This window comes from Mycolicibacterium sp. HS_4_1 (assembly GCF_054515875.1).
This window is the reverse complement of the sequence record NZ_CM137261.1, coordinates 2055583-2515314: the sequence shown is the minus strand read 5'-3', so window position 1 is coordinate 2515314 and position 459732 is coordinate 2055583. Positions and strand designations below refer to the sequence as shown.

435 protein-coding genes, 3 tRNA genes and 7 pseudogenes (2 of these 445 cut by a window edge) are annotated in these 459732 nt (G+C 66.8%); 165 read left to right on the top strand and 280 right to left on the bottom strand.

Translation table 11 applies throughout. The annotated features are described in order from the left end of the window. Both ACX12F_RS11980 and ACX12F_RS11975 read left to right on the top strand, forming a co-directional pair. Window positions 1-310, top strand: partial view of a sigma-70 family RNA polymerase sigma factor gene (locus ACX12F_RS11980; RefSeq protein WP_459369762.1) — the end only. The gene continues 650 nt to the left of window position 1, outside the view; 310 of the gene's 960 nt are visible here — the last part of the coding sequence; the start codon falls outside the window, past its left edge; it ends in the stop codon at window positions 308-310. Window positions 311-494: 184 nt separating this feature from the next. Beyond that, entirely contained in the window at window positions 495-1184 is a 690-nt protein-coding gene (locus ACX12F_RS11975) for an iron-dependent transcriptional repressor DtxR (RefSeq protein ID WP_459369761.1), read from the top strand. A gap of 31 nt (window positions 1185-1215) precedes the next feature. Here the strand turns inward: ACX12F_RS11975 and ACX12F_RS11970 are convergent, their stop codons facing one another. Continuing rightward, window positions 1216-2280, bottom strand: coding sequence for a DUF4192 domain-containing protein (locus ACX12F_RS11970; protein WP_459369760.1), 1065 nt, complete (start codon window positions 2278-2280; stop codon window positions 1216-1218). A 178-nt stretch (window positions 2281-2458) separates the two neighbouring features. Here ACX12F_RS11970 and sthA point away from each other — a divergent pair, with 178 nt between their 5' ends. Beyond that, on the top strand, window positions 2459-3865 hold the full coding sequence (sthA, locus tag ACX12F_RS11965; RefSeq protein WP_459370324.1) for a Si-specific NAD(P)(+) transhydrogenase: 1407 nt from the start codon (window positions 2459-2461) through the stop codon (window positions 3863-3865). Here the strand turns inward: sthA and ACX12F_RS11960 are convergent. Next, a complete protein-coding gene (locus tag ACX12F_RS11960) occupies window positions 3862-4701 on the bottom strand; it encodes a trypsin-like serine peptidase (RefSeq protein ID WP_459369759.1) in 840 nt (279 codons plus the stop codon). The two genes, sthA and ACX12F_RS11960, sit on opposite strands and share 4 nt — an antisense overlap. A 209-nt stretch (window positions 4702-4910) precedes the next feature. On the opposite strand from ACX12F_RS11960, the gene ACX12F_RS11955 reads away from it, so the two are divergent. Together ACX12F_RS11955 and ACX12F_RS11950 are read left to right on the top strand one after the other, a co-directional pair. Next, complete coding sequence (locus ACX12F_RS11955) at window positions 4911-5852, top strand: proteasome assembly chaperone family protein (RefSeq protein WP_459370323.1); 942 nt, start codon at window positions 4911-4913, stop codon at window positions 5850-5852. Between the two features lie 45 nt (window positions 5853-5897). After that, window positions 5898-6920: an alpha/beta fold hydrolase gene (locus ACX12F_RS11950; RefSeq protein WP_459369758.1), complete on the top strand. Its 1023-nt coding sequence runs from the start codon at window positions 5898-5900 to the stop codon at window positions 6918-6920. Window positions 6921-6926: 6 nt separating this feature from the next. Here ACX12F_RS11950 and nrdR read toward each other — a convergent pair whose 3' ends face one another. Both nrdR and ACX12F_RS11940 read right to left on the bottom strand, forming a co-directional pair. Continuing rightward, a complete protein-coding gene (nrdR, locus tag ACX12F_RS11945; protein ID WP_043393836.1) occupies window positions 6927-7391 on the bottom strand; it encodes a transcriptional regulator NrdR in 465 nt (154 codons plus the stop codon). A 111-nt stretch (window positions 7392-7502) separates the two neighbouring features. Further along, window positions 7503-7976: a LysM peptidoglycan-binding domain-containing protein gene (locus tag ACX12F_RS11940; protein ID WP_459369757.1), complete on the bottom strand. Its 474-nt coding sequence runs from the start codon at window positions 7974-7976 to the stop codon at window positions 7503-7505. Between the two features lie 252 nt (window positions 7977-8228). Between ACX12F_RS11940 and lexA the strand changes: the two genes are divergently transcribed. Next, a complete protein-coding gene (gene lexA / locus ACX12F_RS11935) occupies window positions 8229-8939 on the top strand; it encodes a transcriptional repressor LexA (protein WP_459369756.1) in 711 nt (236 codons plus the stop codon). A 66-nt stretch (window positions 8940-9005) separates the two neighbouring features. On the opposite strand, the gene ACX12F_RS11930 is transcribed toward lexA, so the two are convergent. From ACX12F_RS11930 to ACX12F_RS11920, 3 genes are all read right to left on the bottom strand, one after another. After that, window positions 9006-11240 (bottom strand): LGFP repeat-containing protein, encoded by a 2235-nt coding sequence (locus ACX12F_RS11930; RefSeq protein ID WP_459369755.1) that lies wholly within the window; start codon window positions 11238-11240, stop codon window positions 9006-9008. A 175-nt stretch (window positions 11241-11415) separates the two neighbouring features. After that, the gene (locus ACX12F_RS11925; RefSeq protein ID WP_459369754.1) at window positions 11416-12573 is read right to left on the bottom strand and encodes an acyl-CoA dehydrogenase family protein; all 1158 of its coding nucleotides are present in this window, start codon (window positions 12571-12573) and stop codon (window positions 11416-11418) included. Between the two features lie 96 nt (window positions 12574-12669). Beyond that, window positions 12670-14013, bottom strand: a complete 1344-nt coding sequence (locus ACX12F_RS11920) for a DEAD/DEAH box helicase (protein WP_459369753.1) — start codon at window positions 14011-14013, stop codon at window positions 12670-12672. Window positions 14014-14425: 412 nt separating this feature from the next. Between ACX12F_RS11920 and ACX12F_RS11915 the strand changes: the two genes are divergently transcribed. Next, window positions 14426-16147, top strand: a complete 1722-nt coding sequence (locus tag ACX12F_RS11915) for a PE-PPE domain-containing protein (protein ID WP_459369752.1) — start codon at window positions 14426-14428, stop codon at window positions 16145-16147. A 1-nt stretch (window position 16148) separates the two neighbouring features. On the opposite strand, the gene hflX is transcribed toward ACX12F_RS11915, so the two are convergent. From hflX to ACX12F_RS11895, 4 genes are read right to left on the bottom strand one after another with little or no spacing between them, the layout of a single operon-like run. Beyond that, window positions 16149-17561, bottom strand: coding sequence for a GTPase HflX (gene hflX / locus ACX12F_RS11910; RefSeq protein WP_459369751.1), 1413 nt, complete (start codon window positions 17559-17561; stop codon window positions 16149-16151). A gap of 27 nt (window positions 17562-17588) precedes the next feature. Further along, window positions 17589-18479 (bottom strand): diaminopimelate epimerase, encoded by an 891-nt coding sequence (gene dapF, locus ACX12F_RS11905; protein WP_459369750.1) that lies wholly within the window; start codon window positions 18477-18479, stop codon window positions 17589-17591. A 4-nt stretch (window positions 18480-18483) separates the two neighbouring features. Then, on the bottom strand, window positions 18484-19398 hold the full coding sequence (gene miaA, locus ACX12F_RS11900; RefSeq protein ID WP_459369749.1) for a tRNA (adenosine(37)-N6)-dimethylallyltransferase MiaA: 915 nt from the start codon (window positions 19396-19398) through the stop codon (window positions 18484-18486). Further along, complete coding sequence (locus ACX12F_RS11895) at window positions 19395-20087, bottom strand: class III extradiol ring-cleavage dioxygenase family protein (RefSeq protein ID WP_459369748.1); 693 nt, start codon at window positions 20085-20087, stop codon at window positions 19395-19397. The genes miaA and ACX12F_RS11895 overlap by 4 nt, the downstream gene beginning before the upstream one ends. Before the next feature lie 141 nt (window positions 20088-20228). On the opposite strand from ACX12F_RS11895, the gene ACX12F_RS11890 reads away from it, so the two are divergent. Beyond that, a complete protein-coding gene (locus ACX12F_RS11890; protein WP_459369747.1) occupies window positions 20229-21554 on the top strand; it encodes a DUF349 domain-containing protein in 1326 nt (441 codons plus the stop codon). A gap of 15 nt (window positions 21555-21569) precedes the next feature. Here the strand turns inward: ACX12F_RS11890 and ACX12F_RS11885 are convergent, their stop codons facing one another. Together ACX12F_RS11885 and miaB are read right to left on the bottom strand one after the other, a co-directional pair. Beyond that, on the bottom strand, window positions 21570-22175 hold the full coding sequence (locus ACX12F_RS11885; protein ID WP_459369746.1) for an Rv2732c family membrane protein: 606 nt from the start codon (window positions 22173-22175) through the stop codon (window positions 21570-21572). Next, a complete protein-coding gene (miaB, locus tag ACX12F_RS11880; protein WP_459370322.1) occupies window positions 22163-23758 on the bottom strand; it encodes a tRNA (N6-isopentenyl adenosine(37)-C2)-methylthiotransferase MiaB in 1596 nt (531 codons plus the stop codon). Before miaB ends, ACX12F_RS11885 begins: the two co-directional genes overlap by 13 nt. A 163-nt stretch (window positions 23759-23921) precedes the next feature. On the opposite strand from miaB, the gene ACX12F_RS11875 reads away from it, so the two are divergent. From ACX12F_RS11875 to ACX12F_RS11860, 4 genes and pseudogenes are all read left to right on the top strand, one after another. Further along, a complete protein-coding gene (locus tag ACX12F_RS11875; protein ID WP_459370321.1) occupies window positions 23922-24650 on the top strand; it encodes an amino acid ABC transporter ATP-binding protein in 729 nt (242 codons plus the stop codon). A gap of 119 nt (window positions 24651-24769) precedes the next feature. Further along, window positions 24770-25528, top strand: a pseudogene (locus ACX12F_RS11870) (glutamate ABC transporter substrate-binding protein); the annotation flags it as partial. Window positions 25529-25567: 39 nt separating this feature from the next. Continuing rightward, window positions 25568-26242 carry an amino acid ABC transporter permease gene (locus ACX12F_RS11865; RefSeq protein ID WP_459370320.1) on the top strand — a complete coding sequence of 225 codons (675 nt, stop codon included), beginning with the start codon at window positions 25568-25570 and terminating at the stop codon, window positions 26240-26242. A gap of 91 nt (window positions 26243-26333) precedes the next feature. Beyond that, window positions 26334-27215 carry an amino acid ABC transporter permease gene (locus ACX12F_RS11860; RefSeq protein ID WP_459369745.1) on the top strand — a complete coding sequence of 294 codons (882 nt, stop codon included), beginning with the start codon at window positions 26334-26336 and terminating at the stop codon, window positions 27213-27215. Here the strand turns inward: ACX12F_RS11860 and ACX12F_RS11855 are convergent. Beyond that, entirely contained in the window at window positions 27182-27802 is a 621-nt protein-coding gene (locus ACX12F_RS11855) for a TetR/AcrR family transcriptional regulator (protein WP_459369744.1), read from the bottom strand. The two genes, ACX12F_RS11860 and ACX12F_RS11855, sit on opposite strands and share 34 nt — an antisense overlap. Window positions 27803-27921: 119 nt before the next feature. Between ACX12F_RS11855 and ACX12F_RS11850 the strand changes: the two genes are divergently transcribed. Both ACX12F_RS11850 and ACX12F_RS11845 read left to right on the top strand, forming a co-directional pair. Then, entirely contained in the window at window positions 27922-28677 is a 756-nt protein-coding gene (locus ACX12F_RS11850) for a 3-oxoacyl-ACP reductase family protein (RefSeq protein WP_459369743.1), read from the top strand. Between the two features lie 105 nt (window positions 28678-28782). Then, window positions 28783-29673, top strand: a complete 891-nt coding sequence (locus tag ACX12F_RS11845; protein WP_459369742.1) for a hypothetical protein — start codon at window positions 28783-28785, stop codon at window positions 29671-29673. On the opposite strand, the gene recX is transcribed toward ACX12F_RS11845, so the two are convergent. From recX to ACX12F_RS11820, 5 genes are all read right to left on the bottom strand, one after another. After that, a complete protein-coding gene (recX, locus tag ACX12F_RS11840) occupies window positions 29670-30203 on the bottom strand; it encodes a recombination regulator RecX (RefSeq protein ID WP_459369741.1) in 534 nt (177 codons plus the stop codon). The genes ACX12F_RS11845 and recX overlap by 4 nt on opposite strands. Then, on the bottom strand, window positions 30172-31224 hold the full coding sequence (recA, locus tag ACX12F_RS11835; protein ID WP_455983569.1) for a recombinase RecA: 1053 nt from the start codon (window positions 31222-31224) through the stop codon (window positions 30172-30174). Before recA ends, recX begins: the two co-directional genes overlap by 32 nt. Window positions 31225-31477: 253 nt before the next feature. After that, window positions 31478-32272 (bottom strand): SDR family NAD(P)-dependent oxidoreductase, encoded by a 795-nt coding sequence (locus tag ACX12F_RS11830; protein WP_459369740.1) that lies wholly within the window; start codon window positions 32270-32272, stop codon window positions 31478-31480. A gap of 142 nt (window positions 32273-32414) precedes the next feature. Continuing rightward, window positions 32415-32609 (bottom strand): DUF3046 domain-containing protein, encoded by a 195-nt coding sequence (locus ACX12F_RS11825; RefSeq protein WP_459369739.1) that lies wholly within the window; start codon window positions 32607-32609, stop codon window positions 32415-32417. A gap of 9 nt (window positions 32610-32618) precedes the next feature. Continuing rightward, complete coding sequence (locus ACX12F_RS11820) at window positions 32619-33794, bottom strand: glycosyltransferase (RefSeq protein ID WP_459369738.1); 1176 nt, start codon at window positions 33792-33794, stop codon at window positions 32619-32621. A 60-nt stretch (window positions 33795-33854) separates the two neighbouring features. Here ACX12F_RS11820 and ACX12F_RS11815 point away from each other — a divergent pair, with 60 nt between their 5' ends. Together ACX12F_RS11815 and ACX12F_RS11810 are read left to right on the top strand one after the other, a co-directional pair. Further along, complete coding sequence (locus ACX12F_RS11815; protein WP_459369737.1) at window positions 33855-34292, top strand: limonene-1,2-epoxide hydrolase family protein; 438 nt, start codon at window positions 33855-33857, stop codon at window positions 34290-34292. Between the two features lie 21 nt (window positions 34293-34313). Continuing rightward, a complete protein-coding gene (locus ACX12F_RS11810) occupies window positions 34314-34754 on the top strand; it encodes a DUF5313 domain-containing protein (protein ID WP_459369736.1) in 441 nt (146 codons plus the stop codon). A gap of 7 nt (window positions 34755-34761) precedes the next feature. Here ACX12F_RS11810 and pspM read toward each other — a convergent pair whose 3' ends face one another. The 4 genes from pspM to pgsA all read right to left on the bottom strand — a co-directional run bounded on the left by pspM (window position 34762) and on the right by pgsA (window position 37660). Beyond that, the gene (pspM, locus tag ACX12F_RS11805; RefSeq protein WP_459369735.1) at window positions 34762-35586 is read right to left on the bottom strand and encodes a phage shock envelope stress response protein PspM; all 825 of its coding nucleotides are present in this window, start codon (window positions 35584-35586) and stop codon (window positions 34762-34764) included. Window positions 35587-35611: 25 nt separating this feature from the next. Beyond that, window positions 35612-36421: a phage shock protein PspA gene (gene pspA, locus ACX12F_RS11800; RefSeq protein ID WP_406803915.1), complete on the bottom strand. Its 810-nt coding sequence runs from the start codon at window positions 36419-36421 to the stop codon at window positions 35612-35614. Window positions 36422-36602: 181 nt separating this feature from the next. Continuing rightward, a complete protein-coding gene (gene clgR / locus ACX12F_RS11795) occupies window positions 36603-36956 on the bottom strand; it encodes a transcriptional regulator ClgR (RefSeq protein WP_459369734.1) in 354 nt (117 codons plus the stop codon). 119 nt (window positions 36957-37075) lie between these two features. Beyond that, window positions 37076-37660, bottom strand: coding sequence for a CDP-diacylglycerol--glycerol-3-phosphate 3-phosphatidyltransferase (gene pgsA / locus ACX12F_RS11790; RefSeq protein WP_459369733.1), 585 nt, complete (start codon window positions 37658-37660; stop codon window positions 37076-37078). A 55-nt stretch (window positions 37661-37715) separates the two neighbouring features. Between pgsA and ACX12F_RS11785 the strand changes: the two genes are divergently transcribed. Further along, window positions 37716-38237: an amino-acid N-acetyltransferase gene (locus tag ACX12F_RS11785; protein ID WP_459369732.1), complete on the top strand. Its 522-nt coding sequence runs from the start codon at window positions 37716-37718 to the stop codon at window positions 38235-38237. On the opposite strand, the gene ACX12F_RS11780 is transcribed toward ACX12F_RS11785, so the two are convergent. Together ACX12F_RS11780 and ACX12F_RS11775 are read right to left on the bottom strand one after the other, a co-directional pair. Next, window positions 38238-38744 carry a DUF4282 domain-containing protein gene (locus tag ACX12F_RS11780; protein WP_459369731.1) on the bottom strand — a complete coding sequence of 169 codons (507 nt, stop codon included), beginning with the start codon at window positions 38742-38744 and terminating at the stop codon, window positions 38238-38240. 109 nt (window positions 38745-38853) lie between these two features. Beyond that, entirely contained in the window at window positions 38854-41544 is a 2691-nt protein-coding gene (locus ACX12F_RS11775; protein ID WP_459369730.1) for an FtsK/SpoIIIE family DNA translocase, read from the bottom strand. A 181-nt stretch (window positions 41545-41725) separates the two neighbouring features. Here ACX12F_RS11775 and ACX12F_RS11770 point away from each other — a divergent pair, with 181 nt between their 5' ends. From ACX12F_RS11770 to ACX12F_RS11760, 3 genes are read left to right on the top strand one after another with little or no spacing between them, the layout of a single operon-like run. Next, window positions 41726-42046, top strand: coding sequence for a putative quinol monooxygenase (locus ACX12F_RS11770; RefSeq protein ID WP_459369729.1), 321 nt, complete (start codon window positions 41726-41728; stop codon window positions 42044-42046). Between the two features lie 34 nt (window positions 42047-42080). Next, window positions 42081-42908 (top strand): mycofactocin-coupled SDR family oxidoreductase, encoded by an 828-nt coding sequence (locus ACX12F_RS11765; protein WP_459369728.1) that lies wholly within the window; start codon window positions 42081-42083, stop codon window positions 42906-42908. Between the two features lie 31 nt (window positions 42909-42939). Beyond that, a complete protein-coding gene (locus ACX12F_RS11760; protein WP_459369727.1) occupies window positions 42940-43812 on the top strand; it encodes an SAM-dependent methyltransferase in 873 nt (290 codons plus the stop codon). Here the strand turns inward: ACX12F_RS11760 and ACX12F_RS11755 are convergent. The 3 genes from ACX12F_RS11755 to ACX12F_RS11745 form a co-directional block, all read right to left on the bottom strand. Continuing rightward, complete coding sequence (locus ACX12F_RS11755) at window positions 43809-45488, bottom strand: ribonuclease J (protein ID WP_459369726.1); 1680 nt, start codon at window positions 45486-45488, stop codon at window positions 43809-43811. The genes ACX12F_RS11760 and ACX12F_RS11755 overlap by 4 nt on opposite strands. Then, window positions 45485-46393 carry a 4-hydroxy-tetrahydrodipicolinate synthase gene (gene dapA / locus ACX12F_RS11750; protein ID WP_459369725.1) on the bottom strand — a complete coding sequence of 303 codons (909 nt, stop codon included), beginning with the start codon at window positions 46391-46393 and terminating at the stop codon, window positions 45485-45487. The genes ACX12F_RS11755 and dapA overlap by 4 nt, the downstream gene beginning before the upstream one ends. A 74-nt stretch (window positions 46394-46467) precedes the next feature. Further along, entirely contained in the window at window positions 46468-47235 is a 768-nt protein-coding gene (locus ACX12F_RS11745) for a FadR/GntR family transcriptional regulator (protein ID WP_459369724.1), read from the bottom strand. A 100-nt stretch (window positions 47236-47335) separates the two neighbouring features. Here ACX12F_RS11745 and ACX12F_RS11740 point away from each other — a divergent pair, with 100 nt between their 5' ends. From ACX12F_RS11740 to ACX12F_RS11725, 4 genes are all read left to right on the top strand, one after another. Continuing rightward, window positions 47336-48253: a proline iminopeptidase-family hydrolase gene (locus ACX12F_RS11740; RefSeq protein WP_459369723.1), complete on the top strand. Its 918-nt coding sequence runs from the start codon at window positions 47336-47338 to the stop codon at window positions 48251-48253. A 29-nt stretch (window positions 48254-48282) separates the two neighbouring features. After that, window positions 48283-49686: an APC family permease gene (locus tag ACX12F_RS11735; RefSeq protein ID WP_459369722.1), complete on the top strand. Its 1404-nt coding sequence runs from the start codon at window positions 48283-48285 to the stop codon at window positions 49684-49686. A gap of 22 nt (window positions 49687-49708) precedes the next feature. Then, complete coding sequence (locus ACX12F_RS11730; protein WP_459369721.1) at window positions 49709-50107, top strand: VOC family protein; 399 nt, start codon at window positions 49709-49711, stop codon at window positions 50105-50107. A gap of 202 nt (window positions 50108-50309) precedes the next feature. Then, window positions 50310-50711 carry a histone-like nucleoid-structuring protein Lsr2 gene (locus ACX12F_RS11725; RefSeq protein WP_459369720.1) on the top strand — a complete coding sequence of 134 codons (402 nt, stop codon included), beginning with the start codon at window positions 50310-50312 and terminating at the stop codon, window positions 50709-50711. 3 nt (window positions 50712-50714) lie between these two features. Here the strand turns inward: ACX12F_RS11725 and ACX12F_RS11720 are convergent, their stop codons facing one another. Beyond that, on the bottom strand, window positions 50715-51950 hold the full coding sequence (locus ACX12F_RS11720; RefSeq protein ID WP_459369719.1) for a winged helix-turn-helix domain-containing protein: 1236 nt from the start codon (window positions 51948-51950) through the stop codon (window positions 50715-50717). A gap of 101 nt (window positions 51951-52051) precedes the next feature. Between ACX12F_RS11720 and ACX12F_RS11715 the strand changes: the two genes are divergently transcribed. Together ACX12F_RS11715 and ACX12F_RS11710 are read left to right on the top strand one after the other, a co-directional pair. After that, window positions 52052-54094, top strand: a complete 2043-nt coding sequence (locus tag ACX12F_RS11715) for a toprim domain-containing protein (protein ID WP_459369718.1) — start codon at window positions 52052-52054, stop codon at window positions 54092-54094. A 12-nt stretch (window positions 54095-54106) separates the two neighbouring features. Then, window positions 54107-56254, top strand: a complete 2148-nt coding sequence (locus ACX12F_RS11710; protein ID WP_459369717.1) for a DNA gyrase subunit A — start codon at window positions 54107-54109, stop codon at window positions 56252-56254. 72 nt (window positions 56255-56326) lie between these two features. On the opposite strand, the gene ACX12F_RS11705 is transcribed toward ACX12F_RS11710, so the two are convergent. The 3 genes from ACX12F_RS11705 to ACX12F_RS11695 all read right to left on the bottom strand — a co-directional run bounded on the left by ACX12F_RS11705 (window position 56327) and on the right by ACX12F_RS11695 (window position 58640). Next, window positions 56327-57130: a transglutaminase-like domain-containing protein gene (locus tag ACX12F_RS11705; protein ID WP_459369716.1), complete on the bottom strand. Its 804-nt coding sequence runs from the start codon at window positions 57128-57130 to the stop codon at window positions 56327-56329. A 97-nt stretch (window positions 57131-57227) separates the two neighbouring features. After that, entirely contained in the window at window positions 57228-57692 is a 465-nt protein-coding gene (locus tag ACX12F_RS11700; protein ID WP_459370319.1) for a dihydrofolate reductase, read from the bottom strand. A 147-nt stretch (window positions 57693-57839) separates the two neighbouring features. Beyond that, a complete protein-coding gene (locus tag ACX12F_RS11695) occupies window positions 57840-58640 on the bottom strand; it encodes a thymidylate synthase (RefSeq protein ID WP_459369715.1) in 801 nt (266 codons plus the stop codon). A 42-nt stretch (window positions 58641-58682) separates the two neighbouring features. Between ACX12F_RS11695 and ACX12F_RS11690 the strand changes: the two genes are divergently transcribed. Both ACX12F_RS11690 and ACX12F_RS11685 read left to right on the top strand, forming a co-directional pair. Then, the gene (locus ACX12F_RS11690; RefSeq protein WP_459369714.1) at window positions 58683-59423 is read left to right on the top strand and encodes a dienelactone hydrolase family protein; all 741 of its coding nucleotides are present in this window, start codon (window positions 58683-58685) and stop codon (window positions 59421-59423) included. Window positions 59424-59466: 43 nt separating this feature from the next. Beyond that, on the top strand, window positions 59467-60384 hold the full coding sequence (locus ACX12F_RS11685; protein ID WP_459369713.1) for an HpcH/HpaI aldolase/citrate lyase family protein: 918 nt from the start codon (window positions 59467-59469) through the stop codon (window positions 60382-60384). Here the strand turns inward: ACX12F_RS11685 and ACX12F_RS11680 are convergent. From ACX12F_RS11680 to dapB, 4 genes are all read right to left on the bottom strand, one after another. Then, window positions 60378-60857, bottom strand: coding sequence for a hypothetical protein (locus ACX12F_RS11680; protein WP_459369712.1), 480 nt, complete (start codon window positions 60855-60857; stop codon window positions 60378-60380). The two genes, ACX12F_RS11685 and ACX12F_RS11680, sit on opposite strands and share 7 nt — an antisense overlap. A gap of 286 nt (window positions 60858-61143) precedes the next feature. Next, on the bottom strand, window positions 61144-61545 hold the full coding sequence (locus ACX12F_RS11675) for a flavodoxin family protein (RefSeq protein WP_459370318.1): 402 nt from the start codon (window positions 61543-61545) through the stop codon (window positions 61144-61146). Between the two features lie 44 nt (window positions 61546-61589). Further along, a complete protein-coding gene (locus ACX12F_RS11670; RefSeq protein ID WP_459369711.1) occupies window positions 61590-62060 on the bottom strand; it encodes a tetratricopeptide repeat protein in 471 nt (156 codons plus the stop codon). Window positions 62061-62070: 10 nt separating this feature from the next. Next, window positions 62071-62805, bottom strand: a complete 735-nt coding sequence (gene dapB / locus ACX12F_RS11665; RefSeq protein ID WP_459369710.1) for a 4-hydroxy-tetrahydrodipicolinate reductase — start codon at window positions 62803-62805, stop codon at window positions 62071-62073. A 67-nt stretch (window positions 62806-62872) separates the two neighbouring features. Between dapB and ACX12F_RS11660 the strand changes: the two genes are divergently transcribed. Continuing rightward, window positions 62873-63775 carry an NAD-dependent epimerase/dehydratase family protein gene (locus ACX12F_RS11660; protein WP_459369709.1) on the top strand — a complete coding sequence of 301 codons (903 nt, stop codon included), beginning with the start codon at window positions 62873-62875 and terminating at the stop codon, window positions 63773-63775. 13 nt (window positions 63776-63788) lie between these two features. On the opposite strand, the gene ACX12F_RS11655 is transcribed toward ACX12F_RS11660, so the two are convergent. Next, complete coding sequence (locus ACX12F_RS11655) at window positions 63789-64697, bottom strand: SDR family oxidoreductase (protein ID WP_459369708.1); 909 nt, start codon at window positions 64695-64697, stop codon at window positions 63789-63791. 111 nt (window positions 64698-64808) lie between these two features. On the opposite strand from ACX12F_RS11655, the gene ACX12F_RS11650 reads away from it, so the two are divergent. Then, window positions 64809-65369: a TetR family transcriptional regulator gene (locus ACX12F_RS11650; RefSeq protein WP_459369707.1), complete on the top strand. Its 561-nt coding sequence runs from the start codon at window positions 64809-64811 to the stop codon at window positions 65367-65369. A 14-nt stretch (window positions 65370-65383) separates the two neighbouring features. On the opposite strand, the gene aldR is transcribed toward ACX12F_RS11650, so the two are convergent. Beyond that, window positions 65384-65908 (bottom strand): HTH-type transcriptional regulator AldR, encoded by a 525-nt coding sequence (aldR, locus tag ACX12F_RS11645; RefSeq protein WP_459369706.1) that lies wholly within the window; start codon window positions 65906-65908, stop codon window positions 65384-65386. An 88-nt stretch (window positions 65909-65996) separates the two neighbouring features. On the opposite strand from aldR, the gene ald reads away from it, so the two are divergent. Both ald and ACX12F_RS11635 read left to right on the top strand, forming a co-directional pair. After that, complete coding sequence (ald, locus tag ACX12F_RS11640) at window positions 65997-67103, top strand: alanine dehydrogenase (protein WP_459369705.1); 1107 nt, start codon at window positions 65997-65999, stop codon at window positions 67101-67103. A 162-nt stretch (window positions 67104-67265) separates the two neighbouring features. Further along, window positions 67266-67823 carry a DUF4334 domain-containing protein gene (locus tag ACX12F_RS11635; protein WP_459369704.1) on the top strand — a complete coding sequence of 186 codons (558 nt, stop codon included), beginning with the start codon at window positions 67266-67268 and terminating at the stop codon, window positions 67821-67823. Between the two features lie 50 nt (window positions 67824-67873). Here ACX12F_RS11635 and ACX12F_RS11630 read toward each other — a convergent pair whose 3' ends face one another. The 4 genes from ACX12F_RS11630 to ACX12F_RS11615 all read right to left on the bottom strand — a co-directional run bounded on the left by ACX12F_RS11630 (window position 67874) and on the right by ACX12F_RS11615 (window position 73177). Then, entirely contained in the window at window positions 67874-69235 is a 1362-nt protein-coding gene (locus ACX12F_RS11630; protein ID WP_459369703.1) for a M16 family metallopeptidase, read from the bottom strand. After that, complete coding sequence (locus ACX12F_RS11625; RefSeq protein ID WP_459369702.1) at window positions 69213-71510, bottom strand: polyribonucleotide nucleotidyltransferase; 2298 nt, start codon at window positions 71508-71510, stop codon at window positions 69213-69215. The genes ACX12F_RS11630 and ACX12F_RS11625 overlap by 23 nt, the downstream gene beginning before the upstream one ends. A 332-nt stretch (window positions 71511-71842) precedes the next feature. Then, complete coding sequence (rpsO, locus tag ACX12F_RS11620; RefSeq protein WP_459369701.1) at window positions 71843-72112, bottom strand: 30S ribosomal protein S15; 270 nt, start codon at window positions 72110-72112, stop codon at window positions 71843-71845. Between the two features lie 93 nt (window positions 72113-72205). Next, the gene (locus ACX12F_RS11615; protein ID WP_459369700.1) at window positions 72206-73177 is read right to left on the bottom strand and encodes a bifunctional riboflavin kinase/FAD synthetase; all 972 of its coding nucleotides are present in this window, start codon (window positions 73175-73177) and stop codon (window positions 72206-72208) included. A gap of 80 nt (window positions 73178-73257) precedes the next feature. Here ACX12F_RS11615 and mntR point away from each other — a divergent pair, with 80 nt between their 5' ends. Next, window positions 73258-73977, top strand: a complete 720-nt coding sequence (mntR, locus tag ACX12F_RS11610; protein ID WP_459369699.1) for a manganese-binding transcriptional regulator MntR — start codon at window positions 73258-73260, stop codon at window positions 73975-73977. Between the two features lie 4 nt (window positions 73978-73981). On the opposite strand, the gene ACX12F_RS11605 is transcribed toward mntR, so the two are convergent. Continuing rightward, window positions 73982-74533 (bottom strand): TetR/AcrR family transcriptional regulator, encoded by a 552-nt coding sequence (locus tag ACX12F_RS11605; RefSeq protein ID WP_260972572.1) that lies wholly within the window; start codon window positions 74531-74533, stop codon window positions 73982-73984. Between the two features lie 93 nt (window positions 74534-74626). Here ACX12F_RS11605 and ACX12F_RS11600 point away from each other — a divergent pair, with 93 nt between their 5' ends. Further along, a complete protein-coding gene (locus tag ACX12F_RS11600; protein ID WP_459369698.1) occupies window positions 74627-75559 on the top strand; it encodes an aldo/keto reductase in 933 nt (310 codons plus the stop codon). Window positions 75560-75562: 3 nt separating this feature from the next. Here ACX12F_RS11600 and truB read toward each other — a convergent pair whose 3' ends face one another. From truB to ACX12F_RS11585, 3 genes are read right to left on the bottom strand one after another with little or no spacing between them, the layout of a single operon-like run. Then, window positions 75563-76402 (bottom strand): tRNA pseudouridine(55) synthase TruB, encoded by an 840-nt coding sequence (truB, locus tag ACX12F_RS11595; protein ID WP_459370317.1) that lies wholly within the window; start codon window positions 76400-76402, stop codon window positions 75563-75565. A 59-nt stretch (window positions 76403-76461) separates the two neighbouring features. Beyond that, entirely contained in the window at window positions 76462-77127 is a 666-nt protein-coding gene (pptT, locus tag ACX12F_RS11590) for a 4'-phosphopantetheinyl transferase PptT (RefSeq protein ID WP_459369697.1), read from the bottom strand. After that, complete coding sequence (locus tag ACX12F_RS11585; protein WP_459369696.1) at window positions 77127-78068, bottom strand: ACP phosphodiesterase PptH; 942 nt, start codon at window positions 78066-78068, stop codon at window positions 77127-77129. The genes pptT and ACX12F_RS11585 overlap by 1 nt, the downstream gene beginning before the upstream one ends. A 162-nt stretch (window positions 78069-78230) precedes the next feature. Between ACX12F_RS11585 and ACX12F_RS11580 the strand changes: the two genes are divergently transcribed. After that, on the top strand, window positions 78231-78812 hold the full coding sequence (locus ACX12F_RS11580; RefSeq protein ID WP_459369695.1) for a DUF3558 domain-containing protein: 582 nt from the start codon (window positions 78231-78233) through the stop codon (window positions 78810-78812). A 62-nt stretch (window positions 78813-78874) separates the two neighbouring features. Continuing rightward, window positions 78875-80518, top strand: a complete 1644-nt coding sequence (locus tag ACX12F_RS11575) for a CocE/NonD family hydrolase (protein ID WP_459369694.1) — start codon at window positions 78875-78877, stop codon at window positions 80516-80518. On the opposite strand, the gene ACX12F_RS11570 is transcribed toward ACX12F_RS11575, so the two are convergent. Together ACX12F_RS11570 and ACX12F_RS11565 are read right to left on the bottom strand one after the other, a co-directional pair. Then, complete coding sequence (locus ACX12F_RS11570) at window positions 80507-81055, bottom strand: DUF1802 family protein (RefSeq protein ID WP_459369693.1); 549 nt, start codon at window positions 81053-81055, stop codon at window positions 80507-80509. The genes ACX12F_RS11575 and ACX12F_RS11570 overlap by 12 nt on opposite strands. Further along, window positions 81052-81318 (bottom strand): DUF2277 domain-containing protein, encoded by a 267-nt coding sequence (locus ACX12F_RS11565; protein ID WP_459369692.1) that lies wholly within the window; start codon window positions 81316-81318, stop codon window positions 81052-81054. Before ACX12F_RS11565 ends, ACX12F_RS11570 begins: the two co-directional genes overlap by 4 nt. 71 nt (window positions 81319-81389) lie before the next feature. On the opposite strand from ACX12F_RS11565, the gene ACX12F_RS11560 reads away from it, so the two are divergent. Then, window positions 81390-82139, top strand: a complete 750-nt coding sequence (locus tag ACX12F_RS11560; protein WP_459369691.1) for an enoyl-CoA hydratase — start codon at window positions 81390-81392, stop codon at window positions 82137-82139. A gap of 185 nt (window positions 82140-82324) precedes the next feature. Here ACX12F_RS11560 and ACX12F_RS11555 read toward each other — a convergent pair whose 3' ends face one another. The 7 genes from ACX12F_RS11555 to rimP all read right to left on the bottom strand — a co-directional run bounded on the left by ACX12F_RS11555 (window position 82325) and on the right by rimP (window position 90171). Next, entirely contained in the window at window positions 82325-83623 is a 1299-nt protein-coding gene (locus ACX12F_RS11555) for an MATE family efflux transporter (RefSeq protein ID WP_459369690.1), read from the bottom strand. A gap of 103 nt (window positions 83624-83726) precedes the next feature. After that, the gene (locus ACX12F_RS11550) at window positions 83727-84734 is read right to left on the bottom strand and encodes a DHH family phosphoesterase (RefSeq protein WP_459369689.1); all 1008 of its coding nucleotides are present in this window, start codon (window positions 84732-84734) and stop codon (window positions 83727-83729) included. Continuing rightward, on the bottom strand, window positions 84703-85179 hold the full coding sequence (gene rbfA / locus ACX12F_RS11545) for a 30S ribosome-binding factor RbfA (RefSeq protein WP_459369688.1): 477 nt from the start codon (window positions 85177-85179) through the stop codon (window positions 84703-84705). The genes ACX12F_RS11550 and rbfA overlap by 32 nt, the downstream gene beginning before the upstream one ends. Continuing rightward, window positions 85180-88050, bottom strand: a complete 2871-nt coding sequence (gene infB / locus ACX12F_RS11540) for a translation initiation factor IF-2 (protein WP_459369687.1) — start codon at window positions 88048-88050, stop codon at window positions 85180-85182. 99 nt (window positions 88051-88149) lie between these two features. Beyond that, on the bottom strand, window positions 88150-88578 hold the full coding sequence (locus ACX12F_RS11535; RefSeq protein WP_459369686.1) for a YlxR family protein: 429 nt from the start codon (window positions 88576-88578) through the stop codon (window positions 88150-88152). Further along, the gene (gene nusA / locus ACX12F_RS11530) at window positions 88556-89620 is read right to left on the bottom strand and encodes a transcription termination factor NusA (RefSeq protein WP_459369685.1); all 1065 of its coding nucleotides are present in this window, start codon (window positions 89618-89620) and stop codon (window positions 88556-88558) included. Before nusA ends, ACX12F_RS11535 begins: the two co-directional genes overlap by 23 nt. Beyond that, window positions 89617-90171, bottom strand: a complete 555-nt coding sequence (gene rimP / locus ACX12F_RS11525) for a ribosome maturation factor RimP (protein WP_459369684.1) — start codon at window positions 90169-90171, stop codon at window positions 89617-89619. The genes nusA and rimP overlap by 4 nt, the downstream gene beginning before the upstream one ends. A 168-nt stretch (window positions 90172-90339) precedes the next feature. Here rimP and ACX12F_RS11520 point away from each other — a divergent pair, with 168 nt between their 5' ends. The 3 genes from ACX12F_RS11520 to ACX12F_RS11510 all read left to right on the top strand — a co-directional run bounded on the left by ACX12F_RS11520 (window position 90340) and on the right by ACX12F_RS11510 (window position 92424). After that, the gene (locus ACX12F_RS11520; RefSeq protein ID WP_459369683.1) at window positions 90340-90876 is read left to right on the top strand and encodes a hypothetical protein; all 537 of its coding nucleotides are present in this window, start codon (window positions 90340-90342) and stop codon (window positions 90874-90876) included. Further along, entirely contained in the window at window positions 90873-91340 is a 468-nt protein-coding gene (locus ACX12F_RS11515) for a ferritin-like domain-containing protein (RefSeq protein ID WP_459369682.1), read from the top strand. The genes ACX12F_RS11520 and ACX12F_RS11515 overlap by 4 nt, the downstream gene beginning before the upstream one ends. A gap of 151 nt (window positions 91341-91491) precedes the next feature. Then, window positions 91492-92424, top strand: coding sequence for a type IV toxin-antitoxin system AbiEi family antitoxin domain-containing protein (locus ACX12F_RS11510; protein ID WP_459369681.1), 933 nt, complete (start codon window positions 91492-91494; stop codon window positions 92422-92424). 114 nt (window positions 92425-92538) lie between these two features. Here the strand turns inward: ACX12F_RS11510 and ACX12F_RS11505 are convergent, their stop codons facing one another. From ACX12F_RS11505 to mqo, 10 genes are all read right to left on the bottom strand, one after another. After that, window positions 92539-94284, bottom strand: a complete 1746-nt coding sequence (locus tag ACX12F_RS11505) for a proline--tRNA ligase (protein WP_459369680.1) — start codon at window positions 94282-94284, stop codon at window positions 92539-92541. A 79-nt stretch (window positions 94285-94363) separates the two neighbouring features. After that, window positions 94364-94780, bottom strand: a complete 417-nt coding sequence (locus tag ACX12F_RS11500) for a hypothetical protein (RefSeq protein WP_459369679.1) — start codon at window positions 94778-94780, stop codon at window positions 94364-94366. A 58-nt stretch (window positions 94781-94838) separates the two neighbouring features. Beyond that, window positions 94839-96263, bottom strand: coding sequence for an alpha/beta hydrolase (locus tag ACX12F_RS11495; protein WP_459369678.1), 1425 nt, complete (start codon window positions 96261-96263; stop codon window positions 94839-94841). A gap of 62 nt (window positions 96264-96325) precedes the next feature. Next, a complete protein-coding gene (locus tag ACX12F_RS11490; RefSeq protein ID WP_459370316.1) occupies window positions 96326-97861 on the bottom strand; it encodes an MFS transporter in 1536 nt (511 codons plus the stop codon). Window positions 97862-97916: 55 nt separating this feature from the next. Beyond that, window positions 97917-99146 carry a uroporphyrinogen-III C-methyltransferase gene (gene cobA, locus ACX12F_RS11485; RefSeq protein ID WP_459369677.1) on the bottom strand — a complete coding sequence of 410 codons (1230 nt, stop codon included), beginning with the start codon at window positions 99144-99146 and terminating at the stop codon, window positions 97917-97919. A gap of 22 nt (window positions 99147-99168) precedes the next feature. Continuing rightward, complete coding sequence (locus ACX12F_RS11480) at window positions 99169-100575, bottom strand: cobyrinic acid a,c-diamide synthase CobB (protein WP_459369676.1); 1407 nt, start codon at window positions 100573-100575, stop codon at window positions 99169-99171. A gap of 7 nt (window positions 100576-100582) precedes the next feature. Next, window positions 100583-101197: a cob(I)yrinic acid a,c-diamide adenosyltransferase gene (gene cobO / locus ACX12F_RS11475; protein WP_459369675.1), complete on the bottom strand. Its 615-nt coding sequence runs from the start codon at window positions 101195-101197 to the stop codon at window positions 100583-100585. A gap of 11 nt (window positions 101198-101208) precedes the next feature. After that, a complete protein-coding gene (locus ACX12F_RS11470; protein ID WP_459369674.1) occupies window positions 101209-103068 on the bottom strand; it encodes a magnesium chelatase subunit D family protein in 1860 nt (619 codons plus the stop codon). Then, window positions 103068-103535, bottom strand: coding sequence for a GNAT family N-acetyltransferase (locus ACX12F_RS11465; protein ID WP_459369673.1), 468 nt, complete (start codon window positions 103533-103535; stop codon window positions 103068-103070). Before ACX12F_RS11465 ends, ACX12F_RS11470 begins: the two co-directional genes overlap by 1 nt. 18 nt (window positions 103536-103553) lie before the next feature. Next, window positions 103554-105050 carry a malate dehydrogenase (quinone) gene (gene mqo, locus ACX12F_RS11460; protein ID WP_459369672.1) on the bottom strand — a complete coding sequence of 499 codons (1497 nt, stop codon included), beginning with the start codon at window positions 105048-105050 and terminating at the stop codon, window positions 103554-103556. Window positions 105051-105191: 141 nt separating this feature from the next. Here mqo and ACX12F_RS11455 point away from each other — a divergent pair, with 141 nt between their 5' ends. Next, a complete protein-coding gene (locus tag ACX12F_RS11455) occupies window positions 105192-106223 on the top strand; it encodes an alpha/beta hydrolase (RefSeq protein ID WP_459369671.1) in 1032 nt (343 codons plus the stop codon). Window positions 106224-106227: 4 nt separating this feature from the next. Further along, window positions 106228-107604: a mycothione reductase gene (gene mtr, locus ACX12F_RS11450; protein ID WP_459369670.1), complete on the top strand. Its 1377-nt coding sequence runs from the start codon at window positions 106228-106230 to the stop codon at window positions 107602-107604. On the opposite strand, the gene nicT is transcribed toward mtr, so the two are convergent. From nicT to ACX12F_RS11430, 4 genes are all read right to left on the bottom strand, one after another. Next, window positions 107601-108704 (bottom strand): Nickel transporter NicT, encoded by a 1104-nt coding sequence (nicT, locus tag ACX12F_RS11445; RefSeq protein WP_459369669.1) that lies wholly within the window; start codon window positions 108702-108704, stop codon window positions 107601-107603. The genes mtr and nicT overlap by 4 nt on opposite strands. Window positions 108705-108719: 15 nt before the next feature. Next, a complete protein-coding gene (locus tag ACX12F_RS11440) occupies window positions 108720-109019 on the bottom strand; it encodes a helicase-related protein (RefSeq protein ID WP_459369668.1) in 300 nt (99 codons plus the stop codon). Further along, entirely contained in the window at window positions 109001-111955 is a 2955-nt protein-coding gene (locus ACX12F_RS11435; RefSeq protein WP_459369667.1) for a DEAD/DEAH box helicase, read from the bottom strand. The genes ACX12F_RS11440 and ACX12F_RS11435 overlap by 19 nt, the downstream gene beginning before the upstream one ends. A 66-nt stretch (window positions 111956-112021) precedes the next feature. Further along, the gene (locus ACX12F_RS11430) at window positions 112022-112558 is read right to left on the bottom strand and encodes an alpha/beta hydrolase (RefSeq protein ID WP_459369666.1); all 537 of its coding nucleotides are present in this window, start codon (window positions 112556-112558) and stop codon (window positions 112022-112024) included. A gap of 136 nt (window positions 112559-112694) precedes the next feature. Between ACX12F_RS11430 and ACX12F_RS11425 the strand changes: the two genes are divergently transcribed. Beyond that, window positions 112695-114275, top strand: coding sequence for an amino acid permease (locus ACX12F_RS11425; protein WP_459369665.1), 1581 nt, complete (start codon window positions 112695-112697; stop codon window positions 114273-114275). On the opposite strand, the gene ACX12F_RS11420 is transcribed toward ACX12F_RS11425, so the two are convergent. From ACX12F_RS11420 to dxr, 8 genes are all read right to left on the bottom strand, one after another. Further along, window positions 114276-115766 (bottom strand): cobyric acid synthase, encoded by a 1491-nt coding sequence (locus tag ACX12F_RS11420; RefSeq protein WP_459369664.1) that lies wholly within the window; start codon window positions 115764-115766, stop codon window positions 114276-114278. A 1-nt stretch (window position 115767) separates the two neighbouring features. Continuing rightward, window positions 115768-116625 carry a type I methionyl aminopeptidase gene (map, locus tag ACX12F_RS11415; protein ID WP_459369663.1) on the bottom strand — a complete coding sequence of 286 codons (858 nt, stop codon included), beginning with the start codon at window positions 116623-116625 and terminating at the stop codon, window positions 115768-115770. 22 nt (window positions 116626-116647) lie between these two features. Continuing rightward, window positions 116648-117232 (bottom strand): DUF1707 SHOCT-like domain-containing protein, encoded by a 585-nt coding sequence (locus tag ACX12F_RS11410; protein WP_459369662.1) that lies wholly within the window; start codon window positions 117230-117232, stop codon window positions 116648-116650. 13 nt (window positions 117233-117245) lie between these two features. Beyond that, the gene (locus ACX12F_RS11405; protein WP_459369661.1) at window positions 117246-119060 is read right to left on the bottom strand and encodes a penicillin-binding transpeptidase domain-containing protein; all 1815 of its coding nucleotides are present in this window, start codon (window positions 119058-119060) and stop codon (window positions 117246-117248) included. 124 nt (window positions 119061-119184) lie between these two features. Continuing rightward, the gene (locus tag ACX12F_RS11400; RefSeq protein ID WP_459369660.1) at window positions 119185-120039 is read right to left on the bottom strand and encodes a GNAT family N-acetyltransferase; all 855 of its coding nucleotides are present in this window, start codon (window positions 120037-120039) and stop codon (window positions 119185-119187) included. 77 nt (window positions 120040-120116) lie between these two features. Next, a complete protein-coding gene (gene ispG / locus ACX12F_RS11395) occupies window positions 120117-121283 on the bottom strand; it encodes a flavodoxin-dependent (E)-4-hydroxy-3-methylbut-2-enyl-diphosphate synthase (RefSeq protein WP_459369659.1) in 1167 nt (388 codons plus the stop codon). Window positions 121284-121292: 9 nt separating this feature from the next. Next, window positions 121293-122528: a M50 family metallopeptidase gene (locus ACX12F_RS11390; protein ID WP_459369658.1), complete on the bottom strand. Its 1236-nt coding sequence runs from the start codon at window positions 122526-122528 to the stop codon at window positions 121293-121295. Then, window positions 122525-123685, bottom strand: coding sequence for a 1-deoxy-D-xylulose-5-phosphate reductoisomerase (dxr, locus tag ACX12F_RS11385; protein WP_459369657.1), 1161 nt, complete (start codon window positions 123683-123685; stop codon window positions 122525-122527). The genes ACX12F_RS11390 and dxr overlap by 4 nt, the downstream gene beginning before the upstream one ends. A 145-nt stretch (window positions 123686-123830) precedes the next feature. Between dxr and ACX12F_RS11380 the strand changes: the two genes are divergently transcribed. After that, window positions 123831-124085: a DUF2631 domain-containing protein gene (locus ACX12F_RS11380; RefSeq protein WP_043393662.1), complete on the top strand. Its 255-nt coding sequence runs from the start codon at window positions 123831-123833 to the stop codon at window positions 124083-124085. A 63-nt stretch (window positions 124086-124148) separates the two neighbouring features. Here ACX12F_RS11380 and ACX12F_RS11375 read toward each other — a convergent pair whose 3' ends face one another. The 4 genes from ACX12F_RS11375 to ACX12F_RS11360 are packed head-to-tail and all read right to left on the bottom strand — an operon-like array spanning window position 124149 to window position 127408. Further along, entirely contained in the window at window positions 124149-124889 is a 741-nt protein-coding gene (locus ACX12F_RS11375; RefSeq protein WP_459369656.1) for a YoaK family protein, read from the bottom strand. A 51-nt stretch (window positions 124890-124940) separates the two neighbouring features. After that, window positions 124941-125369 (bottom strand): FHA domain-containing protein, encoded by a 429-nt coding sequence (locus ACX12F_RS11370; RefSeq protein ID WP_459369655.1) that lies wholly within the window; start codon window positions 125367-125369, stop codon window positions 124941-124943. Window positions 125370-125396: 27 nt separating this feature from the next. Further along, complete coding sequence (locus tag ACX12F_RS11365; RefSeq protein ID WP_459369654.1) at window positions 125397-127034, bottom strand: SulP family inorganic anion transporter; 1638 nt, start codon at window positions 127032-127034, stop codon at window positions 125397-125399. Then, window positions 127031-127408: an ArsR/SmtB family transcription factor gene (locus ACX12F_RS11360; protein ID WP_459369653.1), complete on the bottom strand. Its 378-nt coding sequence runs from the start codon at window positions 127406-127408 to the stop codon at window positions 127031-127033. Before ACX12F_RS11360 ends, ACX12F_RS11365 begins: the two co-directional genes overlap by 4 nt. 147 nt (window positions 127409-127555) lie before the next feature. On the opposite strand from ACX12F_RS11360, the gene ACX12F_RS11355 reads away from it, so the two are divergent. Both ACX12F_RS11355 and ACX12F_RS11350 read left to right on the top strand, forming a co-directional pair. After that, the gene (locus tag ACX12F_RS11355; protein ID WP_459369652.1) at window positions 127556-128896 is read left to right on the top strand and encodes a wax ester/triacylglycerol synthase domain-containing protein; all 1341 of its coding nucleotides are present in this window, start codon (window positions 127556-127558) and stop codon (window positions 128894-128896) included. Between the two features lie 25 nt (window positions 128897-128921). Beyond that, entirely contained in the window at window positions 128922-129461 is a 540-nt protein-coding gene (locus ACX12F_RS11350) for a TetR/AcrR family transcriptional regulator (protein WP_459369651.1), read from the top strand. Between the two features lie 6 nt (window positions 129462-129467). On the opposite strand, the gene rlmN is transcribed toward ACX12F_RS11350, so the two are convergent. After that, window positions 129468-130565, bottom strand: coding sequence for a dual-specificity RNA methyltransferase RlmN (gene rlmN, locus ACX12F_RS11345; RefSeq protein ID WP_459369650.1), 1098 nt, complete (start codon window positions 130563-130565; stop codon window positions 129468-129470). Between the two features lie 94 nt (window positions 130566-130659). Here rlmN and ACX12F_RS11340 point away from each other — a divergent pair, with 94 nt between their 5' ends. Continuing rightward, window positions 130660-131625, top strand: coding sequence for a DMT family transporter (locus tag ACX12F_RS11340; RefSeq protein WP_459369649.1), 966 nt, complete (start codon window positions 130660-130662; stop codon window positions 131623-131625). Here ACX12F_RS11340 and ACX12F_RS11335 read toward each other — a convergent pair. From ACX12F_RS11335 to ACX12F_RS11320, 4 genes are all read right to left on the bottom strand, one after another. Further along, complete coding sequence (locus ACX12F_RS11335; protein ID WP_459370315.1) at window positions 131516-132388, bottom strand: phosphatidate cytidylyltransferase; 873 nt, start codon at window positions 132386-132388, stop codon at window positions 131516-131518. The genes ACX12F_RS11340 and ACX12F_RS11335 overlap by 110 nt on opposite strands. Before the next feature lie 21 nt (window positions 132389-132409). Beyond that, window positions 132410-132967: a ribosome recycling factor gene (gene frr / locus ACX12F_RS11330; protein WP_459369648.1), complete on the bottom strand. Its 558-nt coding sequence runs from the start codon at window positions 132965-132967 to the stop codon at window positions 132410-132412. Beyond that, window positions 132964-133764 (bottom strand): UMP kinase, encoded by an 801-nt coding sequence (gene pyrH / locus ACX12F_RS11325; RefSeq protein WP_459369647.1) that lies wholly within the window; start codon window positions 133762-133764, stop codon window positions 132964-132966. The genes frr and pyrH overlap by 4 nt, the downstream gene beginning before the upstream one ends. Before the next feature lie 128 nt (window positions 133765-133892). Continuing rightward, a complete protein-coding gene (locus tag ACX12F_RS11320) occupies window positions 133893-134582 on the bottom strand; it encodes a class I SAM-dependent methyltransferase (protein WP_459369646.1) in 690 nt (229 codons plus the stop codon). A gap of 45 nt (window positions 134583-134627) precedes the next feature. On the opposite strand from ACX12F_RS11320, the gene ACX12F_RS11315 reads away from it, so the two are divergent. After that, window positions 134628-135056 (top strand): MarR family winged helix-turn-helix transcriptional regulator, encoded by a 429-nt coding sequence (locus ACX12F_RS11315; RefSeq protein ID WP_459369645.1) that lies wholly within the window; start codon window positions 134628-134630, stop codon window positions 135054-135056. Between the two features lie 4 nt (window positions 135057-135060). Here the strand turns inward: ACX12F_RS11315 and ACX12F_RS11310 are convergent, their stop codons facing one another. The 4 genes from ACX12F_RS11310 to ACX12F_RS11295 all read right to left on the bottom strand — a co-directional run bounded on the left by ACX12F_RS11310 (window position 135061) and on the right by ACX12F_RS11295 (window position 138914). Further along, window positions 135061-135510, bottom strand: a complete 450-nt coding sequence (locus ACX12F_RS11310) for a DUF350 domain-containing protein (protein ID WP_459369644.1) — start codon at window positions 135508-135510, stop codon at window positions 135061-135063. Window positions 135511-135529: 19 nt separating this feature from the next. Continuing rightward, complete coding sequence (locus ACX12F_RS11305; protein WP_459369643.1) at window positions 135530-136693, bottom strand: glutathionylspermidine synthase family protein; 1164 nt, start codon at window positions 136691-136693, stop codon at window positions 135530-135532. Next, entirely contained in the window at window positions 136693-137262 is a 570-nt protein-coding gene (locus ACX12F_RS11300) for a hypothetical protein (protein ID WP_459370314.1), read from the bottom strand. The genes ACX12F_RS11305 and ACX12F_RS11300 overlap by 1 nt, the downstream gene beginning before the upstream one ends. A gap of 245 nt (window positions 137263-137507) precedes the next feature. Then, the gene (locus ACX12F_RS11295) at window positions 137508-138914 is read right to left on the bottom strand and encodes an amidase (protein ID WP_459369642.1); all 1407 of its coding nucleotides are present in this window, start codon (window positions 138912-138914) and stop codon (window positions 137508-137510) included. 302 nt (window positions 138915-139216) lie between these two features. Here ACX12F_RS11295 and ACX12F_RS11290 point away from each other — a divergent pair, with 302 nt between their 5' ends. Next, window positions 139217-140950 (top strand): purine-cytosine permease family protein, encoded by a 1734-nt coding sequence (locus ACX12F_RS11290; RefSeq protein ID WP_459369641.1) that lies wholly within the window; start codon window positions 139217-139219, stop codon window positions 140948-140950. 52 nt (window positions 140951-141002) lie between these two features. On the opposite strand, the gene ACX12F_RS11285 is transcribed toward ACX12F_RS11290, so the two are convergent. Then, on the bottom strand, window positions 141003-142097 hold the full coding sequence (locus ACX12F_RS11285) for a substrate-binding domain-containing protein (RefSeq protein WP_459369640.1): 1095 nt from the start codon (window positions 142095-142097) through the stop codon (window positions 141003-141005). Between the two features lie 157 nt (window positions 142098-142254). Between ACX12F_RS11285 and ACX12F_RS11280 the strand changes: the two genes are divergently transcribed. Beyond that, window positions 142255-142713 (top strand): MarR family winged helix-turn-helix transcriptional regulator, encoded by a 459-nt coding sequence (locus tag ACX12F_RS11280; protein ID WP_459369639.1) that lies wholly within the window; start codon window positions 142255-142257, stop codon window positions 142711-142713. Between the two features lie 64 nt (window positions 142714-142777). On the opposite strand, the gene fmdA is transcribed toward ACX12F_RS11280, so the two are convergent. Further along, window positions 142778-144031, bottom strand: coding sequence for a formamidase (gene fmdA / locus ACX12F_RS11275; RefSeq protein WP_459369638.1), 1254 nt, complete (start codon window positions 144029-144031; stop codon window positions 142778-142780). Window positions 144032-144158: 127 nt separating this feature from the next. Here fmdA and ACX12F_RS11270 point away from each other — a divergent pair, with 127 nt between their 5' ends. Beyond that, window positions 144159-144443, top strand: a complete 285-nt coding sequence (locus ACX12F_RS11270) for an FmdB family zinc ribbon protein (protein ID WP_459369637.1) — start codon at window positions 144159-144161, stop codon at window positions 144441-144443. Window positions 144444-144532: 89 nt separating this feature from the next. Here the strand turns inward: ACX12F_RS11270 and tsf are convergent, their stop codons facing one another. Further along, window positions 144533-145348, bottom strand: a complete 816-nt coding sequence (gene tsf / locus ACX12F_RS11265) for a translation elongation factor Ts (RefSeq protein WP_459369636.1) — start codon at window positions 145346-145348, stop codon at window positions 144533-144535. 1 nt (window position 145349) lies between these two features. Next, a complete protein-coding gene (gene rpsB, locus ACX12F_RS11260) occupies window positions 145350-146183 on the bottom strand; it encodes a 30S ribosomal protein S2 (protein WP_459369635.1) in 834 nt (277 codons plus the stop codon). A gap of 289 nt (window positions 146184-146472) precedes the next feature. Between rpsB and ACX12F_RS11255 the strand changes: the two genes are divergently transcribed. Beyond that, window positions 146473-146964 carry a M23 family metallopeptidase gene (locus tag ACX12F_RS11255; RefSeq protein WP_459369634.1) on the top strand — a complete coding sequence of 164 codons (492 nt, stop codon included), beginning with the start codon at window positions 146473-146475 and terminating at the stop codon, window positions 146962-146964. A gap of 137 nt (window positions 146965-147101) precedes the next feature. Here the strand turns inward: ACX12F_RS11255 and ACX12F_RS11250 are convergent, their stop codons facing one another. The 6 genes from ACX12F_RS11250 to ACX12F_RS11225 all read right to left on the bottom strand — a co-directional run bounded on the left by ACX12F_RS11250 (window position 147102) and on the right by ACX12F_RS11225 (window position 152456). Continuing rightward, window positions 147102-147998 (bottom strand): tyrosine recombinase XerC, encoded by an 897-nt coding sequence (locus tag ACX12F_RS11250; protein WP_459369633.1) that lies wholly within the window; start codon window positions 147996-147998, stop codon window positions 147102-147104. A gap of 68 nt (window positions 147999-148066) precedes the next feature. Further along, complete coding sequence (locus ACX12F_RS11245) at window positions 148067-148267, bottom strand: hypothetical protein (protein ID WP_459369632.1); 201 nt, start codon at window positions 148265-148267, stop codon at window positions 148067-148069. 248 nt (window positions 148268-148515) lie between these two features. Continuing rightward, window positions 148516-149682: a lactate 2-monooxygenase gene (locus ACX12F_RS11240; protein WP_459369631.1), complete on the bottom strand. Its 1167-nt coding sequence runs from the start codon at window positions 149680-149682 to the stop codon at window positions 148516-148518. Between the two features lie 73 nt (window positions 149683-149755). Next, a complete protein-coding gene (locus ACX12F_RS11235; protein ID WP_459369630.1) occupies window positions 149756-150601 on the bottom strand; it encodes a siderophore-interacting protein in 846 nt (281 codons plus the stop codon). A 37-nt stretch (window positions 150602-150638) separates the two neighbouring features. After that, window positions 150639-151697 (bottom strand): glycoside hydrolase 5 family protein, encoded by a 1059-nt coding sequence (locus tag ACX12F_RS11230; RefSeq protein ID WP_459369629.1) that lies wholly within the window; start codon window positions 151695-151697, stop codon window positions 150639-150641. 105 nt (window positions 151698-151802) lie between these two features. Then, window positions 151803-152456: a TetR/AcrR family transcriptional regulator gene (locus ACX12F_RS11225; protein WP_459369628.1), complete on the bottom strand. Its 654-nt coding sequence runs from the start codon at window positions 152454-152456 to the stop codon at window positions 151803-151805. Between the two features lie 105 nt (window positions 152457-152561). Here ACX12F_RS11225 and ACX12F_RS11220 point away from each other — a divergent pair, with 105 nt between their 5' ends. The 3 genes from ACX12F_RS11220 to mhpA all read left to right on the top strand — a co-directional run bounded on the left by ACX12F_RS11220 (window position 152562) and on the right by mhpA (window position 156324). After that, window positions 152562-153692, top strand: coding sequence for a VOC family protein (locus ACX12F_RS11220; RefSeq protein WP_459369627.1), 1131 nt, complete (start codon window positions 152562-152564; stop codon window positions 153690-153692). Then, window positions 153689-154627 carry a fumarylacetoacetate hydrolase family protein gene (locus ACX12F_RS11215; RefSeq protein ID WP_459369626.1) on the top strand — a complete coding sequence of 313 codons (939 nt, stop codon included), beginning with the start codon at window positions 153689-153691 and terminating at the stop codon, window positions 154625-154627. Before ACX12F_RS11220 ends, ACX12F_RS11215 begins: the two co-directional genes overlap by 4 nt. A 122-nt stretch (window positions 154628-154749) precedes the next feature. Then, window positions 154750-156324, top strand: coding sequence for a bifunctional 3-(3-hydroxy-phenyl)propionate/3-hydroxycinnamic acid hydroxylase MhpA (mhpA, locus tag ACX12F_RS11210; protein WP_459369625.1), 1575 nt, complete (start codon window positions 154750-154752; stop codon window positions 156322-156324). On the opposite strand, the gene dprA is transcribed toward mhpA, so the two are convergent. The 3 genes from dprA to ACX12F_RS11195 are packed head-to-tail and all read right to left on the bottom strand — an operon-like array spanning window position 156308 to window position 159302. Continuing rightward, window positions 156308-157441 carry a DNA-processing protein DprA gene (gene dprA, locus ACX12F_RS11205; RefSeq protein WP_459369624.1) on the bottom strand — a complete coding sequence of 378 codons (1134 nt, stop codon included), beginning with the start codon at window positions 157439-157441 and terminating at the stop codon, window positions 156308-156310. The two genes, mhpA and dprA, sit on opposite strands and share 17 nt — an antisense overlap. After that, window positions 157438-158946, bottom strand: a complete 1509-nt coding sequence (locus tag ACX12F_RS11200; RefSeq protein ID WP_459369623.1) for a YifB family Mg chelatase-like AAA ATPase — start codon at window positions 158944-158946, stop codon at window positions 157438-157440. Before ACX12F_RS11200 ends, dprA begins: the two co-directional genes overlap by 4 nt. After that, window positions 158946-159302: a YraN family protein gene (locus tag ACX12F_RS11195; protein WP_459370313.1), complete on the bottom strand. Its 357-nt coding sequence runs from the start codon at window positions 159300-159302 to the stop codon at window positions 158946-158948. The genes ACX12F_RS11200 and ACX12F_RS11195 overlap by 1 nt, the downstream gene beginning before the upstream one ends. Window positions 159303-159540: 238 nt before the next feature. On the opposite strand from ACX12F_RS11195, the gene ACX12F_RS11190 reads away from it, so the two are divergent. Together ACX12F_RS11190 and ACX12F_RS11185 are read left to right on the top strand one after the other, a co-directional pair. After that, entirely contained in the window at window positions 159541-159708 is a 168-nt protein-coding gene (locus ACX12F_RS11190) for a hypothetical protein (protein ID WP_459369622.1), read from the top strand. 78 nt (window positions 159709-159786) lie between these two features. Further along, a pseudogene (locus ACX12F_RS11185) lies at window positions 159787-159981 on the top strand (maleylpyruvate isomerase N-terminal domain-containing protein); the annotation flags it as partial. Window positions 159982-160063: 82 nt separating this feature from the next. Here the strand turns inward: ACX12F_RS11185 and ACX12F_RS11180 are convergent. Genes ACX12F_RS11180 through ACX12F_RS11170 form a run of 3 tightly spaced genes read right to left on the bottom strand, consistent with a single transcriptional unit; the run spans window position 160064 to window position 163687 of the window. Next, a complete protein-coding gene (locus ACX12F_RS11180; protein WP_459369621.1) occupies window positions 160064-161638 on the bottom strand; it encodes an acetolactate synthase large subunit in 1575 nt (524 codons plus the stop codon). A 43-nt stretch (window positions 161639-161681) separates the two neighbouring features. Then, the gene (locus tag ACX12F_RS11175; protein WP_459369620.1) at window positions 161682-162482 is read right to left on the bottom strand and encodes an acyl-CoA thioesterase; all 801 of its coding nucleotides are present in this window, start codon (window positions 162480-162482) and stop codon (window positions 161682-161684) included. Beyond that, window positions 162479-163687 (bottom strand): CoA transferase, encoded by a 1209-nt coding sequence (locus ACX12F_RS11170; RefSeq protein WP_459369619.1) that lies wholly within the window; start codon window positions 163685-163687, stop codon window positions 162479-162481. Before ACX12F_RS11170 ends, ACX12F_RS11175 begins: the two co-directional genes overlap by 4 nt. 113 nt (window positions 163688-163800) lie before the next feature. On the opposite strand from ACX12F_RS11170, the gene ACX12F_RS11165 reads away from it, so the two are divergent. Beyond that, complete coding sequence (locus ACX12F_RS11165) at window positions 163801-164640, top strand: alpha/beta fold hydrolase (RefSeq protein WP_459369618.1); 840 nt, start codon at window positions 163801-163803, stop codon at window positions 164638-164640. Window positions 164641-164916: 276 nt separating this feature from the next. Beyond that, window positions 164917-166314 (top strand): WS/DGAT/MGAT family O-acyltransferase, encoded by a 1398-nt coding sequence (locus tag ACX12F_RS11160; protein WP_459369617.1) that lies wholly within the window; start codon window positions 164917-164919, stop codon window positions 166312-166314. An 8-nt stretch (window positions 166315-166322) separates the two neighbouring features. On the opposite strand, the gene ACX12F_RS11155 is transcribed toward ACX12F_RS11160, so the two are convergent. The 3 genes from ACX12F_RS11155 to ACX12F_RS11145 form a co-directional block, all read right to left on the bottom strand. Beyond that, window positions 166323-167123 (bottom strand): mycofactocin-coupled SDR family oxidoreductase, encoded by an 801-nt coding sequence (locus ACX12F_RS11155; protein WP_459369616.1) that lies wholly within the window; start codon window positions 167121-167123, stop codon window positions 166323-166325. Beyond that, the gene (locus tag ACX12F_RS11150; protein ID WP_459369615.1) at window positions 167123-168730 is read right to left on the bottom strand and encodes a flavin-containing monooxygenase; all 1608 of its coding nucleotides are present in this window, start codon (window positions 168728-168730) and stop codon (window positions 167123-167125) included. The genes ACX12F_RS11155 and ACX12F_RS11150 overlap by 1 nt, the downstream gene beginning before the upstream one ends. Window positions 168731-168838: 108 nt before the next feature. Further along, window positions 168839-169156 carry a hypothetical protein gene (locus ACX12F_RS11145; protein ID WP_459369614.1) on the bottom strand — a complete coding sequence of 106 codons (318 nt, stop codon included), beginning with the start codon at window positions 169154-169156 and terminating at the stop codon, window positions 168839-168841. A 368-nt stretch (window positions 169157-169524) separates the two neighbouring features. Here ACX12F_RS11145 and ACX12F_RS11140 point away from each other — a divergent pair, with 368 nt between their 5' ends. The 7 genes from ACX12F_RS11140 (at window position 169525) to ACX12F_RS11110 (ending at window position 177409) form a co-directional block, all read left to right on the top strand. Next, complete coding sequence (locus ACX12F_RS11140; RefSeq protein ID WP_459369613.1) at window positions 169525-170706, top strand: acyl-CoA dehydrogenase family protein; 1182 nt, start codon at window positions 169525-169527, stop codon at window positions 170704-170706. Between the two features lies 1 nt (window position 170707). Continuing rightward, window positions 170708-171616, top strand: a complete 909-nt coding sequence (gene bphC / locus ACX12F_RS11135; RefSeq protein WP_459369612.1) for a biphenyl-2,3-diol 1,2-dioxygenase — start codon at window positions 170708-170710, stop codon at window positions 171614-171616. Continuing rightward, window positions 171613-173076, top strand: a complete 1464-nt coding sequence (locus ACX12F_RS11130) for an FAD-dependent oxidoreductase (protein ID WP_459369611.1) — start codon at window positions 171613-171615, stop codon at window positions 173074-173076. Before bphC ends, ACX12F_RS11130 begins: the two co-directional genes overlap by 4 nt. 178 nt (window positions 173077-173254) lie before the next feature. After that, the gene (locus tag ACX12F_RS11125; RefSeq protein WP_459369610.1) at window positions 173255-174055 is read left to right on the top strand and encodes an IclR family transcriptional regulator; all 801 of its coding nucleotides are present in this window, start codon (window positions 173255-173257) and stop codon (window positions 174053-174055) included. Then, the gene (locus ACX12F_RS11120; protein ID WP_459369609.1) at window positions 174052-174969 is read left to right on the top strand and encodes a LipP1 family hormone-sensitive lipase; all 918 of its coding nucleotides are present in this window, start codon (window positions 174052-174054) and stop codon (window positions 174967-174969) included. Before ACX12F_RS11125 ends, ACX12F_RS11120 begins: the two co-directional genes overlap by 4 nt. Window positions 174970-175000: 31 nt before the next feature. Beyond that, on the top strand, window positions 175001-175855 hold the full coding sequence (locus tag ACX12F_RS11115) for an SDR family oxidoreductase (RefSeq protein WP_459370312.1): 855 nt from the start codon (window positions 175001-175003) through the stop codon (window positions 175853-175855). 126 nt (window positions 175856-175981) lie between these two features. Beyond that, window positions 175982-177409, top strand: a complete 1428-nt coding sequence (locus ACX12F_RS11110) for an amino acid permease (protein ID WP_459369608.1) — start codon at window positions 175982-175984, stop codon at window positions 177407-177409. 20 nt (window positions 177410-177429) lie between these two features. Here ACX12F_RS11110 and ACX12F_RS11105 read toward each other — a convergent pair whose 3' ends face one another. The 3 genes from ACX12F_RS11105 to ACX12F_RS11095 are packed head-to-tail and all read right to left on the bottom strand — an operon-like array spanning window position 177430 to window position 179652. Then, the gene (locus ACX12F_RS11105; protein ID WP_459369607.1) at window positions 177430-178230 is read right to left on the bottom strand and encodes an SDR family NAD(P)-dependent oxidoreductase; all 801 of its coding nucleotides are present in this window, start codon (window positions 178228-178230) and stop codon (window positions 177430-177432) included. Window positions 178231-178234: 4 nt separating this feature from the next. Beyond that, window positions 178235-178522, bottom strand: coding sequence for a ferredoxin (locus tag ACX12F_RS11100; protein ID WP_459369606.1), 288 nt, complete (start codon window positions 178520-178522; stop codon window positions 178235-178237). Further along, entirely contained in the window at window positions 178519-179652 is a 1134-nt protein-coding gene (locus tag ACX12F_RS11095; RefSeq protein ID WP_459369605.1) for a 3-ketosteroid-9-alpha-monooxygenase, oxygenase component, read from the bottom strand. Before ACX12F_RS11095 ends, ACX12F_RS11100 begins: the two co-directional genes overlap by 4 nt. Window positions 179653-179797: 145 nt before the next feature. Here ACX12F_RS11095 and ACX12F_RS11090 point away from each other — a divergent pair, with 145 nt between their 5' ends. After that, window positions 179798-181504: a 3-ketosteroid-delta-1-dehydrogenase gene (locus ACX12F_RS11090; RefSeq protein WP_459369604.1), complete on the top strand. Its 1707-nt coding sequence runs from the start codon at window positions 179798-179800 to the stop codon at window positions 181502-181504. Between the two features lie 70 nt (window positions 181505-181574). Here ACX12F_RS11090 and ACX12F_RS11085 read toward each other — a convergent pair whose 3' ends face one another. The 3 genes from ACX12F_RS11085 to ACX12F_RS11075 all read right to left on the bottom strand — a co-directional run bounded on the left by ACX12F_RS11085 (window position 181575) and on the right by ACX12F_RS11075 (window position 183422). Then, window positions 181575-181961 carry a DUF2237 family protein gene (locus ACX12F_RS11085; RefSeq protein WP_459369603.1) on the bottom strand — a complete coding sequence of 129 codons (387 nt, stop codon included), beginning with the start codon at window positions 181959-181961 and terminating at the stop codon, window positions 181575-181577. Between the two features lie 201 nt (window positions 181962-182162). Beyond that, window positions 182163-182828 (bottom strand): PadR family transcriptional regulator, encoded by a 666-nt coding sequence (locus tag ACX12F_RS11080; protein WP_459369602.1) that lies wholly within the window; start codon window positions 182826-182828, stop codon window positions 182163-182165. A 60-nt stretch (window positions 182829-182888) separates the two neighbouring features. Then, window positions 182889-183422, bottom strand: coding sequence for a TetR/AcrR family transcriptional regulator (locus ACX12F_RS11075; RefSeq protein ID WP_459369601.1), 534 nt, complete (start codon window positions 183420-183422; stop codon window positions 182889-182891). A gap of 114 nt (window positions 183423-183536) precedes the next feature. Between ACX12F_RS11075 and ACX12F_RS11070 the strand changes: the two genes are divergently transcribed. Then, on the top strand, window positions 183537-184763 hold the full coding sequence (locus tag ACX12F_RS11070) for a cytochrome P450 (RefSeq protein WP_459369600.1): 1227 nt from the start codon (window positions 183537-183539) through the stop codon (window positions 184761-184763). Here ACX12F_RS11070 and ACX12F_RS11065 read toward each other — a convergent pair. The 5 genes from ACX12F_RS11065 to rplS form a co-directional block, all read right to left on the bottom strand. Beyond that, window positions 184754-185482, bottom strand: a complete 729-nt coding sequence (locus ACX12F_RS11065) for a trimeric intracellular cation channel family protein (RefSeq protein ID WP_459369599.1) — start codon at window positions 185480-185482, stop codon at window positions 184754-184756. The two genes, ACX12F_RS11070 and ACX12F_RS11065, sit on opposite strands and share 10 nt — an antisense overlap. Window positions 185483-185485: 3 nt before the next feature. After that, the gene (locus tag ACX12F_RS11060) at window positions 185486-185791 is read right to left on the bottom strand and encodes a DUF2469 domain-containing protein (RefSeq protein WP_003893809.1); all 306 of its coding nucleotides are present in this window, start codon (window positions 185789-185791) and stop codon (window positions 185486-185488) included. Between the two features lie 83 nt (window positions 185792-185874). Further along, the gene (locus ACX12F_RS11055; protein WP_459369598.1) at window positions 185875-186558 is read right to left on the bottom strand and encodes a ribonuclease HII; all 684 of its coding nucleotides are present in this window, start codon (window positions 186556-186558) and stop codon (window positions 185875-185877) included. 8 nt (window positions 186559-186566) lie between these two features. Then, entirely contained in the window at window positions 186567-187418 is an 852-nt protein-coding gene (lepB, locus tag ACX12F_RS11050; RefSeq protein ID WP_459369597.1) for a signal peptidase I, read from the bottom strand. A gap of 43 nt (window positions 187419-187461) precedes the next feature. Continuing rightward, on the bottom strand, window positions 187462-187803 hold the full coding sequence (gene rplS / locus ACX12F_RS11045) for a 50S ribosomal protein L19 (RefSeq protein ID WP_020103768.1): 342 nt from the start codon (window positions 187801-187803) through the stop codon (window positions 187462-187464). 334 nt (window positions 187804-188137) lie between these two features. Here rplS and ACX12F_RS11040 point away from each other — a divergent pair, with 334 nt between their 5' ends. Beyond that, entirely contained in the window at window positions 188138-189061 is a 924-nt protein-coding gene (locus ACX12F_RS11040; RefSeq protein WP_459369596.1) for a serine hydrolase, read from the top strand. Here the strand turns inward: ACX12F_RS11040 and trmD are convergent. The 5 genes from trmD to ACX12F_RS11015 all read right to left on the bottom strand — a co-directional run bounded on the left by trmD (window position 189058) and on the right by ACX12F_RS11015 (window position 191608). After that, entirely contained in the window at window positions 189058-189762 is a 705-nt protein-coding gene (trmD, locus tag ACX12F_RS11035; protein WP_459369595.1) for a tRNA (guanosine(37)-N1)-methyltransferase TrmD, read from the bottom strand. The two genes, ACX12F_RS11040 and trmD, sit on opposite strands and share 4 nt — an antisense overlap. Window positions 189763-189767: 5 nt before the next feature. Continuing rightward, window positions 189768-190298: a ribosome maturation factor RimM gene (gene rimM, locus ACX12F_RS11030; protein WP_459369594.1), complete on the bottom strand. Its 531-nt coding sequence runs from the start codon at window positions 190296-190298 to the stop codon at window positions 189768-189770. Window positions 190299-190300: 2 nt separating this feature from the next. Further along, window positions 190301-190543, bottom strand: coding sequence for an RNA-binding protein (locus tag ACX12F_RS11025; protein WP_003881089.1), 243 nt, complete (start codon window positions 190541-190543; stop codon window positions 190301-190303). Then, window positions 190540-191010 (bottom strand): 30S ribosomal protein S16, encoded by a 471-nt coding sequence (gene rpsP, locus ACX12F_RS11020; RefSeq protein ID WP_029105754.1) that lies wholly within the window; start codon window positions 191008-191010, stop codon window positions 190540-190542. Before rpsP ends, ACX12F_RS11025 begins: the two co-directional genes overlap by 4 nt. Window positions 191011-191185: 175 nt before the next feature. Next, the gene (locus ACX12F_RS11015) at window positions 191186-191608 is read right to left on the bottom strand and encodes a nuclear transport factor 2 family protein (RefSeq protein ID WP_459369593.1); all 423 of its coding nucleotides are present in this window, start codon (window positions 191606-191608) and stop codon (window positions 191186-191188) included. A 72-nt stretch (window positions 191609-191680) separates the two neighbouring features. On the opposite strand from ACX12F_RS11015, the gene ACX12F_RS11010 reads away from it, so the two are divergent. Beyond that, window positions 191681-192559, top strand: a complete 879-nt coding sequence (locus ACX12F_RS11010; protein WP_459369592.1) for a D-alanyl-D-alanine carboxypeptidase family protein — start codon at window positions 191681-191683, stop codon at window positions 192557-192559. 64 nt (window positions 192560-192623) lie between these two features. Further along, window positions 192624-193481: a D-alanyl-D-alanine carboxypeptidase family protein gene (locus ACX12F_RS11005; protein WP_459369591.1), complete on the top strand. Its 858-nt coding sequence runs from the start codon at window positions 192624-192626 to the stop codon at window positions 193479-193481. On the opposite strand, the gene ACX12F_RS11000 is transcribed toward ACX12F_RS11005, so the two are convergent. Further along, window positions 193475-194539, bottom strand: coding sequence for an amidohydrolase family protein (locus tag ACX12F_RS11000; protein ID WP_459369590.1), 1065 nt, complete (start codon window positions 194537-194539; stop codon window positions 193475-193477). The two genes, ACX12F_RS11005 and ACX12F_RS11000, sit on opposite strands and share 7 nt — an antisense overlap. 4 nt (window positions 194540-194543) lie before the next feature. Continuing rightward, entirely contained in the window at window positions 194544-196118 is a 1575-nt protein-coding gene (gene ffh / locus ACX12F_RS10995; protein ID WP_459369589.1) for a signal recognition particle protein, read from the bottom strand. A 107-nt stretch (window positions 196119-196225) separates the two neighbouring features. Here ffh and ACX12F_RS10990 point away from each other — a divergent pair, with 107 nt between their 5' ends. Then, entirely contained in the window at window positions 196226-198400 is a 2175-nt protein-coding gene (locus tag ACX12F_RS10990; protein WP_459370311.1) for a molybdopterin-dependent oxidoreductase, read from the top strand. A gap of 7 nt (window positions 198401-198407) precedes the next feature. Here the strand turns inward: ACX12F_RS10990 and ACX12F_RS10985 are convergent, their stop codons facing one another. The 8 genes from ACX12F_RS10985 to ACX12F_RS10950 form a co-directional block, all read right to left on the bottom strand. Further along, a complete protein-coding gene (locus ACX12F_RS10985; RefSeq protein ID WP_459369588.1) occupies window positions 198408-200897 on the bottom strand; it encodes a [protein-PII] uridylyltransferase in 2490 nt (829 codons plus the stop codon). Window positions 200898-200914: 17 nt separating this feature from the next. Further along, window positions 200915-201253, bottom strand: coding sequence for a P-II family nitrogen regulator (locus ACX12F_RS10980; protein WP_043393419.1), 339 nt, complete (start codon window positions 201251-201253; stop codon window positions 200915-200917). 51 nt (window positions 201254-201304) lie between these two features. Beyond that, window positions 201305-202624, bottom strand: coding sequence for an ammonium transporter (locus tag ACX12F_RS10975; protein WP_459369587.1), 1320 nt, complete (start codon window positions 202622-202624; stop codon window positions 201305-201307). Between the two features lie 217 nt (window positions 202625-202841). Continuing rightward, window positions 202842-204230, bottom strand: a complete 1389-nt coding sequence (gene ftsY / locus ACX12F_RS10970) for a signal recognition particle-docking protein FtsY (protein ID WP_459369586.1) — start codon at window positions 204228-204230, stop codon at window positions 202842-202844. A gap of 113 nt (window positions 204231-204343) precedes the next feature. Then, on the bottom strand, window positions 204344-206116 hold the full coding sequence (locus tag ACX12F_RS10965; RefSeq protein ID WP_459369585.1) for an HNH endonuclease signature motif containing protein: 1773 nt from the start codon (window positions 206114-206116) through the stop codon (window positions 204344-204346). 123 nt (window positions 206117-206239) lie between these two features. After that, a complete protein-coding gene (smc, locus tag ACX12F_RS10960; protein WP_459369584.1) occupies window positions 206240-209827 on the bottom strand; it encodes a chromosome segregation protein SMC in 3588 nt (1195 codons plus the stop codon). Between the two features lie 51 nt (window positions 209828-209878). Then, the gene (locus ACX12F_RS10955; RefSeq protein WP_459369583.1) at window positions 209879-210184 is read right to left on the bottom strand and encodes an acylphosphatase; all 306 of its coding nucleotides are present in this window, start codon (window positions 210182-210184) and stop codon (window positions 209879-209881) included. Beyond that, complete coding sequence (locus ACX12F_RS10950; RefSeq protein ID WP_459369582.1) at window positions 210181-210588, bottom strand: OsmC family protein; 408 nt, start codon at window positions 210586-210588, stop codon at window positions 210181-210183. The genes ACX12F_RS10955 and ACX12F_RS10950 overlap by 4 nt, the downstream gene beginning before the upstream one ends. Here ACX12F_RS10950 and ACX12F_RS10945 point away from each other — a divergent pair. The 3 genes from ACX12F_RS10945 (at window position 210587) to ACX12F_RS10935 (ending at window position 212350) form a co-directional block, all read left to right on the top strand. Further along, window positions 210587-210718, top strand: a complete 132-nt coding sequence (locus ACX12F_RS10945) for a hypothetical protein (protein ID WP_459369581.1) — start codon at window positions 210587-210589, stop codon at window positions 210716-210718. The genes ACX12F_RS10950 and ACX12F_RS10945 overlap by 2 nt on opposite strands. A gap of 55 nt (window positions 210719-210773) precedes the next feature. Continuing rightward, entirely contained in the window at window positions 210774-211472 is a 699-nt protein-coding gene (locus ACX12F_RS10940) for an Rv0361 family membrane protein (protein ID WP_459369580.1), read from the top strand. 95 nt (window positions 211473-211567) lie between these two features. Continuing rightward, window positions 211568-212350, top strand: coding sequence for an Rv0361 family membrane protein (locus ACX12F_RS10935; protein ID WP_459369579.1), 783 nt, complete (start codon window positions 211568-211570; stop codon window positions 212348-212350). Between the two features lie 9 nt (window positions 212351-212359). Here the strand turns inward: ACX12F_RS10935 and mutM are convergent, their stop codons facing one another. From mutM to ACX12F_RS10885, 10 genes are all read right to left on the bottom strand, one after another. Beyond that, the gene (gene mutM, locus ACX12F_RS10930; protein ID WP_459369578.1) at window positions 212360-213220 is read right to left on the bottom strand and encodes a bifunctional DNA-formamidopyrimidine glycosylase/DNA-(apurinic or apyrimidinic site) lyase; all 861 of its coding nucleotides are present in this window, start codon (window positions 213218-213220) and stop codon (window positions 212360-212362) included. Next, on the bottom strand, window positions 213213-213944 hold the full coding sequence (gene rnc, locus ACX12F_RS10925; RefSeq protein ID WP_459369577.1) for a ribonuclease III: 732 nt from the start codon (window positions 213942-213944) through the stop codon (window positions 213213-213215). Before rnc ends, mutM begins: the two co-directional genes overlap by 8 nt. Continuing rightward, window positions 213941-214513, bottom strand: coding sequence for a YceD family protein (locus ACX12F_RS10920; RefSeq protein ID WP_459369576.1), 573 nt, complete (start codon window positions 214511-214513; stop codon window positions 213941-213943). The genes rnc and ACX12F_RS10920 overlap by 4 nt, the downstream gene beginning before the upstream one ends. A gap of 56 nt (window positions 214514-214569) precedes the next feature. Further along, entirely contained in the window at window positions 214570-215307 is a 738-nt protein-coding gene (gene sepIVA / locus ACX12F_RS10915; protein WP_459369575.1) for a cell division protein SepIVA, read from the bottom strand. Between the two features lie 89 nt (window positions 215308-215396). Next, window positions 215397-215873: a pantetheine-phosphate adenylyltransferase gene (coaD, locus tag ACX12F_RS10910; RefSeq protein ID WP_459369574.1), complete on the bottom strand. Its 477-nt coding sequence runs from the start codon at window positions 215871-215873 to the stop codon at window positions 215397-215399. 37 nt (window positions 215874-215910) lie between these two features. Further along, window positions 215911-216468, bottom strand: coding sequence for a 16S rRNA (guanine(966)-N(2))-methyltransferase RsmD (gene rsmD, locus ACX12F_RS10905; protein ID WP_459370310.1), 558 nt, complete (start codon window positions 216466-216468; stop codon window positions 215911-215913). Beyond that, on the bottom strand, window positions 216465-219848 hold the full coding sequence (locus tag ACX12F_RS10900; protein ID WP_459369573.1) for a pyruvate carboxylase: 3384 nt from the start codon (window positions 219846-219848) through the stop codon (window positions 216465-216467). The genes rsmD and ACX12F_RS10900 overlap by 4 nt, the downstream gene beginning before the upstream one ends. 34 nt (window positions 219849-219882) lie before the next feature. After that, a complete protein-coding gene (locus ACX12F_RS10895) occupies window positions 219883-220488 on the bottom strand; it encodes a vitamin K epoxide reductase family protein (protein ID WP_459369572.1) in 606 nt (201 codons plus the stop codon). Beyond that, window positions 220485-221318: a DsbA family protein gene (locus tag ACX12F_RS10890; protein WP_459369571.1), complete on the bottom strand. Its 834-nt coding sequence runs from the start codon at window positions 221316-221318 to the stop codon at window positions 220485-220487. Before ACX12F_RS10890 ends, ACX12F_RS10895 begins: the two co-directional genes overlap by 4 nt. A gap of 49 nt (window positions 221319-221367) precedes the next feature. Further along, the gene (locus tag ACX12F_RS10885) at window positions 221368-222519 is read right to left on the bottom strand and encodes an alpha/beta hydrolase (RefSeq protein WP_459369570.1); all 1152 of its coding nucleotides are present in this window, start codon (window positions 222517-222519) and stop codon (window positions 221368-221370) included. Here ACX12F_RS10885 and ACX12F_RS10880 point away from each other — a divergent pair. From ACX12F_RS10880 to ACX12F_RS10870, 3 genes are all read left to right on the top strand, one after another. Then, window positions 222512-223366, top strand: a complete 855-nt coding sequence (locus tag ACX12F_RS10880; RefSeq protein ID WP_459370309.1) for an aldo/keto reductase — start codon at window positions 222512-222514, stop codon at window positions 223364-223366. The two genes, ACX12F_RS10885 and ACX12F_RS10880, sit on opposite strands and share 8 nt — an antisense overlap. A 5-nt stretch (window positions 223367-223371) precedes the next feature. Then, the gene (locus ACX12F_RS10875; RefSeq protein WP_459369569.1) at window positions 223372-224208 is read left to right on the top strand and encodes an aldo/keto reductase; all 837 of its coding nucleotides are present in this window, start codon (window positions 223372-223374) and stop codon (window positions 224206-224208) included. 364 nt (window positions 224209-224572) lie between these two features. Continuing rightward, window positions 224573-225079, top strand: a complete 507-nt coding sequence (locus ACX12F_RS10870; protein WP_459369568.1) for a hypothetical protein — start codon at window positions 224573-224575, stop codon at window positions 225077-225079. A gap of 450 nt (window positions 225080-225529) precedes the next feature. Here the strand turns inward: ACX12F_RS10870 and ACX12F_RS10865 are convergent, their stop codons facing one another. From ACX12F_RS10865 to ACX12F_RS10855, 3 genes are read right to left on the bottom strand one after another with little or no spacing between them, the layout of a single operon-like run. Next, window positions 225530-226237, bottom strand: coding sequence for an HNH endonuclease family protein (locus tag ACX12F_RS10865; RefSeq protein ID WP_459369567.1), 708 nt, complete (start codon window positions 226235-226237; stop codon window positions 225530-225532). Window positions 226238-226265: 28 nt separating this feature from the next. Beyond that, window positions 226266-228485, bottom strand: coding sequence for an ATP-dependent DNA helicase RecG (gene recG, locus ACX12F_RS10860; protein ID WP_459369566.1), 2220 nt, complete (start codon window positions 228483-228485; stop codon window positions 226266-226268). Between the two features lie 2 nt (window positions 228486-228487). Beyond that, window positions 228488-230161, bottom strand: a complete 1674-nt coding sequence (locus tag ACX12F_RS10855; RefSeq protein WP_459369565.1) for a fatty acid kinase ATP-binding subunit FakA — start codon at window positions 230159-230161, stop codon at window positions 228488-228490. 250 nt (window positions 230162-230411) lie between these two features. On the opposite strand from ACX12F_RS10855, the gene rpmB reads away from it, so the two are divergent. Next, complete coding sequence (gene rpmB / locus ACX12F_RS10850) at window positions 230412-230606, top strand: 50S ribosomal protein L28 (RefSeq protein WP_459369564.1); 195 nt, start codon at window positions 230412-230414, stop codon at window positions 230604-230606. Window positions 230607-230746: 140 nt separating this feature from the next. Here the strand turns inward: rpmB and ACX12F_RS10845 are convergent, their stop codons facing one another. From ACX12F_RS10845 to ACX12F_RS10835, 3 genes are read right to left on the bottom strand one after another with little or no spacing between them, the layout of a single operon-like run. Then, window positions 230747-231430: a uracil-DNA glycosylase gene (locus tag ACX12F_RS10845; protein WP_459369563.1), complete on the bottom strand. Its 684-nt coding sequence runs from the start codon at window positions 231428-231430 to the stop codon at window positions 230747-230749. Between the two features lie 31 nt (window positions 231431-231461). Next, window positions 231462-232424, bottom strand: coding sequence for a thiamine-phosphate kinase (locus ACX12F_RS10840; protein ID WP_459369562.1), 963 nt, complete (start codon window positions 232422-232424; stop codon window positions 231462-231464). A gap of 11 nt (window positions 232425-232435) precedes the next feature. Beyond that, complete coding sequence (locus ACX12F_RS10835; protein WP_459367750.1) at window positions 232436-233407, bottom strand: IS481 family transposase; 972 nt, start codon at window positions 233405-233407, stop codon at window positions 232436-232438. Window positions 233408-233631: 224 nt separating this feature from the next. Here ACX12F_RS10835 and ACX12F_RS10830 point away from each other — a divergent pair, with 224 nt between their 5' ends. Next, on the top strand, window positions 233632-234210 hold the full coding sequence (locus ACX12F_RS10830; RefSeq protein ID WP_459369561.1) for a DUF3515 domain-containing protein: 579 nt from the start codon (window positions 233632-233634) through the stop codon (window positions 234208-234210). Here ACX12F_RS10830 and ACX12F_RS10825 read toward each other — a convergent pair. From ACX12F_RS10825 to ACX12F_RS10815, 3 genes are read right to left on the bottom strand one after another with little or no spacing between them, the layout of a single operon-like run. After that, window positions 234207-235316, bottom strand: coding sequence for a D-alanine--D-alanine ligase family protein (locus ACX12F_RS10825; protein WP_459369560.1), 1110 nt, complete (start codon window positions 235314-235316; stop codon window positions 234207-234209). The genes ACX12F_RS10830 and ACX12F_RS10825 overlap by 4 nt on opposite strands. 20 nt (window positions 235317-235336) lie before the next feature. Then, window positions 235337-236449, bottom strand: coding sequence for a cystathionine gamma-lyase (locus ACX12F_RS10820; protein ID WP_459369559.1), 1113 nt, complete (start codon window positions 236447-236449; stop codon window positions 235337-235339). Window positions 236450-236452: 3 nt separating this feature from the next. Continuing rightward, complete coding sequence (locus ACX12F_RS10815; RefSeq protein ID WP_459369558.1) at window positions 236453-237451, bottom strand: NAD(P)H-dependent glycerol-3-phosphate dehydrogenase; 999 nt, start codon at window positions 237449-237451, stop codon at window positions 236453-236455. 35 nt (window positions 237452-237486) lie between these two features. Here ACX12F_RS10815 and cofC point away from each other — a divergent pair, with 35 nt between their 5' ends. The 3 genes from cofC (at window position 237487) to mutT1 (ending at window position 241426) form a co-directional block, all read left to right on the top strand. Beyond that, window positions 237487-238161, top strand: coding sequence for a 2-phospho-L-lactate guanylyltransferase (gene cofC / locus ACX12F_RS10810; RefSeq protein ID WP_459369557.1), 675 nt, complete (start codon window positions 237487-237489; stop codon window positions 238159-238161). A gap of 78 nt (window positions 238162-238239) precedes the next feature. Beyond that, the gene (locus tag ACX12F_RS10805) at window positions 238240-240432 is read left to right on the top strand and encodes an RNA degradosome polyphosphate kinase (protein WP_459369556.1); all 2193 of its coding nucleotides are present in this window, start codon (window positions 238240-238242) and stop codon (window positions 240430-240432) included. 64 nt (window positions 240433-240496) lie between these two features. Beyond that, window positions 240497-241426 (top strand): 8-oxo-(d)GTP phosphatase MutT1, encoded by a 930-nt coding sequence (gene mutT1 / locus ACX12F_RS10800; protein ID WP_459369555.1) that lies wholly within the window; start codon window positions 240497-240499, stop codon window positions 241424-241426. Between the two features lie 92 nt (window positions 241427-241518). Here the strand turns inward: mutT1 and ACX12F_RS10795 are convergent, their stop codons facing one another. The 3 genes from ACX12F_RS10795 to leuC form a co-directional block, all read right to left on the bottom strand. Next, window positions 241519-242196 carry an HU family DNA-binding protein gene (locus tag ACX12F_RS10795; protein WP_459369554.1) on the bottom strand — a complete coding sequence of 226 codons (678 nt, stop codon included), beginning with the start codon at window positions 242194-242196 and terminating at the stop codon, window positions 241519-241521. A 248-nt stretch (window positions 242197-242444) separates the two neighbouring features. Beyond that, window positions 242445-243038 carry a 3-isopropylmalate dehydratase small subunit gene (gene leuD / locus ACX12F_RS10790; protein ID WP_459369553.1) on the bottom strand — a complete coding sequence of 198 codons (594 nt, stop codon included), beginning with the start codon at window positions 243036-243038 and terminating at the stop codon, window positions 242445-242447. Between the two features lie 12 nt (window positions 243039-243050). After that, complete coding sequence (gene leuC / locus ACX12F_RS10785; RefSeq protein WP_459369552.1) at window positions 243051-244487, bottom strand: 3-isopropylmalate dehydratase large subunit; 1437 nt, start codon at window positions 244485-244487, stop codon at window positions 243051-243053. 74 nt (window positions 244488-244561) lie between these two features. Between leuC and ACX12F_RS10780 the strand changes: the two genes are divergently transcribed. The 3 genes from ACX12F_RS10780 to ACX12F_RS10770 all read left to right on the top strand — a co-directional run bounded on the left by ACX12F_RS10780 (window position 244562) and on the right by ACX12F_RS10770 (window position 247928). Then, window positions 244562-245263 (top strand): IclR family transcriptional regulator, encoded by a 702-nt coding sequence (locus tag ACX12F_RS10780; RefSeq protein ID WP_459369551.1) that lies wholly within the window; start codon window positions 244562-244564, stop codon window positions 245261-245263. A gap of 115 nt (window positions 245264-245378) precedes the next feature. Beyond that, a complete protein-coding gene (locus ACX12F_RS10775; RefSeq protein WP_459370308.1) occupies window positions 245379-246695 on the top strand; it encodes a DUF1800 domain-containing protein in 1317 nt (438 codons plus the stop codon). Between the two features lie 18 nt (window positions 246696-246713). Beyond that, entirely contained in the window at window positions 246714-247928 is a 1215-nt protein-coding gene (locus tag ACX12F_RS10770) for a DUF1501 domain-containing protein (protein WP_459369550.1), read from the top strand. Window positions 247929-247981: 53 nt separating this feature from the next. Here the strand turns inward: ACX12F_RS10770 and ACX12F_RS10765 are convergent. The 5 genes from ACX12F_RS10765 to ACX12F_RS10745 all read right to left on the bottom strand — a co-directional run bounded on the left by ACX12F_RS10765 (window position 247982) and on the right by ACX12F_RS10745 (window position 251790). Next, window positions 247982-248054 (bottom strand) — tRNA-Glu (locus tag ACX12F_RS10765). 60 nt (window positions 248055-248114) lie between these two features. Beyond that, window positions 248115-248186, bottom strand: a tRNA-Gln gene (locus ACX12F_RS10760). Window positions 248187-248313: 127 nt separating this feature from the next. Next, window positions 248314-249783, bottom strand: a complete 1470-nt coding sequence (gltX, locus tag ACX12F_RS10755; protein ID WP_459369549.1) for a glutamate--tRNA ligase — start codon at window positions 249781-249783, stop codon at window positions 248314-248316. Between the two features lies 1 nt (window position 249784). Continuing rightward, on the bottom strand, window positions 249785-250567 hold the full coding sequence (locus tag ACX12F_RS10750; protein WP_459369548.1) for a fumarylacetoacetate hydrolase family protein: 783 nt from the start codon (window positions 250565-250567) through the stop codon (window positions 249785-249787). Between the two features lie 26 nt (window positions 250568-250593). Beyond that, window positions 250594-251790, bottom strand: coding sequence for an alpha/beta hydrolase family protein (locus tag ACX12F_RS10745; RefSeq protein ID WP_459369547.1), 1197 nt, complete (start codon window positions 251788-251790; stop codon window positions 250594-250596). A 74-nt stretch (window positions 251791-251864) separates the two neighbouring features. Here ACX12F_RS10745 and ACX12F_RS10740 point away from each other — a divergent pair, with 74 nt between their 5' ends. Continuing rightward, window positions 251865-253085: an MFS transporter gene (locus ACX12F_RS10740; RefSeq protein WP_459369546.1), complete on the top strand. Its 1221-nt coding sequence runs from the start codon at window positions 251865-251867 to the stop codon at window positions 253083-253085. A gap of 28 nt (window positions 253086-253113) precedes the next feature. Here ACX12F_RS10740 and ACX12F_RS10735 read toward each other — a convergent pair whose 3' ends face one another. The 8 genes from ACX12F_RS10735 to serA form a co-directional block, all read right to left on the bottom strand. Continuing rightward, window positions 253114-255186: a hypothetical protein gene (locus tag ACX12F_RS10735; protein ID WP_459369545.1), complete on the bottom strand. Its 2073-nt coding sequence runs from the start codon at window positions 255184-255186 to the stop codon at window positions 253114-253116. Between the two features lie 267 nt (window positions 255187-255453). Next, window positions 255454-255738 carry a hypothetical protein gene (locus ACX12F_RS10730; protein ID WP_459369544.1) on the bottom strand — a complete coding sequence of 95 codons (285 nt, stop codon included), beginning with the start codon at window positions 255736-255738 and terminating at the stop codon, window positions 255454-255456. Between the two features lie 224 nt (window positions 255739-255962). Continuing rightward, a complete protein-coding gene (locus ACX12F_RS10725; protein WP_459370307.1) occupies window positions 255963-256589 on the bottom strand; it encodes a dihydrofolate reductase family protein in 627 nt (208 codons plus the stop codon). Window positions 256590-256668: 79 nt separating this feature from the next. Next, window positions 256669-257943 (bottom strand): DUF7373 family lipoprotein, encoded by a 1275-nt coding sequence (locus tag ACX12F_RS10720; protein ID WP_459369543.1) that lies wholly within the window; start codon window positions 257941-257943, stop codon window positions 256669-256671. A gap of 9 nt (window positions 257944-257952) precedes the next feature. Beyond that, window positions 257953-258834 (bottom strand): class A beta-lactamase, encoded by an 882-nt coding sequence (bla, locus tag ACX12F_RS10715; RefSeq protein ID WP_459369542.1) that lies wholly within the window; start codon window positions 258832-258834, stop codon window positions 257953-257955. Window positions 258835-258847: 13 nt separating this feature from the next. Next, window positions 258848-259450, bottom strand: a complete 603-nt coding sequence (locus tag ACX12F_RS10710; RefSeq protein WP_459369541.1) for a hypothetical protein — start codon at window positions 259448-259450, stop codon at window positions 258848-258850. Between the two features lie 4 nt (window positions 259451-259454). After that, complete coding sequence (locus tag ACX12F_RS10705; RefSeq protein ID WP_459369540.1) at window positions 259455-260468, bottom strand: 3-isopropylmalate dehydrogenase; 1014 nt, start codon at window positions 260466-260468, stop codon at window positions 259455-259457. Then, entirely contained in the window at window positions 260465-262051 is a 1587-nt protein-coding gene (gene serA / locus ACX12F_RS10700; protein ID WP_459369539.1) for a phosphoglycerate dehydrogenase, read from the bottom strand. The genes ACX12F_RS10705 and serA overlap by 4 nt, the downstream gene beginning before the upstream one ends. 87 nt (window positions 262052-262138) lie before the next feature. Here serA and ACX12F_RS10695 point away from each other — a divergent pair, with 87 nt between their 5' ends. Both ACX12F_RS10695 and wrbA read left to right on the top strand, forming a co-directional pair. Further along, window positions 262139-263599, top strand: a complete 1461-nt coding sequence (locus ACX12F_RS10695; RefSeq protein WP_459369538.1) for a phytoene desaturase family protein — start codon at window positions 262139-262141, stop codon at window positions 263597-263599. 14 nt (window positions 263600-263613) lie between these two features. Continuing rightward, on the top strand, window positions 263614-264213 hold the full coding sequence (gene wrbA / locus ACX12F_RS10690; protein ID WP_459369537.1) for an NAD(P)H:quinone oxidoreductase: 600 nt from the start codon (window positions 263614-263616) through the stop codon (window positions 264211-264213). A 96-nt stretch (window positions 264214-264309) separates the two neighbouring features. Here the strand turns inward: wrbA and ilvC are convergent, their stop codons facing one another. From ilvC to ACX12F_RS10675, 3 genes are all read right to left on the bottom strand, one after another. Then, on the bottom strand, window positions 264310-265311 hold the full coding sequence (ilvC, locus tag ACX12F_RS10685) for a ketol-acid reductoisomerase (RefSeq protein WP_171024507.1): 1002 nt from the start codon (window positions 265309-265311) through the stop codon (window positions 264310-264312). A gap of 83 nt (window positions 265312-265394) precedes the next feature. Then, complete coding sequence (ilvN, locus tag ACX12F_RS10680) at window positions 265395-265898, bottom strand: acetolactate synthase small subunit (RefSeq protein WP_459369536.1); 504 nt, start codon at window positions 265896-265898, stop codon at window positions 265395-265397. A gap of 6 nt (window positions 265899-265904) precedes the next feature. Continuing rightward, window positions 265905-267755: an acetolactate synthase large subunit gene (locus ACX12F_RS10675; RefSeq protein WP_459369535.1), complete on the bottom strand. Its 1851-nt coding sequence runs from the start codon at window positions 267753-267755 to the stop codon at window positions 265905-265907. Between the two features lie 260 nt (window positions 267756-268015). On the opposite strand from ACX12F_RS10675, the gene ACX12F_RS10670 reads away from it, so the two are divergent. After that, on the top strand, window positions 268016-268426 hold the full coding sequence (locus tag ACX12F_RS10670; RefSeq protein ID WP_459369534.1) for a PH domain-containing protein: 411 nt from the start codon (window positions 268016-268018) through the stop codon (window positions 268424-268426). Between the two features lie 35 nt (window positions 268427-268461). On the opposite strand, the gene ACX12F_RS10665 is transcribed toward ACX12F_RS10670, so the two are convergent. Then, window positions 268462-269370 (bottom strand): DoxX family protein, encoded by a 909-nt coding sequence (locus ACX12F_RS10665; RefSeq protein WP_459369533.1) that lies wholly within the window; start codon window positions 269368-269370, stop codon window positions 268462-268464. A 139-nt stretch (window positions 269371-269509) separates the two neighbouring features. Between ACX12F_RS10665 and ACX12F_RS10660 the strand changes: the two genes are divergently transcribed. Together ACX12F_RS10660 and ACX12F_RS10655 are read left to right on the top strand one after the other, a co-directional pair. Continuing rightward, window positions 269510-270685, top strand: coding sequence for a PQQ-dependent sugar dehydrogenase (locus ACX12F_RS10660; RefSeq protein ID WP_459369532.1), 1176 nt, complete (start codon window positions 269510-269512; stop codon window positions 270683-270685). 29 nt (window positions 270686-270714) lie between these two features. Further along, complete coding sequence (locus ACX12F_RS10655) at window positions 270715-271824, top strand: hypothetical protein (RefSeq protein WP_459369531.1); 1110 nt, start codon at window positions 270715-270717, stop codon at window positions 271822-271824. Here the strand turns inward: ACX12F_RS10655 and gatB are convergent. Beyond that, window positions 271821-273317 (bottom strand): Asp-tRNA(Asn)/Glu-tRNA(Gln) amidotransferase subunit GatB, encoded by a 1497-nt coding sequence (gene gatB, locus ACX12F_RS10650; RefSeq protein ID WP_459369530.1) that lies wholly within the window; start codon window positions 273315-273317, stop codon window positions 271821-271823. The two genes, ACX12F_RS10655 and gatB, sit on opposite strands and share 4 nt — an antisense overlap. Before the next feature lie 58 nt (window positions 273318-273375). Here gatB and ACX12F_RS10645 point away from each other — a divergent pair, with 58 nt between their 5' ends. Beyond that, a complete protein-coding gene (locus tag ACX12F_RS10645; RefSeq protein ID WP_459369529.1) occupies window positions 273376-274377 on the top strand; it encodes a glycerophosphodiester phosphodiesterase family protein in 1002 nt (333 codons plus the stop codon). On the opposite strand, the gene ACX12F_RS10640 is transcribed toward ACX12F_RS10645, so the two are convergent. From ACX12F_RS10640 to gatC, 3 genes are all read right to left on the bottom strand, one after another. Next, window positions 274374-275405: an ATP-dependent 6-phosphofructokinase gene (locus tag ACX12F_RS10640; RefSeq protein ID WP_459369528.1), complete on the bottom strand. Its 1032-nt coding sequence runs from the start codon at window positions 275403-275405 to the stop codon at window positions 274374-274376. The genes ACX12F_RS10645 and ACX12F_RS10640 overlap by 4 nt on opposite strands. 97 nt (window positions 275406-275502) lie before the next feature. Further along, window positions 275503-276987 carry an Asp-tRNA(Asn)/Glu-tRNA(Gln) amidotransferase subunit GatA gene (gene gatA / locus ACX12F_RS10635; protein ID WP_459369527.1) on the bottom strand — a complete coding sequence of 495 codons (1485 nt, stop codon included), beginning with the start codon at window positions 276985-276987 and terminating at the stop codon, window positions 275503-275505. Beyond that, entirely contained in the window at window positions 276984-277283 is a 300-nt protein-coding gene (gene gatC, locus ACX12F_RS10630) for an Asp-tRNA(Asn)/Glu-tRNA(Gln) amidotransferase subunit GatC (protein ID WP_459369526.1), read from the bottom strand. The genes gatA and gatC overlap by 4 nt, the downstream gene beginning before the upstream one ends. A 174-nt stretch (window positions 277284-277457) precedes the next feature. On the opposite strand from gatC, the gene ACX12F_RS10625 reads away from it, so the two are divergent. The 5 genes from ACX12F_RS10625 (at window position 277458) to ACX12F_RS10605 (ending at window position 281323) form a co-directional block, all read left to right on the top strand. Then, window positions 277458-278123 (top strand): ACT domain-containing protein, encoded by a 666-nt coding sequence (locus tag ACX12F_RS10625; protein ID WP_459369525.1) that lies wholly within the window; start codon window positions 277458-277460, stop codon window positions 278121-278123. A 90-nt stretch (window positions 278124-278213) separates the two neighbouring features. Further along, window positions 278214-278825 carry a DUF4178 domain-containing protein gene (locus tag ACX12F_RS10620; protein WP_459369524.1) on the top strand — a complete coding sequence of 204 codons (612 nt, stop codon included), beginning with the start codon at window positions 278214-278216 and terminating at the stop codon, window positions 278823-278825. Window positions 278826-278830: 5 nt separating this feature from the next. Next, a complete protein-coding gene (locus tag ACX12F_RS10615) occupies window positions 278831-279247 on the top strand; it encodes a DUF4247 domain-containing protein (RefSeq protein WP_459369523.1) in 417 nt (138 codons plus the stop codon). 37 nt (window positions 279248-279284) lie between these two features. Further along, window positions 279285-279743, top strand: a complete 459-nt coding sequence (locus ACX12F_RS10610; protein WP_459370306.1) for a DUF350 domain-containing protein — start codon at window positions 279285-279287, stop codon at window positions 279741-279743. Then, the gene (locus ACX12F_RS10605) at window positions 279743-281323 is read left to right on the top strand and encodes a polyamine aminopropyltransferase (RefSeq protein ID WP_459369522.1); all 1581 of its coding nucleotides are present in this window, start codon (window positions 279743-279745) and stop codon (window positions 281321-281323) included. The genes ACX12F_RS10610 and ACX12F_RS10605 overlap by 1 nt, the downstream gene beginning before the upstream one ends. 69 nt (window positions 281324-281392) lie before the next feature. On the opposite strand, the gene ligA is transcribed toward ACX12F_RS10605, so the two are convergent. Beyond that, the gene (gene ligA, locus ACX12F_RS10600; RefSeq protein ID WP_459369521.1) at window positions 281393-283450 is read right to left on the bottom strand and encodes an NAD-dependent DNA ligase LigA; all 2058 of its coding nucleotides are present in this window, start codon (window positions 283448-283450) and stop codon (window positions 281393-281395) included. 56 nt (window positions 283451-283506) lie between these two features. Here ligA and ACX12F_RS10595 point away from each other — a divergent pair, with 56 nt between their 5' ends. Beyond that, complete coding sequence (locus tag ACX12F_RS10595; protein WP_459369520.1) at window positions 283507-283902, top strand: MmcQ/YjbR family DNA-binding protein; 396 nt, start codon at window positions 283507-283509, stop codon at window positions 283900-283902. Between the two features lie 125 nt (window positions 283903-284027). Here the strand turns inward: ACX12F_RS10595 and ACX12F_RS10590 are convergent, their stop codons facing one another. The 3 genes from ACX12F_RS10590 to ACX12F_RS10580 all read right to left on the bottom strand — a co-directional run bounded on the left by ACX12F_RS10590 (window position 284028) and on the right by ACX12F_RS10580 (window position 286665). Next, window positions 284028-285434: an HNH endonuclease signature motif containing protein gene (locus ACX12F_RS10590; protein WP_459369519.1), complete on the bottom strand. Its 1407-nt coding sequence runs from the start codon at window positions 285432-285434 to the stop codon at window positions 284028-284030. 115 nt (window positions 285435-285549) lie between these two features. Then, window positions 285550-286197 carry a class I SAM-dependent methyltransferase gene (locus ACX12F_RS10585; protein ID WP_459369518.1) on the bottom strand — a complete coding sequence of 216 codons (648 nt, stop codon included), beginning with the start codon at window positions 286195-286197 and terminating at the stop codon, window positions 285550-285552. Between the two features lie 45 nt (window positions 286198-286242). Beyond that, window positions 286243-286665, bottom strand: a complete 423-nt coding sequence (locus ACX12F_RS10580; protein ID WP_459369517.1) for a hypothetical protein — start codon at window positions 286663-286665, stop codon at window positions 286243-286245. A 97-nt stretch (window positions 286666-286762) separates the two neighbouring features. Between ACX12F_RS10580 and ACX12F_RS10575 the strand changes: the two genes are divergently transcribed. The 4 genes from ACX12F_RS10575 to ACX12F_RS10560 all read left to right on the top strand — a co-directional run bounded on the left by ACX12F_RS10575 (window position 286763) and on the right by ACX12F_RS10560 (window position 289846). After that, a complete protein-coding gene (locus ACX12F_RS10575; RefSeq protein WP_459369516.1) occupies window positions 286763-287593 on the top strand; it encodes an SDR family NAD(P)-dependent oxidoreductase in 831 nt (276 codons plus the stop codon). A gap of 116 nt (window positions 287594-287709) precedes the next feature. Next, window positions 287710-288252: a VOC family protein gene (locus ACX12F_RS10570; RefSeq protein WP_459369515.1), complete on the top strand. Its 543-nt coding sequence runs from the start codon at window positions 287710-287712 to the stop codon at window positions 288250-288252. Window positions 288253-288260: 8 nt separating this feature from the next. Next, window positions 288261-289181 carry a fumarylacetoacetate hydrolase family protein gene (locus ACX12F_RS10565; RefSeq protein WP_459369514.1) on the top strand — a complete coding sequence of 307 codons (921 nt, stop codon included), beginning with the start codon at window positions 288261-288263 and terminating at the stop codon, window positions 289179-289181. Beyond that, window positions 289181-289846: a TetR/AcrR family transcriptional regulator gene (locus ACX12F_RS10560; protein WP_459369513.1), complete on the top strand. Its 666-nt coding sequence runs from the start codon at window positions 289181-289183 to the stop codon at window positions 289844-289846. Before ACX12F_RS10565 ends, ACX12F_RS10560 begins: the two co-directional genes overlap by 1 nt. A 34-nt stretch (window positions 289847-289880) precedes the next feature. Here ACX12F_RS10560 and ACX12F_RS10555 read toward each other — a convergent pair whose 3' ends face one another. After that, window positions 289881-291206, bottom strand: coding sequence for an ABC1 kinase family protein (locus ACX12F_RS10555; protein WP_459369512.1), 1326 nt, complete (start codon window positions 291204-291206; stop codon window positions 289881-289883). 53 nt (window positions 291207-291259) lie between these two features. Further along, the gene (locus ACX12F_RS10550) at window positions 291260-292384 is read right to left on the bottom strand and encodes a M24 family metallopeptidase (protein ID WP_459369511.1); all 1125 of its coding nucleotides are present in this window, start codon (window positions 292382-292384) and stop codon (window positions 291260-291262) included. A gap of 67 nt (window positions 292385-292451) precedes the next feature. Here ACX12F_RS10550 and ACX12F_RS10545 point away from each other — a divergent pair, with 67 nt between their 5' ends. After that, window positions 292452-293402 carry a 5'-3' exonuclease gene (locus ACX12F_RS10545; RefSeq protein WP_459369510.1) on the top strand — a complete coding sequence of 317 codons (951 nt, stop codon included), beginning with the start codon at window positions 292452-292454 and terminating at the stop codon, window positions 293400-293402. Between the two features lie 68 nt (window positions 293403-293470). Here ACX12F_RS10545 and ACX12F_RS10540 read toward each other — a convergent pair whose 3' ends face one another. After that, a complete protein-coding gene (locus ACX12F_RS10540; RefSeq protein ID WP_459369509.1) occupies window positions 293471-294193 on the bottom strand; it encodes a DUF4333 domain-containing protein in 723 nt (240 codons plus the stop codon). A 141-nt stretch (window positions 294194-294334) separates the two neighbouring features. Between ACX12F_RS10540 and ACX12F_RS10535 the strand changes: the two genes are divergently transcribed. Continuing rightward, complete coding sequence (locus tag ACX12F_RS10535; RefSeq protein WP_459369508.1) at window positions 294335-295213, top strand: MBL fold metallo-hydrolase; 879 nt, start codon at window positions 294335-294337, stop codon at window positions 295211-295213. Between the two features lie 29 nt (window positions 295214-295242). Here ACX12F_RS10535 and ACX12F_RS10530 read toward each other — a convergent pair whose 3' ends face one another. The 7 genes from ACX12F_RS10530 to ACX12F_RS10500 form a co-directional block, all read right to left on the bottom strand. Beyond that, window positions 295243-298113, bottom strand: coding sequence for a DEAD/DEAH box helicase (locus tag ACX12F_RS10530; protein ID WP_459369507.1), 2871 nt, complete (start codon window positions 298111-298113; stop codon window positions 295243-295245). Beyond that, entirely contained in the window at window positions 298097-299044 is a 948-nt protein-coding gene (tatC, locus tag ACX12F_RS10525) for a twin-arginine translocase subunit TatC (RefSeq protein WP_459369506.1), read from the bottom strand. The genes ACX12F_RS10530 and tatC overlap by 17 nt, the downstream gene beginning before the upstream one ends. A gap of 60 nt (window positions 299045-299104) precedes the next feature. After that, on the bottom strand, window positions 299105-299380 hold the full coding sequence (tatA, locus tag ACX12F_RS10520) for a Sec-independent protein translocase subunit TatA (RefSeq protein ID WP_459369505.1): 276 nt from the start codon (window positions 299378-299380) through the stop codon (window positions 299105-299107). 31 nt (window positions 299381-299411) lie between these two features. Next, window positions 299412-300392 carry a helix-turn-helix transcriptional regulator gene (locus tag ACX12F_RS10515; protein WP_459369504.1) on the bottom strand — a complete coding sequence of 327 codons (981 nt, stop codon included), beginning with the start codon at window positions 300390-300392 and terminating at the stop codon, window positions 299412-299414. Continuing rightward, the gene (locus ACX12F_RS10510) at window positions 300389-301384 is read right to left on the bottom strand and encodes a helix-turn-helix transcriptional regulator (RefSeq protein ID WP_459369503.1); all 996 of its coding nucleotides are present in this window, start codon (window positions 301382-301384) and stop codon (window positions 300389-300391) included. Before ACX12F_RS10510 ends, ACX12F_RS10515 begins: the two co-directional genes overlap by 4 nt. 69 nt (window positions 301385-301453) lie before the next feature. Then, window positions 301454-302812, bottom strand: coding sequence for a Pup--protein ligase (gene pafA / locus ACX12F_RS10505; RefSeq protein ID WP_459369502.1), 1359 nt, complete (start codon window positions 302810-302812; stop codon window positions 301454-301456). Between the two features lie 53 nt (window positions 302813-302865). After that, window positions 302866-303432 (bottom strand): TetR/AcrR family transcriptional regulator, encoded by a 567-nt coding sequence (locus ACX12F_RS10500; protein WP_459369501.1) that lies wholly within the window; start codon window positions 303430-303432, stop codon window positions 302866-302868. Window positions 303433-303547: 115 nt separating this feature from the next. Between ACX12F_RS10500 and ACX12F_RS10495 the strand changes: the two genes are divergently transcribed. Further along, a complete protein-coding gene (locus ACX12F_RS10495) occupies window positions 303548-304390 on the top strand; it encodes an alpha/beta hydrolase (RefSeq protein ID WP_459369500.1) in 843 nt (280 codons plus the stop codon). Between the two features lie 64 nt (window positions 304391-304454). Here ACX12F_RS10495 and ACX12F_RS10490 read toward each other — a convergent pair whose 3' ends face one another. After that, window positions 304455-304661: a hypothetical protein gene (locus tag ACX12F_RS10490; protein ID WP_459369499.1), complete on the bottom strand. Its 207-nt coding sequence runs from the start codon at window positions 304659-304661 to the stop codon at window positions 304455-304457. Between the two features lie 172 nt (window positions 304662-304833). Between ACX12F_RS10490 and ACX12F_RS10485 the strand changes: the two genes are divergently transcribed. Beyond that, window positions 304834-305523 carry a cupin domain-containing protein gene (locus ACX12F_RS10485; protein ID WP_459369498.1) on the top strand — a complete coding sequence of 230 codons (690 nt, stop codon included), beginning with the start codon at window positions 304834-304836 and terminating at the stop codon, window positions 305521-305523. Between the two features lie 6 nt (window positions 305524-305529). Here ACX12F_RS10485 and ACX12F_RS10480 read toward each other — a convergent pair whose 3' ends face one another. Both ACX12F_RS10480 and ACX12F_RS10475 read right to left on the bottom strand, forming a co-directional pair. Then, entirely contained in the window at window positions 305530-305799 is a 270-nt protein-coding gene (locus tag ACX12F_RS10480) for a metal-sensitive transcriptional regulator (RefSeq protein ID WP_459369497.1), read from the bottom strand. Window positions 305800-305905: 106 nt separating this feature from the next. After that, complete coding sequence (locus ACX12F_RS10475) at window positions 305906-306061, bottom strand: DUF8730 family Cys-rich protein (protein WP_459369496.1); 156 nt, start codon at window positions 306059-306061, stop codon at window positions 305906-305908. A 235-nt stretch (window positions 306062-306296) separates the two neighbouring features. On the opposite strand from ACX12F_RS10475, the gene ACX12F_RS10470 reads away from it, so the two are divergent. After that, window positions 306297-306728: an MmpS family transport accessory protein gene (locus ACX12F_RS10470; RefSeq protein ID WP_459369495.1), complete on the top strand. Its 432-nt coding sequence runs from the start codon at window positions 306297-306299 to the stop codon at window positions 306726-306728. Then, window positions 306725-309565 (top strand): MMPL/RND family transporter, encoded by a 2841-nt coding sequence (locus ACX12F_RS10465; RefSeq protein ID WP_459369494.1) that lies wholly within the window; start codon window positions 306725-306727, stop codon window positions 309563-309565. The genes ACX12F_RS10470 and ACX12F_RS10465 overlap by 4 nt, the downstream gene beginning before the upstream one ends. Window positions 309566-309580: 15 nt before the next feature. Here the strand turns inward: ACX12F_RS10465 and ACX12F_RS10460 are convergent, their stop codons facing one another. Further along, window positions 309581-311116 carry a PucR family transcriptional regulator gene (locus ACX12F_RS10460; protein WP_459370305.1) on the bottom strand — a complete coding sequence of 512 codons (1536 nt, stop codon included), beginning with the start codon at window positions 311114-311116 and terminating at the stop codon, window positions 309581-309583. Between the two features lie 147 nt (window positions 311117-311263). On the opposite strand from ACX12F_RS10460, the gene ACX12F_RS10455 reads away from it, so the two are divergent. From ACX12F_RS10455 to ACX12F_RS10440, 4 genes are read left to right on the top strand one after another with little or no spacing between them, the layout of a single operon-like run. Continuing rightward, window positions 311264-312694, top strand: coding sequence for an aminobutyraldehyde dehydrogenase (locus ACX12F_RS10455; protein ID WP_459369493.1), 1431 nt, complete (start codon window positions 311264-311266; stop codon window positions 312692-312694). Between the two features lie 60 nt (window positions 312695-312754). Then, window positions 312755-314698, top strand: coding sequence for a primary-amine oxidase (locus ACX12F_RS10450; protein ID WP_459369492.1), 1944 nt, complete (start codon window positions 312755-312757; stop codon window positions 314696-314698). 3 nt (window positions 314699-314701) lie between these two features. Beyond that, window positions 314702-315553, top strand: coding sequence for a universal stress protein (locus ACX12F_RS10445; protein ID WP_459369491.1), 852 nt, complete (start codon window positions 314702-314704; stop codon window positions 315551-315553). Next, window positions 315546-317087 carry an APC family permease gene (locus ACX12F_RS10440; RefSeq protein ID WP_459369490.1) on the top strand — a complete coding sequence of 514 codons (1542 nt, stop codon included), beginning with the start codon at window positions 315546-315548 and terminating at the stop codon, window positions 317085-317087. Before ACX12F_RS10445 ends, ACX12F_RS10440 begins: the two co-directional genes overlap by 8 nt. A 320-nt stretch (window positions 317088-317407) precedes the next feature. Here ACX12F_RS10440 and ACX12F_RS10435 read toward each other — a convergent pair whose 3' ends face one another. Beyond that, the gene (locus ACX12F_RS10435) at window positions 317408-319429 is read right to left on the bottom strand and encodes a fatty acid desaturase (protein WP_459369489.1); all 2022 of its coding nucleotides are present in this window, start codon (window positions 319427-319429) and stop codon (window positions 317408-317410) included. Window positions 319430-319549: 120 nt separating this feature from the next. On the opposite strand from ACX12F_RS10435, the gene ACX12F_RS10430 reads away from it, so the two are divergent. The 4 genes from ACX12F_RS10430 to ACX12F_RS10415 all read left to right on the top strand — a co-directional run bounded on the left by ACX12F_RS10430 (window position 319550) and on the right by ACX12F_RS10415 (window position 326139). Next, window positions 319550-320563 (top strand): helix-turn-helix transcriptional regulator, encoded by a 1014-nt coding sequence (locus ACX12F_RS10430; protein ID WP_459370304.1) that lies wholly within the window; start codon window positions 319550-319552, stop codon window positions 320561-320563. 140 nt (window positions 320564-320703) lie between these two features. Next, the gene (gabT, locus tag ACX12F_RS10425) at window positions 320704-322044 is read left to right on the top strand and encodes a 4-aminobutyrate--2-oxoglutarate transaminase (RefSeq protein WP_459369488.1); all 1341 of its coding nucleotides are present in this window, start codon (window positions 320704-320706) and stop codon (window positions 322042-322044) included. Beyond that, a complete protein-coding gene (locus ACX12F_RS10420; RefSeq protein ID WP_459369487.1) occupies window positions 322041-323495 on the top strand; it encodes an NAD-dependent succinate-semialdehyde dehydrogenase in 1455 nt (484 codons plus the stop codon). The genes gabT and ACX12F_RS10420 overlap by 4 nt, the downstream gene beginning before the upstream one ends. A 76-nt stretch (window positions 323496-323571) precedes the next feature. Next, a complete protein-coding gene (locus ACX12F_RS10415) occupies window positions 323572-326139 on the top strand; it encodes an NAD-glutamate dehydrogenase domain-containing protein (RefSeq protein WP_459369486.1) in 2568 nt (855 codons plus the stop codon). Here the strand turns inward: ACX12F_RS10415 and ACX12F_RS10410 are convergent. The 3 genes and pseudogenes from ACX12F_RS10410 to ACX12F_RS10400 all read right to left on the bottom strand — a co-directional run. Continuing rightward, window positions 326126-326248: pseudogene (locus ACX12F_RS10410) on the bottom strand (VOC family protein); the annotation flags it as partial. The gene ACX12F_RS10415 and the pseudogene ACX12F_RS10410 overlap by 14 nt on opposite strands. 75 nt (window positions 326249-326323) lie before the next feature. Then, entirely contained in the window at window positions 326324-327337 is a 1014-nt protein-coding gene (locus tag ACX12F_RS10405) for an agmatine deiminase family protein (RefSeq protein WP_459370303.1), read from the bottom strand. Window positions 327338-327348: 11 nt separating this feature from the next. Continuing rightward, window positions 327349-328329 carry a nitrilase-related carbon-nitrogen hydrolase gene (locus tag ACX12F_RS10400; RefSeq protein WP_459369485.1) on the bottom strand — a complete coding sequence of 327 codons (981 nt, stop codon included), beginning with the start codon at window positions 328327-328329 and terminating at the stop codon, window positions 327349-327351. A gap of 83 nt (window positions 328330-328412) precedes the next feature. Between ACX12F_RS10400 and ACX12F_RS10395 the strand changes: the two genes are divergently transcribed. Further along, window positions 328413-329027 (top strand): TetR/AcrR family transcriptional regulator C-terminal domain-containing protein, encoded by a 615-nt coding sequence (locus ACX12F_RS10395; protein WP_459369484.1) that lies wholly within the window; start codon window positions 328413-328415, stop codon window positions 329025-329027. On the opposite strand, the gene prcA is transcribed toward ACX12F_RS10395, so the two are convergent. From prcA to dop, 4 genes are all read right to left on the bottom strand, one after another. Next, entirely contained in the window at window positions 329028-329807 is a 780-nt protein-coding gene (gene prcA / locus ACX12F_RS10390) for a proteasome subunit alpha (protein ID WP_459369483.1), read from the bottom strand. Next, window positions 329807-330673 (bottom strand): proteasome subunit beta, encoded by an 867-nt coding sequence (gene prcB, locus ACX12F_RS10385; RefSeq protein WP_459369482.1) that lies wholly within the window; start codon window positions 330671-330673, stop codon window positions 329807-329809. Before prcB ends, prcA begins: the two co-directional genes overlap by 1 nt. Next, window positions 330670-330864 (bottom strand): ubiquitin-like protein Pup, encoded by a 195-nt coding sequence (locus ACX12F_RS10380; protein WP_064986355.1) that lies wholly within the window; start codon window positions 330862-330864, stop codon window positions 330670-330672. The genes prcB and ACX12F_RS10380 overlap by 4 nt, the downstream gene beginning before the upstream one ends. 74 nt (window positions 330865-330938) lie before the next feature. Further along, window positions 330939-332447, bottom strand: a complete 1509-nt coding sequence (gene dop, locus ACX12F_RS10375; protein WP_459369481.1) for a depupylase/deamidase Dop — start codon at window positions 332445-332447, stop codon at window positions 330939-330941. A 113-nt stretch (window positions 332448-332560) separates the two neighbouring features. Here dop and ACX12F_RS10370 point away from each other — a divergent pair, with 113 nt between their 5' ends. Further along, window positions 332561-333745, top strand: a complete 1185-nt coding sequence (locus tag ACX12F_RS10370) for a hypothetical protein (RefSeq protein ID WP_459369480.1) — start codon at window positions 332561-332563, stop codon at window positions 333743-333745. A gap of 55 nt (window positions 333746-333800) precedes the next feature. On the opposite strand, the gene arc is transcribed toward ACX12F_RS10370, so the two are convergent. Beyond that, window positions 333801-335648, bottom strand: a complete 1848-nt coding sequence (gene arc, locus ACX12F_RS10365; RefSeq protein ID WP_459369479.1) for a proteasome ATPase — start codon at window positions 335646-335648, stop codon at window positions 333801-333803. Between the two features lie 158 nt (window positions 335649-335806). Between arc and ACX12F_RS10360 the strand changes: the two genes are divergently transcribed. Genes ACX12F_RS10360 through ACX12F_RS10350 form a run of 3 tightly spaced genes read left to right on the top strand, consistent with a single transcriptional unit; the run spans window position 335807 to window position 337161 of the window. Next, window positions 335807-336313: an MTB12 family secreted protein gene (locus ACX12F_RS10360; protein WP_459369478.1), complete on the top strand. Its 507-nt coding sequence runs from the start codon at window positions 335807-335809 to the stop codon at window positions 336311-336313. A 19-nt stretch (window positions 336314-336332) separates the two neighbouring features. Next, complete coding sequence (locus tag ACX12F_RS10355) at window positions 336333-336860, top strand: lipoprotein LppK (protein ID WP_459369477.1); 528 nt, start codon at window positions 336333-336335, stop codon at window positions 336858-336860. 7 nt (window positions 336861-336867) lie between these two features. Next, window positions 336868-337161 carry a DUF503 domain-containing protein gene (locus tag ACX12F_RS10350; protein ID WP_459369476.1) on the top strand — a complete coding sequence of 98 codons (294 nt, stop codon included), beginning with the start codon at window positions 336868-336870 and terminating at the stop codon, window positions 337159-337161. On the opposite strand, the gene ACX12F_RS10345 is transcribed toward ACX12F_RS10350, so the two are convergent. Continuing rightward, window positions 337158-337985: a tRNA (adenine-N1)-methyltransferase gene (locus ACX12F_RS10345; protein WP_459370302.1), complete on the bottom strand. Its 828-nt coding sequence runs from the start codon at window positions 337983-337985 to the stop codon at window positions 337158-337160. The two genes, ACX12F_RS10350 and ACX12F_RS10345, sit on opposite strands and share 4 nt — an antisense overlap. A gap of 145 nt (window positions 337986-338130) precedes the next feature. Here ACX12F_RS10345 and ACX12F_RS10340 point away from each other — a divergent pair, with 145 nt between their 5' ends. Together ACX12F_RS10340 and ACX12F_RS10335 are read left to right on the top strand one after the other, a co-directional pair. Beyond that, a complete protein-coding gene (locus ACX12F_RS10340; RefSeq protein ID WP_459369475.1) occupies window positions 338131-338964 on the top strand; it encodes a RecB family exonuclease in 834 nt (277 codons plus the stop codon). Continuing rightward, window positions 338961-339752 carry a thioesterase family protein gene (locus tag ACX12F_RS10335; protein WP_459369474.1) on the top strand — a complete coding sequence of 264 codons (792 nt, stop codon included), beginning with the start codon at window positions 338961-338963 and terminating at the stop codon, window positions 339750-339752. The genes ACX12F_RS10340 and ACX12F_RS10335 overlap by 4 nt, the downstream gene beginning before the upstream one ends. A gap of 379 nt (window positions 339753-340131) precedes the next feature. On the opposite strand, the gene ACX12F_RS10330 is transcribed toward ACX12F_RS10335, so the two are convergent. Further along, window positions 340132-340356, bottom strand: coding sequence for a hypothetical protein (locus ACX12F_RS10330; RefSeq protein ID WP_459369473.1), 225 nt, complete (start codon window positions 340354-340356; stop codon window positions 340132-340134). A 425-nt stretch (window positions 340357-340781) separates the two neighbouring features. On the opposite strand from ACX12F_RS10330, the gene ACX12F_RS10325 reads away from it, so the two are divergent. From ACX12F_RS10325 to ACX12F_RS10310, 4 genes are all read left to right on the top strand, one after another. Next, window positions 340782-341531 (top strand): hypothetical protein, encoded by a 750-nt coding sequence (locus ACX12F_RS10325; RefSeq protein WP_459369472.1) that lies wholly within the window; start codon window positions 340782-340784, stop codon window positions 341529-341531. Window positions 341532-342145: 614 nt separating this feature from the next. Continuing rightward, entirely contained in the window at window positions 342146-342580 is a 435-nt protein-coding gene (locus ACX12F_RS10320; RefSeq protein ID WP_459369471.1) for a CBS domain-containing protein, read from the top strand. A 25-nt stretch (window positions 342581-342605) separates the two neighbouring features. Then, complete coding sequence (locus tag ACX12F_RS10315; protein ID WP_459369470.1) at window positions 342606-343070, top strand: DUF5709 domain-containing protein; 465 nt, start codon at window positions 342606-342608, stop codon at window positions 343068-343070. Between the two features lie 8 nt (window positions 343071-343078). Further along, window positions 343079-345169, top strand: coding sequence for an adenosylcobalamin-dependent ribonucleoside-diphosphate reductase (locus tag ACX12F_RS10310; RefSeq protein WP_459370301.1), 2091 nt, complete (start codon window positions 343079-343081; stop codon window positions 345167-345169). Between the two features lie 82 nt (window positions 345170-345251). Here the strand turns inward: ACX12F_RS10310 and ACX12F_RS10305 are convergent, their stop codons facing one another. Then, window positions 345252-346607 carry an NRAMP family divalent metal transporter gene (locus ACX12F_RS10305; RefSeq protein ID WP_459369469.1) on the bottom strand — a complete coding sequence of 452 codons (1356 nt, stop codon included), beginning with the start codon at window positions 346605-346607 and terminating at the stop codon, window positions 345252-345254. A gap of 76 nt (window positions 346608-346683) precedes the next feature. Further along, window positions 346684-347154, bottom strand: coding sequence for a hypothetical protein (locus ACX12F_RS10300; RefSeq protein WP_459369468.1), 471 nt, complete (start codon window positions 347152-347154; stop codon window positions 346684-346686). Between the two features lie 399 nt (window positions 347155-347553). Between ACX12F_RS10300 and ACX12F_RS10295 the strand changes: the two genes are divergently transcribed. The 4 genes from ACX12F_RS10295 to ACX12F_RS10280 all read left to right on the top strand — a co-directional run bounded on the left by ACX12F_RS10295 (window position 347554) and on the right by ACX12F_RS10280 (window position 352455). Next, window positions 347554-348768: an acyl-CoA dehydrogenase family protein gene (locus tag ACX12F_RS10295; RefSeq protein WP_459369467.1), complete on the top strand. Its 1215-nt coding sequence runs from the start codon at window positions 347554-347556 to the stop codon at window positions 348766-348768. Window positions 348769-348772: 4 nt separating this feature from the next. Continuing rightward, window positions 348773-349906: an LLM class flavin-dependent oxidoreductase gene (locus tag ACX12F_RS10290; protein ID WP_459369466.1), complete on the top strand. Its 1134-nt coding sequence runs from the start codon at window positions 348773-348775 to the stop codon at window positions 349904-349906. A 2-nt stretch (window positions 349907-349908) separates the two neighbouring features. Next, window positions 349909-351108, top strand: a complete 1200-nt coding sequence (locus ACX12F_RS10285) for an acyl-CoA dehydrogenase family protein (protein ID WP_459369465.1) — start codon at window positions 349909-349911, stop codon at window positions 351106-351108. A gap of 66 nt (window positions 351109-351174) precedes the next feature. After that, window positions 351175-352455, top strand: a complete 1281-nt coding sequence (locus ACX12F_RS10280; protein WP_459369464.1) for an MFS transporter — start codon at window positions 351175-351177, stop codon at window positions 352453-352455. A 65-nt stretch (window positions 352456-352520) separates the two neighbouring features. On the opposite strand, the gene ACX12F_RS10275 is transcribed toward ACX12F_RS10280, so the two are convergent. Then, on the bottom strand, window positions 352521-353315 hold the full coding sequence (locus tag ACX12F_RS10275) for an LLM class flavin-dependent oxidoreductase (RefSeq protein ID WP_459369463.1): 795 nt from the start codon (window positions 353313-353315) through the stop codon (window positions 352521-352523). A 336-nt stretch (window positions 353316-353651) separates the two neighbouring features. Between ACX12F_RS10275 and ACX12F_RS10270 the strand changes: the two genes are divergently transcribed. Continuing rightward, on the top strand, window positions 353652-353933 hold the full coding sequence (locus ACX12F_RS10270; RefSeq protein ID WP_459369462.1) for a hypothetical protein: 282 nt from the start codon (window positions 353652-353654) through the stop codon (window positions 353931-353933). A 157-nt stretch (window positions 353934-354090) separates the two neighbouring features. Here the strand turns inward: ACX12F_RS10270 and ACX12F_RS10265 are convergent, their stop codons facing one another. The 5 genes from ACX12F_RS10265 to ACX12F_RS10245 all read right to left on the bottom strand — a co-directional run bounded on the left by ACX12F_RS10265 (window position 354091) and on the right by ACX12F_RS10245 (window position 357507). Then, entirely contained in the window at window positions 354091-354384 is a 294-nt protein-coding gene (locus ACX12F_RS10265; protein ID WP_459369461.1) for a hypothetical protein, read from the bottom strand. Window positions 354385-354675: 291 nt separating this feature from the next. After that, window positions 354676-355188: a hypothetical protein gene (locus ACX12F_RS10260; RefSeq protein WP_459369460.1), complete on the bottom strand. Its 513-nt coding sequence runs from the start codon at window positions 355186-355188 to the stop codon at window positions 354676-354678. A gap of 86 nt (window positions 355189-355274) precedes the next feature. Next, window positions 355275-355982 carry a DUF4241 domain-containing protein gene (locus ACX12F_RS10255; RefSeq protein ID WP_459369459.1) on the bottom strand — a complete coding sequence of 236 codons (708 nt, stop codon included), beginning with the start codon at window positions 355980-355982 and terminating at the stop codon, window positions 355275-355277. 568 nt (window positions 355983-356550) lie between these two features. Further along, entirely contained in the window at window positions 356551-356901 is a 351-nt protein-coding gene (locus ACX12F_RS10250) for a PLD nuclease N-terminal domain-containing protein (RefSeq protein WP_459369458.1), read from the bottom strand. Between the two features lie 63 nt (window positions 356902-356964). Beyond that, window positions 356965-357507, bottom strand: coding sequence for a hypothetical protein (locus tag ACX12F_RS10245; RefSeq protein WP_459369457.1), 543 nt, complete (start codon window positions 357505-357507; stop codon window positions 356965-356967). A 667-nt stretch (window positions 357508-358174) separates the two neighbouring features. On the opposite strand from ACX12F_RS10245, the gene ACX12F_RS10240 reads away from it, so the two are divergent. Then, entirely contained in the window at window positions 358175-358762 is a 588-nt protein-coding gene (locus ACX12F_RS10240) for a helix-turn-helix domain-containing protein (protein WP_459369456.1), read from the top strand. Between the two features lie 504 nt (window positions 358763-359266). On the opposite strand, the gene ACX12F_RS10235 is transcribed toward ACX12F_RS10240, so the two are convergent. Continuing rightward, complete coding sequence (locus ACX12F_RS10235) at window positions 359267-359953, bottom strand: Crp/Fnr family transcriptional regulator (protein WP_459370300.1); 687 nt, start codon at window positions 359951-359953, stop codon at window positions 359267-359269. Between the two features lie 727 nt (window positions 359954-360680). On the opposite strand from ACX12F_RS10235, the gene ACX12F_RS10230 reads away from it, so the two are divergent. The 5 genes from ACX12F_RS10230 (at window position 360681) to ACX12F_RS10210 (ending at window position 365301) form a co-directional block, all read left to right on the top strand. Further along, window positions 360681-361352: a Crp/Fnr family transcriptional regulator gene (locus ACX12F_RS10230; RefSeq protein ID WP_459369455.1), complete on the top strand. Its 672-nt coding sequence runs from the start codon at window positions 360681-360683 to the stop codon at window positions 361350-361352. Window positions 361353-361612: 260 nt separating this feature from the next. Then, complete coding sequence (locus ACX12F_RS10225) at window positions 361613-361954, top strand: TetR family transcriptional regulator (protein WP_459369454.1); 342 nt, start codon at window positions 361613-361615, stop codon at window positions 361952-361954. Continuing rightward, complete coding sequence (locus ACX12F_RS10220; protein ID WP_459369453.1) at window positions 361951-362304, top strand: VOC family protein; 354 nt, start codon at window positions 361951-361953, stop codon at window positions 362302-362304. Before ACX12F_RS10225 ends, ACX12F_RS10220 begins: the two co-directional genes overlap by 4 nt. A gap of 387 nt (window positions 362305-362691) precedes the next feature. Further along, on the top strand, window positions 362692-363708 hold the full coding sequence (locus ACX12F_RS10215) for an AurF N-oxygenase family protein (RefSeq protein WP_459369452.1): 1017 nt from the start codon (window positions 362692-362694) through the stop codon (window positions 363706-363708). A 105-nt stretch (window positions 363709-363813) separates the two neighbouring features. Further along, window positions 363814-365301, top strand: coding sequence for a flavin-containing monooxygenase (locus ACX12F_RS10210; RefSeq protein WP_459369451.1), 1488 nt, complete (start codon window positions 363814-363816; stop codon window positions 365299-365301). Window positions 365302-365445: 144 nt separating this feature from the next. On the opposite strand, the gene ACX12F_RS10205 is transcribed toward ACX12F_RS10210, so the two are convergent. Beyond that, window positions 365446-365652, bottom strand: coding sequence for a hypothetical protein (locus ACX12F_RS10205; RefSeq protein ID WP_459369450.1), 207 nt, complete (start codon window positions 365650-365652; stop codon window positions 365446-365448). 838 nt (window positions 365653-366490) lie between these two features. Continuing rightward, window positions 366491-368206 carry an aa3-type cytochrome oxidase subunit I gene (gene ctaD / locus ACX12F_RS10200; RefSeq protein ID WP_459369449.1) on the bottom strand — a complete coding sequence of 572 codons (1716 nt, stop codon included), beginning with the start codon at window positions 368204-368206 and terminating at the stop codon, window positions 366491-366493. Window positions 368207-368956: 750 nt separating this feature from the next. Here ctaD and ACX12F_RS10195 point away from each other — a divergent pair. Then, a complete protein-coding gene (locus tag ACX12F_RS10195; RefSeq protein WP_459369448.1) occupies window positions 368957-369376 on the top strand; it encodes a sigma 54 modulation/S30EA ribosomal C-terminal domain-containing protein in 420 nt (139 codons plus the stop codon). Then, window positions 369363-369818, top strand: a complete 456-nt coding sequence (locus ACX12F_RS10190; RefSeq protein WP_459369447.1) for a pyridoxamine 5'-phosphate oxidase family protein — start codon at window positions 369363-369365, stop codon at window positions 369816-369818. The genes ACX12F_RS10195 and ACX12F_RS10190 overlap by 14 nt, the downstream gene beginning before the upstream one ends. Window positions 369819-369916: 98 nt before the next feature. On the opposite strand, the gene ACX12F_RS10185 is transcribed toward ACX12F_RS10190, so the two are convergent. The 3 genes from ACX12F_RS10185 to ACX12F_RS10175 form a co-directional block, all read right to left on the bottom strand. Further along, on the bottom strand, window positions 369917-370195 hold the full coding sequence (locus tag ACX12F_RS10185; protein ID WP_459369446.1) for a WhiB family transcriptional regulator: 279 nt from the start codon (window positions 370193-370195) through the stop codon (window positions 369917-369919). Between the two features lie 96 nt (window positions 370196-370291). After that, window positions 370292-371269 carry an acyl-ACP desaturase gene (locus ACX12F_RS10180; protein ID WP_459369445.1) on the bottom strand — a complete coding sequence of 326 codons (978 nt, stop codon included), beginning with the start codon at window positions 371267-371269 and terminating at the stop codon, window positions 370292-370294. Between the two features lie 229 nt (window positions 371270-371498). Next, window positions 371499-372116 (bottom strand): vitamin K epoxide reductase family protein, encoded by a 618-nt coding sequence (locus tag ACX12F_RS10175; protein WP_459369444.1) that lies wholly within the window; start codon window positions 372114-372116, stop codon window positions 371499-371501. 274 nt (window positions 372117-372390) lie between these two features. Between ACX12F_RS10175 and ACX12F_RS10170 the strand changes: the two genes are divergently transcribed. After that, the gene (locus ACX12F_RS10170; RefSeq protein ID WP_459366463.1) at window positions 372391-373632 is read left to right on the top strand and encodes an IS256 family transposase; all 1242 of its coding nucleotides are present in this window, start codon (window positions 372391-372393) and stop codon (window positions 373630-373632) included. Between the two features lie 107 nt (window positions 373633-373739). Here the strand turns inward: ACX12F_RS10170 and istB are convergent, their stop codons facing one another. Then, window positions 373740-374552: an IS21-like element ISMyma9 family helper ATPase IstB gene (gene istB / locus ACX12F_RS10165; RefSeq protein ID WP_459366461.1), complete on the bottom strand. Its 813-nt coding sequence runs from the start codon at window positions 374550-374552 to the stop codon at window positions 373740-373742. Next, window positions 374552-375769 (bottom strand): IS21 family transposase, encoded by a 1218-nt coding sequence (gene istA / locus ACX12F_RS10160; RefSeq protein ID WP_459370284.1) that lies wholly within the window; start codon window positions 375767-375769, stop codon window positions 374552-374554. Before istA ends, istB begins: the two co-directional genes overlap by 1 nt. A 594-nt stretch (window positions 375770-376363) precedes the next feature. On the opposite strand from istA, the gene ACX12F_RS10155 reads away from it, so the two are divergent. Genes ACX12F_RS10155 through ACX12F_RS10145 form a run of 3 tightly spaced genes read left to right on the top strand, consistent with a single transcriptional unit; the run spans window position 376364 to window position 377849 of the window. Then, window positions 376364-376690, top strand: coding sequence for an ArsR/SmtB family transcription factor (locus ACX12F_RS10155; protein ID WP_459369443.1), 327 nt, complete (start codon window positions 376364-376366; stop codon window positions 376688-376690). Continuing rightward, window positions 376677-377204 (top strand): SRPBCC family protein, encoded by a 528-nt coding sequence (locus ACX12F_RS10150; protein WP_459369442.1) that lies wholly within the window; start codon window positions 376677-376679, stop codon window positions 377202-377204. Before ACX12F_RS10155 ends, ACX12F_RS10150 begins: the two co-directional genes overlap by 14 nt. Before the next feature lie 9 nt (window positions 377205-377213). Next, window positions 377214-377849, top strand: coding sequence for a flavodoxin family protein (locus ACX12F_RS10145; protein ID WP_459369441.1), 636 nt, complete (start codon window positions 377214-377216; stop codon window positions 377847-377849). On the opposite strand, the gene ACX12F_RS10140 is transcribed toward ACX12F_RS10145, so the two are convergent. The 4 genes from ACX12F_RS10140 to ACX12F_RS10125 form a co-directional block, all read right to left on the bottom strand. Beyond that, entirely contained in the window at window positions 377833-379206 is a 1374-nt protein-coding gene (locus ACX12F_RS10140; protein ID WP_459369440.1) for an FAD-containing oxidoreductase, read from the bottom strand. The two genes, ACX12F_RS10145 and ACX12F_RS10140, sit on opposite strands and share 17 nt — an antisense overlap. Beyond that, a complete protein-coding gene (locus ACX12F_RS10135) occupies window positions 379196-379696 on the bottom strand; it encodes a DUF4126 family protein (RefSeq protein ID WP_459369439.1) in 501 nt (166 codons plus the stop codon). Before ACX12F_RS10135 ends, ACX12F_RS10140 begins: the two co-directional genes overlap by 11 nt. Window positions 379697-379758: 62 nt before the next feature. Then, entirely contained in the window at window positions 379759-380604 is an 846-nt protein-coding gene (gene hisG / locus ACX12F_RS10130; protein WP_459370299.1) for an ATP phosphoribosyltransferase, read from the bottom strand. A 20-nt stretch (window positions 380605-380624) separates the two neighbouring features. After that, on the bottom strand, window positions 380625-380906 hold the full coding sequence (locus ACX12F_RS10125) for a phosphoribosyl-ATP diphosphatase (RefSeq protein WP_043401046.1): 282 nt from the start codon (window positions 380904-380906) through the stop codon (window positions 380625-380627). A 162-nt stretch (window positions 380907-381068) separates the two neighbouring features. Here ACX12F_RS10125 and ACX12F_RS10120 point away from each other — a divergent pair. After that, window positions 381069-382474, top strand: a pseudogene (locus ACX12F_RS10120) (HNH endonuclease signature motif containing protein). Between the two features lie 161 nt (window positions 382475-382635). Here the strand turns inward: ACX12F_RS10120 and ACX12F_RS10115 are convergent. The 3 genes from ACX12F_RS10115 to metH all read right to left on the bottom strand — a co-directional run bounded on the left by ACX12F_RS10115 (window position 382636) and on the right by metH (window position 388620). Next, window positions 382636-384090, bottom strand: a complete 1455-nt coding sequence (locus tag ACX12F_RS10115) for a sugar porter family MFS transporter (protein ID WP_459369438.1) — start codon at window positions 384088-384090, stop codon at window positions 382636-382638. A gap of 78 nt (window positions 384091-384168) precedes the next feature. After that, window positions 384169-384831, bottom strand: a complete 663-nt coding sequence (locus tag ACX12F_RS10110) for an HAD family hydrolase (RefSeq protein WP_459369437.1) — start codon at window positions 384829-384831, stop codon at window positions 384169-384171. 6 nt (window positions 384832-384837) lie between these two features. Then, entirely contained in the window at window positions 384838-388620 is a 3783-nt protein-coding gene (gene metH, locus ACX12F_RS10105) for a methionine synthase (protein WP_459369436.1), read from the bottom strand. Window positions 388621-388878: 258 nt separating this feature from the next. Between metH and ACX12F_RS10100 the strand changes: the two genes are divergently transcribed. Beyond that, window positions 388879-389757: a PAC2 family protein gene (locus ACX12F_RS10100; protein WP_459369435.1), complete on the top strand. Its 879-nt coding sequence runs from the start codon at window positions 388879-388881 to the stop codon at window positions 389755-389757. 139 nt (window positions 389758-389896) lie between these two features. Here ACX12F_RS10100 and ACX12F_RS10095 read toward each other — a convergent pair whose 3' ends face one another. Genes ACX12F_RS10095 through ACX12F_RS10080 form a run of 4 tightly spaced genes read right to left on the bottom strand, consistent with a single transcriptional unit; the run spans window position 389897 to window position 394124 of the window. Continuing rightward, window positions 389897-391318 carry a DUF1254 domain-containing protein gene (locus tag ACX12F_RS10095; protein ID WP_459369434.1) on the bottom strand — a complete coding sequence of 474 codons (1422 nt, stop codon included), beginning with the start codon at window positions 391316-391318 and terminating at the stop codon, window positions 389897-389899. A 2-nt stretch (window positions 391319-391320) separates the two neighbouring features. Continuing rightward, window positions 391321-392196: an SDR family oxidoreductase gene (locus tag ACX12F_RS10090; RefSeq protein ID WP_459369433.1), complete on the bottom strand. Its 876-nt coding sequence runs from the start codon at window positions 392194-392196 to the stop codon at window positions 391321-391323. A 31-nt stretch (window positions 392197-392227) separates the two neighbouring features. Then, window positions 392228-393487, bottom strand: coding sequence for a cysteine--1-D-myo-inosityl 2-amino-2-deoxy-alpha-D-glucopyranoside ligase (gene mshC, locus ACX12F_RS10085; RefSeq protein WP_459369432.1), 1260 nt, complete (start codon window positions 393485-393487; stop codon window positions 392228-392230). Window positions 393488-393545: 58 nt separating this feature from the next. Further along, the gene (locus ACX12F_RS10080) at window positions 393546-394124 is read right to left on the bottom strand and encodes a tRNA-specific adenosine deaminase (protein ID WP_459369431.1); all 579 of its coding nucleotides are present in this window, start codon (window positions 394122-394124) and stop codon (window positions 393546-393548) included. Between the two features lie 136 nt (window positions 394125-394260). Here ACX12F_RS10080 and ACX12F_RS10075 point away from each other — a divergent pair, with 136 nt between their 5' ends. Further along, a complete protein-coding gene (locus ACX12F_RS10075; protein WP_459370298.1) occupies window positions 394261-394743 on the top strand; it encodes a nucleotidyltransferase family protein in 483 nt (160 codons plus the stop codon). Here ACX12F_RS10075 and ACX12F_RS10070 read toward each other — a convergent pair. The 6 genes from ACX12F_RS10070 to pucL are packed head-to-tail and all read right to left on the bottom strand — an operon-like array spanning window position 394686 to window position 402772. Next, window positions 394686-395831, bottom strand: a complete 1146-nt coding sequence (locus ACX12F_RS10070; RefSeq protein WP_459369430.1) for an XdhC family protein — start codon at window positions 395829-395831, stop codon at window positions 394686-394688. The genes ACX12F_RS10075 and ACX12F_RS10070 overlap by 58 nt on opposite strands. Window positions 395832-395833: 2 nt before the next feature. Beyond that, on the bottom strand, window positions 395834-396316 hold the full coding sequence (locus ACX12F_RS10065) for a nucleoside deaminase (protein ID WP_459369429.1): 483 nt from the start codon (window positions 396314-396316) through the stop codon (window positions 395834-395836). Then, a complete protein-coding gene (locus ACX12F_RS10060) occupies window positions 396313-399051 on the bottom strand; it encodes a molybdopterin-dependent oxidoreductase (protein WP_459369428.1) in 2739 nt (912 codons plus the stop codon). Before ACX12F_RS10060 ends, ACX12F_RS10065 begins: the two co-directional genes overlap by 4 nt. Window positions 399052-399087: 36 nt before the next feature. Beyond that, window positions 399088-401013 carry a 2-oxo-4-hydroxy-4-carboxy-5-ureidoimidazoline decarboxylase gene (gene uraD / locus ACX12F_RS10055; RefSeq protein ID WP_459369427.1) on the bottom strand — a complete coding sequence of 642 codons (1926 nt, stop codon included), beginning with the start codon at window positions 401011-401013 and terminating at the stop codon, window positions 399088-399090. Beyond that, a complete protein-coding gene (locus tag ACX12F_RS10050; RefSeq protein WP_459369426.1) occupies window positions 401003-401830 on the bottom strand; it encodes an FAD binding domain-containing protein in 828 nt (275 codons plus the stop codon). The genes uraD (ACX12F_RS10055) and ACX12F_RS10050 overlap by 11 nt, the downstream gene beginning before the upstream one ends. Window positions 401831-401869: 39 nt before the next feature. Beyond that, window positions 401870-402772 (bottom strand): factor-independent urate hydroxylase, encoded by a 903-nt coding sequence (gene pucL, locus ACX12F_RS10045; protein WP_459369425.1) that lies wholly within the window; start codon window positions 402770-402772, stop codon window positions 401870-401872. 196 nt (window positions 402773-402968) lie between these two features. On the opposite strand from pucL, the gene uraD (ACX12F_RS10040) reads away from it, so the two are divergent. The 3 genes from uraD (ACX12F_RS10040) to ACX12F_RS10030 are packed head-to-tail and all read left to right on the top strand — an operon-like array spanning window position 402969 to window position 404628. After that, entirely contained in the window at window positions 402969-403457 is a 489-nt protein-coding gene (gene uraD, locus ACX12F_RS10040) for a 2-oxo-4-hydroxy-4-carboxy-5-ureidoimidazoline decarboxylase (RefSeq protein ID WP_459369424.1), read from the top strand. Next, a complete protein-coding gene (gene uraH, locus ACX12F_RS10035; RefSeq protein WP_459369423.1) occupies window positions 403454-403765 on the top strand; it encodes a hydroxyisourate hydrolase in 312 nt (103 codons plus the stop codon). Before uraD (ACX12F_RS10040) ends, uraH begins: the two co-directional genes overlap by 4 nt. After that, complete coding sequence (locus ACX12F_RS10030; RefSeq protein WP_418002517.1) at window positions 403765-404628, top strand: MurR/RpiR family transcriptional regulator; 864 nt, start codon at window positions 403765-403767, stop codon at window positions 404626-404628. Before uraH ends, ACX12F_RS10030 begins: the two co-directional genes overlap by 1 nt. On the opposite strand, the gene ACX12F_RS10025 is transcribed toward ACX12F_RS10030, so the two are convergent. Beyond that, window positions 404558-405328, bottom strand: a complete 771-nt coding sequence (locus tag ACX12F_RS10025; RefSeq protein ID WP_459369422.1) for a 3'(2'),5'-bisphosphate nucleotidase CysQ — start codon at window positions 405326-405328, stop codon at window positions 404558-404560. The two genes, ACX12F_RS10030 and ACX12F_RS10025, sit on opposite strands and share 71 nt — an antisense overlap. Window positions 405329-405469: 141 nt before the next feature. On the opposite strand from ACX12F_RS10025, the gene ACX12F_RS10020 reads away from it, so the two are divergent. Further along, a complete protein-coding gene (locus ACX12F_RS10020) occupies window positions 405470-405766 on the top strand; it encodes a hypothetical protein (RefSeq protein ID WP_459369421.1) in 297 nt (98 codons plus the stop codon). A 64-nt stretch (window positions 405767-405830) separates the two neighbouring features. Here ACX12F_RS10020 and ACX12F_RS10015 read toward each other — a convergent pair whose 3' ends face one another. The 6 genes from ACX12F_RS10015 to ACX12F_RS09990 form a co-directional block, all read right to left on the bottom strand. Then, the gene (locus tag ACX12F_RS10015; protein ID WP_459369420.1) at window positions 405831-406496 is read right to left on the bottom strand and encodes a GNAT family N-acetyltransferase; all 666 of its coding nucleotides are present in this window, start codon (window positions 406494-406496) and stop codon (window positions 405831-405833) included. Window positions 406497-406564: 68 nt separating this feature from the next. Then, window positions 406565-407425, bottom strand: coding sequence for an Rv2133c family protein (locus ACX12F_RS10010; protein ID WP_459369419.1), 861 nt, complete (start codon window positions 407423-407425; stop codon window positions 406565-406567). Beyond that, entirely contained in the window at window positions 407409-407993 is a 585-nt protein-coding gene (locus tag ACX12F_RS10005) for an Rv2134c family protein (RefSeq protein ID WP_459369418.1), read from the bottom strand. Before ACX12F_RS10005 ends, ACX12F_RS10010 begins: the two co-directional genes overlap by 17 nt. Window positions 407994-408022: 29 nt before the next feature. Then, window positions 408023-408727: a histidine phosphatase family protein gene (locus tag ACX12F_RS10000; protein ID WP_459369417.1), complete on the bottom strand. Its 705-nt coding sequence runs from the start codon at window positions 408725-408727 to the stop codon at window positions 408023-408025. A gap of 16 nt (window positions 408728-408743) precedes the next feature. Next, a complete protein-coding gene (locus ACX12F_RS09995; RefSeq protein WP_459369416.1) occupies window positions 408744-409622 on the bottom strand; it encodes an undecaprenyl-diphosphate phosphatase in 879 nt (292 codons plus the stop codon). A 35-nt stretch (window positions 409623-409657) separates the two neighbouring features. Beyond that, the gene (locus ACX12F_RS09990) at window positions 409658-409969 is read right to left on the bottom strand and encodes a hypothetical protein (protein WP_459369415.1); all 312 of its coding nucleotides are present in this window, start codon (window positions 409967-409969) and stop codon (window positions 409658-409660) included. A gap of 191 nt (window positions 409970-410160) precedes the next feature. Here ACX12F_RS09990 and ACX12F_RS09985 point away from each other — a divergent pair, with 191 nt between their 5' ends. The 3 genes from ACX12F_RS09985 to ACX12F_RS09975 are packed head-to-tail and all read left to right on the top strand — an operon-like array spanning window position 410161 to window position 412491. Then, entirely contained in the window at window positions 410161-411150 is a 990-nt protein-coding gene (locus ACX12F_RS09985; protein ID WP_459369414.1) for a YncE family protein, read from the top strand. After that, entirely contained in the window at window positions 411150-411422 is a 273-nt protein-coding gene (locus tag ACX12F_RS09980; RefSeq protein WP_459369413.1) for a DUF5703 family protein, read from the top strand. Before ACX12F_RS09985 ends, ACX12F_RS09980 begins: the two co-directional genes overlap by 1 nt. Before the next feature lie 10 nt (window positions 411423-411432). Continuing rightward, window positions 411433-412491 (top strand): quinone-dependent dihydroorotate dehydrogenase, encoded by a 1059-nt coding sequence (locus tag ACX12F_RS09975; RefSeq protein WP_459369412.1) that lies wholly within the window; start codon window positions 411433-411435, stop codon window positions 412489-412491. A 6-nt stretch (window positions 412492-412497) separates the two neighbouring features. Here ACX12F_RS09975 and ACX12F_RS09970 read toward each other — a convergent pair whose 3' ends face one another. The 3 genes from ACX12F_RS09970 to ACX12F_RS09960 form a co-directional block, all read right to left on the bottom strand. Beyond that, window positions 412498-413874: a hypothetical protein gene (locus ACX12F_RS09970; protein WP_459369411.1), complete on the bottom strand. Its 1377-nt coding sequence runs from the start codon at window positions 413872-413874 to the stop codon at window positions 412498-412500. 119 nt (window positions 413875-413993) lie between these two features. Then, a complete protein-coding gene (locus ACX12F_RS09965) occupies window positions 413994-414518 on the bottom strand; it encodes a YbhB/YbcL family Raf kinase inhibitor-like protein (protein ID WP_459369410.1) in 525 nt (174 codons plus the stop codon). 28 nt (window positions 414519-414546) lie between these two features. Continuing rightward, window positions 414547-415878, bottom strand: a complete 1332-nt coding sequence (locus tag ACX12F_RS09960) for a M20/M25/M40 family metallo-hydrolase (RefSeq protein ID WP_459369409.1) — start codon at window positions 415876-415878, stop codon at window positions 414547-414549. A 75-nt stretch (window positions 415879-415953) separates the two neighbouring features. Between ACX12F_RS09960 and ACX12F_RS09955 the strand changes: the two genes are divergently transcribed. Continuing rightward, window positions 415954-416039 (top strand) — tRNA-Leu (locus tag ACX12F_RS09955). A 148-nt stretch (window positions 416040-416187) separates the two neighbouring features. Here ACX12F_RS09955 and ACX12F_RS09950 read toward each other — a convergent pair. Then, window positions 416188-417774, bottom strand: coding sequence for a hypothetical protein (locus ACX12F_RS09950; protein ID WP_459369408.1), 1587 nt, complete (start codon window positions 417772-417774; stop codon window positions 416188-416190). A 140-nt stretch (window positions 417775-417914) separates the two neighbouring features. Between ACX12F_RS09950 and ACX12F_RS09945 the strand changes: the two genes are divergently transcribed. The 8 genes and pseudogenes from ACX12F_RS09945 (at window position 417915) to ACX12F_RS09910 (ending at window position 425761) form a co-directional block, all read left to right on the top strand. Next, window positions 417915-419042, top strand: coding sequence for a hypothetical protein (locus tag ACX12F_RS09945; protein ID WP_459369407.1), 1128 nt, complete (start codon window positions 417915-417917; stop codon window positions 419040-419042). 362 nt (window positions 419043-419404) lie between these two features. Beyond that, on the top strand, window positions 419405-419554 hold the full coding sequence (locus tag ACX12F_RS09940) for a hypothetical protein (protein ID WP_459369406.1): 150 nt from the start codon (window positions 419405-419407) through the stop codon (window positions 419552-419554). Beyond that, window positions 419551-420435, top strand: coding sequence for a type II toxin-antitoxin system death-on-curing family toxin (locus tag ACX12F_RS09935; RefSeq protein WP_459369405.1), 885 nt, complete (start codon window positions 419551-419553; stop codon window positions 420433-420435). The genes ACX12F_RS09940 and ACX12F_RS09935 overlap by 4 nt, the downstream gene beginning before the upstream one ends. A gap of 62 nt (window positions 420436-420497) precedes the next feature. Further along, entirely contained in the window at window positions 420498-420665 is a 168-nt protein-coding gene (locus ACX12F_RS09930) for a hypothetical protein (protein ID WP_459369404.1), read from the top strand. After that, entirely contained in the window at window positions 420662-423232 is a 2571-nt protein-coding gene (locus ACX12F_RS09925; protein WP_459369403.1) for an AAA family ATPase, read from the top strand. The genes ACX12F_RS09930 and ACX12F_RS09925 overlap by 4 nt, the downstream gene beginning before the upstream one ends. Before the next feature lie 856 nt (window positions 423233-424088). Further along, window positions 424089-424391: pseudogene (locus tag ACX12F_RS09920) on the top strand (type II toxin-antitoxin system Phd/YefM family antitoxin); the annotation flags it as partial. Between the two features lie 3 nt (window positions 424392-424394). Beyond that, a complete protein-coding gene (locus ACX12F_RS09915) occupies window positions 424395-424829 on the top strand; it encodes a type II toxin-antitoxin system VapC family toxin (protein ID WP_459369402.1) in 435 nt (144 codons plus the stop codon). 46 nt (window positions 424830-424875) lie between these two features. Beyond that, window positions 424876-425761: pseudogene (locus ACX12F_RS09910) on the top strand (IS5 family transposase). A 196-nt stretch (window positions 425762-425957) separates the two neighbouring features. Here the strand turns inward: ACX12F_RS09910 and ACX12F_RS09905 are convergent. Continuing rightward, window positions 425958-426431: a hypothetical protein gene (locus ACX12F_RS09905; protein WP_459369401.1), complete on the bottom strand. Its 474-nt coding sequence runs from the start codon at window positions 426429-426431 to the stop codon at window positions 425958-425960. A gap of 5 nt (window positions 426432-426436) precedes the next feature. Continuing rightward, on the bottom strand, window positions 426437-426886 hold the full coding sequence (locus ACX12F_RS09900) for a DUF6636 domain-containing protein (RefSeq protein ID WP_459369400.1): 450 nt from the start codon (window positions 426884-426886) through the stop codon (window positions 426437-426439). A gap of 277 nt (window positions 426887-427163) precedes the next feature. On the opposite strand from ACX12F_RS09900, the gene ACX12F_RS09895 reads away from it, so the two are divergent. Further along, on the top strand, window positions 427164-427448 hold the full coding sequence (locus ACX12F_RS09895; protein WP_459369399.1) for a hypothetical protein: 285 nt from the start codon (window positions 427164-427166) through the stop codon (window positions 427446-427448). 166 nt (window positions 427449-427614) lie between these two features. Here the strand turns inward: ACX12F_RS09895 and ACX12F_RS09890 are convergent, their stop codons facing one another. The 27 genes and pseudogenes from ACX12F_RS09890 to mraZ all read right to left on the bottom strand — a co-directional run. Next, window positions 427615-428133, bottom strand: a complete 519-nt coding sequence (locus ACX12F_RS09890) for a nucleoside deaminase (protein WP_459369398.1) — start codon at window positions 428131-428133, stop codon at window positions 427615-427617. Between the two features lie 74 nt (window positions 428134-428207). After that, on the bottom strand, window positions 428208-428837 hold the full coding sequence (gene upp / locus ACX12F_RS09885) for a uracil phosphoribosyltransferase (RefSeq protein WP_459369397.1): 630 nt from the start codon (window positions 428835-428837) through the stop codon (window positions 428208-428210). Window positions 428838-428846: 9 nt separating this feature from the next. Next, on the bottom strand, window positions 428847-430082 hold the full coding sequence (locus ACX12F_RS09880) for a URC4/urg3 family protein (protein WP_459369396.1): 1236 nt from the start codon (window positions 430080-430082) through the stop codon (window positions 428847-428849). After that, entirely contained in the window at window positions 430079-431398 is a 1320-nt protein-coding gene (locus ACX12F_RS09875) for a GTP cyclohydrolase II (RefSeq protein ID WP_459369395.1), read from the bottom strand. Before ACX12F_RS09875 ends, ACX12F_RS09880 begins: the two co-directional genes overlap by 4 nt. Before the next feature lie 86 nt (window positions 431399-431484). Beyond that, a complete protein-coding gene (locus ACX12F_RS09870) occupies window positions 431485-435558 on the bottom strand; it encodes a bifunctional nitrate reductase/sulfite reductase flavoprotein subunit alpha (protein WP_459369394.1) in 4074 nt (1357 codons plus the stop codon). Between the two features lie 149 nt (window positions 435559-435707). Then, window positions 435708-436538 carry a sterol desaturase family protein gene (locus tag ACX12F_RS09865; protein ID WP_459369393.1) on the bottom strand — a complete coding sequence of 277 codons (831 nt, stop codon included), beginning with the start codon at window positions 436536-436538 and terminating at the stop codon, window positions 435708-435710. Between the two features lie 6 nt (window positions 436539-436544). Next, complete coding sequence (locus tag ACX12F_RS09860; protein ID WP_459369392.1) at window positions 436545-437264, bottom strand: FadR/GntR family transcriptional regulator; 720 nt, start codon at window positions 437262-437264, stop codon at window positions 436545-436547. A gap of 117 nt (window positions 437265-437381) precedes the next feature. Beyond that, complete coding sequence (locus ACX12F_RS09855; RefSeq protein ID WP_459369391.1) at window positions 437382-438875, bottom strand: nitrate/nitrite transporter; 1494 nt, start codon at window positions 438873-438875, stop codon at window positions 437382-437384. 715 nt (window positions 438876-439590) lie between these two features. Beyond that, a pseudogene (locus ACX12F_RS09850) lies at window positions 439591-439789 on the bottom strand (hypothetical protein); the annotation flags it as partial. Window positions 439790-439799: 10 nt separating this feature from the next. Next, window positions 439800-440597: a DivIVA-like cell division protein Wag31 gene (gene wag31, locus ACX12F_RS09845; protein ID WP_459369390.1), complete on the bottom strand. Its 798-nt coding sequence runs from the start codon at window positions 440595-440597 to the stop codon at window positions 439800-439802. A gap of 269 nt (window positions 440598-440866) precedes the next feature. Next, window positions 440867-441160, bottom strand: a complete 294-nt coding sequence (locus ACX12F_RS09840; protein ID WP_073698238.1) for a YggT family protein — start codon at window positions 441158-441160, stop codon at window positions 440867-440869. 132 nt (window positions 441161-441292) lie between these two features. Further along, window positions 441293-441943, bottom strand: a complete 651-nt coding sequence (locus ACX12F_RS09835; RefSeq protein WP_459369389.1) for a cell division protein SepF — start codon at window positions 441941-441943, stop codon at window positions 441293-441295. A 65-nt stretch (window positions 441944-442008) separates the two neighbouring features. Further along, window positions 442009-442821 (bottom strand): YggS family pyridoxal phosphate enzyme, encoded by an 813-nt coding sequence (locus tag ACX12F_RS09830; protein WP_459369388.1) that lies wholly within the window; start codon window positions 442819-442821, stop codon window positions 442009-442011. Then, window positions 442818-443528: a peptidoglycan editing factor PgeF gene (gene pgeF, locus ACX12F_RS09825; RefSeq protein ID WP_459369387.1), complete on the bottom strand. Its 711-nt coding sequence runs from the start codon at window positions 443526-443528 to the stop codon at window positions 442818-442820. Before pgeF ends, ACX12F_RS09830 begins: the two co-directional genes overlap by 4 nt. Before the next feature lie 42 nt (window positions 443529-443570). Then, window positions 443571-444746, bottom strand: coding sequence for a cell division protein FtsZ (gene ftsZ, locus ACX12F_RS09820; protein WP_459369386.1), 1176 nt, complete (start codon window positions 444744-444746; stop codon window positions 443571-443573). Between the two features lie 238 nt (window positions 444747-444984). Further along, window positions 444985-445962: a cell division protein FtsQ/DivIB gene (locus tag ACX12F_RS09815; RefSeq protein WP_459369385.1), complete on the bottom strand. Its 978-nt coding sequence runs from the start codon at window positions 445960-445962 to the stop codon at window positions 444985-444987. Continuing rightward, entirely contained in the window at window positions 445959-447410 is a 1452-nt protein-coding gene (gene murC, locus ACX12F_RS09810; protein WP_459369384.1) for a UDP-N-acetylmuramate--L-alanine ligase, read from the bottom strand. The genes ACX12F_RS09815 and murC overlap by 4 nt, the downstream gene beginning before the upstream one ends. Then, window positions 447407-448462, bottom strand: a complete 1056-nt coding sequence (gene murG, locus ACX12F_RS09805; RefSeq protein ID WP_459370297.1) for an undecaprenyldiphospho-muramoylpentapeptide beta-N-acetylglucosaminyltransferase — start codon at window positions 448460-448462, stop codon at window positions 447407-447409. Before murG ends, murC begins: the two co-directional genes overlap by 4 nt. 199 nt (window positions 448463-448661) lie before the next feature. Beyond that, window positions 448662-450377, bottom strand: a complete 1716-nt coding sequence (gene ftsW, locus ACX12F_RS09800) for a putative lipid II flippase FtsW (RefSeq protein ID WP_459369383.1) — start codon at window positions 450375-450377, stop codon at window positions 448662-448664. A 139-nt stretch (window positions 450378-450516) separates the two neighbouring features. Then, entirely contained in the window at window positions 450517-451179 is a 663-nt protein-coding gene (locus ACX12F_RS09795; protein ID WP_459369382.1) for a DUF5642 family protein, read from the bottom strand. A gap of 66 nt (window positions 451180-451245) precedes the next feature. Then, entirely contained in the window at window positions 451246-452325 is a 1080-nt protein-coding gene (gene mraY, locus ACX12F_RS09790) for a phospho-N-acetylmuramoyl-pentapeptide-transferase (RefSeq protein WP_459369381.1), read from the bottom strand. Next, the gene (locus ACX12F_RS09785) at window positions 452322-453821 is read right to left on the bottom strand and encodes a UDP-N-acetylmuramoyl-tripeptide--D-alanyl-D-alanine ligase (RefSeq protein ID WP_459369380.1); all 1500 of its coding nucleotides are present in this window, start codon (window positions 453819-453821) and stop codon (window positions 452322-452324) included. Before ACX12F_RS09785 ends, mraY begins: the two co-directional genes overlap by 4 nt. Further along, the gene (locus ACX12F_RS09780; RefSeq protein WP_459369379.1) at window positions 453818-455371 is read right to left on the bottom strand and encodes a UDP-N-acetylmuramoyl-L-alanyl-D-glutamate--2,6-diaminopimelate ligase; all 1554 of its coding nucleotides are present in this window, start codon (window positions 455369-455371) and stop codon (window positions 453818-453820) included. Before ACX12F_RS09780 ends, ACX12F_RS09785 begins: the two co-directional genes overlap by 4 nt. 36 nt (window positions 455372-455407) lie before the next feature. After that, on the bottom strand, window positions 455408-457351 hold the full coding sequence (locus tag ACX12F_RS09775; RefSeq protein WP_459369378.1) for a peptidoglycan D,D-transpeptidase FtsI family protein: 1944 nt from the start codon (window positions 457349-457351) through the stop codon (window positions 455408-455410). Beyond that, window positions 457348-458526 carry a cell division protein FtsL gene (locus ACX12F_RS09770; RefSeq protein ID WP_459369377.1) on the bottom strand — a complete coding sequence of 393 codons (1179 nt, stop codon included), beginning with the start codon at window positions 458524-458526 and terminating at the stop codon, window positions 457348-457350. The genes ACX12F_RS09775 and ACX12F_RS09770 overlap by 4 nt, the downstream gene beginning before the upstream one ends. Further along, window positions 458526-459674 carry a 16S rRNA (cytosine(1402)-N(4))-methyltransferase RsmH gene (gene rsmH / locus ACX12F_RS09765; protein WP_459369376.1) on the bottom strand — a complete coding sequence of 383 codons (1149 nt, stop codon included), beginning with the start codon at window positions 459672-459674 and terminating at the stop codon, window positions 458526-458528. Before rsmH ends, ACX12F_RS09770 begins: the two co-directional genes overlap by 1 nt. After that, window positions 459649-459732, bottom strand: partial view of a division/cell wall cluster transcriptional repressor MraZ gene (mraZ, locus tag ACX12F_RS09760; RefSeq protein WP_459369375.1) — the 3' end only. The gene runs 351 nt beyond the window's last position; the window shows 84 of its 435 coding nt (coding positions 352-435); the start codon falls outside the window, past its right edge; it ends in the stop codon at window positions 459649-459651. The genes rsmH and mraZ overlap by 26 nt, the downstream gene beginning before the upstream one ends.

The following is a 459732-nucleotide window of genomic DNA, read 5'->3' as shown; positions in this document are numbered from 1 at the left end:
GGTCGGCACCGACGAGGAAGCCCCGCTCGGCGACTTCATCGAGGACTCCGAGGCGCTCTCCGCCGAGAACGCCGTGATCTCGGAGCTGCTGCACACGGACATCCGGCACGTGCTGGCGACCTTGGACGAGCGCGAACAGCAGGTGATCCGGCTGCGGTTCGGCCTCGATGACGGTCAGCCCCGCACGCTGGACCAGATCGGCAAGCTGTTCGGCCTGTCGCGTGAGCGGGTCCGGCAGATCGAGCGCGAGGTCATGTCGAAGCTCCGCAACGGCGAGCGTGCCGAACGGCTGCGGGCTTACGCGAGCTGACCGCACACCCATAACTGCACACCCCTGGTGCCCGCCGGCTGCTCCGGCGGGCACCGTTTTCGGTGCCCCATCCGGTCGTTGCCGATCGCCACACGCACCACACCGCCGCTGCGCCGTGGTGGATGCCTGCCTGACCCGGCCAAACCGGTAAGCTGGCACGCGGCGGAGGCCTGGAGGATTTGGCATGAACGATCTGATCGATACGACCGAGATGTACCTGCGGACGATCTACGACCTCGAAGAAGAGGGCGTGGTGCCGCTGCGTGCGCGCATTGCCGAACGACTCGAGCAGAGCGGCCCCACCGTCAGCCAGACGGTATCGCGGATGGAGCGCGACGGCCTGCTGCACGTCGCCGGTGATCGCCACCTGGAACTGACCGACAAGGGCCGCTCGCTGGCGGTGTCGGTGATGCGCAAGCACCGGCTTGCCGAGCGACTGCTGGTCGACGTGATCGGCCTGCCGTGGGAAGAAGTGCATGCCGAGGCGTGCCGTTGGGAACACGTGATGAGCGAGGACGTCGAACGCCGCCTGGTCCAGGTACTCGACAACCCGACCACGTCCCCGTTCGGCAACCCGATCCCGGGCCTCGCCGAACTCGGCGTCATGCCGACGGGCGACTCCGACGTCAGCCTCGTCCGGCTCACCGAACTGCCCACCGGATTCCCGGTCGCCGTCCGGGTACGCCAGTTGACCGAACACGTCCAGGGCGACGCCGATTTGATCGCGCGGCTCAAAGACGCCGGGGTTGTCCCGAACGCGCGCGTCACGGTGCAGGCCACCGAGCACGGCAGCGTCCTGATCGTCATCCCCGGACACGAGCAGGTCGAACTGCCGCATCACATGGCGCATGCCGTCAGGGTCGAAAAGGTCTGACCACAAAGTTCCGCTCGCTCGCCTCGACCCGTCACGCCGACCTGCCGAAGATCTTGCGCGGAGGCATCTGCACGCCGAGCCGCTCCGCCAGCTTGTACCCGGTGAGCGCCAGTTCCCGGATCCGGTCCGGGCGCATGCCGGACTGCAACGCCATATCGAGCATGCCGGCCATCCGGTGCCCGCTGTCGACGTCCAGCGCCGCCTGCAGCGCGACCCCCGCGAGCGGGCCGTCACCGCGGGCGTAGGCACTGAACGCCAGCAACACCAGCGCCTCGACGCGCCACGGCGCGGGCAACATGCGTGTCAGCGTCGCCCACACCGACTCGGCAGACGCGGCGTTCTCCCCTACCGCCAAGGCATACAGCGTGTCCCGCACCCGCGAGTCCGCCACCGCGCAGGCCAGGCGCACCGCGTCGTCATCGGTCAACGGTGACCCGTCGGGCGCACCGCTGGCGCAGGCCACGGCATGCTCGACGTCGGCGCGCACCTCGGAATCTGTGCGGCCCGGGTAATCCACTGGCGCAGCATGTTTTTCGATAGCCGACCGGAGCGCTTCAGCACGCTGCGGATCGGTGACCGCGACGACGTCGACGAGGTCCGCGCGCCGGGCATAGAGGCGCCTGCCGTCGAGCACCGCGGCCATGGTGACGGGTGACGACTCCGGATCCTCGACCACGCCCGCGTTCCCGCAACCGTCGGCGCAGTACCACCGGCCACCGACAGCCACCCGGTCGACGACGTGGACGGCGAACAGCTCGATGCCCTGATCGGACAACGCCTCGTCGAGTTCGTGGCTCACTTCGCGGTAGAGGTCGGCGCACATCGGACAGTCGACGCTCGCCTCGTCCACGATTACCGCGACGGCCGCATCCGCATCCGCCGCGGCGGCCATGCCGGAGAGATGTCCGAGCGCGGCGGGCAAGGCGCCCCAGAATCCTTCGGACAGATCCACCCTCAACACCGCGCCCATCTCGCCGCCGATGACGGTGACGAGCACCAATGATTGCTCCGGCGCAAAGCCCAGAACAGCGGGGACCGCAGCGATCAGAGCGCCGGGCCGGTTCAGTTGGAAATCGAATGAGCTGAAAGTTGTCATGTTCAGAACGTGGCAGCGCGGTCCGTCAGGAATCGCCGGGCGATGCGGCCGGCGGAGCGCGCTGTGGATGAACTCGGATCTGTGGATAACCGGCCCGCCCGAGGTGTTTCCGCAAAGTTCGCCGATGATCGGGCTGCGTGATCGCGCGCACCGTGCCAACCTGGCTGTCATGGGTTCCATGCAGGAGTTCGACCTCGTTGTCATCGGGTCCGGCCCAGGTGGGCAGAAGGCTGCTATTGCGGCCGCCAAGCTGGGAAAATCTGTCGCGGTCATCGAACGCGGGCGCATGCTCGGCGGCGTCTGCGTCAATACCGGGACCATCCCGTCCAAGACGCTGCGTGAGGCGGTCGTCTACCTCACCGGGATGAGCCAGCGCGAGCTGTACGGATCCAGCTACCGCGTCAAGGAACGAATCACGCCGGCCGACCTGCTGCGCCGTACCACCCACGTCATCGGCCGGGAACAAGACGTGGTCCGCAACCAGCTGCTGCGCAACGGGGTCGAGCTGTTCGAAGGCCACGGCCGCTTCGTGGATCCGCGCACCCTGGTCATCGAAGACCCCACGCGCGACGAGAACATCAGCATCACGGCGCGCTACATCGTCATCGCGACCGGTACCACGCCGGCTCACCCGCCCGGCGTGACGTTCGACGAAGAGCGTGTCCTGGACTCCGACGGCATCCTGGACCTCAAGAGCCTGCCGCAGTCGATGGTCGTGGTGGGCGCCGGAGTGATCGGCATCGAGTACGCGTCCATGTTCGCCGCGCTCGGGACCAAGGTGACCGTCATCGAGAAACGTCCGACGATGCTGGACTTCTGCGATTCCGAGATCATCGAGTCCCTGAAGTTCCACCTGCGGGATCTCGCGGTGACCTTCCGCTTCGGCGAGGAGGTGACCGCTGTGGACGTCGGTCCCTCCGGCACCCTCACGACGCTGGCCAGTGGCAAGCAGATCCCGGCCGAGACCGTCATGTACTCGGCAGGCCGGCAGGGACAGACCGAACACCTCGACGTCGGCCAGGCAGGCCTCGAAATCGACAGCCGGGGAAGGATTTTCGTCGACGACAACTACCAGACGAAGGTCGACCACATCTATGCCGTGGGTGATGTCATCGGGTTCCCCGCGCTTGCCGCGACCTCGATGGACCAGGGTCGACTGGCGGCCTACCACGCCTTCGGCGAACCGTGTAAGGGCATGACCGACCTGCAACCGATCGGCATCTACTCCATTCCCGAGGTGTCGTACGTCGGCGCCACCGAGGTCGACCTCACCGACAGCTCGATCCCCTACGAGGTCGGCGTATCCCGCTATCGGGAGCTGGCCCGTGGGCAGATCGCCGGCGACTCCTACGGCATGCTGAAACTGCTGGTGTCCACCGAGGACCTCACCCTGCTCGGCGTGCACATCTTCGGTTCCAACGCCACCGAACTGGTCCACATCGGCCAGGCCGTCATGGGCTGCGGCGGGACCGTCGAGTACCTGGTCGACGCGGTCTTCAACTACCCGACCTTCTCCGAGGCCTACAAGGTCGCCGCGCTCGACGTGATGAACAAGCTGCGGGCACTGAACCAGTTCAAGAGCTAGGTGCTGCAGCCGTCATCTGGGGCACCGCTGGCCTGATCGGCGGGGCCGCCTTCCTGTGCCCGCTGAAACAGCACCTGGACCTGCACGTCGAACGGCGATGAGTACGACAGCTCGTTGCTGCTGCAGCCACCGCCCTGCAGGCCGCCGACCACTCCCCTCACCTCGGCCGCCGACACCCACGGCGAGCCGCTGGTCCCGTCCACCAACCCGGGACAGCGCAACGCCGGGAACCCGCGGTCCGGACGTGATGTCGGGCCGCTGCAGCTGATCTGGACCCCGCCGTCACCGAGCGGGTATCCCGTCACCGTGATCGGAACGTCCTGGCCCGGTGCCACGCCGAGGACGAAGCCGCCGCCCGTGCGATGCTCCAACGTGTCGGTCGTGGCGGTGCCGCCGTGGCTGACCCGGGCGATCGCGAAGTCCGCGGCCGGGTCCTGCCGTCGCACCCACCGCGGGTCGAGATACACCGCGTCGATGTGCCAGAAGTCCGCCGGGACGCCGCCGCGGTAGCCGGGCGCGAACGTCGCTTCGTACGACGCATCCAGGCAGTGCGCGGCCGTGATGATCAGGTTCCCGGCCAGCGAATCGAGCACCGCGCCACTGCAGGTGTGTACGGAATCGCTGCCGAGGAACACCGCTCCGACGCGAGGGTCCGGGCGCGGCCCCGGGACCCCAGCCGGACCCGGCGCGACCATCCCCACGTCGCCGGCACGGGGATCGGCCTTGATCGACGGTGGGCTGCATGCAGTGGCCAGCAGCGCGACGAACGCGCTCACGACCAGTCGGGTGCCCACCATCTGTCCGATCTTGCCCGATACCCACTGTCGGAGCAGCACCTGGTGCACCATGGCGTACTGCGGGGTGGCACGGGCAACAAGGTAAGAATGCGGGACACTTGTAGGAGACGCATCCCACGGCGAGACGTGGGCGAGGCAGTACGGCAAGGAGTGTGAAGGTGAGCGAGCAAGACGGGCAGGCGCCCGACGCGAGCGACCAGCGGCCCGGCGACCGTCAGGGCCAGCAGTACCAGCCCGAGCAGAGCGGCATGTACGAGCTGGAGTTCCCCGCGCCCCAGTTGTCGGCCGCCGACGGCCGGGGCCCGGTGATGGTCCATGCCCTCGAAGGCTTCTCCGATGCCGGCCACGCCATCCGCCTGGCCGCCGAGCACCTGAAGAACACGCTCGACACCGAATTGGTCGCCTCGTTCGCCATCGACGAACTGCTGGACTACCGGTCGCGCCGGCCGCTGATGACGTTCACCACCGATCACTTCACCAAGTACGACGATCCCGAGCTGAACCTGTACGCACTGCACGACACTGCCGGGACGCCGTTCCTGCTGCTCGCCGGCATGGAACCGGACCTGCGCTGGGAGCGCTTCATCACGGCGGTGCGGCTGTTGTCCGAGCGGCTCGGCGTCCGGCAGGTCATCGGACTCGGTGCCATCCCGATGGCGGTGCCGCACACCCGGCCCGTCACCATGACCGCGCATGCCGGCAACAAGGAACTGATCGCGGACCACACACCGTGGGTGGGCGAGGTCCAGGTTCCGGCCAGTGTGTCGAACCTGTTGGAGTACCGGATGATCCAGCACGGCCACGAAGCGCTGGGCTTCACCGTGCACGTGCCGCACTACCTGGCGCAGACCGCCTATCCGCCGGCCGCCGAGGCCCTGCTCGGCGAAGTCTCCCGGATCGCGTCGCTGCAGATTCCGCTGCACGCACTGTCCGAGGCGGGCGCCGAGGTGTACACGAAGATCAGTGAGCAGGTGGAGGCCAGCTCCGAAGTCGCTCAAGTGGTCACTGCACTGGAACAACAGTACGATTCGTTCGTCGCTGCTCAGGAGAATCGGTCGTTGCTGGCACGTGACGAGGAACTACCCAGCGGCGACGAACTCGGCGCACAGTTCGAACAGTTCCTCGCCGAACAGTCCGGCGACGGTTTCCCCGATTCCCACCCCGGCGACGACGGCACCGACGGCGACTGACCCACGTGGTCGGCCTCGCCGACACGATGGGAAGGAGCTGGGACGATGCCCGACGGAAAGCCCACCCTGCATTCTGTCCGTGACGTGACACCCCGCCTGGAATACCGGACCATCCACGGTTACCGGCGGGCCTATCGGGTGGCCGGCTCGGGTCCGGCGATCCTGCTGATCCACGGCATCGGCGACAACTCCACGACCTGGGAAACCGTGCAGACACGCCTCGCCCAGCGCTTCACCGTCATCGCCCCCGACCTGCTGGGCCACGGTCAGTCCGACAAGCCGCGCGCCGACTACTCGGTGGCGGCGTACGCCAACGGCATGCGCGACCTGCTCAGCGTGCTGGACATCGAACGGGTGACGGTCGTCGGCCATTCGCTGGGCGGTGGCGTGGCCATGCAATTCGCCTATCAGTTCCCGCAGTTGGTCGAGCGCCTGGTGCTGGTCGGTGCCGGCGGCGTGACGCGCGACGTGAACATCGCATTGCGGCTTGCGGCGCTGCCGTTGGGCACCGAAGCGCTGGCGCTGTTGCGAATCCCGTTGGTGCTGCCCGCGCTTCAGCTCGCCGGGCGTCTCGGCGGCGCGCTGCTCGGGTCGACCGGTCTGGGGCACGACCTGCCGAACATGCTGCGGATCCTCAACGACCTGCCCGAGCCCAAGGCCTCGTCTGCCTTCGCCCGGACCCTGCGTGCGGTGGTCGACTGGCGCGGCCAGGTGGTCACCATGCTGGACCGATGTTATTTGACGGAAGCCATTCCGGTGCAGTTGGTTTGGGGCACCCAGGATGCCGTGATCCCGGCCGCCCATGGAGAACTGGCACATGCCGCGATGCCGGGTTCCCGGCTCGAGTTCTTCGACAACTCGGGACATTTCCCATTTCATGACGACCCCGATCGATTCGTGAAGCTCATCGAGGAATTCATCGACACGACCGCGCCGTCGGTATACGACCGTGATGCCCTGCGCGGACTCCTGCAGACCGGCGTCACCGCGAAGTCGATCGACGCCCCGCACGATACGAAGTTCGCGGTTCTCGACGCGATGGAGACCGACGAACGCAGCGCGACCTAACGGCGGTCAGCCGGGCGACGTCACGCCGCGGTGTGCTCGCAACGCCTCGATTTCGCGTTCGAAGTCCTCGGCGGACGAGAACGAGCGATACACCGAGGCGAATCGCAGATAGGCGACCTCATCGAGATCACGCAGAGGACCGAGGATCGCCAATCCGACCTCATGGCTCGGCACTTCGGGAGAACCGGTGGCCCGCACCGCATCTTCGACCTTCTGGGCCAACTGGTTCAGGGCGTCGTCGTCGACCTGCCGACCCTGGCACGCGCGCCGTACGCCCTTGATCACCTTGTCCCGACTGAACGGTTCGGTGACGCCGCTTCGTTTGACCACCGCGACCACAGCGGTCTCCACCGTGGTGAACCGGCGGCCACATTCCGGGCATGACCGGCGACGACGAATCGCCTGGCCTTCGTCAGCTTCGCGCGAATCGACCACGCGCGAGTTCGGATGCCGGCAGAACGGACAGTGCATCACCGCTCCTTCGCCGCACCGACAATCGACCGTTTCGAACGGTCTCGAGCCTACCCGTGCCGCTCGGACCCGGCCGGGCGCCGTGCCGATCAAGGTGCGCACGGGCTGTCCTCAGCCGACCGGAGCGATCAGCGTCTGCCCGGCGTCCAGGGCCACCGATGGCAGCTTGTTGAGCTCCTTGATGCGGTCGACGACGGCGCTGACGGGTGCGTCGGGCGCCACGCGCCGGGCGACCTGCTGAATCGACTCCCCGGTCTGCACCCGGACCACCGCCAGCTGCGCGGGTACGGATGCGGTCGACGCGGTCGGCTGAACAGACTCTCCGAACTGCGCGACCAGGCCCAGCCACACCGTGATGCCCGCGGCGACGAGAGCCAGCAGCACCGTGGTCAAGGGCGTGACCGGGTTGCGCCGGTGCGAGGCACGGGAGCTCAGCACGCCCGTGCCCCGATGCTGGAACGCCGCACCCGAGGGACGGGAACCGGCCGGCCGCAGCCGGGCCTGGCGGTGACGATTCACGTCTGCACGCCGAGGCACGGTGCGGACGACGACGTCGGTGGGGTACTCGCGGGTGATGACGGTCATGTCGGTTCCTCTCCTGAGTTCGTACATAGGTTCGATCGCTCTTGTGTTCGACTATATCGCCCAAATGTTCGAACGGTAGAACATGTGATCGAACTGTTGCGAACGATACGACGACCCACCGACAAGTTCCGTTCCGCCGATTCGCCCCCCGCTTTCGCCACGTCACCAGCGGGAGGCGGCCGCGACACGCCGATCCGCCCGATCTCGAACACATGTTTGATCAATCGTGTGCACTGGGCTAGATTCGTTCACATGAGCGACAGCACCGATACCCCGGACCGCACCGATCGCACCCCCGAAACCCAGTCGGGTGGCCGGGCCAGCAGCCTCACAGAACGTCAGCGGACCATCCTCGACGTCATCCGCACCTCGGTGACGACGCGCGGCTACCCACCCAGCATCCGCGAGATCGGCGATGCCGTCGGCCTGACCTCCACCTCATCGGTGGCCCACCAGCTGCGCACGCTGGAGAAGAAGGGCTATCTGCGCCGCGATCCGAACCGCCCACGAGCCGTGGACGTCCGGGGCGCGGACGACTCGACCGGCGCCGCCATCACCACCGACGTGGCGGGTTCGGACACCCTGCCCGAGCCGACTTTCGTCCCGGTGCTCGGCCGGATCGCCGCGGGCGGTCCGATCCTCGCCGAGCAAGCCGTCGAAGACGTCTTCCCGCTCCCCCGCGAGCTCGTGGGCGAGGGCTCGTTGTTCCTGCTGAAGGTGGTCGGCGAATCCATGATCGACGCGGCGATCTGCGACGGCGACTGGGTCGTCGTGCGCCAGCAGAATGTGGCCGACAACGGGGACATCGTCGCGGCGATGATCGACGGTGAAGCCACGGTGAAGACCTTCAAGCGCACCAAGGGCCAGGTGTGGCTCATGCCGCACAACCCGGCGTTCGACCCGATCCCGGGCAACGACGCGGTCATCCTCGGCAAGGTCGTGACCGTCATCCGCAAGATCTGACGCCTGCCAGACCAATAGTCGAGCCCCGCTGCAGTCGCTCGCAGCGGGGCTCAGCCGTCGGCGGGGTCAGCCTCGGACGAATCCGTTGGTGACCGCGAATTCCTCACTGGCAAACCAGATTTCGACGTCAGCGTCGTCGTATCCGAGCGCACCCGGCACCCAGTACAGACCCGACTTCGTGTTGGCCTTGATGACGTAGCCGGCAGGCGGCTCCGCGCCGGTCGCCACGCGGAACGACATCTGCGCGGTCTCGGGCTCCTCCGCGCCCAAGGCATGGTGCCTGCCACTGGCCGGACCGGCCGTCACAGTGTCCTCTGCCGTCACAGTGTCCTCTGCCGGCGTGGCGTCCGCGCGCGGCTCGGCCGTCGGTTCGCTCGGTGGTTCGCTCGCCGGGACCTGGGCCGGCGCAGCATCGACGACCTGCTCCTCGGGCGCGTGCACGTCAGCGTTCGGGGCCCCGGCGTCCGCGGCGGCCGGCGCGACCCACACACGGTCGCCGGAGTCTCGAGGCCGCAGGCCCGCGAACCCTGCCAGCCCAGCCGCGGTCAGGCCCGCCGCCGCGCTCCCGCGGCGCAGGGCCTCGGGAAGTTGCACCGATGCCGTCGGTTCGTCGGCGGGCTCGTGAGCGTCCGGCTCGGACTCAGCGGGCTCGGCCGGCTCGGCAGCGTCCACGGGCTGGGCCTCGGCTTCGGCCTGTGCCGTCGACTCACCCTCGTCTGCAGGTTGCTCGGCCGTGAAATCGGGGTACACCGTCGGCGCGGTGTCGATGACGTCCGGGTTGCTCTGGAATTCGGGCCCGCCGCGCGGAGCGTCGAAATGCTCGGTCTCGGGCGCGAAGTCGGCGGCGTACTCGGTGTCGCCGCCGTCGTCCGCATACTGCGGGTCGCCGTACTCCCCGTCACCGAAATCGTGGTCGTCGTGGTCGTCGTAGTCGTACGTATCGTGCTCGTCGAAAACATCCTGGCCGGCCCGCCGCCGGCGCCGCAGCAGCGCCGCGATCACGATGCCCGACACCACCAGCAACAGCGGGATGATCGCCAGCAGCCACCACCAGTGGAACTGGTACCACTTGCCGGACTCCTCGGGCTGCGCGTTCACTCCGCCCGGGAGGTCGACACTGGGGACCTGCAGACCGCTCAACTGCGACGCCAGGTCCGCCGGCTCGGTACTGAACTCGTGGCTCGACTTGTTCCACGAGATCGACCCACCCGTGAACTTCTGGCTGATGACGTCGCCATTGACCGTCTGGTCCCCGGTCGGCGCGCCGAGCTTGCCGGTGGCGCCGCCGAGCTTGGCCCACGCGGCGTTCATCGCGCCACGGACGACGAATGCGCCGTGGTCGGGGGTCCAAAAGATGGTCGGATTGTCGGCCGCGGCGAAGGTGGCGACCCGGCTGGTCGGCGAGATGCCGCCGTCGGTCTCGTTGCTCGCCGGGAATCCGAGGTCACCTTGCGGCCCACCGGCCGCGCGGTACTTGGCCAGCACGTCGCCCGTGACGGCATGGGCACCGGTGGCGGCCGAGTAGAAGATGGTGCCGCCGGCAAAGTTCTGCGCCACGCCGTCGCCGACCTTGTACTGGGCACCCTGCGCGTCGCCGAGGGGCCCCTGCGGCCCACCGGCTGCCCGGCGGGCCGCGGCGATAGCCGTCGTCGCGTCGCCCGGCACGTCGAGCCCGGTCAGCTGGCCTGCCAGGTCAGCGGGTGTCGTGCTGAACGCCTTGGTCTTGGAGTTCCAGCTCACCTCACCGCCGGTGAAGGGCTGAGAGACGACGTCGCCCTTCCAGGACTCGTCGGCGGTCGGTACGCCGAGAGTGCCCGCCGACCCCCCGAGCTTGTCCCAGGCAGCGTTGATGGCACCGCGCACGACCCACGCGCCGTTGTCCGGCGTCCAGAAGATGACCGGCTTGTCGGCCGCGCTGAACGTGCTGTTCCGGCTCTCGGCCGCCTTCCCGGCGCCTTCGTCGATGGTCGGGAAGCCGAGGTCGCTGTCGGCGGCACCGCCGAGACCCTGATATTTGTCGAGAATCGGGCCGTAGATCAGGTGTGCGCCGGTGTTCTCGGTGAAATAGATCTTTCCGCTCGCGAAGTTCTGCGCATAGCCCGCGCCGACCTGGTAGACGTCACCGTCTTTCGCACCCAACTCACCCGTGTCACCGCCGGCGGCGTCCCAGGTATGCGAGATCGCCGCGTCGGCGGCGTCACTTTCCGGTGTCGCGATCGCCGTCGGAGCCATGAGCAATGCCACCGCGACCGAAAGGGCACCGATACCAGCCCGTCCGCCACGGGTTCGCAGCCCGGTCATCGAATTCCTCCCGCGGTTGGCAAAACTCCGGATACAAATTCCGTCAGACAAACTCTCTTGATTGAGAGGATTCTGTCAACTTTGCTTCAGTTCATGCCCATCGTGCGGGATATCCGGCAGTAACGCTCCAGTGTGTCGCGGTTGGATATGCGAATAAATTCGCGTGGGCAATTAGTTAAACGCCCAATCCGCGGCCGATGATCTCCTTCATGATCTCGGTGGTGCCGCCGTAGATGGTCTGGATCCGCGAGTCCAGGAATGCCCGCGCAATGGGATATTCGCGCATATAGCCGTAGCCGCCGTGCAGCTGCAGGCACCGGTCGACCAGGCGAACCTGCGCCTCTGTCGAATACCATTTGGCCATCGCGGCCTGGTCGATTGTCAGCTTTCGATCGAGATGCAGACGAATGAACTCGTCGACCATGATTCGCACCGCGGTGGCCTCTGTCGCCAGTTCGGCCAACACGAATCGACTGTTCTGGAAGCTGCCGATCGGCTTGCCGAACGCTTTACGCTCCTTCGCGTATTGCAATGTCGATTCCAGAACGGCCTCCATAGCTGCGGCGGCCATCACGGCGATGGAAATGCGCTCTTGGGGCAGGTTCTGCATCAGATAGACGAATCCCATGCCCTCGACCCCGAGCAGGTTCTCGGCCGGGACTCTGACATCGGTGAACGACAATTCCGCGGTGTCCTGCGCGTCGAGACCGATCTTGTCGAGATGACGGCCGCGTTCGAAACCCTCCATGCCGCGCTCGACCACCAGCAGGCTGAAGCCCTGCGCGCCCTTGTCCGGATCGGTCTGCGCGACGACGATCACGAGGTCCGCGTGAATACCGTTGGTGATGAACGTCTTCGAGCCATTGAGGACGTAGTGGTCGCCGTCCTTTACCGCGCGGGTCTTGATGCCCTGCAGGTCACTACCGGTGCCGGGCTCGGTCATGGCGATGGCACCGATCAGTTCGCCACTGCAGAACCCGGGTAGCCAGCGGCGCTTCTGCTCCTCGTTGGTGAGTTCGAGCAGATACGGCGCGATGACATCGTTCTGCAGCGTGAAGCCCAGACCACTGTGCCGTCCGGCCGCGGTCTCCTCGCTGACGATGACGTTGTAGCGGAAGTCCGGGTTACCGCCGCCGCCGTACTCCTCCGGCACCGCCATACCCAGAAAGCCCTGCTTACCGGCCTCGCGCCAGACCTCGCGGTCGACGATCTTGGCCTTCTCCCATTCCTCGCGGTAGGGCTCGGCATGCCGGTCCAGGAATGCCCGGTACGACTCCCGGAACAGCTCGTGCTCGGGTTCGAACAACGTGCGGTCGTACTTGATGACACCCATGCGAGACCTCCGGTACTGGATAAGTTTGCAACAACTTATCCCAACCGGGCGGTTGGTTGTGAGGGGGCCCACATCCGGCGCGTCGCCGGATTGCGACTACCGGGACTGGGCGCGCCCCGGCTGAGAACGACCCGACTGCGCACGCCCGGGGGCCTGCTGACCACCCGAACGCCGACGGCGGCGCTGTGCCTGACCCGCGGTCGCCGTCTTGGCCGGGCGGTTGCCGCCGCGCGGGGCGGGAGCTTCCTTGGATGCGGGAGCCCGGTACGGCGCGATCTCGCCGACCAGCGCCTGCACCGGCGCCGAGTCGGCGACGACTTCCTGCGGCCGGGCCGTGATACCGGCCTTGCGCAGCAATTGCTGGGCATCCTTGCGCTGCTCCGGCAGGACCACGGTGACGACGTCGCCGGCGCTGCCGGCGCGGGCGGTGCGTCCCGAACGGTGCAGGTACGCCTTGTGTTCGGCCGGCGGGTCCACGTGGACCACCAGCTCGACCTCATCGACGTGCACACCACGCGCCGCGATGTCGGTGGCGACGAGCACGCGTGCCTCGCCGGTGCTGAACGCCGCGAGGTTGCGGTCGCGGGCCGGCTGCGACAGGTTTCCGTGCAGGTCGACCGACGGCACGCCGGCCTCGGTGAGCTGGCGGGCCAGCTTACGAGCCTGATGCTTGGTGCGCATGAACAGGATGCGGCGGCCGGTGCCGGACGCCAGCCGGTGCACCAGGGCGTTCTTCTCCGCAGCACCGGAGACGTGGAACACGTGGTGGGTCATGGCCGGCGGCGGTGCGTCGATCTCGTCGACCGAGTGCGTGATCGGGTTGGACAGGAAGCGGCGGACCAGCTTGTCGACGCCGTTGTCCAGGGTCGCGGAGAACAACATGCGCTGCCCGCCGGCGGGGGTCGCCGCCAGGATGCGGGTGACGCCCGGCAGGAAGCCGAGGTCGGCCATGTGGTCGGCCTCGTCGAGCACGGTGACCTGGACGGCGTCCAGGCTGACGAGCTTCTGCTTCATCAGATCCTCGAGGCGGCCCGGGCAGGCGATGACGATGTCCACGCCGCCGCGCAGCGCATCGACCTGGCGGTTCTGCGACACCCCACCGAAGATCGTGGTGACCTTCAGGCCGACGGCGGTGGCCAGGGGTTCGACGGTGGCGGCGATCTGGGTGGCCAGCTCACGAGTCGGTGCCAGCACCAGACCCGTGGGGCGCGACGGGCGTCGCGACGCGCCGGCCAGCCGGACCACCAGGGGAATGGAGAAGGCCAAGGTCTTGCCGCTGCCCGTGCGGCCGCGGCCGAGCACGTCCCGGCCCGCCAGGGTGTCGGGCAGGGTGCTGACCTGGATCGGGAACGGCGCGGCGATACCGCGGCCGGCGAGCGAGGTGACGAGCGCCTCGGGGACGCCGAGCTCAGCGAACGAAGACGATAGTTCTGTAGACATGAAGGGACACAGCCTTTCCGGCACGGTGGGTCGACAATGCCGGCGGCAGTATCGGTCGCCGCGAGAAATGCTGGTGCAGAGGGAACTGACGGCTCTCAGCCGTTCCACGACGTGATCGGCAGACACGTCCTGGCAGGAGTGCGCAACCGATGTTGGTTCGAAGCTTAGTGCCGAACCGTGCCCGTCGCTGACCATCACCGCCGATCCGGCCGCCGGATCCGCGAAAGACCTTGCCCCGCAAGCAGTATCGCGACGGTGTGATTTCACCCACCGTCACCCGACACGGGCGGACCGAAAAATCGACACGCCCGACAAATTTTCGGCAAACACCGGGTACCGGTCCGGTCTCAGTGCGACGATGCGAAACGGTGCCGATTATCAGGGTCGGCGAAGTCGAAAGGGGGGCGAGGCGATGCGCGCTTTCGGACGCACCATTCCCGCAGTCGTGGCCGTGATGCTGACGGTGCTGAGCACCGTTCTGCTCGGGGTGGTGTCGATGGTCACGGCCGCGTTCACGCTGGCCGCGACCGCGCTGATCGTCCCGGGCACCGGCACGCCGAACGCCAACATCGTGGCCGGCTACAAGGAGAACGCGGACAACTACTACATCGCCCCGTTCAACCCGCTGTGCACGCAGGCCAACAACTGCACGCTGACCGGTATCAACTACCCCGCGCAGTTCTGGCCGTTCCCGTTCGCCGGCTGGGGCGGTCTGTCCGGCGCCAAGTGGAACGTCTCGACTGGTGAGGGCATCGCCAACCTCGATACCGCACTGATGGCTGCGCTCCCGACGGCGACGACCGCCAACCCCGTCGTCGTCTTCGGTTACTCGCAGGGCGGCAACATCGTGAGCCGGGAGAAGTCCACCCTGTCCGGCCTGACCGACGCCCAGAAGGCGGCGTTGTCCTTCGTGATGATCGGCAACACCAACCGGCCCAACGGCGGCCTGTTCGAACGCCTGGCATTCCTGGGCACGGTGCCGATCCTGGACGCCACGTTCGGCCTGCCGGCGCCGACCAACACCGGTATCAAGACCACCGACATCGCGTTCCAGTACGACGGCGTCTCCGACTTCCCGCTGTACCCCATCAACCTGCTCGCCGACCTCAACGCCATCGCCGGTTTCTGGTACACCCACGGCACCTACCTGGCACCGAACGCCAAGAGCGATGTCGGCGAGATTCCCGACCTCCAATACACCCCGGCAGAGCTGAACGCAGCCCTCACGGACCCGAAGAACCAGACCGTGTACGGCGACACCACCTACATCACCATCCCGACCAAGACGCTGCCCCTGGTCCGGCCGTTCCTGGAGTTCGGCGGCTTCACCCACACCAGCTTCATCATCCAGCCGTTGGTCGACCTGGTCTCCCCGGTACTGCGCGTCCTCATCGACACCGGCTACGACCGCAGCCTGAGTCCGGGCGTCCCGGCGCCGTTCCGGTTGATCCCGCTGATCAACCCGATCACGCTCACGGTGGACCTGATCAACGCCGCAGGCGAGGGCGTCAAGGCCGCGATCAGCGACATCACCGGCGGCAAGGTGCAGCTTCCGATCGCCGCGACCACCCCGGCCCCGGCACCGACGACGGTCGCGGCCCTGACCGGGTCGAGCGCGCCGAAGGCGGTGTCCGCCACCCCGACCGGCGACAGCAAGCTCGCGCCCGTCACGACCTCGAAGCTGTCGACGACGCCCGATCCCAAGGGCACCGTCCCGAAGGACAGCGGCACCAAGACCCCGGACGCCACGGCCACGGCCACGAAGACCACCGACACCAAGACCACCGACACCAAGACCACCGACACCAAGACCACCGACACCAAGACCACCGACACCAAGACCACCGACACCAAGACCACCGACACCAAGACCACCGACACCAAGACCACCGACACCAAGACCACCGACACCAAGACCACCGACACCAAGACCACAACCGACCCCAAGCAGGACCCCAAGCCCGGCACCGATCCGACCACCAAGCAGGGCCCGGCCAAGGACGGTCAGACCGGCGCCGATGACAAGGCCACCGACAACGCCAAGAAGCCGAAGAAGGACAAGACGCCCAAGACCCCCAAGCCCGTGAAGCCGGCCGCAGAGAAAGCGGACCAGCCGGCCAAGGCTGCCGCCTGACTCAGGCGGTGACGAACTCGCCGAGGCTGGCGGCCAGCGCCATCGGTACCCAGCCCTTGATCCGGGTGCCGTCGGCGGTGTGCTCGGCCACCTCGACGCGACCCTCGGCGTGCACTCGGGCCACGAGGTCGCCCCTGTCGTAGGGAATGGTCACGTCGACGGCGGCGTCGGTCGGCTCGATCAGTTCGCACATACGCATCCGCAACCGGTCCAGCCCCTCACCGGTATGGGCCGAGACGAACACCGCGTCGGGCAACGCGCGCCGTAGGTGCGCCAGCGCCAGATCACCGGCGGCGTCGATCTTGTTGACCACCAACAACTCTCGTGGTGCGGCGACGTCGTACTCGGCCACGACCTCGCCGACGACCTTGCGCACCGCGTTGATCTGCGCCAGCGGGTCGGCATCGGAGCCGTCGACCACGTGCACCAGCAGGTCGGCGTCGACGACCTCTTCCAGCGTCGAGCGGAACGCCTCGACCAACTGGGTCGGCAGGTGCCGCACGAACCCGACGGTGTCGGTCAGGGTGAAGGGCCGGCCGTCGTCCAATTGGCCTCGGCGCGTAGTGGGTTCGAGGGTGGCGAACAGGGCGTTCTGCACCAGTACCCCGGCGCCGGTGAGGGCGTTGAGCAGGCTGGACTTGCCGGCGTTGGTGTAGCCGACGATCGCCACCGACGGGGCGTCGCTGGCCCGGCGACTGTGCCGCTGGGTGTCGCGAATCTTCTTCATGTCCTTGATCTCGCGGCGCAACTTCGCCATGCGCTCGCGGATCCGTCGCCGGTCGGTCTCGATCTTGGTTTCACCGGGGCCACGGGTACCCACGCCGCCGCCGGCGCCGCCGGCGCGACCACCGGCCTGCCGGGACATCGACTCACCCCAGCCGCGCAGCCGCGGCAGCATGTACTCCATCTGGGCCAGCGACACCTGGGCCTTGCCCTCACGACTTGTGGCGTGCTGGGCGAAGATGTCGAGGATCAGCGCGGTGCGGTCGATGACCTTGACCTTCACCACCTTTTCCAGCGAGTTCAGCTGTGCGGGGCTCAGTTCACCGTCGCAGATGACGGTGTCGGCGCCCGTCGCGAGCACGATCTCGCGGAGCTCCTGGGCCTTGCCGGAGCCGATGTAGGTCGAGGCGTCGGGCTTGTCGCGGCGCTGGATCAGGCCTTCGAGCACCTCCGAGCCCGCGGTCTCGGCCAGGGCGGCCAACTCGGCCAGGCTGTTGTCGGCGTCGGCCGAGGTGCCGTCGGTCCACACGCCGACCAGCACCACGCGTTCGAGGCGCAGTTGGCGGTATTCGACTTCGGAGATGTCGGCGAGTTCGGTCGACAGACCGGCAACGCGGCGCAGTGCCGCACGATCTTCGAGCGCGAGTTCACCGACGCTAGGGGTGTTGTCGGGATTGAAAGGAGAGGTCATAGGTAGTTATCGATGGTGCCCGCAAAGTCAGCGGGCCGCATCTGAATTTCCTTCGTTCTCATGCCACCACTCGGCGGCCAGTTCACCGTGCGCCAACAGCACCGACGGCCCGCGCAGGAAGCTGGTGTTCTCGGTGATGGTCACATTGACCTCGCCACCTGGAATCACCACCCGCAGGCTGCCGGTGTCCGCGCCGATGTGGTTCAGTGCTGCCAACGTGGCAGCGACGGTTCCGGTTCCGCAGGAGCGGGTTTCACCCACCCCGCGCTCGTGCACCCGCATCGCCACGACGCCGTTGGCGGGCGCGGTGAGCACCTCGACGTTGACGCCCTCGGGGAACTGGTCGGCGTCGAAAGACACCGGCGCCGCGACATCCAGCGCCGTCAGCCCGGCCATGTTCAGCGACGCGTCAACGCAGGCCAGGTGCGGGTTGCCGACGTCGACCGCCAGCCCCTCGAAGGTGCGACCGGCGATGACGGCCTTACCCGGCCCGAACGACCGCGCCTTGCCCATCTCGACGGTGACCTCGGCGTTGACCGCATCGGCGCCGTGCAGCACCACCGGCCGCGGCCCGGCGAGCGAGCCGACCACGAACTCGTCACGGAACTCCAGCCCGGACGCACGCAGGTAGTGCGCGAAGACGCGGACGCCGTTGCCACACATCTGCGCGATGGAGCCGTCGGCATTGCGGTAGTCCATGTACCAGTCGTCGGCGGCGACCCCGTCGGGAAGTCGATCGAAGACGCCGGCGTTCTGGGCGGCTCCGGCCTTGGTCACCCGCAGGACGCCGTCGGCCCCCAGCCCACGGCGCCGGTCGCACAGCGCAGCGATGACCGAGGGGGTCAGATTCAGTTCGGCGTCGACATCGGGCAGCACCACGAAGTCGTTCTGGGTGCCGTGCCCTTTCGAAAACCGCACGTCTTCAGGATACGTGGCGCCACCGCCGAGCCACGTCACCAGCGTTACCGTCCGCGTCGCCCGCCAGCCAGGTGATCCGGTGATCGCGCCGGAACCAGGAGCGCTGCCGCCGGACGTAGCGGCGCGTCCCGATGAATGTCCGCTCCTTCGCCTCGGCCATCGCGGCCACGTCACCACCGGCGTCCAGCGCGGTGAGCACCTGCGCATAACCGAGGGCCCGGGCCGCCGTCACCCCGTCCCGCAGACCGCGCGCCTGCAGCGTCCGCACCTCGTCGACCAGCCCGGTGGCGAACATCAGATCCGTGCGACGCTGTAGCCGGTCGTCGAGAATCTCTGTGTCCCAATCCAATCCGACGATGAGCGTGTCCCAGCGGGGGGCGCCGATCTGTGGCGCCGACGCCGCGAACGGTTGGCCGGTGAGTTCGACGACCTCCAGCGCCCGGACGATGCGCCGACCGTCGGTGTTGAGGATCGACGCGGCGGCCTCCGGATCGACCCGCGCCAACTCGCCGTGCAGGGCCGTGACGCCGACCTCGGCCAGCCGGTCCTCCCAGCGGGCCCGCACCTGTGCGTCGGTCGCCGGGAACGACCACTCGTCGAGCAGCGACTGGATGTACATCATCGAACCGCCGACGATCACCGGCACGGCTCCGCGCGCGGCGATGGCCTCGATGTCGGCCGCCGCGGCGGCCTGATAGTTCGCGACGGTCGCGATGTCGGTGACTTCGAGGACGTCGAGCTGGTGGTGCACGATGCCGCGCCGCTCGGGCACCGTCAGCTTGGCGGTGCCGATGTCCATGCCGCGGTAGAGCTGCATGGCGTCAGCGTTCACGATCTCGCCGCCCAACTGCTCGGCGAGGTCCAGCGCCAGCGCCGACTTTCCGGTCCCGGTGGGGCCGACGACCGCGATGGGCCTCACTGCGGGATCCAGGTACCGACGAAGTAGCCGACGCCGTACGGCGCGCCGCGGTACAGCTCGGTCGCCTTCGGATCCGGTCCGGCCAGCCCCGCCAGCACTTGATAGCCAACCCGGCCCAGGACCCCGGACAGCCCGGCGAGAGTGGCGACGTCGCCGGTAGCCAGGGCGTCGTCCCACTGCGCTTGGCGCGCCACCGAGTCGGGGTCGAAGCCGCCGGGTGCCGCGGTGGTCAGGGTGTTCGCCCCGTCGGCGACCACCAGCACGCCCACCGGATCGGGCGCAGCGTCCAATTCGTCACGCAGCGCGCGGCCGCGTTCCACCGCCACCTCCGGGGCCAGATCGTCGGCATAGACCCGCACCTCGACCGCGGCTTCGGGGTTGGCCGTGCCCCGCAGCCAACCGGCGATCAACGCGCACAACGGCATTTCTCGGACGGGGCCCGGACCTGCACTCCCGGTGGGCGCGAACGTCACGCGGACGTCGGCGCCGTACCCCGCGAAGGTGCCGACCGCCTCAGAACGCACGTGAGCGTCCTGCGGACCCACACCTACCGCCACCCAGCGCAAGGGCAGGACCTGCGCCGCAGACTGCACTGCGGCCGTCAGATCGGCCAGCTCCGCGGCGGCGCCGGAGGCCAGTTCGGGCACCAGAACAGGGGCCGATGGGACGATGGAGATGGCGCTGAGCACGCGTCCACGCTAACGAGTCCGGCAAACGCCTGCGCACACGGCGCGTCGACCTGTTTGAATAGCGTGCGAGTACCAGATGACGGCGCCGCGTCGCGCGGCAGAAGCGTGGGTCACCCCGCGCGCGGGCATGAGGAGCACGAGATGACCACCACCGAACCCGGCAACACCCCGAAACCGACTCCTCGGCCCGGTCCGCCGCGCCCCGGCCCCCGTCCCAGCCCCACCCCGCACCATCCCCCGGCGCCTGTGCCCGTGCCGGTTTCCTGCGATCCGCACCGGTTCGGCCGTGTCGACGACGACGGCACGGTGTGGCTGATCACCGCCGCCGGCGAACGCAAGATCGCATCGTGGCAGGCCGGCGACGCCGAGGCCGCGTATGCCCACTTCGGCCGGCGGTACGACGATCTGAGCACCGAGGTCGCGCTGCTGGAGCACCGGCTCGGCAGTGGTAGCGGCGACGCCCGCAAGATCAAGTCCGCCGCCGCGACGCTGCTGGAATCGCTGCCGGACGCATCGGTGCTCGGCGACGTCGACGCCTTGACCGCCCGGCTGACGACCATCGTCGAGCAGGCCGGCGCCAGCGCGCAGGAGGAGCGGGCCAAGCGCGACGAGCACCGGGCCGCACAGACCGCCCGCAAGGAGGCCCTGGCCGCCGAGGCCGAGGAGATCGGCGCCAACTCCACGCAGTGGAAGGCCAGCGGCGACCGCTTGCGGGCGATCCTCGACGAGTGGCGCACCATCACCGGCCTGGACCGCAAGGTCGACGACGCGTTGTGGAAGCGCTACTCGGCGGCCCGTGAGGCGTTCAACCGGCGTCGCGGCTCGCACTTCGCCGAGCTGGATCGCGAGCGGGTCGGCGTGCGGCAGGCCAAGGAGGCGCTGTGTGAACGCGCCGAGGCGCTGTCGGGCTCGACCGACTGGGGCGCCACCGCCTCGACGTTCCGCGATCTACTGGCGGAGTGGAAGGCCGCGGGTCGCGCCGCCAAGGACGTCGACGACGCCCTGTGGAAGCGGTTCAAGGCCGCCCAGGACACGTTCTTCAGCGCCCGCAACGCGGTCAACGCCGAGAAGGACGCCGAGTTCAACGCCAATGCCGACGCGAAGGCGGAGCTGCTGGTGGAGGCCGAGAAGATCGACATCAGCGACGTCGACGCGGCACGGGCGGCGTTCCGGGCCATCGGCGACAAATGGGACGCCATCGGCAAGGCTTCGCGCGACCGCACCGCCGAGCTGGAACGCCGGCTGCGGGCCGTCGAGAAGAAGATCCGCGACGCCGCGCAGAGCGGCTGGACTGACCCGGAGGCGCAGGCCCGGGCCGACCAGTTCCGTGAGCGGGCCGAGCAGTTCGAGCGTCAGGCGGAGAAGGCCGAGGCTGCGGGCAAGGCCAAGGACGCCGAAAATGCGCGGGCCAGTGCGGCGCAGTGGCGTGAGTGGGCCGACGCCGCATCGGCGGCGATCAAGAAGTAGCGGCGGACGCCGCAATCAAGAAGTAGGCGCGCCGGGCTCGTCCGGGCCGTCGAGCAGCCCACGCTTCTGCTGCTCGGCGATCGACTCGCGGCGCTGTGCCTCGGCGGCCAGCTGCACTGCGGTGCGCGACCACACCACTCGGGCCCAGTGGAACGTCAGCACGATGACGGCCAGCCACGCCAGGTACAGCCCGAAGCTCGGCCCCGGATATGGGTGCACCACGGTGTTGCGCGACCAGATCGCGAGCATGCCGAGGAAGCAGGACACGGCTGAGCCGGCCAGCGCGATCCAGGCCAGGCTCCACAGGCGGGTCAGCAGCGCCAGCATCGAGAAGCCGACGCTGAACACCAGGATCAGCCAGACGAACACCCGCGACGGCAGCAGAATCTTCGCGTCGAGGGCGATCTGATCGCCGATCAATACGTCGAACCCCTTGACGCTGCCGGTGTGCGGCAGCACGAACGACAGCAGGATCAGGAAGACGCAGATCGCGACGACCATGGCGCGGCCGCCGGGATCGATTTCACGGGCGATGCGCTGCTCGGCGGCATCGATGTCGCCCTTGAACTGCTCGAAGTCGCCGTTCGGCTGTCCGGGCTTGGTGTCGTTCATCGTGAACATCCCTGCTCTACGGGCGTGACGGGAGGCGCGCCGATCTGCGGCATGCCCAGCCCTACGCCGGTGGTGGGTTTGCGGCCCGCGGCATGTGCGTCACCAGCGCGGGTGCGACGGTGCGACGTGATGGGGGCGTCGGCGATCAAGTGGTGCGGGGCGGCGCCGGTGACGGTCGTGGTGACGATGTCGCCCGGCCGGATGTCGGCAGCCCGATTGTCGCCGAAGCCCGGGGTGAAGTGCACCAGCCGGCCGTCGCGGGCGCGGCCCGACATTCTCTCGGTGGCCGAATCTTTGCGGCCCTCGCCAGTGGCCACCAGCAACTCGACCTCACGGCCGACCTGGGCCAGGTTCTCCTCCCAGGAGATGCGCTCCTGCAGCTCGATGAGCCGCATATAGCGCTCGGACACCACCTCTTTGGGGAGCTGGTCGGGCAGCTCGGCGGCCGGGGTGCCGGGCCGCTTGGAGTACTGAAAGGTGAAGGCGCTCGAGAAGCGGGCGCGTTCGACGACGTCGAGGGTGGCCTGGAAGTCCTCTTCGGTCTCCCCCGGGAATCCGACGATGATGTCGGTGGTGATGGCCGCGTGCGGGATCGCCGCGCGTACCCGCTCGATGATGCCGAGGTACTTCTCGGCGCGGTACGAGCGGCGCATCGCTTTGAGGATGCGGTCGGATCCCGACTGCAGCGGCATGTGCAGCGTCGGGCAGACGTTCGGGGTGGCCGCCATGGCCTCGATGACGTCGTCGGTGAACTCGGCGGGGTGCGGCGAGGTGAAGCGGACCCGCTCCAGACCCTCGATCTCGCCGCAGGCCCGCAACAGTTTGGCGAACGCGCCGCGGTCGCGCTCGATCGCCGGCCCCTCCGAGCCTTCACGCAGCAGCTCGGCCCAGGCCGTCGGGTCCTCGCGCAAGCGCTCGTCCGAAGCGAAGGAGACGCCGTAGGCGTTGACGTTCTGGCCCAGCAGCGTGATCTCGAGGACACCCTGGTCCACGAGCGACTTGACTTCGGCCAGGATGTCGCCGGGTCGTCGGTCGACCTCCTTGCCGCGCAGCGACGGCACAATGCAGAACGTGCAGGTGTTGTTGCACCCTACCGAGATCGAAACCCAAGCGGCATAGGAGGATTCGCGCGTCGCCGGCAGCGCCGACGGGAATTCCTGCAGCGCCTCGACGATCTCGACCTGCGCTTCGCGGTTGTGCCGGGCCCGCTCCAGCAGCACCGGCAGCGAGCCGATGTTGTGCGTACCGAACACGACGTCGACCCACGGCGCCTTGCTCAGCACCGTGTCGCGGTCCTTCTGCGCGAGGCAGCCGCCGACAGCGATCTGCATGTTCGGATCGGCTTCCTTGCGCGGCGCCAGGTGGCTGATGTTGCCGTAGAGCTTGTTGTCGGCGTTCTCCCGGACCGCACAGGTGTTGAACACCACCACGTCGGCATCGGCACCCTCGTCGGCCCGCCGGTATCCGGCGTCTTCCAGGAGGCCGGCCAGCCGTTCGGAGTCGTGGACGTTCATCTGGCACCCGTAGGTGCGGACCTGATAGGTGCGTCCCGTCCCGGAACCCGTAGCAGACTCCGTGACGTCAGCTTCCACGTCCGGAGTCGCTGTCGAAATCACGTGCCAATCGTACGGGCGGCGCGTTTTATACCAAATTTGCCGAAGGCATTCCGGGTTTCTGTGAGAGATCCACGCACCCGGGCGTACCTGGGTAGTCTCTGTGCGCATGGTCACCGGCGAGCCGTCACCTGCCACTCCGATGATCTCGGTCAAGGGGGTCAACAAGCACTTCGGTGCACTGCATGTACTGAAAGACATCAATCTCGAAGTCCCCCGCGGCCAGGTGGTCGTGCTGCTGGGACCGTCAGGTTCGGGCAAGTCGACGCTGTGCCGCACCATCAACCGACTGGAGACCATCGACTCCGGCTCGATCCACATCGACGGTGAGCTGCTGCCCGAGGAGGGCCGCAAGCTCGCCACGCTGCGGTCCGAGGTGGGCATGGTGTTCCAGTCGTTCAATCTGTTCGCGCACAAGACAATTCTCGAGAACGTCACCCTCGCGCCGATAAAGGTGCGCGGTAAGGGCAGAGAAGAAGCACGGTTGAGGGCGATTGAACTGCTGGAGCGGGTCGGGGTCGCCAACCAGGCCGACAAGTACCCGGCGCAGCTGTCGGGCGGTCAGCAGCAGCGCGTCGCGATCGCCCGATCCCTCGCCATGGGCCCGAAGGTCATGCTGTTCGACGAGCCCACCAGCGCGCTGGACCCCGAGATGGTCAACGAGGTGCTGTCGGTGATGACGTCGCTGGCGACCGAGGGCATGACCATGATCGTGGTGACGCACGAGATGGGCTTCGCCCGCCGGGCGTCGAACCGGGTGGTGTTCATGGCCGACGGCACCATCGTCGAGGACGCCGAGCCCGACGAGTTCTTCACCGCGCCGAAGTCCAACCGGGCCCGGGACTTCCTGGGCAAGATCCTGGACCACTGATCGTGAAACGATCGATCGGGCAGAGGTTCGTGAAACCGGCAATCGGGCAGAGGTCCGTGAAACGGGCAATCGGGCCGCAGGCGGCGGCACGAGTTATTCGCCGCCTGGCCGCGGTCACCGTGCTGATCGTGGCCCTGCTATCCGTGAGCGCGTGCGGGGCCAGCAGCAAGAAGATCACCATCGGCACCAAGTTCGACCAGCCCGGCCTGGCCGCGAAGAAGCCCGACGGCACGCTCGCCGGCTTCGACATCGACGTCGCCACCTACATCGCCGAGCAGCTCGGCTACAAGCCCGACGACATCGAATGGAAAGAAGCCCCGTCGGGTCAGCGCGAGAACCTGATTCAGAATCACCAGGTCGACTTCATCGTCGCCACCTACTCGATCACCGACGCCCGCAAGCAGAAGGTGTCGTTCGGCGGTCCCTATCTCGTCACCGGCCAGAGCCTGCTGGTGCGTGCCGACAACAACGAGATCACCAGTGTCGAATCGCTGCAGAACCACAAGAAGCTGTGCTCGGTGTCAGGTTCCACACCGGCACAACGCATCAAGGACAAGTACCCGGGCGTGCAGCTGCAGCAGTATGACACCTACTCGGCCTGTCTCGAGGCCGTGAAGACCGGCGCCATCGATGCGCTCAGCACTGACGAGGTGATCCTGGCCGGCTACGCCGCCCAGACCCCCGGCGCGTTCAAACTGGTCGGCAAGCCGTTCTCGGTGGAGAAGTACGGCATCGGATTGCTCAAGGGCGACAAGGAACTTCGCCAGAAGGTCAACGACGCCATCGAGAAAATGCAGAAGAGCGGTGAATGGCAGGCCGCGTTCGACCGCAACCTGGGGCCCGCCGGGCTCTCCGCGCCGCCGCCTCCCCCGTTGGACACCGATATCAACGGCAGTGGCGGATCGAAGCGCGTCGATCTGTGGGGCACCTACGGCGGCAAGATTCTGGCCGCATTCTGGACGACGATCCAGTTGACGCTGCTCGCCGCGGCCGGGGCGCTGATCCTGGGCACCCTGCTGGCCGCGATGCGGCTGTCACCGGTGCCGGTGCTGCGCTGGCTGGGCACGGCATACGTCAACGTGGTCCGCAACACCCCGCTGACGCTGATCATCCTGTTCTGCTCGTTCGGCATCGGGAACACCCTGCGGATCACCCTTGTCGATCCACATTCGCCGACGGCCGTGGTGGACAGCAACTTTCGGCTCGCGGCTCTCGGGTTGACGGTCTACACCGCGTCGTTCGTGTGCGAGACGTTGCGCTCGGGCATCAACACCGTGCCGCTGGGCCAGGCCGAAGCCGCGCGCTCGCTGGGACTGAGCTTCGGGCAGAACCTGCGGATGATCTTGCTGCCGCAGGCTTTTCGCGCGGTGATCAATCCGCTGGGTTCCGTGTTGATCGCATTGGTGAAGAACACCACCATCGCCTCGGCCATCGGCGTGGCGGAGGCGGCACTGCTGATGAAGGAGATGATCGAGAACACCGCGGCACTGCTGGCGGTCGGTTCGATCTTCGCCGCTGGTTTCGTGGTCCTGACATTGCCGTTGGGGCTGTTGTTCGGTTGGTTGGGTAGGCGATACGCGGTGGTGCGGTGATGAGCGCTCGCGCGAAGAACAGAAGACCCGTGAGCGCTCGCGCGAAGAACAGAAGACCCGTGAGCGCTCGCGCGAAGAACAGAGGGCACCGATGAGCGAAGCTTCCGTCCTCTACGACGCCCCGGGACCGCGGGCGCAGCGTCGCAACATCGTTCTTGCCGCCGTCATCGTCGCGGTGATCATCGCGATGGCCGGCTGGGTGCTGTGGCAGTTCGAGTCCAAAGGCCAACTGACCGAAGCGAAGTGGCACCCGTTCCTGACCGTGAACCTGTGGACGACGTACGTGCTGCCGGGTGCGGTAGGCACGTTGACGGCGGCGGCGGTATCGATCGTGCTCGCACTGGTGCTGGGTCTGCTGCTGGGCATGGGCCGGCTGTCCGAAGCGCGCGCGGTGCGGTGGGCGTCCTCGGTGTTCGTCGAGTTCTTCCGCGCCGTCCCTGTGCTGATCATGATGCTGTTCGCGTACTTCCTGTTCGCGTTGTACGACGTCTTCCCGTCACGGCAGCTGGCGCTCGCCGGCGTCATCACCGGGCTGACGCTGTACAACGGCGCCGTGATCGCGGAGATCGTGCGCGCCGGCGTGTACGCGCTGCCCCGCGGCCAGCGTGAGGCTGCCGTGGCGCTGGGCCTGCGGCCCGGTCAGACGCTGCGGCTGATCCTGCTCCCCCAGGCCGTAACGTCGATGCTGCCCGTGCTGGTGTCCCAGATGGTGGTGGTGCTCAAGGACACCGCCATCGGCTACCAGATCACCTTCGTCGAGATGGTCCGCCAGGGCACCAACATCGGTTCGGCGTACAGCAATTACATCCCCGCGCTGCTGGTGATCGCGGCGCTGATGATCAGCCTCAACTTCGCGCTGTCGGCGCTGGCGACCCGACTCGAGCGCCGGCTGCGGCAGTCGCGACGCGCCCCGGAACCACTGCCGGTGAATACCGGTGTTCAGGACGACACGCCAGGCGCACCGGCAGTCTGAGGCGCCCCCGGCCAGGCCCGGAGAGCCTGATCGGCCACCGCGTGCAGTTCGTCACGGTCGGCACCGCTGTTGGCTTGGACCGCCAGGCCCTGACTGATCGCACCGATCCAGCGCGCCAACAGCTCTGGGTCCGCCCCGGCCAGTTCGCCCAGCCGCTGGGCGGCGCTGAACCGTTCGGCCAGCTCGGCGATTCCGTCTTCGCGAAGCTGGGCCAGCTCGGCATGCAACTCTGTCGCCTCATCGCCGGCGGCCAGCGCGCTCTGCACCAGCAGGCATCCGCGCGGACCGGCTGTCCCGGACGACGCGTCGACAGCGCCGTGCACCATGGCGTACGCCGTTTCCCATGCGGTGGGCAGGGCGAGCGCACGCTCGGCATATCCGCCGGGCCCAGCTTGGTAGCGCCGCACGGCAGCGCGGAACAGGTCGGCCTTGGACCCGTATTCGGCGTACAGGCTGCGGCGGTTGATGCCGGTCGCAGCCGTGAGGTCACTGATGGACACCCCGTCATAGCCGTGCGCCCAGAACAGTCGCATCGCGATGTCGAGAACACCCTCGGGGTCGAACATGCGGGGTCTGCCGATCGCCATCGACCCTCCTGTGTGACGTGGGCCATAGTTCGGAATGAAAGCCCGACCTAGGCGCCTTGTCCTGAGCGTACTTAGTAACCGATCGGTTCGAAAGAATCATTCCACGGCTTGGAGAGCTCATGAGCACCACTTCGGAAGCCCCGCTCGCGGGGCGGCGCGCACTGGTCACCGGCGGTTCCCGCGGCATCGGCGCCGCGACCGTACGCCGACTCGCGGCAGACGGCGCAGCGGTCGCGTTCACCTACCAGTCCTCACCCGATGCCGCGCAGGACCTGGTCGACGAACTGGAGGCAACGGGCGCGAAGGTGGCCGCCATCAAGGCCGACAGCGCCGACGCACTGGACGTCGCCGCCGCAGTGGACGAAGCGGTCGAGCGGCTCGGCGGACTGGACATCCTGGTCAACAACGCCGGCGTCGCGCAGGGCGCACCAATCGAGTCGTTCCCGCTGGAGGACTTCGACCGGATGCTGGCCATCAATGTGAAAGCAGTCTTTGCCGCCATTCAGCGCGCCGTACCGCACCTGGGCGCCGGTGGCCGCATCATCACCATCGGCAGTGTGAACGCGGACCGGGTGCCGACCGTCGGCTTCTCCGTCTACGCCCTCACCAAGGCAGCGGTCGCCGGTTTGACGCGGGGCCTGGTGCGCGAGCTCGGCCCGCGCGGCATCACGGTCAACACCATCCAGCCGGGACCGGTCGCCACCGACATGAACCCCGACACCGGCGACCTCGCCGACGAGCTTCGCCCGCTCATCGCGGTCGGCCAGTACGGGCAGCCGCGCGATATCGCCAGCGCCGTCGCCTATCTGGCCCACCCCGAATCCTGGTTCGTCACGGGCGTCACCTGGAACATCGACGGCGGATTCGTCATCTGACGCCGTGGGTTGACCAACGCGCCCGCGGGGTACACCCCCGAAGTGAACCCCGCGGGCATCTATCCCGTGTGTCCTAGAGAGATCTACTCGATCACGGGAGGCGTCATGAGCGTCGAGGTTCGTGCATTGACGGCAATTCCAGCTCCGGCCCAGACCTTGGCCGCGCTGTGCACCGCGTGTCTGGTACTCGCCGCAGCACCGGCACCATCAGCTCAGGCCCCCACGCACCGGGTCCCCGTCCTGGCGCCATCCAGCATCTCGCTGACCGCCCAACCGCTGCCCCTGCCGCTGGACCTGCTCAATCAGCAGGTGGTGTTCAACGTCGGGCTGTTCGCCGATTGGATCACCACCGGCGCCACTCTGTTCCAGCGCCAGACACAGGTGCCCGGCGCGTTCGTTGCCGACCTGAGCGCCGGCGTACCGCCGCAAACCGCGGTGGCTCGGGCCTTGAGCGCCTTCGCCGACATCGAGTTCGAAGCGGGACGTGATCTGATCGGGTTCGCCCAAGATTTCGCGAACTTCCAGCTGCAGTTCCGCGCCACCACCCTGTCGGCGTTCCCGCCGTTCAACGCAGGACCCGGTCAACAGTTCGTCGTCGCCACCACCGACTTCGGCCTCAATCTGGTGCAGGGCATAGCCAACTTCGCCTCGGCGCTGGTCACCGGGGCACAGCAGTTCACCCACGGCTTGCTGGGCACTCCGGTGCCGGTGGCGCCACTCAAGACCAGTGCCGTCGCCGCCACCAGCATCCCTGTCATCACGCCGAAAACACCGCTGGGGCAAAAACAACCGACCGTCAACACCCTCAGTCCGACGACGACCAATGGCGGCAAGCTCACCGGGCAACACCCGCTGACCGCCGTGATCAACACCGTCACCGGCCCAACGAAAGACCTTGGCGTCCAGACGCATTCATTCCAGACTCACCAGCCCGACGGCAACACTCCGCACGGCAAGACCCATCAATCCCCAAGCAAGGGACCGCACCACCGCTAGACCGCGCGGCGCTGACGCTCCTGCGTGAGCTGAGTGTTGACGACGTCGAAGGCCATGCCCTGGCTGTAGCCGCGACGCGCCAACATCGCGACCAGGCGCCGGGTCACCTTCGTCTCGTCGTCGAGGTTTTCCCGCTGCAGCTTGGCGGCGACGAGCTCCTCGGCTCGCACCCGCCACTCGCCCGCGTCGACGCTGTCGAGCGTCTCGGCGATCACCTCGGCGTCGATGCCCTTGGTACGCAGTTCAGAAGCCAAGGCGCGCTTGCCTTTTCCTGCATTGGTACGACGTTCCCGCACCCACTGCTCGGCAAACGCCGCGTCGTCCACCAGCCCGACCTCCGTGAGCCGGTCGAGTACGCGGGCACTGACATCGTCGGGAAAGCCGCGCTTGGTCAGCTGCGCTTCGAGCTCGGCCCGGCTACGCGCGCGGGTGGTGAGCAGACGCAGACAGACGTCCCGTGCCTGCTCCTCACGCCGCGGCGCGTCAGCCGGCTCCGCCTCAGAAGTCGACTGGGGCGGGAAGGACGTCATCGACCGCACCATCGGTCACCACCGCGCCGATACCGAGCTTCTCTTTGATCTTCTTCTCGATCTCATTGGCGGCGTCGGCGTTCTGCAGCAGGTAGTTACGGGCGTTCTCCTTGCCCTGTCCCAGCTGCTCGCCGTCGTAGGTGAACCACGAACCCGACTTCCGGATGAAGCCGTGCTCGACACCCATGTCGATGAGCGAGCCCTCACGCGAGATGCCGCGGCCGTAGAGGATGTCGAACTCGGCCTGCTTGAACGGCGGCGCCACCTTGTTCTTGACGATCTTGACGCGGGTGCGGTTACCGACCGCGTCGGTGCCGTCCTTGAGCGTCTCGATGCGGCGCACGTCCATACGCACCGAGGCGTAGAACTTCAAAGCCTTACCACCCGTGGTGGTTTCGGGCGAACCGAACATGACGCCGATCTTCTCGCGCAGCTGGTTGATGAAGATGGCGGTGGTGCCGGAGTTGTTCAGCGCACCGGTCATCTTGCGCAGCGCCTGGCTCATCAGACGAGCCTGCAGACCGACGTGGCTGTCACCCATCTCGCCCTCGATCTCGGCGCGCGGCACCAGGGCGGCAACCGAGTCGATGACCAGGATGTCGATGGCGCCGGAGCGCACCAGCATGTCGGCGATCTCCAGGGCCTGCTCACCGGTGTCAGGCTGCGAGACCAGCAGTGCGTCGGTGTCCACACCGAGCTTCTTGGCGTACTCGGGGTCCAGCGCGTGCTCGGCGTCGATGAACGCCGCGATCCCGCCGGCGGCTTGCGCATTGGCCACCGCGTGCAGGGCGACCGTGGTCTTACCCGAGGATTCCGGGCCGTAGATTTCGACGACGCGGCCGCGCGGCAGACCGCCGATACCGAGCGCGACATCCAGCGCGATGGACCCGGTCGGGATGACCGAAATCGGTTGGCGGGTCTCTTCTCCCAGCCGCATGACCGAGCCCTTGCCGAAACTCTTGTCGATCTGTGCCAGCGCGAGCTCGAGTGCCTTCTCGCGATCTGGGGCCTGTGCTGCCATGGGTGGTCTCCGTCCTCGTGGGTGTCCGTTGATCGGGTTTCCGATCGGTTGGCCGTGACGCTAGCGGCGGGGTCCGACAAAAACGCGTCGGTCGCGTTTCCAGCCGTTCGAACTGGCACCACAGTAGGACGAACAGATGTTCGATTTCAAGCAGACACGCCGATCAGGACCCAACGTCGAACGCAGACCCGGGTACGGGAGGCCCGCATTCACATCGTCGATGCGCCTTCACGGCCAGGGTTACCCCGGGAGGTCACAGCGAACGCTGGCGCCGCAGACCCAACGTCCTCATCAGGGAAAGCGCGCGCAGGCCGACGGCCGGCGCCATGTCGGCGCCCCGCGCGATCACGCCCCGCCAGCGCGGTACGACGCGGAAAATCTGGTGGGAGTCCATCAGCTCGATCGCGGCCCGGGCGACGTCGTCGGCGTTCAACGGCTTGGGACCCGAGAACAGCAGCGCCGCGCCGGGATCGTGAGTCGTGGCAGTGACCATCTCGGTGTTCACCACGTCCGGGCACAGCGCGCAGGCCCGGATCGGCAGGCCGGCGCTGCGCAGTTCGCCCTGCAGCGAGGTGGTGTAAGACAGCACCGCGGCCTTGCTCGCCGCATACACGGCCAGCCCGGGCACGGGCGTCAGCGCCGAGATCGAGGCGATATTGAGGATGACACCGCCGCGGGCACCCATGGCATTGACGGCCGCCATGCAGCCCGCCATCATGCCGCGGACATTGACGTCAAGGGTCTGTACGACGTGCTCGGCGGGCTGTTCCCAGCTGTTGCCCGCGTGCAGCACCCCGGCGTTGTTGACCCACACCGCAATTCGCCCCTGCTCGGCGGCAAGCGCGGCAATGCTCTGGTGACCCGTGACATCGCGCACGTCCTGAGCGAGGCCCCACGCGCCATGCCCGACGGTCTCGGCAGCGCGCTGCGCGGCAGCCGCGTCGACGTCGGTGATCAGCACGCGGTGCCCCTGTGCGGTGAGGGCTTTCGCGATGGCCAGGCCGATTCCGCGGCCAGCTCCGGTGACTACGGCAATGGTGGCGCTCATAGGCCATCCTCCTCGGTGTCGAATTGGCTCAGAGCTTCGCTCAGCCATACGAAGGACGCTATGAGTTCGGGGTGGCGAACACCATGTCGCCGTCCGACAAACAGTGCGGGGTGAGTAGTCGCGAGAGACCAGAACGCGTTGTTCACCATTGATCGCGCGGGACGTCGAAGTCCGCGCACAGGGCCCGCCAGACGTCGCGGGGTTCGACGCCGGCTTCGATCGCCTGAGCCGGTGTACGGCCACCGAGAACCGCCAGCACGTGGTCCTTCACCAAGGCAGCACCGCGCGCCGCACCGAACTGGTCTTCGATCAGCAGGGTGAATTCGGTCAGTCGCACCGCACCAACCTACTCAGCATCGACGCGCAGCGCCGCCCGGCACACGGCCACCGGGTCGGCGACGCCGGCTCCACTGTTGCCGGCCCGTCGTGCGGCATCCCGGTAGGGAGGCGCCGACAGGACTCGGCCGACAGCCGCCGTCAACGAGTCCGCGGTCAACGGCCGGATCAACTCACCACTGCCTTGCCGCACAACCCGATTGGCGATCTCCCACTGGTCGCCACCACCGGGCACCACCACCAGAGGCACCCCGGCCAGCAGCGTCTTGGAGACGATGCCGTGGCCGCCTCCGCAGATCATCACGTCGGCCCGCTTAAGCAGCTCGTCCTGGCGGCCGAGTCCGACCGCGGCCCACGGCGGCACCGGCGCATCGGGGCCCCGCAGCCGGGATACGACGACACGCGCGCCGTCGGGCAGTGTCCGTCCCGGGATCAGCGCCTCCAGGGCCAGATCATCGAGGCCCTGCATCCCGGTCGTGGCCGTCGACGGCGCCACCACCACGACCGGACCCGAACCGGCGGGAATGTCGAGCACCGCGGTGGTCGGCTCGAAGTGCAGCGGCCCGACGACGACGGCCTCGGCCGGCCAGTCAGGGCGCGGCACCTCCAGCTCGGGCAGGGTCGCGATCAACCGCCGCGCGGGCCCGGGATCGGCTGCGGGCAAGCCGATTCCGATGCGCGCCGCCGACCGCTGCCGGTCCCCTTGGCGCACCGAACGCGCCGTGAAGAATCGCAGCATCGTGTCGCGCAGCCGGCCCCGCACCCCGACGCCCGGAGCCAGCCCGCTGCCCAACGGCGGCAACCCTTTCGACGGCAGGTACAGCGGGTGCGGCGTGAGCTCGACCCAGGGCAGACCCATCATCTCAGCGGCCATGCCGCCGCAGGCCGTGATGACATCGGATACCACCAGGTCGGGCGCCAGCTCCCGCAGCGCCGGCGCATTGAGCACCGCCATCCGCGCGGCACGCTCGTGAATCTTGGCGCCCGAGTCGAGGTCGTCGTCGCCATCCTCGGGGTCCAGCCCCAGCAGCTCCCGCGCGTCGACACCTGCCTCCGCCGCAGTGCCGAGCCATTGCCGACCGGTCAGCAACACCGGATGGTCGCCGGCCGCCCGGAACCGAAGGCACAGCGCGATAGCCGGAAAGGCATGGCCGGGGTCCGGCCCGGCAACCACGGCGACGCGCATCGGGCCACCTTGTCATACCGGCCCCTGTGCGCCGGCGGGCAGGCGCATTACCGTGACCGTATGACACAGAGCACACCGGCAGTGACTCAGACCAACGTCGAGATCGTCGAAACCTTCCTTTACGCCCTGCAGGCCGAGGACATGGAGACCGCCGACCGCCTGCTCGACGACAACCTCGTCTACGAGAACGTGGGACTGCCCACCATCCGCGGTCGGGCCCGCGCGATGAAACTGTTCCGGCCCATGAAGAACAGCCCCGTCAGTTTCGAGGTCAAGTTCCACCGCATCGTCGGCGAGGGCACCACGGTGCTCACCGAGCGCACCGACGCACTGGTCATCGGGCCGGTGCGGCTGCAGTTCTGGGTCTGCGGGGTGTTCGAGGTGCGCGACGGCAAGATCACGCTGTGGCGGGACTACTTCGACATGTTCGACATGGTCAAGGCCACCGTGCGTGGTCTCATCGGGGCCGCCGTCCCGGCCCTGCGGCCGACCATGTAGCCAGCGGTAAAATTGACCACCATGGCCAATGAGAATCGCCCGAAGCCCAACGCCCGGCAGTACATCAAGTACAGCTACGGCGGCCGGCTGCCCGACTCGATGCGGGCGTGGGTGACCGAGGACCTCATCGGCAAAGGCGCGACGCTGCGGATCGTCATCCGCATGTTCGTCCCCGCGTTCCTGATCTTGATCCCGATCTGGTTCCTGCCGGAGCTGCTCGGCATCACCGGGGGCTCGGACCTCGTCATCCGCCTGAGCGCGACGGTGCCCATCCTGATCCCGGTGGTCTACTTCTCCCATGCGCTGAACAAGATCTGGCGGCGGCACATGCTGGTCAAGAACGGCATCGACCCGAAGCTGCTCGACCAATCGCTGCGCCAGAAGAACGCCCACATCCACGCGGCTTATGAAGAGCGGTACGGTCGCCGGTCCGACGACGGCACCGGCTCCACCACCATCTAGCGGACCGTCAGGCCTGGCGCAGGCGCCCCAGTTCGTCGAAGGCCTGCGCCCAGGCACTCAGCCGGTCGGTGGCGGCAACCAGTTCACTGCGGTACCGCTGCTCGGACATCGCCCGGGCCGAACCCGCACCGCTGTTCGCCGCCGACACCAATTGCGCTGCGGCCGTGACGATGTCGGCGTACTGCCGGACACCGGCGTCGAGCTGCGCGGTATAGGCCTTGATGGCCGGCGCCAGATGACCACGAGACTGTGGCACCGAGCCGGCCGCACGCTCCATCGCGGCCACTTCCCCGGCGGTACCGGCCAGCGCCGCAGCCGACGCATTCGCCGCGGCGGTCACCTCGACGATCTCGGCGGCGGGCAGCAATTGGCCGCGCTGGATGACGCTCAACAGGGAGTACAGCCCACGTTCGGCCGACGCCAGCGTCTCCATCGGGCGCCGTGCCGCCGAGCCTCTGGGCGGCAGCAGCCGTGAGGTCCGCACCGGTGGCAGTGGTTCCCCACGCAGCCACCGGTAGCGCAGGAAGCACAGCGTGGCCAGGAACGCGGCGCCGCCGGCGATGGGGCCGGTGACGATCAGCACCCAGAACGGGGTGCTCCAGGCCGCCAGCAGCGCCGTCAACCCGATCCAGAACGCGCTGGCGCCGGCGAACAACCAGCTCAGCCGCAGCGCCCAGCGGCGCTTGCGCAGCAGCCGGGCCCGCGGATCGGCGGCCGCGCCGAGGCGCTGGGCCACCAGGTCGGACAATTCGGCAGCGGTGTCGATGCCGCGTTGCAGGACTGCCTGCCAGCCCCGGGTCTCCCCGGGACGGCCGGCCGACTGGGCTTTCACCGCTGCCCCCTCACATCTCAGAAAACTATTGCGACAGCGGGTTTTCCGGTGCCGGATTGGCGGCCGGAGCTGCCGGGGTGGCCGGTGCGGCGGCACCGCCGGACGGCAGGGAATTGCCCTGCATCGAGGCGCGGATCTGCTCGAGGCGCGAGTGGCCGGCCATCTGCACGCTGGCCTGCTGGACCTCCATCATGCGGCCCTGCACCGAGTTCTGAGCCAGCTCGGCCGAACCCATGGCGTTGGCGTAGCGGCGCTCGATCTTGTCGCGCACCTCGTCGAGGCTCGGGGTGTTGCCCGGGGCGGCGATCTCCGTCATGGAGCGCAGCGAGGCGCTGACCTGCTCCTGCATCTTGGCCTGCTCGAGCTGCGACAGCAGCTTGGTGCGCTCGGCGATCTTCTGCTGCAGCACCATGGCGTTCTGCTCGACAGCCTTCTTGGCCTGGGTCGCGGCCTGCAGCGACTGGTCGTGCAGACCCTTGAGGTCCTCGACGCTCTGCTCGGCGGTCACCAGCTGGGCGGCGAAGGCCTCGGCGGCGTTGTTGTATTCGGTGGCCTTGGCAACGTCACCGGCCGCCGTGGCCTGGTCGGCCAGGGTCAGGGCCTGACGGACGTTGGCCTGCAGCTTCTCGATGTCGGCAAGCTGACGGTTCAGCCGCATCTCCAGCTGACGCTGGTTGCCGATGACCGACGCCGCCTGCTGAGTCAGGGCCTGATGCTGGCGCTGGGCCTCCTCGATCGCCTGCTGAATCTGCACCTTCGGGTCGGCATATTCGTCGACCTTGGAGCTGAACAGCGCCATGAGGTACTTCCAGGCTTTGACAAAGGGATTGGCCATGAGATCGGTCCGCCTTCGTGTCGTTCGTGATTCGGGATCGGTTATCTGCTTGCCGGCCGCATCTGTGCCAGCACGTCTACAGCCAACCTAGTAGGTGCGGACAGCCGGACGCAGCCCACATGCACTATTGCGGCGCGGCGAGATGCCACGCGCGTCTTGCTGCGGTTCGGGCTGTGCTAACTCAAGCAACGGCCATGGCGAGATGCTGAGGGATGACCACCTTGGTCGCGACGTCGATGTTGGCCACCGTGCGGTCGGCCTCGGCGCGCTCGGTGTGCAGCATCTGCTCGGCAGCGTCGGCCAGTACCTGCGACAGCGGCACGTCCAGGGCACCGCAGATGGCGCCGAGCAGTTCACTCGACGGTTCTTTACGGCCCCGTTCGACCTCGGACAGGTAGCCCAGGCTCACCCGAGCACCGTCGGACACCTCGCGCAGTGTGCGTCCCTGCCCGGTACGGGCCTGACGCAGCACGTCGCCGATGACCTCACGCAGCAACATCGCTTCCCGGCGCTTCGCTTGCCCAGATGTCGTCATCGCGTTTCCCCTTCGCCTTCAAGTAACAACAGCCGCGCAGCCCGGCCGGATCACCCGTTCTACACGGTCTTGTAGGCACCAACGCGGCGACGCACCGCTTTGGTTCCCGATGCGGCGATTCAGGGCCGACGAAACGCCGAGACGGCGTACTCGATGCCCGTGAGCACCGTCAGCACCACCGCAGCCCACATGAAGACCCAGGCAGTGGTCAGCCACGGGGCGGGCCAGGCGTGCAGGGGCAGCACGAACAGACCGATCGCCACCGCCTGCACCAGCGTCTTGAGCTTGCCGCCACGGCTCGCGGGAATGACGCCGCGCCGGATCACCGCGAAGCGCAACAGCGTCACCGCGAGCTCGCGGGCCAGGATCACGACGGTGACCCACCACGGTAGGTCCCCGAGTATCGACAGCCCGATCAGTGCGGCCCCGATCAGGGCCTTGTCCGCAATCGGGTCGGCCAGCTTGCCGAATTCGGTGACCATGTCGAAGCTGCGGGCGATCTCGCCGTCGAACCGGTCGGTGATGACGGCCACCGCGAAAACGACGAAAGCGGCGATCCGCCAACGGGTTTCATGACCGTCACCGGCGAAGAGCGCCGCCAGGAACACGGGCACCAGCGCGATGCGCAGTCCGGTCAGTAGATTGGCGATGTTCGCCACGCCGGCGCCCGAGGCGCGCGGATCGGTATCTGACTGGCCTGTCACCGACACAGGATATCCGGTCACCTACCGGGCCATACGCAGCCGATACCCTCCACATGTGAGCGACGCAGCGAAACCCGGCACCACAGGGCTGGTGGTTCGCCGCGCCCGAACATCCGACGTCCCGGGAATCAAGGCCCTCGTGGACATCTACGCGGGAAAGATCCTGCTGGAGAAAAACCTGGTCACCCTGTACGAGGCGGTCCAGGAGTTCTGGGTGGCCGACCTGGGCGGCGAGATCGTCGGCTGCGGCGCGTTGCACGTGCTGTGGGCCGACCTCGGCGAGGTGCGTACCGTCGCGGCCCATCCGAAGGTGCGCGGCATGGGCGTCGGGCACGCGGTGGTGGCGCAGCTGCTCGACGTGGCGCGGGAGCTGGAGCTGCAGCGCGTTTTCGTGCTCACTTTCGAGACCGAGTTCTTCAGCCGGCACGGCTTCAAGGAGATCGAGGGCACGCCCGTCACCGCCGAGGTGTACGAGGAGATGTGCCGCTCGTACGACACCGGCGTGGCCGAGTTCCTGGATCTCTCCTACGTGAAGCCGAACACCTTGGGCAACACCCGGATGATCGTCACGCTGTAGTCAGTCGGCGGTGTCGGTCGAGGCCGCCCGGCGCGCGACGATCCGGTCCCGCATGTCCATGATCGCGGCCCGCCGGCGGGACCGCCCACCACGGCCGAACGACGGTAGCGTCGGGATCACCTCGATCTTGTCCGATACCCCGATCATCAGCTCAGCGATCTCCAGCACCAGCTCGTTCAGCTCGTCGACCTGCTGGCCCATCGCCATGAACGCGCTCAGCGACTCCAGGACCACCCGCGCCACCAGCACGATCGCCACGCAGGTGACCGGGCCCGCGAGCAACACCCAGAACACGCCGAGCAGCACGGCCAGCTCGAACGCCACCACGGCGCCCGCCAGATACAAAACCACCGCACCGACGATGACAAGCCCGTACAACAGTGGCACCACGTGCGGCGCCGCCGACTTCCGGAATCCGAGGTCGGTGAACGCCGTCAGCGCAGGCCGGCTGCGACCACCGGATTCGACGTCTGCATCGAGCTCCCCGGTGCGCGAAATGTCAACCACGGCAAAGCCTCCTTAGGAGTCCAGCCTCCCACAGTCGGCGGCGCTCGCCAGCACTCGATGTTGTTATCCGGGCCGTCTGTCAGCACCGGTGTGACGTCGGTAACCCCGGTCAGAACCCGGGATCGTCGCCCGCCGAGCCGACCGCATCCGAGCCGCCCTGGATCAGCATCAGGGTGCCGGCCAGTTCGTCGGGCTTGACCAGGACCTCGCGGGCCTTGGAGCCCTCGGACGGTCCGACGATGCCGCGCGTCTCCATCAGGTCCATCAGGCGGCCGGCCTTGGCGAACCCGACCCGCAACTTGCGCTGCAGCATCGAGGTCGACCCGAACTGGCTCGACACGACCAGTTCCACGGCCTGCAGGAAGACGTCCATGTCGTCGCCGATATCGCTGTCGATCTCGCGCTTCTCGACGGTCTTGACCGTGACGCCGTCGATGAACTCCGGCTGGGCCTGCTGCTTGGTGTAGGCGACGACGGCCTGGATCTCTTCGTCGCTGACGAACGCGCCCTGCACACGGATGGGCTTGGGCGCCTCCGACGGCTGGAACAGGCCGTCACCCTTACCGGTGAGCTTCTCGGCGCCGATCTGGTCGAGGATGACGCGCGAGTTGGTCGCGTTGGTCACACCGAATGCCATGCGGGACGGCACGTTGGCCTTGATCAGACCCGTCACCACCGACACCACCGGCTGCTGGGTGGCCAGCACCAGGTGGATGCCCGCGGCGCGGGCCTTCTGGGTGATGCGGACGATGGCGTCCTCGACGTCGCGCGGCGCCTGCATCATCAGGTCGGCCAGCTCGTCGACGACGCACAGGATGTACGGGTAGGTCTTGTAGACCCGCTCGCTGCCGAGCGGGGCGGTGATTTCGCCCGAACGCACCTTCTTGTTGAAGTCGTCGATGTGCCGGACACCGCTGGCGCTCATGTCCTGGTACCGCTGCTCCATCTCCTCGACCAGCCAGGCCAGCGCGGCGGCGGCCTTCTTCGGGTCGATGATCACGGGCGTGATGAGGTGCGGAATGCCTTGGTACGGCGGGAATTCCACCATCTTCGGGTCAACCAGGATCATCCGGACCTCGTCCGGGGTGGCGCGCTGCAGCAGCGACACCAGCATCGAGTTGATGAAGCTCGACTTACCCGAACCGGTGGAGCCGGCCACCAGCAGGTGGGGCATCTTGGCCAGGTTGTAGCTGATGAAGTGGCCTTCGACGTCCTTGCCGATGCCGAACACCATGGGGTGGTGATCCTTGCGGGTGCTCGGCGCGTTCAGCACGTCCTTGAGCCGCACCATCTCGCGGTCGCTGTTCGGGACCTCGACACCGACCAGGGACTTGCCGGGGATCGGTGCGAGCAGGCGGATGTGCTCGTTGGCCACCGCGTAGGCGAGGTTGCGCTGCAGCTGGGTGAACCGCTCGACGCGGACGCCGGGCCCGAGCTCGATCTCGTAGCGCGTGACGGTCGGGCCGCGCTGGAAGCCGACGACCGTGGCGTCGACCTTGAACTGCTCCATGACCTCGGAGATCGCGTTCATGATGCGGTCGTTGTCGCGGCCGACCCGCTTCGGCGGGTCGCCATCGGCCAGCAGGTCCAGCGGCGGCAGCGTGTAATCGCCCTCGATGACGCGATCCAGCGTCAGGCTGTCGTCCTTGGCCGGCGCCGTGTCCGCAGCGTTGTCCAGGGCCTTGTCCAGGGCCTTGGCCTTGGTGGGCACGGGGTCCGCGACGTTCTGCGCCTTCCGGCGGCGAGGCTTGGCCGCGGGCTCCGGTGCCGTCGGCGCCTCGTCCGCGGCGGGCTCGACCGGATAGTTGTCCATCGGCGTGCGGCCCAGCGGCCGCGTCATGGCCGCGGTGGTTGCGTCGGCGGTGGGCCAGCCTCCTGCCAGATTCCCGGCTTCGCCGGGGGAAGGCTCGTCCCGCGAATAGGTCGGGTCGTCGTAGTAGCCGTCTGAAAAATCATCAGAGAAGTCGTCGTCGGCGTAGCCCGCCCGCGCGTCGTACTCGTCGTCGTGCGCGCCGTACAGGCGACCCGACACCACGTAGCGCAACGTGTCCGGCAGTTCGCGGATGGTCGTGCCGGTGACCAGCAGCAGGCCGAACAGCACGCCCATGATGAGCAGCGGCGTGGCGATCCAGACGGTCAGCCCGTCCGAGAGCGGGCCGCCGATGACGAAGCCCACGAACCCCGCAGCGCCGCGGCGCTCCCCCGGCGCGGTGGGCCCACCGACCCAGATGTGCCACAGGCCGAGCACCGGCAGTGCGATCATGGCGGCGCCGAGGATCAGCCGCGGCCGCGCGTCGGGGTTCGGGTGGGTGCGCATCAGCGTGATGGCCAATGCCAACAGCAGGACCGGCAGCACCACGACCGCGGATCCGATGACCGTGCGCACGCCGTAGTCGATCCACGCACCGACGGGTCGGGCCGCGTCGAACCACGAGCTGGCGGCGATCAGGAAGGCGACGCCGAGCAGTGCCAGCGCGATGCCGTCACGACGGTGCCCGGGCTCGAGTTCCCGCGCGCGGCCGACGCTGCGGGCGGTGGTTCCGGCACCCTTGGCGAGCATCAGCCAGCCGGCGCGGGCACCACGACCCACCGCGGCACCGGCGGTAGCCACCGGAGATGGGTGGGGCGCTGGTTTGCGGGCCGGCTTCCGAGCGGGTGATTTCGGGGTCGGCGGACGTGTCGCCCGCCCCGATTTTCCACTGCCTGACTTCGATGAACGCGCCCCCGAACCGGCTGCGCCACGATTCGCCGACCCGGCCTTGGCCCGGTTAGCTGAGCTCGTTGCGGTTTTACTCGCCATGGCTGTCAGCCTAGTCGCAGTTACCCCATCTGCACCATCTGCCACACACGTAACGCTTAGGTCACGACCTGAGCCGCATATCCGCTGATCACCGGGCAGTGGGAGCCACGTCACACCCGGCCCAAGCTTCGGGTTAACGTGGACACCTGTCTAGTCCAGCTATCTATCGAGGAGTTCGCTCATGCCGGTCGTAGTCGTCGCCACCATGAAAGCCAAGCCCGAGTCCGTCGATCTGGTGCGCACCGCGTGCATCGAGGCCGTCGACGCCGTCCACGGCGAGCCGGGCTGCGAGCTCTACTCACTGCACGAGGCCGACGGCGGCACCTTCGTCTTCGTCGAGCAGTGGGCCGACGCGGAGGCCATCAAGACCCACAGCACCGCGCCCGCCATCGGGAAGCTGTTCGGCGCCATCGGCGAGCACCTCGACGGCGCGCCCGACATCAAGATGCTCTCCCCCGTGGTCGCCGGCGATCCGGCCAAGGGCCAACTGCGGGGCCAGTGATGAGCGCTCGCGCGAAGAGCCGAGAGGACGCGCGGTGGCTGAGCTGACCGGCAAGGTCGCCTTCATCACCGGCGCGGCCCGCGGCCAGGGTCGAGCGCACGCGGTGAAGCTGTCGTCCATGGGTGCCGACATCATCGCGGTCGACCTGTGCGACCAGATCCCGTCGGTCCCCTACCCCATGGCCACACCCGACGATCTGGCTGCGACCGTGAAGCTGGTCGAGGAGAACGGGGCCCGGATCGTGGCCGCCCAGGCCGATGTCCGCGACCGCGAGGCCTTGAAGGCCGCGCTGAAGGCCGGCGTCGAGGAACTCGGCGGGCGGCTGGACATCGTCATCGCCAACGCGGGCATCGCGCCCATGGCCGGTGAGGACGCCTGGCAGGACGTCATCGACGTCAACCTGACCGGCGTGTACAACACTGTCGAAGTGGCGATGCGGCCCATGGTCAAGGCCGGCAACGGCGGGTCGATCGTGCTGATCAGCTCGGTCGCCGGACTGGTCGGGCTGGCCTCACCGATGGCCGGTTCAGTGGGCTATGCCGCTGCCAAGCACGGCATGGTCGGCCTCATGCGGGTGTACGCGAACCTGCTCGCGTCGCAGAACATTCGGGTCAACTCGATCCACCCGGCCGGGGTGGACACCCCGATGATCGACAACGACTTCACCCGCAAGTGGTTGAGCCAGTTGACCGCTGACCCGGAAGCGGCCAAATCCGCGCCGAACATGACCAACGCGTTGCCCGTACAGGTCCTCGACGCCGAGGACATCGCCAACACGGTGGCGTGGCTGGTGTCGGACGCCGGGCGGTACATCACCGGGGTGACGCTGCCGGTGGACGCCGGTTTCGTCAACAAACGCTGACGAGGGCTTGCGCGAGGAACAGAGTATCGACTTGGCTGGTAACCCAGCGGCACTGACGGCCTTCGGGCCGATGGTCCTCACCGCGATCGAACAGCATGAGCCGCCAGGGCGTCGTCTCGTCGACGACGACCTGGCGGCTTCTTTTCTGCCACAAGGCCTTCGCGCGCTGGTGGCGGCCACCCGCTGGTCGCCGGTGCGGCGCAGCATGGTCGCCGCGTCAGACCGGTCAGCGCCTGGCATGTGGGCCAACATGGCGTGCCGCAAGCGCTATGCCGACGACAACCTGATGGCGGCGCTGGGCGAGATCGAGGCCGTCGTGGTGCTGGGCGCCGGACTGGACACCCGGGGCTGCCGGCTGTCGCGCCGCAGCGCCGCGCCGGTTTTCGAAGTGGACCAGACGGTGAACATCGAGCGCAAACGCGCCGTCCTGAATCGGGTTTTCAGCACTCCCCCACCGTCGGTCCACCTGGTCGCCGTCGACTTCGAGCGCGACGACCTGATGACTGCCCTGGCCGGCCAGGGCTACCGTCGCGACGCCCGCACGTTCTTCATCTGGGAAGGCGTCACCCAGTACCTGAGCGCCGAGGCCATCGACAGCACCTTCGAGCAGTTGCGATCCGCGCCCACCGGCAGCCGGCTCGACTTCACCTATGTGCAGCGCGATTTCATCGACGGAGTGGACATCTCCGCCGCGCCGTCGCTGTACCGCCGATTCCGCGAGCGCAGTCAGGTGTGGAAGTTCGGGTTACCTCCCGACGAGGTTGCGCACTTCCTCGACGGGTACGGCTGGCAGCTTCTCGACCAACTGGGCCCGGACCAGGTGCGGGACCGATATGTGGGGCCGACCGGTCGCGGGCTGCCCGCGTCCGACCTGGAATGGTCGGCCCTGGCGCAGAAGCGTTAGACCTCGAGGACCGTCGGCACGATCATCGGCTGGCGCCGATAGGCCTCCCCGACCCACTTGCCGACGGCCCGCCGCACCGCCTGGGCGATGCGCGCGGGATCGGCAACCTGCTCGGAGACAAGGGCTTCCAGAGCCGTCTGCGCCTTCTCGGCGCCCGGCTCGAGCGCCTTCGGATCCTCGGAGAACCCACGCGAGTGCAGATGCACGGGCACCACCGGCTTGCCGGTCTCGCGGCTGATCACCACGGTGACAGCAATGAAACCCGAAGTGAGCGTGAGCCTTTCGCCCAGTGTCGCGTCGCCGACGTCGCCCAGCACCAGGCCATCGACGAACACCTTGCCGACCGGCACCGCGCCGGCAATCCGGGCCTGGCCACCCACCAGGTCGACGCTCACGCCGTTCTCGGCGAGCACGACGTTCTCCTCCGGCACGCCGGTGCGGACGGCGAGTTTGGCGTTGGCACGCAGGTGCCGCCAGGTGCCGTGCACCGGCATCACGTTGCGCGGCCGCACCCCGCGGTACAGGAACAGCAGCTCGCCGGCGTAGGCGTGACCGGAAACATGCACGCGCGCTTGCTGATTGGTGACCACGCGGGCGCCGATCTTGGCCAGCGAGTCGATCACGCCGTAGACGGCTTCCTCGTTGCCGGGAATCAGCGAGCTGGACAGGATGATCAGGTCGCCGGCGGTCAGGGTGATGCTGCGGTGCTCGCCGCGGGACATCCGCGACAGCGCCGCCATGGGCTCGCCCTGGGTGCCGGTGGTGATCAGCACGACCCGGTCGGCCGGCAGCAGTTCCGCGGCGCCGATGTCGATGACGTCGTCGTCGGCGACGGTGAGGAAGCCGAGTTCCTTGGCGATCCCCATGTTGCGGACCATCGAGCGGCCGACGAAGGACACCTTGCGCCCCAGCGCCACCGCGGCGTCGATGATCTGCTGCACACGGTCGACGTTCGAGGCGAAGCACGCCACGATGACGCGGCCGTCCGCACCGCGGATCAGGCGGTGCAGGTTGGGGCCGACCTCGCTCTCCGACGGGCCGACTCCTGGAATCTCGGAATTGGTCGAGTCGCACAGGAGCAGGTCGACGCCTTGCTCACCGAGGCGGGACATACCGGGTAGGTCGGTGGGCCGGCCGTCGGGCGGCAACTGGTCGAGCTTGATGTCACCGGTGTGCAGCACCGTGCCCGCACCGGTGTGCACGGCGATGGCCAGGGCGTCGGGAATCGAGTGGTTGACCGCGAAGTACTCGCACTCGAATACACCATGAGTGCTGCGCTGCCCCTCGGCGACGATCTGCATGTTCGGCTTGAGCCGGTGCTCACGGCATTTGGCCGCCAGGAGCGCCAACGTGAAGCGCGAGCCCACCACGGGGATGTCCGGCCGCATCTTCAGCAGATACGGAATGGCGCCGATGTGGTCCTCGTGCGCGTGGGTGATCACCAGCGCCTCGATGTCGGCCAGCCGGTCCTCGATGTGCCGGATGTCCGGCAGGATCAGGTCGACCGCCGGCTCGTCATGCGTCGGGAACAACACGCCGCAGTCGATGACGAGCAGTCGGCCCAGGTGCTCGAAAACGGTCATGTTGCGGCCGATTTCGCCGATACCGCCGAGCGCCGTCACACGAAGACCGCCCGGCTCCAAAGGACCGGGCGGGGCGAAGTCGGGCCTGGTCACGCAAGCACCGACGCTGCGCGCAGGTCCGCGGCGAGTGCCGTCAGCTGATCCGGCGTGGCGGGCACCTGCGGCAAGCGGGGGTTGCCGGCCTCGATGCCCAACAAGCGCAGGCCTTCCTTGCTCATGGTGACGCCGCCCAGTCGGTTCTGCGCCTCGCCGAGCGAGTGCAAGCCCACGTGAATCTTGCGCGCAGTCGCGATGTCGCCGGAATTGAACGCCGACAACAGCGCACGCAACTCTGCGGCCGCGACGTGGCCCCAGACGCTGATGAATCCCGTGGCGCCCATGGCGAGCCACGGCAAGTTGAGGGTGTCGTCGCCCGAGTAGTAGGCCAATCCGGTCTCGGCCATCATCTGCGCACCACCGTTGAGATCGCCCTTGGCGTCCTTGACCGCGACGATGTTCGGGTGCGCGGACAGCGTCCGGATGGTGTCCCATTCGATCGGGACCGCCGAGCGCGGCGGGATGTCGTACAGGATTACCGGCAAGTCGGTGGCATCGGCGACGGCGGTGAAGTGCGCGACGAGGCCGGCCTGCGGCGGCTTCGAGTAGTACGGCGTCACCACGAGCAGACCGTGCGCGCCGGCGGCGGCGCAGGCCTTCGCCAGGTGGATGCTGTGCGCGGTGTCGTAGCTGCCGGCGCCGGCGATGATCCGGGCGCGGTCGCCGACCTCTTCGAGAACCGCCTCGAGCAGGGCGATCTTCTCGTCGTCGGTCGTGGTCGGTGATTCGCCGGTGGTGCCGGAAACGACGAGGCCGTCGCACCCTTTGTCGACCAGATACTTGGCTACCTTCTTCGCACCGGCCAGATCAAGCGAGCCGTCCGGGCCGAACGGCGTCACCATGGCAGTCAGCACGGTGCCCACACGTGCGCTGACATCAATTCCGCTGGTGCTCACGGGCAACAAGATTACCCGCTGGTTCTACGTGGTTTTGCACCGCTGCCCGCTGCGACCGCGGGCGGTGCCGGGCGGCGGGATCAGTCGATGAGCATCCCGGCACGCCGCATCGCCGCCGAGATGTTCTCGAAATCAATGGCGACGTGTGCGCGCGCCAGCGCTTCGGCGTCATCCCCACGGCCTTCGGCGATGGCGTCGACGAGAGTCGTGTGTTCGCCCAGCGCCCGCTGTTCCATCGCCCGCATCGTCACCGGTTCGCCCCAGACGTGAGCGGGTGCGCCGATGCTGACCGACGCTTCCAGTTCGAGCAGCACCTGCTTGAGGACTGCGTTGTGAGCGGCGTCCATGATCGCCAGGTGCAGATCGCTGTCCGCCTGCTGGGCGGTCAGTCCACTCTCGGCTTGGCGGTAGTCCTCCAGGCGCTGCCGCAGCACGCCGACATCGCCGTCGGTGCGAGATTCGGCGGCGGCGCGGCTCACCGCACCGTGGATCCGGCAGATCGCGTCGCATCGGTCCCGGATCTCGTCGACCCGCATTCTCAGGGTTCGGACCACGGCTTCCGTAGACGAGTCCGGCCATTGCTGCAGCACATACGACCCACCACCCCGGCCCCGCCGGGTCTCCACCAGGCCGCGGTCCACCAGCCGCGCGAGCGCCGCACGCACCGTCATCCGGCCGACACGTAACGACGCGGCCAACTCGCGTTCGGCGGGCAGCCGGGCCTCGGGCAGGTATTCGCCGATGGCGATGGCGGTCACCAGCCGGTCGGTGATCTCGTCGACCCGAGAGGACGATTCGAGCTCACGATCCAGTAGGCCGGGGGCGTCCACACCATGGAGATGTGTCATCGCCGGCTCCCTTCGTTCGCCACACAGAGTATCGACACGGATTGTTAAATCTCGATTAATGGTCTTGTAGCGAGACCATTAATGGCACATGCTGACCGTCATGCCGACCATCAGCCACCGGGTCCCGTTCCGCGAACACGAGACCTGGGTCCAGATCACCACCCCCGAAACACCCGATCCGGCGGCGCTCCCGCTGTTCGTCCTGCACGGTGGGCCGGGCATGGCGCACAACTACGTGCGCAACATCGCCGAGTTGGCCGACGAGACCGGCCGCACCGTCATCCACTACGACCAGCTCGGCTGCGGCAACAGCACCCACCTGCCCGACGCCCCTGCCGGGTTCTGGACGCCCGAGCTGTTCGTCGAGGAGTTTCACACCGTTCGCGCGGCGCTGGGCATCGACGAGTACCACCTGCTGGGCCAGTCGTGGGGCGGCATGCTGGGCGCGGAGATCGCCGTGCGCCGTCCCTCGGGACTGACATCGCTCGTCATCTGCAACTCCCCCGCATCGATGGAACTCTGGATGGCCGGCTGCGCGGAGCTGCGCACGCAATTGCCACCGGACATCAGCGCCGCGCTGACCCGGCACGAAGAAGCGGGCACGGTCACCGACCCGGAGTACGTGGCCGCGACGAACGAGTTCTACGCGCGGCACCTGTGCCGCGTCGTACCCACGCCGCAGGACCTGACCGACACCATCGCACAGATGGAAGCGGAGCCCACCGTCTACCACACCATGAACGGGCCCAACGAATTTCACGTCGTAGGCACGTTGAACGGGTGGACCATCATCGACCGACTCGCCGAGATCACCACGCCGACACTGGTGATCGCCGGCGAGTTCGACGAGGCCACCCCCGCCGCCTGGCAGCCGTACGTCGAGAACATCCCCGGCGCGGTCAGCCATGTATTCACCGGCACCAGCCACTGCTCGCACCTGGAGAAGCCCGCAGAATTCCGCGCCGTCGTCGCCGCGTTCCTCGCCAACCACGATCTGGCCGCCGACGCCCGGGTCTGAACCCATTCGCTCGACCCGACAGGACATCCATGACACCCACGCGAGTCACCACCGGCGAAGGCCAGCGCACCGTCGAATCATTCGGCTACAAACAGGAACTCAATCGTTCCGTCTCCACCCTCGACCTCATCGTCTATGGCCTCGTGTTCATGGTGCCGATTGCGCCGTGGACCATCTTCGGCGTCGTGTACAACAGTGCCGGCGGCATGGTGCCGCTGGTATATCTCATCGGCTTGGTCGCCATGGTGTTCACGGCGACGGCGTACGCGCAGATGGCCAAGTCGTTCCCCCTTGCGGGATCGGTGTTCTCGTATGTCGGCCGCGGAATCCACCCCGGCGCAGGCTTTTTCGCCGGCTGGGCGATTCTGCTGGACTACCTGCTGATACCGACTCTGCTGTATGTGCTGGCCGCCGAATCGATGATCGGGTTGTTCCCCGGCACGCCACGGTGGCTGTGGGCACTGGTGTTCGTCCTCGTCAATACCGTGATCAATCTGCTCGGCGTCGACTCGCTGAAGGTGGCCAACCGGTTGTTCCTGGTTCTCGAACTCGTCTTTCTCGCGATCTTCGTGGTCATCGCGGTGCGGGCCATCAACGGCGATTCGCTGCCCAATGTGCACTGGAGCACCACGCCGCTCTGGAACCCGGACACCGTCAGCGCACCGTTGATCGCTGCCGCCCTGTCGATCGCCGTGCTGAGTTTCCTTGGCTTCGACGGTATTTCGACGTTAGCGGAGGAATCCACCGGTACGCGGAATCCGGCTGGCAGAGCCATGATCGGCGCGTTGTTCATCGTGGCATTCCTGTTCATCGGCCAGACCTGGTTGGCCAGCCTGCTGGCGGGTGGCCGGGCATCGTTCAGCGATAGCGAAGCGGGCAACGCGTTCTTCACACTGGTCGAAGCGGCGTCCAGCACCGGCTGGATGAACGCGTTCTTTGTCGTCAACGTGCTCGCCGTGGGCTTCGCCAACGCGATGGCCGCCCAGGCGGCAACCAGCCGGCTGCTGTTCTCGATGAGCCGCGACCGCCAGCTGCCCGCGTTCCTATCCCGGGTCAGCGCGCGCAAGGTGCCGTTCGCCGCAATCCTGTTGGTCAGTGCGATCAGCGTGGTGCTCGTGCTGTTCTTCGTCGGCCAGATCGCACTCATCTCGTCACTGGTGAACTTCGGCGCGCTGTTCGCCTTCTGCCTGCTGCACGTTTCGGTGGTTTGGTACTACCTGGGCCGAAAGAAGTCGAAGAACTATCTGCTGCACCTGGCGGTGCCGACACTCGGCTTTGTCATCATCGGCTATGTGCTGTTCAACGCCGATTCCCTGGCCAAGATCGGCGGGATCGTCTGGCTGGGCATCGGAACGGTCGTGTTCGTCGTCAACAAGCTGCGCGGTCGCGGTGTGCCTGAACTCGGCGAACCGTCGCACGAAGGGACCGGTTAACACCCCCGGTTAGAGTCGGAACGTGCTCGGTCATCTCGGCGTCAATGTGCCCGATCTCGCACGCGCGAAGAATTACTACGACGAATTCATGCCATTGGTAGGTTTTGAATCGTTCATCGCTTCCGCCGACGAGTTCGCCTTTCGCCCCGCCGGTGGCAAACCCGGCACCTTCGTGTTTTTCTATCCGACGGCCGACCTCGGCGACTACTCCCGGCACCGCACCGGCCTGCAGCATCTGGCCTTTATGGTCAGGACGCGATCCGCGGTTGAGCGTGTCCACCAGTTCGTGCAGCGGACCGGCGGCGAGGTGCTCCATACGCCGCAGTCGTTCCCCCAATATCCGCCGCCCTACTTCGCCACGTTCTGGCTGGACCCGTTCGGCATCATGCTGGAAGCGGTGTGCCACCACGACGCGGACTGATTACGTCCGCATCTGGACGCGCACCGAATCAGCTTGGGGCCGTGGCAATTACCACCGATCGAGAATTCCGATATACAGCCGGATTGCCGCGCAAATAGAACTGAACCGGCGCCGGACTACCGGCAATCGAGACACCGAGGTGCAGTCCTTATTTTCAGTCGATACACTTCCGGCCGAACACCCCCGATAAAGGAGATCATTCGTGGCCGAACGCATTGTCGTCCAGCTTGTTGACGATATCAACGGCACTGAACTCACCGACGACACCGGTGAGCGTATTAACTTCTCGGTACGTGGGGTTGATTACCAGATCGATCTTTCCGCTGCGAACGTGGCGAAATTCGAAAAGGCCTTGGCGCCCTATGTGGACGCCGCCACCAGGGTCGGTGGCCGTCGCGCGCGGACCCAGAAGCCCGCAGAACCCAGCAGCCGCGCCGCCAAGAACAGCACGTCCCGCGGTCGCGCGAAGAAGGCCGCCAAGAGCGCGTCATCGAAGGAACAGCTCGCCGCAATTCGCGAGTGGGCCCAGGAGAACGGTTACGACGTCGCGGCCCGTGGACGCATCAAGGCCGACATCGTCGAGGCCTACCACGCCGCGAACTAGGCGCTAGAACTGCCGAGCCAGCTCGGCGACTAGATCGCCGCGGTCCCCGACCGTCACGTCGCCGACCCCGAGCCACGTCGCCATCGACGTCAGCTCGGGGACCAGGGCCGCGGCCACCCGGGCGCGGTCTTGGCCGTCCTCGGCGAACGCACCCACGACGTGCAGTGCGTCGCCAGTACGTTTCAGGTCGACGCGCCCTGCCAGCCGGCCGTCGAGCAGGAAAGGCCAGACGTAGTAGCCGAATTGCCGCTTGGCCGCCGGAGTGTAGATCTCGATCCGGTAGTGGAACCCGAACAGGCGCTCAACTCTCGGCCGGAAGAAGATCAGCGGGTCGAACGGGCACAGCAATGCCGTCCCGCGATCGCGCCGCGGCACCGGCTGCCCGGCGCGCAAGTATGCCGGGGTGCCGTCCACGGTGACGGACTCCAATTCGCCCGCGGCGACCAGTGCCGCCAGCGCCGGTTTCACCTGACGGGCGCCCAGCCGGAAATAGTCCCGGATGTCGGCCTCGGTACCCACGCCCAGCGCGCCGGCCGCCTTGAGAACCAACTGCCGGACCGCATCGTCGTCGGAGACTTCCCGGGCCAGCACTTCCGGTGGCAGCACCCGTTCGACCAGGTCATAGTGCCGAGCGAAACCGACGCGGGTGGCCGTGGTGAGCACGCCCGACGACCACAGCGCTTCAGCCACCCACTTGGTGTCACTGCGTCCCCACCACGGGCCCTTGGCGCCACGGGGTTCGGCTTCCAGGTGAGCCTCGATCTGGCCCGCGGTCGACGGCCCGAGTTCGGCGACGGCGGCGACGATCTTCTCGGCCAGCTCGCCGTTTCGCTTGACGATTTCGGTGCCCCAACGGCCGTGGGTGTATTCACGCATGCGCCAGCGCAGCAGCGGCCAGTCCTCGACCGGCAACAATGCCGCCTCGTGCGCCCAATATTCGATGAATTGCCGCGGCGACCGCGCACTGTGGCTCCAGGCCAGCGCGTCGAGCGCGTCCCGGTCGTATGGCCCGAGCCGGCTGAACACCGGCGCATAGTGCGCCCGCACCGAGACCGATACCGAATCCAATTGCAGCACTTGTATTCTGGACATCAGACGTTTCAGGTGCGCCCGGGTTACCGGACCGGCCGGCTTGGGTTCGTGAAAGCCCTGGGCGGCGACGGCGATGCGACGGGCCTGGACCGTGGTGAGTACTGCCACCGTCACATCGTGGCGCAGCCCACCGACAAACTCGCGCATGGATCTGCAAGGTTGTCGGCGGAACCGCCTACCATTCCTGCGGCACACCCTGTTTTGGGGCTTCGGTCGTCCCCGACCGGCCCTGACGGAAAGGACCAGCAGTGAGCTACAACGCTGCGGACATCACCGAGCTCGACGACGTCCAGCACACCCGCCTGCGACCGGCGGTCAACCTGGGCCTTGACGTGCTCAACACCGCCCTGCGCGAGCTGGTTGACAACGCGGTCGAAGAAGTCGCCGACCCCAGCCACGGCGGCTCCACCGTCACCATCACCCTGCATGCCGACGGCTCGGTCAGCGTCGCCGACGACGGACGCGGTCTTCCCATCGACTCCGACCCGGTGACCGGCAAGAACGGCATCGTCAAGACCCTCGGCACGGCGCGGGCCGGCGGCAAGTTCTCGGCCCACACCGACGCCACCAGCACCGGCGCCGGCCTCAACGGCATCGGCGCCGCGGCCGCGGTGTTCATCTCCGCGCGCACCGACGTCACCGTCCGCCGCGCCGGCAAGACCTACCTGCAGAGTTTCGGCCACGGCTACCCCGGCACGTTCGAGGGTGGCGGGGGCCAGGCGTTCGACGCAAATGCACCCTTCACCCGCGTGGACAACCAGAAGCTCCGCGGCACGAGCAACCGCAAGCCCGACGCCCACGGCACCACGGTGCGCATCCTGTTCGACCAGGCCGTCGTGCCGGACGCCAGCGTGGACATCGCCGAGGTGCTGCTGCGCGGCCACGCCGCCGCCCGGATGTGCCCCGGCGTGCACCTGACCGTCGTCGACGAGGGCTGGCCCGGCACCGAGATTCCAGCAGTCCTGCTCGAACAGTTCAACGGCCCGTGGGGCACCGAGGCTCTGCTGAACCTCATGTGCACTTCGGCCGGCACTCCCCTGCCCCCGGTGCGCGCCGTGGTGGAGGGCCGCGGCGAATACACCACCGGGCGCGGCCCCACCCCGTTCCGCTGGTCGCTGACCGCCGGCCCGGCCGAGCCGGCCACGGTGGCCGCGTTCTGCAACACCGTGCGCACGCCCGGTGGCGGATCGCACCTGACCGCCGCGATCAAGGGCCTGTCGGAAGCGCTGGCCGATCGCGCGTCCCGGATCCGGGACCTGGGCCTGGCCAAGGGTGAGGACGGCCCCGAACCCCAGGACTTCGCCGCGGTCACCGCACTGGCGGTCGATACCCGAGCCCCGGACGTCGGTTGGGACTCCCAGGCCAAGACCGCGGTCTCGTCGCGCTCGCTGAATGTCGCGATGGCCCCCGATGTGGCACGCAGCGTCAACGTCTGGGCCGCGAACCCGGCCAACGCCGACACGGTGTCGCTATGGACCAAGCTGGCGCTGGAGTCGGCCCGGGCGCGTCGCAGCGCCGAGGGCGCCAAAGCGCGGTCGCGGGCCGCGTCGAAAGCCAAGGGCCTGGGCACCAACCTGTCGCTGCCGCCGAAGCTGCTGCCCAGCCGGGAAACAGGCCGCGGGTCGGGCGCCGAACTGTTCCTGTGTGAGGGCGACTCCGCACTGGGCACCATCAAGGCGGCACGGGACGCCACCTTCCAGGCGGCTTTCCCGCTCAAAGGTAAGCCGCCCAACGTCTACGGGTTCACCGTGAACAAGGCCCGGGTCAAGGACGAGTTCGATTCCATCGAGCGCATCCTGGGTTGCGGCGTGCGCGACAACTGCGACCCGGAGCAGTGCCGCTACGACCGGATCCTGTTCGCATCCGACGCCGACCCCGACGGCGGCAACATCAACTCGAGTCTCATCTCGATGTTCCTGGACTTCTACCGGCCGCTCGTCGCAGCGGGCATGGTCTACGTGACGCTGCCCCCGCTGTTCGTGGTCAAGGACGGCCAAGAGCGGATCTACTGCCAGGACGAGTCCGAGCGTGATACCGCGGTCGCCGAATTGAAGGCCCGGTCCAAACGCCGAGTGGAGGTCCAGCGCAACAAGGGTCTCGGTGAGATGGACGCCGACGACTTCTGGAACACCGTCCTGGATCCGCAGCGGCGCACCGTGATTCGCGTACACCTCGATGACGGCGAGAAGAAGTTGCACCACACCCTGTTCGGCGGGCCGCCCGAGGGCCGACGCACGTGGATGGCCGAGGTGGCCGCCGTCGTCGACACACTTGCGCTGGACCTGGACTAGAAAGAGTCAACCGTGACCTCGACCCTGGACGTTCCCGAACAGAATCCGGATCTGGTCCTCGACCAGAGCGCCGACGACTACTGGAACCACTACCAGCTGACGTTTGCGCTCTACAGCGTCAGCGACCGCGCCATCCCGTCGGCGTTCGACGGCCTCAAGCCCGGCCAGCGCCGGCTGCTGTACCAGATGCACGACTCGAAACTGCTGCCCGGCAACAAGCCGCAGAAGTCCTCGAAGGTCTGCTCGGCCGTCACCGGCAACCTGCACCCGCACGGCGGCGCGTCGATGTACGGCGCCGCGGCGCTGCTGGCCGCCGAGTTCCAGCGCGTGAAAGTCATTGATGGACAAGGTGCTTTCCCGCGCATCCAGGGCGACATCCCCGCCGCCGACCGGTACACCGAGATGCGGCTGTCTGCCGCCGGTGCGGCACTGACCGCCGAACTCGACGACCACGCCGTCCCGATGGTGCCCACCTTCGACGGGGAATGGATCGAGCCCACGATGCTGCCGGCCCAGTGGCCGGTACTGCTCTGCAACGGCGCCGTCGGCATCGCCGAAGGCTGGGCCACCAAGGTGCCCGCGCACAACCCGCGCGAGGTCATGGCGGCCTGCCGCGCGCTGCTGAAGACGCCGAACATGACCGACGACCGGCTCGCCAAGCTGATCCCCGGCCCCGACTGGGGCTGCGGTTCGACGGTGGTCGGCACGGCGGGATTGCGCGAGTACCTCACCACCGGCCGGGGCGCGCTCACGGTGCGCGGCACGCTGTCGGTCGACGGCAAGAACGTCGTGATCACCGAACTACCGCCCGGTGTCGCGAGCAACACGGTGCAGGACCGGATCCGGGCCCTGGTCGAGTCGGGCGAGCTGGCCGGTGTCGCCGACATGTCGGACCTGACGGACCGCCGCAACGGGCTGCGGATCGTCGTCACCGCCAAACGCGGCCACGCCGCCGAGACCATTCGCGACCAGCTGCTCGCGTTGACCCCGCTGGAGTCCACGTTCGCCGCCAGCCTCGTCGCATTGGACGAGGACCGCGTCCCGCGCTGGTGGACGGTGCGCGAGCTCATCGGCGCATTCCTGCACCTGCGCGATTCGGTGGTGCTGCACCGCAGCCAGTACCGGCTGGAGAAGGTCACCGCCCGTAGGCATCTGGTGGCCGGGTTGATGAAGATCCACCTGGACATCGATGCGGCCGTCGCGGTCATCCGCGGCTCGGACACCGTCGACGACGCCCGGCGGGGGCTGCAGGAACGGTTCGACATCGACGAAGAGCAGGCCAACTATGTTCTGGCACTGCAGCTTCGGCGGCTGACGAAACTCGACGTCATCGAGCTGCAGGCCGAGGCGGACAAGCTGGATGCCGAATTCGCCGAGCTGACCGAGCTCGTGTCGAACCCGGACGCGCGGCGGGTGGTTATCGACAACGAACTCAAGGAGACGGCGAAGCTGTTCGCCGGGCCCGAATTCGACCGTCGCACAGTGCTCGACTCCGAGGGCACCCCGACGGCATCGAGCTCCGACGAGGACGGCCCCCGCGAACGAAAAGTCAACGCCAACTGGCGCCTTGACGATCGCGGCGTGTTCTCCGACACCCACGGCGACCTGCTCACCTCGGGGCTGGGCTGGGCGGTGTGGACCGATGGGCGCGTCAAGTTCACCAATGGCAACGGCCTGCCCTTCAAGACGCGTGACATCCCGGTGGCACCGGACATCACCGGGCTGCTGCGCTCCGGCGTGCTGACCCCCGGCTATCACCTGGCGCTGGTGACGCGGCGCGGCAAGATTCTGCGCATCGACCCGGCCGCGGTGAATCCGCAGGGCGCGGCCGGCAACGGCGTCGCGGGCGTGAAGCTGGTGGCGGGTGACCCAGAAGACACTGTGATCGCGGCCTTACCAATTTCGTGCGAGAACGGCGAAGCGATCCTGTCCACCTCCGAAAAGGGCTGGAAGGTAACCGAAGTCGCCGACATCCCGGTCAAGGGCCGCGGCGGCGCCGGGGTCGGGTTCCACCCGTTCGTGGGCGGCGAAGACGCCTTGCTGTCGGCAGTGATCTCCCCCACCGGGTTCGTGCGCAACGGCAAGACGGTGCGCGCCGAGAAGCGCGCGAAGTCGTCGGTGAAGGGCACGGGGTTGGACGTGTCGCCGGCCGGCCAGTAACCCGCGGGGTGCGACTGGCCGGGGCCTGCGGCCCGACCGCAGTGGACCTCGTGGCGCCGCACCGAAATCGGGTCAGCTGATCGATACCAGTTCGTGGGTCGAGTCGATGGGCAGATCGCCATCAGTGTCGGCCGTGACCGCGACGCGGTTCAGGTTGATGGCGCCGTTGTGATTGTCCAGGAAGGCGATATCGGCGGCATCGCGGCCGGTCGCGATGCGGACCAGGGATTGCCTGGGAGCCAGTCCTGTCGCGTCTACGACACGCCACTGTCCGTCGACCAGCGCCTCGGCGACGGTATGGAAGTCCATCGGCACACAACCGGGCGCGTATACGGCGACCAGGCGGGCCGGGACCTTCACGGCGCGCAGCAGCGCGACAACCAGGTGAGCGTAGTCCCGACACACTCCTCTTCCGGCGAGCAGGGTGTCGACGGCGCCGTCGATGGGATCGCTGGAGCCGGGAACGTAGTTCAGCCGATATCCAACCCAGTAGCAGATTTTGTCCAACAGGGTTGCGGCGTCTGAGTGCTGGCCGAATTCGGCGGCGGCGAAGCCGTACAGCCTGTCCGCTTCGGCGTATCGGCTGGGCCGCAGGTACAGCGTCCTGTCGTATTCGGTCACCGAAGCCGGGTCACAGTGCCCGTCAATCGTCGCCGAGTACTGGACGTTCAGATTGCCCGGGGCCGACTCGAAGGCGTGAATGCGGGTTCCGTGTGCTCCGCAGATCTCGCGAGGCTCTATCGCGTTGCCGTTCAACACAAATGACAGCGCCTCCGTGACCGTGGCGCCGGGGTTTTGAGCGACCGCGATCTGAAACTCCAACGTGGTCGGTTCCAGCACGTCGACGTTGAGCTCAGAGCTCACCAGTCGCTTCATGTCACAGATGATGCCAGCGCGTCAGGCTTCTCGCCCGACGACGTGCCTATTGCCGCGACGCCGGGTGTCGGGCGCTGGACGTCTCGTGCCCGGCCGGCTACAGCTGACGCCGGTAGCTGCAGAACCGGTACTTCAACCCGGTCTTGCTGGTCTGCCACTGCCCTGACGTCACCGTCCACGTGTCGTCGAGCGCCGGCGCGAACGCGTCACCGTCCGGCACGTCGACGTCGATTTCGGTGACCTCGCACCGCGTCGCCGACGGCAATGCCAGCGCGTACAGCTGTGCGCCGCCGATGACCCAGCCGTCGACCGCCGAGGGCAACGACGTCACGACCTCGGCGCCCTCGGCGGCATAGTCGGCGTCGCGGCTGACCACGACGTTGCGGCGCCCGGGCAGCGGCCGGAACCGGGCGGGTAGCGACTCCCAGGTGAGCCGGCCCATCACGACCGCGGAGCCGAGGGTCAGCTCTTTGAAGTGCGCCATGTCCTCGGGCAGCTGCCAGGGGATGTCATTGCCGCGGCCGATGACGCCGCCGTTGCCCTGGGCCCAGATCAGCTTCACCGCGCCGCCCCCGCGCGTGTCGCGGTCAGCGTGTCGGCTCTCCTGTGGCACTTGCGAATTGAACTGGTCAGCTTTCCTTGACGAGTCAAGGAAAGCTGACGGTTCCAGCTCGAACATGTCACCAGAGCCCCCTGGACCGGCACGCCGTCAGACGGCAACGGGAGCCTTGATGGCCGGGTGCGGATCGTAGTTGACGATCGCGATGTCCTCGTACTGGTAGTCGAATATCGAATCCCGCGGCGCCAGAACAAGTTCCGGGTACGGCCGGGCCTCCCGCGAGAGCTGCAGCTGCACCTGCTCGAGGTGGTTGTCGTAGATGTGGCAGTCGCCGCCGGTCCAGACGAACTCGCCGACCTCGAGGCCCGCCTGCGCGGCCATCATGTGCGTGAGCAGCGCGTACGAGGCGATGTTGAACGGCACACCGAGGAACAGGTCGGCGCTGCGCTGGTAAAGCTGGCAACTCAGCTTGCCGTCGGCGACGTAGAACTGAAACAGCGCGTGGCACGGCGGCAGGGCCATCTGGGCGATCTCGCCGACGTTCCACGCCGAGACGATGTTGCGCCGGCTGTCCGGGTTGGTCTTCAGCATCTCGAGCGCCGCGCTGATCTGGTCGATGTGCTCGCCGGTCGGCGTCGGCCAGGACCGCCACTGGACGCCGTACACAGGTCCCAGTTCGCCTGTCTCCGAGGCCCATTCGTCCCAGATCGTGACGCCGCGTTCCTGTAGCCACCGCACGTTCGAGTCGCCGCGCAAGAACCACAGCAGCTCGTAGATCACCGACTTGGTGTGCACCTTCTTGGTGGTCAGCAGCGGGAACCCGGCGGCCAGGTCATAACGCAACTGGTGACCGAACAGGCTGCGGGTGCCGGTCCCGGTGCGATCGGATTTCGGCGTGCCCTGCTTGAGCACGAGGCGCAGCAGGTCTTCGTAAGGAGTCGGCACAGCCACGCCCTCAGCTTACGTTCCGGGGCAAGGAGTAGAACGGAAGCCATGCCCGTGACCAAGGACACCATCACCACCGCCGACGGCGCCTGTGCCGTCACCGTCGCAACGCCGGAGGGCACCGGCCCGTGGCCCGCGGTGGTCATGTATCCCGACGCGGGCGGCCCGCGACAGACCTTCGATGACATGGCCGCACGCCTGGCCGGTCTGGGCTACGTGGTGCTGGTGCCGGATATCTACTACCGGGACGCCGGGTGGGCGCCGTTCGACATGGCCACCGCGTTCGCCGACGAGAGCGAACGCGGGCGGCTGTTCGGCATGATGCGCAAGGTCACCCAAGACATCATGGCGGCCGACGCGGGCGCCTTCTTCGACTATCTCGCGCAACGCGCAGATGTTCGCGGCGACAGGTTCGGGACCACCGGCTACTGCATGGGCGGCCGCACCTCGTTCGTCATCGCCGGCAAGCTGCCCCACCGGGTTGCCGCGGCCCTGTCCTTCCACGGCGGCGGGCTGGTCAGCGACACCGACGACAGCCCCCACCTGCGCGCCGACCGGATCAGCGCCGTCGTCTACGTCGCCGCCGCCGAGAACGACGGGTCCTTCACCGCCGAGCAGGGCGAGATTCTGGACCGCGCGCTGACCGACGCCGGCGTCGAGCACACTGTCGAGTTCTATCCCGCCGCGCACGGCTTCGCGGTGCCCGACAACGTCGGCGCGTACGACGTGGCCGCGGCGCAGCGACACTGGGAAGCAATGGAACGCGTGTTCGGCGCGGCGCTGAAGTAACCCCGGGGCCGGCCCGACTCCCGCTGTGCGGGACGATTGACATGTGTATGACCAGCCCAGCACTTACGAACCCGACGCCAACGAGCACGGATCCCGACTGGACCCGGTACTCGCGCGCAGCTGGCTCTTGGTCAACGGAGTGCAGTTCGACCGCTTCTCGCCGGCCACCCGGTCCAACGCCGACATCGTCATCATCGACATCGAGGACGCCGTAGCGCCCAAGGACAAGGACTCGGCGCGAGACAACGCGGCCCGCTGGCTCGGCGACGGCAACACCGACTGGGTGCGCGTCAACGGCTTCGGCACGCCGTGGTGGGCCGACGACCTGGAGATGCTGTCGAAGACCTCGGTGGGCGGCATCATGCTGGCGATGGTCGAGTCCGTCGACCACGTCACCGAGACCGCCAAGCGGCTGCCCAACGTGCCGATCGTCGCATTGGTCGAGACGGCCCGCGGACTCGAGCGCATCACCGAGATCGCATCGGCCAAGGGCACGTTCCGGCTGGCGTTCGGTATCGGCGACTTCCGGCGTGACACCGGCTTCGGCGACAACCCGGCGACGCTGGCCTACGCCCGCTCGCGGTTCACCATCGCCGCCAAGGCCGCACACCTGCCCGGCGCCATCGACGGCCCCACCATCGGGTCCAGCTCACGCAAACTCAGCGAGGCCACCGCGGTGTCCATCGAGTTCGGCATGACCGGCAAGATCTGCCTGACCCCCGAGCAGTGCGGGACAGTCAACGAGGGACTGTCCCCGTCACTGGACGAAATCGCCTGGGCCCAGGAGTTTTTCGCGGAGTTCCAGCGCGACGGTGGCGAAATCCGCAACGGCTCGGACCTGCCGCGCATCGCCCGCGCCAACAAGATCCTGGATCTGGCGAAGGCATACGGCATCCACCCGTCGATGTTCGGCGACGATCCCGACCACGTATCGGCGCCGTCGGACACCTACCACTACTGAGCGGCATCGCCGGCCTTCTTGTTGCGGCGCATGGCCGGCGCCAGCACCCGGATGATGCCGCGCAGCGCGTACCAGCCCGACAATGCGGCGAAGACGATCAGCGCGATGAACATCGGCAGCCAGCCGGTGCGGGAATGCCTGACGTTCCACCAGATGATGGCGAAGAGCACGGCCAGAATGAAGACGAGAATGTCGCGCAGGCGGCCTTCCCGATTGAAGGCGTAGTCGGTCGCCATCGATTTGAGTTGGCGGCTGCGATCGATACCTGCGACGAGTTCATCGATCCGCATGTCGATCACGCGCTGCAACTCGGCCCGCCGTTCGGTCTGCTCGACGGGGATGCGGTCCAGCAGGTCCATGTCGGCTTTGATCGCGGCCCGCACATCTGGCGGTTTGAGCTGGCCTGCCGCGACGCCGAGCAGCGCACCTCCGGCCAGTGGCGCGGCTCCCAGCGCCAGGTCCGCGATTCCCATGGTCGGCTCCTCAGCTGTCGACGCAAACGTCAATCACCCTAGCCGACCGTTCGGACGTCCCCGTTTTATGCGACGACGCGCTGCTATACCGACCAATACCGGACTGTCAGGTTCTCCTGTAGCACTTGCAGCGGGAACTGTCAACAAGTGATGACAATGTCAGCCGGTCGTGACGGCGCCGGATCGACATGCGCCATGGAAAGGCAAGCCGGAGACTCAAACGGCCAGCACCGCCGACTTGCCTACACCGGACATTCCGGTCACCAGTACGGCGCAAATCACGCCATCAGCCCATCAACGTCGCCGCGACCGTCGCGCCCAGGTTCCAGCACGCCTCGAGGTCGGCCTTGCTGGGTTTGCCCGAAACCACCACGTACTCAGTCGCTTTCGCCCAGCCCAGCCCGGTGGTGATGGCCGTGACGGCCTTCTCTGCGCCTTCGGCGCCCTCGTTGCCGTGCAGCCACAGGCCGAACGGCCGGCCGCGTGTCGCATCGAGGCACGGGTAGTAGATCTGGTCGAACGCGTGCTTGAGCGCGCCCGACATGTAGCCCAGATTCGCCGGCGAGCCCAGCAGGTAGCCGTCGGCCTCCAGCACGTCGGCGGCCGAGAGCGTCAGCGCCGGGCGCCGCACCACGTCCACGCCCTCGATCTCGGGATCGGTGGCCCCGGCGAGCACCGCCTCGAACATCTCCTGACAGTGCGGAGATGGGGTGTGGTGCACGACAAGCAGTTTCACCGTGATGCTTGCTCCAGTTGGACGGCTTTGCGGATGGTCTCCCGGGCCCTGCTGCGGTCACCCGCATAGTCGTATGCCCGGGCCAGGCGGTACCAAACCCGCCAATCGTCGGGCGTGGCCTCAACCTCGCGGCGTACCGAGTCGAACAGCGCGTCGGCGGCGTCGCGTTCGATGCGGCCGGACGGGCGCTTGGGGAGGTCACTGACGTCGAGTTCGACGCCCTCGTCGTGGGCCAGCCGAGCGAGCCGCTGGTGTGCGAAACCGGCCCGCAGGGTGGCGACCATGGCCCACAGGCCGATCAACGGCAGCACGAAGATGCCGATGCCGAGTCCGATCGCGGCGGGCTCCCCGGACCGCATGAGGATGACGCCGGAGCGCCCGAGCATCACGAAGTAGACCACCAGCGCCACGCACAGAAATGCGACGACCAGCTGGATGCGGAACACCTGCGAGCTCGGTTTGGTCATCACCGGCCCGTCACAGCCCCATCAGGTTCTCGATGCCGATGGTCAGTCCGGGGTACTTGGCAACCTCACGAACGCCGAGCAGCACGCCCGGCACGAACGACGTGCGGTCGATGCTGTCGTGCCGGATGGTGAGCGTCTCACCTTGGGTGCCGAACAGCACCTCCTGGTGCGCCACCAGACCGCGCAGTCGCACGGAGTGGACGGGGATGCCGTCGACATCCGCGCCGCGCGCACCCTCCAAGCCGGTGGTGGTGGCATCAGGGTTGGGCGGCAAGCCTTTTCGCGCCTCGGCGATCAGCTGCGCGGTGCGGGTCGCGGTGCCCGACGGGGCGTCGGCCTTCTGCGGGTGGTGCAGTTCGACGACCTCGGCCGACTCGAAGAACGGCGCGGCCAGCTTGGCGAAGTGCATGGACAGCACCGCGCCGATGGCGAAGTTCGGCGCGATCAGCACGGCGACGCCGGACTTGGCGGCCACCCAGTCACGGACCTGCGCGAGGCGCTCCTCGGTGAAGCCCGTGGTCCCGACGACGGCGTGAATGCCGTTGTCGATGAGGAACTTCAGGTTGCCCATCACGACGTCGGGATGGGTGAAGTCGACGACGACCTGGGTGTCGCTGTCGGTGAACAGACTCAACTCGTCACCTGCGTCGACGCCGACCGTGAACGTCAGGTCGTCAGCGGCCTCCACACCGTCGACGATGGTCGCACCGACTTTGCCCTTGGCACCCAGAACTCCGACTCGCATGAGGTCAACCCTAACTGTCCGGGGGCGAGCGCAGCGACGGGGAACAGCCCGTCCTACCATCAGCCCTATGCGCGGCGCCAAGATCCTCATCACCGGAGTCACCGGACAAGTGGCCACCCCGATCGCCACAGCCCTGGCCATCGACAACGAGGTATGGGGCGTCGCCCGGTTCAACAACACGCAGGCCCGCCAGCAGCTCGAGCGGGCCGGTGTCCGCTGCGAGACGGTCAACCTGACCGATGGCAACTTCAGCGCACTGCCAACGGATTTCGACTACGTGGTCAACATGGCGGTGGCCAAGAGCGGCCAGTGGGACGCCGACCTCGCCGCGAATGCGGAGTCGGTGGGCCTACTCATGGCGCACTGCCGTGGAGCGAAGGCCTTCCTGCATACGTCGTCGGCCGCGGTGTACGACCCGCCGGATGACGAGCCGCGCGCGGAATCGACGGTGCTGGGCGACAACCACAAGCACCTCTTCCCCACCTACTCGATCTCCAAGATCGCAGGCGAGACGGTGGTGCGCACCATGTCGCGGGCGCTGGATCTGCCGGCCACCATCGCCAGGTTCAACGTGCCCTACGGCGACAACGGCGGCTGGCAGTTCTATCACATGGAGATGATCCTGGCGGGTATCCCGATCCCGGTACCGCCGGGTGGTCCGGCGCGGTACAACCCGATCCACGAAGATGACATCTTGTCGACCCTGCCCAAGCTGCTGGGCGTGGCGTCGGTGCCCGCCACCACCGTGAACTGGTGCGGCGATCAGACCGTCAGCCTGCAGGAATGGTGCACGTACATCGGCGAGCTGGTCGGCCGCGAGCCGGTGTTCACCGAGGACCCGAATGCCCTGAGCGGGGGCCCGTCGGACACCACGCGCATGCACGAACTGATCGGCGGCACGTCGGTCGACTGGCGCGACGGCATGCGCCGGCTGGTGGCCAAGTTCCACCCGGAGCTGGTCAGCAGCTAGCCGTTCCGCCGCGTCAGCTCGCGCGAGGCGCGAAGTAGTGGCCGGCCTTGAGGTCTTCGAGCAGGGTCGGCTGCACGGGATCCCAGCCGAGCATGGCCCGTGTCCGTTCACTGGATGTCGGGTTGTCGAGCGCGGCGAAGCCGGCGAGGAAGCCGAACTGTGCCGCAGCGTGGTCGGACGGAATCTCCTGCACCGGCACACCCAGCCCATCACCGATGGCCTGGGCGATATCGCGGAAGGCGATCCCCTGTTCAGCCGCCCCGTGCAACACCGAGCCGGCGGGTGCCGATTCCACTGCCAGTCGATAGAGCCGCGCGGCGTCGACGGTGTGTACCGCCGGCCATCGATTCGAGCCGTCGCCCAGATACCCGGATCGTCCTGCCGCACGGGCGAATTCGATGAGAGTGGGGATGAAGCCGTGGTGATCGGTGTCCCCGTGCACCGTCGGAGCGAGCCTGATGACCGATGACCGCACGCCTCGTTCGGCCAGCGCGAGCGTGGCCAGTTCAGATGCGCCCCGCGGCGCCGACCTGTCCACGTCAGCATCTTCGGTACCGAGCCGGCCCGGCGCGCCGAAGGCGAGCATGAGGGTGCCCGAAGTGTTCACGAACGGCTTGCCAGTGCCCGTCAGGGCCTCCCCCATGGCTTCGACCGCGCGCAGGTCGGCCTGGAGCGAGTCGGCGTAGTTGGAGAAGTCGTGCTTGAAAGCCAGGTGGATGACGCCGTCAGAGGCGGCGGCCGCGGCAGCGAGCCCGGCGGGGTCGTCGAGAGTGCCGCGGTGCACCTGCGCGCCGGCCGCGGTGAGGGCACTCGCCGAGGCGTCCGACCTGGCCAGTCCGGTGACCTGATGGCCTGCTTGTAGCAGCTCGCGGACGACGACGGACCCGATGTGCCCGCTGGCGCCGGTGACGAATATGCGCATGGTTTCAGCTCCTCAAGTGATGTCAGTCCATGACATCACCGAACGTACACCCAATGTCAGTCACTGTCATCACTCACGGTGACAGTGACTGACATCGCCTACAATCCGCCCGTGGGCCGTTGGGAACCGAACGCGCAGGGCCGCCTGGAGCAGGCGGCCCTGGAGCTGTACCTGCAGCAGGGCTTCGACGAGACGACGGTGGCCGAGATCGCCACCCGAGCAGGCCTGACAGAACGCACCTTCTTCCGGCACTTCACGGATAAACGGGAAGTGTTGTTTCGGGGACGCGAACTCGCCGAGGCGCTGGAGGCGGCCATCGACGATGCTCCCGCGGCCGCCGCACCCCTCGATGCCGTCGCAGCGGCGCTGGAATCAGTGTCCGACTTCTTCGCCGAACGTCGCCCGCATGCACGCCAGCGCCAGGCCGTGATCAGCGCCAACCCCAGCCTGCAAGAACGCGAACTCATCAAGCTCGCAGCACTGGCGGCGACCATTCGGGACGCGCTGCGCCGCCGCGGTGTCGCCGACCCCGCGGCCAGCCTGGTCGCCGAGGCCGGCATCGCGGTGTTCAAGGTGGCGTTCGAACACTGGCTCACCGATCCGGCCGACCGCAGCCTCGCCGAGCACATCCGTGAGGCACTCGCCGAACTCAAGGCCGCGACCCAATCCTGAGCCGCGGCAACCGGTTACAACGGCGAAGCGCCGCGCAGGTGCTCGAAGATCAACGACGTCTGGGTGCCGGCCACATCGGCGTCGGCGTTGAGATGCTCCACCACGAACGCGCGCAGGTGCGCGGTGTCGCGCGCAGCAACGTGCAGGATGAAGTCGTCGGCGCCGGCCAGGAAATACACGTCCATCACCTGCGGCAGCCGCCGCATATGGGCGATGAAGTCGCGGATGCGCGCGCGGGCGCCCGATTGCAGACTCACCGAGATCATCGCCTGCAGCCCCAACCCGATGGCCGCCGGATCGATGTCGGCATGGAATCCGCGGATCACCCCCAGTTCCTGCAACCGCCGCACGCGGCCGTGACAGGTCGACGCGGCGATCCCGACGAGCTCCGCCAGTGCACTGTTGGGCATGCGCGCGTCGGCGTGCAGAGCGGTGACGATGCGGCGATCGACGTCGTCGAGTTCGACCGGCTGAACATCCTTCGGCTGGGACGCCTCGTGAGTCCTCGTCTTCGAAGATTGTTCAGAAACCAGCGCCATACTGAGAATTATAATCACAGATATTGCAGGTAAGTCGGCGTTTATTCACACTTAGGGCATCACCTGATCCACCTGAGGAGAACCCCAGATGCACGTCGGTATCCCGACCGAAATCAAGAACAACGAGTACCGGGTGGCCATCACCCCGGCCGGCGTCGCCGAACTGGTCAGGCACGGGCACGAGGTGTTGATCCAGGCGGGCGCCGGCGAAGGTTCGGCGATCGCAGACAACGACTTCAAGGCTGCCGGCGCACAAATTCTCACCACCGCGGACCAGGTCTGGGCTGAGTCCGATCTGCTACTCAAGGTCAAAGAGCCCATCGCGGCCGAGTACCACCGCATGCGCAAGGGTCAGACCCTGTTCACCTACCTGCACCTAGCCGCCTCACGCGAATGCACCGACGCACTGCTCGCGTCGGGCACCACCGCGATCGCGTACGAGACCGTCCAGACCGCCGACGGCCGCCTGCCCTTACTCGCCCCGATGAGCGAGGTCGCAGGCCGGCTGTCCGCCCAGGTCGGCGCCTACCACCTGATGCGCAGCCACGGCGGCCGCGGCGTCCTGATGGGTGGCGTGCCGGGCGTCGCTGCCGCCACCGTCGTCGTCATCGGCGGTGGCACGGCGGGCTTGCACGCCGCACAGATCGCCAGCGGCATGGGCGCGCAGGTCACCGTCTTCGACGTCAACCTGGACACCCTGCGCCGGATCGACGCCGAATGGGGCGGCCGGATCCACACCCGGTACTCCTCGAGCCTGGACCTGGAAGACGCCGTCAAGCAGGCCGATCTGGTGATCGGTGCGGTGCTGGTCCCCGGCGCCAAGGCGCCCAAGCTCGTCACCAATTCGACTGTGGCGCATATGAAGTCAGGATCAGTGTTGGTCGACATCGCGATCGACCAGGGCGGCTGCTTCGAGGACTCGAAGCCCACCACGCACGACGACCCGACCTTCGCCGTGCACGACTCGGTCTTCTACTGCGTGGCGAACATGCCGGGAGCGGTGCCGCGCACGTCGACCTACGCACTGACCAACGCGACCCTGCCGTACGCACTCAAGCTCGCCGACCAGGGCTGGCAGGCGGCCTGCCGGGGCGACGCCGCACTGGCCAAGGGCCTGTCGACGCACGACGGCGAGTTGCTGTGCGGCCAGGTCGCCGCGGACCTCGACCTGCCACTGGGCCACGTCGAGTACTGAAAACCCACAAACCCCACAAACCTGGCACCCATCGCCCGGTCAGCGCAGTGCCGCGCTGGCCGGGCGATGACTTTCCCGCGATGTGTGCACGCAAAGGTGCGCTACGCGTCCCTTTGCGTGCACAAATCGCTCTCTTGACACCTGTCAAGTATTGTCATCGCCATGCTCTTGCAGGAATTGCTGCCCACGCCGCCGACCACGACCGCCGCAGCCCTCGAGATCTTCGACGCCGCACCCGCCGTTGAACCCGACTTCATGATCGGCACCTGGCATGGCGCAGAAGTACCCACCGGCCACCCCATGGACGGCCTACTAGAAGCCAGCGGATGGTGGGGCAAGCAATTCATTGACAGCGAGACGGTGCACCCGCTGCTGTTCCCCGACGTTTCTGGTCAGTCGCTGTGGCCGCTCAACCCGGTACTCGCATTCTCCGGTGTCGGGCTTGCCGCCAAAATCCCGATGCTGCACCGGCTTCACGTGGCCAAGCCGATTGCCGCCCTGCGTCCGCTGCTGCAGGCCCGGTCCGCCAAGGCCCGGCTGCGCACCACCCGCTACCGCGGTGTCGACACCGCCACAATGGTTTACGACCAGCTGCCGATCATGGATGTCTTCCGCAAGCTCAGCGACGACGCCGTCCTGGGCGCCATGGACCTCCGCGGCCAGTCTCAGCCGTACTTCTTCGTGCTGCGCCGCGACAACTCGCTGCGGCTCAGCCGCTGAGATTTGTGCACGCAAATCCGCGCCGAACGCGGACTTGCGTGCACAACTCGCTAGCCGATGGAGCGCAGCTGCTTCGGCAGTGAGCGCTTTGACCGGTGCGGGCCCAGCACCGCTGCACCGAAGGGCCGCGTCAGCAGTTCGCGCGCAACGGCATTGACCTCTTCGAGCGTCACCGCGTCGATCGACGCGAGGGTCTCCGAAATCGACTTGTGGTTGCCGTAGTTCAACTCGGCGCGCCCGATGCGGTGCATCCGGGAACCGGAATCCTCCAGCCCCAGCACCAGCCCGCCGCGCATCGAACCCTTCGCAATACGCAGCTCATCGGCGGTGATGCCTTCGCGGGCAACGTCTTCCAGCACCTCGGTGGTCACCCGCGCCACCTCGTCGAAGCGATCCGGCAAGCACGCCGAGTACACCGACAGCGCACCGGCGTCGGAGAAGGTGTCGATCGTGGAGTACACCGAGTAGGCCAGTCCGCGGTTCTCCCGAATCTGTTGGAACAACCGGGAACTCAGCCCGCCGCCAAGCGCCGTGTTGAGCACCGACAGCGCCCACCGGTGCTCCCAGTTGCGCCCAGGGGTGCGTACACCCAGGTACATGTGAGCTTGCTCGGAGTCACGCTTGACGAACTGCAGTGTCGGCGTCCCTGGCACCCGGCCGGCCCCCTTGCGCGGCGGCACTGGCTTGCGACCACGCACCAGATGCGGCCGAAAGTGCTTGCGCACCAACGACACAACTTCGTCGTGGTCGATGTTCCCGGCGACCGCGACCACCATCCGGTCCGGGGTGTACCGGCGGACGTGGAACGAGTGCAGTTGGTTCCGGGTCATCGACATGATCGATTCGACGCTGCCGATCACCGGACGGCCCACGGGGTGCGCACCGAACATGGAGCCGAGGAAGACGTCGGCGAGGGTGTCCTCGGGATCGTCGTCACGCATCGCGATCTCTTCGAGCACCACGTCGCGTTCCAGCTCGACATCTGCTGCGGCACAACGACCGTTGAGCACGACGTCCGAAACCAAGTCGATGGCCAGCCCGAGATCGCTGTCGAGCACGTGGGCGTAGTAGCAGGTGTGCTCGCGCGCAGTGAAGGCGTTCAGCTCACCGCCGACGGCGTCCATCGACTGGGCGATCTCGACAGCGGTGCGCGTCGGGGTCGACTTGAACAGCAGGTGTTCCAGGAAGTGTGCCGCACCGGCCACACTGGGGCCTTCGTCGCGTGAACCGACGTTGACCCACACACCGACCGACGCCGAATGCACGTGCGGCAGGTGTTCGGTGACGACCCGGAGCCCGCCGGGGAGAGTCGTCTTGCGCACAGCGGCCGGGGCCATGAGCGCTGTCTCGGGAGAGACAGCAGAGCCCCGGCCGTCGCGCAGATTCTGACTAGGAGGTTGCAGGCGCGGCATCTGCCGGTGCGGTCTCCGAATCGGATCCAGCTTCGGCGGCGTTCGAATCCGCTGCCGCCGCATTCTCGTCATCCACCAGGACCAGCGAAATCTTCTGACCCTTGCCACGGTTGTCCGCGGAGATGTCCGCGATCTCCACGCGCAGCTTGTCGCCGACGTTCACGACGTCCTCGACCTTCGCGACGCGCTTGCCCTTGCCGAGCTTGGAGATGTGCACCAGACCGTCACGGCCCGGCAGCAGCGAGACGAACGCACCAAAGTCCGTCGTCTTCACCACGGTGCCGAGGAACCGCTCACCGATCTTCGGCAGCTGCGGGTTGGCGATGGCGTTGATCTTGTCGATCGCCGCCTGCGCCGCCTCGCCGTTCGAGGCGCCGACGAACACGGTGCCGTCATCCTCGATGGAGATGCTCGCACCGGTCTCCTCGGTGATCTGGTTGATCACCTTGCCCTTGGGCCCGATCACCTCACCGATCTTGTCGATCGGCACCTTGATGGTGGTGATGCGCGGCGCGTACGGGCTCATCTCATCGGGCTCGTCGATGGCCTCGGCCATGACGTCGAGGATGGTCAGACGCGCGTCCTTGGCCTGGGCCAGGGCACCGGCCAGCACCTTGGACGGGATGCCGTCCAGCTTGGTGTCCAGCTGCAGCGCGGTGACGAACTCCTTGGTACCGGCGACCTTGAAGTCCATGTCGCCGAAGGCGTCTTCGGCGCCCAGGATGTCGGTCAGCGCGACAAAACGACGTTCGGTCTCACCGGCTTCGTTTTCCACGTCGTCAGACACCAGGCCCATGGCGATACCGGCGACCGGGGCCTTCAGCGGCACACCGGCGTTCAGCAGCGACAGGGTGGAGGCACAGACCGAACCCATCGAGGTGGAACCGTTGGAGCCCAACGCCTCCGAGACCTGACGGATGGCATACGGGAACTCCTCGACGCTCGGCAGCACCGGCATCAGGGCCCGCTCGGCCAGCGCTCCGTGGCCGATTTCGCGGCGCTTCGGCGAACCCACGCGGCCCGTCTCACCGGTCGAGTACGGCGGGAAGTTGTAGTGGTGCATGTAGCGCTTGCTGGTCTCCGGACCGAGCGAGTCGATCTGCTGAGCCATCTTGACCATATCCAGCGTGGTGACACCCATGATCTGGGTCTCGCCGCGCTCGAACAGCGCGCTGCCGTGCGCCCGCGGGATCACGGCGACCTCGGCCGACAGGGCGCGAATGTCGGTGATGCCACGGCCGTCGATGCGGAAGTGGTCGGTCAGGATGCGCTGGCGCACCAGCTTCTTGGTCAGCGAGCGGAACGCCGCGCCGATCTCCTTCTCGCGGCCGGCGTAGGTTTCGGCCAACCGGCTGAGCACCTCGACCTTGATCTCGTCGGTGCGCTCTTCGCGCTCCTGCTTGCCGGCGATGGTCAGCGCCTGCGACAGCGCGTCGGTGGCCACCGCAGCGACGGCCTGGAAGGCGTCGTCGGCGTAGTCCGGGAACACCGGGTAGTCGGCGGTCTCCTTACCAGCGGCTTCGTACAGCTCCTGCTGCGCCTTGCACAGTGTGGCGATGAACGGCTTCGCGGCCTCCAGGCCCTCGGCCACCACGGCCTCGGTGGGAGCACCCGCGCCACCGGCGATCAGGTCGATGACATTGTCGGTGGCCTCGGCCTCGACCATCATGATGGCGACGTCGCTGTCGACCACGCGGCCGGCGACGACCATGTCGAACACAGCCTTCTCCAGCTGCTCGACCGTCGGGAAGGCGACCCACTGGCCGTCGATCAGCGCGACGCGAACGCCACCCACCGGACCGGAGAACGGCAGACCCGAGATCTGGGTCGACGCCGATGCGGCGTTGATCGCCAGCACGTCGTACAGATCCTTGGGATCGAGGCTCAGGATGGTGACGACGACCTGGATCTCGTTGCGCAGGCCGGAGACGAACGACGGGCGCAGCGGCCGGTCGATCAGACGGCAGGTCAGGATCGCGTCGGTGGAGGGGCGGCCCTCGCGGCGGAAGAACGAGCCGGGGATGCGGCCCGCGGCGTACATGCGCTCTTCGACGTCGATGGTCAACGGGAAGAAGTCGAAGTGTTCTTTCGGGCTCTTGCTGGCCGTGGTGGCCGACAGGAGCATGGTCTCGTCGTCCAGGTAGGCGACGACGGAGCCGGCGGCCTGACGTGCGAGGCGGCCGGTCTCGAAGCGGATGGTCCGGGTGCCGTAGCTCCCGTTGTCGATGACGGCGGTCGACTCGAAAATGCCGTCTTCAATTTCAACTGCAGACATGGATGTCGCAATTACCTCTCTCGGGCCCGCCCTATGCGGGTTTCCGTTTTTTCTGGTTCCTCTTTGTTACAGCTGTCGCATCGTCACACGCGAGCATCCAGAAAACCCGAAAACCATCCCGCTAGTTGCTGACGGCCGTCGATCGAAGCGGCCGGGGTCATACCCCGGCAGCCACTACCGAAGACCGCCCCACGAGGTTCAGGCGGATGCTGCAGTGTCGTTCCGACGTCTTGAGCGTTAGGCCCAAAACAGTTTCATATTACTACCCGCACCAATGCCCATCGCCAGGCCTGCCGGAGCAGACCTGGCGGTGGTTGTGGATCAGTGGTGCGTCAGCGACGCAGACCCAGACGCTCGATCAGCGAGCGGTACCGCGCGACGTCGACCTGAGCGACGTACTTGAGCAGCCGGCGACGACGGCCGACCAGCAGCAGCAGGCCACGACGGCTGTGGTGGTCGTGCTTGTGCTGCTTGAGGTGCTCGGTCAGGTCCGAGATGCGCTTGGTCAGCAGGGCGACCTGAGCCTCCGGCGAACCGGTGTCGGTCTCATGCAGGCCGTACTGACCCAGGATCTCTTTTTTCTGCTCGACAGTGAGTGCCACGAAACAACTCCATCAATTCGGTCCGCGAAGAACAACGAGGGCGCGGCCGCCGCGAACTGCAGCACGCGCGTCGGGCAGTTTATCAGGAAGCTACTACGGAACCAGAATCGTGCGGGCCCGCTGCGTATCGCGATCCATGGCCACGATGAGGTCATCGATCGAGTCGAATTTCTCCTGGCCGCGGATGCGCGAGACGAAATCGACCGCGACGTGCTGCCCGTAGAGGTCTGCCTCGGTGTCGAGCACGAAGGCCTCGACGGTGCGGGTACGGCCGGAGAACGTCGGATTGGTGCCGACGGATACCGCGGCCTGGTAGCGCTCCCCCGGCGTCACGGTGCCGACGGAAGGGCCATGCCCCAGCACGGTGAACCAGGCGGCGTAGACGCCGTCGGCCGGGATGGCCGAGTGCATCGGCGGGGCGACGTTCGCGGTCGGGAAGCCCAGCCCGCGGCCACGACCGTCACCGCGGACGACGACGCCCTCCACGCGGTGCGGCCGGCCTAGCGCCTCGGTCGCGGCGACCATGTCACCGGCGTCCACGCAGGACCGGATGTAGGTGGATGAGAACGTGACGGTCTCGGCCTGATGATGTTCGGCCACCAGCGAGATGCCCTCGACGGCGAACCCGAAGCGCTCCCCGGCCCTGCGCAGCAGCGGCACGTTGCCGCCGGCCTTCTTGCCGAACGTGAAGTTCTCACCGACCACGACCTCGAGGACGTGCAGGCGCTCGACGAGCAGCTCGTGCACGTAGCGCTCAGGGGTCAGCTTCATGAAGTCGGTGGTGAACGGCATCACCAGGAAGACGTCGACGCCCAGTTCCTCGACCAGTTCGGCCCGGCGCGTCAGCGTCGTCAGCTGGGCCGGATGGCTCCCCGGGAGGACCACTTCCATCGGATGCGGATCGAATGTCATCAACACGGTGGGTACCCCGCGGGACCGACCCGCCTTCACCGCGTGGCTGATCAACTCAACATGTCCACGGTGTACGCCATCGAACACCCCGATGGTGAGCACACATCGGCCCCAGTCCGTGGGGATCTCGTCCTGCCCACGCCAGCGTTGCACGACCGCAAGCCTACGGCGCGGCCGCGCGGCAGGCACCGTGAGATCCCCGGATCAGGTGACCATTGCCTAAACTTTGTGCTGTGAGTCCTGCAGACGACGCTGGCAACCCGCCGGATCTATCCCCGGTTGCCCAGGACTACCTCAAAGTCATCTGGACCGCCCAGGAGTGGTCACGCGACAAAGTCAGCACGAAAATGCTGGCTGAACGCATCGGTGTATCGGCCTCGACGGCCTCCGAATCGATCCGCAAGCTTGCCGATCAGGGTCTGGTGCACCACGAGAAGTACGGCGCGGTGACACTGACCGACACCGGGCGCAGCGCGGCGCTGGCCATGGTCCGCCGCCACCGGTTGATGGAGACGTTCCTAGTGCGCGAGCTCGGCTACGGCTGGGACGAGGTGCACGACGAAGCCGAAATCCTGGAGCACGCGGTGTCGGACCGCATGTTGGACCGCATCGACGCCAAGCTCGGCTTCCCGACCCGGGACCCGCACGGCGACCCGATCCCCGCGGCCGACGGCCAGGTTCCGACTCCCCCCGCCCGGCAGTTATCCGCGTGCTCGGACGGGGACGCCGGCACGGTGGCCCGCATCTCCGATCACGACCCCGAGATGCTGCGGTACTTCGACAGCGTGGGAATCACGCTCGATTCACACCTGCGCGTGGTGGCCCGGCGCGACTTCGCGGGGATGATCTCGGTGGCCGTGACGGCTGCGGACGCGGCGGCCGACGTGGACGCCGACGCCACCACCGTCGACCTGGGAAACCCTGCGGCAGAAGCGATCTGGGTCGTCGCGTAGTTGGTCAGCGGGTGGTCACCAGTCCGGCCAGCAGCAAGTCGAACATCCGCCCGCACTGCTCGGGTGACGCGCTCGCGACCATGATGCCGAGCAGCCCGGTGACGACGTCGTCCGCCGGCACGTCGGCGCGCAGGGTGCCATCGGCGGCGCCGGCAGCCAGCAGGGTTCCGACCGCTCCAACCACGCCCGCACGGGTGTCGCCCGCCGTAACCGCACCCGAATCGAATATCGCCTTCAGTGACTCGGCCATGCCCCGCTTGGCGGCCACGAACTTCGCGTAGCGGTCCATCCACAGCCGCAGCGCCTCGACCGGCGGATGGGTACGTACCAGCTCCTCGGCCGTCGCGGCCACCTCCGCCAATTCGGCGCGGTACACCGCCTCGACCAGCGCTTCACGGCTCGGGAAATGCCGGTACAACGTGCCTATACCGACGCCGGCATCACGCGCGATGCCCTCCAGCGACACCGGACTGTCAGCCGTGCCGAAGGCGAGCGCCGCCACTTCCAGGATCCGTTCCCGGTTGCGGCGGGCATCGGCGCGGATACCGTCAGCCATAGCGGAGGCTCCTCCGTTTCTGTTACGTTGAGCTAACCGGAGGTTCCTCCGAATCACTCGAGTATCGCAGAAAATCACAGCTGAGGAGCGACGATGACCGATACGACACACCCTGGCGGCCTCGGTTCGATCGGTGGTCGCCCGGTGGCCCGGATCGGCTACGGAGCCATGCAGCTGCACGATGCCGGCTCCCCTGATGCTGCGGTGGCGCTGCTGCACCGTTCGGTCGAGCTCGGCATCAACCACATCGACACCGCGTCGTTCTACGGCGGCGGAACGGTGAATGCCCTGATCCGGCAAGCGCTCCGCCCGTACCGCGACGACCTGGTCATCGTCAGCAAGGTCGGTGCGGTACACGTGCCGGACGGACCGGTGCCGCTGGCTGCCGCGCAGAAACCCGCCGAATTACGGGCTGCGGTCGAAATGGACCTGAATCAGCTTGGCCTGGAACAGATTCCGGTGGTCAACTTGCGTCGATTGGATATGACGCCTGGCGTTCAGACCGAGGGTGATCAGATCGTCGACGTCGACGATCAACTGGCGGAGATGATCGCGCTGCGAGACGAAGGCAAGATCGGCGCTATCGGCCTGAGCGCGGTGCCGGTCGAGACGGTTCGCCACGCGCTACCGGCGGGCATCACCTGCGTCCAGAACGCCTACAGCGTCCTGGACCGGGCGCAGGAGGACACCTTGCGCCTGTGCGTCAAAGAGGGCATCGCCTGGGTGCCGTTCTTTCCGCTCGGCTCGGCGTTCCCCGGATTCCCCAGTGTCGCCGACGACCCCTCGGTGCGAACAGTGGCTGAGCGAATCGGCGCCACGCCCGCCCAGGTCGGCCTGGCCTGGTTACTGGCGCACGCCCCGAACACCCTGCTGATCGCCGGTACCCGATCGGTCGCGCATCTGGAGGACAACGCCGCGGCCGGGTCAATCCGGCTCGACGCCGAGGCCCTCAGCCTCCTGGACGCGGCCGGTGCCCCGGCGGCCCCACCACACCGCGCGGAACCCTTTCTGGCCGAAGGCGACTGACCTTCAGAGCGTCGCCGGCCGGAGCACCACAACCGATCGCGTGCGCTCGGACCCGTCTTCCAACAACGCGATCACCTGCCCATCGGGAGCCGTCGCCGCGTACGTCCCGTCGATACCGGCCGGGGCCAGCGCCCGGCCGTGGCGCGTGTCCTCGGTCTCCGCGTCGGTCAGGTCGCGGCGCGGAAACCCCAGCAGGCAGGCTGCGTCCAACGTGTAGCTCAGCTCGGCGGCGTCGGCCAACTGCTCCAACGTGCGCGCCTCGTCCAGCCCGTAGCGGCCAACCTTGGTGCGCCGCAACATCGTCAGGTGCCCACCGACTCCAAGGGCAGCGCCGACGTCGCGGGCCAGCGCCCGGATGTAGGTACCCGACGAGCAGTCGACGGTGACGTCGACGTCGATGAAGTCGTCGACTCGTTTGGTGGCATCGACCGTGAACCGATCGATCCGCACCCGGCGAGCCGCCAGTTCCGGCGCCTTGCCCTCGCGCACCAACTTGTAGGCCCGCTCGCCGTCGACCTTGATGGCGCTGACCGCCGACGGCACCTGGTCGATCTCGCCGCGCAGCGCCGCGACCGCGTGCTCGATCTGTTCATCGGCCACGTGTGCAGCCGAAACTGTCTGCAGCACTTCACCTTCGGCATCCTCGGTGGAGGTGGCCTGACCGAGCCGAATCGTCGCAATGTACGTCTTGTCGGTGGCGGTCAGCAGGCCCAGGATCTTGGTGGCCCGCTCGATGCCGACCACGAGCACGCCGGTGGCCATGGGGTCCAATGTGCCGGCATGCCCGACCTTGCGGGTACCGAACAGTCGACGACACCGGCCGACGACGTCGTGGCTCGTCATCCCGGCGGGCTTGTCGACGATCACCAAGCCAGGCGGCGGCGCCGGGCGCGAAGCCGTCTTCACAGCGAGATCGCCGTCAGGACCAGGCCGTTGGATACGGTGAACCGCCCCGGCAATTCGGTCAGCGGCGGCCCGAACTCGGCTGCCGGGTCGATGAGAATCCGCGACAGGAATGTGCCCGAGCTGCCCGTCGAATCCAGCTCGAAAGTGATGTGTGCATCCTCGAATCCGAGCCAGCGGTGCGTCAGCGGGAACCAGGCCTTGTACGTCGCCTCCTTGGCGCAGAACAGGATTCGGTCCCAGTGCAGGTCGCCTTCCAACGTCCCGATGGCGCTCTGCTCGGCGGGTAGTGCGATGGCGCCCAGCACCCCTTTGGGCAGGACCCCGTGGGGTTCGGCGTCGATACCGACCGAGCGCACCTGCGTGGCCCGGGCCACCACCGCGCCGCGGAAACCCTCGCAGTGCGTCAGGCTGCCGACGATGCCATCGGGCCAGCACGGTTCACCCTTGTCGCCCTTGAGGATCGGAACCGGGCCGACGTCGAGCTTGCCCAATGCCTCACGGGCACAATGCCGGACCGTGATGAACTCGTTGCGGCGCTTGGCCACCGACCGGGCGATCAGCGGCTCTTCCTCCGGCAGCGGCACGAGATGGCCCGGGTCGGAATACGTCTCGGCAGTGGCCACCACGTCGGGCAGCACCTGCGTCAGGAGCTCGTCGCTCATCACAATCGCCTCGAATTGATCCGGTCCTGCATTTTCTGCGCGTGCTCCCGCATCTCCTGGGTGATCTCGAAGTGACCACCGAAGTCGTTGAGGTAGCCCGGCGGGTACTGGGGGTCCGGCAGGATTTGGCGCATCCACCGATAAGGCTTGCGGCGCCGCCACTCTCGGGGGTAACCGACGGAGACTTCCTCGAACCGCACACCGTCATACCAGGTGGTGCGCGGGATGTGCAGGTGGCCGTACACCGAGCAGATGGCGTTGTAGCGGGTGTGCCAGTCCTTGGTCGCCGTCGTGCCACACCATAGCGAGAACTCCGGGTAGAACATGGCATCGCAGGGTTCACGCACCAATGGGAAGTGGTTGACCAGGACCGTCGACTCCATCCAGTCCAGGTCGTCGAGCTTCTTGCGGGTGATGTTCAGCCGGTCGCGACACCACGCGTCGCGCGTCGCGTATGGCTCGCTCGACAGCAGGAACTCGTCGGTGCCGACCACATTGCGCTCCTTGGCCAACGCCAGCCCCTCGGCCTTCGTCGCGGTACCCGCAGGCAGGAAGGTGTAGTCGTACAACAGGAACATCGGCACGATCGTCGCCGCGCCCCCCGGACCGGTCCAGACCGGGAACGGATGCTCGGGCGTGACGATGCCCATCTGGTCGCACATGTCGACCAGATAGTCGTAGCGGGCCTTCCCGAAGATCTGCATCGGGTCCTTGTTGGTGGTCCACAGTTCGTGGTTACCCGGCACCCAGATGACCTTGGCGAAGCGCTTACGCAGCAGGTCCAGGGACCACCGGATGTCGTCGGTGCGCTCGGCGACGTCGCCGGCGACGATCAGCCAGTCGTCCGGCGAGGCAGGGTGCAGCGACTCGGTGACCGGCTTGTTTCCGGTGTGCCCGATGTGCAGGTCACTGATGGCCCAAAGGGTCGGCTGGGTCGACACAAAAATTCAGGGTACTTGGGCGGCAGCAACCCCCGCTGTCCTGCCAACCGTCCCGCGCACCGGGAGAAACTAGAACAGGTTCTCCCTTCCCGTCCGGTGTGACGCAGGCGACTTGTAGACTCCCCGCAGTATTGCTCGGATCTAAGGGGTGTCATGGCAGCGATGGCCGGGAAACTGCGTCTGTTGTCGGCGCTGTGTGCGCTCGTGACAGCAGGCGTGGTGGTCACACAGACCAACCCAGTGACACCGACCGGCGGCAACGTCGAGTTGCGCTCCACTTCTGCCCCCATGGCCCCGATCAGCAGCACCATCAAGTCGCCGATCATCGCCACCACGAATCCCAGCCCGTTCGATCCGTGCGATCAGATCCCGCTCGACGCCATCAATGCCATGGGCCTGGGCGTCACCCCGCCCGACCATGAAGACGGCCTGCGCTGCCACTACGACGCCGGCAACTACCAGATGGCCGTCGAGCCGATCGTCTGGCGCACCTACGAGCAGACGTTGCCGGCCGACGCCGTCGAGCTGACCATCGCCGGACACCGCGCCGCCCAGTACTGGATCATGAAGCCGACCGACTGGAATGACCGGTGGTGGGTGACCTGCATGATCACTTTCAAAACCAGCTACGGCCTGATCAACCAGTCGCTCTTCTACTCGCCGATCGAGTCGCCCGACCGCCCGGACTGCCTGCAGACCAACCTGCAGCGCGCCAACCAGCTGGTGCCGTTCTACAAGTTCTGATCGCGCGTCGCCCACGAGCTCGCGGTCGGCGCTCGGCGGTACGGATCGGTACCCTCCGAATGGTGAGCTCCCGAATCGCCCATCTCGGCTCCCGGTTGCTGAGCCGCGTCCTCGACGTCCCGCCTCCGACGACCGACTACACCGTCAGCCGCGTCACCACGCCGATGCGTGACGGCGTCGAACTGGTCGGTAGTCACTACGCCCCCACCGGCGCCGCCAAAGGCACCCTGCTGGTGCGGTGCCCCTACGGTCGCGGCTTCCCGTTCGGCCCGGTGTTCGGCGCGGCGTACGCCCGGCGCGGCTATCACGTGCTGGTGCAGAGCGTGCGCGGCACGTTCGGCTCCGGTGGCGAATTCGAACCGATGGTCAACGAGATCGCCGATGCCGTGGACACCGCGGCCTGGCTGCGGGACCAGCCGTGGTTCACCGGGTCGTTCGCCACGATGGGGTTGTCGTACCTCGGCTTCACCCAGTGGGCGCTGCTCAGCGATCCCCCGCCCGAACTGAAGGCCGCGATCATCAGCGTCGGCCCCCACGACTTCGCCGAATCAACCTGGGGCACAGGCGCATTCACGCTCGATAACTTCCTGAGTTGGAGCGACATGATGGCGCACCAGGAAGAAGCCCCGCTCGCCGTCATTTTTCGGCGGTTCCGGGCACCGCGCCTGGTCGCCCGCACCCATATGCAGGCACCGGCCGGGGCCGCCGCACGCCGGCTGCTGGGCTCCGGCGCGACCTGGTACGAATCGTGGCTGAGCCACCCCGACGGCACCGACCCGTTCTGGGAGAAGATGGTGTTCACCGACACGCTGGACAAGGTCGACGTGCCGGTGCTGCTGATCGGCGGCTGGCAGGACCTCTTCCTGGAGCAGACGCTGACGCAGTTTCAGCGTCTGAAGTCGCGCGGCGTGCGCACCGCGGTCACCATCGGGTCGTGGACCCACACCCAGGTGATGACCCGGGGCGGGGCCACGGTGCTGCGCGAGTCGCTGGCCTGGCTCGACACGCATCTGGCCGAGCGCGCGCAGGCTCCCGAGCGAGCTGCCGTCCGCGTCGAGGTCAACGGGCAGGGCTGGCTGACCATGCCCGAATGGCCACCGGCCGCCACCGACCTCCAGCTGTACCTGCAACCTGCGCACCGGCTCGGGACCACCGCGCCCGCCGATACCGCACCGCCGTCGCGGTTCACCTTCGATCCGGCGGCGCCGACGCCCACGCTCGGCGGCCGGCTGCTGTCGTCGGCGGCGGGCTACCAAGAAGACTCCGCACTGAGCCGACGGCCCGACGTCATCGACTTCACCGGTGAACCTCTCACGGAGGACCTGTATCTCATCGGCACCCCGGTAATCGAACTCGCGCTGTCCTGCGACAACCCAAACCGGGACATCTTCGTCCGGCTCAGCGAGGTCGATGCAAAGGGCAGGTCCCGCAACGTCAGCGACGGATTCCGCAGGCTCACAGCGCCTTCGGACCAACCCGAAACCCTGCGGCTCGAGCTCGACCCCATTGCGCACCGGATCCCGGCGGGGTCGCGGCTGCGGGTGATCGTCGCAGGCGGCTGCCATCCCCGCTATGACCGCAATCTCGGCACCGGCGAGCCCGTCGTCTCCGGCGAGCGCATGGTGCCGGCCACGCACACGATCCATCACGGTGCGGGCGGGGTGTCCCGGCTGCTGCTGCCGACCGTGGCGCTGTCAGCCGACTGAGTCGCGCACGCGCTGAGCAATGGCGGCGAGCGACGCGTCGTCGTACACCGGCGGTCCCCACTCAGGCGTGACGGGCAGATTCACCCAGCTGCGGCAGCCTGCGTAGTCCGGGGTACGCGGTAGCCGCACCGAGGCGGCAAGCGGTTTCGCCTGCACCACCAGCACCGTCAGCCGGTGCCGGGGCCGAAAGTCCAGCCGGTCGTTCTGCACCGACTCGGCGGTCCAGATGTGCAGATCAGCAATAGCCTCCAGCTGGTCCGGATGCTCGACCGCCACGGCGGCAGCGATTTTCGCGCCGCCACGCAGTACCACCTCGGTTTCGGTGCTGTCCCCCGCGGCCCGCTCCAGCAGATCGGTGAACTCGGGCCGGACACGCTCGGCATGGCTGTGTTCGACCGTCGGGAAGAAGACGAACTCCGGCGCCGATATCGCAAACCGCTTCTCACCGATGCCACCCTTGCGCAGCAGTACCGTCTGCCGACCGTCGAGCAGCGCGTGCACCGCCGCGCCCCACTCCTTGAGCGCGGGCCAATTCACTTGGCGGCCAACCTCGCTCGCACCTCGGGCCGGCGCAGCGGAGGTACTGTCTTAGGCGGTTGTCGCCGGGCCGGCAGCTGATTCAGCAGACTCTCGGTGACGGCAGTGACCTCGGCCACGGCAGCCTCGAAGGCGTCGACGTTGGCGGCGGTGGGACGGGTGATCCCGCTGACCTTGCGGATGTACTGACGTGCGGCGGCCTCGATCTCCTCGGCCGTGGCAGCCGGCTCCAGGCCACGCAGTTCGGTGATGTTGCGGCACATGGCCTCCACGATAGGCCCGCCCGGGCCGGGGGTTACGGTGTCGGTGGGTGACCGCAAAGCAAGGAGCCAACGTGACCGACGTTTTACTGATCGACACCACCGACCGGGTACGCACCCTGACGCTGAACCGGCCGAAGTCCCGGAACGCGCTGTCCTACGAACTTCGCGATGCCTTCTACGGTGCGCTGCGCCAGGCCGAGGCCGACCCAGACGTCGACGTGGTGATCCTGACCGGCGCCGATCCGGTGTTCTGTGCCGGCCTGGACCTCAAGGAGCTCGGGGAAGGCGCTGTTCTGCCGGACATCTCACCGAAGTGGCCGAACATGACCAAGCCGGTGATCGGTGCGATCAACGGCGCTGCCGTCACCGGTGGTCTGGAGCTGGCGCTGTACTGCGACATCCTGATCGCCTCGGAGAACGCCAAGTTCGCCGACACCCACGCACGAGTCGGACTGCTGCCGACCTGGGGTCTGAGTGTGCGACTGCCACAGAAGGCCGGTGTCGGCCTGGCCCGGCGGATGAGCCTGACCGGCGATTACCTGTCGGCGGCTGAAGCACTGCGGGCCGGGCTCGTCACCGAGGTCGTGCCGCATGACGAGCTGCTGCCGGCCGCGCGGCGCGTCGCGGCCTCGATCGTCGGCAACAACCAGAACGCCGTTCGCGCGCTGCTGGATTCGTATCACAAGATCGACGGTTCGCAGACCGACGCCGGCCTGTGGATCGAAGCGGCATCGGCCCGGCAGTGGATGGCTGCCTCCAGCGGCAATGACATCGCCGCGAACCGCGACGCCGTCATGCAGCGCGGCCGCAGCCAGGTCTGATCACCGCCGTCGCCCGCCATCTCCCGTCGCCCGCCATCTCCCGCGAACGTGCGTGTCTGTCCCCGACACGCCGCTGCCGAGGTGTCAGAGCGTCCCGCTCGCCAGCCGTGAGCGGGACGCTCCGGCACGGAACCCTCGGCGTGTCGTGTGTAAACACGCACGCTCGCGCGAAGTGGGCAGAGCGGTCAGAGCCAGCGGCCGGACAGTGCGCGCCAGCCGACGAATATCAGCCGCAGCACCAGGAACGTGCTCAGTCCGGACCAGATGCCGGCGAGGCCCCAGCCGAACGCCAGCGACAGCCAGATGAGCGGCAGGAAGCCGAGCAGCCCGCTGATCAGCGTGGCATTGCGCATGAACTTCGCGTCGCCGGCGCCCAGCAGCACCCCGTCGAGCGCGAAAACGATTCCGGCGATGGGCAATTGGGCCACCATGAACCACCACGGGATGCCGATCTGCCCTCGTACCCCGGCGTCTGAGGTGAACAGCGCGAGCAACACCCCGGCGCCCAGCGCGAACACCCCGGCCAGCACTGCCGCCGCGGCCGCGGAGTACACCGTCACGCGCCACGCCACCGCTTTCGCGTGCCCCGGCTCCCCCGCCCCAAGGGCCGCACCGACCAGAGACTGCGCTGCGATGGCCAACGAATCCAGCACCAGCGCAAGGAAATTCCACAGCTGCAGAACCACTTGATGGGCGGCGACGGCGGCCGCGCCGAACCGCGCTGCGACCGCACCGGCAGACAGGAAGCACACCTGGAACGCCAGGGACCGCAGCACCAGATCGCGGCCCATGGTCAGTTGCGCGCGCAGCACATCGGGCCGTAGCCGCAGCGAAACCCGTTCGGAAAGCAGCGCATACCCAAACAACGCCGCGGCGACCCACTGCCCCACCACGTTGGCCACCGCCGAACCCGTCAGCCCGAGCCGCGGCAACCCGAGCCACCCGAAGACCAGCAGCGGACACAGAATCGCCGAAATACCCACGCCGACAAGCACGTACCGCAGCGGACGGACCGTGTCCTGCACACCGCGCAGCCAGCCGTTGCCCGCCATGGACATCAGGATCGCCGGGACGGCCAGGATCGCGACGCGCAGCCACGGCAGTGCCGTGACTGCGATGCCGCCACGAGACCCCGCGATGGCCGTCAGCAGCATCGGCGCACACGCCTGCACCGCGACCACGATGAGCAGACCGACGCCCAACGCCAGCCAGGTGGCCTGCACGCCCTCCCCGACCGCGCCGGCCCGGTCACCGCCACCGAAACTCCGGGCCGCGCGCGACGTCGTGCCGTACGACAGGAACGTCAGCTGCGACCCGACCAGACTCAGGATCAGGCCGCCGACCGCCAGACCGGCCAACGGCAGTGCACCGAGGCGGCCCACCACCGCGGTGTCCAGCAGGAGGTAGATCGGCTCGGCCGCGAGCACCCCGAGTGCCGGGAAGGCCAGTGCTGCGATGCGACGGCCGGTGACCTCGGTGGTCATGATGCGCACCGTCGTCGGCGACGAGCGTGCGCGAAATGGACACCAAGAGCGGCGTGTCGGCGTACAAACACGGTCGCTCGCGGGAAAAGGGGCGGGGACAGCACTAACGCAGGGCGGCGATGAGGGCCGCGACGACGTCCTCGGTGGTTCCGGTCGGCGAGTAGCCCGCCGCGAACCGGTGGCCGCCGCCGCCGAACGAACTGGCCAGCACCGACACGTCGACCTCGGTCTTGGCACGCAGCGACACCGACCACTCGCCGGGCGCGATCTCTTTGAGCACCGCAGCCACCTCGGCCTCGGACGTGGTCCGGACGATGTCGATGATGCTCTCGACTTCTTCCGACAGCGCACCGGCGAATTCGTGATGTGGCACAACGGCGTACACCAGCCCCTTGCCGCCGGCGGCCTCAGGCACCAGGCAAGCCGTGGACAGCACCCGGGACAGCATGGGCAGCCACGAGTACGGATGGGTGTCGAACAGGGCACGGCTCACCGCGCCATTGTCGACGCCGATGTCCAGCAGCCGCGCCGCCAACCGGTACGCCCGGGAACTGGCCCACCGGAACGAACCGGTGTCGGTCGTCAGCCCCGCGTACAAGCAGTGCGCCACCGGCAACTCGATCGGCTTACCCCAGGCGTCCAGCAGTTCGGCCACCAGCATGGTGGTCGAATCTGCCGACGGATCAACGTAATTCGCGCTACCGAACAACCGGTTCGAGGCGTGGTGATCGATCACCAGCACCTGCCGGCCGGGGTCGGCCAGTTTCGCCAGCGAACCCAGCCGGTTGACGCTCGGAACGTCGACGGTGACCACCAGGTCGGCGTCGGTCCGCATCTGGTCCGGCGGCACCAACAAGTGCCCACCCGGCAGCGTCTGCAGCGAATTCGGCACGGTCGCCGGAGCGGCGAAGCCCACCTGGACGCCCTTGCCACATTCCTCGAGGACCAGTGCGAGCGCGAGGCCCGCCCCGATGGTGTCGGCGTCTGGGTACACGTGGGCAACCACGCTGACGCTGTCGACCGCACCGAGCAGATCAGCCGCAGCGCGCGCGTCAACCCGCGCGCCCTGCGGCCGGATCTCAATCGTCGGTTCGATCGCGGTCACCTGCATCCTCGGAATCGCTGTCCCCCACCACACGGTACGGATCGGCGTCACCGGCGTGCGTGGCACCTTCACGGATTCGAGCCACATCCGCATCCGCGGCACGAGCCCGGGCCAGCAGCTCCTCCATCTTCAGAGCCGCATCCGGCACGGTGTCGCGCTCGAAAGTCAGCGTCGGGGTGAACCGAACTCCGGTTCCCGCACCGACTTTCGTGCGCAACGCACCCTTGGCCTTCTCCAGGGCAGCCGCGACGCCGTCGTAATCCGGCTCCTCGTCGAGGCTGGTCCCGATAACGGTGTAGTACAGCGTGGCGTCGTGCAGATCACCGGTCATCTTGGCATCGGTGATCGTCACGCCGTCGAGCCGCGGATCCTTGATCTCGTATTCGATCGCCGATGCGACGATCGTCGAGATGCGCTTGGCCAATCGCTTGGCGCGTGCTGGATCTGCCACCTACGTACGAGCCTTCTCAACGAGTTCGTACGTCTCGATGACGTCGCCTTCCTTGATGTCGTTGTAGGTCAGCGTCAGACCGCATTCGTAACCTTCGCGCACCTCGGTGGCGTCGTCCTTCTCGCGCTTGAGCGAGGACACCGTGAGGTTCTCGGCGATGACGATGTTGTCACGCAGCAGGCGGGCCTTGGCGTTACGCCGCATGAGGCCTGACTGCACGAGGCAACCAGCGATGTTGCCGATCTTCGACGACCGGAAGATGGCGCGGATCTCGGCGCGGCCGAGTTCCTTCTCCTCGTAGATCGGCTTGAGCATGCCCTTCAGCGCACTCTCGATCTCGTCGATGGCCTGGTAGATCACCGAGTAGTAGCGAATCTCGACGCCCTCGCGGTTGGCCAGTTCGGTCGCCTTGCCCTCGGCACGGACGTTGAACCCGATGATGATGGCATCCGATGCCGACGCCAGGTTGACGTTGGTCTCGGTGACGCCACCGACACCGCGGTCGATGACGCGCAGTTCCACCTCGTCGTCGATCTGGATGCCCATCAAGGCCTCCTCGAGCGCCTCGACGGTGCCCGAGTTGTCGCCCTTGAGGATCAGGTTCAGCTGGCTGGTTTCCTTCAGCGCCGAATCCAGGTCTTCCAGGCTGATGCGCTTGCGCGAACGTGCGGCCAGCGCGTTGCGCTTGCGCGCGCTGCGCCGGTCGGCGATCTGGCGGGCGATGCGGTCCTCGTCGACGACCAGCAGGTTGTCGCCGGCGCCGGGCACAGAGGTGAAGCCGATCACCTGGACCGGACGTGACGGCAGCGCCTCGTGGACGTCCTCGCCGTGCTCGTCGACCATGCGGCGGACGCGGCCGTAGGCGTCGCCGGCGACGATCGAGTCACCGACCCGCAGCGTGCCGCGCTGGATCAGCACGGTGGCGACCGGACCGCGACCGCGGTCCAGGTGCGCCTCGATGGCCACACCCTGGGCTTCCATGTCGGGGTTGGCCCGCAGGTCAAGCGAGGCATCCGCGGTCAGCAGCACTGCTTCGAGCAGACCGTCGATGTTGGTGCCCTGCTTGGCCGAGATGTCCACGAACATGGTGTCGCCGCCGTACTCTTCGGCCACCAGGTTGTACTCGGTCAGCTGCGCCCGGATCTTCTGCGGATCCGCGCCTTCCTTGTCGATCTTGTTGACCGCCACCACGATCGGCACATCAGCGGCCTGAGCGTGGTTGATGGCCTCCACCGTCTGCGGCATGACGCCGTCGTCGGCGGCGACCACCAGGATCGCGATGTCGGTGGCCTTGGCACCACGGGCACGCATGGCGGTGAACGCCTCGTGACCCGGGGTGTCGATGAACGTCACCAGACGCTCGTTGCCGTCCAACTCGGTCAGCACCTGGTAGGCACCGATGTGCTGGGTGATGCCGCCGGCTTCGCCCTCGCGGACGTTCGCCTTACGGATCGTGTCGAGCAGTCGGGTCTTACCGTGGTCGACGTGGCCCATGACGGTGACCACCGGCGGCCGGCTGGCCAGGTCGTCCTCGTCGCCGGCGTCCTCGCCGTAGGTGAGGTCGAACGACTCGAGCAGCTCGCGGTCCTCGTCCTCCGGGGACACGACCTGCACGACGTAGTTCATCTCGCCGCCCAGCAGCTCGAGGGTCTCATCGCCCACCGACTGGGTGGCGGTCACCATCTCGCCCAGGTTGAACAGCGCCTGCACCAGCGAAGCCGGGTTGGCGTTGATCTTCTCGGCGAAGTCGCTCAGCGACGCGCCGCGAGCGAGGCGGATGACCTCGCCGTTGCCGTGCGGCAACCGCACGCCACCGACGATCGGCGCCTGCATGTTCTCGTATTCGGCGCGTTTTGCGCGCTTCGACTTGCGGCCACGACGGGGCGCGCCACCGGGACGCCCAAAGGCACCCGCGGCACCGCCGCGCTGACCCGGACGACCGCCGCCGCCACCGGGGCCACCGCCACCGGGAGCGCCGCCGCCACCGGGACGACCCCTGAAACCTCCAGCAGCCGCTCCACCGGCACCGGCACCGGCACCTGCGCCACCGCCGCGGTAGTTACCGCCGCCACCGGCACCGCCGGGACGAGGGCCACCACCGGCACCACCGGGACGCGGACCACCACCGGGACGCGGACCACCCGGACGACCGACGGCACCCGGACGGGCACCCGGCGGACGCGGGGGCATGTTGCCCGGCGTGACACCCGGACGCGGGCCACCGCCCGGACGGGGACCACCAGCGCCGGGACCCGGACGCGGACCACCGGGACCGGGAGCCGGACGCGGGGCCGGGCGTTCGACCGGCTGCTGCGAAGAGAAGGGGTTGTTGCCGACGCGCGGAGCTCGCGGAGCCGGCTTGGGTGCGCCAGGTCGCGGACCCGGGGTCGCACCCGGGGTGGCCGGACGCGGCTGAGCCGGAGCCGCCGAAGCGGCGGGCGCTGCCGGGGCAGCGGGCTCCGGCGCGGCGGAAGCAGCCGGAGCTGCGGGCGCGCTCGGAACCTGGGGCCGGGGTGCACCCGGCTTGGGTCCACCGGCGGCCGGGGCTGCCGGTGCGGGTGCTGCGGGTGCCGGCGCTGCTGCGGCCGGCGTTGCCGGTGCAGGTGCGGCGGGTGCCGCGACAGCAGCCGGCTTGGGCGCACCCGGCTTGGGCGCACCGGACGGCTTGGCCGCGGGTGCGGCTGATGCCTCGGACTTGGCGGGCTTGCCTCCGCCGAACGCCTCACGCAACCGGCGTGCGACGGGCGCCTCCACAGTGGAGGACGCAGATTTAACGAATTCGCCCTGTTCGCTCAGTCGGGCGAGCACTTCCTTGCTTGTGACACCGAGTTCTTTGGCCAACTCGTGTACGCGTGCCTTACCTGCTGCCACTTCTCTCCTCATCGTGAGGCGTCAGCGGTGGGTAGGCCGCGCCTCGGTTTAGCTATGACGCATGGTCATCGGGACTTCACGGTGTGCTCATGTTCTTCGCTACCTGTTCTCTTGCTGCGGTGTTCCGGGTCCGTCAGGCGGTAAGGCACTGAAGAACTCTTCCACCGCAGAGGTGTCCGGCGAACCGGTGATACGCAACGCTCTGACGAATGCTCGCCGCCGAACTGCCGCATTGAGGCACTGCTGAACCGGGTGCAACCACGCACCCCGACCCGGCAGGTTACCCGCTGAATCGACCGAGACGGCGCATTTACCGTCCCCGTCGCGTACAGCTGCCACTCGAAGCAAGTCGACGGCCAGCTCTCGTTTCCGGCAGCCGATGCAGGTACGCACCGGAGCTGTCGAAGTCTCGCGCTGGATCACAGTGCAGTCTACCGTCTCGGGGCCCGTGAACTTCAATCGCGGTCGCGGCCCCGACACGCCGCCGGTAACTGCGGGTTTTCTCTCAGCGGTCGCGGCCGCCGCCATGCCCCGCCGACCGGCCGCCGGCGTCGGCCTCCCGGCCCCCGGCCGGTGCCTCCTGACCGTCGGCGTCGCTGCGGATGTCGATGCGCCAACCGGTGAGCCGCGCGGCCAGGCGGGCGTTCTGGCCCTCCTTGCCGATCGCCAGCGACAGCTGGAAGTCGGGCACCACGACGCGCGCCGCGCGCTGCGCCTCGTCGATCACCGTCACCGACACGACCTTGGCCGGCGACAGGGCGTTGGCGACGAACTTCGCCGGGTCCTCGTCGTAGTCGATGATGTCGATCTTCTCGCCCGAGAGCTCGCTCATCACGTTGCGCACGCGCTGCCCCATCGGCCCGATGCAGGCGCCCTTGGCGTTCAGGCCCGGTACCCGCGACGCGACGGCGATCTTGGATCGGTGTCCGGCCTCGCGCGCCACGGCGACGATCTCCACGGACTCGTCGGCGATCTCGGGGACCTCCAGCGAGAACAGCTTGCGCACCAGGTTGGGGTGCGTGCGCGACAGCGTGATGACGGGTTCGCGGGCGCCACGGGTCACCCCGACGACGTAGCAGCGCACCCGGTCGCCGTGCACGTAGCTCTCCCCCGGCACCTGCTCGGCCGCCGGGATCACGCCTTCGGAGCCCTTGGCCTCGGTGCCGACCCGCACCACCACGAGGCCGCGGGCGTTGGCCCGGGCGTCGCGCTGGATCACGCCGGCGACGATGTCACCCTCGCGCGCCGCGAACTCGCCGTAGTTCTTCTCGTTCTCGGCATCGCGCAGCCGCTGCAGGATCACCTGACGCGCGGTGGTCGCGGCGATCCGGCCGAAGCCCTCGGGAGTGTCGTCCCACTCGTGGATGACGGTCCCGTCGGTGTCGGTCTGACGGGCGATCACCCGCACGATGCCCGACTTGCGGTCGATGTCGATGTACGCGTCGGGCTCGTGCCCTTCGGTGTGGCGGTACGCCGTCAGCAGCGCCGTCTTGATGGTGTCGACGACGACGTCGACGGTGATTCCCTTGTCTGCCTCGATGGCATGCAGTGCCGCCATGTCGATGTTCATCCGTCGGCCCCCTCTCCGGTAATACCCGCCAGTTCCAGTTCCCGGCGATTGGGTGGTGAAAATTCAACCTGTACAACAGCTTTCGCGATGTCCGCGAGCGCGACGGTGGTCACCGACAGCACTCCGCGGTTGGCGACGACCAGTTGGATCGCGCTGCCGTCGTGCTCGCCCAGCCGGCCCGTCAGCGACGTGCCGTCGGCCAGGGTGAGCTCGACCTTGCGACCACGGGCGCGGCGGAAGTGCCGCTCCGCGGTCAATGGACGCTCGACACCGGGCGAGGTGACCTCCAGCACATACGGCTCGGAGTCGGCGGTCGCCTGGTCCAGCAGCTCGGATGCGGCGCGTGACAGGTCGGCGACCGCATCGAGGTCAAGACCCGAGTCACCGTCGGCCACCACGACGATCCGCGGCGGGCGCGCGGCGGCGTCCACCCGCACGTCCTCGATGTCGTATCCGGCGTCCGCAAAAGCACTGCTGAGCAGCTCAAGCACCTGGCCTGTGGTCGGTAACCGACTGGGTGGCAGCGGTTGTTCCGGCGTGTCCCGGGCCACGGCGAGCTCCTCATCTTGAGTTGTGCGGACAGGGCACCCAGAAGGGTGAACCCGGTACCAACGATACGCCAGCGGCGGATGGCCGAATGGCAATCCTGACCGCGGCACCGGAGAACATCCGGCCCGACGGTGCCGCGAAGCCGCTGTCGGCAATGGCAGGATGTGCCTGTGCCGCACACCGAAACCACCGTCAGCCGACGGCGTGTCCTGCTGGGCACGGCGGCGCTGGCGTTGTTCGGCGGCGCGGTGTCGGCCTGTGGATCGACACCCCAGCGCGATCCCGCCCTGGACATCCTGACCGCCGAACTCGACCGCGCTCGCCGCGACAGTCAGCTGGCCACATCCGCCGCCACCGGTGTAGCGCCCCAGTTGGCGCCGGCACTGACTGCCGTCGCGGCACTGCGGGACGCGCACGCCCGGGTTCTCGCCGACGAACTCACCCGAATGGGCAGCCCGCCGGCCGCCACGCCGTCATCGGCCACCGGGACGTCGACAACCGCGACGCCCTCGGCCACACCGGGAGCCACGCCGGCACCCGCGCCCCCGACATCCCAGGAAGTCGTTGCGGCGCTGGAACAGGCAGCTGACAGTGCAGGCCGCGCCGCAGCCGGTCAATCCGGTTACCGCGCCGGGCTACTGGCCTCGATCTCTGCCGCCTGCACCGCGGCCCACACCGTGACGCTCGCCGGTCAGGCCACGCCATGACGAGTCCCCAGCCCACCCCGACGCGGCCGGGTAGCGCCCCCGACGCCGCGGTGTACGACGCGGTCGCCGCCGAGCACGGCACCATCTACGGCTACGGCCTGGTGTCGGCGCACACCACGTCGGATGTCAACGACCTGGTTGCCGAGGCCCTGGCCAAACACCGGGCCAACCGTGAGGCCGGGATCGCGGCGCTGGCGGCGCGGTCGGTACCGGCTCCACTGCCGGCCGCGGGCTATCAGCTCCCCGTCGACGCGAACAACCCGGGCGACGCGGCCAAGCTGGCCCTGCAGATGGAAGAGGAGACCGCCGTCGCCTGGCGCGCGGTGGCAGAGCAGGCCACCACCGTCGAGGACCGGACGCTGGCGGTCAGGGCCCTCACCGACTGCGCGGTGCTGGCCGCCCGGTGGCGTGCGGTCCTCGGCGCGACGCCGGTCGCCGTGGCATTCCCCGGCGGCAACGACTAGTCCACCCAGGTTCGGCAGGCAGACACGGAATCAGCGTCAATGCCGAGGATTGCTGTCGAATATTGACCGCAACCCTCGGCGTAACCGGGTTATCCACAGGCCGGCGACCAGGGACTGGTCCGCACAGCGTCGATCGGCCAGCATCGATGGCGTGGACATCGACGAAATGGTTCGCCTGCAAGCGGGCGTCATTTCGCGTCGCCAAGCCATCGATACCGGGCTGCAGGACCACCACATCCGGCGGCTGCTCAGACGTAACGAGTGGGCACGGGTCCACCCCGGCATATACATCGACCACACCGGACCTCTGACCTGGCTCCAACGTGCTTGGGCCGCGGTTCTTTACGCGGCGCCGGCCGCGTTGTGTCTTGAGTCCGCCTTGTCGATCGAAGGCCCGCTCATCCATGTCGCAGTCTCGCGTCATCGGGCCATGCTGGTCGAACCGGAAGGCGTACGTATCCACCACATCGACCACTTAGACGGACGCGTGCTCTGGAACGTCGGCCCGCCGCGGTTGCGTTATGAGGAAGCTGCCCTCGACGTTGCTTCCCGCGCAACGGGTTTCGACGCCATCGCGGCACTGGCCGACGCTTGCCAGTCGAGGCGCACCACCGCAGATCGGCTTCTGCGGGTTCTCGACTCCCGCCAGCGCATTCGAGGTCGGCGGCGGCTGCGAGCAGTCCTGGTCGACATCGCCGAGGGAACCTGCTCCGTTCTGGAGTACGGATACCGCAATCGCATCGAGCGGGCGCATGGCCTGCCTCGGGCCAAACGGCAGACCCGTTCCGTCTCCTCGGTTGGCGTGGTCTATCGCGACACCGAATACGCGGAACGGCTCGTGGTCGAACTCGACGGCCGCCTGTTTCACGACTCGGCATCCGCACGGAACAAGGACTTCGAGCGCGATCTCGACGCAGCGGTCGATGGCCGGTCAACCGTCCGGCTCACCTATCAACAAGTGTTCGACCGAACGTGTCAGACTGCCGCCAAGATCGCTCAAGTGATGCGACAGCATGGGATCGACGTCAGTGGCCATGCGTGCGGGCCGGGATGCGACTACACCCGCCTCGATCGCGCAGCCTGACCGCTCTCATACGCCACCGCCGAGGATTGCCGCCACATGTTGACTGCAATCCTCGGCATAGCGAGTTGTCCGCGTGTACGCCGCGGCAAGGCCGCCGACGCACCGCCGGCCGGACTACCCGGCCAGTGCCGCCGCGATCGCTGCCGCGGCGCCGTCGACCGGCACCTCGGTCTTCTCACCCGTGAACCGGTTCCGCAGCTCGACGGTGCCGTCGGCCCAGCCGCGGCCGACCACGACGATCCACGGCACGCCCAGCAGCTCGGCATCCTTGAACTTCACGCCGGGCGAGGACGTGCGGTCGTCGAGCAGCACGTCGAGGCCGAGCCGGTCCAGCTCACCCGCCAGCTCGGTCGCGCCACTGCGTGCTTCCGTGTCCTTGTTCGCGATGACGAGGTGCACGTCGAACGGCGACACCGAGGACGGCCAGCGCAGACCCAGCTCGTCGTGGTGCTGCTCGGCGATCACCGCGACCATGCGCGAGACGCCGATGCCGTAGGAGCCCATGGTCAGGCGGACCGGCTTGCCGTTCTCGCCGAGCACGTCGGCACTGAAGGCGTCGGTGTACTTGCGGCCCAGTTGGAAGACGTGTCCGATCTCGATGCCGCGCGCCGAGACCAAGGGCCCGGCGCCGTCGGGCGATGCGTCGCCGTCGCGGACGTCGGCGGCCTCGATGGTGCCGTCCGCCACGAAGTCACGGCCGGCCACCATCCCGACGATGTGCTTGCCCCGCTCGTCAGCACCGGTGATCCACGACGAACCGTCCACGATCCGCGGGTCCACCAGGAAGCGAATACCGTTGTCCAGTAGGGCCTTCGGGCCGACATATCCCTTCACCAGGAACGGGTTGGCGGCGAAGTCGGCGTCGTCGAGCAGCGCGTACTCCGCAGGCTCGAGCGCCGCGCCCAGGCGCTTCTCATCGATCTCACGGTCACCCGGCACACCGATACCCAGAAGTTCCCACTCACCGCCGGGCTGACGCACCTTCAGCAGCACGTTCTTGAGGGTGTCGGCGGCGGTGATCTCCCGGCCCAGACCGGCCGTGTTGGCCCAGTCCACCAGGGTGGCGATGGTCGGCGCGTCGGGTGTGTCGTAGACGACGGCCTCGGGTTGGCCTTCGATCGGCAGCGACTCGGGAACCGCGGTGACGACGGCCTCCACGTTGGCCGCGTAGCCCGACTGCAGGCAGCGCACGAAGGTGTCCTCACCGACCTCGCTCTCGGCCAGGAACTCCTCCGAGGCGCTGCCGCCCATGGCGCCCGACACCGCGGACACGATGACGTACTTGACCGCCAACCGGTCGAAGATGCGCTGGTACGCCTCGCGGTGCGCGTGGTAGGCGTCCTTGAGACCGTCGTCGTCGATGTCGAACGAGTACGAGTCCTTCATGATGAACTCGCGGCCGCGCAGGATGCCGGCGCGGGGACGCGCCTCGTCGCGGTATTTGGTCTGGATTTGGTAGAGCCGCAGCGGGAAGTCCTTGTACGACGAGTACTCCCCCTTGACCGTGAGCGTGAACATCTCCTCGTGGGTGGGCCCCAGCAGGTAGTCGTTCTTGCGGCGGTCCTGCAGCCGGAACAGGTTATCGCCGTATTCGGTCCAGCGGTCGGTGGCCTCGTAGGGGGCGCGCGGCAGCAGCGCCGGGAACAGAATCTCCTGGGCGCCGATGGCGTTCATCTCACTGCGGACGACGTCCTCGATCTTGCGCAGCACCTTGAGGCCCAACGGCAGCCAGCTGTACAGACCGGGCGCGATCGGGCGGACGTAGCCGGCCCGGATCAGCAGCTTGTGGCTCGGCACTTCGGCGTCGGCGGGGTCGTCACGCAGGGTGCGCAGGAACAGCTCGGACATGCGGGTGATCACGGGGGGCCAGCTTAATCGCGGCCCTGCCAGGTGCAGACACACACCTCGTTGCCTTCGGTCCACCCAGTCGTGGCGGCTCTCAGAGCAGCGCCTTGTTCACCACCTGCTCGTAGGCCGCTCTGTCCTTCGCGGTGACACCCGGAGCGAACTGCAGCACGATGTTCATCACCTGGAACGTGCCGGGCGTCGCTCCCGCGTACCCTTCGCCGGCGCCGGTCGTGGAGAACACCAACACGGTCACCGCGTCCGTCTCGATCGCCTCGATGCACCTGATGTCAGGGCATTTCTGCTTGGCGACGTCGCGCGGGTTGGCCACCGCCAGGCCCGCCGCGCCCATGTCCCGCACCAGCGACTGAGCGGTGACGGTGTTGAGCATCGGGGCTCCGGTCAGCGTGCCGGCCTGCGGGCCGGGTGCGGGTGGACGCTGGCAGCCCGTGATCGCAGCAGCGACGAGCAAGGTCGAGGCGATCATGGTCCGCGCACCGGATGCAGTCATGCACCATGAATAACACCGAAAGCTGGCGGGCCGACCACCGGGCGGAGCCGTCGAGGGGCTAGAGCGTTGGGCTGGTATGCGGGCTCGCTGCCGCACTCGCCGGATCGGCACCGCCCGGCGAGCTGGGCGTCGCGGGAACAACCGGCGCACTCCCGGCTTTCGGCGTCCCGATCTTGCCCGCGATCCACGGCAGCGAGTCGGCGAATGACTCGTTGGCAAAGCCCCAGTCATGCAGTCCGAGCAACGCGCGAACCTCGGCGTCGATCCCGTGTTGCCGGGCGATCTCGCAGAGAGTGCCGGCGGCGATGTCCTGGCCTTCCGGGTTCGCGCGGGCGTCGCGCGGGACGCCGGGTCCGGGGGCGTTGCATGCGGCGGCAGTGCCGGGGATCTCGAACAGGCCGGAGATGCCGCGGTAGCGGCCGTACTGGCGCATCACGGTGCTCGGATCGAACTCGGCCCATTTGGCTGCGTCACCGCCGTACAACCGGGCGATGGTCTGGTCCTTGGTGCCGATGTTCGGGCTCAGGTCACCGGCGATGTCGACGAACGCGCTGAACAGGTTGGGATGGCGCGCGGTGAGCTGCACCGCGCAGGTGCCGCCCATGGACCAGCCGACCACGCCCCAGTTCTCGGGCTTGGGGCTGACGCCGAAGTTCGAGACCAGGTAGGGCACCACCTCTTTGGTCAGGTGGACCGATGAGTTGCCATGGCTGCCGTTGACGCATTCGGTGTCGTTGTTGAACGAACCGGTGGCGTCCACGAACACCAACACCGGGGCATTGCCGTCGTGTTCGGCGGCGTACTTGTCGATGGTGGCCTTGGCGTTGCCCGCCCAGATCCAGTCGGCCGGGGTGTTCAACTGCGACCCGATCATCATGATCGTCGGCAGCTGTGGTGGTGGATTGGTGGCGAACCACGCCGGCGGTAGGTAGACGAGTTCGGCTCGGTGCGCGAAATTCGACTCGCGGGAGCTCGTCGTCACCGGCACGACCACTCCTCGCGGAGGCCGAATACCTTTGAGCTGCATCGCCGTCACCGACCAGCGGTCGATCTCGTCGGGCACCTTGCCGACGGTGAACTTGTTCCACGCCACGTACGCGGTCGGGAAGTAGCCGACCCACAGATTCATCATCAACAGCGCGCACAACCCACAGAGGGGCACCGCCAGCGCGGCCAGTCCCCGACGTCGCCAGCGCGATCCCTGCCAGCCGAGGATCAGCACGGCAACCGAGAAGCCGCCGAGTGCGGTCCAGATCCACAGCCGCACCGGGGCCGGGTCACCGGCGATACCGAGCGATGTGATGTACCAGTACAGCGCACCGGCACACCCGACGCCGACGGCGAGGGCCACGGGCAGCCGTCTGACGCTCCACTGCCGCGACCGGCGTCCGATCGCGCCGCACAGGACCACAAAGGTCACGAGCTGAATCAGGAGCGGCAGCCACCCATGCATCAGCGATGCATGGGTGACGAACGAAGGCACGCCGATCCTCCAGGAAAACTACGTCGAGATCGAACTAGAGCTCGGGTACAACCACCGTCGAGCTAAAGCTCTCCAGCGTCCAGCGCTTCCTTGGTCTCCTGCGCCGCCGCGACCTCATTGGCGCTGTAGCCGATGAACAGCGCCACCACACCGACGATGACGGCCACCGCGGCGACCCAGAGCAGGCCGTAGGTGTAGCCATGGTCGAGGGCCGTGTGCTGCGCGGCGTTCATCTTGGCAACCGGGCCGGTGGTCCCGCCGAGGTACAGCGTGCGCGAGGTGATGACGGCCTGGATGACGGCAAGCACGACCGGCCCGCCGAGGTTCTGCAGCATCAGCGCGATGGCCGACAACGGCCCGATGTCGTTGAGCGCGACCCCGGCGATGGCCGAGACGGTCAGCGGCACGACGATCATGCCGATACCGAAGCCACCGACCGTGATCGGGATGACCAGGTTCGGGAAGTACGGGATGCCGCCGTTGAGGGTGGAGCCGTAGATCATCGCGGCGAGCACCAGGATGCCACCGGCGATCACCAGCACTCGCGGTGAGAACATCGCCACGAGCTGCGACGACAGCCCCAGCCCGATGCCGAGCGCGATGACGAACGGAATGAAGCCGATGCCGGCCTTCAACGCGCTGTAACCCATGATGTCCTGCACGTACAGGCCGATCAGCACGGTCAGCGTGAACATCACGCCACCGGCCAGGAAGACGGCCGCGAAGGTGGCCACGCGGTTGCGGTCGCGGAACAGGCCGAACGGAACGACAGGGTGCTCAGCGGTGCGCTCGACGAACAGGAACGCCAGGAACAGCACGGCCGCCGCCGCGCCCGAACCCAGCGTCAGCGGGGACATCCAGCCCTTCTCCGGACCCATCGAGAAGCCGAACACCGCCGCGGTGCAGGCCAGGGTCGCCAAGATGGCGCCGGCCGCGTCGAGCTTCATGCGTTCGCGGGAGGTCTCGGTCAGGGTGGTGCGGGCCAGGTAGATCATGACGAGACCGATCGGTACGTTCACCAGGAACGCGTAGCGCCACGAGAAGACGGTCAGCGCACCGCCGACGACGAGGCCCATCACCGAGCCGACGCCGGTCATGGCCGCGAAGATCGCGGTCGCGGCGTTACGGGCCGGACCCTTCGGGAACGTGGTGGCGACGAGCGCCAGGCCCGTCGGCGAGGCGATTGCCGAACCGACACCTTGCAGCAGTCGGGCGGTGACCAGGGTCGTCTCGTCCCACGCGACGCCGCAGAGAATAGACGCGATGGTGAAGAGGGCGACACCGACGATGAAGGTGCGCTTGCGGCCGATGGTGTCACCGAGGCGGCCACCGAGGAGCATCAGACCACCGAAAGTCAGCACATAAGCGGTGATCACCCAGCTGCGGCCGGCATCGGAGAGGCCCAGCTCGTCCTGAATCTTAGGAAGAGCAACAATCGCGACAGTGCTGTCCATCGTGGCCAGCAGCTGCATGCCACCGATGGCGATGACTGCGGAAAGGAATCGGGGGGACGGAAGCCAAGCTGGATACCAGCTCTTTCGTTCGTCGTCGGTCTGTCCCACGTGCATGGAGAGCGGTTCGCGGCGGCTGTGTGCCATGGCGGTGCGCTCAGCGTCGTTGAGAGCCGTCATGGAAAGCTACCTTACAGTAATCTTAAGATTTCTTTAACCCCGCGAACGCCGCGACGTCCCCGATCACGATGATCGCGGGAGGTCGGATGCCCTCCGAACGGATGTCTTCGGGGGCGTCGGCGAGCGTGGTCTGCAGTGTCTGCTGCGCCGCCGTCGTCCCGTGCTGAACCACCAGCACCGGCGTTTCTGCAGGTCGGCCTCCTTGCAGCAGCACCTTGGCGAAGAGTTCGATCCGCTCGACCGCCATCAGCAGCACGATGGTGCCGCGCATCGCGGCCAGCGCGTCCCAATTCACTAACGATTCCGGGTGTCCGGGCGCCAGATGACCGCTGACCACCACGAATTCGTGCGTGACGGCCCGGTGAGTGACTGGCACGCCGGCCAGCGCCGGAACCGCTATGGCACTGGTCACACCGGGTACGACGGTGATCGGAATGCCCGCGTCGGCGCACGCCAGCACCTCTTCATAACCGCGCGCGAAGACGAACGGGTCACCGCCCTTGAGCCGGACCACGAACTTGCCTTCCTTGGCGCGGTCGATCAGCACGGCGTTGATCGCGTCCTGGGCCATCGCCCGGCCGTACGGAATCTTGGCGGCGTCGATCACCTCGACGTGCGGGCCGAGTTCGGCCAGCAGCTCCTGCGGGGCCAGCCGGTCGGCCACCACCACATCGGCGTGCGCCAGCAGCCGGCGGCCGCGGACCGTGATGAGCTCGGGATCGCCCGGCCCGCCACCGACCAGAGCCACACCGCTGTAGTTGTCGGGCTCAGCAGCGTCGCCGATGGCGCCGCGATGCAGCGCCTCGTGAATGGCGGTGCGCAGCGCCGCGGAGCGTCGGTGCGCACCGCCGGCCAGCACACCGACCGTCAGGCCGTCGTATTCGAAGGACGCCGGGGTCACCGCCGAGCCCTCCAGGCCGGCGTCGGCGCGCACGCAGAAGATGTGCCGACGGTCGGCCTCGTCGGCGACCGCGGCGTTGACGGCCTCGTCGTCGGTGGCGGCGAGCACATACCAGGCGCCGTCGAGATCGTCGTTCTGGAATACCCGGGACGTGAGGGTGATGCCGGTGCCATCGGGGTTGTCGACCAGCGCTTCGACCACCGGGGTGGCGACGGGCGCGACGACGTGGACATCGGCACCACTGGCGATCAGCAGGGGCAGCCGGCGCTGGGCGACGCTGCCGGCGCCCACGACCACGACCTTCTTACCGGACAGATGCAGCCCCACGAGGTAGGCATGCTGGGACGTCATTTCGCTCCTCGCGTGCGCAGTATCACCCGGCGAGTTTAGTTGCCGCCGACACGAACCGACGCACCGCGTGCGGATGCGCGGCCGGATGGGTGTGCAGGTAGCCGGCATGCACGCCGCCGCGGACGGCCCCGTCGTGCACAGTGACCTGCCCGGCGCCCCGGAAAACCCAGGCCGGCGCCTGCTCGTCGGCGAATTCGACTGTGGTGCGGTGAAATTCGTGACCGGTGACGCGCTCCCCCGCCGCGTGCATGCTGGAGTCCACCGTCGCGACCGCATCTCGGTAGCCCAGGGTGAGCCGCGGGGTGAAGCGCGCCGAGCCGGGCAGCACCCCGCACATGGGGTGCCCGTCGAGGTCGTCGACCAGGTAGGTGAGCCCGGCACACTCGGCGTGTACCGGTGCGCCGGCGGCCGCCAGCGCGGCAATCTGTTGCCGGACAACGGCATTTGCCGACAGCTCGGCGGTGAACTGCTCCGGGAAACCGCCGGGAATGACGAGCGCCTGGGTGCCGTCCGGCAGTGGATCGGTCAGCGGGTCGAAGGCCGCGACCTGGGCGCCGGCCATCCGCAGCAACTCGGCGTGCTCGGCATACCCGAAACTGAAAGCCTTGCCCGCGGCCACAGCTACGGTCACAGCCGCGGTCGCCTTCTCCTCCGGCTCCAGTTCGGGGGCCCACGCCGGTGCCCGCGTCCCGATACCGGCGCTGTGGGCGACAGCCGCCACATCGACGTGCCGGGCGACGAGTTCGGTCATGACGTCGACGGCCTCGTGCGCTCGGCGGCCGTGCTCGACGGCGGTGACCAGGCCGAGGTGCCGCGACGGTATCTCCAGCCCGCTGTCCCGCGGGATCGCACCGAACACGGGAACACCCGCCTGCTCACACGCCTGCCGCAGCACCTGCTCGTGCCGTGGCGATCCCACCTTGTTGAGGATCACCCCGGTGATCCGCACCGGCGCTTTCCCCGTCGCTCCGCTCGCCCCGGCCTGGTCGAACGTCGAAAAGCCATGCAGCAGAGCGGCAATGCTCTGGCTCTGCCCACGCGCGTCGACGACCAGCACCACCGGCGCACCGAGCAGCCCGGCGACATGTGCGGTTGATCCCGGTGCCGGGGACATCGGCTGCTCGGTGATCCGGCCGTCGAACAGGCCCATGACGCCCTCGACGACGGCGATGTCGGCGCCCGCGCTGCCATGCCGGTAGAGCGGCGCGATCAGGTCGTCGCCGACGAGGACCGGGTCCAGGTTGCGGCCGGGGCGGCCCGTGGCCAGGGCGTGGTACCCGGGGTCGATGAAGTCGGGGCCGACCTTGGCGGCGCTCACTCGGTGCCCGGCGCGACGCAGGGCACCCATCAAGCCGGTGGCCACCGTGGTCTTGCCGCTGCCCGACGCCGGCGCCGCGATCACCACGGCCGGGACTGCATCAGCGGTCACATCACCCTCACCATTCGATGCCGCGCTGGCCCTTACGGCCGGCGTCCATCGGGTGCTTGACCTTGGTCATCTCGGTCACCAGGTCGGCGGCCTCGAGAAGCTGCGGCGGCGCGTCGCGGCCGGTGATGACGACGTGTTGGGTGCCGGGGCGCGATCGGAGCACGTCGACTACCTCTGCCACGTCGATCCAGCCCCACTTGAGCGGATACGTGAACTCGTCCAAGACGTAGAAGTCATGCCGCTCCTGCGCCAGCCGGCGAGAAATCTCGGCCCAGCCTTCGACCGCCGCGGCGGCATGGTCCTCGTCGGACCCCTGCCGGCGGGTCCATGACCAGCCCGAGCCCATCTTGTGCCACTGCACCGATCCCCCGACGCCCTGCTCGTCGTGCAGCCGGCCGAGCGCCTGGAACGCCGCTTCCTCCCCGACCTTCCATTTCGCGCTCTTGACGAACTGGAACACGGCGACGTCGAAGCCCTGGTTCCAGGCGCGCAGCGCCATGCCGAAAGCGGCGGTGGATTTCCCCTTGCCCGGGCCCGTGTGCACCGCCAGGACGGGTGCATTGCGCCGCGCCTTGGTGGTCAGACCGTCGTTGGGGACGGTCAGCGGCTGTCCTTGTGGCATAGCTGTTTTCCTTACGCGGCGGCTTGCCCGGCCCGGACCACTCGGGCCAGGTTGTCGGCGCGCAGCTGCGCCAGTTGCACGACGGGCGCGCCGAGTTGGCCGGCCAGCTGCTGCGCCAACCCCAGTCGAATATAAGAGGTTTCGCAATCGACGACGACGGCGGCCGTCCCCTCCGCGACCAGCAGACCGGCGGCGGTCCGAGTCCGGCCCAGCGGATCGGGGCCGCCCGTTGCACGGCCGTCGGTGAGCACGACCAGCAGCGGACGACGGGCACGGTCGCGGACCTTCTCCCGCAGCACCACGTCGCGCGCGGCCAGGAGTCCTTGTGCCAGTGGGGTTTTCCCACCGGTATCGAAACGCGCCAGCCGCCGGCCGGCAATGTGCACCGAGGAGGTCGGCGGCAACAGCAGCGTGGCCTCGGCACCCCGGAACGTGATGACGGCAACCTTGTCGCGGCGTTGGTAGGCGTCACGCAGCAGCGACAGCGTCGCCCCGCTGACCGCGGACATGCGGTCCCGGGCAGCCATGGAACCTGACGCGTCGACCACGAAGATCACCAGATTGCCCTCGCGCCCTTCGCGGATCGCGTGGCGGACGTCGGTGGGCGCCAGCTGCAGCCGACCGGCCTGCGGACGACGGTCCGCCGCGGCGAGCAGCGTGCCGAAGACGTGCACGCCGTGGCCCGCCTGCGCGTCGTCGGTGGCCGAGATGGGAGTGCCGGTGCGGTTCCGGGCCCGCGACCGCCGGCCCGGGGCGCCCTCCCCGACGCCGGGCACGACGAGCGCGCGGGTCCGGAACGTCGCCGCCGGCGGCGCGCTGGGCTTAGCAGTGCCCGGTTGCGATGCACCGGTCCCCGCCTGGTTTCCTTGCGGTGCAGCCTCTGCCGCGCTGTCCGCGGAGACACCGCCACCGGGCGGGTCGGGATCCGGTTCGGGCTCGGGCTCGGTCTGTGATTCGGCTTCCGCCTGCGCCATGGCATCGTCGAGCTGCCCCGGGTCCAGGCCCGGGTCGTCGAACGGATCGCGGCGCCGCCGATGCGGCAGGGCCAGTTCCGCGGCGACCCGGATATCTTCCTCGGCCACCTCGGTCACGCCCCGCCAGGCGGCATGTGCGACAGCCGTGCGTGCGACCACCAGGTCGGCGCGCATCCCGTCCACGTCGAACGCCGCGCACAGGGCCGCGATCCGGCGCAACTCGTTGTCCGGCAACAACACCGACGAGACCGCGGCACGCGCCTTGGCGATCCGGCCGGCCAGCTCGGCGTCGGCGGCGGCGTACCGGTCGCCGAAACCGGCGGGATCCGCTTCGTAGGACATCCGGCGCCGGATCACCTCGACCCGGACGTCGACATCCCGCGAGGCATACACGTCGACGGTCAGTCCGAATCGGTCGAGCAGCTGCGGACGTAGCTCGCCCTCTTCCGGATTCATGGTGCCCACCAACATGAATCGGGCCTCGTGCGAATGCGAGACCCCGTCGCGCTCGATGTGCACGCGTCCCATGGCGGCGGCGTCCAGCAGCACGTCGACCAGGTGGTCGTGCAGCAGGTTCACCTCGTCGACGTACAGCACACCGCCGTGTGCGCGGGCCAGCAGCCCTGGCGAAAAGGCATGTTCGCCGTCCCGCAACACCTTCTGCAGATCGATCGAGCCGACCACGCGGTCCTCGGTCGCACCGATGGGCAGCTCCACCAGGCGGGCATCGGCATCCACAGCCGCCAGCACTCCGGCAAGACCGCGCACCGCAGTCGATTTAGCGGTGCCCTTCTCGCCGCGGATCAGCACGCCGCCGATGTCGGGACGCACCGCGCACAGGATGAGCGCCAGCCGGAGCCGGTCCTGGCCCACCAATGCGCTGAACGGATAGGTCACTACTGCTGCCCCGCTCCCAGACCTGGTCTGATCATCGGCACATGCGGAATGCCGTCCTCCATGAATTCCTCACCGGCGCGGACGAATCCGTGCCGGGCGTACATCTCCTCGAGATACGTCTGGGCATCGATCCGGCAGGGATAGTCGCCGACCTCAGCGAGCGCCGCCTGCATGAGCCTGGTGGTGTGGCCATGGCCGCGGTCGGCGCGTTTGGTGCATACCCGGCCGATCCGGAACACCTTCTCGCCCCCGGGATGCTCTTCCATCAGACGCAGCGTCGAGATGACCTGTCCGTCAGGGCTTTCCAGCCAGAAGTGCCGAGTTTCGGCGAGCAGGTCGCGGCCGTCCAGTTCGGGGTAAGGGCAGGCCTGCTCCACCACGAAGACCTCGACCCGCAACTTCAGCAGCTCGTAAAGCGTTGCGGCATCGAGATCCTTGGCCCAGCTACGCCTCGGCGCGACGCTCATGGGTGATCCGCCTCCGGATCAGGCCGACTGGTCGAGTTTGAGCACCTTGGTCCCCCAGTCCCACACCTCGTGGTACAGCTTCGGCTCGCCGGACAGGTTGACGCCCAGCGACGGCACCATCTCCTTGAGCTTGGGCAGCCAGGCCTGATAGCGGTCGGCGAAGCAGCGCTCCAGCACCTCGATCATGGCCGGCACGGCGGTGGAGGCACCCGGCGAAGCACCGAGCAGACCGGCGATCCGGCCGTCCTCGGCGGTCAGGACCGTGGTGCCGAACTCCAGCACGCCGCCGATGCCCTTGCGACGGATCACCTGAACGCGCTGCCCCGCGACGTCCAGCTCCCAATCGGAATCGACTGCGCTGGGAGCGAATTCGCGCAGCGAATCGACACGTTCGCCTTCACTGAGGGACAGCTGCTTGAGCAGGTACTTCACCAGGCCGAGTTCGGTGACGCCGACGCCGAGCATCGACGCGAGGTTGTTGGGCTTGACCGACAGCGGCAGGTCGGTGACCGAGCCCTGCTTGAGGAACTTCGGCGACCAGCCGGCGAACGGCCCGAACAGCAGCCAGGACTGACCGTTGATGATGCGAGTGTCCAAGTGCGGCACCGACATCGGCGGGGCACCGACCGACGCCTGGCCGTACACCTTGGCCTGGTGCGCCACCGTCAGGTCCTGGTTGTCGGTGCGCAGGAAGGCACCGCCGACCGGGAACCCGCCGAAGCCCTTGGCCTCGGGGATGCCGGCCTTCTGCAGCAGATGCAGCGCGCCACCACCGGCGCCCAGGAACACGAACTTGGCGTTGATCTTCTGCCGGTCGCCGGTGCGCCGGTTCACCACACCCAGCTTCCAGCTGCCGTCGGATTGCTTGCGCAGGCCCGTCACCTCGTGTCCGAACATCGTGTTCATACCGCGCTGCGCGGCGAACCCGATGAGCTGCTTGGACAGCGAACCGAAATCGACGTCGGTGCCGTCGGTGGTCCAGTTCAGCGCCACCGGATCGCTGAAGTCGCGGTGCTCGGCCATGAACGGCAGGCGACGGGCGAACTCGTCCTTATCGTCGATGTACTCCATGGTCGCGAACAGCGGGTTCGACACCAGCGTCTCGCGACGCTTGCGCAGATAGTCGACGCTGTCGGCACCGTGCACGAAGCTGACGTGCGGGATGGGGTTCAGGAAGCTCTTGACGTCCGGCAGGACCCCGTTCTCCACGGCGTAGGCCCAGAACTGGCGCGTCACCTGGAACTGCTCGTTGACGTGGACGGCCTTCTTGATGTCGACGGTGCCGTCGGAGTTCTGCGGCGTGTAGTTGAGCTCACACAGCGCCGAGTGGCCGGTGCCCGCGTTGTTCCAGGGATCGCTGCTCTCGGCGGCGGCGCCGTCGAGGCGCTCGATCATGGTGATGGACCACTCCGGCTCGAGCAGCCGGATCAATGCCCCGAGGGTGGCGCTCATGATTCCCGCGCCCACGAGGACGACGTCGGTCTGCGCGCTCCCAGCTACGTTTGCATTCGACACGTGATCGCTCGTCCTTCGCACTCGGGTTACCCGCCGGTATTGACGGATGCTCGGTGCTCAAGGTTATCGCGACCGAGTTCGGCGCCGACGCGCTATCTCCTCCCATCGACCATGATGTTCGTCGCAGTTAGGGTTGAGCACGTGACGCCGCAGGAGCCACAGGGACAACCCGAGTGGCAGCCGGACGCGCTGCCCGGGTACTGGCAGCAGACCATCGCACTGGGACCCGATCCCGACGGCGAAGGCGACCTTGTCGCCACCGTCGTGCGGAGGGGTCAGCCGGGGCAAGTCACGCAGGCGGTCGTGGTCATTCATGGCTACACCGACTACTTCTTCCAGACGGAACTCGCCGACCAGTTCGCCGCGCGGGGTTTCGCCTTCTACGCGATAGATCTGCACAAATGTGGAAGGTCGCGGCGGCCTGGGCAGACGCCCCACTTCACCACCGACCTGGCGTCGTACTACGACGAGCTCCGCCGGGCCCTGCAGCTCATCGCCGCGGACACCGCCGGAGCCCGGGTATGCCTGTACGGCCACTCCGCCGGCGGACTGATCGCGACACTGTTCGCCGATCAGCTCCGGCGCGACAACACGCTGGAGACGCACGGGGTGACGGGCCTGATCCTGAACAGCCCCTTCTTCGATCTGCACGGGCCGGCAGTCCTGCGTTCGGCCCCGGTGTCCGGCACCTTGCGGGCGTTGGCCCGATTCCGCAAGCTGACGGTGGTCCGCCAGCCGACCGAGGGCGGCTACGGCACCAGCCTGCACCGCGACCACGGCGGCGAGTTCGACTACAACCTGGACTGGAAACCGGTGGGTGGCTTCCCGGTCACCGTCGGCTGGATCAATGCCATCCGGCAGGGGCAGCGGCGGCTGCATCGCGGACTGGACGTCGGGGTGCCGAACCTGATTCTGCGGTCCGACCACACGGTGGCCGAGACCTCGACCCCGGCCGGGATGGAGCGCGGCGACGCGGTGCTCGATGTCAGTCAGATCGCGCGGTGGGCGGGGTGCGTCGGCAACCGCAGCACCATCGTCCCCGTCACCGACGCCAAACACGATGTGTTCCTGTCGCTGCCGGTGCCACGCGCCGTGGCGTTCGCCGAGCTGCACCGCTGGCTCGACGGTTATCTCCGCTCCGCTTCCCCCGCAACGCAACACGAACAGGCCTGACGACATGGAGCACTACGACCTGACCATCATCGGAACCGGTTCGGGCAACAGCGTGCTCGACGAGCGGTACGACGATCTGAGGGTCGCGATCTGCGAGGAGGGCACGTTCGGCGGCACCTGCCTGAACGTCGGATGCATCCCCACCAAGATGTTCGTCTACGCCGCCGACGTGGCCCAGACCATCCGCCACAGCGCCACCTACGGCGTCGACGCCCACCTCGATGGCGTGCGGTGGCCGGACATCGTGGACCGGGTCTTCGGCCGGATCGACCCGATCGCGGCCGGTGGCGAGGAGTACCGACGCGGCCTGCCGAATGTCACGGTGTACGGCAGTCACACCCGCTTCGGCCCGACCCTGCCCGACGGCACGTACACGTTGCGGACCGCCGACGGAGACGAATTCACGTCCGACCGCGTGGTGATCGCGGCCGGCTCGCGCAGTTGGATTCCAGAACTCATCGCCAAGTCCGGGGTGCACTTCTACACGAGCGACGACATCATGCGCATCCCGGCACTGCCCGAACATCTGGTGATCATCGGTGGTGGCTTCATCGCCGTGGAGTTCGCGCACGTGTTCTCGGCTCTCGGGTCCAAGGTGACCATCGTGCTGCGCGGCGACCGGCTGCTCAAGCGGTGCGACGAGGAAATCTGCCGGCGGTTCGGCACCGTCGTCTCCAAGAAGTGGACGGTACGCACCCATGAGAACGTCGTCGACGCACAGCAGGACGGTCACGGTGTCGCGCTCGAGTTCGACGACGGCGAGACCCTCACCGCCGACGCACTGTTGGTCGCGACCGGCCGGGTGCCCAATGGCGATCAGCTCGATGTGCACCTGGCCGGGGTAGCCCTCGACGACGACGGCTACGTCGTGGTCGATGAGTACCAACGCACCTCGGCGCGCGGGATTTTCGCCCTGGGAGACGTGTCGTCGCACCACCAGCTCAAACACGTGGCGAACCACGAGGCGCGGACGGTGAAAGAGAACCTGCTGCGCGACTGGGACGGCGCGTTGGTGGCCAGCGATCACCGGTTCATCCCTGCCGCGGTATTCACCGATCCGCAGGTCGCGATGGTCGGATTGAAGGAATCCGACGCGCGGGCAGCCGGTTTCGATGTCGTGGTCAAGGTGCGGGACTACGGCGACACCGCGTACGGCTGGGCCATGGAAGACACCACGGGCATCGTCAAACTCATCGGTGAACGCGGCACCGGCAGGATCCTGGGCGCGCACCTCATGGGGCATCAGGCGTCGTCGCTGATTCAGCCGCTGATCCAGGCCATGTCCTTCGGGCAGACCGCACAAGAAGTGGCCCGTGGCCAGTACTGGATTCACCCGGCCCTGCCCGAGGTGGTCGAAAACGCGCTGCTGGGCCTGATCTAATTCTCGGCCGGGCTGAGCCGGGCCGTCCATTTCTCCTCGATGCGGCCCCACCGCCACACCAGCAGCGCCCCGACCCAGGTGACGACGAACAGTCCGACGATGGCGAATCCGACCACGTTCAGGTCGATTCCACCGATCCAGTCCCAGACGCCCCCGGACCAGCCGAACTCCTCGGCCAGCAGCCCGAGCAACTCGATGGTCCCGATCACCAGGGCCACCACGACGGACAGCCCGGTGATGGTCAGGTTGTAGTAGACCTTGCGCACCGGCCGGACCAATGCCCAGCCGTACGCGACGTTCATAAACGCGCCGTCGATGGTGTCCAGCAGGCTCATCCCGGCAGCGAACAGCACCGGTAGACAAAGGATTGCGTACCACGGCAATCCGGTCGAAGCCCCCGTTCCGGCCAGCACCAGCAGCGCCACCTCGGTCGCGGTGTCGAAGCCGAGGCCGAACAGCATGCCGAGCGGATACATCTGCCAGGACTTGCTGATGGTGCTGGTGAACCGGCGCAGGATGCGGTTCAGGAAGCCGCGATTGCCCAGCTGATGTTCCAGCGCGGCCTCGTCGTACTCACCGGCACGCATCCGCCTGAACACCTGCAGGATACCCACCAGCACAACGACATTGATGGCGGCGATCAGATACAGGAAAACGCCAGAGACGCCGGCGCCGATCAGCCCCGTGTACCGGTGCAGCGTCGACGAATCGTCCTGCAGCGGACCGGCGATGGACGTGATGCCCAGCGACAGCAGCACAGCCAGTCCGAACACGATGGTCGAATGGCCCAGGGAGAAGAAGAATCCCACGCCGAGCGCACGGTGGCTGCCGCGCACGTGCAGCGACATGGAACCATCGGCCATGAGCTTGCGGGTGGTGTTGTCGATGGCGGCGATGTGGTCGGCATCGAACGCATGCCGCAGCCCGAGGGTGTACGCCGTGAGGCCGATCCCGATGCCGAGCGCGGTACCGCCGACAGTGTGATGCTCGGGTACGACGACGAGGACCAGGGTGCCCCAACCGATGACATGCAGTGCGGCGATGACGCCGAACATCGCCGCCAGCCGCGCCCAATCCTGACCGGACAACGAAAGCCCCATGCGGTTCAGTCTCCCTCAGCCCAGCAGTTCGCGAATGTCAGAGGCGGTGATCGCGGTGCCGAACATGTCGCCGTCGTCGATCACCGCGGCGAACAGCGCGCGCTTGCGCTCCTGCAGCTCGATCACCTTCTCCTCGATGGTGTTCTCGGACACCAGCCGATAGACGTTCACCGGGCGCAGCTGACCGATGCGGTGCGCCCGGTCGACGGCCTGCGCTTCGGCGGCCGGGCTCCACCACGGGTCGCACAGGAAGCAGTAGTCGGCGGCGGTGAGGTTCAATCCGAAGCCGCCGGCCTTCAGGCTGATGAGGAACACCTTCGTCCGCCCTGAGCTGAAGGCATCGATGGCCTCCGCCCGGCGGGCGCGTCGACCGACCCGTCCAGGTAGCTGTACTCGATCCCCGCGGCATCCAGGCGGTCCCGCACGATCGCCAGAAATCCGGTGAATTGGCTGAAGACCAGCGCACTGTGGTCTTCGGCGACCAGCTGGTCCAGTTGTTCGATCAGGAAGTCCACCTTTGCGGAACCGGCGTCCATCGAGTCGGCATCGACCAGGCCGGGATGCAGGCTGAGCTGCCGCAGCAGGGTGAGCGACCGGAAGATCTGGAAGCGGTTCTTCTCCCACTCCCCCAGCAGGCCGAGCACTTTCTGCCGCTCCCGCGCCAGCCGGGTGTCGTAGATCTTGCGGTGCTTGGCCGACAGTTCGATGGCCAGCACCTGCTCCTGCTTGGGCGGCAACTCTTTGACCACCTGATCCTTGGTGCGGCGCAACAGCACTGGCTTGATGCGCTGACGCAGTACCGCCAGGCGGCCCGGCTCGCCGTCGGACTCGATGGGCTTGCGGAAGTAGCGCTCGAAAACCTTGGGGCTGGGAAACAAACCCGGCACCGTGATCGACAACAGCGACCACAGCTCCATGAGGTTGTTCTCCATCGGGGTGCCGGTGATGGCGAGTTTGAACGGCGCATCGAGCCGGCGCGCGCACTGGTGCGTCTTGCTGTGGTGGTTTTTGACGAACTGCGCCTCGTCGAGAATCATTCCCGCCCAGGCGATTTCCCGATACTTGTCGTTGTCGATGCGCAGCAGCGTGTAGGTCGTGACGACGATGTCGGCCGCGGCGACCAGCTCGGCGATGGGCACCGCGCCGCGGGCTTCGGTGCGGGGCACCACGACGGTGGTGAGGCCGGGCGCGAACTTCGCGCATTCGGCGGCCCAGTTGCCGGCCACGCTGGTGGGCGCGACGACGAGGAACTTGCCCGCGCCCCGCTCGACGGCCCGGCTGATCAAGGCCAGAGTCTGGACCGTCTTGCCCAGACCCATGTCGTCGCCGAGCACGCCGCCGAGCCCGTTGTCCCACAGGAACGCCAGCCAGTTCAGCCCGTCGCGTTGGTAGTCGCGCAGCTCGGCCTGCAGTCCGGCCGGCGTGGGCACCGGAACGGGTGGCTGTGCAGCGGCCAGCCGCGCCATGTTGTCGCGCCACTGCGCGAGTTCACGGTCGACGACGCCGAGGCCCAGGAGTTCGTCCCACAACGTCGCGTTCAGGGACCCGGCGTTCACCCGCTCGCCCTCGATTTCCCCCAGCGCCTGGGCTTCTTCGAGCAATGCCCGCAGCTTCAGCAGTTCGGGGGTGTCGAGCCGGAAGTACACGCCGCCCGGCAGCAGCATGTGTGTCGCGCCCAAAGCCAATTCGGCGACGACCGCAGACAGCGCCACCGGGTAGCCGTCGACATCGATCGTGATGTGCAGGTCGAACCAGTCCTGCGCCGGTGCCTCGTCGGAGGATGCGGTGCCGAACCCCAGCTGCGCGCCGGCCACCGAGCGCCGGAACGCCGCCACCCGCTCATCGATGTCGATGATCAGCTGTTCATATTCGGCCAGCTGCGGCAGCATCTCGTGGCACAACACCGCGATCTGGGGCAGCGACAGCCGCCGCGACAGCAGCAGGGAGGCCAGCGGATCGTCCGCTGCCGACAATCCCGAGACAGCTTCCAGCGCCGGCGCGACCGCCCGCCACATCGCGTCCTCTGCCGCGCTGTCCCGGATACCGCTCGTGCGCGTGACACCCACCGCGTCGAACTCCTGACGCTGCCCGTTCACCTCGTAGCGGGTGCGCCACTTCACGTGGCCGTCAACGGCATCGGCCGTGATGCTCAGAACCGGCAGCGGTCCCACGATGTCGGGCTCGGCGAACAGTCCCTCCACCATGTCGACGGACACCGTCCGACGCAGCCGAGGCAACACGTCCACCGCGAACTCGGACAGCGATTCGGGCGGAATCTGCACCTTCTCGCCGGCCGCGACCAGCTTGAGCAGCGTGGGACCGGGCAGCGGCGAGAACGCCCCGAGATGCAGGATGCCGTCCACCAGTTGATGGATGCCATGTGGTGTGGGGGTGCCGACGAGCCCGGTCCCCTCGGGCGGTCGCGGCTCACCGTCGACGACGAGCACCGTCGACATCTGCGCTCCGCCCGTGTCGGAGGCGGTGAAGTCCAGCCGTAGCTGGACGTCCTTGGCGATCTGCACGGCCCGGATCCCAGGGCCCGGAAGGAGAGTGGCGCCGGCCTCCACGGCCAGCTGCAGATCAGACCAAAAACTCTGTCCGACACCGGAAAGCACCAATTGGTCGTTGCTGTAAGGGTAGTAGCCGGGCACACCGAGGACCAGCGCTCGCAGCGCGCCGTACTGGTTCCGGTCGAACTCGCCCGGGTCGGGTGTGTCGACCAGCCGCCGCCAGTTGATCCCGCTCTTGATCCAATGCCCGCGCTTGCCGACCGTCAGCGGCCGCAGCGTCGCGATGGGCGTCGTGTGGTACCGACCTGCCGGCAGCATCCCGAACTCCAGCGCCAACGGCTTGCCGCTGGCGTCGGCATCGATCTCGGTCATCTCGTTCAGCAGCGAACCCAGCACCACTTGCCAACGTTGCGGCGCCGCCCGGTCGGGTGCACTCGGGATCGCCGCGATCAGCATGGCGACAGCGTGCTTGCAGTACCGCCCTACCGGGCAGGTGCAGACCGCGTACTCGATCTCCAAGCTGCTGCGCGCACCGGAGAGGGCCACCTCGACGTCGTAATACTCGGACTTCGAGCCCAGGCATGAGCCGATGAGCGTCCCGTCGAGCGGGTCGTACCTGGCCGTGACGACGCGCCCCTGGCCCGCATACGTCTCGCCGCGGGCCAGCGTCATTGCGTTGAACGCACGAAGCAACTCGTGTGGCGCGAGCGCTAGCCCGGCCGTCGAGTCCGTGCCGTCCATCTCGTCACGATAACGGCCGGGACCGACAGGCTGCTCTCCCGTCGCTTCGCTCGCCTGAGCGGCCGATCACCAGGTGCTGCTGCGCAGCACGATCTCGTTGGCCACCTGGGCGGTGAACTCCTCGGCGCTGCGCCGGCCGACCAGCTCGGACATCCGGAATTCGCCGTAGATGAAGCGTTGCCCGGCCTGCGCCCGCGCCCGGGCATCGGCGGTGGTGACCACCACGGTGGTGTTGATCTCCACCGGCGGGCACGCATCACCCGACTCCTCGGCGGCTCGCGGATGGGTGCCGTCGATCGCCACCAGGGCGGTGAACCGGTCCAGCCGGGTGGCCGCCAGCCGCCAGGCCAGCTCACCCGCCCCGCCGTCGGTGAACAGCAGCGCCCACCGCACCCCGAGCGTATCCAGAATGCCGACAACCGAATTCACCGTCAGCCGGTCATCGGCCTCGATCACCACGGTGCGCAGCGACGCGGTGTGCAGGAGCTCGCACAGGGCGCCCGTCGCCTGCTTCGTCGTCAGCATGACGACGGTCGTGGCGTCGTCGGGGCCAGACACATCGACGGTGGCGCCGAAACCGTCGACGGTCGGGATGATTGGCATGACGCCACCGTAGCGAACGCCACCGGACCGCAGGTACCGATCATCAGCAGCCACCGACCGCACCCGCGTTGGCCAGCGCGAAACCCGGATGCACCCTATTGTTCTTCAACATCCAGGGGCGCCTAAGGAGGTCGCAGTGCCAGAAGGACACGAAGCACTCACCGAGGACGAGCTGCTACTGGCCAAGCTCGGATACAGTCAAGAGCTGCAGCGCTCCTGGTCGGGATTCAGCAATTTCGCCATCTCGTTCTCCATCATCTCCATCCTCTCGGGGTGCTTCACCTCGTTCGGTCTGGGCTGGAACAACGGTGGGCCGGCCGCCATCGCCTGGGGCTGGCCGATCGTTGCAGCATTCATCCTCGTCATCGGGCTCTGTATGTCCGAGCTGGTGTCAGCCTTCCCGACGTCCGGCGGAATCTATTGGTGGGCAGCAAAACTCGGCGGCGCAAAGGCCGGTTTCTACGCGGGCTGGCTCAACCTCATCGGCCTGGTGGCCATCCTGGCGTCCGTGGCGTATGGCTGTGCGACATTCATCGACCTCACCTTGGGCACCCTGAGCGCCGACTGGTTGGCGGGGTACAGCCTCACGCGCACCTTCCTCATCTTCGTGGCCATCCTGGGTATCTCTGCGCTGATCAACATCTTCTCGAGCCATCTGCTGGCGATCATCAACAACGTGTCGGTGTGGTGGCACGTCTTCGGCGCGGCCGCCGTCATCGGCATTCTGATCTTCGTGCCGAGCCATCATGCGAGCTTCTCGGACGTTTTCGCCAAGACGATCAACAACAGCGGCATGTTCGGTGGCGCCACGTCAGGCGCCGGCTGGCTGTTGGTGGTGCTGCCGATCTCGGTGATCCTGACGCAGTACACCATCACCGGCTACGACGCGTCGGCGCACCTCTCCGAGGAAACCAAGAGCGCGGCAGGCGCGGCCGCCAAAGGTATCTGGCGATCCATCTTCTACTCGGCCGTCGGCGGCTGGATTCTCTTGTTGGCGTTCCTGTTCGCGGTCCAGGACGCCGACGCGGTGTCCAAGGGCGGCGGCGCGGTGGCCGCCATCTTCAACCAGGCGATGAGTTCGAAATGGGCGACGCTGGTGCTGTTCATCTCGACGGCCGGCCAATTCTTTTGCGCCGTCGCCTGCCAGACCAGCGCGTCCCGGATGTTGTTCGCGTTCAGCCGGGACCGCGCGGTGCCCGGCCATCGGTGGTGGTCGGCGGTCAGCAAGCACAGGGTGCCCACGCACAGCGTGACGATCACCGCCGTCGTGGCCGCCGCGCTGACACTGCCGGCCCTGGTCAAGGTCGACATCAACGGCACCCCCACCCCGGTGGCGTTCTACGCCGTGGTCTCGATCGGGGTCGTCGGGGTCTACCTGTGCTTCGCGGTGCCGATCTACTACCGCTGGCGTGCCGGCGACGAATTCGAAACGGGCAGTTGGAATCTGCGCGGCCACCACCGGTGGATGGCCCCGGTCGCGCTGGCCGAGATCACGATCACCTCGATCATCGCCATGTTCCCGACCTCGTTGGGCGGCGTGCCGTGGGATCCCAGTTTCGAATGGAAGTTCGTCAACTACACGCCGTTGCTGGTCGGTGGCGTCCTGGTGCTCCTGTACATCTACTGGCACGTGTCGGTGAAGAACTGGTTCACCGGACCCATCAAGCAGGTCGAGGAGCCCACAGAAGCGGCAGAGTCCGTGGCCGAACCGAGCTGATCAGCGGAGCAGGCTGCTCGCGATAACCGGTCGCGCCGGCGCACCGGATTCCACGAGCTTGAGCACCGCGTCGATATCCGCATGCGCGGCAAGCAGATCGGCCATCACGTCAAGCTGAGCGTCGCGCAATGCCGCGACGTCGACGTCATCGGCCACCACGAACCCCGCCTTGCCGCAGGCCACCGCAACCTCGGTGAGCCAGGCCCGGCGCACCGCGTCGTTGTCCATCAGCCCGTGCCAATGCGTGCCGTAGACCTGGCCCGTCCGGATGCCGACACCGAGCCAGTCGGTTTCAGTGCTGCGCGCGACCCGACCGTGGTGAATCTCGTAGCCGTACAACGGCATATCCCAGTGCTTCAGGGTCTTGTCGGCGTCGAACTCGATGTCCGCGTCGAGCAGCCCCAGCCCCCGCACCCGGCCCGCACCCGATTCGACAGTGTCGACGATCGTCGTACAGAGCATCTGGAATCCGCCACAGACACCCAGCACCGCACGACCGGACCGGGCATGCGCAGTGGCGGCATCGGCCAATCCACGCTCGCGCAGCCAGTTCAGATCCGAGACCGTCGCCTTACTTCCGGGCAGCACCACCACATCGGCGCCCGCTAGCTCGGCCGCGGTGTCGACCCACCGCACCTGCACGCCCGGCTCGCACGCCAGGGCCTCGACGTCGGTGGAATTAGAGATCCGTGGCAGTCGTACCGCGGCCACCACCAAGGCATCGTGCCCGCGCGGCACCGTCGGCCGGCCCAGCCGCCCGCGCGCAGTGACCGACAGCGAGTCCTCGGCATCGAGCCACAGATCGTCGCAGTACGGAATCACCCCGAACGTCGGGCGCCCGGTAAGTGATTCCAGTTGCCGCAGACCAGGTTCCAGCAACGCGGGATCGCCACGGAACTTGTTGACCAGGAAACCGGCGATCAGCGTCTGGTCCGCCGGTTCGAGCACCGCCACCGTGCCGTAGAGGTGCGCCAGCAGCCCGCCGCGGTCGATGTCGCCGACCACGATCACCGGCAGGTCCGCCGCACGCGCCAATCCCATGTTGGCCACGTCGGTGGCCCGCAGATTGATCTCGGCGGGCGATCCCGCACCCTCACAGATGACCACATCGAATTCGCTTCGCAGTGACGCCAATTCGTCGGCCACCACGGTGGCGAGTTGCGTCCGCCGGCTGAAGTAGTCCCCGGCTGCCACCGTGCCGGCGACCTGGCCGCGCACCACGAGCTGCGAGGTGCGGTCCCCACCGGGCTTGAGCAGGATCGGGTTGAACCGCACGCTCGGCGCCAGGCCGGCCGCGCGCGCCTGCATCGCCTGCGCCCGGCCGATCTCACCGCCTTCGATCGTGACGGCCGAGTTGTTGGACATGTTCTGCGCCTTGAACGGCGCCACCCGCACGCCCTTGCGGGCCAGCAGCCGGCACAGCCCGGCCACCACCATCGACTTACCGGCGTCCGACGTGGTGCCGGCGACCAGCAGAGCCCCGCCGGTCACGTCACGGCAGGGTCAGGATGTCGGCGCCGTCGTCAGTCACCACGAGGGTGTGCTCGAACTGCGCCGTCCACTTCTTGTCCTTGGTCGCGACGGTCCAGTCGTCGTCCCAGATCTCGTAGTCCAGCGAACCGAGGTTGATCATCGGCTCGATGGTGAAGGTCATGCCCGGCTCCAGCACCGTCTCGACCTCGGGCTTGTCGTAGTGCAGCACGATCAGGCCGTTGTGGAACGTCTCGCCGATGCCGTGGCCGGTGAAGTCGCGAACCACGTTGTAGCCGAACCGGTTTGCGTACGACTCGATGACCCGCCCGACCACCGACAGCTGCCGACCCGGCTTGACCGCCTTGATGGCCCGCATGGTGGCTTCGTGGGTGCGCTCGACCAGCAGCCGGTGCTCCTCGGAGACGTCGCCCGCCAGGAACGTGGCGTTGGTGTCGCCGTGCACGCCGTCCTTGTAGGCGGTGACGTCGATGTTGACGATGTCACCGTCCTCGATCACCGTCGAGTCCGGGATGCCGTGGCAGATGATCTCGTTCAGCGAAGTGCAGCAGGACTTCGGAAAGCCCTTGTAGCCCAGCGTCGACGGGTAGGCGCCGTGGTCGAGCATGTACTCGTGCGCCACCCGGTCCAGGTGGTCGGTGGTGACACCGGGCGCGACGGCCTTGCCGGCCTCGGCGAGCGCCTGGGCCGCGATGCGGCCGGCCACGCGCATCTTCTCGATCACCTCGGGCGTCTGCACCCATGGCTCGCTGCCTTCGCGCACCGTCGGCTTCCAGGCATACTCCGGGCGCGGGATCGACTTGGGCACCGGCAGGGTGGCAGACACCTCGCCGGGGCGAAGCGCGGTACGAACAGACATCGTCCCAGCGTAGCGGGCGCGGCTAGGTGCGGTCGCCGCGCCCGAACCACGTCCGGCGCGGCCCGCGGATATCGACCGAGCCGAAGACCACCCGTCCGGTCAGGATCACGTGCGGGGTGCCGTCGGAAGGCGCGTCCTTGCGATGGTCGGTGGCACTGCCGACGGCCACCTCGACGTCGTCGATGGATGCGCTGGCGCCGTCCGGCAGCCGCAGATCCAGGGAGCTGAACTTCAGATCGAGCTCGATGACCACGATGGGGCCACCGAACCGGGCGCGGGTCAGGTCCAGGTCGATCGAGCCGACACGACGGACCAGCGACAGCCGGGTCGGCACGACCCATTCGCCCTGTCGCTTCAGCGACCCCATGACCCCGCGCAGCTCGACGCGGTCGGTCGAACCCGTGACAATGGCGTTCGGTGCGGGCAGATCGCCTACCAACACCGCCAATTCGGCCTGCTGACGGGCGAGGGCGACCAGCGCGGACCGCTCGGAGAACTCGTCCATGTCGATGAGCCCCAGGGCCACCGCGTTGTGCAGTCGCCGGAGCGTGCCGTTGCGGTCGGCGTCGGAGACGCGCAGGACCGCGATCTCGTCGCTGTTGGTCACCCAAACAGGTTACTCAAGCGAGGTAATCGGGCGGCAGTCCCTTGAACATGTCGCGGCACATGCGAACCGCAGTCTCTGACCCACCGCCGCCGACGATCAGGGCCGCGAACGCCATATCGCCGCGGTAGCCGGCAAACCAGGCGTGCGAGCCGCCCTGGAATTCCGCCTCCCCGGTCTTCCCGCGCACATCGCCGCTGCCCCGCAGGTCCTTGGCCGTGCCGTTGGTGACCACGAGCTGCATCATGGGCCGCAACCCATCCAGCATCTTCGGGCTGATGGGGGCCGTGTTGCCGGTGACCGTGGTCGAGCGGCCTTCGATCAGTTGCGGGAGCGGGGTCTTCCCGGCCGCGACGGTCGCCGCCGCCAGCGCCATCCCGAAGGGGCTGACCAGTACCTTGCCCTGGCCGAAGCCGTCTTCGGTGCGCTCAGCCAGGTTCACGGTGGGCGGCACCTTTCCGGTGACGGTGTCGATGCCGGCGACCTGGTAGTCGGCACCGATGCCGTACTGGGCGGCCGCGTTGGTCAGCGCTCGCGGCGGCATCCGGCTGGCCAGCTCGGCGAAGGTGGTGTTGCACGAGTTGGCGAAGGCCTTGGCCATCGGGACGACGCCCAGATCGAATCGGTCGTAGTTCGGGATGGTGCGCTGCCCGATGTCGATGGTGCCGGGGCAGCCGAGCAGCGTGTTGGGCCCGGCCATGTCGGTTTCGATGGCAGCACCGGCGGTGATGATCTTGAACGTCGACCCGGGCGGGTACAGACCCATGGTGGCGGTCGGGCCGTCGACATCGGCGGCTGCGTTCTGAGCGACGGCCAGGATTTCGCCGGTCGAGGGCTTGATCGCGACGATCATCGCCTTGCGGCCCACCATGTTCACCGCATCCTGAGCAGCGTTCTGCACGTTGCGGTCCAGGCTGATGGTGATCGACGGGGCCGGCTTGCCCGGCACCTCGTCGAGGACGTCGATGTCGGCACCGTTCTGGTTGACGCTCACGACGCGCCAGCCGCTCTGACCGACCAGCTGATCGGCCACCTGCTTCTTGACCTCGGTGACGATGGCCGGCGCGAAGTGGGGATCGGTGGGCACCATCTCCGGCTGCGGGGTGATCTCCACGCCCGGCAGATGGCCGAGTGCCGCAGACACCTTGTCGTTGTCCTCGCGGCGCAGGGTAATCAGGTTCAGCGGTGCGGTGGACGAGCTGGCCTGCTCCGCGAGCCGCTGAGCGTCCATGGTGTTGTCGAACTGCCGCAGCACGTCGGCGACCACGCGTGAAGTCCGCATCAGGTCACCGGCCGCAGAACGTGCATTGAGCGCGTAGTTGTAGTGGTACCCAGGTACCAGAACGTTGCTACCACCCAGCTCGTTGACCGAGGCCCGGACGGGCTGGTCGGCGCGCAGCTGGAAGCTCTGGTGCTCCCCCAGGTTCGGGTGCAGATCGGTACTGCCCCAACGCACTTGCCACCGGTTGTCCTGCCGGATCATGTTGAGCTGGCCGGTGTAGGACCAGGTGCGGTCCTTGGGCAGGTGCCAGGTGTACCGGTAGGTGATCTTGCCGGTGTCCTGGGTGTACTTGGAGCCGAGCACCTGCGCGTCGAGTTTGGTGGCCTGCAGACCGGCCCAGGCCTGGTTGATCGCGGTACGTGCGTCATTGGGCTTGTCGGCCAGGTCAGCGGCGGCGCCGGTGTCCCCGCGGCCGAGGGCGGCGAAGAACGCCTGCGCGGTGGGCTCGGGGCCGTTGGGTTTCGGGGTGCAGGCCGTCATCGCTCCTGCGACCGCCACCACCGACAACAACGCGGCCGAGCGCGAAACGGATGATGTGTGCGTTGCCATTGGGGCTGATGTTAGAAGTGTGACAAGCAAGTGGCGCGGAGGCACACCGAGACGTAACCGTGACAGTTTTGTGAGCACCCGGACGCAGGACGTCCGGTGTGAGGTCGCGCACGCGGCGCGGGCGTCAGTCCAGCAGCACCGTTGCGTAGGTGCCCAACTGGTTGAACCCGATGCGCCGGTAGATGGCGCGGGCCGGGGTGTTGAAATCGTTGACGTAGAGGCTGGGGGTCCGTCCGCTGCGCAAAACCGCCGACGCCAGGGCCGCTGTACCCGCCGCGCCGAGACCGTGGCCACGCCGATCCGGGTGCACCCACACGCCCTGGATTTGACCGACCCGGGACGTCTGCGCCCCGATCTCGGCCTTGAACACGACCTGGCCGTCCTCGAAACGTGCCCAGGCCCGGCCGGCGGCGATCAGCCCCGCCAACCGGCGGCGGTAACCGCGACCGCCGTCGCCCATGCGCGGGTCAACCCCCACCTCGCCGATGAACATGTCCACTGCCGCAACGACATACGCGTCCAGCTCGTCCATCCGGACCGGGCGTACCGCAGGATCGAGCGCGCATTGCGGAGCGTCGGACAGCGTCAGCAGCGGCTGGCAGTCCCGGACCTCGCGGGCCGGGCCCCACACCTGGGCGAGTTGCTGCCACATCGGCAGCACCAACTCGGCGCGACCCACCAGGGACGAACACCGCCGCGGCGCGCTCATCACCTTGTCCGCGAAGATCATCATGTCGGCCGCGGTGCCGCGCATCGGGATCAGATTCACCCCGGCGAAGCACAGCGACTCGGTGGGCAGACTGCGGGTCCACAGCTCGCCACCGATCGCCACCGGATCAAGGCCGTGATCGCCCACGCGGGCGGCCACCATGCAGGTGCCCACCGGGTCCTCGTCGAAGACCTGCTGCACCTGGGCGACTTCGCGTACCACTGAGATCCGGCGCGCATCTGCGATCCGGAACAGCGGAGGTGCCGACATTCACCGACCTTCTTGTGTGCGTGTGTGACTGATGCGGTAGCTGGGCGTGCTCGGTGACCGGAGTCACAAGACTGAGCTCAGCTTACGGTCACGACGGGCGAACCGCTCGCATCGGTGCCGGACTCGGCCGCGATTCGCATGGCCTCTTCGATCAGGGTCTCGACGATCTGCGACTCGGGCACGGTCTTGATGACCTTGCCGCGCACGAAAATCTGGCCCTTGCCATTGCCGGATGCCACGCCGAGGTCCGCCTCGCGCGCCTCGCCCGGTCCGTTTACCACGCAGCCCATCACCGCGACGCGCAACGGCACGTCGAGCCCGTCGAGGCCCGCTGACACCGCGTTGGCCAGCTTGTAGACGTCCACCTGCGCACGACCGCACGACGGGCAGGACACGATCTCCAGGCCGCGCGGGCGCAGGTTCAGTGATTCCAGAATCTGGTTGCCGACCTTGACCTCTTCGACGGGCGGCGCGGACAGCGACACCCGGATGGTGTCCCCGATGCCCTCGCTCAGCAGCGCCCCGAACGCGACGGCGCTCTTGATGGTGCCCTGGAACGCGGGGCCGGCCTCGGTCACGCCGAGGTGCAACGGGTAGTCGCACTTGGCGGCGAGCTGGCGGTAGGCCTCGACCATGATCACCGGGTCGTTGTGCTTGACGCTGATCTTGATGTCGCCGAAACCGTGCTCCTCGAACAGCGAGGCCTCCCACAGCGCCGACTCGACGAGCGCCTCAGGAGTGGCCTTGCCGTATTTCTCGAGCAGCCGCGGGTCGAGCGAACCGGCGTTGACGCCGATGCGGATCGGGATGCCCGCGGCACCGGCAGCCTTCGCAACCTCCTTGACCCGGCCGTCGAACTCCTTGATGTTGCCCGGGTTCACCCGCACCGCGGCACATCCGGCGTCGATGGCCGCGAAGATGTACTTGGGCTGGAAGTGGATGTCGGCGATCACCGGGATCTGGCTGTGGCGGGCGATCTCGGCCAGCGCGTCGGCGTCTTCCTGGCGCGGACAGGCCACCCGGACGATGTCACAGCCCGACGCGGTCAGCTCGGCGATCTGCTGCAGCGTGGCGTTGACGTCGTGGGTCTTGGTGGTGCACATCGACTGCACCGCGATCGGATAGTCGCTGCCGATGCCGACGTCGCGCACCATCAGCTGGCGGGTCTTACGGCGCGGCGCGAGGGTTGGCGGCGCGGGCGGCTCGCTGCCAACGCCCGGCATACCCAAACCGATGGAGGTCATCACGGTCTCCTACTGGAAGATTCGAATGGGGTTCACAAGGTCAGCCGTCACGGTCAGCAGCATGTAGCCACCGATCACAACCAGCACCAGATAGGTGGCCGGCATCAGCTTGAGGTAGTTCACCGGCGCCGCGGCGACTTTGCCGCGGGACGCGCGAATCATATTGCGCAACTTCTCGAACACCGCGACCGCGATGTGTCCGCCGTCGAACGGCAGCAGCGGGAGCAGGTTCACCGCGCCCAGCACGAAGTTCAGCTGCGCCAGGAAGAACCAGAACATCACCCACAGGCCGTGGTCGACGGTGTCGCCGCCGATGATGCTGGCCCCGACCACACTGATCGGTGTTTCCTTGTCGCGCTCGCCGCCGCCGATCGAATGGATCAGCGCACCGACCTTGGTCGGGATTTTCGCCAGCGACTTGCCCAGTTCGACGGCCAGGTCACCGGTGAACGTGAAGGTCGCGGGCACGGCGGTCAGCACGTTGTAGTGGGTCGGTCCGGGCTGCGCCGCAGCAGTGACGCCGATGGCGCCGACCTGCGCCGCAGTCGCGGCTTCCTTGTCGGTGAATCGTTGGGTCTGCTCGACGTTGACGGTGGTAGTGAACGTCTGGCCGCCGCGTTCGTAGACGACGGGGACAGCGCCGCGCAGGCCTCGGATGGCCTTCGCCATCTCCTCGAACGTGCTCACCGACTGACCGCCGACCTTGACCACGGTGTCCCCGGCCCTCAGCCCGGCCGCCGCGGCAGGCCCGGCACCCGGATGGGGGCACGGACCGAACGGGTTGTCCCCCGTCTTGGCGATCTGCGGCGCCACACAAGCGGTCTCACCGATCACCGCGGTGGTCGCCGGATGCAGGTTGGGCAGGCCCCACGTGACGGCGATGCCGTAGATCAGCACCAGCCCGATGACGAAGTTCATCGCGGGGCCCGCGAACAGCACGGCGACGCGCTTCCACACCTTCTGCTTGTACATCGCGTACGGCTCGTCCGCGGGCGCGATCTCGTCGACCGACGTCATACCCGCGATGTCGCAGAAGCCGCCCAACGGCACGGCCTTGAGTCCGTACTCCGTGGTGCCGAGCCGGTTGGGCCGGTGCGTCGACCACAACGTCGGGCCGAAGCCGACGAAGTACCGCCGCACCTTCATTCCGGTGGCCCGGGCCACCCACATGTGGCCGCACTCGTGCAGGGCCACCGACACCAGAATGGCCAGCGCGAAGAGCGCAATGCCGATCACGAACATCATCGGGCGGGCACAACCTCCTGTGCGATGGTGCGCCGTGCCCGGTCTCGGGCCCAATCCTGCGCATCAAGTACGTCATCCACGGTACTGGGTTCGGCGGCCCATTGATCCGCAGCGCCCAGCACGTCGGACACGGTCCGCACGATCGCCGGAAAGCCGATACGTCCCTGCAGGAAGGCTTCCGCAGCCTCCTCGTTGGCGGCGTTGTAGACGGCGGTCAGGCAGCCACCCCGCGTCCCGGCCGCACGCGCCAGCCGGACTGCCGGGAAGACGTCGTCGTCCAGCGGCTCGAACTCCCAGGTCGACGCCGTGGTCCAGTCACAGGCCGGCGCCGCGCCCGGGACCCGCGCCGGCCAGCCGAGGGCCAGCGCGATGGGCAGTTTCATGTCGGGCGGGCTGGCCTGTGCCAGTGTCGAGCCGTCGGTGAACGTGACCATCGAATGCACGATGGACTGCGGATGCACGACGACGTCGATGCGGTCGTAATCGATGCCGAACAGCAGGTGGGTCTCGATGAGCTCCAGCCCCTTGTTGACCAGCGATGCCGAGTTCAGGGTGTTCATCGGCCCCATCGACCACGTCGGGTGGGCGCCGGCCTGCTCGGGTGTGACGTCCTCGAGCGCGGCAGCCGACCAGCCTCGGAACGGCCCGCCCGAGGCGGTGAGTACCAGCCGGGCCACTTCGTCACGCGTGCCGCCGCGCAGGCACTGGGCCAGCGCCGAATGCTCGGAGTCCACGGGCACGATCTGCCCGGGCTGCGCCGCCTTGAGCACCAGCGGCCCGCCGGCGACCAGCGATTCCTTGTTCGCCAGCGCCAGCCGGGCACCCGACTGCAGCGCGGCGAGCGTCGGCTTCAAACCGAGCGCACCGACCAGTGAGTTCAGGACGACGTCCGCCTCGGTCTCCTCGATGAGCCGGGTGGCCGCGTCGGCGCCCGCGTAGGTGACGTCGCCGATGCGCTCGGCCGCGGCGGCGTCGGCCACCGCGATGTTGGTGACGCCGGTCTCGGCGCGCTGCCGGGCCAGCAGTTCGGCGTTGCCGCCGCCGGCCGCCAGGCCGACGATCTCGAACCGGTCGGGGTTGGCGGCGATCACCTCCAGGGCCTGGGTACCGATCGACCCGGTACTGCCGAGCACCAGGACTCGTAGCCGCTCACTCACGTCTCCATTGTGCCGCTCGATCGCAATATCCGAGTACACGGTGTGCGACTGGCGAAATACGCGGTCAGAACCCGGCCACCACCAAATACGACCGAGTGTCGTATGTAAGAATGTCGGCAATCCATCGGATCGTTAAGGAGTAGCCGTGGCCACCACCGAGGTCGAACGAAGCACCGGCGTCGATGTCGAAGACGTCCCCTCCGCCGAGTGGGGCTGGTCCAAGATGAACCGCGGCGTCATTCAGGCCGGTGGCATCCTGTCTGCTCTCTTCCTGCTGCTGATGCTGCGCGGCAACCACGTCGGCCACGTCGAGGACGCCTGGCTCATCGGGTTCTCCATCCTGCTGTTCGTCATCGTGATCCGCGGCTGGTGGCTGCGTCGTCGCGGCTGGATCCGCTGACCACAGCCCAAACGGCAAAGGCCACGAACTCTTTCGAGTTCGTGGCCTTTGCCGTTTGACCGTCTAGGCTGCTGCGGGCTCACTGCGCCGCCGGTCGGTATGGAAGAACGTGACGATCGTCGTTGCGCCGCAGATCAATCCGACCGTCCCGATCAGCTGCGGTCCGGTGATGCGGTCGGCCAGTCCACCACCGACCGCCGCGCCGACCATGAACGAACCCAACAGAGCGAAATATCCCAGCCAGTCGTACACGGTGCCGTTGCCACAGATATGCCGCTCCAGGCCTTGCCCCAGCTTGACCACCGTGCCGGTGACGTAGCTGAGCGGCACCGCCACTTCACCGCGCTTGACGAAACTGGTGTTGAGCGCGCCCACCGAGAAACAGATGATCAAGATGCCCGTGAAGTTGACATCCTCGTAGTACCAGCCGTCTTCGAAGATTTCGACGACCGTCGCCACCAATAATCCGACAGTGACCAACGCGGTGGCACCGTGCGGGTGGTTCTGCCAGAACTTGCGCCGCAGGAACGACGCGACGAACACGCCCAGCACGAACGCGGCCATCAACGACAGCGCGGCCTGCGGCCCGGCCCCGGCCACCTTCTGGCGTTCGGCGACGTCGAACCAGCCGAGCACCGCGCGTTCGGTATTGCCCGTCATGAAGGTGACGAAGTAGCCGGCGCTGTGCAAGAACGCGACCGCGCCGATCATGCCCGCCAACCACGACAACAACCACGACAGCCGCGCCTCAGGTCCGACTGCGGCTTCCCTGCTTACAACCCTGTCGGGCGACTGCTCATCCACCGGCACATTATGTACGGCGCGGATGGCGATACAGCGCGAACAGGTCCGTACTCAGCGGCCCTGCGACTGACAGGTGAAGGTCAGCCGGAACTTGCCGATCTGGATCTGGTCGCCGCTGGTCAGCGGGAGGGACTGGATCTGGCTCCCATTGACGTAGGTGCCGTTCAGGCTGCCGGCGTCGATGATCCAGTATTCGTCGTCGAGCCAACGAATCTCGGCATGCTGGCGGCTGACCGTGACATCGTCGAGAAACACAGCGCTGTCGGGATTTCGGCCCGCGGCGACGACTTCGTCCCCCAGCAGGAACTGTCCGGCGGGACCAGGGCCGCGCGTGATCACGAGCATGCCCGAGCCTGGGCACACCTCGGACGACTTCTGTTCCACGGCGGGGCTTTTGACAGGTTCGCCGATGATGCGGTGGATGGCAGTGGCGTCGACGGTGAGGTCATCGCTGAGGTGCGCGTGGTCGGTCAGGCTCATATCGGGTTTCCTTTGCCTAGATAGGCGTTACTTGCCGGCGTGGCTGCGGGCATGGGCGATGGCATCGTCCAGCGTGTCGATGAGGTGGTTCTCATGCCGTAAGGAATCGATGATGCCGACCCCCGCAAGGAGTTCGCGATGCTCGGGCCGGACGCCCTTGATGATCACCGTGATTCCCTGGGTCTCAAGGTCTTCGACGATCTGGGTCAGGGTGTGCGCACCGGTGGCGTCGAGCATGCCGAGCTGAGACAGCCGAATGATGACGACCGACGTATCGGGATGGTTGCCATCGGTGATGGCGGTTGAGATCCGTTCGGCCGCACCGAAGAACATGGCGCCGTCGAGCCGCAGCAACGCGATGTGCTCGTCGCCGGGCAGGTACGGCCCCGGCAGGTCCTCGCGCGTGACGCTGCTGCGTTGGGCCAGCGCGCGCAACGCGAACAGTGCCGTCGCGGCAATGCCGATCTCGACGGCCTCGATCAGATCGAAACAGACGGTGACGGTCACGGTCAGCAGGAAAGTCAGCGCGTCCGAACGTGTGGATCGCAGAATCCGGGTGACCGTGTGGGGTGCGATCATCCGGCACGCCGTCACCATCAACACCGCCGAGAGCGCCGCCAGCGGGATCGTCCCGACCAGTCGGCTGATCAGATACACCACGGCGAGGAGCACCACCGAGTGCACGATCGCCGCGACGCGAGTCCGCGCACCCGAGCGCACATTGACAGCGGTGCGGGCTATGGCTCCAGTGGCCGGCATGCCGCCGAACAACCCGGAGGCGACCGAAGCCAGGCCCTGCCCCACCAGTTCCCGGTTGGGGTCGTAGGGGCCGGTCGAGGACATCGTCGCCGCCACCCGCGCTGACAGCAGCGACTCGATTGCGGCCAGCGCCGCGATCGCCAGTGCCGCGCCGAACAGAGAGTGCAGCACCGCCAGATCGGCGTGTGGCAACACGGGAGCGGGCAACCGCGACGGCAGCGCCCCGATCCGAATCGCGCTCAATCCGGTACCCGCCACCACCACGGTCGCCACCACGACGGCCACCAACGATGCGGGCACAGCGGGGTGCAGCCGGGGCAGCCCGATCATCAGCGCCGCCACCAGCGCGGTGACGAGGAGCGCCGGCCGCGCCACGCCCATCTCGATGTGCGAGACAACCACGCCTGCGGCAGCCAGCGGGGACCGTCCGGCAGGCACCGACTGCCCGAACGCGGCCGGGACCTGCTGCAGAAAAATGATGACGGCAATACCCAGGGTGAAACCCTCGATCACCGGCCACGGGATGAACGTCACCGCACGCCCGACGCCGGTGACACCAGCCACCACGACGATGACCCCGGCCAAGATGGTCACCACGGCGATGCTGCCCAGTCCGTATTGGGCCACGATCGGCGCCAGCACCACCGTCATGGCCCCGGTCGGCCCCGACACCTGCACGTGCGAGCCGCCGAATACCGCGGCCACCAATCCCGCAACGACCGCGGTGACCAGCCCGGCCGCCGCACCGACACCCGAACTGATGCCGAACGCCAATGCGAGGGGCAAGGCCACCACCCCGACCGTCACCCCGGCAAGGACATCACGCCGCCACGAACGGCTGAGGCCGGCATAGTCCTTGGCCGATGGCAGCAACCGAGCGATCCGGTCGGCGGCGATATTGATCATCGGTTGGTCCCGATCGGCGGCAGCGAGCCGACAGCATCGAGCTGATCGCGTTGGGCGGCAAGGGTATCGGCGAGGAAAGTGCGTGCGATGAGCAGCAGTTCGGCGATCTTCGGATGCGCCAGCGTGTAGTGCACCGCGTTGCCGGTCCGATACCTGGTGACGACGTGATGGCGTTTGAGCACGGCCAGATGCTGTGAGAGCAGCGTCGGTTCGATGTCACTGGCCGCGAGGATGTCGCTCACCGGAGTCGGGCCATCGGAGGTCGACAAAATCTCCAGCACCCTGATGCGAGCCGGATGCGCCAGCGACTTGAAGAGATTCGCCTTGATCTCGTACAGCGGCCGTTCGGGGCCATCGAGCACGCTGTCGACCATTACCACACCCTTAATTGATGGATTGACGAAATTCGCAATCCATCATAGCGCGCCAGACCCATCGAACCGATTCGCGAGATCGGCGGCCGCCCAGACAACCCACAGGCTCGCGCAGCAGAAAATTGTGGGCTGGGTAACATTCGCGACATGACCGTCGCCGACAACACGATCGACTTGGGCGATCAAGCCTCATTCACCGGCTTACGGGCGCTGGGCCGCGGTCCGCTCATCCAGTACACCTGGATCTACGAACATCCCCTTGATCTCGATGGACTGCGTCGCCTACACCGCAACTTGGGATCCGGCGGACTGCTGGGCCGGCGGATCGAACGGTCGCCATTGCCGTTCGGACGGCACCGGTGGGTCCGCTCGACCGGACCGATCGATCTCGACATCGCCACCGAGACGCGGCCTGTCGCCGAGCTGGACGACTGGATCAACGAACGCGCATACCAACCGGTCGACCCGGAACACGGCCCGCCCTGGCACCTCGGGGTGCAGCCGCTCGAAGGCGGCGGTGCCGCCGTGTCGCTCGTGGTGTCGCACACCGTCGGTGACGGCCTGGCCATCGCCGAAGCCGTCACCGAAGCGGTCGAGGGCGAACCCCGCGACCTCGGCTACCCGGCACCCGGCGCCCGGCCCCGGCGCGAGGCGCTGCGCGAAGACCTCCGCCAGACGGTGCGCTCGGTACCCAGTTGGTTCAAGGCGGTGGTCGGGGCCGTGAAGATCGCCCGTGACCAGAAAGGCGACCTGGCCGCGTCGGCAAAATCGGTGAAAGCACCCGTCTCCAGCGGGATCACCACGCCGGTGACGCCGCCGTTCGTCACCGTCCATGTCGAGATCGAGGAGTGGCACCAGCGCGCCAAAGCCCTTGGCGGCACCAGCAACGTCATGTTCGCCGCGCTGGCCGCACAGGTCGGCCAGGTCGTGGGACGGTTGGGAGAGGACGGAAAGGCCATGCTCTCGTTCCCGGTCAACATCCGGACCGAAGGTGACACCCGGGGCAACGCGCTCAGCACCATCACCGTGATGGCCGACCCGGAGAAGGTCAGCACCGACCTGAGCGAGTTGCGGGGCGACATCAAGCGCGAACTGGCCGGTGTCGACGAGTGGACCCGGATGATGCTCACACCGCTGCCGCTCACCCCCCTGGTGCCGAAGTTCGCGGTGCGACGCCTGGAGAAGATGGTGCTCAAGGTCGGCAAGCCCATCGGCTGCTCGAATCTCGGCCTGTTCCCCGCCGCGTTCAACCGGCCCGACGGCACCGACGCCGACAATTTCCACGCCCGCCTGGTCGAGCCGGGACTGACGCCGGTGGACCTCGAGCGCCTGAACGGCCACCTGTTCCTGGTGCTGTGCCAGACACCGACGTCGATCATCGTGACGGTCACCGCATGGGAGCCGGGCGAGTCGAACACCAAAGCGGCACTGGCAGATTCCACTCGAAAGGCGCTGGACGAGCTCGGCCTCACCGGAACCGTCGACTAAGTTACCGAGTAGTACCATCGGTTTCGTGGACAGTACCGCGAGCGCCCAGAACGGCTCCGTCGAGGATGCCTCGACCCCCAGCCGCATCCTGGTGGCGACGGCGGAAGTGCTTGCCCGTCAGGGACAAACCAAGCTCAGCCTGTCCGAGGTCGCCATGCAGGCCGGCGTCTCGCGCCCCACGCTGTACCGCTGGTTCGCTTCCAAGGAGGCGCTGCTCGAGTCGTTCGGGCGGTACGAGCGCGACTTGTTCGTCGACGGCATGACCGCCGCCACCGAAGGGCTGCGGGGCAACGAAAAGCTCGATGCCGCACTGCGATTCATCGTGCAATATCAGAAGACCTACTCAGGGGTGCGAGTCATCGACATCGAGCCGGAGGCCGTGCTGGCGCAGCTGCCCAACGTCGTCCCGATCATGCGGAGCCGGTTGCAGAAGCTGCTCTCGGGGCCGAATGCCGAATTGAAGGCCGCGACCGCCATCCGGATCGCGGTGTCGCACTACCTCGTCCCGAGCGACGACACCGAGCAGTTGCTGGCGCAGCTGCGCCACGCCGTCGGCCTGCGCTGACCGGTCTCAGCCCTCGGCCGCCAATTGTCCACAGGCAGCAGCGATTTCCCGCCCGCGAGTATCACGTACCGTGCATGACACGCCCGCGGCCTGCACCCGGCGCACGAATTCGCGCTCGACGGGTTTCGGGCTCGCGTCCCACTCGCTGCCCGGGGTGGGGTTCAACGGAATCAGGTTCACGTGCACCAGCGAACCGAGCGCTTTGTGCAGCTTCTTGCCCAAGAGATCGGCCCGCCAAGGCTGATCATTGACATCGCGGATCAGCGCGTACTCCACCGACACCCGCCGGCCGGTCACGTCGGCGTAATACCGTGCGGCGTCAAGGACTTCGGAGACCTTCCACCGGTTGTTCACCGGCACCAGGGTGTCACGCAGTTCGTCGTCCGGAGTGTGCAGCGACAAGGCGAGCGTGACACCCAGCTTCTCGTCGGCGAGCTTACGGATCGCCGGGGCCAGGCCGACGGTCGAGACCGTCACCGACCGGGCGCCGATCCCGAAACCGTCAGGAGGTGATGCAGTGATTCTTCGGACGGCCGCCACCACGCGGTTGTAGTTGGCCAGCGGCTCCCCCATGCCCATGAAGACGATGTTGGACAGCCGGCCGTCATGCTCATTGCGCATCGCGGCCGACGCCGCCCGCACTTGCTCCAGGATTTCGGCCGTCGAGAGGTTCCGCTTCAGACCGCCCTGGCCGGTGGCGCAGAACGGGCAGGCCATGCCGCAACCGGCCTGCGACGAGATGCAGACGGTGTTGCGCTGCGGATAGCGCATCAACACCGACTCGAACGTCGTGCCGTCCACCGCACGCCACAGCGTCTTGCGGGTCTCCCCCGCATCGCACTGCACCTGACGAGCCGGGGTGATCAGTTCGGGGAACAGCGCGTCAGCCACCTGCGTCCGCACCGCGGCGGGCAGGTCCGTCATCTCCCGCGGATCAGCGATGAGGCGGCCGTAGTACTGGTTGGCCAGCTGCTTGGCGCGGAATTTGGGCAGCCCCAGCTCGGCGACGGCCGAGACGCGGCCGTCGGCATCGAGATCGGCCAGATGGCGCGGCGGCATGCCGCGCCGCGGCGCATCGAAAACCAGAGGAAGGGAAACGGCCATAACGGGCTCCAGTATCGCATCGACCGGACCCCGCAAGAGAAATCACAGCCGAAAATCGTTGGACGGGGCAGCCGTAACCGGTCACCATGGCGCCATGCCACCCCGCCCCGCGTCACTCCTGGCCTTCATCTACGCGTTGGGTTATCCCATTGGCGCCCTTGCCGTTTCGTCCCTGTCGCCCATGGCGACACTGGTGTTCCGCTTCGGTCTGGCGGCCGCCATCCTGACCACATGGGCACTGGCGGCGCGTGTGAAATGGCCCACTGGCACCCGGCTGGTGCACGTCGTCATCAGCGGTCTGCTCACCCAGGCCGTGCAATTCATCTGCTTGTATCTGGCACTGATGCACGGCGCGCCGGCGGTGCTGGGCGCCGTGGTCATCTCGATGAACCCCGTCGCGACCGCCCTACTCGCTGCTGTGTTCCTGGGGGAACGGCTGACGGCCATGCGTGTCGTCGCTCTGGTCCTGGGGGCGCTGGCAGTGCTCGCGGCGTGTGCCCAGCGACTACTCATGGTCGGTGGGGTCGACGCGGTGATCGTGCTGCTGGTCGTCTCGCTGCTGGCGCTGGCCTCGGGCGGCGTCTACCAGCAGCGGTTCTGCCGCGGAGTGGATTTCCGCGCCACCGCGGCGCTGCAGAACACGGCATCGCTGATTCCGGTGGCGATCCTGGCTGCCGTCATGCCGTGGACCGTTATCAACCCGCACACCGCCGTCTTGGCGGTCGGCGCCGTCGTGCTGCTCAACGCCACCCTGTGCATGACGCTGTACGTGCGAGCCATCGATCGCTACGGCGCCGCCGCGGTGGCCATGCTGTTCGCCGTGATCCCCGCGATTGCGGGTGTGTTGTCCTGGCTGCTGCTGGGCCAGAGGCCCGATCTGGGTGTGGTGGTCGGCCTCGCGCTCGGCGCGCTGGCCTGTTGGCTCAACTCGCGAGCTGTGGCGCGGACCGTCAGGCCAGCAACTCCAGCACCAGCCACGCCGCCACGGCCGACGGCAGAATCGAGTCGATCCGGTCCATCAGACCGCCGTGACCAGGCAGCAGAGTGCCCATGTCCTTGATCGCGAGGTCTCGCTTGACCTGCGACTCCACCAGGTCACCCAGGGTGCCGGTGATGACGAGCATGATGCCGAGCGGCACACCGACCCACAGCGGCCTGCCGGCCAGGAAATGCACCGACAGCACCGAGACGATGATGCTGAACAACAGCGACCCGCTGAAGCCCTCCCAGGACTTCTTCGGGCTGATCGCCGGCACCATCGGGTGTTTACCGAACAGCACGCCGGCCGTGTAACCACCGATATCCGAGGCCACGACGCCCAGCATCATGCAGAACACCTGCATGGCACCTTCGTGGTAGCCGCCTTGGTTGGGGTGGATCAGCAGCGCCGTGAAAGCGCCGAACAGCGGCACCCAGGCGGCCAGGAAAACCGTCACCGAGACATCACGCGTGTAATTGACCGGCGCGGCTTTCAGACCGCCCGACAGCAGCCGCCAGATCATGCACAACGCCACCGTGGCGCCGAACGCACCGAGCGCACCGGCTTCCCGGTACGGCCAGGTCAGCCAGATCATCGCCTGGCCACCGATCAACAGCGGAATCACCGGGACGGCGTAGCCGCCTTCACGCAGCCGCCGCACCACTTCGTGGGTGGCCAACGCGACGGCCAGGGCCACCAGCGCCACCCACAGCTGCGGGGCCCACAACAACGTCGCGATGACGGTGCCGCCGAGGACAACGCCGACGGAGATTGCCGCGGGCAGGTTGCGGCCGGCGCGCGATGTCTTCTTGGGCTCCCCGGTCGGAGCGGTATCGGTGGTCACGAAAGTCACGGCTGGGAGGTTCTAGACCTCCAGCAGCTCGCCTTCCTTGTGCTTCACCAGGTCGTCGATCTGAGAGGTGTAGGTGGCGGTGGTCTTGTCCAGATCCTTTTCGGCGCGCGCGACCTCGTCCTCGCCGGCCTCGCCGTCCTTCTTGATCCGGGACAGCTCGTCCATCGCCTTACGACGGATGTTGCGCACCGACACCTTGGCGTCCTCGCCCTTACCCTTGGCCTGCTTGACCAGTTCCCGGCGGCGTTCCTCGGTCAGCTGCGGGATGGAGATGCGGATGACGCTGCCGTCGTTGCTCGGGTTGACGCCGAGGTCCGAGTTCCGGATGGAGTCCTCGATGGCCTTGAGCTGATTGGCCTCATAGGGCTTGATGACCACCAAGCGCGCCTCGGGGACGTTGATGCTCGCCAGCTGGGTGATGGGCGTCATCGAGCCGTAGTACTCGATGTTGATCCGGTTGAACATGCCCGGGTTGGCCCGGCCGGTGCGGATCGACCCCAGGTCGTCACGGGCCACCGATACGGCCTTGTCCATCTTCTCTTCGGCATCGAAGAGGGTTTCCTCGATCACTTGTTATCTCCCGTCGCTCCCGCTCGCCCGGCCACCCAGCTCGAGCTGGCGACCAGCGTTCCGATCTTCTCACCCGCGACCGCGCGTGCGATATTGCCTTCAGTCAGCAGATTGAAGACCAGCATCGGCATGCCATTGTCCATGCACAGGCTGAACGCGGTGGCATCGGCGACCTTCAGGTCGCGTTCCAACACCTCACGATGGGTGATGGTGGCGATCATCTGGGCGTCGGGAACCTCACGCGGGTCTGCGGTGAAGACACCGTCGACGGCCTTGGCCATCAGGACCACCTCTGCACCGATCTCCAGCGCACGCTGCGCGGCGGTGGTGTCGGTGGAGAAGTAGGGCAGCCCCATGCCGGCACCGAAGATGACGACACGCCCCTTCTCCAGGTGCCGGCGCGCCCGCAACGGAATATAGGGCTCGGCGACCTGTCCCATGGTGATGGCGGTCTGCACGCGGGTGTCGATGCCTTCCTTCTCCAGGAAGTCTTGCAGCGCAAGGCTGTTCATCACGGTGCCGAGCATGCCCATGTAGTCACTGCGCGTCCGCTCCATGCCGCGCTGCTGCAGCTGCGCGCCGCGGAAGAAGTTGCCGCCGCCGATGACCACGGCGACCTGCACACCGCCGCGTACCACCTCGGCGATCTGCCGGGCGACCAGAGCCACGACGTCGGGGTCCAGACCCACCGCACCGCCGCCGAACATCTCGCCACCGAGCTTGAGCAGTACTCGTGTATAGCCCGGCCGGATCACACCCTGGCCACCATTGTCTGCCTCGTTGTCTGGGCTGGCCATCAGACTCCTTCGGTCCCCACACGTCACAGCTGCCCCGGCGATCGGCAGCGGCTCCATCCTGCCTCATGACGATCGGGCCGGAGGCAAGGAGGGTGGAACCCGATGGACAGACCCGGCTACCCGGCCGGCTACCCCAGGTGCGCCTGCAACAGCCAAGCGCGAACCGACTTGAGGCCGCTCGGCTCGTCCCTGACGTCGACGTCGGCGAAACCGGCACCGGGTGATCCCGACGCGCCGAAACTCTCGGGCATGTTGCCGTGGATGCGGGCCGGTGAGATGTCGTCGATCACCCAGTACTTGCCGACCACCTCACGCAGCTCCTGTTCGGTCACCGGGTTCGCCGGGCCGGCGGGCATACCGCCGCGGTCGAAGACGAGAACGATGTAGGTGGCGCCGGAAGCTGCGGCCCGCACGATCGAGCGCTGGTAGCCGTCGCGCAGCTCGACCGGCATGGAGTGAAAAAGGGTGCTGTCGATGATGGTGCCGAAGCGCCCGTCGTATCCGGTGAAGTCACTGATGTCGGCCACTTCGAAGCTGGCGCTGTGCGCGCCGCGTTTTGCGGCTTCGGCGCGGGCCAGTTCGATGGCGGTCGGCGACTGGTCCAGGCCCACCGTGGTGAAGCCGCGCTCAGCCAGGTAGATCGCGGTGGCGGCTTCGCCACATCCGGCATCGAGCACGTCGCCGTGCACCTTGCCGGCGTCGATGAGCGCGGCGATCTCGGGCTGCGGCACTCCGATGCTCCACGGCGGGCGGGCTCCCATCTCGGGGGCCTCACCGCGGTATGCGGCTTCGAACATTTCATCAGTTGATCCGGTCATACCTCCGGTTTATCAACGGCGTTGATACATGTCAATATAGTTGACATGTTCGACGACGTTGAGGACGCTCCCCTGGGCTATCTGCTGAACCGCATCGCCACCGCGCTGCGCGGCACCATCACAGCCGACGTACTCGAACCACTGGGCCTGACCTTCCCACAGTTCGTGTGCCTGCGCATCGTGGACAACCAGCCCGGCATGTCCAATGCCGAGATGGCCCGCTTCATCGGGGTGTCACCGCAAGCCATGAACATCGTGGTGCGCGCGCTTCAGGAGCGCGACCTCATCACGCGACCGTCGACCGTCGCAGCCGGAAGATCGCGGCCCACCGAACTGACCCGGGCCGGGCGCACCTTGCTGGGCAAGACCGTCGCCGGCATCCGCGCCGCGGACGACGCCCTGTTGGCCGACCTCACCGAGGGTCAGCGCCGCGAGTTCCGCCGTACGCTGATCACCCTCCTGCCACCCGACTAGTGGATCACAGGATCGCCGCGGCGACGATCAAGCCGAACGCCAGGTACGACGCCGCGACATCGAGCACGACCGGCGTGAACTTCTCTTCCGCGAGCATGGCCCCGATGTCGAGCCCCTTGACGAACCCGATGAGGCGCACCGAAAGCGCTTGCGCCGCAATGCCGACCAGGCCGAACACCAAGGTCTTGAGCAGCCCGGCGTTCAGGTCTCCAGACGAACTGTAGATCGCCAACACCACGATGAAGGCCATCGACACCACGCCCGAGGCCGCCACGGCAGCGGCGTTCGGGTGGCCGGTGCGCACCAGTTGGCGCAGCGGTCCAGGTGTGGTCCAGTCGATCACGAAGAAGCCGAGGATCATCAGCGCGACGCCGACGATGGCGTACATCGCGATGGCCGTGGCGCCGTGCCCGACAATCGACCAATAGCCGGTTCCTAGAGCGGTCAGGGTCATGACGTTCGTTTCCTTCCGGTCACTGCGGGATGCGGTGGGGCACAAAGGCTGCGCCATTGTCGGTGACCAGGCCCGAGGTCTCCCGGATACCGAGTCCGGCCGATTCGTCGCCGACGATCCAGGCGCCCAGGGCGGGACGCATGTCGTCGAACTGCGGTAGCGGATCGAGTAACTGGTACACGTATCCTTCTTCGCCGTACACGCCGCCGGTCTGCGTTTCGTATCCGGCGCCGACGATCGTCACGTTCGCCCCCTCGCGGCCGAGCTTCGGCTTGCGGACGTATTCGGTGAGCTCGTGTGGGTCGTCGACATATGCCGGCAGCAGGTTCGGGTGCCCCGGATACATCTCCCACAGCACCGCCAGAATGGCCTTGTTGCTCAGTAACGACTTCCACAGCGGCTCAACCCACATGGTTTCCGGCAGGGATTCGACTGCGTAGCGGCCGAATTCGTCGTCGAGCACCCATTCCCACGGGTAGAGCTTGAACAGCGTCGAGATCGGCGCCTCTTCCAGGTCGACGAAGCGCTTGAGGTCCCGGTCCCAGCCCAGCTGCTCGATGGCCAGGCCCACAGTGTGCAGCCCGGCCTCGGCGGCGCACTCCTGCAGGTAGGCCAGCGTCACGTTGTCCTCACCGCTGGTGTCGGCGGATGACCAGGTGAAGTGGGTTTCGTTGCCGGGCAATCGATCCCGGATTTCCTTCCACCGTTCGACGAGCTTCTCGTGCAGCGAGTTCCACTGATCGTCGTTCGGGAAGACGTCGGTCTTCCAGTACCACTGCAGGATCGACGCCTCCAGCAGCGACGTCGGAGTGTCGGCGTTGTACTCCAGCAGCACCGGCGGCCGGCGGCCGTCGTAACGCAGGTCGAAGCGGCCGTACAGATGCGGATCGCTACGTCGCCAAGACTTTTCGATGTGTGCCCAGCTCCATTCCGGGAGCCCGAAGTCGCGGTAGCGCTCGGTCAGCACCACCTGCTCGACCGCCTCCAGGCACATGGAATGCAGCACCTCGACCGACGCCTCGATCGAGAGCACCTCGTCCATGTCGAATACGTAGTGCACCGACTCGTCCCAGTACGGGCGCATACCGCCGTTCGCGTTGACCGCGGGCGTGTCGAAACACATGCCCTGCTTGGCGATGATCTGCTGCCACCCCGGCCTCGGGGTGCTGTGTTCGCGCCTCATCAGCTGCCCGAACTTCCGTGGCTCGACGAGCCGAAGCCGCCGCGCGAAACCGATGAGCCGCCCTTGGATATCGATGTGCCGGATTTCGTTGTGGCCGTAGTACCTTTCGGCAGGGTCAGGGTGCCGCCATGCGCGATGGTGCCGATACCACTGTTGGAGCCGCCGTAGTAATAGCGGTACGACGATCCGGCGTAGAAGAACGTGCTGCCGCCTGAACTGCGCCCACTGTCGCAGTAGCTGTCCGGAACCACTTCATTGGTGCCGTCCTTGACGCACGAGGCACTCATCTGGTCGTCATCGTGGAAGATCGCGTAGCCGGCCGCGACGACCGCCACCACGCCGACGCCGACGGCCGAACCGATGAGCACCTTCTTGCCGGTGGCCGCGCGCTTGCGGGCCTTCTCGGCTTTCACCCGCTCGATCTCTTCTTCGGCTTCCCGGGCCTTCTGCGCCTTGTCCCGGGCCCGGGCCTCGGCGACGCTCGGCTCGCGCGGTTTGGCTGTGGCGGGGTCCTGCCAGCGAACAGAGCCGTGGGGGGCTTCCGGCTCCGGACTCGGCTGAAATTCCAGCTCGGGATTCAGCTCGGGTTCCGGCGTGAAGCTCGGCTCGGAACCCGGGGCCGGGTCAGGCCCCTTACCGTCAGCCGACGCTCGCCACGGCTGTCCCTGCGCCCCGTTATCGGGCCCGACAGTCATGCACACCCCCAATTGGACGCAACCTGTGAGACAGCATAAGGGTGGCTGCCTCGCAAAGTTGCCGTTGACTCTGCTTCCGCGGCGCAAAAGGGCGAGGGGCCGGCGCGATCAGTGGTGCGTCAACGTGTTGCCAGAGAGGGCCAGCCGATCGCCTGCTCCAGCTCGAAGGCCAGCGCCAGCAGCGTGGCCTCCTGGCCCGCTGCCGCCCCGAACATCATGCCGACCGGCAATCCCGAAGCAGACTGGGCCAGCGGCAGCGAAACGGCCGGTGCTCCACTGGCGTTCTGCAGTGGGGTGAAGCCGACCCAGTCGATCAGCCGCGACATCACCTGGTCGTAGTCGGCCGTCGGGTCCAGATGCCCGATGGGTGGCGTGACCTCACTGAGAGTCGGGGTGAGCACCACGTCGTAGTCCCGGGCCAAGCGCGCCGGGATGCGCCGCGATGCGGCCAGGCGGGCGATGGCGCCCGGCACCCGGTGCAGGTTGCGGGCGGCCTGGCGCTCCAGACCGAGGGTCAGGTTGTCCAGCCGGGTGCGGTCGAAGGTCGGGCCGAACGTGTGTCTTCCGCCGCGAACCAGAGCAAAGGCCAGGAAGGCCCAGTACAGCACGAAGTCGTCCCGAAACCGTTCCGGCGCCGGGTTGCCGATCTCGGTGACGCGGTGGCCGAGCTCTTCCAGCCGGGCGGCGGTCCGCATGGTCAGCTCCCGGACCTCGGGGCTGGCATCGCGGCCGATCGAGCTGGTGCAGACCGCGATGCGCAGCCGGCGCCGTCCCGGTGCGGTGACGTCGCCGATCGGCGGCAGTTTGGGGTTGCGGTAGACACGCTCGGCCTCCCGGTAGAACGCCGCGGTGTCCCGGACGCTGCGGGTGAGAACGCCGTTGGCGACGATCTGCAGCGGCATCCGGGTTTCCCGGTCCAGTGGTAGCCGCCCACGCGTGGGCTTGAGACCGACCAATCCATTGCAGGAAGCCGGGATTCGGATGGACCCGCCGCCATCGTTGGCGTGCGCGATGGGCACCACTCCGGCCGCGACGAACGCGCCCGACCCGGACGACGACGCACCCGCGGTCACCGCGGTGTCCCACGGGTTGCGCACCGGGCCGAGGCGGGGATGTTCAGCCGACGCGCTGAACCCGAACTCGGACATCTGCGTCTTGCCGAGCGCCACCAGGCCCGTCGACAGGTACAGGCGCGCCCACTCCCCGTCGGCGGGCATCGGCCGGGGCGACCAGGCGTCGGTGCCCTGCATCGTCGGCCAACCACCGACTGCGACGTTGTCCTTGATGAACGTCGGCACGCCGTCGAAGAAGCCTCCGAAAGGCCTTGGTGCGAGTGCCTTTTCGATTGCCTGCTCGAAGGCTTCGTACGCCATGCCGTTCAGTTCCGGCTGCGCCTCCTCGGTACGGGCGATAGCCGCCTGCACGACCTCGGCCACCGACACCGCACCGCCGCGGATCGCGTCGGCAACACCGACCGCGTCGAGGTTGCCGAGGGCGTCGTCACCGAATGTGCTGATGCGCGTCATGGCGCCACGGTACCAAGCGGTACCACGGTTGCCCAGGGTCCTCCCGCGGCTTACTTCGAGATTTCACGTTGTGAATCCGGACACCGGCTTATCCGCCATTGCCCCGCGCCGTGTAAACACGTAGTTTCCTGGTCGTAACGTTCCATTTGAACTAGTACCATTTGGAAGTATTCGGTGTTAGCTTTTCCCGACCCGGCTGCTGCAGGTCGGGGACCGGTCCGGTCATCGGCGCCCGCACCAGACCTGATCGCCTGATGCGTTGCATCACTGGCGATTACGACGGATTCGACAGGAAATGCTTCATGACAACCGAGCAATCCCTAGACGAAGTTCAGGGCAACCCGATGGCCGGGGCACGCGGCGGTCCGTGGTCCCGCTTCGTCACCTGGGCCAGCCAGGACACCATCGAGGACTTCTCACTTCGCTACGCGCCCAAGTCTTTTCGCAAATGGTCACCCATGGCGTGCGCCGTGGCCGCCTTGGGCGGTATCGCATATCTCGCGGACTACTCGATCGGCGCCTCGATCGCCGTCACCCACGGCGCGGCCAGCGCCGTCGTCGCGATCCTGGTCGCCGCGGTCACCATCTTCCTCACCGGCATCCCGATCGCCTATTACGCCGCCAAGTACAACATCGACATGGATCTGCTCACGCGCGGAGCGGGTTTCGGATACTTCGGATCGACCCTGACCAGTCTGATCTACGCCAGCTTCTGCTTCATCTTCTTTGCGCTCGAAGGCTCGATCATGGCGCAGGCGATGAAGCTGGCGTTCGGTATCCCACTGGCGCTCGGCTACATCATCGGCTCACTGATCATCATCCCGCTGGTGCTCTATGGCATGACTGCCCTGGCCAAGTTCCAGGTCTGGACGCAGCCGTTGTGGCTGATCCTGTTCGTGGCACCGATCGCCTTCATCGCGACTGCGGATCCCGCCGGCTTCCACGGATTTCTGAGCTGGGCGGGTGACGGCGGTACCGAGCGGGTGACCGCCATCGGAGTGGGCGCCGGGGCCGGCGTCGCGTTGTCGCTCATCGCCCAGATCGGTGAACAGGTCGACTACTTGCGTTTCATGCCCGAGAAGTCGGAAACACCGCCGTTGCGGTGGTGGGGTGCGGTGCTCGCCGCCGGACCGGGGTGGGTCATCCTCGGTGCGGCCAAGCAGATTTGCGGCGCCTTCCTGGCGTTCTACGTCGCGGGAAAGGTCGGTTTCTCGGCGGCCACAGAACCCATCGAGCAGTTCCTGGGCGGCTTCGGTTCCGTCATCCACAACGACGTCGCCGCGCTGGCCCTGGCGACTCTGATGGTGCTGCTGTCGCAGGTGAAGATCAACGTGACAAACGCATACTCGGGATCGTTGTCCTGGTCGAATTTCTTCAGCCGGATCCTGCATGTGCACCCCGGCCGCGTGGTGTACCTCGGTCTGCACATCGCCATCGCGTTGGCACTGATGCTCAGCAACATGTTCGCCGTGCTCAACACGATCCTGGGTTTCTACTCCAATGTCGCGATCGCCTGGGTCGGTGCGATCGTCGCCGACCTGGTGATCAACAAGCCGCTGCTCAAGCTCAGCCCGTCGTACGTCGAGTTCAAGCGCGCCTACCTCTACAACATCAATCCGGTCGGATTCGTCTCGATGCTGGTGGGCTCGGTGTTCTCGATCTTGGCCTTCTACCACGCCTTCGGTGATTTCCTGGCGGCCTGGTCGCCCTATCTCGCGCTGACATTGGCGTTCGTGCTGTCGCCGGTGATCTGCATCGCGACCAAGGGAAAGTACTATCTGGCGCGGCGTAATCCGCTTCGTGAGGAGATCGAGAAGGAGCCGCTGTGGGCCGGACAGACGCTGCTGGACGTCGTCGACCAGAAGCGGTACGAGCTGCCGGATATGGTGCACGACTGTCCTTTTCATCACGGCACTGTGTCCTCACTGACCTGCACGCTGACCAAGGACTGCCATGACATGTGCAAGAAAGACGGATACACCGACTCGATGACCACCGATCTACTGAAAACCGCGGCCACGCCGCAATCGAGCTGACGGAGCGCCATGGCCCCGCCCGGATTCGCCGGACCGGGGCCATGGCCGTCGCTCAGGGTGTCAGCTCGGCGATCACGTTGAATTCGAGTTGGTCGGCACTGGCGAGGTATACGGGTTGACGAGTATGAGCACCATGCATGACGACCTCGCCGCGTGGCCCCTGGTAGGCGACATTGGCGCGCGCCCGGTCGATCGCGGCCACCTCCAGGCTGCCCGCCGTCTGCGCCAATGCCGTGAGCAACAACAGTCCCTCGTAACAGGATTCACCGATGTTGTTGAGCGCAGGGGCCGCACTGCCGAACCGTTGCACGTAGTGCGAGCCGAATCCCATGTTCACCTCAGTGGGCAGGCTCTCGAAATAGCCGCACGCGGTGTACAAGCCGGTGGTCGCCCCACTTCCGCTGGCGGACAGCACATCCTCACCGATCATCAACGACAACCGCACGACACTCTGGTCCAGACCGGCCCGGGCAAAGGCCCGGTTGAATGCGGCGTTGTCCGCACCCACCATCAACACCAGCACGCCGTCGACGTCCGAGCTACCGATGACATCGAGCATGGGCCCGAAATCCCGTCCGCCCAGCGGAACAAATGCCTCACCGACGAACTCGACTCCGGATCGCCACATGTACTCCTTGGTCACCCGGGCGGTCTGCCGCGGCCAGATGTAGTCGTTGCCGACGATGCACCAACGCTTGAGCCCGAGGTTCTCACGCAGCCACGACAGCGCCGGAAAGAGTTGTTGCTGAGGCGTTTCCCCCACCATATACACGCCGTCGGTGCTCTCTCCGCCTTCATAGAACGTGGTGTACACGTAGGGCACCCGGCCGGCCGTCTGCGGGGTGATGACGCGGCGCGCGTTCGACAGGTGCCACCCGACCACCGCGTCGATCCGCTGCTCGGACACCAGGCGGCCCAGCTGGTCCGCCAGATCGCGCAACGGCGCCCCGGCGTCGACCGCATGAATCCGAACCGGCCGGTCCAGGATGCCACCGGCTGCGTTGATGTCCTCGGCAGCCAGTTCGGCGCTGGCCTCGCACGAAGGTCCGAACATGCCGGCCGGGCCGCTCAACGGCACCACGAGGGCGATGTCGACCACATCCCGGTCGGCGCGCGCGGGGACCGGCGCAGGATTCGGATCCACCATCACCTCACTTTGGGAGACCGGCCCGGCTCCGCCACACCAATCACGACGTCTACGACGTCCGTTGCCCGGGTGACGAGAATTCATTTTGAACATACCTGCCGATCACCGCTGTTTCACGGCAAGATGAAACTCCCGTCGCGGTAGGCTTGGCGCCACCATGGACATGAAGCCCGGCGCCCGTGCCGACACCATCGAGGAGCTCGCTCGATTGGTGAAGTTGGTCGCCTTCGAACTCGACCACGTCGTGGCCGACCATCTGGCCGGTTTGACGGTGCGCCAATGGCATGTGCTCGCCGCGCTCGAAGGCGGCGTCGGAAAGCCCATGACGGCGCTGGCCGAGGTGACCTTGTTGCCCGGTCCGAGCCTGACCCGGCTCGTCGACGGAATGGTCGACGACAACCTCGTACTGCGCAAGGCGGATGTGGTCGATCGCCGACGGGTGCTCGTCTACCAGACCCGGCGCGGCGGTGCGCTGTACCGCCAGATCCGTGAGCGCCTGGGCAAGTCCGAACAGCTGGCCGCTCTGTGCATGTCGACGTCCCTGCAGCCGGAAGCACTGACCGAATTGCTGAGCACGCTGCAGCGGCCGGGCTCCCCGGCGGATCTCCGCGGCTGACCGCAACACCCGCCAAACAGCCAGCCCCCCAACCAAATCGAGGGACTGGCTGCCGGCTACGGGATCAGAAACTGGCGTGTGGCGCGCCCATTCCCGGATCGATCTGGTACGGCCCCGACGCGGACGGCGCCACCGGGAAATCGAAGATCGCCGTGGGGATATACACCGTCGCACACGAATTCGGGATGTCCACCACTCCGGAGAGCCGCCCCTCGATCGGTGCGGACCCGAGCAGCAGATAGGCCTGCTCCGGGCTGTACCCGAATTTCGTGAGGTAGTCGATGGCGTGCAGACATGCGCGCTGGTAGGCCAGATCCGAGTCGAGGTACTTCTGTTCGCCATCGAGTGTCACCGAGGTGCCGGAGAACGCCAGCCATTCCGAGTACTGCGGGTCCGTGTTACCCGGCATGAAGATCGCGTTCTCATGCACACCGTAGGTGTCCATGCCGCCCTTGATCAGATCCACGTGCAGGTCCAGGAAGCCGCCCATCTCGATCGCCCCGCAGAACGTGATCTCCCCGTCACCCTGCGAGAAGTGCAGATCACCGAACGACAAATTCGCACCGGGAACGAACACCGGATAAAACACCCGGCTGCCCTTGGTGAGGTTTTTGATGTCCTGGTTTCCGCCGTTCTCGCGGGGTGGTGCGGTCCGGGCGGCCTCGGCCGCTGCCTTGACGAAGGCGTCACCGCTCAACGAACCGAGGATCGCGTCCTGCGGTTCAGGTGGCAACGCCAACGGCGGCACGCGGTCAGGATCGGTGGCGATCAAGGCGCCCTCGCGCGCATTCCACTTGGCCAGCAGCGCCGCTGACGGCGCGGTGCCCATCAGGCCGGGATGCACAATGCCCGTGTATTTCACCCTTGGCACGTGCCGTGAGGTGGCCTGTTGGCCGGAGAAATCCCATATCGCCTTGTATGCGTCGGGGAACTGATCAGTGAGGAACCCGCCGCCGTTCTGTTTGGCGAAGATGCCGGTGTATCCCCAACCTTGGCCCGCCAGCGGCCCCGAATCTTCCTGCGGGATCGGGCCGACGTCGAGGATGTCGACGATCAGCAGGTCACCCGGTTCGGCGCCCTCGATCGCGAACGGCCCAGACAGGCAGTGCACGCCCTTGAGCGGGGCATTGAGAATGTCCTCCGCCGAGTCGTCGTTGTGGATGGCGCCGTCGAACCACTCCCGGCAGTGTGCCCGGAAGCTGTCCCCCGGCTTGACGGTGACGGCCGGCGGGATATCCGGGTGCCATCGGTTGTGGCCGACCAGTTGTTGGTCGGTGAACTTCTTCGTCGAATCCAAGGGGAACAGCAATTCGGGCACATTGACCTCCGTAGCGACACAAAACACTTGCTTCCGAATGGAAGTATTCAATAGTGAAGGTGTCTCGGCTGCGGATCGGGCAAGTTACATCCGGATGACGTTGCCGGAGAGGGCTTATGGTGTCGTTGTGCCTACCTACGTATTCCGGTGTGGACGGGGTTGCCCGGATTTCACCGAACAGCATTCGATGGCGACCGCGCCCGACGACACACCCTGCCCGAGCTGCAGCGGCACGGCCAAACGCAGAATCGGGGCACCTGCCCTAGGTGCCGGCAACACGCCGGGCATGCGGGTACAGGACGCCACCCGCGCCACGGCAGACAGCCCGGACGTCGTCCGCAGCCTGCCCGCGAGCCGCCGCCGCGCGCAGGTGACCGCAAATCCGTTGCACCGCAGGCTCCCCCGGCCCTAGCCGGAGAAAGCAAAACCCCGCGCACTCCGGGATCGCCGGGATTGTGCGCGGGGTTTTGTCGATGGGCGCCGGGTACGGCGCCCAAGTTCTTACTGCTGGCCGACCTCGAACCGCACGAAGCGGGTCACGGTGACGCCGGCCTCGTCCAGCAGGGCCTTGACGGTCTTCTTGTTGTCGGACACCGACGGCTGGTCGAGCAGCACGACGTCCTTGTAGAAGCCGGTGACGCGGCCTTCGACGATCTTCGGCAGTGCGGCCTCGGGCTTGCCCTCTTCCTTGGCGGTCTCCTCGGCGATGCGACGCTCGTTGGCGACCAGGTCGGCGGGCACGTCCTCACGGGTGAGGTACTTGGCCTTCAGCGCGGCGATCTGCAGCGCAACCGCGTGAGCGGCCTCTTCCGAAGCACCGTTGTACTCGACCAGCACACCCACGGCCGGCGGCAGGTCCGCGGCACGCTTGTGCAGGTAGGTCTCGACGGTGCCGTCGAAGTAAGCGACCCGGCGCAGTTCGAGCTTCTCGCCGATCTTCGCGGACAGGTCCGCGACCAGCTGCTCGACGGTGGTGCCGTCGACCGTAGCGGCCTTGAGGGCCTCCACGTCGTTGGCCTTGGCCGCGACAGCAGCGGTGAGGATCTGGTCCGCGAGAGCCTGGAATTCGGCGTTCTTGGCGACGAAGTCGGTCTCGGAGTTCAGCTCGATGAGGGCGCCGCCCTTGGCGGCGACCAGGCCCTCGGCGGTGGCGCGCTCAGCGCGCTTGCCGACATCCTTGGCACCCTTGATGCGCAGCACCTCGACGGCCTTGTCGAAGTCACCCTCGGTCTCAACCAGTGCGTTCTTGCAGTCGAGCATGCCGGAGCCGGTGAGCTCCCGCAGTCGCTTTACGTCAGCAGCGGTGTAGTTAGCCATCTCAGCTTTCTGTAGTGGTGGTTTCGGTGGCGGCCGCCGGAGAATCCGCCGGAGACGTCACAGTCTCGGTTCCTGCCGTCGCGCCGGCGAGCAGTTCCTGCTCCCACTCGGCGAGCGGCTCGGCGCCTTCGGTCTCGGTCTTGGCGCCCGAGCGGGCCTGCAGACCCTCGGCGACCGCGGAAGCGATGACCTTGGTCAGCAGTGCGGCGCTGCGGATCGCGTCGTCGTTACCCGGGATCGGGTAGTTGACCTGGTCGGGGTCGCAGTTGGTGTCCAGGATCGCGATGACCGGGATGCCCAGCTTGATGGCCTCGGAAACGGCCAGGTGCTCCTTGTTGGTGTCGACGACCCAGATGGCCGACGGAACCTTCTGCATGTCCCGGATACCGCCGAGGCTGCGCTCCAGCTTGTTCTTCTCACGCGTCAGCATGAGGATTTCCTTCTTGGTGCGACCCTCGAAGCCACCGGTCTGCTCCATCGACTCGAGTTCCTTCAGGCGCTGCAGGCGCTTGTGGACGGTCGAGAAGTTGGTGAGCATGCCGCCCAGCCAGCGCTGGTTCACATAGGGCATGCCGACGCGGGTGGCCTCGTCAGCGATGGACTCCTGGGCCTGCTTCTTGGTACCGACGAAGAGGACGGTGCCGCCGTGGGCAACGGTCTCCTTGACGAATTCGTACGCCTTGTCGATGTAGGTCAGCGTCTGCTGCAGGTCGATGATGTAGATGCCGTTGCGGTCGGTGAAAATGAACCGCTTCATCTTGGGGTTCCAGCGACGGGTCTGGTGCCCGAAGTGCGCGCCGCTATCCAGCAGCTGCCGCATGGTCACTACGGCCATGGTTGTGCCTCACTTGTTTTTCGGTTGTCGTCCGATATCGGGTGATACCGAACCCTGGCGTCTGCTGCGTGCCGGACCCAACTCGGTTGTCCGAGGTGGGACCGCCCGACATGCGATCGCGACCCGAGATCGAGCCGCTGTGCAGGCGCGCGAAGTCAACCCACGAATGCGGATTGCAGGTGGAAGTTTACACGCTCCCGAGGTGTGCTTTTGTCCACAGCGCGCCGGTTATCCACAGATCGGGGTTCGCGGGGTTCCCAAGCCGCTGACGGAGCGCTGAACTGGGGTGATGCGGATCGATCTGCTCGTAGTGCTCATCACCGTCAGCTCGACCGGCGTGGCGCACGCTGCCGACGACCGGCTGGACTGGCCACTACGGCCGCGCCCCGCCGTCGTGAGGACTTTCGACGCGCCGCAGCCCAACTGGCAGCGCGGGCATCGCGGCGTCGACCTCGCGGGTTCCGCCGGCCAGACCGTGTATGCCGCGGCCCCGGGCACCGTGGTGTTCGCCGGGGAGCTCGCAGGCCGGCCGGTGGTATCGGTGGCGCATCCGGGCGGGCTACGGACCAGCTACGAGCCGGTCCGTGCGGCGGTGCGGCCGGGCGCCGCCGTCTCCGCCGGTAGTGCCCTCGGCACCCTGGTGGCCGGGCACCCCGGGTGCGGCAACTGCCTGCATTGGGGCGCGATGTGGGGTGCGTCGTCCAATGCCGACTACGTCGATCCCCTCGGCCTGCTCGCCGCCACCCCGATTCGCCTCAAGCCCCTCACCCCCGCCCCCTGACCGCGAGCGTGCGTGTTTGCGCGCGACACGCCGCCCGAAGCGGGCTGTATGTGCACGCTCGCGGCCCTCGATCGTGACGCGATCGCACGCAGGACACGGCATGTCGCGCGCAAACACGCACGCTCGGCGGAAGTGGGTTAGGCGCGGGGATGGGCCTGGTCGTGCACGGCGCGCAGCCGCGCCACCGTCACATGCGTGTAGAGCTGCGTGGTCGCGAGCGACGAATGCCCCAGCAGCTCTTGCACGACGCGCAGGTCCGCGCCGCCTTCCAACAGATGCGTCGCCGCGCTGTGCCGCAGCCCGTGCGGCCCGATGTCGGGAGCACCGTCGACGGCGGAGATGGTCTGGTGCACGACGGTCCGCGCCTGCCGGGGATCGAGGCGCCGTCCGCGCGCACCGAGGAGCAGCGCAGGCCCGGACGTCGCCACCGCCAGCGCAGGGCGGCCGTCCGACAGCCAAGCCCGCAGCGCCTTGAAGGCCGGCTCACCGAACGGCACGGTGCGCTGCTTGTCGCCTTTACCCAGCACCCGGAGTACGCGGCGGCTCTGGTCGACGTCGTCGATGTCCAGGCCGCACAGCTCACTGACGCGGATACCGGTGGCGTACAGCATCTCGACAATCAACCGGTCCCGCAGGGCCATCGGATCCCCTTGCTCCGCACCCGAACTCGCTGCGGACATCGCGTCGACGGCCTGGTCCTGGCGCAGCACGGCGGGCAGGGCACGACGAGCCTTCGGGGTCTGCAGCCGCACCGCCGGGTCGGTCTCGAGCAGCCCCCGTCGCAGCGCCCATGCGGTGAAGGTCTTGACCGCCGAGGTCCGGCGGGACAGCGTGGTGCGCGCCGCGCCCCTGGCAGCTTGTTCGGCGAGCCAGGACCGCAGCGTCGTCAGGTCCAGGTCGCCGATGGCCGCGTCGTCGCCGAGGAATTCACCCAACGACCGCAGGTCGCCCCGGTAGGCACGCCGCGTGTGCTCGGAACGGCCGCATTCGAGTTCGAGGTACTGATCGAACTCATCGAGAACTGCCGGGTGCACTCCCCTACGTTGGCAGAGCCGACACCCGATCGCCCGGCACGCCACCCGCCGTTAGCCGAGCTGTGACCTCAAGCGTCGACGCGCCTGCCCGCACGTTCGGCGAACGCATCGAGTGCGGCAAGAACTTCCCGGGATCGCCATACGCGGTTGCGACGGCCGGCGGTGGTCTCGATGATCACGCCTGCCTCAACCAATGGAGTCAGCACTCGCTGGGCGTGTGCAGTTTGGGCCACGATGCCCGAGTCCACGAGCAGCGCGGCATTGATCACCGGGCGACTGGTCAGTAGGTCGGCCGCCTTCCACGCTCCTGAATCCGCGCGCGGTGATCCTGTCGTTCCAGCTGGCGCGGATGGTGCGCAGGTCCGTGACCAGCTGCCGACCGTTGACCGTCGCGCGCACGCTTGCCTCGGCAAATCGCTCCACGATGGGCGCGGCCTCACCCAGCGCACATCCTCATAAGTGACGGCGTCCAGTGAATGCACACCGTCGTCTTACATCCACTTATGAGACACGCGCATCAATGCGCGTCGACGCGGCGCAGGACGTCCGGGGTGAGCTCGGCCAGCGAGCGGTAGCCGTCGACGGCCATGGTCAGGTCGGCCTCGGCCAGCAGGGACCGCAGCACGTGAACAACACCGTCGACGCCCCCCAGTGCCATGCCGTAGGCGTAAGGCCGGCCGATGCCGACGGCGGTCGCGCCCAGGGCCAGCGCCTTGACCACGTCGGCGCCGGTGCGGACGCCGGAGTCGAACAGCACCGGCATGCCGTCCACCGCCTCCACGACACCGGATAGGCAGTCGATGGCCGGAATTCCGCCGTTGGCCTGCCGGCCGCCGTGGTTGGAGCAGTAGATGCCGTCGAAGCCGGCATCCCGGACACGTCGCGCGTCGTCGGGGTGACAGATGCCCTTGACCAACAGTGGCAGTGTGGTCAACGACCGCAGCCATGGCAAGTCGTCCCACGTCAGCGGGTTACCGAAGTCCTGCACCCATTGCATCACCACGCCCTGCGGGTTCTGCTCGGGTGGCGCCGGCAGCTTGGCCCGGAACACCGGGTCGCTGGTGTAGTTGGACAGGCAGTGACCGCGCAGCTGCGGGAAGTTCGCCGTCGACAAGTCGCGCGGACGCCAGCCGGGCACCCAGGTGTCGAGGGTGACGACGATGCCCTTGTATCCAGCGGCTTCCGCCCGGCTGACCAGGCTTGCCGCCAGGTCCCGGTCTTTCGGGGTGTACAGCTGGAAAAAGCCTGGGGTGTCACCGAATTCGGCGGCGACGTCCTCCAACGGATCGCTGGTGAGCGTCGAGACCATCATCGGTACGCCGGTCTGGGCCGCGGCCCGTGCGGCATGCAGGTCACCGTGGCCGTCTCGCGAGCAGATGCCCATGACCCCGATGGGCGCGAGGAACAGCGGCGACGGCAGCTTGAGGCCGAACAGGTCGACGGTCAGGTCACGCTCGGTGGCTCCGACCAGCATCCGTGGCATGAGGCCCCAGCGATCGAAGGCGCTGACGTTCACGCGCTGCGTCCGCTCATCGCCGGCGCCGCCTGCGACGTACGACCAGATCGACGGCGGCATCGCGGCCTGGGCGCGCTCCTCGAGTTCCGCGAACGAAATCGGCAGCGTCGGGACGACACCGCCCAGCCCCTGCAGATAAATCTCGAGTTGGTAGTCACCGAACGCCATCGGGCCCGCCCTTCTGTTGCAACTTCGGCTGAGGATCGCACACTAGCGTCGGCCTGCGCGTCGGCTTTTCGGCCTATGCCTCGGCTTCGGTCTTGGCGAGTTCTGCCTTCCACTGCCGGAAGGTCTCCTCGGTGCGCCCGCGGCGCCAGTAACCGGAGATGGACGCCCATTCGGCGCCGACACCGCGCTCCTTGCGCAGGTACGGACGCAGGTTGTGCATGACGGTCTGGGCCTCGCCGTGGACGAACACCTGGACCTGGCCGGGCAACCAGTCGGCCGCCCGGACCGCCGCGATGAGCGGCGCGTTGTCGCCGGCCTGGTCGTCGGGCACCAGATCGGCGCGGCCGCCGCGGTGGATCCACTGGATCTTCACGCCCGCGGGCGCCGTCAGGTCCAGCTCGTCGTCGGGTCCCCCGACCTCGATGAAGGCCTGGCCGATTGCATTGGGCGGCAACGCTTCCAGCGCGGTGCTCAACGCCGGCAGCCCTGCTTCGTCACCGGCCAGCAGGTGCCAGTCGGCGGCAGGGTTCGGGCTGTAGGCCCCATTGGGGCCCATGAGATACGCCGGATCACCGGGAACCAACGACGCCGCCCACGGCCCGGCCACGCCGGTATCGCCGTGCACCACGAAGTCGACGGTGAGTTCGCGCTGCTCCACGTCGACGCGCCGCACGGTATAGGTCCGCACCGTCGGCCGCTGGTCGGCCGGTAGCTCTTCGAAGCTGTCCAGGGTCAGCGGCTGCGCGAGGCCGGCCACATGGACGCCCGCGGGCACGATGACGAACTTGACGTAGGAATCGGTGAATTCCTTGGGACTGAAGGTGTCGAACCCGTTGCCGCCGAACACAACACGAATCATGTGCGGGGTCAGACGCTGGGTGCGCAGTACTTCGAAGGTATGTATCGGACGGCCTGCCACGCCTCGACTATACGAGCGGGCCGTCCGCCATGGTGGGCTACCTGGCCAGCACCGCTGCGGTGTACTTGGGCTTCCAGTCCGACGTGAGCAGCGCACCGAAGTTGGATTCGAGGTCGTCACGCTTGGCAGTGTCGGTGTCGCGCACGGCGAAGATGAACGCCGGCCCGCTCCAGCCCGTACCCGCCACGCCCGACAACACCTGCAGGATCTGCCGCGCCTGTTCGTCCTGGCTGACCCCGCGGGCCTGCGGCGCACAGGTTGAGGCGCCGAGTTCGGTCATCCATATCTTCTTGTCGCCGTCGCCGTTGACCGTCATCAGATCGTGAACACGCACCAGATCCGACCAGCCATTGTCGCCGTCTTCGGCGATGCCACCCGGGAACACGTACGGATGCATCGCGGTGGCATCGAAGAACTTCCGCGCACCATTGGCATACATGTCGGCGAGAAACTTGGTCGGCGCGTCCGGGCCGGCGGCGCGGCTCAGCCCGGCGGCGATGACGGTGGCGTCGGGCTGGATGGCCTTGATCGCCGGGTACGCCGCCTTGAGCAGCTCGGTGTAGACCGCAGCGCGGTTGTCGGTGAATCCGAAGAACAGCGGCAGGTTCGGCTCGTTCCAGATCTCCCAGTCCGCGACCCGGGCGCCGTAGCGCTGGACGACGGCCGTGACGAACGCGGCGTAGTCGGCCGGGTTTACCGGTGGCGCACTGAAATACGAGCCCGGTGGCCGAGCCCAGGTGGGGCTGTACGCGATCAGTCCGAGTACCTTCAGACCCCGCTTCTTGGCGCCACTCACCCAGTGGTCGACGTAATGCCAATTATATTGACCTTTAACGGGTTCCACGATGTGCCAATCGATCAGCACCCGCATCCACTCCGCCCGGGTTCGGGCGACGGCATCGAGTTCGCGGTCGGCGTCGGAGTCGCTCATCCAGGACTGGGGCGCACCGACACTGAACCCATAACCGCCGTCCGGCACCACCGGCATCGCAACGGGCGAGGGACGCACCCACAGACAGCTGCCGGCCGCCAGCGCGCAGACCAGCCCGGCGACGACCGCAAGTCGGCGTAATGGGCTGGTCCCACGGCTGGCCATGACAGCGAACGTACCTGAGGTAATTGTGAATCTCATTGCTGCTGTTCGCTTCTGGCCAGCCCGCGGCGGGTACCCGAAATCACGCACGGGCACCGAGGGGCCGGCTCACGCGACCGGTGCTACACCATCAAGACCAGGAAGTGCCCGCTGGCAGACCTGATGCGCTTCCTCGGCGGGCAATCCGAACAGTCTCAGTACGTCTTCCGTGACCCGATCGGCGGCCGCCGCGTCGTCGCGTTCGGGCTCTTGCTGCAGGAGCTTGCCGAGCCCAAGGAGTGCCCCAGCAGCGACGGCCATGGCCAGTTTGGGATCGTCGACGGTGAATCGGCCGGCGGCTACGGCGGCCTTGATGTCCCGTAATGCGCGTGGACCCAGGCCGCGGTCCGAACCCATGAGACTGAGGCCATTGGCGAGCAGGATCCGGCTCTCCTGCGGGCGGCGCCGAAATAATCGACCGGTAAGCCGAAAGCTGCAGGCAAATGCTTCGGCCGGGTCGTCGATCGACGCGGTGAGTCGATCAAGCAAGGCACCGTGGTTGTCGAGCACATCGGCCACCGCAGCCTCGAACAGCTCTTCCTTGCTGTCGAAGTGGTTGTAGAACGAACCCATTCCGACGTCTGCCGCCTGCGTGATCTCCAGGACTGGCACGTTGAGTTTGCCCTCGGCGATCAGTGCCTGCGCCGCCTGGATCAGCGCCGCGCGGGTGCGCTGTTTCCGCCGTTCCAGGCGGTTAGCCGGCTCGTCCTGCAATGCACTCACCGGTCCAGAATAACAGCATCTATCAGTTTTGATGATTTCGTCAGAATCTCTTGACTGACCTTTGCGTCGTATGTGACGATTTCGTCAGAGCGAAAGGGGTCACGGATGAACGACCTGGTCGGCGCACACAACGAACTCCACAGCGAGCAGGGCGCCTGGAAAGGCGAGCATTGCGGGCGTTCCCGCGACCCCGTAATCAAGGTCGCTGATATCGCCTGGCTGGAATTCGAGAAACCGGACCTTCAGCGAGCAGAGGCGTTCGCGCTCGCGTTCGGGTTCGCCACCTCGCTCCGAACCGACGATGAACTGCATCTGCGCGGCAGTGATTCGACCGCGCCATGCGTGATCGTGCGCCGCGGAAGCCGGAGCAGGTTCCTCGGAGTCGCGTTCGCCGCTGCCGACGAGGCGGACCTGCTCCGGCTCGCCACCGCGACCGGTGCCCGGACCAGGCCGCTGCCCGCGGCCATCGGCGGCATGGCGGTCGACCTGATCGACCCGAGCGGCGTACCGGTACAGGTGGTGTCGGGAATGCACGCCCTCGACCCATTGCCGACGCAGACTCCACATCGCTACAACATCGGCCACGAAATTCACCGCATCAACGCCACCCAACGCCCGCGGCGGGAGCCGACCACGGTGCAACGGCTCGGTCACCTCGTCATGCAGTCGACGAAATACCTCGAGACGCTGAACTGGTATCTCGACACCCTCGGCATGATCGTCAGCGACTTCCTCTACTTCCCGGGCCAGCGCAGCCGGGGACCGACCATGAGCTTTATTCGATGCGACCGCGGTTCGACGCCAACTGATCACCACACACTGGCACTGGCCCTGGGACCTCAGAACCGCTACGTGCATTCGGCCTATCAGGTGTGCGATCTCGACGCGTTGGCCGCCGGTGGCGAATACCTCGCGGAGCGTGGCTATTTCCGGTCCTGGGGAATCGGGCGTCATATCCAGGGCAGTCAGCTGTTCGACTACTGGCGTGATCCTGATGGCTTCATGGTCGAGCACTTCACCGATGGCGACTTGTTCGACTCGACCCTGCAACCGGGTTGGGCACCGTTCACCGCCTCGGGCCTGGCCCAGTGGGGGCCACCCGCGAGCAAGGATTTCCTCGGCACCAACCCGAAATCCCTACCGCACGAAGCACAGTCGGTCCTCGCGGCCTTGCGAGGCCACAACGAATTCGATATCAACCGCCTCATCGGCCTGCTGAAAGTAGCGAACTCATGACCATCTCGATCCTGCGCACCGCCGAAGCCTGGTGGGTCCAGACCACTACCGGTGCCGTCCGAATCGCCACCTCGGCCACGACCACCGGCGAGCTGCTCGCCGATCGGGCCGCCATCGACGCCGCGACGCGGGGCGGCGAGACGGTGCCGATCGGCAGCCTCGAACTCGTGTCTCCCGTGACCGCTCCCTGCCGCGTGGTGGCCCAGATGACCAACTTCGCCTCACATGTCAAAGACGCCGGTATGGACCCAAAGACCGTACCGCTCACCTTCTTTCGCAAAACCTCCGGCTCCATCAGTGGGCCGTTCGACGACATCGTCAAGCCGCAGCACGTCAAGTTTCTCGACTACGAAGTGGAGATCGGTCTGGTCATCGGTCGGGAGCTGCCCGTCGGCACCGAGGTCACCGAGGCGAACCTCGCCGACTACGTCGCCGGACTGGTCGTCACCAACGATGTCTCCGCCCGGGATATTCAGCTGCCGCAAACGCAGTTCTATGAAGCCAAGTCGTACCCGACGTTCACGCCGGTCGGCCCGGCGCTGGTCCTGTTGACGGCCGCCGAACTCAAGCGGTTCGGCGACCTGCGGCTGGAACTTCGGGTGAACGGCGAGGTGCGCCAAAACATGCTGGTCGCTGGGGACATGATCTACAAGCCCCTAGAGGCACTGCAGTCCCTGGCCCGGTTTCAGCACCTCGGTCCCGGTGACCTTGTCTTGACGGGCACTCCTGCGGGCACGGCCTTGAGCGCGCCGCCCAAGCCTCTCGAGATCATCGGATCGCTGCTGCCGCCGGCCATCAAATGGAAGGCGTTCTTCTCGCGCCAAGCCGGCAACCCCAAGTATCTGCAGCATGGGGACGTGGTGGAACTGTCGGTGGCCACCGACGACGGCGCCATCGACCTCGGCACCCAGTGCACGTCGGTGAGGTATGCATGAACGCGGGCCTGCTGTGGCCGCGCTATGCCACGCCGGGCGACCTCACCGCCATGCACGCGCGCCTCGACACTCTCGTCGCCAACCGCAAGTCGATCATCGGCTGATCCGAGTCGAGCACCGAAATGACTGATTTTGTAACGAAATCCGTGCCCATTGTCGTCGTCGGAGCGGGGCCGACGGGCGTCGCCGCGGCGACGTTGCTCGCCGACTACGGTGTCCCGACGCTGGTTCTCGACCGGTGGGAAACGGTCTATCCCCAGCCCCGCGCGGTGCACCTCGATGACGAGATTCATCGCATCCTCGCCCACCTCGGCGTGGCCGAAGAATTCGCCGCGATATCCCGGCCGGCGCTCGGGTTGCGCCTGCTCGACCAGAACCACCACGCGCTGGCACAGTTCGACCGCGACCCCGCCCGCAGCCGGCATGGCTTCCCGCAAGCCAACATGTTCGACCAACCCGAACTGGAAGGGCTGCTGCGCGCCAACATGGCCAAGCGCACCAATGTGCAGCTGCGCGGCAATTCCGAGGTCACCGACATCACCCAGCACGAACCCGGCCGCGTGCGGGTGACCTACTCCGACCGGGCCACCGGAACTGAGCACGTGGTCGAAACCAGCTACGTGCTGGGCTGCGACGGAGCCAATAGCATCGTGCGGGCATCCATCGGCGCGGCCATGGACGACCTGCGCTTCGAGCAGCGCTGGCTGGTGGCCGATGTGGTCACCGAGGCCGAGCTCGATCAGTGGGACGGCGTGCACCAGGTATGCGATCCCGTGCGCGCTGCGACGTACATGCGGATCGGACCCAACCGCTACCGCTGGGAATTTCGGCTGCTGCCAGCGGAAACAGCAGCCGACTTCGGCACGATGGCAACCCTTCGGCCCCTCGTCGTCCCCTGGATCGGCGATCTCGCCGACGATGAGCTCGAACTCGTGCGTGTCACCGAGTACACCTTCCGCGCACAGATCGCCGACAGATGGCGGGAACGCAACGTGTTCCTCCTCGGCGACGCCGCGCACCTCACTCCCCCATTCATCGGGCAGGGCATGGGAGCAGGCCTGCGCGACGCGATGAACCTGGCATGGAAAGTCGCCGGCGTGATCAACAGGGATCTACCCGAGGCACTGCTGGCAACGTACGAACAGGAGCGGAAACCCCACGCACGCAGCATGATCGACTTGGCGCTGGCCATGGGGTGGGCGATGACGGCCGGTGGTCATGTCGGAAACATGGTGCGGCGTACCGTCGCACCCCGTTTGCGGTGGGTACCGGGCCTTCGTGACAAGCTCACCAACGGCACCACCCCCCGGCTGCACCAATCTGCATTGGTCATCAAACACCGGGCACCCCGCCACCTTGCCGGAACGCTGTGCCCCAATCCGGTTGTTGCCGACGGACAGCGCCTGGACACGTTGTTGGGCAATAGCTTTGCGCTCGTCACCACGACGCGTCCGCTCGCGTTCCAACGCGCCGCGCTCGATGAGCACGGCATCGTGGTACACGTCGCCGAGCCGGGTGGCGAGTTGGAGCGGTGGCTGCGCCGCGGCCATGCCACCGCGGCCATCGTCAGGCCTGATCGCACGGTGATGTGCGCCGGCCACGACGTGTGGAAACTGTGTGCGGCCATACCGGGCTTTCGTCCCTCGTTCGCCACCGCGCGCCTCATTCCAGAGATTGACCTCACCCCGCCCGCCTGATCCGCCACTGCCCGTCCTGCTTCTCCACCAGCCCATTGATCTCCAGCAGCGCGAGTGGCCCGAGGACCCGTTCGGGCGCTAGCGCCGCGCCGACCGAAATCTGCTCCAAGCTGCGGAACCCGCGCGCCGGCAGCGCCTCGTACACCTGAAGCTGTTCAGGGGTCAGGTCGTCCAGTGGTGTTTCGGGATGCTCGGGCTCGTCAGCGAGTTCGCCTATCCGCCCGATCAATTCGACGACCTGCTCCGCTCGGTCGACCAGAGCCGCGCCGTTGCGGATGAGGACATGGCATCCCGCAGAGGCGGCCGACGTCACCGGTCCCGGCACCGCACACACCTTGCGGCCCATCGCGTTCGCCCACGCTGCGGTGTTGGCCGCCCCGCTGCGCAGGCCCGCCTCCACCACCACCGTCGCACCAGACAGGGCCGCCGCCAACCGGTTTCTGGTCAGGAAGCGATACCGGGTCGGCCGCTCTCCCGGCGGGTACTCACTGAGCAGCAGGCCCGAGGTAGCCACCCGATGCAACAGTGCCGAATGCCCGGACGGGTACGGCACGTCGACACCACCGGCCAGCACCGCCACGGTGACGCCGTCTGACGCCAGCACCGCGCGGTGCGCTGCCCCGTCGATGCCATAAGCCCCGCCAGACACCACCGCGGCGTCACGTTCGACCAGCCCGGCCGCGATCTCCGCGGTGACGTGCTCGCCGTACGACGTGCACGCCCTGGTGCCGACGATCGCGGCGGCCCGCTCGACAACATCATCGAGCCGGGCCGGGCCGAGCGCCCACAGCACCATCGGCGGATGGCCCGACGGCCGATCCATCACCGCCCTGTTCGCGAATGCGACGAACGACAGGTACGGCCACTCATCGTCGTCGGGAGTGATCAGCCGCCCACCCCGGCGATCCAGTGCCTCCAAATCCCTTGCAGCACAATCGACCTCGCGACGAGCGGCAACACTCCCGGTGAGGTCCCTGTCCTCCCGACCGCGGCGGATCATGTCCGCCACCTCGACGGGACCGCGCTCAGCCACCAGTGTCGTCAGCCGCGGACACGGCGGCTCGACCACGCGCGACAGATACGCCCACGCCCGTCGTTCCAGATCGTCGGTACTCATCGCACATCGCCCTCACGGAAACCCAGCGCCGTGCTCACGTCCTCGAGGTTGGGGGAATTCCGGCCGGCCAGATCGGCCAAAGACCACGCGACCCGCAACGTGCGATCAACGCCGCGGATACTCAACCGCCCAGAATCGAGCGACTTGCGCAGCGGCGCCATCGCGTCCCGGCTCGGCCGGAATTTCCGGCGCAGCACCGGCCCCGGAACCTCCGCGTTGGTCCGGACCCCGACGATCTGCCATCGCTCGGCGGCGGCCGCCCGGGCCGCGGCGACCCGAGCACGGACATCACTGGTGGATTCCGCCCCGTGGTCACCGAACGCTCCGGCGAGCACCGGGTGCATGTCGACGCGCAGGTCGACCCGGTCCATCAACGGCCCGGACAGCTTGCCCAGATACCGGCGGCGGTCGGCCGACGGGCACACACAGTCCCGGGGATTCGGCGGCGCGCACGGGCAGGGATTCGCCGCGAGCACCAACTGGAAGCGGGCGGGATAGCACGCGACGCCGTCACGTCGGGCCAGCCGAATCTGCCCTTCCTCCAATGGGGTTCGCAAAGCTTCGAGCACGCTCACCCCGATCTCGGCACACTCGTCAAGGAACAACACGCCGCGATGGGACCGGCTGATCGCGCCCGGCCGCGCCATACCGGAGCCGCCGCCTACCAACGCCGACACACTCGACGTGTGGTGCGGTGCCACAAACGGCGGCCGGGTGATCAGCGGCGTATCGCCCGTGAGCAGCCCCACCACCGAATGAATGGCGGTGACCTCCAGCGCCTCGTCGTCGGTCAGGTCGGGCAACAACCCCGGCAGCCGTTGCGCCAGCATGGTCTTCCCGATGCCCGGCGGGCCCGTGAGCATCAGGTGGTGCGCGCCGGCGGCGGCGATCTCGACCGCCCACCGAGCCTGGGTCTGCCCCACCACGTCGGCCAGGTCAACGCTGTCGTCCACGGCCGGGGCGGTGGTGTCGACCCGCTCGCCGAGCGCAGCCTTCCCGTTGAGCCATGCCTGCATCTGGCCGAGGGTGCGGACGCCCCAGACCTCGATGCCGTCGACCAGGCTGGCCTCGGCCAGATTCTCTGCAGGCACCACCACCGACGGCCAGCCCTCGCGCTTGGCCGCCATGACGGCAGGCAGTACGCCCTTGACCGGCCGCACCCGCCCGTCCAGCGCCAGTTCACCCAGCAGGACCGTCTTCTCGAGCCGTGCCCAGTGCATCTTCAGATGCGCCGACAGCACCGATGCGGCGATCGCCAGGTCGTACATCGACCCGCCTTTCGGCAGGGTGGCCGGCGACAACCCGAGAGTGAGCCGTGACATCGGCCAGCTGTTGCCGCAATTGGTGATCGCGGCCCGGACCCGGTCCCGGGCCTCCTGCAGGGCTGCGTCGGGCAAGCCGACCAGATGCACTCCCGGCAGCCCTGAGGTGATGTCCGCTTCGATTTCGACCATGACGCCGTCGAGGCCGCGGATGGCCACCGAGTATGCCCGTCCGAGCGCCATCAGCCGATGCCCTTCAGGTGGACCAGTTCGGGCTCCCGGCCGCCGAGGCGTACGCCGACCACATCGATCCGGATGTCGGGCCAGTGGACGTTCTGCTCGGCGAGCCACACGCTGGCCAGCCGGCGCAGGCGACGGGCCTTCTCGGGCGTCACCGCTTCCTCGATGCCGCCGAACTCGGTGGTGGTTCGCGTCTTCACCTCGACGAAAACCACTGCACTGTGGCCCCTTTCGGTGGCGATGATGTCGAGTTCACCCCAGCGACAGCGCCAGTTCCGGGCCAGGACCGTCATCCCCAGCGAGATCAGGTGGTCGACCGCGAGTTGCTCGCCGAGCGCTCCGATCTCGGTACGAGTCATGCGTGGTGGTGTGTTCATGTCGCCACCGTGGCCGCTGCCACCGACAGATCGCGGGCCGAGGGCCCCAGATCCACCGCGCCGCCGGCAGTTATCCACAGTGCGCGATTCATCCACAGGGAAAGACCGATTACTGCCGAAGAACGATCAATTGCTGCCAACACCCCATCCGCAGAAATACCGCCAGACCCCGTCCCGTTGAACTGGGCATCAAAGCTTCGGCTACAAGGAGTTGGGGACAATGAAGAAGCTCGGGATCGCCGCACTGGTGGCAAATGGATTGGCGGCAGCAGTTCTGGGTCTGGCCGCGCCGGCATCGGCGGACTACTCGCACCACGACTGGGTCAACAACATCCACCCGCAGGCGCAGGCGCCGCAGGTCGACAACACCGTGCACCAGAGCCGCTGACCGGCAACACGATTCGGGGCGTCCTCCACCGGGGGCGCCCCGATTTTTGTGTCCGGCGTTTCGGGGTATCAAGGAACCATGGATTCGATCGATACCGACCGCTTCCCCGAATGGGGACCTTTCGCCGAAGCCGTACAGCAACGGAGCCCCGAGACAGGCACGTGGTGTGAGGCTTGGACCGTGCGCGACATCGTCGTCCATCAGACCGGCAATGCCGAAGAGCTGGCCCGGGTACTGGAAGGCCACCTGGCCGGCGAACCCGTTCAGACCCGGGACGGATCCGCAGCGCCGCCGGCACACTCGAACTGGGCCAGCTCCGCACGCTGCTCAGTGGCAACTGAACTACAAAGCTGAACTACACCAGCGCAGGGACCGCAGCGTCGATGAGGTACGGCCCCGCAGTGGCATATCCGACACGGAGCTGGTCAGCCAGCTCCGCGGTGGTCGTCACCTTGACCGAGGGCACACCCATGGCCGCCGCCAACGCCGCAAAATCCGTCGTCGGCCCCGACAGATCAAGCATCGCAGCGGCTTTCGGCCCACTGGCCATCCCGACCTCAGTGGCGCCGACGCGCTGCAACTCCATCCGCAGGATCGCGTAGGCGGCGTTGTTGAGGATCACCGTCACCACATTGAGCTGCTCGTGCGCCATGGTCCACAACGCCGAAATCGTGTACATCGCACTGCCATCGGCCTGCAGACACAGCACCGGGCGGTCAGGGCAGGCGACCGCGGCACCCACGGCATTCGGCAATCCGAAACCGATGGCCCCACCGGTCAGGGTCAGCAGGTCGTGCCGCGGCGCACTCATCGTCGCCTGTGGCAGCAGGAACCCGCTGGTGTTGGCCTCGTCCACCACAATGGCGTTGTCGGGCAGCGTCGCCGCCACCACCTCGACCCAGTTCTGCGTCGTCAGCGCTGAATCATCGGGCACCGCGACGGTCCTCAGCTCGGTCAGTGCGGGCTCACTTCCCGGTGCCACCGCGTCGGCCAGCGCTTCCAGCCGCGCGACGACGTCGCCGCTCACTGTCTGCACCCGACAGCCCGCGGGCACCAGGTCGCTCGCCTTGCCTGGGTAGGCGAAGAACGACACCGGGGACCGCGCACCGGCAAGTACCAGGTTCTCGGCACCGGTCAGCTGAAATTGGGCAGCTTCGGCGAGATACGCCAGCCGTTCGAAGTTGGGCCGTCCGGCGCCGCGTTCGAGTCTGGCCGGGAAGGTCTCGATCAGCACCTTGGTCCCTGTCGCCTCGGCGATCCGGCTGGCGGCACGAAGACCGCGCTCACGGCACGCCGCGCTGCCCAGCAGCATGACGGTGCCCGTTCCGAAGACGTCAGCACCGGCGTCGAGCAGTTCATGCTCTTCGGAGTCGACACCGGCCTGGTAGTCGAACGACACCGGGCTCGCGGCCGGCTCCCCCGCCGCCGGCTCGGCGCCTTCGGTCCAGGAGACGTCGGCGGGCAAGATCAGCGTGGCGACCTGGCCCTGTTGCGCGGCCTCGATGGCGGCCACCGCATCAGTGGCGATGTCAGCCAGCTTTTCGCACCGGCGCACCCAACCCGACACCGTGCCGGCCATGGCGTCGATGTCGGATTCCAGTGGTGCGTCGTACTTCTTGTGGCCCAGCGCGTGGTCACCGACCACGTTGACCATCGGCGAATAGGCGCGACGCGCATTGTGCAGGTTGGCGATGCCGTTGCCCAGGCCGGGTCCCAGGTGCAGCAGGGTGGCCGCCGGCTTGCCGGCCATGCGCGCATACCCGTCGGCGGCTCCGGTCACCACACCCTCGAAAAGGCAGAGCACGCCTCGCATCTCGGGCACCGAGTCCAGTGCCGCGACGAAGTGCATCTCGCTGGTTCCGGGGTTGCCGAAGCAGACGTCGACGCCGGCGTCGACCAGTGTGCGGATCAGTGCCTGTGCGCCGTTCATGGTTCTCCTTCGGGTGTTTTTCACCAGCCTGCGGACGACGGTACTACCGGTCCGCGATCAAGCCTTCCTGCACCAATGTCGCGACCCGGGTGCCGTTCGCGTCAACCAGACTCCCGGTGATCACGCCGCGCCCCCGGCCCGCCGCAGGCGAGCGCGATTCCAGCAGGTTCCACCGGTCGGCCCGGATCGGGTGGTGGAACCAGATCGAAAAATCGGTGGTGCCACTGCGGTGGGTACGCGCCTGCATGGAATGGCCGTGTACCTGCAGCGCCGGGTCGATCCCGTACAGATCGGTGATGTAGCAGGCAATCATCATGTGCGGCAGCTGTTCTGGTGGCATCGGTACGGTGGCCCGCCACCACATGCGTCGCACGAACTCGCCTGACGACCGGTCGTCGACGATCCGGATGTCGAGTTCACCCGACGGTATCGCGGGCGCGGGCCCGGGCGGGCCCGTCAACGGCAGCAGCTCGGGATCGTCTGGGAGCGTCCGTGATTCATCATGTTCGGGGCCCGCCAGGTCCACGGAGAACGACACCGTCGCCACAGTCAGCAACCGCCCGGCCTGGAACGCCTCGACCCGCCGCGCCGCTGCGGTCCGGCCGTCGTACACCCGGGCCACCGTGTACTCGGTGGCCGCACCGGCTTCGCCTCCGCGTAGGTACTGCAGGTGCATGGCGGTCGGGCGCATCTCCGGATTCACGGTGTGGCATGCGGCAGACAAGCTCTGCGCCATCAACAGGCCACCGAAGGCCCGCTTGCCGTCCGGTCCCCCGGCCTTGCCCAGCCAGGTGTCAACCCCTTCCCCGGGCGACACCACCAACAAATCAGGCAGCACGCTCACGCCACAACCCCCGCTTGCGTGAGGCGGGCGACGTCGTCACCGGTCAACCCGAGCCGCTCGGTCAGCACCGCGGTAGTGTCGTCGCCGAGCGCCGGCGCCGGACGCGCGGGTGGGTACTCGCCGTCGATGCGCAGCGGCAGCCCCGGTGCCAGATAGCGGCCGATGCGCGGTTGGTCGAGTTGGGTGAACAACGGGTTGTCGGTCACTTTCGGGCTCGCAGCCACCTCGCTGAAATCGCGGTAGCGCTCCCACAGGATGGACGTCGCCCCCAGCGCCGCCGTGATCTCCTCTGCGGTGCGCGCGCAGAACCAGACCGTGAACAGACCCGTGAGCGCGTCGCGGTGCAGATACCGCTGCCCTTCGTCGGCGAAGTCGGCGCCAAGCGATTCCGACAGCGCGGCAACAGCTTTCGTTGTCCCTGTCACCTCGACCAGGTCCCGGAAATGCCGACCGGTCAGCGCCACGATCATGAACGCCGCCCCGTCGGCGCTGACGAACTGCTGCCCGTACTGCCCGAAGATCGAGTTGCCGATGCGCTCACGCCCCACGCCGTTGACCATCACCTCGGTCAGAAAGCTCAGATTGCCGGCCGTGGCCAGGGCCACGTTCTCCAACGGGATGCTGACCCGCTGCCCCTGGCCGGTGCTGTCGCGGTGCCGCAGCGCCGCCGTCACCGCCAGCGCCAGGTACAGGCCGCACGACACGTCCCAGGCTGCCAGCACATGGTTCACGGGGGTCTGTAGCTCCGGCGGGCCGGTGACCAACGGAAAGCCCAATCCCGCGTTGACGGTGTAGTCGACGGCCGTGCCGCCGTCGGCCCGGCCGGACACTTCGGCGTGAATCAGGTCTGGCCGCAGCGTGGAGAGGGTCTCGTACGAATGCCACTGCCGGCCCGCCACATTGGTGATGAAGACGCCGGCGTCGACGATCAGCCGGGTCACCAAGTCCTGCCCCTCCGGCGAACGCAGGTCCACCGCGACCGACCGCTTGCCCTTGTTCAGGCCCGCCCAGTAGATACTCTCGCCACCATCGGTGACCGGCCAGCGGTGATAGTCCGCGGCGCCCCCGACCGGATCAACCCTGATCACCTCGGCGCCGAGCTGTGTCAGCGTCATCCCCGCCAAGGGCACTGCGACGAAGCTCGAAATCTCGACGATGCGTACACCCGCCAGTGGACGCGAGGAGCACGATGAATCAGCCGTCATCTGGACACCATAAAGGCCCTACGCAGCACAATCGGGTGCCCCCGGGCTCGTCGCGTCCCGCCGGACGGGAGGCGGTCGTCGCCGCGTGACATTCACGCCGTAATTTGGAACGCATGACTGAGCTGAAGGAAGTCCAGACCGAGCGCGGCACGCTGCGTTATTACGACGAGGGAACCGGCCCTGTAGTGCTGTTTCTGCACGGTTCGGGCCCGGGTGTCACGGGCTGGCGGAACTTCCGCGGCATCCTGCCGACCTTCGCGGCACACTTCCGCTGCCTGATCCTCGAATTCCCCGGCTTCGGCGTCAGCGATGACTTCGGCGGCCACCCGATGATCGACGCCCAGTCCGCCGTGGTGCCCTTCCTCGACGCGCTCGGCATCGAGAAGGTGGACATCGTCGGCAACTCGATGGGCGGCGGCGTCGGCATCAACTTCGCCATCAACAACCCTGACCGCATCGGCAAGCTCGTCACCATCGGCGGTATCGGCACCAACATCTTCAGCCCCGGCCCGAGTGAGGGCATCCGGCTGTTGCAGGAGTTCACCGAGGACCCGACCCGGCAGCGGCTGATCGACTGGCTCAACTCGATGGTCTACGACGAGAAGATCGTCACCGAGGAACTGATCGAAGAGCGCATGAAGCTGGCCTCCGATCCGGAGACGCTCGAGTCGGCCCGCCGGATGTACGGCAAGGCCGCGTTCAACATGATGATGAAATTCATGCGATCGGATGCCGCACCGCCGCAGCCGTGGGCACAGATGCACAAGGTGAAGGCCCCGACGCTCCTGACCTGGGGCCGTGACGACCGCGTCAGCCCGCTGGACATGGCGCTGATCCCGATGCGCACCATCCGCAATGCCGAGCTGCATGTGTTCCCGAACTGCGGGCACTGGGCCATGATCGAGGCCAAGGAGGCCTTCGAGAGCACGGTGCTGGGCTTCCTGCAGCGCTGACCTTCTGACCCGGGCGGCCGCGGCCGCACACTGATGATGTGCGGTTACCGGCCGTCCGCGTCGGCAAGCCGATCCGATGGATTCGCGGAATATATTGCCAGACATAGCAATTGACCGGTTCGGCATATTCGACCCGACCATCGAAGCGCCGGGCAACGTTGTGCGCCAACACTATTGACGAACCTCAGCGCGCGGAGACAATGGTCACACCGCGAAATTCGTACCAAAAGGCCGATTTCGAACCAGCCCCTGCGCGAGCACCCTAGGATCACCCCCATGAATCGCTTGTCCGGTGCTGACGCAACCTTCTGGTTCGCGGAAACCAACAGTTGGCATATGCACGTCGCCGCCTCATCGATCTACGACCCCACCGACGCACCGGATTTCAGCTTCGAATCGGTGAAAGCGCTTATCGCCGCCCGCTTGCCGGAGATGCCGCAACTGCGCTGGCGGGTCACCGGCGCACCGCTCGGCCTCGACCGGCCGTGGTTCGTCGAGGACGAGGAACTCGATCTCGACTTCCATGTGCGCCACATCGCGGTTCCGGCACCCGGCGGCCGCCGCGAACTCGACCAGCTGGTGGGACGGCTCATGTCCTACAAGCTGGACCGCTCCCGGCCACTATGGGAGCTCTGGTTCATCGAAGGCGTCGAGGGCGGCCGGGTCGCGGTTCTGATGAAGATGCACCACGCCATCATCGACGGCGTGTCCGGAGCCGGACTCGGGGAAATCCTGCTCGACATCACGCCCACGCCGCGGCCGCCGGCCGCCGAGCCGAGCGGATCATTGGTCGGCATCAAAGCTCCTGGGCTGGAGTTGCAGGCATTGGGCGGGCTGATCAACATCGGCATCAAGACGCCCTACCGTGTCGTGCGCTTCTTGGAACAAACCGTACGCCAACAGATTGCGGCGCTCGGCGTCGCCAACAAGCCGCCCGGCTACTTCGACGCACCGCATACGCGGTTCAACGGCCCCATCTCGCCGCACCGTCGGGTCAGCAATTCCGGCGTGCCCCTGGAGCGCGTGAAAGCGGTCAAGGAAGCGTTCGGGGTGAAGCTGAACGACGTGGTCCTCGCGCTGGTCTCGAGCGCCATGCGGACGTATCTGGATGACCGCGGCGAGCTGCCCGAGAAACCACTCATCGCCCAAGTCCCGGTGTCGACCCGGACCGAGAGCTCCAGCGACCAGGTGGGTAACCAGGTCAGCGCGATGTCGGTATCGCTGGCTTCCGACATCGTCGATCCCGCCGAGCGGATCAAGGCCATCTACGCGAGCTCCCAGAGTGCCAAGGAGATGGCGAAAGCGTTGACGGCACACCAGATCATGGGGCTGACCGACACCACCCCGCCCGGCCTGGTGGCCCTGGCCGCCCGGGCGTACACCGCGAGCAAGCTCGGCGGCACCCTGAAGCCCATGAATCTGGTCGTCTCCAATGTGCCGGGACCGCCCGTCCCGCTCTACATGGACGGCGCGGTCCTCGAGCAGATGATGCCGATGGGCCCCTTGGTGATGGACGTCGGACTCAACGTCACCTGCTTCAGCTACCGGGACCGCATCGACTTCGGCTTCGTCACCACCCCCGAGATGGCGAACGACATCGACGCCATGGCCGACGCCATCGAACCGGCGCTCGTCGAGCTCGAGATCGCAGCGGGCCTCGCCGAGCGCCCCTAGCCCCAACGTCACGCCTTCTGCGTCAACCCCGCGTCGACGACCAGTTGCGTGCCCGTGATGTAGCGGGCCTCGTCGGAGGCCAGGAACACCACCGCGTTGCTGATGTCCTCGGGCTCCACCCACGGCACCGGTAGGAGATTGCGCGCGGACAGCACTTCGGCGACGTCGTCCTCTGTCGGGTTCACCAAGTCGGGCCGGATGCGCTTGAAGGTCTCCGGGTTCAGCACCATCGCGGTGCCGACAGCCCCGGGATGTACGGTGTTGACCCGGATCCGCTTGGGCCCCAGTTCATTCGCCAAGGTGCGTGCCAGACCGACGACCGCGTGCTTGGTCGCGGTGTAGGCCGAGGTGTTCGCGGTGCCGCGCAGTCCGTTGGTGGAGCTGATGATGACCACGGATCCGCCGCCCGGGCCGAAATGCGGAACACCGGCCTTGACCGTGTGCCACACGCCGGTGAGGTTGACCCCGACGACGCGCTGCCAGTCTTCGGCACTCACCTCCCAGGCGGGTGCCGACGCCGAATGAATTCCGGCATTGGCGACGACCACGTCCAGGCGGCCGAATTCCCAGACCCCCTCGTCGACCGCGGCCTGCACCTCGTCGAACGACGACACATCGGCCACACCGATATAACAGCGCTGGCCGCGCTGCTTCACCGCGTCGGCAACATCGGCCAAATCCGCTGCGGCACTGGCGACATCGAGAGCGATGATATCGGCGCCCGCGTCGGCGAACCGCTCGCAGTGCACCCGGCCGGTGCCGCGAGCGGCACCGGTGACGAGGACGACCTTGTTCAGCAGCCCTGACATCAGCCGGCCTTGGTCAGTTCGAATCCCTTGTACCCGGCGGCGGCAACCTCGGCGCAGATGTCGTTGTAGGCGGCGAAGCCACCGATGAACAACATGAAAACCCGGGGCTTGCCAGGCACATTCGCGCCCATGTACCAGGAGTTCGCCTTCGGGAACAGCGTCTGGTCGGCCCGGCGGACCAGTTCGGCGTTCCAGTCGTCGACCGACTCGGTGGTGGCCTCGATGGCCGAGTAGCCGTGCGAGCCGACGTACTCGATGGCATCGGCGATCCAATTCACGTGCGCTTCGGCGTGCAGCACCATGTTCGCCAGCACGGCCGGCGCGCCAGGTCCGTTCACCAGGAACATGTTCGGGAAGCCATCGACGCCCAAGCCCAGGTAACTGCGCGGACCGTCGGCCCAGTTCTGCTTGAGCTTCTCGCCACCGCGACCGGTGATGTCGATGCGACCCAGCGCACCCGTGAGCGCGTCGAACCCCGTGGCGAAAATGATGGCGTCCAGGTCGAACCGAGCCTCGGTGGTGCTGATGCCGGTGGCGTCGATCGTCTCGATCGGCGTCTGCTTCACGCTGACCAGCTTCACATGCGGCTGGTTGAACGTCTGGAAGTAGTTGGTATCGGTGCAGATTCGCTTGGCGCCGATCGGGTGGTCGGTCGGGATCAGCAGGTCGGCGACAGCGGGATCGTCGATGACCGCGCGCACCTTCTCGTCGTAGAACTTCTTGGCCTCGGCGTTGGCCACCGGGTCGACCATCTGATCCAGGAAGGTCTTGCTGAACAGCACACCGCCCAGCTGCCAACGCTTTTCGAACTCGGCACGGCGCTCTTCCTCCGACAGCTCCATGGTGAGCTTCGGGTGCGCCAGGTGGGGCGAGCCACCGCCGCTGCGCCACGACTGCTCGCGCCGCTCGTCGTAGTTGGCCTTGATCTCGGCTTCACGCTCGGCCGTCAGCGGCTCGTTGCCCGCCGGTACGGAGAAGTTCGGCGTGCGTTGGAAGACAACGAGTTCGGCGGCCTGCGCGGCCACGAGCGGGGTGGTCTGGATACCGGACGATCCGGTACCGATGAGGCCGACCCGCTTGCCGGTGAAGTCGACGCCCTCGTGCGGCCAGTTCGCCGTGTGGTACGTCTCGCCCGCGAAGGTCTCGGCCCCCGGAATGTCCGGCAGCAGCGGATCGGACAGGGCGCCGGTGGCCATGACGCAGAACTGCGCGTCCACCGTGTCGCCGGCGTCGGTGGTCACAGTCCAGCGCAGCCGCTCCTCATCGAGGGTCGCCGAGGTGACCCGGGTGCCCAGCCGGATATCACGGCGCAGGTCGAACCGGTCGGCGACATGGTTGATGTACATGAGGATTTCGGCCTGGGTCGCGTAATTCTCCGTCCAGGTCCACTCCTGCTGCAGGTCCTTGTCGAAGGAGTAGCAGTAGTCGACGCTCTCGACGTCGCAACGGGCGCCCGGATACCGGTTGTAGTACCAGGTGCCGCCGACGTCTGCGGCCGCCTCGAAAACGACCACCGAATGGCCTTCCGACCGGAGCTTGTGCAGTGCGTAAAGACCGGCGAACCCGGCACCGATAACGACGACATCGACCTGTTCTGCGCTGCTCATAGTGCGAAGTTAGCCGTCCGCGGAATGAGCGAGTACGAGCCATCCCGGTGACCGGACGGCCCACCGGAACACGTCCCGGCCACCGAGCTGGAGCCAGCCGACGATTTTCTAGTCGGCGCGATATCCAGGAACCATCATGGACGGTCCCATCGGGTCGGGGCCGGCGTCTCCGGGATCGGTCATGGGGCCCGGTCCCGTCATTGCCGGGCCCATCATCCACGGACCCCACTGGCCGTGACCGTATGGCCCGGGCCCCAAGCAGTCGGGGTCGAATCCGCTGGGACCCCAGCAACCGGGCGGGTCCGCGGTCCATGACTGCGCTGCGGCAGGCGCAGCCGTTGCACCGGCACTGCCCAGCACCGACGCTGCCACGGCACCGACCGCAGCAAGAACGGTCAGCATGTGCGCCGCGCGTTCTATGACCATGACCACTCCGCCCTTCAACCGCGCATGTCCGGACCCCGCATGTCTCGATGCCCGCTCTGCGTCGTCAACCATCGTGATCCACGATCCGCCGGCGCCGGACCGGCGGATAGGGCCCATCGGTCCGTCGTCAAGAGTCACAAGTCCCGTTCGCGTCGGGGATCACCTCACCGCCCCGAGACCGGCCAAGCCCACGCCGATGCAAAACACGATGGGACGCAATCCAATCCACCTCGAGCTGGACACCGATCACCGCGCGGTCATTTCGCCGCGCCGAAGGAATTTCGCCCGCTGACCGGGAACCGCCTCCCGGTGCACCGCGGGTGCGGTAAACCATTGGTTAGCCCATCACAGGAGTTAGGAAAACGACCATGACCCAGCGGGTTATCGACAAACTCGGTGAGATCGCCGACCAGCTTCGCGAACAAGCCTGGGAAGCAGAGAAGTTGGGACAGCTGCCCGACGAAACGGTGAAGCTGATGAAGGCCGCCGGCAACATCAAGCTGCTGCAGCCCAAGGAATACGACGGCCTGGAGGCACATCCGCGCGAGTTCGCGGAGACCGTGATGGCGACCGCCGCCCTGGATCCGGCCGCCGGCTGGATCAACGGCGTTGTCGGTGTGCACCCGTACCAGCTCGCCTACGCCGACCCGAAGGTCGCCGCCGAGATCTGGGGATCCGACACCGACACCTGGGTCGCTTCTCCGTACGCCCCACAGGGCGTGGCCCGGCCCGTCGACGGTGGCTACATCTTCAACGGTCGCTGGCAGTTCAGCTCTGGCACCGACCACTGTGAGTGGATCTTCCTGGGCGCCATGCTCGGTGACGCCGAGGGCAAGCCGCTCATGCCGCCGCAGATGCTGCACATGATCTTGCCGCGCAGCGACTACGAGATCGTGCAGGACTCCTGGAACGTGGTCGGCCTGCGCGGCACCGGCTCCAAGGACGTCATCGTCAAGGATGCGTTCGTCCCCACCTACCGCACCATGGACGCCACCAAGGTGATGGACGGCCGGGCCCAGATCGAGGCCGGCATGACCTCGCCGCTGTACCTGATGCCGTGGTCGACCATGTTTCCGCTGGGCATCTCGTCGGCCGTCATCGGTATCGCCGAGGGCGCCCTGGCCGCCGCACTCGACTACCAGCGCGAGCGCGTCAACTCCAGTGGCGTGGCCATCAAGGACGACCCGTACGTCATGTACGCCATCGGCGAGGCCGCGGCCGACATCAACGCCGCGCGCCAGGAACTGCTGGCCAACGTCGACCGCATCTACGACATGGTCGAGGCCGGCAAGGAGGTGTCCTTCGAAGACCGCGCGGCCGGCCGGCGCACCCAGATCCGATCGGTGTGGCGCGCGGTATCGGCCGTCGACGAAATCTTCGCACGCTGCGGCGGCAACGCCACTCGCATGGACAAGCCGCTGCAGCGGTACTGGCGCGACGCACACGTCGGCCAGGCCCACGCCATCCACGTCCCGGGCACCACCTTCCACGCATCGGCGCTGAGCAGCTTGGGTGTCGACCCCCAGGGCGCGCTGCGAGGCATGATCTGACGTGACTGATCTGAAGAGCCTGGGCTACGTGAAGGTCCAGACCGCCGACATCGAACGCTGGCGCCAATTCGCTTTTGACGTACTGGGTTTCGCGACCGGCAGCGGTCCCGATCCGGATGCGCTGTACCTGCGGATGGACGAGCGGACCGCGCGCATCATCGTGGTGCCGGGCGATGCCGACCGCATCGTCACCGTGGGCTGGGAGGTCCGGGACGGCGCCGCGCTGCGCCGGGTGCAGGCCACCCTGGACGGCGCCGGCGTGCCATGGAAGCAGTTGTCCCTGGAGGAAGCCGACGCCCGACGGGTCGACGAGGTCATCGCCTTCGCCGACCCCGCCGGCAACGACGTCGAGGTGTTCCACGGTGCGGTGCTGGACCACAGCCCGGTCGTCACGCCGTTCGGCGCCCGCTTCGTCACCGCAGGCCTCGGACTGGGCCACGTGGTGCTGCCCGCCCAGGACGCGGGCGGGTTGACCGCGTTCTACACCGACGTGCTGGGCTTCCTGCCCCGCGGCGCCTTCCGGGTGCCCGCTCCCCCGGAGTTCGGCCCGCTGCGGGTGCGATTCCTGGGTATCAACGAACGGCACCACAGCTTGGCGATCTGCCCGGCCGCGACGCTGCGCGACCCGAAGCTGGTTCACCTCATGGTCGAGGTCGACACGCTCGACGCCGTCGGCCAGGCGCTCGACCGGGTGAACCGGGACGGCTTCCAGTTGTCCTCCACGCTGGGCCGGCACACCAACGACAAGATGGTCTCGTTCTACGTGCGGTCACCCGGCGACTGGGACATCGAGTTCGGCACCGAGGGCATGAAGGTCGACGAGCGGTATTACACCGCCGAGGAGATCACCGCCGACAGCTACTGGGGCCATGAGTGGATGGGCGTTCCCCCGCGGGCGATGCTGCCATGAGCGCCGAGCTGAAACCGGTCCCGGCGTCGTCGATCACCGCCTGGGACGACGAAGCTGACGTGGTCATCGTCGGCTACGGCATCGCCGGCGCCGCCGCCGCGGTGGCAGCCTCGGCCGCCGGCGCCGACGTCCTGGTCGTCGAGCGCACCGGGGGCTGGGGCGGCGCCGCCGCCATGGCCGGTGGGTTCATCTACCTCGGTGGCGGCACCGAGCTCCAAAAGGCTTGCGGTTTCGAGGATTCCGTCGAGAACATGGCCGCCTTCCTCAAGGTGGCCATGGGTCCGGGCGCCGACGAAGACCGGATCGACGACTACTGCGCGGGCAGCGTCGCCCACTACGACTGGCTGGTGAGCTGCGGCGTGCCGTTCAAGCCGGCGTTCTGGGGCGAACCCGGCTGGGAGCCACCGAGCGACGAGGGCCTGATGTTCACGGGCGGCGAAAATGCCTTTCCGTACAACACGATTGCCTCTCCCGCGCCGCGCGGTCACGTGCCGCAGATGACCGACAAGGTGGCCGGCGAACGCAGTGGCGGCTACATGCTGATGAAGCCGTTGGTAGATACCGCCACCGCGCAGGGCGTTCGGTCCGTCTACGACACCGAGGTGCAGTCGCCCGTTACCGAGGCCGACGGCCGGGTGGTCGGCATCGTCGCGCGCCGGTACGCCGACACTGTGGCGATCAAAGCCCGCCGCGGCGTGGTGCTGGCCTCGGGCAGCTTCGCGTACAGCGACGCCATGGTTGCGCAGTACGCGCCACGGATCGCGGGCCGTCCCGCCGCGAGCATCGAGCAGCACGACGGGCGGGCCATCCGGATGGCCCAGGCCCTCGGTGCCGATCTGGCGCACATGGACGCGACCGAAGTGGCGTTCTTCTGCGACCCCCAGCAGTTGGTGCGCGGCATCCTCGTCAACGGTTTCGGCCAGCGCTATATCGCCGAAGACACCTATCCAGGACGCATCGGTCAGCAGACGCTGTACTACCAGGACAACACCAGCTACCTGATCATCGACGGCGATGCGCAAGAGGAGGCGATGGCCGCGACGTCGGCGACGCCGTTCCTGCGTCGCCCGGCCACCTGGGTGTGCGAGACGGTGGCGGAGCTCGAAGCCGAGATGGGGCTTCCCGAGGGCATGTTGCAGAACACCGTCACCTATTACAACGAGCACGCCGCGAACGGTGCGGACCCGCTGCTGCACAAGAAGCCGCAGTGGCTGCGTCCGATCGGATCCCCGGTCGGCGCGGTCGACCTCCGGGGCAGCACCGGCGGGTTCACCCTCGGTGGCCTGCTGACGACACTGGACGGCCGGGTGCTGCACGTCAGCGGCGAGCCGATCCCCGGCCTGTTCGCGGCCGGCCGGAGCGCGGCCGGCCTATCCGCATGGGGTTATGCCAGTGGCGTGTCGCTGGGCGACGGCAGCTTCTACGGACGGCGTGCCGGGAGGTCCGCGGCGCAGAGCTGAGACCCGAGCAGCAGAACTCATCCACGAAGCGCCCCACGCCACCCGGCTTGGGGCGCTTCGTACTGCATGTATCCTGCCGCGCCCCAGCTAGATGTGTGACAAGCCCCACTCCTATGTGATACAAACAGTCATATTACTAATAGTAATACATACGAAGCAACGGAGCTTGGAGGCCGACATGACAGCAGCAGTCGAATCCACCACCCCCAGCGCGGTCATCGACCGGGTATCGCTGGTCCTCGATGCATTCGACGGCCCTGGCCGCCTGACCCTGGCGCAGATCGTGCGCCGCACCGGCCTGCCCCGCTCCTCCGCACATCGCATGCTCGAGCGGCTGGTCCAGCTGCGCTGGCTGCGCCGCAACGGCCGCGACTACGAGCTGGGAATGCGCCTGGTGGAGCTCGGCTCGCTGGCCGTGCACCAGGACCGCATACACCGTGCCGCCGGCCCGCTGTTGCATGAGCTGCACCGCGCCACCGGGCTCGTCGTCCACCTCGCCGTGCTCGACGGAGGTGACGTCGTCTACCTAGAGAAGGTCGGCAACGGCATGATGACCGCGCTGCCGTCACGGGTGGGCGGCCGCCAGCCGGCGCACTGCACCGCCGTCGGCAAGGCCATCCTGGCCTACAACCAGGACGCCGAGGTCGACCTCATGAGCCGCAAGACCAAGTACTCGATTGCGGGCCACGCCCAGCTCGCCACCGAGCTGGCCAAGGTCCGCGCCCACGGTGTCGCCTTCGAACGCGAGGAGTCGGTGCCCGGATTCGGTTGCGTCGCAGCACCGATCGGTCGCCAGGGTGAGGCTGTCGCCGCTGTTTCCGTGTGTGGTCCAATGAACCGTATGGCCTTCGAGCAGCTGACCGCGCCGGTGCGCATGACCGCCATGGGCATCTGGCGCAACGCCGAGGATTCCCGCGTGGCACCGACGCTACAGCCCATGCGCCCGCTGCGCATGGGCCCGGCGCTGCAGTACGCATGAGTCTCGACCCGCAGATCGCCGGACTCCTCGATGCACTGAACGGCGGCTTCCCCGACCTGCCGAGCATGACCGGCGCCGGGGCGCGCGCCACCATCCGCGCGCGCTTCGTCCCGCCCGCCGAACCCGAGCCGGTCGCGTCGGTCACCGACACCGAGGTCGACGGCATCCGCGTCAGGATTTACCGGCCCGCCACCGACGGGCCAGGCGGCCCGCTCCCGATCTTCGTGTTCGCCCACGGCGGCGGCTTCGTCTTCTGCGATCTGGACTCGCACGACGGACTCTGCCGCAGCTTCGCGAACTCGATTCCCGCCGTGGTGGTTTCCGTCGACTACCGGCTGGCGCCCGAGCACCCGTGGCCGGCGGCCGCCGAGGACGTCTACACCGTCACCCAATGGGCTGCCGCTCATGCCGCCGAACTCGGCGGGGACCCGACGAAGCTCGTGGTCGGCGGCGACAGCGCCGGGGGCAACCTTTCGGCGGTCACCGCATTGATGACCCGTGATCGCGGCGGCGCGCCGCTGGCCGCTCAGATACTGCTCTACCCGGTACTGACCGCCGACTTCACCTACGGGTCCTACCACGAGTTCCGGATCGGCTACTACAACACCACCGCTGCCATGCAGTGGTACTGGGACCAGTACGTGCCCAACACCACCGACCGCGAAAAACCCTACGCGGCACCGCTGTCCGCGTCCGTCGAAGGAGTGGCGCCGGCCGTGCTGGTGGTTACGGGCTACGACCCGATGCGGGACGAAGCCCTGGCCTACGCCGAGGCGTTGCGCGAGGCGGACGTGCCGGTCACCGAGCTGTATTACGGTGCCATTCACGGTTTCCTGACCATGCCGGTGCTCGACCTCGCGCACCGCGCCCGCCGTGACGTGGCCGACGCAGTGACCAAGTTGCTCGCCGGCTAGACGGCGATTCCCACCCATCGAGGAGGTCATCATCGGTACCTACGCTGTGACGGGCTCGGCATCCGGCATGGGATACCAAGCGGCGGAGCAATTACGCGCTCAGGGCCACACGGTGATCGGGGTCGACCTCAAAGACGCCGTCGTCATCGCCGACCTGTCCACCGCGGGCGGCCGGCGCACCGCTGCCACCCGCGTCCTGGAACTGTCCGAGGGCAAGCTCGACGGCGCCGTCCTGGCCGCGGGGATCGGGCCCGGCGCCGGCGCCGACCGCGCCCGGTTGATCGCCCAGATCAACTACCTCGGCACCGTCGAGCTGCTGACTGCCTGGCGCCCGGCGCTCGCCTCCGCCGGGAACGCGAAAGTTGTTGCATTGGGCAGCAACTCGAGTACCACGGTGCCCGCAGTCCCGCACCGCGCCATCAGAGCCCTGCTGGCCGGTGACGCCGACCGCGCGGCCCGTGCGGTGCGGTTCTTCGGCCCCGGTGCCTCAGCGCTCATGTACGCCGCTTCGAAGATCGCGGTGTCCCGCTGGGTCCGGCGGGCCGCGGTGACGGCCGACTGGGCCGGCCGCGGCATCCGGCTCAACGTCCTGGCGCCCGGCGCCATCATGACCCCGCTGCTGCAGGCCCAGCTCGATTCGCCGCGCGAAGGCAAGGCCGTGCGCGCCTTCCCGATTCCAGTCGGCCACTTCGGCGACCCGGTGCACCTCGGCAACTGGATCACCTTCATGTTGTCGGACTCCGCCGACTTCCTCTGCGGCAGTGTGATTTTCGTCGACGGCGGCACCGACGCCTACTTCCGCCCCGAGGACTGGCCCAAGGGCGTCCCCTGGCGCGGCATTCCGAATTACCTGTGGCGGTACCGCCGGTTCGCCAAGACGCGTTAGCCGCCCGGCGAGCTACCCTGAACCCCTTGGGCACTGGCGTTGCCGACCCGCAGCTGACGCCTGATAGACGCACGGTGACCACAACGGTGGGCCCGCGCACAAAACTGCGGCATCGTCGCTTCGGTGGTGAGTTCAGAGAGCAAAGCCAGTGAAGCACAGCTGGGAAAAGGTCTGCAGCGCAGGCATTTGAACCTGATCGCCCTGGGCGGGGTGATCGGAGCCGGGCTGTTCGTCGGCAGTGGCGTGGTCATCGGCAGCGCCGGCCCCGCGGCCATCGTGTCGTTCCTGATCGGCGGCCTCATCACCTTGCTGATCATGCGGATGCTCGCCGAGATGGCCGTGGCGCGGCCGGTCGTGGGGTCGTTCTACGTCTACGCCCGGGAAGCACTCGGGCGCCGCGGCGGTTTCGCCACCGGCTGGATGTACTGGTACTTCTTCGTCATCGTCGTCGCCGTCGAAGCCGTCGCAGGCGGACGCATCCTGCATCTGTGGCTCCCCGCCGTGCCACTGTGGGCACTCAGCCTCGGGTTGATGCTGGCACTCACCGCAAGCAACCTGGTCTCTGCACGCTCATTCGGAGAATTCGAGTACTGGTTCTCGTCGGTGAAAGTCATTGCGATCGTGGTGTTCCTGGCCATGGGTGCCCTCTGGATCACCGGGCTCTGGCCGCATTCGACGCCCGCCCTCGCCAACCTGATCGATCACGGCGGCTTCGCGCCGCTCGGTTGGGGTGCGGTGCTGGCCGCCGTGGTGCCCTGCGTCGCGTTCTACACGGGCGCCGAGATCGTCACCATCGCCGCCGCCGAATCCGATGAGCCCGAACGCGCGGTGACGCGTGCCATGAAGTCGATCGTGTTCCGCATCATCGGGTTCTACGTCGGTTCGATCCTCGTAGTCGTGGCCATCCAGCCGTGGAACACCAAGAGCGTGAGCATCAGCCCTTACGCCTCGGTACTGACGGTGCTCGGGATCCCCGGCGTCGCGACGATCATGAACTTCATCGTGCTCACCGCGGTGCTGTCGTGCCTCAACTCTGCGTTGTACACCACCTCGCGAATGTTGTTCGCGCTCACCACCTCCGGCGATGCCCCGCGGTTCTTCACCAAGCTCTCCCCCAGCGGCGTCCCGCGACGCGCGATTCTGCTGGGCACCGCTGTCGGCTATGCGTCGGTCGCCGCGACCTACGTGTGGGGCGACGTGGTGTTCAACTTCCTGATCAACTCGTACGGCGCCGTCGCGCTGTTCGTCTATCTGATCATCGCGATCTCCCAGGTAGTCCTGCGCCGCCGCGTCGAGGGGACCGCGCCGGGCACGCTGAAACTGAAAATGTGGCTGTTCCCGTGGCTGAGCTACGCCACCATCGCCCTGATGGCGACCGTCATCCTGGCGATGGCGTTCCTGCCGGGCACGCGATCCCAGTTCCTCATGAGTGGTGTCACGCTGCTGGTCATCCTGGGCGCCTTCGAGGTGGTTCGGCGACGTGTCGCACCCGTCACCGAGGACGACGCGCCGGCCCCGGCCGACGACGAACGCCTGGTGCACACACTCGAGTAGACCTGTGTCCGACTGCCCGCTCAGCGGACGACGACGTCGCTGGGCACCCGTGGATCACCAAGCATCGCCCGATGCGAAGGCGGCGTCCGGCCGTCGACGTCGGTGATACCGTAGCGCTGGGCTTCTTCCGCGGCGATCACGGTCTGCCCGCTGATGCCCTCCAGATCCGGGTCCTGGTACAGCGCATTGATCACATGCCCGACGAATTCCGGGGTCTCGAAATTGCCGGCAGCCTTGGCCAGCGTCTCGGCGTCGAACGACTGCTTGAACTTGTCGGTGAGCAGGATGCCCATCCAGATGGACAGCGTCGACACCCCGGTGCCGTGGAAGTCGACAGCCATGTCGGCCGCCATCTTGTCCACGCCGGCCTTCTGCGCCCCGTACGCGGGGCCATGCATGTAGCACACCGCGCCCGGCGATGAGGTGAATGCGATCAGGCCGCGTTCCTGGGCCACCAGCAGCGGCGCCGCGTACCAGGACGCAACGTAGGCCGACCGCAGGCCGACGTCGAGCACGTCACCCAAGCCGATGGGCTTCTCCCAGAACGGCTTCGGGTCCACGAGATTGTCGTGCACCACGGCGGCGTTGTTCACCAGCAGATCGAGCCGGCCGGCCTCGTCGGCCACCCGGGCGAACAGCGCGGCCACCGCATCGTCGTCGCGGTGATCCACCGGAACCGCGATGCCGCCGTCACCGGGATCGGTGACGGTGCGGCCGGTCAGGTAGACCGTCCACCCGTCGGCAACCAACGCCGCGGCAATTCCCTTGCCGGCGCCCCTGCTGGCACCGGTGACGACCGCGACCCGCTTGTCTGAGCTCATGCGGCTATGGTGCCACGCCCAGTTCGTCGGCTTCAGCTTGGACGACGTGCACGACACCGGCCGCCACGGCAGCGGCGATCGACTCCTTCAGCCGGCCACAGGCCAGGAAGATCCGGCCCGGCAATTGCTCGAACGTCCGGCGTTCCTCACACATCGCAGCCGAGTCGCGAGTCCACTGCACACTGGTCTGTTGCCAGCTGCCTTTGCGCGCCAAAACCTCTGCGCCGCAGGCACGGCAGACAACGGGCACCATCGGCATGTCGGCCAACCGCACGTCGGGCCGCGCAGTCATCGGACCGACTCCGCGGCCCGCGCGGCGATGTTGGCTGCCATCTCCGTGGTCCAGGCCTCGCGGGGGACGGTGGTGTCCAGTTCGTATTCGAATCGATCGGTCATCTCCGGCACCACGTCCGCGACGTCGACGTAGAACTGCTCGTACCACCGGCGTAGCTGGTAGACCGGGCCGTCCTCTTCCACCAGCAGCGGGTTGTCGATGCGGGTCTTGTTCTTCCAGATCTCGACGTCCTGCTCGAAGCCCCGTGCCACCCAGTCACCGAGCGCGACCGCGGTCGCCATGGCGGCGTCCTCGGGCAATCCCTCAACCTTCTTCACTATGATTCCGTACTGCAGCACAAAGGAATTCGCATCGATCGGGTAATGGCAGTTGATCAGGATGGTCTTGTGGTCGGCTTCCGGGTAGTGGTACGTCAGGTCGTCGATCATGAAGGACGGTCCGTAGTACGACGCCACCGACGTCGTGCCCAGCATCTTCGCGCTTTCGGTGCCCTGCATGTCCGCGCGGCCGCCACCGTTCATGTACTGCGTCGCGACCTGGCCTTCGAAGATGTTCTTGAAGTGCGACGGCACCGAGCCGTGGATGTAGAAAAAGTGCGCCATGTCGACGACATTGTCGATGATCTCGCGGCAGTTGACGTTGACAACCGTTGTGTACCAGTGCCAATCGGTCCACTCGTCGCTGCTCGCCTGCTCGATGCGCGGGATGTAGTTGTCCTCCGACGGCGCGTTGCCCTCGGGGTCATTCCAGACGAAGAGCATCCCGTCCTGCTCAAGGGTCTTCCACTGCACAGTGCGCGCGAGCCGTGGCGTGCGCTTGGCGTACGGCACCAGCTTGCACTTGCCGTCGCCGCCCCAGCGCCAGTCGTGGAACGGGCAGGCGATCTCGTTGCCCTTGACGGTGCCCTGGCTCAGGTCGCCGCCCATGTGCCGGCAGTAGCTGTCCAGCACATTCAGCCGGCCGTCGTCGCCGCGGAACACCACGAGTTTCTGGCCGAACGCGTTGATCGAGTGTGGCTTGCCGTCACCGAGGTCTTTGGTCAGGCCGAGGCAGTGCCAACCGCGGGCGAACCGGGTCGGTGCATCGCCGGCTTCGATCTGGCGAACGTCGACATCATCCAGCCTCATCTCAGGCGACCATCCTCACGTAGAAATCTGGGCTGCAGTTTTGATCTTTCAGGTCTAACAGCAACGGGGTGGGCAATCCACGTGTTCTCCCACTGGTAGGGACGCCCGAGGCCGGAAAGCCATCTGCCGCAATACGGTAGCGGCCGTGACGACATCTGCCGCGGCCACGATTCCGGCCGGCCTCGACATCACAGACACGACCGTCGATCTGCTGGTGATCGGTTCCGGCACCGGCCTGGCCGCGGCGCTGAGCGGTCATGAATCCGGGCTGAACGTCCTCGTCGTCGAGAAGGCCTCCGATGTGGGCGGTTCCACCGCCCGCTCGGGCGGCGCCCTCTGGCTGCCGACCACTCCGCTGCTGACCGACAAGGGCACTGCCGATACCGCCGATCGCGCCGCGACCTACCTCGACGCGGTGGTGCACGGGACCGCACCGGCGGCCCGCTCCACCGGCTTCCTGAAGCACGTCAATGCGACGGTCGACATGCTCGGGCGCACCACGCCGATGCGATTGTTCTGGGCCCGCGAGTACTCGGACTACCACCCCGAGCTTCCGGGTGGCCGGGCCACCGGACGCACCTGCGAGTGCCGCCCACTCAATGCCCGCGTGCTCGGCAAGTACCGCGACCGGTTGCGCGGTGGCGTCATGGAGGTCACGGTGCCGATGCCGACCACCGGCGCGGACTACAAGTGGATGAACCTGATGACGCGGGTGCCACGAAAAGGCTTACCGCTCATCGTAAAACGGCTCGCGCAGGGCGTCGGCGGCACGCTGCTGGGCCGCGAGTACATCGCCGGCGGCCAGGCACTGGCGGCCGGGCTGTTTGCCGGCGTGCTGCAGGCCGGTATCCCGATCTGGACCGATACCGCACTGGTTCGGCTGACCGCCGACGGCCGGCGGGTCACCGGCGCCGTGCTGGCGCACGCGGGCCGCGAGGTCACCGTCACTGCCCGGCGTGGTGTGGTGCTGGCGGCCGGTGGCTTCGACCACGACATGGCAATGCGCCACAAGCACCAGTCCGATTCGCTCGGCGACCACGAGAGCCTCGGCGCCGACTCCAACACCGGTGAGGCCATCCGGGCCGCCACCGACCTGGGTGCCGCCACGGCACTGATGGACCAGGCCTGGTGGTTCCCCGCGGTCGCGTCCGCGGGCGGCCGTCCGCCGGCCGTGCTGCTGGCCGAGCGCTCGCTGCCGGGCTCTCTCATCGTCGATCAGAACGGCAAGCGCTTCGTCAACGAGTCGACCGACTACATGTCGTTCGGCCAGCGCGTGCTCGAGCTCGAGCATGTGGGTACCCCGATCGAGTCGATGTGGATCGTGTTCGACCAGAAGTACCGCAACAGCTATGTATTCGCCGCCGGATCGTTCCCGCGGATGCCGTTGCCCACGTCCTGGTACGAGGCGGGCATTGCCGTCAAAGCCGGCACCTTCGCCGAGCTGGCCGCCCGCATGGGCGTCCCGATCGCCGATTTCGAGCAGACCATGATGCGGTTCAACGAGAGCTCGGCTGCCGGCATCGATCCTGATTTCGATCGCGGCCTCAGCGCCTATGACCGCTACTACGGCGACCCCACAGTCACTCCCAACCCGAACCTGCGCCCGCTGGTCAAGGGCCCGTTCTACGCGGTGAAGATGACGCTGAGCGACCTCGGCACCTGCGGCGGCGTAGTGGCCGACGAACGTGGCCGCGTACACCGCGAGAACGGCGGCGTCATCGACGGGCTGTACGCGCTGGGCAACACGGCGGCCAACGCCTTCGGTGCGGTGTACCCGGGTGCGGGCGCGACCATCGCGCAGGGGCTGGTGTACGGCTACATCGCCGGACGGGATGCTGCGGGAAAGCTGTAGACCGCCCGCCGAGGCGCCTCCGACCGGGATTGCGCGGCGGGCAGCCGAATTGGGCTCGCCACCAGTCGACTCAGAGGCCACCGAGATCGTCGGGCACATCGACGGCGTATGCCCTCAGCACCTCGAGGGCCACGACTTCGAGGGTTTGCTCGTGGGTGGCAGCAAGCACCACCGGTGCTGCGCATCCGTCGCGGTGAGCCCGAAGCCAGTTCACCGCGGTCACGCACCAGCGGTCGCCCGGAGACAGACCAGGGAACCGATATTCGGGCATCGGCGTGGATAGGTCATTGCCTATCGAGCGCTGGTGTTCAAGGAACTCGGCGGTCACAGTCGCGCAGATGGTGTGCAGACCGGCGTCCTCGGGTCCGGTCGAGCAGCAGCCGTCGCGGTAGAAGCCGGTCAGCGGCTCGACGCCGCACGGTTCCAGCGGAGCACCCAGCACATTGCGGTCAGCCATCGGTCACTCCTTCTGTGTCCAGGGCTCACACGATCCTTGACCCGGCACGCCCCTGTCACCGCGAGGATGGTTCGCGGTGACAGGCGTGCACCAGAATCGCTGTCCCCGCCCAAGGTAACCACGTCGGACGGAGTCACATTCTCCGGCACCCGTTCCATAGCCGCCTCTGGCTACGGGAGCCGGGTTCGTGGCAGGTCGCGATTACTCGCGGCGCCCCTGCACTTCGCGCTCGACCTCGCGCCACAGGCCCGGCATCGAACGTGGCATACCCGCAACGCCTTTCGCAGCGGTCTGCAGGACCGCGTCGGCCTCGTCGATGTCCTTCATGAGCTCGAGCGCCAGTTCGCGCTCGGCGGCGTAGTACTTGGCGGCCCACCGCAGCGCGATCACCGAATACGCCCACACCGGCTGAGCTTTGGCGCCGTCGGAGTCCTCGGCAGCCTGGCGCTCCATGGCCTCGCAATAGGCGACGTGCTGCTCCAACAGCTCCCGCAGCCGGGTCGGGTTGCTGAGATGACCGAACGTAACACGCAGCAGCACACTGTGTTTGAGCACAGGAGGGTCGACAGGCGCGTTGTTGGTCCAGTCGGTCACCGCTGCCATGCCGGACTCGGTGATCTTGTAGAGGCGGCGAGAGCGCAGACCCTCGTCCTGCTCGACGCGGGACTCCAGATAGCCCAGTCCCTCAAGCTTTTTCAGCTCGGTGTAGATCTGACTGTAGGACGGGCTCCAGTAGTAGAAACCGACACTCCAGTCGATCCACTTCTTGATGTCGTAGCCGCTGAGTTCCTCTTCGTACGACAACATGCCCAGCAGCGTCCAACTCGTCGCCGCCAGCGACGGTTTGCTCTGCGGCTTGTTTGCCATCTGCTCAGCCTAACAATCCATTGCCGCAAAGGCCCTAGTCATGACCGCCGATCGGGACGGTCATCGGCGGTCCACCGGCCCGGCTACGGCGGCCACGTACCGGCGTACCACCAGCTCCTCGGCCCTTTCGTCGGCCAAAGGCCAACATAGCAACGACAGCACGACCCGCACGATCCAGTCCGCCAGCAGCGGATCGGCGGTCCCCGACAGCTCGCCTGCCGCCTGCGCCAGCCGGGGCGAATCGAAGTCGGCCAAGGCACCGGTGCGCACCAGATTCGCGGCCAGCGGGTCGGCCCGCACCACTCGAACGGCGGACAGCACGGCCGCTTCGATCCGTTCCGGCCCGGTGCGCCCGGACACCGCGTGGTCGATCTCCCGGCCGACCCGCGTGATCGCGCGCGCCAAGACCCCATCCCGTAACGCCTGTTTGCCACCGACGTACCGGTACACCGTCGCGCGAGAACAGCCCACGCGCGCGGCGACCTCGTCGATGCTCAACCGGTCCAGGCCCCGGGCCGCTGCACTGGCCGCCGCGGCGGCATAGATGCGTTCAACACCCGCATCGCGGCGCTCGGCGCCGATCAGCCAGTCCATTGCCTGATACTAACCGACGGATATGTCTCATAGCGAGACGTATTTTCCAAAGTCGTCCGCATCGGCGCAGCTCATGAACCGTGCGTGAGACAGCCGAAAATCACCCTTGACACGGTGGCTATTGAGCCCAAAGCTCAAGGCGTGCAACTAGTTTCGGGTCTTCTCCACCCGTCCACGCTGGACGATCCGTATGCCTGGTACGCGCAGCTCCGACTCACCGGTCCGGTGCACCGGGTCACCGGCACGGACTTCTACCTGGCCACTACCTGGGACGCCGTCCAAGAGGCCGTCAGCCGCCCGGATGACTTCTCGTCGAATCTGACCGCCACGCTGGTGACCGAGGGAAGGCGCCCGTCGACCTTCGACATAGGGGCCATCGACACCGCTGGACATGTCCTGGCCACCGGTGACGACCCGCGGCACGCACACGAACGCAAGCTGGTGCTGCCGGCCCTGGTGGCCAAACGAATCCGGGCTCTCGAGCCGGTGATCGACGACATTGCCCGAAGCCTGTGGCGCGATGCGGCGGTGGACGGCCGCATCGAGTGGATGTCCGCCATCGGCGACCGCCTGCCGATGACACTGGTGGCCAGGCTCATCGGACTGCCCGACGACGACGTGCCGCAGCTGGTGCAGTGGGGCTACGGCAGCACCGAACTGCTCAGCGGCGTCTTCGATCTCGAACACATCAGCACCGCGATCGAAACCTCGACGCAGCTGGCCGGCTACCTGTACGCCAAATTCGCCGCGGCGCAGACGAACCCGCGCGACGATCTGCTCGGCGACCTCGCCCGCGCCGTCGCCGCCGGTGCCCTCCAGAGCGACGCGGCGGTGCTCATGCTGATCCAGCTGGTGGGTGCCGGCGGCGAATCCACCGCCGGCTTGATGGGCAACGCCACCCGGCTTCTGGCGACCCTGCCCGACGTCCAGGAGCAGGTGCGGGCCGACCTCGGACTGGTGCCCGCACTGTTGGAGGAGACGCTGCGGCTGGAGTCACCCTTCCGCAACCATCACCGGCACATCCGCCGGGACACCACGCTTGCGGGCGTACCACTACCCAAGGACGGGCATCTGCTGCTGCTCTGGGGTTCGGCCAATCGCGACCCCGCAGCTTTCGACGATCCCGACCTGCTGCAGCTGGGCCGGCCGAACCTGCGCAATCACCTGGCGTTCGGGAAGGGCCTGCACTTCTGTGTCGGGGCCGCCCTCGCCCGGACGGAAGCCCGCATCGGGATCACCACATTGCTGGAGGCCACCGACTGGTTCGAGCTCGTCGAGGCCGAATGGGTGCCCAGCCTCATGGTGCGCAGGCACCGCAGCCTGGAGCTGCGCTACCGCTGACCGTCGCCGGCGCTGCCGCTCGAACCACCGGCTTCGTCACGCAGCATCCGTACCGACATGTGCGGCAGCCGCTGCCCCGGCTTCCGGCCGAAGCTGCACTCCCACGACAGACCACCCCACAGTTGCCAACCACGGCGGCGGGAGATCAGGCACAGGCCGGCGCCGACCGCGGTGCCGACCAACACGCCGGTTTGCGCCAGCCCGACATACCAGAAGCCGGTGACCACGGCGCTGGCCGCCAGCGCACTGGTCGCGTAGAGGGTGTTGCCGCCGAAAATCTGCGGCACCCGGTGCGTCGTGAGATCCCTCAGCGCGCCGCCGCCGACCGCGGTGACCGTGCCCAGCAGCAGCGCGGGCACCCAGCCGAGGCCGATTGCCAACGTCTTCTGTGCACCGGCCGTCGCCCAGCAACCGAGGGCCAGCGCGTCCACGTAGGGAAACACCGCATGCCAGCCGCGGCCGCCGATGGGCATCAGGAAGGCGATCGCGGCACCGATCACCGCGCACAGCGCGTAGCGAAAATCGGTGAGCGCCACCGGCGGTCCGTGTTGCAGCAGGGTGTCGCGGATGATGCCGCCGCCGAGCCCGGAGAGCAACGCCAGGGTCAGAAAGCCGATGGGATCCATGCGCTCGTCGCGGGCGACGATGCCACCCAGGACTGCGTTGGTCAGGACGCCCGCCAGGTCGATGACGGCGAACAGCTCGCCGATGGTCGACACGGGCTATTCGGGCAGGCGCAGCTCGGGCTTCTCGACCTCTTCGATGTTGACATCTTTGAAGGTGATGACCCGGACCTGCTTCACGAATCGCGCCGGCCGATACATGTCCCAGACCCAGGCGTCGGCCAGCCGAAGCTCGAAGTAGACCTCGCCGTCGGCATTGCGCGGGATCAGCTCGACGCTGTTGGCCAGGTAGAAGCGGCGCTCGGTCTCCACGACGTAACTGAACTGCCCGACGATGTCCTTGTACTCGCGGTACAGCGAGAGCTCCATCTCGGTTTCGTACTTCTCGAGATCCTCGGCACTCATCGGCACAGACTCATCAGTTCAACGGTCCTTCGGTTCTTGCGGGCCATGTCTTCTTCGGATTGGCGACTAGTTCCCATTTTTCCTCACCCGGATCGGCAGCGCTGCCCTATCGCCGGGTTGGCAGCCAGCTTGCGCACATTGGCGAACGAGAACCGGTGCTCGGGGCACGGCCCAAGTTCCGCCAGTGCCGCGGTGTGCGCGGCGGTGCTGTAACCCTTGTGCACCGCGAACCCGTAGCCCGGATGCACGGTATCCATCTCGACCATCAGCCGGTCGCGGCTGACCTTGGCCAGCACGCTCGCCGCGGCGATACAGGCAGCCGCGGCGTCCCCGCTGACCACCGGCAGCGATGGCACCGACAGGCCCGGCACCCGGAACCCGTCGGAGAGTACGTAGCCCGGCCGCAGAGACAGCCCCGCGACAGCACGGCGCATGCCTTCGATGTTCGCGATGTGCACCCCGCGCCGGTCCACCTCGGTCGAGGGAATGAACACCACGTGGTACGCGAGGGCGTAGCGCCGGATCAACGGGAACAACCGTTCCCGTTCGGCTTCGTTCAGCTTCTTCGAATCATCAAGGGCCGCCAGGCTTTCCAGCCGATTCGGCCCCAACACACAAGCCGCCACGACGAGCGGGCCAGCACAGGCCCCGCGGCCCACCTCGTCCACTCCGGCCACCGGGCCCAACCCGCCGCGGTACAGCGCGGACTCCAGGGTGCGCAGGCCCGTGGACTTGCGGATCACCGTGCGAGGTGGCCAAACGGGCAAGGCAAAACCTATTGACCGGTCTGCGGATTGACCGTGACCACACCGCCCCAGCGCGACGGCGGCCACGCGATGAACCGGGCCTTCCCGATCACATTGGCAACCGGCACGGTGCCCGCCATCGGGTCACCGGTGCACATCAGCGCGTTGATGGCGTCGGCCGGCGTGTTGGTGCAGTGGGCCCGCGAGTCAGCCGAGTGGGTGCGGTTGTCCCCCATCACCCACAGCCGGCCGTCCGGCACCTTCACCGGGCCGAACTCGTTGCCCAGGCACGGGTCGGTCGCGGGGTCGACCATCATGGTCGCCGGATCCAGGTACGGCTCTTTGAGCTTCTTGCCATCCACCGTCAGCCCCGTCGAGTCACGACATTGCACCGTCTGGCCGCCTACCGCGATCACGCGCTTCACCAGATCGTTCTCATCGGGCGGCACGAAGCCGATCACCGAGAGCGCATTCTGGATCCAGCGCATGGTCGGGTTGTCCGAACGGATCGACTTGTAGCTGATGTTCCAGTTCGGCGGGCCCTTGAAGACCACGACGTCGCCGGGCTCGGGCGCGCCGAACCGATAGGTCAACTTGTCGACCATGATCCGGTCGCCGACGCAGCCGCTACATCCGTGCAGCGTGGGCTCCATGGACTCCGACGGAATCAGGTACGGTCGCGCGACGAAAGTCAGCACGACGTAATACAGCAGCACCGCGGTGAGGACGAGAACGACGCCTTCGCGCAGCGCGGCCAGCTTCGACTTCGGCTTCTCGTCGGCGGTGTCAGCCTTGCCTGCCGAGTCTGCGGGCGCTGTGGTGTCGGCGTCGTCCGTCGTCGGACTGTCCGGGGTGGTGCTGTCTTCGCTTGGGCCGGTCACGGCACCAGGCTAATCAGCTCGGCTGAAAGGTCGCCGAACAAGCTCAGCGCTTTTCCTTGATCTTGGCCTTCTTGCCACGGAGCTCGCGCAGGTAGTACAGCTTGGCGCGACGCACGTCACCGCGGGTGACGACATCGATGTGGTCGATGTTCGGCGAGTGCACCGGGAAGGTCCGCTCGACGCCAACGCCGTAGCTCTCCTTACGGACGGTGAAGGTCTCACCGATGCCGCCACCCTGGCGACGGATCACGACGCCCTTGAACACCTGGATGCGGTGCTTGTTGCCCTCGATGACCTTGACGTGCACATTGAGGGTGTCGCCGGGGTTGAAGGCCGGGATGTCGTCGCGCAGCGACGCCTGATCGACGAAGTCCAGCGTTTTCATCGGTGACACTTCCTTGCTAACTCGCGGGCTACAGCCGCCGGACGCCATGCGGCGCGACGGAACAGCCATTCTCTTTACGGACGTACTTGGCGGATGCCACAGCGGGCGGGGACACATCAGACAGACGCCGACCCCGCGCCCAGCGCGGACAACTGCTCAATTGTGCCAGACGGCCGCCGGGTGACGAAATCGTGACCCCACCGGGCCCGGTGCAGCAGACATCACACTCGGCGCTGTCACAGACGCCACACCCAACACAGCTTTACCCGTTACGCTGATCAACCAGAATTTTATCCGTCGTGACGTTTTGTTCGTCATCAGGCTTAGGAGAACCATGCGCCCGCAGCCGTTGAAGCTGCTGACCATCACCGCTGCCGCGGCAGCAGCGGTGATGCTCACAGCCGGCTGCGAGGCGAAGGTGTACGGAGCGCCGCCGCCGAATCGGATCGCGCTGACCGTCGTACCAGTGGTCACCGCGCTGGAGATGCCGGACGCCCCAGCCGCCGAACCCGCGGCGGCCATGACGGGCCTCGATGGCCGCGAACGCAGTGCCAGCAGCGATGCCTCGGCAGCCGGGGCGTCGATCAGCGCCGCGGTGCTCGATCGCAACACCGGCCAGCTGATCGCCACCGGCGACGGGTCCCCGATGCCCATCGCGTCGGTGGCCAAGCTGTTCATCGCCGACGATCTGCTGCTGCAGGAGGCCAAGGGCCAGATCGAGCTCACCGCGACCGACCGCCAGGCACTGGACACCATGCTGCGGTCGTCCGACGACTCGGCGGCCGAGGTCTTCTGGAACCGCAGCGGCGGCAACAGCGTCATCACCCGCGTCGCAGCCCGCTACGGGCTGACTGGAACCTCGGTGCCCTATGACGGCAAGTGGTGGAACACCATGAGCACTCCCACCGACCTCGTGCACTATTACGACCAGTTGATCAACGGTTCCGGTGGGCTGCCTTCGGAGCAGGCCAGCATCATCCTGTCTGATCTGGCCGCGTCCACGCCCTCCGGCGCCGACGGCTACCCGCAGCGCTTCGGCATCCCGGATGGCCTGTACGGCGAACCGGTTGCGGTGAAGCAGGGCTGGATGCCGGAGTGGAACGGCAACAACTGGATGCACATGTCCACCGGTGTGATCGGCGCCGACCGACGCTACGTCATGGCGATCGGCTCGTTGCAGCCCACTGATGACGCCACGGCCCGCACGACCATCACCAACGCCGTCAAGACGATGTTCCCGGGCGGGCGAATCAGCTAGTTCCCCATGCGATCCGGGTTCAACAAGTCCGGCCGGCGCTCGCGCGTCCGCTGCAGACCCTGTTCGCGACGCCACGCCGCCACCTTGGCATGGTCGCCGGACAACAACACCGGGGGCACCTCGAGGTCACGCCAGACCGGTGGCCGCGTGTAACTCGGCCCCTCCAGCACTCCCCCGACATGCGCGGAATGTGAATCATCTTGGTGCGAAACCGGATTGCCCAAGACATCGGGGAGCAACCGCACCACGGCTTCGATCATGACCAGCGCCGCGGACTCGCCGCCGGGCAACACGTAGTCGCCGATGGACACCTCTTCGACCCGCATCCGCCGCGCGGCATCATCGGCGACCCGCTGGTCGATGCCCTCGTAGCGACCGCAGGCGAACACCAGGTGCTGCTCGCCCGTCCAGCGGTGCGCATGCTCCTGGGTGAACAACCGGCCCGCGGGCGTCGGGACCACCAAAACCGTTTCCGGCGTACAGATTTCATCGAGCGCGGCACCCCAGATCGGCGCCTTCATCACCATGCCGGGCCCACCGCCGTACGGGGCATCATCGACCGACTTGTGGACATCATGCGTCCAGTTCCGCAGGTCGTGGACGCCGAGCTGCACGGTGCCGTTGGCGATCGCCTTGCCCGGCAAGGACTGCTGCAGTGCATCGAGATACGCCGGGAAAATGGTGACGACGTCAATCCGCATGGGTATCAACCCAGCTCGAGCAGGCCGTCGGGCGGATCGATCTCCACCAGGCCGTCGGCCAACGACACCGTCGGCACCATCTCGGTGACGAACGGCACCAGCACCTCGGCACCGGCTTCCGTTCGGATGGACAGCAGCTCGCCGCCCGGGGTGTGCAGCACCTCGGTCACCACACCGACCTCGACGCCGTCGACGGTGCGGACGTTGAGGCCCTCGAGCTGGTGATCGTAGAACTCGTCGGGCTCGTCGATGGGCGGCAGGCTTTCGGAGTCCACCAGGAACAGCATGCCGCGCAACGCATCTGCCGCGTTGCGGTCCGTGACGCCCGCCAGCCGCACGAGCAGCCGTCCGCCGTGCTCGCGAACCGCCTCGATCACATAGTCACGTTCCGCGCGCTCGGTGCTACGCGCACCGGGCTTGCCACGCAGCGATGATCCCGGCGAGAAACGCTCGCCGGGATCATCGGTACGTACATCGACGACTACCTCGCCGCTGATGCCATGCGCCTTGACGACGCGGCCGACCACGAGGTCCATATTTACTGGTCGGTGTCCACCACGTCGACACGGATGCCCCGGCCGCCGATACCGGCGACCAGCGTCCGCAGCGCGGTGGCCGTGCGGCCGCCACGCCCGATGACCTTGCCCAGGTCGTCGGGGTGCACGTGCACCTCGACGGTACGACCACGGCGGCTGGTCACCATATCGACGCGGACGTCGTCAGGATTGTCGACGATCCCCCGCACCAGGTGCTCTACGGCGTCGACGACGACGCTGCTCATTCGGCGGGCGCTTCGGCCTCGGCCTCAGTGGCCTCGGCAGCCTCGGTCTCGGCGGCGGCCTCGGCGGCCTCTTCCTTCTTGTCCTTGCGCTTCTTCAGCGTCACAGCCTCGCCACCGGGGGCGGCGTCGGCGTTCGCCAGCGCGGCGTTGAACAGATCCAGCTTGGAGGGCTTGGGCTCCTTGACCTTCAGGGTGCCCTCGGCGCCCGGCAGGCCCTTGAACTTCTGCCAGTCACCCGTGATCTTCAGCAGGGCGGCGACCGGCTCGGTCGGCTGTGCGCCGACGCCCAGCCAGTACTGCGCGCGCTCCGAATCGATCTCGATCAGGCTCGGCTCTTCCTTCGGGTGGTACCGGCCGATGACCTCGATGGCGCGGCCGTCGCGGCGGGTGCGCGCGTCGGCGACGATGATGCGGTACTGGGGGTTGCGAATCTTGCCAAGCCGAGTGAGCTTGATCTTGACAGCCATGTTCTGCACTTCTCCTGATGATTGCCACGCTGCAATTCAGCGACTCGGGCGGATTGCCCGGTCCGGTCTTGCCTCACGTGTGTGACCGCCGCGCGGCGCATTGAACGAGTCGCGGACAGACAGCCGACCATTCTGCCAGAGCGGCTGCGAGCGGCCCAAATCCCGCGGTGCGGGATCAGACCACCCGGTCGAAACACTTCGTCTCGACACGGCGCGTCATGCGCCAGCCCTCTGGCGTGCGGAGGAACTCATCGTCGTACCAGAGACCGCAGAACAGCACCTGAGGCGGCTCCGAACCGGGCAACACCATGGGGTTGAAACAGATGGTCCGAGACGTCGCGGTGTCCCCGGTTATGGTCACGTCGAAGTTGCCGAGCATGTGCGCGTAGGCGGGGAAATTCGGCAGCACCTGGGACAGCCATTCCTTGACCTCGGGAAAATGCCCGTCGATGCCACCCATCGCGCGGTAGTCGATGTAGGCGTCAGGCGTGAAAACCTGTGCCAGATCGTCGAATCGGCGGGTGTCGATGGCCGTCGAGTACGCGATCAACAGTTGTTGGATTTCCAGACGGTCCGAGATCTCTTCCAGACTCAACATGGTCCGATTGAACACCACCGCGGCGCCGCAGAGACGGCACCGTCCAGGTTCGGACAGTAGGCTGCTGGCTCCATGGGAAGGTTCGCAACGGCCGTCAGGGCCGCGCTGACGCTCGTGGTCCTGGTCGTGCCGCCGGTGGCGGCCGCTGATCCCGACATCCAGCCGGTCGGCACCGTGCCGATTCCGGCGGGACCGGCCCCGGCCTGGATCATCGCCGACATGGATTCAGGCCAGATTCTCGCCGGCCGCGACATCGACCTGCGGCACCCGCCCGCCAGCACCATCAAGACGCTGCTGGCGCTCACCGCGCTCAGCGAGCTGCCGAGCCTGGACGCGACCGTGGCCGGCACCGTCGCCGACACCCAGGTGGAGTGCAACTGCGCCGGCATCGTCCCGGGCCACGTGTACACCGCCCGCCAGCTGCTGGACGCGGTGCTGCTCGCGTCGGGCAACGACGCCGCCGACGCCCTGGCCGACATGATCGGCGGCTACGACGTCGCGGTCGCCAAGATGAACGCGAAGGCCGCCTCCATCGGCGCCGTCGACACCCACGCGGCCACCCCGTCCGGGCTGGACGGCGCCGGCGGCTCGGGTTGGACCACGCCCCGCGATCTGGCGATCATCTTCCGCGCCGCCATGGCCAACCCCTACTTCGCGCAGATCACCGCGCAGCCCGCCGCGACGTTCCCCGGCAAGAACGGCACCGAGCAGATCGTCAACGAGAACCAGCTGTTGCAGCGGTACCCGGGCACCATCGGCGGCAAGACCGGTTTCACCGACGCCGCCAAGAAGACCTACGTGGCCGCCGCCGACCGCGGCGGACGCCGACTGGTCATCGCCATGATGTACGGCATGGTGCACGAGGGCGGCCCGACCTACTGGGATCAGGCCTCGCAGTTGCTGGACTGGGGCTTCGGGCAGGAACGCTCGGTCAGTATCGGTTCCCTCTAACCGATACCCGACCGGAATCTCGGCGCGAGCTCATCGCAGCCTCCGGTCCGTAGCGTCGGCGCTCGTGCGCAAACTGTTCACGGCCGCGGTACTGGCCCTCAGCACGGCACTGGCGGCCCCGATCGCCGCCGTCGGCGGTGCCGACAATCGGGCCGCAGCCGAACCCACCGGACAGCCGACGGGCGCGCAGGCGCTGGCCAATGGTCCTGCCAAAGCCTGGCTGGTGGCCGACCTCGACACCGGGCAGGTGCTGGCATCGCAGGACCCGGGCGGGTCGTACGCCCCGGCCAGCACCATCAAGCCACTGCTGGCCATGGTCGTGCTGGACAACCTGCGTCCGGATGCCCTGGGCCGGGCCAACGAGTCACACACCAAGGTCGAGTGCTCGTGCGTCGGGCTCAAACCGGGTCAGGTGTACTCCGTGCGCCAACTCTTGGACGGGTTGCTGATGGTGTCGGGCAATGATGCCGCCAACATGCTGGCCGACATGCTCGGCGGGCAACGCGTCACGGTGGCCGCCATGAACCGCAAGGCGGCCGCGCTCGGGGCCCGCAGCACGCACGCCGGCTCGCCCTCCGGGCTCGACGGCCCCGGCTGGGAGTCGATCACCACACCGCGCGACCTCGGGGTGATCTACCGCGCCGCATTGACGTATCCCGTGATCGCCGAGATTTTCCGGCAGACGTCCGCGCAGTTCCCCGGCCGTACCCTGACCAGTCAGAACGAGCTGTTGACGGGATATCCGGGCGATTTCGCCGGCAAGACCGGCTATACGGACCGGGCCCGCAAGACCTATGTCGGCGCCGCGCAGCGCGGGAACCACCGGCTGGTCGTGGTGCAGATGTACGGCACCGGCGACCTCTACCCGCAGGCAAGACAGTTGTTCGACTGGGGTTTCAGCCAGTACCCCGCAAGTCAGTAGACGCGGCCACGCAGGATCACCAGCGCGGGGTGGTCGAGCACACCCGGCAACCGCGGGTCGTCGTGATAACAGACGAGGTCGGCCGACGCGCCGTGCTCGAGTACCGGACGCCCCAACCACTTTCGCGCGTCCCAACTGGCCGCCCCGAGTGCCTCCGTCGGACTCAGCCCCACGCGGCCGAGGGCGGCGACCTCGTCGGCGATCCGGCCGTGGGCGATCATGCCGCCGGCGTCGGTGCCCGCATAGATCGGCACCCCGGCCTCGTGCGCGGCCCCCACCCGCTGCGGGCACGTCGCGTACAGATCGCGCATGTGCTTGGCGTACGCCGGGAACTTGGCCGCCTTCTCCGCGATGCCGGGGAAATTCTCGATGTTGATGAGGGTCGGGACCAGCGCCGTACCGTGGGCCAGCATCAGTTCGATGGTGTCGTCGGTGATCCCGGTGCCGTGTTCGATGCAGTCGATTCCCGCGTTGATCAGCCCCGGCAGCGCCTCCTCACCGAAAACATGCGCCGTCACCCGCGCGCCGTTGGCATGCGCGGCCGCGATGGCTTGTTTGAGGACGTCGTCGGACCACAGCGGGGCCAGGTCGCCCGCTCCCCGGTCGATCCAGTCGCCGACGAGCTTGACCCAGCCGTCACCGCGGCGGGCCTGTTCGGCGACGTACTGCGGCAGCTGCGACTCGTCCTCGATGTCGATCGGCAACCCGGGCAGGTAGCGCTTGGGCCGGGCCAGGTGCCGACCTGCCCGGATGATCCGTGGCAGGTCATCGCGGTCGTCGAAGGCGCGGGTGTCCACCGGCGAGCCGGCGTCGCGTAGGAGCAACGCACCGGCCTGTCGTTCGGTCTCGGCCTGCCGCTCTGCCTCGTCGAGCTCGACAGCACCACCCGGCCCCAGGCCCACATGGCAGTGCGCGTCGACCAGGCCGGGGATGATCCAGCCACCGTCGAAGACGGTCTCGGCGCCGGCTAACGGTTCAGCCGACAGCACCCCGCTGTGTATCCACCACTGCACCTGTTCGCCGTCGGGCAACGCCCGACCGCGCACGTGCAGGATCACGCCCTTACTTCTTCGGGAACTTCAGCTGCGACAGATCGAAGTCGGCAAGACCCGGCGGCAGCTCGTTGAGCCCCTGCGGCATGTTGGACAGGTCCGGGAAGCCGCCCGGCAACGCGCTCGGATCGAGGCCGAACGGGTTGGCGACCTTCGGCGGCGTCGGGCCCCGTCCGCCCTTCTTGCCCTTGCCCGCCTGCTTGTTCTTGCCCTTGGCGGCCTTACGGGTGTTCTTGCGGCCGAACGGCATTCCCATCTGGCCGGCCATCTGCGACATCATCTTGCGAGCCTCGAAGAAGCGGTCGACCAATTGGTTGACGTCGGCCACCGTGACGCCGGAACCGTTCGCGATGCGTAGTCGCCGGGAGGCGTTGATGATCTTCGGGTCGGACCGCTCGGCGGGGGTCATACCGCGGATGATCGCCTGAATCCGGTCCAGGTGGCTGTCGTCGACGGCGGCCAGCGCTTCCTTCATCTGACCGGCACCGGGCAGCATGCCCAGCAGGTTTCCGATGGGACCCATCTTGCGGATCATCAGCATCTGCTCGAGGAAGTCCTCGAGCGTGAGCTCACCGGAACCGATCTTGGCCGCGGCTTCTTCGGCCTTCTTCTGGTCGAAGACCTGCTCGGCCTGCTCGATGAGGGTGAGCACGTCGCCCATGCCCAGGATGCGCGACGCCATGCGGTCGGGGTGGAAGACGTCGAAGTCTTCGAGCTTCTCGCCGGCGGAGGCGAACAAGATCGGCGCGCCGGTGACCTCACGCACGGACAGCGCGGCACCACCGCGGGCGTCGCCGTCCAGCTTGGTCAGCACGACACCGGTGAAGCCGACGCCCTCACGGAAGGCGTTGGCGGTGGTGACGGCGTCCTGACCGATCATCGCGTCGAGGACGAACAGCGTCTCGTCAGGCTTGACGGCGTCGCGGATCGCGGCGGCCTGGGCCATCAATTCTTCGTCGATACCGAGGCGGCCGGCGGTGTCGACGATCACCACGTCGAAGTGCTTGGCCTTGGCCTCGGCCAGACCCGCGGCGGCAACCGAAACCGGGTCACCGGTGGTCATCTGGTCGATGGACACGCCGTCGGGCGAAACTCCCGGGTGCGGGGCGAAGACGCTGACGCCCGCCCGCTCACCGACGATCTGCAGCTGGTTGACCGCGCCGGGACGTTGCAGGTCGCAGGCCACCAGCAGCGGTGTATGTCCTTGCTCGGCAAGCCATTTCGACAGCTTGCCGGCCAGGGTGGTCTTACCGGAACCCTGCAGACCGGCCAGCATGATGACCGTCGGCGGGGTCTTGGCGAACGCCAGCTGACGCGTCTCACCACCGAGGATGCCGACGAGCTCCTCGTTGACGATCTTGACGACCTGCTGCGCGGGGTTCAGCGCACCGGAGACTTCGGCGCCCTTGGCGCGGTCTTTGATCCGGCCGATGAATTCGCGCGTCACCGGCAGCGACACGTCGGCTTCGAGCAGCGCCAGGCGGATCTCGCGGGCGGTGGCGTCGATATCGGCGTCGGTCAGTCGGCCCTTGCCGCGCAGACCCGACAGCGCACCGGTCAACCGGTCGGACAGGGATTCAAACACGGGACAAGCCTAACGGGCGGTCGGGTCTGGCCTGGAGCGCACTGTCGCGGATAGTCTGGTCACGCACGTAGCCAGATCGTCCCGGAGGCCCTGTGACAGCGATCGACATGCCCCTGCCCGGAGTACACCGCGCTACAGGCGATACGGCCGGCACTGTGCACGTCAGCCAGTGCACGCTGTGCGAGGCGCACTGCGGCATCCACGTCACGGTGGCCGACGGCAAGGTCAGCCGCATCGAGGGCAACCCCGACGACGTCTTCTCCAAGGGCTATATCTGCCCCAAGGCCACCGCCATGGGTGCCCTGCACCACGATCCCGACCGGCTGCGCACGCCGATGCGGCGGGTCGGCGACAGTTTCGAACCGGTCAGTTGGGACGACGCCTTCGCCGAGATCGGGGTCCGGCTGCGCCGCATCCGCAAGGAGCACGGGGTCCGCTCGGCCGGGATGTACCTGGGAAACCCGGCAGCGCACAGTTCGGGCGCGTTCTACGGTCTGATGTTGCGAGCGGCCCTGCTGACGCCCAACTTCTTCTCGGCATCCACGCTCGACCAGATGCCTCACGAATATGCCGCGTGGCGGGTCTTCGGCTCCAACGTCCTGGTCCCGATCACCGATATCGACCGCACCCAGCGGCTGGTGATCCTCGGCGCCAACCCCGCGGTGTCGAACGGTTCGATGTCGATCATGCCGGGTGCCAAACGCCGCATCAAGGCGGTCCGCGAGCGCGGCGGCACTGTCGTCGTCATCGACCCCCGCAGGACCGAGACCGCCCGGATGGCCGACCAGCACGTGTCGGTACGCCCGGGCGGCGACGCGTACCTGCTGCTGGGCATGCTGCACGTGCTGATCAGTGAAAACCTCTGCGATACCGCGGCTCTCGATCAGATCGCGACCGGATGGCACGAACTCAAGGGATTGGTCGGCGGCACCAGTCCGGAGGCTGTCGCACAGCGCGCCGGGGTGGACGCGGACACGATCCGCAGGCTGGCCCGCGAGCACGCGGCCGCGGAATCGGCCGCCATCTACGCCCGGATCGGAATCTGCCAGCAGCAGACCGGGACCCTGGTGAGCTGGCTGGTCATGGTCCTCAACACGGTCACCGGCAACCTGGACCGCGCGGGCGGGACCATGTTCTCCACGCCGATCGCCGACCTGCCACGGCTGGCCAAGTACGTCCCGGTGGGACACGGGGCATGGACCGACCGGTCCGGCCGCTACCAATCCTTCCGTGCCGAGCTGCCCGCCGTCGCGATGGCCGACGAAATCCTCACCCCCGGTGACGGCCAGATCCGCGCGATGATCACCTACGCCGGCAACCCGGCGTCCTCCGTGCCACAGAAGGGCCGACTGGATGAGGCACTGGCATCACTGGATCTGCATGTGGCAGTGGACATGTACGTCACCGAAACCACCCGGCACGCGGACTTCATCCTGCCGCCGGTGTCACCTCTGGAGCGCGAAGATGTCGGGCTGTTGACGACGATCTTCAGCGTGCGCAACAACATTCGGTATCAGCACCGGTCCTTCGACCCGCCCCCAGGCGCTTTGGAGGACTGGGAAATCCTCAGTCGCCTGACCATGGAACTCCTCCCGGCTCCGCTTCGACAATTGACCGCACCGCTGCGCACCGCGCTGATCGGGTTCGCCAACCCGATGCGGATGGCGGCGGTAGCGCTGACCACCGGACCGCATGGACGAATCCGTAAGGGCCGCAAGGGCAAGACGATGGACGACCTGAGGTCCAGCGCCGGTGGACTGGACCTCGGCCCCCTGCAACCGCGGCTGCGCGAGGTGATCGCCACCCGCGACCGCAAGGTGGCCCTGGCACCGCCCGAATTCATCGCGGCCGCAGTCCGGTTGCTCGACCAGGCCACGCACGACACCGACGACTCCGGCCGCGATCTGCAGCTCATCGGCCGGCGTCAACTGCGCAGCAACAACTCCTGGCTGCACAATCTGCCGTCGATGACCGGCGGCTCCAACAAGTGCACGCTGCTGATGCACTCCGACGATGCGAGCGCCCGCGGACTTGCCCAGGGCGAACTGGTGCGCGTCACCTCAGCGGTAGGGCAGATCGAAGTGCCGCTGGACATCAGCGACGATGTCCGCCCCGGCACCGTTGCGGTTCCGCACGGCTGGGGACACGCGAACACCGGCTGGCGTCACGCCGATACCCTGCCCGGCGCCAATGTGAACGATCTCCACGATCCGGCGTTGGTTGACCCCTTCACCGGGACGGCGGCCGTCAACAACACCTGGGTGAGCGTCAGCGCCGGCTGAACCGGTATCAGCTGGCGGCTGTAGCGGGCTTGACCGGTAGCGGGGCAGGCAGCACCGCATACAAGTCCTGCTCGAACGCGGTCTGCGCCTCTGCGGTGGTGAAGGCCTCGGAAACCACGAGACCGAAGGCGTCGACGACGGTCGCGCCGAGTGTCGTCACCTTGGCCCAGGCGACGTCCACGCCCTTGCGCTCGACCACGGCGGCCAGCCGGGCGAGCAGGCCCGGCCGGTCGGCGCTGCGAATCTGCACCACAAGCTCACCGGCCGAGGACCCCGCAAACCACCGCACGTGCGGTGGCGCGATCGTGTGATAGCCGGGCACGGCTGCCGGAATCTCACCGGCGCGCCGGGTCGGAGCCGGCGTTTCCTCGTCGCGCTGCTCCAGCGCGGCGAGCACGTCCAGCTCCCCGTCGAGCGCCAGGATGAACTGCTGGCGCAACAGTTCGGCGGCCGGTGGCGAGCCGAAGTGCGGCGAAACCACGAACGTGTTGATAGCCAGTCCCTCGTGACTGTTGACCGACGCCGAGTGCACGCGCAGCGAGTGCAGCGCCAGCACCCCGGCTGCTTTGGACAGCAGGCCCCGCCGGTCCGGAGCGATCATCGTGACGTTGAACAGGTGCGCACTGTCGGCCGCCGCCAGCTCGACATGGACCCCGGTTTGGTTGGCCTGCGAAAGTAGTTCCGAATCAATGGGATCAGGGTGCGGCAAGCTCTCCCCCGCCATCACCAGCCGGCACCGCCGCACCAGATCGCCGATCAGGGAGGCTTTCCAGTCACCCCACACGCCGGGGCCGGTGGCCAGTGAATCCGCCTCGGCCAGCGCATGCAGCAGCTCCAGCAGTACAGGGTCGCCGCCGAGCGCGTCGACCACGGCGGCAATGGTGTTCGGATCCTGCAGGTCTCGGCGAGTCGCGGTATCGGGCAGCAGCAAGTGGTAGCGGACCATCTTGACCAGCACCTCGATATCGGCCGGCCACAGTCCCAGCCGCAGACCGATCTGGTTGGCCAGCTCGGCACCGATCCTGCTGTGATCGCCGCCTCGCCCCTTGCCGATATCGTGCAGCAGCGCGCCCAACACCAGCAGATCGGGCCTGTCCACCCTGGTGGTGAAAGCGCTTGCCCGGGAGACGGTTTCGGCCAGATGCCGGTCGACGGTCCAGATATGGACGACGTCGCGCGGCGGCAGGTCGCGGATCGCGCCCCACTCCGGGAACAACCGGCCCCACAACCCGGTCCGGTCCAGGGCCTCGACGGTGGCCACCGTGCCCGGCCCCGCCGTCAGCATCACGAGCAGGTCGTTGAGTGCTTCCTTGGGCCACGGGGCCCGCAGTTCGGGCGCCGACTCGGCCAGCCGCGCCAGCGTCGAGGCCGCGATGGGCAGTCCGTTGGTGGCCGCAGCCGCAGCCACTCGCAGAATCAGGCCTGGGTCGCGCTGCGGCTTGGCGTCGCGAGCCAGGATGACCTCACCGCCGAACTCCAGCACGCCCTCGTCGAGCGGCCGTCGTACCGGTCGCTTGAGTGCGGCGAAGCCTCTGCGCGGCAAGGCATTCCCCGCGGTACGCACCCCGGCGTCCACGTAGAAGGTGATGGTTCGGGCGGCATCGCTGATCATCCGCGCCAAATCGAAGCGGTCACCGATACCCAGTGCGTCGCCGACCTCGTCTGCGTACTGGGCCAGCACCATCTCGCGCCCCTTGTGAGAGACCCGATGCAGTTCGGTGCGAACATTGAGAAGGGCCAGATGCGCGTCGGCCAGGGTGCCGATCGGTGATGCCACCGAACGGCTCGGGTAGACGTCGGCCAGCTGCGCCATGGCCAGCGCGTTCAGCAGCTGCACATCACGCAGGCCGCCGCGGCCGTTCTTCAGATCCGGCTCGGCGCGGTGCGCGATCTGACCGGAACGCTCCCACCGCGCCGCGGCATGCTCGATCAGTTCGGTGAAACGGGATGTGATCCCGGTCCGCCATTGCCGCCGGGCACCGCCGACCAGTAGGGACGACAGGTCCGAATCGCCGGCGATGTGCCGCGCGTCGAGCATGGCCAGCCCCGCGGAGATGTCGCCGGCCGCGGTCTTGAGTGCCTGCGGCACGGTCCGGACGCTGTGGTCCAGATGAATGTTGGCGTCCCACAACGGGTACCAGAGCGCCTCGGCAGCCTCGGTGACGACGTCCTGCGGCAGATCGTCGTGCAACAGCATCAAATCCAGGTCCGAGTACGGCAGCATTTCCCGCCGACCGAGGCCGCCCGTCGCCACAATGGCGAAGCCGCTGGTCTCGGTGATGCCGATCTCGGTTGCCTTTGCGGCAAGCCAGAATTCATACAGATCAACCAGAGCCTCGCGCAACGCCGCCGAATCGAGCCGGCGCGCGCCACCGGCGAGCAACTGCTCGACAGCGGCCCTCAGATCGCTTGCCGGACGGGGGGATCCCGCTGCCGAAGCCTGCGAAACCGAAGTGTCGTCGGCCCCGGCAGCGGAATCTGGTGTCTGCATGGTCATCTGGTGGTCAGCAGCCGTCAGATGGCGTCGCTGCCCCGTTCGCCCGTACGGACGCGCACCACGGTTTCGACGGAGGTGACCCACACCTTGCCGTCACCGATCTTGCCCGTCCGCGCGGCCTGCACGATGACATCCACGACCTTGTCGACGGAAGAGTCGTCGACGATGACCTCGACCCGCACCTTCGGCACGAAGTCCACTGAATACTCGGCGCCACGGTAGACCTCGGTGTGGCCCTTCTGTCGCCCGTAGCCCTGTACCTCGCTGACGGTCATCCCGAGGATGCCCATCTGCTCCAGGCCGGTCTTGACGTCTTCGAGCGTGAACGGCTTGACGATCGCCGTGATCAACTTCATTTGGTTGAGTCCTTCCAAATACCCGTGGATGTCATCGTGAATCCTTCCCGATCACGCGAATTCATAAGCGGTTTCCGCGTGCTCGGCCTCGTCGATACCGTTGGCCTCGTCCTCCTTGTCGAGGCGCAGGCCCACGGTGTACTTCACGATCAACGCCAAGATAGCGGTACCGATCGCCGAGTACGCAAGCACCGCGAACGCGCCGACGGCCTGACGCCACAACTGATCGAATCCGCCGCCGTAGAACAGGCCCTTCACTGCAGCCGGAGCCTCGGGTGCGGCAACCAAGCCGACCATCAGCGTGCCGAACAGACCACCGACCAGGTGCACGCCCACGACGTCGAGCGCGTCGTCGAAGCCCAGCTTGAACTTCAGACCGACGGCCAGGGCACACACCACACCGGCGCCCGCACCGATCGCCAGTGCGCCGAGGACGTTGACCGACGAGCAGGACGGGGTGATCGCGACGAGACCTGCCACGATGCCCGATGCGGCACCCAGCGAGGTGGCGTGACCGTCACGAATCTTCTCCGTCAGGAGCCAGAACAGCATCGCGGCGGCGGTCGCCACGGTGGTGGTGATGAAGGTCGACGCTGCGACACCGTCAGAGTTCAGCGCAGAGCCGGCGTTGAAGCCGTACCAGCCGAACCACAGCAGACCGGCGCCCAGCATGACGAACGGCAGGTTGTGCGGACGCATCATGGTGCCCGGCCAGCCGGAACGCTTGCCCAGGATGATGGCCAGCACCAGGCCCGCGGTACCGGAGTTGATGTGCACCGCGGTACCACCGGCGAAGTCGATCGCCTTGAGGTGGTTGGCGATCCAGCCGCCGTGCTCGCCCGTGATGCCGTCGAAGGCGAACACCCAGTGCGCGACCGGGAAATAGACGAAGGTGGCCCACAGGCCGGCGAACAGCAGCCAGCCACCGAACTTGAGGCGGTCGGCGACCGCACCGGAGATCAGGGCGACGGTGATGATCGCGAACATCAGCTGGAACGCGACGAACACCAGCTGTGGAATGGTTCCGGCCAGCGGAATCTTCACCGCCGCAGTGGCTCCCGCGGCGAGGTGCGGAACCAGCGAGTTACCGCCGATCAAGCCCTTGAGCCCCCAGTACTGCGTGGGATCGCCGACGATGTTCCATTTGTCGTTGCCGAACGCCATCGAGTAGCCGAACAGCACCCACAACACCGTGACGACACCCATGGCACTGATGCTCATCATGATCATGTTGAGCACACCCTTACGGCGCACCATGCCGCCGTAGAAGAACGCCAGACCCGGTGTCATCAACAGGACAAGCGCTGAGCTCGCCAGCATCCATGCTGTGTCACCGGTGTCCGGCGTGCCCAAGATCGGGAATCCATCCACTGGCCGCTTCCTCCTTAACCCATGTCACGGGCAGATACCAATGACCTAGGCCAGAACTTTGCGCATCGGTTGTTTCGCCGACGGCGCGCGGGCGTTTCGCATATGTGAACGGATTGACCAGTTACGTTTCGGCGCGGTTAATGACGTCTCTCACCCCTGCTGAGCAGACGTGAAATCCACCGCAACCGCGAAGTGTGCCCAGCTCGCGGGAGTTCTGTTAACCCAAGAGGGCGTCGACGAAAGCCGCGGGCTCGAAGGGCGCCAGGTCGTCCGGGCCTTCGCCGAGGCCGACGAGTTTGACCGGCACACCGAGCTCCTGCTGCACGCGGAACACGATGCCACCCTTTGCAGTTCCGTCGAGCTTGGTGAGCACCACGCCGGTGATGTCGACCACCTCGGCGAAGACGCGGGCCTGCGGCAGGCTGTTCTGTCCGATGGTGGCGTCGAGGACCAGCAGCACCTCGTCGACCTTGGCGCGCTTTTCGACCACGCGCTTGACCTTGCCCAGCTCGTCCATCAGGCCGGTCTTGGTGTGCAGGCGGCCCGCCGTGTCGACCACGACGACGTCAGCGCCCGCTGCGATGCCCTTGTCGACGGCGTCGAACGCCACGGAGGCCGGATCGGCGCCCTCTGGACCGCGCACGATGTCGGCGCCGACGCGGGCGCCCCAGCTCTGCAGCTGGTCGGCAGCGGCGGCGCGGAAGGTATCGGCCGCGCCGAGCACGACGCGGCGACCGTCGGCGACCAGCACGCGGGCCAGTTTGCCGACGGTGGTGGTCTTGCCGGCTCCGTTGACCCCGACCACCAGCAGTACCGACGGCTTGTCGGCGTGCGGCAGTGCCTTGATGGACCGGTCCAGGTCGGTCCGCAGTTCCTTGATCAGCACCTCGCGCAGCACCGCGCGGGCATCGGCCTCGGTGCGCACGTTGGCCTCGGCCATCCGGCTGCGCAGCGCGGTGACGACCGATTCGGTGGCGACCGGCCCCAGGTCGGCGATCAGCAAGGTGTCTTCGACGGACTCCCACGAGTCCTCATCCAGGTCGCCGCCGCCCAACAGGCCCAGCATGCTGCGGCCCAGCGTGGTCTGCGACTTGGCCAGGCGGCCGCGCAACCGCTCCAACCGGCCGGCGGTGGGCGCGATTTCGTCGCGCGGGCTGACCTCGGCTTCGGGTTCGGCTTCGGGCTCGGCTTCGACCTCGGGTTCGGGTTCGGGTTCGGGAGCGAGAGTCGGCTCGGGCGCCACGACGACGTCCGGTTCCGGCTCGGCCACGACTTCCGGCTCGGCCACAGCTTCCGGCTCGGCCACGACTTCCGGCTCGGCCACGACTTCCGGCTCCGGGAGCTGGATATCGGCGATGGTGCGCTTACGCGAGTCACGCGGAATCTCGGCGTCGTCCCCGACGGTCGGCAACTTCTCCGCAGTGTCGGAACTACTGAACGTGATACCCGACGACGCTGTGTAGCCGCCGGAGCGGTCCAGCTTCGGTGTCTCCTCTGGCGCGGCGAGGGAGATGCGGCTGCGCCGGTAGCGGACGAATCCGACGACCAGTGCAGTGACAACGAGAACTGCGACGACCGCTAGCGCGATCCAGAGACCTTCCGACACCGTGCCATTCTGTCAGCCGCACCAAGTCCCGCCGCGCATGGCAGACGTCAGCCCGGCTGACGCAGATCGGCACAACGATCCCCTCAGTCGGGGATATCAATCCATCCGAGTGTTCAGAGCGGTGGTGGGATGTCGTTTTCAGTGGGCGGGTATTGCTCGCCGGATGCGGTTGCTTCCTCTGCCCGACGGCCGGTTTCGCGTGCGGCTTGGAGGGCTTCGTGTCGCCGGGCGCAGGCTTCTTGGGCCGCCGCTAACTGCTGGAGGTCGGCTTCGTTGAGAGCGCGTTCGTAAGCGATCTGCTGCGCCAGGTCTTGGGCGCGGGTGCGGCGCCGCATCGGCATCATGACACCCCGCCCCGGCGCCGGTGGGGTATCCAGATCAGTACCGTCCGGCGGCGGCGGATCCGGGAGCGGGGTGTCGGTGACCTTGTCGGGGAACAAGATTCGACTCGTAGGCACGCTGATATACGTGTGGCCAGTAGGTGCAGTCCACACAATCGTCCCGTCAGCGAGTTGACGGTCACGCCAGCCCTCGGGCCCACCGTAGAAGGTCTTGAGTAAGTGGTGTTTGCGGCATTTCGGGCTCAAGTTGCCCGGATGGGTCGGCCCGCCCGGCCACGGCATCGTGTGGTCGAGGTCGCAGGTGGTGGCCGGCTGATCGCAGCCCGGGAACATGCACGTCATCGCCCGCATCCGCACGAACTCATCAATCGCGGCCGAGGGCCGGTAGCGGTTTACCCCACCCAATCCGGTGGCTGAGGCGACGGTGCGGACCTTGGCGCCGCGGGCGACCAGATCGGCCAACGTGGCCGGCGGCACCACACCGCCGCCGACCACATAGCCGACCGGGGTGCGCACCGGAGCGGGGACCCGCACAGGCGCCGGCTCAGCCGCGGGAGCAGGACTGTGGGCGAGCGTGGCGGCTGGCACTGGCGCGGGCGACGCGTCGAGCGCTGCCCCGTTCACCAGCTCGGGTGCGCGCTCGGATTCGGGCGTGAAGACCGGCTCAGGCACGGGCGGGGTCAGGGGTGCAGCCGGGTCCCCGCTGAGCAGCCGATCAGCCACCGGCGCCGGCAGCGCATCGGTCAGCACATGAATCACCACCGCCGTCGCCCGCACATCAGGCCCGACCGCCGCGCAATCGGGGGTGCCACACTGGCACGCCAAACGGTCCCCACGGGCGGCGAGCACCCCGACCGCATCCGCGCGGCGCTGGGCGAACGTGCGCGGATCGTTGTCACACACCTGCCGAGCGAGGGCAGTCAAGGCCCGATCGAACAACTCGGCGTCGGTGGCCAGCAGCGCACCCCAGATCGACGCCACCCCGGTCTCATCATCAGGCTTGCCGACCCCAACCCCACGCGAGCGGGCCGCCGACCGCACCTTGAGCACCGCGGCCGGGTCGAACTTGTGCACCCAACCGTCGATCTTCTTCTCAATCTTCTTGCGGGACAACCCCGCCCACTCACACAATGCCCCCGCCAGAGCAGCATCGATCACCGCCAACGTGTTGGGATCCTCCACCAGCCGGGTACGCCAACAGATCATGCCGACCGTGCGCGCCGACACCCCGCCATCGGCGAACACCGCCGCCACCCTCGGCAACCGGTCTCGCAATGCGACCGCGATAGACAGTTGCCCAGAGGCTTCCCGAGACCCGATCCCCAACGCAGCCCCGACCTCAGCGACCGCGGCATCCCAACCATCACACGCCCACCACTGCCGATCACCCTGACCATCAACGCGCAGCGCCACCAGATCAGCAATGGCCGTGAACTTCCCAGACTCGGCCATAGCCGATACCCGCGCGAAGTGGACCATCGAGTCGACCACGGATACATCGTGGACCAGCGCACCGCCAGCCCCGATCCCCACGCGTTCGAACATACGTTCTATTATGCCAGGCGGATCTGACAAGCGCCACTGTTATGTCTCAGGACATCTGACAAGCGCCACAGAAGTCGAGATGCAGATCGACCGTGAAGACCGCCCGCAACCCAGGGCCCTCGCCTAGGAGGGGTTGGAGACCAACTCCTGGCCGCGCATGCGCTGTGAGATCACCTGTGTGATGCCGTCGCCCTGCATCGTGACGCCGTACAGCGCGTCGGCGACCTCCATGGTCGGCTTCTGGTGCGTAATGACGATCAGCTGCGACTTCTCCCGCAGTTGCTCGAACAGGCTGATCAGACGGCGCAGGTTCACGTCGTCCAGCGCGGCCTCGACCTCGTCCATGACGTAGAAGGGTGACGGGCGCGCCCGGAAGATCGCCACCAGCATCGCGACCGCGGTGAGCGACTTCTCGCCACCGGACAGCAGGGATAACCGCTTGACCTTTTTACCCGGCGGCCGGGCCTCGACCTCGATGCCGGTGGTGAGCATGTCGCTGGGGTTGGTCAGCAGCAGCCGGCCCTCGCCGCCGGGGAACAGCGTTTGGAACACCTGGCTGAACTCCGCCTCCACGTCGGCGTAAGCCTCGGTGAAGACCCGGAGGATGCGCTCGTCGACGTCGGCGATGACGTCCATCAGGTCCTTGCGGGCACCCTTGACGTCCTCCAACTGGGTGGACAGAAAGTTGTAGCGCTCCTCGAGCGCGGCGAACTCCTCCAGCGCCAAAGGGTTCACCCGGCCGAGCTCGGCCAGTTCCTTCTCGGCCTTTTTCGCGCGCCGCTCCTGGGTGGGCCGGTCGAACTCCATCGGCACGGGCGCGGTGACCTGCTCGCCGCGTTCTTTGGCCTGCTCGTATTCGGCCATCTCGAGTTCGGTCGGCGGCAGCGGCACATCCGGGCCGTACTCGGCGACCAGGTCGGCCACCGCCATCCCGAACTGCTCGAGCGCCTGCTGCTCGAGTTGCTCGATGCGAAGGGCCGCTTGTGCTTTCGCGACCTCGTCGCGATGCAGCGCCTCGGTCAGCGCGCCCGCGCGGGCACTGAGTTCGGACACTTCCGCCCTGACGCGCGTCAATCCCTCCGAGCGTTGGGCCCGCTCGGTGGCCAAAGCGTCGCGCTCGCGTGCCGCCAGTGCCACTGTGGCAGCCAGCTTTTCGGCAACCAGCCGGCCGGAGTCGGCAACCGCGGCGGCGACCTTCGCCGCGTTCTCCCGCGCTTCCCGGGCCCGTGCGGCCCGCACTCGGGCCTCACGCTCGGCCGCCGCGGCTCGGCGCAATGAATCTGCCCGGCCGCGAACGGCATTCGCTCGTTCTTCAGCGGTCCGCACCGTCAGCCGGGCCTCGACCTCGACCGCTCTCGCCTCTTCGGCGGCCGCCGTCGTCTCGGAGCGGTCGACGAACTCGGCGTCGAACATCGGCTCCTGCTGCGCGTTGTGGAGGCGATCTTCCAACTCGGCCAGCTCGGCCAGGGTACGACTGCGGCCGGCCTCCAGCTCATCGCGCTGCGCCATCAGCTGCTGCCATTCGGCATCGGCCGTCCGGGCCTCCTGCCCCAGCCGAGCCAAGTGCTCGTAGACGGACGAGATGGTGGCATCAGACTCGTGCAGCGCGGCCAGCGCGTGTTCGACGGCGTCCCGCCGCGCCGACTGTTCGGCCAGCGCACCCGCCAGCGCGGCACCGAACTCGCTGGTCTGGCGCTCGGCGTCGATCAGCGCGGTGCGTGCCTTCTCGATCTCCGAGGTGATCTCCAGGGCGCTCGGCTTGCGATCGGAGCCACCGCTGACCCAGCCGGCGCCGACCAGATCGCCGTCGGCCGTCACTGCCCGCAGTTCCGGACGCGCGGCCACCAGATCCAACGCCGCAGGGAGATCAGCGACCACCGCAACCCGCGCCAGCATGGCGCTCATCGCGCCCGAGAGCCGGGCCGGCACCTCGACCAGATCCAGCGCCCATTGGGCATTGGACGGCAATTCGCCACGCGGCGAAGCAGTTTCGGCAGGCCAGTCACTGAGCACAATGGCCGCACGGCCACCGTCGCCCTGCTTGAGCGCGGCCACGGCGGCGCGTGCGGCTTCGAAGCTGTCGGCCGCCAAGGCGTCGGCAGCGGCACCCAGTACGGCCGCAATTGCGGTTTCATGACCGGACCGCACCTTGAGCAACTCCGCCACCGAGCCGAAAAGCCCTGAGCCGTCATGGTTTTTCTGCAACCACGCCGATCCGTCTTTGAGGTCGAGGGTCACCGACAGGGCGTCGATGCGGGCCCGCAAGGAAGCCACCTGCTTCTCGACAGCACGCTCGGCCGCCTGCAGCTCGCTGACCCGTTCGTCGGCTTGGCGCATGGCCGCGATGGTCCGCCCGTGATGTTCATCGAGCCCGTACTCGCCGGCGTCCAGTTCACCGACCTTGCCCTGCACGAGCTCGAACTCGGCTTTCGCCTGCTCGACCCGGGCGGCCGCTTCCTCGATGCTGCCGCTCAGCCGGACCGTGCGCTCGTCGATCGATTCGATGCGGGTGCGCATGGTGTCGACCTGGCCGGACAACCGTGCGAGGCCTTCGCGCCGGTCCGCCTCGGCGCGGGCCGCCGCCATCTGGGCCCGCTCAGCGTCGGCCGCGGCGCGTTCGCATTCGGCCAGCGCGCCACGTGCGGCCTCCAGCCGGGTCCGGGACTCGGCGAGCTCGGCGAGTAGTTGTTCCTCGTGCTCGGCGACGGCGTCGGCCTCTGCGTCCAGCGCATCCGGGTCCGGCCCGGTCGACATCTCCGGATCGGAGTCCAGCAGGGTGGTGCGCTCGGTGGCGATGCGCACGGTGGCACTGACCCGTTCCGCCAACGCGGACAGCCGGAACCAGGTCTGCTGGGCAGCCTCGGCACGGCCGGACAGGCCTGACACCGCTGCTTCGTGGCCGGCCAATTCCGCCGAGGCGGCTTCCAGGCGCTCGGTCACCTCGCCGTGCTCGCGACGCAGCGCGGTCTCGGTCTGGTTGGTGTCATCGAACTCGGCCTGGCGCGTCACGAGATCGTCGGCGGCGAGCCGCAGCCGGGCGTCACGCAGATCGGCCTGGATGGTCTGGGCGCGGCGCGCCATCTCGGCCTGCCGGCCCAGTGGCTTGAGCTGACGACGCAGTTCGGTGGTCAGGTCGGTGAGGCGGGCCAGGTTGGCCTGCATGGCGTCGAGCTTGCGGACTGCTTTTTCCTTGCGCCGGCGGTGCTTGAGCACGCCGGCGGCTTCCTCGATGAAGGCGCGACGGTCCTCGGGGCGCGATTCCAGAATCTCCGACAGCTTGCCCTGGCCGACGATGACGTGCATTTCGCGGCCGATACCGGAGTCGGACAGCAGTTCCTGCACGTCCATCAGCCGGCAATTGCTGCCGTTGATCTCGTACTCGCTGGCGCCGTCGCGGAACACGCGGCGGGTGATCGACACCTCGGAGTATTCGATCGGCAGTGCGTTGTCCGAGTTGTCGATGGTCAACGTCACCTCGGCCCGGCCCAGCGGGGCCCGCGACGAGGTGCCGGCGAAGATGACGTCTTCCATCTTGCCGCCGCGCAGCGTCTTGGCGCCCTGCTCGCCCATCACCCAGGTCAGGGCATCGACGACGTTCGATTTGCCCGAACCGTTCGGCCCCACCACGCAGGTGATACCGGGTTCGAAGCGAAGAGTCGTCGGCGACGCGAAGGACTTGAAGCCCTTCAGCGTCAGACTCTTCAGATGCATGGGGTGAAACCCTACCGTCGCGCCGGTTAAATGCCGGGGACCCCTGGGCGTCTAACGCTCGGAAAAGCCGTCGATCGGGTCGCCCGCGGCGGCCCAGTCCTCGACGACGGTCGTCACCGTGCCCGGGGTCGTGCCACCGCGCAGGAGCTCCAACAACCGCTCACAGTCGGCGCGCGGACCCCGCGCCACGACGTGCACGCGGCCGTCGGGCTTGTTACTGGCGTAGCCGGTGAGGCCCAACTCCAGCGCCCGCGCCCGGGTCCACCACCGGAACCCGACGCCCTGCACGTGGCCGTGCACCCAGGCCGACAACCGGACTACGTCGGCGGAGCCGGCAATTGGACCGTCAGTGGTCACTTGTCGGCGAACTCGAAGGTGACCTCGGTGCCCGCCTTCAGCGTGCGGCCCACCGTGCAGACCTTGTCGATGGCCCGCTCGACGACGATCTTCAGTCGCTTGATCTCGTCCTCGGACAGGCTCGAGAGGTCGAGTTCCATGGACTCCTGCAGCAGCGGGTAGACCTCGTTCTCCCGGTCCGGCGGTCCCGAGACCCGGATGGTGGCGTCGTAGTCGTCGCCGAGCCGGGTACGCAACGGCGCGTCGCTGCTCATCCCGCTGCACGCCGCCAACGCGATCTTGAGGAGTTCACCGGGGGTGAAGACGCCCTCGACGTCCTCGGATCCGACGAGGACCTCTGCTCCGCGCGAGCTGTGCCCGGTATAGCGGCGCACCCCGGTGCGTTCGACCCACAGTTCCGTCATGCGTCATTTGTACCGTGCGCGCAGGACCCCTTTGCTGCCGGTGATCCTGGCGAGCTCGCCGGGAATGCCGAAGATTCAGCAGCTGCCCGGGATGAAGCAGGACTGGGCCGACCGGCGTTTCCGGTGGTAGGCGGCCCGCGATGTTACGTTGGACTGCAAGCACAGTTCACAGGGAGCGACCACACATGACCTATCCCCCGCTCGGGCCGCAGCCGGGCCCTCAGCCGTGGCAGCCGCCGCAGCAGCCTGCCCCCGGGTTCCCGCCGAGCGGCTACGGCCAACCGGGATACGGCCAACCCCAACCCGGACCCACGTACGGCCAGCCCGCCTACGGGCAGCCGACATATGGCCAACCTGGGTACGGCCATCCGGGGTACGGACCGCCGCCGGGGTACCCGGCCGGTCCGGGCCTCCCCGGCGCACCGCAACCGAAATCGAATGGCCCGAAGTGGGCGCTGATCGGCGGCCTGGCGGCCATCATCGTCGTCGGCATCGTGCTCGCCGTGGTGCTCGTCTCGAACTCCGGTGGCGGGCTCAGCGCTCTGGGCGGCAACTCCGACGAAGACCAGATTCGGAGCCTGATGAGCTCTGGACCGTCGTCGATCAAAGAACGAGCCTGCGCCAACGACCAGAAGTTCTTCAGCAAGTTCCCCGGCATCGCCGACAGCACCGGCACCAATCCGACCGGCGCCAAGAGCAAAGCGACGGTCGACAGTGTCAACGTGACCGGTGACACCGCCACCGCGGAGGTAACCGCAACGTCGAGCACCGGCCTGGAGCGTTCCGGCACGCTGTACTTCCGCAAAGAAAGCGGTGAGTGGAAGATCTGTTTCACCGACTCACCGCAACTGAAGCAGCTGCAGAACCTGCCCGGCATGAAGTGACCGACCTGTGACTTGCCCGGCCGCGGTTGGCATTTCGGGCAGTCAAGCTGGTGTTACGTTGGACACCAGGCACATTTCACAGGGAGCGCGCAGACATGACCTATCCCCCGTCCGGCTCGGATCCGGGCGCTCAGCCCTGGCAGCCGCCGCAGCAGCCGCCCGAGGGATACGGCCAGCCTGCGTACGGGCAACCGCAGTACGGGCAACCGGCCTACGGACAACCCGCGTACGGGCAGCCGCAGTACGGACAACCGGCCTACGGCCAGCCTGAGTACGGGCAGCCTGCCGCCTACGGCCAGTCGCAGTACGGATACCCCGGCGCCTACGGCCGGCCCGGATACGGGCCGGTCCCCGGGTATCCGGTGGGTCCGGGATACCCCGGCCAGCCCGGGTTCCCGCCGCCCACTCCGCCCAATCGGAACCGGACGTTCGCGCTCATCGGTGCGGGAATCTTCGCCGTCGTCCTGGTCATCGTGGTGGTCATCCTCATCGCGATGTCAGGTTCGGACTCGCAGTCGGCGTCCGGCAGCAGCGGAGTGACGGTCGCCCCGACGTCGGAAGAGGACCAGATTCGCGACCTGATGACGGCGCGCATCGACACCTTCGACGATTTCAAGGCGCACTCCTGCGCCAATGACGTAAAGCTCTACGACAAGCTGCCCTCGATAGCGGGCAAATTCGACAAGGGCAGCGACAGCCCTGGTCCGAGCGGCGGCGCCGAGATCACCGATATCAACGTCAACGGCGATCGGGCGACGGTGGACGTAAAGTCGTCGAGCGGGACGACCACGAACGTCCCGCTGCGCAAAGAAGGCGGCGAGTGGAAGTTCTGCATGACCGATTCGCCGAAGTTCAAAGGCCTGCCCGGACTGAAGTAGCTTGGCCCGTCAGATCCCGCGCGGGATCCGTGGCCGCGGTTGACATTTCGGGCAGTAGTACGACGAGCGGTTCATAAACTTCTCCCGCCGGATCGCCGTGCCGCAGCGGCGGCACGGCTCGCCCTCCTGGCCGTAGGCGTCCAGTGACCGGTCGAAGTATCCGGACTCGCCGTTGACATTGACGTACAGCGAGTCGAACGACGTGCCGCCTTGCGCCAGTGCCGAGTTCATCACATCGGCAGCATGGCCGAGCAGTTCCCCGAGCCGGCGCCTGGCCAGCGCCGAGGCCGGCCGAAAGCCGTTGACCTGCGCGCGCCACAGCGATTCGTCGGCGTAGATGTTGCCGACACCCGACACCACGGTTTGGTCCAGCAGCTGACGCTTGATCTCAGAGTCCTTGCGCCGCAAGACGTTCACCACCGAGTCCGGGTCGAATGCGGCATCCAGCGGATCGCGGGCGATGTGCGCCACGGGCAGGGGGACGACGCTGCCGTCGACCTCGACGAGGTCGCAAACCTGCCAACCACCAAAGGTGCGTTGGTCGACGAAGCTCAGCTCGGTGCCGTCGTCGAGCACGGCCGCGATCCGCAGGTGCGACGGTCGCGCGGGAGGGCCGATCAGCATCTGGCCGCTCATCCCCAGGTGCACCACCAGTGCCTCGTCACCGTCCAGAGTGAGCCACAGGTACTTGCCGCGGCGCCCCGTCCCAGTGATCCGGCGTCCGGCCAGCCGGCCCGCCAGATCCGCGGGACCGTTGTCGTGCCGTCGCACGGCGCGCGGGTGCAACACCGTCACAGTGGTGAAACCCTTTGTCACGACATGTGCTTCGAGGCCGCGCCGGACAACCTCGACTTCGGGGAGTTCAGGCATTGCTGACGGCGTCAGCGTCAGGGTCGACGTCGGGACTGGCTTCCAGCGCCTGGTAAGCCGCCGCGGCAGCGTGCTGTTCGGCTTCTTTCTTGGTGCGCCCGGTGCCTTCGCCGTAGTCGATGCCGCCCACCACCGCGCGTGCGGTGAACTCTTTGTCGTGCTCCGGGCCCGTGGACGTCACGACGTACGACGGGACGCCGATCCGGCGGGCCGCGGACAATTCTTGCAGGCTGGTCTTCCAGTCCAGACCCGCGCCCAGACTCGCCGCGGTGTCGAGTGCGGTGCTGAACAGTCCCATCACCACGGTCTGGGCCACCTCGTGACCATGTTCGACATACGTTGCGCCGAGCAAGGATTCGAGTCCGTCAGCCAGCAGATTGGCTTTCTGCGCGCCACCGCTGGCCATCTCGCCCCGGCCCAGCAGCAGGTAGCTGCCCAGCCCATCGGGGGGCATACTACGAGCTATCTCCGCCAGCGCCTGAGTGTTGACGACTGCTGACTTGAGCTTGGCCAACTCGCCTTCGCTGCGGTCCGGGTACCGGCGGAAAATCTCGGCGGTGATCACCAGACCCAGCACGGCGTCGCCCAGGAACTCCAACCGTTCGTTGGTCGGTAGACCGCCGTTCTCGTACGCGTAGCTGCGATGAGTCAGAGCCACAGTCAGCAGATCGTCGGGCAACCGCACGCCCAGCGCTGCGAGCAGCGGCGCACGATCTACCGTCACGGACCGTCCTCCGGCGCAGCGCCGTCGGCGTCGGGGCCGTCCGGCATCAGTGCCTGCAACTTCGCCCACCGCGGGTCGATCTTGTCGTGATGATGGCCCGGTTCGGCGTCGAGTAGGCGCACTCCGCAATCCGGGCACAAGCCCGGGCAGTCCGGGGTGCACAGCGGCGCGAACGGCAGCGTCAGCCCGACCTCGTCGATGATCGACTGCTCGAGGTCGACGGTGTCATCGACGACGTGGCCGACCTCGTCTTCCTCCGTGGTGGCCTCGGTCGTGCTGTCTGGGTAGGCGAACAGCTCGGTGAGGTCGACCGTGACGTGTCCGGACAGCGGGTTGAGGCACCGCGAGCACTCGCCGGATGTCGGCGCGGACACCGACCCCGTCACCAGCACGCCTTCGGACACCGACTGCAGTTGCAGGTCGAGATCGATCGGCGCGCCGGCCTCGATCGCCATCAGATCCAGGCCGATTCGCCCGGGACTGGGCACGGTTTCGACGTGCGTGATCATCAACCCGGGCCGTCGGCCCAATCGCACAATGTCAATGGTCAGAGGACTCGGGCCAGGCATTGGTCAATCCTACGTCGGCGCCGATCGTCGACCGGACGCCATTCCCGCTAACCGATTCAGCGCTGGGCGTAGTCGTGCGTGCCCGCCGCGGTACGCAGCTGGTGCCGGCCCCGGCTGACTGAGCGCAGCGTGCCCTGGAGGTGCTCCTCGAACTCGGCGAGCTTGGTGTCGACGTAGATGTCGCATTCGCCCCGCAAACGGTCCGCCTCGGCATGCGCCGAATCGACCATGCGGGTGGCCTCGGCATGGGCGGTCTGGACCACCTCGGTCTCGGACACCAGGCGCTGCTGCTCCTTGATGCCCTCCTGGACGGCCTTCTCATATGAGAGATTGCCGCTCTCCAGGAGCCGGTCGACCTCGGCCTTGGCCCGGTTGGTGCTGGCCTCGTACTCGCGCTTGGCGGTGGCGGAGATCCGATTGGCCTCTTCACGGGCCTCCCCGACCATGCGCTCGCTGTGCGCACGGGCCTCGGCGACCATGCGGTCGGCCTGGGCCTTGGCGTCGGCCAGCAGCCTGTCGGCCTCGGACCGGGCGTGGTTGACCAGGGAGTCGGCCTCGGCCGTGGCCGACGACACCATCGCGTCGGCGTGCTGCTTGGCCTCGCGCAGCATCCCGTCGCGGGCATCCAGAACATCCTGGGCATCGTCCAGCTCACCCGGGATCGCGTCCTTGATGTCGTCGAGAAGTTCCAGGACATCGCCCCGCGGCACCATGCAGCCCGCGGTCATCGGCACTCCACGTGCCTCTTCCACGATCGCGCCGAGCTCGTCCAGCGCCTCAAATACTCGGTACACGGCAACATCCTCCAGGCGTAGTTGTTGTTACCAGTGTGCCTGGTGTTACTCGTGTGACTCCGCTTTGGCGACCGGTGTGTCGCGCAGAACTATCCGGCCAGCTTGGCCTGCAGCCGCTTGTTCACCGCTGCCGGCAACAGGTCGGTGACGTCGCCGCCGAGGGCCGCCACCTCCTTCGCCAACGACGACGACACGAACGAGAATTGCGGCTTGGTGGCGACGAAGAAGGTATCGACACCGGCTACATGCCGGTTCATCTGCGCCATTTGCAGCTCGTACTCGAAGTCGGTGCCGGTGCGCAGGCCCTTGACGATGGCCGTCAGCCCCCGCGCCCGGGCGAAGTCGACGACGAGCCCCGATCCGGCCTCGACACGCAGGTTCGGCAGGTGCGACGTCGCCTCGGTGATCATCGCGATGCGCTCCTCGGCGGTGAACATGCCCTTCTTGTTTGGGTTCACCAGCACCGCCACCACCACCTCGTCGAACTGGGCCGCCGCCCGCTCGAAGACATCGAGGTGACCAAGGGTTACCGGGTCGAAGGATCCCGGGCAGACCGCACCGCTCATAGCCCAAGACGGTACAAGGCCCAGGCAATGCCAGTGCTCAGCCCGCCCACTCCGCCATCTCCAGCCGGGTGTCGCCGTACCGCCGCTCGCGCAGCACCGTCCAGCCGTCCGGCCAGACGAGCGCCGGGCCCGACGTCGGGCGCTCGATCACCGCGATCGCCCCCGGCGCCAGCCAGCCACTTGAAACCAGCTGTCCGACAACGGCTTCCACGTCAGCGGCCGGCACGTCGTACGGCGGGTCGGCGAACACCAGGTCCACCGGCCGCGTCGCGGACGTCCCCGCCACACTGGACGCCGTGGCGCACCGCACCGCCGCGCCGTCGACCCCCAGCTCGGCGATGTTCCGTGAGATCACCGCCGCGGCACGCCGATCGGCCTCGACGAACAAGGCCGAGGCCGCGCCGCGGGACAGTGACTCCAGTCCGAGCGCTCCCGATCCGGCGTACAGATCGAGCACGCGCGCCCCATCGAAATCCACCCGGGCCGCCAGCACGTTGAACAACGACTCGCGCACCCGATCCGTCGTCGGCCGAGTCCCTTTGGCCGGCACCGAGATCCGGCGGCCGCCGTGGCGGCCGCCGATGATCCGGGTCAGCTGATCACCACGAGCAGATCGCCACCTTCCACGCCCGCGGTAGGCGTGACGGCGATCCGCGCGACGGTGCCAGCCTTGGGTGCGGTGATGGCTGCCTCCATCTTCATCGCCTCGATGGTGGCGATGGCCTGACCGGCGTCGACCTTGTCACCGACCGCAACGCCGACCGTGACCACGCCCGCGAACGGAGCCGCCACATGGTCGGGGTTGGTGCGGTCGGCCTTCTCGGCAGCCGGCACGTCCGCGGCGATGGCGCGGTCACGCACCAGCACTGGCCGCAGCTGTCCGTTGATGAGGCACAGCACCGTACGCATGCCGCGCTCGTCGGGCTCGGACACCGCTTCCAGGCCGATCAGCAGCTCGACGCCCTTCTCCAGCTGCACGCGATGCTCTTCCCCGCGGCGCAGACCGTAGAAGAACTGGTTGGCGCTGAGCCGCGAGGTATCGCCGTATTCCTCGCGGTGCGCGAGGAACTCCTTTGTCGGTCCGGGGAACAGCAACCGGTTCAGCGCGCCCTGGCGCACCGGACCCGGCGTCGCCAGCTGGGCCCCGTCCTCCTCGGTCAGCTGCTGCTCCGGCCGGGCCGGGCCGCGTCCCTCCAGTGCCTTGCTCCGCAACGGCTCCGGCCAACCGCCGGGCGGGTCGCCCAACTCGCCGCGCAAGAATCCGATGACGCTGTCCGGGATGTCATAGCGGGACGGGTCGGCCGCGAAGTCGTCAGCGGTGACGTGGGCACCGACGAGCGAGAGGGCCAAGTCGCCGACCACCTTGCTCGACGGCGTCACCTTCACCAGGCGGCCGAGGATCCGGTCGGCCCCGGCGTAGGCGTTCTCGATCTCCTCGAACCGGTCCCCCAGGCCCAGCGCGATCGCCTGGGTGCGCAGGTTGCTGAGCTGGCCACCCGGGATTTCGTGGGTGTAGACGCGGCCGGTCGGCGATGGCAGGCCGGACTCGAACGGCGCATACACCCGACGCAGCGCTTCCCAGTACGGCTCCAGGTCGCAGACGGCAGTGAGCGAAAGCCCGGTGTCGTACTGGGTGTGTGCCGTCGCCGCGACGATGGACGACAGCGCGGGCTGGCTGGTGGTGCCGGCCATCGGCGCCGAGGCACCGTCGACCGCATCGGCACCCGCCTGCCAGGCGGCCATGTAGGTTGCCAGCTGGCCGCCCGGGGTGTCGTGCGTGTGCACATGCACCGGCAGATCGAAGCGAGACTTCAGCGCCGACACCAGCTTTGCCGCGGCCGGGGGCCGCAGCAGGCCGGCCATGTCCTTGATGGCCAGCACGTGGGCGCCGGCCTCGACGATCTCCTCGGCGAGCCCGAGCCAGTAGTCCAGCGTGTAGATGTGCTCGCCGGGATCGGTCAGGTCGCCGGTGTAGGACATCGCGACTTCCGCTACCGCAGAACCGGTTTCGCGCACCGCCTCGATGGCTGGACGCATCGACGAGACGTTGTTCAGCGCGTCGAAGATGCGGAAGATGTCGACACCGGTGGCCGTGGCCTCTTCGACGAAAGCCGACGTCACCAGTTCGGGGTACGGCGTGTAGCCGACAGTGTTGCGGCCGCGCAGCAGCATCTGCAGGCAGATGTTCGGCAGGGCCTCACGCAGTGCGGCCAGCCGCTCCCACGGGTCTTCCTTCAAAAAGCGAAGGCCCACATCGTAAGTGGCGCCGCCCCAGCACTCCACCGACAGCAGTTGCGGCGTCGACCGGGCGATGTATGGAGCGATCTCCAGCAGCCCGGTGGACCGCACGCGGGTGGCCAGCAGCGACTGGTGCGCGTCACGGAAGGTGGTGTCGGTGACCCCGACGGCCGGGGTGTCGCGCAGCCAGCGCGCGAAGCCCTCCGGGCCCAGTTCCACCAACCGCTGCTTCGAGCCCGCGGGCGGCGCCGCCTTGAGGTCGACGGCGGGCAGCTTGTCGCGCGGATATACCGCCGACGGACGCGGTCCGTGCGGCTGGTTGACCGTCACGTCGGCCAGGTAGTTGAGGATCTTGGTGCCACGGTCGGCACTGGTGCGCGCGGTCAGCAACTGCGGACGTTCGTCGATGAACGACGTCGTCACCTTTCCGGCGACGAAATCTGGGTCATCGAGCACCGCCTGCAGGAACGGGATGTTGGTCGAGACGCCGCGGATGCGGAACTCGGCCAGGGCCCGCTTGGCGCGCGCCACCGCAGTCGTCAAATCCCTTCCGCGACAGGTTAATTTGACCAGCATGGAGTCGAAATGCGCCGACACCTCGGCGCCCAGGTTGGTGCCGCCGTCCAGCCGGATCCCGGCGCCGCCGGGGGTGCGGTAGGCGGTGATCCGGCCCGTGTCGGGACGGAAGCCGTTGGCCGGGTCCTCGGTGGTGATGCGGCACTGCAGCGCGGCGCCGCGAGGCTGCATGGTCTCCTGGCTCAACCCCAGCTGCTCGAGCGACGAGCCGGAGGCGATACACAACTGCGAGGCGACCAGGTCGACGGCGGTGATCTCCTCGGTCACCGTGTGCTCCACCTGGATACGCGGGTTCATCTCGATGAAGACGTGCTGGCCGCGCTCGTCGACGAGGAATTCGACGGTGCCGGCGCACGAGTAGCCGATCTGCCGGGCGAAGGCCACGGCGTCGTTGCACATGCGCGTCCGCAGTTCGGGATCCAGGTTCGGCGCGGGCGCCAGTTCGATGACCTTCTGGTGGCGGCGCTGGACGCTGCAGTCGCGCTCGAAGAGGTGCATGACGTTGCCGTGGGTGTCGGCGAGGATCTGCACCTCGATGTGCCGCGGGTTGATCACGGCCTGCTCCAGGAACACCGTCGGATCACCGAATGCCGAATCGGCCTCGCGGGACGCGGCTTCGATCGCCTCACGGAGGTCGGCCGGGTCTGCCACCCGGCGCATACCGCGACCGCCACCACCGGCGACGGCCTTGACGAACAACGGGAACCGCATCTGCTCGGCAGCCGCGAGAAGGTCGTCCACCGACGACGACGGCTCCGACGAAGCCAGCACGGGCAGTCCCGCGGCGCGGGCGGACTCGATGGCCCGTGCCTTGTTACCGGTCAGTTCGAGAATGTCGGAGCTGGGTCCGACGAATGTGATGCCCGCGGCGGCACAGGCGGCCGCCAGTTCGGGGTTCTCCGACAGGAAGCCATAGCCCGGGTAGATCGCGTCGGCGCCGCACGCCACCGCTGTGGCGACGATGTCATCGATATTCAGGTACGCCCGTACCGGATGGCCTTTCTCGCCGATCTGGTACGACTCGTCAGCCTTGAGCCGATGCAGCGAATTGCGATCCTCGAACGGGTACACCGCGACGGTGGCGACACCCAGTTCGTTGGCTGCGCGAAAGGCCCGGATCGCGATCTCACCGCGATTGGCCACCAGGAGTTTGGAAATCACCCAGTGACCCTAGCGGCTACGGCCGACTGGTGCGCTAGATCAGCGTGGACCAATAACTCCAGAATCGATCAAGGATCAGCAACGCAATCGCGGTGACCCACACGGCATACAGCGGCCACCGCCACTGGTACACGGCGTCCAACACTTTGTTACCGGCCAAGGGCCGCAAGGCAATTGACGACACCACGACCAGCAGTGCCATGGTGACGACCCACACCACCATGCAGTAGGGGCACAAAGCGCCGATCACGTACAGGCTTTGGTAGATGAGCCAGTGCACGAACACCGCGCCGAGCAGCGTGCCACCGGCCAGACCGGCCCAGTACCACCGCGGCAGCCGAATCCCCGCCACCGCCAGCACACCCGTGACGATGACGACGCTGAAGGCCGCGATGCCGATCAATGGGTTGGGAAACCCGAAGACCGAGGCCTGTTTGGTCAGCATCACCGACCCGCAGGACAGCACCGGGTTGATGCTGCACGACGGGACGTACGACGGGTTCTGGATCTGCCGGATCTTCTCGACCGTCAGCACGAACGCGGCGAGCTCTCCGAGGAGGCCCGCGAGCAGGACCCAGACGGCGGCGGGGCGGCTGACCGCCACCCCGGCCGGCCGCTCGGAGGTCTCGACGTCGGTCACTGGTGCGGCGCCGGAGCGGGCTGCGGTGCCGGAGCGCCGGGCGCAGGTGCGGCGGGTGCCACCGATGCCGTGGACAGGTTCGGCAGATCAGGCGCGATGGCTTTGATCTTCTCGATCAGGCTGCCCGGGTCGCCGTTCGGGACCAGGCTGGTCTCGGTGCCGTTGATCTTGATGGTCGGGGTGCCCTGAATCTGCGCGTTGCGGGCCATGTTGTTGACCATCTCGGTGTAGACGCCGTTCTCGACGCACTTGCTGATCGGGTCGTTCGGGCCGACGGCGACACCGGACTGGCGCGCGTACTCCAGCAGCTTGGCGTTGTCCGGGAAAGTGGCCGCGGTCTCCTCGGGCTGGTTCTTGTACAGCGCCTCATGGAAGCGCCGGAACGCAGTCTTGTCCTCGTCGGCGACGCAGTACGCGATGGCGCCGGCGCGCGTCGAGTACGACTTCGGGTCGCCACGGCCGATGATCGAGACGATGTTGTAGTCGACGGCGATGTCGCCGTTGTCGATCAGCTTGGCGATGGTCGGGCCGTACGTCTTCTCGAAGACGCCGCAGACCGGGCAGAGGAAATCCTCGTAGATCGCGAGGGTGACCTTCGGGTCCTTGGTGCCGGGATTGGTGACGACATTGCTGGCCGCGATCTGAACAGCCTGGACCTTGTGCGGGTCGGCCTTGGGCTTGCCGTTCATGACGATGTACGCCACCAGGACCACGGCGAAGACGATGACAAGCGCGGTCAGGCCGCCCTTGACCACCCAGTCCCGCTTCCGGTCCGCGGCCTTCAGGTCGTAGCTGGCGTTCTTCGATGACTTCGACGATTTCGACGGCACGGCGTCAAGGGTACCGACGCGGTCGCCGAAGTCGGCCGGACCCGTGCCCTCAGCGGGTGAGGTGAGCCCGAAACGCGGAGACGAAGTCCGCGGTCGCCGTCGCGCTGTCGCCGCCGAGCGGGAAGAAATTCGCGAATGCGTGGACGAGCGAGCCGTACCTGCGGTGATCGACCGGCACCCCGGCGGCGGCCAGCGCCGCGGCGTAGGCGTCACCCTCGTCGCGCAGCGGGTCGAAGCCACCGGTGAGCACCAGCGCCGGGGGCAGCCCCGACAGATCGTCGGCCAACAGGGGCGACACCCGGGGGTCCGACGGCTCGAGCGCCGACTCGGCCAGGTAGTTCGCCCGGAACCAGTCCATGTCGATCTTGCTGAGGAAGTAGCCGTCGGCGAACAGCACCTTCGACCGGGTGTCCCCGGCGAAGTTGGTCACGGGATAGATCAGCAACTGCACGGCCGGCAGCGGCTTGTGATTGTCGCGGGCCAGCTGAGACACCACGGCCGCCAGGTTGCCGCCCGCGCTGTCCCCGCCGACCGCGATTTTCGCCGGGACCGCGCCCAGACGCGCGGCGTTCTCCACGCACCAGAGGTAGGCGGCGTAGCAGTCGTCGGAGGCGGCCGGCGCCGGGTGCTCGGGAGCCAACCGATATTCGACGGACACGACGTGCACGCCGGCGTCACGACAGATCAGCCGGCACAGCCCGTCATGTGACTCGATGCCGCCGACGACGAATCCGCCGCCGTGGAAGAAGACCAGCATCGGGGCGGGCCCGCTGACATCCGGTTGGTAGTGCCGGGCGCGCAGCGGTTCGACCGGACCGGGGATGGCGAGGTCGGCCGTCGTCACGGCGATGGCCGGGTCGAGGTACTGCGACAGCGCGGTCAACTGCTTTCGCGAGACGTCGATGTCGCTGCTGACGATCAGGCCGCCGGCGCCGCTCGCGTTCTGCGCCGCCAGCATCAGCTGAAGGGTGGTGTCGAGGGTGTTGCCGTCGATGGTGACCCGGCGCCCGCCGAGCAGGACCCGCTTGAGCCAGTCGGGGATTTTGGGCAGCAGCCGAAGGGCGACGCCGCCGATCTTGGTCATGACCGTCAAGCGGAGTCGGCTGGGTCGCCCCGCGACCGGATGCTCCGGTCGGACGACCAGTTCGGCGTGACTTGTCACCGCGGACTGCACAGCATCGCCTGGCATGCTCATGGTCATGGCTGATCCTTCAGGTGTTCCGAATCCAACGCTGATGCTCAACGACGGTACGTCCATCCCGGTGGTCGGCCTCGGAGTGTGGCAGACACCTGCAGAGGACACCGAACGCGCCGTCACGGCAGCATTGCACGCCGGATACCGACATATCGACACCGCCGCGGCATATCGCAACGAAACCCAGGTCGGCCAGGCCATCGCCGCGTCCGATGTCGCACGTGAGGACATCTTCGTCGTCACCAAGCTGTGGAACTCCGACCAGGGCTACGAGAAGACCCTCGCCGCGTTCGACGCCAGCATGCAGCGATTGGGGCTCGACTACCTGGACCTCTACCTGATTCATTGGCCGATGCCCGCGCAGAACCTGTTCGTCGACACCTTCAAGGCGTTCGCCCACCTGCGTGACCAGGGCCGGATCCGCGCCATCGGCGTCAGCAACTTCGAGCCCGAGCACCTGAAACTGCTCATCGACGCCACGGGGATCGTGCCGGCCGTCAACCAGATCGAACTGCATCCCCGCCTGCCCCAGGCGGAGCTGCGCGAGACCCATGCCCGGTACGGCATCGCCACCGAGGCCTGGAGCCCACTGGGGCAGGGATCCCTGCTTCAGGACCCGGCCATCACCGCCATCGCCGAGCGACACGGAAAAACGCCAGCACAGGTCCTGATTAGGTGGCATATCCAGCTGCGTAATATCGTCATCCCGAAATCGGTGAACCCAGAGCGGATTGCGAGCAATTTCAACGTGTTTGATTTCGAGCTGAGCGAAGCGGACATCGCGTCCATCGCGACCCTCGACAACGGCACCCGCCTGGGCCCGGATCCACGAACATTCAACTTCACAGGGTAGGTGACATGGCCTCCGCAGAGATTCCCAATGTGGCGCTCCACGACGACAACACGATTCCGGCGCTCGGCCTCGGTGTTGCCGAGCTGTCGGACGCCGAGACCGAGCGTGCCGTCTCGGCTGCGCTCGAGATGGGTATCCGTCTGATCGACACCGCAGCCGTCTACGGCAACGAAGAGGCCGTCGGCCGGGCCATCGCCGCGTCGGGCATCCCGCGTGCCGAGATTTTCGTCACCACCAAGCTGGCCAACGCCGACCAGGGCTTCCAGGCCGGCCAGGACGCCCTCAAGGTCAGCCTCGACAAGCTCGGCATGGAGTACGTGGACCTCTACATGATCCATTGGCCCGCCGGCGACATCAGCAAGTACGTGGACAGCTGGGGTGCGCTGATCAAGGTGCACAACGACCGCAGCGCCAAGTCGATCGGCGTCTGCAACTTCACCGACGAGGACCTGTCCACCATCATCGACCTGAGCTACGTCAGCCCGGTGGTCAACCAGATCGAGCTGCACCCGCTGCTCAACCAGGCGGCGCTGCGCGCGGTGCACGCCGAGCGCGGCATCGTCACGCAGGCCTACAGCCCTCTGGGCGTCGGCAATCTACTGACCAACCCGACCGTGCAGTCGATTGCCGGCGAGTACAGCAAGACCCCGGCGCAGGTGCTGATCCGCTGGAGCCTGCAGCTGGGTAACTCGGTCATCCCCCGCTCGTCGTCGCCGGAACGTATCGCCGAGAACATGGACGTGTTCGGCTTCGAGCTGGCCACCGAGCACATGAATGCCCTGAACGCTCTCGACAACGGCACCCGGTACCGCCCGGACCCCGCTACCTACACGGGCATCTAGGCCGCCGGGCGTTCCTGCCGTAAACACAACACAAATGGTCGTCCTCCCATCGGGAGGACGACTATTTGCGTTTAGCCCGAACGAGTTTGGGTAGCGGCGGAGGCGACCCTCGCTCGCCTGTCACAGATGTGTCCAGTGCGTCGCATGTGTCAGTTGTAGAGCAACTCGCAGCAATTGATTTGCATTAACTATCCCGCTATTACCTCTGGTGCGTTAATTTGATATTGCGTCCGCTAATCCGACGCAACCATGCAGCATCAAAGAGGGGGTTCAAAAAGTGATCCGTCCATTTGGCAGCACCTCAGAATTAACGAAACCGACAATTGTCGTCATCTCCCGTCGCTTGGCAATAGGCGCGGCGACAATGGGATTCGGCGCTTTGATAATCAGCGGCGCAACCGGCACCGCCTACGCCGACAAATCGCATTCGGGGAGCACCACCCACAGCACGACGGCCAGCGCCGGCGCGGCGAAGTCAACGCCGAAAGCCGCCGCGGCCACCCCGAAGGCAGCAGCCGCCACCCCCAAGGCAGCAGCCGCCACGCCGAAGGCAGCAGCGGCCGGCAGCCCAGTGTCCGGCATCGCGGGCGCACTGGACGGCACGGTCAAGACCGTGGCAGGCGCACTCAACGGCACCACACACACCCTCGCCGGCGACCTCGACGGCACCACCCACACCGTCGCGGGCGCGCTCAATGGCACCACGAACACCCTCGCCGGCGACCTCGACGGCACCACCAAGACCGTCGCCGGCGGACTCAACGGCACCACCCACACCGTCGCGGGCGCGCTCGACGGCACCAGCAAGACCCTCGCCGCCGACCTCAACGGCACGTTGATGACCATCGGAGGTTTTTTTGGACGCCACTAACAGCGCTTAGGCGCGAATTCGATATCCCGAGCGCGGCCAATACGGCCGATTATTGAATAGCGCCATTCTGTCGGCGAAATTCAGTTGCCTGCTATCGGTTATTTCGCCGTGTTCGCCAAAATGCGTGACCAGGTATTAGTTGCCGGGGTGCATTAGCTCGGCAACCAATACCCACGCAATCGACGCCGACTACGCCCAGATTAGCGGCGCCGCCGCCGGTCGGCTTTTCAGCAAACAATTCAGCACCGGTTTTCGTGCAGAGTCATCCCCGTAGGCAACAAAGACCCGAAGATTCCGTTCTGTTCTGGCGATCAGTGCCGGAGCACAGTGCGGTCGCGGTCACCGCACCCTCGAACACTCCCGCTCAGCAGGTATCCCTTTGCCATGGCTGCGCCAGCGCGTTGGTTGGCTCCACGGGTCAGGTCATGGGACCGCTCTACCCGCGGTTGCCTAGCCTGTCGGGCAGGTCGCGGCCGCATCGCGGAGAACGGGCACCGATGGCTGGTCGACCGGGAGTCCGTAGCCGCGCACCACCGCGATGTACTGCACCGCGTACTGGCACCAGAACCCGTGGTTGGGCGGCATCCAATCGGACGGCTGCTTGTCCCCTTTGTCCTGATTGGATTTCCCGGACACGGCAAGGAGATTCGCCGGGTCATTGGCAAATCGGAGCCGAAGCTCGTCATTCCAGTCCCGGGCCCCCAGGTCCCAGGCCAGTGCCAGCGGCACGATGTGGTCGATCTGCACCGCCGCACCGAGCTGGTTGCCACGCGTGAATGCGATGGTGTCGTTGGTATACGGGTCGTGCAGCACTCCCGTCTTCACGGCCTGCGGGCAGCGCTTGAGCGACACGATGGTCTTGTCCGTGAGATCGCGGTTCAGGATGTCGTTGCGAGTGTCGCAGCCGTTGTGGCCGTCGGGCGCCGAGTTGTCGTCGGTCCAGGGCTCGCCGAACGCCGCGCGCCGGTAGTTGGGGTCCCGCACGCGCCGCGGAATGACGACCACTCCGGCCAGGACGTCGGTACCGGGCGCGACGGTCGGTACCGATGCGCCGTCAGGGCCGTCGGCGACCGCTGCGGGTTCGTCGGCGGTACCCACCTGGATGGCCACCACGACGGCCAGCACCACCGCGGCCACCAGCCACAGCAGGCGCTTCACCACAACCCCGTCGCTGGCGCTCGCCTGGTCACGCCTTGTCCAGGTACTCGACGCGATCGGTGTCGACGAATTGGGCGGCCAGCGCGGACATCCCGGGATCATCCGGATTCTGCGCATAGGCCGCCTGACAGAACGCGCGAGCCGACTCGATGACTTCCTGGTGGTCGGCCAGCGACAGGAACCGCAGATGGCCGGCCCGCCCGGACTGGTTGAGGCCCAGCACATCGCCCTCGCGGCGTTCCTGCAGATCCAGGTCGGCCAGCTCGAAACCGTCGAGGGTGCCGGCGACGGCCTGCAACCGCGCGCCGGCCTTCGATCCCTCCGGCAGCCTCGTCGCGAGCAGGCACAGGCTGGCATGCGAGCCGCGACCGATGCGGCCCCGCAGCTGGTGCAGCTGACTGATCCCGAAGCGGTCCGCGTCCATCACGACCATGACCGTCGCGTTGGGCACGTCGACGCCGACCTCGATCACCGTGGTGCACACCAGCACATCGATCTGACCGGCCCGGAAGGCCGACATGATCGCGTCTTTCTCGTCGCCCGGCAGCCGGCCGTGCATCAGTCCCAGGCGCAGTTTCTGCAGGGGGCCCGTGCGCAGCTTGTCGTACAGTTCGACGACGGTCACCGGCGGCGGCCCGGCCTCGTTGTTCTCGGTCTGCTTGTCGTTCTCGTCGATCCGGGAGGCCACCACGTACGCCTGCCGCCCAGCCTGGACCTCTTCGCGGATACGGGCCCACGCCCGGTCCAGCCAGGCCGGCTTCTGGCTGACGAAGATGGTCTTGGTGTCGATCGGCTGGCGGCCGCGCGGCAGCTCCCGCATGGTCGAGGTCTCCAGATCGCCGTACACCGTCAGCGCGACGGTGCGCGGGATCGGCGTGGCCGTCATTACCAGCAGGTGCGGTGTCAGGCCGTCGGGAGCCTTGGCGCGCAAGCGATCTCGCTGCTCTACCCCGAACCGGTGCTGCTCGTCGACCACCACCATGCCGAGCCGGTCGAATTCCACAGCGTCCTGCAGCAGCGCGTGGGTGCCGATGACGATGCCCGCCCGTCCGCTCGATACTTCCTCACGAACCTGGCGCTTCTGTTGCGCCGTCATGGATCCGGTGAGCAGTGCCACCGAGGTCGCGTCGTCGGGCGCACCGAGCTGGCCTGCCATGGCCAACGGCCCGAGGACATCGCGAACCGACCGGGCATGTTGCACGGCAAGCACTTCCGTCGGCGCGAGCAGCGCGCACTGGTAGCCGGCATCGACCATCTGCAGCATGGCCAGCACCGAGACGATGGTCTTGCCCGAGCCGACCTCGCCCTGCAACATCCGGTTCATGGGCCGGGACTCGGACAGCTCGGCCGACAGCACCTCGAGGACGTCACGTTGGCCCGCCGTCAATTCGAACGGCAACCGGTCGCGCAGCGCGGCGGCCAGACCGTCGGCACGCGGCGGTGCCGCCGGGCCGGATTGCGACTGCGCACTGTGCCGACGGGCAGCCAGCGCCCACTGCAGGCCCGCCGCCTCATCGAAAGTCAGGCGCTCCCTGGCCTGTTCACGGTCCGCTTCGCGCTCACCGAGGTGGATGTCGCGCAGCGCCTGATCTTCAGAGATCAGACCACGTTGCACCCGGATCGATTCCGGCAGCGGGTCGGGTACCGGGTCCAGCACGGCCAGCACCTGCAGGATGCAGGCGTAGATGTCCCAGCTCTGCACCTTGGCGCATGCCGAGTAGATCGGGAAGAACTCCCGCTCGAACGCCGACATCTGCAGCTCGCCGTGCATCTTCTCGGAGGCGTCGGCGATCTTCTTCAGCGCCGGGGAACCGAACGTGCGGCCCGCACCCGAATTGAGGACCAGATGCGCGGGATGCGTCAATTGCATTGTGCGCCCGTAGAATCCGACGACACCCGACAACATCACCCGGGTCCCTTCGACAAGGGATTTCTTGAGGAATTTGGCGTTGAAGAAGGTTGCGGTGACCTTCGGATTACGGTTACCGAGGGTGACCACCAGGTATTCGCGCTTGGGCGCCCGGTTGGTCCAGCGCGTCTCCGCCTTGGTGATGACATCGACGAACGTGACGTGGTCGCCTTCCTCAGGCAACTCGGTGTCCTCGCCGAGCACCGTCATACCCTGGCTGTACTTGCGCGGATAGTGCCGCAGGAGATCGTTGACGGTGCGGATCCCGAAGAATTCTTCAAGTGGCGCAGCGGATTTGGCACCTAGTACGTGCACCAGTGAGTCGGTCAGCGCGACCACCGCTACTCCACTCCGATCAGTAACGCATCCCCACGGTGACCGGTGTGATAGGTCACCAGCTCGGCAGCCAGGTGTTCCTGGCGCACATGTTCGGCCAGCGCGGCGCCCACCTCGGCGTCGACCCCCGCGCCGGTCAGCACTGTCACCAGTTCTCCGCCCGACGACAGCAACAGGTCGATCAGCCCGCTGGCCGCACTCACCAGATCGTGGCCGACGATCAGCACCTCGTCACCGGCGATACCCAGCCCGTCGCCGGGACGGCACCTGCCGGCCCAGGTCAACGCTGCCTCGGTGGCGATCCGCACCGAACCGTGCCGGGCGCCTGCCGCCGCGCGCGCCATGGTGTACCCGTCGTCGACCGCCTGACGGTTGGGGTCGTGCACGGCCAGCGCCGCCAATCCCTGCACCATGGACCCGGCCGGTACCGGCACCACGTCCATGCCCCAACTGATCGCCGTGGCGCAGCCGGCCACCAGCTCCTCGGCAGCGAGAAAACCGTTGGGCAGCACCATGATCTGAGCGGCGCCGGTGCCGACCAGCCCGGCGAGGAACTGCTGTGCGCTGACGGGCCCGCCGTCCGGCCGCAGCACGTGCGCGCCTTCACCGCCGAACAACTCCTCCGCACCGTCGCCGTCGACGATCGCGAGCACGGCGCGGTCCCGGCTCCAGCCGCCCGAGGGCCGGGCACCGGCCGCCCCGATCAGCGCGGTGACCTGAATTCTGCTGACTGTGCCCAGGTCGAGGGCGGCCTCGATCGCGGCGCCGGCATCGTCGGCGTGCACATGCACGCTGTACTGGACACCGGCGACCGCGGCGGCGATGGCCACCGATTCACCCAGCCGCAACAATCGGGCGCGCAGCACTTCGACCCTGTCCGGGTGGCAGTCACCCAGCAGGTACATCACCTCGAATTGTGGTGGTGCGCCATTGATCTCGTGATGCCCGTGGTCGTGGTCCGCACGCGGGTGCGCGGCACCCGGCTGGTACTGCGGCCGCGGGGCCGAGGCACCGGACAGCGTCGCGGTCAGCGCGTCGAGCAGGACCAGCAACCCGCGTCCGCCGGCGTCCACGACACCCGCTTCGGCAAGCACGTCGAGCTGATCGGGGGTGCGCTCGAGCGCCACCGCGGCGGCATCCGAGACCGCGGCCGCGATGGTCGCGAGGTCGGCCACGCCGTTCTGGTTCTCGGCTTCCACTGCGGCCGCCTGCAGTACCGAGACGATGGTGCCGGGCACCGTCTGCCCGACGGACGCGACGGCCAGGACCTGCGCGTGGTGCAAGGCCGCGGTGAATTCGGGCGCGGTGATCTCACCGCACTCTCCGCCCTCGCCGCGCTGCAGCGCAGCCTCGGCCGCGACGTCGGCCACCCCGCGCAGGATCTGGGACAGGATGACCCCGGAGTTACCCCGGGCGCCGCGCAAGGCCCCTGCCGACAACGCGGCCGACACCGCCGCCACGTCGTTGCCCGCCGCCTTCACCGCCTCGTCAGCCTGAGCTGCGGCAGCACGCATGGTGAACAACATGTTGGTGCCGGTGTCGGAATCGGCAACCGGGTAGACGTTGAGCCGGTTGATCTCGTCGGTGTGGGCAATCAGATGCAGGACCGCGGTGTGAGCCCAGTCACGTAACGCGATCCCATCCAGCGGACGGGGTGTGCGACCCACGCCAGCTGACATGTGACCTCCATCGCGTTCACCCGGGTGCACCCCGATTCTGCAGTCGCCCGCCCGGCAACCCTCGGTGCCCGTCAGCCTAGCCAGTGGCCCCGACAGATTTCCTGACCAACTCCTATCGAACACCCCGCCACCAGACCCATTTTGGTGATCGTCAGGCCGCCCGGTATCCTGGTCAGGTTGTCTGTTCGCGCCGCGCAAGTCTGTGGCCGTCGGACTCAGACCCCAAGTACTGATTTTCGAGGAGTTCTTCATGGCCGCCGTGTGCGACATCTGCGGAAAGGGACCGGGCTTCGGTATGTCCGTCTCGCACTCCCATCGTCGGACCAACCGCCGCTGGGATCCGAACATCCAGACCGTGCGTGCCGTCGACCGTCCGGGCGGTAACCGCAAGCGTGTCAACGCCTGCACCTCCTGCATCAAGGCCGGCAAGGTCACCCGCGGCTAGTTTCGGCTACCCCGGGGCGGATTGATTCCGCTTACCACTGAAGCTGTACACGAAAGCGCTGCGCGAAACCCGCGCAGCGCTTTCGCGTGTCTTCAGTCCGAAGACGCCGGGCGCGGTCGCGACCGTAACCTGATGGTGGCCTAAGGCAGCCGCCAGTCGATGGGCTCCGCGCCGAGTCCCGTCAGCAGCTCGTTGGCCCGGCTGAACGGACGAGACCCGAAGAAGCCGCGGGACGCCGACAACGGCGACGGGTGCACCGACTCGATGCTCGCGCACCGCTCACCTGTGAGCATGGGCTTGAGGGTCTGCGCGTCGCGCCCCCACAGCACCGCCACGAGCGGCTGGGGTCGCGCGATCAGTGCCTTGATGGCGCACTCGGTGACGGCCTCCCAGCCTTTTCCGCGGTGCGACGCCGGATTGCCCGGCCGTACCGTCAGCACCCTGTTCAGCATCATGACGCCCTGCTTCGACCACGGGCTCAGGTCGCCGCAACCGGGCGGCTCGTGGCCGAGGTCCGCTGTGTACTCGGTGAAGATGTTGGACAGGCTGCGCGGCAGCGGACGTACCTCGGGAGCCACCGAGAAGCTGAGCCCGACGGCGTGTCCAGGGGTCGGATAGGGGTCCTGCCCCACGATCAGCACCCGCACCTCGTCGAAGGGGAAGGTGAAGGCGCGCAACACATTCTCCCCCGTCGGCAAGTAGCCGTGGCCCGCCGCGTTCTCGGCGCGCAGAAACTCACCCATCGCGGCGACCTGCTCGGCGACCGGTTCGAGCGCGCGGGCCCAGCCGGGCTCCACCAGTTCCGATAGCGGGCGGGCGGTCATGCGGGCACCTGAGATCTCACGGGTAGCCACCCTACTGACCGAACGATTCCCAGCCGCCGACTCCTTGCCATGACGCGCCGTCGAGCGTCACGCGCGGCGCGCCGGACAGGACGGTCCCGATGGCGCGCCACCCGTCCGGCAGTGCGCCGCCGAAGGTGCCGACCAGCACGTGGTCCTCGCCGCCGCCGAGCACCCAGGAGCGGGCGTCGCCCCCGACCATCGCGGCCGCCGGCGTCAGGGTGGCCACGTCGGCCTCGAGCGCCGCCGTCGACAGGTCGACGGCTACGCCCGAGGCCTCCGCGATGTGGCCGACGTCGGCGACCAATCCGTCGGACACGTCCGTCAGCGAGGTCGCACCCGCCGCTGCGGCAGCCGCCCCTTGCCCGTACCGGACGTGCGGCACCAGATGCCGCTGGCGCAGCTCATCGAATTCGTGGATACCCTTGTGCCAGAGGGCATACCCCGCGCCTGACCACCCCAGGTCACCGACCACCGCGACGGTGTCCCCCGGCCGCGCACCAGACAGCAGCACCGGCGGACGGCCGCCCAGATCCCCGAGTACGGTGACCGAGACCACCCACTGGGGCGCCGCGACCAGGTCACCACCGACGATGCCTGCGCCGAATCGCGTTGCCTCCGACCACATTCCGTCGGTCAGCTGTTGCGCGTCCGCGGCCGCGGTGTCGACCGGCGCCCCGAAGGCGACGACGAAGGCGTACGCCCGTCCTCCCATGGCCTCGATATCCGCGGCGTTCTGCGCGATTGCCTTGCGCCCCACGTCATGCGGCGTGGACCAGTCCCGGCGGAAATGCCGACCCTCCACCAGCATGTCGGTGGAGACCACAGCCCGGCCGTCGGGAACGGACACGAGCGCGGCATCGTCACCCGGACCGACGACGACCTCGGCGGGCTGGGTACGGCGGGCGGTCAAGCGCCCGATCACCGCGAACTCGCCGAGCTCCGCCAGGGTCTCCCCGGATTCAGCGCTGGTCATGGTGGTGGAGTCTAGGTGTTCTTCACAGGCAGGTTGTGAACGCGTAGGCGGTCGATGGGTGTCTTGCCTTTGATGCCGCTGTGGGGTCGATGGTGATTGTAGTGATGCAGCCAGTGGGGATAGGTCACGGCGCGTTCGTCCTCTGATAGGTAGGTGCGTGCGTAGGCCCATTCGGTGGCCAGGGTCCGGTTGAATCGTTCGACCTTGCCGTTGGTTTGGGGACGGTACGGCCGGGTCTTCTTGTGGCTGATGCCATCGCCGAGCGCGGTAGCGAAAACCTTTGACCGATAGCATGATCCGTTATCGGTCAGCACCCGCTTAACAGTGATGCCGTAACCATTGAAGTAGGCGTTGGCCCGGACCCAGAAATCGGCGGCGGTCTGTTTGCGCTCATCGCCGAGGATCTCCGAGTACGCCAACCGCGAGTGGTCATCAACGGCATGGTGCAGGTAGGCGTAGCCGGCCCCGCTGCGGTTGCGCCGTCCGGCTTGGCGCCCGAGTTTGCGATGCCCACCGCCGTCGGGGATGCGACCGAGCTTTTTGATGTCGACGTGGACCAGGTCTCCGGGCGCGGGATGCTCGTAGCGGTGAGGTTTGGGTCGGCGCACGACCAACCCGGTGTTCTGGTCCAGATCACGCAGCAGCGGCATCCGGTAGCGGCGCAGGACCGCCTCCACAGTCGAGCGGGGCAGCCGTAGGTGCGCCGCGATGCGGTGCGGGCCCCAGCGACGGGTGAAGCGCACCTTGATGATCCGGCGCTCGCGACGCTGCGCCAGGCGCCGCGGGCTACGGTGCGGGCGGCTGGAGCGATCGGCCATCGCCTGCTTACCTCCAGCGCGGTAGCGATCGGCCCATTTCTTGGCCGTGGCCCTCGAACACTGGAATCGCTCGGCAGCACGAGCCAGCGGCCATCGGTCATCAACAACACACTGAGCCAGAGCCAAACGGCCACGCGGAGTCAGGAAGGCATTACGGTGAGACACGAGGACCTCTCGGTGATCGATGTGTGTGTGGTAACCACAGCGATACCGGAGGTCCTCACCTATTTCCGCTCACCACGCCGTTCACAACCTGTCCAAGAGTTACATCTAGGGCGCACGACGATCAAGCGGCGAGGCACGAGCCGCGTTGAAGAGTGCGGCAAGTCGATGATGCAGGTTGACCGCCGTCAGGCTGCCGGGGCGACCGGCGCTCTAGAGTTGCCGTCATGACCGAAACCGGTGACCCCGATGATCTGGATGGGCCGCCGCGCGGCGCCATCATCGCGGCCATCGTGGTGGCGGTCGCGGCGATCGTCGGATTGCTCGCGTATGCGGCGCTGCGGCAGGCGCCGGCGGACCTGCCTGTTGCCCTCCCGCCGGCCGACGCGCCGGCGCCGCAGGCCGACAGCGAGCAGTGCCGCGCACTCCTGGCGGCACTGCCGGACACCATGGGCGACTTCCGGCGGGCGACGCTCGCCGACCCGGCCCCTACGGGAGCCGCCGCCTGGCTGGGACCGACCGGCATCGACACCGTGGTGCTGCGCTGCGGTGTCGAGCGCCCCGACGGCTTCGTGGTCGGCGCACCGCTGCAGATGGTGAACGCGGTGTCGTGGTTCGAAGCCAGCGGCCCCTCGGCCAGCACCTGGTACGCCGTCGACCACGGCGTAGTCGACGGCGGAAAAGGGGCCACTTACGTGGCGCTGACGCTGCCGCAGGGCTCCGGTCCGACGCCGATCCAGACCGTCTCCGAGCTCATCGAGAAGGTGATGCCGGCCCGCCCGCTGGACCCGGCGCCGGCCCGCTAACGCAGGCCGGTCCCCCGTCCGACCGCCGTATCCACCATGACACTCAGCAAGGTGGCGTAGTCGACACCGCTGGCGGCCCACATCTGCGGGTACATCGAGATGGTGGTGAAGCCCGGCATGGTGTTGATCTCGTTGATCACCGGCCCGTTCTCGGTCAGGAAGAAGTCGACGCGGGCCAGGCCCTGGCAGTCCAGCGCCTTGAACGCGCGAATGGCCAATTGTCTTATCTCGTCGGCGATTTCGTCATCGACCTTGGCCGGCACGTCCAGCTCGGCGGCGTCCTCGAGGTACTTGGTGGCGAAGTCGTAGAACCCGCCACCCACGCGAATCTCGCCCAGCTCGCTGGCCGCGATACGGCCGTCGGGGTATTCCAGCACCCCGCATTCCACTTCCCGGCCCGGCATCGCGGCTTCGACGATCACCTTCGGGTCGTGTTGGCGCGCATAGGCGATGGCCTGATCGAGCTCGTCCCACGAAGCGACCCGGCTCACACCGATGGACGATCCGCCGCGGGCCGGCTTGACGAACACCGGCAGGCCCAGGCGCTCGCGGTCATCCAGGCTCAACGTCACATCGCGCGGCCGCAGCACCACCTGGTCGCCGATCGGCAGACCGTCGGCAGCCAGCAGCTTCTTGGTGAATTCCTTGTCCATACCCGCGGCGCTGGCCAGCACGCCCGCGCCGACATACGGCACACCGGCCAGTTCCAGCAGGCCTTGGATGGTGCCGTCTTCGCCGTACGGGCCGTGCAGCACCGGGAAAACGACGTCGACGGCCGTCAGGACCTGCGCGACACCGTCGTGCAGAGACAGCAGTTCACCGCGGCGGTTCGGGTCGGCGGCCAGCGTCAGCGCGGTGCCAGACGCGGCGGTGACACCGGGCAGCTGCCCGTCGGTGATGGCAAGGGTCTCGGGACGACCGTCGCCCAGCACCCACGAACCGTCCGGGGTGATGCCGACAGCGACGACCTCGTAGCGGGCCGGGTCCAGGTTGCGCAGGATGCTCCCGGCCGAAACGCAGGAGATCGCGTGCTCCGAACTGCGTCCGCCGTAAACGACGGCGACCCGGGTACGGCCGGCGGCTCCTGAGGAATGAGGGGCAGTCACAACCTAGAGAGGCTACCTGGCTACTCCAGGGCACCCGTGATGTCGGCCAGTAGGTCATCGATGTCCTCGATGCCGAGCGAGATCCGCGCAAAACCCGGCGACACCGCATCGCCCCAGCGTGCACGCCTGTCGACCGAGGTGTGGATGCCACCGAAACTGGTGGCGGCGACCAGCAGCCGGCTGCGGTTCACCAGATCGTGCACGGCGGCGGCGTCGGCCAACTCGATCGCGAGCAGCCCGCCGAATCGCCGCATCTGATCCCGGGCCACGGGATGCGCCGCGTCGGTGGGCAGCCCGGGATAGCGGACGGCCCGCACAGCCGGGTGGGCATCGAGCGTCATGGCCAGCGCGAGGGCGTTGCTGCACTGCCGTTCGAACCGCAGACCGGCGGTGCCCAGGCTGCGCAACGCCAACCAGGCCTCGAAATGCCCGAGGATCGCACCGGCCAGCACGCGTTCCCGCTCGATGGCGGCCATCAGCTCCCGGTGGCATCCGGCGACGTAGCCGGCCAGCAGATCGCTGTGCCCGGACAGGCCCTTTGTGGCACTGGCGACCACCAGATCGGCACCGAGCGACAGCGGCTGCTGACCCAGCGGGGTCGCGGCGGTGTTGTCCACCACCAGGGTCGCGCCGCGGGAGCGGCAGATCGTGGACAACCGGTGCAGGTCGACGACATCGAGCGTGGGGTTCACCGGAGATTCGGCGAGCACCACATCGGCATGGGACAGCTGCTCGGCGGCGCCACAGATTCCCGCGGCGGTCGCCTCGATCACGGTGACGCCACGGGCGGCGAGATACTCGGCCGCGTACCGGCGTACCTGGTAATAACCATCGGCTGGGACCACCAGAGTGGTACCCGGGGTCGCCAGCACCCGCAGTGCGGACGAGATGGCGGCCATCCCCGACGAGAACGTCAGCGCCGAGATGGCGCCTTCCAGTTCGGCCAGGGCCGATTCCAGCTGGCGCCACACTGGATTGGAGTTGCGGCCGTAGAAGTCCAGACCGTCGGCTTCGTCGTCGGACAGGTGATACGCCGCCACCGGAACCGGCGGCGGCGCCACCGGCTGCCCTGGAACCCGCTGTGATGCAGTCGCTTTGACGCTACGGGTGGAATCGCCGAGCTGGCCGTCCATTGCTCACTCCGGTTTGGTGCTGCGGCCGAGGACCAGTGCGAAGGCTTCGTCGACCGATAACCCCTTGTGGCACACCCGGTTCACGGCATCGGTCAGCGGCATCTCGACGTCGTAGCTCTCGGCGAGGGCCAGCACCGACTGGCAGGAGGTGACGCCCTCGGCGACTTTCCCGCTGGCCGCAGCCATCGCCGATTCCATGGTGCCGCCGCGGGCCAGGCGCTCACCGAAGCTGCGATTGCGGGACTGTGGCGACGTGCAGGTGGCGACCAGATCGCCGACGCCGGCCAAGCCCGCCAGCGTTACGCCCTTGGCACCCAGCGCGATTCCCAGCCGCATGATTTCGGCCAGGCCGCGGGTGATGATGGCGGCGGCGGTGTTCTCACCGAAACCGACGCCGGCAGCCATTCCACACGCCAGCGCGATGACGTTCTTGCAGGCCCCACCGATCTCGGCGCCGATGACGTCGGCGTTGGTGTACGGCCGGAAATATCCCGTCGCGAACGCGCGCTGCAGGGCGACCGCCCGACCCGAGTCGGTACACGCGATGACAGTGGCGGCGGGCTGTTCGTCGACCACCTCACTGGCCAGGTTGGGCCCGCTGAGCACGCCGACCCGGCCCGAATCAGCACCGGTCACCTGGACGATGACCTGGCTCATGCGCAGCAGGCTGTCGAGTTCGATGCCCTTGGCCACGCTGACGAGCGTGGTGTCGTCACCCAGATGGCCGGTCCAGTCGGTCAGGTTGGTGCGCAGCGTCTGGGACGGCACTGCCAGCAGGACCGTACACGCACCCGTCAGCGCTTCGGCGGGATCCGCGGTCGCTTTGATGGACGCCGGTAACGCCCGGTCACCGAGATATTTCGAGTTCCGGTGCGTCTCGTTGATCTCGCGCGCCACCTCCGCGCTGCGCGCCCACAACGTCACATTGTTGCCCGCGTCCGCCAGGACTTTCGCCAGTGCCGTCCCCCACGCTCCGGCACCCATCACCGCTGCCTCCACCACGGCGTCAACAGTAGTCCCGTCGACCCTTTGGCAGTATGGCGGTCATGAGCATCGACCCGAGTGCGGACACGGCCGGCGGCGGCACCGGTGTCGGGTTGATCATCGCGCTGAAGAGGCTGGCCGCGGCCAAGACGCGGCTGGCCCCGGTTTTCGCCGGCGATCTGCGCGAGCAGGTAGTGCTCGCGATGCTCCTCGACACCATCGCCGCTGCCTTGGCCGTGCCCGCCGTCGGCTCCGTCACCGTCGTCACCCCGGACGCGGAGGCGGCCGCCGCGGTGCGCGAGCTCGGTGCCGACGTTCTCGTGGACCCCACTCCGGCGGGGCACCCCGATCCGTTGAATCACGCACTCGCGGCCACGGAGCGGTCCTTGCGGGACCGGGTGACGAACATCGCGGTATTGCAGGGCGATCTGCCTGCGCTACGCACCGCGGAACTGGCCGACGCCATCGCCGGCGCCAGTCGGCATGCTCGCAGTTTCATCGCTGACCGGCACCGCACCGGCACCGCGGCGCTCTTCGCTTTCGGCGCTCCCCTCGACCCCGAATTCGGTGCCGATTCCGCACGGCGCCATGCAGATTCGGGTGCGGTGGAACTATCGGGCGAATGGCCGGGACTGCGCTGCGACATCGACACCCCGGACGATCTGGAGACGGCGCGCAGACTCGGCGTGGGTCCCGCGACGACCCGGATCGTCAGCGCCGCACGGTGAGGGCAGACGCCCCGGTCTGACGATCCAGCATCACCAACCGTGTGGCCTGCACCCTGCCGATAGGGAATGATCGTCTGGGTGACCGAAGCCGACACCCGATCAATGCAGACCGAGCGGGCCTCAGTCGACGGCCCGCGTGCGCGGGCGGCTGTCGACTCCGACCCGGAGCCGCTGCCTGCGGCCACCGCGGATCCGACAGACGGCGCGCTACCCGATGACCGCTACCTCAACCGTGAGCTGAGCTGGCTGGACTTCAACGCCCGGGTGTTGGCGCTCGCCGCCGACCGGTCACTGCCGCTGCTGGAGCAGGCCAAGTTCCTGGCGATCTTCGCGTCGAATCTCGATGAGTTCTACATGGTTCGGGTGGCCGGGCTGAAGCGCCGCGACGAGACCGGTCTGTCGGTCCGGTCGGCGGACGGCCTGTCCCCTCGCGAACAACTGCGCCGGATCGGTGAACGCACCCAGCAGATCTCGACCCGGCACTCCGCGGTGTTCGGTGAGGTGGTGCGCCCGGCGCTGGCCGAGCAGGGCATCACGATCGTCAACTGGAGCGAACTCGACGAGAACGAGCAGTCCAAACTCTCGACCTACTTCCACGATCAGGTGTTCCCGGTGCTGACGCCGCTGGCCGTCGACCCCGCGCACCCGTTCCCGTTCGTCAGCGGGCTGAGCATCAACCTGGCCATCACCGTGCGCAACCCCGACGACGGCACTCGGCACTTCGCCCGAATCAAGGTGCCGGACAACGTCGATCGATTCGTCGAGCTGCCCGACCCGGGGTCGGCGGGCGACGGCGTCAAGTCCCGCGTGCGGTTCCTGCCGATGGAAGAACTGATCGCGGCATTCCTGCCGGTGCTGTTCCCGGGGCTGGACATCGTCGAACATCACGCTTTCCGGATCACCCGTAACGCCGACTTCGAAGTCGAAGAGGACCGCGACGAGGATCTCCTGCAGGCGCTGGAACGCGAGCTCGCCCGGCGCCGGTTCGGCTCCCCGGTGCGGCTCGAGGTCGCCACGGACATGACCGAGAACATGCTCGATCTGCTGCTGCGCGAGCTGGACGTGCACCCTGGCGACGTCATCGAAGTTCCTGGACTGCTGGATCTTTCGTCGCTGTGGCAGATCTACGGTGTCGACCGGCCCGACCTTAAAGACCGGCCGTTCGTACCGGCCACTCCCCCCGCGTTCGGCGAACGTGAGACACCCAAGAGCATTTTCGCGACACTCCGCGACGGAGATGTCCTGGTGCACCACCCGTACGACTCGTTCTCCACCACGGTGCAGCGTTTCATCGAGCAGGCCGCCGCCGACCCGAATGTGTTGGCCATCAAGCAGACCCTGTATCGGACTTCGGGCGACTCCCCGATTGTCAACGCGCTGATCGACGCCGCCGAGGCCGGCAAGCAGGTGGTGGCCCTGGTCGAGATCAAGGCCCGCTTCGATGAGCAGGCCAACATCAAGTGGGCCCGGCAACTGGAGCAGGCAGGCGTGCACGTGGTGTACGGACTGATCGGTCTCAAGACGCACTGCAAGACGGCGTTGGTGGTGCGACGCGAAGGTTCGACCATCCGCCGCTACTGCCACATCGGCACCGGCAACTACAACCCGAAAACCGCGCGCCTGTACGAGGACGTGGGCCTGCTGACCGCGGCACCTGAGATCGGTGCCGACCTCACCGATCTGTTCAACTCGCTGACCGGGTACTCGCGCAAGGTGTCGTACCGCAATCTGCTGGTCGCCCCGCACAGTGTGCGGCGCGGCATCATCGAGCGCATCGAGCGCGAGATCGAAGCCAAACGGGCCGGCGGCGACGGTCGCATCCGCATGAAGATGAACGCCTTGGTCGACGAGCAGGTCATCGACGCGCTGTACCGGGCGTCGCAGGCCGGGGTGCGGGTGGAGGTCGTGGTCCGGGGCATCTGTGCGCTACGTCCGGGTGCCGAAGGATTCTCCGAGAACATCGTGGTGCGCTCGATTCTCGGTCGCTTCCTTGAACATTCACGCGTTATTCACTTCAACGCCATCAATGAATTCTGGATCGGCAGCGCCGACATGATGCATCGTAATCTCGACCGTCGCGTCGAGGTGATGGCTCAGGTGAAGGACCCGAGACTGACCGAAGAACTGAGCGGGGTGTTCGATTCCGCGATGGATCCCGCGACCCGCTGCTGGGGGCTGGGTCCTGACGGGCACTGGACGGCGCTGCCACGGGAAGGCGAGAAGGTACGGGATCACCAGGTGTCGATCATGGAGCGGCACCGGACACCGTAGTTTTTCGCCCGGCAAGCCACGCACCGCGAAAACCTGATCCCGACAACCACACCCAGGAGCACAGGTGCCGAACAAGACGGCGCACGATACCCCCGCGACGCCGGTGTTCGCGGCCGGAGCGGTGTTGTGGCGCCCCGGCGAATCCGGGGATCCGCTGATCGCCGTCATCCACCGCCCGCGTTACGACGACTGGTCACTACCCAAGGGCAAAGTGGATCCCGGTGAGACCGAACCGGTTACCGCCGTCCGTGAAGTCTTGGAAGAGACCGGGTATGAGTCGGTACTGGGCCGGCGGCTGGCGTCCGTCACCTATCCGCTGGAGTACGGCACCAAGAAGGTCCGCTACTGGGCGGCCCGCACGACCGGTGGTGGGTTCAGCCCCAACGCCGAAGCGGACAAGCTCGACTGGCTACCGGTTGCCGACGCCATGCTCCGGCTGCAGTACCCCCATGATCGAAAGGTACTGCGGCGCTTCGTTCGTCGACCTGCCGATACCCGCACGGTGCTGATCGTCCGGCACGCCACCGCGGGGCGCAAGGCCCGGTACAAGGGCGACGATCGGCTGCGACCGCTCGACATGAAGGGCCGGGCACAAGCGGAATCGCTTGTCGGCCAACTGCTCGCCTTCGGCGCCAGCGACGTCTACGCGGCATCGCGGACCCGGTGCCACCAGACGATGGAACCGCTGGCACAGGAGCTCGGTGTCCAGATACGGGACGAGCCGACGCTCACAGAAGAGGCCTATGCGACCGACGCCGATGCGGCACGGAAGCGGGTGCTGAAGATTGCCGCGAAAAGCGATGGCGAAACAGTCCCCGTCATCTGCACCCAGGGCAAGGTGATCCCCGGCCTGATTTCGTGGTGGTGCGAGCGCAGCGGTATCCGGCCCGACAAATCACGTAATCGCAAGGGCAGCATGTGGGTGATGACGCTGCACGGTGACGCGCTGGTCGCCGCGGACCACATCGGCAGCCCACTACCGACAATGCTTTAACGGCCGCCCGTTCCGATGGGCCCAGCCCACACACAGACACGCCGTGGATCGCATGATCCACGGCGTGTCCGAGTCGGACCTATCGGTAGGGCTTAGCGGCGACCCTTCTTGGCGGGCGCAGCTTTCTTGGCCGGTGCGGCCTTCTTGGCGGGCGCAGCCTTCTTGGCCGGTGCGGCCTTCTTGGCGGGAGCGGCCTTCTTGGCCGGAGCCTTGGTGGCGGCAGCCTTCTTGACCGGAGCCGCGGCCTTCTTGGCCGGTGCGGCCTTCTTGGCGGGAGCGGCCTTCTTGGCCGGAGCCTTGGTAGCGGCAGCCTTCTTGACCGGAGCCGCGGCCTTCTTGGCGGGAGCGGCCTTCTTGGCCGGAGCCTTGGTAGCTGCAGCCTTCTTGGCCGGCGCGGCCTTCTTGGCGGGGGCAGCCTTCTTGGCGGCACCACGCTTGGCCGGAGCTGCGGTCGCGCCGCGCTTGACCGCGGGACCTTCGGCCGAAAGACGCTGTGCACCAGACACAACAGCCTTGAACTGGGCGCCCGGGCGGAACGCCGGAACCGACGTCGGCTTCACCTTGACGGTCTCACCTGTGCGCGGGTTGCGCGCAACGCGGGCAGCACGGCGACGCTGCTCGAAGACGCCGAAGCCAGTGATGGTGACGCTCTCGCCCTTGTGCACGGCGCGCACGATGGTGTCCACGATGTGCTCGACGGCCGCGGTGGCCTGACGACGATCGGTGCCCAACTTTTCTGTCAGGGCATCGATAAGTTCTGCTTTGTTCATCCAAAACCTCCGATGTCAGTGGCCCTGGGTGGACCGACTAATGCACACGGTAAACCCAGTACCCGCCGATTTCCAAGAGCCACGCCCGGTTTCGAGCATAGCTATCGCGAATTTCGGCAATCCGGTTGGCCCACTTGGGAGGTGGTTAGCAGGTTTCGAAAGGTGGTTGCGGGGGCAGGGATTCGAGCTGCGCCCGAGTGCCGAAATTGCTCCGCAGGCCCTCAGACGGGACCTGCGGAGCGCCAGCCTCAGGCCGGCAGCGTGCGGGGTTTGTAGCTCGGACGGCGCCGCTCGTACGCTTCGATCTCATCGCGTTTCCGCAGCGTAAGGCCAATATCGTCGAGTCCTTCGAGCAACCGCCACGCGGTGTAATCGTCAATCTTGAAGGGCAGCACGACCGTTCCGGCGGTCAAATTCCGATCTTGAAGATTCACAGTGATTTCCAGGCCCGGATTCTGCTCGATGAGCTTCCAGAGCAGTTCGACATCGTCCTGCGCGACCTCCGCGGCGAGCAATCCGGCCTTGCCGGAATTGCCGCGGAAAATATCTGCGAATCGCGACGAGATGACGACCCGGAATCCGTAATCCATCAACGCCCAGACCGCGTGTTCGCGCGAGGAGCCGGTGCCGAAGTCGGGGCCGGCGACCAGAACCGAGCCCCGGTCGAACGGCGGGAGGTTGAGAATGAACGACGGATCGGTGCGCCACCCGGCGAACAGTCCGTCCTCGAAACCCGTTCGGGTGACCCGCTTCAGATACACCGCCGGGATGATCTGGTCGGTGTCGACGTTCGACCGGCGCAGCGGAACGCCGATTCCGGTGTGGGTGCGAAAAGCTTCCATGATGATGCGCTCCTAGCTCAGAACTGGGCTCAAGTCAGAGGGTGAGGACAGGGTTCCGCGCACCGCGGTGGCGGCGGCGACGGCGGGTGACACCAGATGGGTGCGGCCGCCCTTACCTTGGCGGCCTTCGAAATTCCGGTTCGACGTGGACGCGCTGCGCTCGCCCGGAGCCAGCTGATCCGGGTTCATGCCCAGACACATCGAGCAGCCGGCCTGCCGCCACTGCGCGCCCGCAGCGGTGAAAACCTCGCCCAACCCCTCGGATTCGGCTTGCGCGCGCACTGCCATCGACCCAGGTACCACCAGCATCCGCACCCCGTCGGCGACCTTGCGACCACGCAGCACGTCGGCCACCACGCGCAGGTCCTCGATCCGGCCGTTGGTGCAGGAACCGACGAACACCGTGTCCACCGCGATGTCCCGCATCGGCAGATTGGCCTGAAGGTCCATATAGGCCAACGCTTTTTCAGCGGCCAGCCGCTCGCCTTCATCGAACATCTGTTCTGGATCCGGAACATTCCCGGATAGCGGCACGCCCTGTCCGGGGTTGGTACCCCAGGTGACGAACGGGCTCAACGTCGCCGCGTCGATGTGGACCTCGGTGTCGAATTCGGCACCCTCGTCAGTACGTAACGCCGTCCAGGCTTCCACGGCCGCGTCCCAATCGGCGCCCTTCGGCGCGTGCGGCCGGCCCTTGAGGAACTCGAACGTCGTCTCGTCGGGGGCCACCATGCCGGCACGGGCGCCGGCTTCGATGCTCATGTTGCAGATCGTCATCCGGCCTTCCATCGACAGCGATTCGATGGCGCTGCCGCGGTATTCGATGACATGGCCCTGACCGCCGCCGGTGCCGATCTTGGCGATCACCGCCAGGATGATGTCCTTGGCGCTGACGCCCGGCGGCAGCACGCCGTCGACGTTGACCGCCATGGTCTTGAATGGCTTGAGAGGCAACGTCTGGGTGGCCAGCACATGCTCGACCTCGGACGTGCCGATGCCCATGGCGATGGCACCGAAGGCGCCGTGCGTGGACGTGTGGCTGTCACCACACACCACCGTCATGCCGGGCTGGGTGAGGCCCAGCTGCGGACCGATGATGTGCACGATGCCCTGCTGTGCGTCACCCATCGAATGCAGGCGGATGCCGAATTCCGCACAGTTGCGCCGCAGCGTCTCAACCTGAGTGCGCGACACGGGGTCTGCGATCGGCTTGTCGATGTCGACCGTCGGGACGTTGTGATCCTCGGTGGCGATGGTGAGGTCCGGGCGGTGCACGGGCCGACCGGCCAGCCGCAGGCCGTCGAACGCCTGCGGGCTGGTGACCTCATGCACCAGATGCAGATCTATATAGATGAGATCGGGTTCGCGGGCAGCGCCTTCGCCGGCGCCCTCGACCACCACATGGTCCGCCCAGACCTTCTCGGCCATGGTGCGTGGCTTGTTCGTCATGACTGTGCAGTTCCTTCCGCGATACCCGGGAGGCTGACCTACCGTCTCACGATGCGGGACGCTAGTATCTCCCTGTGAGACAGGATAGCGGCATCGGCGTCCTCGACAAAGCGGTGGGCGTGCTGCATTCGGTGGCTGAGTCCCCGTGTGGACTGGCCGAACTGTGCGCCCGTACCGGGCTGCCCCGGGCCACCGCCCACCGACTGGCAGCGGGCCTCGAGGTCCACCGACTTCTGGCCCGCGACAACGAAGGACGATGGCGGCTGGGGCCGGCCCTGACCGAACTGGCGGGGCAGGTCAACGACCCGCTGCTCAGTGCGGCAGGCGCGGTGCTCCCCCGACTGCGCGAGATCACCGGCGAGAGCGTGCAGCTGTACCGCAGGGAAGGCATGGTGCGGGTGTGCGTCATGGCGCTCGAACCGCCGTCCGGCCTGCGTGACACCGTGCCGGTGGGCAGCCGGCTGCCCATGACCGCTGGCTCCGGCGCCAAAGTGCTGCTGGCGTACAGCGATCCCGCAACCCAGCAGGCGGTGCTGCCGACGGCGAAGTTCACCGATCGCGTGCTGGCCGAGGTCCGCCGGCGCGGCTGGGCGCAGAGCGCGGCCGAGCGCGAACCCGGCGTCGCCAGCGTTTCGGCACCGGTGCGGGACAACCGCGGCGCGGTGATCGCGGCAGTGTCGGTGTCCGGGCCGATCGACCGGATGGGCCGCCGCCCCGGTGTCCGCTGGGCGAGCGATCTACTGGCTGCGGCCGAAGCGCTCACCCGCCGGCTGTGACGCAGACCAGCAAACCTTTGAATCCGCTGCATACGTCGACGACGACGGCGCTGATCACCTAAGTTCTTAGGGGACCCCGCGGGGTCGGGTCGCCCCTTGCAAGAAAGTAGGTTTCATCGTGTCGCAGCCACCACAGTGGCTGGCAACCGCACGGATGCTGCGCCGCACGGGCTTCGGAACCACCGGAGCCCAGGTGGACGCTGTGGTCAATCAGAACTGGTCGGCCTACCTGGACACTGTGCTGAACCTCGATCCGAACGCCGACCCCGGCGCGATCGCGACCCCGATGCCGAAATCCGCCATCCCGCAGTATCCGCCGTCGGGTGCATCGGCCACCGAGATCGCCGCCTTCGGCCAGGAACTCGTGGCGCGCATGCAGGTGCTTTCCGGCTGGTGGCTGCGCCGCATGGCCGCAGTGCGCCAGCCCATCCACGAGAAGCTGACCCTGTTGTGGCACAACCACTTTGCCACTTCCGCGGAGAAGGTCAACGCGGCACAGTTGATGGGCGAGCAGAACGAGAAGCTCCGCACCCTGGCGCTCGGCGACTTCCACACCCTGGCGTACGCCATGCTCACGGACGGGGCCATGCTGCACTGGCTGGACGGTGACGTCAACACCGCCGCGGCGCCGAACGAGAACCTGTCCCGGGAGTTCATGGAGCTCTTCACCATGGGGCATGCCAACGGCTACACCGAGTTCGACGTCAAGGAAGGCGCCAAGGCACTCACCGGACGACACCTGCGGCCCGACGGCAGCACCGTCGTCTACCCCGAACACCACGACGAGTCGAGCAAGACCGTGCTCGGCGTGACGGGCAACCTCACCGATACCGACTTCTGCGACATCGTGCTGCGCCAGCCCACCTCCGCCGCTTTCGTCGCCGGAACCCTGTGGCGCCTGCTGGCTTCGGACCAGCCGGCCTCCCCCGACACCGTGGCCCGCCTGGTTGCGGCCTACGGCCCGAACCGGGATCTCAAGGCACTCACCAAGGCGGTGGTGCTCGATCCCGAATTCACCAAGGCCGCCGGCACGGTGGTCAGCACGCCGGTGGAATGGCTGATGGGCATCGTCCGGTCGCTGGCGGTCCCGCTCGACGACGACCACGTGCTCGCCGACCTCGACCAGGTGCTCCGCGTGATGGGCCAGCGCCCCTTCTACCCGCCGGACGTCGGCGGCTGGCCCCGCGGGCAGCTCTGGCTGTCGACCAACAGTGCCGCAGCGCGCGTCTGGGCCGCGAACCGGCTGCTGGCCCTCAGCGATATCAGCGCGGTCGAGAAGATGTCACCCAGCGAACGGATCGACGGCGTGGGTTACCTGTTCGGCATCGGCGCCTGGTCGGATCGCTCGGCGGCCGCACTCAAACCGTTGGTCTCCGATCCACACCGGCTGGTGGCAGCGGCCGTCATCGCCCCCGAATACGTGACGTCCTGAGGAGATCGCGCAGATCCCATGCCCGAGTTCAATCGCCGCAAGTTCTTGATCGCCAGCGCCGGGGTCGGCGCGGCCGGTCTGCTCGGCGGCGTCGCCGCCGTCACGCTGCCTGATCTGCTCCACGAAGCCCGGGACCGCCCGCTGCAGGCCAATCAGGGCATCCTGGTGATCGTCACCCTCTACGGCGGCAACGACGGCCTCAACACCGTTATCCCGTACGCGGACAACGCCTATCATGACGCCCGCCCCGAGCTCGCCTACAAGCCGGAGGAAGTGCTGCGACTCGATCCGGCATTCGGGCTCAATCCCGCATTGACCGGGATGTCGAAGCTGTGGCAATCCAACAAGCTCGCAATCGTGCGCGGTGTCGGCTACCCGAAGCCGGACCGCAGCCATTTCCGCTCGATGGACATCTGGCAGACGGCCAATCCCGTCGACGCGGTCACGAGCGGCTGGATCGGCCGCTGGCTGGACACCAGCGGTGACGACCCGATCCGGGCCGTGAACATCGGCACCGTGCTGCCGCCGCTGGCCGTCGGTCAAAAGCACGTCGCGGCATCGCTTTCCGACTTCGTGCCGGCCATCCCGCCCGATGTCGCACGCACGTTGGCCGCGCTCAGCGTCGACGACCCGCACGACACCACCGCCATGAGCCAGGTGTGCGAGTCCTACCGGTCCAACCACTCCACCAACAGCCGCTTCGCCCCGGTGATCAACGGCGGCCTGCAGACCATCGGCCAGGCCGACAACCAGTTGGCCAGCGACCTCGAACTGGTGGCCCGCTGCATCCGAGCCGGCGTGCCCACGCAGGTGTACATGACGCAACTACTCGGCTTCGATACCCACGCCGACGAGCGCGCCCCTCAGCAGGCATTGCTCAAGACCCTCGACGATGCCCTGACGCCCTTCTTCCACAAACTCCAGGGCACGCCCTACGGCCGCAACGTCGTCGTCCTGATGTACTCCGAATTCGGGCGGCGCGTGGCCGCCAATGCCTCGCAGGGCACCGACCACGGCACGTCGGGCCCGGTGTTCATCGCGGGCACTCCCGTCAAGGGCGGCTTCTACGGAGACGAGCCGAGCCTGACCGACCTCACCGACGGCGATCTGAAGACAACCGTCGACTTCCGTGACGTTTATCACGAACTGCTCCACGGCACCCTCGGCGCGGATCCGGAGCCTTCGGTGGGCCGCGGACGGCGAGACATCGGATTCCTGGCCGGCGGAAAGTAATACCCCGGGAAAGACAAAACGCCGGACCTGTTGTCAGGTCCGGCGTTCGTACGTACCCCCGATGGGATTCGAACCCACGCTACCGCCGTGAGAGGGCGGCGTCCTAGGCCGCTAGACGACGGGGGCTAGAACTTCCGGAGCGATAGCTTAGCTCAGTCGCGCTGACCGACCTAATCGCTCCGGCAGCTGGGGTACCAGGACTCGAACCTAGAATGAGGGAATCAGAATCCCTAGTGTTGCCAATTACACCATACCCCATTGAAAGCCAATAACCGCAGGTCAGAGGCCTTCTCGACCCAATCCATGTCACCTTGGTTCCGTCTCCGGGACCTCGTTTTCACTTTTCGGGCCGACGAGCACATTACCAAACAATTGGCGGTGCTTTTTACACCCCCGCCCCAAGCGCCTCCCGCGCCGCGCGAATCCGCGCCAGACTGCGCTCACGTCCGAGCAGTTCCATCGACTCGAACAGCGGCGGGCTGACGGCAGCGCCGGTGACCGCCACCCGGATGGGACCGAACGCCTTGCGCGGCTTGAGTTCCAGACCGTCGAGCAGCGCCGCCTTGAGCGCGGCCTCGATGTTGGCGGTGTTCCAGTCCGTGACGGCCTCCAAAGCGCTCAGCGTGGCGTCCAGGACCTCTGCAGCCTCCGGCTTGAGTTCCTTGGCCGCCGACCTCTCGTCGATCACGTAGGCGTCGTCGTTGAAGAACTTCACGAGGTCCCACGCGTCGCCGAGCACGACGATGCGGGTCTGGATCAGTTCGGCCGCCGCGGCGAAACCCTTGGCGTCCAGCGTGGTGTCGTGGCCGTGCTGTTTCAGGTAGACGTCGAGTCGTTTCGCGAAGTCGTCCGGGGCCAGCCGGCGGATGTGCTCGGCGTTGATGGCGTCGGCCTTCTTCTGGTCGAAACGTGCCGGGTTCGAGTTGACGTTGACCACATCGAAGGCGGCCACCATCTCATCGAGGCTGAAGATGTCGTTGTCGTCGGCGATACCCCAGCCCAGCAGCGCCAGGTAGTTCAGCAGGCCTTCCGGAATGAAGCCACGATCACGATGCAGGAAGAGGTTCGACTGCGGATCGCGCTTGGACAGCTTCTTGTTGCCGTCACCGAGAACACTTGGCAGGTGCGCGAATTGAGGCACCGCTTCAGCGACACCGATCCGGATCAGTGCCTGGTACAGCGCAATCTGCCGTGGCGTCGACGGCAGCAGATCCTCGCCGCGAAGCACGTGGGTGATCTTCATCAACGCGTCGTCGACCGGATTGACCAAGGTGTACAACGGATCTCCGCTCGCGCGGGTGATCGCGTAGTCCGGAACCACGCCGGCGGCAAAGGTCGTCTCGCCGCGCACCAGGTCCACCCAGGTGATGTCCTCGTCGGGCATCCGCAGGCGCAGCACCGGCTTTCGACCCAGAGCCTCGAAGGCGGCCTTCTGCTCGGCAGTGAGGTCACGGTCGTAGTTGTCGTAACCCAGCTTCGGGTTGCGGCCGGCCGCTATGTGCCGCGCCTCGACCTCCTCGGGCGTCGAGTAGGCCTCGTAAACCTCGCCCGCGGCAAGCAGTTTCGCGATGACGTCGCGGTAGAAGTCGCTGCGCTGCGACTGCCGGTAGGGCTCGTACGGGCCGCCGACCTCTGGACCCTCATCCCAGTTCAAGCCCAGCCAGCGCAGCGCGTCGAGAATGGCGTTGTAGCTCTCCTCACTGTCGCGCGCGGCGTCGGTGTCCTCGATCCGGAAGACGAAGTCGCCACCGGTGTGTCGCGCGTAGGCCCAGTTGAAGAGCGCGGTGCGGACCAGGCCGACGTGTGGGGTGCCGGTCGGTGACGGGCAGAAGCGAACCCTGACAGGTGTGGTCACGTTATTTCCCTTTACGTACAACAGGATTGGAGAGGGTGCCGATGCCTTCGACGGTCACGCTGACGGTGTCGCCGTCTTCGATCGGGCCGACGCCCTCGGGGGTTCCGGTGAGGATGATGTCGCCGGGCAGCAGCGTCATGACCGCCGAGACCCATTCGACGATGGCGCCGACGTCGTGCAGCAGTAGCGCGGTGTTGCTGTCCTGCCGCTTCTCGCCATTGACCTCGGTGCGGATGTCCAGATCGGCCGGGTCCACAGCGGTCTCGATCCATGGGCCGACGGGGCAGAAGGTGTCATGTCCCTTCGCCCGCATCCATTGGCCGTCCTTCTTCTGCTGATCACGCGCGGACACGTCGTTCGCAATGGTGTAGCCGAGGATGAAGTCTTTGGCCTTGGCCGCCGGGACGTCCTTGCACGGGCGCTCGATGACAACCGCCAGCTCGCCCTCGTGGTGCACCGGGTTGGCATCGGCGGGCAACTGGATCGGGATGTTCGGCCCGATGATCGCGGTGTTGGGCTTGAGGAAGATCACCGGATCCTCGGGCGGTTCGCTGCCCATCTCGCGGGCGTGCGCGGCGTAGTTCTTGCCCATGCAGACCACCTTGCTGGCCAGGATCGGCGCCAGCAGCCGGACGTCGGCCAGCGGCCACGAGCGTCCGGTGAAAGTTGGATTGCGGGACAGGTACTGCTCGGCGATTTCTTTGCAGACCGCATCGGAGTTCGGGTCGCCCTCGATCACCACAAAAGCGACACCGTCTGGACTGGCAATTCGACCTAGACGCATCCGCCCAGCCTAGTGAGGGCCGCTGGTCAGCCCGCGAACTGGGCTTGAAGGAACGGAGTGGAGTCCGCCATCGAGGTCAGCACCGCGCTGGAGTGGTCATCCTCGGGATAGACGCGCAGCGTCACATGCTGGCCGTTGGCCTTGAGCTGGTCGGCGAACTTCAACGTCGACGACGGCGGCACATCGCGGTCCTTGAGGCCGACGCCCAGGAAGATCGGCCGGTCGTAGCCGGCGACCGGGGTGCCCATGAAGTCGGCCAGCGCGCCGCGCATGCCGGGTAGCGAGGTGAGCGGAGCAGCGAAGAACTGTTGTGGAGTCAAGCCATCGAGTGACGCGCTGAGCGGTGCGGTGCACAGTGTCTCGGCTTTGTCGGCCGCGGCCAGTCCCGCCGGCGTCAGCACACTGTTGACGGCGAGGTCCGGCCGCGCTTCCCGGAAACCCGCCAGAATGTAAGCGGCGTAGGCCGACGCTATGGGTCCCAAGCCAGGTGGCAGCACCATGTCCGGACCGGCGGTGATGACCACGTCGTCGATATTGGCCGGTGTCCCGGTGGCGACGACTCCGCGGTAGTCCAGGCCTGTCCCCCGGCTGAATTCCGTCGCCCACCGGGCACTCGCCACTGCGGCGGCACCGCCCTGGGACTGGCCGACCAACGCCCACTTCGGCGACAGCGGCACGTCCAGGTGGTGCGCGGCGATCACCGAATCGATGATGGCGTGTGCGGTGGCGACACTGTTGAGGTAACTCATCAGGCCCGGCGTGCCGAGGCCGGTGTAGTCGGATCCGACGACGGCGTATCCCTGTTCGAGCCAGTGGGACAGATACTCGTTGTCACGTTGACTGCGGGGCTGCGCGGAGGGCGTGCAGTCATCACCGAGGCCGACGGTGCCGTGCGCCCAGGCGAGGACGGGCCATCCGCCCTGCGGCACCGGCCCCTTGGGGACGAACACCACTGCGGTGCTCACCGCAGACGAATCGTGTTGGTCGGTGGTCGAATACAGGATTCGGTAGGCGTGAGCCGCCGCGGTGACCGACAACAGCGGATCCAGCGGGACCGCCCTGATGAGCTCCCCCGACTGCGGCACCGGGGCCGTGAATCCCCGGGTATCCAAGCCTGACCAGTTCGGCGCGGCCGCCGATGCCCTCGGTACCGGTGCCGCCACCAGGATCAAGCCGGCAGTGAGGGCCGCCGTCGCCCGGGAAAGATTCGCCCGCAAAGCCATGCGCCCAACTCTAGCCGTCTTACATAGTGAGATGTTTATTCATATCTTGAGAAGTCCGGTGGCACCATGGGCTCATGGCCACTTCCGTCTCAGCCGTCCGCCGCTGGTCGATGCTGGTGATCGCCCTCGGCTCGACGATGTGCGCCAACGTCTTCATCAACGGGGCCGCCTTCCTGATCCCGACACTCCACGGGGAGCGCGGTTTGGATCTGTCTCGCGCCGGGCTGGTGTCGGCCATGCCGAGCTTCGGAATGGTGCTGACCCTCATCGCCTGGGGCTGGGTCGTCGATCGGGTCGGTGAGCGATTCGTGCTGACGGCCGGGGCGTTGCTGACCTCACTGGCGGCGTTCGCGGCGGCGTGGGCTTCGTCGTTGGTGGCGGTCGGTGCGTTCCTGCTGCTGGGCGGCATGGCGGCCGCCAGCTCCAATTCCGCGAGTGGCCGGCTGGTCGTCGGCTGGTTCCCGCCGGAGCAGCGTGGACTGGTGATGGGCATTCGGCAGACGGCGCAACCCCTGGGAGTGGGGCTGGGCGCCTTGGTGATTCCGCGACTGGCCGAATCGTCGGGAGTCTCCGCCGCGCTGTTGTTTCCCGCCATTGCGTGTTTGGTCGCGGCCGTGGTGACCGCCGTTGGCGTCATCGATCCGCCGCGGCCACCCCGATCATCGGCCCCCGCAACCGATCTGGCCAACCCATATCGCGGTTCCTCGGCGCTGGCCCGCATCCACGCGGTGTCAGTGCTGCTGGTCGTGCCGCAGTGCCTGGTGTGGACTTTCTCATTGGTGTGGCTGATGACCGCACACGGTTGGTCGGCCGGGGCTGCCGGCACGATGGTGACGGTTGCCCAATTGTGCGGCGCTGCAGGACGAATCGGCGCCGGGCGGTGGTCGGATCTGGCGGGTTCGCGGCTACATCCGGTCCGGGTGATTGCCGTCTTGGCGGGTGTCACCATGGGGCTGCTCGCTGTGTGCGATTACCTGCACTGGCCCGTGGCGGTATTCGTCATGGTGGTGGCATCCGTTGTCACGGTCACCGATAACGGCTTGTCCTTCACCGCAATTGCCGAGATCGCCGGGCCATTTTGGAGCGGACGCGCATTGGGCGTGCAGAACACCACGCAATTGCTGACGGCGGGCATCGTGCCGCCGGCATTCGGTGCGCTGATCGGAGCCTTCGGCTTCCCCGCCGCGTTCGCGTTGTGCGCACTGTTCCCGGTGTCGGCCGTGCCACTGGTCCCGGTCGCTGCAGATCCGTTGCGCACCAACTTTGTTGACGAGGACGAGCGGTCAGGGGTGTAACTCGGATACAAGTCGACTGCCGAACCTGCTACGCAGGCGGGCACATGGGGCCGACGCACTTGCTGGATCCCCGCTGCGGCTCGGGTGCCTGACGAGGCGCAGGTGGCGGCGGGGGCGCTTCATGGACCGGTGGCGGTGCCTGTCGCACCGGAGCCTGCTCCTGCGGCGCCGGGGCTTGCCGTACGGGCGCCTGGCGAACCGGAGCAGGTGGAGCCATGGCCTCAGGCGCGGGGCCTTCGGGCACCGGCGCATGTTTCATCGGTGGCTCGGCCGCGGGCTGCCGCTGAGGTGACTCCTGCGGAATCTGCTTCGCCGGAGTCGCCGGCGGCTCTGAAATCTGCTTCGGCGGAACCGGATTCGCTGCCCCTCGCGGCAGCGGTGCCGCGCTGGGCGGCGCGGCATCCGGTACGGAGGGAGTCGCGGCCTTCGGCTCGGCCGGCGGCACCACGACGGGCTTCGGCACGGCAACCGGGTTCGGCGAACCGTCCTTGGGCACAACAGTCGTAGCTCCAGGAACGTTGTTCAGATCAGAGCCGGCTGTGCGACCACTCGGCGCAGTCTGTGGCTTGCCTTGCGGTGCCGGCATGGGTACCGGCGCGAGCTCGGGTGCGGTGAATCCGGCCGGCACCTTCGACGGCGGCGCACTCGGGGCGACCGCCGTCAACGCCGGCGGCGCAGCAGGTGTTTGGTGGTTGTCCACGCGCGTACCGATGCCCGGAACCGGCGTCGCGGGCGTCACCGCGGCAACCTTGGCCGCGGTCGCATCGAGGTCTTTGGCGACGTCGCGGGCAGGCTTTCGCGCCAGGTCCGTCATCAGCGACCCGGAGGCAGCCGTCGCCTTGTCCGTGGAGATGAACTGCGCCAGTGAGACATTCAGCTTCACGACCGGAGACGCGACATGCGCGCTCACATCCGTGATCGAATGTGCGGCAGTCACGGCGGTGGCCGGCGGTGCCCAGTCACGGCTGCGCGGGTCGTGCCAGTCCCGGCTCATGTTCCAGTTCTGGTACTGGTTCGGGTTGAATCCGTGGGCCTGATCCCACTGTGTGCGTTCGTACACCGGATCATCGTTCCGGAACTTCCACTGGTAGTACTGCTCGTACGGGTGGTGGTTGTCGTACCAGGCCTGATTGCGCGGGTCGTCGGGATGGTCGCGCCGCTGGTCCCATTCGTTGCGGCCGCCTCGATCCCAGCCGTCGCGGTCATAGCCCGACCAGTTGTAGCCGCCCCAGTTGTAGCCCCAGCGGTCATATCCCCACCGGTCGTAGCCCCAGCGGTCATATCCCCACCGGTCGAACCCGACGACGTCGTAGCCGTACTGGTTGTAGCCGCCGAGGTCGTAGTTGTACCAGTCACCGGCGTTGTAGCCATAGAGCTGGCCCCAGGACGGGTCGTAGTAGCCGAGGTCTTGGAGGTTCGGCGTCAACGGCGGATCCACCGGCTGCGACCAGTCCGCGGCAGGCGCGTCGGGCACGCCTGGCGGCGGCGGGACGAAGGTGTCCGACATCTGATCGACGGGTGCCGCGCTCCCGGCCGGGTCCTGGTATCCCCACGTGGGTGCGGTGGCGCTCGTCAGTGCCACTGCGGGCGTCTGCGCGCCGCTGCCCGGGTCCGCGGCCTGCGGCTCGGCGGGTGGCGTGGGCAACGCCGGCAACTGCTGCGCCGAATCAGGGGTGTATTGCAGAAGTTGTTGCGTCAGTTGTAGGTAGAGGTTCTGCAGACTCGTCCGCTGTGGCGAGGGCGACAGGTAGTCCAGACCCTGCTTGGCATCATTGAGCGACGTACGAGCGGCTGTCAACTGGTCGGGCGTGGGCTGCTGTCCACTGCCCAGGATGTCCTGCGCCGCTTTCAGGTCGTTCACGACAGCCGTCAGCGCGACGTCCTGCGCGTGACCCGGAAACATCGTCTTCTCGACGCCCCAGAGCGTGCCTCCGGGTGTGGCCTCGTAGGACGCGCCCAGCACGCCAGCGACCAGTACCACCATGACTCCGGCGGCGACGGCCGCTTTGCGCCTGCGGGTCCGCGGCAGCAGTCTGTGCCACCGTGGTGTGGGCGCGGGAGGCGGTACGACGTGGATGGGTGGGGAACTGAAAGTCGTCATGTCGACCTCCTCGGGCTACGACCGGTGGCCGTCGTCGCGTCGCTCCCGACCCGCGCGATTTCGGATACAAGTGCCCGCTGGTCCGGCCGGTATTCAGGCCCACCAGAACTACTAAGCACAACTAAAGGCTACGCAGCCGCGGTGCTCTCGCCAGTGTCTGAGCGGGATTCTCATCAATCCATAGCCCGTACACAGCGACGCACAGAAAGCTGTGGCGCCCAGTCACTTTCGGCGCAGCAGTCACGCGCGCCCGATCGTGGGCATCAGTCAGCGCTGTGCGCCGACGAAGAACAGCACGAGCACCGCCACCAAGCCGAGCAGCGCTGCGAAGAAGGCGCCACACGCCGCATCGTCGAACCGTGGCCGCACCGTCGCGACCAGCACGGCCACCGCGGCGACCAGCACCGCCCCCGCCGGGGCGAAGAGCCAGTAATACGCCAGCGGCGCCAGCGACATTGCCGCCAGCCCAGCCGCGTAACCACCGAGTAGATACCGCGGATCGGTCTTTCGCTCGGTGCGTGGGTCGAGTGAGCTTTCCCGCTCGAAAGACATGCGCACCCCCTTCCGTTATCGGTGAGCCCTCGCTCGCGGGAGTACCCCCGCAACCACCAGACACATCAACGAAATAACCACTGCAACAGGAAAATTCGTGCCACTGAGCCGACTCACGTGCACGTCGTGAGCGGCTGTACCTACCGCATCGACCGCCACCAGACCCCAGCCGACTCCGCCAGAGACCGCGCCGGCGAGCACGCCGCGAGTCCAGTCCGTATCCGTCAAACGTCCCCCCGATCCGGTGCGCTCATGTCCCCCGTCGCCGGCACACCTGCTGCCAACCCGTACTGCAGATGCACGATGCCCGCCGGGCTGGACACCGGCGGCGCGAGCAGCGTCAGGTTGGCCGGCGCGGCACCCCCGTCGAACACCTTTTTGCCGACCCCCAGGACAACAGGATGCAGCCAGAGATCCATCCGATCAAACAGTTTTTCGCGCAACAGGGTCTGTACGAAATTCAGACTGCCGACCACTTTGACATGCTCGTGCCGCTGCCGGAGCTCCCGCACCTCGGTCACCAGGTCCGCGCCGATCTGTGCAGAGCCGGCCCACGACAGATCGGGTTTGCCCCGGGACGCCACGTACTTGGGGATGCGATTGAACATTTGGCCGAATGCGTCGTCCTGGTGCGGCCAATAGCCCGCGAAGATGTCGTACGTCCGCCGGCCGAGCAGCAGCGCATCGGTGCCTTCGTAAGCCGCGCCGACCTGCTCCCCCGACACGTCGTCGATCAGTGGCGCCTGCCAGCCTTCGAACGGAAATCCACCATCAGGGTCTTCGCCGGGACCGCCCGGCGCCTGCCCGACGAGGTCGAGGGTGGCGAACAATGCGAGGCGAATCTGGCCCATTTCCAGCTCCTGACGAGTCGACGGTGTCTGTCGGTGAAATAGACCACCGACCGCCGCCAAACTCATCGGGGCAGTCCGGCTACTTCCCCGACAGAACTCGGTACTGCGCCGAAATCTGTTGGTCCGCAGCAGTTTCGTCGTCCCCGAAGACCTGAAACACGAATCTTTCGGTGCGTGCGAGACAGCTGAAGTGCCAACCGAGGATGCGCCACGTCACGGTTGCGTCCGGGCGCGCATAGTCGTGCATGTGCTCGAAACACCGCGCGCCCGGGAATCCCGGAACCGGGCCGGCCATCTGCACGTCCGGGTTCTTCGTGATCTCGGCGCTGGTGAAGTCCAGCAGCTGCGCGGCCGAATCGGCGTTGGGGGCCTGATAGACCCGTCCCCACCGCTGAGTCACCCATTGGACACCGGCCCGCTCGAACTGGGTGGTCATGCTGACCGGGTCGACCTCGAAGTGCAACCACGCCCGCGGCCGCCAGGTCCCGATCAGCACTCCTTGCTGGCGGTCCGGAGTGGTGATCGTCTTGGACAGCAACTGGTCGTCGCTCGGATCCTTGGGCAGGTCCGCGAGTTTCGCCGGCTCGGTCGGCACGAAGCCCTTGAGCAGCGATTGCTGCCTGCCGAGCAGGTCGGATACCAGCAGCTCGGCCCGCAACGGTGCCCGGGTGGACTTGGTGGCCTTGGCCGTCACGAACTGGTACAGCACAAACCGCCCTTGCGCGGTGTAAGCCGCGACTGCGCTGGCCCCGGTGCCGAAGTCCATGCCGACCGCCGGCACCGAAGTGGCGCCGAGCGAGATCTGGACGGGATACGTCGGGAACGGCGCGGCGACCAAAGGGCCGATCTGGGCCGTGAATTCGCCTGCCGCCGCGGCAGCTTGGGCGTCGTCGGGGAACATGAGGACGGCATTCTGGATTTCCAGATCGGCTTCCTTGGTCCCTGACGCCCGGAATGAGCCGAAACCGGCGACGAGCTTGTGCGCCCTGGCAATTCCCTGCATGACATTGCCCGTGGATACCCCGAGCGTGTTGTCGACGCCGAACTCCGACGTCATAGTGCCTGTCCCGAGCGATCCCAACGTCGTCACCGACGAGTCGATTTCCCAAGGGCCGACCACGTATTCGGCCAGCCTGGTCGATTCGACGATCGACTGCGTGAGCGGGTTGGGCCCAGCGCTGAAGAACGGGGTGCTCGGCTTGATCTGGTAGTTACCGGTCCGCAGCTGACTGACGTCGGGTTCCGGGTCGCTCAGGGACCCTCCGAACCGCGCCGTGCCGGCGGTGGTCGTCGAACACGCCGTCACCACACACATACAGGTGGCCACCACGAGCGCCAGCTTCCGGATCCCCACGATCCAACACTAGCTGTGGCCGAGGCGTGCGAGCACGGATCGCACGCTCTCCGCCACCGCCTCGTTGAACGGCCCGGCGTCCCGCCGCAGGGTACGCGTCCGGATCAGAACCGTGAGCATGACCCGCTCATGTTTGGGGCCGATGAGCATGCCGGCGTCGTTGGTCGAGCCGTAATCGCCGCTGCCGGTCTTGTCCGCGCTGGTCCACTCCGCCGGCAGACCCGCGCGAAAGCGTCGGGTCGACGTGGTGGTCTCGGACATCCACCGCTGCAGCTGATATTGGCTCGCCTCGGGCAGCGCGTCGCCGACGAGGATGGCACGGTACCCGCCGCAGAGAGCCCGCGGCGTGGTGGTGTCCCGCAGGTCGCCGGGCGCCGCGGCGTTGAGGTCCGGTTCCCAGCGATCCAGCCGTGTCTGCGAATCCCCGATCGAACGGGCGAAATCGGTGACGGCGGACGGCCCACCGATGGTGCGCAGCATGATGTTTCCTGCTGCGTTGTCGCTCTGGGTCAGGGCCGCGGCGCAGATGTCCCGCAGCGCCATTCGTGCACCCACCGCCGGACTCAGCACCGGCGAGTTGACCACGATGTCTGCCGCGGTGATGGGCACCATGGCATCGAGATTCGCGTGACCCGCCTTGGCCATCTGCAAGATCCGGGCCGCCGCATACGCTTTGAAGGTCGAACAGATCGCGAACCGCTCGTCGGCGCGGTGCTCGACCGTCGCCGACGATTCCAAATCCACTGCATAGACGCCGATTAACGCCTGGTAGCGATCTTCCAGATCCGCAAAACTGGTTGGCTCTTCCGACTTGGCGGGCTGGCACCCGGCCAGTACACCCACCGCGGCCACCCCGACGATGAAATCCCGCCGGTTCAGCTGTACCCCCACGCATCCCAGCCAATCATGTATCGGTACGCGACGCCAAGCGGGATTTTTGCGGATTGCCCTTGGGCCGCACCAACAGGGCGGCCACCAGGAAGCACAATGCCCCGACGAACGTCCCGAAGTTGGCCAGCCACTCGTCGACCGTCACGCCGGTCTTGCGGACGAACGCCGCCAGCGCCGAGATCTCGAACGCCACACAGCCCATCATGTTGATCCAAGAGGCCTGCCAGTCAGCGGATTTCGGCGACCACAGGCCGACGACCATGACCGCCAGCAGACCACTGAGCAGGAAGGCGAATGACCCGGCGGCGTCGGGCGCCCACACGTAGCGGCGCTCGGCAAGGACAGCATGCGCCCACACCGCCGCACCGGTGCTCACGTTGAACAGGACGGTGCCCATGAATTGGATTGCCGCCGACCACCATTGAATCCCCGGCGCAGCCAGCATGTACTGCATCAAGGCGGCAGTAGTGAAGAACCACGACCCGATGAAGCACAGCACATTCGTCGCACCGGCTCCGGCCACCGAGGGAAACCCGGGGACCGTGGCAAGCGCGAAGAACGACGACCCGACGGCGAACAGCCAACACTGCCTGGTGAGAGTGGCGAAGCCGGTCACGGCATTACAGGTAGCTGCGGATCCGCTCGCCGGTCTCCGACGTCGAAAGCTTGGCATCGCCACGCGTCGAAAGGTGCTCGGCCACGGCCTGGTCCACGCGGGCCGCGGCTTCGCTCTCACCGAGGTGAGTCAGCAGCAGCGCCACGCTCATGATGGCGGCGGTCGGGTCGGCCAGGCCCTGGCCGGCGATGTCGGGCGCACTGCCGTGCACCGGCTCGAACATCGACGGGTTGGTGCCCGTCGCATCGATGTTGCCCGATGCCGCCAGGCCGATGCCGCCGGAGACGGCCGCCGCCAGGTCGGTGATGATGTCGCCGAACAGGTTGTCGGTGACGATCACATCAAACCGCTCAGGAGCGGTCACCATATGAATGGTCGCAGCGTCGACGTGCTGGTAGGCGGTCTCGACGTCCGGGTACTCGGTGGCGATCTCGTCGACCGTGCGCTTCCACAGCGAACCGGCGTACGCCAGCACGTTGTTCTTGTGCACCAGGGTCAGGTGACGACGAGGCCTTCCCTGCGCCAATTCGAACGCATAGCGCACGACGCGCTCGACACCGAACCGCGTGTTGGTGGACACCTCGGTGGCCACCTCGTGCGGGGTGCCGACGCGGATCGCGCCGCCGGTGCCGGTGTATGGCCCCTCGGTGCCCTCGCGCACGACGACGAAGTCGATGTCCGGGTTGCCGGCCAGCGGGCTGTCGACGCCCGCGAACAGCCGCGACGGCCGCAGGTTCACATGGTGATCCAGGGCGAACCGCATGGTCAGCAGCAGGCCGCGCTCGAGCACGCCGCTGGGCACCGAAGGATCGCCGATGGCGCCCAACAGGATTGCGTCGTGCGTCTTGAGTTCGTCGACCATGCCCTCGGGCAGGGTCTCCCCGGTCTCGTGGTAGCGCTTGGCGCCCACGTTGTACTCGGTGCGCTCGACACCCGGCAGCACGACGTCGAGAACCTTCAGCGCCTCTCCGATGACCTCGGGGCCGATGCCGTCACCGGCGATGACGGCGAGCTTCACGACAGGTCCACCAGTTCCAGCGTGGTCGCGCCGACGGCGTCGCCGATCGCGCTGAGCACGTCGGCCGGCACCTCGCGGTCCAGGCGCAGCATGACCGTCGCTCCGGAACCGTCCGAGTCCTGCGACATCTGGGCGGCCAGGATGTTGACGTCGGCGCCACCGAGGAGGGTGCCGATCTTGCCCAGGGCACCCGGCTGGTCACCGTAGTTGAGGATCAGGTTGACGCCCTGGGCGCGCAGATCCAGGTTGCGGCCGTTGACCTGGACGATCTTCTCGACCAGCTGCGGGCCGCTCAAGGTGCCCGACACGTTGACAACCGAGCCATCTGCCAAAACCGCGCGCACGTCGACGACGCTGCGGTGGTTGGGGCTCTCGGTCTCGGTGCTGAGGTTGGCTTCGACGCCACGCTCGGCGGCCAGCGCCGGGGCGTTGACGAACGTCACCTGGTCCTCGATGACGGCCGAGAACAGCCCGCGCATCGCCGAAAGCTTCAGAATCTCAACGTCTTCCGAAGCCAGCTCGCCGAGCACCTCCACGTTGACCGAAGCCGGCAGCGCCGGCGCGAGGGCACCGACCAACAGACCCAGCTTGCGCACCAGGTCGAGCCACGGCGCGACCTCTTCGCCGACCACACCGCCGCCGACGTTCACGGCGTCCGGCACGAACTCGCCGGCCAGCGCCAGCTTCACGCTCGCCGCGACGTCGGTGCCGGCGCGGTCCTGCGCCTCTTCGGTGGAGGCACCCAGGTGCGGGGTGACGACGACCTGCGGCAGCTCGAAGAGAGGACTGTCGGTGCAAGGCTCGGTGGCGAACACGTCGAGGCCGGCACCACGCACGTGGCCGCTGGTGATCGCGTCGGCCAGGGCCTGCTCGTCGATCAGGCCACCGCGGGCCGCGTTGACGATGATGACACCCGGCTTGGTCTTGGCCAGCGCGTCCTTGTTGATCAGGCCGGCGGTTTCCTTGGTCTTGGGCAGGTGCACCGAGATGAAATCGGCGCGACCCAAAAGCTCATCGAGGCTCAGCAGCTCGATGCCCAGCTGGGCGGCACGCGCCTGCGAGACGTAGGGGTCGTACGCGACGATGTGCGCGCCGAAAGCGGCGAGACGCTGCGCGACGAGCTGACCGATGCGGCCCATCCCCACGACGCCGACGGTCTTGCCGAAGATCTCGGTACCGGAGAACGACGACCGCTTCCAAGTGTGTTCGCGCAGCGTGGCGTCGGCGGCCGGAATCTGGCGAGCCGTCGACAGCAGCAACGCCAGGGCATGCTCAGCGGCGCTGTGGATGTTGGAGGTCGGGGCGTTGACGACCAGCACGCCCCGCGCGGTGGCGGCGTCGACGTCGACGTTGTCCAGGCCGACGCCGGCGCGGGCGACGATCTTGAGCTTGGGTGCCGCGGCCAGCACCTCGGCGTCCACCGTGGTGGCCGAGCGCACCAGCAGCGCGTCGGCGTCCGGGACGGCGGCCAGCAGTTCGGCGCGGTTGGGGCCGTCGACCCAACGGACCTCTACCTGGTCGCCGAGGGCGGCGACGGTCGATTCGGCGAGTTTGTCAGCGATGAGTACGACAGGAAGGCTCACGCGCACAGACTAGTGGTCCGCATGGCTGTCGCTCCAATCGCGGTTGCGTTGATCTGGGTTGTCACCACACGTCACTACGATCGAGTGGTGGACGTCACCGTCGTCGGTAGTGGGCCCAACGGACTGGCCGCAGCCGTCATCTGCGCCCGAGCCGGACTGTCGGTCCGGGTCATCGAAGGCCAGCCGACCCCCGGCGGCGGCGCCCGCAGCGCCCCCGATCCCGAATATCCAGGCATTTTGCACGACGTCTGCTCAGCGGTGCATCCACTGGGTGTGGCGTCGCCGTTCTTCGCGGAATTCGACCTGGCCGCCCGCGGCGTCCAGATGGTGACGCCCGAGATCTCGTACGCCAATCCCCTGCCTTCCGGGGCGAGCGAAGCGACGGGAAAGGCCTCCGGCCGCGCCGCCATCGGATACCGCTCGCTGGATCGCACCTGCGCGGAGCTGGAACACGGCTCGTCCTGGCGGCGACTGCTCGGCCCACTGGTCGAACACGTCGATGGCGTCCTCGGCTTCTTCCTCGGCGACAAGCGTTCCCTGCCGCCGGACCTGCCGAGCACCGTGCGTGCCGGCCTCCGGGTGCTGACCCAGGGCAGCCCGGCGTGGAGTCTTCTGCGTGGTGACGACGCGCAGGCCCTGTTCACCGGCGTCGGCACCCACGCCATCCATCCCATCCCGTCGCCCGTCAACAGCGGCGCGGGCATCATGCTCAGCACCGTCGCGCACACCGCGGGCTGGCCCGTCCCGATCGGCGGCACACAGACCATCACCGATGCGTTGATCGCCGATCTGCGGGCGCATGGTGGCGAGCTGATCACCGGCCTCCCCGTGACGAGCCCACCCGACGGCGTGGTCGTCTACGACACCTCGCCGACGGCCCTCCTCGACATCTACGGGTCCGCGGTACCGGACCGCTATGCAAACGCGTTGCGGCGCTACAAGTTCGGCCCCGGAGTCTGCAAGATCGACTTCGTACTGTCGGGCGACATCCCCTGGCGTGATCCGCGGATGGCATTGTCGCCGACGGTCCACCTGGGCGGCACCCGAGCCCAGATGGCGCACGCCGAACGCGAGATCTGGCAGGGCCGCCATGCCGCACACCCCATGACGCTGGCCTCGCTCCCCCACTTGGCCGACCCGACCCGTGTGGACCCGCAGGGTCGACGGCCGCTCTGGACGTACTGCCACGTGCCCGCGGGTTCGACCATCGATCAGACCGAGACCGTCATGGCATTGTTCGAAGACGCCGCACCCGGTTTCCGTGATCTGGTGGTGGCGGCCCGTGCGGTGCCGGCCGCCGAGATGTCGCAGCACAACGCGAATTACGTCGGCGGCGACATCATCGTCGGCGGCGCGACGCTCAAGGCCGCGATGATCGGTCCGACGCTGCGGGCCAACCCGTGGACCACACCGATCCCCAAGGCCTACCTCTGTTCGTCGGCCACCCCGCCGGGCACCGGCGTGCACGGCATGGCCGGTCTGTACGCCGCCCGGACCGTGCTCCGTCGTGAATTCGGAGTGAAGACGCTGCCGTCGCTGGCGCCATAGTGTTGGCTTGGCGCATGGCCAAGCTTTCTGTGATCTATTACTCGGCGACCGGGCACGGCACTTCCATGGCACAGCGGGTCGCGAGTACCGCCGAATCGTTGGGCGCCGAGGTGCGGCTGCGGCCCGTAGCCGAGACCGCAGCCCCTGAGTCGTTCGCCCACAACGCGGCCTGGACCGCGAATTACGAAGCGACCAAGAATCTTCCGGCCGCCGCGGGTGACGACATCGTCTGGGCCGACGCGGTGATCTTCGGCTCGCCGACCCGCTTCGGCTCGGTTGCGTCGCAGTTGCGGGGGTTCCTGGACTCGCTCGGCGGACTCTGGTCGCAGGGCGCACTGGCGGACAAGGTCTACGCCGGGTTCACCTCGACCAACACCGCGCATGGCGGGCAGGAGACCACGCTGCTGTCGCTGTACATCACGCTGATGCACTGGGGCGGCATCATCGTCCCACCCGGCTACACCGACCCACTCAAGTTCGCCGACGGCAACCCGTACGGCGTGAGCCTGCTGGCCAACCACGACAACATCCGACAGTTCGACGACAACACCTACGCCGCTTTGGATCACTTGGCCCGACGCGTGGTCTCGGTGGCGGACCGGTTGGGCAGCTAGCCGCCGCGTTGTCCTGAAATGCCGAAAGGCCAGTTACTGCACGCTTTTTCGTGAATCACGTGCGGTAACTGGCCAGTCGGCGTTGGGAACTGGAGACTAGGCGGTCTCGGTGATCGGCCGGTCGACCCAGCTCATCAGGTCACGCAGCTTCTTGCCGGTGACCTCGATCGGGTGCTCGGCGTTGGCCTTGCGCAGACCCTCGAGCTCCTTGTTGCCGCCCTCGACGTTGGCGACCAGGCGCTTGACGAAGGTGCCGTCCTGGATGTCCTTCAGGATGGCGCGCATGCGCTCCTTGGTGTCGGCGTCGATGACGCGCGGGCCGGACAGGTAGCCACCGAACTCCGCGGTGTCGGACACCGAGTAGTTCATGCGGGCGATGCCACCCTCGTACATCAGGTCGACGATCAGCTTGAGCTCGTGCAGCACCTCGAAGTAGGCCATCTCCGGTGCGTAGCCGGCCTCGACCATGACCTCGAAACCGGTCTTGACCAGTTCCTCGGTACCACCACAGAGGACGGCCTGCTCACCGAACAGGTCGGTCTCGGTCTCTTCCTTGAAGGTGGTCTTGATGACGCCGGCGCGGGTGCCGCCGATGCCCTTGGCGTAGGACAGCGCCAGCGCCTGGCCCTCGCCCTTGGGGTCCTGGTCGATGGCGATCAGGGCCGGGACGCCCTTGCCGTCGACAAACTGACGACGCACCAGGTGGCCGGGGCCCTTGGGGGCGACCATGCCGATGGTGACGTTGGCCGGGGGCTTGATCAGGCCGAAGTGGATGTTGAGGCCGTGGCCGAAGAACAGCGCGTCGCCGTCCTTGAGGTTGGGCTCGATGTCGTTCGTGAAGATCTCGGCCTGCGCGGTGTCGGGCGCCAGCAGCATGATGACGTCGGCCCAGGCGGCGACGTTGGCCGGGGTGTCGACCTCGAGGCCCTGCTCGGTGACCTTCTCGCGGGACTTCGAGCCCTCCTTCAGACCGACCTTGACCTGCACACCCGAGTCGCGCAGCGAAAGCGAATGCGCGTGACCCTGGCTGCCGTAGCCGATGACGCCGACCTTGCGACCCTGGATGATCGACAGGTCCGCATCGTCGTCGTAGAACATCTCAACTGCCACTTGCTTTTCCTTACCCTTGTTTCTGTTGTTGAAGCTGTGTTGTTCGAAGTCTTGCTCGGGGTCCAGCTCGGTTACTTGACCGCGCCGATGCCGCGCGGGCCGCGCGCCAACGAGACCACACCGGACTGCACCAGCTCGCGAATACCATACGGCTCCAGCACTCGCAGCAGTGCTTCGAGCTTCTCCTGGGTGCCGGTGGCCTCGACCGTCAGCGATTCGGTCGACACGTCGACGACCTTCGCGCGGAACAGGTTGACCGCCTCGATCACCTGACCACGGGTGGTGGCGTCGGCGCGCACCTTGATCAGCGCCAGCTCGCGGGAGACGGAGTTGTCCGGCTCCTGCTCGACGATCTTGATGACGTTGATCAGCTTGTTGAGCTGCTTGGTGATCTGCTCGAGCGGCAGGTCCTCGACCGAGACCACGATGGTCATGCGGGACATGTTCTTCTGCTCGGTGGCGCCGACCGCCAGCGACTGGATGTTGAAGCCGCGCCGGGAGAACAGCGCCGCCACGCGGGCGAGTACACCCGGGGTGTCCTCGACCAGGACCGACAATGTGTGGGTAGTCGTCATGGGCGCTTACACCTGATCCTCGTTGTCGAACAGCGGCCGGATATCGCGCGCCGCCATGATCTCGTCATTGCTGGTGCCGGCGGCGACCATCGGCCACACCTGGGCGTCGGCCCCGACGATGAAGTCGATGACGACGGGGCGGTCGTTGATCTCGCGGGCCTGCCGGATGACGTCCTCGACGTCCTCGGCACGCTCACAGCGCAGACCGACGCAACCCAGCGCCTCGGCCAGCATCACGAAGTCCGGGATACGGTGCGAGTGCGTCGACAGGTTGGTGTTCGAGTAGCGCTGGTCGTAGAACAGCGTCTGCCACTGCCGCACCATGCCGAGGTTGCCGTTGTTGATCAGCGCAACCTTGATCGGCGCCCCTTCGAGGGCACAGGTGGCCAGCTCCTGGTTGGTCATCTGGAAGCAGCCGTCACCGTCGATGGCCCACACCTCGGCCTCCGGGCGGGCGAACTTGGCGCCCATCGCGGCCGGGATGGAGAAGCCCATGGTGCCCAGACCGCCCGAGTTCAGCCAGGTCTTCGGGTTCTCGTACTTGATGAACTGCGCGGCCCACATCTGGTGCTGGCCGACGCCCGCGACGTACAACGCGTCCGGTCCGGCGATCTGCCCCAGCTTCTCGATGACGAACTCCGGCGAGAGGCTGCCGTCGCTCTGCGGGCCGTAGCTCAGCGGGTACGTCTCCTTAATGCCGCCCAGGTAGGTCCACCAGTCGGCCAGGTCCAGCGTGTCGGCGGAGACGCCGTCGCGGCGCAGCGCCTCGAGCAGGTCGACGATGACGTTCTTGATGTCACCGACGATCGGCACGTCGGCATGCCGGTTCTTGCCGATCTCGGCGGGGTCGATGTCGGCGTGGATGACCTTGGCATCGGGCGCGAACGACGACAGCTGGCCGGTGACCCGGTCGTCGAAGCGGGTGCCGAGGGCGATCAGCAGGTCGCTCTTCTGCAGTGCGGCCACCGCGGACACCGTGCCGTGCATGCCCGGCATACCCATGTGCTGCGGGTGGCTGTCGGGGAACGCACCGCGCGCCATCAGGGTGGTGACGACGGGGATGCCGGTCAGTTCGGCGAGCTCCAGCAGCTCAGCGGACGCCTCACCGCGGATGACACCACCACCGACGTACAGCACGGGCTTGTGCGACGCGGCGATCAGCTTGGCGGCCTCGCGGACCTGCCGGCTGTGCGGCTTGGTGTTGGGCTTGTAGCCCGGCAGGTCGATGACCGGCGGCCAGCTGAAGGTGCACTGCGCCTGCAGCACGTCTTTCGGGATGTCGACGAGGACGGCGCCGGGACGGCCGGAGGCCGCAATGTGGAACGCCTCGGCGATCACCTTGGCGATGTCGTCGCCGCTGCGGACCAGGAAGTTGTGCTTCGTGATCGGCATGGTGATGCCGGAGATGTCGGCTTCCTGGAACGCGTCGGTGCCGATCAGCCCGCGGCCGACCTGGCCGGTGATCGCGACCACCGGAATCGAGTCCATCTGCGCGTCGGCCAGCGGCGTGACCAGGTTGGTGGCACCCGGGCCCGAGGTGGCCATCATCACGCCGACCTTGCCGGTGGCGTGCGCGTAGCCCGACGCGGCGTGGCCCGCGCCCTGCTCGTGCCGGACCAGGACGTGGCGGACCTTCTTCGAGTCGTACAGCGGGTCGTAGACCGGCAGCACGGCACCGCCGGGGATGCCGAAGATGGTGTCGACGTCGAGTTCCTCGAGCGACCGGACGACGGCCTGCGCACCGGTCATCTGCTGCGGGGCAACGGCTTTGGAAGAACCGTTCACCGTACCGCCGAGGCCACCGGGGCCGTTGGGCTGCTGCGTCGACTCTGGCGGTCGCGTGGTGGGTGCGCTCACTCTTGTCCTCTTGATCGTGTTGCGGTTTTGGCGTTCTCGGGCAAACAAAAAACCCCCGTCAGCGTGGGTGGCTGTACGAGGGTTGCGCGTCGATGCTTGTAGTCGGCTTACTCAGCCTGGTCACGCACCAACGCGCCCAGTTACTACAAGCAATCCCGAGTTCTGCATAAGCAAGGACGGTAGTCCTCGCGGCGCACGCAGGTCAAATCAGATCCCTTGCCGGACACACCCGGCAACCCGCTGACCCGCCGCCTGGGAAGATGGATGACGTGAGCCGCCGAACCGCATCGACCGCAGCCCGACCCCTCGTGATCAAGATTCCGGGGGTCGCCCATCTGGCGGTGGGGTTCTTCGCCATCGGACTGCTGGCCCTGGTGTTCGCCGGACCGGCCTGGTGCGCGGCACTGCTCGTCATCCCGATCCTGTTGTCTGCGATGGTGATTCGCTACCGCACGGTGGCCGACAAGACGGGCGTCACCGCGCGGTCGCTGCTCGGCAGCCGGACTGTGACGTGGCAGGACATCAAGGGCCTGCGCTTCGACGGCTCGAAATGGGCCAAGGCCGAATTGACCGACGGCACCGATCTGCGCCTGCCGGGTGTGACGTTCGCGTCACTGCCGCTGCTGACCTCGGCCAGCGGTGGCGTCGTGCCCAACCCCTACAACGAATGAGCCGGCGCGCTCGATATCGATCGAACGGACGCCGCTCAGTGCAGCGGGTTTGATCCGTTCAGCAGCATCCACACACCGATGCCCGCGCCGATGCCGATCAGCAGGCACAGGAACGACCCGATGAAGGGCCGCCGCGCCCACCCGCGGCCGGCGTCGAAGCCGTAGAGCCCCGGACCGGTCAGGGTCAGCCCCGCCGTCAGCACGATCATCGTGACCAGGTATTCGTGGCCTTCAGGCAGGAAATACGGGAAGTAGCCGTGGACGGGCTGTGCGGCGACCTCCACGGCCAGCGCGTTGACGAGATAACCCAGGGCGACAGCGGCGGCCACCGGCGTGAAAAGCCCCAGCACCAGGAGGACGCCGGCCCCGATCTGTGCTCCGGTGGCGAGGTAGGTCAGTATCCCGGCGTGCTGGAAGCCTGCCGCGGCCAGTGCGTGCTGGTACCCGTTCAGCCCCTGACCGCCCCACCAGCCGAACGCCTTCTGCAGCCCGTGGACCACCAGCCAGGCGCCCAGACCGACACGCAACACCATGAGCCCGAGATCCTGGGAGCCGCGGCGTTTGGCCACGCGCACGCGCGCGTCGGTCTCCGGGTCGGGCTCAATCTCTGCCGGCTCGACGGCTTGTTGCGAGCCCCGTTCGCGGGGTTGGACGTACGGGAGCGGCTCGGGTTCGTGCATGAGATCGAACGCCATCGAGGACGGCGCCCCGGACGACGTCGCCGACGGTGTAGCGGTGACCTCGGTTGCATCGTCGGACGACACGGTGTCGAACCGCGGGATCGCGGTGGTCGCCGCCGTCTCACTGCCATCCGCACCGCCACTGCCGCGATAGGTCGTGATGGGCAGGTCGTCTTCGGGATCGACCAGGCGTGCCGACGCGGGCCTGGCGGCCGACTCATCGGGCCGCCGCCATGCACGCGGGTCATGGGAAGTACTGGTCATAGTTGCCAGGGTAAGTGCAATTGCACTGCTGACCGTGGATTTAAGCGGTGGTTTGACCGGCTTGTTGATGGGATTTGCCCAGTCCGGCGCGCGGCCCCGACGTGGCGAGCACTGTCGAACAGTCCGTAACCTGGCGGGCATGACATTGCGGCGGTCGACGCGGACTGCGCTGACGAGGCCCGAACGCCGGCCGGAGCGTCCCAGCTCCGCACCCGCCCGACGGGTCCTGGCGCTGTGCGCCATCGCTTTGCTGGCGTTGCCCGGCTGCGCCCGTTTCGACTCGGCCGCGTCCGAGCCGTTCACCATCGAGCCCGACCTCGGCGGGGCGCCGAGCTCGACCCCGCCGCCACCGCCCCCGCTGCCGCCGACCCCGTTCCCGAAGGCGTGCCCGGCACCGGCCGTCATGCAGGGCTGCCTGGAGAGCACCAGCGGCCTGATCATGGGCGGCGACAGCAAGACGGCGATCGTCGCCGAGCGCGTCACCGGCGCCGTCAAGGACATCGCTCTGAACGCCGAACCCAAGGTCAAGACCGTGATTCCGGTCGACGCATCGGGCGACGGCGGGCTCATGGACATCGTGCTGTCACCGAGCTACCAGCAGGACCGGCTGATGTACGCGTACATCACAACGCCCACCGACAACCGGGTGGTCCGGATCGCCGACGGCGACGTGCCGAAGCCCATCCTCACCGGCATCCCCAAGGGCCCCACGGGTAACACCGGGGCACTGATCTTCACCAGCCCGACGACCCTCATGGTCCTCACCGGCGACGCCGGCAACCCGGCGGCAGCTGCCGATCCGGCTTCGCTGGCGGGCAAGCTGCTACGCATCGAACAGCCAACGACGGTCGGCCAGGCACCACCGACCACCGCACTGTCTGGAATGGGCGCCGGCGGCTCACTGTGCATCGACGGCGCCAGCGGCGCGCTGTACGTCACCGATCGCACCCCGACCGCCGATCGGCTGCAGAAGATCACCAAGGACTCCAAGGTGTCCACGGTTTGGAGCTGGCCCGACCGCCCCGGCGTCGCCGGCTGTGTGGCGACCGACAACACCGTCATGGTCAATCTGGTCAACACCAAGAAGACGGTGGCGCTGCGGCTGTCGAAGGACACCGGCGCCGTCACCGGCGACCCCGAGGCCCTCCGCACAGACACCCACGGCCACGTCTTCGCGCTGAAGCTCTCCCCCGACGGCAACGTCTGGGGCGCCACCGTGAACAAGACTGCCGGCGACGTGGAGAAGTTCGACGACGTCGTGTTCCCGCTGTTCCCGCAGGGCGGATTCCCGCGTAGCACTGACGACAAGACGTAATTGGCGACCAACGTGCGAGGGATCGCTCGATGATGCGCTCGTGCCCGGCCGACTTCGCTCGGCTGGCCGGCTATCTGGGTTTCGCCTGCGATGACGATTCGTGGGTCAAGCTGCGCAACCCACTGACCCTGACCAACTGGACCATGCCGGTCGTCGAGCTGCTGATGCTGATCGGTGCGGCGCTGGCCTTGGCGTACGCGCTGCGGCGGGTCCGCCGGGATCCGACCGGGATCGCCATCTGGCTGGCATCGGTGGCCTATGCCCTGGTGACCGAACTGCCCCGCCATCCACCGGACATCTTCGCCGGCACCCGGCTCGGGGTCATGTTGGTGCACAACGTGTTCAGCGTGGATTTCGTCGACGGACGGCTGCCGCTGTACATCCTGGCGCTGTATCCGGCGACCATCACCCTGGCCTATGACATCGTCCGCGCCACCGGAGTCTTCGAACGGCGCGGTGCCGTCATCGGCGCCATCTGCGTCGGCTTCGTGCACGGCTGTGTCTACGGCGTGTTCGACCATCTCGGTCCGCAGCTGCGCTGGTGGGTCTGGAACACCGCCAACCCGCTGAATCACCCGACGCTAGGCTGCGTGCCGGTCAGCAGTTGGGTCAGCCTGGCGGTGGTCGGACCCGCGGCGGTCGCGTTCCTGGCGCGGGTACTGGTCGGGCGTCAGGTGGACGCAGGCGAACCTCCCGGGCCGCGGTCGCTGGCCTGGCGCATACCGGTCATCAGCGTGCTGGCCCCCGTCATCATGGGCCTGCTCAGCCTGCCGACATTGCTCTCCGCCCACCACAGCGCGACGCAGTACGCGGTCCTCGGCGTCGAGGTGACGGTGTTCACCCTCGTGGCGGTGCCGGTCCTGATACAGGACTGGCGGATCACGCGGCGCGTCGGCACGCGGCACCCGAGCCCGTACGTTCGCGTGTTCGGCGTGCTCTATCTACTCACCTTCACGGTGCTCTGGCTGGCCGCGCTGCCGGACTTCGCCGGTGCCATTGACGGCGTCACGGGCACCGGCACGCCGACCGGCAATCTGCCCTGCGCCGCGGTGTGTTTCGTGATCGCGGGCTACTGCGTCGCGGGCGTGTCGTCACTGCGTCCGAGGACGACGCCCGCGCCGCAGGAGGCGCTGCACTAACTGCAGGCCGCGATCACCAGTTCGCGGACGCGCGCCGCGTCGGCCTGGCCCTTGGTTGCCTTCATCACCGCACCGACGATTGCGCCCGCGGCCTGGACCTTGCCACCGCGGATCTTCTCGGCGATGTCCGGCTGAGCAGCCAACGCCTCGTCGATGGCCGCCTGGATGAGCGAATCATCGCGCACCACAACCAGTCCGCGGTCGTTCATCACCTGCTCGGGCTCACCCTCGCCGGCCAGCACACCCTCGAGTACCTGACGGGCCAATTTCGCCGTCAACTTCCCTTCTTCAACGAGCTTGACCACCGCGGCGACCTGGGCCGGGGTGATGGCCAGCTCGTCGAGCGTCACCTCTGACTCGTTGGCCTTCTGCACCAGGAAGTTGCCCCACCACGCGCGGGCCGCCTCGCTGGACGCGCCGTGCTCGACGGTCGCCGCGACGAGTTCCACCGCGCCGGCGTTGACGAGGTCGCGCATGACCTCGTCGGAGATGCCCCAGTCGTCCTGAATCCGCTTGCGTACCAACCACGGAAGCTCGGGAATGGTGCCGCGCAGCCGCTCCACCAACTCGGCAGACGGAGCGATGGGCTCCAGGTCCGGCTCCGGGAAGTACCGGTAGTCCTCGGCGGTCTCCTTGCTGCGGCCGGGCGTGGTGTGCCCGTCCTCATGGAAGTGCCGGGTCTCCTGCGTGATGGTGCCGCCGGCTTGCAGCACGGCAGCCTGCCGGCGCATCTCGTAGCGGACCGCGACCTCGACGCTCTTGAGTGAGTTGACGTTCTTGGTCTCAGTACGGGTACCGAACTCCGTGGCGCCCTTGAGCTTGAGCGAGACGTTCGAGTCACACCGCATTGATCCCTGGTCCATGCGCACGTCCGAAACGTCCAAGCCGCGCAACAGATCCCGCAGCGCCGTCACGTAGGCGCGGGCGATCTCCGGGGCACGTTCGCCGGCACCCTCGATGGGCTTGGTGACGATCTCGACGAGCGGCACACCCGCGCGGTTGAAGTCGGCCAGCGAGGTGGTGGCGCCCGCGATGCGGCCGGTGTCACTGCCCAGGTGGGTCAGCTTGCCGGTGTCCTCCTCCATGTGCGCGCGCTCGATCTCGACGCGCCAGGTGCTGCCGTCCTCCAACGGGACATCGAGGTAACCGTTGACGGCGATGGGCTCGTCGTACTGGCTGATCTGGTAGTTCTTCGGCTGGTCCGGGTAGAAGTAGTTCTTCCTCGCGAACCGGCCCCACGGCGCGATGTCGCAGTTCAGCGCCAAGCCGATCCGGATGGCGGACTCCACGGCGGCCCCGTTGACCACCGGCAATGCGCCCGGCAGGCCCAGGCACACCGGGCACACCAACGTGTTCGGCTCGGCGCCGAACCGGTTCGCACAGCCACAGAACATCTTGGTCTCGGTGGACAGCTCGACATGGACTTCCATGCCCATGACGGGCTCGTACGTCGCGAGGACGTCGTCGTAGTCGAGAAGGTCTGCGTCAGCCATGCGTTGAATCCTAGTTGTCGTTCACCGGCCATTTCCTCGGCCCGGTTACCCTCCGCGGATGCTCACATGCATCGGCGCCCTGCTGACCACCTTCGCGCTGACCGCCACGGCTGTCGCTGCGGCCGCCCCCGACGGTTTCGACCTGCAAGCGCACCGCGGCGGCCGGGGCGAGACCACCGAGGAATCGCTACGTGCCTTCACCAAGGCCATCGAACTCGGCGTCACCACATTGGAGCTCGACGTCGTCCTTTCCAAGGACGATGCGCCCATGGTTTGGCACGACCCGACCATCCAGCCCGACAAATGCACCGACACCGGCCCCGCCTTCCGCGGTGACCCGCAGTACCCCTACGTCGGCAAGCTCGTGCACGACCTCACCCGGGCGCAGCTGCACACACTGGACTGCGGCCGGCTGCTCAGCGGATTCCCGGCTGCCGAGGTGGTGACCGGGAACAAGATCGCCACCCTGGATCAGGTCTTCGCGCTCGCCGACTCGCACCACGCCGGCGTCCGGTACAACATCGAGACCAAGATCGAAGCCGACAAGCCCGAATCCTCAGCCACCCCACAACAATTCGTCGACGTCATCCTCGGCACCGTGCGGGCTGCCAACAAGGCCGACAAAGTGGAGATCCAGAGTTTCGACTGGCGCACACTGCCGCTGGTCCGTCGGCAAGAGCCTCGCATCCCGCTGGTGGCGCTGTGGGACGAGACGACCTGGGTCCCGAACTCGGCGTGGACGGCCGACGTGAACCCGGCCGTGGTCACCGATCCCATCACTGGGGCAGCGTCGGCCGGCGCGAACATCTTGTCCCCCGGCTACTCGGTCCCCTACGGGCTGACGCCGAAGGATCCCGGGTTCGCGCTCGTGGCCGACACGGCGTTCATCGACCGCGCACATGCCCTCGGGCTCACGGTGATTCCGTGGACGATCAACGACCCCGACACCATGCGGGCCCAGATCGCCGCCGGCGCCGACGGCATCATCACCGACTACCCGAGCCGACTACGTGCAGTGGAGTCCGAATTGGGTATGCCGCTGCCGCCGGCCTACCGCTAGCCGAAGAATTCCGCGGCGTCGTCGTACCGGGTCTGCGGCACCAGCTTCAGCTGACGTACCGCGTCAGCCAACGGCACCCGGCCGATCTCCTGGCCCCGCAGCGACACCATCATCCCGTACTCCCCCGAGTGCGCGGCGTCGGCGGCGTTGATCCCGAACCGCGTGGCCAGCACCCGGTCATGTGCCGTCGGGATGCCGCCGCGCTGCACGTGGCCGAGCACGGTGGTGCGGACTTCCTTACGGATCCGCTTCTCGATCTCGATCGCCAGTTGCTGGGCGACGCCGGTGAACTTCACATGCCCGAACTCGTCAATTCCGCCGTCGCGCAATTGCATTGACCCCTCGGCCGGCCTCGCCCCTTCGGCGACGACGCAGATGAAGTGCGAATCGCCCCGCACGAAGCGCTGCTTCACCAGTCGGCACACCTCTTCGACATCGAACGGCTGTTCCGGGATCAGGGTCATGTGGGCGCCGGCGGCCATGCCTGCGCCGAGCGCGATCCAGCCGGCATGGCGACCCATCACCTCGACGAGCATCACCCGCTGATGCGATTCGGCGGTGCTGTGCAGCCGGTCGATGGCCTCGGTCGCGATCATCAGCGCGGTGTCGTGGCCGAAAGTGACGTCGGTGCAATCGATGTCGTTGTCGATGGTCTTGGGCACGCCCACGACGGGCACGTTCTCCTCGGCCAGCCAGTGCGCCGCCGTCAGCGTGCCCTCCCCGCCGATCGGGATCAGCACGTCGATGCCGTTGTCCTCGAGCGTCTGCTTGATCTGGTCCAGCCCGGCCCGCAGCTTGTCGGGATTGACCCGCGCGGTACCCAGCATGGTGCCGCCCTTGGCCAGCAGCCGGTCGTTGCGGTCGTCGTTCCTGAGTTGTTCCCGACGGTTCTCCAGCAGGCCGCGCCAGCCGTCGCGGAACCCCACGACCGTCGAGCCGTACCGCACATCGCACGTGCGGACCACCGCCCGAATCACCGCGTTCAAGCCAGGACAGTCACCGCCACCGGTCAGTACGCCTATCCGCATGCCCCCATACTGCCCGCTCGCGCGGTCTCGCTCTCGTCGAACGTGCGGGCCGGTTCGCCAGATCGGCAGATCCGGCGAGCCGCGGGCACGCTCGGCGCTACAGCGCGGTCGGCAGCGCGCCGCGGGCGGCTTCGTAGGCTGCGCCGACGCGGTACAGCCGATCGTCCGCCAGAGCCGGCGCCATGATCTGCAGACCGACCGGCAGGTTGTCGTCGGGTGAGAGGCCTGACGGCACCGACATACCGCAGTGCCCGGCCAGGTTCAGCGGCAGCGTGCACAGGTCGAACAGGTACATCGCCAGCGGGTCGTCGACCTTCTCACCGATGCCGAATGCGGTGGTCGGGGTGGTCGGGGTGACCAGCACGTCGACCTTCTCGTAGGCCCGGTCCAGATCGCGGGCGATCAGGGTGCGCACCCGCTGGGCCTGGTTGTAGTAGGCGTCGTAGTAACCCGACGACAGGGCGTAGGTGCCGATCATGATGCGGCGCTTGACTTCCGGGCCGAAGCCGGCGGCGCGAGTCAGCGCCATGACCTCTTCGGCGCTGCGCGTGCCGTCGTCGCCGACGCGCAGGCCGTAGCGCATCGCATCGAAGCGGGCCAGGTTCGAGGACACCTCGGACGGCAGGATCAGGTAGTAGGCGGCCAGCGAGTAGTCGAAGTGGGGGCAGTCAACCTCTGTGATCTCGGCACCGAGCTCGGTCAGCTGGTCCACCGCGGTGTTGAACGAGGACAGCACTCCGGGTTGGTAGCCCTCTCCGGTGTGCAGCTGCTTGACCACACCGATCCGGACGCCCAACAGGTCACCGGTGGCGCCGGCGCGGGCCGCCCCGACCACGTCGGGCACGGGAGCGTCGACCGAGGTCGAATCACGCGGATCGTGACCGGCGATCACCTGGTGCAGGAGCGCGGTATCCAGCACCGTGCGAGCGCACGGCCCGCCCTGGTCCAGCGACGACGCACAGGCGATCAAGCCGTACCGCGACACCGTCCCGTAGGTGGGCTTGACGCCGACGGTCGCGGTCAGCGCGGCAGGCTGACGGATCGAGCCGCCGGTGTCGGTGCCGATCGCCAGCGGCGCTTGGAACGCCGCGAGCGCCGCGGCGCTACCACCACCGGAACCACCCGGCACGCGGTTGACGTCCCACGGGTTGCGGGTGGGGCCGTAGGCCGAGTTCTCGGTGGACGACCCCATGGCGAACTCGTCCATGTTGGTCTTGCCGAGGATCGGGATTCCGGCCGCGCGCAGCTTGGCGGTCAGAGTCGCGTCGTACGGCGACCGCCAGCCCTCAAGGATCTTCGAGCCGGCCGTGGTCGGCGCGTCGGTCGTGGTGAAAACGTCCTTGAGCGCCAACGGAACTCCGGCAAGCGGCGACGCCAGCGACTCGCCCGCGGCCACCTGCTTGTCGACCGCGGCGGCGGCGGCCAGCGCCGCGTCGGCACCCACATGCAGGAACGCGTGGTAGCGCTCGTCGGTGGCGGCGATCTGGTCCAGGTGCGCCCGCGTGACCTCGGTCGCCGACACGTCGCCCGCAGCGATCTTCTCGCCGAGGGTGGCCGCGTCGAAACGGATCAGGTCGCTCATTCTGCCTCTCCCAAAATGCGCGGCACGGCGAACCGGCCTTCTTCGGCCCGCGGCGCTTCAGCCAGCGCCTGGTCCTGCGCGAGGCTCGCCACCTCGACGTCCGGCCGCGTGATATTGACCTCTTTGAGAGGGTTACCGGTCGCCTCGATCCCCGTGACGTCGACGGCCTGAATCTTGCCGACGTGCGCCAGGATGGCATCGAGCTGGCCTGCGAAACTGTCCAGCTCACCGTCGGTCAGGGCGAGCCGGGCCAGATTCGCCAGATGGGCGACATCGTCCCGGGAAATCTTCGACACAGCGAAACAGCCTAGTGGGGGCCGGGGCGACCGCAGCCACGGGGAATGCATCTGGGGCGAGCGCAGCGACGGGGGAATGTATCTGGGGCGAGTGCAGCGACGGGGAATGTATCCGTGACGCGCACCGCACCCGCCCGTCCTGCCGTAGCCACGACGCTGTGCCACAGTTGTGGCGTGTCCTCCTATCTGCTGCGGGTCCAGCTCGAAGACCGCCCCGGTAGCCTCGGCTCGCTGGCGGTGGCTCTCGGCTCGGTGGGCGCCGACATCCTGTCGCTCGACGTTGTCGAGCGCGGTCCGGGCTACGCCATCGACGACCTGGTGGTCCAGCTGCCACTCGGGTCCATGCCCGACACCTTGATCACCGCCGCCGAGACCCTCAAGGGCGTGTACGTAGACAGCATCCGGCCCCACACCGGGCTGCTCGAGGCCCATCGCGAACTGGAATTGATCGACCATGTGGCCGCCGCCAAGGGCAAGGCCGCGCGCCTGCAGGTGCTGGCCGACGAAGCACCGCGGGTACTGCGGGTCGGCTGGTGCGTCGTGGTGACCGGCGGTAAGGAAGGTGTGCTGCCCCACCGCATCACCGGCAGCCCCGGCGCGCCCGAGACGCTCGCCGACTCGGCGCCGTGGCTGCCGCTGGAACACGCTGCCGCCCTGGACGCCACCGGTGACTGGGTGCCGCAGTTCTGGCGGGACATCGACACCACCCTGGCTGCAGCGCCGCTGGGTGACCCGCACACCGCGATCATGCTCGGGCGCCCAGGCGGACCGGCCTTCCGGCCGTCGGAGGTCGCCCGGCTCGGCTACCTCGCGGGCATCGTCGCGACCATCGTGCGCTAGCTGATCGCTCTCAGCCACTTCACCTGCGGGAATACGGTTCCTACAGCGCCGAAACTGCTAGCGTGAGCCGACATCTCGCTGGAGGCGCACGTGAGCACATTTCTGATCGTCATCGGTGTCCTGCTGATGATCGCGGCCATCGTCGTGGTGGTGCTCGCCTTCACCCGGGCCAAGAAGCCCGAGAAGCCCGGCGCCCGCCAGGACCCGCTCAAATCCGGCGAGATGCCGGTGTTCGGCCCCAAGCAGCTGGGCCCCGGCGCAATCGTCAGCTATGGCGGCGTCGACTACGTCGTGCGGGGCTCGGTGACCTACCGCGAAGGGCCGTTCGTCTGGTGGGAGCATCTGTTGGAAGGCGTTCAGGGCGAACCGATCTGGTTCAGCGTCGAGGAGGACGAGGGACGTCTGGAACTCGCGTTCTGGACCAAGCGGCCCGACTTGCTCTTGCAGCCCGGCGGCCCCCACACCGTCGACGGCGGGCAGTACAGCGAGGTCGAGCGCGGCACCGCGCGATACGCCTGCGAGGGCACGACGGGCCTGCCGGCGCAGGGCGAGATGAACTATGTCGACTACGCCACCGCGAGCCGGGCCGCCCTGCTGAGTTTCGAGCAGTGGTCACCGAATTCACCGTGGGAGGTGTCGACCGGCAAGGTCATGTCGCCCGGTGAGCTCACGGTGTACCCGGCTCCCCCCGCGGGTTCGTAGGCGCCATGACCCGGGGCAAGATGCTGATCCTCGCCGGAGTGCTCGCGGTCGCATCGGTGATCTGCCTGGCGATCGGCATCAGCACGGGCCGCACGATCCAGTCGTACGTCAAAGACCACTATCAGCACGTCGGTCACAACACCTACCGGTGCAACGGGTCGGCGAGCGCTGTCGCCGACGACCTGGCCCGGGCCCACCAGCCGCAGGCGCGCGCCACCGACAGCGGCAACTATTACCTGCGGTACAGCGACTCCATCGCGATCGTCGGGCCCGGCTCAGGTCAGTCGTGCTCCATCCGGCTGGAGAGCCTGAATTCCGGATACAACCACGGCAGCTACTTCTTTCTGGGCCCTGGCTTCAGTCCGGGTTCGCCGTCGCACAGTTCCGGCGGCAGCTCGGGCGGACCGGGCGGCGTCAAGTGATGCATCAGGCAACCAAATGAAACCCGAGGAGACTCCGATGTACCTGGCCGCCATCGACTTCGGCACCGTCCACACCGACGCCATCATCCAGAACATCGTCGGTTCAGTGCTGTACTTCTTGGTGGGAGTGCTGGTGCTGGCCGCCGGCTTCCTCATGGTCGACGTGTTGACACCCGGCAACCTCCGCCGGCAGGTGTTCGTCGAACGGCGGCCTAACGCGGTGGCGGTCACCGCCGCGATGGATGTCTCGCTGGCCGCCATCATCATCACCGCGATCCACTCGAGCTCCGACCGTCTCGGACAGGGTTTGATCGACACGTTGATCTACGGGCTGATCGGCGTCGCCCTTCAGGGCCTGGCCCTGGTGGCCGTGGAGTTGTTGGCGCCCGGCCACTTCCGGGGCGAGATCCACGCCGAGGACTTCCACCCCGCCGCCGTGGCGGTCGCCGTGGTGCTGCTGGCCGTCGGCGGCATCAACGCCGCCGCTCTCACCTGATGGTGACGGAAACCCCAGAGGCCCAGGCGGTCCCTGGACCTACGGTCGGAACGCGTTGGCGTGCGCTGCTTTTGGCAGCGGTGGCGGCGTGCGCCGCATGCGGCATCGTCTATGAGCTTGCGCTGCTGACCCTTTCGACGAGCCTGAATGGCGGCGGCGTTGTGTCGACGTCGCTGATCGTCGCGGGCTACGTCGCAGCCCTGGGCGTCGGCGGGCTGTTGGCCAAGGCCCTACTGGCCCGCGCGGCGATCAGCTTCATCGCGGTGGAGACGGCACTGGGTGTCGTGGGTGGCCTGTCGGCGACGGTGCTGTACGTGACGTTCGCATTCCTGGGCGACTCCGATTGGGTGTTGGGTGTGGCGACAGCCCTGATCGGCGGGTTAGTCGGTGCGGAAGTGCCGCTGCTGATGACGCTGTTGCAGCGGGGCCGGGTCGCCGGGGCCACCGATGCCGGCCGGGTGCTGGCCAACCTCAATGCCGCCGACTATCTGGGCGCCCTGCTGGGCGGCCTGGCATGGCCATTTCTGGTCTTGCCTCACCTGGGCATGATCCGCGGCGCGGCCGCCACCGGAATGATCAACCTGGCTGCCGCAGCGGTGGTTTCGGTTTTTCTGCTGCGCCACATCCTGAGCCGGCGGGAATTCATCGGCGCGCTGAGCGCCCTGGTGCTGGCGTTCGCGGTGCTGGCCGGGTTGATGGCGGCCGCCGACGGCATCGAGACCACGTCGCGACAGCGGCTGTATGCCGATCCGATTGTGGCCTATCGACATTCGGCCTACCAGGAGATCGTGGTGACCCGCCGTGGCGATGACACCCGGCTGTATCTCGATGGCGGATTGCAGTTCTCGACCCGCGACGAGTACCGGTACACCGAATCGCTGGTGTACCCGGCGTTGGGCCACGGCGCCCACTCAGTGCTCGTGATCGGTGGTGGCGACGGCCTGGCAGCGCGGGAATTGTTGCGTCAGAAAGGTATCGACCGAATCGTCCAGGTCGAACTGGACCCCGCGGTGGTCACGATTGCGCGCACCACATTGCGGGACGCCAACGCCGGTGCGCTCGACGATCCGCGCGTTCATCTGATTCTCGACGACGCCATGACATGGCTGCGGGTCCCGCACCCCGACGTCGTGCCGCCGGGCGGATTCGATGCGGTCATCGTCGATCTGCCGGATCCCGACAACCCGGTGCTCGGCCGGCTGTATTCGACGGAGTTCTATAGCCTTGCCGCCCGGGCACTGGCGCCCCAGGGACTGTTGGTGGTGCAGTCCGGCAGTCCGTACTCGACGCCGACGGTGTTCTGGCGCACGGTGTCCACCATCGCGTCCGCGGGATTAGCCGTGACGCCCTACCACGTCGAGGTGCCGACATTCGGCGACTGGGGTTTCACGCTGGCCCGACGCGGTCCGGTACCACCAGCGCCAGTGATGCCCAAAGACGCTCCCCCGCTTCGCTTTCTGAATCAACAGGTGCTCGATGCCGCCATCGTCTTCGCGCCCGACACTGCGCCCCAACACCTGCCGCCGTCGACTCTGGAGCATCCCCTGATCGTCGACGACATGCGCCGCGGTTATCGGTAGAGCACCGAACCGACGAGAATCGCGCGGTGATTGCCGGGATTCTGGGGGACGCTGACGCCGCCCTCGAGATCAGAGCGCGTCCGGCCCGTCCTCCAACAACCGCCGGAAGCCGTCCTCGTCGAGGATGGGCACACCGAGCTCAACGGCCTTGTCGTACTTGGACCCTGGTGCGTCACCGGCCACCACATAGGCGGTCTTCTTCGACACCGAGCCGGCCGCCTTGCCGCCGCGGACCAGGATCGCTTCTTTGGCCTCGTCACGCGAGAACCCGGTCAACGAGCCGGTCACCACGATGGACAGGCCTTCCAGCGTGCGCTCGATGCCGGCGTCACGTTCGTCGGCCATGCGCACACCTGCGGCCCGCCACTTGTCCACGATGGCGCGGTGCCAGTCGACGGTGAACCAGTCGATCACCGCGGCGGCGATGGTCGGGCCGACGCCCTCGACCGCGGCCAGCTGTTCCTCGGAGGCTTCGGTAATCGACTGCAGGTCGCCGAATTCCGCGGCGAGCGCGCGGGCCGCTGTCGGGCCGACGTGCCGGATGGACAGCGCCACCAGCACTCGCCACAGCGGCTGCTGCTTGGCCCTACCGAGGTTGGCCAGCAGGCGAGCGCCATTGGCGGAGAGCTCGCCCTTCTGGGTCTTGAACAGGTTGGTGCGCAACAGGTCGTCGGCGGTGAGATCGAAGACGTCGCCCTCGTCGGTGATCACGCCGGCGGCCAGCAGCGCGGTGGCCGCCTCGTAGCCGAGACCCTCGATATCGAAGGCCCCGCGGCCCGCGACGTGGAACACGCGCTCACGCAGCTGCGCCGGGCATGACCGGGTGTTGGGGCAGCGAATATCGGCGTCGCCTTCCTTCGACGGCGCCAGCGTGCTGCCGCACTCGGGACATGTTGCGGGCATGACGAATTCGCGCTCGGTGCCGTCACGCAGGTCGACCACCGGGCCGAGCACCTCGGGGATGACGTCACCGGCCTTACGAATCACCACGGTGTCGCCGATCAACACGCCTTTGCGCTTGACCTCGGTGGCGTTGTGCAGCGTCGCCAACCCGACCGTCGATCCCGCCACGGTGACGGGCTCCATATAGGCGAATGGCGTGACGCGGCCGGTGCGCCCCACGCTGACCCGGATATCGAGCAGCTTGGTGGTGACTTCCTCGGGCGGGTACTTGTAGGCGATGGCCCACCGGGGCGCGCGACTGGTGGCCCCGAGCCGCCGCTGCAGCGTCCGGTCATCCAGTTTGACCACCACGCCGTCGATTTCGTGATCGACATCATGACGATGCTCACCCCAGTAGGCGACGCGTTCGGCCACCGCGGCGATACCCGTGACGCGGGTGGTGTGGTCCGATACCGGCAGTCCCCAGGCCTTCAGCGCGCGATACGCGTCGTGCAGCGACGCCGGCTCAAAGCCTTCGGTAAGGCCCAGACCGTGGCAGATCATGTGCAGCCGACGGCGTGCGGTGACGGCCGGATTCTTCTGCCGCAACGACCCCGCGGCACTGTTCCGCGGATTGGCGAACGGCGGCTTGCCTTCCTCCACCAGGCTGGCGTTGAGCGCGGCGAAGTCCTCGAGGCGGAAGTACACCTCGCCGCGGACTTCCAGCACGGCAGGCACCGGGAACTCATCGGTGCCGGTGAGCACCTCGGGCACGTCGGTGATGGTGCGGGCGTTGAGCGTCACATCCTCACCCGTGCGGCCGTCGCCTCGAGTGGCGCCGCGGACCAGCTTGCCGTCGCGGTAGACCAATGCGAGCGCGACGCCGTCGACCTTGAGCTCGCAAAGGTACTCCAGATCCCCGCCGAGCTCGTTGGCGAGCCGGGCCGCCCATGCCGTCAGCTCGTCGCTGTTGAACGCGTTGTCGAGCGACAGCATGCGTTCCAGGTGCTGCGCCTCCCCGAACTCGGTGGCGAACCCGGCGCCGCCGACGAGCTGCGTCGGCGAATCGGGTGTCCGCAGTTCGGGGTACGTCTCTTCGAGCTGCTGCAACTGCCCCAGCAGCTTGTCGAACTCACCGTCGGAGACGATCGGAGCGTCCTTGACGTAGTAGCGGAACTGGTGGCCGCGAACTTCTTCGGCCAGTTCCTGCCATTGCCGGCGCACGTCGGGATCGGGTGAGCTCACCCGGTAAGGCTAGCGAAGGGGTCTGACGGGGCGCGAAGTGTCGATAGGCTGGGCACGTGCCGCATCCGATCATGTTCGACGATGACGACCCCGGACTGTCAGAGCTGCGGACGGTGGCACTGAGCTTCCCCGAGGCCTTCGAGAAGGTGTCCTGGGGCCGGCCCGTGTTCTGCGCGCCCAAGATGTTCGCGATGTACGGCGGCAATTCGAAGACGACGGGCGAGATGGTCGCGTATCCGCATTCGGTCCTGGTCAAGGTCGACGAGTCCGACCGCGCCGCACTCGAACAGGATTCGCGCTTCTACTATCCCGCCTATCTGGGCCCGTCAGGCTGGCTCGGGCTCGATTTCACCGCGGCGAAGGTCGACTGGGACGAGGTCCGCGAACTGCTGGACGCGTCGTTCCGGCTGATCGCGACGAAACGGTTGGTCAAGCTGCTCGACGAGAGTTGAGCAGCTGCGCCCGCTTTAAACGCGTTGGGACACAGGTCGATACCTCGGCCTGTGCGCCTTTGCGGCGCATGCGGTAGCAGCGGCATGGAGGTTCTCCGCGCCGCCGGGCATCGCAAGGCGCCGGGTTAGGTTGTGGGACTGTCACTTTCACCGTCACCATCGCTATCTTCGCCCTCCGTCGGATACAGCGTCGGGTGGTGATACTCGTTCGTCCGGGGTTGGCCGACGTCCAGTAGTGGTGGCGGGGTCCAGTGGGCTCTTCCGTCGGGGCCCATGGTGGTGCTCCAGCCGCCAGCGTGGGCGGCTCGGTTGTCGCAGCCGCAGGCCAGGGCGAGGTTGGTGATATCGGTGTGGCCGTCGTCGCCCCAATCGGTGTCAACGTGGTGGGCCTGGCAGCGCGAGGCCGGGGCGGTGCAATTGGGTTTGGTGCAGCCGCGGTCACGCGCGAACAACATGATCCGCTGCCCGGTGGATGCGGTACGACGCGCCCGGCCCAAATACAGCGCAATGTTGGTGTGTTGATCGAATACCGCGAGGTAGTGGTGGGCGCCGTGGGCGGCCATCCGGATCAAATCCCGCACCGGCAGTTTCGATCCCGTGTGGGTGACCGCGACCCCGGCGCCGCGTTCGAGTTCCTGCACCGTCGTGGTCGCCACCACCGCGACCGGGAGCCCGCTGTGCTCGCCCAACTGCCCGGAGGCCAGCATCATCCGGCCCACCGCTTTGAACGCGTCGTACTGACGCTGAGCCACGGTGCGGGTGTCGCCCGCGATCTGGGCTTGGGTCGGTGTGCCCGAGATGCACGGCTCGGGATCGTCGGGATTGCACATCCCCGGCGCGGCCAACTTTTCGAACAACGCCTCCCAATAGGCCCGAGCCTCCGGATCGAGGCTGGCCTTGACTTCCGAGCGCCCATCGGCCTGCTGCTTACCCATCACGAACGACCGTTGCGGGTCCGGTTCGTCATCGTCAGGTTCGGGCCCGTCCTGATCGAGCCGGTACAGCAGATCAGCGGCCGCTTTGCGCAGCTCCTCCGGCGTCTTGTACCGCGCTGCGGCCACCAGGTCGCGTTCACACTGCACCAACGTGACCGGGTCCACCCACAACGGCACCTTCGCAAAGAATCCGGTGATCACCGCGATATGCTCGATATTGATGACACCGTCGGCTTGGGCGGCGGCGACCAGTTCCCACACCGGGCCCAGGGGTTCGCCGGTGATCGCCGACCGCGGCCCGAGATGGTCGCAGTCGCGGACCCGGCGGCGGGCCTCCTCCCAGCTGATGCGATGCCGGATATGCAGCACCTCGGGCCAGTCTTTCGCCCCGATGTCTTTGGCCGTGGCCTGGGTCTGGGCAGCGGCCAGGATCTGGTGGTCGACCGCCTCGGCGGCACACTTCAGGGTTTCGCGACGGGACTGCAACTCCAGCAATGCCCGCACGTCCAGGCCGGTGTAGTCCAGGGACGCGACCCGAGCCAGCACCGCGTCGAGGTCCGCGTAGACCTCCTCGACAAGGCTGCTGGCAATATCCATACTTCGAACACTAGTTCGGACCACTGACAAGTTTCGACGGTTTGGGACAGCTGTGCCGAAAGTGACGAATGAGCCAAACACGTTGCTCGGCATGGCCTTCCGCTCACTACGCCAACTACGGCCGAGCGGCTCGACGCGCGATGAGGTAAGCCTGTCGGGTGGACTCGATTTCGTCGTCGGGTTGCCGAACCAGCTCGGCGTAGACGCGCAATCCACTCTTCGCCAACAGGTCTGCGACGACATCCGGTCGACGTCGGATGAACGTCAAGTTCACCTGCGCACCATCGAAGTCCGTCAGCACCCGCGGTTGCTCGCCGACCTGGAACGCCACAAGCACCACCCCGCCCGGCGCCAGCACCCGGTGAAACTCGGCAAACACTGCCGGCAGATGCGTGTCCGGGACATGGATGATCGAGTACCAGGCGCAGAGCCCGCCGACGCTGCCGTCGGCCACATCGAGGTCCAGCATCGACCCAACGCGAAAAGATAGACCCGGGTTGTGCTGTCGTGCCTGCGCAATCATGTTGGGCGACAGATCGATTCCGATGACGTCCAGGCCGGCGGCGGCAAGTGCCGCAGTGGCCACGCCGGTGCCGCACCCCACATCCAGCACACCCGCCCCGGGATCCACTAGCGCGGCGAAGGCGCCGATCATCGCGCGGTCCACGGGCCTGTCGTCGAGGTGGCACTGGTAGCGCGCGACGTAGTGTGCGGCGCTGCGGTCGTAACCGTCACGGGTCACCGCGACAAATTCGGGCTCCACTGCAGCACTGTCACGCACGCCGAAACCACCTCCGCTTCATGCCATTCAGTCAGCACTCGATGCTAGCCGCGCTCGCCGATGCAGGAGCCACACTCCGCCGAGACCCAGCGCAGCATCCTCCACGACGGTGGCGACATTCCACGCCCCTCGGCGATCACCACTGGCCATCGCCCACAGCCGGACAACGGCCAGCAGCAGCGCGGCCGCTGACCAAGAGCTCACGAAGGCATCCCGATCCCGACCCCTCGCGTACACCACCAGGCCGTAGCCCAACCCGGCATTGAGGGCACCGATCTCCCTTTGGTACCAACGATCCCGCGCCCACCCATAGTGGTCCGCGACCTTGTCGGGCGCGAGCAGGTGGCCGCCGAAGGCACCGACGGCCATGGCGAGAGCGCCAGTCCCGATAAGCCACTCGCCTGAGCCGAGGCGCGATTCCGGCCGCGCCTTGCCTGCGATATCGAACATTGTTCCTCCTATTGACTGATTATCAGTCAGTCTGCCACAGTAGAACCGGTCAGCCGGAAAGGTCAACGCTTCCGGCCCAATTCAGTCGGAGGACTCCATGACCACAAACGGCCGAATGAATCTGCAGGACAAGCGAATAATTCTCACCGGCGCATCAAGCGGAATCGGGCGAGCGCTTGCCGGCGCCCTGGCAGACGAGGGTGCGCTGCTGGTCTTGGCCGCCCGCCGCAAACCGCTGCTCGACGAACTCGCCACCGAGATCAACGATCGCGGCCATGCCCGCCCCACCGTCATCACCGCCGACCTGTCCGAGCCCGGCGCGGCATCAGATCTGGGCGCAGCGGCGCTGGAGGCGTTGGGCGGTACCGCTGACATCCTGATCAACAACGCCGGCACCAACCTGACCGGCGCCCAGTCACGCATCGCGGACGCACCCGAAGCACGTGCCGTCTTCGAAACCAACGTCTGGTCGCCCCTCGCGCTGACGGCTGCGGTGTTGCCCGCGATGCACGCCGCCGGCTCGGGCACCATCGTCAATGTCACCTCGACTGTGCAATCGGTGCCGTTACCGCTTCTCGGCTACTACGCAGCATCGAAAGCCGCCCTGGCACAGGCAACCCGTTCCTTGTGCCGGGAACTCACCGAAACTCCGATCAACGTCATGGAAGTGATACCCGGAGCCACCGACACCGCACTTCGTGACATCGATGAACTGCCGTGGAAGACCACGCCGCCACGCACTCTGCCACCCGTCGCACCTACAGCGACCGCCAAAGTCATCGTCCGCGCCCTCAAGCGCGGCGCCGACCGCGTCGTCTACCCGGCGTACTCGCTGGTCCCGCTGGAGGTTCCGGCGTTCGGACGCCTGATCGCGACCGTCGGCGGGCGCCGCGTCGACACGCTCGGGGCCATCGGGGCCTCGGCATGACGTCGCCGACGAGCTCCGCCGGTCTCAGAATCGACACAGCTGACCTCGATCAGACCCGGGCTGGTGCACCGAACCGGTTGGCGCACATCGTATTCAAGACCCCGCGCCCTGCCGAGATGACCGACTGGTACACCACCGTTCTGGACGCCGTAGTGGTGTTCGCCGACAAGCGGATCACCTTCTTGACCTACGACCAGGAACACCACCGGGTGGCATTGATCAAAGTTCCTAGCGTGCTGCGTTTTCCGGGAACGGTCTGGAAGTTGCACCGCAAGGTGTACGGCGTCGACCACGTCGCCTTCACCTACGACCGGCTCGATGATCTGGTCGCAACGTACCGACGGCTGTCCGATGCCGGTATTGCACCGGTGTGGTGCATCAACCATGGGCCGACCACATCGATGTACTACGAGGACCCGGACGGCAATCGAGTCGAGCTGCAAGTCGACAACTTCGCCACCAACTCCGAACTGCTGCAGTGGTTGTCGAGCGGCGAGTTCGACGAGAACGCCATCGGCGTCGAATTCGACCCCGAGGTACTCGAACGCCGGCTCTCAGCCGGCGTGCCCGCGGCGACGTTGACCAAACGGGGATCCGCGCCGCCTGACGGCCGCAGGCCCCGGTCCGGGCTGCGCACGCTGCGCTGGAAAACTCTCTGAGGACGACGATGCGCCTGGCCACCTTCTCCACCGATGACAGGTCGATGCACGTTGGCGTCGTGATCGCCGCCGAGATCGCCGATCTGACCGCCCTCCCGGGCGGTCCGCGGAGCATGCTGAGCGTGTTGGCGCGCTCGGACTGGCACGAGTCAGTCACATCGCTGCTCAGCGCGGCGCCCCGTGTTGCGCTGTCAGCGGTGAAGCTGCATGCGCCGGTTCCCGCACCACCGAAGTTCATGGCGATCGGTCTCAACGCACGCGACCACAGGAAAGACATCAATGTCCGGTGGTTGATGCGCGAGCCCAAACTCATCCTGCTCGCGGCTGGGTACCTACTGGCCCATCCCCGGCCGAAGCACCCGTTCTTCTTCGCCAAGGCCACCTCGAGCGTTGTCGGTCCATCTGATCCGATCTTGTTGCCGGAAAACACCTCTCGCGTGGACTGGGAGGGTGAGCTTGCCGTGGTGATCGGTGCCACCGTCCATGACGTCGACCACGAAACGGCACGTCGGAGCATCGCCGGCTATCTCGTCGCCAACGATGTCTCGGTGCGCGACTGGCAGTTCGACAACCCGACGTCGGCTGCCCTCGCGAAGAGCTACCCGAGCCACGGCCCACTGGGACCGTGGCTGGTCACCGTCGACCGCGTCGATCCAGCCGACATGGAACTGCGTACCTACCTCAATGGCGAACTGCGGCAACGGGGCCGCATAGCCGACCTCATCTTGTCCCCCGCCGAGATCGTCAGCCGGCTCAGTCGATTCTGCGTGCTGCAGCCCGGCGATGTCATAGCGTGTGGCACCTTCGCCGGCACCGGCTGGCCGACGGGGCGATTCCTGCAGTCCGGCGATACCGTTCGCGTGGAAATCGACGGCATCGGGCACCTCGCCAACCCAGTGATCGCACCCTCACCGGCTAGCCTGCAGTGATGACCGCCGACAACGCCGCCGCAGCCACCGTCGACCGCAGGCAAGCGATCATCGACGCGGCACGAGCGCTGTTCGCGACCCGGCCCTATGACCAGGTGACCACTACCGAAATCGCCAAGAAAGCCGGGGTGGCCTACGGGCTCATCGCCCACCACTTCGAAAACAAGCGCGGCCTCTACCTCGCGGTGATGAGTCAGATCGCCGACGAGATCGCCGCCGTGCAACTCGCGCCGCCACCGCCCGGCTCATCGCTGGCCGACCGGCTGCGGCACGGTCTGCGCCATCAGATCGCCTATATCGACACCCACGCCGACACCTTCATTCCCCTGATGCGCGGAGCGCTCGGCGCCGACCCTGAACATCACGCTGCCATCGCCAATCTGCGTTGGATTGGGGCACAACGGATCCTGCTCGCCCTCGGCATTACCGAACCCGTGCCGCCAACTTTGCGCACCGCCATGCGGGGCTGGGTCGGGTCCCTCGATGAGATGATGATCGACCGCATCACCCACCGCGACACCGATGCAGATACCCTCGTCGAACTCGCGACCGCAGCGCTGGCGAACACCCTGCTCACGGCCGCGGCGATCGAGCCGGCAATCGTCTACCCCGCTGAGGCGCACCGCGAACTCGCCGCCATGGCCGGGCATCCGACCCCGGACTGACCCGGCGCCACGCGGCTCGTACTCCGGGGCGGCGTCAGTCCTCGCGGAATCCGGGCACCCACTTCTCGACGATCTCGGCATAGTTGATGGTCGCGTCGAGCTGCGCGGCAATGCCGAGCAGGCCACCCAGTACCCGGAACATCATCAGGTAGTTGGGCGGCAGGTTCAGCTGACGGCTGGTCTTGAACGTCGCGGCGAACTGTTCGCTGCGGATATCTGCCGCGGTGGCGGCGATACCCTGCAGCCAGCTACGGCTGAAGTGGAAGCTCTTGTGCCGCAACGGTTCGATGTACGGCAACAGGTAGGCGTTGATCTCCTCGTGAGAGACGGTCGCCCCGGCCGGGATGAAGCCCTCGTCCCGCAGGTAGTCCGTCATCTCCTCCCACTTCTCGTCCCGCGCGAGCCGCAGGATGGGCCCGGTCGCCCGCGGCAGCCCGCCCTCATGGACCGCGCAGGCTCCGAAATCCATGACGCCGAAACGCCCGTCGTCCAGCAGCATGAAGTTGCCCGGATGGGTGTCGACATGCAGCAGTCCGCAGCGGTAGGGGGCGCTGATGGTGACCTCGAGCAACATGTGCGCACAGCGGTTGCGCTCTTCCTCGGTGCCATTGGCGATGATCTCGGAGAGCTTGCGGCCCTCCATCCACTCCGTGATGACCACCTTCGGCGACGACGCGACGACCGCTGGGACGTAGAACTGTGGATCCCCCGCAAACGCCTTGGCAAACGCACGCTGATAGTCCGCCTCGATGCGGTAGTTCAGTTCTTCCTCGGTGCGCTCGATGAGCTCGTCGATGATGCTCTTGACGTCGGCACCGGGAACCACCTGTTTGAAGAGCGACGTCAGCATTCGCAGCGTCTTGAGGTCGGCGCGCACCGCCTCGTCGGCGCCGGGGTACTGCACTTTCACCGCAACTCTGCGGCCGTCGCTCCACACGGCGCTGTGCACCTGGCCGATGCTCGCGGAGGCGACGGGCTTGTCGTCGAAGGACTGGAAGCGCTCGCGCCATTTGGTGCCCAGCTGGGCGTCGAGGACGCGGTGGACCTTGTCCGCCGGCAGCGGCGGGGCGTCGCTCTGCAGTTTGGTCAGCGCTTCGCGATAGGGCTCGGCGTACGCCGGCGGGATGGCGGCCTCCATGACCGAAAGCGCTTGCCCGAGCTTCATCGCGGCGCCCTTGAGCTCCCCCAGCACCTGGAACAGCTGCTCGGCAGCCTTCTCGACCAGCTCGGCGTTGACGTCCTCTTTCGACTTGCCGGCCATACGTTTGCCGACGCCCAGGACGGCGCGGCCGGCGATACCGGCCGGAAGGGTTGCCAGTTTGGCGGCACGCCCGGTGCGGCCACGGCGAATTTCAGCCATGTCGTCGATCTTGTCTTTCTTAGCCGATCTTGACAACAACCCCGGCCAGAACCCTACGAAACCGGCACAACCACCAGTTCGTGCGGCTGGTTGTTCATCGACACACAGCCGTCGTCCGTCACGACGACGATGTCCTCGATCCGGGCACCCCACTGCCCCGCGAAATACACACCGGGCTCGACGCTGAACGCCATGCCCGGCTCGAGCGTCAGCGCATTACCCGCCACGATGTAGGGCTCCTCGTGGACCGACAGCCCGATGCCGTGGCCGGTGCGGTGTACGAACACCTCGGCAAGCCCTTCCGCCGCAAGCACGTCGCGGGCCGCGGCGTCGATCTGTTCGGCGGTCATCCCGGGCCGCACGGCCGCCACTGCTGCCGCCTGTGCCCGCTGCAGCACCGAATACTGTTGCGCCACGACGGGATCGGGTTCGCCGATGCTGTAGGTCCTGGTGCAGTCCGAGTTGTAGCCGGGCTCGACCGGCCCGCCGATGTCGACGACGACGATGTCACCCACCTGCAATTGCCGGTCGGAGCATTCGTGGTGCGGGTCCGCGCCGTTCGGGCCGGAGCCGACGATGATGAACGCCACCTCCGAATGGCCCTCCGCGACAATCGCTTCGGCGATGTCGGCAGACACGTCGGCCTCGGTGCGGCCCGGCACCAGGAACTCCGGTACCCGCGCGTGCACCCGGTCGATGGCCGCCCCGGCCTTCATCAGGGCGTCGATCTCGCTGGGGTCCTTGATCATTCGCAGCTGCCGCAGCACGTCGGTGGCCAGCACCGGCACGGCCCCGAGGACCGCCGCCAACGGCAGCAGATGCAGTGCGGGCATGGCATCGGTGACCGCGACCAGGTTTCCGGGCAGCGCCGCGGCCACCAGGGCGTAGGGGTCGTCGCCGTCGACCCAATCCCGAACCGCCAGGCCCAGTTCCAGGATCGCCGACTCTTTCAGCGACGCCAGCTCCAGCCGCGGCACCACGACCGTCGGCGTCGACCCGTCAGCCGGCACCACGAGCGCCGTCAACCGCTCGAAGGTCTGCGCGCGCGAGCCCACCAGATACCGGAGGTCATACCCCGGGGTGATGACCAGCCCGGCCAGGCCGGCGGCGTGCGCGGCCGCGGCGGCCGAGCGCAGGCGCGCGGCATAGACGTCGGTGTTGAATCGGCCTGAGCTCATGGCAATAGGCTAGTGCGATGCTGATCGACATCCGCGACAGGCGGGCCCGAGGATGAATGAGCCGAGCGTGAGCCAGCCGATCCTGCTCCTCGACGGTGCCAGCATGTGGTTCCGCTCGTACTTCGGGGTGCCGTCCTCGATCACCGCGCCCGACGGCCGCCCCGTCAACGCGGTCCGCGGCTTCATCGACAACATCGCCGCCCTGGTCACCCAGCATCGCCCGGACCGCCTGGTGGTGTGCCTGGACCTGGATTGGCGTCCGCAGTGGCGCGTCGACCTGATCCCGTCGTACAAGGCGCACCGGGTCGAGGAGATCACTCCCGGCGACGCCCCTGACATCGAGGAAGTGCCCGACGACCTCACGCCCCAGGTCGCCATGATCATGGAGCTGCTCGACGCATTCGGTATCGCCACCGCCGGCGCACCGGGTTTCGAAGCCGACGACGTGCTCGGCACGCTGGCGACCCGGGAGCAGACCAGCCCCGCGATCGTGGTCAGCGGCGACCGTGACCTGTTGCAGCTGGCCAGCGATGACGGCCCGGGAATCAGGGTGTTCTACATCGGCCGCGGTATGGCCAAAGCCGTGCTCTACGGGCCCGCCGAGGTCGCCGAGAGCTACGGCGTCCCGCTGCATCGCGCCGGCGCCGCGTACGCCGAGCTGGCGCTGATGCGCGGCGACGCCTCCGACGGGTTGCCGGGCGTCGCCGGCATCGGCGAGAAGACGGCGGCGACCCTGCTGCAGACCTACGGCTCGCTGCCGGCGATCGAGGCCGCCGCGCAGGACCCGACCTCGAAAATGGCTGCGGCGCAACGCAAGAAACTTCTTGCCGCCGCCGACTACATCACCGCCGCACTGCCCGTCGTCCTCGTCGCGACCGATGCGCCGGTGTCGATATCAACCGAGTCCGACACGCTGCCGCTCGCAGCCCGCGATCCGCAGCGCGTGACCGACCTGGCCGCCAAGTACGGCGTCACCAACTCGATCGCGCGGCTGCAGAAAGCCCTCGACAAGCTCTAAGCCACCAAAAAGTCCCCCCACACGCTCGGCGTGTTGGGGGGACATTTGGGGACTGGTCGCGAGAAACGCTACTTCGGGCGGCCGACCTCGTAGGTGCCGTTGTCGTCTTTGAAGGTGACCTTGACGGTGCGCTTGGTGCCGTCGATGTTCACGTCGCAGTCGAACGTCTGCCCGGACTTGACCTCAGGATCGGCGCCGTTGTTGCACTTGACGTCCTTGACGTTCTTGGCGCCGTAACCGTTGGTCTCGTCGGTCAGGACCTTCTGCACGCCGGACTGCGCGGCATTGACGTCGAGCTTGGTGGTGACGAAGAAGCCCGGCCACAGGAAACCGAGCACGCCGACGACCGCGACGATGATCACGGCCACGACCCCACCGATGATCAGCAGTGTCTTGTTCGACTTGGCTGCCGGTGCGCCGAACTGCTGGTCGAACTGCTGCCCCGCGGCGCCTTCACCGAACTGCGGCTGACCGTACTGTCCGGGCTGGCCGTACTGGGGCTGGCCGTACTGCGGCTGTCCGTAGGCGCCCGGCTGGGGGTAGGCCTGCTGCGGATAGCCCTGCGGGTACTGCTGCTGCGGGTAACCGGGAACCTGCTGCGCTCCGGGCTGCGCGGCACCGGGCTGAACTCCCGGGTACTGCTGCTGGTACTGCTCCGGGTTGTAGGCCGGCTGCTGCCCCCACGCCGGGGCGGCAGTGGTCGGCTGCTCGGCGCCGGACGCCGGCTGCCCCCAAGCGGGCTGCTGACCTTGCCACTGCTGTGACGGATCAGTTCCCTCTGGACCGCTCATCGTCTCTCCTCGGTGCTCTACGGCTCGGACATCATCCGGGCTGCTGGTCAACCACACTACCGGTGCCGCCGTTCCTGGATGACCTGCACGCGGGGCGCGTGTCTGGGCATTACCTGACCCGGCCGGCCTTAGTCTCGCGGTATGACGGACCAAATCCGGCTCGGCAACGCCATCGTGACCCGCGTGGCGGAAACCCAGGTTCAAATCCCCACGTCGCTGTGGCCGTCGACACCGCCGGAGGCCTGGCACGCCGAGGCCGAACTGCTCGCCCCGCGGTTCTGGAACCCCGAGACCGACCTGTTCCGGATCGCGATTCAAAGCTGGGTGTTGCAGGTCGACGGGCTGACCATTGTCATCGACACCGGCGCGGGCAACGACCGGCACCGCCCGCACATGCCGCCGCTGGATCACCTCAGCACCCCGTTTCTGGACAACATGCGCGCTGCCGGCATCGACCCGTCCGACGTCGACGTCGTCCTGAACACGCATCTGCACACCGACCATGTCGGCTGGAACACCCAATTGGTCGACGGCGCCTGGGTCCCCACTTTCCCCAACGCCCGCTATCTGATGCCCGAGGCCGACTACCGGTTCTTCGCCCCCGACGATCCGGAGGCCACAGACGAGATGCGAACGGTGTTCGAGGACAGTGTCATTCCGGTGGCGGACCAGACCGAGCAGTTCTCCGGTGACTACCAGCTGAGCGACTCGGTGTGGCTGCGCCCGGCCCCAGGCCATACGCCGGGTTCGTCGGTGCTGTGGCTCGATGCCGGCAAGCCGGCCGTGTTCGTCGGCGACCTGACCCACTGCCCCATCCAGATTCCCCGACCGGATGATCCGTGCGCCTTCGACGTCAACGCGGCCGAGGCGACCGTTACCCGCAAGCGGGTGTTCACCGAGGCATCCCGGCGGCGGGCGACGGTGGTCCCGGCGCACTATGCCGGCCATGGCGGCGCGACCATTGTGGCACGCGGCGACCGGTTCATGGTCGACGACTGGCTGGACCTGGGTCTGGCCTGACCAACCCTGCGGTCACAACAACCCTGCGATCACATGGTGTCTATGGCAACGACGCCCCGACGTACCGCACCGATGGCCCGTTTGGCCGTGGCGCGCAACTGCGGCGATGGCGCGGCGATGCGCACCTGGTCCAGCAGGTCCAGCACCTGGCGACACCAGCGCACGAAATCGCCTGCGGGCAAAGCATTTCCATTGCCGTTATCGGACATCAACAGCGCCGCGGTGAGGTCTCCGTAGGTCGCCCAGCTGTACATCGCTGCGGCGAACCCGGCGTCGGGTTCCCGGCTGAACGGCAGTCGATGCCTGCGCTCGTCACCCCGGATGTCGGTCCACAACCCGCGGGTCTTCGCCAGCGCCCGCCGCACCTCGTCGGTGACCTGCTCGGAGCCCGGCGGCACCGTCGGGCCATCACCGCGCGACTCGAAAAGCACGGCCGACAGCACCGCGGCCAGCTCGGCCGGGTTGAGTCCGTCCCACGCACCGCCCCGTAGGCACTCGGCGACCAGAAGGTCACTCTCGCTGTAGATCCGGGCCAGCAGCCGGCCGTCGTCGGTGACCGCGGGTTCGCCCTCTGCCCCCTCGATGAAACCGCGCTCGCTGAGCAGCGCCGTGATCCGGTCGAAGGTGCGAGCCAGCGAGTTGGTGGCCGCCGCGACCTTCTGCCGGGTCTGGTCGTTGTCACGTTCGATGCGTAGATAGCGCTCAGCGGCACGCACTTTGGCCTCGCGGTCGGGCAGCTGATGTGCGGGGTGGCGGCGCATCTGCTCGCGCAGACCCGCCAATTCCGGATCGATATCCGGCGTCGTTGCTTCCCCGGCGCCGCGGCTGCGCCGCACTGACGGCACGTCGAGCGCTTCGGCCGCTGACAGCAGCGCCGACGCCAGGTCGCGGCGCACCTTCGGCTGCCGGTGTTCCACCCGCTTGGGCAGCGACATGCTGCCCAGACGCTGTGATGTGCCCGCGTAGTCGGCAGCGGAAATCCTTCCCGCCCAGCGATGTTCGGTGAGCACCAGCGGCCTGGGGTCGTCGGCGTCGAATGCCGGCTCCAGCACCACGGCCAATCCGCTGCGGCGGCCGAGGCCGATGGCGATGACGTCGCCCCGCTTCAGCGCGGCCAGCGCGTCGTTGATGCCCTTGCGCCGCGTCAGGCGGCCGGCCCGCGACTGCGCCCGCTCACGTTCGGTGATGCTCGCCCGCAGCCGGGCGTACTCCAGCACGGAGTTCCAATCGACACCCTGCGCTGAATCCGAACTCTCGCGTTGCTCGGCCGCGATCTCGGCGAGCATCCGCTCACCGCGCTTGATGCCGCGCACCAGTCCGGTGACCGACCGGTCCGCCTGGTACTGCGCGAACGACTGCTCGAGCAGCCGGTGCGCCGCCGCCGGCGTCATGTGCTGAACCAGGTTGATGGTCATGTTGTACGACGGCGCAAAGGAACTGCGCAGCGGAAACGTTCGCGTCGACGCCAGGCCGGCGACCTGGGCGGGGTCGGCCATCTCGTCGGTGGCATGCCACAGCACGACAGCGTGGCCCTCGACGTCGATACCGCGGCGCCCGGCACGGCCGGTCAGCTGGGTGTACTCCCCCGGCGTCAGCGGAGCGTGTTGTTCGCCGTTGTACTTCACCAGCCGCTCGAGCACGACGGTGCGGGCCGGCATGTTGATACCCAACGCCAGGGTCTCCGTGGCGAACACGGCCTTCACCAGCCCCGCGGTGAACAACTCCTCGACGGTGTGCCGGAACACCGGCAGCAGGCCGGCGTGGTGGGCGGCCAGGCCGCGCAGCAGCCCTTCGCGCCACTCGTGATAGTCGAGCACCGCCAGATCGGACTCGGCCAGATCGGCGCAGCGCCGGTCGACGATCTCGGCGATCCGGTCGCGTTCGGCCTTGTTGGTCAGCCGCACCGCCGACCGCAGGCACTGCTTGACCGCGGCATCGCAGCCGGCGCGGGAGAACACGAACGTGATGGCCGGGAGCAGGCCGGCCTGATCCAGCGTGCTGATCACATCGGGACGGCTGGGTGGCCGGTACATCGCGGGCCGGCCGCCAGAACGTCCGCGTCCGTCTCCGCTTCGCCCCCGCGGCTGCCAGTCCATCAGCCGGTCCGCCTCGCGGCGGTGCGCGATGTGCCGCAACAACTCCGGGTCCACGCGAGCAGCCTGTTTGCCCGAGCCCTTACTGCCACCTGCCCCCTTGGACAGGTCGAACAGGTCGAAGAGCCGCTTGCCCACCAGCATGTGCTGCCACAGCGGGACCGGGCGATGTTCGTCGACGACGACCGTGGTGTCACCGCGGACGGTCTGGATCCAGCCGCCGAACTCCTCGGCGTTGCTCACCGTCGCCGACAGGCTGACCAACCGCACTTCCTCCGGCAGGTGCAGGATCACCTCTTCCCACACCGCGCCGCGCATGCGGTCGGCCAAGAAATGCACCTCGTCCATCACGACGTAGGACAGGCCGTGCAGCGCAGGGGAATCGGCGTAGAGCATGTTGCGCAGCACTTCGGTGGTCATCACCACGATGTCGGCGTCACCGTTGATCGCCTGGTCACCCGTGAGCAGGCCGATGCGGTCAGGCCCGTAGCGGGCCACCAGATCGTTGTGCTTCTGGTTGCTCAGCGCCTTGATCGGCGTGGTGTAGAAACACTTGCGGCCGGCGGCCAGCGCCAGATGCACGGCAAACTCGCCGACGACGGTCTTGCCGGCACCGGTCGGGGCGCAGACCAGGACGCCGCGACCGTTCTCGAGCGCCACACAAGCCTTTGTCTGGAAACCGTCCAGGGTGAACGACAGGCCCGCGGCGAAGTCGCGCAGCTGCGGGCCGGGCTCGGTTTCGACGGATACCGCCGCGCCCGTCGGGATCGGCGGCTCCGCCGCCCGAAACTCAGGTGGCGTCGTCATCGATGGTCAGCCGGGTCGGCGCGGGCACGGCAGATGGCGCATCGATGGGTTCCACCGACCCGATCGGGGCGGCCTCGTCGTCCGGAACGGCCTCGGCTTCGAACCGGGCCTTGCGCCGGTCGTGGAGCCGAGCGACCTGGATCGACAGCTCCAGCAGGACCGTCAACGCCAGGGACAGCGCCAACATGGAGAACGGGTCCGAGCCGGGCGTCACGAACGCGGCGAACACGAACAAGCCGAAGATCAGACCGCGGCGCCAGGCCTTGAGCTTGTCGTAGGTGAGCACTCCGACCAGGTTCAGCATGATGATCAGCAGCGGAAACTCGAAGCTGATGCCGAACACGATCAGCAGATTGATCAGGAAACCGAAGTACTGCTCACCCGACAGCGCGGTGATCTGGACGTCGCTACCGACGGTCAGCAGGAACGACAGCGCCGTCGACAGCACGACGTACGCCATGACCGCGCCCGAGACGAAGAGCAGCGCGCCGACCCCGACGAACAGCGACGCGAACCGGCGTTCCTTCTTGTACAGGCCGGGGGTGATGAACGCCCAGATCTGGTAGAGCCACACCGGGCAGGCCATCACGACGCCCGCCGCCGTGCCGACCTTGAGGCGCAGCATGAACTGGTCGAACGGCGCCGTCGCGAGCAGCCGGCACGCGCCGTCCGGAGCGATGGACGCACGTGATGAGGCAGGGAGCGAACAGTACGGGCCGCGGAGCCAGTCACCGAGGCTCGGTAATCCGAAGAAACTGTGCTCGTACCAGAGGAAGCCGACGACCGTGGTCAACAAGATCGCGATGACAGCGATCAGCAGACGGGTCCGGAGCTCTTCGAGGTGATCGACGAGCGACATGGTGCCGTCAGGATTGACCCGCGACCGTCGACGGCGCGGGTCAAGCTTTCGGAGAATTCCAGGTGCTGGCACGTGTGTATGTAGGAGCCAACCGCCGCGTGCGTTGGGCCTGCGGCGGGATCACGGCAATGGTCAGGCCGGGTGCTTGTCGGTGGCGTCCGGCGCCGGCTGCGGTGCGGGTGCCGGATTCTCGACGCGCTCAGCAGTGATGGGCCTCGGACTTGGGTGTGCGCCGGGCTGCACGGTCGATTCCCCGGAACCGTCCGACTGCATTTCCTTCAATTCGGACTTGAAGATGCGCATCGACTTACCAAGCGAACGCGCGGCGTCCGGCAGCTTCTTCGCGCCGAAGAGCAGCACGAACACCGCGATGACGATCAACCAGTGCCACGGTTGCAAACCGCCCAATTTGGGTCACCTCCAGATGTTGAGGCCGAGTCTACTCGCCGAGACCCGGTTCATATGCCGCCAGCGCCGCTACCGCGGACTCCCGCACGCGGTCGGCGAGCTCCGGCGGGTCCAGGACCCGGACCGCTGAACCGAAACCGAGCACGAATCGGGCCATCCACTCGTCCGACGCGTAGGTCATGGTGGCTTCCCAGCTGCCGTCGGGAATCTCTCGCTGCACCGCCAGCGGGTAGTAGTCGAACATCCACGACGCCGACGAATCGATCAGCAGCGTCGCCACCGGCAAGCTCGGGTCCGCGGTCTCCGGGGAGAACAGCGACGTGTCGGGCTCGGCCTGCACTGCGGGCGCCGGGGGTGCCGCGGGTTCGTCCAGGGCGGTGGCGTCGACGATCCGGTCGAAGCGGAACAACCGCACGCCCTCGGCGGTGCGACACCAGGCCTCCAGGTAACTGTGATCGCCGATGAGCGCCACCCGGATCGGGTCGACGACTCGCTGCGAGATGGTGTCGTGTGAAGCGGAGTAGTACTCCAGGGACAAGGCCCGTTTGTCCCGGACCGCGGCCCGCACCGCCGCGGTGGCCTTGTTCTCGACATCTCCGGTGACCTCTGGCGCCGGGACCGCCGCCGCGGTTGCCCCGGCGGTACCGGCCGCGGCCTCGATCTTGGCGATGACGCTGCGCGCCACGTCGGGGTCGACGACGCCGGGCACGTCGACCAGCGCGCGCAGCGCCATCAACACGCCGGTGGCCTCCGGCGAGGTGAGCCGCAACGCGCGGTCCATCCCGGCCGAGAAGATCACCTCGATGGTGTCGCCCTCGAAGTCGAGGTCGATCAATTCGCCGGGACCTCCGCCGGGCAGCCCACAGACGAACAGCTGCCAGAGGTCGGCCTCCAACTGCTTTCGCGTCACGCCCAGATCGGCAGCGGCCTTGGTGTGGCTGACGCGCGGATTGGCCTGGAAATACGGGACCATGTTCAACAGCCGCACGAGACGGGTGGACACGTTACTCATGATTGAAGGCTCTCCCCCGCCTGCGCGCGCAACCGACCGATCACGTTGTCCCGCAATGACTTCGGCTCCAGCACCACAGCGTCGGCACCATAGCCGGCGATCTCACGGGCCAGCCGGTCGACCATGCCGATGTCGACGACGATCTCGTCGCCGTCGCGCCCGCCGCGCGCGCTGGGTGACGTGGTGACGGCCTGCCGGCGCAACGCCGTCGCACGGCCCGCGGCCACCCAGATCCGGGCCTGCTCGCCGGCCGGCCATTCTGCGACCGCGCGGTGCACGATGTCCCGCAGGTTGACGCCGTCGGGCCGGGTGAACGCGCGGTCGGGCCCCACGGCGCGCACTCCGGCGGCGATGCGGGACACCCGGAAGGTGCGCGCGTCGTCGCGGTCCCGATCGTGGCCGACGACGTACCAGCGGCCGCGGTAGGTGACCACGCCCCACGGCTCCAGCGTGCGGTCGACGTACGGCGCGCCCCGGTTGGGGCGATGTGCGAACTGCACCGCGCGACCGGAGTCGATGGCGGACAAGAGAATTCCCAACGCCTCTTCGGAGCCGCGCAGCCCCGGGGTGGCGCCGGTGGTGATCGCGACACCGGCATCGGGCGCGTCGACGTCCACGCCCGCGGCGCGGAGCTTGAGCAGCGCGCTCTGGGTGGCGGTCACCATCTCCTGCGACTCCCAGAGCTGGGTGGCGATCGCGACGACGGCCGTCTCGTCACCCGTCAGTTCCACCGGCGGCAACTCGTAGGCGGTGCGGTTGATGCGGTATCCGTCGTTGACGTCCATCATCGAGGCGCGTCCGGTCTCCAGCGGGATACCGAGGTCACGCAGCTCGTTCTTGTCCCGTTCGAACATCCGGGAGAACGCCTCGTCGGTCGGCGGGTCCTGGTAGCCGGTGACGTTGGCCCGGATCTGCTCCGCGGACAGGTAGCTACGGGTGGACAGGAGCGCAATGACGAGGTTCATCAACCGCTCAACCTTGGACGTCGTCACGTCCAACAGACTAAGTGGTTGCTGTGGGCTGGCAGCCCACCGCCGCGCCTTCATACGCGACGGCACCTGTCACATGCTGGCGATCAGCCGGTTCACCCGCTCGTCGACCGACCGGAACGGGTCCTTGCACAGCACCGTGCGCTGCGCCTGGTCATTGAGCTTGAGGTGCACCCAGTCGACGGTGAAGTCACGCCCGGCTTCCTGTGCGGCCGTGATGAATTCGCCGCGTAGCTTGGCCCGGGTGGTCTGCGGCGGGATGTTGACCGCTGCGTCGATCTCCTCGTCGGTGGTGATCCGGGCGGCCAATCCCTTGCGCTGCAACAGGTCGAACACCCCGCGTCCACGCTTGATGTCGTGGTACGCCAGATCCAGCTGGGCGATCTTGGGATCGGACAGCTCCATGCTGTAGCGATCCTGGTAGCGCTGGAACAACTTCCGCTTGATCACCCAGTCGATCTCGGTGTCGACCTTGGCGAAGTCCTGGCTCTCGACGGCGTCGAGCTGGCGGCCCCACAGGTCGACGACCTGCTCGAGCTGCACGTTGGGCTCCCGGGTCTGCAGGTAATCCACGGCGCGCGAGTGGTATTCGCGCTGGATGTCCAGTGCCGAGGCCTGCCGTCCACCGGCCAGTCGCACGGCGCGGCGTCCGGTCAGGTCGTGGCTGACCTCGCGGATGGCCCGAATCGGGTTGTCCAGCGAGAAGTCCCGGAACGGGACGCCCGCCTCGATCATCTCCAGCACTAGCGAGGCGCTGCCCACCTTGAGCATGGTGGTGGCCTCGCACATGTTGGAGTCGCCGACGATGACGTGCAGCCGGCGGTATTTCTCGGCGTCGGCGTGCGGCTCGTCGCGGGTGTTGATGATCGGCCGGGACCGCGTCGTGGCGCTGGAGACGCCCTCCCAGATGTGCTCGGCGCGCTGGCTCAGACAGAACGTCGCGGCCTTCGGGGTCTGCAGCACCTTGCCGGCACCGCAGATCAACTGACGGGTGACCAGGAACGGCAGCAGCACATCGGAGATCCGGGAGAACTCGCCGGCCCGCACGATGAGGTAGTTCTCGTGGCAGCCGTAGGAGTTGCCGGCCGAGTCGGTGTTGTTCTTGAACAGGTAGATGTCGCCGCCGATGCCCTCGTCGGCCAGCCGCTGCTCGGCGTCGACCAACAGGTCTTCCAGCACGCGCTCGCCCGCGCGGTCGTGGGTGACGAGCTGCGCGAGGTTGTCGCATTCGGCGGTCGCGTACTCGGGGTGGCTGCCTACGTCGAGGTACAGGCGTGCACCATTTCGCAGGAAGACGTTGGAGCTGCGCCCCCACGACACCACTCGCCGGAACAGATACCGCGCTACCTCGTCAGGGCTGAGCCGGCGGTGACCATGAAATGTGCAGGTCACGCCAAACTCGGTCTCGATTCCCATGATCCGTCGCTGCACATGATCGAGCTTACGGGTTGGGAAGAACTATTAGGTGGGCAACGGGCCGGGCATCACCGAGAGATACCGGCGGCCTGCCGCGCGGCCCGCACGAAGGCGGCCCTGGTCGTGTCGATTCCGTCGAGGTAGCCACCCACCAGTGCGGCGTCCCGCAGTAATACCAGCGATGCCGCAATCTGCTCAGGATTGTCCCGTCCGCCGGCCGCTTCCTGCAGCGCACCGCGAAACCAGTTGCGATGCGCAGCGATGAGTTGCCGAACCGGACTGTCCGCCGCGGGGTACTCAGCTGCGGCGTTGATGAACGGACAACCCCGGGTGTGGTACCGCGCGATGTCTTCGGCGATGCCGTCGATCACCAGTTCCAGCATGTCGGTGTCAGGTCCGGCATCGGCGGCGGCATCACGGAAGTAGCCGCGGATGGTCTCGTCCTCGAGCCCGAGGTACGCCTCGACGAGGCCTTCCTTGCCCTTGAAGTGCCGGTACATGGTGGCGCGCGTGACGCCCGCTTCGGCGAGAATCCGGTCGACACCGACGGCGTGGATTCCTTCGCGATAGAACAGCTCCGCCGCAATCCGGAGCAGTCGCTCGCGTGGGCGCAAGGCCGGTTCGGCGGTGTCCATGACGCCATCCTAACCACGAGGCAGAACGTTCTTTCTGGTTTGGGGAACACATCGGAACGGGTACCGGTTCACAGTAAGAGAAAGACCGTTCTATCTACTTCAAGGAGACATTCAGATGCCCACCACGATCACCCCTCGCGAACAGGCCGACATCGACCGCGCCAACACCTCCGGGCAGCAGCCCGTCGTGTTCGTGCACGGCTTGTGGCTACTGCCGACCAGCTGGAACGACTGGCGTGCGCTGTTCGAGGAGCACGGCTTCGCGACCTTGGCCCCCGGCTGGCCGGATGACCCGGCGACCGTGGCCGAAGCCCGCCGCGATCCGTCGGTGTTCGCGCGCAAGAGCATCGGCGAGATCACCCAGCATTACGCCGACGTCATCCGCGCCCTGGACCGCAAACCCATCGTCATCGGCCACTCGTTCGGCGGCTTGATCGCCCAGAAGCTCGCCGGCCTGGGGCTGGCCGAGATAGCCATCGCGATCGATCCGGCGCCGTTCCGCGGCGTGCTGCCGCTGCCGGTATCGGCACTGCGCGCAGCCTTCCCCGTCTTCAAGAATCCGGTCAACCGCGGGCGGGCAATCACCTTGACCCCCAAGCAGTTCCGGTTCGCGTTCGCGGGCGAGGTCTCCGAACAAGAAGCGAGCAGCTTGTACGAGCGCCACTCGGTCGCCGGCTCCGGTGTGCCGCTGTTCCAGGCCGCGGCCGCCAACTTCAACCCTGCCACCGAGGCCAAGGTCAACACCAAGAATCCCGAACGCGGTCCGCTGCTCATCATTTCGGGCGAGAAGGACAACACGGTGCCCTGGGCGGTCGCCAACGCCTCCTACAAACGGCAGAAGAAGAACCCGAATGTCACCGAGATCGTCGAGATTCCGGGACGCGGACACTCGCTGACCATCGACAGCGGCTGGCACGAGGTGGCCGACGTCGCACTGAATTTCGTCCGGCGCTTCTGACTCAGAAATGGTTCCGCCCGCCCCCCAGATCGGGGGCGGGCGGAACCAGGCCGGGTCGCAGGAATCAGAACGACGTGTCCAGACCGCCCGCGCTCTGGTTGGCCTCGTCATGGTTGGAGAAGTGCTCTCCCAGCACGTACGACGAGTGCGGGTCGGTCCCGCTCGGCACCAGGGGGTCAGTGTCCGCGCCGGCGATCGGCGCCAGCAGCAGGGCGCCGGCGATGCCGGCCGCGGCGAGTCCGGGGGCGATGAACTTGATCAGGTTCTTCATGATCGGCGCTTTCTGTCAGAGTGCTCGTCCGTTCTCGGACTGCATTCATCGTCTGCTCCGACCAGGTGAAAGTCGCTACTGCAGGCACCCGTTCCGTATTGCAACTAGCCGGAAGACGCAACTGGGTGCCAGCGGTGAGGACAACGCGGCCCCACAGGACGAACCTGGCCACATGATCAATCGACGCACGATGCTCGGCGGTGCGGGCGCGGTCGGCGTTACCGCCATCGCGGGTGCGGGTGCCGGCCGCGCGTTCTCATCCCCTTTGTCCCGCAGCAACGTCGAGGACGCAACCATGACCGAAGCCGCCGCCCGTTTCGGCAATCCCCGCATCCCGGCCGAACTGGACACGGCGCAGCCGCACGTGTTTCGCCTCGGTGCGCTACCGCCCAGCGAGTTCGACGGCGGGACGTTGCGCCAGGTCTCCGAAGGAGATTGGCCGATATTGATGGGGCAGGAAGCCAGCGTGGTGATGGTGACGCTGCACCCCTGCGGAATCCGCGAACCACACTGGCATCCGAGCGCCTGGGAGCTCAACATCATCACCCATGGGGTGGCGACGTGGACTGTGCTCGATCCGCGGGGGCACTCCGAGCACTTCGAAGCCACCGTCGGTGATGTGGTGTTCACGCCCCAGGGTTCATTGCACTACTTCGAAAACAGGGGCACCCAGGACCTCGACCTGCTCGTCGTCTTCAACTCGAGTACCGAAGAAGGCAACGACGAAATCGGCATCGGCGCATCGATCAGCAAGCTGCCGTCCGACGTTCTCGGCGTCGTGTTCGGCGTGCCCGCAGACACTTTCACCAAGTTCAAGAAGATCGACCAGTCGCTGACCATCGTCAAGCGGCCGACCAGCTGAGCCGCCTCAAGCCAGCGACAGGAACAGCTTCTCCAACTCGGCCTCGGTCATCGGCGAACGGCCATCTTCGGTGCCGCCGGTGAGGCATTCGCGCAGCCCGGTGGCAACGATCTTGAACCCGGCGCGGTCCAGCGCCTTGGATACCGCCGCGAGCTGCGTGACGACATCCTTGCACTCCCGGCCCTGCTCGATCATCGAGATGACACCGGCCAACTGCCCCTGCGCCCGGCGCAACCGGGCCAGCACCGCGGCCATGGCCTCTTCATCACCAACCATGTCGCACCTACCTTTCATTGCGCTGCAGCCAACTGCCCGCAATACCCCACAGGGTATCAGCGGGCCAGCCGACGCGGCGCCACAATCCCATGACGCCCGCCACGTCCTACCGCCAGAACTTCAGGCGGGACGGCCGATCGGCCTTGGGGTGGCCGTCACACCACTGACTGGCGGGCACTGCCGCCTTGACGGCGTCCACGTGCATGCCGCAACCCGACCAGGTGGTCTTGCCGCACACCGAACAACGTTTGGGTTGACACATGTTTGAACCTTTCACTGACGAGTCCGCAGACCGTTCCCCTCATTTATACATACCCCATGGGGTATAGGTCAACGTCGTTGTGCACCATGTCACGCACGCGGTAATACCCTAGGGGGTATGGTACGTTGACTTCGCTGGGTATACCCAACGGGGTATATGAGGGCGCGACCGCGATGCGGCCGACACGCTTGCCCTGCCCACACGACAAGCAGCCCACCGGCGAAGGGATACGACGATGCCAACCGTCCTGGCGAGAATTTGGGTGCCCACCGTGGCTGTGGTGGCCGTTGCGCTCGGCGCCGCGGCAGTCACGCAACTGCGTGGCGCTTTCGGCTCCGAGCCGGTCTTCACCGCGACCGCAAGCAGCGCGGCACCACTCGAGCCCACGCACGTCAAGCGCGTGGTCTACGAGGTTTTCGGGGCCAGTGACACCGCCGGCAGCGTCAACTACCTCGATCAGAACGCGCAGCCCGTGCAGGCGAGTTTCCACGGCCTGCCGTGGACCGTCACGGTCGACACCACCGCGCCGGCCACCATCGCGAGCGTGGTGGCGCAAGGCGATGGCGGCCGGCTCGGGTGCCGGATCACGGTCGACGGCGAGGCCCGCCAAGAGCAGTCCTCGACGGGACACCACGCCCAAACCTCGTGTCTGGTCAAGAACGCATGAGCGGCGACCACAACACGCGACCGGCATACATGCGCTTCATCCGGCGGTTCGCCTGGCCGATCATCATCGGCTGGCTGCTGCTGACCGTCGCCATGAATGTGCTTGTGCCACAGATCGAGTCGGTGGCCCGCAACCATGCGGTCACGATGTCGCCTCAGGATGCCCCGGCGTTGATCGCCGCCAAGCAGATCGGCGCGACATATCACGAGTCGGATTCCGACAGCATCGCGATGATTGTCCTGGAAGGCGACCAGAAACTCGGCGCCGAAGCACGCGGCTACTACGACGGGCTGGTGCAGGCGCTGCGGGCGGATACCAAGCACGTGCAGCACGTCCACGACATCTGGGGTGATCCGCTCACCGCAGCAGGGGTGCAGAGCCGCGACGGCAAAGCCGCCTATGTGCAGTTGAATCTCGCCGGTGACCAGGGCAGTACGCTGGGCAATGAGTCGGTCGACCGGGTGCGCGAAATCGTCAGCCGCGCAACCCCTCCCCCAGGCCTCAAGGCCTACGTCACCGGCCCCGCACCACTGACCACCGACATGAACGAAGCCGCCGACAAGAGCATGCTCGTGATGATGGGCGTGACCGGCGTGGTCATCATCGCCATGCTGGCCCTGGCCTACCGCTCCGCGGCCACCGTAGCGCTGGTGCTGGTCATGGTCGGCTTCGAGATGGGCACCGCCAGAGGCTTGGTCGCGCTGCTGGGAGACCACAACCTACTGAGCTTCTCGACGTTCGTCGTCGCCATGCTGTCGTCGCTGGCCATCGCCGCCGGGACCGACTATGCGATCTTCCTGGTGGGCCGATACCACGAAGCACGCCAAGCCGGGCAAGACCCGGAGACGGCCTACTACACCATGTTTCGCGGTACCGCCCACATCATCTTGGGTTCGGGACTGACCATCGCCGGCGCCACACTGTGCCTGCATCTGGCGCGGCTGTCCTACTTCAAGGCGTTGGGCATTCCCTCTGCGCTCGGACTGGTCGTGGTCGTCGCGGGCGCGCTGACCGCCGCGCCGGCAGTCGTGGCCGTCGCCACCCGCCGCGGCCTGCTCGAGCCGAAACGGATGACCAAGACCAAGGGCTGGCGTCGGATCGGCACCGCCACGGTCCGGTGGCCTGCACCGGTCTTCGTGGCGTCCCTCTTGGTTGCCCTAGTCGGAATCATGTTCATGCCCACCATGAAACTGAGCTTCAACGATCGCTTCTACATCCCCCGCGATCTTCCGTCGAACGTCGGATACGCGGCCGCCGAGCGCCATTTCAGTGCTGCCACAATGAATCCCGACATTCTGATGGTCGAGGCCGATCACGACATGCGCAACAGCGGTGACATGATCATCCTGGACAAGCTGGCCAAGGACATCTTCAAGCTGCCGGGAATCGCGATGGTGCAGAGCATCACTCGGCCATTCGGCGGCCCGACCGAGCACACGTCGATCCCGTTCCAGGTCAGCGCCCAATCGATTCCGATCCAGCAGAACCTGCAGATCATGAAGGACCGGATGGGCGACATCCTGAAGATGAGTGACGATCTCGGCGGTCTGATCGCGCCGATGAAGCGACTGCAGACGCTGGTCGACCAGATGAGTGACTCGACGCAGCACCTCGCCGCCGACGTCCACCAGATGCACGCCACGCTCGACGAACTCCGTGACCATCTGGCCGACTTCGACGATTTCGCCAGGCCGCTGCGTAACTATTTCTACTGGGAGCAGCACTGCACCGACATTCCCGTGTGTGCGGCAACCAGATCGGTCTTCGACGCGATCGACAATGTGGACACGTTCAGTTCGGACATGACCACGCTGGGCACCGACATGGACCGCACCGTGGCCCTGCTGCCCCAGATGAAGGCGCAGTTCCCGCCGATGATCGCCACGGTGGAGTCCATGCGCGGCACGCTACTCACGCTGCACAGCACCTTCTCCGGCCTGATCACCCAGATGTCCGCCATGACCGACACCGCCGGCGCCATGGGCCAGGCCTTCGATGCGTCCCGCAGCGGAGACTACTTCTATCTGCCGCCAGAAGCGTTCGAGAACGCGGACTTTCAGCGGGGCCTGCGGCTCTTCCTCTCACCGGACGGCAAGGCCGCACGCTTCATCATCACGCACGCCAAAGACCCGGCAACCCCGGACGGCATCGCCGCGGTCATGCCGACACTCGACGCGGCACATCAATCCGTGAAGGGATCGTCGCTCACCGACGCCAAGTTCTATCTCGCCGGCACCGCGGCGATCTACCGAGACATCCAGTCGGGCTCTCAATACGACCTGTTGATCGTCGGGGCTGCCGCCTTGACGTTGATCTTCGTCGTCATGCTGCTCATCACCCGGGCACTGGTCGCGTCGCTGGTGATCGTCGGCACGGTGCTACTGTCGCTCGGCGCGGCGTTCGGTCTGTCGGTCCTGGTGTGGCAGGACCTGCTGGGGCTCGAATTGAACTGGATAGCACCTGTTTTCGGCCTGATCATCCTGCTGGCGGTCGGCTCCGACTACAACCTGCTGCTGGTCTCCCGGTTCCAGGAAGAAATCGGCGCCGGGCTGAAGACCGGCATCATCCGCTCCATGGGTGAGACCGGCAGCGTGGTCACGACCGCTGGTCTGGTGTTCGCTTTCACCATGATGTCGATGGCCGCGAGCGACCTGAGCTCGATCGGTCAGGCCGGCACGACCATCGGGCTGGGCTTGTTGTTCGACACGCTGATCGTTCGGTCGTTGATGACGCCGTCGATCGCCGCGCTGCTGGGCCGGTGGTTCTGGTGGCCACTGCGGCCGGGCTCCAAGCCTGCCGTGTCGTCCGAACAGCAGTCCGCACTGCCCGTCGGCTGACCAGTCAGCCGGCGCTCAGTCGCCCGGTGTCCGCGCCAAGATCGCCAACAGCAGCTCGGCGCGGACCCGGGCGACCGCCAGATCGCAACCAAGCAGGGCCTCTGCGGTTTCGATGCGCTTGCGCATCGTGTGCCGATGGACGCCGACCGCCGCGGCCGCGGATTCCCAGTGGCCGTTGGCTTCCAGGTACGCACGCAACGACGTGAGCAACCCCGTACCGAATTCGGCGTCATGGTCGAGGACGGGAGTCAGCACCGCCGCACCGAGCGCGACCAGCACCTCCCGGCTCTCGCCGAACGCCAGCAGCGTGCTGCCTGCCATCGCGGAGAACTCGAGCGGAGGCCGGCCGCATTCTGCGACCGACGCCGCCAGCCGGGCGCTGTCGACGGCCTCGGCCAGTTTGGCCAGCGGCAGAATTCCGCTGAGCCCCATACGGATGGTGCGGCGCCGCGATGGATCGATCCGGGCAGCCAGCGCGGCCGCAATCTCCCCGGCGTCCGCTCCCGGCAACAACACCGCCAGCCAGTTGTCGGCGCAATGAACGAAGGTGGGCTGACCGGCCTGGTCCAGCTGATCCAGAATTGCCGCGCCCACCTTCTTCAACAGTTGTGCGGTATCAGCTTCGGCGCCCGAGTCCGAATCGGCCGCAGCGACCAGCGCCCTGATCCGGCCCCGCGGATCGGCCGCGTGAGACAGTTGCGCCCAGGCCGGCTCCAGGTTGGACACACCGGTGAGAATGAGTCCCAACGCCTGCTCGTTGAGTCGCTGCTGCGCCTCCTTCAGTCGCACCGGTTTCTCGAAATCCAATGCGAGCAACGAGTTTGCGTGCCCCAGCAGCACCTGATCGACCGGACTCAGGGCCGTCTCGCTGACCACCCCGAGAACCCCGTGCGAACGGCCCCCGACGCGGATGGACTGCTGCGCGACGGTGACGCCCTCCGCCAGCACCGCGACGGCCGACGCAGCCCCCGGCTCGATCGCATCGCGCACCAGGTTGACGGTGGTGACGTTGAGATTGTGTGGGTGGGATGCGATCACCGTGCCCGACGGATCCAGCACCACGACGCTGGCCCGCAAGGCCCGGCCCAGTTCGGCGGCGACCTCTTGAGGGCCGCCGCTGACGACCGCCCGGGTGATCCGCGGCTGCGCCCGGGACGCACGCAGCACCGCGTCATACTGCAGCGCGGCGATCCGCGAACTGACCCGCTGCACAATGGCCGCAAACGGCGTCCGCAAGGGAATTTCCAACAGCGGTAGCCCCAGCTCCTCTGCGGCGGACACCAATTCTTCGGGCACCTCGTCGAAGGTCAGACCGATACCGAATCCGACTCCGGCAACTCCACTTTCATGTAGCAGTTGGAGATAGCGCCGTCGGTCGCGCGCACCCGGCGGCAGACCGATGCCGGTGGTGAGCACCAGCTCGCCACCGGACAGCCACTTGGCCGGATCAGCCAACTCTGTGGTCAGCACCAAGCTGATCTCACTGCCGAGGCCGGCCGCACCCCCGCGCAGCCGGACCCGCAGATCAGCTTGGTCCAGCACCCATCGCACCGGAACCGTCACCGGGATGAATGTACAGAATGTCGAAAAAACCCGCCAAAAATCCCCGAATTGTCCGATGCTCAGCGGTGTGTCCTGGCGCACACTGAGGCCGCCAGACACGTGACGATCTTCCCAGCAAGAGAGCGACGGTACGAGATGCCCGACGGACTTCTACAGAACTACATCGACGGACAGTTCGTCGATTCGTCGTCGTCGGAGACCATCGACCTGATCAGCCCGGTGGACGGCTCGGTGGTGGGACAGGCACCCGTGTCCAACCGCGCCGACGTGGATGCCGCAGTGGCCGCTGCCGAGCGTGCGTTCGCCACCTGGGGTAAGACCACGCCGAGCGTGCGCCAACAGGCCCTGCTGAAGCTCGCCGACGCGATCGAGGCACACAGCGACGAGATCGTCGAGGCGCAGAGCCGCAACACCGGCCAGCTCAAGGCGATGATCGCCGCCGAGGAAGTCGCGGTGAGCGCCGACCAGGTCCGCTTCTTCGCCGGGGCCGCCCGCATGGTCGAGGGGCTGTCCGCCGGCGAGTACATGGAGGGCTTCACCTCCTATGTGCGGCGCGAGCCGATCGGCGTCGTAGGTCAGGTGACCCCGTGGAACTACCCGTTCATGATGGCCATCTGGAAGATCGGCCCGGCCCTGGCCACCGGTAACACCGTCGTCCTCAAGCCGAGCGACACCACGCCGGAAAGCACGCTGGTGCTGGCCCGGATCAGCAAGGGCATCCTGCCCGACGGCGTGTTCAACGTCGTACTGGGCACCGGCGCGACAGGCGCCGAACTGGTCGACCACCCGGCGCTCGGTCTGGTGTCCATCACGGGGTCGGTGCGGGCCGGTATCGCCGTGGCCTCGGCCGCTGCCCAGCAGCTCAAGCGCAGCCACCTCGAACTCGGCGGCAAGGCGCCCGCGGTGGTGTTCGGTGACGTCGACATCACCAAGGCCGCAACCGGAATCGCCCAGGCCGCGTTCTTCAACGCCGGCCAGGACTGCACCGCGGCCACCCGGGTGATCGTGCACGAATCGATCCACGACCAGTTCGTCGACGCGCTCGTCGAGGCCGCGCACGCCCTGCGCCCCGGCCTGCCCGATGATGCCGACGCGTTCTACGGGCCGCTGAACAATGTCAACCACTTCACCGCAGTGAGCCAGAAGATCGCCGCGCTCCCGGAGCACGCCAACATCGTCACAGGCGGAAAGCAGGCGGGCGACAAGGGCTTCTACTTCGAGCCGACCATCATTACCGGGGTACGACAGGACGACTCCATCGTCCAGGACGAGACCTTCGGGCCCATCCTGACGGTGCAGCCGTTCAGCTCCGACGAGCAGGCCATCGGCCTTGCCAACGGCGTCCGCTACGCCTTGGCCTCGAGCGTGTGGACCAAGGACCACGCAACTGCTGAAAAATTCAGCCGGGCACTCGATTTCGGTGCGGTGTGGGTGAACTGCCACATCCCGCTGGTGGCGGAGATGCCGCACGGTGGCTTCAAGTACTCCGGTTACGGCAAGGACCTGTCGATCTACGGCGTCGAGGACTACACCCGGATCAAGCACGTCATGAGTGCCCACGACTGATCCCTGCCCTTCACTCCGCCCGCCGACTCGAACCCACCCTGCCGAACAGGAGCCTTCTCGATGACTGACACTTTCCATCCGCTCGACCCACTGACCGCACCCGAATTCGCCAAGGTCACCGAAATCCTCGCGACCGCGCACGGTGTCGGGGACGGCTGGCGGTACACCTCCATCGAGATGGTCGAACCTGCCAAGGCAGAGGTCGCGGCCTTCGACGCCACCGGCATGGTTCCGGATCGGCGTGCGCTGGCCACGGTGCTCGACACGTCGAACAACCGGACCTACAAGAGCGTGGTGTCGCTCTCGGCCGGGTCGGTGCTGTCGTGGGACCACATCCCGGGGGTGCAGCCCAACTTCACCGTCGATGAATGGGAAGAGGCCGACGAGGTGCTGCGCAAGCACCCGGAAGTCATTGCGGCCCTGGCCAAACGCGGGTTCACCGACATGGACCTGGTGTTCATGGACACCTGGACCTACGGCGACGTCGTGATGCCGGAGAAGTACAAGGACCGCCGCCTGGGCTGGACCGACACCTGGGTGCGAGCCGCCGACGGCGCGAACCCCTACGCCGGTCCGGTCAACGGATTTCACTGCGTCATCGATATGAACACCATGGAACTGCTGGAGATCGAGGACACCTTCACCGTCGATCGCCCGGAGATGATGGGCGAGTACGTGCCGCAACACATTCCCGAGCGCATCCGCAACGCGGGTACCCGCGAGCCGTTACAGCCGCTGAACATCACTCAGCCCGAAGGGGTTTCGTTCACGCTCGAGGGCAATCTGCTCAAATGGCAGAACTGGTCGCTGCGCGTCGGGTTCAACTACCGCGAGGGCATGACGCTGCACGCCGTGAGCTACAACGACAACGGCAACGTGCGGTCGGTGGCCAACCGCATGTCGTTCGCCGAGATGATGGTCCCCTACCGCGATCACTGCACCGACCATTACCGCCGAACGGCTTTCGACATCGGCGAGTGGGGCATCGGCTTCATGACGACCTCGCTGGAGCTGGGCTGTGATTGTCTCGGCGAGATCCGGTACCTGGATGCCGTGCTGCACAACAGCAAGGGCGAGCCGTACACCATCAAGAACGCCATCTGCATCCACGAAGAAGACAACGCCGTGCTGTGGAAGCACGTCGACCACCATCACGGCGCAGAGGTGCGCCGCATGCGCCGGCTCACGGTGTCGTTCCACGTCACCGTCGCCAACTACGAGTACCTCACCTACTGGCGGTTCTACCAGGACGGCAACATCGAATGTGAGGTCCGCGCAACGGGGATCATGGTGGTGAGCAACTTCCCGGAGGGCCAGGCGCACCCGCACGGCACACTGGTCGACAACCGCACCTATGCGCCGTACCACCAGCACTTCCTGGTGGCCCGTCTCGACCTCGACGTCGACGGCACCGAGAACACGGTGTATGCCAGCGAGACCGAGATCGAGCCGATGGGACCGGACAACCCCTACGGGCTGTCGCTGCGGCAGCGCAACACCCCGCTGCGCACGGAGTCCGAAGGCAAGCAGGACATGAACTTCCAGACCCAGCGGGCGTGGAAAGTCGTGAACGACAACGTCCGCAACGGCATCGGCACCGCGCCGGCCTACAAGCTGGTTCCCGGCGGCGCCTTCCCGGCGATGTTCGATCCCGAGTCCCCGATCCTGGCCCGCTGCAGGGCCATCGAACACACCGTGTGGGTGACCCCCAACTCTCCCGATGAGCGTTGGCCCGCAGGCGAATTCGTCACGCAGAGCAGGGAAGACACCGGCTTGCCGATGTGGACCGAGGCCAACCGCTCGATCGAGAACACCGACGTGGTGCTGTGGTACGTGTTCGGCATCCACCACATCACGAGGCCGGAAGACTGGCCGATCATGCCGGCGGACACCGTCAGCTTCTGGCTCAAGCCGGTCGGCTTCTTCGACCGCAACCCCTCGATCGACGTGGCGCCGACGCCGCCGAAGGCGTGCCACATGCCCACCGGATGTGAGGAGAGCTGACCCGTGAGCACCCCGCGTATTGCCGTCGCGTACCTCGCCACACCAGGCGGTAACGACGCCGTGGCCGTCGGCGAGCAGCTCGCCCACACGCTCGGCGCAGAGATCGACCTCTGCATGGTGCTGCCCAGCGAGCGACCGGCGCTGGCTGCGATCCCCGGCAACGTGCTGCTACGGGAAGCGGAGGGCTGGCTTGCCGCCGCCGCGGCCGGGATCCGCAATGACATCACGGTGACCACACACCTGAGCTTCGACGAGTCCAGCACGGCAGGCCTGATCGCGGCGGCAGAGGCCGTGGGAGCCGAAGCACTGGTGGTGGGCGGCGCAGGCGGCGGCATCGCCGGTTCGTTGTCGTTGGGATCGGTGGTCAACGACCTGGTCCATGCGTCTCCGATTCCCGTGGTCATCGCGCCGCGCGGCGCGCGCCTGACTCGCAACGAACGGATTCGGGAAGTCACCTGCGCGGTCGGCACCCGGCCCGGCGCCGACGCGCTGCTGAATTCCGCTTTGCGGCTCTGCCGCGACACCCAGACACCGCTGCGCCTGGTATCGCTCGTCGCCGTCGACAACTCCGACGATCTGGAGCTGGCACAGAAACACGCCCAAAACGCCCTCGATCAGGCGAGGTCAACTCTGCCGGAGGACATTCCGGTCACCTCGCGCGTTGCCTCCGGCCCCACCGTCGAAGACGCCGTCAACAAGCTCGGCTGGCATGACGGCGACGTGATCATGGTGGGGTCCAGTCGGCTGGCCCAGCCGCGCCGGCTGTTCCTCGGCTCGACCGCGGCGAAAATGCTGCGCGTCCTGCAGGTTCCGATGATCGTGGTTCCGAAAGATGAAGGGGCTGATAGTGACTGAACAACTGGCCGACACCGACCTGGCCCGCGTCGAGCGGGAGGAAGGTCTGGTCGCCAAGGGCCTCGCGGCAGGCCGCATCGGTACCTTCACCGGAGCCATTCTCGGTATCTCCACCGTGGCACCCGGATACACCCTCACCGCCAGCATCGGGCTCATCGTCGCCGCGGTCGGGCTCAAGATGCCGGCCATCCTCATCGCCGGTTTCATCCCCATGTTCCTGACGGCGTACGCGTACCGCGAGCTGAACTCGCGGGCACCCGACTGCGGCGCCTCCTTCACTTGGTCCACCAAGGCTTTTGGCCCGTATATCGGCTGGATGTGCGGCTGGGGCATGGTGATCGCCACCATCATCGTGCTGTCCAACCTCGCCTCGATCGGCGTCCAGTTCGGCTATGAGTTCCTGGGCAAGGTGCTGCACAACGAAAAGCTCGCCACACTCTCGGCCGACAATGTCTGGGTCAACATCGGCTCCACCGTCGCACTGCTGGCCATCGCCACCTACATCTCCTGCCGCGGCATCACGACCAGCGAAAAGGTGCAGTATGTGCTGGTCGGCTTCCAGATGATCGTGCTGGTCACGTTCGCGATCGTCGCGATCGTGCGGTCGGGTGGCACCGAAGGACACCTGAGTTTCGACATCGATTGGTTCGACCCTTTCACCGGACTCACGCTGAGCGCCTTCGTGATCGGGCTGATCGGCTCCATCTTCGCATTCTGGGGCTGGGATACCTGCCTGACGCTCGGCGAAGAATGCAAGGACCCGACCAAGGTCCCCGGCCGCGCCGGATTGCTCTGTGTGCTGTCGATTCTGCTGACGTACCTCCTCGTGGCGGTCGCCGTGATGATGTATGCGGGCATCGGCGATACCGGGCTGGGTCTTGGCAATAAAGACAACGCCGCCAACGTATTCGGCGCGCTGGCCTATCCGGTGCTGGGCGACTGGGGCGGGCCGCTGCTCCTGCTGGCGGTGTTCGCCTCGTCGATCGCCAGTTTGCAGACCACCGTGCTGCCGGCCGCGCGCACCATGCTGGCGATGGGTACGTACGGGGCTTTCCCGAAGAAATTCGCCCAGATCAGCCCGCGGACACTGTCTCCGGTGTACAGCACCGTCGTCGCCGGCGTTGTGACAGCCGCCTTCTACACCATCGTGACGCTGCTGTCCGAGCGCACGCTGCTGGATACCATTGCCGCCCTTGGCATCATGATCTGCTGGTACTACGGCATCACCGCGTTCGCGTGCGTCTGGTTTTTCCGCAAGGAACTGTTCCGGAGCCTGCACAACGTCATCTACAAGCTGACATTCCCGCTGCTCGGTGGCATCATGCTGCTCTCCGTCTTCGTGAAGTCGGTGCTCGTCAGTATGGACCCGACGGCCAGCGGCAGCGGCGCGGAGATCGGCGGCATCGGCCTGGTGTTCTACCTCGGCTTCGGCATCCTGCTCTTCGGGGCCATCCTGATGCTCGTCATGCGCACCGTCCAGCCGGCGTACTTCCGGGGCGAGACGCTCACCATGGATACGCCGCCACTGCCCTGATTCGGTTCGACGTGCCCCGTCATGCTTCGGCATGACGGGCGCGTTTCGTGTGAGAGGCAATTCCCTGTACCCGTTGACCCTGCAACCTGGGCGCAAAAGGCCGAGTAACCGTGTACGTGGGTACCGGATCAACACCGACGCAGACAAGTACCTCGCTTCAATGACGATGCACTGCAAGCCATCCCGATTGAAGCGAGGTATCTGTTTCGGGGGTTGGATGTCCCTGGCTTCTATAACCACCGGCAGTTCACCACCACGATTGAACTCAGGGCGATCCGCAAGTCCCCTGACCCACGATGCGCCGCGACGTTACTACCCCGTCAGCCGTCGTAGTCGACCGACACCGCCGCGCTGGTCGGATGCGACTGACAGGTGAGGATGTAGCCGGCTTCGAGGTCATCGCGGCCGAGGGCGAAGTTCTGCTCCATCTCGACGGTGCCGTCGAGCAACTTGGCTCGACAGGTACCGCACGCGCCGCCCATGCATGAGTAGGGCGCGCTGCTGCCCGTTTGCAGTGCGCCTTCCAAGATCGTTTCGCCGGCCTGGAGGCCGAAAGCCTGCGTCTTTCCGGACAATTGGAAGGTGACAGTTGCGGCCTGGTAGTCGCGTGCGGGCGCGTCGGTGCGGCCGAAGCCGGTGAACAACTCCAGATGGATCCGCTCCGGGTCGACACCACGCTCTATCAACGTCTCGCGTGCACCGGTCGACATCGCGGCGGGGCCACACAGGAACCACTCGTCCACCGTGTCCGGACGAAGGTCGGTCGTGAGCCAGCCAGTCAGGCGGTCCGCATCGATGCGCCCCGACAGCTCCGCGATGTGCCGCGGTTCGCTCGACAACACATGCCGGATTTCGAGGCGGTCGGCATAACGGGATTCGAGACGGTCGAGCTCGGCATGGAACATCGTCGACTCTCTGGTGCGGTTGCCGTAGATGAGGGTGAAGCGACTCTCGGTTTCGAGCTCCATGACGGTCGCCAGGATCGACAGCACCGGGGTGATGCCGCTGCCCGCCACCAGACCCACGTAATGCTTGCGATGCAGCGGATGCAACACGGAACTGAAACTGCCGGCCGGGGTCATCACGTCGAGTACATCGCCGGGCTGGAGCCGGTCGGCCACGAACCCCGAGAACACTCCTCCCGGAATGTGTTTCACCGCGATCCTCAACTGCGCCCGGGTGGCCGGCGCACAGATCGAGTAGCTGCGGCGCACCCCTTCACCGCCCAGGTCGGTGCGCACCGAGACGTGCTGGCCCGGTTCAAAGCGGAACTGATCCTGCAGCGCCTCGGGAACGGCGAAGGTCACCAATGTGCTGTCGGCGGTGATCGGGTCGACCGCGGCCACCGGAATCCGATGGAACACCGCATGCGGGGAACTCGAGCGCGCCGGCATCCGCACCGGCAGCAGTCGACCGAGGTTGCCGTTCAGTTGCTTCCACTCCCGGAACTGGTCGGAGTTGAGCTCCTGCCCGAACACGGTGGAAATCGCGGCGCCCCGGTCCAGGTACGCCTCCTCGTTGCGGCGCCAGGTCTTGGTGTACCGGTAGAAGGGCACCGACGGATGCAGGTGGTGCACCAGGTGGTAGTTCTGCGACAGCATCAACGGCGTGTAGAGCCACTCCATGCCGACGCGGGTTCGGGTCGCCCGGTAGCGGTCGCTGCGTTGGGTGTCCTCGAGGCCGTGGTGCGGCATCCAGTCGAACCACCACGCCAGGACAACAACCGCGATCCGCTGCGGGATGATGAAGACGACGGCCAGCGTCCACAAGTGGCCCGACATCGACGCGACGATCAATCCGGCCACCGAAATGGTCACGCACGCCAAGGTTTCGACGACCTCCGCCTTCGGGCGACCACGTAACTTGCGGATCAGATAACCGCCGTAGGACACGTCGAGCAATGCCCACCGAAGCGGCAGCTGCCACGCCGGCCCATGGGAGGCGAAGGTGTCCGGATCGTTCTCGTCGTCGTTCGAATGCCGGTGGTGCTCGATGTGAATGAACCCGAACGAGGGGAACGAGATCATCGGTTGGACGAACGGCACCGCCAACCGTCCGACCAATCCGTTGACCCAACGGGTGGAACTGATGGCGTAGTGGATGGCGTCGTGAGCGACGGTGAACATCGTGAAGGACACCACCGCGTTGACCACGATGGGGACCCATGTCGGCACGGCGCCGACAAGGTATGCGACGGTGGACGCGGCGAATGCCACTGCGCCCGCAAGAAACAGCGCGACCGTCGGCCACGCCAACTTGGGTACCTGCTCGCCCGGATCCGGCAGCGCCGTTCGCGCGGCGGTTTGACTGTCCGCCCGATCGACCACTTCAACTGGCGACATTCGACACTCCGTCTTCCGGGCAACCACCGTCGGTTGCGTCTCGGAGAAAACGCTACGGACGCCGGCCAAGCGATTGAATGTTCCAACGGGACGACGATTTGGTATTTTCGGACAGTGGGAATGACCCCGGTCTGGGCGGTGCCGCGGGGCACCGAAGGCGTCCGCATCATGGTGCAGGGCGGCATCGCGCATGGGATGACGCTCACGGAATGTCTCGCGGGTAGCGGACTGACCGAAGCTGGCCTCGATGACGAGAACGCCGAAATCTGGGCGCACCAGGAATTCGACGTGATCCGCAATCTCATTGCGGGACTTGGTGACAGACCGGGTGTCGGCATCGAGGTGGGATTGCATTCCACACTCGGGCGGGCCGGCTTGCTCGGCTTTCTGATCCTGGCCGGTCCCACCCTGCGACAGGGCGTAGAGCTGATCCTGCCCTATCTCGCGCTCTCCCCCACCCACCTGCGGTTCTCGGTGGAGACCGACGACGAATACGGCTACCTGGTGGGCGATGACAGTGAATTGCCCACGGATGTCAGGCCGTTCATCGTCGAGCGGGACCTCGCCGGATTCGTCGCCGCGACGCAGGGCGCGAACCTAGCGCTGACACCTGCGTGGGCGGAGACGACACTCGATGCCGACCGCGCCGCAAAGCTCGCAGAGCTGTGGCAGCTCCCTCAGTCCGCGGTACGTCACGGCCAACGCACGAACCGCGTCGCTGCCACCCATGAAGTTCTGAACATGCCGTCGCCACTCGCCGACGCGAACACGGCGCGCAAGCTCGAACAACAATGCCGAGACGTGCTCGAACGCCGGCTGTCTCGCGTCGGCGTCGCAGGGCAGGTCCGCAGCCGGCTGCTGCACAACCCCGGGGAACTACCGGCGATGCCCACCATCGCCGACGAATTGCACATCGATCCACGCACACTGCGCCGCCGCCTTGCGGCCGAGGGCACCTCCTACCGCTCGCTGCTCGATGAGGTGCGCCGCCAATTGGCCGTCGAACTGCTACAGCAGGATTTGTCGGTGGAGGAGGTCTCCCGGCACCTGGGGTACGCCGAAACGGCCAACTTCACCCACGCTTTCAAGCGCTGGGAAGGCACCGCACCGAGCTACTTCCGCAGATCGCGATAGTCGACCTTCACAGATGCGCCCAGCGGGCGACAAAGTGGAGCGCGGTAGCTGCGCCGATTCGACAATTTGGACATGGTCATCGCCGCTCGAACAGCCAAGAATCAGCAGTACACAAGCCGTTCGATCACCAGGAGCAACCGATGACCGACATCACCTATCGACTGGCGCAGAAGCGCAACATCGTCACCGCGCTGCCCGGTCCCCGATCGGCCGAAATGTCGGTGCGGCGGCAGGCCGCGGTCGCGGGCGGCGTGAGCTCCTCCGCCCCGGTCTACGCGGCGGACGCCGATGGCGGTGTCATCGTCGACATCGACGGCAACTCTCTCATCGATCTGGGCTCGGGCATCGCCGTCACGAGTGTCGGCGCATCGCATCCCGCTGTCGCTGCCGCCGTCGCGCAACAGGCAGCCCGGTTCACCCACACCTGCTTCATGATCACCCCCTACGAGGGCTACGTGGAACTGGCCGAGCGGCTCAATGCCATGACCCCCGGCGACCACGAGAAGCGCACCGCATTCTTCAACTCGGGCTCCGAAGCCGTCGAGAACGCCGTCAAGGTGGCGCGGCTGGCAACCGGCCGCCACGCCGTGGTTGCCTTCGACCACGCCTACCACGGCCGCACCAACATGACGATGGCGCTGACCGCCAAGGCCATGCCCTACAAGACCCAGTTCGGCCCGTTCGCGCCGGAGATCTACCGGATGCCGGCGTCGTACCCCTACCGCGACGGGCTCACCGGCGAAGCCGCGGCCAAGGCCGCCATCAGCCGCATCGAGACCCAGATCGGCGCCGCTTCTCTCGCGGCCGTGATCATCGAACCCGTTCAGGGCGAGGGCGGCTTCATCGTGCCCGCGCCGGGATTCCTTGCCACCCTGGTTGATTGGTGCAAGGCCAACGGCGTTGTATTCATCGCCGACGAGGTGCAGACGGGGTTCGCCCGCACCGGAGCGTGGTTCGCCTCCGAGCACGACGGCATCGTCCCCGACATCATGACCCTGGCCAAGGGCATCGCCGGCGGCATGCCGCTGGCCGCCATCACCGGGCGTGCCGAACTGTTGGACGCCGTGCATCCCGGCGGCCTGGGCGGCACGTACGGCGGCAACCCCGTGGCCTGCGCCGCGGCACTGGCCACCCTCGACGCCATGGCAGAGATGGACCTGCCCGCCCGGGCCCGCGCCATCGAAGCCTCGGTACTGCCCAAGTTGCAGGCCCTGCGCGACACCGGGGTGGTCGGCGACGTCCGCGGACGTGGCGGCATGCTGGCGGTCGAAATCGTCAAACCGGGAACCACTGACCCTGACCCAGTACTCACCAAAGCCATTGCGGCAGAAGCGTTCAAGCGCGGCGTCATCATCCTGACCTGCGGCTCATACGGCAACATCATCCGGCTGCTCCCGCCGCTGGTGATCAGCGACGAGCTGCTCGAAGAAGGCATCGCCGTGCTGGGCGACATCGTGCGCGAAATGGCGGCAACCCGATGATCGACCGCGCCACGCTACTGGAGTCCATGCCCACCGAACTGTGGCTCGGCGGCCTGCAGGTGCCGGCGTCCACGGGAGCACGGTTCGCCGTGCACGACCCGGCCACGGGCGCCGTCCTCATCGAGGTCGCCGACGCCGCGCCCGCCGACGGTGCCCGCGCCCTCGACGAGGCCGTTGCCGTGCAGGCCTCGTGGGCCGCCACCCCGGCCCGCCAACGTGCCGAAATCCTGCGCCGCGCGTGGGAACTGGTCATGGAGCGTCGCGACGACTTCGCCCTGACCATGACGCTGGAAATGGGAAAACCCTTGGCGGAGAGCCAGGGCGAGGTGAACTACGGCGGCGAGTTCCTGCGCTGGTTCGCCGAAGAAGCGGTCCGGATCAACGGCCGCTACACCCAGTCCCCCACCGGTAACGGCCGCATCCTCGTGACCAAGCAGCCCGTCGGTCCCACCTTGGCGATCACACCGTGGAACTTCCCATTGGCGATGGGCACCCGCAAGATCGGGCCGGCGCTGGCAGCCGGCTGCACCATGATCGTCAAGCCCGCAGCCGAGACGCCGCTCACCATGCTGCTGCTGGGCCAGGTGTTCGCCGACGCCGGCTTGCCCGCCGGTGTGCTGTCCATCCTGCCGACCACTGACGCCGCCGGCCTGACCGGACCGCTGCTGGCGGACCCGCGACTGCGCAAGCTGACTTTCACCGGCTCCACCGGTGTCGGACGAAAATTGTTGGGGCAGTCCGCCGATCGGGTGCTGCGCACCTCGATGGAACTCGGTGGCAATGCTCCGTTCGTGGTGTTCGACGATGCCGATCTGGACGCCGCGGTCGACGGTGCCATGGCCGCCAAGATGCGCAATATGGGTGAGGCCTGCACCGCCGCCAACCGCATCCACGTCGACAACGCGGTGCGTGCCGAGTTCACCGAAAAACTCGCCGCGCGCATGGCGGCGCTGACCACCGGCCCGGGCGATCAGACCGGCAGCCAGGTCGGTCCGCTCATCACCGCCAAGCAACGGGCCACGGTCGACGAATTGGTGCAGGACGCCGTCAACAAGGGCGCCACCGTCGCCACCGGCGGCAAACCCGTCGAGGGCGAAGGCTTCTTCTACCCACCGACCGTGCTCGCCGACGTGTCGTCCGACGCCCGCCTCCTGCGCGAGGAAATCTTCGGACCGGTTGCCGCGATCATCGGATTCGACGGCGAGCAGGCCGGCATCGATGCCGCGAACGACACCGAATACGGCCTGGCAGCATATGTCTACACGCAGGGCCTGGACCGTGCGCTGCGGGTCGCGGAGTCGATCGAGGCCGGCATGGTGGGCGTCAACCGTGGCGTCATATCCGATGTGGCCGCGCCGTTCGGCGGCATCAAGGAATCCGGCATCGGCCGTGAAGCCGGCAGCGAAGGTATCGAGGAGTACCTCGAGACCAAGTACATCGCCCTTCAGTAATTGCGCTGCAATGGCTTCCGCCGCCCTTCATCCACATTCGCAGACCTCCAAGTAAATAGACCGGAGTAGTCCTCCCATGCAGAATTCCGCTGCCCGGGTGTCTTTCGACGCCGACGGGCTGAACAACCACGCCCAAATCCAGTGGCCCGGCCATCCGCCGTTCCTGGCCGACGTCTGCGCCATGTTCGAATCTTTCGGCCTGCGCGTCGCCTCCTATCACCACTGCGGCGACGCCGGGCACTGCTACGAGTTCGGCGACCTCTCGCTCTCTGCCTCGACACGTGACCTGGTCGCGCAGGCATGCGAGGCCGCCATCGCGGGGCGCTGGAACGTCGACCGGTTCGCCATGCTCATCGCCGCGGCCGGCATCGACTGGCGCCGGGCTGTCCTGATCCGCGCGGCGTGCCGGTTCGTCCGGCAGACGGGACTGGGGTTCTCCGAGGACTACATCGTGGAATCCCTGGTCGCCGCACCCGAATTCGTCAATGCGCTACTGGCATTGTTCGACGCCCGGTTCAACCCGGACGCCACCGCGGACATCGAGCAGGCGGATCGAGAAGTCACCGCTCTGGTGGATGCCGCGGCCTCGCTGGATGACGACCGGATCCGACGGGCTCTGCACGCATTCGTCGCTGCGACGTTGCGCACCAACTGGTTCCAGGTCGGGCCCGACGGCCGCTCCAAGGACTACGTGTCGTTCAAGATCGACTCATCGCGGCTGTCGATCACGGGACCCGTTGTCCCCTATCGCGAGATCTTCGTGCACTCCGACACCGTCGAGGGCGTGCACCTGCGCAGTGGCGCCATCGCCCGCGGCGGGCTCCGCTGGTCCAACCGCGCCGAGGACTTCCGCACCGAGGTGCTGGGCTTGATGAAGACGCAGGCCGTGAAGAACGCCCCGATCGTGCCGACGGGCGCCAAGGGCGCCTTCGTCTTGCGTTCTGCCACTGTCGATCCCGCTGACGGCTACCGCACCTTCATCCGCGGTCTGCTCGATGTCACCGACAACATCGTGGACGGCACCATCCGCCATCCCGACCGCACCGTGTGCCCTGACGGGGACGACGCCTATCTCGTGGTCGCCGCCGACAAAGGCACCGCCACGTTCTCGGACCTGGCCAATGCCATTGCCGCGGAATACGGCTTCTGGCTCGGCGACGCCTTCGCGTCGGGCGGGTCGGCCGGATACGACCACAAGGCCATGGGCATCACCGCCCGTGGCGCCTGGCTGTCAGTACGCCGGCACTTCGCCGAGGCCGGTCATGACATCGACGTCGAGCCATTCACCGTCGCCGGCATCGGCGACATGTCCGGGGACGTGTTCGGCAATGGAATGCTGTTGTCCCGCAACATCAAGCTGATCGCAGCTTTCGACCATCGACACATCTTCCTCGACCCGAATCCGGACCCGGCAGCCTCATATCAGGAGCGGTCACGGCTCTTCGCCCTCCCCCGGTCCAGCTGGCAGGACTACGACCCGGCGTTGATCTCGGTGGGCGGCGGCGTGTGGCCGCGCACCGCGAAATCGATCCCGCTGTCAGATCAAGCCCGGGTGAGCCTGGGCATCAAGACCGGCGAATGCACGCCCGACGAGCTGATCAGCGCCGTGCTGCGCGCGCCTGTCGACTTGCTGTGGAACGGTGGCGTCGGCACCTACGTGCGCGCCGACGACGAGACCGACGCCGACGCCCAGGACAAGGCCAATGATCGCGTGCGCGTCACCGCATCGCAGCTGCGCTGCAAGGTGATCGGTGAGGGCGGAAACCTCGGCCTGACGCAGCAGGCGCGTGTCGCGTTCGCACTGAACGGTGGCCGGGTCAACGCCGACTTCATCGACAACGCCGCGGGTGTCGCCACGTCCGACCTCGAGGTCAACCTGAAGGTCGCGCTGGACTCCGGCAATGTCGATACAGCCCTTCGCAATTCGCTGCTCGCGGGAGCAACGGACGATGTCGCCGCGCGGGTGCTGGCCGACAACGCGGACCAAATTCTGGCGATCAGCATGGCTGCGGCCGAAGCCGGCTCTCTGCTGGACCGGCACATCAGGCTCATCGCCAACCTGCAGGACGAGGCCGGCGTCGACCCCGACGTCGAAGGCCTGCCGTCGAAGCAGGAACTGGACCGGCGGCGCCTGGTCGGGCTGGGACTGACGCGACCCGAGATCGCCGTGCTGCTGGCGCAATCCAAGAATCTGGTGGCACAGGAGCTGTTGGCCTCCGACGTGCCGGACCACGAATTGTTCGTCGGCCGCCTGGAGCAGTACTTCCCGGCCACCATTGCCGAACAGGCTCGGAGCGAGATCGCGAACCACCCGCTGCGCCGCGAGATCGTCGCGACCTCGGTCGCCGGTGAGCTGATCAACCGCGTCGGCCCGGGCACCATCTATCGCATGCAGGAACGGCTCTCGGTGAGCACCTCCGACGTGGCGATGGCCTACGCGACGGTACGCGACATCCTCGATCTCGATGCCCTGTGGTCCGAGGTGTTGACGGGTAAGACCGATGAGAGCCAACGCATTCAGGCGTTACTGGAGATCCGTGAGCTGCTCGAGCACCTCACGTCGTGGGTGGTGCGCAACGGCGCGGGCAACCGTGATCGGGTGAGTGCAGCGGTCAGCCGGTTGATCGCCGTCAGCTCTTCTTGAGCTCCTCGGCGAACATCACGATGATGCCGCTGGGACCGCGGACATACGTGAGGCTGTAGACGTCCTCGTAGGTCGCCACGCCACGGAACGGATGGCAGCCGTGGCGAGCATGGCGATGCCGACGTCCTCGAGTTTGATGGCCATGCCGTGGCTGGTAATCAGCAGGGCCGCGGCCAAACTCGCCCTAGCTCAGGGCAGACGGCTGATGCTGCGTGATGCAGTGGATGCCGCCGCCCCGCTCGAACAGCGGCCGTGCATCGACACTGACCACTCGCCGGCCCGGGTATTGCTCGGCCAGGATCGCCGCCGCGTCGGCGTCGCGCGGATCGCCGAACGCACACGCGATGACGCCCCCGTTGACCACCAGGTGGTTGATGTAGCTGTAGTCGACGTAGCCCTCGGCGTCGGTCAGCAGGTCCGGCGCGGGCAGTTCCGCGATCTCCCAAGGCCGGCCCGCAGCGTCACAGGTGTCGGCGATCGCTTCGCGAATCTCCTTGCACACCAAGTGGTCCGGATGCGCGTCGGAGCGCTGGGCATGCACCAGCAGGCGCCCTGGTGAGGTGATGGCTGCCACGATGTCGACGTGCCCGCGGGTGCCGAAGCGCTCCGAGTCGCGGGTCAGGCCTCGCGGCAGCCAGACGGCGTGGGTGGCGCCGATGGTGCGGGCCAGTTCGGCCTCGACGTCGGCCTTGGTGGCGCCGGGATTGCGGCCGGGATCGAGTTGGACGGTCTCGGTGACCAGCACCGTGCCCTGCCCGTCGGCCTGGATACCACCACCTTCGTTGACCAGCGTCGAGTCGACCACCGGAACTCCCGCCCAACCGGCGACTGCGGCAGCGATTTTCGCGTCGCGATCCCAGCGCGCCCAGTCCTGGGCGCCCCATCCGTTGAACACCCAGTCGACCGCAGCCACCGAACCGTCGTCGGCGTGCACGAAGGTCGGCCCGATATCGCGCATCCAGGCGTCGTTCAGCGGCGCCTCGACGATGTCGACATCGGCGGACAGATAGCGGCGGGCGACCGCCATTTCGGCGGGGTCAACGACCATGGTCACCGGTTCGAACTCCAGCACCGCGTGCGCCACGGCCGCCCACGTCGAGCGGGCTTCGTGCTGTTCGGTCTCGTTGTCTCCCAACGAATAACCTGCCGATGGGAACGCCATCCACACCCTGTCCTGCGGTGCGCTCTCCGCGGGCATCACATAACAGGTCACTTCACCACCGCCGTGGCTACGTGGCCGGCGCCGTACGGACGCTGCGCGTCGACGGGCGCGGTCAGCGCACCGTAGCTCTCCGGCCGCCGGGTCAGCAGAAATGGGAACAGCTCCAGCCAGTCGCGGCGCTGGTCCAGGTCCAGGTCGGCGACCAGCACGGCCTCCTCGTCGCGCGGCGCCTGCACCAGCACCCGACCGTACGGGTCAGAGATGAACGACGAGCCGTAGAACGTCACGGCGCCCTCATCGCCGATTCGGTTGGGCACCACCATGAACAAGCCACTGTTGATGCCGTTGGCGACGATGACCTGTTGCCACAGCGGTTGCGTATCGAACGCTGGGAAGACCGGCTCGGACCCGATGGCCGTCGGGTAGACGACGATCTCGGCGCCGCCGAGCGAGTAGCTACGGGCCACTTCGGGGAACCATTCATCCCAGCAGGTCGGCATACCCAGCTTGGCGCCGAGCCCCTCAGGCTCGTAGACCGGGTACGGGTACTCGGCCGGGCCGGCCCGAAAATAGGTGTCCTCGTAGTAGCCCGCCGAGATCGGAATGTGCATCTTGCGGGTCCGGCCGACCAACTCACCCGACGGGGACACCAGGATCGCCGTGTTGAAGCCCAAACCGTCTGCCGCCGGTGCCTTTTCATACAACGAAGCGTGCACGAAGACGCCGTTGGCCTGAGCGGCCTCGGCGGCCAGCGCGAACGTCGGCCCCGCGAGCAGGTCTTCGGCGGTGTCGCCGGGGTTGGGGCCGGCAGGGGTATCGGCGGGGTACCGCAGCAGCGTGATCTCCGGCAGGCAGACCAGCGTGGCACCATCCCCGGCCGCCCGATCGATGCCGTCGCGCAGCACCTTGGCGAGCTCGTCAGCCTCGGGACGCCAGCGATGCTGCACCAGACCGACCCGCACCGGCGGTCGCGTCGACTCGGTACTGCGGGACAGCGACTCGGGCGCCGTGGCGGTCAGGGTGATCATCAGCTGGACTCCTAAAACGAATTTGATTCGTTTTATTGTGGCCCGGCTTACCCGCGCTTGTAAAGAGGTAGTAGAAAGATTCCATGGGCCGCCCCTCCAAACCGCTGCTTTCCACGGATCGCATCGCCGGCGCAGCAATGGATTTGGTCAACAAGACGGGCGGCTTCACCGTCCCGGAACTGGCCCGGGCCCTCAAGGTCAGCCCATCGTCGCTGTACAACCACGTCGCCGGGCGCGAACAGATCGTCGAGCTGCTACGCGAACGGGCGATGTCCGACGTCGCGCTGCCCGCCGACGACCCACACCGCCCGTGGACGGACGTCGCCGCCGACATCATGCGGTCCTACCGCCAGAGCTACGCGCGCTACCCGCGGCTCATTCCCCTGCTGACCTCGCACGCGGTAAACAGCGACCACGCCCTCACCATGTACAACGTCCTGGCCGTCGCGTTCGGCCGCGCGGGATTCGATCCCGCGGACACCTTGCGCGCCATCACCCTGATCGACGCGTTCGTGTTGGGCTCAGCACTCGATGTCGCCGCGCCCGACGAACCCTGGCAGCCCGGCGCCGAAGTCAGCCCGGAGTTCGCCGCCGCACTCGCCACCGGCAGCACCAAACCCGAACGCGCCGACGACGCCTTCGAATTCGGTATCGCGGTGCTGTTGCGCGGACTGACAGCCGTCCTGTCGTCCGAGTGATTACTCGGCCGCGTCGCCTTCGGGTTTGGCGTCCGGTTTGCTCTCGTCAGCGGCGGCCGGGCCCTCGTCCTTGGCTTCCGCCTCAGCCTTCGGCAGCACCGCGTCCAGCGCGGCGCCGGTGATCCGGCGGAACGCGCGGCGCGGGCGCTTGGCGTCGAGAATCGCCACCTCGAGCGTGGCCGCGCCCAGCACGCGGTCCGCGCCGGCACCGGCATGCAGCGCGTCGACGGCGATCTTCACCGCGTCGGCCAGGCTCAAGTTCTCCTCGTAGGAGTCGTTGAGTGCGGTGATGATCGGTTCCGTGGTACCGCCCATCACGACGAAATGAGGCTCGTCGGCGATCGAGCCGTCATACGTGATCCGGTACAGCTCAGGGGCTTTCGTCTCGCCGTGGTGCGCCACTTCGGCGACACACAGCTCGACCTCGTACGGCTTGGCCTGCTCGGTGAAGATGGTGCCGAGCGTCTGGGCGTAGACGTTGGCCAACTGGCGACCGGTGACATCGCGCCGGTCGTAGGCATAGCCCCGGGTGTCGGCGAACTGGATACCACCGCGACGCAGGTTATCGAACTCGTTGAACCGGCCGACGGCCGCGAAACCGACCCGGTCATACAGCTCACTGACCTTCTGCAGCGACCGCGACGGATTCTCCGCCACGAACAGCACGCCACCCTCATAGGCCAGCACGACCACGCTGCGACCCCGCGCAATGCCTTTACGTGCAAGCTCGGAACGTTCCCGCATCGCCTGTTCGGGCGAGATGAAATACGGAAAGCTCATCAGGCATTACCTCCCGCGCGGGTCCGGTTGGCGATGACTTCCCGGGCCAACGCGGCGATGCGCTCCTCCGTGACCTCTTCGGCACCGTCGGCGCCGAGAAGCACCGCGGTCGGGTATATGCCACGCGTCAGATCCGGTCCGCCGGTGGCCGAGTCGTCGTCGGCAGCGTCGTAGAGCGCCTCGATGGCGACCTTCAGCGCCGAATCGGCATCGCTCACATGCGAATACAGCTTCTTGATGGACGACTTGGCGAACAGCGACCCCGAACCCACCGACTGGTAGCCCTCTTCTTCGAAGTTCCAGCCGCCCGCGGCGTCGAAGGAGACAATGCGACCGGCATTGCCCGGATCGGAGTCATCCAGGTCGTAGCCCACCAGCAGCGGCAGTGCGACAAAACCCTGCATCGCGGCGCCGAGATTGCCACGCACCATGGTGGCCAGCCGGTTCACTTTGCCGCGGAAGGTCAGCGGCACACCTTCGACCTTCTCGTAGTGCTCCAGCTCGACCGCGTACAACCGCGCGAACTCCACCGCGATGGCCGCGGTACCGGCGATACCGGTCGCCGTGTAGTCATCGGCGATGTGTACCTTCTGCACGTCGCGACTGGCGATCATGTTGCCCTGAGTGGCCCGCCGGTCCCCCGCGATCAGCACACCGCCGGGGTACTTGATCGCGACGATCGTCGTACCGTGCGGCAGATCGGAACCGGGCCGAACATCACCCGCTGAAGCCCAGTTGCTCCGCACGTCCGCGGCCGGCAGCAGGTGAGGTGCCTGCCGACTGAGAAAGTCCGAAAATGAGGACAGGTTCAGGTGCGGTGAGGTGACATCCAGTCGATCAGAGAAAGGCCCGAACGCTGGCGTCACTGGCCGCCCTTTTGGACGTACGCGCGCACAAAGTCCTCTGCGTTCTCTTCCAGCACGTCATCGATCTCGTCGAGCAGGTCGTCGGTGTCCTCAGCGAGCTTCTCGCGACGTTCCTGACCTGCGGCAGACGGGCCGGAGAGGTCGTCGTCCTCTCCACCGCCACCGCCGCGCTTGGTCTGTTCCTGAGCCATCGCCGCCTCCTGATTGCTCGATTACTAACTTCACACTACCGGTCCGTGCCCGGGTTCCCCGGGAACACAAGCCATTACGTCGTCAGCTGTTCCACCAACTCGGCCGCACTGTCCACGGAATCGAGCAACGCGCCGACATGTGCCTTGCTACCGCGCAGCGGTTCCAGCGTCGGAATCCGCACCAGCGACTCGCCGCCGAGGTCGAAAATCACCGAATCCCAGCTGGCCGCGGCGATGTCCGCACCGAACCGGCGCAGGCACTCGCCACGGAAGTACGCCCGGGTGTCGGTGGGCGGGTTGTCCACCGCGTCGAGCACCTGCTGCTCGGTGACCAACCGCTTCATCGAGCCGCGCGCCACCAGGCGGTTGTACAGCCCCTTGTCCAGCCGCACGTCGGAGTACTGGAGGTCCACCAGATGCAGGCGCGGGGCGTTCCAGCTCAGGTTCTCACGCTGCCGGAACCCCTCCAGCAGGCGCAGCTTGGCCGGCCAGTCCAGGATTTCGGCACATTCCATCGGATCACGCTCCAACAGATCCAGAACATGCGCCCAGGTCTCGATGACATGGTTGGCGCGCGGGTCCGGGTCGCGCCGCTCCTGCAACTTGGCCACCCGGTCCAGGTAGATGCGTTGCAGCGCAAGGCCGGTGAGTTCGCGGCCGTCCGCCAGTGCCACCGTCGCGCGCAGCGACGGATCCCGGCTGATGACGTGCACCGCGTGCACGGGGCGAGCCAGCGCCAGGTCGGACAGCTCGATGCCCTCGGCGGCCCCGAACTCGATCAGGTCGAGCACCAGCGACGTGGTGCCCACCTTCAGATACGTGGATGTCTCGGCCAGGTTGGCGTCACCGATGATGACGTGCAGCCGGCGGTATTTGTCGGCGTCGGCATGCGGTTCGTCGCGGGTGTTGATGATGCCGCGCTTGAGCGTCGTCTCCAGGCCGACCTCGACCTCGATGTAGTCGGCGCGCTGGGTCAGCTGGAAGCCCGGCTCATCCCCCGACTGCCCGATGCCGACGCGGCCCGAACCGGTGACGACCTGACGGGACACGAAGAACGGCGTCAGCCCGGCGATCACCGAGTTGAAGGGCGTCTGCCGACTCATCAGGTAGTTCTCGTGCGTGCCGTACGACGCACCCTTGCCGTCGACGTTGTTCTTGTACAACTGCAGCTTCGCCGCCCCGGGCACGCTGGCCACATACCGGGCAGCGGCTTCCATCACCCGCTCGCCGGCCTTGTCCCAGATGACCGCGTCCATCGGGTCGGTGACCTCGGGAGCGGAGTACTCCGGGTGCGCGTGATCGACATACAGCCGGGCGCCGTTGGTGAGGATCATGTTGGCGGCGCCGATCTCGTCGGCGTCGACGATCGGTGCCGGTCCCGTGGAGCGGCTCAGGTCGAAACCACGGGCGTCGCGCAGCGGGGACTCGACCTCGTAGTCCCACCGCGTGCGCTTGGCCCGCTGGATGCCGCTGGCCGCCGCGTACGCCAGCACCGCCTGGGTGGACGTGAGGATCGGGTTCGCGGTCGGATCCGACGGCGATGAAATGCCGTATTCGACCTCTGTTCCGATGATCCGTTGCATGCCGCACAGCGTAGACGGACTGGCGATGCGTGGGCCCGACAGGCCGGAGCCGAGCCCCAGCGAGAAAGCCGTCCACGCACACAGCCGGGTGTCCGTGTTGCACCATTGGGCGCATGACCGCATCTGGGCGAGCGAAGCGACGGGATCAGTCATCGCCGAGCGAGCGGGTCGCCGCCGAGACCTGGTTTCTGCGCCGGGGTCTGCCCGCAGTGCTGCGCCCAGGAGCGCTCGTGCGGCGGCTGTGGCAACGGTCGGCACCGGCGCTGGCCGCGTTCGCGGTGTTCATGGCGAACTCGATCCTCGTCACCGCCGTCACCGGCAAACACACCATCAACATCGAAGGCCAACCCACCCGGACCGAGTGGTTCGTGCTGGCGTTGCTCGTGCTGGTGGCGCCGGTGGCCGCGCTGGCCGGCTGGCTGGTGTCGCGCATCTCGTCGTGGCGCAACCGGGCCGCGGCGGCCGCAGTGGCGGTGGCGGTGTGCGCCGCCGGCGCGGTGCTCGGCGGTCCGGGCCCGAAGGTCCCCGGCAACGTGGTGTATGTGGCCGTGATCATCGCCGCCATCCTGGTCTGCACAGCGACCGGCATCGGCTCCATCTTGGGCTGGGCGCTGGACGTCACGACCCACAACCTGACACTCGTCGGCAGTCTGTTCGTGAGAGCCCTGCCGATCATGCTGCTGACCGTGCTGGTGTTCTTCAACACCTACGTCTGGCTCATGGCAGCGATCGTCAGCAGGGCACGTCTGTGGTCCGCGCTGGGCTTCCTGGCCCTGATCGCCGTGGCATTCGTCATCACGACCACCATCGACCGGGTTCGGCCGATCCTGACGGCCACGCAACCGGATGCGCCCGAGGCCGAGAACGCGATCCTGGCCGGCACCCCGTTCGAGCACATGCCTCAGCCCGCCCGCCGAATCCCGTTGACCCGCATCGAGCGGGTCAACGTGGTCTTCGTGCTGGCCATGTCCCAGGTGCTGCAACTGCTGATCGTTGCCCTGGTGACCGCATTCATCTTCCTGGTGCTCGGCCTCATCCTCATCAGCCCGAAACTGCTGGCGGAGTGGACACGCAACAACGGCTCGCCCGACGGCACCGTCTTCGGCATGACGCTGCCGGTGCCGGAAGCGCTGATTCAGACCGCGCTGTTCCTGGGTGCGCTGACCTTCATGTACATCACCGCGCGCACCACCACCGACGCCGAATACCGGGCCGAGTTCGTCGACCCCCAGATCGACAGCCTGCGCCGCCGGCTGGACGCCCGCGACCGGTATCTCGCCGACCGCAAACGACTGTGAGGGCTGTGCACGCGATTCCGGAGTCTCGCGTGCACAGCCCTCACAGTCGTCGTGCCTACAGGTACTGCCCCAGGTTGGATTCCGTGTCGATCGCGCGACTGGCGCTCGACGACTTGCCGGTGACCAGCGTGCGGATGTAGACGATCCGCTCGCCCTTCTTGCCCGAAATCCGTGCCCAGTCATCGGGGTTCGTGGTGTTGGGCAGGTCTTCGTTCTCCGCGAACTCGTCGACGATCGAGTCCAGGAGGTGCTGGATACGGAGGCCGCGCTGCCCGGTTTCCAGCACCGACTTGATCGCGTACTTCTTGGCCCGGTCCACCACGTTCTGGATCATGGCGCCGGAGTTGAAGTCCTTGAAGTACATGACCTCCTTGTCGCCGTTGGCGTAGGTGACCTCGAGGAAGCGGTTATCGTCGATCTCGGCGTACATCCGGTCGACGACCTTTTCGATCATCGTCTTGATGGTCAATGTCCGGTCGCCGTTGAACTCGCGCAGGTCGTCCTCGTGCACCGGCAAGTCCTCGGTGAGGTACTTGCTGAAGATGTCCTGCGCCGCCTCGGCGTCCGGCCGCTCGATCTTGATCTTGACGTCCAGGCGGCCGGGCCGCAGGATCGCCGGGTCGATCATGTCCTCGCGGTTGGAGGCGCCGATGACGATGACGTTCTCCAGGCCCTCGACACCGTCGATCTCCGAAAGCAGCTGCGGCACAACGGTGGTCTCGACGTCAGAGCTGACACCGGTACCACGGGTGCGGAAGATCGAGTCCATCTCGTCGAAGAACACGATCACCGGAGTGCCCTCGGACGCCTTCTCACGCGCCCGCTGGAAGATCAACCGGATGTGCCGCTCGGTCTCGCCGACGAACTTGTTCAGCAGCTCGGGGCCCTTGATGTTGAGGAAGTAGCTCTTGGCTTCCCGGGCGTCGTCGCCGCGCAGCTCGGCCATCTTCTTGGCCAGCGAGTTGGCGACAGCCTTGGCGATGAGCGTCTTGCCGCAACCAGGAGGGCCGTACAGCAGGACGCCCTTCGGCGGCCGTAGTGAGTACTCCCGGTACAGGTCCTTGTGCAGGAACGGCAGCTCCACCGCATCGCGGATCAGCTCGATCTGCCGCGTCAGGCCACCGATGTCGCTGTAGGCGACGTCGGGCACCTCTTCGAGGACCAGATCCTCGACCTCGGCCTTCGGGATCCGCTCGAAGGCATAGCCCGCCTTGCTGTCGACCAGCAGCGAGTCACCGGGCCGCAGCTTGCGCGCTCGCTCGTCCAACAAGTCGTCGGTGTCGTCCAGCAGCTCGACGATCTCGGGGTCGAGGTATTCGAGCGCAATCAACGGCTCGGCGAGCCAGACGATGCGTTCCTCGTCGGCATGACCGACGACGAGGGCGCGCTTACCGTCGTTCAGGATTTCGCGCAGAGTGCTGATCTCGCCGACCGCCTCGAACGAGCCCGCCTCGACCACCGTAAGCGCCTCGTTGAGGCGGACGGTCTGGCCCTGTTTGAGTTCGGACACCTCGATGTTCGGCGACACCGACAGCCGCATCTTGCGACCGGAGGTGAAGACGTCGACGGTGTCGTCGTCGTGAGTCAGCAGCAAGACGCCGTAACCGCTGGGCGGCTGCCCGAGCCGATCGACCTCCTCGCGAAGCGCCAGCAACTGCTGCCGCGCTTCTTTGAGGGTGTCCATCAACTTGCCGTTGCGAGTCGTCAGCGAATCGATGCGGGCTTCGAGCTGCTGCACATCACGCGGACCGCGGTGCGCCGCGGCCGCGTTCGTGAGCTGCTCGCGCAGCGCCGCCGTTTCGCTACGAAGCCGCGCCAACTCGGCGGCATCGGTGCTGGACATGGGGTTCTGATGAGATGTGCCCGGGTTGCCGAAGGCGTCCGGGCGATCCATTTCAGACATCTTGCGCTCCTTTCCCACACCGGAAGTTGGTGCGGCGGATACCTCAACGCTACCGGCGATCTGCCGTTCATGGGCGTCGAAGGAATCACGACACACGGGTGTTGCTCTGACCGCGCTGTTAACCTCATACGCAAGTCGGGCTCATCGAAAGGACCGCAGTGATCGTCAAATCCCTCGTCACCGGCATCGCAGCCACCGCCCTCGTCGGTGCGGCAGCCGTCGGTACGACTGTGACTTCCCAGACGGCCATCCCGACCACTGGGATGCGGGCGGCGGTCTCGCCGGTCGTTCGGCAGGTTCCGCTGCCGCAGGCGCCCGCGCCAGGCCTGCAGACGTCACTGGTGTCGACGCTCACCGGGCTGACGGCCGCCGGAAGCTTCGCTGGGTCCAAGGGCAGCTACATCCAGGGCGGCGTCGGCCGGCTCGAGGCCATCACCGCCGACCGGGCGTACAGCAACGCTGTCAAGCAAGGCGTGTTCCCCATGAGCTTCGCCGTTGCCGACATCGACGACCTCGGAGACGGCACCGCGACGGCCAACGTGACGGCCACTGCCGCCACCGGCGCCACCGCGTCTGAGCCGCTGACCTTCATCGCGGGCCCGAGCCCCACCGGCTGGCAACTCTCCAAGGGGTCGGCCATGACTCTGCTGTCGTCGGTGAAGTAGGCACACCAGGAGCATCCCGGTGAACCCAACCCGAGGGACCTTGATCGCCGTCATCGCGGCGGCGATCGGGTTGTCCGGGTGCAGTGAACACGTCGAGCCGCCCGCCGACCCGATGCCCCGTTCCCTGCTCACCACCGACGCCAAGTCCCCCGCGACAGCGCCGCTGCCATCGCCCGATGCGCTCACCGCAGTGCTCTACAAGATCGCCGACCCCGCGGTGCCTTCGGCACAAAAGATCGGGCTGATCCAATACGGCACCGTCGAAGATCAGACCGGGCTGGACAACTTCACCAGGGCACTGCGCGACAACGGCTTCAATCCGATGAACGTGACGGCGGCGGACCTGCTGTGGTCGGCCGGGCAGCCGGGCGACATCATCGCCACGATCACGATCAGTTCCGTCGCCGCACCGGACAACAAGTTCACGTTCCCCATGGAATTCAGCCCCATCCGCGACTCCTGGCAGCTGAATCGGCAGACCGCGAACCTGCTGCTGAAGCTGGGGCAGCCGGGCGGGCCTGACGCCGCGACAACCCCGGCCCGCTGAGCTGTCGATGTGGGTCGGCTGGCTGGAGTTCGACCTGTTGTTGGGCGACGTCCGCTCGCTGAAAGCGAAGCGCTCGGCGATCCGGCCGATCATCGCCGAACTGCAGCGCAAATTCTTCGTGTCCGCTGCCGAGAGCGGCAATCAGGAACTGCACCGTCGCGCGGCGATCGGGGTGTCGACCGTCGCTGCTGACCGTCAGCACGTCGTCGAGGTGCTCGATGCCGCCGAGCGCCAGGTGGCGGCCCGGCCCGAGATCGAATTGTTGTCGGTCCGGCGGGGTCTGGTCAGCAGCGAGGACTAGATATTGCGCTTGCGTCGCAGCGGCTGCGGCGTCACCGCGCCCGGCGCCAGCCGGCGCGCGCTGATCAGGAACGCGGTGTGGCCGCGCATCGAATGCTGCGGACGCACCGCCAGGCCGACAACGTCCCAGCCGCGCTGCAACGATTCCCACGACCGCGGTTCGGTCCAGCACTGCTGCTCGCGCAGCGCCTCGACCGTCTTCGACAGCTGCGTGACGGTAGCGACGTAGACGATCAGGACGCCGCCCGGCACGAGTGCCTTCGAGACCGTCTCCAACACGTCCCACGGCGCGAGCATGTCGAGCACCACGCGATCGACCTGCCCGCCGTCATAGTCGTTGAGGTCGGCGATGACCAGGTTCCAGTTCTTGGGCCGCTCGCCGAAGAAGGTCTCGACATTGCGCACGGCATGCACGGCATGGTCGTCACGCACCTCGTAGGACGTCACAGAACCGCCCGGTCCAACGGCCCGCAGCAGCGAACAGGTCAACGCGCCGGAGCCGGCGCCGGCCTCCAAAACCCTTGCGCCCGGGAAGATGTCGCCCTCGTGCACGATCTGCGCGGCGTCCTTCGGGTAGATCACCTGAGCACCGCGCGGCATCGAGAGGACGTAGTCGATCAGCAGCGGACGCAGCACCAGGAAGGGGTCACCGTTGGTGGATTTCACCACGCTGCCCTCGGGCTGGTCGATCACCGAATCATGGGCGATGATGCCGCGGTGGGTGTGGAACTCCCCACCGGTCGCCAGCACCATGGTGTAGTGCCGGCCTTTGGCGTCGGTCAGTTGGACGCGGTCGCCGACGGTGAAGGGTCCGGTGATTCGCACCGCGTCAGCCTGCCAGCCGACCCGTCCCGGCTGACGGCCGGGGTTCACGAAGTCTCGTGACGGCCCGGCTGAGCCGATTTGTCGCTGTCGCGGCCTAAGCTGCTGGCATGACCACCGCCAGCGAGGAGCCGAAGGCGGATCGCGGATGACCTCTGCCGCCCCTGTCCGACGGCCGGCGCTCTCGCCGTCGCGGGCCGGTGACTTCAAACAGTGCCCGCTGCTCTACCGGTTCCGGGCCATCGACCGGCTGCCGGAGCCGTCGTCCACCGCGCAGTTGCGTGGTTCGGTGGTGCACGCCGCGTTGGAACAGCTGTACGCACTGCCCGCCACCGACCGGGTCCCGGAGACCGCGCTGTCGCTGGTGACGCCGGCGTGGGACGCGGTGGTCGCCGAGAAGCCCGAGCTTGCGGACGAGATCGCGCCCGAGCTGCGCGAGACGCTGCTCGACGAGGCCCGCACGTTGTTGTCGGGGTACTACCGGCTCGAGGATCCGACGCGCTTCGACCCGCACAGTTGCGAACAACGCGTCGAGGTCGAGCTGTCCGACGGGACGCTGCTGCGCGGATTCGTCGACCGGATCGACGTGGCACCGACGGGCGAACTGCGGGTGGTCGACTACAAGACCGGCAAGGCTCCACCGGAAGCCCGGGCGCTGGCCGAGTTCAAGGCCATGTTCCAGATGAAGTTCTACGCGGTGGCGCTGCTGCGCATGCGTGGCGTGGTGCCAGCGAGGCTGCGGTTGCTGTATCTGGCCGACAGTCAGGTGCTCGACTACAGCCCCGATCTTGCTGAGTTGGAGAGGTTCGAAAAGACGCTGATGGCCATCTGGCAAGCCATCCAGAAGTCAGGCGAGACCGGTGACTTCCGGCCCAACCCGTCCAAGCTGTGCTCCTGGTGCTCGCACCAGGAGTTGTGCCCCGCCTTCGGTGGCACTCCCCCGCCGTATCCCGGCTGGCCCGAGAGTTTCGGGGTCGCATGATCGACTGTTACTACCGTCGGCGGGGCTCCGACGGCGATCTGCAGCGCTTCGAATCGACCGAGGGCACCGGCAGTAACTGGGATACGAGCATCCAGCACGGTTCGCCGCCGCTGGCACTGCTGACCAAGGCGATCGAAGAGCTGGCCGCCGACAGCGGCATGCAGGTGAGCCGGCTGGCTCTCGACATTCTCGGCGCCATTCCCGTTGCACCCGTTGCGGTTCGGACGTGGGTGTCGCGGCCCGGATCCCGGATCTGCATGATGACCGCGGAGATGACGGCCGCCCAGCCTGACGGTTCCGAGCGGGCGGTGGCGCGGCTGTCGGCGTGGCTGATCGCCCGCAGCGACACCCGCGACGCCGTACTGGACCGTTACCCGCCGATGACCCGCGTGCCTGATACCGGGTTCCGGCATCACTGGCAGGGCCGGCCCGGTTATCTCGAGACCGTCACTTGGGTCCCGCAACCCGACGACGCGGGCGCCTCCGTGGTGTGGATGCGGCCATTGATCTCGCTGGTCGACGACGAGGAGCCGACCGACCTGCAGCGGCTGGCGATGGTCGTCGATTCCGCGAATGGCGTTGGCGCCGCGCTGGATCCGAATGAGTTCATGTTCATGAACACCGACACCACGGTGCACCTGCACCGCGCTCCCGTGGGCCCCGAATTCTGCCTGCGGGCCCGCGGCTCGATCGGTCCGGACGGCCTCGGGTCGACGACCGCCGAGCTGTTCGACGAGCAGGGGTTCATCGGGACCTCGGCGCAAACACTCTTGGTGCAGCGGCGCTGACCAGAGGTGCCGAGACAACGCTCGGCACGCGTCTGAGCAGTTCACAAATACGCAGGTATAGGAAATTGTGCAGACCGGCCCCAAGCCACGCCGAAGGCGCTCATGCTATAGGCGTGGAGGGGTCGAAGCCTGCCGAGCAAAGCCGGGGTCGCTTGTGGATTGCGGTCGGACTCTCGCTGACCGCGTTGGCCGTGATCCTATTCGGGGTAATCATCACGTCTCATTCAGGAAGCAAGACCACGTCGTTACCCCACCCGCCCAGCACGTCGGTCCCGCCTCCTCTCGAACCGCGCATAACAATTGTTCCGCGTGACCCCAACAAATCGCTCGGGACGCCACCCGAGACCCAAATAACGGTCCGACCCGATGCCGCGGAGCCTCAGATGCCCATCACCGTGACCGCGCCTGCGCCGCAATCCCCCGTCACCGTCACCGTGCAGGCGCCAACAACGGTGACCGCCCCGCCGCCCACAGGTGGCCAACCAAGCCCGAACGCGAGTGCGCCGAGCGCAATTGGTTGGCCCGCCAAGGTCAGCGCCGTCGCGACGTTACTCGTTGCGGCAACCGGGCTGATCACCGCAGTAACCGGTTTGGTAAAAGTCATGCGCTCCAGAGCCTCAACCAAAACCCCTGCCACATAAAGGATCAACCCACACGGCCATGGCACGTTCGCCTCCGCGAGGCCCGCCCACCGCGACGACGTCACTACGGTTCAGCGACGCCGCCCGGACGATCACCCGACCGTTGGCGTAGGTGTCGGGGCGCCGGAAAACGCCGTCCGATCACCTCTCGGGCAAACCGTCTGCCTGCATCCACACCGCGGTCGCCGGGCCCATGGCTCGGCAGATATGTAGCCCACCTTGGCAATCGGGTGGCTTAAGTCCCCCAGCGTGGGGCCTTTCGTGAGTCGCTCAGCTACCGAATTCAGGCGTATTCACAACGAAGGCATCTGATTGACCAACGGCGTCGAAAGGCCGCCGACCCAGTCGCCGGCCTGGCGATGAACCCGACCAAGCTCGGGCCCGAATCATGAACGAGGGGCCCGATCTGCCGGTTCGTTACCGATCTGGACAGAAAGAGCAGAACTTAACGAAAGCTGACATAGCTATGAATCTCGCATACTCCACCAGGACGGACATTCGTCCGTCCGCCAGTCCGACCCCATTACATGTCGCCGACTACGACTTCGGTACCGATGATTCGTCCGGCACCTCGCTCGACATGGCTCGGCTCGAGGCTCCGATGTCCCAAGTGATCACCGATGAGGTCGACGGTGCCAGCTGGTACCTCACGCTGGACGTCGAAATACTCCTCATCGCCGCCCTCGGACGCGCGATCGACCGGGTCATCGGGCCGGGACAGATCGTCCTCGACGTGGCTGCGGCAAACGAACGCGTCGGCGGTGCCCTGGCCGTGGTGCGACGTGTCCCGCTGCAGTGCGTGTCGTACGACAAGGTTTCGGCCACGGACATGCTGCACAATGTGCGCAACGCATTCGACGAGGCGATCGCCGACCCGGATCAGGTGTCCGAGGTGCTCTTCGGCTATGGCATGACGCCCATCATCGGGGCTCACCCGGGGCCGGCCCATACGCTGGAGTTGCGTGCTTACCGTTGCGACGGGCTATTGCAGCTGGACTGGTGGTATGCATCCAGCCGGTTTTCCACCAGTACCATCGAAGAACTGGCGGAACAGTTCACATTGGCCGCGATCGAGCTGGCCTCCGAGGCTGAGCCAGATGAGCCGGCGATCGGCGCGCAACCCGATGAGCACGGCTAGGTACCGACAGGATTCGCTGACGCGTATCACCACGAAGGTTTGAGGGGCCTCAGACCGCGACTTGCATCAAATGGTCAGTGCCGATATGACAGCCGAACCACGATCAAACAGGTTCAGGCCCCGGCAATGGTTCGCGACCAGTACCTCGGCACGGTTGTCCCTTGTGGTCGTCATGCTTCGGCGTCTTCTGGTGATGTTCCTTCGTCACGGCAATATGCCGATGACAAACGGGACAGGTGATAGAGGGCATGGTCCTCATCTCCCTTCAACGTGATGTCGTCGCGTCCGGCGATTGCCGACCGGAGCCTAAATTGTTGTTACAGTTAAATTTTCGACACCGCCCGCGAAGTTGTGGACAAGTCTGCAGTGTGACGACCGGCTGGCCATAGAGGCCAATGACCCTGACCGTGGAACCAAACGCCCCCGGGCCGAACGCAGCAGTGCCGACAGCGAATCGGGAATCTGTCGAGATTTCCGAACCAGTCGTGGGATGAAGTCCAGCGCCCTCGCCGCGAAGGCCGAATGGCCCTAGATCGGGCTCGCGCCGCGGTGAAATATCGAACTGTGCGAGGAGCCGAAGCCCCCGGCTCCCTTCGATATCGAGGAGAAACACCATGACAAGGGCCCGTGACATCATGCACGCCGGAGCAACATGTGTGGGAGAGCACGAGACATTGACCGCGGCGGCTCAGCACATGCGCGAGTTGGGCGTTGGTGCGCTACCGATCTGCGGGGACGATGATCGCTTGCACGGCATGATCACCGACCGTGACATCGTCATCAAATGCATCGCCGCCGGGCATGACCCCAACACGGTCACCGCCGCGGAGCTTGCCCAAGGCAGCACCTATTACGTCGACGCCGACGCCGGTATCGAGCAGATGCTGAACGTCATGGAAGAACACCAAGTCCGGCGGGTACCCGTGATCGAAGATCACCGCCTGGTGGGCATGGTGAGCGAAGGCGACATCGCGCGGCATCTACCCGAATACGCCGTCGCGCAGTTCGTCAAGGCCGTCTGCGCCCCACCGGCTCTCGCCAGCCACTGACCGGCGACACCTCGGCGAGCAGATCATGAGCACTCACTATGAGACCGGCCCGGCAGCAGGCGAATACGGCGTGGACGACGAGAACCAGCTGCAGCCGCAGGACACCCTGATCGAACGCGGCATCGACGACATGCTCGATGAGGGATACTCGCCGCCCGAGCGACTGTACGGGCGTGGCGCCTTCGGGCCCTCGGAGAGCATGGACCAGCTGCTCGCGGAGGAAGAACACGATCCGGCATCACGTGTTGACGTCCTACTCGACGCGGACGAGCAGCAACGTTCCGACGACGCCGAGCGCGAAGCGGAATTTCCCGAGCGACGAGAGGTCGGCCGCGCGCGAGCAGGTCGACTTGTCGCACCGGACTTGGGATTTGGCGAAGACACTGAGGCAGAGCTGATTGCCACGGACGTCGGTATCAGCGGCGGTGCAGCGTCCGCAGAGGAAGCCGCCGTTCATGTCATCGACGACGAAGTACCGCCGCACTGGTAGCTATGGCGATGAGGTCCACGGCGGCGCCCCGGTGGCCGGCGAAGGTACAGCGCCGGGACGGGACCGTCGTGCCTTTCGACGTCACCCGGATCGAAGCTGCGGTCGCGCGGGCGGCCCGCGAGGTGGCGAACGACGATCCCGACATACCGGTCGTCGTGGCCGGGTCCGTTGCCGACGCACTGGGACCCGGTGTAGCACAGGTCGAGAAGATTCAGGATTTCGTCGAGGCGAGGCTGGGCGAAGCAGGCCTTGACGATGTCGCCCGCGCATACATCATTTACCGGCACCGTCATGCCGAGTTGCGCACGGCCAAGGAATTGCTCGTGGTCCGCGATGAGCTGAAGCTGAGCCTGGCCGCGGTCACGGTGCTGGGCGAACGCTATCTGCTGCGCGATGACCAGGGCGCTCTCACCGAGTCGACCGGCGAGATGATGGACCGCGCGGCGCGCTGCGTGGCCGCCGCGGAAGACGAGTATCAATCGGGCTCATCGGCGCAGTGGGCCGAGCGGTTTTCGGCGCTACTGCGGAATCTCGAATTTCTGCCGAATTCGCCCACATTGATGAACGCCGGCACCGATCTGGGCCTGCTCTCCGGATGTTTCGTTCTGCCCGTTGAGGATTCGCTGCGCTCCATCTTCACCACCTTGGGCCAGGCCGCCGAGATCCAGCGGGCCGGGGGCGGCACCGGGTATTCATTCGGGCACCTGCGCCCCGCCGGGGATCGGGTGGCCGGCACCGGTGGCACGGCAAGCGGACCGGTGTCCTTTCTGCAGCTCTTTGACACCGCCGCAGCCGTGGTCTCGATGGGCGGGCGTCGCCGCGGTGCGTGCATGGCGGTGCTCGACGTGTCACACCCGGACATCCATGACTTCATCACCTCCAAGGACGAATCACGTTACCAGTTAACACATTTCAACCTATCAGTCGGTGTGAGCGACGCGTTCTTGCGCGCCGTCGAAAGGAACGGCACACATCGGCTGGTCAATCCGCGCACCGGCAAGACCGTTGCCCGAGTACCGGCAGGCGAGCTGTTCGACGCCATTTGCGAATCCGCGCACAGGTGCGGCGATCCGGGCTTGCTGTTTCTGGACACGATCAATCGGGCCAATCCCGTGCCGGGACTGGGCCGAATCGAGGCGACGAACCCGTGCGGAGAGGTTCCGCTATTGCCGTACGAGTCGTGCAACCTCGGCTCGATCAATTTGGCTCGGATGGTCACCGACGGTCGCGTCGATTGGGACAAGCTCGCCGACGTCGCGACGGTGGCTGTGCGGTTCCTCGATGACGTGATCGACGTCAGCCGCTACCCATTCCCCGAACTCGGCGAGGCAACCCGCGCCACCCGCAAGGTCGGACTCGGCGTCATGGGTTTGGCGGAACTGCTTGCGGTGCTGGGCATTGCGTACGACAGCGAGGAGGCGGTGCAACTGACCGGCCGAGTCATGCGCCGCATTCAGCGGTCGGCGCACCTGGCGTCCCGTCGGCTGGCCGAGGCAAGAGGTGCGTTTCCCGCGCTCGCCGACAGCCGGTTCGTGCGTGGCGGCCCGCGACGCAACGCGCAGCTCACCTCCGTTGCCCCGACCGGCACCATCTCGCTGATCTCCGGCACCACCGCGGGGATCGAGCCGATGTTCGCAATCGCCTTCACCCGGGCGATCGTCGGCAGGCACCTACTGGAGGTCAACCCGTGTTTTGATCGTCTGGCCCGCGACCGCGGCTTCTACAGCGATGAGCTGACCGCCGTCATCGCGCAGCGCGGCGGAGTACGGGGCTATTCGCGGTTGCCCGCGGACGTGCGGGCGGCGTTCCCGACTGCTGCCGAGATCGCGCCGGAGTGGCATCTGCGGATGCAGGCCGCGGTGCAGCGTCACGTCGACGCCGCAGTGTCGAAGACTGTCAATCTGCCCGCTGCCGCCACGGTTGACGATGTCCGCGCCATCTACCTGGCGGCGTGGAAGGCAAAGGTCAAGGGCATAACGATCTACCGCTACGGCAGCCACGAAGGCCAGGTACTGTCTTATGCCGCGCCCGAACCCGCACTAGCCCAGGCAGATACCGGCTTCAGCGGCGGGTGCGTAGGCCGAACGTGCGAGTTCTGAGGGTGGGGCATAACCAGACACTCGAAATCGCTGCATCATGAGTGCACGGGCAACGGCAGGTACGACCCAAACCCTGTTGCCGTCACGCACCGGTGATGAGAGAACCGAGTAACGCCACAGCGCACACACCCATGATCACCACGATCGCCGCGCCCATGACGTTGGCGAAACGGCCGTTGACGTGCTCTCCCATGATCGATCGGTTGTTGCCGACCAACGTGATCAGCGCCATCAGCGGAGGTGCCAGCACCCCGTTGACTGCGGCGGCGTAGTACAACATCCGAAACGGCGGAATCCCAATGAAATTCAGACCGACACCGACAATCGTGGCCAACGCAATCACGACATAGAAAGCGCGGGCCTCGCGGAAGGTGTATCCGAGCCCCGCTTTCCAGCCCAGCGCCTCGGACAGCGCGTAGGACGCCGAACCCGTCAAGGTGGGCACCGCGAGAAACCCGACCCCGATGATGCCGATCGCGAACAGCAGGAAGGCAAAGTCGCCGGCAAGTGGCCGTAGTGCGGCGGCGGCCTGATCCGGTGTGTCAACGCTGAATACGCCTGCTTGATGAAGGGTGGAGGCGCACGTCAGGATGACGAAGAACTGCACGAAATTCGAAAAGCCCATGCCGACCGTGGTGTCGACCCTCATGTTGCGAATGTCCCTGTCGTGGACCACCGGAATACCCTTGCCGTAGAACTGCATTCGGCCACGGGCGAAATCCTCTTCGGCTTCCTGGTCGGCCTGCCAGAAGAAACAGTACGGCGTGATCGTGGTGCCCAGGACGGCGACGATGTTGAGCAAGTAATCGCGCGACCACTCGACATGCGGAACGAATGCACTGACCGCCACCGTGGGCCACCACGGATGATGAATGACGAAGGCCGCCATGACATATGCGAGCAGGCTCAGGCTCGCGTACTTCAGGAACCGGGCGTAGGCGGGGTACGGCACGAAGGTCTGCAGCAGCAGTGAGATGCCCACGATCACCGCGAGCCAGGCCAGGAAGGGGACGTGAACGAGCATCTGACCGGTGGCCGCCATCGCTCCCAGGTCAGCGCCAACGTTCACGATGTTGGCGACCGTGAGCAGCGACACAGCGATGAAAAGCACCCTACGCGAATAATTTTCGCGCAGCACCGACGCCAGGCCGCGGCCGGTGACCATTCCGATTCGGCCGCAAATCTCCTGGATCGCCACCATGAAGGGATATGCCCAGGCAGCCACCCATAGCTGGGAGTAGCCGAACTGCGCCCCGGTTTGGCTGTATGTCTGGATACCGGACGGATCGTCGTCGGACGATCCCGTCACGAATCCCGGACCGAGGACCTTCCACGCCGCAGACGCCCGGGCCCGCATTGACGCACGCGACCCGCGAGACGTCATCGCGGCCCCACCGACCAATGGCTGCTTTTTCTGGGTCTCACTCTCATCTGTCATCTCGGCGGCAAGTTTGTCATCTCTGCGGCAAGATCGGCAGCCGGCGCGGCGAAACCTGGCCGCGCGCGGTCGGGATTCACGCAGCGTGCGGCATATCGGTTACAGCGCCCGCAGATTGGTACGAATCCGGATGGCTGTGGACGGGAGCCCAGCCGACGTACGTCAGGTACAGGCCGACCACTGCGACCAACACCGATCCTGCCTGCCACCACGTAGCGGCACTGAGCGCAGACTGGCCCATGGACAGGTAAGCCTGGGGGAAGGCCATCAGCGCGATGCCCTTGACGACGCTCAGCCAGCCGAGCAGCGACACCACGGCAGCGGACGGTCCACGCCAATAGGGATGCAGGACGATGACGACAAGGCCCATCGGCAGGACAAACGCGCCGGCTACCCACGGCCATACCGCATCCGCGCTGAACGCTTCGATCATCGAACGCATGTAGGCGGTTCGACCGATCATGGTCAGCGCCGCAATGAACAGATACGGACCCAACACGCGGGCGAACAGACGCGTCCGCGACTGGATGTGCGGGGTGATGCTCATAACTACCTCCGTCGAACGGACCCGTTGCCAAGGCCATGGCATGCCCCAGCAATGACAGGGCGGTCAACCTCTCGTATCGCTATCTGATCGCGTGGCGACAACAGTCCAGTAGGGACCGAAGTCCCCAATCGGTCGCCGATCGTCTGTCGGCGACACAGTTCTGACATCTACGCGCCGCGAACGGCTGCCCGCCCGCCTGAACTGACGACCGCGTTGGAATCAGAATGATCTTTAGCGGAATCGACGCTGCCGCCGGTGGTCAGGCCTCTTCCGAGCGCACGCGTCGAATCCGGGGCCGCACGGTGTGGCGTTTCTCGTCCCTATATTTCTGAGTGAACCGCCTGAATTCGCCACTGCCCCTTCGGCTTGTGGCCGTGTTACGTTCCCGGGAGTTGAGCCATGACTGTTCTCACCACGACTGCCCCTGCCGACGACGATGTCGTCGCCGCCGTGTTGGCCACCGCTGACCGCGTCGCTGACGAACTGCGCGAGACCGCCGCCGCGCGGGACCGGGCGAACGCCGCGCCGCGTGAAGAGATCGAGCTGCTGCGCCGCAATGATCTGCTGCAAGTGCAAGAGCCGGTCGAATACGGCGGCTCGGGCTTCAATTACGCGCAGGCGGCTCAGGTGACGAGGCGGATCGCCCGTGGTGACACGTCGATCGCCCATCTCATCGGCTACCACTACGCCCAGACCCGCATCGTGTCGCTCTTCGGGACGCCCGCTCAAGCTGACGCGCTCTCCCGGAAGAACGCAGCCGAAAAGCTGTTCTGGGGTGGAATTCAGAATCCCCGCGGGGGCTCTGATCTGGTTTTGACCCGCGACGGCAACGGGTTCCGGCTGAACGGCAGCCGCACGTTCGCCAGCGGCGCGAGTACCGGCGATCAGCTGTCCGTCACGGCCTCGCTCGACGGCAGTCTGGTTTTTCTGTCGCTCGACGTCCGTGGCGGCCGTCAGGGATTCACTTTCCTTGATGACTGGGACAACATCGGTCAGCGTCTGACGGACTCGGGTGGTGTCCGCGTCGTCGACGCTCGGATCGAGCATGACGAAGTGCTCGGCGAAGAACCGTTCGTCGCTTCGGATCCCACGCCGTACCAGACTCTGGTGACGCCGCACTGGCAGTTGGCGTTCGTCAACTTCTACCTCGGTACCGCAGAGGGGGCCTTGGCCGAGGCGCTCGATTGGACGCGAGCCCACGGCTCGGCATGGGAATCCTCGGGAGTCGCGCGGGCCACCGACGACCCGTACGTTCTGCAGACCGTCGGCGAGCTCGTCAGCCAAGTACGGGCAACCGCATTGTTGGCCGACCGGGCCGGCGATGCCTTGCAAGCCGCGCTGGACTTTGGGCCGGCGCTGTCCGAAGACCAGCGCGCCGAAGCCGCGGTGGCCGTCTACGAAGCCAAGTACCTTTCCACGAAGGTCGGCTTGGAGACCGCCAGCCGCCTGTTCGAAATCCAGGGGGCACGCGCCACGTCCACCAAGTACGGATTCGACCGGCACTGGCGAAACCTGCGCACCCACACGGTGCATGATCCAGTGGCGTACAAGGCCAAAGAGGTTGGTGACTGGACCCTCAACGGTCGTCGCCCCGAGTTCTCGCTGTACCGGTAGACCGATGGCCATCACGTTGCACTGGTTCCTGCCCACCAATGGTGACTCGCGCAGCGACCTGAGTCTGGGCAACGCGGTCGGTGCGGCAGGCAGCCGCGCGGGCACCTTCGGCGCAGACCGCGCGCCCGACCTCGATTACCTCAGCCTGGTGGCGGGCGCGGCGGACCGGCTCGGATTCACCGGCGCATTGACTCCCACCAGTAGCTGGTGTGAGGACGCCTGGGTGTTCACCGCGGCACTGACCCAACGGACCGAACGGTTCAAGTACCTGGTCGCGTTCCGGCCAGGCTTGCAAGCGCCGACCCTGGTCGCCCAGGCAGCCGCTACGTACCAGCGAATCTCGCGGAATCGATTGCTGCTCAATGTTGTCACTGGCGGCGACGATGTCGAGCAGCGCCGCTTCGGCGATCATCTCGGCAAAGCGGAGCGCTATGAGCGGGCCGCGGAGTTCCTCACGATCTTCCGGCAGCTGTGGTCCGGCGAACCGGTCACTTTTACCGGCAAGCACCTGTCGGTGGAGGACGCGACCATCATCCCCGCCGACACCTTTCCTGACATCTACCTGGGCGGGTCATCGGCCGAAGCACTGGAAGTGGCGGCCGAACACGCCGACGTGTACCTCACCTGGGGTGAGCCACCTGCTCAGGTCGCCGAGAAGCTCGATGCGGTGCGCCACCGGGTCAAAAATCTGGAGAGGGCGCGGCTGGCCGCCGGAGAACTGCGGTTCGGGATTCGTCTGCATGTCATCAGTCGCCCCACCGAAGCGGAGGCATGGGCGCAGGCGGACAAGCTGCTGGCAGGTCTTGATGCCGAGAGCATCAGTCGCGCCCAGCAGATTCAACGCAATTCGCAGTCAGAGGGGCAGCGACGGATGTCTGCCCTGCACGGCGGCCGGACCGACAACTTGGAGGTGTCCCCCAACTTGTGGGCCGGTATCGGGCTGGTTCGTGGTGGTGCCGGCACCGCGTTGGTGGGCAGCCATGAGCAGGTTGCCGACCGCATCGCGGAGTATCACGAACTGGGTCTCGACGAGTTCATCCTGTCCGGATATCCACACCTCGAAGAGGCCTACTCCTTCGGCGAGGGCGTCACTCCCATTCTCGCGGAACGTGGGCTGCTTGCTGATCGGCGCTCGTGAGCATGGTGCGAACTTCGGCGCCCAGGACGCACGCGCACGTCGTCGCTGTCGCAGAAGAATTCGCCGCAGCGGTGAAACCTGATGCGGCCGAACGTGATCGAATCGGCGCCGTGCCCCAGGCAGAGGTTTCCGAGTTCGACACCCTCAGCCTGCCGGCCATCACAGTGCCGATCGAAGACGGCGGAGACGGGCTCGGGCCTCGGACTTTGGCCGAAGTTGTCAGGATCATCGCAGCGGCCGATCCAGCCCTTGCCCAGGTGCCACAAGGCCATTACCTTGCCGTGGACATCCTGCGCCTGCTGGGCACTCCCCTGCAGCGAGCCCGCATCCTTCCCGCCGTCGTCAACGGGGCGCGCATCGCACCGGTGCTCGCCGAGCGCGGCGGCCATCATGCCCAGGATCTCAAAACCCGCCTGAGCAACGACGGCACGCGCTGGCGGGTCGACGGCACCAAGTACTACTGCACCGGCGCCATCACTTCTCGGTGGCTGGCAGTCAGCGCACTCGATCGCGACGACCGTCTCGTGCTGGCATTCGTCGAACGTGACGCACCCGGTGTGACCATCGACGAAGACTGGGCCGCCATGGGGCAACGCTCTACCGTGAGTGGGACCACCACTCTGGATGGCGTCACGATCGACGGCGACTTGGTCGTACCCTATTGGTCGGCATTCGAGAAGCCGCAACTTCTCGGCGCACGGGCCCAATTGGTCCACGCAGCCATCGAAGCCGGCATCGCGGAGGGCGCCCTCGCCGACGCCGGCGAGTTCGTCCGCACCCGCAGCCGCCCGTTCTTCGAGGCGGTGCGCTACGGACAGGCCAACACGGCGAGCGACGATCCGCACGTCCTGCTGCGATTCGGCCAGCTCGCCACCCGGACCCGCGCGGCTGTCCAGCTGTTACGTTGGGCTGCAGGGGAACTCGAAGACATCGGTCTTGACGTCGGTGATTCCGACGCTGCCGCGCGCGGCTCGATAGCGGTGGCCCAGGCCAAAGCCTTCAGCAGCGACGTCGCCGTCGACGTAGCCAGCCAGGTGTTCGCGCTCACTGGGGCAAGCGGAACCGATCGCCGGTACGCCCTCGACCGACACTGGCGTAATGCCCGTACCCACAGCGTGCACGACCCCGTCGACTGGAAGTACCACCACATCGGTGCGTGGGAGCTTTCCGGTGTGACACCGCCGAATCACGGCCAGATCTGAATACCCTTTCGATCCCGCGGATTCTGAATATCCGGACGCCGACCGGCACCCGATAGCGTCGGCCACATGTCCGCCAATCTCGAAGAGGCGCAAGCTGATTCACCCACACTGAAATCGCAGCCGTTGAAGCCGGCGGTGTTCGTGGCAGTGACGGCGGGATTGGGGTACGGCTTTGACTCCTACGCCGTGAACATCTACGGCTTGGTGTTGCCCGAGATCAAGAAGACCCTGCAGATCACCGAGGCTCAGGCCGGCTATATCGGATCGATCTTCCTGGTCGGCTACACCATCGGGACCATCGGATTCGGTTTCGCCGCCGACCGGTGGGGCCGCAAGGCCACGCTCGGTGCGTCGATCCTCCTCTACGGCATCACCACGGCATTGGCCGGCATCACCACGAACCTGGCGGCATTCACCGGCCTGCGCTTCCTCACCGGCGTGGGCGGCGCCGGCGAACTGGCGGTCGGTGCCCCCTATACCGCCGAGGTGTGGCCGACCAAGACCCGGGCGATCGGCGTGGGCGGGGTTATCTTCTCGTTGTTCTCGCTCGGCTACGTCCTCGCGGCGGCGGTTGCGCTCGTGCTGGTGCCACGGTTCGGCTGGCAATGGGCATTCATCGTCGCCATCGTTCCAGCTGTGATCTTGTTTCTTGTCCGCCAAGGTATTACCGAATCGCCGCGCTATACCGAGGTCGACGAAAGACGAAAGCAGGACGGCACTCCGAGGGCCAAGCTGTGGAAGCTACCCGGGGTACGCCGGCGTCTGGTCGTGGGCTGGTTGATCTACACGGCGAACGCGGTTGGCTACTGGGGCTCCACCCTGTTTCTCACGACGTACATCGTCAAGAGATTCCACGCATCCACCACCGATGCGATTCGCTACGCCCTGGTGTTCTTCCTGCTGCAAGTCGTCTTCGTCTTTCTGGGCACCGCGTTGGCCGACAGATTCGGTCGCCGTCCTTCGGCGGTCCTCGGTGCCATCATCGCGGCCGGTTCCTCCATCCTGGCAGCCACCTCGGATTCGATGGCCGAATACCAGGTCTACGGTGCAATATCGATCGCCACCCTCGGTTGGCTGTGGGGAGTCGGCGACGCGTATATCTCCGAGCTGTTCCCAACGGTGCTGCGGGGCACCGGATTTGGCGTCGCTGTCGGCGGCGGCCGCATCGTCTCGATCGCCGCGCCGACCGTCGTCGGCTGGGCCATCGGTCACTACGGCGTACAGGCGCCGTATCTGGCGCTATCGGCGATTTGGCTGCTCACGGTCGTCGGCTACCTGTTGGGCCCCGAGACCAAGGGCAAGGAACTCGACGACCTCGCGGACGAGGCGCTGGTATCTCCCGTCTGAAGTTGACGACATTACGGAGGGGCGCAGACCGCCGACTCCCGGCGCGCGAGAGACCCGGCAACTCGTCAGTTCGGGCGGCCGGCGTTTATCACCCGCAGTACCTGATCTGTGCCGTCGCCAGGCCAGAAAGCGTGCATTGCCCAGGTCGCGCCGGCGCGGGCAAACTCGGCCGCGTCAGTACCCGGGCGAGTCTTGACGGCGATATCGAAACCTTCACAGCTGCCGCGCAATTGGTCGATGGTGTTGGCGATCTGGGCAACCGTCGACGCGTCGCCTGTGAGCGGAAATATGCCGTCATGGCGGGCGGCTCGTTCGACTGGCTTGCCGCTGTGGCGTGCGGTGCCGAACCACAACGGGATTCGCACCTGCTGCGCGGCGTCGGGTAGCGCACGCACGTCGTCGGCGACCAGCTGACCACGATGTGTGACGGTTTCACCGGCCCACATGGCCGTCAACAATCCGACACCTTCATCAAGCAGGCGCCCGAGTCGCCGCGCGTCGGCGTCCTCTCCGACCGCGGAGTATTCCCGGCCCCGATCGTCACCGGTGCCCAAGCCTAGAATCAGCCGTCCGCGACTCAGCCGATCAAGTGTCAGGGTCTCCCGTGCAAGTTTGAGGACGCGGCGCCGCGGTAGCGGTGTGACCATCGGCCCCAAACTGATTCGACTCGTGTTGGACGCAGCAGCTGCCAATGTGACCCAGGGATCGGCGATTTCCCACTGGCCGCCGATCGGGCTCAGTATATGGTCCCAGACAAATAGGCCGTCCCAGCCCGATTCCTCGGCGGCGATCGCGATGTCGACGATGGCTTGAGGGTCGGCCAACTCGCCGAACGGCGGCATAAAGATTGCGTGGCGCACCACGACACCGTAACACCGAGCTCACCTGCGGCTTGCCGCCGAGAGTGTCGGCGAAAGCCATCGGTCCGCACGCCTCCTACGGGTTAGCCCTCGCACTGAATGAGCTGGTGCACAGCACCTTTGACGGGCTATCTCAGTTCGAAATCCCGAGCGGGTGCAGTAGCGTCTGGCCCAGCAAGCCCCCAGATCGGTGTAGATACTCACTCCGTATGGCGGGATATCGCCGTGGTACAACATTTCTGGCGTGCCCGCGTAGGCGGGGTGTTGCTATGACAATGCGCCCTCTCGGGTGATCGACGGCATCAGTACAGGCGTGACCGCTGGATGTTGTCCCAAGTGGGCACGACGGTAACGGCGCGTTACCACGGCGGCGATCAAGGCCACAGTGCCGCCAGCGCCTACCGGCAGCGTGGTCGATTGACGGTCAGCGAATATCGATTGGCACTGTTCGACATAGTTGCTCGCCACAAACATCGGTCCGCCGCTGGTGTGCTGATCGAAATTGAGTCGGTCTTGCTCTTGGGCGACTTCGAAGCGTGGGTGAAAGCCGGTCCCGCATGGGATCGGGAATCCGGCCCGGTCGACAGCTCCCAGGTGCACTGGCGTTGCCGTGGATAGCAGCGCGCCGAGGACTGCGGCGGTACCGCTGAGAGCGAGTAGTCGGCTTAACATGTTGCTCTAGTTCCCCTTTCGAGATGGTATTGCCGCCTCGGACGGCTCCCCGATCGTTGAATCTGTGCACGATTCGTTGCGGGCTGGTTGCTGGCTGGTGGTGTCAGGCTGCTGGTCCAGGACTGCGGTGCCGGCAGTCTTCGAGTTGACGGCCGAGGCGCTCGGCGATGGGGCCATCTGGGTGGTGCAGTGCGCGCCAGGTGTCCAGTTTCTCCATGAGGGCATCCGGAAGTGTGAGTTGTTCGCGCTCGATGACTGCAATTAACGACTCGATCAGGCCGCCAAATTCGCTGATGCCGAGGTCGATGTATGCGTTGTTGAGTTGCGTGGGTGTCAAGCGAGAGCGGATGCAATCCACCAACTCCCACGCGACGTCGGATTCGCTGGTCAACGACATCGTCGGTACTCCTTACGCTTGGAGCGCTGTGCCCTTCCACGGCGGGCTCGATCGCGGTCAACAGCATGTACTCGGTGTTTATCTCGTGAGCGGTGGGTCGGCCTGGAAGGTTCCGGATATTCTGAACCGTCGTGGCGGTACCGCCGCTTTGTAGGGTTAGTCGTTGCTGGGGGCGGGAACCGAACGTGCGGATCACGTGATCCCGAACACACCAACGCGTCGCTACCAGAACGCAGCCGGTTGAGTCGTTCACGGTTGTGCGTCTTGTTCTCGGACGCCGGCGCACGCAGATCAGGGACGCCGACGTCTCACGAGCCAGTACACGCCGCGGATCACCAGCCCGATACCCACCGGGACCGAGACCACGAGCACCCAGGGAAGAACCTGGCCGAAGCCGAACATGATGCTGTCCAGTGGGTTCTGCGGACCCACCTTCACCGTCAGGGCATACCGGCGGCATACCTGGCCGCCGTTCGTCGATTCAACGAGACTGACTCTCGTGGTTCCTTCTTGCTTTGCCCGGTACCGCTCGGTGTAGGTGCCATTTCCGACCCCGGCCGGCGGCTTTCGCCCCCATTGGTAGCGCGAACCCAGTTTGTTCAGGACGTGAGGATTGTCGATATGTTCTTCGCGCCACTGGCAGAAGGTCTGGTCGTAGTCGTCAGCGAGGACGATGTCGAATAATTGACCGGTCAGGACGTGGACCTGGCCGCCGTTGTCGTCGTCCGTGGCCATTGCGTCCGGTTGCGGCGCGCAGCCAGCGATCATAAGTGCCAGCCAGCACAGCAGCGCGACGCGCAACATGGTCGACAGCCTCCGCGCGGACCGTCTCGCGGTGGACCCTAGGACGTTCTTTGGCGTTGCGCCGGAGGCTTTTTGGCGCCACATGGTTACATGCGCCATCTGCGCCGCCAAAACAACTCGGCAAGCGTCCGTTTGTCTTTCACGGGCGACTTCACCGACGAATCTGGCGATGGCGCCGCGACCGGCCTGTCGGTGCCCGCGATGTCGATGAGCGCTAAGTCGATGTGGATCGCGACGGGGCGGTCCTCTGCGTCGAAGCTGGCCAGGATGGGGATGGACGTGTTGTCGACCAACGTCTTGCAGGTGATCACCGTGGCCCCTCTGTCGCTGCGCACTTCGGAGAAATTACTGGGGCTTTCCCACGCCCGCTCCCAGTCCTGGTCGAGGGCCTCCATGTCCGCCTCCGTTATCGCATCGCCGTCGTGCACCAGGACAATCCCCAGATCGGTGTAGACACTCACTCCGTAGGGTGGAATATCGCTGTCGTACAACGCCTCCGGCGTTCCCACGTAGGCGGGGGCCACATCAGATAACTGCACCGATAGGTACGCGGGCCGCAGCACAGGTTTGTCAGCCGTGCCCGCCGGCCGGACGTAACACTCGGTGGCCCAGACTCGGTGATCCCCTGCCCGAACAGCGAGCACGACCTGCGGGCGCGCGCGGTCGTAGACGTCACGGATCGCCAAGCGTCCGGATGTGACCGGCAGCCGACCCAGCTCAACGTCGCGGCTACCGGGGGTTGACGTCCACACCGGAAACTCGGATGCAGGCACGCGGTTCGGGCTGGTCGACATCGTCACACCTTTCGGTTCAAACCCGATCCGTAGCTCTTTGAGCCTCAACACCCGGCGATGGACATTGCGTTCCAGCGGGACTGTCACCAGACGGTACGCCCGTCACCTCGACGAGATGCTGCTCTCGTGTCGGACGCCGGTGGCACACGCAATGACCGGTTCGCACCTACCGGGCCGGCCGGGCCGCCTTGCACTATGCGAGGACCGGACACTGCAAACGGCCCGTCCGACAAGTGACAATATGCAAGATTGGTGCCACACCTGCGACCGGAGCAGTCGCCGAATACCGCAGGCAGCGCATCCCAATTATGTTGAGCGCCGACGACTGGGTGGCGCTGGCCGTACAACCCGACATCGAGATACCCGATGCGTTCGATATGGGCACCTCGCGACCGTTCGGGCACTACGAGCCCTGGGCGAAAGTACCGCGTTCGGTCATCGACGGCATCGTGTCGGTCGCTGTCACCGGACCCCTAGCAGGACAGACCGTTTCGTTGAGCGGCCGGCAGCCTGACGGGCGCGTGCTTGTGGGGTTCGTTGGCGACCCCGCCGCAGCACGGCGCCCGGATCAGTCCGCATCATGGCCGTCGGTGCCGTCTTGTGCACGTTTGAGTTTGGCGGCACGGCGTTGTTGCTCGGCTCTTTCGCGGCAGCGCCGCAGGAATTCCTCGTCAGCGGCAGGATCCTCCGGAATGAAGCGGCCCGGTTTGTCGTACTCGGGGAACCGTCGATCTGCGAACGTGCCATTGCGCGGCGTCGCGACGGCCGGGCGTCCGGCAACAAACCAGGCGATTGATCCGGCCAACGGGAGCAGCAGGACGATGAAGATCCACGGCACGCGCGGCAATCCACGCACTTCATGATCATCGGTACAAGCGATATCGACGATCGCCAGCAGCAACACGAGCACGTCGAGCACACCGAAATACAGCATCCTTGTGACCTTTCCTTGACGCCATGCCCACGGCCTTTCGTTGAGTTGTCAGTTCACCGATGACCGGCGCGGTGCGAACGCCTGGCTCCATACCTGGCGGCATGCGACGCCGACGAGCACCAGCACGAAGACGATGACCAGGTTCAGCTGTAGGCCACCGAAGGGGTGGCCGGCACGCTCGTAAAGTGCGGTGAGGATGACGGCCGCTCCCAGGACGGGAGCGGCGATGGTGCCCGTGCCGGCGGGCCAGCGGCCGATGGCGATGGCTTCGACGACCGCAGCGATGATCACCACCGCCAGCGCGCCGATAACGCAAGCCGAGATGGTGTCTGCGGCCACAAAACGGTCACCAAGGCCCGGAGGCAGATGATCGGTCAGCGGCGTGTACGCAGTCCAGCCTCGATCGGCCCGATTCAGAACAGTCATGGACAGTGAGCCGCTGCTGTAGTCGGCGTATCGGCGCGGGAGGCCATAGGAGGTCATCTCCGCCATAAGTCGAGCGACCACGAACACCCACCACGCCGCGTCGCCGGTGATATGGGCGATGCGGGCGATCAGGTATCGGCGGCGCGGTGTTGCGGTGGGACTCATTGTCCTACAGCGTTATCGGGGTTCACGGGCCGTGAGCCTCCTGGCTTTAGCGTCGGCCCCACCGTGGTCGGCCGCGCACGAGGGCGCGCAAGACACCTCCGCAGCAGGGTGATCGCGCTGAGGTCTGAGGTTCATCCAGCCGTCATCGGTGACGAACAGCGTGAACCGAACCGGCATCAGCTGCGGATCCGCCGCCGCCCCTCCCGTGGCGAATACGCATGGCGCGGCAGCCATAGCGAACACCACCGACATCACCATTAAACAACCCGACAACCCAGTGCGCCGCAGCATGCATAGCCCCCCTTGCGAATGCAGGCTCCAAGCCCCCCGGCTTGCCTGCGACTCACGCGATAGGGCAAACAATCGCATGAGCGGACTGGCGCGTCAACTCCTGCCGCGAGGTCGACACCGGAACTCCCGGCACGTCCCCCTCTACCCGCACCTTCGGCCGCGCTGGCCACGGCCGGGTTCATGACAGCCGCGGCACCTGCAACGTCAGTTGCCAACCGACCGGAAACTAGAGCCGAAAGCCCCAACATCGGTGGTTACGTGGTGAAGAACATCACATGAACATAACCCCCGAACTGTGTAAGCATGCCTATGCACGCGCCAGTTCGTTGCGCACGCAGTCATTCTGGGGAGGATGACAGAGCAAGGGGGAAGTCACTTGACCATGTCCGTCCAGGCGAGTCGTAATCGCCTCAATACCAACTCTATTGGCTTCGATCGGCTGGCTGATGCGACACCCGACCCGGTGACCGAGGCACGACCCGCTGACAGCGATAGCCATGCCTCAAACCAGACCGATCAGGCTCGCACCACTTTCCCGAGACAACACCACCGCGGAAGGGAATCGATCGATCCCGGCACCGTGGCAGCACGTCTAAACCGGTTGTTCGACACGATCCGCCCACCCGGCCGCGGCCCGCTGCGCAACTACGAGGTGCTTAAAGCCCTGCGGGCCCGCGGGATTGAGATGTCTGCGCCATACCTGTCCCAGCTGCGCGCCGGCAGGCGCAACCACCCCAGCCTAGATATGCTGCATCACCTCGCCGATGTCTTCGGTGTGTCCGTCGCCTATTTCACCGATGCAACCAGCGCCTACACCCGGTACTTGGAAGCTGAATTATGTTGGCTAGAGATGGCACATGATCCGGAGGTCCGCATGATCACCACGTCGCTGCTCACGTTTCCGCCCGATATCCGTGAGGACATCCTGCAATCTGCGGGTTCCCTGTACGGCGCGGCCGGATAGACCAGATGGAGCCTAGTAGCGCTGGTGGCGAAATGTCTGGTCAAACTGATCGACGAGGTCAATCGTCAGACGAGTTCTCAGACCGGCTCGTGCATCGGATATTGGGTGTATACGCCGCGTGGGGGTCCGGCCCGTTCGAATTGATCGGTGCGACGTTCCGCCGCCTCATCGAAAAGACACGACGCGCCCCTGAGCCGATTCGTCGAATACTGTGGGGGCAACAACGCTAGCTGAACGTGGATTCAACTCATCCGCGGCGTGCCTCTAGGCCACCGACCACCGCGTCGCCGCCGCCCTCGATGACGCCGACCATCAACGATCCCGAACAGCTCACCCGCTATGAACGACTGCGCCCGTGGGTCAACCTCGGTAGCCACAGCCTCCTGGCCATCACACCGCAAATCGTTGACGGAATCCGTTTCAATGCAAACGAATGCACGCGGGTATGAACCGGCCAGTCCAGGAACTGATCGGCGTCACGAGGGTGCGGGGACTTGCCTTCACTCAGTAGGCCGGCCCCGACCTATGCTGATTCGAACCGCGAGCGGCCAACGCTGCCGGATCATGGATGTCGATTGCCTTGGCGCGCAGCCGCACCCATCCGCGATCGGCGAACGTGGAGAGCACCTTGCACATCGATTCACGACTGGTACCGGCCAGCTGACCAAGCTCCCGAGTGTTCAACTCGTGGCGGACGCGCATCACCCCGTCTTCGGGCCTGCCGAACCGGTCGGCCAGGTCGAGCAGCAGCGTGGCGACGCGCCCGGGGACATCAGTGAAAATTTGTTCGTAGACAACGTCATTGGTGCGCCGCAGCCGGTGCGCCAGCAGACGAAACAGCGGTCCGGTGACCTCCGGATGCTCGGCCATGCACGATCGCAAGCCGTCAGCAGTCAATATGTAAGCCTGTACCGCAGTCAATGTGGCCACCGTCGATGTGCGCACTCCCGGGTCGTACACCGCAAGCTCACCGAAAACGTCCCCCGGGCCCAACAGGCTGATCACCCGGTCCTGGCCTCGTGATCTGCGGCTGACTTTCACTTTGCCGGACTCGATGAGATAGAGGCAATCGCCGGCGTCACCTTCGCCAAACACATTGTGCCGCCGGGGATACCATACCGGCTGCAGATGAGCGGCGACGGCCGCGACGAGATTTGGCGCTGAGCTCTCAAAGATGCTGTCGCGCAACAGTGCTTGCTTACCCGAAACATCTTGTCCACCTGAACCATCCGGCGTATAAAGTGCGACGCCGGTCGCTGCGTATCGACTACCTTCCATCGACCTACCGACCCCCATCCCCTACCTACATATAAGGTGACCCGGCACGCTATGGCCGGACATGTGACACCGGTAGAGTCAAAGGTCCCGAGCAGTTTGGACACGACGCTCGTTCGTGGAACGCCTGGGAGCCGCGATAACAACAGTCCTTGCGGCCCTGGTGACGGAGCTAACTCCAATACCGATTACCCGTATCCGCAACTGTTGCGTCAATTACATTTTCGGGTTGCCAGGACGCTACGCCGTGTTGCCTGAGTTAATGTAACCGTCGTTGTCACATAGATAGGTGACGTTGGGTAGGCATCCGACTCGACTATCGCCCTCCCCCTAGCGGTAGCCACCGGATTAGTTCTGCACTGCAGTTCGGCCGCCTGATTCGTGGGGCGTGCCGAGCACGGAGAATTTGAGTGTTGGAGGAAAGGTTATGGGGGCGTCAAGTACCAAGGCGCATCGGTGGCAAACGGGGTGATTGTTGCTCAGCCGCTGAGCTGCCTATTGGCGATCGAGTATCCGCTAGGGCAAGACTGCTATCGCGCGGCGGAGTCGCGTACACGCGAGCAGCCCACGCGGACTGTGGACTTCCAGCGTCCGCCCGGTCCGCCCGGTCCGCCCACCGCGCCGCCGATGCCCGGGAGACACGGTGGGTGAGGAATTGCTGCGCGCCAGCATCTTTGGCGACTTTGCACCGGACATCGTCGCGGCCGTGGCAGCCCATCTCGAACCGGTGTCATTTCCTCGCCGGCACACCGTGTTTCACGAAGGCGACGCTGGCGATCGGCTCTACGTCATCGCGACCGGCAAGGTGAAGGTCACCCAAATGCTACGGGGCCGAGACCGCGTCATCGAGTTGTTGGGCCCGAGGGACGTATTCGGCGAGCTGTGGGTGTACGGCCCAGGGCTGCGTCTACGCACGGTGACCACGCTGACTTCACTCCAAGGCGTGACATTGACGGCCTCGGCTTTGCAGTCGTGTATCGCTGCTTATCCCGCAATCACCGAACAGCTGTTTCGGGTGCTGGCGAGCCGGCCGCGGCACGGCCACGACGTTCTCGGCGAGACTGGCACCACCGCCGTAGCCAGCCGCGTCGCGACATTACTGCTCGACCTGGCCAATCGATTCGGTGGACCCGAAGACGGAGCGATGCGCATCTACCACGAGCTGAATTACAAAGAACTTGGCCAGCTGGCCGGCACTACTCGCGAGTCGATGAACAGAGTGCTATCGGCGTTCGCCGAAGAGGGATGTATTCGACTACACGGCAGGGCAATCGACGTCTGCGACGCGGCCGCGTTGGCGAATCACGCGACGTGATATCGCTGCCGGTTTCCGCCTCATCGCTAGAAGCAACGTGAACCGATCTTCGACACAGGCAAGCACGCGACGGCGTGACCTGACACAGATGTGGGACTTTGGGCCCTACTAGCCATGTAGTCGAGCAGGAAAACTCGGCACTCGCTGTTCAGCCGAATGCCGCTGGGATATTGGCGGAGAGGAGACTCGTGGCGCGCAGGCCGACGACAGGGGCTCATCAACGCCCGGCATCAAGGTCGACACCAGAGCCGAGCGCACGCATGGCGCTGGCTGCACGTCATAAGCGCGGTCGTCCCCTCACACCGAGGGCAGCGCCTTCGCGCGAGCTGATCGTTCACTCGGCTCGCACAGTCTTCAACGACGTCGGCTACTCAGCCACAACACTTCAAGAAATCGCCGCGCGGATCGACGTCGCCAGGACCTTGGTGAGCCGTGCGACGAAACATGCTGTGCGACTGAGCTTCCCGAGCCACGCGCCGGTCGCTATCCATGGACCTGCGACCGTGGCATACTCCGATACCTACGTCGGCGAGCGATTCCGCGCCGCATCGCCGACACCGCCCGAACCTAGGAACGCTGTCGCCATGGGAGGCAACAAATGAGCGAGCATGAAGTCAAAATGATCATCCTGTCCACTGATGATTTGGACGAATCGATCCGGTTCTACAGCGACACCCTCGGAATGCCGCTCAAGTTCCGCGACGGAACCCACTTCGCCGCGCTCGACGGCGGGCCGATAACGCTCGCATTGGCCACCGCGTTGGATCATCCCATCCCCGGACGGATCGTTGTCGGCATCAAGACCACCGATGTCGACGCTGCCGCGAAAAACATCGAAGCCAGCGGTGGCGGCATCGTGAAAGGACCGTACAACGACGCACACGAACGTCGCGCCGTTGTCTACGACAACAAGGGCAATGCCTTGGTCTTCTACAGTCCCCTACCCCGGTAAAAACTCCGCACCGTGGGCGACAACTGCCCGAGGTAGCGCCGCATTTCGCGCCAGCAGGGTCTGATTCGCAGCCGCCCCGCCCGCCCATGGCTGCCGAGTAAGCAGAGCGATCCGAAGAACCGCCAAACGTTGCGTCAGCTGCGAATCATCCTGTGGTCCAGCTCAAGTCGTTCAGATGCGCCGCTTTGATGGCAAGGACTCGGCACCTCCTGCCGGGTGCCGTCACGGGGGCGCCTCAAAGCTGGCCGCGACGGCCGGCTCTTGCGACGGCCGAGCAGTTGTCCACACCAGTAGGGCCTTTTGGCCCTACTCACAGATGGTGATACCGCCGGTACTGTCCGTGTACACACAGTGGGTGTATGTAAACCCGAGCGGGAGGTTGAACGGATGGCTCGCACCAGGATCGTCAAGCGCTGGCGCAAGAACATGGACGTCAGCGATGACCAGGGGTACCGCGAGATCCTGTCGACGTTGTCAGAGGGGTCGGTGCGACGAAATTTCCATCCCTACAAGGACATCGAGTGGGATACACCAGCGTTCGATGTCAAAGCAGACGACCCGCGCTGGATTCTTCCTGAATCGGACCCGATCGGCGCTCACCCCTGGTACCAGGACCAGCCGGTCGATCGGCAGATCGAGATCGGCATGTGGCGCCAGGCCAACGTCGCCAAGGTGGGCGAACAGTTCGAGAACATCCTGATCCGTGGTCTGATGGAGTACTCGTTTTGGGTGCCCAACGGCTCCCCGGAGTACCGCTACTGCTTGCACGAATCGATTGAAGAATGCAATCACAATCTGATGTTTCAGGAGATGGTGAACCGGATCGGCATGGATGTGCCCGGCATGCCACGCTTGCTCAAGTGGTTGCAACCATTGATCCCATTGACCGCGGGCCCGCTGCCGATCCCATTCTTCTTCGGCATTCTCGGCGGCGAAGAACCCATTGACCACATGCAAAAGAACGTTCTGCGCGAGGGCAAGGACTTGCACCCGATCATGGAGCGGGTCATGGCGATCCACGTCGCCGAAGAGGCCCGGCACATGTCATTTGCACACCAGTACCTGCACAAGCGCGTGCCGAACCTGCCCTCGCGCCAGCGACTGTTGCTGTCACTGTTTGTCCCGCTGGTCATGCGCATCCTGTGCTCAGCAATCATCGTGCCGCCACGCGCGTTCTGGGCGAAATTCGACATTCCACGCTCGGTACGCAAGGAGGTGTTCTTCGCCGCGCCCGAGTCGCGCAAGATTCTGCGGGACACGTTCGGAGATGTCCGAATGCTGTGCCACGACACCGGTCTGATGAGCCCGATCGCCAAGCTGATGTGGCGGATCTGCAAGATCGACGGTCCGCCAAGCCGCTACCGCGGTGAACCGCAGCGTGAACGCCTGCTCTCTGTCGTGTAGTCGCCGTCCACCGTGTCTGAAATCGGGTCGGCCCCCGTCGACGCGTACACAGCTTCGTGCGCTCGACCCGCACATAACTCCCTACATTGAAAGGCCTTGTCGGCTATGGCTGATATCGAAAACCTCGACGTGCTGATCATCGGCGCCGGCATCTCCGGCATCGGCGCCGCCTACTACCTGCAGCGTGAGCATCCCGGCCGCAGCTATGCGATCCTGGAGGCCCGCGGTACCACCGGGGGCACCTGGGATTTATTCCGCTATCCGGGAATTCGGTCGGATTCTGACTTACACACCTTTGGTTACCAATTCAAGCCCTGGCTCGACGAGCATGCGATCGCCAGCGCCGACAAGATCCTCGCCTACCTACACGAGACGGTCGCGGAAAACGGCATCGATCAGCACATCCGGTTCCACCACAAGGTACTTGGGGCCGCCTGGGATTCCGCCAGTGCCTCATGGCTCGTGGACATCGAGCGGACCGGCCGACAGGGGGCAGATCCAGAGCTCGTGCAGCTCTCGGCCCGCTGGCTATTCTGCGGGAGCGGGTACTACCGGTATGACCAGGGCTACAGCCCGCGGTTCACCGGTGCCGAACGGTTCACCGGACAGATCGTGCATCCCCAGCAATGGCCCGAGGATCTCGACTATGCCGGCAAGAAGATCGTCGTAATCGGCAGCGGCGCAACCGCGGTCACGCTCGTTCCAGCGCTAGCAGGTACGGCTGCCCACGTCACCATGCTGCAGCGCTCGCCGACGTACGTGATGCCGGTACCAGCCAAGGACAAATTCGCCAACACCGCCAAGCGACTCCTCGGCGACGAGCTCGGGTACGCGGTGGCCCGCCGCAAGAACATCCTCAGACAACGCGCCGTGTACACGTTCTGCCAGAAATACCCAAAGGCGGCGCGGGCGGTGATCCGCTGGTTCAACGCGCGGAGGTTGCCCGGCGGGTATCCGGTGGATGAGCACTTCAGCCCCCGCTACAACCCCTGGGATCAGAGATTGTGCGCGGTACCCGACGGTGATCTGTTCGCTGCGCTCAGCGACGGAAGCGCTTCGGTGGTCACGGATCGCATCGCGACGTTCACCGAGACGGGCATCCGGTTGGAATCCGGGCACGAACTTGATGCCGACATCATCATCACCGCTACCGGTTTGAACATCCAGCTGCTCGGCGGGATGACGCTGAGCGTTGATGGGCAACCTGTGGACGTGTCTAAGACGGTGGCCTACAAGGGCATGATGCTGTCCGGTGTACCGAACTTCATCTTCGCCTTTGGCTACACGAATTCGTCGTGGACTTTGAAGATCGACCTCTTGTGCGAGCATTTCTGCCGCCTACTGAGGCACATGGATAGCCACGGCTACGACATGGTGTGGCCGGTAGCCGACCCGAGCATGGAAACCCTTCCCCTACTGGACTTTTCAGCAGGATATGTACAGCGAGCTCTAGCGGCTATGCCTCGGCGGGGCATCAATGAGCCGTGGCTAATGTCGATGAACTACAGCTACGACGTCGCAATGCTGCGCAACGGTCCTGTCCTCGATCCGAATCTCACGTTTCAGAGGGCTGCCGCAACGACCGGCTCGTAGACGACCGCCGCACTGGGCCGTATCGCCGATTGACGCCAACTCCGGCCGTTCGATAGGTGCCTTCTCAACAACCGCCCACCGGCCGGAACGATCGGAATCGGCCCGATGAGTCTGCACTCGTTCCACGTAATCTGCTTGTCTGGCTCAACGGGCGGTGCTACGGCGCTTGGAACCCTTCACGGCCGGCGTCGTGGACACGGCGAGGGGGTCGCAGGACTCGTCGCGTTCGGGCATTGATGCAACGTCGCCGAATACGGCGCCGTCCCTTACTTCGCGAATCAGGTTGCGGTTCAACACCGCCCCAGCCGCGCCGATGCCGGAGAGCATCGTTCCCTCGACCCAGGTCCCCATGCACTACTGGCTCCGGCGACGAAAAGGCCTCCCACCGGGTGCGTTTCTTCGACAGTGAGGGCGAGTCCTGCCAGCCCCCATAATTCCGGATCCGCCGGCACGTAGGTCATCACCTCGATGGAGCTCTGGCCCGCGGGGGGCCAAACCAGATACCGGGTCTTTGATCGAGTAGAGGGCACTGGCTGACCGATCCCGCGACAGCGCAGAGGTCACGACGGCCGAGCGCGAACCAAATCGGTCATGCGTGTTTGGTAGGTTGCGGCGTCGATCTGCCCGGCGAGACGCTGTCGGACGATGACCTCCTCGCACCTGCCTGCCCAGTGGCGTCCACGCCGCGGGCGTCGAATCACCGCGTAGATCACGGCACCCAACTCGACGGCGGCAACAAGCAACGCCACTACCTGTCCGGTGCCGACCGGTCCGGCCTCAATCATCTCTTCTCACTTTTACTTTGGTCGCTCACAGTGCACTGTCACCGACACAGCGTCGAGCACGGATGAGACCTGCGGTAGGGCCATAAGGCTCTGCGTCTGAAGCTCAAGGTGCCCGCACCTTGAGCTCGGAGGCACGCCCGTCGATGATCAGACTTCTCTGGGTGGGACTGCCCCCAGTTTGGTCGACTCCTGGCCTGTGAGGATTCGTCCCTGCTGGAAGGATCACCACGACGGCGCCATCGGGCTCGGCATCGCACAGCACAACGTTCGATGATGTGATGGCGCCGTCTCCTTCCTGTTGACCATGTTTGGTGCGAGAGTGCGTTAATGCGCTGTGCTGCAGTACCCGCCTGTGCGTGCCCGAGAGTCCGCGCATCGTGATCTGAGCACTATGCGAATCCCCCTCAGGGCGACGGGCTGTCGGTTTTGTGCCGACGACTGATATGGGCTTCCGCGCGCATCCGCTCGACCATGTGCGGGTAATGCAGCTCGAACGCCGGTCGCTCCGAACGGATCCGGGGTAGCTCGGTGAAGTTGTGCCGCGGCGGCGGGCACGACGTCGCCCACTCCAGGGAGTTGCCGTGACCCCAGGGGTCGTCGACCAACACCGGTTCGCCGTAGCGCCAGCTCTTGAATACATTCCACACGAACGGCAGCACCGAGATACCGAGTAGGAATGAGCCTGCAGTGGAAACGAGATTGAGTGTGGTGAACCCGTCGGTGGGCAGGTAATCCGCGTAACGGCGCGGCATACCGGAATCGCCCAGCCAGTGCTGCACCAGGAACGTGGCGTGAAACCCGATGAACGTCAGCCAGAAATGCAACTTACCGAGGCGCTCGTCGAGTAGCCGGCCCGTCATCTTCGGGAACCAGAAGTAGATGCCCGCGTAGCTGGCGAACACGATGGTGCCGAACAGCACGTAATGGAAGTGCGCGATAACGAAATACGACTCCGTGACGTGGAAGTCCAGCGGCGGGCTGGCCAACAGCACGCCCGACAGACCACCGAGCAGGAACGTGATCAGGAAGCCCATCGAGAACAGCATCGGCGTCTCGAACGTCAACTGCCCCTTCCACATGGTGCCGATCCAGTTGAAGAACTTGATACCGGTCGGCACCGCGATCAGGAACGTCATGAACGAAAAGAACGGCAGCAGCACCGCTCCGGTGGCGTACATGTGATGCGCCCACACCGCGACCGACAAAGCGGCAATTGACAACGTCGCGTAGATCAGGGTCGTGTAACCGAAGATCGGCTTGCGGGAGAACACCGGAACGATCTCCGATATGACACCGAAGAACGGCAACGCGAGGACATATACCTCGGGATGACCGAAGAACCAGAACAGATGCTGGAACAGCAGCGCACCGCCGTTGGCCGGATCGTAGATGTGCGCCCCCAGACGGCGGTCCGCGGCCAGGCCGATCAGCGCGGCGGTCAGCAAGGGGAAGATCATCAGCACCAGGACCGAGGTCACCAGGATGTTCCAGGTGAACACCGGCATCCGGAACATGGTCATACCGGGGGCGCGCAGGCACACCACGGTGGTCACCATGTTGACCGCACCCAGAATGGTGCCCAGGCCACCGATGGCCAGGCCAAGGATCCACAGATCAGCACCGGCACCCGGCGAGTGGATCGCATCCGACAACGGCGTGTAGGCCGTCCAACCGAAGTCCGCGGCGCCACCGGGAGTGATGAACCCCGACAACGCAATCAATGCACCGAAGAAGAACAGCCAGAAAGATAGTGCGTTCAAGCGGGGAAACGCCACATCAGGGGCACCGATCTGCAGCGGCAGCACCAGGTTGGCAAAACCGAACACGATCGGAGTGGCGTAGAACAGCAACATCGCCGTGCCGTGCATGGTGAACAGCTGGTTGTACTGCTCGTTGGAGAGGAACTGTAGACCCGGCAGCGCCAACTCCGCGCGGATAAACAGCGCCATCAAGCCGCCGATGAAGAAGAAGGCGAAGCAGACGACGCAGTACATCATCCCGATCAGCTTGTGATCGGTCGTGGTCACCAACTTGTAGATCAGGTTTCCCTTGGGACCCATCCGATCCGGGAACGGCCGACGAGCCTCAAGCCCTGCGATGGGGGGCGCTTCGGCGGTCATCAGATCGCACCCATGACCAGATGCCGGTATTGCCCAGCTTCACCGAAGACCAGAACCCCAACAGCTCGTGGCGTCAATCGCTTCACCCGTAAGACCTTCCATGCCGACGCATATCGCAAATGCCGCAGAAGCTATTGCCGGCGGGACGGTGCCAGTAGGGCCAAAGGTCCCTAGGTGGAGTGGAAAGTGTTGGCCCACAGCGTCTTAGCCGAGGGGACCGGCCCGGATTGCGTCCGTCTGTGTTACCTGTGCCACAAACGATCTGGTATCCGCGTGGGCTCACTCCGATGCGGGGACTTTGGACCCTACTGGCTCGCGCAGTGGTCCCGCAGACTCGACCCTCATTGCCAACGCCAGAACGTCGGTAGAGAGGGGGAACACTTGGCGCGCAGCCCCATGCCTGCCATGGCCCGCGAGGTCTACGTGTTATCGGAAGGCCAAGTGTCACCGCCGCAGGCTGCGCAGGTCGCAGCAGCGGTGGGTCAGATCCTCGAGCGCCGACACATCACGGGGGACGCCCGGGTACGACTGACCACGCGGGATGGTCTGGGTGGGCCGCTGCTGATACAAGTGAACCTGCAGGTTCGAGACAAACCAACCCGCATGCAGGCAATCACCGCCGGTGTGGGTGATTTGGAGGTGGCCCTCGGGCGGTTGGATCGTCAGATCGTACGAACGAGGGAACCGTGGCGACCACGCCCCTGGCCGGACCGAACCCGCCGGATACTGTCCGCGGTCGGAGGTCAGCCCGTGATCGGTCGGCGTAAACACGTTGCGCTGCAGATCAGAACACCGTTGGAGATGGTGGCCGTCATGGACTCGATGGACTTTGACGTACATCTGTTCACGGACCACGAAACCGGCGAAGACGCAGTGGTATACCGGGCCGGACCGTCGGGGCTCCGGCTGGCCCGCCAACGGCGTATGTATCCGCCGGGCTGGTCTTGGGCACCGGCCAGGGGCGCCGCTCCCCCAGTACCGCTGATCGTCAATTCCCGCCCTACGCCGATACTGACGGACGCCGAGGCAGTCACTCGCATCAGTGAGCACGGTTTGCGATTCCTGTTCTTCACCAACCCGAACACCGGCCGAGGCCAGCTGCTCTATCCACGATATGACGGCAGCCTCGGCCTCCTCACCCCCGCGGTGCGACACCATGACCACGTCTAATCGTTCGCCGCGCGCCATCAAGTCTGCCCTGGTCGCCCTCAACGACGTCGAGGCCATGAAACTCGTCGCCAGCGTCGACCACGGACGGATCATCTTCACCCGCAACGCTTTACCAGCCGTCCGACTGGTGAACCACCTGGTCGACGACGGGCGGGTGATCCTGCGTACCCGACTGAACCCGGCCCTGACGAAGGCAGCACGCCCAATCCCCAACATCGGAGTCGTCGTTGCCTATGAAGTCGATCAACTCGATCTCCAGGAGCACACAGGCTGGAGCGTCGTCGTGACCGGGATGGCCACTACGATCAGCGATCCCGAGCAGCTCACCCGTTATGAGCGACTGCACCCGTGGGTAAACCCAGCTAGCGACAATGTCCTCGCCATCACACCGCAGATCGTCAGCGGAATCCGGATCAGCGCAACCGAATACATTCGAGAATGACTCGACCGGGCCAGCAGGCCCACGCTGTGCGCGATCGTCGCAATTCGCATGTTGACGGACCACCGCATGCAGGATTGCACTAACGGGAGTTCACCACTTCAGGCAAGTAGCCGCGCTCGCTCCGCTTGTGTGAGGCCGCCCCACGTACCGTAATGTTCCGGAACTCGAAGAGCATGCGCGCGACACTTGGCGCTCACCGGGCAGCCGTTGCAGATCCGCTTGGCGCGGTTCTCGCGCTCACGCCGTAGCTGCAGACGTTCGCCTTCAGGCGAAAAGAATATGCTCAACTCAGTGCCTCGGCATCGTGCCAGAAGCTGCCATTCCCATACATGCGATGCCGGCCCCGGTAAACCAGATAGAGATTCCGGCAATCTCACGCCCACATCCTTCCGTAGCGAATTGCAAAGGCGCCCAGTCGCTCTACAAGATCCAGCGGCTACGTCTGAGTTTCAAACTGTTCAATACATGTCCGATCATGCCGGTGCGGCCAACCTTTCGGCATTGCGGGCAGCGCGACTGAGGCGACGCTCCTTGGCTTCATCGAACTTGACGCAGGATTCTTCGAGCTTCTCGAGAAGGACACCCAGATCGTCTCTCGCACGCGCGCCGTCACCTGTGATGTCCTCGCGTTCGAAGATTCGCCATTTTCTGAGCTGAGGCATGACGATCTCCTCCAGGTGGACGCGAGGATCGTAGATCCCGCCGACCGCAATCGTGACCGCCTTGCGGCGGAACGCTGGAATGGTGTAGCCCGGCATCGTGAAGTTGTTGAGAATCCGATATACCGAAGCGATGGCCTGATTCGGCTCGAGTTCAAAGCCGGCCGCCGAGATATCCCGATAAAAGAGCATATGCAGGTTCTCGTCCGCCGAAACACGTTGCAGTAGTTGGTCGGCAATAGGATCGTTGCACGCCTTGCCGGTGTTGCGGTGCGACACCCGCGTGGCCAGTTCCTGGAAGCTCACATACAGGACGGAATCGAAGAGGCTGTTGGCGAAGAGCTTGCCCTGCTGATTCTGCCCCGGCGAGAAGCCGCGGGCAATCTGCTCGACGCGCAGTTTTTCGAGTTCGACCGGATCGCTGGCGCGAGTCACCACGAGGTAGTCCCGCAAGGCGACACTGTGCCGATTCTCTTCAGCGGTCCAGCGGTTGACCCATTGACCCCATGCGCCGTCCATGCTCATGTTCATGGCGATTTCGCGGTGATAGGAAGGCAAATTGTCTTCCGTGAGCAGGTTGACCACCATGGCAATCCTGGCGACCTCCGACAATTGCGACTGTTCGGGGTGCCAATCCTGACCGCCCAGCGCGTAATAGTTCTTGCCGTCCGACCATGGGATGTAGTCGTGAGGATTCCAGTCTTTCATCATCGACAGATGCCTGTTGAGCAGGCGTTCCGCCACCGGTTCCAACTCGTGTAGCAATCGGAGGTCGTTCGAGTCCTTCGCCACTGTCACTCCTGAGCGTGTATCTGTAACTTGCAGTCCCATTTAAATGGCTGGCGTTGGAGCGCTGGTAGGGACTTTTGTCACCACCCACTGCGAGAAGTAGCACGGCGCGGCGATTGGACCGCTTCGCGCACATTCTGGGCAGCGTCGGTTTCCTTGGGCCCCAAGCCCGTCCGATGGCACTTGAGCGCAGCATTGAACAAATGACCCAGGCCGAACCGCGGACGTCACGCTAGATAAGCGTGGACCAATAACTCCAGAATCGATCGAGGATCAGCAACGCAATCGCGGTGATCCACACGGCGTACAACGGCCATCGCCACTGGTACAGGGTGTAAAGAACTTTGTTGCCAGCCCAGGGCCGCAACGCAATTGGAGACACCACGACCAGCAGCCCCATGGTGACGACCCACACCACCATGCAGTACGGGCACAAGGCGCCGATCTGGTACAGGCTCTGATAGATCAACCAGTGCACAAACGCTGCCCCCAGCACCGAGCCACCGGCGGGGCCAGCCCAGTACCACCGCGGCAGCCGAATTCCCGCCACCGCCAACACCCCCGTGACAATCACCACGCTGAAGGCAGCGATGCCGATCAGCGGGTTCGGAACCCCGAACACCGAGGCCTGCTTGGCCAACATGACCGACCCGCACGACAGCACCGGGTTGACGCTGCACGAGGGGACATACGACGGGTTCTGCAACTGCCGGACCTTCTCGACCGTCAGCACGAACGCGGCCACCCCGCCGATGACGCCGGCAAGCAGAATCCACACTGCGTCAGGGCGACTGACCGCCACCCCCACCGGCCGCGGCGATGCCTCGGCGTCAATCACAGATGGGGCCACCGATGCACACAGGCCAAATGCACCGTCGCATGAGCCAGGTCGTCTTCTGCTGTCGACGTCACGATCCTCATCTCCTCCGCCCACAGTGAATGCGCGCCCCAGCGACACACTCAGTCACAACTGACGTATCCGCGGCCAGAAGCGATGGACCATACCGCCGCCACCAGGACGACGGGGATGGGACTGTCCGAACAACGGTGGATCTGATCTTGGTCTGACACGCCGAGCGTGAGCTTGGCGGGAAGGACTGACGATGTCAGAAACACTCGAATCTATGGCGATTGACCTGGATCAACGGCAGCTAGCGGAGCAGCTGCTCGCACAAGCGAAGGAACAAGGCGTCGAGCTGGTCGGCCCGAATGGGCTGCTGAACCAGTTGACCAAGAACGTGCTGGAAACGGCACTGGATGCCGAGATGGCCGAGCACCTGGGCTATGACAAGCATGACCCGGCTGGCCGCGGCAGCGGTAATTCCCGCAACGGCACCCGGACCAAAACGGTGTTCACCGAGATCGGCCCGGTCGAGATCGACGTGCCGCGGGACACCAACAGCTCGTTCGAGCCGCAGATCGTGAAGAAACGTCAACGGCGCCTGACGGGGATCGATGAAATCGTATTGTCGCTGACGGCAAAGGGATTGACCACTGGGGAGATTGCCGCCCACTTCGCCGACGTCTACGGAGCCACGGTATCCAAGGACACCATCTCGCGGATCACCGACAAGGTGGTCGGCGAGATGACCGAGTGGTGCAACCGGCCGCTGGAGTCGGTGTATCCGGTGGTGTTCATCGATGCGATCTTCGTCAAGGTCCGCGATGGTCAGGTCACCAACCGGCCCATCTACGTCGCGATCGGGGTCACCTGCACCGGTGAGCGCGACATCCTGGGCCTGTGGGCCGGCGATGGCGGTGAGGGTGCAAAATTCTGGTTGGCGGTACTCACAGAGATCAAGAACCGCGGCACCGCCGATGTGTGCATGGTGGTCTGTGACGGCCTCAAAGGGCTGCCGGAGGCGATCAACACGGTGTGGTCCCGCGCGGTGGTGCAGACGTGCGTGATTCATCTGCTGCGCAACACCTTTCGTTACGCGTCGCGTAAGTACTGGGATCAGATCGCCAAGGACATCCGGCCGGTCTACACCGCGGCAACCGAGGCTGCGGCCAAGGAACGGTTCGTCGAGTTCACCGCCAAGTGGGGTGCGCAGTATCCGGCAATCACGGCGCTGTGGGAGAACGCCTGGAGTGAGTTTGTGCCGTTCCTGGACTACGACGTCGAGATTCGTCGCGTCATCTGCTCGACGAATGCGGTCGAATCCCTCAATGCCCGCTACCGGCGGGCGATTCGGGCCCGCGGGCACTTCCCGACCGAACAGGCCGCGCTCAAGTGCCTCTACCTGGTGACCCGATCCCTAGACCCCACCGGCCGCGGTAAGGCACGATGGGCGATGAGGTGGAAGCCCGCACTGAACGCGTTCGCGATCACCTTTAACGGCCGGATCACTCCGACTGGCAACTAACCAAATGCCAGGATCAGATCCACCGTTTATCTGACAGTCCCACGGGGATCAACTGTCAGCTCCGGTCGAATCCTGAGCAGCCTGCTCCGGTCGAAAAGTGAGCAGGTTTACGGGGTTGAGTCTGCCTGACGATCGACTTCTACGGAGGGCAGTGACTCGATCGCGGTGTGTTTGATGCGGTAGCTGGTGCCTTTGAGGGCGATGACGTCGGCATGGTGGACGATGCGATCGATCATCGCCGAGGCGATGGTGGCTTCACCGAAGACCTGTCCCCACCGCGAGAACGGCAGGTTGGAGGTCAAGATGATCGACGACTTCTCGTATCGGGTCGAGACGAGCTGGAAGAACAGGTTGGCTGCCTCGGTGTCGAACGGGATGTAGCCGACCTCGTCGATGACGATCAGCCCGTAGCGGGAGACCTTGCGCAGTTCGGCATCGAGTCGGTCGATGCGGTGGGCTTCGGCCAGGCGAGTGATCCAGCCGGTGGCCGGGGCGAACGCGACCCGGTGCCCGGCGTGGGCGGCGGCGATGGCCAGCGCGGTCGCCAGATGGGTTTTGCCGGTGCCTGGCGGCCCGAGCAGCACGATGTTGCGGGCTTCGGCCAGCCAGCCCCCACCTTCCAGTCGGGCGATCTGAGCGCGATCGACGGCGGGTTGAGCGGTGAAGTCGAAATCAGTGATCGTCTTGATCGCAGGGAAACCCGCATACCGGATACGTTGGCGTGCACCGGATTCAGCGCGGGCATTGGACTCCACCGCCAACACCGCACCCAGATAGTCCTCCAACGACCAGTTCGCCGCCCGGCCTTGCTCGGCGAGACGGTGATAGTGCGCGGCGATCCGCGGAGCTTTGAGGAGGCGAGCTTGATGGGCGATGAGCTTGTCGGCATCACCTGGGGCCGGGGTGCGCTTGGTGGCCATCAGGCGACCTCCCCAGTCCCGAAGATCGCGTCGTAGGCACTCAGGTCAGCGACCTCGACGCTGACATCGAGATGAGCGCCGGCGGTCGGGCGGGTACGGAACTGCTCGCGCAGCACCGCCGCAGCGGCCACGTGTTCGGGGTCAGACACTAATCCTGCTGTGCCCCAAAGTCGTTCATGATCAGCAACCACACGATCGCCACACAGGCCGGTGATTCGGTCCAGGCTGGCCCGCAGGGTGATCATGCGGCCGATCACCTCCGGATGGATCGAGTACGAGTTGCCACCGAGGCTGAGGTAGTAGTCGCGGCCCAGACGCGTGGTCACCGTCGTGCCGGTCACCGGGGCCACCGGCGGTAGCGTGGCCATCGCCGCCCGGTCGGCGACGAGTGCGTCCGCGGGGATCATCCGGGTGCCCGCGTGGGTGCGCCTGTTGGCATACGAGGCCAGCCAGCCGTGCAACTGAGCATTGAAATCGGCCGGTGAGGCGAAGGTGCGCCCGGGCAGAAATGACCTACCCAGGTAGCCGTTGGCGCGTTCCACCACCCCTTTGGTTTCGGGATCATAGGGCCGAGCTTGGATCAGTCGGGTTCCCAACACCCCGCAGAACCCAGCCACCCCTTGAGCGAGGCGGCGGCGTTGACCAATGCCGGACTCGTTGTCCCACAACAGACTCCGAGGAACGCCACCGATGTTCTCGGCGATCAGCTGCCACATCCCGGCCAGCAGATCCCCGGTTACTCGCGACGGAATCATCACCGCGGCGATGAACCGCGAGTAGGCGGCCACCATCACCAGCACCGGAAACGACCGAGCTACTCCGCCGTGATCAGGGACCAGCTGGCCGGGGAACCACAGATCGCACTGCACCTGCTCACCGGGCAGATGCACCAACCGGTCGCTGGGATCGGGTGGGGTGTACTCCGGGCGGATCCTGGTCACGTTCTCTGCGAACCAGGAATGCCCACCCGTCCAACCGACCCGCTCAGCGATCACGGTCGTCGGCATCAGCGGAAACTCGGTGAGCAAGGCCCGTACCGCTGGTTCGATCTGCGCCCACGCCGAGGTCTTCACCGGCGCCCGCTCATAACACGGTGGTGCATCCGCCCGCAACGCTCTGGCCACGGTGTTTCGCGACAAGGACAGCCGCCGCGCGATCGCAGCTTGCGACAGTTTCTCCGACCGATACAGCCGGCGAATCTCCGCCCAATCCTCCACAGTGATCACTCTCCAATCGAAAGGTGAAGTGCTCACTTTTCGACCGGAACTACCTGCTCACTTTTCAACCGGAACTGACAGATCAACAACAGGATCGATCGAGTCAGCGTACACATGAGAATCCCCCAATGTTTGCCAGAATTTGGATTATGGCGACGATAACGCCTCTTCCTAAACCCCAGCCTCTATGTATAGCCGACTAATTACGTTGTCCGCTAGCTGGGTTCGCGAAAACCTCCGCAACCGACTCGATTGTTCCAATGTTGTGACTTTCTGCCCTATTCGTAGCTGAGTTCGTACCAGCGCGATTCGGCAGCGGTCGTTTGCCCGTCAATGCTGCCGGCTTGGGAGCCGAACCCACACGCTGGTGGCTGCCGGCAGTAGCACGACCACGGCGCGTGCCCGAGTTCGGCTCTTGTGCCACTTTTGAGCCATAGACCGCACAAGTGGCTGCCATCTCCCCCGACTGTTGTCGAGAGACGCTGCCATGGCCGATCAATCGACGCTCGCCATTGGCGGTGTAGTCCTCGCTTGAGCCGAAGGGTCACGAATATTCATTTGCATCTATATAGATGTGTGGGCATACTTGCCCGCATGGACGTCTTCGAAGCGGTCGCCGAACCGAACCGGCGCGCCCTGCTCGACGCACTCGCCGAAGGTGAGCGCACGGCAGGCGAACTCGTCGCCACCCTCCCCGGCCTCACCCAGCCGACGGTTTCCCGTCACCTCCGGGTGTTGCGCGAGGTGGGACTGGTCGAGGTGCGGCCCGACGCCCAACGACGTATCTACGCGCTGCGAGCCGACGGCCTCGTCGCGATGGATCAGTGGATCGAACGCTACCGCCGCTACTGGACCAACCATCTGGATGCCCTTGAGCGTCATCTGGATTCGACATTCAAGGAGGAACATGACAGCCCATGAACTCGAGGGCGTCGTCACCGTCGACGGCGACCGCGCGACGCTGACATTCGAACGTCGCCTGCGCCATCCCGTCGAGCGGGTATGGGCCGCGATCACCGAGCCCGCACATCGCGACATCTGGATGGGCAAGACCGTCATCGACGGCCGCGAGGGCGGCTCGATCGAAACGGTCGCCTCCGGACCGCCCGTGCCGCCGGAGATGAAGCGCATGACGGGCCGCATCCTCGTCTGGGATCCGCCGCACGTGTTCGAGCACGAATGGCACCAGCAGATCGTCGAACCCGGCGTCGTCCGTTACGAACTCACCGCCGACGGCACCGGCACGCTGCTCCGGATGACCCATCGCGGCCTCGGGGTGCCCAATGCCAACGGATTCCGGCCCGGCACGCAGGCCTTCCTCGACCGGTTGCAGGCACTACTCGATGGCACGCCACTCCCCGGCTGGCTGGAGCGATATGCGGAGATCGCCGGACACAGCCCGCTCGAAGCCCCGCCCGCAACCCCGAGCGCTTAGGAGAAGATGATGTCGGACAATGCTTTTCATGCTACCCCGTCTGTGGTGATCGTCTACCAGTCTGGATTCGGACACACCGCGGTTCTGGCCGAGGCAGTCGCGACCGGAGCCCGGGCCGCGGGCGCGGCCGTCACCCCCATCCGATTGGGCGATCTCACTGACGACGACTGGCAGACCCTCGACGCGGCCGACGCGATCATCTTCGGCACCGCCACCTACATGGGCAATGTGTCGGCCGGGTTCCAGATGTTCGCCGAGCAGACGGGCCGGCGCTGCCAGCAGGGCACCTGGGGCGACAAGGTCGCGGCAGGCTTCACCAACTCGGGTTCCAAGAGTGGCGACAAGCTCAATTCGCTTGTTTCGTTGGCGATTTTCGCCGCACAGCATCACATGCACTGGGTGAACCTGGGCCTGGGCCCCGGGTGGAATCACTCCGCCGCCAGTGAGAGTGACCTCAACCGGTTGGGTTTCTGGTTGGGTGCCGCGGCAGCAACGGACGTCGACGCGAACCCCGACCAAGTGCACCCCGCGGACGTCACGACCTGCGAGCACCTGGGCCGGCGGGTCGCCGACGTCACCCGACAACTGGTCGCCGGACGCGCTGCGGCGCAGGCTATTACGGAGGCCGTTACCGCAGGGGCCTGAGCCCCTCGAGCATGGTGGGCACCAGTTCGGCGACCGTCGGGTGAATGTGCACTGTGTGCGTCATGGTGGTGTATGGAGCTTTCGCGGCCATCAGGTCGAGGATGCAGTGCACCACCTCGTCGCCGCCGACGCCGAGGATGGACGCGCCGAGAATCTGATTGGTCTCGGCGTCGACCACGACCTTCATGAAGCCCTGGGTCTCCCCTTTTTCGACCGCCCGGCCGACACGAGTCATCGGACGCTTACCCACCAACGCTTTTCGTCCTGACGCCCGCACCTGGGCCTCGGTCATGCCGGCCCGGCCCAGCGGCGGATCGATGTACAGCGCGTAGGTGGGGATGCGGTCGCTGACCCGGCGCGGTTCATTGTCGAGCAGATTCGCCGCGACGATCTCGAAGTCGTTGTACGACGTGTGGGTGAACGCGCCCTTGCCGTTGCAGTCCCCCATGGCCCAGATGTGGTCGGCGGTGGTTCGCAGCTCATCGTCGACGGTGACGTATCCCCTGGAGTCCATTGCCACTCCGGCCTTCTCGAGGCCCAGATCGTCGGTGTTGGGTATCCGGCCGACAGCGACCAGCAGGTGCGATCCCGACACGATGGCCCTACCGGTGCTGACCGCGACGCCGTCGCCGTCGCGCGATACCCGGATGTCGTCGGCGTCCAGGTGAATGGTGATGCCCTCACGTTCGAGGATGTCTTTGATGGCGGCGCAGACGTCGTCGTCTTCGCGGGAGGCCAGCCGCGGTCCGCGTTCGACCACCGTGACCTCGGCACCGAACCGGCGGAACATCTGCGCGAATTCGAGACCGATGTAGCTTCCGCCGATGATCACGAGATGCTCTGGCACGGTGTCGAGTTCGAGGATGCCAACGTTGGTGAGGTAGTCGACGTCGGCGAGGCCGGGGATGTCGGGAACGGTCGCCCGGCCTCCGGTGTTGAGGAAGATCCTCTTGCCGGTGATCAGTTGGTCACCGACCTGGAGTGTGTGCGGGTCGACGAACCGCGCGTGCCCGCGCAGCAGCGTGCAGCCGTCCAGCCCCTCGAGCCAGCTTTCGACTCCGTCCCGGTCGGCAGTGACGATCCCGTCCTTGCGGTCCTTGACTTTTGCCATGTCGACCGTGACTTCGCCCGTGCCGATGCCGTATTCGGCACCGCGGCGGGCTAGGTGTGCGGCGTAGGCACTGGCGACGAGCGTCTTGGTCGGGATACAGCCGTAGTTCACGCAGGTGCCGCCGACGAGCTTTCGCTCTACAACGGCGACGGTCTGGCCGGCTTCGCTGAGCCGGCCGGCCAGCGGCGGACCTGCCTGCCCTGCGCCGACGATGATGGCGTCGAATGCCGTGGCCTCAGGCGACATACGGACCGATCGCACTCAGCACGACGGCTGCTACCGCGAAACCGCCGGCAACGGCGATGACGTCCTCGGCGATCGCCACCGGCAGGTCGCGTCCGCCGTTGCGCGCCACCAGGATTCGGCGAGCGTGAAAACCCGCCATGGTCCCGATGACCGCGCCGATCATTCCGGCCCCCATGCCGATGAACGTGTGGTGCCAGCCGGCGCCGATGACCGCACCGGCGAACGCGCCGGTGAGCAGCCGGGCCCCGAACTGCGATGGCACCGTTCGCGCCGGAGTCTTGGGCAGCTGATCGGTGATGAGTTCGACCACCAGCAGGACCGTCAGCACCGTCACCGTAATCCAGTGACCCACCCATTCGGCCCACGTGCCTACCAACGGCAGCCAACCGAGCTTGGCGCCCCAAGCGACAACGGCAGGTGGAGTTAGCGCCCGAAGGCCCGCAACCACACCGATGAGTAAGGCGAACAGCAGAACCAGCGCTTGCGTCACGTAACCCTCCAGTCGGAAGTGCAGGTTGGGCGAACCTACGGCGACGCTAACACCGGCACCGGTCAGAAGCGACAGAACCGGATATCGGACGCCAGGATCGCCTTGGCCCCGATGGCTGCCAGCTCATCCATGATGGCGTTGACCTGGCGGCGCGGGACCAGAGCGCGCACCGCGACCCAGTCGGCATCCGCCAGCGGTGCAATGGTCGGCGATTCCAGGCCCGGCGTAATGGCCGTCGCCTGCTCCAAAACGCTGCGGGGGCAGTCATAGTCGAGCATCAGGTACTGCTGCCCGAACACGACGCCCTGGATGCGGGCGGCGAGCTGGTCGCGCGCGTGGTCGGGCGCGACGTCGGCACGCTCGATCAGCACTGCCTCCGAATCGCACAGCGATTCGCCGAAGGCCACCAGGTTGTGCAGTGCCAATGTCCGGCCGGAGCCAACGACGTCCGCGATCGCGTCGGCCACGCCGAGCTGGATCGAAATCTCCACCGCGCCGTCGAGGCGGATCACGGTGGCTTCAATCCCCTTGTCGGCCAGGTCTTTACGCACCAGGTTGGGGTAGGCGCTGGCGACGCGCTTGCCGGCCAGGTCGGCGACCGTCCAGTCCCGCCCGGCAGGCGCGGCGTACCGGAACGTCGACGACCCGAAGCCCAGCGCCAGCCGCTCGCTGACGGGAGCCATCGACTCAGCGGCAAGATCGCGGCCGGTGATGCCGAAGTCCAGCTGCCCGGACCCCACGTAGATGGCAATGTCCTTGGGCCGCAGGAAGAAGAACTCGACCTTGTTCACCGGGTCGACGACCGTCAGATCCTTGGGATCGGTGCGACGGCGGTATCCGGCCTCGGAAAGGATGTGGGCGGCCGACTCGCTGAGCGCGCCCTTGTTCGGGACGGCGACGCGGAGCAGGCCGTTGGACGATGCGCCGGTCACAGCTTGCCGTAGACGTCGTCGAGGGTCAGGCCACGCTTGATCATCAATACCTGCGTCCAGTACAGGAGCTGGCTGATTTCGCCGGCCAGCTCGTCGTCGCTCTCGTATTCAGCGGCGATCCACACCTCGCCGGCCTCTTCGATGATCTTCTTGCCCAGATGATGCACCCCGGCGTCCAACGCTGCGACGGTTCCGCTGCCGGCCGGCCGGGTCTGCGCTCGCTCGCTGAGCTCGGCGAATAGCGCATCGAAGGTCTTCACGGGCTGTAATTGTTTCACGCTGACGACTTGCACTGTGCACGTGGCCGCCCGGGGCGTTCCAGCAGCTCGGCGCCCGCACACGGAAAAACTTTGGTCACTTTGTTTGCGCTGGTCACATTAGGTAACTAGGGCCACATTCGTCACAGCGAATTGTCGGTGCATCGAACTAGTGTTCGAAGTATGGATATTGCCAGCAGCCTTGTCGAGGAGGTCTATGCCGACCTCGACGCGGTCCTGGCTCGGGTCGCGTCCCTGGACTACACCGGCCTGGACGTGCGGACATTGCTGGAGTTGCAGTCCCGCCGCGAAACCCTCAAATGCGCCGCCGAAGCGGTCGACCACCAGATCCTCGCCGCCGCCCAGACCCAGGCCACCGCCAAAGACATCGGCGCCAAAGACTGGCCCGAAGTCCTGCATATCCGGCACCGCATCAGCCGCGAGGAAGCCCGCCGCCGGATCCGCGACGCCGACCACCTCGGGCCCCGGTCGGCGATCACCGGCGAACCCCTGGGCCCGGTGTGGGACCTGGTCGCCGCCGCCCAAGCCGACGGCGCCATCAACACCGAGCACATCGCGGTCATCACCGGATTCTTCACCAACGTGCCGCTGTGGCTGGACCCGGCCACATTGGCGCAGTGCGAACGCGACCTGGTCGCCGCAGCCCGCTACAAAACCCCCGAGGACCTGCGCAAGCCGCCGCCGACCTGCTGTACCGGCTCGACCAGGACGGCCCCGAACCCGACGACCACGAACCCGACCCCAAACGCTCCTTCGTCATGGGCAAACAGCAGCCCGATGGGCGCTCGGAAGTCAAGGCCAGCCTCGATCCGGAAGCCCGGGCCTACTGGGAGGCGTTGTTCGAAAAATTGGCCGCCCCCGGGATGTGCAACCCCACCGACCCCGAACCCTGCATCTCCGGCACACCCACCCAAGCCCAAATCGACAACGACACCCGCACCCTGGCACAGCGCCAGCACGACGCGTTCGAAGCGGTGGGCCGGATGATCCTGGCCACCGGGCAATTAGGCGAGCACAACGGCCTGCCCGTCACGGTCGTCGCCACCACGACGGTGCAGGAACTCGAACGCGGCGCCGGAATCGCCGTCACTCATACGGGCAGCCGCCTGCCGGTACGCGATCTGATCCGGATGGCCGGGCAAGGTGCCTACCACTACCTCGCGGTATTCGAACAGCACACCACCATCCCCCTCTATTTAGGTCGGGCCCGGCGCACCGCCACCACCGGGCAGCGGATCATGCTCTTCGCCCGCGACCGCGGCTGCACCAAACCCAATTGCACCGCCCCCGCCTCGCGCTGCCAAGCCCACCACGTCAACACCGACTGGCGCGACGACGGCCCCACCGACATCACCAACCTCACCCTGGCCTGCGGCTGCGACAACCGAGCCGCCCACGCTGGCGGCTGGAGCACCACCATGGGCCCCGACGGAAGAGCCCACTGGACCCCACCACCACTACTCGACGTCGGCCAACCCCGGACGAACGAGTATCACCACCCGACGCTGTATCCGACGGAGGGCGAAGATAGCGATGGTGACGGTGAAACAGACAGTGCGCCGCAGTGATTCGGCGCTCAATGACGCCCGCCCATCCGGTGCCAAGTCGCGCCGTCGATGCCGCACGTCTGTGGACCAAGCCGGCCAAAACAGCGCACTGCGGCGGGGCAAGAGCGACCACATCGGCCGTCTGGTGGAGATTCCATCAGAGCGGCATCCGGATTCTGTCCCTACGTCGCCATCAGCTCGGCGTGCATATCCTCCAGCGCAACGCCCTTGGTCTCTCGCACCCACTTGGCGACGAACACCAGCGACAGGAAGGCACACAGCGCGTAGAAGCCGTAGGCGACGCCCAGCATGCTGCGCAGTTCGGGAAAACTGACGGTGATCAGCCAGTTGGCAACCCACTGGCCGGCTGCGGCCAGACCCAGCGCCGCGGCGCGGATGCGGTTGGGGAACATCTCCCCCAGGAGCACCCACACGACCGGTCCCCAGGACATACCGAACGCCACCACGAACAGGTTGGCGGCGACGAGCGCGATGGGCCCTTCGACGCCGCTCAATTGCGGTACCCCGTTCATCTGCGGGGCGATGCCGAAGATGACCGCCATGGTGGCCAGCGTCAGCGTCATCCCGGCCGAGCCGATGAGCAGCAGCGGTTTGCGGCCGATCTTGTCGATCAGCATGATCGCCACCACGGTCGTCAGGATGTTCACGACCGAGGTGATGACGGTGATGAGGAACGACGAGCCCTCGTCGAAACCGACGGCCTCCCACAGCACATTCGAGTAGTAAAAGATCACGTTGATGCCGACGAACTGTTGGAACACCGACAGCGCCAGACCGACCCAGACGATGCCGTAGAAGCTGAAGAGCCCACCGCCGGGCTTGCACATGTCGCGCCAGGACGGCTTTTGTTCGGCATCGAGCGTCTGCTGGATGCGACCGATGGTGATCTCCAGGTTCTTCGTCCCGAGCAAGGTGGTGAGCACCTTGCGAGCTTCCGGAATCCGGTGCGTGGCAACGAGGTAACGAGGCGACTCGGGAATGGTGAAGGCCAGCAGCCCGTATACGACGGCAGGGATGGCCATCAGGATGAACATCCACCGCCAGGCCTCCAGGCCGAGCCACAATATGTTGCTCGCACCACCGGCCAGGTGCGCCAGCAGTGCGTCGACGGCCAACGACAGGAAGATGCCGCTGACGATGGCCAGCTGCTGAAGGGACCCGAGCCGGCCGCGGATGCTCGTGGGTGACGTTTCGGCGATGTAGGCCGGAGCGATCACCGATGCGATGCCCACACCGAGGCCGCCGATGAGGCGGAACGCGATGAGGATCTCGACGCTGGTGGCGACGCCCGCCCCGATGGCGCTGATCAGAAACAGCAGGGCGGCCAGCTTCATCACGGAAATTCGACCGATCCGGTCGGCGAGCCGGCCGGCCGTCATGGCACCGACAGCCGCACCGAGCAGCGCCGAGGCCACGGCGATACCCAATGACTTGTCGCCGATCGCGAAGTGCTGCTGGATGGACTTCACCGCACCATTGATGACGGCACTGTCATATCCGAAGAGCAGACCACCCAGTGCCGCTACCGACGCGATGCGCACGGCGCTGTGGCCGGAGTCGAACTCCTCGTCGTCGAACATCGCCGAAGTGTCGTCGCCGACCGGGCCATGGGACATCTGACGTCCTTTCGCAGCGCTGCGTGGTGTGCGTCAACAATCGCACAGCAGACCCCGCCTCAGGACCAGAACTGGCAGCTACGAACACATTTCGTGGTAGATGTTCCAGAGGTCGGCGACCTCCAGCCCGGCCAGCGACTCGATATGCCGGCGACGCGGTCCGTCCGGAACCGCGACGTCGTTCGGGACGACGAGCACGACGCATCCGGCAGCGTCCGCGGACTGCGCACCGGTCACCGAATCCTCGATCGCCAGACAGTCCTCCGCCGCAACCCCGAGTAGTTCCGCAGCTCGCAGGTACGGAGCCGGATGGGGCTTCCCGTCGGGCACCTCGTCGCCGCAGACTGTCACCGTGAAGTAGTGACTACCAATGGTTTTCAGTGCCTGCTCGGTCAGCGTGCGGCGGGTGTTGGTCACCAGAGCGAGCGGAATCCGGCTGGCGGCCAACGTTTCCAGCAACTCCTGCGCACCCGGCCGCCAGGGCAGCCCCCGCTCGAACAGCTCACCGGTGTAATCGTGCAGCCAATCCGCCGACTCGGCCATGGATTCCGGAGTCGGGTCCAGGCCGAGATCGTCGTAGACGATGCGCATGACGTTCTCTGCCGAGCCGCCGACCGTCGTCTCCCGCACGGCATCGGTCAACACCCCGCCCTTTCGGGCATAAAAGGCGTGCATCGCGACGTCCCACAGCTTTTCCGAGTCGACGAGCGTGCCGTCCATGTCAAAAAGCACAGCTCGCACGCGAACTCAGTCCTCCGGGTTGTAGCCGAGGTTGGAGCTGAGCCAGCGCTCGGCTTCCTTCAGGGTCCAGCCCTTGCGCCTCGCATAGTCGGCCACCTGATCCTGAGCCAACCGCCCGACGACGAAGTACTGCGACTGCGGATGCGAGAAGTACCAGCCGCTGACGGCGGCGCCGGGCCACATCGCCATCGACTCGGTCAGCTCGATGCCGGTGCGCTCGGTGACGTCCAGCAGGCCGAACAGCGTCGTCTTCTCGGTGTGCTCCGGGCACGCCGGATAGCCGGGTGCCGGGCGGATGCCGACGTACTTCTCCCCGATGAGCGCCTCGTTATCCAGCTGCTCGTCGGGCCGGTATCCCCAGAACTCCTCGCGGACCCGCTGGTGCATCCGTTCGGCGAACGCCTCGGCGAGCCGGTCGGCGAGGGACTCCAGCAGGATGGCGCTGTAGTCGTCGAGGGCAGCCTTGAACTCCATGATCTTCTCTTTGCTGCCCAGCCCTGCAGTGACCGCGAAGGCGCCGACGTAGTCGGCCAGACCGGTGTCCTTCGGCGCGATGAAGTCGCCCAGCGACCTGTTCGGGATCCCGTCACGGTGCTCGCCCTGCTGCCGCAGGTTGTGCAACGTGGTCAGCACCTCGGTGCGGGCCTCATCGGTGTAGACCTCGATGTCGTCGCCGACCGCGTTCGCCGGGAAGAAACCGATCACGCCGTTGGCGCGCAGCCACTTCTCCTTGATCAGGGTGTCGAGCATCTCCTGGGCGTCGTCGTACAGCTTGCGGGCGGCTTCGCCCGACGCCGGGTTGTTGAGGATGTCGGGGAACTTGCCCTTCATTTCCCAGGCGTTGAAGAACGGCTGCCAGTCGATGTACTCGCGCAACTCGGCGAGGTCGTAATCGAGAAACTCCCGAACGCCGACGCCCTGGGCCGGCACCGGCGGCGTGTAGCCGTCCCACTCGATAGGAGTGCGGTTGGCGCGGGCCTTCTCCAGCGTCAGCATCGGCCGCTCGTGCTTCTGAGCGTGCCGTTCGCGCAACGAGGCGTAGTCCTTCTCGGTGGCCTCCATCAGGGCCGGCCGTTGCTTGTCGTCGAGCAGCGCGGCCGCGACCGGCACCGAGCGCGACGCGTCCTTGACCCAGACCACCGGACCGCTGCGGCGCGGCGAAATCTTCACGGCCGTGTGGGCGCGCGAGGTCGTGGCGCCACCGATCAGCAGCGGGATCTCGAGGCCTTCGCGTTCCATCTCGACGGCGAAGTTGACCATCTCGTCCAGCGACGGCGTGATCAGGCCCGACAGCCCGATGATGTCGGCGTTGTGTTCCCTGGCGGCGTCCAGAATCTTCTGGGCCGGCACCATCACACCGAGATCGATGACTTCGAAGTTGTTGCACTGCAAGACAACCCCGACGATGTTCTTGCCGATGTCGTGGACGTCGCCCTTGACGGTCGCCATCACGATGGTGCCGTTGGTGTCCTTGGACGCCTTGCCCTTTCCCGTCGCTTCGCTCGCCCCGGAAGTGCCGTTCTCGGCCTTCTCCGTCTCGATGAACGGCAACAGGTAGGCAACGGCCTTCTTCATCACCCGGGCCGACTTCACGACCTGGGGCAGGAACATCTTGCCCGAGCCGAAGAGATCACCGACGACGTTCATGCCGTCCATCAGCGGGCCCTCGATCACCTCGATGGGCCGCCCTCCCGCGGCGGCGATCTCGGCGCGCAGTTCCTCGGTGTCGGCGTCGACGTGCGCGTCGATGCCCTTGACCAGAGCGTGCGTGATGCGCTCGCGGACCGGCAGAGATCGCCACTCCGCCGCAGCCGCGTCGCTGGGTTCTTCCCCCTTGGTGTTGAACCGTTCGGCGATCTCGAGCAGCCGCTCGGCCGCGTCCTCGCGCCGGTTCAGCACAACGTCCTCGATGCGGTCCCGCAGTTCGGGGTCGATCGAGTCGTACGGCACCAGGGCACCGGCGTTGACGATGCCCATGTCCAGGCCCGCCTTGATGGCGTGGTACAGGAACACCGCGTGGATGGCCTCGCGGACCGGGTTGTTGCCGCGGAACGAGAACGACACGTTCGAGATGCCGCCGGAGATGTGCACCCCGGGTAGGTTCTCCTTGATCCAGGCGCAGGCCTCGATGAAGTCGATGCCGTAGGTCGCGTGCTCCTCGATACCGGTGGCCAGCGCGAAGCAGTTCGGGTCGAAGATGATGTCCTCGGCCGGGAAACCGACCTCTTCGGTCAGGATCCGGTAGGCGCGCCCGCAGATCTCCTTGCGGCGCTCCAGGTTGTCGGCCTGGCCCTGTTCGTCGAAGGCCATCACGACGACGGCGGCGCCGTACTTGCGGCACAGCCGCGCCTCGCGGATGAACTTCTCCTCGCCCTCCTTCATGGAGATCGAGTTGACGATCGGCTTGCCCTGCACGTTCTTCAGGCCGGCCTCGATGACCTCGAACTTCGAGGAGTCGATCATCACCGGGACGCGGCTGATGTCCGGCTCGGCCGCGATCAGCTTGGTGAACCGGTCCATCGCGGCGACGCCGTCGATCATGCCCTCGTCCATGTTGATGTCGATGACCTGCGCACCGACCTCGACCTGCTGCAGCGCGACCGACAGCGCGGTGTCGTAGTCCTCGGCCTTGATGAGGTTGCGGAACCGGGCGGAGCCCGTGATGTTGGTGCGCTCACCGATGTTCACGAACAGCGAATCTTCGGTGATGTTGAGCGGCTCCAGGCCCGAAAGCCGGGTGGCCACCGGGATCTCCGGCAGCTCGCGGGGAGCCTTGCCCTCGACGACCTTGGCGATCTCGGCGATGTGGGGCGGCGCCGTGCCGCAGCACCCGCCGACCAGGTTCACCAGGCCGGCCTCGGCGAACTCCTCGATGTAGCCGGCCTGACGCTTCGGGGACTCGTCGTACTCGCCGAAGGCGTTGGGCAGACCGGCATTCGGATAGCAGGAGACGAAAGTGTCCGCGATGCGCGACATCTCGGCGAGGTACGGCCTCATCTCGGGCGCGCCCAGGGCGCAGTTGAGACCCACCGCGAGCGGCTTCGCGTGCCGGATCGAGTTCCAGAACGCCTCGGTGACCTGGCCGGACAACGTCCGTCCGGACGCGTCGGTGATGGTGCCCGAGATGATCACCGGCCAGCGGCGTCCACGCTCCTCGAACAGCGTCTCGATGGCGAAGATCGCGGCCTTGGCGTTCAGCGTGTCGAAGATGGTCTCGACGATGAGAATGTCGGCGCCACCGTCGACGAGGCCCCTGGCAGCGTCGAAGTAGGCGGCGACCAGCTGGTCATAGGAGACGTTGCGAGCACCCGGATCGTTGACGTCCGGCGAGATCGACGCGGTCCGCGTCGTCGGTCCCAGGGCACCGGCGACATAGCGCGGTTTCTCCGGGGTGCTGAACTCGTCGGCGGCCCGGCGGGCCAGGGCGGCGCCGGCATAGTTGAGCTCGTAGCTGAACTCTTCCATGCCGTAGTCGGCGAGCGAGATCGCGTTCGCGTTGAACGTGTTGGTCTCGAGGATGTCGGCCCCCGCCTCGAGGTACTCGCGGTGGATGCCCTCGATGATGTGCGGCTGCGTCAGGGTGAGCAGGTCGTTGTTGCCGACCAGATCGCTCGGCCAATCCTTGAACCGCTCGCCGCGGTATCCGGCCTCGTCGGGGCGGTCGCGCTGGATCGCCGTGCCCATAGCGCCGTCGATGACCATGATCCGCTGACCCAGCGCAGCCGTCAGCTCGTCGGTGCAGTCCGGGCGAATGTTCGGCACGAAAGTATCAACCGGGGCGGCAGTCACATACGTTCCTTCCAGTACGGAAGGCGTCCTTAACTCTGCCGAGCGTGGCGGACACCGGGACACCGGGATCCGTTGCAACGCCTCTCGACCTGAAAGAGTCTACGTGGTCGGCTGACCCGCGTTAGGACGCCCACGTTGGACAGCATTTTGTCCAGTGCAGTCACATGAACATGGTAGGCGGGCCATCAAACCGGTTTGCCGGCCCGACCCGCCCAGGGGTAGCGCTCGCGGGTGCCGATAAGGGCTTACGCTGGCGTTGTGAGCCCCGCCGATCGGCCCCTGCCCCAGGGCCTTGACCTGCCCGAACTGCACGATGCCGTCGTCGTCGCTGCGTTCGAGGGGTGGAATGACGCCGGTGACGCCGCCAGCGACGCCCTTGAGCACCTGGATGCCATGTGGGAGGCGCGGACCATCGTCGAGATTGACGATGAGAGCTATTACGACTACCAGGTGAATCGCCCGGTGATCCGCCAGGTGGACGGCGTCACGCGCGAGCTGGTGTGGCCGTCGATGAGCATCTCCTACTGTCGCCCGCCGGGCTCGGATCGCGATGTGGTGCTGATGCACGGCGTGGAGCCGAACATGCGGTGGCGCACCTTCTGCGCCGAGCTGCTGGCGATCCTGGACAAGCTCAACGTGCAGACGGTCGTCATCTTGGGCGCGCTGCTCGCCGACACCCCGCACACCCGGCCGGTGCCGGTGTCCGGAGCGGCGTACTCCGCCGACTCGGCGAAGTTCTTCGGGCTGGAAGAGACCCGCTACGAAGGCCCAACCGGCATCGCCGGGGTCTTCCAGGACGCCTGCGTGCAAGCCGGCATCCCGGCCGTCACCTTCTGGGCTGCGGTGCCGCACTACGTGTCGCAGCCCCCGTGCCCCAAAGCCACTGTCGCGCTGTTGCATCGGGTGGAAGACGCTCTCGACGTCGAAGTGCCCCTCGGAGATCTACCGGCACAGGCCGAGGAGTGGGAGCAGTCGGTCACCGAGATGACGGCCGACGACGAAGAGATCGCCGAATACGTGCAGTCCCTCGAGGAACGCGGCGACGCCGAGGTCGACATGTCCGAGGCGCTCGGCAAGATCGACGGCGACGCCCTGGCCGCGGAGTTCGAGCGGTACCTGAAGCGCAGGGGCCGATAGCCCTTCTCCGCGAGCGTGTCTGCGGGCGGCACACCGCTGGCTCTGTGCCGAATACGCACCTTCGGCGGCGCCGAGCGCGACGAGAATGCGCACCAAATGCGGCGTGTCGCACGCAAACACGCACGCTCGCGGTGATTGGTTACACGCGGACGGGCTTGGGGGCCTTCCAGGTGCCGTCGAGCGCCTCGGGTTTGGGCCAGTACAGCCGCAGCGCCACCGAGAATGGTCCGGCCGGTGTCGGTAGCCAGTTGGCTTCGCGGGCCGGTCCCGGCGACTTGTTCTGCAGGTTCAGCGTGATGCCGCCGTCGGGGTCTTTGATCAGGGTGGGCAGCATCGCCGAATTGATGAGGTACCGGTTGATGGGGTTGGCCACCAACTGGCTCTGCGGCATCTCGTAGACCGTCACCGACCAGAACGCGTTGACCGGCGGCAACTGCCCGGGCGCGAACCGCAAGGTGTAGTTGTTGGTGCCGGTCAGCGGTGCGCCGGCGCTGTCGTTGACCCCACCCGGATAGATCGCCTCGGCCGCGGTGTTGCCGTAGATCCCGAGCACCGCACCCGCCATGCGGTACAGGTAGTTGCCCTTCAAATCGGTTGCGGTACCGAACAATTGAGCCGACGTCACCTCGCCGGTGTCGACCTTGTCCTTCTTGAACTCGTTGAACGCCGCCCAGGCGTCGGCCATGCCGTCCTCGACGGCCTTGCGGTTTTCGGGGGTGAGCGTGTCGGCACGGAAGCTGCCGTCGGGGCCGACGCCGATGGCGGCGAAGCGCTCGCGCTTCACTTCCTCGGCAGCCTGCGCCGGCGCGAACTTCATGACGAAGTTGAGGATTTCGAAGAACTTCGGCGAGGTCCGCTCATCCTGCGCCGACAGCGGTTTCACGAAGTCGATGGGCGGGGCGGGTGGTGGCGGCGGCTGCTTAAGGAACGCCGATAGCGGCGTCACGTGGTAGCCCGCCTGAATCTTCTTGACGTTCTCGAGGTCCGTCGGCCCGAACAGCTGAGTCCGGTACAGCACGAAGGCCAGATCGGTGGAGCTGCGAATCACGCGCTCAACGCCTGGCGGCGTCTGGCCTCGCCAACTCGGTCCGGCCAGAAGGTAGTTGCCGGGGCCGTTGCCCGTGGCGCGGCTGCCGACGTAGGCGATGTTGTAGGTGTAGCCGTCGACGAACTGCAGCGAGTAGTAGCGGCCCGCCTCGACCGGCGGGACACTGAGCACCAACGGCTCGGCGCGCAGGTCGGCCCCGAGGAACGAGTACGGCGTGTCCGAGTTGGGCGTCTGGACCGTCTTGTCCTCCGGAGTGAAGACGCGCGCGACGTTGTGGACCTCGTTCCAGCCGCCCTTGTACTCGGGACCGCCTTTGTCCACGAAGTACGAGTACTGAATCCGGTAGTTGTCGACCATCGGAAACCCGTACGTGTAAGCGGCTTTCGCAATGGCCCGCACCTGGTCCGGAGTCGGCGGCGACGACGGTGCCGGGCTCGACGACTCGTGGCTCGAGCACCCGGTAACCGTCAACAGCATCGCGACGAGGCCGAGGCAGAAGTAACCGACCCGCATGGTCAGTGCTTGTCGAGCTGCTCGGTGTGAACGCTGGTCGAACGGCCGAGTGCGGCCACCTCGGCATCCATCCGGGGCAGCAGATCGGGCACGAACTTGGCCACCGGCACCTCACCGATGCGCGTCGCCAGCAACGGCCGCAGCCAGCGCAGCGCGCCGACCCAGCCGGGGCAGTTTACCCGGGTCTTGCGCCCCTCGATACCGGCGACGAAAGCTTCGCCGCACTTGTCGACCGACGTCGTCTTGCTGATGGGCCACGGCAGCTTGGTCAGCATCTCGGCGAACGTCGACAGGTCGGACTTGGTGTCGCGGACCATCGCGGTGTCGATCCAGGACATGTGCGCCGAGCCGACGTCGACGCCGCGGTAGCCGACCTCGAGGCGCAGCGCGTTCGCGAAGTGCTCCACGGCGGCCTTCGAGGCGTTGTACGGCGCCAGGCCCGGAGCGGCGGTGTACGCGGCCAGCGACGACACGATCAACATGTAGCCACGACGCTCGATGACCGACGGCAACGTGGCGCGCACGGTGTGGAAGACCCCGAGCACGTTGATGTCGAGCAGCCGCTTGAAAGCCTCGGGGTCGACCTGCAGCACCGAGCCGTAGGTGGCGATGCCGGCGTTCGCCATCACCACGTCGATGCCGCCGAACCGCTCGACGGCCGCGTCGGCAGCGGCCTGCATCGACGAGAGGTCGCGCACGTCGGCGACCACCGTCAGGACATCGTCGCCGAGGGCGGCGGCCGCGGCGTCCAGTGCCGCCGCATCGACGTCGATCAGTACCAGCTTGGCGCCCTTACGGTGCAACCGGCGGGCCACCTCGGCCCCGACCCCTGCAGCACCACCGGTGATGAAGACGACTTTTCCGTACACAGAACCCATGATGGCAAAAAGTACCCGCACGGCGAAGTGACTAGAGGGTCACCCCGAGCAGCGCGTCGACCGTGTCCGCCACCAACCGCGGCGACGCGGCGTCGTGTCCGCCGTACTCCAGCGCATCGGTTGACCAACCATCAAGGGCGGCAAGCACTTTCGGAGTATCCAGGTCATCGGCCAAGTACCGGCGGACGCGGGCGAGCAGATCGTCGGCGTCCGGGCCGGCGGGCAGCGCGGTGGCGGCGCGCCAACGCTGCAGGCGCATCTGAGCTGCGCCGAGGACCTCGGGGCTCCAGAAGCGGTCGGCGCGGTAGTGCCCGGCCATCAGGCCCAGCCGGATGGCGCCCGGGTCGACGCCGTCGGCCCGCAATTGCGACACCAGCACCAGGTTGCCGCGGCTCTTGCTCATCTTGTGGCCGTCCCAGCCGATCATCCCGCCGTGCACATAATGACGGGCGAAACGCCGCTCCCCCGTTACTGATTCGGCATGCGCGGCGGAGAACTCGTGGTGCGGGAAGATCAGGTCGCTGCCGCCGCCCTGGATGTCGAAGCCCGCGCCGACGCGGTTCAGCGCGATTGCGGCGCACTCGATGTGCCAGCCCGGCCGGCCCGCACCGAACGGCGACGGCCAACTCGGCTCGCCCGGCCGCTGCACGCGCCACAGCAGGGCGTCGAGCTGGCTGGCCTTGCCGGACCGGTCGGGATCGCCGCCACGCTCACCGAACAGCGCCAGCATGGTGTCGCGGTCGTAGCCGGATTCGTAGCCGAACTGGGTGGTGGCGTCGGCCCGGTAATAAATGTCGGGGTACCCAGGTTCATTGGGGTCGTCGACGACGTACGCGGCGCCGGAGGCCAGCAGCTTCTCGACGAGCTCGACGACCTCGGCGATGGACTCGATGGCGCCGACGTAGTCGTGCGGCGGCAGCACCCGCAGCGCGGCCATGTCCTGCCGGAACAGCTCGGTCTCGCGGTCCCCGAGGGCGCGCCAGTCGATGCCGTCGCGCTCGGCGCGCTCGAACAGCGGATCGTCGACATCGGTGACGTTCTGCACATACCGGACGTCGTGCCCGGCGTCGAGCCAATAGCGGTGCACCAGATCGAACGTCAGGTAGGTGGCGGCGTGACCAAGGTGCGTGGCGTCATACGGCGTGATGCCGCAGACGTACATGGTGGCCTTCGGGCCCGCCGACACCGGCCGCACCTGACGGTCGGCAGTGTCGTAGAGCCGGAGTTCAGGGCCCGCCGGTCTCGGTCGGCCCGGCAGGTTCGGGACGCTGGGCGCCAGCCACGATCGCATGGCATCGACTCTAACCGTCGCCATTTCCGCCCATCGATTCGATCAACCAGTAGTTCGATCAGCCCAGCGGAATGTTGCTGCCCGGTTTCGACTCCTGGTACTGCTGCGAGAGTTCTTGATACCGCCGACGAATGCGCGCGATGCGCTCATGCAGATCGCCGCGGCGCGATTCGGGCTCGGCACCGGCGAGCTCACCGATGCCGTACGCGGTCCAGAACGCGTTGGTTCGGCGATAGCCGCCCGGCGACAGGCCGAACAGTTCTTTGAGGATTCGCAGATCATGCGGAATCGCGAAGCTGTCGCGCGAATCCTCGTGGCTGAACAGGTAGTAGAAATTGTCGAATCCGGCCCACGTAATCGCCGACATGCACAAAGTGCAGGGCTCGTGGGTGCTCAGGAATAGCAGGTCACGCGTCGCAGGGCGGTCTGCTATCTCGTAGAACTGATTGAGCGTGTTGATCTCGCCATGAAAAAGGGGGTTGCGCGTTTCCGCGTTGGTCCCCGCCAGCACCAACGACAGGTCCGTTTTGCGCAGCAGCGCGGCCCCGAAGACCTTGTTGCCCGCAGCGACGCCCTGCGCGGTCAGCGGAAGGATGTCGGACTCGATCACGTCGAGCAGTCGCGGGACGAGCTCCATGTGAATACTCCTCATCGGTGGTTCCTTCGGAGCGATTGGTTACGCCGGGGCCGGTATCGTCCGCACGGTGAGGCCGCCTGATCATCCCCGGGTCGCCGGGCTGTTGCTGGCCGCGGGCGCGGGCCGTCGATTCGGCATGCCGAAAGCCTTGGTGCCCGGGGCAATTGAGCGCGCTGTCGACGCACTGTGGTCGGGCGGCTGCACGTCCGTTGCCGTCGCTCTCGGCGCCGGATATGAGCGCGCCGCAGCACTCGTCCCCGACACGGCGTCGATCATCGAGGTGGCGGGATGGGAGGAAGGCATCGCCGCGTCGCTGCGCGCCGGACTCTCGGCGATCGACGCAGATGCCGCCCTGATCCATTTCGTGGATCTGCCGGATGTCGGGCCGGATGTAGTCGCGCGTCTGCGTGCACTGGCGAATCGAGACCAGCTCGCCAGGGCGACCTACTCGGGCACACCCGGCCACCCGGTCGTGATCGGCCGCAATCACTGGGACCGGGTCATCGCCCGCGCCCACGGAGACCACGGCGCGCAGGAATACCTGAACAGCGTTGGCGTGCTTCATGTTCCCTGCGAGGATCTGGCGACGGGAACCGACACCGACACACCGGCCCGCTGATGAACATCGCCGTCGCGGTCACGCAGCGGAAGACCTGTTCCGCCTTCACGCAGGCTGATGATTTCCGCCATGATCGCGATCGCGATCTCCTCGGGAGTTCGACCGCCCAGATCCAGTCCGATCGGAGAGGACAGCCGGGCCAGTTGCCTGTCGTCGATCCCCCGCTCGCGCAGCCGTGCCACCCGTTCGTCATGGGTTCTGCGCGAGCCCATCGCGCCGACGAAACCGATCTCGGGCAACGCCAGAGCCACCTCGAGTAGCGGCACGTCGAAGCGGTCGTCGTGCGTCAGAACGCAGATCGCGGTGCGCGCATCGATCAGCCCGGCACCGGTCTGTTGCCTGAGGTAGCGATCGGGCCAGTCCACGACAACCTCGTCGGCCATGGGGAACCGGTCTTTGGTCGCGAATACCGGTCGCGCATCACACACCGTCACGCGGTAGCCGACGAATGCTGCGGCGTGTGCAACAGCGGCAACGAAGTCGGTCGCGCCGAAGACGATCATCCGAGGTCTGGGTGCCAGTACGCGAGCGAAGACGACGTCGCCGTCTGGGCCGGTGAGCGTACGGCTGGTGGTCAACGAGTCCGCGGCGCGCACCACAGCGTCGTCCAGCGAGCCGACGCCAAGGCTGCCCTTCACCGACCGGTCGGCGATCACCAGGTGGCCACCGGGCCCACTACCCGACGGGGCCGGCTCGCCGGCGCTGACGAGCGTGGCCAGGACAGCGGTCTGACCCCGGTCGGCGACTTTTACAGCGAACTCGAGTTCCGCGACGTTCGACGGGCCGAAGCGCTCGACGAAGACATCGATGGATCCGCCGCACCGCAGACCGACAGAGAACACCGACTCGTCACCGGCGCCGTAGCTGACCAGCCTCGGCTCGCCCGAGGACAGCACCTCCAGTGCCAGCTCGTATACCGCGCTTTCGACGCAACCGCCGCTGATGGAGCCGACGACGCTACCGTCGCCGGCCACGAGCATCGACGTACCCGGCCCGCGCGGCGTTGATCCACTGGCAACGACCACCGTGCACAACGCCACCGACTCGCCGAGCCGGGTTCGGGCCAACAAGTTCTCGATGACGTCCACGGTTAGTACTGAACCCGGTTGCTGTTGCCGATCCACGTCTCGAACGGCAGGAATGACTGGTCCAGGCGGTGCTGCTGGACGGGGACTTCCCAATGCTCACGAGGCTTGTCGAACAATTCGTAGAAAGCCCGGTCGTCGAACCCGCCGACTGCCGCGTCGTGGCGGTCCGCTGCGAACACGATCCGATCGACCCTGGCCCACAAGGCCGCGGACAGGCACAGCGGGCAGGGTTCGCACGACGAGTAGAGCGTGTGGCCCGCAAGACTGAAGCTCCCGACCCGCTCGCAGGCGGCCCGGATCGCCATGACCTCGGCGTGTGCGGTCGGATCAAGGTTCTGCGTCACCCGGTTCTGCCCGGTCGAAACCAGCTCACCGGACCCGACGACCACTGCACCGAACGGCCCGCCACCGGCTTCGACATTGGCCGTCGCCAGGTCGATCGCGACGGTGAGCCATCTCGGATCGGTACCCGTGGATGCGTTCATTGTGGTGTTCCTTCCTGCGCCAGCCGCCAGACTCGGTCCCCCGACATGGGGAGTTCGTACGGACGCACGCCGATGGCGCGACGAATCGCGTTGGCAAGGGCGGGCGCCACGGGGTTGTACGGGGATTCGCTCATCGATTTCGCGCCGTAGGGCCCGAGGTCGTCGGCGGTCTCGGCGAACAGGACCGTGGTCGGCGGAATGTCGGCCATCTGGGGCACCCGATACGTGCGGAATGTGGGCGTCGACACCCGGCCCGATTCGTCGATCATGATCTCTTCGTAGAGCGCCGATCCGATGCCCTGGGCGACGCCGCCTTCAACCTGTCCGCGGCACTGGGCCGGATTGACGACGACGCCCGCGTCGGCGGCGTGCACCGACTGCAGTATCTTGACCGCCCCGGTCTCGGTATTGACCGCGACCCGGAATCCCTGCACGTTGAACGCGATCGAACGCAGTTCACCCGTTTCGGCGCCGGTCGTCTCGATGCCGTCGCCCACCCGATACTGCGCCGGCGCGGCCGCGATGATGTCGCCGAAACGCACCAGACCCGAGGAGGTCCGCACCCCACGTTCGCCCAAGTCGCCGATCTCGCCGGTCAACTCGAAGACCGTGTCCAGGATCAGCTCGCGCATCTTCGACGCCGCGACGTACAACGCCTTACCTGCGACCGTGGTCCCCGCTGAGGCGAAGGCGCCCGTGTCATAGTCAGCCGCGTCGGTGTCGCCGTTGCGCAGAATTATCCGGTCCGGCGTGGTGGCCAGCGCAGTGGCGGCGATCTGAGTGTGCACCGTCGTGGTGCCGTTGCCGAACTCCACGGTCCCGATCCCCACCTCATAGCCCCCGCTCGGGGTGAGCCGAACCTTGACCGAGGAGTAATGGCCGCGCGGCGCCAGCGTGGCGATTGCCGACAATGCGATGCCCTCCCCGGTGCGCCACTGGGCCCCCGGCGGAACCTCATCGCCATCGGCGCGCGACAGGGCCCGCTCGACCAGATCGAGGCACTGGTCGAGCCCGTAACTGCCGTAGATCAGGTCCGGTTCGGGTTCGGGATGGGCGATCAACAAGTCGTCGCCGTCACGCACCATGTTCGTGCGACGAATGGTGAACGGGTCGATGCCCAGCTGCAGCGCGAGCTCGTCGAGTGCGCTCTCGATCGCGAATATCACCTGACCGAGTCCGTATCCGCGGAACGCGCCCGACGGCGGATTATTGGTGTAGACGGCCTCGGCATCGACGCGCTTGACGGGGCATCGATAGACGGACACCGACTCGGCACAGCCGTGGAACAGGACGCCCGGTGAATGGTTTCCGTAGGCGCCGCCGTCGCTGAGCACTGCGATCTTCATCGCGGTCAACGTGCCATCGGAGCGGGCGCCGAGCGTGACATCGACCCGCATGGGATGGCGATACGCGGTGGCGGTGAGCTCGTCGGTCCGCGACATCTCGTAGGCGACCGGCCGCCCGGTGCGCAACACCGCGAGCGCGACGAGGTCTTCGGTGAACATCTCCTGCTTGCCACCGAAACCGCCGCCGACCCGCGCGGTATACACCCGCAGCCGGTCCTCGGGCAGGTCGAACAGCAGGCACAGCTCCTTGCGAACCAGGAACGGAACCTGTGAGCTGGTGCGCAGAGTGAGCCGTCCGTCGTCGTCCAGCCAGCCGATGGTTCCGTGCGTTTCCAGCTGAGCATGTGTCACCCGCGCGGTCCGCCAGGTACCGCCGACGGTGACGTCGGCGTCCGCCAGCGCCACGTCGATGTCGCCACCGAAGCCTTCGTGCATCGCCGCGATCACGTTGCGCGACGCGTCGGCGACGCCGTCATCAGGTGTGCGGTCCGGATGCAGCAGCGGTGCGCCCGCCGACCTCGCCTCCTGCGGATCGAACACGCTCGGCAGCAACTCGTAGTCGACGACGATGCGGCGTGCCGCGTCCTCCGCCGCGGCGAGCGTGTCGGCGACGACGGCCGCGACCCGCTGTCCGATGAAGCGGACGACCGGGTCGAACACGAGAGTGTCGTCGGGGTCGTCGGTCCGCAACTCGTGACGCGCGGTCGAGAAGCGTTGCGTCGCAACGTTGAAGTGCGTCAGGATCAGCTCGACTCCGGGTACCTGCTGGGCGGCCTCGGTATCGATCGCCAGAATTCGGGCGTGCGCATGAGGCGAACGCAGCACCGCGAGGTGCAGCAGCCCAGGCACGTCGATGTCGAAGGTGTAGGGCTCGCGGCCGGTGACGACGCGGCGCCCCGCGGGTGGCCGCAACGACTCCCCGATAGCCGGGGCGTCCACCGCAACGGTCTCGCCGCTGCCCGTGACGGCGGCACGAATGGCCTGCCGAATCGGCCGGTACCCGGTACACCGACACAGGCTGCCCTTCATCAACCGGTCGAGATCGCCGAGGTCGTCCTGCTTCAGGGTCGATGCGGTGACGATCAGCCCGGCGGTGCAGAAGCCGCACTGAAAGGCGAAATTGTCACAGAACGCACGCTGCATCGGATGCAGATCATCCCCGTCACCAAGCCCGGCAACTGTGGTGACAGCGCGGCCGGCCACCCGGGCTGCCGGGTAGATACAGGAATGCACCGGCACGCCGTCGAGGAGGACCGCACACGCCCCGCAGTCGCCGGCGTCGCATCCCTTCTTGACGTCGAGGTGCCCAGTTTCCCGGAGCAATGTCCGCAAGCACTGCCCCGGACGCAGTGCGGCTTCGACGGTCATACCGTTGACGTCAAATCTCATTCGGCCGCCATCGCGCGCCGCGGCGGGGGCCAAGCGTCATCGCTCCAGTCTCAAACGTCGGGCAGAGGCAATGGGATTCGCATCGGCGACCAGGTCGTCGAATCGCCACGCCGCGATGCGCGAAATCTCACTGAGCGCCGCCATGTGCTCGACCTGCGGGGAGTTCTCGAGCCGCCGCCAGCCGAGGGTCAGAATGTGTTCCCGACTTTCCAGATCCCGTAGACAGATGATGAGGGGGAAGCCGAATTTGGCTTCGTAGGCAGCCGACAACTCGCTGAATTCCTCGGCCTCCTCCGCCGTGAGACCGTCGAGACCCAGGTAGGCCAGATCGACTTTCGACACGTTCTGTTCCTGCGTCTCGGCCAATGCCGGGTACGCCTGCATCAACTCCATCTGCTCGGCGGAGGAGGCCGCGAGCAGCGCGGTCTGAACGGCGGCGCGCAGGGCTAGGGTGTCGGCGAACGGACGTTGCGCAAAGGCGCGTTCGACCGGCCAGGCGAGGCCTTGGTATAGGCCGGAGAACGTCTTGACGAACTCGTCCTCCGTCATCTTGTTGACAGCGTCGAGTCCGACTTCGCCGGTCCGTGGCGTGCCCGCAACCATCGGCCCACGGCTCGGACCGATGTGGAAGAACACGACGTTCAGGACGATCGCCGCAAGGGCACCGAGCGTGATGCCCGAGCCGCAGATGATCTGCGCCCAGGCGGGAAAGCTGTACTTCAGCAGGGGTTGCGCCGTGACCAGCATGCCGAGGCCGATTGCGGTACCGACGATCACCGCGTTGCGGTGGTCGTTGAAATCGACCTTCGAAAGGGTCTGGATGCCCACGACGGCCACCGTGGCGAACAACGCCAACGATGCCCCGCCGAGCACCGAGTGCGGGATCGCGGCCACGACGGCCGCGGCTTTGGGCAGGTAGCCCAGCACGATCATGATGACGCCCGCCGCGGCGACGACCCAGCGGCTCTTCACCTGAGTCAACCGGACGAGTCCGACGTTCTCCGCGAAGCAGGTGTAGGGGAACGAGTTGAGGACACCGCCGATCGTGGTCGCCACACCGTCGGCGCGCAGTGCTTTGGCGATGTCGTTGGCGCCCACCCGCTTACCGACGATCTCGGCTGTCGCGAACACGTCACCTGTGGTTTCCACCGCGGTGATGATCATGACGACGATCATCGAGATGATCGCGGTGGCGCTGAATGTGGGCCAGCCGAAGTAGAACGGCGTGGTCACGCCGAGCCAGTGGGACGTACCTACCGCAGTGAAATCGACATCCCCGAGCAGCGCGGCGACCGCAGTGCCGATGACCAGCCCGGCCAGCACGGCGATCGTGGCGAGGAACCCGCGGAAGAGGCGCTGCATGACGATGATGATCAGCAAGGTGCCCGCGGCATACGCGAGGTCCTTGAGCGCCACGTCCTTTTTCATCGCCTCGGTGGTCGTGCCACCGACAATGTCATTGGCCGCGACGGGCAAGAGCGCGATGCCGATGATCGTGATGACCGATCCGGTGACGACCGGCGGGAAGAATCGCAGCAGCTTCGAGAAGTACGGCGCCATGAAAAAGGTGAAGAGTCCGGCGACGATCACCGACCCGTACACCGACAGCAGACCGGGAACCCCCGACAAGCCGCCGGCTGTGCCGATCGCGATCATCGGGCTGACGGCCGCGAAGGTCACTCCCTGAATCAACGGGAGTTTGACGCCCACTTTCCAGAACCCGACCGACTGGATGATCGTCGCGATCCCGCAGGTGAACAGGTCGGCATTGATCAGATGGATCATCTGCTCGGGCGAGAGCTTCAGGGCTCCGGCGACGATGATCGGAACCAGCACGGCTCCGGCATAGAAGGCCAGGACGTGCTGCATTCCGTACACGGCCAGCTTGGGAATCGGCAACACTTCGTCGACGGGATGCACCGCCTTGCGGGCGATGTCAGGCGCGGTGGTCTCAATCGGCATTGCACACCTCCAGGTGAGAACGAATTTCTGCGCGAATCTCCATGGCCAGCACGCCGCTGACGCCCCGGCGCCAGTCCGCAGCTCCGAGTGGGTCTGTGTAGTAGCCGGATGCGGCCTGCACGTCGGATCGGAGGGTGTCGGCACTGGGCAGTCCCGAATAGCGAAAGACCGTGGGCGCGGCCGTCGCGGCCGTGACGGCGAAGACCGTCGACCCGTCATCGTCACGGCGGCCGCTGACGACGGCACCGGAGCGGCCGTGCTCGGCCAGCGCGATGGTGCGCAGTGCGGCGGTGGCACGCAACGCCCCATCGGGCAGATGCAACGCACGCATCACCTCGCCGCGGCCCAGCGAATTGGTGCCGTTCCCCGTGACCAGATCGGCGACCGGTTCCCATCGGGTCTGGCCGTCGGGAGTCCAGATCTCGGCCACCCCGTCGAGGGCAACGGCGAGCGACACCATCGACGCGGCCGCGAACGACCGGCAGATATTGCCGCCGACGGTGGCGACGTTCCAGATCTTGAACGATGCGAGCAGCGCGTTGGCGCACTCACGGAAGAGGTGCTGAGCGGGCCAGTCGGGTCGGCGGGGGTAGCTCACGAGTTCAGCGATGGTGCACGTCGCCGCGATGCGCAGTCCGCCGTCGGTGGGCTCGATTGGGCGCCAGCCCATTGTCGTGAGGTCGACGACGCCGGTGAGTTCGATCTGCGGTTCAGAGAACAGCCACGTCCCGCCGGCGACGAAGGATTCGCCATCCGCAAGGTGCAGATCGGCTTGCGAGCGCGCGAATCGGTATCGGTTGACGGTGTTCAGGTCCATTGGGCTCCCCTCCTGCGGTCGCGCGGCGTGCTGTGTCGCTCAGCAGAAGTCCGGAATCGTGGCCCACGCCTGCGGCGCCTCGTCCGCGCCCTCGCGGGTGATGGTGGCTTGGATCAAGCCATACGGCCGGTCGGCGGCGTAGAAGACCTCGTTCGGGTTCTCCAGCCCGAACGGGCTGAGGTCGACCACGAAGTGGTGTTTGTTGGGACACGACAACTTGACTTCCGCGACCACATCGAACGTTTCGAGGATCGCCTTACCGATCTCGAACAGCGTCTGCTGCAATGCGAGCGAATGGACACTGGCGAAGGTGGTGAGCACAACGTCGGTGATGGCGTCGTGCAGGGCGTTGAAGTCGAGGTCAGTGCTCAGGTAGCGCCACCATGCGGTGATGGATGTGGCCATGATGCGGTCGTCGGTCTCGACGAGCGTGGTGTATTTGTCCCGGGGGAAGCCGTGGAACTCCGAGCCGGTGGACTTGAGCACGATGCAGTCCTTGATTCCGGACACCACCCACGTCGTGTCTCCGGCCATCTGGACGACGGTCGTTCGGACAAACTTGCCGGCTCGGACAAATGAGTGGTCGTGCGCCTTGCCGTCGACGACGATCCGTTCCCACGCGTACTCCTGCGCCTCCCAGCGGCCTCCGGTCACCCATTCGAAATCACCGACGAAGTGCCTGCCCAACGCAATCAGGAAATCCTCGGGTGACTTCACGCCCACTTCTTTGGCGTAGGCGTACACCGTGTTCTTCTGCGTGTCGGTCGCGACCACGTGCGAGTTGTCGCCTTCGTAATGGCAGGCGGTGAAATCGCCCCGCAACTGGGAAGTGACGTTCAGATCGACGATGCGATGGACGGGCGTATCCCGAACGATACGGACGAGGCGGTTCTCCGCCTTGCCGTACTGATTCGATCCGAGGACGATGTCACCTACAGCCACGATTTCCCCCTGACGCGCGATAAACGGCTCAACCCCTGCAACGTACGTTTCAGATTTTGTTGCGGCATCACCAATTCGTTTCAACCATGTGACGAAGTACCCGATCCGGGAAGTCCGCGTCGGCGCCGACCTGGGCGTTAGCGGGTTGTAACAGTTTCATCGGGAAGAAGCACTGCTGCAACGCTAGATTCAGGTCATGGATCTTCAGACGTTCAACTCTGCGTCGCCTGAGGAAGCCGTAGAGGTGCTGCGCCCCTGCGCCAATATTCCGCCCTGGCTCAGCGCGGTTGTCGCGGCGCGACCATTTGTCAGCGTCGGCGAGCTCGAGTCGACCGCCGCGCGCGCCGCTGACAACTGGAACGCCGACAGCTTGGATCAGGCGCTGGCCCAGCACCCCCGCATCGGGGAACGGGCCCGCGGAACGTCAGTCGAGTCCGACCTGTCGCGCGGCGAACAGCCAGCGATACCGAACGAGCTTGCGGCGACACTGGCCAAAGCCAACGCGGACTATGAGGCGAAGTTCGGGCGCATCTTCTTGATTCGTGCGAAGGGCCGCAGCCCAGCCGACATCTACGACGCCCTGCAACACCGGCTGTCACTCAGCCGCGATGAGGAGGCCGTCATCGCCGTCGGCCAGCTTCGGGAGATCGCACTCCTGCGACTGTCGGAACGCGTGACGCCATGACGTCACTGTCCACCCATGTGCTCGACGCGGCGCGGGGAGAACCTGCCGCGGATCTCGCCGTCGTCGTGAGCCGGATGAATGAGCAGGTGGCGGCCGCACATACCGACAGCGACGGCCGAATTCGTTGGAATGTCACGCTCAGTCCTGGCGATTACCGGCTGCATTTCGCGACGGGCGCATGGTTCGCCAGTACCGGTCGGGAGTGTTTCTACCCCACAGTCGAATTGCACGTCACGATCGGAGCGGGCCACACGCACGTCGCACTGCTGCTGAGCCCGTTCGCGTACACCACCTACCGAGGAAGCTGATGCGCCAGGACCCGCCTGACTCGCTGGAGGCGAGAATCACGAGCCGCTACGCGTCGATGAGCCCGCAGGAACGCCGCGCCGCCGACGTGCTGCTCGAGCACGCCGGCGACGCCTGTACCTATCACGCAAGCGAACTCGCCACCATGGCCGATGTCTCGAAGGCGACGTTCTCCCGGCTGGTGCGCACCCTGGAGTTCAGCAGCTTCGACGCCATGCGAGAGCACCTGCGTGCGCTGCGGCGATCGGGCGTGCCCGTCACGGCCGAGGGCACGCCCGACGTCAGCGCGATCATCTCGCAGGACATCGCGAACCTGCATGCCATGCACGCCCAGCTGGATGAGGCAGTGGTCGAGGCCGTTGCGGAGAAGATCGCTGCCGCACGTCGCATCGCCGTCTGCGGTTATCGGAGCAGCCTGGCTGCGGCAACGGTGCTCAGGCTGAACCTCGCGCAGATGCGGCCTGATACCTGGCTGGCCCCCAGTTCAGGTCAGTCCGTCGCCGAAGACGTCGCGGACTTCGACGAGCACGACCTGCTCATCGCGATGTCGTTCCGACGCCACGGCCGGTGGGCTGGTGAACTCGTCGGATGGGCTGCCGAGTCCGGAATTCCGTTGGCGCTCTTCGCCGACGACCAACTTCGTTCGATCGCCGGTCGTGCCACGTGGTGGCTCGAATGCCCGAACGTCTCCCCCGGCGCCTTCGACAGTCACGCCGCCGTCATGAGCCTGGTCTCGGTCCTCTCCGATCGTGTTCTTGCCCTCATACCCGACGGGCCGCAACGCATCGACCGCGTCAACTCGGTCCACCAGACACTTGGCGCACCGCGTCCAGCAGCAGGTCGGCGAACTCGGGGCGGCACATGACAAAGTCCGGCAGGTACGGATCGGGCCGGTTGTAGCGCAGCGGCGAGCCGTCCAGGCGCGACGCGAACAGCCCCGCCGCCTGGACCACGCCGGCCGGAGCGGCGGAATCCCATTCCCACTGCCCGCCGGCGTGCACGTAGGCGTCGACGTCGCCGCGCACCACCGCCATCGCCTTGGCACCGGCCGAGCCGATGCCGACGAGCTCCATGTCGAGCACATCGCGCAGCCACCACACCACGGCCGGGGGCCGGTAGGTACTGGTGGCGACGCGGATGGGGCCGGGACGACGCAGCGGCGGGCCGGTCACGGTATCGGTACGGTGCACCTCACCGTGCGCGGGCAGCGCGACGGCCGCGTCCGTGATGGACCCGTGCGGGCTGCCATCGCGCTGCCACAGCGCGATATGGACGGCCCAGTCCGGCCGGCCTCGGCCGAATTCGCGGGTGCCGTCGACCGGATCGACGATCCACACCCGGTCCGAGCGCAGCCGCACCAGGTCGTCGGTGGCCTCCTCAGACAGGATGGCGTCGTCGGGGCGGGCCGTGCGCAGCCGATCGAGGATCAGCGTGTTGGCGTGTCGGTCGCCGGCGGCGCCGAGGGTGTACGGATCGTGGGAGCCGAGTCGGTCGCGCACCGACAGCAGGAACTCCCCTGCCTCCCGCGCGACCTCGGCGGCTAGCGCGACATCGCTCTGCTCCACGCCAATGAGTATCGCCGAGGCTCACGTCACAGCCGAAATCGCCTATTCACAGCCAGGTAGCAGGTTGCTGGCAGGTCCTGCCGAAAAACGGCCCATAACATTTGGACAACTATTTACCCGTCAGTCATTAAGGAGGACGCCATGGACGCCGCATCCATCGGGCCGGTCAAGCGCCGTCGGTCCCTGCTGGTGAAGACGTTCGGATTCGCCGGCGTCGCCACAGGTGTAGCTCTCGGTGCCTACGGCACGACCCACGCCCCCGCCCCGGCCGTCGCACCGGTGGCCTCGTCGGGCCACGGCGCGACGTCAGGTGAGTACAGCCAGCCGACCGTCGGCGGCATGAACATCGGCGCCACCGCCACCATGACGACGCCCAGCAATGTCGAGGCCGTCACCGTCGCTTCCCCGCCGGTCAAGGCCGCGCCGTACCACGGCTGATCCGACGCCAGGCACGTAAAAGGGCTCCGGGGGTTCCCGGAGCCCTTTTACGTTGTGGCGCAGCCTACTTCGGCGTCGCGCCCGGAGCGCGGACCACCATGGGCACAGCCGGGAAGTACGACGCCATCTCCGACCGAGACCGGCGCAGCGCCGCGGTGCCGTAGCCCCTGTGGCGATGCTCGGGGTGCACCCAGATGCGGACGTTGACCTCGCCGCCGACCAGTTCACCGAACACCATGGCGACCTTGGCACCGTCTTCCTCGGCGACGAACCACACCGCCTCCTCGGCGTTGACGCGGGCCAGAGCGGCCTTGATCTCGTCGTCCAGGTCGCCCGCGGCACGGCCCGAGCCGTCACCGGAAGCACCGACATCGGCGGTGCGGGTGGCGAAGATGTCGCGGTCGGCGGCACCGGAGAACGGGCGCAGCACCAAGTTGTCCCCGAAGCTGGCGGGGCGGTCTTTCACCGCGAAGGACAGCTGACTGTTCAGGTCTTCGAGTTCGTCGGCGATGCGCTTGCGGGCATCCTTGGTCAGCAGATCGAAGGACATCGCCATGACCTGCTCGCCGCCGACATGAGAGGTGCCGAGCAATTTGGCGATCGCATCAACGGCGGCGGCTTTGTCGTCGGCTTCGACGATGACGTCGAGCACCTCATGCCGGCGGTCCAGCGCCTTCTGGAGGGCATCGGTGATCTCGCGGCGGGCTGCGGCCTTGTCGTGGTCGGTCATGCCGACGAGCCTAGAGCACTACCGATCGGTAGGGCGGCGTAAATCGGTTACCTGTGTGCAAACTGCGATCAAAAGGCCGGCCATGGTATCGGGCGGTGCCGATCCGGGGTCGGCATGATCGGATTATCAAGCAGTTCAACAACTCTCGCCTGCAACGCGGCGATCTCAGGACGGGTCAGGTGCGGGGCCAGCTCCGCGGCGAGACTGTCGTGCAGCGTGTCCCGCAACCCGGCGACGGCACCGAGCACCTCGTCGTCGATAGGTTTTCCGGCCCAGCCCCACAACACCGTGCGCAGCTTGTCCTCGGCATGGAGGCTGACGCCGTGGTCGACGCCGTACACCTGGCCGTCGGCGCCCGCGAGGACGTGACCGCCCTTGCGGTCGGCATTGTTGATCAGCACGTCGAACACCGCCAACCGGTGCAACCGGGCGTCGTCGGCGTGCACCAGCACCACTTCGTCGCCTTTATGGTCGTAGGCCCGCAGGATCGGTAGATAACCCGCCGGCACGCGGCTCGCCGGAACGAGGTCGACGAGGTCTGGGCCAGGCGCTGGTTCGGTCTCGCTGAGCGCGTTCTGGGCGAGCGTAGCGACGGGAAAGACATCGCCGGGTTGGTCCACCCAGCGCTGCACCATGCCTGGACCTGCCGGACCCTCACGAATAATGGTGTGCGGCACCAGGTTCCAGCCCAGCGCAGCCGACACCAGGTAGGCGGCCAGCTCGCGGCCGGCCAAGGTACCGTCGGGAAAATCCCACAACGGGGCTTCGCCGGAGATCGGCTTGTACACGCAGTGCAAAAGGGCGCCGTCCAGCTCGGCCTCGCACAGGAACGTCGCGTTGCTGGCTGACCTGATGCGACCGAGCGCGGTCAGCTCCCCCTGCTGCAGAACGCGTTCGGAATCACGCCCTGCCTCATTCAGCGGGTTCATCACCGGCATCCAGCACGCCGCGTCGATACCCGTTGGTGCGCACGCAGATATGGCCCTCGGGGTCCAGCGGTTCGTCACACAGCGGGCACGGCGGCCGGCCGGCGGAGATCACCCGATTCGAGCGGTTCGCGAAATCCCGGGCCGACTGCGGGCTCAGGAATACCCGCACGGCATCGGGCCCCTCCTCGGCGTCGTCGAGCACCACCGAGGCGTCGAATTCCGAATCGGTGACCGCCAGCAGCTCCACCACCACGGTCTGGGCTTCGGAGTCCCAACCGAGGCCCATGGTGCCTACCCGGAACTCGGCGTCCACCGGCATGACGAGCGGATTCAGGTCGGTGACCTCGCCGGTGTCGGGCGGGATCGGGGTGCCGAACCGGCGGTTGATCTCCACCAGCAGTGCGGAGATGCGTTCGGCCAGGACCGCGACCTGTTGCTTCTCCAACATGACCGAGACGACCCGCTGCTCGTGCACGGCTTGCAGGTAAAACGTCCGGTTACCAGGCTGCCCAACGGTCCCGGCCACGAAGCGGTCGGGAGTGCGGAAGACGTGGATTGCGCGGGGCATGGCACCTTTCAAAATACCGGTTCACCGGTCTAGTCGGTCGAGCCGCCGACGGTGGCGTCGTGTGTCGGCGCGGCGTCCTCGGCCTTGCTGGGCTCTTCGGGTTTGGGCCGCAGCGCAGAGCTGAGATCCGAGCCGGTGTGGTTGACGTGCAACACGAACGGCCGATGCGGCGTATAGCGGATGACGCTCATGGAGGCGGGGTCGGCGACGATCCGCTGGAAGGCGTCGAGGTGCACACCGAGGGCGTCAGCCAGCACAGCCTTGATGACGTCGCCGTGAGTGCACGCGATCCACAGGGCGTCGCCGTCGTGCTCGTGCGCCAGGGCCTGGTCGATCTCACGGACCGCCGCGACCGCACGCGACTGCACCTGGGCCAGCCCCTCACCGTCGGGAAACACAGCGGCGCTGGGCTGCTGCTGGATAACGGGCCACAGCGGCTCTTTGACCAGATCGGCGATCTTGCGCCCGGTCCAACCGCCGTAGTCGACTTCGGTCAGCCGGTCTTCGACGCGCGGCTCCAGGCCGAGCGCCGCGGCCAGCGGGGCGACGGTGTTCTGGCAGCGCAGCAGCGGCGACCGGACGATGGCCTTGACCGGCAACTCGCCGATTCTGTCGACGACGCTCTGCGCCTGCGCGCGCCCCTTGTCGTCGAGGTCGACACCCTCGGACCGGCCGGCCAGCGTGTGCGCGGTGTTGGATGTCGAACGCCCGTGCCTGAGCAGGATGACGGTCATCTGGCCTCCTCGAGTGTCACTGCGCGGCCACCACGCCGGTGCCGAGCATCGTCAGCACCGTCACGCCGAGCACCACGCGATAGCCGACGAACCAGTACATGCTGTGCCGCACCAGAAATTTCAGGAACCAGGACACCGCGGCGTAGCCGACCACGAAGGCGATGGCGACGGCAACGGCCAGCTGAGGGCCGGTGGCACTCATGCCCTCGGTGACGGGCTTGAAGGCATCGGGCAGCGAGAACAAGCCGGAGGCCAGCACCGCCGGGATGGCGAGCAGGAAGCCGAAGCGCGCCGCCAGCTCGCGGTTCATACCCAGGAACAAGCCGGCGCTGATGGTCGCACCGGACCGCGACACGCCCGGCACCAACGCCAGGCACTGTGCGAGGCCGACGATGACGCTGTCCTTCCACGTCAGCCGCTCGACGTCGCGCGTCTGCTTTCCGAGGTATTCGGCGAGGGCGATGACGGCCGAGAACACGACCATCGCGGTGGCGACGACCCACAGATTGCGGGCGCCGGAGCGGATCTGATCCTTGAACAGCAGCCCCAGGACACAGATCGGGATGGTACCGATGATCACCCACCAGCCCAGCCAGTAGTCGGCGCTTTTCCCCGTCGCTTCGCTCGCCCCGGCGGTGCGCCGGGCGGCGTCGGTCAACCCGCCGAACCAGGCGGTGAGGATGCGCCAGATGTCCTTGGCGAAATAGATCAGGACCGCGGCTTCGGTCCCCAGCTGCGTGACGGCGGTGAACGACGCCCCGGCGTCGCCGGCGAAGAACAGCCGGGAGGCGATGGCCAGATGGCCCGACGACGACACCGGCAGAAATTCGGTGAGCCCCTGCAGGATGGCCAGCACGATCGTCTGCCACCAGCTCATGGCTGCCACGTCAGTCACGCCGACGACCGTACCGTGAGCGGCGCGCGCGGGCTTTAGTGGTTGCGCGGCACCGGTTGTGCGTCGGCGACGGCGTCCCGCACGGCCGCGGCCAGGCTGCGCTCGTCGTGCACGTCGACGTGCGCGAGGCTTCGCGAGGACACCGCGACGATGTCCTCTTCCTGGGGCACCGGACCCGGCAGCCGCGGCCGGTAGATCTCGACAATCAGCACGCGTTTGTCGTCCAGGCGAAAGGAAAAACTCCGGCCGTCGCCAACTTGGCCAAACCCGCTGGCCCGCAGACCTGTGGAAAGATCTTCGATAGCAAAATTACCGTTGGCAAGATCGCCGTCGGTGGCAATGCTCATGCTTCCGACCATACCGCTCCGGTACGGAGCGTACCCACCGGAAGATGAAATTTGACGCCGAGAAATTTGCCTAGACTGGCAATTTACGATCGTCCGCCGTTCACCCGACCGAAAGACAGCCCGTGTCAATGGATCACCACCGAATCAATTGTCGGCGGCGTGAATATCCGGCCAGCGTAACGCGATTCGCGATGGCCGCCCTGACCGTCGGCGCCCTGACCGCCTGCTCGTCCCATCCGGCCGATACGCCGCCACCCACCATCTCCCCCGCACGCGCCGCGGTGTCACCCGCGGTCAGCGGCGCGCCCGACGGCGTCGTCCGCGCCCTCCCCGGCCCCGGCACCGGCGCGGCCTTCGACACGGCGACGTCGTCTCTGGTGGTGCTGGGCACCGACGGCGCGGGGCATCCAGTGGTGACCATCCCGGGCACCCCACCAGTGGTACTGCCGGCCGCGGCGACGGGAATCGCAGGCGACGGCGCGGGCACGGCATTTCTGGCCACTCGGGGTGGTTACCTGCGGTTCGACATCGGCAAGCGCGCGGTGCAATCCGTCGGGGTGGACGGCCAGTCAGGCACCGACTTCACCTCGATCGCCCGGCGAGCCGACGGGAAACTGGCCCTGGGCACCGCCGACGGCGCGGTGCTGATCGTCGACGGCAGCGCGGTGCAGTCTCGGATGAAGGCCTTCGCCCGGGTGGACGGTCTTGCCGCCCAAGGCAATACCGTCGTGGTGCTGGACCGCGGCCAGACCTCGGTGACCGAGGTGAACGCGGCCGGCACCGATGTCGCGCAGGCGCTGCGCGCCGGTGAGGGCGCCACCACGCTGGCCGCCGACCCCGCGGGCCGGGTACTGGTGACCGACACCCGCGGCGACGGCCTGCTGGTGTTCGGCACGACGCCGCTGATGCTGCGTCAGCAGGCGCCGGTGCGGGGCGCGCCCTACGGCCTCGTCGGATCGTCGAAACTCGCCTGGGTTTCACAGACCGCGACAAACAGCGTGGTTGGTTACGATCTTTCGACTGGTATCCCCGTGGAGAAAGTCCGATATCGCACCGTGCAGCAGCCCGACGTCCTCGCCTTCGACGAACGCACCGGCACCTTGTTCGTGGTGTCGGGTTCGGGCGCCGGGGTGCAGGTGATCGCGAATGCCGCCGCCGGGCCAGGGTCGAGCGGGCGCTGATGCAGCGGGGGCGGATGCCGGCGGCATGGGCGGAGGACTTGTCCGACGACTACGAATGGATTCCGCTCCGACTGCCCCCGGAGGTCACCAGACTGTCAGCGTCCATCCGGCTGTCGATCGAGGCCGAATATCGTGGTTGGGAACTGACCCGGGTGCGCCTCTACACCGATGGTTCGCGCCGGGTGCTGCTGCGTCGTCGCAAGATCAGGGCGAGCGAAGCGACGGGAGATGTGCCCGATAGATTGGCGCCGCCCGAACAGCCGTCGATGTGAGGAGCCGTTGATGTATCGCGCCCTGCGCTGGGTGTTCTTCCGGGTGTCCCCGGAACGGATTCATACCTGGGTGTTCGCGTTGTTGCGCGCGGCGACCGGGTTGGGCGTGAGCCGCCGGCTGCTGGCCAAGTGGCTGGCGCCCTCGGATCCGGTGTTGGAGACAACGGTATTCGGCGTGACCTTCCCCGGTCCGGTGGGCCTGGCGGCAGGCTTCGACAAGAACGGCAGCGGCATCAATGCCTGGGGTCCGCTGGGCTTCGGCTACGCCGAGGTCGGCACGGTGACGGCACAGGCGCAGCCCGGCAACCCGGCGCCGCGGCTGTTCCGGCTGCCCGAGGACCGCGCGCTGCTGAACCGGATGGGGTTCAACAACCACGGTGCCGGCGAGCTGGCCCTCAAGCTGACCCGCAGCCAGTCGACCGTGCCCATCGGCGTGAACATCGGCAAGACCAAGGTCACCCCGGCCGAGCATGCCGTCGACGACTACGCCGAGAGCGCCCGGCTGTGCGGGCCGCTGGCCGACTTCATCGTGGTGAACGTCAGCTCCCCCAACACCCCGGGCCTGCGCGACCTGCAGGCGGTGGCCTCGCTGCGGCCGATCCTGGCCGCCGTCCGCGCCGAGACCACCAAACCGGTGTTGGTGAAGATCGCTCCCGACCTGTCCGACGACGACGTCGACGAGATCGCCGACCTGGCCGTCGAATTGGGGCTCGCGGGCATCGTCGCGACCAACACCACGATTTCCCGCGAAGGTCTGTTGACCCCGGGTGTCGAGGAGCTCGGTGCCGGCGGCGTGTCGGGCCCCCCGGTGGCCGCACGGTCACTGGAGGTGCTGCAGCGGCTGTACAAGCGGGTCGGCGGCCAGCTGGTGCTGATCAGTGTCGGCGGCATCGAGACCGCCGACGACGCCTGGGAGCGGATCATCGCCGGCGCGTCCCTGGTGCAGGGCTACACCGGCTTCATCTACAGCGGCGGCTTGTGGGCCAAGCACATTCACGACGGCGTGGCCGCCCGCCTGAAGGCCGGCGGGTTCGCGTCGCTGGCCGACGCGGTGGGCTCTGCGGCCTAGGACGACTTAATACACCTCCAGCGGCGTGACGCCGAGTTCGTCCAACGTCAGCCGGACATGTTCGCGGAGAACAGCTTTGGTGTTCTCCGCGCCGACCTGGTAGCCCACGACGCCGATGGTGACCTTGCCGTGGTGGCGCAGGGCCGTCACCACCAGCAGACCGCCGGGCTGCTCGATGTCGCGCTTCATGACGTTCTGCTCGACACCCCAACAGATCACGTAATCAGCCTGGTGGACTCCGTCGATGCGGCCGACCAGGTCCGGCACGTCGCCGACATTCGAGCAGGTGACCGGCAGCTCGCCGAGCACCATGGCGGCGGTATGCCGGACCGCCCGCCGCGGGATGAACGGGGTCAGCGGCAGCAGTTGGAAGGATTCGTCGGGCTGCTCCTTGGCGCTACGCAGCGCTGTCCGGATCGCGCCACGAAGCTCGGTGAGGTCGGTGGTGGCCGTGGCGGGGTCGACGGTGAAGGTCGTGAAGGTCATCGCATTGGCCCGGGTGTCGTCGAGCGACGTGCGGTCGTTGATCGACACCATCAACGACACGGCGCCGTCCCGCGCCCGCTGCCGTCCCATGCGCACCCCGAGGCGGGTGGCGAACGCCGAGACCAGCGAATAATTGTTGCCGCCGAGTTCCGCTGCCCGCGCATCGAAGTGATCGACGTCGATGATGGCGGACGCGAACGGCACGTGCACGAGTTCGTCGCCGTCGGCCGAGCCGCCCGCCGACGACGGCTGTGCGCTCATCTCGCCGCGGCGCTCGCGCGCCAGTTTGACGGCGACCTTGACCGTCCGCCGGACCTCCGGCAGGTCCCTGAAGGTCTGACGGAGGTCGGAACGGATCGCCTGCCAGCGGGTGCGGGACCGCGGTCGCTCGTAGCCGAGGTTGCGCTCGGTGCCCAGGACCGCGTCCATGAACGCGACGACCGATCCGGTGCCGTCGATCAGACAGTGCGACAACGCGATGGCCACCCCGGTTGAGCCGTCGGTGAAGGGCTGCACCCCCAGCGTCCAACCAGGACCGTGCTCCGGATCGATCGGAATCTGCGCGCGCTCCTGGAGCCAGTCGCTCAGCGCTGACCGCGGACGAGCGGTTTCGGCGATGTCGAGAGGCCGGGGGGCGCCGGACGCGGCCACCCAGCGATGCCGGCCGAACGGTATCGGGGACCGTTCGATATACCGCGCCACGAGCCCCTTGCCGAAGTTCTCGTGGAACCGGCGCAGCCCATCGAGATCCACCGGACCTTCGTAGAACCACAGCGCCATGCCGACCTGGACCCGGCCACTGGCCCGATACGAGAGGAAGGTGGCCTGGTCGATGTAGTCGAGCCGGTCCGGCTCCGGCGTCCTGGACTGTTTACTCGTCTGGGCAGACGTGGACAACGTGGACCGGCCCCCTCATATCGGAAGGCAGGCGAGCGTCGGTGCCACCGGCCTCGAACCGATAGTAGGGCGGCAGGTACCGCCCCGCGACTCGGCCCGAGCGGGATACTTCTGCGCGCCTACTTCTGTTCGTACGTGCCGTGGATGACGGCCCGGGCGATGGCCTGCATGAACAGGTTGAAGCCCAGGAACGCCGGGGTGGCGTCCTCAGGGATGTCCAGCTTCTCCACCGGCAGCGCGTGCACGGCGATGTAGTACCGGTGCGGCCCGTGGCCGGCCGGCGGGGCGGCACCCAGGTAGCGCTTGAGGCTGGCGTCGTTGGTCAGCGTGATGGCGCCGCCGGGCAGCGCCTCGCCGTTGCCCGCGTCGGCGGCGAGTTCGGTGACGTCGGCGGGCAGGTTGGCGACGGCCCAGTGCCAGAAGCCCGATGCGGTCGGGGCGTCGGGGTCGTACACCGTGACCGCGAAGCTGCGGGTCTCGGCCGGGAATCCCGACCAACTCAGCTGCGGCGAGACGTCCTGTCCCCCGGCACCGAAGATGCCGCTGACCTGTTCGTTGGCCAGGGGGCCACCGTCCGTCAACGACGTCGAGGTCAGGGTGAAGGTCGGCAGCTGCGGCAGGTTGTCATACGGCGAAGCAGTCATGATGTCCTTTCGGTGGCGGGCAGAGCGATCAGCAGTGCGTCAGGAAGTGTTCGAGGACCTTGGCGCCGAACTGTAGTGCGTCCACGGGTACCCGCTCGTCGACCCCGTGGAACAGTGCGGCGAAGTCCAGCTCGGGCGGCAGCCGCAGCGGCGCGAACCCGAAACACCGGATTCCCAGGCGCGCAAAGGCTTTCGCGTCGGTGCCACCCGACATCATGTAGGGCACGGTGCGGGCGTCGGGATCGACGGCCAGGATGGCGGCGTTCATCGCATCGACCAGGTCACCGTCGAAGGTGGTTTCGACGCTGGGCAGGTCACGCTCCCAGGTGCGCGTGATGTTGGGACCGAGCAGCGCGTCGAGTTCACGTTCGAAGGCCTCCTTGCGGCCCGGCAGAACGCGGCAGTCGACCATGGCCTCGGCCGTGGCCGGGATGACGTTGGCCTTGTAACCGGCCTTGAGCATGGTGGGGTTCGCGGTGTCGCGCAGGGTGGCGCCGACGATGCGCGCGATGCCGCCCAACTTCGCGATGCTGCCCTCCAGATCCGGCGAGGCCGGGTCGAGGTCATAACCAGTCTCTTCCGAGACCACCGTCAGGAACTGCTCGACCGACTCGCTGAGCACCAGCGGGAACTGGTGCCGGCCCAGCTTCGCGACGGCTTCGGCGATCTCGGTGACGGCGTTGTCGTCGTGCACCATCGAGCCGTGCCCGGCCCGGCCGCGGGCCGTCAGCCGCATCCAGGACAGGCCCTTCTCGGCCGTCTCGATGAGGTACAGGCGGCGTTCGCCGCCGGCCTTCGTCGGGACCGTCAGCGAGAAGCCACCGACCTCACCGATGGCCTCGGTGATGCCGTCGAACAGCTCAGGCTGGTTGTCGACGAGCCACTGGCAGCCGTAGGTGCCGCCATGCTCCTCATCGGAGACGAACGCGAAGACGAGGTCGCGGGGCGGGACGATGTTGTTGCGTTTCAGATGCCGCGCGACGGCGATCATCATGCCGCACATGTCCTTCATGTCGACCGCGCCGCGGCCCCACACGTAGCCGTCCTTCACCGCGCCGGAGAACGGGTGCACGCTCCAGTCGGCGGGCTCGGCGGGGACGACGTCGAGGTGGCCGTGGATCAGCAGGGCGCCCCGGTTCGGGTCGGCACCTTTGAGCCGGCAGAACACGTTTCCACGGCCGGGCGCGCCCGCTTCGACGTACTCGGTGGTGTAACCCACCTCGCGCAGCTTCTCGGCCACCCAGCGGGCGCAATCTTCCTCGCCTTTGGTGGTTTCCGGCTCCCCGGTATTCGACGTGTCGAAGCGGATGAGCGAGCTGACGAGATCGACCACTTCATCTTCGGGCGCAGTCACAGTCACATTCGTACCACCCTCGGTTTGGGACTGAGCACCTCGATCCGTTAGCCTAAGCTGCCCGGCCAGACGGCAGGGCAGGTCCGAGTGGCGGAATGGCAGACGCGCTAGCTTGAGGTGCTAGTGCCCTATTAACGGGCGTGGGGGTTCAAGTCCCCCCTCGGACACAGTTTGGTTAGCTTGATATGCGGAAAATCCGTTCCAGCCTCGGTCGGAGCGAGTTTTTGCATTTGCCCGCATCCGTTGATTCGGGCTCGAACCCTCACAACTCACGTCGTCAACGATTCAGCACCCCTCAAACTGACGAGCAAACAGCTAACCGACAGCATTCTCCGAGGCCTCATCTGGCCAGCCGTTGAGCGACCCGCTGCGCAAGTTGCGGCAAGTGTCTGCGGCCGCTTTGTGCAGGCGGCCCGCTAGCGCGACGAGATCGAAATAGCTATCGATCGATACAGCGATCGGGATCGTGCCCGTGATCTCAACCGAGGCTTCGGTGACCGGGACGTCGAGCTCGATAAATAGCGCGGTCTGGTGCTCTTCGAGAGGTCGGCCGTGCTGCACGAGATACTCGCAGGAAACCACCGCGGCGGTCGCTTCGATTCTTAGGTCGGGCGGCATTGCGTCGGATACTCCGACCGGTGTCAAGTTGAGCAGACGGTGCTTATCGGTATTACTCAGTCTCGCAACGATTCTGAGGACGTAGTCCTCGGGATCCAGCCCATTCCCGGCATGAAACGGTTGATGCCGCCGTATCTCGGCCAGGGCACCAGTGCTTCCACCCGGCTGAATCCATTTCGGTGCCCACCCGTTGAATTCCGCTTCTGTCAGGCAGACCGGAAAGTTCACTTTGCGGCCTGCCTGCGGATCAATCGCGGTCAGGCTGTGGTCGAGTGCGCCTCTCAGGTTGTGCAGAAAGTCCCCGAACATGAGCGCGATCAACTTGTCGGGGTGAGTAACTCGCAACTCGCACTTGAGCCAATGGGCTCCGCGCTCGGGCGCGGGGAGAGTCTCGAATGCCAGCGGTCCTTCACGAACAAAGGCCATCGTCACGCTAGCTAGCGCGTCGAAGTGCCGCCACGCGTGTTCGAGCTTCGCGCTGACACCGTCCCAGGGTGCCAGCCAACTTGCCCAGTCCTCAGGCATTGGCCCTGGGTAGACCCGATCTACGAGCGACCCCATCGTGACGTTGCTACCGAAGATCCGCTCGCTGCGACGGGACGAATCGGCTTGCGGCAGTTCATCTTGTCCATCCGCCAACCCCACACTGCCCGGCTCCATCTGAAGGAACTGCATTCTTCCGCTAGACCTGAGCACGCCGGCCGCACCCTTTGCCGTCGGAAAGTAAAACCCTCCGCGGTCGGAGATAACGGCATCAGCCGTATCAGTGCTCAGACAGACGACCGTGTTGCGCACCCAAGATAGGTCGCCGTCCCGGAAGTTCGGATCGCGTTCCTGCGCTGCGAAATTAAACAACGCCTCATTGTGCCGATCATTTGCCGCTGGACGCCCGTGCTTTCGATTCCATGCCGTGCGCAGGCGCCCAATCGTGGCGTCGTATTCGGCATCGACCTTTAGACCGTCTCCGGGATGCAACTGCACGAGGACGACAGACACCGGAGGCCTTTGCGGCTGGGCCGGGTCGAACGTGCGCCGAACTATCGTGGAGTCCGCGACTTCTATAACCTCCAGCATTCGCCGCTCCAGCGGCTCATTCCGGACCATGAGGTCTTGGACATCACCATTACGCACTCGAAGCGTGATAGCCCAATCGAGGTATAAGTTCTTCCGAACCCCGTAGCGGACGTGGAGCTCGGTGAGCTCGCGGCCATCTGAGGGTTGAAGCTCACCCACGAACTCGTTGTACGCCAACGACTGTGGAGGCCTATATTTGCCACTGGCCACGATGACACCCTAGCGAACGCTCACCTCAGTCGACCGAGGTGACGCAAACGACTAGAACGCACCAACGTGAATCAACGCGACGGCGCGCCCGACAGCGCGCCCGACTAGGGTTGTCGGACCGTCGAACTACCATTCGAGGCATGAGTGTGGTTCGCACCGCCAACACCGCCGCGATCGAGCGGGTCTTCATCGAGGAAATCCAGACCGGCGATTGGATCGTCTCTACGCGGACTGGGGGTAGCGGCGATCCCCGCGTCTGGCAGGTGCACGCGAAGGGGTTCAAGTGGAGCCAAGCCAACGGTGGACTGATCACCCTTCGGTCGTTGGCGGCATCGGGCGATGGATCGGGTTCGGTATCCGCACCGCCCCGCACGCCGATACTTCGGGCGATATTTTCACCCGCACCCGCACACACCGAAATGCCTAACGAAACTGATGACGAAGAAAATAGCTACCGGCATAAAAAGTGCTATGCGAACACACGCGGCGGATGTTCGACCAAAATATCGGGAGAGCATTTCGTTTCGGAGTGCTTAATTAAGCTGTATTCGTTTGACGACCCAGATATAAAGATCAAACATGATACCGGATTTGGCGTACAAAACTTCGTAAGCCCGAAGCAGTTCAAAACCAATATTCTGTGCGAAAAACACAACAACGATCTGCACACCGCCGACGATGCAGCGCTGCAATTTGCGACTTTCATACGAGGAATAGCATTAAAATTTCGCAACGGCGCAGGCGAGTGGGGAACCAACGAAGAGATCACCATCTCGGGTGAAGATCTTCAGATTTGGGTTCTCAAATTGATCCTAAATCACGCTGTCGGCAAGGCCTTCAACGGAATGAAAGCCAAATTTCCGCCAGAGGCAGTTGACCTTCTATTGGGTCGTGCGATGTGGCCGCGCAATTGGGGCTTGTGCGTCGCTGGTGACCTGTCCCACAATGAACTACGCTACCGCCCATTTGATCACGTAGAAGACACCACAACCGACTGGTGGTCGGTTCAACCACTGCTGCACCGCGACGGGTGGGTCGGCGGCGGAATCGTCAACCTGAACGGCATAGGCTTTGGACTGACCGTGTTTGATCCAAGCCGCGATAATCCCGACGCTTTCGACAACAATCCCCACAATCCGTTACGCGGATCTATTCAACGGCCGGGTTTTATGGCTTGGGAATTGGACGGTGTCACCAAACGAGTTAATTTCGAGTGGAACGACGTTTGGCGACATAGAACGGTCACCTACAAAATGAGCAAGGACTAGAAAGGACACTTACACCAGATGACATCGTTCGTGTCCCATCGAGTCCGTGGTCGAAGGTGATTTCATCGTTCCTAAAACCCGAGGCAGCGCGTGGCGCGTTGGAAGGAAGGCAACGACCGGCATGGTTTCGCAATCGCTATCTAGATGACCCGTCCTGACACTGACTCGCCGACAGCCGGCTGATACTGTTCCTCGGTCGCAGCAACATCGACGCGCGTTGGCCAGGTAACCCGGCACGACATGCAGTTAACGGAACTCCGACCAGCCACATCCGCGATCCGCGATCCGCGGGCCATGCGTCGCGGACCAAACGAGATGCATCCGACATCTCAGCCAGCCTGGATTAGCCGTATCCTGAAGACATGGCGGGAACCAAAAACAGCTCGAGCGCCAAAGATGCTGGTCAGGAAATCAAGAAGCCTGAGAGCACGAAGGTCGCCGATGACGTGTTCCGCGCTGCGTACAAAGAGGAGAAGATGCGGTGGGCAGGACTCTCTGAGCGCCTGAAGTGACTGATTTCGTCTACCTGACTCTCGACCAGATCGTCGAAATCAATGCCGATCAGAGCGGCGGCACCCCGCTAGATCTACCGGGCTTGGACTCCGCGACACACCGACCAAGTTCGCAGTACTTCGATGTCGAGGTATTCCCCGACATCTGGTCGAAAGCGGCCGCATACGTCCACAGCATCGCCGGACCGCAGTACTTCTCGGACGGAAACAAGCGCACCGGCTGGTTCGCTGCAGTGACTTTTTTGAGGATCAACGGGTTCCCACTGCCCCAAGTCCCAGACATCGAAGCTGAGACATTCGTGCAAGCCGTGGCACAGGAAGTGTTCGACACCGCAGAGACACGACCGGACCTCACTCTGAAGAAGGCGGCCGAGTGGTTTCGCGAACAGTGGCGCGGTCGGAGATATGGCCCGGCCACGCACCCGCGCCTGGAGTTCGTCTCTCTCTCGACGAACCATGGCATGCATCCGAGCGGCACGATGGACGTCGAGAACCTGGGCGGATATACGTGGGATGCCACCGGAGAGGCGCCCCCCTATCGTCTGAGCCTGCACGTGATTGGACGGATCCACTGGCCAGCCGACACGAAACGCGAAGACCATATCTTCAGTGCGTCGTATGTGCCTGAAGACGGTTGCGGACCGATCGAGTCCGCAACGATGCATGTGCTGATGCCCGCCCTATACCTCACGCCTTCAGATACACACGACGACCCACGATCGCCCTACCGACCCCAGCTATTCAGCATCGTGACAACTCCGCTATTCACCACTGCTGGCCGCTGTCGAATCGAAATCGGACTCAACGGCGAACATCTCGCTACCATCCCGTTCGAAGTCATAGTCCTGCCCGCTGCGCCAGATGCGTTGCCAGCCACCTAACTGGCTGAAGCGACAGGAATTTCACGAGCCAAGACTTGCGAACCGGCTAGGCTTCGGTGCTGATGAGCGACCTGTTGCCAAACCTCGACGCCCTGCTGGCCCATTTGACAGGCTCCACCACCGGAACCCACGACGCCCGCACGCTGGCCGAGTCCGTCGCCGCGGCCGCCACCGAGGACGACCTTGACTTCGCGCTAGATGCCGTCATCTCCAGCTGGCGTCAATCATGACCGGCCCCGGCGCCGCGGCCAGCACCACCCGGCCACGCCTACTATCACTGGAGGTCCGCGGTTTCCGTGCCTTCGGCACGGAGGCCCGCACGCTCGACCTCGACGCCGCGCTGGTCGTCATCCACGCGAGCAACAGTCAGGGCAAGACCAGCCTGGCTGAAGCTATCGAATTTCTGATCAGTGGCCGCAGCAGCCGACGCGAATTACTCGGTGGCGCAAAGGCCGAATACAACGACAGCCTGCGCAACGCCCATCTGGCAGCCACCGACACCGACGTCTATGTCTCGGCTGTGGTCCGCGACTCGGCGGGTGTGACCCACGAGGTGCGCCGCGAACTGCTATGCGATTTCGGACAAGGTACCGAGTGTGAGAGCCGCCTACTGATCGACGGAGTCGAGGCGGACAGTCTCGACCAAGTGGGCTTTCCGCTCGCCGACCCACCGGTGCGCGCCCCGGTGCTGCTGCAGCACATCCTGCGGCACGTGCTGTCAACCGAGCCAAAACAGCGGGTCGGCTACTTCAAGGCGCTGCTGTCCCTGACAGACCTCGATTCTTTCCGCGAACGCGTGCGTGCGGCCCGCGCTCGTGTAGAAGCCGAGCCGCCAAGCGCTTCGCTACAGCGCGTGGGGTCTCTCGCCGCCACCCCGGCTGCGTCGGCGGCGGACACCATCAGCGCGTTGACCAAGAAACCACTCACCGCAGACACCGCTCGCGGGGCCATAGATAAAGCGCTGCTGGCTGCCGGCGGCGCGATCCTGGTCGACGCCGAAGGGGTCGAGCCGGTTTTCCAGATCGTCGACGATCTTGCCATCGCACTCAGCGCAGCACTCGACGCACAGCGCGAGCGTGCCTTCCCTCTCTCGGCGATAGCGGTGACCGATCTTCCCGACCAAGACCTCGCCAGTCCTGACCTGGAGCACTACAGCACTGCTTTGGCCGAATTCGACCAGCACACCGCTCGGCTCACTCCGGTCCTCGACGCCCTACTCGGCGTCGAGGAGTACGCCCAACTCGACCACGCCGTGTCTTGTCCGGTGTGTGGCACTAACAACGCATTGACCCCCGACCGAGTCAGCGTCCTCCGCGATCATCTGCGCCGGACCCGAACCCTCGGCGAGGTTGCCAGAATCGCCACCGCGGATCTGTCCACCGCACGCCACCAACTCGATCAGTTGACCGTCGCGGCCACTGCGGCGACGCCCGCCGTTGCAATGTGGAGCGACGAGCAGATGGCAGCCGCCACCGACGCGTTGCGTAGTTTGCGGGTCGACATCGCATTGCTAAACGCCACGCAAGCCGCGGCCGCGCATATGGCCGCTGCGGCCACAGACGTGACCACCGCCGTAGCTGCCGCGCGCCGGGCCGTCGAGGCAACCGGCGATGCCGTAGCCGCACGCCAACCCCTGCCCGAAGGGGTCGCTGCCGGCTATCTTGGCATTGAGACCACGGTGTGCCGACTCCGAGCCGCCAGCGAGGTCTACGCCGCGCCCGCTGCGGCGTTGCGTGCTGCCGTCGAGGACGCTGCCCGCGAGCGCATCACCATCAGCGGGTTGGCCGAACTGGCCGACCTGGTGGCAGTCCGAACGGAACTGATCAGCGACGTTGTCACCGAAGCCCTTCGCCAACGCGCTATCCGACGCCTCAACGCCGCCGACAAAGCACTCCGCGACGCCGCCGGCGCGGTTCTCGACGACCGGTTCGCCGAAATGAGCGACACCATCACCAAGTGGTGGTCGACTATCCGCCCCGAAGAACTCGTCGGATTCGGTGGCATCAAACGGCGCGCGGCGGGCGCCCTCTTCGTAAACCTGATCGCTGCCCTGCGCGTTGACCCCACTAGCATTCCGGTCGAACGAGAAGCCCTCGGCGTCTACAGCGATTCCCAGCTAAACGCCCTGGGACTTTCGATCTTCCTGGCACGCACCGAACTGCTCGGTGCGCCGGTCGTCGTTCTCGATGATCCTATCCCCGGCAGCGACGCCGGCCACCGACTTACCTTCGTCCAATACACCTTGGGTGCGCTACTCAGTGCGGGCACGCAAGTCATCTTGACCACATTCGACAGCAAGCTTGCCGAATGGTCCAACACCAACCACGGCGGCAGTGAATTCCTGGCCTACAAACTCGACCTCATCGACATTCTCGCGGGCACCGAACCCACCCAGACCACCGACACGTTCGGACAACTCATGCTCGAAGCGGAAGAAAGCCTGCACGCCCCCACAGCGAAGGGTCGCCGTTCGGCTTGCAACACGATGCGCTCCGCCGCTGAACGCCTCGCCAAACAAATCATCGCCACCGGCTTGACCGACGCGGGCACGCCCACGACGATCAGCGATGTCGAGGTCAAAGCCAACCAGCTCGGTGACCTCCTCACCTTGCTCTATCCCTTTGTCGTCGAAGGCAACTCAGAGAAAGGGCAGTGGAAGACCCTACCTAAGGTCCTCAACCCTGGCAGCCATGACGACGACGTGCCCTCCACGACCGAACTCAAAGTCGTCTTTGGCAACCTCCGCCGAATCAACAAGACACACCAGAAGCACTGGCCCGGTGGGCTGATCAAGTGAGCCGGACTGGTGATGCCAGGACCTAGTCCCCGCGCGCAGGCCCGCAGCAGATGCCTTTGATATCCCGGACGCGACGCCGATCGTTGCCGAGGAAGCCTTGACCGGCGCGGAGACTGGCTCCGTCGAAGCCGCCCGCGCCGCCAACACCGTGCGCGGCTACCGCTACAACTGCGCGAAGTTCACCGCCCATGCACCGACGCTAACGGCGAGTCCTTGCCGGAAGAACCCGCTGCGATCGCGGTCCTAACTGACTTCCCTGGTCCCGCGCAGCGAGATCGGCTGGACGAACAGTTCCTGCGGATGGGCTGCAGGTGCCTCGAATTCGATAGCCTACGAAAGCCTGCTGGTCAACGATTCAAATCAAACACCTCGACCCGTGTCGCAGGTGGCCAAGTCCCCCCTCGGACACAACGTTTTAGCTATACGGATACGAAATACGCTCCGAACTGAATCGGAGCGTATTTTCGTATGCGCTGACGCCGAGAGAGCATCGCGTTCGCCGACACCTGACTCAGCGGTCTCCCGCAGTCCAGCATCAGCCAGCTTCTAAGCGACACAATCGATTTCAGCGATGGCCAGATCGACCGACTGTTGTCGTGTATGGATTACCGGCCAGAAGTCAGCCGCCGAGCCATAGAGGCGAAGCTCGCGTTACGCGCGTCACCCTAGGAGCATGCACCAGCAACTGGTGGCACACCTCTGCGCACTCTCCCTGACCGCACGACAGCCAACGATCATTGGACTTGCCGACCTCATCGTCGGGTTGCCGGGTGCCTACCGACCACGCGTCAACACCCGCGCACACGTTCGCAAACGCGCCGACCTTCACCCTGCGAAATGGGTAGATAGAAAACCCGATATGTACAAATCACGGTTCAGTGAATGTACAGTCCATGGTATGGAGGTATCCGTCACCGAGTTGCGCGCGCACCTCAGCAATTGGCTCGATCGCGCTCGGGCTGGTGGCGAGGTCGTCATCACCGATCGCGGGATTCCGGTCGCGCGACTCGCTGCGCTGGATAGCGCAGGCACGTTGGAGCGTCTCACTGCCGAAGGCGTGATTGGCAAGGCCACCGCGCAGCGGCCCGTCGCTGCGGGTCGGTCCGGGCCCCGACCGCGGCGGCCGGTGTCTGACCGGGTCAGCGACCAGCGGCGCTGACCGGTGCCGCTCGTCTACTTCGACGCCAGCGCCTTCGTCAAACTGCTCACCACCGAGACAGGAAGCGCGCTGGCGTCCGCGCTATGGGACGGCTCCGACGCCGTATTGTCCAGCCGCCTGGCCTACCCCGAAGTTCGCGCCGCACTCGCCGCAGCAGCCCGCAATCACGACATAACCGAATCCGAGCTCGCCGACGCCGAGCGTGACTGGGAGGACTTCTGGGCCGCCACCCGCCCAGTCGAACTCACCGCGATGGTTGAACGGCACGCCGGCCACCTCGCCCGAGCCCATGCCCTACGCGGAGCCGACGCTGTCCATCTGGCCAGCGCGTTGGCCGTCGGCGACCCCGCCCTGATCGTCGCCGTGTGGGACCGACGCCTGCACAGCGGAGCCCAGGCCGCCGGGTGCCGAGTCGCTCCCGCCCAGCTCGACCCCTAGGGCGTGTCTCATAACCATTTGATGGTTGGTCTGTCAGTGTCAGGTGATGTCGAGATCGCGGGTGCTTACCGATGAGATGTGGGCGCGGATCGAGCCGTTGCTGCCGACGGCATCGCCTAAGGGTGGCAGGCCTTTTCGTGATCACCGGATGGCGGTCGAGGGAATTGTGTGGCGGTATCGCACGGGGTGCCCGTGGCGGGATCTGCCCGCGGAGTTCGGGTCGTGGAAGACGGTGTGGCGGCGCCATGACCAGTACAGCAAGGACGGTACGTGGGACGAGATTTTCGCGGTCGTGCTCACGGCTGCCGCTGATGCCGATCTGATCGACTGGGCGGTCAGTGTCGATTCGACGGTCAACCGCGCTCATCAACATGGCACGAACCTGCCGCGGGACACAGGGGGCACCGTCGAATTACAAGAATCTGGGCGTCGAGCCTGCTGACCACGGCATTGGCCGCTCTCGCGGCGGGTTGAGCACCAAGATTCATTCGTTGGTTGACGGCGCCGGTATGCCGTTGGTGGCCGTGTGCGGGCCCGGTCAGGCCGGCGATGCCCCGATGTTCCCGATCCTGCTCGGTCACCTTCGGGTCGCCAGCAGTGGCGCCGGTCGGCCGCGGACCCGCCCCGAGAGGGTGCGCGGTGACAAGGCGTATTCGTCGAAAGCAATCCGCGAGCTGTTGCGTTCTCGGGGGATCACCGCGGTGATCCCGCAGCCTGATGACCAGATTGGCCACCGCCGCCGGCGTGGTCGCGCTGGTGGCCGACCGCCGGCATTCGATGCGCAGGATTACAAGGGCCGCAACGTCGTTGAACGCCGCTTCCAGCGCTACAAACAGTGGCGGGGTATCGCCACCCGCTACGACAAGCATAACCTCAACTACCGCGGCGGCGTCATCCTGCACGCCATCATCGCCTGGCTCAAACGGTTATGAGACACGCCCTAGCCCGAGCGCCCGCCATTCGCATGAGTCGACCCCGATCACGAACGACGATCGGGCACCGATTCGCAAGTCACCACCCCGTGTCGTAGGCGGGCGGGTCCCCCTCGGACACCCGACTGAGGCGAGCGAAAGGATGCCCTGCGTTCAACCTCGCGCCGACGGAGTGTGTCAAGCCGCGAAGCGGCGATCACAAGCCCGCATCAGATGCCTTTACATAGTCCCCAGTGCAGATGTTGTAGTGCCCGGCCGGATCGAATGCCTCTCCGTACCCTGGGAAGTACCACTTCGCCGCTTGGTACATCAGCTGGCCATTGCAGTTGCCGAGGTTGTACGCCACGATCGTTGCCGGTTCCTTGACCGACTGCGCGACGCTGACAGCGCCCGGCGGTATCGCGTAAGAAGTACCCGTCCCGATGGCCTGTTCTCCGCCCCAGGAGGACCATGTGATGTCCCAGATGTCGCCCGTCGGGTCGCCACCGTTGAAGACTCTGGCCGGCCGGACCGTTCCGTAGCCCTTCACGCTCGGGGCCCACGCACGCCCAAGAGTCGGTTGCGGATCGGCCCATGCGGCGGGCGCGCAGGTCGTCGAGCAGGCGGCGACGGTGGTCGTGATGGCCGCGGCGATCTGTGCCGCGATCTTCTTCGGTTGGATTGGCTTCATTGCCGTCAGCCGAGCTGATAGGAGTCGCGTGACACTCGGAAGAAATGTCCGGTGCTGGAGTCGGTGCATGTCATGCCCGAAGGCTCGCTGTCGCAGGTGATGGAACCCAGAGCCCGCGATTGGCCGTAGCCGAGTGTCGGTGCGCCGTCGGGAAATTCGTGATCCGAGTGCCATTCACCCGCGATCGGCGTACCGCCCCGGTCGAGCAGGAATCTGTTGCCTTTCCCACCCATGGTGTAGTCCGGTGGGCGCGGTATCAACCACGTGTAGTCCTTGATCTCGCACATGACACCCCCCGTCCCCATCTTGCAACCGATGTTCCCCGAGGGGGACCGAAAGGCATCACTGTCGTCTGCCTGCGCGGTTGCCGTCGGGCCCATCGTCAACGCGACAGCCGTTATTGCGATCAGCGTCAGCGCCTTCGCCGACTGCCGCTGTGCAGAAAGGTGCGTCATGGTCGTTAGCCGTTCGTTGTTGGCGGTCCATCGTGACCGGTCACCCAGAGGCTGCGGCAGACGCCTTGGTGGTTTCTTGCTGCGCAGGTCAACGCCGGTAAACCTGTCACCACGGTCCGCTTCGCAGTCTCTACCTGACTGACCGACTGGGCCAGGTGGAACCACGTCGTCTCCGACCCGCATAGAAGATCGGAAAAAAGTTGTCCTGCACGCGGGGGCTCCAAGCTCCTACCAGTAGCGCGGCCGCCCGGCAGCGCACTGGACAAAGGACACCTTCATGAATGTCACACTGAACTCCACGCCCAAGCGGCTCATCGCAGCGGTGGGTATGGCGGCGGCCGGCGCCGCCATACCCACCCTGCTCCCCCTGAGTGCCGGAGTCGCCCATGCCGATGCCTGTTACGGCGAGCTCCAATACTCGTACTACTGCTCACCGGCCAGTGGAGCGCAATCGCAAGCTCCAGAGGTCAGTCCGTGGAGTGGACCGCCTTCGACGAACCTGTGGTCGGTCCTTCCCGGTTGCACGGGCGGGGTGCTCGCGGCCCTCGGGGGCGAATGCTGACGCCTCCTTGAGCAGGCGCCGCCCATCCGGGCGAGTTCCTGGGTTTGAAGAACATCGCCCGACCGCTGACGTCGTTGCGTGGGCAGTGCGGCATGTCGGTCACTCCGGGCCAGTTGTCGGCACTGTTCGACGCGCTGTCGTCCTGAGCCGGACGGGGCCGCTGGACTCAGTGCCAGTAGCCTTGATGAGCTTGTGCCGCTTCGTCTTCCAGTAGTGGTCCGACGACGGTGATCGGCCGGTAGCCGTGCTGCAGGATGTTGCGGCACGGCAAGGCGAACGCCGCGTGGTCGGGGTCGTCGCCGGTGAAGTGGAACAGCCGGGTGTTGGACATGCCGTACACCAGCCGGCCGATGCCGCTCCAGTAGATGCCGCCCGCGCACATCGTGCACGGCTCGGTGCTGGCGTACAGCGTCGCCGACTTCATGCCGTCATCGCCGAGCGTTCGCCACGCGCTGCGGACGGTGACCATCTCCGCGTGATCGGTCGGGTCGCCGCCGTCGATGGCCGAGGTGTTGCCGTGCTCGGCCACGACCGAGCCGTCGGCGGCGGTGACCAGGGCGCCGTACGGTGCGCCACCGGATTGTCGAGCTTGTTCCGCCAAGGCGAAGGTCCGCCGCAGCCGAGCCAGATCTTCCTGGCCGGCATCGGGCTCTGCCAGGGCAGGCCCGGCGGTTCGCAGTGCCACGACCGAGGCACCGAACAACAGCCCGGTACCGCGTAGGACGCTCCTCCTGTTCGGCTCGTGCACCACGGCAATGCCTACTTGGTTCCGAACATGCGGTCGCCGGCGTCGCCCACGCCGGGCACGATGTAGCCGTGCTCGTCGAGCTGGCGATCCAGCGCCGCGGCGTAGATGGGTACCTCGGGGTGTGCCGCCTGCATCGCGGCGACACCCTCGGGACAGGTCAGCAGACAGACGAACTTGATGGACCGCGGCCGGTACTCCTTGAGGCGGTCGATGGCGGCCACCGCGGAGTTGCCGGTGGCGAGCAGCGGATCGCACACCACAATGTCGCGCTCGTCCAACTCACTCGGCATCTTGAAGTAATACTCCACCGCGACATGGGTTTTCGGGTCGCGGTACAGACCGATGTGGCCGATGCGGGCGGCGGGCACGACACTGAGCATGCCGTCCAGGATGCCGCTGCCCGCCCGCAGGATCGAGACGAAGACGAGCTTCTTACCGTCGATCACCATGCCGGTGGTGGATTCCAGCGGAGTGTCGATCTCGATCTCGTGCATGGGGATGTCGCGCAGCACCTCGTAGGTCATCAGCGTGGAAATCTCGTTCAGTAGCTGACGAAAACCTTTGGTGGACACGTCTTTCTGTCGCATCAGGGTCAGCTTGTGCTGGACCAGCGGATGATCGACGAGATGCAGGTTACCCATGGCGCCTTCCTAGAAAACCGTGCCGTCACTGCTGATGGACAGGGGCGGACGGCCGGCCCGCAGCTGCCCCGCCACGGTGCGGCCGGCCGCCCAGGTGCCGCCCTCGAGAACACAGGCCAGCGGCAGCGCCGGAAGATCGAGGCCCAGCCTGGTGCGGACGAGGGGCGCCAGCTCGTCGAGAAGCGCCACGGTCAGGGCGCGCCATTCGACCACGAATTCGTCGGCCACCGACCAGGTTCGGTCCGAGGCCGCGGGTTCTCGCAAGCGCAGTACCCCGGTGTCGAGCAGCAGACCGCCATTGCGGTACTCGGGCAGACCAGTCAGGGCGTCCAGCCCGGTGACCGTCACCCCTGCCCACTCGAACGGCTCCAGCAGCGAGTAGGTCAGCCACTGCGACAGCTTGTGGAACGGCATCCAGCCGCGAGACAGGCCGGCTCCCCGCACCGCGGCATGCGGCCAACAGTCTCCGAGCGGTATGCCGCCAATGTGGTTGTCGGCCAACCAGACCCCGGAGAGGGTGTCCAGGAGCCGCACCAGAATGTCGTGGGCGCTGACCGTCGGACCGGCCAGCGCGTCGAACAGACCGCCAGGACGTCCCTGCGGGCCGAAGATCTGAGGTTGGCCCGCCAGGGCGGCACCGAGGCGCCGCAGCAGCTGCACCCGGCCGTCGAGCCCGACCAATGGATTGTCGGGCCCGGCCTGAAAAGCGCGGCGCAGGGCGGTGTCGTCGACGCTGCGCAGTCCCGCGGCGTCGACCTGCAACGGCTGGGCCGGGTCGCTGGAGAACACACCGCCGGCAAAGGCATGCCAGCTGGCCACGCCGAGTCCCTCGGAGCGCGTAAAGCGTTGCCCGGTAGTCGGTTCCACATAGCCCCACTGCGGGCCGGCACCCGCGTCGAGCAGCACGCTGACCACGGCCAGGTCGATCGTGGCGCGGGCCTGCGCGGGCACGTCCAGCGCAATCAGCCGGGCCCGCAGCTCGGTGTTGCGGTCGATGCCGCCGGCCTCGAAATGGCGCCACCGGCTGTGATACGGGATCACCAGATCGGGATACCGCGTGCGGGTGACGTCAGCGACAAGGTCGGCGGCCGGCGCGAGCGCGTCGTCGTCGACCACGAACCAGCGCGACTCCCCCGCCCGCGCGCGGCGCAGCAGGAATTCTGCGCGTGCGCGGATGGCGGCTGTGCTGCGCAGGATGCCGACCGCTATCGCACTGTCGGTGCCAGTGCCGATACCGGTTGTCATGGCGTGAGTCCGCGGCCCTTGGCGATCTTGAGTTCATCTGCGTCGGGCACCGGGCCGGGCGTGAAATAACCGGCGGCCGTCTTGGCATCGATCTCGACGCGGGCATCGGCCGGGATCAGGTCGTCGGGGATGTTCACGCGTTCGACGACCTCGATCCCCGAGCCGGTGATGGCGTCGTACTTCATGTTGCTCATCGAGACCAGACGATGAATCTTGCGGATACCCAGCCAGTGCAGCACGTCGGGCATCAGTTCCTGGAACCGCATATCCTGCACTCCGGCAACACATTCCGTGCGGGCGAAGTACTGGTCGGCGGTGTCGCCCCCGACCTGGCGCTTGCGGGCGTTGTAGACCAGGAATTTGGTGACCTCGCCGAGGGCGCGGCCCTCCTTGCGGGAATACGCCACCAGCCCGACCCCTCCGCGCTGGGCGCCCAGGATGCACTCCTCGATGGCATGGGTGAGATACGGCCGGCAGGTACAGATATCGGACCCGAACACGTCCGATCCGTTGCATTCGTCGTGCACCCGTGCGGTCAGTTCGACGGCCGGGTCGGCAAGATCGCGGGGCTCGCCGAAGATGTAGACGGTCTGTCCGCCGATCGGCGGGAGGAAGACTTCGAGATCGCCGCGCGTGACGAGTTCGGGGTACATGCCGCCGGTCTCCTCGAACAGCACGCGGCGCAGTTCGGTTTCACTGCAACCGAATCGAGCGGCGACGCCGGGAAGAAACCAGACCGGCTCGATGGCCGCTTTGGTCACCAGCGCCGCACCGTTTTCCAGCAGCACCCGGCCGTCCGGGCGGAGCCGGCCCTTGACGATCGCGTCGGCGACCTCGGGGAGCATCACATGGGCCTTGGTGATGGCGATGGTCGGCCGGATGTCATAGCCGCGACCCAGCTCGGCGGAGAACGCCTCGGCGACCATCGCGCCCCACGGGTCAAGACTCACGATCGCCCCGGATTCGGTCCACCGGGGATACGGGCCGATCACATCGGTCGGTGCGGTGTTGGTCAGGTCGGCGCGGTGCTCGGGCGAGAGCGCCCCGGCCGCGACTGCCAGCGCCCGGTAGACGCTGTAGGACCCGCTGTGGGTACCGATCACATTGCGATGCGCGCGCGTGGCCGTGGTCCCGATGACGGGGCCGCGCTCGGCGGCCGTCGCTGCACCCCAAAGGATCGGCGGGGCGTCGGCGCCGCCACTGTGCGAGGTCAATCGGATGTGGCGGGCGGGGTTTCGGGGCGGGATCCCTGACGCGGCGAGGCCTGATGCCGCATCCGGACCTGGTGCTGCGTCGATACCTGATTCAACGACCATCGATGGCGCTCCTTCCCGGCATGCTCCAGTCAACCCTGAAACGGCCGGGTGTGCAGCGGTACGGGCGGACCGCCTGGACTGAGAGCTCAGTAGACGTCGCGGACGTAGCGCTTGTCGGCGATCAACTCGCGCTTGTAGTCGTGCGCCGCCGATTCCGACATGCCGCCGTGCGTCCTGATGATGTTGGTCAGCGTGACGTCGACGTCCTTGGCCATCCGGGCCGCGTCACCGCACACGTAGAAATGCGCGCCGTCCTCGAGCCAGCGCCACAGGATCTCGCCGTGCTCGCGCATTCGGTGCTGCACATATATCCTGCGCGCCTGGTCCCGGGAGAACGCGGTGTCCAGCCTGGTCAGCAGGCCGTCGGCCGCGAAGGCCTCCAATTCGTCCTGGTAGTAATAGTTTTCGGCCCGGTGCTGGTCACCGAAGAAGAGCCAGTTGCGGCCGGTGTGCCCCAGCGCCCGCCGCTCGTGCAGAAACCCGCGGAACGGTGCGACACCCGTGCCGGGGCCGACCATGATCATCGGGGTCAGCGCATCCTCGGGCGGCCGGAAGTGCGGAGCGGCCTGCAGGAACACCGGCACCGTCGCGGCACGGTCGGCCAGGTACGTCGACGCGACGCCGTGCCGCATGCCGCCGCGCGCACCTTGGTACCGCACGACCGACACGGTCAGTTGCACCTCGTCGGGGCTGACGAGCGGGCTGGACGATATGGAGTACGAACGTGGCGCGAGGCGCACCAACGCATCTCGCCATTCCTCGGGTTCCGCGCGGACCTTGAACTCCTCGACGAGGTCCAGGCCGGTTCGGCCGTCGAGCCAGCGCTCGCGTTCTTCCCGGGGCGCCCGCAGAATCTTGGCGCCGTGCCGCTCGGCGAGGAAGTTGATCAGGGTCGGCGACACCTTGCAGATGTCGTACGACGTGGTCAGCGCATCACGCAAAGCTGTTTCCGCGCCGGCGATCTCGACGATCTCATCGCCGGAGAGCCCGGTCGCGGTCAGCCAGGCGCTCACCGCGTCCGGAGCATTCGCCACGACCACGCCCAGCGCATCGCCGACGCCGTAGCTGACGTCGTGCCCTGTCAGGTCGAATCCGATCTGACGTACTTCCTTCGCGCCACCGGCGGTCAGGAGCGTGTTGCGGCACAGCGGAACAGGCAGCGGGTTGTTGCGCGTGAACGGCTTGGCGGTTTTGGAGGAAGGGTTGGCGGGGGCGGCCGGTGCCGCGGGAGCGACAACCGATGCTTCAAGAGCGACAGCGGCCAGGTCCGCCGCGGCCAATTCGACAACGGCGTCGGCCCACTGGGCGAGCGGTTCGTCGTCGTACGCCTCGCAGTCCGCGCGGTCCAGTAGCGCGGTGGCCCCCAGCTCGGCAAGCCGGCCGTCCAAGGACTTGGCGTAGCCGCAGAAATTCTCGTACGCACGGTCACCGATCCCCAGCACGGAGTACCGCACCCCGCTCAGGTCCGGCGCATCGGCGGCGCTCAGCCGCGCCCAGAAGTCCGCGCCGTTGTCGGGAGGCCCGCCGTCACCGAAAGTGCTTGTCACGACCAGGACTTCGCCCGCGGCGGCGACCTCGTCCAGCGCGGTGTCGTCCAGCACCTGCAATCTGGCCCCGGTGATCTTCGCGGCCAGACCAGCCGCGAATTCTTCAGCGGTGCCGGTCTGCGAAGCCCACAGCACCAATGGGCCCGACGTCGCGGGCGCCGCCACGGCGCCGGTCGCCGTGGCGGGGGCCGACACACTGTGCGCGCCGGCCAGTGCCCCGTTGACCCACAGCCGGACGATGCCGCTGACGGGCGCAGACTCGGGCAATACCGGCATCCCGGTGGCATGCTGGACGCCGGTGAAGAATCCGGCCAGATAGGCCTTTTCGGTCTCGTCGAGAGTAGGCGGACCGCCCAGGCCCAGTGCCGCTGCCAACGGATGGGCGGCGGCGACACCGGAGGTCGCAGCGGGCGCGACCGGCGCCGCTGTCTCGGTCTCGCTCAGGACCGGCGCCAACCGCACGGCGCATACCTTGAATTCGGGCTGCAGCGAATCCGGGTCCACCGCATCGTTGGTCACCGCGTTGATGGTCAGCCGGTCGCCCTGCGCGTCGTTCCAGTGGAACGGCGCGAAACAGTTGCCCGGACGCACCCGGTCGGTCAGGAGTGCCGGCAGGACGGCCGTGCCGCGTCGCGACCAGATCTCGACAGACGCACCATCGGCGATACCGAGATCCGCCGCATCGGTCGGATGAATCTCCACGAACGGAGACCCGTTGAGTTTGTTGAGCTTGGCCACCTTCCCGGTCTTGGTCATGGTGTGCCACTGGTGTTGCAGCCGACCGGTGTTCAGCACCAACGGGAATTCGTCGTCGGGTAGTTCCGCGGCGTCCATGTGCGGACGGGCGTGGAACACAGCCCGCCGCGACGGTGTCGGGAAGGCCAGCCGCGGTTGATGTCCGTCGACGTCGACGAACAGGTCCTGGCTGACCCCGTCATTGACGTAGCGGGTCGGGTTCCGATCGCCCCCTTCGGGCGGGCAGGGCCATTGCAGCGGGGTTTCGCGCAGCCGCTCGTAGGTCACGCCGCCCAGGTCGTAGCCGGTGCGGCGATTGGCGAACTGGCGGATCTCGGCGAACACGTGCTCGCTGGACTTGTAGTCGAACTGGTCGCCGAAGCCCATGTGCCGGGCCACATTACAGATCAGTTCCCAGTCGGGCCGCGCGTCGCCGGCCGCCGGGATGCTCTGCTGCAGCAGCGTGAGGTTGCGCTCGGAGTTGACCATGACGCCCTCGGCCTCGGCCCACAAGGTGGCCGGCAGCACGATGTCGGCGTACGCGTTGGTCGCGGTGTCCTGGTAGGTGTCCTGGGTGATCACCAGTTCGGCCGCCTGCAGCCCGTCGATGACGGTCTGCCGATTGGCCACGGTGGCAACGGGATTGGTGCAGATGATCCACACAGCCTTGATGTCGCCCGTGCCCAGCTGCCGGAACATCTCGATGGTGCCGGGACCGACATCGGTGCGGATGGTGCCGGGTTCGAGCTCCCATTGCTCCTCCACGAACGCGCGCTCGTCGGCCGACGTGACGGCGCGTTGCCCGGGCAGGCCGGGTCCCATGTAACCCATTTCGCGGCCGCCCATGGCGTTGGGCTGGCCGGTCAGCGACATCGGGCCGCTGCCTGGGCGGCAGATGGCGCCGGTCGCGAGGTGCAGGTTGCAGATGGCGTTGGTGTTCCAGGTGCCGTGGGTGCTCTGGTTCAGGCCCATGGTCCAGCACGACATCCACTCCCCCGCCTCCGCGATCATCTCGGCGGCACGGCGGATGTCGGCTTGGGGAATACCGGTGATCTCGGCGACCTTGGCGGGCGGATAGTCGGCCAGGAACGCGGGCATGGCCTCCCAGCCCTCGGTGTGCTCGGCGATGAATTCCTGATCGATCGCACCGCCTTCGACCAACAGGTGCAGCAGGCCGTTGAGCAGCGCCAGGTCGGTGCCGGGCTTGATCTGCAGGAACAGATCGGCCTTGTCGGCGGTCGCGGTGCGGCGCGGGTCGACGACGATCAGCTTGGCGCCTTTGGCCATCCGGTCGGCCATACGCAGGAACAGGATCGGGTGGCAATCGGCCATGTTGGCGCCGATGACGAAAAACAGTTCAGCAGAATCGAAATCGGTGTACGAACCAGGCGGGCCGTCGGCGCCGAGCGACTGCTTGAAGCCGGTACCGGCGCTGGCCATGCACAGCCGCGAGTTCGATTCGATGTGCACGGTGCGGATGAAGCCCTTGGCCAGTTTGTTGGCCAGGTACTGGGCCTCGATGGTCATCTGGCCCGAAACATACAGCGCCACAGCGTCGGGACCGTGTTCGTCGATGATGGCCCGCAGCCGGCGGCCGGCTTCGGCCGTGGCGTCGTCGGTCGTGACGCTGACCATCTCGTCGTTGCGTCGCACCAAAGCCGTGGTGAGCCGGCCGACGTCGGCACTCATCATCTCCGCATGGGTGGCCCCCTTGGTGCACAGCCGCCCGAAGTTGGTGGGGTGCAGCCGGTCTCCGGACACGCGCGCGATGACGGGCAAACCCGTTCCCTGGTCGGTACGGGTCTCGACCGAAATGCCACAACCGACACCGCAATAGGAGCACGCGGTGCGCGTGGTGTGTGCTCCGGAAGCGGTCATGACACAGTTCTACGGGCCGTCAATTCCGCAACCGTTGCGCGACTATGTACTACGCGTCAACCCGAGCTCACATGACCAGTAAGCCTTGGTGCGCAACATGTTTCATGCCGGAATCATGGTGGAAATATGCCGGAAACCTGTGACCTGGGTTACGCGCTCTCCGGGGCCCAGCCCGGGCCGCGGAACGCGTGCCCGAAGCGGTGTTTCCAGCTGCGGGCCGCACGCACATCTTGCCAGATGGCGGTGTATTCGTGCGTGGCGACCCGGACCGGGTTGAACGTCTTGATGTTCTTGGTCAGACCGTAGACCACGCGCTCGCCTTCCGGTTCGAAACTGCCGAACAACCGGTCCCAGATGATCAGGATGCCACCGTAATTCGTGTCCAGATACTGCGCGTTGGAACCGTGGTGGACGCGGTGGTGCGACGGGGTGTCCATGATGAACTCGATTGGCCGCCAGAGCTTTCCGACGCGTTCGGTGTGGATGAAGAACTGGTAGAGCAGGCTGATGGACTGCTGCAGCAGGATCATCCACGGCGAGAATCCGAGGAAAGCCAACGGCAACCAGAACGGCAGTGCGGTGAACGGCGTCCAGGTCTGCCGCAGCGCGGTGGACAGGTTGTAGTGCTCGCTGGAGTGATGCACGACATGACTGGCCCAGAACACCCGAATCGTGTGGTGGGTGCGGTGGTACCAGTAATAGAGGAAGTCGTCGGCGACGAAGAGCGCGATCCAGGTCAGCGGGTTGCCGGCCGGCAGGTGCACCGGCGCCACCAGGTACGCCGCGCTGTACGCCGCCAGGACCACCAGCTTCCAGCCGATGTTGATGATGACGTTGCCGATGCCCATGGTGAGACTGGTTCGGGAATCACGGAATTCGTACCCGACCTCGTCGTCGTCCGGCAGGAAGCGGAAGGACACCGCCTCCAGCACCAGGCAGATCACGAACACCGGGATCGCGTGCAGGATCAGATCGAACATCTGGGCTTACTCCTCACCGGAAGCATCAGTGGCAGAGAGGGTGTCGACGACGCGGCCCAGCAGCTCGTCCGCCACGCGGTGCGCGGCGTCGGCGTCGCGAGCGACGAGGTGCTCGGCCAGCGCGATGTGGGCGTCACGGTCGACGAGTTCGGCCGCCGTGCCGAGGTCGGCGATCACGCCGAAGCCGATGTCGGCGAACGCCGCGACCAGGGTGTTCAGCGCCAACCGGTAAGCGAGGTTGCCGCTGCCGTCGATCACCGCGGTCCAGAACGCCAGATCAGCGGCGATGGATTCATCGGTGCGTTCCGGCGGGTACGCCGCGGCCGCGGCGGCGATCACCGCCAGCTCGCCATCCGTGGCGTTCAGTGCGCACAACCGAGCCGCATCGGCGGCCACCGACCGGCGCATGACCATGATGTCGCGCGCGATCTGCAGCGCCGGCACCGCGCCGGTGGCGGCGAGCGTACTGAGCACGTCCAACCCCGCCGTCTGACGCCAATCCTGGACCCGGGTCTTACCACCGTGACTGATGCGGACCAGGCGGGCCTGCTGCAGCCGCTTGAGCGCTTCCCGGATGGCGTGCCGGTTGACCGCGAAGGCCAGCGCCAGCTCGCGCTCGGACGGCAGCGCCTCGTCCACCGCAGCACGTCCGGACAGGATTTCCTCGACGAGATGCGCGAAGACCGCATCACTGACCGCCGCGCGCGAGACGGGTGCGATGTCCATCCACCGATGATCGAGGGTCGACGGATTACTGGTCAACTGGTTGGACCAGTGATCTGGGTCACAAATACGGAGATGCCCCGCGGGAAACTCCCGCGGGGCATTCCGGTCAACGACCGCTCAGGTCGCAGGCACAACTGCCCGGCCGACGTGCTCCCCCGTCGCTGCCCGCAGGTGCGGCTGGCGCAGGAACACGAACCAGGTGACGACGCCGCACACCACGTAGAAGGCGAGGAACACCCAGAAGGCGGTGGTCGCCGAGTGCGACGGACCCGCATAGGACGTCCGGAGCACGATGTTGACGAGCACGCCACCGAACGCGCCGACAGCACCGGCGAAGCCGATCAGGGCACCGGACATGCTGCGCGACCACAGCATCTTCTCCGTCGCACCGAGCGCGTCCTTGCTCTGCGCCTTGGCCTCGAAGATCGACGGGATCATCTTGTAAGTCGAGCCGTTACCGATGCCGGTCAGGATGAACAGCACCATGAACGCCGCGATGTAGACAGCCATCTGAGCGCCGGTTGCCGGGCCCTTGGTGGCGTCATCCCACATGCCACCCACGACCAGGACGCCGGTGACGGCCGTCATCGCGGCGAACGTGTAGAGCGTGATCTTGCCACCGCCGATCTTGTCTGCGAGCTTGCCGCCGAACGGACGCGAGATCGAGCCGAGCAACGGGCCCAGGAAGGCGATCCACGCGGTGTGGATGGACGCGTCGAAGTTCGCCTTGGCCAACTCCTTGGCCGCTTCCTTGGGCAACTTGGCCACCGCAGCGACGTGGTACTTGTCCAGCAGCGGCGCGACGTCCTGCGCGGTGAAGTTGATGTTCAGGATCTGGGTGAACGCGAAGCTGAAGCCGATGAACGAACCGAACGTGCCGATGTACAAGAAACACATCACCCACGAGTTGCGGAACTTCATGGCCTCGACCATCGCCGAGAGGTTGGACTTCTGCCCCTGGATGTTGTCCATGAACAGCGCGGCACCGATGGCCGCGGCGGCCAGCAAGACCAGGTAGATGGCGCAGACGACCTCCGGGCGACGGTTGCCGAGGGTGGCGATGACGACCAGGCCGATGATCTGCAGGGCCGGGACACCGATGTTGCCGCCACCGGCGTTCAGGCCGAGCGCCCAGCCCTTCAGCCGCTGCGGGTAGAAGGCGTTGATGTTGGTCATCGACGACGAGAAGTTACCGCCACCGAAACCGGCGACCGCCGCAACGATCAGGAACGTCGTGTACGACGTGCCCGGATGCATCATGAAGTACATGGTCAGCGCACACGGGACGGCCAGCATCAACGCACTGAAGATGGTGAAATTGCGGCCACCGAACTTCGCGGGCCCGATGGTGTACGGGATGCGCATGAGCGAACCCACCGCGATCGGGACGGCCCCGAGCACGAACTTGCCCAGCGCGTCGATGCCGTAGACCGCCTGCGGCATGAACAGCACCATCACCGACCAGATGCTCCACACAGAGAAGCCGACATGCTCGGCGAAGATCGACCAGATCAGATTCCGCTTGGCGATGTCCTTGTTGCCGGCATCCCACGCAGCAACATCCTCGGCATCCCAGTGCTCGATGTCGCGGTTTCGACTCAACAGACTCACGAAGCCTCCCAGTTCAGTAATTGGTTGGCTACATATGTACGGGCGCGCGATTCCGCAGCTGTTGCCCTGCGATGTCAGCAAAGTCAAGAGGGGCTCATTTACCCTCGCGGGCCCGCGTGACCGGCGCGATTCACAGCCGTCGTATCACCGCAACAAGCACGAAATAACTCCCACGGCGGCGCGGCCCTCCTGCTGACCCTGAATTCAGGGCGTATTTCAGCGAGTGGCACGCACCGGGTGTACAGGGCCAACGCGTGTCTCAGCGGTCGCGCAACTGACCCTGAAACCAAGCACCGCCGCGACGGGAACCCGTCGTGGCGGTGACTTCGATTTGAAACTGGGAACGCCGAGACTCAGGCCTTCTTCGCCTCGTCCGCTTTGGCATCTGTGGTGCCGTCGGCGACTTCAGCGTCGTCGGCATCGGAAGCCGCGGACTCGCCAGCCTCCTCTGCGCCCTCGGCCGGGGCGTCCTGGGCCTTCTCAGACTCCCTGGTCTCCTCGGCAGCCTCAGGTTCTGCGGCTTCTTCCGGAGCCTCGTCGACAGCTTCTTCGGCCGCGGGCTCATCACCCTCAGCTGCTTCGCTCTCAGCCTCGTCGGCTTTGGTTTCGTCCTCCGAAACCGCTTCGGCGACAACCGTTTCCGGCTCCGCTTCGGTCTCGTCGTCGGGATAGTCCTCGGTGCCCGCTACGGCGGCATCGTCACCGGCGACCTCAGCGCCGGTGCCATCGGCCTCGGCCTCGGAGGTAGCCGCACCGCCGCGCGACCGTTCCCGCAGCGCATCGACGATGAGCAGCAGGACCCCGATGACACTGGCGCCGATACACACCCAGGCGATCAGCTCATTGCTGGTGACGATTGCGGTCACCAGCGCCGTCAGGCCGATGAGGGCAAGGACCAGCGCAATGATCAGCATTGTTCAGCCGTCAGCTGTTGCCCCGGTTGAACTGGCCGAAGCCAGCACCTTCGCCACCGGCCGACGAGTCCGCCGGCGCGGCCGAGCCGCGCTGGCCGAGCTCTTCGAGCTGGGACTCCAGGTAGGTCTTGAGGCGGGTGCGGTACTCGCGCTCGAAGGTGCGCAGCTGCTCGAGGCGGCCTTCCAGCACAGTGCGCTGCTGGTTGATGTTGCCCATGATTTCGGTGTGCTTGCGCTCGGCGTCGGCCTGGAGGGCGTCGGCCTTGTCCTGGGCCTGCCGCAGCTGGGCTTCCGACCGGGTCTGCGCGTCGGCCAGCATGGCCTCGGCGCGCGCCTTGGCGTCGGCGACCGTGGTCTCTGCCGTGTGCTTGGCTTCGCTGACGAGAGCATCGGCCTGGGCGCGAGCGTCGGCGAGGGTCTTGTCGGCCTCGGCCTTGGCCGAGCCGGTGAGGCGGTCGGCGGTGTCCTGGGCCAGGCTCAACACCTTGGCCGCGCGGACGTGGTGGTCCTCGCCGACCGGTGCGGCCACGGGAGCGGCCACCGGGGCGGGCGCCGCGACGGGCTCGGGCTGCGGCTCCGGCTTGGTGAACACCGGAGCCGCCACCGGCTGGCCGGTGCGCGCGGACTGGACCTCGGCGTCGAGCTCGGCGACCCGCTGCCGCAGATCGCTGTTCTCTTCGATCAGCCGGGTCAGCTCGGTCTCGACGAGATCGAGGAACGCATCGACCTCATCCTCGTTATAACCGCGCTTGCCAATCGGCGGCTTGCTGAATGCGACGTTGTGGACGTCAGCCGGAGTTAGCGGCATCTTCTGCCCCCTTGCAGTCTGGACCGTCAATCGGTGTCAAAGTGTAGAGCGATCAAAGTGTAGAGCGATCGTGGAGTAACTGGCGTCCATCCTGTCACAGCAGACCCGGCGGTTGCAGGCGAGGGCCGGAATTAAGAACGAATTTCAATGTTTCATTGGAATTTCGCGAGCTGCCGTCCGGTGTCCGTCGCAATTGACCAAAACGAAAGAAGCGCATTAATTACATAAATGTAATTGATGCGCTTCTGCAGGTCAGAGGAACGACGCGCTCAGGCCCCGACCTGATCGAAAGACAGCCGCATGCCGACGAACACCACCATCAGCAGCACCACGATGGACAGATCGACCCGGACCGGACCGATGGTCAGCGGGGGGATCAAGCGCCGCAAGAGCTTCACCGGAGGATCGGTCACCGTCATGATCGCCTCCAGGATCACCACCGTCAGTCCCCTGGGCTGCCAGTCCCGGCTGAATCCGCGGATGAACTCCACCACCACGCGGGCGATCAACAGCAGCCAGAAGACGAACAGCGCAAAACCCAGGATGTCGAAGAACAGGGTCAATGCAACAGACCTCACTAGCGCGGGAAAAGCGCCGACTGATGTCGGCGCTTGAAGACGAGCCTACATAACGCAGACCCCTCCAGCCGGGGCCGAAGGGGTCTTGCGTAGAGCTGGTCGGTGCCACCTGGCGTGCTACTGGTAGCTGTAGAAGCCCGCCTCGGCGATACGACGACGCTCTTCGGCGCTGACGTCGACATCGGCCGGCGACAACAGGAAGACCTTGGTGGCGACCTTGTCGAACGAGCCGCGCAGCGCGAAAGCCAGGCCGGCGGCGAAGTCGACCAGGCGCTTGGCATCGGCGTTGTCCATCGACACCAGGTCCATGATCACCGGGGTGCCGTCGCGGAAGCGCTCACCGATGGTGCGGGCCTCGCTGTAGTCCTTGGGCCGCAGCGTGGTGATCTTGGCCAGCGCACTACCGGCCTCGAACAGCTCGGCCATGCGGCGCGGCTCCATGGCAACGGCACCGCGGGTGGCACCACGCAGGGTGTTGAAGCGGGGCCGCTCGAACTCCCGCGGGCCACGGGCCGGCATCTCGTCGTAGGCACCGCGGTAACCCATTGGGGCGCTTTCCATTTCGCGGCCGTATTCGCGGCCCATGCGGTCGTCGTAGCCGCGCGGCTCACCACGGCCGTAGTCGTCGTCCTCGAAGCGCTCCTCACGGGGCCGACGCGGGGCCGCGTAGGCGCGCGCCGGGCGCTCTTCGTCGTCGTAGTACTCGTCGTCATACTCGTCCATCGGCGCCATACCGAAGTAGGCCTTGACCTTGTGCAGTGTGCTCATCGGATGCCCCTAGCTAAGAATGTGGTCTCTGGTGACTGTGATGTAGGTGTGACTGGAGTGACTACTCATGGTGACGTTAGAGGACGCGGTCCCATTAACGCGGTACCGACACGCACACACGTTGACCCGTGTCGCACCGCAACTTCGAGGTCATTCGACATGCCCGCGGACAGCCCCAGCCGGTGCGGGTATTGCGTTTGGACCCTGAGCAATTCGGCCTCCAGCCGCGCAAACTCTGCGTCGGCGTCGCTGGCCAGCGGCGGGATGGCCATCAGACCCGCCAAGCCCAGGCCCGGAGCGGTGTGCGCGGCGGCACACAATTCATCGATCAGATCGGGGTGGCTCACCGGCACCCCGCCGCGGGCCGGGTCCCCGTCGAGGCTGACCTGGATGTACACCTGCAACGGCTCCGACCTGCGACCTTGGTCCAGTGCCTCCACCGTGCCGCGGGAGAGCGCCGCGAGCAACGGCGCGGTGTCGACCGAATGCACCACTGCCGCCCAACCCGCCACGGCCCGCGCTTTGTTGCGCTGAATTCGGCCGATCATGTGCCACCGAATTGCATTGTTCGACTCTATGTTCGATGACGAATCCAACAATTCACCCGGCGCTGTGATCAATTTCTTGTTGGACAGCGCTTCCAAGGCTTCGGTGACTTTGGCTACCTTTGCTGCGGCTTCCTGCTCCCGCGATTCGCCGAATGCCCGGCACCCCAATCCATACAGCGCAACAACATCGGTCGCGGGAAAGAATTTGGTCACCGGAAGAAATTCAATGTCGGCCCGATCCCGGCCGGCAGCTGCCGCGGCAGCGTCGATTCGCGTCTGAGTCCTGGCCAGCGACGCGGCCAGTTCAGCCTCGCGCGGCGCGCTGGTCATTCCATCCACACCACCGACGCCAGCCGCCCGGTCGGGGCGCCACGTCGGTGACTGAACAGATTCGGGTCGTCGACCGTGCAGCGCGGGTCGACGTCGACGGCTTTGATGCCCAGCCCCGCCAACTGCTTGGCGATGCCGGCCCGCAGGTCCAGACCCACGGTGCCGCGGGCGGTGGTGGTGATGCTGCCGGGGAGCACGGCCTCCACGTCGTCGGCCATCTCGTAGGGCACCTCATAGTTGCGTCCGCTGACCGCCGGGCCGAGCAGCACCGAGATGTCAGCGATCTGCGCGCCGAGCTTCTGCATGGCCTCGACCGTCCGCAGCACCACGCCGCCCGCCGCACCGACCCGCCCGGCATGCACGGCCGCCACCACACCGGCGCGCGCATCACCCAACAGCACCGGCACGCAGTCGGCCGTGATCACCGCGAGCGGCAGCCGCGGCGTCGCAGTGACCAGAGCGTCGGTGTTGTCGTAGGCTCCCCCGGCTCCAGTTCCAGGACCTTCGACAACTTCGACATGGTCACCGTGGACCTGGTTCATCCACACCAACGGGCCGTGCCCGATGGCCTCGGCCAGCCGAGACCGGTTGGCCGCCACGGCCTTTGGATCGTCGCCGACATGGTCACCCAGGTTGAACGTGTCGAACGGGGCCTTCGAGACCCCGCCCGCACGCGTCGTAGTCACTCTGCGGATACGGAACGTCACGATTCCAGATTTATCATGCGGACCCGCGTCACTCGACCATCGTCAGTGCTTCATGAACGGCGGCACGTCGACATCGTCGTCGTCGTCGCCACGACCGCCCACACTCACCGTCACACCGTTGGTCGCCGCCGGCACGCTGCCCGGGTCGGCTCCGAAGGCACCGAGCTTGCCCGCGCTGGCGGCCGAGAAGGTCTGGGCCCGGTGCGCGCCACCCGTGGCCGGCGTAGCCGCGGCACCCGGCACCGCCGAGGTGACCGGCTTGCGGCTCTGGCCGGCGGTGTCGAAACCAGCCGCGATGACCGTGACTCGAACCTCGTCACCCAGCGAATCGTCGATGACGGTTCCGAAGATGATGTTGGCCTCGGGGTGCGCGGCGTCCTGCACCAGCGACGCGGCCTCGTTGATCTCGAAGAGACCCAGATCGCTGCCACCAGCCACCGACATCAGCACACCCTGAGCGCCGTCCATCGAGGCCTCGAGCAGCGGCGAGTTGATGGCGATCTCGGCGGCCTTGAGCGCGCGACCGTCGCCGCGGGCCGAGCCGATGCCCATCAACGCCGTGCCGGCGCTGCTCATGACGCCCTTGACGTCTGCGAAGTCGACGTTGATCAGACCCGGGGTCGTGATCAGGTCGGTGATGCCCTGAACACCGTTGAGCAGCACCTCGTCGGCGCTGCGGAACGCGTCCATCAGCGAGACGGCGGCGTCGCCCATCTGCAGCAGGCGGTCGTTGGGGATGACGATCAGGGTGTCGCAGCTTTCGCGAAGTGCCTGGATACCCGTTTCGGCCTGGTTCGAGCGGCGCTTGCCCTCGAAGGAGAACGGGCGGGTCACCACACCGACGGTCAGCGCGCCGAGCTTGCGCGCGATGGAAGCGACGACGGGCGCGCCACCGGTGCCGGTGCCACCACCCTCACCTGCGGTGACGAACACCATGTCGGCGCCGCGCAGCAGCTCCTCGATCTCGTCCTTGGCGTCTTCGGCAGCCTTGCGGCCGACCTCGGGGTCGGCGCCGGCGCCCAGGCCGCGGGTCGAGTCGCGACCGACGTCGAGCTTGACGTCGGCCTCGCTCAGCAGCAGCGCCTGGGCGTCGGTGTTGATCGCGATGAACTCGACGCCACGAAGGCCCTGTTCGATCATGCGGTTGACGGCGTTGACGCCGCCGCCGCCGACGCCGATCACCTTGATGACGGCGAGGTAGTTATGCGGGGGTGTCATCTGACGTCTTCCTCCCTGGCTCGGTTTGTCCTGAGCAAAACTTCTCGAATCAAAACCCTAAACCTCAACCATAGGGTTAGAGTTATGTCAAGTTGTTCCGCGCAAACAGAACGGTAGGGGGCGGCCGCGCCGCAGCCGTGCAGGCGCGCCGAGAGTTCACGCGATTTTTCTTCGGTCCGGGGCGACAAGAGCGACGGGGAATACGGATAGGCGGGGCGAAGCGATGAAACTCGATGAGCTACTTCACAGTCGGCAGGTCAGGGCTGGACACGTCATAGGTGTGCCCCGGCTGGGTCAATAGTGCCCCCAACTTCAGCGCCTTCTCTTCAGTGCGGTCGGTGGTCCCCCAGATGACCTCACGACCGTCGTTCAGGGTCAGCGTCACGCCGGCGACCGATGGCGCCCCGACCCGCGCGACCTGGCTGAACACCTCGGGACGCAGCGACAACAACACCTCGAGAGCGGCCAGCGTCGCGGGATCCTTCGGCCCGGGATTCTCGGCGTCGAGGTACGGCAGCCCCTGCGGGGGCGGCTCGGTCGCGAAATCCACCCCGTCCCGGTCGAATAGGTGTGGGCCGTCCGGATAGTCCTTGGCCGCCACCGGAACCCGCTCCACCACCGTGATGCGCAGGGTCGACGGGTACTCCCGCTGCACCCGAGCACTGGCCACGCGCCGGATGGTGGCGACCCTTTCGGCCACCGCATCGGTGTTGACCTGAAGCAGCGGCGTGTCCGGTGTGACCGCGGCCGCCGCCGTGACCTCGTCCTCGGTCAGGGTCGTCACGCCGGTCACCACCGTGTGCCGGACGGCCATGATCGGCGTGAAGTACAGCACCAGCCCCAACGTGACCGCGAGCACGGCCGCCGCCGCAGACCACAACAACAGCTTCAAGCCGCGGATGACGCCCCGCGTGGGCGCCTTGGGCTGCTCCGAGAGGCCGGCCGCCCGGCGCCGGGCTTCCTGGTGCGCCTGCTCCAGGGCCCTGGCCCGTTCCAGCGCGATCCGCCGTTCCTCCCGCTCCCGGCGGGCGCGGCGACGGGGCCCTTCGTAGTCCGGTGACGCGGGATCAGCCGCCGCGGCATCCGACACGCTGTCCTCGGCTGCGGGTTCTGCTGCCGCGGTGTCCGGCTCGGCCGCCTCAGGTGCGACGTCTTCGGTCGTGTTGTCCTGCGTCACAACCGGATCCGGCTCCCCCGAGCCATCCTCCACGGTCACGGCGTGGGCCGTCCCGGAGCGGCGCGGTCGGCCTTGACCTCGAGTGCGGTCAAGATTTCGCGGCCCAGCAGGGTGACGTCGCCGGCACCCATGGTGACGATGACGTCACCGGGACCGGCCTTGGCCGCCACCTGCTCGGCGACCGCCGAGAAGTCCGGCACGTAATGCACCGGGGCGCAGACGTGTTCGACGATGCTCGCGCCACTGACCCCGGCCATCGGGGCCTCGCGTGCGGCGTACACGTCAAGCACGAACACCTCGTCCGCACGGTCGAGTGCCTGGCCGAACTCCTTCGCGAAAGTCTTTGTCCGCGAATACAAGTGGGGCTGGAACACCACGATGGACCGCGACGTGCCGGCCACGGCCCGCAACGCTTCCAGAGTCGCCCGGACCTCGGTGGGATGATGTGCGTAGTCATCGAAAACCCGGACGCCATAAGCGGTTCCGACAGCCTCGAAGCGCCGCCGCACGCCTTCGAACCCGGTCAGGCCGTCGAGCACGACCTCGGGATCGGCGCCGACCTCGCGGGCCGCCAGCAGCGCGGCCAGCGCGTTGAGTGCCATGTGCTTGCCCGGCACCGACAGCCGCATGCCGCGGCGGTGCGGCTCGCCCGCCAGCTGGACGGCCGCCACCCCGCCGGTGCCCTGCTGCTGCCAGGTCAGCAGCGTCGCTTCCAGATCCGTGCGCTGTGCACTGCCCATGCCGTACCGCAGCACGCGGACCCCACGCTCGACCGACCGCTGGGCCAGGGCTTCCGCGCCCGGGTCGTCGGCACACACCACGAGCGCACCGCCGGGACGCAACCGGGCCACGAAGTCGTCGAACACCGCGGTGTAGGCCTCGACGGTGCCGAAGTGATCCAGGTGATCAGCCTCGATGTTGGTCACGACCGCGACGTCGGGGGTGTATTCGAGCAGCGAACCGTCGCTCTCGTCGGCTTCGGCGACGAAACAGTCACCACTGCCGTGGTGGGCATTGGTGCCGGCCTCGCCCAGATCGCCACCGACGGCGAACGACGGATCAAAACCACTGTGCTGCAACGCCACGATGACCATCGAGGTCGTTGTGGTCTTGCCATGGGTGCCGGTCACCAGCACCGAGCGGTAGCCATCCATCAGCTTGGCGAGTACCACCGGGCGCATGATCACCGGGATGCCCCGCCGCTGCGCCTCCACCAGTTCGGGGTTGTCCTTGGGGATCGCGGCGTGTGTGCTGACGACGACGGTCGGGCCGCCGGGCAGCATGTCCAGGGACGACGCGTCGTGCCCGATCCGGATCTCGGCACCGCGCGCCCGCAGCGCCGCGACCCCGCGCGACTCCTTGGCATCCGAGCCCGACACCTGGCCGCCACGGTCCAGCAGGATCCGCGCGATGCCGGACATGCCGGCACCGCCGATACCGACCATGTGCACCCGAGCCAGCTCGGGCGGCAGCTCGCGCGCCGTCACTGGATACCCGCTGCGATATCAAGAGCGATCTGCGCCACCTGCCGGGCCGCGTCGCGATGGCCGGCCAGTGCCGCCGCCGTCGTCATCTGATCCAGTGCGGCGGTGTCGCCCATCAAAGTTCCGATCCGTTCGGTGACGAAGTCCGGTGTCAGCTCGGCGTCGTCGACCAACAGGCCGCCGCCGGCATCGACCACCGGAAGTGCATTGAGTCGCTGCTCGCCGTTGCCGATCGGCAGCGGTACGTAGACCGCGGGCAGACCGACCGCACTGACCTCGGCGACAGTCATGGCCCCGGACCGGCAGATCGCCAGATCCGCTGCGGCATAGGCCAAATCCATGCGGTCGAGGTACGGCACACCGACATACGGCGGACTGCCCGGCGCCGGCTCCGGCAACTCCAAGGTGTTCTTGCGACCGTAGGCGTGCAGGACCGCAACGCCTTGTGCGGCGAGGTTCTTGGCCGCTCCGGAGACGGCGCGGTTCAGCGATTGCGCGCCCTGGGAGCCGCCGAACACCAGCAGGACGCGGGCGTCGGGGGCGAAACCGAAGAATTCCCGGGCTTCCACGCGCAGCGCGGCCCGGTCCAGTGAGGTGATCGACTCCCGCACCGGGATGCCGACGACCTCGCCGCGCCGCAGACCCGAATCCGGCACCGCGGCCAGCACCCGGCGCGCCGAACGGGCGCCGACCTTGTTTGCCCAGCCGGCGCTGGCGTTGGCCTCGTGCACCACCACCGGAACCGTGCGGCGCCGGCGCAGCCCACCGCCGCGGGCGGCGAGGTAGGCGGGCAGCGAGACATAGCCACCGAAACCCACGACGACGTCGGCCTGGACCGAGTCGAGGATGTCACGTGTCTCGCGAACCGCGGCGCGGACCCGCATGGGCAGCCGGGCCAGGTCAGCAGAAGGCTTGCGCGGAAACGGAACCGGGGTGATCAGCTGGAGGTCGTAGCCACGCTCGGGGACCAGGCGGGTTTCCAGCCCACGGGCCGTGCCGAGGGCAGTGATCCGGACGTCGGGGCGCAGCGCCACCAAGGCGTCGGCGACCGCCATCGCGGGCTCGATGTGACCTGCGGTGCCGCCTCCGGCCAGAACCACCGAGATGCTCCGGGTTCCCCCGTCGCTGCGCTCGCCTCCGGGCCTTTCCCCGTCGCTCCGCTCGCCTCCGGGCCTTTCCCCGTCGCTCCGCTCGCCTCCGGGCCTTTCCCCGTCGCTCCGCTCGCCTCCGTCCGAACTCACACCCAATCCTGACTCACCCGTACCGCTGACCTTCCAATGTGCGAACCCGTGGGTCCGACCGGCGCGGGTCACGTCTTTGTTGACCCTTGAGGTCACCATTTTGCCTTGCGCGTCGTCCGGCGCCGTCGCCCGGTACGGGGTTGCCGCGCTTGCTGCGGCTGTGGTCTGCGCGCCGGTCCGGTTCCTCCGCTCGTCGCGTCCGCCTCGGGGCGTCGGCCCGGCGCTGCCGGGCGGGCGGTTCCTGTCTACCGGCCTGACGGGTGGGTCGCGCCGATTTCGTGGGCTTTGCCGGTTTGGCGGGGTTGGCCTGCCGGGCAGCAGGCTTGCGAACGGGCTTGTCGGCACGGCCGCGCACTCGGTCCCGGGCCGAGTCCGGGTCGGTCGGCGAATACGGCACCGGCAGCGGCAGCCGCAGGATCCGGTTCATCCGGTCGTCGCGGCCGGCCCGCAGCGCGGCCACCGCCTCGGGCTCGTGACGCGCCGCATTGGCGATCAAGCCGATCAGCAGAAGTGTTGTGGCCGTTGCTGTTCCGCCGGCAGAGATGAGCGGCAGCTGGATACCGGTGACGGGCAGCAGGCCGAGCACGTAACCGACGTTGATGAACACCTGGCCGACCACCCACAGCGTTGTGGTGGCGGTCAGCAGCCGCAGGAACGGGTCGACCGACCGGCGGGCGATCCGCATACCGGTGTAGGCGAAGAGGCCGAACAGGCACAGCATGCCCACCGCGCCGACGAACCCCAGCTCTTCGCCGATGATGGCGAAGATGAAGTCGTTGTGCGCATTGGGCAGGTAGTTGAACTTCGCGGTCCCCTGCCCCAGGCCGTCACCGAACATGCCGCCATTGGCCAGCGCGTATTTGGCCTGGCGGGATTGGTAACCGATACCCAGCAGATCGGAGTCGGGGTCCAGCCAGGCCCGCACGCGGTCCGAGCGGTAACCGGCGGACACGGCGAGCATCGCGGCCGCGCCGACCGCCGCCAGCAGCGAGGTGGCGAAGATCTTCAGCGACAGACCGGCGTACCAGAGCAGGCCCAGCAGGATGATGCCGACCGACACCGTCTGGCCGAGGTCAGGCTCGGCGACGATCAGGCCCAGGGCCAGCACCGCCGCCGGTACCAGCGGAAACAGCAGTTCTTTCAGGCCGGCGTGCTGCATGCGGCGCGTCGCCAGCAGGTGCGATCCCCAGATCGCGAAGGCGATCTTGGTCAGCTCGGACGGCTGCATGGAGAAGCCGGCGACGACGAACCAGCCGCGGGCACCGTTCGACAGGTGGCCGATGCCAGGGATCAGCACCAACGCGATCAGTACGAGGCTGACGATGAAGGCCGGCAGCGCCATCCGGCGCATGAACGAGATGGGTAGACGTAGCGCGATGTAGAACGCGAACAGGCCGATGACCGTCCAGAGCACCTGCTTGGCGAAGATCGTCCAGGGCGAGCCGTCCTCGTCGTACGAGTGCACGCCCGAGGCGGAGAGCACCATGGTCAGGCCCAGTGTGATGAGCAAAGCCGCGCAGGCGATGACCAGGTGGAACGACGTCATCGGCCGGCTCAGCCAGGCCCCGAACCGCGCCCGGGGACCCTGGCGCTTGGGCGCGGCGGGCTGGGCGGCGTCTTTGGCGGGCTGGTCACCGTCCGAAGCGGTGGCGCCGTCAGCCGGCGTCGAGTCGTCGGCGCCGGCCGGGCCGGCTTTGCTCCGGCGGAGCTTCGCAAGGATATCCGGCATGTGACTACCCGACCTCGTTATTCACATTGGTCACAAAAACCACAACCGTCCCTTGCATCCCAAAATCCTCCCCTGTCACCGTCGTCGGGCGCGGCACATCCGGCGCGTGTCGCCGGAATGGGGTGATTTGCCAGGAACTTCAGCTCTTCATTGCCGCAACAGTCTTGACGAGCACGTCCTTCGCGACCTGCGGGTCGATGTCGGCCTGCACGACGGCAACCGTCTTGTCGCCCATGACTGCGGTATAGGTGGTTTCCTCGATGGCCTTGCCATTGGCGGTGATGTGCGCCTGCACACCCATGGTCTTTGCGCCGGCGATGTCGGGACCGGGGATGCGTTCGACGGTCGCGGTGACACCGTCGGTCGTATCGACGGTGAGGTGATCACAGCCGGAGTGGCCGAGTTCGCCGACGGTCTTATCGGCCTCCGCCGCCATCACGATGATGGTGTGGGCCTCCTGGTCGCTGCCGATGAAGCCCGCCGTCTTGGCTCCGACGCCGGCCGGCGCGAGCGGCTTGAGCAGCGACGCACACTCGGCGGGAGTGACGACCGACGGCGGCGTCGTGGTCAGTGCGCCGACACCGGGCGCGTCGAGCTTCTCCTGGGTGACGGTGTCCCGCTCCAGATCCATGGGGTCAAAACCCGGCGGCAAGCTCGACTTGGCGCCGCCGACCTTCGAAATGTCGTACTTCGCCGCGGCCTCGCTGCCTCCGGACTTGCCGTCCGAGCCGCCGCAGCCGGCGAGCAACGCCGCACCAGCCACCACGACAACCGGCCCGACCAGGTATTTCTCGACATTCATGGCGCGACCCTAACAGCGGCTACCAGCGCCACGGCGCACCTGCTGGATGTTGACCGGGAGCCGTGTCTAGCGGCCACCGGCAGAGAGCCACTCGCTGTAGAACAGTGCCACCCCGAGCCCGCAGGCAATGGCGGTGAGCAACCAGAACCTGATGATCACCGTGGTTTCGGCCCAGCCGGCCAGTTCGAAGTGATGATGGAACGGCGCCATTCGGAACACCCGGCGACCGGTGGTCCGGAATGCCAGAATCTGCACCACCACCGAGGTGACCTCGGCGACGAACAGGGCGCCCAGCACAATGGCCAGCGTCTCGGTGCGGCTGGTCACCGACAGGCCGGCGATGATGCCACCGAGTGCCAGGGAACCGGTGTCGCCCATGAAGATCTTGGCCGGTGCGGCATTCCACCAGAGGAAGCCGATGCAGGCGCCCGCCGTCGCGGCCGCGACCAGTGCCAGGTCCAGCGGATCGCGGACGTTATAGCAGCCCGGCCCCGGGCTGGTGGCGCACGCGTTGCGGTACTGCCAGAACGTGATCAGCACGTATGCGGCGCTGACCATCGCCATGGCGCCGGCCGCCAGGCCATCCAGGCCGTCCGTGAAGTTCACCGCGTTGGACCACGCGCTGACCAGCACCACGACGAACAACACGAACAGCAGCGGGCCCAGGGTGACGGTCGCGATCTCGCGCACGTAGGACAGGCCGGCACTTCCCGGTGTCAGACCATTGGCGTTGCGGAACTGCAGCACCAGAGCGCCGAACAGAACGGCGGACACCAGCTGCCCGACGGTTTTGGCGGTCTTGTTCAGGCCCAGGTTGCGGGATCGCCGGATCTTGATCAGATCGTCGATGAAGCCGACCGCACCCAGCGAGGTGGCCAGGCCGAGCACCAGCAGCCCCGAGGCCGACGGCCCTTCGCCGTCGACCAGCAGCCCCACCACATGGGTGCCCAGGTACCCGCACCAGATACCGGTGACGATCGCGACGCCACCCATCGACGGCGTACCGCGTTTCTTCTGGTGGCTGGCCGGACCGTCCTCGCGAATCTCGTGGCCGAAGCCGCGCCGGGTGAACAGCCGGATCAGCACCGGCGTCAGCACGATCGACACCGCGAGCGCGATGCCGACGGCGAACAGGATCTGAATCACGCTTGCCCCTCCCGCGCCAGCTCCTCAGCCAGTGCGCCGAGCCCCGCCGAATTCGAGGCCTTGACCAGCACGACATCGCCGGGCTCCAGCTCGGCGCGCAGCAAATCGAGCGCGGCACCGGCATCGGGGACCGGCGAGACCTCGCTGCCCCACGAGCCTTCCATCACCGCGCCGTGTTGCATGGCGCCCATAGTCCTCCCGGTTCCGACGACGACCAGTCGTGAGACATCTAAACGCACGGCCAGTCGACCGATGCTGTCATGTTCGGCAATCGCGTCATCACCCAGTTCTGCCATCTCGCCGAGCACCGCCCAGCTACGCACCGGCGCACCGGTCTCGGCGCGCGCCGACTTGGCCATCCAGGCCAGTGCCTTGAGGCCCGCCCGCATCGAATCGGGGTTGGCGTTGTAGGCGTCGTTCACCACGACCACACCGTCAGCGCGAGTGGTGACCTGCATGCGGTGCTTGGAGACGGGTCCGGCGCCGGCGAGCGCGTCGGCCACCTGCTGCAGGGTCGCGCCACATTCCAGCGCGACCGCGGCCGCGCTGAGCGCGTTGGACACCTGATGATCACCATGCACCGCCAGTGCGACGTCAACCTGCTGCTCCCCCGCATGCAGCGTGAAGCGTGGGCGGGCCAACTCGTCGAGGCTGACGTCACCGGCCCAGACATCGGCACCAGGCGACCGGGAGACGTGCACCACGCGGGCCGCGGTGGTCTCCGCCATCGCCGCCACGGCGGCGTCGTCGGCGTTGAGGATGACGACACCGGTGGCCGGTACCGCTTGCGGCAGTTCGGATTTCGTCGCCGCGATGACCTCGCGCGAGCCGAACTCGCCGAGATGCGCGGTACCGACATTGAGCACCACACCGATCGACGGCGGCGCGATCGCGGCGAGGGCCGCGATGTTCCCGGGGTGCCGCGCGGACATCTCCAGCACCAGGAAGTCGGTGTCCGGGGTGGCTCGCAGCACCGTCCACGGATGGCCGAGCTCATTGTTGAACGATCCCGGCGGCGCGATGACTTCGCCCAGCGGTGCCAGCACCGCGGCCAGCAGATCCTTGGTCGACGTCTTGCCCGACGAGCCGGTGACTCCGATGATCCGCAGTCCCCCGGCAGTCAACCGGTCGGCCACCGCGCGGGCCAGCTTGCCCAGGGCTGCCAGCACCGCGGCGCCCGAACCATCGGCGTCGTGCTCGAGCGCACCCGAGGATGAATCAACCTGTCCAGCAACAGGTTTCACGACGATGGCCGGCACGCCGACCGGCCGGGCCGCCAACACCGCGACGGCGCCGGCCGCCACCGCGCCTGCGGCAAAGTCGTGTCCGTCCGACCGGGCGCCCGGCAGGGCCAGGAACAACCCGCCCGCGGTGACGGCCCGCGAGTCGAACTCCACGGTCCCGGTCACCCGGGTCGACGCCGCGGCATCGGCGGTGATGTCGGACAGCTCGCCGCCGACGATGTCGGCGATCTCTGCCAGGGTCAGGTCGATCATGCGGGTGACTCCCCAGTCTTCAAGGTCGCGGCATGCAGGACCTGATCCAAAGACGCGGCCAACTCGTGACGATCGTCAAAAGGACGAGTACGGCCTGCGCGGGTCTGGCCCGACTCGTGTCCCTTCCCCGCGACCAGGACGGTGTCGCCGGCTCTGGCCCAGCCGACGGCATGGTCGATGGCCGCCCGCCGGTCACCGATCACCACCACCTCGGCCGATCCGTCGGCGGCACCCGCCGCGATGGTGGCCCGGATCTGGTCGGGGTCTTCGTCACGCGGGTTGTCGTCGGTGATCACGACCAGGTCCGCGAGTTCCGCGGCGATGCGTCCCATCGGTTCACGCTTGCCGGCGTCGCGGTTGCCGCCGGCGCCGAACACCACGGCCAGCCGGCCCTGGGTCTGCGGGCGCAGCGTCTGCAGCACGGCCTCCAGGGCGCCGGGCTTGTGCGCATAGTCGACGAGGGCCAGGAAATCCTGCCCACGGTCGATGCGCTGCAGGCGGCCGGGCACGCTGGCGGTGGCCAGTCCCGGCGCTGCCTGCTCCGGGGTGACGCCCACGGCGTCGAGCAGTGCGACGGCCAACAGCGCGTTGGCGACGTTGTAACCGCCGGGCAGGTCGATCCGCAGCCCGTGCCGGACGCCGTCGGGCCCGATAGCGGTGAACTGCTGACCACCGCGGTCGGCCTCGATATCGGCGATGGTCCAGTTGGCGTCGCCTGTGGTGCTGACGGTCACCGGGTCGGCGGCCCGGGCTGCCATCCGGCGGCCCCAGTCGTCGTCGACACACACGACCGACACGGCAGCACGGTTGGGCGAATCCGGTTGGAACAGGCGAGCTTTGGCGTCCAGGTAGTCCTCCATCGTCGGATGGAAGTCCAGGTGGTCCCGTGACAGGTTGGTGAACCCCCCGGCGGCAAAGCGCAGCGAGTCCACCCGGCCCAGTGACAACGCGTGGCTGGACACCTCCATGACCACGGTGTCCACGCCACGCTCGACCATGGTGGCCAGCAGCGCCTGCAGCGCCGGGGCCTCGGGAGTGGTCAGCGAACTCGGCAGGTCGCGGCCGTCGATCCGGATACCGACGGTGCCGATCAGACCGGCCACCCGCCCGGCGGCGCGCAGTCCGGCTTCCACCAGATAGGTGGTCGTGGTCTTGCCGGAGGTCCCGGTGATGCCGATGACGCGCAACCGCTCGGATGGCCGGCCGTAGATCTCGGCGGCGACTTCACCCAGTACCGCACGCGGGTCGGGTTGGACGAGAACGGGCACGGTGACATCGAGCAGGTCCAGGCCGGCCGGGTCGGTCAGCACCGCCGCGGCGCCGGCAGCGACCGCATCGGCGGCGAACCGAGCACCGTGTGCGGCCGATCCCGGCAGCGCCGCGAACAGATCCCCAGCGACGACATCCCGGCTGCTCAGCGTGACGCCGGTGACCCGCAACTCCCGAACCTGCGAATCGGATGACAGCGCTGCGCCGACGTGGTCGGCCAACAAGCCCAGCGCGGCTCCGACAGGGTCAGCGGGGCGCAAGGTAGGCGAAGACATGGCCATGACACAGTACCGGGCCGGATACGGGCACCCGCCCGGTCAGGTGGCCTGCAGGATCAACGGCGGACCCGGGTCCGGTGACAGCGGCACGTTCTCGCGCTGCATCAGCCACGCCGCGATGTTGTGATAGAGCCCCGCCATCGAGTGCCCAGGAGTTCCGTCAGGGTTGCGCTGCGGGTTGTTGGCCATGATGCCGACGACGTACCGCGGATCGTCGGCCGGCGCCATACCGGCGAAGGTGATCCAGTAGTGGTCGTCGTAGTAGCAGCCACACGCCGGGTTGATCTGCTGCGCGGTACCGGTCTTGCCGGCCATCTGGTAGCCCTCGACGGCACCCGGCCAGCCGGTGCCCTGCTGGGTACCGCGCGGATCCCGCTGAAGTATCGCGCGGAACATGTTGCGCACCGTCTTTGCGGTCTCGGGCGACACCACCCGGACGTTTTCCGGCGCCTTCTGGTCCTGGTGGGTGCCGTCGGCCGAGACGACCGACTTGACTATGCGCGGCGGGATGCGCACGCCGTCGTTCGCGATGGCCTGGTACATGCCGGTCATCTGCAACAGTGTCATCGAAAGACCTTGGCCGATGGGCAGGTTCGCGAACGAGCTGCCCGACCATTGATCGATCGGCGGAACCAGACCCGAACTCTCGCCTGGCAACCCGGAACCCGTGCGCTGGCCGAGGCCGAACTTCGTCAGCATGTCGGCGAACCGTTCCGGACCGACCCGTTGCGCCAGCATCAGTGTGCCGATGTTCGAGGACTTCCCGAAGACGCCGGTGGTGGTGTACGGGTCGACGCCATGGCCCCACGCGTCGTGGATGGTGACGCCACCCATGTTGTATGTACCTGGGACCTGCAGCACCTCATCGGGATTCGAGAGGCCGAACTCGATGACCGAGGCCGCGGTGACGATCTTGTTGACCGAACCCGGTTCGAAAGGCGACGTCACGGGCAGGTTGCCCATCTGCTTGTCGTCCTGCCGGTTCAGCTCCTGCGCCGGGTCGAACGTGTTGTCGTTCGTCATGGCCAGAATCTCACCGGTTTTCGCGTCCAGGACCACGGCGGAGACGTCGTGCGCCCCGGACATGTCCTTGGCCTGCTGCACCTGCTGCTGGACGTAGTACTGGATGTCGTTGTCGAGGGTGAGCTGCACCGTCGCGCCGTTGATGGCGTCGTGCCGGTCCCGGTAGCTGCCGGGGATCACCACGCCGTCCGAACCGCGGTCGTAGGTGACCGATCCGTCGGTGCCGGAAAGCTTTGCGTCGAAGGAGTCTTCGAGGCCGAGTAGGCCGTGGCCGTCCCAGCCGATATCGCCGACGATGTTGGCGGCCAGCGAGCCACCCGGGTACTGCCGGATGTCCTGACGCTCGGCACCGACCTCGGGGTACTTCTTGGTGATGGCGTCGGAGACCGCCGGATCGACCGCCCGGGCCAGGTAGACGAACGAATCCCTGCCGGTGATCTTCTTGGCCAGGGTCGCGGCATCGGGCTTGTTGTTCAGCAGACCGGCCACGCCGACCGCGATCTCGTTGAGGCGCTTGTCCGGGTCCGGCGCCGCCGGGGTCTTCGCCTTCGCCTCGGTCAGCTGCTGACGGATTCGGTTGGGCTGGAAGGTCAGGGCCCGCGCCTCGATGGTGAACGCCAGCTTGGCGTTGTTGCGGTCGACGATGCTGCCGCGCACCGCCTTCTCCACGTCGGTGACCTTTAGCTGACTGGCGGCCTCGGCGCGCAGACCCGCCGCACGCGGCCCCTGCAGGAAGAACAACTGCACAGCCGCCGTCACCAGCACCAGCGCGATGACGATATTGCCGGCTTTGTGGCGGAACCCGAACGAGCCGGTCCGCCCCTCGGGTACGACAGCCTCGCGGGTCCGTCGGTCGCGGGCCGAATGCGGTTGCGCGGTACGTGGTTTGGCGGCGGGCTGCCGCTTGCGCGGCGCGCCGGTCCGCGTAGCGCCGGGCTTGCTCGGGCGCGTGCCGCTCATGCGGGAAGGCCGGGGGCGGGCTGCACCGGCAGCGGGGCCGGAACCTGCGCCGGAACCGGAGCCTGCGCAGCCGGCACGGGCAGCGCGGCTTCAGGCTGCTGGGCCGGCCCAGGCAGGGTGCCCTGCCCGGGTACCGGAAGGGCCGGCGCGGCGGGGACGGGTGCCGCGAGCGCGGGCGCCGGGACCGGGAGCACAGGAGCCGCGGGGGTCGGCGGACGTACGACCTGCTCGCGCGGGTCCACCACCACCGGTGCGGGAGCGGCAGCCGGGGCCGGAACCGCACCCGGGACCGGAATGGCGCCCGGGGCCGCAACAGCGCCCGGGACCGGAACGGGCGCGGCAGCCGGCGCCGGGGCGGGAGCAGCGGCGGGCGCCGGGGCGGGAGCAGCGGCGGGCGCCGGGACCCGGGCAGGCGCCGGGGCGGGCGGGGCCGCCTCGGGCAGCGGCGTATTCAGGGGTGGCGGCGGAACCCCCTGCGCCGGCTTGGGACTACCGACCAGCAGCCAATTGCCCGTCGGATCTTGCACCAGGTGCGCGGTGTCGCGGGACGGGATCATGCCGAGGTTGCGGGCCGCATCGGCGAGTGCCGGCGCAGCCTGTGCCACCAGCACGTCACGCTCGAGGGCCTCTTTCTGTTGCTGCAGAGCCTGATTGATCTCTTTGGCGCGGCCCAGTTCATAGGACCGCTCGGCCGCCGAGGTCGACAGCCACAGCGTGACGCCGAGACCCATGCCGAGCGCACCGATGATCAGCACGACGAAAGGCACCCGCGCGATCAGGCGCCGCGGGTTCAGGTCCATCTCGGCGATACGGATGATCAGCCGCTCCCGCAGCGGGGTGCGAACAACCCTGGGCGCCTTGGCCTTACGCGCCTTGGCTCGAGCCTTGGCCTGAGAGGCACTCTTGGGGCGCGACGGTGCCGCAGCAGGCCGGGCGAACGGCGTGGTCTGCGGACCGGCACCGGTGGGCTTTGACCGCTGCGGCCGGACGTCGCGCTTGCCACGCTTGACGCGGGCGTCAGTCTTGTTGTCGCGCCCCACTTCCCGCTTGCCCACGTCGCGGCGGGCCTCGGGCTCGCCACTGCGGCGGGTCCGCCCCCCGGCGCGCCTGCTCGGGTCCGGGTCGGCACCCCGTCGAGTGCTGCCGCTGCGTACCGGTGCTGGCCGCTTTGCCATCACAGACCTCCCCTTGTGACAACTTTTTCCAGTGCGCGCAGCCGAACCGATGCGCTACGTGGATTCAATTCGAGTTCGTGTTCGTCGGCCCGCTCAGCGCCTCGCGTCAGCGAGGTGAAAAGCGGCTCGTAGCCGGGCAACTCCATCGGCAGGCCCTCCGGAGTGCGCGATGCGATCGCATCGGTGAAGTAGCCCTTGACAATTCGGTCTTCCAGCGACTGATAGGCCTCCACCGCGATGCGGCCGCCGGGCCGCAGCGCATCCAGGGCCGCAGGTATCGCCGCGCGCAGGCAGTCCAGCTCTGCGTTGACCTCGGTGCGCAGCGCCTGGAACGTCCGCTTCGCGGGGTGACCACCGGTCCGACGGGCTGGGGCCGGAATCACCGCGTACAGCAGCTCGACCAGTTCGGTCGTCGTCGTGAACGGGCGCCGGGCCCGTTCCCGGACGATCGCGCCGGCGATGCGGGAGGCGAACTTCTCCTCGCCGTACTCGCGCAACACGCGGGTGAGCGCCTTGGCGTCATAGGTGTTCAGGATGTCGGCCGCGGTCAGGCCCGAAGTCTGGTCCATCCGCATGTCCAATGGCGCGTCCTTCGCGTAGGCGAAACCGCGTTCGGCCTGGTCGAGCTGCATGGAGGACACCCCGAGGTCGAACAGGATGGCATCCAATTCGCCTGGGTGGTAACCAGATTGGGTCAGTGCGTCGTCGATGCCGTCGTAGGCGGTGTGCACCAGGTGCACGCGGTCACCGAACGGTGCGAGCCGCTCCCCCGCCAGCCGCAGCGCGGTCTGGTCCCGGTCCAGCCCGATGAGCGTCAGGCCGGGAAAGCGTGTCAGGAAGGCTTCGGAGTGGCCACCGGCACCCAACGTCGCGTCGATCATGACGGCGCCGCTGCCATCGGCGGCGCGCCGGGTGAGAGCGGGGGCCAGCAGCTCGACGCAGCGGTCCAGCAACACCGGGATGTGCGGCCGGCGATCGGTCAACGCAACACCCCCAAAAGGCTTCAGCTGGTGGATTTGTGCGGCCCCTGCAACGAGGTCTCTGTCCGAGTTGACGGACCTGACGTTGGGGAAGTACGCCAGGGCCGGTTCGGGCAGAGGCCACGCTGCACGGGCCTGCAGGTCAATGGGTGCTGCCGAGCGCTTCATCGCTTGCCGCGGAGAAGTTCTCTTCGTGAGTTTCTTGGTAGGTCTGCCAGGCCGCGGC

Bases quoted from the DNA above. Each gene is read 5' to 3' on its own strand.
- ACX12F_RS11975 (WP_459369761.1), top strand. From the start codon at position 495: ATGAACGATCTGATCGATACGACCGAGATGTACCTGCGGACGATCTAC.
- ACX12F_RS11970 (WP_459369760.1), bottom strand. From the start codon at position 2,280: ATGACAACTTTCAGCTCATTCGATTTCCAACTGAACCGGCCCGGCGCT.
- sthA (WP_459370324.1), top strand. From the start codon at position 2,459: ATGCAGGAGTTCGACCTCGTTGTCATCGGGTCCGGCCCAGGTGGGCAG.
- ACX12F_RS11955 (WP_459370323.1), top strand. From the start codon at position 4,911: ATGTACGAGCTGGAGTTCCCCGCGCCCCAGTTGTCGGCCGCCGACGGC.
- ACX12F_RS11950 (WP_459369758.1), top strand. From the start codon at position 5,898: ATGCCCGACGGAAAGCCCACCCTGCATTCTGTCCGTGACGTGACACCC.
- nrdR (WP_043393836.1), bottom strand. From the start codon at position 7,391: ATGCACTGTCCGTTCTGCCGGCATCCGAACTCGCGCGTGGTCGATTCG.
- ACX12F_RS11940 (WP_459369757.1), bottom strand. From the start codon at position 7,976: ATGACCGTCATCACCCGCGAGTACCCCACCGACGTCGTCGTCCGCACC.
- lexA (WP_459369756.1), top strand. From the start codon at position 8,229: ATGAGCGACAGCACCGATACCCCGGACCGCACCGATCGCACCCCCGAA.
- ACX12F_RS11930 (WP_459369755.1), bottom strand. From the start codon at position 11,240: ATGACCGGGCTGCGAACCCGTGGCGGACGGGCTGGTATCGGTGCCCTT.
- ACX12F_RS11925 (WP_459369754.1), bottom strand. From the start codon at position 12,573: ATGGGTGTCATCAAGTACGACCGCACGTTGTTCGAACCCGAGCACGAG.
- ACX12F_RS11920 (WP_459369753.1), bottom strand. From the start codon at position 14,013: ATGTCTACAGAACTATCGTCTTCGTTCGCTGAGCTCGGCGTCCCCGAG.
- ACX12F_RS11915 (WP_459369752.1), top strand. From the start codon at position 14,426: ATGCGCGCTTTCGGACGCACCATTCCCGCAGTCGTGGCCGTGATGCTG.
- hflX (WP_459369751.1), bottom strand. From the start codon at position 17,561: ATGACCTCTCCTTTCAATCCCGACAACACCCCTAGCGTCGGTGAACTC.
- ACX12F_RS11890 (WP_459369747.1), top strand. From the start codon at position 20,229: ATGACCACCACCGAACCCGGCAACACCCCGAAACCGACTCCTCGGCCC.
- ACX12F_RS11885 (WP_459369746.1), bottom strand. From the start codon at position 22,175: ATGTTCACGATGAACGACACCAAGCCCGGACAGCCGAACGGCGACTTC.
- ACX12F_RS11875 (WP_459370321.1), top strand. From the start codon at position 23,922: ATGATCTCGGTCAAGGGGGTCAACAAGCACTTCGGTGCACTGCATGTA.
- ACX12F_RS11860 (WP_459369745.1), top strand. From the start codon at position 26,334: ATGAGCGAAGCTTCCGTCCTCTACGACGCCCCGGGACCGCGGGCGCAG.
- ACX12F_RS11855 (WP_459369744.1), bottom strand. From the start codon at position 27,802: ATGGCGATCGGCAGACCCCGCATGTTCGACCCCGAGGGTGTTCTCGAC.
- ACX12F_RS11850 (WP_459369743.1), top strand. From the start codon at position 27,922: ATGAGCACCACTTCGGAAGCCCCGCTCGCGGGGCGGCGCGCACTGGTC.
- ACX12F_RS11845 (WP_459369742.1), top strand. From the start codon at position 28,783: ATGAGCGTCGAGGTTCGTGCATTGACGGCAATTCCAGCTCCGGCCCAG.
- recX (WP_459369741.1), bottom strand. From the start codon at position 30,203: ATGACGTCCTTCCCGCCCCAGTCGACTTCTGAGGCGGAGCCGGCTGAC.
- recA (WP_455983569.1), bottom strand. From the start codon at position 31,224: ATGGCAGCACAGGCCCCAGATCGCGAGAAGGCACTCGAGCTCGCGCTG.
- ACX12F_RS11830 (WP_459369740.1), bottom strand. From the start codon at position 32,272: ATGAGCGCCACCATTGCCGTAGTCACCGGAGCTGGCCGCGGAATCGGC.
- ACX12F_RS11820 (WP_459369738.1), bottom strand. From the start codon at position 33,794: ATGCGCGTCGCCGTGGTTGCCGGGCCGGACCCCGGCCATGCCTTTCCG.
- ACX12F_RS11815 (WP_459369737.1), top strand. From the start codon at position 33,855: ATGACACAGAGCACACCGGCAGTGACTCAGACCAACGTCGAGATCGTC.
- ACX12F_RS11810 (WP_459369736.1), top strand. From the start codon at position 34,314: ATGGCCAATGAGAATCGCCCGAAGCCCAACGCCCGGCAGTACATCAAG.
- pspA (WP_406803915.1), bottom strand. From the start codon at position 36,421: ATGGCCAATCCCTTTGTCAAAGCCTGGAAGTACCTCATGGCGCTGTTC.
- clgR (WP_459369734.1), bottom strand. From the start codon at position 36,956: ATGACGACATCTGGGCAAGCGAAGCGCCGGGAAGCGATGTTGCTGCGT.
- ACX12F_RS11775 (WP_459369730.1), bottom strand. From the start codon at position 41,544: ATGGCGAGTAAAACCGCAACGAGCTCAGCTAACCGGGCCAAGGCCGGG.
- ACX12F_RS11770 (WP_459369729.1), top strand. From the start codon at position 41,726: ATGCCGGTCGTAGTCGTCGCCACCATGAAAGCCAAGCCCGAGTCCGTC.
- ACX12F_RS11745 (WP_459369724.1), bottom strand. From the start codon at position 47,235: ATGACACATCTCCATGGTGTGGACGCCCCCGGCCTACTGGATCGTGAG.
- ACX12F_RS11740 (WP_459369723.1), top strand. From the start codon at position 47,336: ATGCCGACCATCAGCCACCGGGTCCCGTTCCGCGAACACGAGACCTGG.
- ACX12F_RS11735 (WP_459369722.1), top strand. From the start codon at position 48,283: ATGACACCCACGCGAGTCACCACCGGCGAAGGCCAGCGCACCGTCGAA.
- ACX12F_RS11720 (WP_459369719.1), bottom strand. From the start codon at position 51,950: ATGCGCGAGTTTGTCGGTGGGCTGCGCCACGATGTGACGGTGGCAGTA.
- ACX12F_RS11705 (WP_459369716.1), bottom strand. From the start codon at position 57,130: ATGAAGCGACTGGTGAGCTCTGAGCTCAACGTCGACGTGCTGGAACCG.
- ACX12F_RS11690 (WP_459369714.1), top strand. From the start codon at position 58,683: ATGCCCGTGACCAAGGACACCATCACCACCGCCGACGGCGCCTGTGCC.
- ACX12F_RS11680 (WP_459369712.1), bottom strand. From the start codon at position 60,857: ATGGGAATCGCGGACCTGGCGCTGGGAGCCGCGCCACTGGCCGGAGGT.
- ACX12F_RS11675 (WP_459370318.1), bottom strand. From the start codon at position 61,545: ATGTTCGAGGCGGTGCTCGCCGGGGCCACCGATCCCGAGATCGAGGGC.
- ACX12F_RS11670 (WP_459369711.1), bottom strand. From the start codon at position 62,060: ATGACCAAACCGAGCTCGCAGGTGTTCCGCATCCAGCTGGTCGTCGCA.
- dapB (WP_459369710.1), bottom strand. From the start codon at position 62,805: ATGCGAGTCGGAGTTCTGGGTGCCAAGGGCAAAGTCGGTGCGACCATC.
- ACX12F_RS11660 (WP_459369709.1), top strand. From the start codon at position 62,873: ATGCGCGGCGCCAAGATCCTCATCACCGGAGTCACCGGACAAGTGGCC.
- ACX12F_RS11655 (WP_459369708.1), bottom strand. From the start codon at position 64,697: ATGCGCATATTCGTCACCGGCGCCAGCGGGCACATCGGGTCCGTCGTC.
- aldR (WP_459369706.1), bottom strand. From the start codon at position 65,908: ATGGCGCTGGTTTCTGAACAATCTTCGAAGACGAGGACTCACGAGGCG.
- ald (WP_459369705.1), top strand. From the start codon at position 65,997: ATGCACGTCGGTATCCCGACCGAAATCAAGAACAACGAGTACCGGGTG.
- ACX12F_RS11635 (WP_459369704.1), top strand. From the start codon at position 67,266: ATGCTCTTGCAGGAATTGCTGCCCACGCCGCCGACCACGACCGCCGCA.
- ACX12F_RS11630 (WP_459369703.1), bottom strand. From the start codon at position 69,235: ATGCCGCGCCTGCAACCTCCTAGTCAGAATCTGCGCGACGGCCGGGGC.
- ACX12F_RS11625 (WP_459369702.1), bottom strand. From the start codon at position 71,510: ATGTCTGCAGTTGAAATTGAAGACGGCATTTTCGAGTCGACCGCCGTC.
- ACX12F_RS11605 (WP_260972572.1), bottom strand. From the start codon at position 74,533: ATGGCTGACGGTATCCGCGCCGATGCCCGCCGCAACCGGGAACGGATC.
- ACX12F_RS11600 (WP_459369698.1), top strand. From the start codon at position 74,627: ATGACCGATACGACACACCCTGGCGGCCTCGGTTCGATCGGTGGTCGC.
- truB (WP_459370317.1), bottom strand. From the start codon at position 76,402: ATGACGAGCCACGACGTCGTCGGCCGGTGTCGTCGACTGTTCGGTACC.
- pptT (WP_459369697.1), bottom strand. From the start codon at position 77,127: ATGAGCGACGAGCTCCTGACGCAGGTGCTGCCCGACGTGGTGGCCACT.
- ACX12F_RS11580 (WP_459369695.1), top strand. From the start codon at position 78,231: ATGGCCGGGAAACTGCGTCTGTTGTCGGCGCTGTGTGCGCTCGTGACA.
- ACX12F_RS11565 (WP_459369692.1), bottom strand. From the start codon at position 81,318: ATGTGCCGCAACATCACCGAACTGCGTGGCCTGGAGCCGGCTGCCACG.
- ACX12F_RS11555 (WP_459369690.1), bottom strand. From the start codon at position 83,623: ATGACCACCGAGGTCACCGGCCGTCGCATCGCAGCACTGGCCTTCCCG.
- ACX12F_RS11550 (WP_459369689.1), bottom strand. From the start codon at position 84,734: ATGCAGGTGACCGCGATCGAACCGACGATTGAGATCCGGCCGCAGGGC.
- ACX12F_RS11535 (WP_459369686.1), bottom strand. From the start codon at position 88,578: ATGGCGGCGGCCGCGACCGCTGAGAGAAAACCCGCAGTTACCGGCGGC.
- nusA (WP_459369685.1), bottom strand. From the start codon at position 89,620: ATGAACATCGACATGGCGGCACTGCATGCCATCGAGGCAGACAAGGGA.
- ACX12F_RS11515 (WP_459369682.1), top strand. From the start codon at position 90,873: ATGACGAGTCCCCAGCCCACCCCGACGCGGCCGGGTAGCGCCCCCGAC.
- ACX12F_RS11500 (WP_459369679.1), bottom strand. From the start codon at position 94,780: ATGACTGCATCCGGTGCGCGGACCATGATCGCCTCGACCTTGCTCGTC.
- ACX12F_RS11490 (WP_459370316.1), bottom strand. From the start codon at position 97,861: ATGGCACACAGCCGCCGCGAACCGCTCTCCATGCACGTGGGACAGACC.
- cobA (WP_459369677.1), bottom strand. From the start codon at position 99,146: ATGACGTCCCAGCATGCCTACCTCGTGGGGCTGCATCTGTCCGGTAAG.
- cobO (WP_459369675.1), bottom strand. From the start codon at position 101,197: ATGCCACAAGGACAGCCGCTGACCGTCCCCAACGACGGTCTGACCACC.
- ACX12F_RS11465 (WP_459369673.1), bottom strand. From the start codon at position 103,535: ATGAGCGTCGCGCCGAGGCGTAGCTGGGCCAAGGATCTCGATGCCGCA.
- mtr (WP_459369670.1), top strand. From the start codon at position 106,228: ATGGAGCACTACGACCTGACCATCATCGGAACCGGTTCGGGCAACAGC.
- nicT (WP_459369669.1), bottom strand. From the start codon at position 108,704: ATGGGGCTTTCGTTGTCCGGTCAGGATTGGGCGCGGCTGGCGGCGATG.
- ACX12F_RS11435 (WP_459369667.1), bottom strand. From the start codon at position 111,955: ATGGACGGCACGGACTCGACGGCCGGGCTAGCGCTCGCGCCACACGAG.
- ACX12F_RS11430 (WP_459369666.1), bottom strand. From the start codon at position 112,558: ATGCCAATCATCCCGACCGTCGACGGTTTCGGCGCCACCGTCGATGTG.
- map (WP_459369663.1), bottom strand. From the start codon at position 116,625: ATGTCTGTTCGTACCGCGCTTCGCCCCGGCGAGGTGTCTGCCACCCTG.
- ACX12F_RS11405 (WP_459369661.1), bottom strand. From the start codon at position 119,060: ATGGCAACGCACACATCATCCGTTTCGCGCTCGGCCGCGTTGTTGTCG.
- ACX12F_RS11400 (WP_459369660.1), bottom strand. From the start codon at position 120,039: ATGTCGGCACCTCCGCTGTTCCGGATCGCAGATGCGCGCCGGATCTCA.
- ispG (WP_459369659.1), bottom strand. From the start codon at position 121,283: ATGACCTCCATCGGTTTGGGTATGCCGGGCGTTGGCAGCGAGCCGCCC.
- ACX12F_RS11390 (WP_459369658.1), bottom strand. From the start codon at position 122,528: ATGATGTTCGTGATCGGCATTGCGCTCTTCGCGCTGGCCATTCTGGTG.
- ACX12F_RS11370 (WP_459369655.1), bottom strand. From the start codon at position 125,369: ATGAGCCTGACCGACCACGCGCACCTCAGCGATGACCTCACCGTCGAC.
- ACX12F_RS11365 (WP_459369654.1), bottom strand. From the start codon at position 127,034: ATGATCAATATCGCCGCCGACCGGATCGCTCGGTTGCTGCCATCGGCC.
- ACX12F_RS11360 (WP_459369653.1), bottom strand. From the start codon at position 127,408: ATGGTCGACAGCGTGCTCGATGGCCCCGAACGGCCGCTGTACGAGATC.
- ACX12F_RS11355 (WP_459369652.1), top strand. From the start codon at position 127,556: ATGACCGTCGCCGACAACACGATCGACTTGGGCGATCAAGCCTCATTC.
- rlmN (WP_459369650.1), bottom strand. From the start codon at position 130,565: ATGGCCGTTTCCCTTCCTCTGGTTTTCGATGCGCCGCGGCGCGGCATG.
- ACX12F_RS11340 (WP_459369649.1), top strand. From the start codon at position 130,660: ATGCCACCCCGCCCCGCGTCACTCCTGGCCTTCATCTACGCGTTGGGT.
- pyrH (WP_459369647.1), bottom strand. From the start codon at position 133,764: ATGGCCAGCCCAGACAACGAGGCAGACAATGGTGGCCAGGGTGTGATC.
- ACX12F_RS11320 (WP_459369646.1), bottom strand. From the start codon at position 134,582: ATGACCGGATCAACTGATGAAATGTTCGAAGCCGCATACCGCGGTGAG.
- ACX12F_RS11315 (WP_459369645.1), top strand. From the start codon at position 134,628: ATGTTCGACGACGTTGAGGACGCTCCCCTGGGCTATCTGCTGAACCGC.
- ACX12F_RS11310 (WP_459369644.1), bottom strand. From the start codon at position 135,510: ATGACCCTGACCGCTCTAGGAACCGGCTATTGGTCGATTGTCGGGCAC.
- ACX12F_RS11305 (WP_459369643.1), bottom strand. From the start codon at position 136,693: ATGAGGCGCGAACACAGCACCCCGAGGCCGGGGTGGCAGCAGATCATC.
- ACX12F_RS11295 (WP_459369642.1), bottom strand. From the start codon at position 138,914: ATGACGCGCATCAGCACATTCGGTGACGACGCCCTCGGCAACCTCGAC.
- ACX12F_RS11290 (WP_459369641.1), top strand. From the start codon at position 139,217: ATGACAACCGAGCAATCCCTAGACGAAGTTCAGGGCAACCCGATGGCC.
- ACX12F_RS11285 (WP_459369640.1), bottom strand. From the start codon at position 142,097: ATGGTGGATCCGAATCCTGCGCCGGTCCCCGCGCGCGCCGACCGGGAT.
- ACX12F_RS11280 (WP_459369639.1), top strand. From the start codon at position 142,255: ATGGACATGAAGCCCGGCGCCCGTGCCGACACCATCGAGGAGCTCGCT.
- tsf (WP_459369636.1), bottom strand. From the start codon at position 145,348: ATGGCTAACTACACCGCTGCTGACGTAAAGCGACTGCGGGAGCTCACC.
- rpsB (WP_459369635.1), bottom strand. From the start codon at position 146,183: ATGGCCGTAGTGACCATGCGGCAGCTGCTGGATAGCGGCGCGCACTTC.
- ACX12F_RS11255 (WP_459369634.1), top strand. From the start codon at position 146,473: ATGCGGATCGATCTGCTCGTAGTGCTCATCACCGTCAGCTCGACCGGC.
- ACX12F_RS11240 (WP_459369631.1), bottom strand. From the start codon at position 149,682: ATGGCGTTCGGTGACTACCAACTCGAGATTTATCTGCAGGGGCTGGGC.
- ACX12F_RS11230 (WP_459369629.1), bottom strand. From the start codon at position 151,697: ATGGCCAGCCGTGGGACCAGCCCATTACGCCGACTTGCGGTCGTCGCC.
- ACX12F_RS11220 (WP_459369627.1), top strand. From the start codon at position 152,562: ATGAACGACCTGGTCGGCGCACACAACGAACTCCACAGCGAGCAGGGC.
- ACX12F_RS11215 (WP_459369626.1), top strand. From the start codon at position 153,689: ATGACCATCTCGATCCTGCGCACCGCCGAAGCCTGGTGGGTCCAGACC.
- mhpA (WP_459369625.1), top strand. From the start codon at position 154,750: ATGACTGATTTTGTAACGAAATCCGTGCCCATTGTCGTCGTCGGAGCG.
- dprA (WP_459369624.1), bottom strand. From the start codon at position 157,441: ATGAGTACCGACGATCTGGAACGACGGGCGTGGGCGTATCTGTCGCGC.
- ACX12F_RS11200 (WP_459369623.1), bottom strand. From the start codon at position 158,946: ATGGCGCTCGGACGGGCATACTCGGTGGCCATCCGCGGCCTCGACGGC.
- ACX12F_RS11195 (WP_459370313.1), bottom strand. From the start codon at position 159,302: ATGACTCGTACCGAGATCGGAGCGCTCGGCGAGCAACTCGCGGTCGAC.
- ACX12F_RS11190 (WP_459369622.1), top strand. From the start codon at position 159,541: ATGAAGAAGCTCGGGATCGCCGCACTGGTGGCAAATGGATTGGCGGCA.
- ACX12F_RS11180 (WP_459369621.1), bottom strand. From the start codon at position 161,638: ATGAACGGCGCACAGGCACTGATCCGCACACTGGTCGACGCCGGCGTC.
- ACX12F_RS11170 (WP_459369619.1), bottom strand. From the start codon at position 163,687: ATGACGGCTGATTCATCGTGCTCCTCGCGTCCACTGGCGGGTGTACGC.
- ACX12F_RS11165 (WP_459369618.1), top strand. From the start codon at position 163,801: ATGACTGAGCTGAAGGAAGTCCAGACCGAGCGCGGCACGCTGCGTTAT.
- ACX12F_RS11160 (WP_459369617.1), top strand. From the start codon at position 164,917: ATGAATCGCTTGTCCGGTGCTGACGCAACCTTCTGGTTCGCGGAAACC.
- ACX12F_RS11155 (WP_459369616.1), bottom strand. From the start codon at position 167,123: ATGTCAGGGCTGCTGAACAAGGTCGTCCTCGTCACCGGTGCCGCTCGC.
- ACX12F_RS11150 (WP_459369615.1), bottom strand. From the start codon at position 168,730: ATGAGCAGCGCAGAACAGGTCGATGTCGTCGTTATCGGTGCCGGGTTC.
- ACX12F_RS11145 (WP_459369614.1), bottom strand. From the start codon at position 169,156: ATGGTCATAGAACGCGCGGCGCACATGCTGACCGTTCTTGCTGCGGTC.
- ACX12F_RS11140 (WP_459369613.1), top strand. From the start codon at position 169,525: ATGACCCAGCGGGTTATCGACAAACTCGGTGAGATCGCCGACCAGCTT.
- ACX12F_RS11130 (WP_459369611.1), top strand. From the start codon at position 171,613: ATGAGCGCCGAGCTGAAACCGGTCCCGGCGTCGTCGATCACCGCCTGG.
- ACX12F_RS11125 (WP_459369610.1), top strand. From the start codon at position 173,255: ATGACAGCAGCAGTCGAATCCACCACCCCCAGCGCGGTCATCGACCGG.
- ACX12F_RS11120 (WP_459369609.1), top strand. From the start codon at position 174,052: ATGAGTCTCGACCCGCAGATCGCCGGACTCCTCGATGCACTGAACGGC.
- ACX12F_RS11105 (WP_459369607.1), bottom strand. From the start codon at position 178,230: ATGAGCTCAGACAAGCGGGTCGCGGTCGTCACCGGTGCCAGCAGGGGC.
- ACX12F_RS11100 (WP_459369606.1), bottom strand. From the start codon at position 178,522: ATGACTGCGCGGCCCGACGTGCGGTTGGCCGACATGCCGATGGTGCCC.
- ACX12F_RS11095 (WP_459369605.1), bottom strand. From the start codon at position 179,652: ATGAGGCTGGATGATGTCGACGTTCGCCAGATCGAAGCCGGCGATGCA.
- ACX12F_RS11085 (WP_459369603.1), bottom strand. From the start codon at position 181,961: ATGGCTGACCGCAATGTGCTGGGTGCTCCGCTGGAACCGTGCGGCGTC.
- ACX12F_RS11080 (WP_459369602.1), bottom strand. From the start codon at position 182,828: ATGGCAAACAAGCCGCAGAGCAAACCGTCGCTGGCGGCGACGAGTTGG.
- ACX12F_RS11075 (WP_459369601.1), bottom strand. From the start codon at position 183,422: ATGGACTGGCTGATCGGCGCCGAGCGCCGCGATGCGGGTGTTGAACGC.
- ACX12F_RS11060 (WP_003893809.1), bottom strand. From the start codon at position 185,791: ATGAGTGCCGAGGATCTCGAGAAGTACGAAACCGAGATGGAGCTCTCG.
- rplS (WP_020103768.1), bottom strand. From the start codon at position 187,803: ATGAAAACGCTGGACTTCGTCGATCAGGCGTCGCTGCGCGACGACATC.
- ACX12F_RS11040 (WP_459369596.1), top strand. From the start codon at position 188,138: ATGCGCCCGCAGCCGTTGAAGCTGCTGACCATCACCGCTGCCGCGGCA.
- trmD (WP_459369595.1), bottom strand. From the start codon at position 189,762: ATGCGGATTGACGTCGTCACCATTTTCCCGGCGTATCTCGATGCACTG.
- rimM (WP_459369594.1), bottom strand. From the start codon at position 190,298: ATGGACCTCGTGGTCGGCCGCGTCGTCAAGGCGCATGGCATCAGCGGC.
- ACX12F_RS11025 (WP_003881089.1), bottom strand. From the start codon at position 190,543: ATGAGCAGCGTCGTCGTCGACGCCGTAGAGCACCTGGTGCGGGGGATC.
- rpsP (WP_029105754.1), bottom strand. From the start codon at position 191,010: ATGGCTGTCAAGATCAAGCTCACTCGGCTTGGCAAGATTCGCAACCCC.
- ACX12F_RS11015 (WP_459369593.1), bottom strand. From the start codon at position 191,608: ATGTTGAGTCTGGAAGAGATCTCGGACCGTCTGGAAATCCAACAACTG.
- ACX12F_RS11010 (WP_459369592.1), top strand. From the start codon at position 191,681: ATGGGAAGGTTCGCAACGGCCGTCAGGGCCGCGCTGACGCTCGTGGTC.
- ACX12F_RS10990 (WP_459370311.1), top strand. From the start codon at position 196,226: ATGCCCCTGCCCGGAGTACACCGCGCTACAGGCGATACGGCCGGCACT.
- ACX12F_RS10985 (WP_459369588.1), bottom strand. From the start codon at position 200,897: ATGACCATGCAGACACCAGATTCCGCTGCCGGGGCCGACGACACTTCG.
- ACX12F_RS10980 (WP_043393419.1), bottom strand. From the start codon at position 201,253: ATGAAGTTGATCACGGCGATCGTCAAGCCGTTCACGCTCGAAGACGTC.
- ACX12F_RS10965 (WP_459369585.1), bottom strand. From the start codon at position 206,116: ATGTTCGAACGCGTGGGGATCGGGGCTGGCGGTGCGCTGGTCCACGAT.
- smc (WP_459369584.1), bottom strand. From the start codon at position 209,827: ATGCATCTGAAGAGTCTGACGCTGAAGGGCTTCAAGTCCTTCGCGTCG.
- ACX12F_RS10945 (WP_459369581.1), top strand. From the start codon at position 210,587: ATGCGTCATTTGTACCGTGCGCGCAGGACCCCTTTGCTGCCGGTGATC.
- ACX12F_RS10950 (WP_459369582.1), bottom strand. From the start codon at position 210,588: ATGACGGAACTGTGGGTCGAACGCACCGGGGTGCGCCGCTATACCGGG.
- ACX12F_RS10940 (WP_459369580.1), top strand. From the start codon at position 210,774: ATGACCTATCCCCCGCTCGGGCCGCAGCCGGGCCCTCAGCCGTGGCAG.
- ACX12F_RS10935 (WP_459369579.1), top strand. From the start codon at position 211,568: ATGACCTATCCCCCGTCCGGCTCGGATCCGGGCGCTCAGCCCTGGCAG.
- mutM (WP_459369578.1), bottom strand. From the start codon at position 213,220: ATGCCTGAACTCCCCGAAGTCGAGGTTGTCCGGCGCGGCCTCGAAGCA.
- ACX12F_RS10920 (WP_459369576.1), bottom strand. From the start codon at position 214,513: ATGCCTGGCCCGAGTCCTCTGACCATTGACATTGTGCGATTGGGCCGA.
- coaD (WP_459369574.1), bottom strand. From the start codon at position 215,873: ATGAGCGGTGCGGTCTGCCCGGGATCCTTCGACCCGGTAACCCTTGGT.
- ACX12F_RS10880 (WP_459370309.1), top strand. From the start codon at position 222,512: ATGGTCATGGCTGATCCTTCAGGTGTTCCGAATCCAACGCTGATGCTC.
- ACX12F_RS10885 (WP_459369570.1), bottom strand. From the start codon at position 222,519: ATGACCATGAGCATGCCAGGCGATGCTGTGCAGTCCGCGGTGACAAGT.
- ACX12F_RS10875 (WP_459369569.1), top strand. From the start codon at position 223,372: ATGGCCTCCGCAGAGATTCCCAATGTGGCGCTCCACGACGACAACACG.
- ACX12F_RS10870 (WP_459369568.1), top strand. From the start codon at position 224,573: ATGGGATTCGGCGCTTTGATAATCAGCGGCGCAACCGGCACCGCCTAC.
- ACX12F_RS10855 (WP_459369565.1), bottom strand. From the start codon at position 230,161: ATGTCAGCTGGCGTGGGTCGCACACCCCGTCCGCTGGATGGGATCGCG.
- rpmB (WP_459369564.1), top strand. From the start codon at position 230,412: ATGGCCGCCGTGTGCGACATCTGCGGAAAGGGACCGGGCTTCGGTATG.
- ACX12F_RS10845 (WP_459369563.1), bottom strand. From the start codon at position 231,430: ATGACCGCCCGCCCGCTATCGGAACTGGTGGAGCCCGGCTGGGCCCGC.
- ACX12F_RS10840 (WP_459369562.1), bottom strand. From the start codon at position 232,424: ATGACCAGCGCTGAATCCGGGGAGACCCTGGCGGAGCTCGGCGAGTTC.
- ACX12F_RS10830 (WP_459369561.1), top strand. From the start codon at position 233,632: ATGACCGAAACCGGTGACCCCGATGATCTGGATGGGCCGCCGCGCGGC.
- ACX12F_RS10820 (WP_459369559.1), bottom strand. From the start codon at position 236,449: ATGGACGGCCAGCTCGGCGATTCCACCCGTAGCGTCAAAGCGACTGCA.
- cofC (WP_459369557.1), top strand. From the start codon at position 237,487: ATGGCGGTCATGAGCATCGACCCGAGTGCGGACACGGCCGGCGGCGGC.
- ACX12F_RS10795 (WP_459369554.1), bottom strand. From the start codon at position 242,196: ATGAACAAAGCAGAACTTATCGATGCCCTGACAGAAAAGTTGGGCACC.
- leuD (WP_459369553.1), bottom strand. From the start codon at position 243,038: ATGGAAGCTTTTCGCACCCACACCGGAATCGGCGTTCCGCTGCGCCGG.
- leuC (WP_459369552.1), bottom strand. From the start codon at position 244,487: ATGACGAACAAGCCACGCACCATGGCCGAGAAGGTCTGGGCGGACCAT.
- ACX12F_RS10770 (WP_459369550.1), top strand. From the start codon at position 246,714: ATGCCCGAGTTCAATCGCCGCAAGTTCTTGATCGCCAGCGCCGGGGTC.
- ACX12F_RS10750 (WP_459369548.1), bottom strand. From the start codon at position 250,567: ATGCGTCTAGGTCGAATTGCCAGTCCAGACGGTGTCGCTTTTGTGGTG.
- ACX12F_RS10745 (WP_459369547.1), bottom strand. From the start codon at position 251,790: ATGGCTTTGCGGGCGAATCTTTCCCGGGCGACGGCGGCCCTCACTGCC.
- ACX12F_RS10740 (WP_459369546.1), top strand. From the start codon at position 251,865: ATGGCCACTTCCGTCTCAGCCGTCCGCCGCTGGTCGATGCTGGTGATC.
- ACX12F_RS10735 (WP_459369545.1), bottom strand. From the start codon at position 255,186: ATGACGACTTTCAGTTCCCCACCCATCCACGTCGTACCGCCTCCCGCG.
- ACX12F_RS10730 (WP_459369544.1), bottom strand. From the start codon at position 255,738: ATGTCTTTCGAGCGGGAAAGCTCACTCGACCCACGCACCGAGCGAAAG.
- ACX12F_RS10725 (WP_459370307.1), bottom strand. From the start codon at position 256,589: ATGGGCCAGATTCGCCTCGCATTGTTCGCCACCCTCGACCTCGTCGGG.
- wrbA (WP_459369537.1), top strand. From the start codon at position 263,614: ATGGCCAAGCTTTCTGTGATCTATTACTCGGCGACCGGGCACGGCACT.
- ilvC (WP_171024507.1), bottom strand. From the start codon at position 265,311: ATGTTCTACGACGACGATGCGGACCTGTCGATCATCCAGGGTCGCAAG.
- ilvN (WP_459369536.1), bottom strand. From the start codon at position 265,898: ATGACGACTACCCACACATTGTCGGTCCTGGTCGAGGACACCCCGGGT.
- ACX12F_RS10670 (WP_459369534.1), top strand. From the start codon at position 268,016: ATGGATGACGTGAGCCGCCGAACCGCATCGACCGCAGCCCGACCCCTC.
- ACX12F_RS10665 (WP_459369533.1), bottom strand. From the start codon at position 269,370: ATGACCAGTACTTCCCATGACCCGCGTGCATGGCGGCGGCCCGATGAG.
- ACX12F_RS10660 (WP_459369532.1), top strand. From the start codon at position 269,510: ATGACATTGCGGCGGTCGACGCGGACTGCGCTGACGAGGCCCGAACGC.
- ACX12F_RS10655 (WP_459369531.1), top strand. From the start codon at position 270,715: ATGATGCGCTCGTGCCCGGCCGACTTCGCTCGGCTGGCCGGCTATCTG.
- gatB (WP_459369530.1), bottom strand. From the start codon at position 273,317: ATGGCTGACGCAGACCTTCTCGACTACGACGACGTCCTCGCGACGTAC.
- ACX12F_RS10645 (WP_459369529.1), top strand. From the start codon at position 273,376: ATGCTCACATGCATCGGCGCCCTGCTGACCACCTTCGCGCTGACCGCC.
- ACX12F_RS10640 (WP_459369528.1), bottom strand. From the start codon at position 275,405: ATGCGGATAGGCGTACTGACCGGTGGCGGTGACTGTCCTGGCTTGAAC.
- gatA (WP_459369527.1), bottom strand. From the start codon at position 276,987: ATGAGCGACCTGATCCGTTTCGACGCGGCCACCCTCGGCGAGAAGATC.
- ACX12F_RS10615 (WP_459369523.1), top strand. From the start codon at position 278,831: ATGACCCGGGGCAAGATGCTGATCCTCGCCGGAGTGCTCGCGGTCGCA.
- ACX12F_RS10610 (WP_459370306.1), top strand. From the start codon at position 279,285: ATGTACCTGGCCGCCATCGACTTCGGCACCGTCCACACCGACGCCATC.
- ACX12F_RS10605 (WP_459369522.1), top strand. From the start codon at position 279,743: ATGGTGACGGAAACCCCAGAGGCCCAGGCGGTCCCTGGACCTACGGTC.
- ACX12F_RS10590 (WP_459369519.1), bottom strand. From the start codon at position 285,434: ATGGATATTGCCAGCAGCCTTGTCGAGGAGGTCTACGCGGACCTCGAC.
- ACX12F_RS10580 (WP_459369517.1), bottom strand. From the start codon at position 286,665: ATGTTCGATATCGCAGGCAAGGCGCGGCCGGAATCGCGCCTCGGCTCA.
- ACX12F_RS10575 (WP_459369516.1), top strand. From the start codon at position 286,763: ATGACCACAAACGGCCGAATGAATCTGCAGGACAAGCGAATAATTCTC.
- ACX12F_RS10570 (WP_459369515.1), top strand. From the start codon at position 287,710: ATGACCGACTGGTACACCACCGTTCTGGACGCCGTAGTGGTGTTCGCC.
- ACX12F_RS10565 (WP_459369514.1), top strand. From the start codon at position 288,261: ATGCGCCTGGCCACCTTCTCCACCGATGACAGGTCGATGCACGTTGGC.
- ACX12F_RS10560 (WP_459369513.1), top strand. From the start codon at position 289,181: ATGACCGCCGACAACGCCGCCGCAGCCACCGTCGACCGCAGGCAAGCG.
- ACX12F_RS10555 (WP_459369512.1), bottom strand. From the start codon at position 291,206: ATGGCTGAAATTCGCCGTGGCCGCACCGGGCGTGCCGCCAAACTGGCA.
- ACX12F_RS10550 (WP_459369511.1), bottom strand. From the start codon at position 292,384: ATGAGCTCAGGCCGATTCAACACCGACGTCTATGCCGCGCGCCTGCGC.
- ACX12F_RS10540 (WP_459369509.1), bottom strand. From the start codon at position 294,193: ATGAGCGGTCCAGAGGGAACTGATCCGTCACAGCAGTGGCAAGGTCAG.
- ACX12F_RS10535 (WP_459369508.1), top strand. From the start codon at position 294,335: ATGACGGACCAAATCCGGCTCGGCAACGCCATCGTGACCCGCGTGGCG.
- ACX12F_RS10530 (WP_459369507.1), bottom strand. From the start codon at position 298,113: ATGACGACGCCACCTGAGTTTCGGGCGGCGGAGCCGCCGATCCCGACG.
- ACX12F_RS10515 (WP_459369504.1), bottom strand. From the start codon at position 300,392: ATGAGTAACGTGTCCACCCGTCTCGTGCGGCTGTTGAACATGGTCCCG.
- ACX12F_RS10500 (WP_459369501.1), bottom strand. From the start codon at position 303,432: ATGGACACCGCCGAACCGGCCTTGCGCCCACGCGAGCGACTGCTCCGG.
- ACX12F_RS10495 (WP_459369500.1), top strand. From the start codon at position 303,548: ATGCCCACCACGATCACCCCTCGCGAACAGGCCGACATCGACCGCGCC.
- ACX12F_RS10490 (WP_459369499.1), bottom strand. From the start codon at position 304,661: ATGAAGAACCTGATCAAGTTCATCGCCCCCGGACTCGCCGCGGCCGGC.
- ACX12F_RS10485 (WP_459369498.1), top strand. From the start codon at position 304,834: ATGATCAATCGACGCACGATGCTCGGCGGTGCGGGCGCGGTCGGCGTT.
- ACX12F_RS10480 (WP_459369497.1), bottom strand. From the start codon at position 305,799: ATGGTTGGTGATGAAGAGGCCATGGCCGCGGTGCTGGCCCGGTTGCGC.
- ACX12F_RS10475 (WP_459369496.1), bottom strand. From the start codon at position 306,061: ATGTGTCAACCCAAACGTTGTTCGGTGTGCGGCAAGACCACCTGGTCG.
- ACX12F_RS10470 (WP_459369495.1), top strand. From the start codon at position 306,297: ATGCCAACCGTCCTGGCGAGAATTTGGGTGCCCACCGTGGCTGTGGTG.
- ACX12F_RS10465 (WP_459369494.1), top strand. From the start codon at position 306,725: ATGAGCGGCGACCACAACACGCGACCGGCATACATGCGCTTCATCCGG.
- ACX12F_RS10455 (WP_459369493.1), top strand. From the start codon at position 311,264: ATGCCCGACGGACTTCTACAGAACTACATCGACGGACAGTTCGTCGAT.
- ACX12F_RS10450 (WP_459369492.1), top strand. From the start codon at position 312,755: ATGACTGACACTTTCCATCCGCTCGACCCACTGACCGCACCCGAATTC.
- ACX12F_RS10435 (WP_459369489.1), bottom strand. From the start codon at position 319,429: ATGTCGCCAGTTGAAGTGGTCGATCGGGCGGACAGTCAAACCGCCGCG.
- ACX12F_RS10430 (WP_459370304.1), top strand. From the start codon at position 319,550: ATGACCCCGGTCTGGGCGGTGCCGCGGGGCACCGAAGGCGTCCGCATC.
- gabT (WP_459369488.1), top strand. From the start codon at position 320,704: ATGACCGACATCACCTATCGACTGGCGCAGAAGCGCAACATCGTCACC.
- ACX12F_RS10420 (WP_459369487.1), top strand. From the start codon at position 322,041: ATGATCGACCGCGCCACGCTACTGGAGTCCATGCCCACCGAACTGTGG.
- ACX12F_RS10415 (WP_459369486.1), top strand. From the start codon at position 323,572: ATGCAGAATTCCGCTGCCCGGGTGTCTTTCGACGCCGACGGGCTGAAC.
- ACX12F_RS10405 (WP_459370303.1), bottom strand. From the start codon at position 327,337: ATGCCCGCGGAGAGCGCACCGCAGGACAGGGTGTGGATGGCGTTCCCA.
- ACX12F_RS10400 (WP_459369485.1), bottom strand. From the start codon at position 328,329: ATGATCACCCTGACCGCCACGGCGCCCGAGTCGCTGTCCCGCAGTACC.
- ACX12F_RS10395 (WP_459369484.1), top strand. From the start codon at position 328,413: ATGGGCCGCCCCTCCAAACCGCTGCTTTCCACGGATCGCATCGCCGGC.
- prcA (WP_459369483.1), bottom strand. From the start codon at position 329,807: ATGAGCTTTCCGTATTTCATCTCGCCCGAACAGGCGATGCGGGAACGT.
- ACX12F_RS10380 (WP_064986355.1), bottom strand. From the start codon at position 330,864: ATGGCTCAGGAACAGACCAAGCGCGGCGGTGGCGGTGGAGAGGACGAC.
- dop (WP_459369481.1), bottom strand. From the start codon at position 332,447: ATGCAACGGATCATCGGAACAGAGGTCGAATACGGCATTTCATCGCCG.
- ACX12F_RS10370 (WP_459369480.1), top strand. From the start codon at position 332,561: ATGACCGCATCTGGGCGAGCGAAGCGACGGGATCAGTCATCGCCGAGC.
- arc (WP_459369479.1), bottom strand. From the start codon at position 335,648: ATGTCTGAAATGGATCGCCCGGACGCCTTCGGCAACCCGGGCACATCT.
- ACX12F_RS10350 (WP_459369476.1), top strand. From the start codon at position 336,868: ATGTGGGTCGGCTGGCTGGAGTTCGACCTGTTGTTGGGCGACGTCCGC.
- ACX12F_RS10340 (WP_459369475.1), top strand. From the start codon at position 338,131: ATGACCTCTGCCGCCCCTGTCCGACGGCCGGCGCTCTCGCCGTCGCGG.
- ACX12F_RS10335 (WP_459369474.1), top strand. From the start codon at position 338,961: ATGATCGACTGTTACTACCGTCGGCGGGGCTCCGACGGCGATCTGCAG.
- ACX12F_RS10330 (WP_459369473.1), bottom strand. From the start codon at position 340,356: ATGACTTTTACCAAACCGGTTACTGCGGTGATCAGCCCGGTTGCCGCA.
- ACX12F_RS10325 (WP_459369472.1), top strand. From the start codon at position 340,782: ATGAACGAGGGGCCCGATCTGCCGGTTCGTTACCGATCTGGACAGAAA.
- ACX12F_RS10320 (WP_459369471.1), top strand. From the start codon at position 342,146: ATGACAAGGGCCCGTGACATCATGCACGCCGGAGCAACATGTGTGGGA.
- ACX12F_RS10315 (WP_459369470.1), top strand. From the start codon at position 342,606: ATGAGCACTCACTATGAGACCGGCCCGGCAGCAGGCGAATACGGCGTG.
- ACX12F_RS10310 (WP_459370301.1), top strand. From the start codon at position 343,079: ATGAGGTCCACGGCGGCGCCCCGGTGGCCGGCGAAGGTACAGCGCCGG.
- ACX12F_RS10305 (WP_459369469.1), bottom strand. From the start codon at position 346,607: ATGACAGATGAGAGTGAGACCCAGAAAAAGCAGCCATTGGTCGGTGGG.
- ACX12F_RS10300 (WP_459369468.1), bottom strand. From the start codon at position 347,154: ATGAGCATCACCCCGCACATCCAGTCGCGGACGCGTCTGTTCGCCCGC.
- ACX12F_RS10295 (WP_459369467.1), top strand. From the start codon at position 347,554: ATGACTGTTCTCACCACGACTGCCCCTGCCGACGACGATGTCGTCGCC.
- ACX12F_RS10290 (WP_459369466.1), top strand. From the start codon at position 348,773: ATGGCCATCACGTTGCACTGGTTCCTGCCCACCAATGGTGACTCGCGC.
- ACX12F_RS10285 (WP_459369465.1), top strand. From the start codon at position 349,909: ATGGTGCGAACTTCGGCGCCCAGGACGCACGCGCACGTCGTCGCTGTC.
- ACX12F_RS10280 (WP_459369464.1), top strand. From the start codon at position 351,175: ATGTCCGCCAATCTCGAAGAGGCGCAAGCTGATTCACCCACACTGAAA.
- ACX12F_RS10265 (WP_459369461.1), bottom strand. From the start codon at position 354,384: ATGTCGTTGACCAGCGAATCCGACGTCGCGTGGGAGTTGGTGGATTGC.
- ACX12F_RS10260 (WP_459369460.1), bottom strand. From the start codon at position 355,188: ATGTTGCGCGTCGCGCTGCTGTGCTGGCTGGCACTTATGATCGCTGGC.
- ACX12F_RS10255 (WP_459369459.1), bottom strand. From the start codon at position 355,982: ATGTCGACCAGCCCGAACCGCGTGCCTGCATCCGAGTTTCCGGTGTGG.
- ACX12F_RS10245 (WP_459369457.1), bottom strand. From the start codon at position 357,507: ATGAGTCCCACCGCAACACCGCGCCGCCGATACCTGATCGCCCGCATC.
- ACX12F_RS10225 (WP_459369454.1), top strand. From the start codon at position 361,613: ATGGCGCTGGCTGCACGTCATAAGCGCGGTCGTCCCCTCACACCGAGG.
- ACX12F_RS10220 (WP_459369453.1), top strand. From the start codon at position 361,951: ATGAGCGAGCATGAAGTCAAAATGATCATCCTGTCCACTGATGATTTG.
- ACX12F_RS10215 (WP_459369452.1), top strand. From the start codon at position 362,692: ATGGCTCGCACCAGGATCGTCAAGCGCTGGCGCAAGAACATGGACGTC.
- ACX12F_RS10210 (WP_459369451.1), top strand. From the start codon at position 363,814: ATGGCTGATATCGAAAACCTCGACGTGCTGATCATCGGCGCCGGCATC.
- ACX12F_RS10205 (WP_459369450.1), bottom strand. From the start codon at position 365,652: ATGGGGACCTGGGTCGAGGGAACGATGCTCTCCGGCATCGGCGCGGCT.
- ctaD (WP_459369449.1), bottom strand. From the start codon at position 368,206: ATGACCGCCGAAGCGCCCCCCATCGCAGGGCTTGAGGCTCGTCGGCCG.
- ACX12F_RS10190 (WP_459369447.1), top strand. From the start codon at position 369,363: ATGACCACGTCTAATCGTTCGCCGCGCGCCATCAAGTCTGCCCTGGTC.
- ACX12F_RS10170 (WP_459366463.1), top strand. From the start codon at position 372,391: ATGGCGATTGACCTGGATCAACGGCAGCTAGCGGAGCAGCTGCTCGCA.
- istB (WP_459366461.1), bottom strand. From the start codon at position 374,552: ATGGCCACCAAGCGCACCCCGGCCCCAGGTGATGCCGACAAGCTCATC.
- ACX12F_RS10155 (WP_459369443.1), top strand. From the start codon at position 376,364: ATGGACGTCTTCGAAGCGGTCGCCGAACCGAACCGGCGCGCCCTGCTC.
- ACX12F_RS10150 (WP_459369442.1), top strand. From the start codon at position 376,677: ATGACAGCCCATGAACTCGAGGGCGTCGTCACCGTCGACGGCGACCGC.
- ACX12F_RS10145 (WP_459369441.1), top strand. From the start codon at position 377,214: ATGTCGGACAATGCTTTTCATGCTACCCCGTCTGTGGTGATCGTCTAC.
- ACX12F_RS10140 (WP_459369440.1), bottom strand. From the start codon at position 379,206: ATGTCGCCTGAGGCCACGGCATTCGACGCCATCATCGTCGGCGCAGGG.
- ACX12F_RS10115 (WP_459369438.1), bottom strand. From the start codon at position 384,090: ATGTCCCATGGCCCGGTCGGCGACGACACTTCGGCGATGTTCGACGAC.
- ACX12F_RS10095 (WP_459369434.1), bottom strand. From the start codon at position 391,318: ATGCGGGTCGGTTACTTCTGCCTCGGCCTCGTCGCGATGCTGTTGACG.
- ACX12F_RS10090 (WP_459369433.1), bottom strand. From the start codon at position 392,196: ATGGGTTCTGTGTACGGAAAAGTCGTCTTCATCACCGGTGGTGCTGCA.
- mshC (WP_459369432.1), bottom strand. From the start codon at position 393,487: ATGCGATCGTGGCTGGCGCCCAGCGTCCCGAACCTGCCGGGCCGACCG.
- ACX12F_RS10080 (WP_459369431.1), bottom strand. From the start codon at position 394,124: ATGGAGCTCGTCCCGCGACTGCTCGACGTGATCGAGTCCGACATCCTT.
- ACX12F_RS10075 (WP_459370298.1), top strand. From the start codon at position 394,261: ATGCCGAAAGCCTTGGTGCCCGGGGCAATTGAGCGCGCTGTCGACGCA.
- ACX12F_RS10065 (WP_459369429.1), bottom strand. From the start codon at position 396,316: ATGAACGCATCCACGGGTACCGATCCGAGATGGCTCACCGTCGCGATC.
- ACX12F_RS10060 (WP_459369428.1), bottom strand. From the start codon at position 399,051: ATGAGATTTGACGTCAACGGTATGACCGTCGAAGCCGCACTGCGTCCG.
- uraD (WP_459369427.1), bottom strand. From the start codon at position 401,013: ATGCCGATTGAGACCACCGCGCCTGACATCGCCCGCAAGGCGGTGCAT.
- ACX12F_RS10050 (WP_459369426.1), bottom strand. From the start codon at position 401,830: ATGGACCTGAACACCGTCAACCGATACCGATTCGCGCGCTCGCAAGCC.
- uraD (WP_459369424.1), top strand. From the start codon at position 402,969: ATGGATCTTCAGACGTTCAACTCTGCGTCGCCTGAGGAAGCCGTAGAG.
- uraH (WP_459369423.1), top strand. From the start codon at position 403,454: ATGACGTCACTGTCCACCCATGTGCTCGACGCGGCGCGGGGAGAACCT.
- ACX12F_RS10030 (WP_418002517.1), top strand. From the start codon at position 403,765: ATGCGCCAGGACCCGCCTGACTCGCTGGAGGCGAGAATCACGAGCCGC.
- ACX12F_RS10020 (WP_459369421.1), top strand. From the start codon at position 405,470: ATGGACGCCGCATCCATCGGGCCGGTCAAGCGCCGTCGGTCCCTGCTG.
- ACX12F_RS10015 (WP_459369420.1), bottom strand. From the start codon at position 406,496: ATGACCGACCACGACAAGGCCGCAGCCCGCCGCGAGATCACCGATGCC.
- ACX12F_RS10010 (WP_459369419.1), bottom strand. From the start codon at position 407,425: ATGAACCCGCTGAATGAGGCAGGGCGTGATTCCGAACGCGTTCTGCAG.
- ACX12F_RS10005 (WP_459369418.1), bottom strand. From the start codon at position 407,993: ATGCCCCGCGCAATCCACGTCTTCCGCACTCCCGACCGCTTCGTGGCC.
- ACX12F_RS10000 (WP_459369417.1), bottom strand. From the start codon at position 408,727: ATGACCGTCATCCTGCTCAGGCACGGGCGTTCGACATCCAACACCGCG.
- ACX12F_RS09990 (WP_459369415.1), bottom strand. From the start codon at position 409,969: ATGAGCATTGCCACCGACGGCGATCTTGCCAACGGTAATTTTGCTATC.
- ACX12F_RS09985 (WP_459369414.1), top strand. From the start codon at position 410,161: ATGGCCGCCCTGACCGTCGGCGCCCTGACCGCCTGCTCGTCCCATCCG.
- ACX12F_RS09980 (WP_459369413.1), top strand. From the start codon at position 411,150: ATGCAGCGGGGGCGGATGCCGGCGGCATGGGCGGAGGACTTGTCCGAC.
- ACX12F_RS09975 (WP_459369412.1), top strand. From the start codon at position 411,433: ATGTATCGCGCCCTGCGCTGGGTGTTCTTCCGGGTGTCCCCGGAACGG.
- ACX12F_RS09965 (WP_459369410.1), bottom strand. From the start codon at position 414,518: ATGACTGCTTCGCCGTATGACAACCTGCCGCAGCTGCCGACCTTCACC.
- ACX12F_RS09945 (WP_459369407.1), top strand. From the start codon at position 417,915: ATGAGTGTGGTTCGCACCGCCAACACCGCCGCGATCGAGCGGGTCTTC.
- ACX12F_RS09940 (WP_459369406.1), top strand. From the start codon at position 419,405: ATGGCGGGAACCAAAAACAGCTCGAGCGCCAAAGATGCTGGTCAGGAA.
- ACX12F_RS09930 (WP_459369404.1), top strand. From the start codon at position 420,498: ATGAGCGACCTGTTGCCAAACCTCGACGCCCTGCTGGCCCATTTGACA.
- ACX12F_RS09925 (WP_459369403.1), top strand. From the start codon at position 420,662: ATGACCGGCCCCGGCGCCGCGGCCAGCACCACCCGGCCACGCCTACTA.
- ACX12F_RS09905 (WP_459369401.1), bottom strand. From the start codon at position 426,431: ATGAAGCCAATCCAACCGAAGAAGATCGCGGCACAGATCGCCGCGGCC.
- ACX12F_RS09900 (WP_459369400.1), bottom strand. From the start codon at position 426,886: ATGACGCACCTTTCTGCACAGCGGCAGTCGGCGAAGGCGCTGACGCTG.
- ACX12F_RS09895 (WP_459369399.1), top strand. From the start codon at position 427,164: ATGAATGTCACACTGAACTCCACGCCCAAGCGGCTCATCGCAGCGGTG.
- upp (WP_459369397.1), bottom strand. From the start codon at position 428,837: ATGGGTAACCTGCATCTCGTCGATCATCCGCTGGTCCAGCACAAGCTG.
- ACX12F_RS09880 (WP_459369396.1), bottom strand. From the start codon at position 430,082: ATGACAACCGGTATCGGCACTGGCACCGACAGTGCGATAGCGGTCGGC.
- ACX12F_RS09875 (WP_459369395.1), bottom strand. From the start codon at position 431,398: ATGGTCGTTGAATCAGGTATCGACGCAGCACCAGGTCCGGATGCGGCA.
- ACX12F_RS09870 (WP_459369394.1), bottom strand. From the start codon at position 435,558: ATGACCGCTTCCGGAGCACACACCACGCGCACCGCGTGCTCCTATTGC.
- ACX12F_RS09865 (WP_459369393.1), bottom strand. From the start codon at position 436,538: ATGTTCGATCTGATCCTGCACGCGATCCCGGTGTTCGTGATCTGCCTG.
- ACX12F_RS09860 (WP_459369392.1), bottom strand. From the start codon at position 437,264: ATGGACATCGCACCCGTCTCGCGCGCGGCGGTCAGTGATGCGGTCTTC.
- wag31 (WP_459369390.1), bottom strand. From the start codon at position 440,597: ATGCCGCTAACTCCGGCTGACGTCCACAACGTCGCATTCAGCAAGCCG.
- ACX12F_RS09835 (WP_459369389.1), bottom strand. From the start codon at position 441,943: ATGAGCACACTGCACAAGGTCAAGGCCTACTTCGGTATGGCGCCGATG.
- ACX12F_RS09830 (WP_459369388.1), bottom strand. From the start codon at position 442,821: ATGACCAGCGCGCCGCGCGAGGCTGAACTGGCCGCGTCGCTGGCCAGG.
- ftsZ (WP_459369386.1), bottom strand. From the start codon at position 444,746: ATGACACCCCCGCATAACTACCTCGCCGTCATCAAGGTGATCGGCGTC.
- murG (WP_459370297.1), bottom strand. From the start codon at position 448,462: ATGGCGGTCGCCGACGCCTTGGTGGCGCTGCGCCCCGACGTCCGGATC.
- ftsW (WP_459369383.1), bottom strand. From the start codon at position 450,377: ATGCCGGATATCCTTGCGAAGCTCCGCCGGAGCAAAGCCGGCCCGGCC.
- ACX12F_RS09795 (WP_459369382.1), bottom strand. From the start codon at position 451,179: ATGAATGTCGAGAAATACCTGGTCGGGCCGGTTGTCGTGGTGGCTGGT.
- ACX12F_RS09785 (WP_459369380.1), bottom strand. From the start codon at position 453,821: ATGATCGACCTGACCCTGGCAGAGATCGCCGACATCGTCGGCGGCGAG.
- ACX12F_RS09780 (WP_459369379.1), bottom strand. From the start codon at position 455,371: ATGGCCATGTCTTCGCCTACCTTGCGCCCCGCTGACCCTGTCGGAGCC.
- ACX12F_RS09775 (WP_459369378.1), bottom strand. From the start codon at position 457,351: ATGAGCGGCACGCGCCCGAGCAAGCCCGGCGCTACGCGGACCGGCGCG.
- ACX12F_RS09770 (WP_459369377.1), bottom strand. From the start codon at position 458,526: ATGGCAAAGCGGCCAGCACCGGTACGCAGCGGCAGCACTCGACGGGGT.
- rsmH (WP_459369376.1), bottom strand. From the start codon at position 459,674: ATGAAGCGCTCGGCAGCACCCATTGACCTGCAGGCCCGTGCAGCGTGG.